The organism is Pseudarthrobacter sp. CCNWLW207 (assembly GCF_037203945.1).
In the GTDB taxonomy this organism is placed as follows: Bacteria; Actinomycetota; Actinomycetes; order Actinomycetales; family Micrococcaceae; genus Arthrobacter.
The window spans coordinates 55,911-388,599 of the sequence record NZ_JBBCBS010000005.1 but is presented as its reverse complement, the minus strand read 5'-3'; the positions used below and the strand labels follow the sequence as shown (position 1 = coordinate 388,599).

298 protein-coding genes, 8 tRNA genes, 1 rRNA gene, 5 pseudogenes and 1 riboswitch (1 of these 313 running past the window's edge) are annotated in these 332,689 nt (G+C 64.7%); of the genes and pseudogenes, 159 read left to right on the top strand and 153 right to left on the bottom strand.

Features of this window, described 5'->3' with window-relative positions; genetic code table 11:
* A 5S ribosomal RNA gene (gene rrf / locus V9L17_RS21310) occupies positions 1 to 76 on the top strand; the annotation flags it as partial.
* Between the two features lie 469 nt (positions 77 to 545).
* Here the strand turns inward: rrf and V9L17_RS11510 are convergent.
* Positions 546 to 1,445, bottom strand: coding sequence for a hypothetical protein (locus V9L17_RS11510; RefSeq protein WP_337351515.1), 900 nt, complete (start codon positions 1,443 to 1,445; stop codon positions 546 to 548).
* 6 nt (positions 1,446 to 1,451) lie between these two features.
* On the opposite strand from V9L17_RS11510, the gene V9L17_RS11505 reads away from it, so the two are divergent.
* Genes V9L17_RS11505 through recN form a run of 6 tightly spaced genes read left to right on the top strand, consistent with a single transcriptional unit; the run spans position 1,452 to position 7,200 of the window.
* Positions 1,452 to 2,369 carry a hypothetical protein gene (locus tag V9L17_RS11505; protein ID WP_337351529.1) on the top strand — a complete coding sequence of 306 codons (918 nt, stop codon included), beginning with the start codon at positions 1,452 to 1,454 and terminating at the stop codon, positions 2,367 to 2,369.
* A 7-nt stretch (positions 2,370 to 2,376) separates the two neighbouring features.
* Positions 2,377 to 3,366 (top strand): HAD-IIA family hydrolase, encoded by a 990-nt coding sequence (locus V9L17_RS11500; protein WP_337347700.1) that lies wholly within the window; start codon positions 2,377 to 2,379, stop codon positions 3,364 to 3,366.
* Positions 3,367 to 3,375: 9 nt separating this feature from the next.
* The gene (locus tag V9L17_RS11495; protein WP_337351514.1) at positions 3,376 to 3,603 is read left to right on the top strand and encodes a hypothetical protein; all 228 of its coding nucleotides are present in this window, start codon (positions 3,376 to 3,378) and stop codon (positions 3,601 to 3,603) included.
* 2 nt (positions 3,604 to 3,605) lie between these two features.
* The gene (locus tag V9L17_RS11490) at positions 3,606 to 4,418 is read left to right on the top strand and encodes a TlyA family RNA methyltransferase (RefSeq protein WP_337351513.1); all 813 of its coding nucleotides are present in this window, start codon (positions 3,606 to 3,608) and stop codon (positions 4,416 to 4,418) included.
* A gap of 13 nt (positions 4,419 to 4,431) precedes the next feature.
* On the top strand, positions 4,432 to 5,457 hold the full coding sequence (locus V9L17_RS11485; RefSeq protein ID WP_337351512.1) for an NAD kinase: 1,026 nt from the start codon (positions 4,432 to 4,434) through the stop codon (positions 5,455 to 5,457).
* Between the two features lie 3 nt (positions 5,458 to 5,460).
* Positions 5,461 to 7,200, top strand: coding sequence for a DNA repair protein RecN (recN, locus tag V9L17_RS11480; RefSeq protein ID WP_337351511.1), 1,740 nt, complete (start codon positions 5,461 to 5,463; stop codon positions 7,198 to 7,200).
* On the opposite strand, the gene V9L17_RS11475 is transcribed toward recN, so the two are convergent.
* Positions 7,197 to 7,721, bottom strand: coding sequence for a DUF2867 domain-containing protein (locus tag V9L17_RS11475; RefSeq protein WP_337351528.1), 525 nt, complete (start codon positions 7,719 to 7,721; stop codon positions 7,197 to 7,199). The two genes, recN and V9L17_RS11475, sit on opposite strands and share 4 nt — an antisense overlap.
* Positions 7,722 to 7,804: 83 nt before the next feature.
* Between V9L17_RS11475 and V9L17_RS11470 the strand changes: the two genes are divergently transcribed.
* The 6 genes from V9L17_RS11470 (at position 7,805) to V9L17_RS11445 (ending at position 13,866) form a co-directional block, all read left to right on the top strand.
* Positions 7,805 to 9,619: a CTP synthase gene (locus tag V9L17_RS11470; RefSeq protein WP_337347705.1), complete on the top strand. Its 1,815-nt coding sequence runs from the start codon at positions 7,805 to 7,807 to the stop codon at positions 9,617 to 9,619.
* A 25-nt stretch (positions 9,620 to 9,644) separates the two neighbouring features.
* Positions 9,645 to 10,307: an NUDIX hydrolase gene (locus tag V9L17_RS11465; RefSeq protein WP_337351510.1), complete on the top strand. Its 663-nt coding sequence runs from the start codon at positions 9,645 to 9,647 to the stop codon at positions 10,305 to 10,307.
* On the top strand, positions 10,307 to 11,314 hold the full coding sequence (xerD, locus tag V9L17_RS11460; protein WP_337347707.1) for a site-specific tyrosine recombinase XerD: 1,008 nt from the start codon (positions 10,307 to 10,309) through the stop codon (positions 11,312 to 11,314). Before V9L17_RS11465 ends, xerD begins: the two co-directional genes overlap by 1 nt.
* 3 nt (positions 11,315 to 11,317) lie before the next feature.
* Positions 11,318 to 11,800, top strand: coding sequence for an 8-oxo-dGTP diphosphatase (locus V9L17_RS11455; protein WP_337351509.1), 483 nt, complete (start codon positions 11,318 to 11,320; stop codon positions 11,798 to 11,800).
* Between the two features lie 78 nt (positions 11,801 to 11,878).
* Complete coding sequence (locus V9L17_RS11450) at positions 11,879 to 12,388, top strand: RNA polymerase sigma factor (RefSeq protein WP_337351508.1); 510 nt, start codon at positions 11,879 to 11,881, stop codon at positions 12,386 to 12,388.
* A gap of 2 nt (positions 12,389 to 12,390) precedes the next feature.
* Positions 12,391 to 13,866, top strand: coding sequence for a hypothetical protein (locus tag V9L17_RS11445; RefSeq protein ID WP_337351507.1), 1,476 nt, complete (start codon positions 12,391 to 12,393; stop codon positions 13,864 to 13,866).
* Positions 13,867 to 13,954: 88 nt separating this feature from the next.
* Here V9L17_RS11445 and V9L17_RS11440 read toward each other — a convergent pair whose 3' ends face one another.
* The 6 genes from V9L17_RS11440 to V9L17_RS11415 form a co-directional block, all read right to left on the bottom strand.
* Entirely contained in the window at positions 13,955 to 15,094 is a 1,140-nt protein-coding gene (locus tag V9L17_RS11440) for a bifunctional 2-methylcitrate synthase/citrate synthase (protein WP_337347711.1), read from the bottom strand.
* Positions 15,095 to 15,160: 66 nt separating this feature from the next.
* Complete coding sequence (gene prpB / locus V9L17_RS11435; protein WP_337347712.1) at positions 15,161 to 16,066, bottom strand: methylisocitrate lyase; 906 nt, start codon at positions 16,064 to 16,066, stop codon at positions 15,161 to 15,163.
* Complete coding sequence (locus V9L17_RS11430; protein WP_337351506.1) at positions 16,067 to 17,587, bottom strand: MmgE/PrpD family protein; 1,521 nt, start codon at positions 17,585 to 17,587, stop codon at positions 16,067 to 16,069.
* A gap of 11 nt (positions 17,588 to 17,598) precedes the next feature.
* On the bottom strand, positions 17,599 to 18,240 hold the full coding sequence (locus V9L17_RS11425) for a GntR family transcriptional regulator (RefSeq protein WP_337351527.1): 642 nt from the start codon (positions 18,238 to 18,240) through the stop codon (positions 17,599 to 17,601).
* 120 nt (positions 18,241 to 18,360) lie between these two features.
* Positions 18,361 to 19,074: a response regulator gene (locus V9L17_RS11420; RefSeq protein ID WP_337351505.1), complete on the bottom strand. Its 714-nt coding sequence runs from the start codon at positions 19,072 to 19,074 to the stop codon at positions 18,361 to 18,363.
* Entirely contained in the window at positions 19,071 to 20,711 is a 1,641-nt protein-coding gene (locus tag V9L17_RS11415; protein ID WP_337351504.1) for a sensor histidine kinase, read from the bottom strand. Before V9L17_RS11415 ends, V9L17_RS11420 begins: the two co-directional genes overlap by 4 nt.
* Before the next feature lie 141 nt (positions 20,712 to 20,852).
* On the opposite strand from V9L17_RS11415, the gene V9L17_RS11410 reads away from it, so the two are divergent.
* The 10 genes from V9L17_RS11410 to V9L17_RS11365 all read left to right on the top strand — a co-directional run bounded on the left by V9L17_RS11410 (position 20,853) and on the right by V9L17_RS11365 (position 30,461).
* Positions 20,853 to 22,199 carry a cation:dicarboxylate symporter family transporter gene (locus tag V9L17_RS11410; RefSeq protein ID WP_337351503.1) on the top strand — a complete coding sequence of 449 codons (1,347 nt, stop codon included), beginning with the start codon at positions 20,853 to 20,855 and terminating at the stop codon, positions 22,197 to 22,199.
* Positions 22,200 to 22,458: 259 nt separating this feature from the next.
* Positions 22,459 to 23,358 carry a ParA family protein gene (locus tag V9L17_RS11405; RefSeq protein WP_104140710.1) on the top strand — a complete coding sequence of 300 codons (900 nt, stop codon included), beginning with the start codon at positions 22,459 to 22,461 and terminating at the stop codon, positions 23,356 to 23,358.
* Positions 23,359 to 23,365: 7 nt separating this feature from the next.
* A complete protein-coding gene (locus V9L17_RS11400) occupies positions 23,366 to 24,178 on the top strand; it encodes a segregation and condensation protein A (protein ID WP_337351502.1) in 813 nt (270 codons plus the stop codon).
* Complete coding sequence (gene scpB / locus V9L17_RS11395; protein ID WP_337351501.1) at positions 24,175 to 24,837, top strand: SMC-Scp complex subunit ScpB; 663 nt, start codon at positions 24,175 to 24,177, stop codon at positions 24,835 to 24,837. The genes V9L17_RS11400 and scpB overlap by 4 nt, the downstream gene beginning before the upstream one ends.
* A gap of 111 nt (positions 24,838 to 24,948) precedes the next feature.
* Positions 24,949 to 26,142: a pseudouridine synthase gene (locus tag V9L17_RS11390; protein WP_337351500.1), complete on the top strand. Its 1,194-nt coding sequence runs from the start codon at positions 24,949 to 24,951 to the stop codon at positions 26,140 to 26,142.
* A 3-nt stretch (positions 26,143 to 26,145) separates the two neighbouring features.
* On the top strand, positions 26,146 to 27,255 hold the full coding sequence (locus tag V9L17_RS11385; RefSeq protein ID WP_337347720.1) for a prephenate dehydrogenase: 1,110 nt from the start codon (positions 26,146 to 26,148) through the stop codon (positions 27,253 to 27,255).
* On the top strand, positions 27,255 to 27,968 hold the full coding sequence (cmk, locus tag V9L17_RS11380) for a (d)CMP kinase (protein ID WP_337347721.1): 714 nt from the start codon (positions 27,255 to 27,257) through the stop codon (positions 27,966 to 27,968). Before V9L17_RS11385 ends, cmk begins: the two co-directional genes overlap by 1 nt.
* A gap of 31 nt (positions 27,969 to 27,999) precedes the next feature.
* On the top strand, positions 28,000 to 28,677 hold the full coding sequence (locus tag V9L17_RS11375) for a lysophospholipid acyltransferase family protein (protein ID WP_337347853.1): 678 nt from the start codon (positions 28,000 to 28,002) through the stop codon (positions 28,675 to 28,677).
* 10 nt (positions 28,678 to 28,687) lie between these two features.
* On the top strand, positions 28,688 to 30,238 hold the full coding sequence (gene der / locus V9L17_RS11370) for a ribosome biogenesis GTPase Der (protein ID WP_337351499.1): 1,551 nt from the start codon (positions 28,688 to 28,690) through the stop codon (positions 30,236 to 30,238).
* Positions 30,239 to 30,384: 146 nt separating this feature from the next.
* Positions 30,385 to 30,461, top strand: a tRNA-Pro gene (locus V9L17_RS11365).
* Between the two features lie 50 nt (positions 30,462 to 30,511).
* Here V9L17_RS11365 and V9L17_RS11360 read toward each other — a convergent pair.
* Positions 30,512 to 31,381 carry an Fpg/Nei family DNA glycosylase gene (locus V9L17_RS11360; protein WP_337351498.1) on the bottom strand — a complete coding sequence of 290 codons (870 nt, stop codon included), beginning with the start codon at positions 31,379 to 31,381 and terminating at the stop codon, positions 30,512 to 30,514.
* A gap of 117 nt (positions 31,382 to 31,498) precedes the next feature.
* Between V9L17_RS11360 and gcvH the strand changes: the two genes are divergently transcribed.
* The 5 genes from gcvH to V9L17_RS11335 all read left to right on the top strand — a co-directional run bounded on the left by gcvH (position 31,499) and on the right by V9L17_RS11335 (position 34,576).
* Positions 31,499 to 31,885 carry a glycine cleavage system protein GcvH gene (gcvH, locus tag V9L17_RS11355; RefSeq protein WP_337347724.1) on the top strand — a complete coding sequence of 129 codons (387 nt, stop codon included), beginning with the start codon at positions 31,499 to 31,501 and terminating at the stop codon, positions 31,883 to 31,885.
* Positions 31,886 to 32,028: 143 nt separating this feature from the next.
* The gene (locus tag V9L17_RS11350; RefSeq protein WP_337347854.1) at positions 32,029 to 32,499 is read left to right on the top strand and encodes an FHA domain-containing protein; all 471 of its coding nucleotides are present in this window, start codon (positions 32,029 to 32,031) and stop codon (positions 32,497 to 32,499) included.
* Between the two features lie 23 nt (positions 32,500 to 32,522).
* Positions 32,523 to 33,239, top strand: coding sequence for a transcriptional regulator FtsR (ftsR, locus tag V9L17_RS11345; protein ID WP_337347725.1), 717 nt, complete (start codon positions 32,523 to 32,525; stop codon positions 33,237 to 33,239).
* A complete protein-coding gene (locus V9L17_RS11340) occupies positions 33,239 to 33,742 on the top strand; it encodes a bifunctional nuclease family protein (protein ID WP_066285823.1) in 504 nt (167 codons plus the stop codon). Before ftsR ends, V9L17_RS11340 begins: the two co-directional genes overlap by 1 nt.
* Positions 33,743 to 33,979: 237 nt before the next feature.
* Positions 33,980 to 34,576, top strand: a complete 597-nt coding sequence (locus V9L17_RS11335; RefSeq protein ID WP_066290467.1) for a MerR family transcriptional regulator — start codon at positions 33,980 to 33,982, stop codon at positions 34,574 to 34,576.
* Between the two features lie 68 nt (positions 34,577 to 34,644).
* Here the strand turns inward: V9L17_RS11335 and V9L17_RS11330 are convergent, their stop codons facing one another.
* Positions 34,645 to 35,466: a ParA family protein gene (locus V9L17_RS11330; protein ID WP_337351497.1), complete on the bottom strand. Its 822-nt coding sequence runs from the start codon at positions 35,464 to 35,466 to the stop codon at positions 34,645 to 34,647.
* 304 nt (positions 35,467 to 35,770) lie between these two features.
* Between V9L17_RS11330 and V9L17_RS11325 the strand changes: the two genes are divergently transcribed.
* Positions 35,771 to 39,166, top strand: coding sequence for a pyruvate carboxylase (locus V9L17_RS11325; RefSeq protein ID WP_337351496.1), 3,396 nt, complete (start codon positions 35,771 to 35,773; stop codon positions 39,164 to 39,166).
* 94 nt (positions 39,167 to 39,260) lie between these two features.
* On the opposite strand, the gene V9L17_RS11320 is transcribed toward V9L17_RS11325, so the two are convergent.
* Positions 39,261 to 41,069 carry an AMP-dependent synthetase/ligase gene (locus tag V9L17_RS11320; protein WP_337351495.1) on the bottom strand — a complete coding sequence of 603 codons (1,809 nt, stop codon included), beginning with the start codon at positions 41,067 to 41,069 and terminating at the stop codon, positions 39,261 to 39,263.
* A 174-nt stretch (positions 41,070 to 41,243) separates the two neighbouring features.
* Between V9L17_RS11320 and V9L17_RS11315 the strand changes: the two genes are divergently transcribed.
* Positions 41,244 to 42,335 carry an ROK family glucokinase gene (locus V9L17_RS11315; protein WP_443198028.1) on the top strand — a complete coding sequence of 364 codons (1,092 nt, stop codon included), beginning with the start codon at positions 41,244 to 41,246 and terminating at the stop codon, positions 42,333 to 42,335.
* Between the two features lie 13 nt (positions 42,336 to 42,348).
* Here V9L17_RS11315 and V9L17_RS11310 read toward each other — a convergent pair whose 3' ends face one another.
* The 3 genes from V9L17_RS11310 to V9L17_RS11300 are packed head-to-tail and all read right to left on the bottom strand — an operon-like array spanning position 42,349 to position 44,562.
* Positions 42,349 to 42,954: a hypothetical protein gene (locus V9L17_RS11310; RefSeq protein WP_337351494.1), complete on the bottom strand. Its 606-nt coding sequence runs from the start codon at positions 42,952 to 42,954 to the stop codon at positions 42,349 to 42,351.
* A complete protein-coding gene (locus tag V9L17_RS11305) occupies positions 42,947 to 43,777 on the bottom strand; it encodes an alpha/beta hydrolase (RefSeq protein ID WP_337351493.1) in 831 nt (276 codons plus the stop codon). The genes V9L17_RS11310 and V9L17_RS11305 overlap by 8 nt, the downstream gene beginning before the upstream one ends.
* Positions 43,774 to 44,562, bottom strand: a complete 789-nt coding sequence (locus V9L17_RS11300; protein ID WP_337351492.1) for an alpha/beta hydrolase — start codon at positions 44,560 to 44,562, stop codon at positions 43,774 to 43,776. Before V9L17_RS11300 ends, V9L17_RS11305 begins: the two co-directional genes overlap by 4 nt.
* A 122-nt stretch (positions 44,563 to 44,684) precedes the next feature.
* On the opposite strand from V9L17_RS11300, the gene V9L17_RS11295 reads away from it, so the two are divergent.
* Both V9L17_RS11295 and V9L17_RS11290 read left to right on the top strand, forming a co-directional pair.
* Entirely contained in the window at positions 44,685 to 45,482 is a 798-nt protein-coding gene (locus V9L17_RS11295) for a lysophospholipid acyltransferase family protein (RefSeq protein WP_337351491.1), read from the top strand.
* 71 nt (positions 45,483 to 45,553) lie between these two features.
* Positions 45,554 to 46,945 (top strand): class II 3-deoxy-7-phosphoheptulonate synthase, encoded by a 1,392-nt coding sequence (locus V9L17_RS11290; RefSeq protein WP_337347734.1) that lies wholly within the window; start codon positions 45,554 to 45,556, stop codon positions 46,943 to 46,945.
* 136 nt (positions 46,946 to 47,081) lie between these two features.
* On the opposite strand, the gene pknB is transcribed toward V9L17_RS11290, so the two are convergent.
* Together pknB and V9L17_RS11280 are read right to left on the bottom strand one after the other, a co-directional pair.
* On the bottom strand, positions 47,082 to 49,139 hold the full coding sequence (pknB, locus tag V9L17_RS11285) for a Stk1 family PASTA domain-containing Ser/Thr kinase (RefSeq protein ID WP_337351490.1): 2,058 nt from the start codon (positions 49,137 to 49,139) through the stop codon (positions 47,082 to 47,084).
* Between the two features lie 110 nt (positions 49,140 to 49,249).
* A complete protein-coding gene (locus tag V9L17_RS11280; RefSeq protein WP_337351489.1) occupies positions 49,250 to 50,638 on the bottom strand; it encodes a LysM peptidoglycan-binding domain-containing protein in 1,389 nt (462 codons plus the stop codon).
* A 242-nt stretch (positions 50,639 to 50,880) separates the two neighbouring features.
* On the opposite strand from V9L17_RS11280, the gene V9L17_RS11275 reads away from it, so the two are divergent.
* Positions 50,881 to 51,234, top strand: coding sequence for an Rv2175c family DNA-binding protein (locus V9L17_RS11275; RefSeq protein WP_131134989.1), 354 nt, complete (start codon positions 50,881 to 50,883; stop codon positions 51,232 to 51,234).
* Between the two features lie 9 nt (positions 51,235 to 51,243).
* Here the strand turns inward: V9L17_RS11275 and V9L17_RS11270 are convergent, their stop codons facing one another.
* Positions 51,244 to 52,338 carry a polyprenyl synthetase family protein gene (locus V9L17_RS11270; protein ID WP_337351488.1) on the bottom strand — a complete coding sequence of 365 codons (1,095 nt, stop codon included), beginning with the start codon at positions 52,336 to 52,338 and terminating at the stop codon, positions 51,244 to 51,246.
* Positions 52,335 to 52,862 (bottom strand): hypothetical protein, encoded by a 528-nt coding sequence (locus tag V9L17_RS11265; RefSeq protein ID WP_337351487.1) that lies wholly within the window; start codon positions 52,860 to 52,862, stop codon positions 52,335 to 52,337. Before V9L17_RS11265 ends, V9L17_RS11270 begins: the two co-directional genes overlap by 4 nt.
* Before the next feature lie 100 nt (positions 52,863 to 52,962).
* Between V9L17_RS11265 and dinB the strand changes: the two genes are divergently transcribed.
* The 23 genes from dinB to dnaE all read left to right on the top strand — a co-directional run bounded on the left by dinB (position 52,963) and on the right by dnaE (position 79,848).
* Positions 52,963 to 54,174 carry a DNA polymerase IV gene (dinB, locus tag V9L17_RS11260; RefSeq protein ID WP_337351486.1) on the top strand — a complete coding sequence of 404 codons (1,212 nt, stop codon included), beginning with the start codon at positions 52,963 to 52,965 and terminating at the stop codon, positions 54,172 to 54,174.
* A 236-nt stretch (positions 54,175 to 54,410) separates the two neighbouring features.
* Positions 54,411 to 54,782, top strand: coding sequence for a DUF3040 domain-containing protein (locus tag V9L17_RS11255; protein WP_337351485.1), 372 nt, complete (start codon positions 54,411 to 54,413; stop codon positions 54,780 to 54,782).
* Between the two features lie 362 nt (positions 54,783 to 55,144).
* Entirely contained in the window at positions 55,145 to 55,573 is a 429-nt protein-coding gene (gene mraZ / locus V9L17_RS11250) for a division/cell wall cluster transcriptional repressor MraZ (RefSeq protein WP_066285792.1), read from the top strand.
* Positions 55,574 to 55,742: 169 nt separating this feature from the next.
* A complete protein-coding gene (rsmH, locus tag V9L17_RS11245) occupies positions 55,743 to 56,735 on the top strand; it encodes a 16S rRNA (cytosine(1402)-N(4))-methyltransferase RsmH (protein ID WP_337347741.1) in 993 nt (330 codons plus the stop codon).
* A complete protein-coding gene (locus tag V9L17_RS11240; protein ID WP_337351484.1) occupies positions 56,732 to 57,412 on the top strand; it encodes a hypothetical protein in 681 nt (226 codons plus the stop codon). Before rsmH ends, V9L17_RS11240 begins: the two co-directional genes overlap by 4 nt.
* 46 nt (positions 57,413 to 57,458) lie before the next feature.
* Positions 57,459 to 59,255, top strand: coding sequence for a peptidoglycan D,D-transpeptidase FtsI family protein (locus V9L17_RS11235; RefSeq protein ID WP_337347743.1), 1,797 nt, complete (start codon positions 57,459 to 57,461; stop codon positions 59,253 to 59,255).
* Positions 59,256 to 59,334: 79 nt separating this feature from the next.
* The gene (locus V9L17_RS11230) at positions 59,335 to 60,975 is read left to right on the top strand and encodes a UDP-N-acetylmuramoyl-L-alanyl-D-glutamate--2,6-diaminopimelate ligase (RefSeq protein WP_337351483.1); all 1,641 of its coding nucleotides are present in this window, start codon (positions 59,335 to 59,337) and stop codon (positions 60,973 to 60,975) included.
* 6 nt (positions 60,976 to 60,981) lie between these two features.
* Complete coding sequence (locus tag V9L17_RS11225) at positions 60,982 to 62,448, top strand: UDP-N-acetylmuramoyl-tripeptide--D-alanyl-D-alanine ligase (RefSeq protein ID WP_337351482.1); 1,467 nt, start codon at positions 60,982 to 60,984, stop codon at positions 62,446 to 62,448.
* The gene (gene mraY / locus V9L17_RS11220) at positions 62,445 to 63,554 is read left to right on the top strand and encodes a phospho-N-acetylmuramoyl-pentapeptide-transferase (RefSeq protein WP_337347746.1); all 1,110 of its coding nucleotides are present in this window, start codon (positions 62,445 to 62,447) and stop codon (positions 63,552 to 63,554) included. Before V9L17_RS11225 ends, mraY begins: the two co-directional genes overlap by 4 nt.
* Positions 63,536 to 65,113: a UDP-N-acetylmuramoyl-L-alanine--D-glutamate ligase gene (gene murD, locus V9L17_RS11215; RefSeq protein WP_337351481.1), complete on the top strand. Its 1,578-nt coding sequence runs from the start codon at positions 63,536 to 63,538 to the stop codon at positions 65,111 to 65,113. Before mraY ends, murD begins: the two co-directional genes overlap by 19 nt.
* A 2-nt stretch (positions 65,114 to 65,115) precedes the next feature.
* Positions 65,116 to 66,444: a putative lipid II flippase FtsW gene (gene ftsW, locus V9L17_RS11210; RefSeq protein ID WP_337347748.1), complete on the top strand. Its 1,329-nt coding sequence runs from the start codon at positions 65,116 to 65,118 to the stop codon at positions 66,442 to 66,444.
* A 6-nt stretch (positions 66,445 to 66,450) separates the two neighbouring features.
* On the top strand, positions 66,451 to 67,551 hold the full coding sequence (gene murG, locus V9L17_RS11205; RefSeq protein WP_337351480.1) for an undecaprenyldiphospho-muramoylpentapeptide beta-N-acetylglucosaminyltransferase: 1,101 nt from the start codon (positions 66,451 to 66,453) through the stop codon (positions 67,549 to 67,551).
* Positions 67,548 to 68,924 carry a UDP-N-acetylmuramate--L-alanine ligase gene (murC, locus tag V9L17_RS11200; RefSeq protein WP_337351479.1) on the top strand — a complete coding sequence of 459 codons (1,377 nt, stop codon included), beginning with the start codon at positions 67,548 to 67,550 and terminating at the stop codon, positions 68,922 to 68,924. Before murG ends, murC begins: the two co-directional genes overlap by 4 nt.
* Positions 68,917 to 69,891, top strand: coding sequence for a cell division protein FtsQ/DivIB (locus tag V9L17_RS11195; RefSeq protein WP_337347751.1), 975 nt, complete (start codon positions 68,917 to 68,919; stop codon positions 69,889 to 69,891). Before murC ends, V9L17_RS11195 begins: the two co-directional genes overlap by 8 nt.
* A gap of 189 nt (positions 69,892 to 70,080) precedes the next feature.
* Positions 70,081 to 71,313, top strand: a complete 1,233-nt coding sequence (gene ftsZ, locus V9L17_RS11190; RefSeq protein WP_066285766.1) for a cell division protein FtsZ — start codon at positions 70,081 to 70,083, stop codon at positions 71,311 to 71,313.
* Positions 71,314 to 71,321: 8 nt separating this feature from the next.
* Entirely contained in the window at positions 71,322 to 72,011 is a 690-nt protein-coding gene (locus tag V9L17_RS11185) for a polyphenol oxidase family protein (RefSeq protein WP_337351478.1), read from the top strand.
* Complete coding sequence (locus tag V9L17_RS11180; RefSeq protein ID WP_337347753.1) at positions 72,004 to 72,735, top strand: YggS family pyridoxal phosphate-dependent enzyme; 732 nt, start codon at positions 72,004 to 72,006, stop codon at positions 72,733 to 72,735. Before V9L17_RS11185 ends, V9L17_RS11180 begins: the two co-directional genes overlap by 8 nt.
* An 88-nt stretch (positions 72,736 to 72,823) precedes the next feature.
* Positions 72,824 to 73,354 (top strand): cell division protein SepF, encoded by a 531-nt coding sequence (locus V9L17_RS11175; RefSeq protein ID WP_337347754.1) that lies wholly within the window; start codon positions 72,824 to 72,826, stop codon positions 73,352 to 73,354.
* A gap of 121 nt (positions 73,355 to 73,475) precedes the next feature.
* Entirely contained in the window at positions 73,476 to 73,763 is a 288-nt protein-coding gene (locus V9L17_RS11170) for a YggT family protein (protein WP_337347755.1), read from the top strand.
* Positions 73,764 to 73,937: 174 nt separating this feature from the next.
* On the top strand, positions 73,938 to 74,633 hold the full coding sequence (locus V9L17_RS11165) for a DivIVA domain-containing protein (RefSeq protein WP_337347756.1): 696 nt from the start codon (positions 73,938 to 73,940) through the stop codon (positions 74,631 to 74,633).
* Positions 74,634 to 74,742: 109 nt separating this feature from the next.
* The gene (gene lspA / locus V9L17_RS11160) at positions 74,743 to 75,336 is read left to right on the top strand and encodes a signal peptidase II (RefSeq protein ID WP_337347757.1); all 594 of its coding nucleotides are present in this window, start codon (positions 74,743 to 74,745) and stop codon (positions 75,334 to 75,336) included.
* The gene (locus tag V9L17_RS11155; protein ID WP_337347758.1) at positions 75,329 to 76,255 is read left to right on the top strand and encodes an RluA family pseudouridine synthase; all 927 of its coding nucleotides are present in this window, start codon (positions 75,329 to 75,331) and stop codon (positions 76,253 to 76,255) included. The genes lspA and V9L17_RS11155 overlap by 8 nt, the downstream gene beginning before the upstream one ends.
* A gap of 35 nt (positions 76,256 to 76,290) precedes the next feature.
* Entirely contained in the window at positions 76,291 to 79,848 is a 3,558-nt protein-coding gene (gene dnaE / locus V9L17_RS11150) for a DNA polymerase III subunit alpha (protein WP_337347759.1), read from the top strand.
* A 3-nt stretch (positions 79,849 to 79,851) separates the two neighbouring features.
* Here dnaE and V9L17_RS11145 read toward each other — a convergent pair whose 3' ends face one another.
* Complete coding sequence (locus V9L17_RS11145) at positions 79,852 to 80,310, bottom strand: flavin reductase family protein (RefSeq protein ID WP_443198031.1); 459 nt, start codon at positions 80,308 to 80,310, stop codon at positions 79,852 to 79,854.
* Between the two features lie 178 nt (positions 80,311 to 80,488).
* Between V9L17_RS11145 and V9L17_RS11140 the strand changes: the two genes are divergently transcribed.
* From V9L17_RS11140 to nrdR, 3 genes are all read left to right on the top strand, one after another.
* Entirely contained in the window at positions 80,489 to 81,022 is a 534-nt protein-coding gene (locus V9L17_RS11140) for a hypothetical protein (RefSeq protein WP_337351476.1), read from the top strand.
* Between the two features lie 9 nt (positions 81,023 to 81,031).
* Entirely contained in the window at positions 81,032 to 82,408 is a 1,377-nt protein-coding gene (gene hisD / locus V9L17_RS11135) for a histidinol dehydrogenase (protein WP_337351475.1), read from the top strand.
* Between the two features lie 142 nt (positions 82,409 to 82,550).
* Entirely contained in the window at positions 82,551 to 83,066 is a 516-nt protein-coding gene (gene nrdR, locus V9L17_RS11130; RefSeq protein ID WP_337351474.1) for a transcriptional regulator NrdR, read from the top strand.
* Positions 83,067 to 83,144: 78 nt separating this feature from the next.
* On the opposite strand, the gene V9L17_RS11125 is transcribed toward nrdR, so the two are convergent.
* From V9L17_RS11125 to map, 3 genes are all read right to left on the bottom strand, one after another.
* Positions 83,145 to 83,879, bottom strand: a complete 735-nt coding sequence (locus V9L17_RS11125; protein WP_337351473.1) for an SDR family oxidoreductase — start codon at positions 83,877 to 83,879, stop codon at positions 83,145 to 83,147.
* A gap of 35 nt (positions 83,880 to 83,914) precedes the next feature.
* A complete protein-coding gene (gene ppgK / locus V9L17_RS11120; protein ID WP_337351472.1) occupies positions 83,915 to 84,718 on the bottom strand; it encodes a polyphosphate--glucose phosphotransferase in 804 nt (267 codons plus the stop codon).
* Positions 84,719 to 84,788: 70 nt separating this feature from the next.
* Positions 84,789 to 85,667 carry a type I methionyl aminopeptidase gene (gene map / locus V9L17_RS11115; RefSeq protein ID WP_337351471.1) on the bottom strand — a complete coding sequence of 293 codons (879 nt, stop codon included), beginning with the start codon at positions 85,665 to 85,667 and terminating at the stop codon, positions 84,789 to 84,791.
* Between the two features lie 131 nt (positions 85,668 to 85,798).
* On the opposite strand from map, the gene V9L17_RS11110 reads away from it, so the two are divergent.
* Positions 85,799 to 85,966 (top strand): SPOR domain-containing protein, encoded by a 168-nt coding sequence (locus tag V9L17_RS11110; protein ID WP_337351470.1) that lies wholly within the window; start codon positions 85,799 to 85,801, stop codon positions 85,964 to 85,966.
* 58 nt (positions 85,967 to 86,024) lie between these two features.
* Here V9L17_RS11110 and panB read toward each other — a convergent pair whose 3' ends face one another.
* Entirely contained in the window at positions 86,025 to 86,930 is a 906-nt protein-coding gene (gene panB / locus V9L17_RS11105) for a 3-methyl-2-oxobutanoate hydroxymethyltransferase (protein ID WP_337347767.1), read from the bottom strand.
* 265 nt (positions 86,931 to 87,195) lie between these two features.
* On the opposite strand from panB, the gene glnA (V9L17_RS11100) reads away from it, so the two are divergent.
* The 4 genes from glnA (V9L17_RS11100) to V9L17_RS11085 are packed head-to-tail and all read left to right on the top strand — an operon-like array spanning position 87,196 to position 92,589.
* Positions 87,196 to 88,536 carry a type I glutamate--ammonia ligase gene (gene glnA, locus V9L17_RS11100; RefSeq protein WP_337351469.1) on the top strand — a complete coding sequence of 447 codons (1,341 nt, stop codon included), beginning with the start codon at positions 87,196 to 87,198 and terminating at the stop codon, positions 88,534 to 88,536.
* A 9-nt stretch (positions 88,537 to 88,545) separates the two neighbouring features.
* Entirely contained in the window at positions 88,546 to 91,557 is a 3,012-nt protein-coding gene (locus V9L17_RS11095; RefSeq protein WP_337351468.1) for a bifunctional [glutamine synthetase] adenylyltransferase/[glutamine synthetase]-adenylyl-L-tyrosine phosphorylase, read from the top strand.
* Between the two features lie 22 nt (positions 91,558 to 91,579).
* Positions 91,580 to 92,023, top strand: a complete 444-nt coding sequence (locus V9L17_RS11090; protein ID WP_337351467.1) for a VOC family protein — start codon at positions 91,580 to 91,582, stop codon at positions 92,021 to 92,023.
* Complete coding sequence (locus V9L17_RS11085; RefSeq protein ID WP_337351525.1) at positions 92,020 to 92,589, top strand: GNAT family N-acetyltransferase; 570 nt, start codon at positions 92,020 to 92,022, stop codon at positions 92,587 to 92,589. Before V9L17_RS11090 ends, V9L17_RS11085 begins: the two co-directional genes overlap by 4 nt.
* Positions 92,590 to 92,811: 222 nt before the next feature.
* Here V9L17_RS11085 and glnA (V9L17_RS11080) read toward each other — a convergent pair whose 3' ends face one another.
* Positions 92,812 to 94,236, bottom strand: coding sequence for a type I glutamate--ammonia ligase (glnA, locus tag V9L17_RS11080; protein WP_337351466.1), 1,425 nt, complete (start codon positions 94,234 to 94,236; stop codon positions 92,812 to 92,814).
* Positions 94,237 to 94,497: 261 nt separating this feature from the next.
* On the opposite strand from glnA (V9L17_RS11080), the gene V9L17_RS11075 reads away from it, so the two are divergent.
* Positions 94,498 to 94,935 (top strand): RDD family protein, encoded by a 438-nt coding sequence (locus V9L17_RS11075; RefSeq protein ID WP_337351465.1) that lies wholly within the window; start codon positions 94,498 to 94,500, stop codon positions 94,933 to 94,935.
* A gap of 9 nt (positions 94,936 to 94,944) precedes the next feature.
* Here V9L17_RS11075 and V9L17_RS11070 read toward each other — a convergent pair whose 3' ends face one another.
* The 4 genes from V9L17_RS11070 to lipB all read right to left on the bottom strand — a co-directional run bounded on the left by V9L17_RS11070 (position 94,945) and on the right by lipB (position 97,908).
* A complete protein-coding gene (locus tag V9L17_RS11070; RefSeq protein WP_436475953.1) occupies positions 94,945 to 95,301 on the bottom strand; it encodes a DUF3817 domain-containing protein in 357 nt (118 codons plus the stop codon).
* Between the two features lie 95 nt (positions 95,302 to 95,396).
* Positions 95,397 to 96,149, bottom strand: coding sequence for a DUF4191 domain-containing protein (locus V9L17_RS11065; RefSeq protein ID WP_337347773.1), 753 nt, complete (start codon positions 96,147 to 96,149; stop codon positions 95,397 to 95,399).
* An 86-nt stretch (positions 96,150 to 96,235) separates the two neighbouring features.
* On the bottom strand, positions 96,236 to 97,243 hold the full coding sequence (gene lipA, locus V9L17_RS11060) for a lipoyl synthase (protein WP_131134238.1): 1,008 nt from the start codon (positions 97,241 to 97,243) through the stop codon (positions 96,236 to 96,238).
* Positions 97,240 to 97,908, bottom strand: a complete 669-nt coding sequence (gene lipB / locus V9L17_RS11055) for a lipoyl(octanoyl) transferase LipB (protein ID WP_337351464.1) — start codon at positions 97,906 to 97,908, stop codon at positions 97,240 to 97,242. The genes lipA and lipB overlap by 4 nt, the downstream gene beginning before the upstream one ends.
* 151 nt (positions 97,909 to 98,059) lie before the next feature.
* Between lipB and V9L17_RS11050 the strand changes: the two genes are divergently transcribed.
* Positions 98,060 to 99,808: a serine/threonine protein kinase gene (locus tag V9L17_RS11050; RefSeq protein WP_337351463.1), complete on the top strand. Its 1,749-nt coding sequence runs from the start codon at positions 98,060 to 98,062 to the stop codon at positions 99,806 to 99,808.
* A gap of 18 nt (positions 99,809 to 99,826) precedes the next feature.
* Here V9L17_RS11050 and V9L17_RS11045 read toward each other — a convergent pair whose 3' ends face one another.
* Entirely contained in the window at positions 99,827 to 100,714 is an 888-nt protein-coding gene (locus V9L17_RS11045) for a TIGR01777 family oxidoreductase (RefSeq protein ID WP_337351462.1), read from the bottom strand.
* 74 nt (positions 100,715 to 100,788) lie between these two features.
* Here V9L17_RS11045 and V9L17_RS11040 point away from each other — a divergent pair, with 74 nt between their 5' ends.
* Positions 100,789 to 104,280 carry a S41 family peptidase gene (locus V9L17_RS11040; protein WP_337351461.1) on the top strand — a complete coding sequence of 1,164 codons (3,492 nt, stop codon included), beginning with the start codon at positions 100,789 to 100,791 and terminating at the stop codon, positions 104,278 to 104,280.
* Between the two features lie 115 nt (positions 104,281 to 104,395).
* Here the strand turns inward: V9L17_RS11040 and V9L17_RS11035 are convergent, their stop codons facing one another.
* From V9L17_RS11035 to V9L17_RS11015, 5 genes are all read right to left on the bottom strand, one after another.
* Positions 104,396 to 104,824 carry an OsmC family protein gene (locus V9L17_RS11035; RefSeq protein WP_337347778.1) on the bottom strand — a complete coding sequence of 143 codons (429 nt, stop codon included), beginning with the start codon at positions 104,822 to 104,824 and terminating at the stop codon, positions 104,396 to 104,398.
* Between the two features lie 208 nt (positions 104,825 to 105,032).
* On the bottom strand, positions 105,033 to 105,383 hold the full coding sequence (locus tag V9L17_RS11030; RefSeq protein ID WP_337347779.1) for a hypothetical protein: 351 nt from the start codon (positions 105,381 to 105,383) through the stop codon (positions 105,033 to 105,035).
* 167 nt (positions 105,384 to 105,550) lie between these two features.
* On the bottom strand, positions 105,551 to 107,290 hold the full coding sequence (gene sucB, locus V9L17_RS11025) for a 2-oxoglutarate dehydrogenase, E2 component, dihydrolipoamide succinyltransferase (protein WP_337351460.1): 1,740 nt from the start codon (positions 107,288 to 107,290) through the stop codon (positions 105,551 to 105,553).
* Positions 107,291 to 107,405: 115 nt separating this feature from the next.
* Positions 107,406 to 108,788 (bottom strand): dihydrolipoyl dehydrogenase, encoded by a 1,383-nt coding sequence (gene lpdA, locus V9L17_RS11020; RefSeq protein WP_337347781.1) that lies wholly within the window; start codon positions 108,786 to 108,788, stop codon positions 107,406 to 107,408.
* Between the two features lie 251 nt (positions 108,789 to 109,039).
* The gene (locus V9L17_RS11015) at positions 109,040 to 110,566 is read right to left on the bottom strand and encodes a leucyl aminopeptidase (RefSeq protein ID WP_337351459.1); all 1,527 of its coding nucleotides are present in this window, start codon (positions 110,564 to 110,566) and stop codon (positions 109,040 to 109,042) included.
* 258 nt (positions 110,567 to 110,824) lie between these two features.
* Here V9L17_RS11015 and V9L17_RS11010 point away from each other — a divergent pair, with 258 nt between their 5' ends.
* From V9L17_RS11010 to V9L17_RS10995, 4 genes are all read left to right on the top strand, one after another.
* Positions 110,825 to 111,763 (top strand): proteasome assembly chaperone family protein, encoded by a 939-nt coding sequence (locus tag V9L17_RS11010; protein ID WP_337347783.1) that lies wholly within the window; start codon positions 110,825 to 110,827, stop codon positions 111,761 to 111,763.
* A gap of 69 nt (positions 111,764 to 111,832) precedes the next feature.
* Positions 111,833 to 113,182: an MFS transporter gene (locus V9L17_RS11005; protein ID WP_337351458.1), complete on the top strand. Its 1,350-nt coding sequence runs from the start codon at positions 111,833 to 111,835 to the stop codon at positions 113,180 to 113,182.
* Positions 113,183 to 113,266: 84 nt separating this feature from the next.
* Positions 113,267 to 114,577, top strand: coding sequence for a DUF4192 domain-containing protein (locus V9L17_RS11000; protein WP_337351457.1), 1,311 nt, complete (start codon positions 113,267 to 113,269; stop codon positions 114,575 to 114,577).
* 248 nt (positions 114,578 to 114,825) lie between these two features.
* Positions 114,826 to 116,139: an RNA polymerase sigma factor gene (locus V9L17_RS10995; protein WP_337347786.1), complete on the top strand. Its 1,314-nt coding sequence runs from the start codon at positions 114,826 to 114,828 to the stop codon at positions 116,137 to 116,139.
* A gap of 169 nt (positions 116,140 to 116,308) precedes the next feature.
* On the opposite strand, the gene V9L17_RS10990 is transcribed toward V9L17_RS10995, so the two are convergent.
* The gene (locus V9L17_RS10990; protein ID WP_310164642.1) at positions 116,309 to 116,530 is read right to left on the bottom strand and encodes a DUF7455 domain-containing protein; all 222 of its coding nucleotides are present in this window, start codon (positions 116,528 to 116,530) and stop codon (positions 116,309 to 116,311) included.
* Positions 116,531 to 116,785: 255 nt separating this feature from the next.
* Here V9L17_RS10990 and V9L17_RS10985 point away from each other — a divergent pair, with 255 nt between their 5' ends.
* A complete protein-coding gene (locus V9L17_RS10985) occupies positions 116,786 to 118,894 on the top strand; it encodes a DNA gyrase/topoisomerase IV subunit B (protein ID WP_337351456.1) in 2,109 nt (702 codons plus the stop codon).
* A gap of 121 nt (positions 118,895 to 119,015) precedes the next feature.
* On the opposite strand, the gene V9L17_RS10980 is transcribed toward V9L17_RS10985, so the two are convergent.
* Both V9L17_RS10980 and V9L17_RS10975 read right to left on the bottom strand, forming a co-directional pair.
* The gene (locus tag V9L17_RS10980; protein WP_337347788.1) at positions 119,016 to 120,011 is read right to left on the bottom strand and encodes a M56 family metallopeptidase; all 996 of its coding nucleotides are present in this window, start codon (positions 120,009 to 120,011) and stop codon (positions 119,016 to 119,018) included.
* 6 nt (positions 120,012 to 120,017) lie between these two features.
* The gene (locus tag V9L17_RS10975) at positions 120,018 to 120,404 is read right to left on the bottom strand and encodes a BlaI/MecI/CopY family transcriptional regulator (protein ID WP_337347789.1); all 387 of its coding nucleotides are present in this window, start codon (positions 120,402 to 120,404) and stop codon (positions 120,018 to 120,020) included.
* A gap of 259 nt (positions 120,405 to 120,663) precedes the next feature.
* Here V9L17_RS10975 and V9L17_RS10970 point away from each other — a divergent pair, with 259 nt between their 5' ends.
* From V9L17_RS10970 to cydD, 3 genes are read left to right on the top strand one after another with little or no spacing between them, the layout of a single operon-like run.
* On the top strand, positions 120,664 to 122,268 hold the full coding sequence (locus tag V9L17_RS10970; protein ID WP_337351455.1) for a cytochrome ubiquinol oxidase subunit I: 1,605 nt from the start codon (positions 120,664 to 120,666) through the stop codon (positions 122,266 to 122,268).
* Between the two features lie 18 nt (positions 122,269 to 122,286).
* Entirely contained in the window at positions 122,287 to 123,333 is a 1,047-nt protein-coding gene (gene cydB / locus V9L17_RS10965; RefSeq protein ID WP_337351454.1) for a cytochrome d ubiquinol oxidase subunit II, read from the top strand.
* A 3-nt stretch (positions 123,334 to 123,336) separates the two neighbouring features.
* Positions 123,337 to 126,843, top strand: a complete 3,507-nt coding sequence (gene cydD / locus V9L17_RS10960; protein ID WP_337351453.1) for a thiol reductant ABC exporter subunit CydD — start codon at positions 123,337 to 123,339, stop codon at positions 126,841 to 126,843.
* A gap of 2 nt (positions 126,844 to 126,845) precedes the next feature.
* Here cydD and V9L17_RS10955 read toward each other — a convergent pair whose 3' ends face one another.
* Positions 126,846 to 128,363, bottom strand: coding sequence for an FAD-dependent monooxygenase (locus V9L17_RS10955; protein ID WP_337351452.1), 1,518 nt, complete (start codon positions 128,361 to 128,363; stop codon positions 126,846 to 126,848).
* Between the two features lie 164 nt (positions 128,364 to 128,527).
* On the opposite strand from V9L17_RS10955, the gene V9L17_RS10950 reads away from it, so the two are divergent.
* Positions 128,528 to 129,520 carry a GNAT family N-acetyltransferase gene (locus V9L17_RS10950; RefSeq protein WP_337351451.1) on the top strand — a complete coding sequence of 331 codons (993 nt, stop codon included), beginning with the start codon at positions 128,528 to 128,530 and terminating at the stop codon, positions 129,518 to 129,520.
* A gap of 6 nt (positions 129,521 to 129,526) precedes the next feature.
* Here the strand turns inward: V9L17_RS10950 and V9L17_RS10945 are convergent, their stop codons facing one another.
* Together V9L17_RS10945 and V9L17_RS10940 are read right to left on the bottom strand one after the other, a co-directional pair.
* On the bottom strand, positions 129,527 to 130,045 hold the full coding sequence (locus V9L17_RS10945) for a DinB family protein (RefSeq protein ID WP_337351450.1): 519 nt from the start codon (positions 130,043 to 130,045) through the stop codon (positions 129,527 to 129,529).
* 9 nt (positions 130,046 to 130,054) lie between these two features.
* A complete protein-coding gene (locus tag V9L17_RS10940) occupies positions 130,055 to 132,562 on the bottom strand; it encodes a DNA gyrase/topoisomerase IV subunit A (RefSeq protein WP_337351449.1) in 2,508 nt (835 codons plus the stop codon).
* Positions 132,563 to 132,651: 89 nt separating this feature from the next.
* Here V9L17_RS10940 and V9L17_RS10935 point away from each other — a divergent pair, with 89 nt between their 5' ends.
* The 4 genes from V9L17_RS10935 to V9L17_RS10920 are packed head-to-tail and all read left to right on the top strand — an operon-like array spanning position 132,652 to position 138,066.
* On the top strand, positions 132,652 to 135,333 hold the full coding sequence (locus tag V9L17_RS10935; RefSeq protein WP_337351448.1) for a bifunctional acetate--CoA ligase family protein/GNAT family N-acetyltransferase: 2,682 nt from the start codon (positions 132,652 to 132,654) through the stop codon (positions 135,331 to 135,333).
* 42 nt (positions 135,334 to 135,375) lie between these two features.
* The gene (locus V9L17_RS10930; RefSeq protein WP_337351447.1) at positions 135,376 to 136,122 is read left to right on the top strand and encodes a DUF5998 family protein; all 747 of its coding nucleotides are present in this window, start codon (positions 135,376 to 135,378) and stop codon (positions 136,120 to 136,122) included.
* Complete coding sequence (locus tag V9L17_RS10925) at positions 136,122 to 137,354, top strand: alkaline phosphatase family protein (RefSeq protein WP_337351446.1); 1,233 nt, start codon at positions 136,122 to 136,124, stop codon at positions 137,352 to 137,354. Before V9L17_RS10930 ends, V9L17_RS10925 begins: the two co-directional genes overlap by 1 nt.
* Positions 137,347 to 138,066 (top strand): thymidine kinase, encoded by a 720-nt coding sequence (locus tag V9L17_RS10920; protein WP_337351445.1) that lies wholly within the window; start codon positions 137,347 to 137,349, stop codon positions 138,064 to 138,066. The genes V9L17_RS10925 and V9L17_RS10920 overlap by 8 nt, the downstream gene beginning before the upstream one ends.
* Here V9L17_RS10920 and sepH read toward each other — a convergent pair.
* Positions 138,063 to 139,421, bottom strand: a complete 1,359-nt coding sequence (gene sepH, locus V9L17_RS10915) for a septation protein SepH (protein WP_337351444.1) — start codon at positions 139,419 to 139,421, stop codon at positions 138,063 to 138,065. The two genes, V9L17_RS10920 and sepH, sit on opposite strands and share 4 nt — an antisense overlap.
* Positions 139,422 to 139,712: 291 nt before the next feature.
* Here sepH and V9L17_RS10910 point away from each other — a divergent pair, with 291 nt between their 5' ends.
* Positions 139,713 to 140,012 carry a DUF4193 domain-containing protein gene (locus V9L17_RS10910; protein WP_337347802.1) on the top strand — a complete coding sequence of 100 codons (300 nt, stop codon included), beginning with the start codon at positions 139,713 to 139,715 and terminating at the stop codon, positions 140,010 to 140,012.
* A 41-nt stretch (positions 140,013 to 140,053) separates the two neighbouring features.
* Here the strand turns inward: V9L17_RS10910 and V9L17_RS10905 are convergent, their stop codons facing one another.
* A complete protein-coding gene (locus V9L17_RS10905; RefSeq protein WP_337347803.1) occupies positions 140,054 to 140,542 on the bottom strand; it encodes a DUF3093 domain-containing protein in 489 nt (162 codons plus the stop codon).
* Positions 140,543 to 140,637: 95 nt separating this feature from the next.
* On the opposite strand from V9L17_RS10905, the gene dut reads away from it, so the two are divergent.
* The 4 genes from dut to V9L17_RS10885 all read left to right on the top strand — a co-directional run bounded on the left by dut (position 140,638) and on the right by V9L17_RS10885 (position 143,098).
* Positions 140,638 to 141,159: a dUTP diphosphatase gene (gene dut, locus V9L17_RS10900; RefSeq protein WP_337347804.1), complete on the top strand. Its 522-nt coding sequence runs from the start codon at positions 140,638 to 140,640 to the stop codon at positions 141,157 to 141,159.
* Between the two features lie 136 nt (positions 141,160 to 141,295).
* Positions 141,296 to 142,009 carry a DUF3710 domain-containing protein gene (locus tag V9L17_RS10895; RefSeq protein WP_337351443.1) on the top strand — a complete coding sequence of 238 codons (714 nt, stop codon included), beginning with the start codon at positions 141,296 to 141,298 and terminating at the stop codon, positions 142,007 to 142,009.
* Positions 142,002 to 142,355, top strand: coding sequence for a hypothetical protein (locus tag V9L17_RS10890; RefSeq protein ID WP_337351442.1), 354 nt, complete (start codon positions 142,002 to 142,004; stop codon positions 142,353 to 142,355). Before V9L17_RS10895 ends, V9L17_RS10890 begins: the two co-directional genes overlap by 8 nt.
* On the top strand, positions 142,352 to 143,098 hold the full coding sequence (locus V9L17_RS10885) for a DUF3159 domain-containing protein (protein ID WP_337347807.1): 747 nt from the start codon (positions 142,352 to 142,354) through the stop codon (positions 143,096 to 143,098). Before V9L17_RS10890 ends, V9L17_RS10885 begins: the two co-directional genes overlap by 4 nt.
* On the opposite strand, the gene V9L17_RS10880 is transcribed toward V9L17_RS10885, so the two are convergent.
* From V9L17_RS10880 to V9L17_RS10870, 3 genes are all read right to left on the bottom strand, one after another.
* Positions 143,065 to 143,805 (bottom strand): potassium channel family protein, encoded by a 741-nt coding sequence (locus V9L17_RS10880; RefSeq protein ID WP_337351441.1) that lies wholly within the window; start codon positions 143,803 to 143,805, stop codon positions 143,065 to 143,067. The genes V9L17_RS10885 and V9L17_RS10880 overlap by 34 nt on opposite strands.
* Positions 143,805 to 144,476 (bottom strand): potassium channel family protein, encoded by a 672-nt coding sequence (locus V9L17_RS10875; protein ID WP_337351440.1) that lies wholly within the window; start codon positions 144,474 to 144,476, stop codon positions 143,805 to 143,807. The genes V9L17_RS10880 and V9L17_RS10875 overlap by 1 nt, the downstream gene beginning before the upstream one ends.
* A gap of 100 nt (positions 144,477 to 144,576) precedes the next feature.
* A complete protein-coding gene (locus tag V9L17_RS10870; RefSeq protein ID WP_443198027.1) occupies positions 144,577 to 146,910 on the bottom strand; it encodes a SulP family inorganic anion transporter in 2,334 nt (777 codons plus the stop codon).
* Between the two features lie 454 nt (positions 146,911 to 147,364).
* On the opposite strand from V9L17_RS10870, the gene V9L17_RS10865 reads away from it, so the two are divergent.
* The 8 genes from V9L17_RS10865 (at position 147,365) to V9L17_RS10830 (ending at position 159,018) form a co-directional block, all read left to right on the top strand.
* Entirely contained in the window at positions 147,365 to 149,332 is a 1,968-nt protein-coding gene (locus V9L17_RS10865; RefSeq protein ID WP_337351522.1) for an APC family permease, read from the top strand.
* Complete coding sequence (locus V9L17_RS10860) at positions 149,329 to 150,720, top strand: class I SAM-dependent RNA methyltransferase (protein WP_337351439.1); 1,392 nt, start codon at positions 149,329 to 149,331, stop codon at positions 150,718 to 150,720. The genes V9L17_RS10865 and V9L17_RS10860 overlap by 4 nt, the downstream gene beginning before the upstream one ends.
* Before the next feature lie 166 nt (positions 150,721 to 150,886).
* Positions 150,887 to 153,697, top strand: a complete 2,811-nt coding sequence (acnA, locus tag V9L17_RS10855; protein ID WP_337347811.1) for an aconitate hydratase AcnA — start codon at positions 150,887 to 150,889, stop codon at positions 153,695 to 153,697.
* A gap of 130 nt (positions 153,698 to 153,827) precedes the next feature.
* On the top strand, positions 153,828 to 155,801 hold the full coding sequence (dxs, locus tag V9L17_RS10850) for a 1-deoxy-D-xylulose-5-phosphate synthase (RefSeq protein ID WP_337351438.1): 1,974 nt from the start codon (positions 153,828 to 153,830) through the stop codon (positions 155,799 to 155,801).
* The gene (locus V9L17_RS10845) at positions 155,798 to 156,415 is read left to right on the top strand and encodes a DUF402 domain-containing protein (RefSeq protein ID WP_337347813.1); all 618 of its coding nucleotides are present in this window, start codon (positions 155,798 to 155,800) and stop codon (positions 156,413 to 156,415) included. The genes dxs and V9L17_RS10845 overlap by 4 nt, the downstream gene beginning before the upstream one ends.
* Complete coding sequence (locus V9L17_RS10840; protein ID WP_337347814.1) at positions 156,412 to 156,972, top strand: hypothetical protein; 561 nt, start codon at positions 156,412 to 156,414, stop codon at positions 156,970 to 156,972. Before V9L17_RS10845 ends, V9L17_RS10840 begins: the two co-directional genes overlap by 4 nt.
* Before the next feature lie 11 nt (positions 156,973 to 156,983).
* Entirely contained in the window at positions 156,984 to 157,961 is a 978-nt protein-coding gene (locus V9L17_RS10835) for an aldo/keto reductase (protein WP_337351437.1), read from the top strand.
* Positions 157,962 to 157,986: 25 nt separating this feature from the next.
* Entirely contained in the window at positions 157,987 to 159,018 is a 1,032-nt protein-coding gene (locus V9L17_RS10830) for a nucleoside hydrolase (RefSeq protein WP_337351436.1), read from the top strand.
* Positions 159,019 to 159,040: 22 nt separating this feature from the next.
* Here the strand turns inward: V9L17_RS10830 and V9L17_RS10825 are convergent, their stop codons facing one another.
* Positions 159,041 to 160,465 (bottom strand): mycothione reductase, encoded by a 1,425-nt coding sequence (locus V9L17_RS10825; RefSeq protein ID WP_337351435.1) that lies wholly within the window; start codon positions 160,463 to 160,465, stop codon positions 159,041 to 159,043.
* Between the two features lie 275 nt (positions 160,466 to 160,740).
* Here V9L17_RS10825 and V9L17_RS10820 point away from each other — a divergent pair, with 275 nt between their 5' ends.
* The 3 genes from V9L17_RS10820 to V9L17_RS10810 are packed head-to-tail and all read left to right on the top strand — an operon-like array spanning position 160,741 to position 164,022.
* Entirely contained in the window at positions 160,741 to 161,595 is an 855-nt protein-coding gene (locus tag V9L17_RS10820; RefSeq protein ID WP_337351434.1) for an ECF transporter S component, read from the top strand.
* Positions 161,596 to 161,605: 10 nt separating this feature from the next.
* A complete protein-coding gene (locus V9L17_RS10815; RefSeq protein ID WP_337351433.1) occupies positions 161,606 to 162,349 on the top strand; it encodes an energy-coupling factor transporter transmembrane component T in 744 nt (247 codons plus the stop codon).
* 2 nt (positions 162,350 to 162,351) lie between these two features.
* Positions 162,352 to 164,022: an ABC transporter ATP-binding protein gene (locus V9L17_RS10810; RefSeq protein WP_337351432.1), complete on the top strand. Its 1,671-nt coding sequence runs from the start codon at positions 162,352 to 162,354 to the stop codon at positions 164,020 to 164,022.
* Between the two features lie 53 nt (positions 164,023 to 164,075).
* Here the strand turns inward: V9L17_RS10810 and V9L17_RS10805 are convergent, their stop codons facing one another.
* From V9L17_RS10805 to V9L17_RS10765, 9 genes are all read right to left on the bottom strand, one after another.
* Positions 164,076 to 166,250 carry a 3-hydroxyacyl-CoA dehydrogenase NAD-binding domain-containing protein gene (locus V9L17_RS10805; RefSeq protein WP_337351431.1) on the bottom strand — a complete coding sequence of 725 codons (2,175 nt, stop codon included), beginning with the start codon at positions 166,248 to 166,250 and terminating at the stop codon, positions 164,076 to 164,078.
* Positions 166,247 to 167,524, bottom strand: coding sequence for a thiolase family protein (locus tag V9L17_RS10800; protein ID WP_337351430.1), 1,278 nt, complete (start codon positions 167,522 to 167,524; stop codon positions 166,247 to 166,249). The genes V9L17_RS10805 and V9L17_RS10800 overlap by 4 nt, the downstream gene beginning before the upstream one ends.
* A gap of 121 nt (positions 167,525 to 167,645) precedes the next feature.
* Positions 167,646 to 168,992 (bottom strand): HRDC domain-containing protein, encoded by a 1,347-nt coding sequence (locus tag V9L17_RS10795; protein WP_337351429.1) that lies wholly within the window; start codon positions 168,990 to 168,992, stop codon positions 167,646 to 167,648.
* A gap of 39 nt (positions 168,993 to 169,031) precedes the next feature.
* The gene (locus V9L17_RS10790; RefSeq protein ID WP_337347824.1) at positions 169,032 to 169,682 is read right to left on the bottom strand and encodes a DUF3000 domain-containing protein; all 651 of its coding nucleotides are present in this window, start codon (positions 169,680 to 169,682) and stop codon (positions 169,032 to 169,034) included.
* A 61-nt stretch (positions 169,683 to 169,743) separates the two neighbouring features.
* On the bottom strand, positions 169,744 to 170,850 hold the full coding sequence (locus V9L17_RS10785; RefSeq protein ID WP_337351521.1) for a threonine aldolase family protein: 1,107 nt from the start codon (positions 170,848 to 170,850) through the stop codon (positions 169,744 to 169,746).
* A gap of 30 nt (positions 170,851 to 170,880) precedes the next feature.
* Entirely contained in the window at positions 170,881 to 171,630 is a 750-nt protein-coding gene (locus V9L17_RS10780) for an SDR family oxidoreductase (RefSeq protein ID WP_337351520.1), read from the bottom strand.
* A gap of 14 nt (positions 171,631 to 171,644) precedes the next feature.
* Positions 171,645 to 173,012: a DUF6421 family protein gene (locus V9L17_RS10775; RefSeq protein WP_337351428.1), complete on the bottom strand. Its 1,368-nt coding sequence runs from the start codon at positions 173,010 to 173,012 to the stop codon at positions 171,645 to 171,647.
* 165 nt (positions 173,013 to 173,177) lie between these two features.
* Positions 173,178 to 173,726, bottom strand: a complete 549-nt coding sequence (msrB, locus tag V9L17_RS10770) for a peptide-methionine (R)-S-oxide reductase MsrB (protein ID WP_337351427.1) — start codon at positions 173,724 to 173,726, stop codon at positions 173,178 to 173,180.
* A gap of 14 nt (positions 173,727 to 173,740) precedes the next feature.
* Positions 173,741 to 174,232 (bottom strand): hypothetical protein, encoded by a 492-nt coding sequence (locus tag V9L17_RS10765; protein WP_337347827.1) that lies wholly within the window; start codon positions 174,230 to 174,232, stop codon positions 173,741 to 173,743.
* A 124-nt stretch (positions 174,233 to 174,356) separates the two neighbouring features.
* On the opposite strand from V9L17_RS10765, the gene V9L17_RS10760 reads away from it, so the two are divergent.
* Entirely contained in the window at positions 174,357 to 175,643 is a 1,287-nt protein-coding gene (locus tag V9L17_RS10760) for an alpha/beta hydrolase family protein (RefSeq protein WP_337351426.1), read from the top strand.
* Between the two features lie 87 nt (positions 175,644 to 175,730).
* Here V9L17_RS10760 and ybaK read toward each other — a convergent pair whose 3' ends face one another.
* The 3 genes from ybaK to V9L17_RS10745 are packed head-to-tail and all read right to left on the bottom strand — an operon-like array spanning position 175,731 to position 177,627.
* Complete coding sequence (gene ybaK, locus V9L17_RS10755) at positions 175,731 to 176,228, bottom strand: Cys-tRNA(Pro) deacylase (protein ID WP_337351425.1); 498 nt, start codon at positions 176,226 to 176,228, stop codon at positions 175,731 to 175,733.
* 15 nt (positions 176,229 to 176,243) lie between these two features.
* On the bottom strand, positions 176,244 to 176,705 hold the full coding sequence (locus V9L17_RS10750) for a SufE family protein (RefSeq protein WP_337351424.1): 462 nt from the start codon (positions 176,703 to 176,705) through the stop codon (positions 176,244 to 176,246).
* A gap of 10 nt (positions 176,706 to 176,715) precedes the next feature.
* Positions 176,716 to 177,627: a sulfurtransferase gene (locus tag V9L17_RS10745; RefSeq protein ID WP_337351423.1), complete on the bottom strand. Its 912-nt coding sequence runs from the start codon at positions 177,625 to 177,627 to the stop codon at positions 176,716 to 176,718.
* 219 nt (positions 177,628 to 177,846) lie between these two features.
* On the opposite strand from V9L17_RS10745, the gene zapE reads away from it, so the two are divergent.
* Positions 177,847 to 178,884 (top strand): cell division protein ZapE, encoded by a 1,038-nt coding sequence (gene zapE, locus V9L17_RS10740; protein ID WP_337347862.1) that lies wholly within the window; start codon positions 177,847 to 177,849, stop codon positions 178,882 to 178,884.
* Here the strand turns inward: zapE and V9L17_RS10735 are convergent.
* The 7 genes from V9L17_RS10735 to V9L17_RS10705 all read right to left on the bottom strand — a co-directional run bounded on the left by V9L17_RS10735 (position 178,881) and on the right by V9L17_RS10705 (position 181,238).
* Positions 178,881 to 180,110 (bottom strand): benzoate/H(+) symporter BenE family transporter, encoded by a 1,230-nt coding sequence (locus tag V9L17_RS10735; protein ID WP_337351422.1) that lies wholly within the window; start codon positions 180,108 to 180,110, stop codon positions 178,881 to 178,883. The genes zapE and V9L17_RS10735 overlap by 4 nt on opposite strands.
* A gap of 131 nt (positions 180,111 to 180,241) precedes the next feature.
* On the bottom strand, positions 180,242 to 180,505 hold the full coding sequence (locus V9L17_RS10730) for an antitoxin (RefSeq protein WP_337351421.1): 264 nt from the start codon (positions 180,503 to 180,505) through the stop codon (positions 180,242 to 180,244).
* A 179-nt stretch (positions 180,506 to 180,684) separates the two neighbouring features.
* A tRNA-Val gene (locus V9L17_RS10725) sits at positions 180,685 to 180,756 on the bottom strand.
* Between the two features lie 46 nt (positions 180,757 to 180,802).
* A tRNA-Gly gene (locus tag V9L17_RS10720) sits at positions 180,803 to 180,875 on the bottom strand.
* 56 nt (positions 180,876 to 180,931) lie between these two features.
* A tRNA-Val gene (locus V9L17_RS10715) sits at positions 180,932 to 181,006 on the bottom strand.
* Positions 181,007 to 181,046: 40 nt separating this feature from the next.
* A tRNA-Cys gene (locus V9L17_RS10710) sits at positions 181,047 to 181,117 on the bottom strand.
* 48 nt (positions 181,118 to 181,165) lie between these two features.
* A tRNA-Gly gene (locus tag V9L17_RS10705) sits at positions 181,166 to 181,238 on the bottom strand.
* A gap of 237 nt (positions 181,239 to 181,475) precedes the next feature.
* Here V9L17_RS10705 and V9L17_RS10700 point away from each other — a divergent pair.
* The 14 genes from V9L17_RS10700 (at position 181,476) to hisF (ending at position 192,597) form a co-directional block, all read left to right on the top strand.
* Positions 181,476 to 181,547, top strand: a tRNA-Val gene (locus tag V9L17_RS10700).
* A 104-nt stretch (positions 181,548 to 181,651) separates the two neighbouring features.
* Entirely contained in the window at positions 181,652 to 182,509 is an 858-nt protein-coding gene (locus tag V9L17_RS10695) for a cytochrome (RefSeq protein ID WP_337347834.1), read from the top strand.
* Positions 182,510 to 182,573: 64 nt separating this feature from the next.
* Positions 182,574 to 183,176: a peptide deformylase gene (gene def, locus V9L17_RS10690; RefSeq protein ID WP_337351420.1), complete on the top strand. Its 603-nt coding sequence runs from the start codon at positions 182,574 to 182,576 to the stop codon at positions 183,174 to 183,176.
* Complete coding sequence (gene fmt, locus V9L17_RS10685; RefSeq protein ID WP_337351419.1) at positions 183,173 to 184,093, top strand: methionyl-tRNA formyltransferase; 921 nt, start codon at positions 183,173 to 183,175, stop codon at positions 184,091 to 184,093. Before def ends, fmt begins: the two co-directional genes overlap by 4 nt.
* A gap of 2 nt (positions 184,094 to 184,095) precedes the next feature.
* Positions 184,096 to 185,640 carry an RsmB/NOP family class I SAM-dependent RNA methyltransferase gene (locus V9L17_RS10680; protein ID WP_443198030.1) on the top strand — a complete coding sequence of 515 codons (1,545 nt, stop codon included), beginning with the start codon at positions 184,096 to 184,098 and terminating at the stop codon, positions 185,638 to 185,640.
* Positions 185,641 to 185,659: 19 nt separating this feature from the next.
* Positions 185,660 to 186,340, top strand: coding sequence for a ribulose-phosphate 3-epimerase (gene rpe / locus V9L17_RS10675; RefSeq protein ID WP_337347863.1), 681 nt, complete (start codon positions 185,660 to 185,662; stop codon positions 186,338 to 186,340).
* Positions 186,341 to 186,380: 40 nt separating this feature from the next.
* Positions 186,381 to 186,533, top strand: a riboswitch (FMN riboswitch).
* Positions 186,534 to 186,707: 174 nt separating this feature from the next.
* On the top strand, positions 186,708 to 187,856 hold the full coding sequence (gene ribD / locus V9L17_RS10670; RefSeq protein WP_337351417.1) for a bifunctional diaminohydroxyphosphoribosylaminopyrimidine deaminase/5-amino-6-(5-phosphoribosylamino)uracil reductase RibD: 1,149 nt from the start codon (positions 186,708 to 186,710) through the stop codon (positions 187,854 to 187,856).
* On the top strand, positions 187,856 to 188,491 hold the full coding sequence (locus tag V9L17_RS10665; RefSeq protein ID WP_337351416.1) for a riboflavin synthase: 636 nt from the start codon (positions 187,856 to 187,858) through the stop codon (positions 188,489 to 188,491). The genes ribD and V9L17_RS10665 overlap by 1 nt, the downstream gene beginning before the upstream one ends.
* Entirely contained in the window at positions 188,488 to 189,198 is a 711-nt protein-coding gene (gene ribB, locus V9L17_RS10660) for a 3,4-dihydroxy-2-butanone-4-phosphate synthase (RefSeq protein WP_337351415.1), read from the top strand. The genes V9L17_RS10665 and ribB overlap by 4 nt, the downstream gene beginning before the upstream one ends.
* Positions 189,195 to 189,938 carry a GTP cyclohydrolase II gene (gene ribA, locus V9L17_RS10655; RefSeq protein WP_337351414.1) on the top strand — a complete coding sequence of 248 codons (744 nt, stop codon included), beginning with the start codon at positions 189,195 to 189,197 and terminating at the stop codon, positions 189,936 to 189,938. Before ribB ends, ribA begins: the two co-directional genes overlap by 4 nt.
* 18 nt (positions 189,939 to 189,956) lie before the next feature.
* A complete protein-coding gene (gene ribH, locus V9L17_RS10650) occupies positions 189,957 to 190,442 on the top strand; it encodes a 6,7-dimethyl-8-ribityllumazine synthase (RefSeq protein WP_337347842.1) in 486 nt (161 codons plus the stop codon).
* Positions 190,443 to 190,538: 96 nt separating this feature from the next.
* Positions 190,539 to 190,802, top strand: a complete 264-nt coding sequence (locus V9L17_RS10645; RefSeq protein WP_028270786.1) for a phosphoribosyl-ATP diphosphatase — start codon at positions 190,539 to 190,541, stop codon at positions 190,800 to 190,802.
* A gap of 93 nt (positions 190,803 to 190,895) precedes the next feature.
* Positions 190,896 to 191,756: an ATP phosphoribosyltransferase gene (gene hisG, locus V9L17_RS10640; RefSeq protein WP_337347843.1), complete on the top strand. Its 861-nt coding sequence runs from the start codon at positions 190,896 to 190,898 to the stop codon at positions 191,754 to 191,756.
* A gap of 64 nt (positions 191,757 to 191,820) precedes the next feature.
* Positions 191,821 to 192,597, top strand: coding sequence for an imidazole glycerol phosphate synthase subunit HisF (gene hisF / locus V9L17_RS10635; RefSeq protein ID WP_337347844.1), 777 nt, complete (start codon positions 191,821 to 191,823; stop codon positions 192,595 to 192,597).
* 54 nt (positions 192,598 to 192,651) lie between these two features.
* Here the strand turns inward: hisF and V9L17_RS10630 are convergent, their stop codons facing one another.
* Positions 192,652 to 193,296, bottom strand: a complete 645-nt coding sequence (locus tag V9L17_RS10630; protein ID WP_337347845.1) for a TIGR03085 family metal-binding protein — start codon at positions 193,294 to 193,296, stop codon at positions 192,652 to 192,654.
* A 112-nt stretch (positions 193,297 to 193,408) separates the two neighbouring features.
* On the opposite strand from V9L17_RS10630, the gene hisI reads away from it, so the two are divergent.
* From hisI to pyk, 11 genes are all read left to right on the top strand, one after another.
* Complete coding sequence (gene hisI / locus V9L17_RS10625; RefSeq protein ID WP_337351413.1) at positions 193,409 to 193,801, top strand: phosphoribosyl-AMP cyclohydrolase; 393 nt, start codon at positions 193,409 to 193,411, stop codon at positions 193,799 to 193,801.
* A gap of 120 nt (positions 193,802 to 193,921) precedes the next feature.
* A complete protein-coding gene (locus V9L17_RS10620) occupies positions 193,922 to 195,499 on the top strand; it encodes an anthranilate synthase component I (protein ID WP_337351412.1) in 1,578 nt (525 codons plus the stop codon).
* Entirely contained in the window at positions 195,499 to 196,134 is a 636-nt protein-coding gene (locus tag V9L17_RS10615) for a Trp biosynthesis-associated membrane protein (RefSeq protein ID WP_337351411.1), read from the top strand. Before V9L17_RS10620 ends, V9L17_RS10615 begins: the two co-directional genes overlap by 1 nt.
* Before the next feature lie 71 nt (positions 196,135 to 196,205).
* Positions 196,206 to 196,493 (top strand): HGxxPAAW family protein, encoded by a 288-nt coding sequence (locus V9L17_RS10610; protein WP_337347849.1) that lies wholly within the window; start codon positions 196,206 to 196,208, stop codon positions 196,491 to 196,493.
* Positions 196,493 to 197,314, top strand: a complete 822-nt coding sequence (trpC, locus tag V9L17_RS10605) for an indole-3-glycerol phosphate synthase TrpC (protein ID WP_337351410.1) — start codon at positions 196,493 to 196,495, stop codon at positions 197,312 to 197,314. Before V9L17_RS10610 ends, trpC begins: the two co-directional genes overlap by 1 nt.
* A 93-nt stretch (positions 197,315 to 197,407) precedes the next feature.
* Positions 197,408 to 198,733 carry a tryptophan synthase subunit beta gene (trpB, locus tag V9L17_RS10600; RefSeq protein ID WP_337351519.1) on the top strand — a complete coding sequence of 442 codons (1,326 nt, stop codon included), beginning with the start codon at positions 197,408 to 197,410 and terminating at the stop codon, positions 198,731 to 198,733.
* Positions 198,730 to 199,542: a tryptophan synthase subunit alpha gene (gene trpA, locus V9L17_RS10595; RefSeq protein WP_337351409.1), complete on the top strand. Its 813-nt coding sequence runs from the start codon at positions 198,730 to 198,732 to the stop codon at positions 199,540 to 199,542. The genes trpB and trpA overlap by 4 nt, the downstream gene beginning before the upstream one ends.
* A 5-nt stretch (positions 199,543 to 199,547) precedes the next feature.
* Complete coding sequence (gene lgt / locus V9L17_RS10590; protein WP_337351408.1) at positions 199,548 to 200,690, top strand: prolipoprotein diacylglyceryl transferase; 1,143 nt, start codon at positions 199,548 to 199,550, stop codon at positions 200,688 to 200,690.
* 263 nt (positions 200,691 to 200,953) lie between these two features.
* On the top strand, positions 200,954 to 205,567 hold the full coding sequence (gltB, locus tag V9L17_RS10585; protein ID WP_337351407.1) for a glutamate synthase large subunit: 4,614 nt from the start codon (positions 200,954 to 200,956) through the stop codon (positions 205,565 to 205,567).
* Positions 205,560 to 207,017 carry a glutamate synthase subunit beta gene (locus tag V9L17_RS10580; RefSeq protein ID WP_337349201.1) on the top strand — a complete coding sequence of 486 codons (1,458 nt, stop codon included), beginning with the start codon at positions 205,560 to 205,562 and terminating at the stop codon, positions 207,015 to 207,017. Before gltB ends, V9L17_RS10580 begins: the two co-directional genes overlap by 8 nt.
* A gap of 72 nt (positions 207,018 to 207,089) precedes the next feature.
* Positions 207,090 to 208,580 (top strand): pyruvate kinase, encoded by a 1,491-nt coding sequence (gene pyk, locus V9L17_RS10575; protein WP_337349200.1) that lies wholly within the window; start codon positions 207,090 to 207,092, stop codon positions 208,578 to 208,580.
* A 130-nt stretch (positions 208,581 to 208,710) separates the two neighbouring features.
* Here the strand turns inward: pyk and V9L17_RS10570 are convergent, their stop codons facing one another.
* On the bottom strand, positions 208,711 to 209,316 hold the full coding sequence (locus V9L17_RS10570; RefSeq protein ID WP_066285573.1) for an ANTAR domain-containing response regulator: 606 nt from the start codon (positions 209,314 to 209,316) through the stop codon (positions 208,711 to 208,713).
* Between the two features lie 204 nt (positions 209,317 to 209,520).
* On the opposite strand from V9L17_RS10570, the gene V9L17_RS10565 reads away from it, so the two are divergent.
* Positions 209,521 to 209,602: transfer RNA gene (locus tag V9L17_RS10565), tRNA-Leu, on the top strand.
* A gap of 492 nt (positions 209,603 to 210,094) precedes the next feature.
* Here the strand turns inward: V9L17_RS10565 and V9L17_RS10560 are convergent.
* A complete protein-coding gene (locus V9L17_RS10560; RefSeq protein ID WP_337351406.1) occupies positions 210,095 to 210,898 on the bottom strand; it encodes an alpha/beta fold hydrolase in 804 nt (267 codons plus the stop codon).
* A 1,416-nt stretch (positions 210,899 to 212,314) separates the two neighbouring features.
* Positions 212,315 to 213,259 (bottom strand): PspC domain-containing protein, encoded by a 945-nt coding sequence (locus tag V9L17_RS10555; protein ID WP_337351405.1) that lies wholly within the window; start codon positions 213,257 to 213,259, stop codon positions 212,315 to 212,317.
* Positions 213,260 to 213,481: 222 nt separating this feature from the next.
* Here V9L17_RS10555 and V9L17_RS10550 point away from each other — a divergent pair, with 222 nt between their 5' ends.
* The 4 genes from V9L17_RS10550 (at position 213,482) to V9L17_RS10535 (ending at position 219,428) form a co-directional block, all read left to right on the top strand.
* Positions 213,482 to 214,441 carry a hypothetical protein gene (locus V9L17_RS10550; RefSeq protein WP_337351404.1) on the top strand — a complete coding sequence of 320 codons (960 nt, stop codon included), beginning with the start codon at positions 213,482 to 213,484 and terminating at the stop codon, positions 214,439 to 214,441.
* A gap of 107 nt (positions 214,442 to 214,548) precedes the next feature.
* On the top strand, positions 214,549 to 214,818 hold the full coding sequence (locus V9L17_RS10545) for an SHOCT domain-containing protein (protein WP_337351403.1): 270 nt from the start codon (positions 214,549 to 214,551) through the stop codon (positions 214,816 to 214,818).
* 93 nt (positions 214,819 to 214,911) lie between these two features.
* Positions 214,912 to 216,282, top strand: a complete 1,371-nt coding sequence (locus V9L17_RS10540) for a phenylacetate--CoA ligase family protein (RefSeq protein WP_337351402.1) — start codon at positions 214,912 to 214,914, stop codon at positions 216,280 to 216,282.
* Positions 216,279 to 219,428, top strand: a complete 3,150-nt coding sequence (locus V9L17_RS10535) for an HAD-IA family hydrolase (RefSeq protein WP_337351401.1) — start codon at positions 216,279 to 216,281, stop codon at positions 219,426 to 219,428. Before V9L17_RS10540 ends, V9L17_RS10535 begins: the two co-directional genes overlap by 4 nt.
* Before the next feature lie 47 nt (positions 219,429 to 219,475).
* Here V9L17_RS10535 and V9L17_RS10530 read toward each other — a convergent pair whose 3' ends face one another.
* Positions 219,476 to 219,928 (bottom strand): universal stress protein, encoded by a 453-nt coding sequence (locus tag V9L17_RS10530; RefSeq protein WP_337351400.1) that lies wholly within the window; start codon positions 219,926 to 219,928, stop codon positions 219,476 to 219,478.
* Positions 219,929 to 220,132: 204 nt separating this feature from the next.
* Between V9L17_RS10530 and V9L17_RS10525 the strand changes: the two are divergent.
* The 3 genes and pseudogenes from V9L17_RS10525 to V9L17_RS10515 form a co-directional block, all read left to right on the top strand.
* Positions 220,133 to 222,700: pseudogene (locus V9L17_RS10525) on the top strand (cation-translocating P-type ATPase); the annotation flags it as partial.
* A gap of 114 nt (positions 222,701 to 222,814) precedes the next feature.
* A complete protein-coding gene (gene ppsA, locus V9L17_RS10520) occupies positions 222,815 to 225,199 on the top strand; it encodes a phosphoenolpyruvate synthase (RefSeq protein WP_337351518.1) in 2,385 nt (794 codons plus the stop codon).
* Entirely contained in the window at positions 225,196 to 226,221 is a 1,026-nt protein-coding gene (locus V9L17_RS10515; protein WP_337351399.1) for a 6-phosphofructokinase, read from the top strand. The genes ppsA and V9L17_RS10515 overlap by 4 nt, the downstream gene beginning before the upstream one ends.
* Before the next feature lie 20 nt (positions 226,222 to 226,241).
* Here V9L17_RS10515 and V9L17_RS10510 read toward each other — a convergent pair whose 3' ends face one another.
* Positions 226,242 to 226,664 (bottom strand): Hsp20/alpha crystallin family protein, encoded by a 423-nt coding sequence (locus tag V9L17_RS10510; protein WP_337351398.1) that lies wholly within the window; start codon positions 226,662 to 226,664, stop codon positions 226,242 to 226,244.
* Between the two features lie 429 nt (positions 226,665 to 227,093).
* Positions 227,094 to 227,342: pseudogene (locus V9L17_RS10505) on the bottom strand (VOC family protein); the annotation flags it as partial.
* Positions 227,343 to 227,380: 38 nt separating this feature from the next.
* On the opposite strand from V9L17_RS10505, the gene V9L17_RS10500 reads away from it, so the two are divergent.
* Positions 227,381 to 227,845: a pyridoxamine 5'-phosphate oxidase family protein gene (locus tag V9L17_RS10500; RefSeq protein WP_337351397.1), complete on the top strand. Its 465-nt coding sequence runs from the start codon at positions 227,381 to 227,383 to the stop codon at positions 227,843 to 227,845.
* Here the strand turns inward: V9L17_RS10500 and V9L17_RS10495 are convergent.
* From V9L17_RS10495 to V9L17_RS10460, 8 genes are all read right to left on the bottom strand, one after another.
* Positions 227,842 to 230,301, bottom strand: a complete 2,460-nt coding sequence (locus tag V9L17_RS10495; RefSeq protein ID WP_337351396.1) for an HAD-IC family P-type ATPase — start codon at positions 230,299 to 230,301, stop codon at positions 227,842 to 227,844. The two genes, V9L17_RS10500 and V9L17_RS10495, sit on opposite strands and share 4 nt — an antisense overlap.
* Positions 230,302 to 230,832: a flavodoxin family protein gene (locus V9L17_RS10490; protein WP_337351395.1), complete on the bottom strand. Its 531-nt coding sequence runs from the start codon at positions 230,830 to 230,832 to the stop codon at positions 230,302 to 230,304.
* Positions 230,829 to 231,287, bottom strand: a complete 459-nt coding sequence (locus tag V9L17_RS10485) for a flavodoxin family protein (RefSeq protein ID WP_337351394.1) — start codon at positions 231,285 to 231,287, stop codon at positions 230,829 to 230,831. Before V9L17_RS10485 ends, V9L17_RS10490 begins: the two co-directional genes overlap by 4 nt.
* On the bottom strand, positions 231,284 to 232,339 hold the full coding sequence (locus V9L17_RS10480) for a zinc-dependent alcohol dehydrogenase family protein (protein ID WP_337351393.1): 1,056 nt from the start codon (positions 232,337 to 232,339) through the stop codon (positions 231,284 to 231,286). Before V9L17_RS10480 ends, V9L17_RS10485 begins: the two co-directional genes overlap by 4 nt.
* A gap of 125 nt (positions 232,340 to 232,464) precedes the next feature.
* Entirely contained in the window at positions 232,465 to 233,340 is an 876-nt protein-coding gene (locus tag V9L17_RS10475) for a universal stress protein (protein WP_337351392.1), read from the bottom strand.
* Positions 233,327 to 233,842, bottom strand: a complete 516-nt coding sequence (locus V9L17_RS10470) for a universal stress protein (protein WP_337351391.1) — start codon at positions 233,840 to 233,842, stop codon at positions 233,327 to 233,329. The genes V9L17_RS10475 and V9L17_RS10470 overlap by 14 nt, the downstream gene beginning before the upstream one ends.
* On the bottom strand, positions 233,826 to 234,296 hold the full coding sequence (locus tag V9L17_RS10465; protein WP_337351390.1) for a universal stress protein: 471 nt from the start codon (positions 234,294 to 234,296) through the stop codon (positions 233,826 to 233,828). Before V9L17_RS10465 ends, V9L17_RS10470 begins: the two co-directional genes overlap by 17 nt.
* Before the next feature lie 75 nt (positions 234,297 to 234,371).
* Positions 234,372 to 234,989, bottom strand: coding sequence for a zinc-binding dehydrogenase (locus V9L17_RS10460; protein WP_443198032.1), 618 nt, complete (start codon positions 234,987 to 234,989; stop codon positions 234,372 to 234,374).
* Between V9L17_RS10460 and V9L17_RS10455 the strand changes: the two genes are divergently transcribed.
* Positions 234,900 to 236,495, top strand: coding sequence for a GAF domain-containing sensor histidine kinase (locus V9L17_RS10455; RefSeq protein ID WP_337351389.1), 1,596 nt, complete (start codon positions 234,900 to 234,902; stop codon positions 236,493 to 236,495). The two genes, V9L17_RS10460 and V9L17_RS10455, sit on opposite strands and share 90 nt — an antisense overlap.
* Before the next feature lie 2 nt (positions 236,496 to 236,497).
* Here V9L17_RS10455 and V9L17_RS10450 read toward each other — a convergent pair whose 3' ends face one another.
* Positions 236,498 to 237,175: a response regulator transcription factor gene (locus V9L17_RS10450; RefSeq protein ID WP_337351388.1), complete on the bottom strand. Its 678-nt coding sequence runs from the start codon at positions 237,173 to 237,175 to the stop codon at positions 236,498 to 236,500.
* Positions 237,176 to 237,380: 205 nt separating this feature from the next.
* Between V9L17_RS10450 and V9L17_RS10445 the strand changes: the two genes are divergently transcribed.
* Positions 237,381 to 238,766 (top strand): MBL fold metallo-hydrolase, encoded by a 1,386-nt coding sequence (locus V9L17_RS10445; RefSeq protein WP_337351387.1) that lies wholly within the window; start codon positions 237,381 to 237,383, stop codon positions 238,764 to 238,766.
* Positions 238,767 to 238,768: 2 nt separating this feature from the next.
* Here V9L17_RS10445 and V9L17_RS10440 read toward each other — a convergent pair whose 3' ends face one another.
* The gene (locus V9L17_RS10440) at positions 238,769 to 239,410 is read right to left on the bottom strand and encodes an NADPH-dependent F420 reductase (RefSeq protein ID WP_337351386.1); all 642 of its coding nucleotides are present in this window, start codon (positions 239,408 to 239,410) and stop codon (positions 238,769 to 238,771) included.
* 168 nt (positions 239,411 to 239,578) lie between these two features.
* On the opposite strand from V9L17_RS10440, the gene V9L17_RS10435 reads away from it, so the two are divergent.
* On the top strand, positions 239,579 to 240,442 hold the full coding sequence (locus V9L17_RS10435) for a universal stress protein (RefSeq protein ID WP_337351385.1): 864 nt from the start codon (positions 239,579 to 239,581) through the stop codon (positions 240,440 to 240,442).
* A 132-nt stretch (positions 240,443 to 240,574) separates the two neighbouring features.
* A complete protein-coding gene (locus tag V9L17_RS10430) occupies positions 240,575 to 242,158 on the top strand; it encodes a DUF4389 domain-containing protein (RefSeq protein ID WP_337351384.1) in 1,584 nt (527 codons plus the stop codon).
* On the opposite strand, the gene V9L17_RS10425 is transcribed toward V9L17_RS10430, so the two are convergent.
* The 4 genes from V9L17_RS10425 to V9L17_RS10410 are packed head-to-tail and all read right to left on the bottom strand — an operon-like array spanning position 242,142 to position 245,646.
* Positions 242,142 to 243,308, bottom strand: a complete 1,167-nt coding sequence (locus V9L17_RS10425) for an ABC transporter permease (RefSeq protein WP_337351383.1) — start codon at positions 243,306 to 243,308, stop codon at positions 242,142 to 242,144. The genes V9L17_RS10430 and V9L17_RS10425 overlap by 17 nt on opposite strands.
* Positions 243,305 to 244,477 carry an ABC transporter permease gene (locus V9L17_RS10420; RefSeq protein WP_337351382.1) on the bottom strand — a complete coding sequence of 391 codons (1,173 nt, stop codon included), beginning with the start codon at positions 244,475 to 244,477 and terminating at the stop codon, positions 243,305 to 243,307. The genes V9L17_RS10425 and V9L17_RS10420 overlap by 4 nt, the downstream gene beginning before the upstream one ends.
* Before the next feature lies 1 nt (position 244,478).
* Complete coding sequence (locus tag V9L17_RS10415) at positions 244,479 to 245,453, bottom strand: ABC transporter ATP-binding protein (RefSeq protein ID WP_337351381.1); 975 nt, start codon at positions 245,451 to 245,453, stop codon at positions 244,479 to 244,481.
* A 1-nt stretch (position 245,454) separates the two neighbouring features.
* A complete protein-coding gene (locus V9L17_RS10410; protein ID WP_337351380.1) occupies positions 245,455 to 245,646 on the bottom strand; it encodes a YegP family protein in 192 nt (63 codons plus the stop codon).
* A 174-nt stretch (positions 245,647 to 245,820) separates the two neighbouring features.
* Here V9L17_RS10410 and V9L17_RS10405 point away from each other — a divergent pair, with 174 nt between their 5' ends.
* Entirely contained in the window at positions 245,821 to 247,722 is a 1,902-nt protein-coding gene (locus V9L17_RS10405; RefSeq protein ID WP_337351379.1) for a heavy metal translocating P-type ATPase, read from the top strand.
* A 41-nt stretch (positions 247,723 to 247,763) separates the two neighbouring features.
* On the opposite strand, the gene V9L17_RS10400 is transcribed toward V9L17_RS10405, so the two are convergent.
* The 6 genes from V9L17_RS10400 to V9L17_RS10375 form a co-directional block, all read right to left on the bottom strand.
* On the bottom strand, positions 247,764 to 248,222 hold the full coding sequence (locus tag V9L17_RS10400) for a pyridoxamine 5'-phosphate oxidase family protein (protein ID WP_337351378.1): 459 nt from the start codon (positions 248,220 to 248,222) through the stop codon (positions 247,764 to 247,766).
* On the bottom strand, positions 248,219 to 249,100 hold the full coding sequence (locus V9L17_RS10395) for a universal stress protein (protein WP_337351377.1): 882 nt from the start codon (positions 249,098 to 249,100) through the stop codon (positions 248,219 to 248,221). The genes V9L17_RS10400 and V9L17_RS10395 overlap by 4 nt, the downstream gene beginning before the upstream one ends.
* Positions 249,087 to 249,560 carry a universal stress protein gene (locus V9L17_RS10390; protein ID WP_337351376.1) on the bottom strand — a complete coding sequence of 158 codons (474 nt, stop codon included), beginning with the start codon at positions 249,558 to 249,560 and terminating at the stop codon, positions 249,087 to 249,089. Before V9L17_RS10390 ends, V9L17_RS10395 begins: the two co-directional genes overlap by 14 nt.
* Positions 249,561 to 249,637: 77 nt before the next feature.
* Complete coding sequence (locus V9L17_RS10385) at positions 249,638 to 251,128, bottom strand: DUF5129 domain-containing protein (RefSeq protein ID WP_337351375.1); 1,491 nt, start codon at positions 251,126 to 251,128, stop codon at positions 249,638 to 249,640.
* 117 nt (positions 251,129 to 251,245) lie between these two features.
* Positions 251,246 to 252,955 (bottom strand): DUF5671 domain-containing protein, encoded by a 1,710-nt coding sequence (locus V9L17_RS10380; RefSeq protein ID WP_337351374.1) that lies wholly within the window; start codon positions 252,953 to 252,955, stop codon positions 251,246 to 251,248.
* Positions 252,952 to 253,416, bottom strand: a complete 465-nt coding sequence (locus V9L17_RS10375; protein WP_337351373.1) for a hypothetical protein — start codon at positions 253,414 to 253,416, stop codon at positions 252,952 to 252,954. Before V9L17_RS10375 ends, V9L17_RS10380 begins: the two co-directional genes overlap by 4 nt.
* A gap of 223 nt (positions 253,417 to 253,639) precedes the next feature.
* On the opposite strand from V9L17_RS10375, the gene V9L17_RS10370 reads away from it, so the two are divergent.
* Complete coding sequence (locus tag V9L17_RS10370; protein WP_337351372.1) at positions 253,640 to 253,834, top strand: SDR family NAD(P)-dependent oxidoreductase; 195 nt, start codon at positions 253,640 to 253,642, stop codon at positions 253,832 to 253,834.
* A 77-nt stretch (positions 253,835 to 253,911) separates the two neighbouring features.
* Here V9L17_RS10370 and V9L17_RS10365 read toward each other — a convergent pair whose 3' ends face one another.
* From V9L17_RS10365 to V9L17_RS10350, 4 genes are all read right to left on the bottom strand, one after another.
* Positions 253,912 to 254,382 (bottom strand): GyrI-like domain-containing protein, encoded by a 471-nt coding sequence (locus tag V9L17_RS10365; RefSeq protein WP_337351371.1) that lies wholly within the window; start codon positions 254,380 to 254,382, stop codon positions 253,912 to 253,914.
* 73 nt (positions 254,383 to 254,455) lie between these two features.
* Entirely contained in the window at positions 254,456 to 254,881 is a 426-nt protein-coding gene (locus V9L17_RS10360) for a hypothetical protein (protein ID WP_337351370.1), read from the bottom strand.
* 9 nt (positions 254,882 to 254,890) lie between these two features.
* Positions 254,891 to 257,608 carry an HAD-IC family P-type ATPase gene (locus V9L17_RS10355; RefSeq protein WP_337351369.1) on the bottom strand — a complete coding sequence of 906 codons (2,718 nt, stop codon included), beginning with the start codon at positions 257,606 to 257,608 and terminating at the stop codon, positions 254,891 to 254,893.
* Positions 257,609 to 257,938 (bottom strand): DUF3040 domain-containing protein, encoded by a 330-nt coding sequence (locus V9L17_RS10350; RefSeq protein WP_337351368.1) that lies wholly within the window; start codon positions 257,936 to 257,938, stop codon positions 257,609 to 257,611. It abuts the gene before it with no gap.
* Positions 257,939 to 258,086: 148 nt separating this feature from the next.
* On the opposite strand from V9L17_RS10350, the gene V9L17_RS10345 reads away from it, so the two are divergent.
* A complete protein-coding gene (locus V9L17_RS10345; RefSeq protein ID WP_337351367.1) occupies positions 258,087 to 258,545 on the top strand; it encodes a DUF1003 domain-containing protein in 459 nt (152 codons plus the stop codon).
* Positions 258,546 to 258,598: 53 nt separating this feature from the next.
* Here V9L17_RS10345 and V9L17_RS10340 read toward each other — a convergent pair whose 3' ends face one another.
* The 11 genes from V9L17_RS10340 to V9L17_RS10290 form a co-directional block, all read right to left on the bottom strand.
* Positions 258,599 to 259,363: an ABC transporter permease gene (locus V9L17_RS10340; protein ID WP_337351366.1), complete on the bottom strand. Its 765-nt coding sequence runs from the start codon at positions 259,361 to 259,363 to the stop codon at positions 258,599 to 258,601.
* On the bottom strand, positions 259,360 to 260,289 hold the full coding sequence (locus tag V9L17_RS10335) for an ABC transporter ATP-binding protein (protein WP_337351365.1): 930 nt from the start codon (positions 260,287 to 260,289) through the stop codon (positions 259,360 to 259,362). Before V9L17_RS10335 ends, V9L17_RS10340 begins: the two co-directional genes overlap by 4 nt.
* The gene (locus V9L17_RS10330; protein WP_337351364.1) at positions 260,286 to 260,612 is read right to left on the bottom strand and encodes a PLDc N-terminal domain-containing protein; all 327 of its coding nucleotides are present in this window, start codon (positions 260,610 to 260,612) and stop codon (positions 260,286 to 260,288) included. Before V9L17_RS10330 ends, V9L17_RS10335 begins: the two co-directional genes overlap by 4 nt.
* Positions 260,613 to 260,874: 262 nt before the next feature.
* Positions 260,875 to 262,344, bottom strand: a complete 1,470-nt coding sequence (locus V9L17_RS10325) for a multicopper oxidase family protein (protein WP_337351363.1) — start codon at positions 262,342 to 262,344, stop codon at positions 260,875 to 260,877.
* Complete coding sequence (locus tag V9L17_RS10320) at positions 262,344 to 262,589, bottom strand: SHOCT domain-containing protein (RefSeq protein WP_337351362.1); 246 nt, start codon at positions 262,587 to 262,589, stop codon at positions 262,344 to 262,346. The genes V9L17_RS10325 and V9L17_RS10320 overlap by 1 nt, the downstream gene beginning before the upstream one ends.
* Before the next feature lie 160 nt (positions 262,590 to 262,749).
* A complete protein-coding gene (locus tag V9L17_RS10315; RefSeq protein WP_337351361.1) occupies positions 262,750 to 264,159 on the bottom strand; it encodes an MBL fold metallo-hydrolase in 1,410 nt (469 codons plus the stop codon).
* A 123-nt stretch (positions 264,160 to 264,282) separates the two neighbouring features.
* Positions 264,283 to 264,645 carry a thioredoxin gene (gene trxA, locus V9L17_RS10310; RefSeq protein WP_337351360.1) on the bottom strand — a complete coding sequence of 121 codons (363 nt, stop codon included), beginning with the start codon at positions 264,643 to 264,645 and terminating at the stop codon, positions 264,283 to 264,285.
* Positions 264,646 to 264,700: 55 nt separating this feature from the next.
* Complete coding sequence (locus tag V9L17_RS10305; RefSeq protein WP_337351359.1) at positions 264,701 to 264,997, bottom strand: rhodanese-like domain-containing protein; 297 nt, start codon at positions 264,995 to 264,997, stop codon at positions 264,701 to 264,703.
* A gap of 32 nt (positions 264,998 to 265,029) precedes the next feature.
* On the bottom strand, positions 265,030 to 265,371 hold the full coding sequence (locus V9L17_RS10300; protein ID WP_337351358.1) for a rhodanese-like domain-containing protein: 342 nt from the start codon (positions 265,369 to 265,371) through the stop codon (positions 265,030 to 265,032).
* 32 nt (positions 265,372 to 265,403) lie between these two features.
* Entirely contained in the window at positions 265,404 to 266,303 is a 900-nt protein-coding gene (locus tag V9L17_RS10295; RefSeq protein WP_337351357.1) for a sulfite exporter TauE/SafE family protein, read from the bottom strand.
* On the bottom strand, positions 266,300 to 266,935 hold the full coding sequence (locus V9L17_RS10290) for a rhodanese-like domain-containing protein (protein WP_337351356.1): 636 nt from the start codon (positions 266,933 to 266,935) through the stop codon (positions 266,300 to 266,302). Before V9L17_RS10290 ends, V9L17_RS10295 begins: the two co-directional genes overlap by 4 nt.
* 122 nt (positions 266,936 to 267,057) lie before the next feature.
* Here V9L17_RS10290 and V9L17_RS10285 point away from each other — a divergent pair, with 122 nt between their 5' ends.
* Both V9L17_RS10285 and V9L17_RS10280 read left to right on the top strand, forming a co-directional pair.
* Positions 267,058 to 267,315, top strand: coding sequence for a metal-sensitive transcriptional regulator (locus V9L17_RS10285; RefSeq protein WP_337351355.1), 258 nt, complete (start codon positions 267,058 to 267,060; stop codon positions 267,313 to 267,315).
* Between the two features lie 34 nt (positions 267,316 to 267,349).
* A complete protein-coding gene (locus tag V9L17_RS10280) occupies positions 267,350 to 267,757 on the top strand; it encodes a DUF302 domain-containing protein (RefSeq protein WP_337351354.1) in 408 nt (135 codons plus the stop codon).
* A gap of 222 nt (positions 267,758 to 267,979) precedes the next feature.
* Here V9L17_RS10280 and V9L17_RS21305 read toward each other — a convergent pair.
* The 14 genes and pseudogenes from V9L17_RS21305 to V9L17_RS10215 all read right to left on the bottom strand — a co-directional run.
* Positions 267,980 to 268,096, bottom strand: a pseudogene (locus V9L17_RS21305) (glycerate kinase); the annotation flags it as partial.
* A gap of 85 nt (positions 268,097 to 268,181) precedes the next feature.
* Positions 268,182 to 268,301, bottom strand: coding sequence for a glycerate kinase (locus V9L17_RS10275; protein ID WP_337351353.1), 120 nt, complete (start codon positions 268,299 to 268,301; stop codon positions 268,182 to 268,184).
* Positions 268,302 to 268,336: 35 nt separating this feature from the next.
* Positions 268,337 to 270,031, bottom strand: coding sequence for a SulP family inorganic anion transporter (locus tag V9L17_RS10270; protein ID WP_337351352.1), 1,695 nt, complete (start codon positions 270,029 to 270,031; stop codon positions 268,337 to 268,339).
* 167 nt (positions 270,032 to 270,198) lie between these two features.
* Positions 270,199 to 270,513: pseudogene (locus V9L17_RS10265) on the bottom strand (YnfA family protein); the annotation flags it as partial.
* An 86-nt stretch (positions 270,514 to 270,599) separates the two neighbouring features.
* Positions 270,600 to 271,223, bottom strand: a complete 624-nt coding sequence (locus tag V9L17_RS10260; RefSeq protein WP_337351351.1) for a TetR/AcrR family transcriptional regulator — start codon at positions 271,221 to 271,223, stop codon at positions 270,600 to 270,602.
* A gap of 5 nt (positions 271,224 to 271,228) precedes the next feature.
* Positions 271,229 to 271,993: a tyrosine-protein phosphatase gene (locus V9L17_RS10255; RefSeq protein WP_337351350.1), complete on the bottom strand. Its 765-nt coding sequence runs from the start codon at positions 271,991 to 271,993 to the stop codon at positions 271,229 to 271,231.
* Entirely contained in the window at positions 271,990 to 272,850 is an 861-nt protein-coding gene (gene phnE / locus V9L17_RS10250) for a phosphonate ABC transporter, permease protein PhnE (protein ID WP_337351349.1), read from the bottom strand. The genes V9L17_RS10255 and phnE overlap by 4 nt, the downstream gene beginning before the upstream one ends.
* Positions 272,837 to 273,649, bottom strand: a complete 813-nt coding sequence (locus V9L17_RS10245; protein WP_337351348.1) for a phosphonate ABC transporter ATP-binding protein — start codon at positions 273,647 to 273,649, stop codon at positions 272,837 to 272,839. The genes phnE and V9L17_RS10245 overlap by 14 nt, the downstream gene beginning before the upstream one ends.
* Positions 273,649 to 274,554 carry a phosphate/phosphite/phosphonate ABC transporter substrate-binding protein gene (locus tag V9L17_RS10240; RefSeq protein ID WP_337351347.1) on the bottom strand — a complete coding sequence of 302 codons (906 nt, stop codon included), beginning with the start codon at positions 274,552 to 274,554 and terminating at the stop codon, positions 273,649 to 273,651. Before V9L17_RS10240 ends, V9L17_RS10245 begins: the two co-directional genes overlap by 1 nt.
* 279 nt (positions 274,555 to 274,833) lie before the next feature.
* On the bottom strand, positions 274,834 to 275,529 hold the full coding sequence (locus tag V9L17_RS10235) for a 4'-phosphopantetheinyl transferase family protein (RefSeq protein ID WP_337351346.1): 696 nt from the start codon (positions 275,527 to 275,529) through the stop codon (positions 274,834 to 274,836).
* A complete protein-coding gene (locus V9L17_RS10230) occupies positions 275,498 to 275,977 on the bottom strand; it encodes an anthrone oxygenase family protein (RefSeq protein ID WP_337351345.1) in 480 nt (159 codons plus the stop codon). The genes V9L17_RS10235 and V9L17_RS10230 overlap by 32 nt, the downstream gene beginning before the upstream one ends.
* A gap of 38 nt (positions 275,978 to 276,015) precedes the next feature.
* Entirely contained in the window at positions 276,016 to 276,264 is a 249-nt protein-coding gene (locus tag V9L17_RS10225; protein ID WP_337351344.1) for a hypothetical protein, read from the bottom strand.
* 55 nt (positions 276,265 to 276,319) lie between these two features.
* Complete coding sequence (locus V9L17_RS10220) at positions 276,320 to 276,748, bottom strand: SRPBCC family protein (protein ID WP_337351343.1); 429 nt, start codon at positions 276,746 to 276,748, stop codon at positions 276,320 to 276,322.
* A 77-nt stretch (positions 276,749 to 276,825) separates the two neighbouring features.
* Positions 276,826 to 277,965 (bottom strand): glutamate--cysteine ligase, encoded by a 1,140-nt coding sequence (locus V9L17_RS10215; protein ID WP_337351342.1) that lies wholly within the window; start codon positions 277,963 to 277,965, stop codon positions 276,826 to 276,828.
* A 146-nt stretch (positions 277,966 to 278,111) separates the two neighbouring features.
* Here V9L17_RS10215 and V9L17_RS10210 point away from each other — a divergent pair, with 146 nt between their 5' ends.
* Positions 278,112 to 278,621, top strand: coding sequence for a universal stress protein (locus V9L17_RS10210; protein WP_337351341.1), 510 nt, complete (start codon positions 278,112 to 278,114; stop codon positions 278,619 to 278,621).
* Positions 278,622 to 278,740: 119 nt separating this feature from the next.
* On the opposite strand, the gene V9L17_RS10205 is transcribed toward V9L17_RS10210, so the two are convergent.
* The 7 genes from V9L17_RS10205 to V9L17_RS10175 form a co-directional block, all read right to left on the bottom strand.
* The gene (locus V9L17_RS10205; protein ID WP_337351340.1) at positions 278,741 to 279,193 is read right to left on the bottom strand and encodes a DUF6454 family protein; all 453 of its coding nucleotides are present in this window, start codon (positions 279,191 to 279,193) and stop codon (positions 278,741 to 278,743) included.
* Positions 279,194 to 279,610: 417 nt separating this feature from the next.
* The gene (locus tag V9L17_RS10200; RefSeq protein ID WP_337351339.1) at positions 279,611 to 280,669 is read right to left on the bottom strand and encodes an NADH:flavin oxidoreductase/NADH oxidase; all 1,059 of its coding nucleotides are present in this window, start codon (positions 280,667 to 280,669) and stop codon (positions 279,611 to 279,613) included.
* 15 nt (positions 280,670 to 280,684) lie between these two features.
* On the bottom strand, positions 280,685 to 281,902 hold the full coding sequence (locus V9L17_RS10195; protein WP_337351338.1) for a M20 family metallopeptidase: 1,218 nt from the start codon (positions 281,900 to 281,902) through the stop codon (positions 280,685 to 280,687).
* The gene (locus tag V9L17_RS10190) at positions 281,899 to 282,951 is read right to left on the bottom strand and encodes a ketopantoate reductase family protein (protein ID WP_337351337.1); all 1,053 of its coding nucleotides are present in this window, start codon (positions 282,949 to 282,951) and stop codon (positions 281,899 to 281,901) included. Before V9L17_RS10190 ends, V9L17_RS10195 begins: the two co-directional genes overlap by 4 nt.
* Positions 282,952 to 282,958: 7 nt before the next feature.
* The gene (locus tag V9L17_RS10185) at positions 282,959 to 283,777 is read right to left on the bottom strand and encodes an SDR family NAD(P)-dependent oxidoreductase (RefSeq protein ID WP_337351336.1); all 819 of its coding nucleotides are present in this window, start codon (positions 283,775 to 283,777) and stop codon (positions 282,959 to 282,961) included.
* Positions 283,774 to 285,090, bottom strand: a complete 1,317-nt coding sequence (locus tag V9L17_RS10180) for an MFS transporter (protein WP_337351335.1) — start codon at positions 285,088 to 285,090, stop codon at positions 283,774 to 283,776. Before V9L17_RS10180 ends, V9L17_RS10185 begins: the two co-directional genes overlap by 4 nt.
* On the bottom strand, positions 285,087 to 286,010 hold the full coding sequence (locus tag V9L17_RS10175; protein ID WP_337351334.1) for a polysaccharide deacetylase family protein: 924 nt from the start codon (positions 286,008 to 286,010) through the stop codon (positions 285,087 to 285,089). Before V9L17_RS10175 ends, V9L17_RS10180 begins: the two co-directional genes overlap by 4 nt.
* A gap of 229 nt (positions 286,011 to 286,239) precedes the next feature.
* Here V9L17_RS10175 and V9L17_RS10170 point away from each other — a divergent pair, with 229 nt between their 5' ends.
* A complete protein-coding gene (locus tag V9L17_RS10170) occupies positions 286,240 to 287,319 on the top strand; it encodes an Lrp/AsnC family transcriptional regulator (RefSeq protein WP_337351333.1) in 1,080 nt (359 codons plus the stop codon).
* A 665-nt stretch (positions 287,320 to 287,984) separates the two neighbouring features.
* Here V9L17_RS10170 and V9L17_RS10165 read toward each other — a convergent pair.
* The 4 genes and pseudogenes from V9L17_RS10165 to V9L17_RS21300 form a co-directional block, all read right to left on the bottom strand.
* Positions 287,985 to 289,007: an AraC family transcriptional regulator gene (locus tag V9L17_RS10165; RefSeq protein ID WP_337351332.1), complete on the bottom strand. Its 1,023-nt coding sequence runs from the start codon at positions 289,005 to 289,007 to the stop codon at positions 287,985 to 287,987.
* A 305-nt stretch (positions 289,008 to 289,312) separates the two neighbouring features.
* Entirely contained in the window at positions 289,313 to 290,587 is a 1,275-nt protein-coding gene (locus tag V9L17_RS10160; protein WP_337351331.1) for an ROK family transcriptional regulator, read from the bottom strand.
* Positions 290,588 to 291,142: 555 nt separating this feature from the next.
* Positions 291,143 to 291,421: a cupin domain-containing protein gene (locus tag V9L17_RS10155; protein ID WP_337347148.1), complete on the bottom strand. Its 279-nt coding sequence runs from the start codon at positions 291,419 to 291,421 to the stop codon at positions 291,143 to 291,145.
* A gap of 99 nt (positions 291,422 to 291,520) precedes the next feature.
* Positions 291,521 to 291,769 (bottom strand): annotated as a pseudogene (locus V9L17_RS21300) (helix-turn-helix domain-containing protein); the annotation flags it as partial.
* Positions 291,770 to 292,266: 497 nt separating this feature from the next.
* On the opposite strand from V9L17_RS21300, the gene V9L17_RS10150 reads away from it, so the two are divergent.
* From V9L17_RS10150 to V9L17_RS10100, 11 genes are all read left to right on the top strand, one after another.
* On the top strand, positions 292,267 to 293,364 hold the full coding sequence (locus V9L17_RS10150) for an extracellular solute-binding protein (protein ID WP_337351330.1): 1,098 nt from the start codon (positions 292,267 to 292,269) through the stop codon (positions 293,362 to 293,364).
* 78 nt (positions 293,365 to 293,442) lie between these two features.
* Entirely contained in the window at positions 293,443 to 294,309 is an 867-nt protein-coding gene (locus V9L17_RS10145; protein ID WP_337347150.1) for an ABC transporter permease, read from the top strand.
* Positions 294,306 to 295,121: an ABC transporter permease gene (locus V9L17_RS10140; RefSeq protein WP_337347151.1), complete on the top strand. Its 816-nt coding sequence runs from the start codon at positions 294,306 to 294,308 to the stop codon at positions 295,119 to 295,121. Before V9L17_RS10145 ends, V9L17_RS10140 begins: the two co-directional genes overlap by 4 nt.
* Positions 295,118 to 296,215, top strand: coding sequence for an ABC transporter ATP-binding protein (locus tag V9L17_RS10135; RefSeq protein ID WP_337351329.1), 1,098 nt, complete (start codon positions 295,118 to 295,120; stop codon positions 296,213 to 296,215). Before V9L17_RS10140 ends, V9L17_RS10135 begins: the two co-directional genes overlap by 4 nt.
* A 44-nt stretch (positions 296,216 to 296,259) precedes the next feature.
* Positions 296,260 to 297,411 (top strand): FAD-dependent monooxygenase, encoded by a 1,152-nt coding sequence (locus tag V9L17_RS10130; RefSeq protein ID WP_337347153.1) that lies wholly within the window; start codon positions 296,260 to 296,262, stop codon positions 297,409 to 297,411.
* Positions 297,412 to 297,473: 62 nt separating this feature from the next.
* The gene (locus tag V9L17_RS10125) at positions 297,474 to 299,042 is read left to right on the top strand and encodes an amidohydrolase (protein ID WP_337351328.1); all 1,569 of its coding nucleotides are present in this window, start codon (positions 297,474 to 297,476) and stop codon (positions 299,040 to 299,042) included.
* Between the two features lie 168 nt (positions 299,043 to 299,210).
* The gene (locus V9L17_RS10120; RefSeq protein WP_337347312.1) at positions 299,211 to 299,801 is read left to right on the top strand and encodes a molybdopterin-dependent oxidoreductase; all 591 of its coding nucleotides are present in this window, start codon (positions 299,211 to 299,213) and stop codon (positions 299,799 to 299,801) included.
* 10 nt (positions 299,802 to 299,811) lie between these two features.
* Positions 299,812 to 300,549 (top strand): ferredoxin reductase, encoded by a 738-nt coding sequence (locus V9L17_RS10115; RefSeq protein ID WP_337351327.1) that lies wholly within the window; start codon positions 299,812 to 299,814, stop codon positions 300,547 to 300,549.
* A complete protein-coding gene (locus V9L17_RS10110; protein WP_337351326.1) occupies positions 300,546 to 300,878 on the top strand; it encodes a DUF6510 family protein in 333 nt (110 codons plus the stop codon). The genes V9L17_RS10115 and V9L17_RS10110 overlap by 4 nt, the downstream gene beginning before the upstream one ends.
* A 659-nt stretch (positions 300,879 to 301,537) precedes the next feature.
* Positions 301,538 to 302,332: a hypothetical protein gene (locus V9L17_RS10105; protein WP_337351325.1), complete on the top strand. Its 795-nt coding sequence runs from the start codon at positions 301,538 to 301,540 to the stop codon at positions 302,330 to 302,332.
* A gap of 355 nt (positions 302,333 to 302,687) precedes the next feature.
* The gene (locus tag V9L17_RS10100) at positions 302,688 to 304,193 is read left to right on the top strand and encodes a CoA-acylating methylmalonate-semialdehyde dehydrogenase (RefSeq protein ID WP_337351324.1); all 1,506 of its coding nucleotides are present in this window, start codon (positions 302,688 to 302,690) and stop codon (positions 304,191 to 304,193) included.
* A gap of 54 nt (positions 304,194 to 304,247) precedes the next feature.
* Here the strand turns inward: V9L17_RS10100 and V9L17_RS10095 are convergent, their stop codons facing one another.
* Entirely contained in the window at positions 304,248 to 305,843 is a 1,596-nt protein-coding gene (locus V9L17_RS10095; RefSeq protein ID WP_337351323.1) for a PucR family transcriptional regulator, read from the bottom strand.
* Positions 305,844 to 305,970: 127 nt separating this feature from the next.
* On the opposite strand from V9L17_RS10095, the gene V9L17_RS10090 reads away from it, so the two are divergent.
* Both V9L17_RS10090 and V9L17_RS10085 read left to right on the top strand, forming a co-directional pair.
* Positions 305,971 to 307,332 (top strand): aspartate aminotransferase family protein, encoded by a 1,362-nt coding sequence (locus tag V9L17_RS10090; protein ID WP_337351322.1) that lies wholly within the window; start codon positions 305,971 to 305,973, stop codon positions 307,330 to 307,332.
* 206 nt (positions 307,333 to 307,538) lie between these two features.
* Complete coding sequence (locus tag V9L17_RS10085; protein WP_337347161.1) at positions 307,539 to 308,573, top strand: AAA family ATPase; 1,035 nt, start codon at positions 307,539 to 307,541, stop codon at positions 308,571 to 308,573.
* A gap of 388 nt (positions 308,574 to 308,961) precedes the next feature.
* Here the strand turns inward: V9L17_RS10085 and V9L17_RS10080 are convergent, their stop codons facing one another.
* Together V9L17_RS10080 and V9L17_RS10075 are read right to left on the bottom strand one after the other, a co-directional pair.
* Positions 308,962 to 309,537: a PaaI family thioesterase gene (locus V9L17_RS10080; protein ID WP_337351321.1), complete on the bottom strand. Its 576-nt coding sequence runs from the start codon at positions 309,535 to 309,537 to the stop codon at positions 308,962 to 308,964.
* Positions 309,534 to 310,250: an SDR family oxidoreductase gene (locus tag V9L17_RS10075; RefSeq protein ID WP_337351320.1), complete on the bottom strand. Its 717-nt coding sequence runs from the start codon at positions 310,248 to 310,250 to the stop codon at positions 309,534 to 309,536. Before V9L17_RS10075 ends, V9L17_RS10080 begins: the two co-directional genes overlap by 4 nt.
* A 125-nt stretch (positions 310,251 to 310,375) precedes the next feature.
* On the opposite strand from V9L17_RS10075, the gene V9L17_RS10070 reads away from it, so the two are divergent.
* Positions 310,376 to 310,858, top strand: coding sequence for a winged helix-turn-helix transcriptional regulator (locus tag V9L17_RS10070; RefSeq protein WP_337351319.1), 483 nt, complete (start codon positions 310,376 to 310,378; stop codon positions 310,856 to 310,858).
* 508 nt (positions 310,859 to 311,366) lie between these two features.
* On the opposite strand, the gene V9L17_RS10065 is transcribed toward V9L17_RS10070, so the two are convergent.
* From V9L17_RS10065 to V9L17_RS10050, 4 genes are all read right to left on the bottom strand, one after another.
* Positions 311,367 to 312,428, bottom strand: a complete 1,062-nt coding sequence (locus tag V9L17_RS10065; RefSeq protein WP_337351318.1) for a LacI family DNA-binding transcriptional regulator — start codon at positions 312,426 to 312,428, stop codon at positions 311,367 to 311,369.
* Between the two features lie 13 nt (positions 312,429 to 312,441).
* Positions 312,442 to 312,666: a hypothetical protein gene (locus V9L17_RS10060; protein ID WP_337351317.1), complete on the bottom strand. Its 225-nt coding sequence runs from the start codon at positions 312,664 to 312,666 to the stop codon at positions 312,442 to 312,444.
* A 227-nt stretch (positions 312,667 to 312,893) separates the two neighbouring features.
* The gene (locus V9L17_RS10055; protein WP_337351316.1) at positions 312,894 to 314,309 is read right to left on the bottom strand and encodes a ferredoxin reductase; all 1,416 of its coding nucleotides are present in this window, start codon (positions 314,307 to 314,309) and stop codon (positions 312,894 to 312,896) included.
* Positions 314,306 to 315,607 (bottom strand): aromatic ring-hydroxylating oxygenase subunit alpha, encoded by a 1,302-nt coding sequence (locus V9L17_RS10050; protein ID WP_337351315.1) that lies wholly within the window; start codon positions 315,605 to 315,607, stop codon positions 314,306 to 314,308. The genes V9L17_RS10055 and V9L17_RS10050 overlap by 4 nt, the downstream gene beginning before the upstream one ends.
* A gap of 158 nt (positions 315,608 to 315,765) precedes the next feature.
* Here V9L17_RS10050 and V9L17_RS10045 point away from each other — a divergent pair, with 158 nt between their 5' ends.
* Positions 315,766 to 316,698: a LysR family transcriptional regulator gene (locus tag V9L17_RS10045; RefSeq protein ID WP_337347313.1), complete on the top strand. Its 933-nt coding sequence runs from the start codon at positions 315,766 to 315,768 to the stop codon at positions 316,696 to 316,698.
* 48 nt (positions 316,699 to 316,746) lie between these two features.
* On the opposite strand, the gene V9L17_RS10040 is transcribed toward V9L17_RS10045, so the two are convergent.
* The 11 genes from V9L17_RS10040 to V9L17_RS09990 all read right to left on the bottom strand — a co-directional run bounded on the left by V9L17_RS10040 (position 316,747) and on the right by V9L17_RS09990 (position 329,277).
* Complete coding sequence (locus V9L17_RS10040; protein WP_337351314.1) at positions 316,747 to 317,517, bottom strand: winged helix-turn-helix domain-containing protein; 771 nt, start codon at positions 317,515 to 317,517, stop codon at positions 316,747 to 316,749.
* A 605-nt stretch (positions 317,518 to 318,122) separates the two neighbouring features.
* Positions 318,123 to 321,047 carry an FAD-binding and (Fe-S)-binding domain-containing protein gene (locus V9L17_RS10035; RefSeq protein ID WP_337351313.1) on the bottom strand — a complete coding sequence of 975 codons (2,925 nt, stop codon included), beginning with the start codon at positions 321,045 to 321,047 and terminating at the stop codon, positions 318,123 to 318,125.
* Positions 321,048 to 321,166: 119 nt separating this feature from the next.
* The gene (locus V9L17_RS10030; RefSeq protein ID WP_337351312.1) at positions 321,167 to 321,802 is read right to left on the bottom strand and encodes a GntR family transcriptional regulator; all 636 of its coding nucleotides are present in this window, start codon (positions 321,800 to 321,802) and stop codon (positions 321,167 to 321,169) included.
* A gap of 131 nt (positions 321,803 to 321,933) precedes the next feature.
* Positions 321,934 to 322,584, bottom strand: coding sequence for a GntR family transcriptional regulator (locus tag V9L17_RS10025; protein WP_337347173.1), 651 nt, complete (start codon positions 322,582 to 322,584; stop codon positions 321,934 to 321,936).
* Between the two features lie 27 nt (positions 322,585 to 322,611).
* Positions 322,612 to 323,274, bottom strand: coding sequence for a GntR family transcriptional regulator (locus tag V9L17_RS10020; RefSeq protein WP_337351311.1), 663 nt, complete (start codon positions 323,272 to 323,274; stop codon positions 322,612 to 322,614).
* 66 nt (positions 323,275 to 323,340) lie between these two features.
* A complete protein-coding gene (locus tag V9L17_RS10015) occupies positions 323,341 to 324,534 on the bottom strand; it encodes an FAD-dependent oxidoreductase (protein ID WP_337351310.1) in 1,194 nt (397 codons plus the stop codon).
* Between the two features lie 164 nt (positions 324,535 to 324,698).
* On the bottom strand, positions 324,699 to 326,105 hold the full coding sequence (locus tag V9L17_RS10010; protein WP_337351309.1) for an NAD(P)/FAD-dependent oxidoreductase: 1,407 nt from the start codon (positions 326,103 to 326,105) through the stop codon (positions 324,699 to 324,701).
* A gap of 35 nt (positions 326,106 to 326,140) precedes the next feature.
* Positions 326,141 to 326,875 carry an SDR family NAD(P)-dependent oxidoreductase gene (locus tag V9L17_RS10005; RefSeq protein WP_337351308.1) on the bottom strand — a complete coding sequence of 245 codons (735 nt, stop codon included), beginning with the start codon at positions 326,873 to 326,875 and terminating at the stop codon, positions 326,141 to 326,143.
* 70 nt (positions 326,876 to 326,945) lie between these two features.
* Complete coding sequence (locus V9L17_RS10000) at positions 326,946 to 328,052, bottom strand: alanine racemase (protein WP_337351307.1); 1,107 nt, start codon at positions 328,050 to 328,052, stop codon at positions 326,946 to 326,948.
* Between the two features lie 25 nt (positions 328,053 to 328,077).
* Positions 328,078 to 328,563: a RidA family protein gene (locus V9L17_RS09995; protein WP_337351306.1), complete on the bottom strand. Its 486-nt coding sequence runs from the start codon at positions 328,561 to 328,563 to the stop codon at positions 328,078 to 328,080.
* Between the two features lie 18 nt (positions 328,564 to 328,581).
* Positions 328,582 to 329,277 (bottom strand): haloacid dehalogenase type II, encoded by a 696-nt coding sequence (locus V9L17_RS09990; protein ID WP_337351305.1) that lies wholly within the window; start codon positions 329,275 to 329,277, stop codon positions 328,582 to 328,584.
* Between the two features lie 191 nt (positions 329,278 to 329,468).
* Here V9L17_RS09990 and V9L17_RS09985 point away from each other — a divergent pair, with 191 nt between their 5' ends.
* Positions 329,469 to 329,816: a cupin domain-containing protein gene (locus V9L17_RS09985; protein ID WP_337347181.1), complete on the top strand. Its 348-nt coding sequence runs from the start codon at positions 329,469 to 329,471 to the stop codon at positions 329,814 to 329,816.
* 312 nt (positions 329,817 to 330,128) lie between these two features.
* On the opposite strand, the gene V9L17_RS09980 is transcribed toward V9L17_RS09985, so the two are convergent.
* From V9L17_RS09980 to V9L17_RS09970, 3 genes are all read right to left on the bottom strand, one after another.
* Positions 330,129 to 331,151: a DUF808 domain-containing protein gene (locus V9L17_RS09980; protein ID WP_337351304.1), complete on the bottom strand. Its 1,023-nt coding sequence runs from the start codon at positions 331,149 to 331,151 to the stop codon at positions 330,129 to 330,131.
* A gap of 127 nt (positions 331,152 to 331,278) precedes the next feature.
* Positions 331,279 to 332,109 carry an endonuclease/exonuclease/phosphatase family protein gene (locus tag V9L17_RS09975; RefSeq protein WP_337351303.1) on the bottom strand — a complete coding sequence of 277 codons (831 nt, stop codon included), beginning with the start codon at positions 332,107 to 332,109 and terminating at the stop codon, positions 331,279 to 331,281.
* Between the two features lie 72 nt (positions 332,110 to 332,181).
* Positions 332,182 to 332,689, bottom strand: the 3' portion of a protein-coding gene (locus V9L17_RS09970; RefSeq protein WP_337351302.1) for a methyltransferase family protein. Its footprint extends 2 nt past the window's final position; only the last 508 of its 510 coding nucleotides appear in the window; the start codon is cut by the window's right edge — 1 of its three bases falls inside, at position 332,689; it ends in the stop codon at positions 332,182 to 332,184.

Sequence of the window (332,689 nt, the reverse complement as noted above, 5' to 3'; positions counted from 1 at the left end):
GAACCCGGAAGCTAAGACCCACAGCGCCGATGGTACTGCACCCGGGAGGGTGTGGGAGAGTAGGTCACCGCCGGACAACCATTAAGGTCGAGAACCCCCCAACACACACGTGTTGGGGGGTTCTCCCATTTAACACACCCCACCCCCGCCGGAACCTGCACCCGTTCGGGCAACCCTCACCCACCCCCGCCGGAACCCGGCCAGGCACACCCACCCCGGGCACCGCCGTCGTACCCCACCCAGACCACACCGGGAACACCCGAACCAAACTCGCAACAACCGAGAGAGCATCCGGGGTGTGAAGATTCCCACGACTGCCTGCAAGCGGACCTTTCTGTCATGGTTGGTTTGGCGACTCGCCTAGAATTGATTGAGATGTACGGACTTCGAAGCGCTTGATTTCGGGTTGCGTAGGAAACGAAACACGGATAAGAGCGGCTGCGATTGCGCCAGGCCGGCTCACAACAGGAGGACTCCACATGGCTGAGCACAATGGCGGCAACCGCGGCGGCAAGGACCGCGGTCCCTTCCGCGGACCGAACAACTCAGGCGGAGATCCTCGCGGATTCCGGTCCCGGGAAAACCGGGAAGGTGGCGAAGGCCCCCGACGCACGCCTGGCTCCGGAGAGCGTAAGCCGTATGGTGACCGGGAGAACAAGCCTTATGGTGATCGTCCGCGCCGCGAAGGCGAGGGTGAGCGCCGTAGCTTCGGTGCCGGCGAGCGTAAGCCCTTCGGCGATCGGCCCCGCCGTGAGGGCGACGGAGAACGCCGCGGTTTTGGCGCGGGCGATCGTGACCGTAAGCCGTATGGTGACCGGGAGAACAAGCCTTTTGGTGACCGTCCGCGTCGTGAAGGTGATGGCGAACGCCGCAGTTTTGGTGCGGGAGACCGTAAGCCGCCGTTCAGTGGTGGGGAGCGTAAGCCCTTCGGTGACCGTGACCGCAAGCCGTATGGTGACCGCGAAAACAAGCCTTTTGGTGACCGTCCGCGTCGTGAAGGTGATGGCGAACGCCGCAGTTTTGGTGGAGGAGACCGTAAGCCGCCGTTCAGTGGTGGGGAGCGTAAGCCCTTCGGTGACCGTGACCGCAAGCCCTTCGGTGACCGCGAAAACAAGCCCTATGGTGACCGTCCGCGCCGTGACGGAGACGGCGAACGCCGCAGCTTTGGCGACCGCGACAACCGCAAGCCTTTCGGCGACCGCCAGGACCGGGCACCCCGTAGCTTCGACCGCGGCGACTCCGGCCCGCGGCAGTTCGGCCGGGACCGTGCAGAGGACCGCCCCGTGCGCGTTCCCAATGCCCGCGACCTGCGCAGCGCCAACCGCCCGGACCGTGAGCGGTCGCCTGAAATCGACGAGGATGTCACGGGCAAAGAGCTGGACCGCGCTACCCAGCACCAGATCAAGACCCTCGAACCGAAAAGCGCCGAGTGGGTAGCCCGTCACCTGGTGATGGCCGGACGCCTCATTGACGACGAACCGGAACTTGCCTTCCAGCACGCCCTGGCGGCCAGCCGCCGTGGCGGCCGCCTCGCTGCAGTCCGTGAAGCTGTGGGTCTGACCGCTTACGCCGCGGGCCACTATGGGGAGGCCCTGCGCGAATTCCGCACCTATCGCCGGATCAGCGGCTCCAACGTCCACCTTCCCGTGATGGCTGACTGCGAACGCGGCCTGGGCCGCCCGGACCGAGCCCTCGATGTGGTCCGTTCCGAGGAAGCAAAGGACCTCGACGCTCCGGGCAAGGCCGAGCTCGCCATCGTGGCTGCAGGAGCCCGGACGGACCTCGGCCAGCTCGATGCCGCCGTTGCAGAACTGGAAATTCCCCAGCTGGACATCAACCGGGCCTTCTCCTACAGCCCGCGCCTTTTCCGTGCTTACGCCGACGCTTTGTCTGCCGTGGGCCGCGCGGAGGAGGCAGCCAAGTGGCAGAAACAGGCTGTCGTGGCAGAAAATGCCCTGGGCCTGGGCGTCGACGAGGAGCCGGACATCGTGGACCTCGGCTGGGACGAGGAGGAAGAAGCCCGCGAGGAGGCCGAGCGCCGCCGCCTGATCGAGCGCGCAGCCCGTGGTCCGGAAACGGACACCCCTCGCGTGGCCGCAGCAGCGGAAGCCACTGAAGGCAGCACCGAATCGGCGAGCCATGCCGTGGACACTTCCGTTGACGACGCCGAATCGGACTACTTTGAGTCTGATGATGCCGAGTCAAATGAGGACTCCATCGAGCAGGACGAACTGATCTCAACCCGTGACGAAACCGGCGAGGAAATGGACAAGGCAGCCGACGACGGAGCCGACATCGAGCCGGAGGGACCGGAAGGGCACGGCGGGGATGACATCGAGGCAGTGCGCGCAGAACACCGGGAAGACTGATCCGAAGATGACGGCCGTTCCCCTCATTTCACTGTTTGACGCCCTTCTCGCCGATCTTGATGGCGTGGTCTATGCCGGTCCGCACGCCATCCCTGGTGCCGTGGATTCGCTCCAGCAACTCGAAGGCTTGGGCATTGGCCTCGGGTATGTCACCAACAATGCCTCCCGCACGCCGGCGCAGGTAGCCGCGCATCTCCGTGAGCTCGGTGCTCCCGCGGATGATCAGCAGGTGGTCAGTTCCTCGCAGGCTGCTGCCGAACTGCTGGCGTCGCTGTTGGCGCCGGGGGCCAGGGTCCTCATCACGGGCAGCCCGGCGCTTGCGCAGGAGATCGAACTTGTTGGCCTGACTCCGGTCAGCAGCCAGGACGATGACCCCGTGGCTGTGGTCCAGGGGTTCAACCCCGCGATCGGCTGGAAGGACCTGGCCGAAGCCTCCTACGTGGTCTCTGCCGGAGCCCTGTGGGTGGCCACGAACACGGACATGTCGATTCCGCAGGCACGCGGTATTGCGCCGGGGAACGGCACCTTGGTGGCAGCCGTCGCGGCTGCCACTGGCCAGACACCGCGCGTCGCGGGCAAGCCGGAGGCCCCGCTGTTCCACGCTGCTGCCAAAAGGCTTTCCGCTGACCGTCCGCTGGTAGTGGGCGACCGCCTGGACACGGACATCCTCGGCGGCAACAACGCCGGTTTCGCCACCGTAGCCGTGCTGACTGGCGTCGACACCAGGGAAACCATCCTGGCAGCACGCACCGCAGAACGCCCGGACTATGTCATCAACTCCCTCACGGACCTCCACTCGCCGTACCCGGCCGTGGACCACGCTGACGGAACGTACCGCTGTGGAACCTCAACCGCGCGGGTCAGCGGTGGCACAGTCCACGTCCGCGGGAGCGAGGACGACCTCGACTCCTGGCGCGCCGCCTGCCAAGCCTGGTGGGCCGCGGTCCCCGAAGCGGCAAGCCCCACTGCGCCCAAACTCGAGTGGCTCAGTCATTAGACTGGTCAAATGACTGAGCTGAACGAAACGCATAACCCGGTTGCAGCCCAGCCCACCCCCGCGTGGCCGGAGACAGCAGGCACCGAAACAGGCGATCCGTCCGTTGCTGCCGTCCTGGCGGCCCTGGAAGGTGTCCCGGCGATGCCGGTGGCAGATCATGAGGCCGTCTACAGCGAGCTCCACGACGCGCTGCTCGAAACGCTGAACGAAGAGCCTCCGGCCGGGAACGGGGCCTGAGCATGGCCAGACTCGACCAGGCACTGGTTGCGCGCGGCCTGGCACGGTCGCGTACGCACGCTGCCTCCCTGATTTCCGAAGGCAAGGTCACTTCCGCGGGCCAGGTGCTGTCAAAGGCCTCAATCCAGGTGGAGGACAGCAAGGACCTTGCCGTTGAGCACACTGAGCAGGACAGCTACGTCAGCCGGGCCGGCCATAAACTGGCCGGCGCGCTGGACGCCTTTCCGGCCATAACCGTCGAGGGGAAGAGGTGCCTGGACGCGGGTGCGTCCACCGGCGGCTTCACCGATGTGCTGTTGAGGCGTGGCGCCGCGCACGTGGTGGCTGTCGACGTCGGACACGGCCAGCTGGTGCCGCAGCTCCGGAGCGATCCCCGGGTAGAGGTGCATGAGGGGCTCAACGTCAGGTATATGGCGGCTGAGGACATCGGTGGGACAGTGGCCTTGACGGTTGCTGACCTGTCGTTCATTTCGCTGACCCTGGTGGTCCTGCCGTTGGCCCTGAGCACGGAGCCTGGCGGCGATCTGGTGCTGATGGTAAAGCCACAGTTCGAAATCGGTAAGGACCGCCTGGGCCGCACCGGCGTGGTCAATTCCGAGCGCGAACGCCGGATGGCGGTCGAAAAAGTCGCCAATGCGGCGCTCGACGCCGGCGTGGACCTGTGCGGCTTGGCGGCGAGTCCCTTGCCGGGCCAGGACGGAAACGTTGAATACTTCCTGTGGATAAAGCGCAGGATGACCCAAGACTTGCCTAAGATCGAAGAGCGCGACGCAGCCATAGCTGGGTTGCTTGGACGTCTTTGGCCGAACCACTAGAAAGCGGAACCTGATGAGCAGGCGCGTATTGGTCCTTGCCCACACTGGCCGCGAGGAGTCATTGAAGGCCGCCTGGGAAGCCTGCGCCCAGCTGCATGCCTCAGGCATTATCCCGGTGATGCAGGAGTCCGAACTGGGCGACATGGAGCGCTTCTTCGGGCACCTCACCCAGCCGGTGGAGGTCCTGCATGACCACGTGCAGCTCCCGGACGTTGAACTGGTGATGGTGCTGGGCGGCGACGGGACCATCCTGCGCGCGGCCGAGCTGGTGCGGGAAGTGGATGTGCCCCTGTTGGGCGTCAACCTCGGCCACGTGGGTTTCCTTGCCGAGAGCGAGCGGGCCGACCTCGCCCAGACAGTGGAATGGATCGCCCGCCGGGACTACACGGTGGAAGAGCGCATGACCATCGACGTCCAGGTGTGGGTCCGGGGCCAGAAGATCTGGCATACCTGGGCCCTGAACGAGGCTGCCATAGAAAAAGGCAACAGGGAACGGATGCTCGAGGTGGTCACCGAGGTTGACGAGCGCCCCCTGACGTCCTTCGGCTGCGACGGCGTGGTGCTGGCCACCCCTACCGGGTCCACCGCCTACGCCTTCTCAGCCGGCGGGCCCGTAGTTTGGCCGGAGGTCGAGGCCCTCCTGATTGTCCCCATCAGCGCCCACGCCCTTTTCGCCAAGCCCCTGGTGGTGTCACCGCGGTCGCGGCTGGCAGTGGAGGTCCTCAACCGGACGGATGCCATGGGGGTGCTGTGGTGTGACGGCCGGCGCTCGGTGGACCTGCCGCCGGGAGCCCGGGTGGAAGTGACCAAATCTGCTACGCCGGTCCGGCTGGCCCGGACGCACCAGACGCCGTTCTCCGCCAGGCTGGTCCGGAAGTTCGAGCTCCCCATCCACGGCTGGCGGGGCCCGGTTCCGCAGGCCGAGGCCATCCACACGGGCCCGATTCCGATTGTCCGGACGCCCAGGCCGATGGCCCCGCTGCAGGTCACGCACGCAGACCACCCTGAAGATGAAACCGATCCGTCAAAAGCAAAGTGAACCATGCTTGAAGAACTGAGAATCCGCGATCTCGGCGTCATCACTGACGCTACGCTGCCGCTGGGCCCCGGGCTGAGCGTGGTGACCGGCGAGACAGGCGCCGGTAAGACGATGGTGGTCACCGCCGTCGGCCTCCTTTTGGGTGCCAGGTCCGACGCCGGCGCGGTCCGCAACGGGGCCAAGAGTGCCTCCGCGGAGGCAGTTCTCAAGCTCGACGCCGGACACGCGGCAGTGGTGCGGGCGCTTGAGGCCGGTGCCGAGGTGGAAGAGTTCGACGGCGGCGCTGAGCTGATCCTTGCCCGTCGCCTCGGTGCGGACGGACGCAGCCGGGCCTACCTCGGCGGGCGGGCCGCCCCCGTGGGCGTCCTTGCGGAGATCGGCGAAAGCCTGGTGGTGGTCCATGGCCAGTCGGACCAGATCAGGCTGAAGGGGGCACTTGCACAGCGCGGTGCCCTGGACAAGTTTGCCGGCGACGCCCTGGCGGATCCGCTGGGCAAGTATCAGGCCCTCTACAGCCACTGGAAGTCCAGCCAAGCCGAACTGGACACGCTGCGCGGCGCCGCACGGGACCGGCTGCGGGAAGCGGAATCGCTGGAGATTGCCCTGGCCGAGATCGACGACGTCGACCCGCAGCCGGGGGAGGACGAGTCACTCAAGGCCGAGGCCGTGAAACTGGCCAATGTGGAAGAACTCAGGATTGCGGCGAACACCGCCCACCAGGCACTTATCGCAGAGGACTACGGCGACGAGGGTGACGCCACCACCTTGGTGGATGCCGCCAAGCGGACCTTGGAGCATGTGGCCGAGCATGACGCTGAACTCGGCGCGGCAGCCGCGCGCCTGGCCGAGGTCGGCTTCCTGCTGAACGATATCGCCACGGAACTGGCAAGCTACCAGGCCGGCCTGGACTCAGAGGGGCCCGAACGGCTCGCGGAGATCGAGGACCGCCGGGCTGCGTTGGCCAAGCTGGTGCGCAAGTACGCCCCCAGCATCGACGAGGTCCTGGTGTGGGCTGAGAACGCACGTGTCCGGTTCGACGAACTGCAGGATGACTCAACCCGGATCGAGGCGCTGGACGCGGAGGTTGCCCGGACCGAGGCTGAGCTGAAGAAGCAAGCAGCGGCCATCACCAAAATCCGCGGCAAGGCTGCAAAGGATCTCTCCGCTCGCGTCAGCGCCGAACTGAAGGCCCTTGCCATGGCCGACGCAACGCTGGTGATCACCATCGAGCCGGCAGCACAGCTGCAGCCCCACGGTTCCGACGAGATCTCGTTCCTGCTCCAGCCTCATTCCGGTGCGCCGGCCCGTCCGCTGGGCAAAGGCGCCTCAGGCGGCGAACTGTCCCGCGTGATGCTGGCCATTGAGGTAGTGCTCGCCGCCGTGGATCCGGTGCCCACTTTTGTGTTCGACGAAGTGGACGCCGGCGTCGGCGGACGTGCCGCCGTCGAAATCGGCCGTCGGCTGGCCATGCTGGCGCAGCACGTGCAGGTCCTGGTGGTCACGCACCTGCCGCAGGTTGCCGCCTTCGCGGACCAGCACATCACCGTCACCAAGACATCGGTCCGGGGGTCCGACGGCGGCACGGCCACCGGGTTCACTTCCAGTGATGTGCGGCTGCTCGACGGCCCTGAAAGGGTCAAGGAGCTCGCACGGATGCTGGCAGGCCAGGAGGATTCCGAGTCCGCACAGGCCCACGCGCAGGAGTTGCTCGACGACGCGAAGCTGCTGCCCCAGCGGGCCTAGCTGCTTCGGGGCACGGCAGTCAGCCGGCGGATGGTGCGGGCCATCATGGCGTGCACCACCAAGGGATGCAGCAGGCGCACCGGGGCGAAGTACAGCCGTCCCCGCCAGCCCTTCAGGCGCACCGCCGTGGTGACCCGCAACAGGTTGGTGCCGGCGTCGTAGGCCACCCCGCAGCGGAAGTCCAGGTGGGTATCATCGGCGCTGATCAGCGCTTCTTCGCCGCAGACCTCCGCGACGGCAAACACGCCGGCTGGAGCCCTGCTGATTCCCACCAGGCCAACCACTGCCTGCCGCAAACCCATTAAGGCAGTCACCCAGCCCGGCATGGACCGCAGCGAGAACAGCTCTTCGGCCCAGAGGCGCGGGTCCGAGGGACCGCCGTCGGGAACTGGGAGGACAATCACATCGGCGTAGTCAGGCTGGGGAATGGACTGCAGCGCCAGCGACCGGAAGACCGGGAAATTCCCTGCGTCCACGCCGCCAACAGGGCCCGATGATTTGGTTTCAGGGTCCGGAAACATGGTCACCCCTTGATCGTAAGGCCGTTCGCACTGCAGACTGGAGCATTTGGGGAACAGTTCCGGATCCGTGGAAGGTTCATTTGATGATAGGCTCGAATTCCGTGGTGCAGCGATCAAATTCCCGTGTAAATTCCCGGTTCCCGGGCTCGTCCAAGACGACCAAACACATCTTCGTAACCGGTGGTGTGGCGTCCTCGCTCGGTAAGGGGCTGACGGCTTCGAGCCTCGGCCACCTCCTGCGGGCACGCGGCCTGTCTGTAACTATGCAGAAGCTCGATCCGTACCTGAACGTTGATCCGGGCACGATGAACCCCTTCCAGCACGGCGAGGTCTTTGTGACCGACGACGGCGCTGAGACGGACCTCGACATCGGACACTACGAGCGCTTCCTGGACGAAAACCTGGAAGGTTCGGCGAACGTAACCACCGGGCAGATTTACTCCACCGTGATCGCGAAGGAACGTCGCGGCGAATACCTCGGCGACACCGTCCAGGTCATCCCGCACATCACGGACGAGATCAAGCGCCGGATGCGCTTGCCCGCCGAGGGCAAGAACGCTCCGGACGTCATCATCACCGAGATCGGCGGAACCGTCGGCGACATCGAGTCCCAGCCGTTCCTCGAGTCGGCCCGCCAGGTCCGCCAGGACGTCGGCCGGGGCAACGTCTTTTTCCTGCACGTCTCCCTGGTTCCGTACATCGGCCCGTCCCAGGAGCTGAAAACCAAGCCGACGCAGCACTCCGTGGCCGCGCTGCGTTCCATCGGCATCCAGCCGGAAGCCATCGTGATCCGCTCGGACCGCGAAGTACCCGATGCCATGCGCGAGAAGATCGGCCGCATGTGCGACGTCGACATCGACGCGGTGGTGAACGCTGCCGACGCACCCAGCATCTACGACATCCCCAAGACGCTGCACTCCCAGGGCCTGGACTCCTACATCGTGCGTGCCCTGGACCTGCCGTTCAAGGACGTCGACTGGACCAGCTGGGACAAGCTGCTCGAGGCCGTCCACAACCCAAAGCACGAGGTTGAAATCGCGCTTGTGGGCAAGTACATCGACCTCCCGGATGCCTACCTGTCCGTCACGGAGGCCTTGCGCGCCGGCGGTTTCGCCAACGACACCAAAGTCAAGATCCGCTGGGTTCCGTCGGACGAATGCGAAACCCATGAGGGCGCGGTTGCTGCCTTGGACGGTGTGGACGCCATCTGTGTTCCCGGCGGCTTCGGCATCCGCGGCCTCGAAGGAAAGCTCGGGGCACTCAAGTTCGCCCGCGAAACTAAACTGCCGGTGCTTGGCCTCTGCCTTGGCCTGCAGTGCATGGTGATCGAATACGCCCGGAACGTAGTTGGCCTGGAAGGCGCGTCCTCGTCCGAGTTCGAGCCGGACTCCAAGTACCCGGTCATTGCCACGATGGAAGAGCAGCTGGACATCGTCGAAGGCAAGGGCGACCTCGGCGGCACCATGCGCCTGGGCCTTTACGAGGCAAAGCTCGACGCCGGCTCCGTCATCGCCGAAACCTACGGCAAGACCACAGTCAGCGAACGGCACCGCCACCGCTACGAGGTCAACAACAAGTACCGTGGCCAGATCGCCGAGAAAGGCCTGGTGTTCTCCGGAACGTCACCGGACGGCAAGCTCGTGGAATACGTCGAGCTCCCGCGTGAGGTGCACCCGTACTACGTGGCAACGCAGGCCCACCCTGAGCTCAGCTCCCGGCCCACCCGGCCGCACCCGCTGTTCGCCGGGCTGGTCAAGGCTGCCCTGGACCACCAGGCCGGCAGCGAGTTCCTGGATGCAGGCCTGCCCGCCGAAGCTGCCCCGGAAGCCCCGGAGGCAGTAGCTGCCAGAAACGGTGCGCCGGCGGCCAAGCAGGCACGCACGGTAGCTGCTAAGTAAAACCGAATACGTAAAGGACGGCGCGATGCCCGGTACACCTGGAACCCCCCAAGCTGCACGGAAGGTTTCGGACGAACCGAGCCCGCGCCGTCTTTTGTCAACCGAGAAGGTCTACGAAGGCCGGATCTGGGACGTGGTCAGCGACAGCTTCCAGCTGAGCGACTCCGGCGACGCCCTCACCCGCGACTACATTGACCATCCAGGCGCGGTGGCAGTATTGCCCATGAACGAAGCGGGCGAGATCCTGCTCCTGAAGCAGTACCGGCATCCCGTGGGCATGGATCTTTGGGAGATTCCGGCCGGTTTGCTGGACGTCGAAGGCGAAGACTTCGTCGTGGGCGCCGCCCGCGAGCTCGCGGAAGAGGCGGACCTGGCCGCCGGCACATGGAATGTCCTGGCGGATTTCTTCAATTCGCCGGGCTCCTCCAGCGAAGCAATCAGGATCTACCTTGCCCGCGACCTCACGGGTGTGCCGCACCACGAGCGCCACGAGCGGACGGATGAGGAAGCGGAGATTGAATTCCACTGGATAGCCCTCGACGACGCCGTGGCAGCAGTCCTGGAAGGGAAACTGCACAACCCGTCCGCCGTCGTCGGGATCCTCGCTGCGGCCGCGGCGCGCGCTGACGGCTTTGCCCGGATCCGCCCCGCCGATGCACCTTGGCCTGCCCACCCCAGCCAGCGTTGATGACGGCGAGTACCTCGGCTGAGGCACCGCCACCGCCGGCCGCGGAACAGCCACGGCAGCAAGTCCGGCCCCGAACGGCCATCGACCACGCCATAGCCGAGTACCTGCAGCATATGCGGGTTGAACGGGGCCTCGCGCTCAACACCCTGGCCGCCTACCGCCGCGACCTGACACGCTACGCCGGCTACCTCGCTGGCGCAGGCTGCGAACTGCCCGGCCAGATCACGCGGCACCACGTCACCGGATTCGTCCAGGCACTGTCGGACGGTTCCGACGGCGGCACGGCCCTGGGCGTGAGGTCGGCGGCCCGAACGGTGGTTGCAGTCCGCGGCCTGCACAAATTCTGGGCCCTCGAAGGGCTCACGACGACGGACCCCGCCAGCGACGTCCACCCGCCGATGCCGGGCAAGAGGCTGCCCAAAGCCATCAGCGTGGACGAGGTCACCCGGATCCTTGAGGCTTCGGGTGCCGATACGCCCACGGGACTGAGGGACCGCGCCTTGCTCGAATTCCTCTATTCCACCGGGGCAAGGATCAGCGAAGCCGTCGGCCTGGACGTAGACGACATCTCGCTGGACGACGCGGAGGCCGGCCCCGCGATCGTACGGCTGTTCGGCAAGGGGTCCAAGGAGCGGCTGGTACCGCTGGGCTCCTACGGTGCCCGGGCACTGGATGCCTACCTTGTGCGTGGCCGGCCCCTCTTGGCGGCCAAGGGCAAGGGGACGCCGGCGCTGTTCCTCAACGCCCGTGGCGGACGCATCAGCCGCCAAAGCGCTTGGACCATCCTTAAGGCCGCAGCCGAAAAAGCCAACATCACCAGGGACGTCTCACCGCACACGCTGCGGCATTCCTTCGCCACCCACCTTCTGGAAGGCGGCGCGGACGTCCGGGTGGTCCAGGAACTGTTGGGGCATGCCTCCGTGACAACCACGCAGGTGTACACCCTGGTCACAGCGGATACCCTGCGTGAAATCTACGCCGCGGCGCATCCGCGGGCCCTGGGTTAGGACGTGGAGCCGGCGGCCGTCGCACTCTGCTTCCTGCTGCGGGACACCCCCGACGGCGCTGAAGTCATGCTGGGCGTTAAAAAGACCGGCTTTGGCTCCGGGAAGGTAGTGGGTCCCGGCGGGCATGTGGAAGCCGGGGAGACCGACGCCATAGCGGCGTGCCGAGAGATCCACGAGGAGGCCGGGATTACCGTCCGGCCTGAAGACCTGCAGGACGCCGGCGTTGTGCAGTTTGTTTTTCCCGCCAGGCCCGAATGGAACATGTCCGCGCGGATGTTCACAGCCCGCCGTTGGGAGGGCGAGCCCCGCGAAAGCGACGAGATCGCCCCAGCGTGGTTCAGTACACGGGCACTGCCTGTGGAGCGGATGTGGCAGGACGCCGACCATTGGCTGCCTGTGGTGCTGGAAGGGCGCAGGGTGAACGTCGTTGTGACCCTGGCTACGGACAACGAAACAGTGGCCTCGTCAGAAAGCCTGTTGCCCTAACCGCTGTAACCATTCCTGCCAAGCCGGAAACTATAGGGTTAGCCTGCAAACCAGGAAACTACATCACCAGGGGGGATCGTGCTTTCACAGCGCGAGCTGGCGTTCATCGCCTTATACAAGGACAGCTATCCAAGGATCCACAAATACGTCCTTCGGAGAGTCGACGATCCTGAGCTGGCCCAGGAACTCGCAGCGGATGTCTTCCGTATCGCCTGGGAGAAATGGGACGGCGCTGCCAGCACGGAAATCCCTTGGCTCTTTGCCGTCGCCCGGAACCTTATCGGCAATGCCTACCGGGGCCGTGACCGGCAGAAAGCACTGACGGAGAAGATCACCGCCACCGCTGGCGGTGACGCGGGGGACCAGGGCGAGCACACGGCTGTGGAGAATGCCCTGGCCGTCCTTCGGGACAAGGACCGGGACATTCTCCAGCTGGCGTATTGGGACGACCTGACAATCGCCGAAATTGCCCAGGTCCTTGATTGTTCACAATCCGCCGCCAAGGTGCGGCTGCACCGGGCGAGGGAAGCCTTCCGGAGGCTCATGCCGGCCACTTGCGAATCGCTCGAACAGAAAGTCGGTGCGTAGTCATGGATCCGATCAAGAACCTGGTTTCCGGTGCAGACCCCATCCGTCACCACCCCGCAGTTCCCGACGGCGAGGAGGCCCTGCGAGGGATGTTCGCCCGCGCCGAGGGGTTCACGGACCGCGTCTCGCCGGACATCCCCACGCTCGCTGAACGGAGGCAACGGCGTGCCAGGATCGCCGGGCTCCTGGCCATCGCCGCGGCAGCAGTAACGGCAGGCGTCCTGGTCACCGTGAACCTCGGCCCGCTCACGGCCGCCCCGGCGCCGGCGACCACCGTCACCCCCACCGCGAATCCCACGCCAGCCACGCCGAAACCAACACCGACTCCCACTGGATCGGCATCCTCAACAGGAGCGGCCGTAGTACCACCGCCTGCCCGGCCGGCGTGGACTTCCTACACCGATTCAACCGGCCAGGCCACGTTCGACATCCGTCCGGACTGGGCGGTGGTGGAGTCTCCGCACATGATTGCAGGCATGCCGTTCAACACTCTCGAGGTTCGGAACGCAGACAACCAGACCATCAGCCGCCTTGACCTGGTCTATGACCGGACAGCAGGTCCCTGCGGCGCCGCTGCGCCGTTCACCGTGCTCGACTCCGAGCCTGTGCAGATTCCGCAGCAGCCCAAAGACCTCCAGCAGCGTGGCCAGCCACGGTTCTCCTTCACCATCGTTGAGGGGGCGAAAATATACGGCTCCATGGCACTGTCCGGATCCCTGGAAACTGTCCGGACTCCGTGCAGCTACAGCAACGGCATTGGGGGCCCGGAGGGAGTGCCCCCGGTCTATTTCGGAGATACCGAGAGGCTTACTCCGGATGGCGACAGGGCCCTGGAGTTCACTTCCGTAGCAGAAGTCAACGCCTACATGCAGTCCCAGGATTACGCGGATAAAAAGCGCATGCTGACATCCCTCTCCCTCAAAGCCTCCGACGTCGTCACATCGCAGCGCTTTACCAGCGAGGCCGCAGGGGCATCGTTCGCCCTGCCCACCGGCTGGGCGGCCAAGGACGTGCCCGCCGGGACACCGGATTACCCCGCCTCTGCGATCGAAGTCTCAGACGAGGCCGGCAAGACCGTGGCCACGTTCTACCACGGTGCAGGGGGAGGCCTCGGGGGTTCCTGTGGTCTTGAAAAGTACATAGCCACCGAGCTGGACTCAGCCCAGTACATGCCTTCGTGGGATGCCGGCGGCAACGTCCGCTTCTCCTACCGGGTCCTTGACCAGACGTCCGTTGGCGCCGGCTTCAGCTACCAGGTGGGGCTCGTGGATGAGGCCAGCGGCCAGCTGAAGGATAGCTGCCTGATGTACTCCGTGGTCAACGGTGCCCCACGAGGCACCCTGTCCTTCGCGGACAGGGCCGCCAAAGCGGCTGGCGAACCGGTGTTCCAGACGCTGGCCGAGGCAAAGGCGTACATGGGCACCGCGGAGTACCGGAAGCTCAAGGAGATGATCCTGAGCCTTACGCTGTCCCAGTAGGGTTCCGCTCACCGATTCAGCAGAGTACGACGCCGGCGCGGTTTCCCTCGAAGGTGACCGCGCCGTCGTCGTACTCGCCTGGTTGCACTTACGGCAGGTGCCGTTCCTCGACTCCGTTGTATTCGCTCAACGGACGGATCAGCGAGTTCGAGTCCAGCTGTTCCATGATGTGTGCGGTCCAACCGGTGATGCGGCTGGCAACGAACAGGGGAGTGAAGGTGGCCGTGTCAAAACCCATGAGGTGGTACGTGGGGCCGGTGGGGTAGTCGAGGTTTGGCTTGATGCCTTTGGCCTCGTCCATCGCGGTTTCCAGCCCGTTGTAGAGGCCCAGGAGTTCAGGGCGGCCGTAGTGGGCGATCATTTTGTCCAGGGCGGCTTTCATGGTGGGTACCCGGGAGTCGCCGTGCTTGTAGACGCGGTGGCCGAAGCCCATGACTTTCTTCTTCTGGGCCAGGGCGTCCTCCATCCAGGTCTTTGCCCGGGCGGCGGCATCCTCCAGGGATTCCTCGGGCCGGATGCCGATCTCGTCGAAGGTGTGCATCACGGCCTCGTTAGCGCCGCCGTGGAGCGCTCCCTTGAGCGCGCCGATGGCGCCCGTGACCGCTGAATGCAGGTCCGAGAGGGTGGACGTGATGACCCGTGCGGTGAAAGTGGAGGCGTTGAAGGAGTGCTCGGCGTACAGGATCATGGAGACGTTGAAGGCATCGACCACCTCCGGGACCTGCTCTTCCCCGAAGGTCATCCAGAGGAAGTTGGCGGAGTAGTCCAGGTCATCGCGGGGCTCGACGGGCTCCTGGCCGTGGCGGCGGCGTTGGTCGTAGGCCACAACCGCGGGCATCGCGGCGAACAGGTCGATGGCCTTGTCCATGTTGGCCTGGCGCGAGGAATCCTCGGCCAGTTCGTGGCGGGCGCCCATGACCGATGCGGCCGTCCGGCAGACATCCATCGGGTGGGAGTTGGTGGGCAGTGCGTCGATAACCTGCTTGACCACAGGATCAAGAGGCCGTCCGGCCCGTTCCCGGGCGGTGAAGGCGGCTAGCTCCTCCGGGGTGGGCAACTCGCCGTTCCAGAGGAGATAGGCAACCTCCTCGAAACTGCAGCGGGCGGCGAGTTCCTGGACCGGATAGCCCCGGTACAGCAGTGAGTTGGTGTCGGGGTTGACCTTCGACACCGCGGTGTAGTCCACCACGACGCCGGCGAGGCCCTTCTTGATCTCATTTTCAGCCATGCTGAAACTCCTTCGTTCCTTGTGCCTGTGTGCCGGCCGAAGCCGGAAGCCTTGGATGGTTGCGGGTCAGCGGGTACCTGGAATCTTGAAATTGAAGACTCCGGTGTCAAACCGGTTGTAGGCCTCGTAATCCACGAGGTCGTACAGCCGCGCACGGGTCAGCATGCTCTCTACCTGGGCCTCCTGGGTGCCGTCGGACCTGATCGATTCCAGCGTACGCTCCGCGGCGCCCATGGCACTACGGAGGAGGGTGACGGGATAGATGACCATGTTGACGCCGACGCCCTGGAGCTGGTCCACGGTGAAGAGGTCGCTCTTGCCGAATTCGGTCATGTTGGCCAGGATGGGCACGTCCACGGCGTCGCGGATGGCCTGGAACTCGGTGAGGTCTTTCATGGCTTCGGGGAAGATGGCGTCCGCTCCGGCGTCCACGAGTGCTTTGGCACGGTCCTGGGCTGCCTGGAGCCCGTCCACTGCGCGGATGTCGGTGCGGGCCATGATCAGGAAGTTGGGGTCCCTGCGGGCGTCGGCGGCGGCGCGGATGCGTTTGGTGGCGGTGTCCAGGTCCACCACGTTTTTCCCGTCGAGGTGGCCGCAGCGCTTGGGGTTGAACTGGTCTTCGATGTGCAGTCCGGCGAGGCCGGCGTTTTCGATTTCCTGGACGGTGCGGGCCACGTTCATGGGCTCACCGAACCCTGTGTCTGCGTCGACGATGGCTGGCAGGTCGGTCATGCGGGCGATCTGCCCGGCCCGGGTGGCCACTTCGGTGAGCGTGGTCAGGCCGATATCGGGCAGTCCGAGGTCATTGGCGAGGACCGCGCCGGAAATGTAGACCCCGGCGAAGCCCTTCTCCTCGATCAGCCGGGCCGAGAGCGGGTTGAACGCGCCCGGGAACTGGGCGATCGTGCCGGAGGCGAGCAGTTCGCGGAACCGGATGCGCTTCTGCTCGGGGGTGACGGTGGAGTACAGCATCTAGAACAGTCCTTTGGGCGCGTTGTTGAGGTTGATGACGCCGGGGGCTGCGGTGATGTTCAGCTGGTCCAGTTCCCCGGGCGTGAGTTCGGGGAGGCGTTCGGCGGCGGCGAGGAACCTCTCGATCTCCGCCTCCTCCACGAGTCCGGCGGCAAGGGTGCGGAACTTGTTGATGTACTGTGCCCGGGCGAATGGCCGGGCGCCCAACGGATGGGCGTCGGCGACGGCTATCTCGTCCCGGATGACGGTGCCGTCGGTGAGGGTGATCTCCACGGACCCGCCGAAGGCCTTCTCGTTGATGTCCAGGGAGTGGTAGCGGCGGGTCCATTCGGGGTCTTCCTCGGTGGTGACCTTGTGCCAGAGCTCCACGGTGTCCGGCCGGGCGGCACGCTCGGGGGAGTAGGAGTCCACGTGGTGCCAGAACCCGTCCTGCAGGGCCACGGTGAAGATGTACGGGATGGAGTGGTCCAGCGTCTCCCGTGAAGCGGTGGGGCTGTACTTTTGGGGGTCGTTGGCGCCGGAGCCGATCACGTAGTGGGTGTGGTGGCTGGTTTTGATCAGCACGGATTTCACGTTGGCCGGGTCGGTGGCCTCGGGGTGCTCGCGGTTCAGCTTGCGGGCGAGGTCGATCCACGCCTGGGCCTGGTACTCGGCGGAATGCTCCTTGGTGTAGGTGTCCAGGATCGCGCGCTTAGCCTCCCCGGGTGTGGGGAGCGGCACCATGTACGAGGCGTCCGGACCGTCCAGCATCCACGCGATCACACCGTCTTCGCCCTCATAAATGGGCACCGGGGAAGTCTGCCCGCGCATGGAGCGGTCAACTGCCTCGACGGCCATCTTCCCGGCGAAAGCGGGGGCATGTGCCTTCCACGTGGAAATCTCACCCTTGCGGGACTGCCGGGTCGCGGTGGTGGTGTGCAGCGCCTGGCCCACCGACTGGAAAATGGTCTCGACGTCGAGCCCCAGCAGGGTGCCGATGCCCGCCGCGGCCGATGGGCCGAGGTGGGCCACGTGGTCGATCTTGTGCTTGTGCAGGCAGATGGCCTTGACCAGGTTCACCTGGATCTCATACCCGGTGGCGATGGCACGGACCAGGTCCGCCCCGCTGGAGCCCACATGCTGGGCAACAGCCAGGATCGGCGGAATATTGTCGCCCGGGTGGGAATAGTCCGCGGCCAGGAACGTGTCATGGTAATCAAGTTCGCGGACGGCGACGCCATTGGCCCATGCAGCCCACTCGGGGGACACGCGCTCGCCGATGCCGAAAACCTTCGCGCCCTTCCCGCCGGTGCTTGGGCCGTGCGTCAGGGCCTGGGCGCGGGCGGCCACAATCGGTCCACGGTTCAACGAAGCGATGGCCACCGAAGCGTTGTCGATCACGCGGTTGATGATCATCTCCGTGACGTCATTAGTGACGTCGACAGGGTCCGCGGCCACCACGGCGATCTTGTGGGCCAGCTGGTCCTCGCGGGCCAGGTTTTCCTCGCTCTTGTAGACGCGGACGTGGTGTTCCTTAACCATGAGGGCTCCTCTTACTGGGGTGTGTGGGTGGCTTTGATATGCGAAAGGCTGCGGTGCAGGTGGACTGTGGTGGCGGCGTGGGCCAGGCGCGGATTGCGGTCGGCGATGGCCTCGGCGATGGCGGCGTGCTCGGTAGCCGCGGCCGCGAGACGGACGGCGTCGTCGGCGGCGAGCCTTCGTACGCGGACGAGGTGGACCCGAAGGCCCCGCATGGCCTGGGCAAGGTAGGTGTTTGAGACAGCGGAGTCGATAGCCGCATCCAGGCGGGCCACTAGTGCGTAGTAGTCATTGCGGGCGGGATCGTCGCCGCTGATCAGGGCCGTCGCGTCCAGCAGTTCCCCGTGGAGCTGCGCAAAATCGTCCGGATTGCCGCGTTCGGCTGCCAGTTCCGCAGCCCTGCCTTCGAGGGTTTCGCGGAGCTCGAACAACTCATCGATGTCCTCCAGCGAGATACCGGTAACCACGACGCCGCGGCCTCCTGCCGCCGTCGTCAGCCCTTCGGCGGTGAGCCGGCCCAGCGCCTCCCGAAGGGGCGTGCGGGAGACGCCCAGGCGCTCGGACTGCTCCACTTCGGCGAGCAAGGTGCCCGGGAGTAGCCGCCACTGAACGATGTCATCGCGGAGTGCCGCATAGGCGCGGTCGCTGGCGCGCACGCTCGGACCCTTCACTGGTTGCATGACACCAGTGTATACACAGAAGCCTCTGAAGCACGGAGATGTGCGGAATTTTTCCAAAAATTAGCTGCTATGTATACATTGCGGGGGTCTTGGCTGTTAGCGGCCGCTCCAACGGTATTCGTTTTCGGGCCGGCCCGGGGTGCCGTAACGCGGTGCCCGGGAGGCCGTTCCGGCGTCCGCGAGGTATTCCAGGTAGCGCCGCGCGGTAACCCTTGACATGCCCAGTGCCTCCATCACCTCGGTGGCAGAGACGGCTTCGGACCGTCCCTTCATAAACTCTTGTACTGATACAAGCGTGGAAATGGACAATCCCTTGGGCAGCGGCATCTCGGACGGGGCCCGGAGGCTGGCGAATGCCTGGTCAACGTCACTTTGTGAGGCCCCGGATTTTTTGGAGCCCGGCTCGGGGCTGGCCAGCTGCTGCCGGAAGAGCCGGTAGCTGGCGAGCTTGTCGGCAAAAGTGGCGTACGTAAACGGTTTGATCAGGTATTGCACTACCCCGATTGCTACGGCGCTCCGGACGATGGCGAGTTCCCGGACAGCCGTAATGGCGATGATGTCTGCCAGGATCCCTGCCGCACGCATCCGCCTGGCGATGTCCAGGCCATGGAGGTCCGGGAGGTTCATGTCCAACAGGACGAGTTCAACAGGGTCTCCCGAGGCGACGAACTCGGAGAGCAGCCGCAAGGCGGATTGGCCGTCAGGGGCGGTGCCGGCCAGGGTGAAGCCCTCCAGCCTGCCCACATAGGCCGCGTGCGCCGCGGAGGCCACCGGCTCGTCCTCAACAACGAGGACGCGGATATCGCTCACTGGAACTGCTCCTCTTTGTCGGTTCCGGCGGCAATGGCCGGAAGGAAGACATGGAACTGTGCCCCATCCGTGCCTGTGATGGTCATGGTACCGTCCAGCCGCTGCACCGCCTGCCGCACCAGGGCCAGGCCCACGCCGCGGCCGAAGGGGCCGGTCGCCTTGGTGCTGAAGCCATGCTTGAAGATATTGTCGACGGCGGCCGGGTCGATTCCCGGACCTGAATCCTTGACAGTGATGTCGAGGCCCTCGACATCGGACTCCACCGTTAGCTCCACGCGCTTGGGGGAATTGCCGTCCGCCGCGGCGTCGATCGCGTTGTCCAGCAGGTTGCCGAGAATGGTGACGAGGTCCTGGACCGCCAGTCCTGCCACCGAAGCGGACCCCATGGTGGTCAGGGTCAGTTTAACGCCGCGTTCGTTGGCTTCCGCGGCCTTTCCCATGATCAACGCGCTCAGTACGGGCTCGTCCACGGAGCTGACCATCTCGTCGGTCAGCTGCTGGCTGAGCTCCAGGTCCTTGGTGGCGAACTCGAGTGCCTCGCGGGTTCGGCCCAGCTCCAGCAGGGAAACCATGGTGTGCAGCCGGTTGGCGTGTTCGTGGGTCTGCGCGCGGAGGGCGTCGGAGAGCGTCTTCATGGTTTCGAGTTCACTTCCGAGCGACTCGATCTCCGTCCGGTCCCGGATGGTGGCCACGGTCCCGTACACCGCGGGGCGGCGGGTTCCGGGGGAATCCGGTGCCTGGGCGGGGCCCTGATTCACCACCACAATCCGGGGGCCAGTCAGGTGGATCTCGTCGTGGGCGGTGCGGCCGGATTCAAAGAGATCTTTCAGGCTCTCCGTGAGTGGGAGGTCCGAGAGGGCAGGAGGTCGGGACGGGTCATCCCCCGAACCATGGGGGACAAGTCCCAGCAGTTCGGCTGCCTGGTCGTTGTACATCACCACGCGGCCCCGGGTGTCGATCAGGATGAGGCCCTCGCGGACAGAATGGAGGACGGACTCGTAGTAGGCAAACAGCTGGGCGAGCTGCTCCGGCCCCCATCCACGGGTTACCCGGCGCAGGTAGCGGCCCAGCAGCCAGGAAGCTAGGGACCCGCCCAGCAGCAGCGCCAGGCCCAAGGCCAGCAGTGCGGGCAACCGCCCGGACAGGGCAACGTCCACCGTCCGGACCGTTACCCCCGCGGCAACCAGTGCCTTGACGTTGCCCGCCGCGTCCTTGACCGGAGCAATGGTGCGCACCGACGGCCCCAGCGTCCCGGCCGTCACCTCGGTGAACACTTCGCCTCGAAGCGCGGCATCGATCGAGCCGATGTAGGGCCGGCCGAGTTCCTCGTCCCGGGGATGCGTCCAGCGTGTCCGGTCAGTTGCCATGATGGTGACGAAGTCTGCCCCTGATCCGGCCATGACGTCGAGGGCATACGGCTGCAGCAACGCCGAGGGATCCGGGGTGTCCGCAGCCTCCAGGACCAGCGGGTTGGCCGCGATCGCGGCGGCCACTCCGGTCATTCTGCGTCCGGCCTCCTCGTAACTGCGGTCCCGGGCGTCAATATACGTGGCGGTTCCCCCGATACCGATGAACGCCAGCACAATGACCAGGTTCGCCACAAAGAGCCTGCGGGCGATACTCCAGCGGTGGATCATCAAGCACCTCCCATGACCAATATGAACGCAACGGTGAGCTAAGTCACGACCTGCCCAATGATGGATATCACACCGGACCGACGCGATGAGCCCAGAGAATGCGCCGCAGCGTCTACCAGATTATCCATAAGGAGACACATCATGGCTTCTCAACGAGGAGAGTCAGCAGCGCCTGCCAAGGCCGCCCGCAAGGGCCTGGACAAATCCCACTACCTCTACATTGCCGTCATTGCCGCAGTGATCCTGGGCGCCCTCGTCGGTCTGCTGTTCCCCGAAGTCGGCAAATCACTGAAACCGCTCGGCGACGGCTTCATCAAGCTCATCAAGATGATGATCGCACCCATCATCTTCTGCACGATCGTCCTGGGCATCGGCTCCATCGCCAAGGCTGCCACCGTCGGCAAGGTGGGCGGCTTGGCCCTTGGCTACTTCGTCCTCATGTCCACCTTTGCCTTGGGTATCGGCCTTGTGGTCGGCAACCTGATCCACCCGGGTGAGGGTTTGAAGCTGGCGGCCTACGACCCCAATAAGAAGGCCGAAGTAGACAGCACGGTTGCTTTCCTCCTGGGTATCATTCCGGGCGACATCCCCGTCCTGCCCACACTCTTCGCCGCCATCCTCGTAGGCTTCGCCCTCCAGAAGATGGGCGCGCAGGGCGCTCCTGTCATCAAAGCCATCGGCCACGGCCAGGTGGTTGTGTTCAGGATCCTGATCATGATCATGTGGCTTGCTCCGGTGGGCGCCTTCGGTGCCATCGCTGCTGTAGTCGGCGCCACTGGCTTCGCGGCAATCGTGAGCATGTTCACCCTCATGGCTGCCTTCTACATCACTTGCGCCCTCTTCATCGTGGTGATCCTCGGCGGCCTGCTCCAGGTAGTGACCGGCGTCAACATCTTCAAGCTGATGAAGTACCTGGCCCGCGAATACCTCCTGATCTTCTCCACCTCTTCCTCCGAAGCAGCCCTGCCGCGCCTGATCGCCAAGATGGAGCACCTGGGTGTCTCCAAGCCGGTGGTGGGTGTCACCGTCCCGACGGGCTACTCCTTCAACCTGGACGGCACCGCCATCTACCTGACAATGGCGTCGCTGTTCGTCGCCAACGCTATGGGAACCCCGCTGGATCTCGGCGCCCAGTTGTCGCTCCTGATCTTCATGATCATCGCCTCCAAGGGTGCAGCCGGTGTCACCGGTGCAGGCCTGGCCACGCTGGCCGCCGGACTGCAGGCCCACAAGCCGGAGCTTCTTGGCGGCGTCGGCATGATCGTCGGAATCGACCGCTTTATGTCCGAAGCCCGCGCCCTGACCAACTTCACGGGCAACGCTGTTGCCACCCTCCTGATCGGCACGTGGGTCAAAGAGATCGACAACGGGCAGGTTGGCCGCGTCCTCTCCGGCGAGGTTCCTTTCGACGAGGAGACCATGATCGCTGGCCACGGCGAGCCGGTGGAGCGCCCGGTTGAAGCCAAGCCGGTACCGGCCACCGTCTAGGTAACCGTCCGGGCGAAGGCCCGCTGGCCAAGCCGGAATACCATCCGCCAAGACGCCCGTACAGCCCCGGCTGTACGGGCGTTTTGCGCGCGAGGAAGCCTAACCTTCGACCTCTACCAGAAGGTAAAGGCTCAGAATGCACGCAAAGTCAAGTTCCCTCGAATACCGTGTCGGGGCCTGTAGCCTTGGTGAAAAGCAGGAACGGCGCTGGACTTCCAGCGGCAGGTAAATCACCGTCATCGAAAGTGTGGATAGATACGTGAGCAGCGAACAGGGTTCGGCAACTCTGGAAGGCACGGAACTCGATCTGGAAGACGCCGTGATGGGTCCCACCGGGCGCCCCCACCGCGAATTTCCGGAACCCGCCCCGCTGTCCTCCCACGGTCCGGCGCGCGTGATCGCCATGGTCAACCAAAAAGGCGGCGTCGGCAAGACCACCTCCACCATCAACCTGGCAGCAGCCCTTGCTGAATATGGCCGCCGGGTGCTGTTGGTTGACTTTGATCCGCAGGGTGCCCTCTCAGCCGGCCTCGGCGTCAACCCGCACGAACTCGACCTCACTGTCTACAACGTCCTGATGGACCGCAAGGTCGATATCCGCGACGCCATCCACCAGACCGGCGTTGAAAACGTCGACCTGCTGCCCGCCAATATCGACCTCTCTGCCGCGGAAGTGCAGCTGGTCAACGAGGTTGCCCGCGAGCAGGTCCTGGACAGGGCCCTGAAGAAGGTCGAAGACGACTACGACGTCGTCCTCATCGACTGCCAGCCCTCGCTGGGCCTGCTGACGGTCAATGCCCTGACTGCCGCCCATGGCGTGATCATTCCGCTGATCTGCGAGTTCTTTGCCCTCCGCGCCGTTGCCCTCCTGGTGGAGACCATCGACAAAGTCCAGGACAGGCTCAATCCTCGCCTCCAGGTGGACGGCGTCCTCGCCACGATGTATGACGCCCGCACGCTCCACAGCCGTGAAGTCATCACCCGCTTGGTGGAGGCCTTCGGAGACAAGGTGTTCGAAACCGTGATCAAGCGCTCCATCAAGTTCGCTGACGCCACCGTGGCCGCCGAGCCGATCACCAGCTACGCCGGCAACCACATCGGCGCGGATGCCTACCGCCGCTTGGCCAAAGAGCTGATTTCGCGCGGCGGCGCACCCTAGCCAGGCGGTGGCTGAGTCCAAGCCCGGCTTTGAGGTGCGGCTGGCCAACTTCACGGGTCCGTTCGACCTCCTGCTGGGCCTCATCGCCAAGCACCAGCTGGATATCACCGAGGTGGCCATTGCCACTGTCACCGATGAGTTCATCAAATACATCCGGAACCTGCAGAAGCTGGGGGAGGACTGGGCTCTGGACGAGGCCAGCGAGTTCCTCGTCATTGCGGCCACATTGCTGGATCTCAAGGCCGCCCGGCTCCTGCCCGCCGGCGAAGTCGAGGACGACGACGACATTGCCCTCCTCGAGGCCAGGGACCTCCTCTTTGCCCGCCTCCTGCAGTACAAGGCGTTCAAGCAGGTCGCGGGCCTGATCGGCAGGACCCTGGAAGAGGAGGCCCGGCGTTTTCCGCGCCAGGTTGCCCTGGAAGAGCACTTCGCCGCCATGCTCCCCGAGTTGGTCTGGAAGCACACGCCCCAACAGTTCGCCCGGCTGGCCGAAGCCGCGCTGGAACCCAAGGCTCCCAAGCCCACTGAAGTTGGGCTGGGCCACCTGCACGGCAGCGCCGTTAGTGTGAAGGAGCAGGCAGAAATAATGGGCCTGCGCCTCCAGCTGGGGAATCCGTTGACCTTCCGTGCGCTGATCGCCGACGCCGAGTCCACGCTGGTGGTAGTGGCGCGTTTCCTGGCACTGCTGGAAATGTTCCGCGACAAGGCGGTGTCCTTCGACCAGCTGAGCCCGCTGGGCGACCTGACGGTGCACTGGACGGCAGACGGCCGGGACTGGTCCACCGAGAACCTGAGTGAAGAATACGAGGAGCAGCCGTGACCGAAGATGACTCTGCGTCCGCAGGAGATGAAGGCCTTGACGTCCGGAACCTCCCGGGCGGAGCGAAAGCCGCGGTCGAAGCTGTGCTGATGGTGCTGGACCAGCCAGCCACCGCCACCGAACTCGCCGCAGGCCTGAACCTGACTGTCGCCGTCGTCGAGCAGTTGCTGGCGGAACTGCAGCGTGAGTATAACGGCTATACTGTTAAAGCCCCGGACATGGACGTTGCCAGCGATGCTGGCTTCAGCGCCAGCCCCCGGGGTTTTGAATTGCGGAACATCGCCGGTGGCTGGCGGATCTACTCACGCACGGACTTCGCCGACATCGTCGGCCGGTTTGTGCTGGAGGGCCAGACTGCCAGGCTCACGCAGGCGGCGCTGGAAACTTTGGCCGTCATCGCCTACCGGCAGCCCGTTTCCCGGGCGAGGGTGTCTGCAATTCGGGGAGTAAACGTTGATTCGGTCGTGCGGACACTGACGCAGCGCGGGCTGGTCGAAGACGCCGGAAACGATCCGGAGTCAGGCGCCGTCCTGTACCGGACCACATCGTACTTCCTGGAGCGGATGGGAATAGGCTCCGTGGCTGAGTTGCCTCAGCTTTCACCCCATCTTCCGGGGCTTGAAGGCATCGAGGAGTTCTACGACGCCGGAAGAATGTAGGCGGGGCATCCTGCCTGCACACAAGAGTATTCATCAGGGCAGATTTATTCTGCACGGCTGGCTAGTGTTGTCCTTGGACAACGTGCCGGTCAAAATATCGAAGGACGGGTCATGACACAGGCGGGACGCCAGGGTTCACCACGTAACAGTTCAGGACGTAACAGTTCAGGACGTAATTCACCACAGGGCGCAGCGGGCGGCGGTTTCCGCGGCGCCGCCGGAAAGCGCAATGCCGGGTTCGGCGGCGGCGACCGCCCCCACAAGGCACCCAAGCCCCGCGAGGAACGCTTTGTCGATCCCGACGAGGCAGCCGCAGGCCAGCCCGCCCGCGGCGCATCCGACTGGAAGCCGGCCGCCCCCTCATCGCGGAAGCCTGCCGCCCGCAAACCGGGCGCCAAGAAGGCTCCCGGCACGCCCGGCGCGCTCAAGCCCAAACCACGCACGGGCAAGCCGGGGGCAGCGGCATCCCGCGCGTTCGGCAGTGAACGGTTCGGACAGAACCTTGGCCCCGTGCGCAAGCCTTCGCGCAAGCGCGGTCCCCGCGGCGACGTCCCGCAGTCTGAATTGCACGACGCCGATGGCATCCGCCTGCAAAAGGTCATGGCACAGGCCGGCGTCGCCTCACGACGGGTCTGCGAAGAGATGATCACTGAGGGCCGCGTCGAGGTCGATGGCCAGGTTGTCACCGAACTGGGTGTCCGGGTGGACCCCAAGACCGCTGTCATCCACGTCGACGGACTCCGCATCCAGCTGGACGAAAACCTCGTCTACATGGTCTTCAACAAGCCCAAAGGCGTCGTGTCCACTATGGAAGACCCCGACGGCCGCCCCTGCATCAGCGATTTTGTGCGGAAGACCCACCAGGGCGAACGCCTGTTCCACGTCGGCCGGCTGGACGTCGCCACCGAAGGGCTGCTGCTGCTCACGAACGACGGCGAACTTGCCAACCGCCTGACGCACCCGTCCTACGAGGTTCCCAAGACCTACCTGGTGCAGGTCCGTGGACCGTTCCCGCAGGGAATCGGCGCCCAGCTACGGGAAGGCGTGGAACTCGAAGACGGCTTCGCCTCCGTTGACTCCTTCAAGCTGGTGGACTCCACCCCGGGCCACGTGCTGATCGAAGTGGTCCTGCACTCTGGCAAGAACCGGATTGTCCGGCGCTTGTTCGATGCCGTGGGCTTCCCCGTGCTGCGCCTGGTGCGCGTCAAGGTGGGTCCCATCGGGCTGGGCGACCAGCGACAGGGCAGCATCCGGAACCTGGGCAAGCAGGAAGTCGGCCACCTGCTGGCATCCGTAGGGCTCTGACGCATGTCCGCTTTTCGTACGTACGGCCGCGGACACCTGAACGGACCGGTCGTAGTGATCGGCACGGGGCTGCTCGGCGCCAGCATCGGGCTGGGGCTGCGTGGCCGCGCCGTGCCTGTGTACCTGTCTGACCCGTCGCCCACCAACCAGGCAGTGGCCGTCGATATCGGGGCGGGGCTGCCGCTGGCGGAACTTGAAGGCGCCGCACCGGAACTCGTGGTCGTGGCGGCGCCACCGGATGTGACCGCCGACGTCGTCGCGGGCGCATTGGCGCAGTACCCAGAATCCGTTGTGGTGGACATCGCCAGCGTTAAGGCTGACATTCTGGCTGACCTGCGCGCCCGTGGTGCGGACCTTTCCCGCTATGTTGGCAGCCACCCCATGGCCGGCCGGGAAAAGTCCGGGCCTGTTGCGGCCCGGGGAGAACTGTTCACGTCCATGCCGTGGGTGGTTTGTCCGTCGGATGAGTCCTCGGCTGAAGCCACGCGGGTGGCGCGGGCCTTGGCCTCGGACTTGGGGGCCGTGGTTTCCCAGTTCACGGCAGACGAACATGATGAGGCTGTGGCCCTCGTCTCGCACCTGCCGCAGGTGATGTCCTCGTTGCTGGCCAGCCGCCTGCAGGGAACGCCGCTGCACGCACTCTCGCTTGCAGGCAACGGCCTGCGGGACGTCACCCGGATCGCCGCGAGCGATCCCACATTGTGGGTGCAGATCCTGGGCGGCAACGCCCGGAAAGTGGTGGAGATCCTCTACGGTGTCCGCGAGGACCTGAACCGCCTCATTGGCACGCTGGAGGCGCCCGGCGCACCGGGCGCGCGGCTGGATCTCGCCCAGCTGATCAGCGAAGGCAACGCCGGCCAAGCACGCATTCCCGGTAAACACGGCGGCCCGCCGCAGGCCTACTCCTGGCTCACCGTCCTGGTGGACGACAAGCCGGGGCAGATCGCCCTTCTCCTCACCGAGATCGGCGAGATCGGCGTCAACGTGGAAGACCTCCGGCTGGACCATTCGTCAGGCCAGAATGTCGGCATGGTGGAGCTCTCCGTCCTGCCCAACAAACACGACCACCTGATCGAAGCACTCAACGACCGCGGATGGCGGGTACTGCAGTAATGACACAGGAACTCCTCGACACCCTGCCCGCCCTGCGCGTGGGACGGCCCCTCGTCGTGGCAATCGACGGACCGTCAGGCTCCGGCAAGTCCAGCGTGAGCAAGGAAGTTGCGCGCCGGCTGCGGCTCGCCTATTTGGACACAGGGGCCATGTACCGGGCGCTGACGTGGTTCTGCGTGAACACCGGAGTCGACCTCAACGACGCCGCGGCCGTGGAGCAGGCTGCACGGGACCTCGTGTTGGAGCTAAGCACCAGTCCCCACGAGGACTACGTGCGGGTTGATGGGGTCGACGTTGCCGACGCCATCCGCGAACCTGCCATTTCCTCGGCCGTCAGTTCCGTGGCCACAACGCTGGGTGCGCGGACCGAGCTGATCCGCCGCCAGCGTGAGCTGATTGAAAAGCACCTCCGCCGGATGGTGGTGGAAGGTCGGGACATTACTACCGTCGTCGCGCCCGGGGCAGAAGTCCGGATGTTGCTGACCGCCAGCGAGGAAGCCAGGCTTCGCCGTCGCGGCATCCAGCTCGGGGGTACCCAGAACGCCGAGCAGCTCGCCGCCCAGGTAATCCACCGCGACGCCAAGGATTCCACGGTGGTGAATTTCACCCAGGCCGCCGATGGAGTGGTGACGCTGGATTCCTCGGACTTGGACTTCGAAGAAACCGTGGACGCCGCCCTCGTGATTGTCACCAAGGTCCTCAACCGTGACTGACGGCGGCGCGAAGCTCCCCGCCGGCTGGACCATGGCTTGGAGCCGGCCGGTTGGCTGGATCCTGGACCATGCGGTGTACCGCACGTCGGTGACCGGCCGGGACAATGTCCCTACCGGGGGACCAGTGATCTTTGCCGGCAACCACATCAGTTTCCTGGACGGGCCGGTGATGTTCGGTGCGTCGCCACGTCCGATGCACATCCTGGTCAAGAAAGAGATGTTCAAAGGTTTCCTCGGCCGGGTCCTGCGGGCATCCGGCCAGCTTCCCGTGGACCGTTCCGGCGACCGTGCGGCGCTGTTGCTCTGCAAGGACGTGCTCGACGCCGGCCGTTGCGTCGGGATTCTGCCCGAAGGTACCCGGGGGAGCGGCCAGGCAACGGACATCAACAATGGCGTGGCATGGCTGGCGCTGAACTCGGGGGCGCCGGTAGTACCGGTGGCCATCCTGGGGACAAGGACCGGCGATGAACACCTGGACACTGTTCCCAGGCCGGGGCGGCGGTTCCATGTCAGCTTCGGCGATGCCCTGACGCTAAGCCGCAATCCCGGTGAAACCGGGCGTGCTTCAATGGACAGGGCGGGAATGGAAATCCGCGCTGCGCTGGCAGGGCACGTCCAGGATGCAATCAGACTCAGTGGGCAGCCTTTGCCCCACGCGGACCAACCGCTTGAACCAGCAGTAGCCGGGACGCCGGCAGATGACCACTAAGGAAAGTGCAATGAGCGATACGACTCAAACCTCCGGCCACTTCGGCGCCGGCGAAGACGAATACACGCCCACCGGCACAGACCAGGTGGCCGAGCGGCTGGCTGCCCTGGACGACGAAGAAGCAGAGACGCGCGCAGCGTCCCTCCGTGCGGGCCTGGAAGACTACGAACTTGATGAGGACGACGCCGCCCTGCTCAGCGGCGGGTACGACGACGAGGACTTCGACGGTCCGGTCAAGCTGGACCCCGTCCTGGCCATTATCGGGCGCCCGAACGTGGGCAAGTCCACCCTGGTAAACCGCATCCTGGGCCGCCGCGAAGCCGTGGTGGAAGATACTCCGGGCGTTACCCGGGACCGGGTGATGTACTCGGCTCACTGGAACGGGCGCAACTTCACGCTCGTGGACACCGGCGGCTGGGAGCACGATGCCCGCGGCATCCACGCCCGCGTGGCCGAGCAGGCTGAGATGGCCGTCGAACTTGCCGACGCCGTGCTGTTCGTTGTTGACTCCGCCGTGGGCGCAACTGCCACGGATGAGGGTGTCATGAAGATGCTCCGCCGCAGCAAGAAACCCGTCATCATGGTGGCGAACAAGGTGGACGACTTTGCCCAGGAGGCCGACTCGGCCACACTGTGGGGCCTCGGCTTTGGCGAGCCGTACCCGGTCTCCGCCCTGCACGGACGGGGTGTCGCCGACCTCCTGGACCATGTCATGGACACCCTCCCGGAGTTCTCCACGATCGAAGGACTGGAGCGCTCGGGCGGCCCGCGCCGCATCGCGCTGATCGGACGCCCCAACGTGGGCAAGTCTTCCCTGCTGAACAAGCTGGCAGGCTCGGAGCGTGTGGTGGTGGACAACACCGCCGGCACCACGCGCGACCCCGTGGATGAGTTCATCGAACTCGGTGGCCGTACTTGGCGGTTCGTTGACACGGCCGGCATCCGGCGCCGCCAGCACATGGCCCAAGGCGCCGACTACTACGCTTCGCTGCGTACCCAGGCTGCCTTGGAGAAGGCGGAAGTCGCCGTCGTCCTGCTGGCCGTGGACGAAGTCCTCAGCGAACAGGACGTCAGGATCCTGCAGTTGGCCATCGAATCCGGCCGGGCGCTGGTCCTGGCGTTCAACAAGTGGGACCTGCTCGACGACGAACGCCGGACGTACCTGGAGCGCGAAATTGAACAGGACCTGGCCCACGTGGCCTGGGCGCCCCGGGTCAACATTTCCGCGCTGACGGGCTGGCACAAGGACCGCCTGGTCCCTGCTTTGGACCTTGCCTTGGAGAGCTGGGACAAGCGCATCCCCACCGGGCGCCTGAATGCCTTCCTCGGCGAACTCGTGGCGGCACACCCCCACCCCGTCCGTGGCGGAAAGCAGCCCCGCATCCTGTTCGGCACCCAGGCATCCAGCCGCCCGCCGAAGTTCGTCCTGTTCACCACCGGGTTCCTTGACCCCGGATACCGCCGCTTCATCACCCGCCGCCTGCGGGAGACGTTCGGCTTCGAAGGCACACCCATCGAGGTCAACATGCGCGTCCGCGAAAAGCGCGGCAAGAACCGTTAATTGCGACACACCAGCTGATCGATGCCGGAAAGTGTCACAGGCACCCTCTGGCATCGTGTAAGCTTTTCAAGGTGGTTCGGCCGGACTGCTGAGTTGAAATCCTGGCTAACATCAGGAGTAAACGCAGCGGAGAACGGCGGAACTAACGGGCTGTAGCGCAGCTTGGTAGCGCACTTGACTGGGGGTCAAGGGGTCGCAGGTTCAAATCCTGTCAGCCCGACCAAAAACGGAAGCACCCCGGAGAATTTCTCCGGGGTGCTTTTGCGTTTGCTGTTATTTCAGGAACTTTGAAGTCCGCCGGTCCGCCAGGACCTTTCCATTGGTCTGGCATGTGGGGCAGTACTGGAGCGAGGTGTCCGCGAACGAAACTTCGCGGACCGTGTCCCCGCATACCGGGCAGGACTCACCCGTCCGGGCGTGGACCCGCATGTGGCTCCGTTTGACGTCCTTCAGTTCGCTGGGCGGCTTGCCGCGGGCTTCGGTTAGCGCCGTGCCAAGGACACTGTGGATGGCGTCGTAGAGAACCTGGACCTGCCCCTGGTCGAGGGACTTGGAGATCGCGAAGGGCGATATTTTTGCGGCGTGCAGGATCTCGTCGCTGTAGGCGTTTCCGATTCCGGCGATGACACTTTGGCTACGCAGGAGCCCCTTGATCTGTTGGGAACTGGAGCGGAGGATCCCGGCCAGCGTATCGGCGTCGAACTCCGCACTGAAGGGATCCGGGCCAAGCGCGGCGATTCCAGGCACATCCTGTGGCTCGCGCACTACGTAGACTGCCAGGCTCTTCTTGGTGCCGGCTTCGGTGAGGTCCATCCCGTGCCGGCCATTGTCACCGGAAAAGGCCATCCGGACAGCGATGTGGCCTTTGCCCTTACGGAGCTCAGAGTTGCTCGGCGAGTCCGTGAAGCGGACCCAGCCGGCCCGTGCGAGATGAAAAACCAGCGACAAGCCGCCGGTGTCAACGCAGATGAATTTGCCGAAGCGGCGGACCCCTGTCACGGCCCGGCCGTACAACTCGGTATAAGGCGGATCCGCCGTCTTCAACACGGCGAAGGACACAACCTGGACCTGGTCCAGGACCGTACCGCGCAGATGGCCGTCCAGATAGTCAGCCAGGCCTGCAACCTCCGGAAGCTCGGGCATGCCCCCATCATGTCAGAATCCTCCTCGAACGCCCTGGGAGTTGTGCCTATACTTTCAGCGGCGGCTTGTTTTGCAGGCCCCGTTGACATTGGTGTTTGACTCGACGAAAGGCCCCAGATGAGCAACATTCCCGAAGACCTGTCCTACACCGCAGAGCACGAATGGGTGTCCGCGCCCAACGCCGATGGCGTGGTCCGCGTGGGCATCACCGACTTCGCCCAGGACGCCCTCGGAGACGTTGTCTACGCACAGATGCCCGAGGTGGGTACCAAGATCACCGCGAACGAGGTAGTGGGCGAAGTCGAGTCCACCAAGAGCGTGAGCGACATTTACGCCCCGGTCAGCGGGGAAGTCGTTGCACGCAACGACTCCCTGGACACCGATTCTGCCCTGATCAACTCCGATCCCTACGGTGACGGCTGGCTCATTGAAGTCAAACTGGCTGAAGCTGACGCTGTGGAGTCGCTGCTCAGTGCATCGGAGTACGAACAACAGGTAGGCTGAAAGCTAACCGGTTCATCCGGTCCGGCCACACGACGTCTTCGCACGTCAATGGCCGGATCCGGCGTCCGGAACCGGGCCTGCGAAGCAGGCCCGGAGGGGACATGTTGACTGCAGGTGACGCTGCAGCGGAAGAGGAGGAAGCCATGGTTGGCCACAAGCAAAACCCTGCCGATGGGGATTACGGTACAGGCAAGGCTTCGGAGACCACCTCGATCCATCTCACGCCCGTCACCGAAGAACCCACCATTACCCCCAAGCTCTCAATGGACGAGCGCAGCTCCGTCGAGGCGCTGCCGGCCGGGTCGGCGCTGTTGATTGCCCACAGTGGCCCCAACGCCGGTGCCCGCTTCCTGCTGGACTCTGACGTCACCACCGCCGGGCGCCACCCTGACGCCGACATCTTCCTGGACGACGTCACCGTTTCCCGCCGCCATGTTGAGTTTCGTCGAACGCCGCGCAGCTTCGAAGTGGTGGACAAAGGCAGCCTCAACGGCACGTATGTCAACCACGATCGCGTGGACAGCGTTGAACTGAAGTCCGGAAGCGAAGTCCAGATCGGCAAATTCCGCCTCACCTTCTACCTGAGCCCTGCCCGCGCTGCAGGCCGCGTCTGATCCCGGGGCAGTTGCCTGTGGCAATGGCACAACCGGAACGCCGGGGACCGCAGGTCCTGAACATCGGGGAAGTTCTCGCCCAGCTCAGCGGGGAGTTTCCTGGAATGACTGCGTCGAAAATCAGGTTCCTGGAAGAGAAGGGACTTATCAATCCGCGCCGTACCCCGGCGGGGTACCGGCAGTACTCAGACGGCGACGTCGAACGCCTCCGGTTTGTTCTGGCACTTCAGCGGGACCAATATCTTCCCCTCAAAGTCATCAAGGACTACCTCGACGCGATCGACAGGGGAGAACGGCCGGAGAACCTTCCGCCCGGCGTCGTGGTTTCACCGCGGATCGTCTCAGATGAGCTGGCAGCCGAGCTGCAGAACCGTGGCCGGAAGCTCAGCGAGGAGCAGCTTCGGACCGAGTCCGGAGCCAGTGTCCCGCTGCTGCAGTCGCTGCTTAGCTTCGGGCTGATCAGCCACAGCAACGGCAAATTTGATGAGCACGCCCTGCAGGTGGCGCGCGCCTGCGTACAGCTGGAAAGCCACGGCCTGGAACCGCGGCACCTGCGGCCATTCCAAGCCGCGGCCGAACGTGAATTCGGGCTCGTGGAGCGTGCAGTGGCGCCCCTCGCATCGCGCAAGGACTCGGCGTCCCAGGCCCGTGCGGCCGAAGCGGCCCGCGAAATCAGCGACCTCTGCCTCACCCTGCACCGGGCCCTGGTGCAGGATCACATCTCACGCATGGACATCTGATGATCGAAGTCGAGATCGTAGGGGTTCGGATCGAACTTCCCTCCAACCAGCCGCTGGTGCTGCTTCGCGAGATCCACGGCGAACGCCACGTGCCCATCTGGATCGGCACGCCGGAGGCCAGTGCCATCGCCCTGGCCCAGCAGGGCGTGGTCCCACCCCGCCCCATGACGCACGACCTCCTCGTCGACGTCGTTGAATCCCTGGGCCACTCCGTAGTCAGCGTTAACATCGTGGCCGTCGAGGACAACATCTTCTACGGCCAGCTGCAGTTCGAGAACGGAACCACCGTCAGCTCACGTGCCTCAGATGCGCTGGCCATCGCGCTGCGGGCCAAGTGCCGGATCTGGTGTGCCGACTCCGTGATGGATGAGGCCGGGGTCCGCATCACCGAACACGATGAAGGCGAAGACACCGAGCCCGGGCCAACGGTAGATGAAGAACGTGAATTGCGCCGCTTCCGGGAGTTCCTGGACGACGTTGAACCGGAAGATTTCGACGGCTGACATCACGTTAAGGTTAAAGTTGAGGCTGAAAGTTTCGACACGCCCTGCCAAACAGCCGCACGTCTTTGACCTTGGGTCTTTGCAGGCCTAACGTCGAAGGTATCAAGTTCCCATTGCTTACGGCAGCCGCGCAAGTCACACTGTAAGGTGCGACCCCAGGAAATTACATGCATGGACTTCGTTCCGGTTCAGGCTGCCGCAGTTTTCCCCCGGGAGCTTATGACAAGGAGGATCCAGGTGAGTCCCAAAGGCGAAGCAGGCGAGCTGAAACAGCCCTCGACGGCTGGTGTTGCCGTGCCCGCGAGCGGTGCCCAGGGCCTTCTGTTTACCGAAGATCTGCCAGTTCTCGACGAAGACGCGGGTTACCGCGGACCGACTGCCTGCAAGGCGGCCGGAATCACCTATCGGCAGCTTGATTACTGGGCACGTACCGGCCTCGTGGAACCTGCCGTTCGAGGTGCTGCCGGCTCCGGTTCGCAGCGGTTATACGGTTTCCGGGACATCCTTGTCCTGAAGGTGGTTAAGCGGCTCCTCGATACCGGGGTCTCGTTGCAGCAGATCCGGACCGCGGTGGAACACCTGCGGGAACGGGGCGTGGAAGACCTCGCCCAGATCACGCTGATGAGCGACGGCGCCAGTGTCTATGAGTGCACGTCCGCCGATGAAGTCATCGATCTCGTCCAGGGTGGCCAGGGCGTGTTTGGCATTGCGGTCGGCCGAGTGTGGCGGGAGGTCGAAGGCAGCCTGGCGTCCCTCCCGAGCGAGCATGCGGCCGAACAGTCCTTTCCGGACGACGAACTCAGCAAGCGCCGTGCTGCCCGAAAAACCGGCTAAACCCTAGAACTTCAAAGGCCACCTTCCAAAGGAAGGTGGCCTTTTTCACGTCTTCCGCATTGCGGCGCCTAGCGCTGGCTGCGGCTCCGCAGCCCGTTGCCGACGGCGAGGAGGTTGGCCAGCAGGGTATCGAAGAGCGCGGCAGCCGATTTCGCCGAGTCACCCGGCCAGTGGTGCACGGGATGCGCCGCACCCTGGATCTGCTGCCAGTTCGCCTGTTCGGGGATGCGGGGGCTAAGCAGGAGTTCGCCGAACATCGATTCCATCTCAGCAAGCCGGTAGGTGTGCTCGGAGGAGCCGGTGCGCACCCGGTTGGCTACGATGCCGGCGGGTGAAAGGTTCGGGGCGAACTCCTGCCGGAACAGTTGGATGGCCCGCATGGTACGTTCGGTTCCCGCCACGGAGAACAGCCCCGGCTCGGCCACCAGCGCCACCTTGTCGCTGGCCGACCAGGCCATCCTGGTCAGGCCGTTGAGGGAAGGCGGGCAGTCGATCAGGACAAGCTCGTAGTGATCTGCGCCGGCCAGCACAGTTGAGAGCCGGCGGAGGTCGCGGCGGCCCAGGTCGGGGCGGTCGTAGATGCCGGTATATGCGGAGCCGACGGCGACATCCAGGACGGCAGGCCCGGAACCGTTTGAATGCGTCCGGGCCGTCCAACTGCTTCCCACCACGTTTTCCGCGAGTTTGGCCTTGCGCGGGCTCTTGAGCATTCGCCCGATGTCCAGCTGGTCGCCGGGCTGTACGCCCAGTGCCGTGGTCGCATCCGCGTGGGGATCGAGGTCCACCACCAATGTGGGGATGCCCGCGGCAAGCGCCGCAGACGCCAATCCTGTGGTGACGGAAGTCTTGCCGACTCCGCCCTTGAGGCTGCTGATGCTGACTACTTGCACTTGAGAGACCAAAACCTAACGCCGGCTGCCGTGTTGGGGGTAATGTTTGCTCCGGCAGTGCCGAAGCCGGACGGCTCCTGCCGCCCTACTCATCATATGTGGATGCGCCGGCGATTCCTGCTTTATCGGGCGTCGGCATGGCACCTCGGCATGATGGCAACAGCTGGGCCCGGCGATCCCGGTCAAAGCTCCCGGGACATGACGGTAAGTTCTGTGATGGTGGCCACAATGATTTGTATTTCTAAGCGCGGGTCTTAGACACTGTGACCACTTACCGATACACCCGCAATGATGCAGGAGAAGTATGTTTTCCAAGATTCTGGTGGCCAACCGCGGCGAAATCGCGATCAGGGCATTCCGCGCCGGCTACGAGCTGGGCGCCAAGACCGTTGCTGTTTTTCCGAACGAGGACCGTAACTCGATCCACCGCCAGAAGGCCGATGAGGCTTATCTGATCGGTGAGGAAGGCCATCCGGTCAGGGCTTACCTTGACGTGGCCGAAGTGGTCCGTGTGGCCAAGGAGTCCGGTGCTGACGCCATCTACCCTGGCTACGGATTCCTCTCCGAGAACCCGGACCTTGCCCGTGCCGCGAAGGAAGCGGGCATTACGTTCGTTGGTCCGCCGGCTGAAGTCCTGGAGCTCGCAGGCAACAAGGTTGCCGCCCTGGAAGCTGCCCGGAAGGCAGGCGTCCCGGTCCTGAAGTCCAGCCAGCCGTCGAAGGACCTCGATGAGCTCATCGCCGCGGCCGACGAGATCGGGTTCCCCATTTTCGCCAAGGCAGTAGCCGGCGGCGGCGGGCGCGGCATGCGCCGGGTGGACACGCGCGAAGCCCTTCCGGAAGCCCTGCAGTCCGCCATGCGCGAAGCGGATGCGGCGTTCGGTGATCCCACCATGTTCCTGGAGCAGGCCGTCCTGCGGCCGCGGCACATCGAGGTCCAGATCCTCGCCGATGCCGAAGGCAACGTCATGCACCTCTTTGAGCGTGACTGTTCCATCCAGCGCCGCCACCAGAAGGTTATTGAGATCGCCCCCGCGCCCAACCTTGACGAGGGGATCCGCCAGGCGCTGTACCGGGATGCGGTTAAGTTCGCCAAGGCACTGAACTACGTCAACGCCGGTACGGTCGAGTTCCTGGTCGATACCGTCGGTGAACGGGCCGGCCAGCACGTGTTCATTGAGATGAACCCACGCATCCAGGTGGAGCACACTGTTACCGAAGAAGTCACGGACGTGGACCTGGTGCAGGCACAGCTGCGGATCGCCTCCGGCGAAACGCTCGCGGACCTGGGACTCTCCCAGGAGACGGTCCAGCTCAAGGGCGCAGCCCTGCAGTGCCGCATCACCACCGAGGACCCTGCCAACGGGTTCCGGCCGGACGTCGGGAAGATCACCGGCTACCGCTCTGCCGGCGGCGCCGGTGTAAGGCTCGACGGCGGCACCGTGTACTCAGGTGCCGAAATCAGCCCGCACTTCGACTCCATGCTGGTGAAGCTCAGCTGCCGTGGCCGCGATTACCCTGCCGCCGTGGCCCGCGCCCGCCGTGCCCTTGCCGAGTTCCGAATCCGTGGCGTCTCCACCAACATTTCGTTCCTGCAGGCGGTCCTGGACGATCCCGACTTCATTGCCGGCAACGTGGCGACCAACTTCATCGACGAACGCCCCCAGCTCCTGAAAGCCCGGGTTTCCGCTGACCGCGGCACCAAGCTGCTGACCTGGCTGGCCGAGGTCACGGTGAACAAGCCGAACGGCGAGCTCACCGTCCACTCCAACCCCGCAGCCAAGCTGCCTTCGGTTGCAGGCACGCAACCTCAGCCGGGATCCCGCCAGCGGCTCCTGGAACTGGGCCCGGAGGGCTTCGCCAAGGCTCTTCGTGAGCAGACAGCGGTGGCTGTCACAGACACCACCTTCCGCGACGCCCACCAGTCCCTGCTCGCTACCAGGGTCCGGACCCGCGACCTGGTAGCTGCGGGCCCGGCCGTCACTGCCCTGCTCCCGGAATTGCTCTCCGTTGAGGCCTGGGGCGGCGCCACCTACGACGTCGCGCTGCGCTTCCTCGGCGAGGACCCGTGGGACCGCCTTGCCGCGCTCCGGAAGGCGCTGCCGAACGTCTGCCTGCAGATGCTGCTCCGTGGCCGGAACACCGTGGGCTACACCCCGTACCCCGAAGAGGTCACGGAGGCGTTTGTCAATGAGGCAGCCGCCACCGGCATCGACATCTTCCGGATTTTCGACGCCCTGAACGACGTCAACCAGATGGCCCCCGCAATCCGTGCAGTCCGGGCCACCGGCACCGCGGTCGCCGAGGTAGCCCTCTGCTACACGGGCGACCTCCTGAACCCGGATGAGAAGCTGTACACGCTCGAGTACTACCTCGAGCTGGCCCAGAGGATTGTGGACGCCGGCGCTCACATCCTTGCCATCAAGGACATGGCCGGCCTGCTCCGTCCAGCTGCCGCCGCGAAACTGGTGGCCGCACTCCGTGAGCGGTTCGACCTTCCGGTCCACCTGCACACCCACGACACCGCCGGAGGCCAGCTGGCAACCCTCCTGGCAGCCGTGGACGCGGGTGTGGATGCGGTAGACGTGGCATCCGCCTCGCTGGCCGGAACCACCAGCCAGCCCTCGGCGTCGGCCCTCGTGGCGGCGCTGGCGCACACCCCGCGTGACACCGGGCTGAGCCTGGCAGCCGTGAGCTCCCTGGAGCCCTACTGGGAGGCTGTGCGGCGCGTCTATGCGCCGTTCGAATCGGGCCTGCCGGGCCCCACCGGCCGGGTTTACCAGCACGAAATCCCGGGCGGCCAGCTCTCCAACCTCCGCCAGCAGGCCATGGCGCTGGGCCTGGGGGAGCGCTTCGAAGCCATCGAGGACATGTACACCGCGGCGGACCGCATCCTGGGCCGCCTGGTGAAGGTCACGCCCTCCTCGAAGGTCGTGGGCGACCTCGCGCTCCACCTCGTCGGACTCAACGCCGACCCCGCGGACTTTAACGAGAACCCGCAGAACTACGACATCCCCGACTCCGTCATCGGCTTCCTGTCCGGTGAACTCGGCGACCCGCCCGGAGGCTGGCCGGAACCGTTCCGGACCAAGGCCCTCCAGGGCCGCAGCATCAAGGTCCGCGACGTGGAGCTCAGCCCCGAGGACAGCGCCGCACTGCAGGGCGATTCCAAGACCCGCCAGCACACGCTGAACCGGCTGCTCTTCGACGGTCCCACCAAGGACTACCTCAAGAGCGTGGAAACGTATGGCAACATCTCTGTGCTGGACACCAGGGATTACCTCTACGGCCTGCAGCGCGGGCAGGAGCACGAGATCCAGCTGGAAAAGGGCGTTCGCCTGATCGCCTCGCTGGAAGCGGTGTCCGAGCCGGACGAAAAGGGCATGCGCACGGTCATGTGCACGCTCAACGGGCAGTCCCGCCCTGTCGTCGTCCGTGACCGTTCAGTGGTGAGCAACGTCAAAGCCGCCGAGAAGGCGGACCCGGCCCAGCCGGGCCACGTCGCCGCGCCGTTCGCCGGTGCGGTCACTGTCACCGTCAAGGCCGGCGATACGGTCAATGCCGGTGACACCGTTGCCACTATCGAAGCGATGAAGATGGAAGCCTCGATTACGACGCCGGTGGGCGGCAAGGTTTCACGCCTCGCCATCTCCACTGTCGAGCAGGTCCAGGGCGGGGATCTGCTCCTGGTGGTCGAGTAACTGCCAGGGCTGAAGTTCCGCAGCAACCGCATTAACTGAAAAGGTCCTCCCGGCTCACGCCGGGAGGACCTCTTCAGTTTCGGTCAGTTTCGCATCAGTGCCGGGGCGCGGCGTACATCTCTTCGATGACGGTTTCGAAGTCCTTCATCACCTGGGCCCGCTTGACCTTCATGGACGGGGTCAGGTGGCCCGACGCTTCGGTGAAGTCGGCGGCAACGATCCGGAAGGACTTGATGGCCTCAGCCTGGGAAACAGAGTTGTTCGCGTGGGTGATGAGGTCCTGCACAGCGGCCTTGACTACGGGATTGTCCGCTGCCTCCTCAAGCGTTGTGGTGGCCGGCAGCCCGTGGCGCTGCAGCCATCCCGGCAATGCCTCCTGGTCCAGAGTCACCAGGGCACCGATGAACGGCCGGTTGTCTCCCACCACCAGGACCTGGGAAACCAAAGCATCGGCGCGGATCTGGTCCTCCAGCAGGGCGGGGATGACGTTCTTGCCGCCTGCGGTGACGATAATCTCCTTCTTACGGCCCGTGATCCAGACGAAGCCGTCTTCGTCGAGGCGGCCGATGTCGCCGGTGCGGAACCATCCGTCGGCAAAAGTCTCCGCCGTGAGGTCCTCCCGCTTGTAGTAGCCGCGCATCACGCAGACGCCCTTGGCCAGGATCTCGCCGTCCTCGGCAATCTTGACTGCGTTCCCCGGCAGCGGTTTGCCCACAGATCCGATCTTGATCAGCGAAGGCGTGTTGACCGAGATCGGGGCTGTGGTTTCCGTCAGGCCGTAGCCTTCGAGAACCTGCAGGCCGATGCCTTGGAAGAAGTGGCCCAGGCGCTCACCCAGCGGGCCGCCGCCAGATACTGCGTGGGCAACCTGGCCGCCCATGGCAGCCCGCAGTTTGCTGTACACCAGCTTGTCGAAGAGGGCATGCCGTAGCTTCAGGCCGAGGCCTACGCGCCCATTCTGGCGTGCCTTGGAGAAAGCTATGGCGGTGTCAGCGGCCTTGTGGAAGATGGCTCCCTTGCCGCCGTCCTCCGCTTTGGTCAGGGCTGAGTTGTAAACCTTTTCGAAGACACGGGGCACGGCGAGGATGAACGTGGGTTCGTAGCTCTGCAGGTCCGCGAGTAGCTTCTTGATGTCCGGCGTGTGGGCAACCGTGGTACCAGCTGCCATGGCAAGGACGGAGATAAAGCGCGCAAAAACGTGTGCCAAGGGCAGGAACATAATGGTCTTGGCGTTCTCATGGACGATCTCGCCGATGATCTCGAGAGCGTTCTCCGAGAGTTCGACGAAGTTCCCGTGGGTGAGTTCGCAGCCCTTGGGCCGGCCCGTGGTCCCTGACGTGTAGATAATCGTGGCGGTGTCGTCCAGATTGGCGGAACTGCGTCGGGCCTCGAGGTCGGCGTCGCTGACGTCCCGGCCTGCTTCACGGAGGGCGTCCAGGCCCTTGCCTTCGAGCTGCCACACATGCTGCAGGGCTGTCAGCCCTTCCGAGGTGGCCGCTTGCCGGATGATGTCCTCGTGGTGGGCGGCTTCGCCGAACGCGGCCACCGCGCCGGAGTCGCCGAGGTTCCATGCAACCTGTGACGGGGACGAGGTCTCGTAAATGGGGACCGACACACCACCGGCGAACCAAATGGCAAAGTCCACCAAAGCCCACTCGTAACGGGTGCGGGACATGATTCCAACCCTGTCCCCGGCGTTGACACCGCTGGCCATTAGGCCTTTGGCCAGCGCCTGGACGTCAGCCAGGAAATCCTTTGCGGACACATCCTGCCAGGCGCCTGCTGAGTCCAGCCGCGAGAAAAGCGAAGGGTTGCTCGGCTTGGCTGCCTGTCGCAGCACAAGGTCTGTGATGTTGGTTTCAGGGGGGACAACAACCAGCGGCGGAACGCTGAATTCGCGCACTATAGCTCCTTTGATATCCGTAGGCCCGGACAGGGTATGTCTAACACTAGTACGCCTGTACCCGGCAGTGCAGTAATAAACCTACTGGCCAGTAACTTACGCGTCAACGCGAGGCGTTCCGTGGACCGTACGGATAGCCGGGAGGGCGTGTCCGTCGGCCTAGAATGAGGAACTATGTATGAACCGCCCCCCGGCGCCCAGGCCGGCCCCCTCCGACGCCCGGCACCCTGGAAGCGGCGGCCGCCCATGCTTCCAGCCCGGTCCCGGCCAGGGGCAACGTTCCGCGAGCACCTCCGGCTGGGCCGGAAGGGACTTGCCATCGGAATCGATATCGGCGGGACCAAGGTTGCTGCCGGCGTGGTGGATGCTGACGGCAGGATCCTGAGCGAAGCCCGGCGCTCAACCCCCGGCAGTGATCCCAGGGCTGTGGAGCGCGTCATCGTCGAACTTGTTGAAGAGCTGGGGGCGGGGCACCGCATCTGGTCGGTGGGGATCGGCGCGGCAGGATGGATGGACCTCGACGGCGGCACCGTCCTGTTCAGCCCCCACCTCGCCTGGCGCAACGAGCCGTTAAGGGAAAACCTCCAGCGGCTCCTCCGCAGGCCGGTCCTGCTCACTAACGACGCCGATGCGGCGGCCTGGGCGGAATGGCGCTTTGGTGCCGGTCAGGGCGAGAGCAGGCTCGTCTGCATCACGCTGGGGACCGGCATCGGCGGCGCCATGGTGCTTGACGGACGGGTCGAGCGCGGACGTTTTGGCGTGGCAGGGGAGTTTGGCCACCAGATCATCATGCCCGGCGGCCACCGGTGCGAGTGCGGAAACCGCGGTTGCTGGGAACAGTATGCCTCCGGCAACGCCTTGGGGCGGGAAGCCCGGATTCTCGCGCAGGCAAATTCGCCCGTAGCACAGGAGCTGCTCGCGGCCGTTGACGGACACCCCGGGGCTATCACCGGGGCGATCGTCACGGACCTTGCCCTGGCCGGCGACGCCGCGTCCCGGGAACTGCTTGACGAAGTCGGTGAATGGCTGGGGCTGGGACTTGCCAACCTGGCAGCGGCCCTGGATCCCGGCCTGTTTGTTATTGGTGGCGGCCTATGCTCTGCCGGAGACCTCTTGGTGGAGCCAGCGAGGAAGGCGTTCGCCAGGAACCTCACCGGCCGGGGTTTCCGCCCGGCGGCCGGCATTGAGCTTGCCGCGCTGGGACCCAACGCGGGGCTGATTGGGGCGGCAGACCTGTCCCGGGTCAGCAGCCGGATGCGCAGCTGAGGGCCCCTAAGGCCTAGACCCGGGCGCCGTCGTCGTTCTCATCCTTTTCCTGGGGGAGTTTCATGATCAGGTAGACCACCGCCAGGACAAACACTGCCACAATCCCCAGGATGGCCAGCAGCGGGGCAGAGCGCCAGAACATGGCGGAAAGGAGCAGCGCGACCGGTCCGCCCACCGCGCCCAGCCACGCGAGCATGGTCAGAGGGTCCGTCCCGGCGAGGCTGGGGGGTTCTTCCGGTACGAAGCTGCCGTCGTCGTCCTCCGCAGTGTAGTCCCGCGGGCCCTGCGCGGAGTCCTCACCGCTCTCCGGACTTCCAGGCGATGCGGCAGACAGCCGCTCTGCTGCCGACAGCTCGGCAGGGGCGGACGGTGCCAGCCCTAACGGGTCAAAATCCCGGAAGCTGGCCGAACCGCCAGGCTTTCCCGCGCCCTCCGTGCCGGAGGCTGGCCTTTCCGTGGAACCTTTTTCAGCCGCTTCATCAGGTGCAGCGGCTTCGACGGGCCGGATTGGCACATCGGGGCCTGCCGGAGAACCTTCCAGGCGTGCCACCAGATCCAGCCATACGGCGTCGTCCTGGTTGGCGCTCGGGTCCGGGGAACCGGAATCGGGCCTAGTCATGGGCGGTGCCCTCCTGGCTGGCAGCCACCTGGTGGTCTGGTGCTGCGTGAGTGGTGCCGGCCGGCGCCGACGCCGGGATGATCGAACGGATGAACTCCACAGAACCTTCGAAGATCTGTTCGGCGTCGTTGTCCAGGGTTGCCACGTGGTAGCTGTTCTCGAGGCGGGTCAGCTGCAACGGCGCGTGCGTGAGGCCACGGCGTAAAGCCGCGATGCTTGAGTCGGACACCACGTGGTCCACGCTGGAACGGAAAACACGCACTGGCGCGGTGACCCGGGGGAGCAGTCGGATGGTGTCCTTGAATAACTTGTTCAGTTCGTGGGCGGCAGCCACCGGGGTTCGGGGGTAGGCGCCCTCATCCATGCCGGGTTTCAGGATGTCGTTGGCGATGGCCGGCGTGCTCTTGAGCACCAGCTTCAGGATGCCGGCCAAGGGCGCACGTGGATCATCGATGACCAGTCCCGGGTTGACCAGGATGACCCCGGCAACGGGCCTCGTGGCCGCGACGCGCAATGCCAAGGCCCCACCCATGCTCAGGCCCGCAGAAAAAACGTGATCGCATTCTGCGTCCAGCTCCAGGTAAGCGTCGTCCAGGGCGCCGTGCCATTGGGGCCAGCGTGTCCGCGCCAGTTCCTGCCAGGTGGTGCCGTGCCCGGGCAGCAGCGGCATCCGCACGGCGAAGCCTGCCTCAGCCAGGGCCGCGGCCCAGGCCCGCAGCCCATGAGGGCTGCCGGTGAAGCCATGCGAGAGCACCACGCCGATGCGTGGTCCGTCACCGCGGAAGGCACTGCGGAACGGGCTGTGGTCCGGAAGCGCTGTCATGAAGTCTCCGACGTAATGGGGCGGGTGGCGTGCTCGAGGAAGAACGCTGTGGATTTGGCAAGAATTTCGGGGGCGTCGGCATCCAGGGTAGCCACATGGCTGCTGTTCGGCAGGTCAACTACTTCCACCAGATGTCCGCCCAGCCGGCGCCTCAGCATGGCCAGCGATGATGGCGGAACGACGGCATCCATTGTTGATTTGAATACCTGTACGGGCGCAGATACCCGCGGAAGGCCCCGAATGGCGGCGCCGAAGAGTTTTTTCAGCTCGTGAACGGCGGCCAGGGGAGTCCGGGAATAGTCTCCGTCGTCTGTGACGGCGGCTGTGGACTGGTCCTCCTGGATAGGCAGCGTGGTCTGCTGGAAGTACTTCAGCACTCCGATGACCCGCACCCGGCGGTCATAGAAGCTCAGGCCGGGGTTGACCACGGAGACTCCTGCGACGGCGTGCCTGGAAGCAGTCAGGAGGGCGATGGCCCCGCCCATGGAGAGGCCTGCCACGAAGCAGGTGTCAGTGCGGGCGGCGAGGTCCACGTAAGCCGCTTCAAACGAGCGATGCCAGTCATGCCAGTTGCAGCGCGCCAGCTGCCTCCAGTCGGTCCCATGCCCTGGAAGAAGCGGCACGGAAACGGCGAAGCCCTGGGACGCGAGATGTTCAGCCCACGGCAGGACACTGAGGGGGCTCCCCGTGAAACCGTGGCAGATGGCGATTCCGGTCTTCGCATTTGGCCCGTGGCCGGGGTAGCTGAAAGCGGCAGGCCGGGGCGGGATGCTGCTTTCTGTCATGAGTCCATCGTGTCACTGTTCGGGACAAATCTCACTAGAGTAGGGTTGCAGTGGAATGCCGGCCCTGCCCGATTCAGTGCTAGCAGATTGAGTGCTGGCTGCCTTCCGGAGAGGTTAGTCACGTGTTCTATTGGGTTATGAAAAGGATCTTCCTGGGTCCGGTGCTGCGGCTCCTGTTCCGCCCTTGGGTCAAAGGCCTGGACAACGTTCCGGCGGAGGGCGCAGCCATCCTCGCCTCCAACCACCTGTCATTTTCCGATTCAATCTTTATGCCGCTCATGGTGCCCCGCCCGGTGATCTTCCTGGCCAAGTCCGAGTACTTCACCGGCACCGGACTCAAAGGCCGGCTCACGGCCCTGTTCTTCCGGCTGACCAACCAGCTCCCCATGGACAGGTCCGGCGGTGCCGCGTCGGCTGTTTCCCTCAACGCCGGCATGGACGTCCTGACCGGTGGCGGTCTGCTCGGGATCTACCCCGAAGGCACGCGCAGCCCGGACGCCCGCCTCTACAGGGGCAAGGTCGGTGTGGCAAAGCTTGCCCTGCAGGCCGGGGTTCCCGTTATTCCCGTGGCCATGATCGGGACGGACAAGGTTCAGCCCATCGGCAAGCGCCTGCCGCACATCCGCCGGATCGGTATGATCTTCGGCGAACCTCTGGACTTCAGCAGGTACCAGGGTCAAGCGGAAGACCGCGCGGTACAACGCAAAGTGACCGACGAGATCATGTTCGAGCTGATGCGGCTCTCGGGCCAGGAGTACGTGGACGAATACGCCGCGGTGGTGAAGCTGCAGCTCGCGGGCAAGCAGGCCGAGCCTGCGGCCAGCACCGACACCGGCCCCGCCGAAAAGCCTGATGCCGGCACTGGCGGCCCGTCTAATCCCGGTCAGCGGGACGACGACGGGACCCCTGCCGCGGGATGATGTGACGCCGGCCGCCCCCGCGCGTGACGGCCGGGTGTCCGGATGAGCCTCCGGGACACTAGTCTTAGAGGGTGACTGAGCTATCCGCAAAACCCGCCTTCTCGCTGTCCAGTACCGCCCAGAGCGGCGCCGCCAACTATCCGGGATTGGATGACTGGCGCGACCTCCCGATCTCCCAGCAGCCCAGCTGGCAGGACAAGGACGTATTCGACGCTTCGGTCAAGGAGCTGTCCGTGTTGCCGCCGCTGGTTTTCGCCGGCGAGGTGGACATCCTTCGCGAGCGGCTGGCAGCCGCGGCCCAGGGCAAAGCCTTCCTGCTTCAGGGCGGGGACTGCGCAGAGACCTTTGAAGCGGCCACGGCGGACAAGATCAGCGCCCGCGTCAAAACCATCCTCCAGATGGCCGTGGTACTCACCTACGGTGCAGCCATGCCCGTCATCAAGATGGGCCGGATGGCTGGCCAGTTCGCCAAGCCCCGCTCCTCGAATGATGAAACCCGCGACGGCGTGACGCTTCCCGCCTACCGCGGCGACATCGTCAACGGCTACGATTTCACGCCGGAGTCCCGCGGCCACGACGCATCCCGGATGCTGCGGGCCTACCACACCTCGGCATCCACCCTGAATCTCATCAGGGCCTTTACCCAGGGCGGGTTCGCGGACCTGCGTTCAGTGCATCAGTGGAACAAGGGCTTCACCGAAAACCCCGCCCATGCCCGCTACGAGTCCTTGGCCCGCGATATCGACCGTGCCATCAAGTTCATGGCCTCCTGCGGCGCCGACTTCGAAGCGCTCAAGCGCGTGGAGTTCTTCGCCAGCCACGAAGCCTTGCTCCTGGACTACGAGCGCGCGCTGACGCGCATCGACTCCCGCACAGGGTTCCCCTACGACACTTCGGCCCACTTCCTGTGGATCGGGGAGCGCACGCGCGAGCTGGATCACGCGCACATCGACTTCCTGTCCCGGGTGCGGAATCCGATCGGCGTGAAGCTCGGCCCCTCCACCACCGGCGATGATGCCTTGCGCCTTATCGACAAGCTGGACCCGGAGCGTGAGCCCGGACGGCTCACCTTCATCACGCGCATGGGTGCGAAGAACATCCGGGAGAAGCTCCCGGCCGTCGTCGAGAAAGTCACTGCGTCCGGCGCCCAGGTCCTGTGGGTAACCGATCCGATGCACGGCAACACCGTCACGTCGCCTAATGGCTACAAGACGCGCAACTTCGACGACGTCATTGACGAAGTCCGCGGATTCTTTGAAGTCCACCACGCCCTGGGCACGGTTCCGGGCGGCCTGCATGTTGAGATGACGGGTGACGACGTCGCCGAGTGCCTTGGCGGCGCCGATCCCATTGACCAGGAGGCGTTCCTGGACCGCTACGAGTCCGTCTGCGATCCGCGCCTGAACCACATGCAGTCGCTCGAAATGGCGTTCCTGGTCGCAGGGGCACTCGCCAAGCACTAGGCGCTCCACCCGCTTCAGCTGAAAAGGATGCCTCCCGGACTTTGCGTCACGGGAGGCATCCTTTTGCGTTTCCTGGAGCTGGGTGGCCGCGGATTCCAGGCGATGTTGCCACTGGGCGCAGCCGAACTGCGTGACGCTACACCACGGTCAGGGTGATGACGGAGCCCTCTGGAACCTCTTTATTAGCCGGATCCTGGTCCCGGACGGTTCCGAAGAAGCCGCCAAGGATGTTGTTGACTTTCACGTCGAAGCCGAGCTGACGCAGTGCCTGTTCGGCTTCCTTGGCCTGTTTGCCCACGTAACTGGGAACCTTCACCATCTTCGGACCGTCGGAGATGGTGAGCGTGACAGTACCGCCGCGGGTGAGGGTGCCGTTGGGTGGCGACTGCGCGGCAACCGAACCTTTGGGCACGTTGCGGTCGTTGACCTTGTCCTTGGCGACGTCTGCCTTGAGGCCTGCCGCTTCGATGGCGTCAACGGCGTCGTCCTCATCCATCCCGACGACGGACGGAACCGGAATGGGCTCCGGTCCCTTGGAAACGGTCAAGGCCACTGGCGTTCCGTGCCGCGCCGGGGTCCCGGAGGCTGGGTCCTGGGCCAGGACCATGCCGACAGCGATGCCTTCGTCGAATTTCTCGGTAACGGTGCCCAAGGCCATCTCTGCCTTGTTGAGCTCGGATTTGGCTTCGTCCAGTGTCATGCCGGTCAGTTTCGGCAGTTCAAACAGCTGGGGGCCCTTGGAGACAAACAATGCCACCGGCTGAAATTTCCGGGTCTCCGTTCCGGCTACAGGATCCGTTCCCACTACAAGGCCGGACGGAACGTCGTCGTCGAAGACGTCGCGGGTGCTGGACTGGAACCCTGCCTCATTCAGCAGCTGCTGCGCCTGTGCCACCGTTTTGTTGGCGACCGCCGGGATGGTCCCTGGCGACCCCGGACCCATGCCGAAGAACCAGCCGGCTCCGGTGGCTAAGAGCGCGGCGATGATCAGGATGACCACCCACAGGGCACCGCGACGCCTGGGGTTGCCGTCGCGCAGGTACCGGAGCGGGGTTGCCGCGGCCCGCGACCTGGCCTTCTCGGCGTCCCTCTCTGCCTTGCGCCGGGCGCGCTTGGTCAGGGGAGCCGGCGACGTATCCGGATAGGGGACATACGCGGCGGGAGGGAATGGGGCGGCGGGAACGACCGACGTGGCGTTGTCCCCAAACGAGGGGGGCGGAAACCGTGGCGGCCTTTCCGGAGGCGCAAGCGGTGACATCACTGTTGTGGGGTTGTTGGTACGGGCGATGACCTCAGTAGGGTTCTGGAGGCCGGCCTCCAGCGCCGCAGGCGGCTGCAGGTCCAGTTCGCGGTCGGTGAGGTTGGTCCGGATGTGGCGGAGTTCCTGGAGCAGGGCCATACCGTCCACGGGCCGGTTCTCGGGGTCGTTGGCAGTACACCACTGCACGAGCTCATCGACTTCCGCGGCAAGGCCCGGCACCAGCGCCGACGGCGGCCCCACAGTCCCGTTGACATGCTGGTACGCCACCTGGATGGGAACATCGCCGTCGAAAGGCTGCCGGCCGGTAAGCATTTCATACAGCATGATCCCGACAGAGTAGATGTCGCTCCGGGCATCGGCCTGCTTGCCCAGCACCAGTTCGGGGGAGAGATAGGCCACGGTGCCAATGAGTGCACCCGTACTGGTGGACGTGGTGACGGCCCGGGCGAGGCCGAAGTCGCCCACTTTGATCCTGCCGTCGTCGGCGATCAGGACGTTTTCGGGTTTGATGTCGCGGTGGATCATGCCGGCGGAGTGTGCCGCTCCGAGCCCCTCGACGACGGGGTCAATGAGTGCGAGGGCGAGCCTGGGTGGCAACGCGCCCTTGGACGTGATGACGTCCCGCAGCGTGTGGCCTTTGATGTACTCCATCACGAGGTAGGCCGTCTGGCCGTCATTGCCTTGGTCGAGGACACCAACCACATGCGAATGGGAAAGCCTGGCCGCTGCCTTTGCCTCGCGGCCCAGCCTGCCGAGGAAGGTGTCGTCGCTGGCAAGGTGCGGGTGCAGTACTTTGAGGGCAACTTCGCGCTCAAGCCTGAGGTCTGTAGCGAGGTAGACGGTGGACATTCCGCCGCGCGCGAGCTTGGACTGGACGGCGTAGCGGTTGTCCACCAGCGTTCCAACAAGTCGGTCAGACACGTATTCCTGCACCCTACGATCCTAATCCCGCAATGAAACGGGCCCGAATCAACATGCGATCCGGACCCGTATCGTTATCCCGCCCGCCCTGGTCCCACCGGGACCGGGCTGGGCGTGGTGGTCTAGCCGAGGTTCTTTTCGTGCGCCTTGATCGCCTCCACGTAGGACTTGGTGTCGTCGTACATGCCGTACTTGCTCACTGAATACTGACCCTGGTAGTAGCCGGCGATGGCAGTGTCGCGGTCCTTGCTCGTGGCGATCAACTGGCGGATGATCGCCACACCAGCGGTGGCGTTGTCGTACGGATCGAGCAGGTTGAGTTTGCGCCCCACGAGGTCCGAGGCCCACTGGCCGGAGGAGGGAATCACCTGCATGGTGCCGATGGCATTCGCCGGTGAAACGGCACGCTGGTCGAAGCCGGATTCCTGGTAGGCAAAAGCCAAGGCCAGTGCCGGTTCCACACCCATACGCCGTGCAGTATCCGCAACGATGGCCCGCATCTGGTCACGGGAGGGCACAGGGGAGGCATTGAGCAGGGCCTTGTTCTCGTTGGCCGAGCTGACGACCGCCGCGGGGTAGGTGAATCCAAGGAAAGAGCTGGGCACCAGGGGAGTGACGTTTGCGGCGGGTTCGCTTGAGGCGGGCTGTATGGCAGCGCCGGGGATGACCAGTTTGTTGCCGGGGTAAATGATGCTGGACAGGCTCAGCTGGTTGGCGGAAAGGACGTCCGAGAGCTTGACGCCATGCTTGGAGGCAATCGCGCTGAGGGTGTCGCCGGCCTTGACGGTGTAGGAGCCGCCAGGGGCGGCGGCAGGGGCCGGCGCCGCAGGGGCTGGTGCTGCGGGGGCGGAAGTCGGCTGCAGTGCAGTGGCAGGAGCTGCCGCAGGTGCGGTTCCGCCGTCGTTCACTTTGATCTTCTGGCCGGGGTAAATGATGGAACGCATATTCAAACCGTTCCAGCCGAAGATTTCCGACAATCCCACTCCGTGCCGGGAGGCAATGGCGCTGAGCGTGTCGCCCGCTTTGACTGTGTAGGTCGCTCCGGATGTGGTTGCGGCAGCCGGTGGAGTAGCCGCGGGGGCTGCAAGGGGAGCATTGCCGGAGCCTGAAAGCTTGATCTTCTGCCCGGGATAGATGATGGTGTTCGGCTGGAGGTTGTTCAGCTTAAGGACTTCGTAGGTGTCCAGGCCGTGCCTGCCGGCGATGCTGCTGATAGTGTCGCCCCGCGCGATGGTGTACTCGGCGGGTACAGACGGCTGCGTCGGCCGGAAGGCGGACGGGATGGTCGTCGAAACCGAGGCGGCCGGAATAACGGTTGCGGTTGCAGCTGCTGCCTGGGCCTTCATGGCCGCTGCGAGCGTGGCAGGGATGGCCCGGACAGGGGCAACAGCTGCAGCCGGTTGGGCGAGGGCCAGTGACGACAGGACAACCGCAGGGAGCGCCGCCGTGGTAGCGGCAATCATGGGCAGGCTCGGCCTGGGTGGCTGCTGTGGCGAGCGGGACGTCGTCATGGAAGGAATCCTCTTCTCAACTGCGAGTGCGGTGGGTGTTGCCTGTGTTAATGCTGCTACTAGTGTTGCTTAAGTTATTGCTGTTACCAATGTGATCTATGTGAATCTCTCATGGATTGTCAATTAGCACAAGAATTCTTGAAAAGCTGCCAAGACTAATTTCATGGAGTGTCGCCGTAAATCTCACATGCCGCAAAAGCGGCGACTAGGCGTCAAGGTGCCGGTCATGGCAACCTTGATCCGTGAGTAACGTAGAAAGCCTTGTTGGCGAGTGGCTGCCCCTGCCTGATGTCGCCCAGTTGTTGGACGTTTCAATAACGAAAGTCCACAGTCTCCTTGATGAGCGTGCTTTGGCCGCGCTGCGGGTTGGAGAACGGCGGATCCGGTGCGTCCCTGCGGAATTTATCCAGGACGGACACGTGGTGGACAGCCTGAAGGGCACCATTGTGGTGCTCTCAGATGCCGGCTATTCCGACGAGGACCTGATTGTCTGGCTTTTCACCGCAGACGAATCATTGCGTGGGCGGCCCATTGATGCGCTCCGCGAAGGCCGCAAAACGGAGATCCGGCGCCGCGCCCAAACCCTGGCCTGGTAACCGGAATTTTCAGGATGCGCGGCTGACGGTGGCCTCGGCCAACCTGCGGAGCGCCGTTTTTGGCAATTCGTCGAGTTCCAGTTGGTCCAGGGCATCAAACGCCGCTGCCCCGAATTCGCCGATGAGGACCTCCGTTGCCTGAAGGGCTCCGGATTCCTCGATGATGCGGCGGATCTCGGTGATGTCTTCGCCGCCGAGATCGGGGCTGCCAAGCTTTGCGTCGATGAATGCCGATTCCTCCGCCGTCGCCTGGTCCAGCGCCAGCGCCACCAGAACGGTCCGCTTTCCTTCCCGGAGGTCGTCGCCGGCGGGCTTTCCCGTGGTGACGGGGTCGCCAAAGACGCCCAGGACGTCGTCGCGCAGCTGGAAGGCTTCACCCAGCGGGAGGGCGAAGGCAGAATAGCCGCGGAGAAGCTCGTTTGACGCTCCCGCCAGCGCGCCGCCGAGGGCCAGCGGATGTTCCGTGGAGTATTTGGCGGACTTGAAACGGATGATGGACTGCGCCCTGGAAACAGCGCCGGCCCTGTCCCTGACCGGCCCGGCGACCTCTTCGAGGATGTCGAGGTACTGGCCGGCCATGACTTCGGCCCGCATGAGGTTGAAGATGAGCCGCGCTCGGCTGCCTGATGCGGCTTTTTCGCCGATGTCCGTAAACGCCTCTTCGCTGAAGGACAGGCACAGGTCGCCGGTCAGGATCGCTGCGGCGTGGCCGAAGCGTTCACTATCGAGAGCCCAGCCCTGGGCTGTGTGCAGCTGGCTGAAGCGGCGGTGGACGCTGGGCCCGCCGCGCCGGGTGTCGGAGCGGTCGATGATGTCGTCATGGATGAGCGCCGCGGCCTGGAAGAGCTCCAGCGCCGAGCCTGCAGCCACGATCTGCCTGGCTCCGGAATCACCGCCGGCGCCGCGCCACCCCCAGTAGCACATCAGGGCACGGAGCCGTTTGCCGCCGGTGACCAGGTTGGAGATGGAACCCATGATGGGATCGATGTCCGGGGAGATAGCCGACATCACCGCCTGGCGCTCGGTCAGGAAGTCCGTCAGCTCGCCCGCGACGGCCGCTACGTATCCGGTCTGTTCAAGCCGCAGCTGCTCCGCGACCGTCACTTGGCTGACTCAGCTGCCACATTGGCGCCGATAGTGAACGTGGAAACACCCGCAGCTTCCACCACCGCAAGGTTGACGGTCTCGTTGTCGCCCCGGACGAAGTCCTTTGATGCCACGGCACCCACGGACTCTCCCGGCACGGCCTTGAAGCCCTGGGCTTCAAGGGCCTTGGTATAGAACTCGACGACGGCGCCGGGCTGGCCCGTGATGCTTGCCACCAGGGCGGCTGTTGCCGGCGTCGCCGACTTGTCGAAGCTGCTGGAAACTACTGTGGCTCCCGGCATGAGCGGGAGAAGCTGCTGCGGGAAGCCGGCGACCAACGCCCCGACGGTAGCCGAGGTGCCCGGTGACGCTGAGGGACTGGCGGACGCGGTAGCTGTGGCATGGCCCGTGGACTGCGAGGAGGTGGCGGAGGACGGCGTGGTTACTCCTGGCGCCGCCGGGCTGCAGGCGGCGAGTGCCAGCGCTGCGACGGCCACGAGGGCGGCCGATCCTGCTGGCTTAAGATTTCCAATGACCGTCACAGGGACTTTCCTCCTGGTATTGATGCCGGATTCAGCCTCCAGTTTAGTCAGTACCAGCGGATAGGATTGTTTCGTGGGGGCCGGACGGGATGTAGACGGGATGAATCAGCACACCGAAGCGGGTCTTCGGGAGTTCCGGCGCACCCCCATCCTGCACGTGGACATGGACGCGTTCTTTGTATCGGTTGAGTTGCGTACTCGACCGGAGCTTCGCGGCAAACCCGTCATTGTGGGCTATCCGGCAGACCGTTCCGTGGTGCTCTCGGCCTCTTATGAGGCCCGGAAATTTGGCGTGAAGTCCGCCATGCCCATGGTGGTCGCAGCACGGATGTGTCCCAGGGCGGTCATCATCGAACCGCGGCACAAGCTGTATTACGAGGTCTCGGCACAGCTTATGGGAATTTTCGAATCCGTCACCGAACTGGTGGAGCCTTTGAGCGTGGACGAAGCCTTCCTTGATGTCGGCGGTGCCATCCGCCGGCTGGGCCCGCCCCAAGACATCGGCGAACTATTGAGGCGCCGCGTTGCCGCCGAACTGGGCATCACCGCCTCTGTGGGCATCGCCGCGAGCAAGTTTGTGGCCAAGATCGCATCCACGCGGTGCAAGCCCGACGGACTGCTCCTGATTCGGCCGGAAGAAACCGTCCCCTACTTGCACAGCCTGCCGGTTGGAGCTCTCTGGGGTGTGGGTGCCAAGACCACCGAGGTCTTGGCTCGGATGGGGATCAGGACGGTGGCCGACCTCGCCGCCACGCCCTTGCACACGCTGAAACGGACCCTTGGCGCCACGGGCGAGCACGTCTACCGGCTGTCCTGGGGGATCGACCCCCGACCCGTAACGCCGGTGCGGCTGGAGAAGAGCATAGGAGCCGAGGAAACCTTTGCCGTTGATACCGCCGACAACGCCGTCCTTCACAGGGAATTGCTACGTCTGTCGCACCGTACGGCGGAGAGGCTGCGCAGTTCCGGAATGGTGGCCAGGACCGTGGCGTTGAAGCTGCGTTACGCGGACTTCTCCACCATCACCAGGAGCCGGACCGTTCACACGCCGGTGGACAGCACTCAGCTGATCTACGCCGTCGTCCTCCAACTCCTGGAGTCACTCGGCGATCGAAGCATGACCGTAAGGCTGGTAGGAGTCCGTGCCGAACAGCTGGAAGAGGCGGCACAAACGTCCCTCCAGCTGAGCCTGGACCGCAGGGACGACAACTGGCGGGCAGCCGAGTTGGCGTTGGACAAAGTCAGCCGTAAATTTGGCAATAAATCAGTGCTCCCGGCCCGCCTGCTGGATTCCGGAAAAAATTCCGGCTAGGCGCGCAGCTACCCCTGTCTGCCGCAGCCGGAGGGCCTTGCGGAAAGTCATTGCTGTCTTTCAGAACGGCCCGCGACAAACTATCCTTATATATACATAGTTTTCGAACGACTGGACATAACGCTCCCGCCCGCCATCGTCGGTGGGGCGGGAACTTGAGCGGTATGCCGGTCGTTATCGGAGCAGAAGTACTGACTGGGCGCAGCCCGGACGTTGGCCTACTTAAGGAGGTCGTGATGCCGCTCTCGGAGCACGAACAGAAGCTGCTTGAACAGTTGGAAAAGCAGCTGCACGAGGACGATCCAAAATTCGCGAATTCCATGGGCTCGGATCCCGGACGCTCATGGTCCACGCGGCATGTGGTGATCGGGGTGCTGTGCGCCCTCGCCGGGATTTTCCTCCTGCTGGTTGGCGTCACGCTTCAAAACATCTTCGTCGGCGTCTTGGGCTTTGTGGTGATGGGAGCCGGCGTGTACTTCGCAACGATGCGCAGCTCGGCACCTGGCAAGTCCCGCAGCGGCCGTCCAGGTAAGCCAGGCAAGTCCAGGAGTTCCTTCATGAGCAATCTGGAAGAACGTTGGGACGAGAGGCGCCGCGGCGACTCCTGACGCAGCCGGGTAAGAGGCGCCGAAGCCCTCCATTCTGCACCACAGCCTTCCACGGCGCGGGGTTTATTCCGTCCGAAAGTAATTTGTCATCAGGTATCTAAGCATAAAGACCCGCTACGGCGGGTCTTCTGCTTTTAACGGTCACCCTCGAAAAACCACAACCGCCCTCCCGGCGTCAAAAGCCCTCCACTTTCCACCACCGGCCGATTCGCCGGTTTTACGGGCATCATTCCCTGAAGTGGGGGGAATCCGGCCTCATCCTGCGTTGACTGTGGGGGAAAGTGGAGTAATGTGGAGGACATAAGAGGGTAGTTGCAACACAGGGGATGTGCAGTTCCTGACAGCAGACAGGCGGTGGGCCCGTGTTTCTTGGCACCCACTCGCCGCGTTTGGATGAAAAGGGACGAATTATCCTCCCCGCGAAGTTCCGCGAGGAACTAGCCGGCGGCCTGGTACTCACGAGGGGCCAGGAGCGTTGCATCTACGTCTTCAGTGAGCAGGAATTTGCACGTGTGCACGAGCAAATGCGGGAGGCGCCCATTTCCTCCAAGCAGGCCCGGGACTACATTCGCGTCTTTCTCTCTGGAGCCTCGGATGAGGTACCTGACAAGCAGGGGCGCGTAACCATTCCGGCAGCGCTCCGGGAGTATGCAGGCCTCGGCAGGGAACTGGCCGTCATCGGCGCAGGAACCCGGGCCGAGATCTGGGACGCCCAAGCCTGGAACGAGTACCTGGCAGAGAAGGAAACAGCCTTCTCTGAGACCGACGACGCCATTCCGGGGATTCTGTAATCACCGGTATGGAACAGGCGGACAGCTTCTTGGACGAGATCTCCAGCCGCCCATCGGCCGGCCAACCTGGCTCACTTCCCCGGAGCCAGGCGGGCAGGACGACAGGCGCGGATGGGGATCTGGCTCAAGAAGCACAACCACGGCAACCACGGCAGGAAAGGACGACGGCATGAACGATCACCCGAAGCCGACGTCCGAACGCCATGTACCGGTCCTGCGGGACCGGTGCATCAATTTGTTGGCCCCGGGCTTCGAAGCAGCCAGGCTCAGGGGCGAAACTCCCATAGCCATCGACGCCACGCTCGGCATGGGCGGCCATTCCGAAGCAATGCTCCAGCGCTTTCCGGACCTGCACCTGATCGGCATCGACCGCGACGAGGAAGCACTCGCCCTGGCCGGAGAACGGCTGGCGCCGTTCTCCGCACGGACTGACCTGGTCCACGCCGTCTACGACGAAATCGCTGACGTCCTTGAAGACCTTGGCATCAGCGAAGTCCACGGAATCCTGATGGATCTGGGCGTTTCCTCCCTGCAGTTGGACGAACGCGAACGCGGGTTCGCCTACTCCTTCGACGCCCCGCTGGACATGCGGATGGACACCAGCCGTGGGCAGACCGCCGCAGATGTTGTCAACAACTACTCCGAAGAGGACCTCGTTCGGATCATCCGCAAATGGGGCGAAGAGAAGTTTGCAGGACGCATCGCCAACAGAATTGTTGCCGCCCGCGCCCAGAAGCCTTTCGCCACCACCGGGGAACTCGTTGAACAGATCCGCGCAGTAGTTCCGGCCGCCGCCGCCAAGTCCGGCGGCCACCCCGCCAAACGGACTTTCCAGGCGCTCCGGATCGAGGTCAACGAAGAGCTTGATGTCCTGGAACGGGCTGTTCCGGCCGCGGTCAGGGCAACTGCCCTCGGTGGACGGATTGTGGTCATGTCCTACCACTCGCTGGAGGACAAGATAGTCAAGAGCGTGTTCCAAGCAGGCTCGAAGTCTTCAGCCCCCCTCGGCTTCCCTGTCGAACTCGAGGAACACAAGGCCGAACTCAAGACCCTCACGAAGGGCACGGAGGTGCCCACCGCCGTCGAGATCGCAGAGAATCCGCGCGCTGCCTCAGCAAGGCTGCGGGCTGTGGAACGCATTAGAACCAGGAGAGCCGTATGAGCACCGCCGCCGTCAAGAACTTTCCTGTCGTCTCCGGCAGTGCCGCGCCCGCTATTGGACTTCCGGCGGGAACTCCGGGCCCCGGACGCAAAGCCCGCACGCCGCTTTCGGTTGTCCGAACCGCACCCAGGAAGCGCCGCGCGCCGTTCGTTGTCCTCTGCTTCACGCTGCTCGCCGTCGCGCTGGTTGCTGTCCTGGTCTTGAACATCTCGGTGTCCACCGCCCAGTACCAGCTCGTGGAACTCCGGGGCAAGCAAAGCACGCTGACCAAGCAGAACCAGGATCTGACACAGCAGGTTCAAAACTTCGAAGCTCCGCAGAACTTGGCAGCAAAGGCTGCAGACTTGGGAATGGTGGCGTCCACGGTGAAAGGCCAGATCGACCTTTCAACCCTGGCGGTCACCGGCAAGGCGACACCGGCCGTTAAGGGCGGCGCCGCCGGGGCCGTCATCCCGGCACCGGCAGTTGCCGGACAGTTGAGCGTGGTCCCGCCCGCAAGCACCGGGGAGCCGCTGGCCAGCCGAAAGCCGGTGACTGAGGAGCCGGCAGCTGCAACGCCGCCGGCCGCCGCTGCGGCGGCTGTTGCTGCAGAGGCACCGGCCGCAGCCCCGGCCCCGGCTGTGGAATTGCACGGAGGCTCCGTGCCCGCACCGTTACAGAGGACGCCCGGGCAGTAACTGCCAGGACCTGACAGGCAACACAGCGAACAGCAAGGAAATCACGGTGGCGCAGAGGACCGGCAAGGCGAAGAGCGGCAAGGTACCCAACGCCACGAGGCGCCTGCGCCTTGGCCTGGGCATCATGCTCACCCTTCTCCTGGTGGTGGGCGGCAAGCTTTTCCTCGTTCAGGGCCTGGACGTTGGCGGCATGGCCGAGGCTGCGCTGAACAAGCGGATGACCCAGACTGTCCTGCCGGCCGAACGTGGCAGCATCCTGGACTCCAACGGCGTTGTGCTGGCCAACAGCCTCATCCGCTACAACTTGGTGGTGGATCAGGTGACGAACACAAAAACAGAGAAGTTTTGGCGCCTGGTGGAGGGCCAGGACAAGCTGGTGGAAGTCACCCGTGATCAGGGCATTAGCGAACTCGCCCTTGTCCTGGGGATGGACGCCGACGAACTCCGGAAGGCCGTCACCGGTGAATCCAAGTACTACATCGTGGCGAAGGACCTGAAGCCGGACGTAGAGGACCGGATCTCCAAGCTGCAGATTCCCGGCATCGTCACCGAAGGCGTCAGCAAGCGCGTCTATCCAAACGGTTCGGTCGCCGGTGGCATTATTGGCTTCCTCCAGGACGGGTACACAGGCCAGGCCGGAATTGAACAGACGCAGGACGAACTGCTCAAGGGGGCAGACGGCAAAAGGCTGTTCGAAATCGGTGCGGACGGCCTTCGAATCCCTGTTGGGCTGGACGAGCTCACCCCACCGCAAGACGGCAAGGATGTCAGGCTCACCCTCAATTCCGACCTCCAGTATTTTGCCCAGCAGGCCATCCAGAGCCAGTCGGACAAGCTGGGCGCCGAGTGGGGAATCATTATCGTGATGGATGCCAAGACCGGCAACCTCATCGCCATGGCCGACACTAATTCCCCTGATCCCAACGACCCCGGCCTGGTGGCCGCCAAGGACCGAGGGGTCCGCTCCGTGACGGCTGCCTACGAACCGGGCTCGGTGGAAAAGATGATCACGGCGGCGGCCCTGATTGAGGAAGGAAAGTCCAGCCCGCTGGACACGTTCACCCTCCCGCCGTCGTACACAGTAGACGGTCAGACTTTCAGCGACTCGTTTGCCCATGGCACGGAGGAACGGACCCTCGCCGGCATTCTTGGCTGGTCCATGAACACCGGAACTGTCATGGCAGGCCAGCGACTCAGCAAGGAGCAGAGATTCGACTGGCTGCAGAAGTTCGGCATCGGGGAGGCTCCGGACGTCGGTCTGCCCGCTACCGCTTCGGGCATCCTGACGCCGGCGGACCAGTGGGACGACAGACAGGAGTACACGGTGCTGTTCGGGCAGGGTGTATCGCAGTCCACGCTCCAGACGGTGCGGGCCTTCCAGACAATCGCCAACAATGGCGTCATGCTCCAGCCGCGCCTGATCGATTCCTACATCTCACCGGACGGGACTGAAGAGAAGGTCGCTCCGCAGCCTTCGCGGCAGGTGGTCTCAGACAACACTGCGCAGCAGGTCCAGGACATCCTCGAAAGCGCGGTTACCGAAGGGCAGATTAAGGACGCCGCCATCGACGGCTACCGTGTGGGCGCCAAGACGGGAACCTCGGAATCGCCGTGCGACGACGGCAAGTCAGGATTCTGCGGGTATACCGCTTCCATCGTTGGCATGGCGCCGATGGATGATCCGCGGTTTATTGTTGAGGTGGTGCTGCAGCGGCCCAAGGGCAGCATCTATGGCATTACGCAAGGTCCGGTCTTCCGGTCAGTCATGAGCCAGGCGCTGCGCACCTACAACGTCCAGCCGTCCACCGGCGAACCGGCGCGGCTGCCGCAATACGCCAAGTAGTACTGCCGTACGCCCCAGCACGGCCCGCTGACTGAGCACGTCCGGCGGGTTTGATCCACTAGCACTTTCGGAGATCCTCTTGTCAGATCACAATGCCCCCGGCAGCCATAAAGTTCCGGCCGGGGGATCCGCCACGGGGCGGTTCAGGCCCACGTCCGTTTCCGCAGTGAGCCTGGCGGGCATCGGCGAGTCCATCGGTGTGTCCGTTCCGGGCCCGTCGGCGTCGGTGTCCATCACCGGGATCTCCTTGAACTCGCGCACCATTGAGCCGGGAGACCTCTACGTCGCGCTCCCGGGAGCCTCACGGCACGGAGCGGACTTCGCAGCCCAGGCAATAGGCGCCGGGGCGGCGGCGGTGTTGACGGACGACGCCGGTGCTCGCCTCCTGGCGCTGTCGGCAGACACCTCCGTGCCGGTGTTGGTGGTTGAGAGCCCGCGGAATGTGGTGGGACCGCTTTCGGCCATGATCTACCGCAGCCAGCCTGCCGATGGCGGCACGCCGACGCTGTTCGGCGTCACAGGGACCAACGGAAAAACGACCACGACCTATTTCATCAACGCGCTGCTTCGTTCCCTTGGCCTCAAGACAGGCCTTATCGGGACTATTGAAATTAAGGCAGGCGGCGATGCCATTCCCAGCCTGCTGACCACGCCCGAGTCAACGGATGTCCACGCCTTGCTGGCATTGATGCGGGAGCGGGGGCTGGACGCCGCCTCCATGGAGGTCTCCTCCCACGCGGTCTCGTTCCAGCGCGTGGACGGAGTGGTCTTCGACGTAGCGGGCTTCACCAACCTCACGCAGGACCACCTGGACCTGCACGGAACCATGGATGACTACTTCCAGACCAAGGCGGAACTCTTTACTCCCCGGCGCGCCCGCCGTGCCGTGGTAACGGTCGACGACGACTGGGGCCGCCGGCTCGCCGACGCCGCCGAGATTCCTGTCACCACCCTCGCGGCCACACCGGCAGGGACTCCTGCCGACTGGACGGTTACGTCGGCTACGGCGCGTGGATTGGGAACGGATTTCATATTGACGGGCCCGGGTGGCGCCTCGTTGAGGGTCCACACGGGGCTCCCTGGCAGCTTCAACGTGGCCAATGCCGCGCTGGCAGCCGTGATGGTCCTGGCCAATGGAGTGGGCGTGGCGGCAGTACAGGCCGCCCTGGATGAGCACGATCCCTTCACTGTCGCCGTTCCGGGCCGCATGCAGTTGGTTTCCGAGTCGCCCGCCGCAGTGGTTGATTTTGCCCACAATACGGACGCTCTGGCCAGGGCGCTGGAAGCCGTCCGGTCACCGCAGCCAGGGTCCAGGCTGATTGTGGTGTTTGGGGCAACCGGGCAGCGGGACCAAGGGAAACGTCCTGCAATGGGAGCCATCGCGGCGACTCTTGCCGACACCGTCATTGTCACCGATGACGACCCCCATGACGAGGACGCTGCCGCGATCCGCGCCGACGTGCTGGCGGGAGCGCTGGAAGCGCAGCAGCGGGGTTCGCTTGAGTGCCGCATCCTGGAAGTCTTCCCGCGCGATGAAGCCATCCGCCAGGCCGTTGAACTCGCCGGACCCCAGGACACTATTCTCGTGGCTGGCCGCGGCCACGAAGTCTGGCAGGAAGTGAAAGGCGTCAACGTTGCCCTGGACGACAGGGTGGAACTCCGCGACGCCTTGACAGCCAAGGGATTCACCGTTCTCCAAGACGACCGGATAGAGTCCTAGACCGAGATGATTGCATTTACTGCGGCGGAAATCGCCGAAATCACAAACGGGCGCCTGGACGCCGATCCGGAGATCACGCCTCTTTCGGTGGTCACGGATTCCCGCGAAGCCACGCCCGGATCGCTGTACGTCGCGAAACCGGGAGAGTATGCGGACGGCCACGACTTCGTTGGCGCCGCCTTTGGCAACGGTTCAACGCTGGCGCTCATGGAACGGCCGGTTGCCGGCCCGGACGGCGAGAACTACCCCGCAGTGGTGGTCGAGGATGCTGTGCTGGCCATGGGCGCCCTCGCCGCGGAGGCGGTACGCCGCATTCGTGCAGCCCGCCAGGCAGCCGGTGAACAGTTCACGGTTGTGGGCATCACGGGCTCGGCAGGCAAGACCACCACCAAGGACCTCCTCGCCGGCGTCCTGGCCACCCAGGGAGCCACCGTTGCGCCACAGGGCTCCTACAACGGTGAGATCGGTGTCCCGCTGACGGTCTTCAGCGCGGACAGCAGCACCCGGTACCTGGTCATTGAAATGGGAGCAACGGGCATAGGCCACATCCGCTACCTGGCAGACATGGTCAAGCCCGACATCGGCGTAGTACTCGGCGTGGGGACCGCCCACGCCGGTGAATTCGGGGGAGTCGGGAACATCGCCCGGGCCAAGGGTGAACTGGTCGAAGGACTTTCCGCCACCGGTACCGCGATCCTCAACCTCGACGATGAACGCGTCGCCGCCATGCGGGACCGTACCCAAGCCACAGTGCTCGGATTCTCCGCTGAAGGCCGCACCGGCGCCGGAGTCCAGGCAGTCAAGCCGGACACCAACCCTGCCGGAAACCCTGAGTTTGACCTCGTCCTGCCGTCGGGCGAACCGGACCTGCACGTGAGCAGCAAACTGATCGGGTCCCATCACGTGGGCAACCTGCTCGCCGCAGCTGCGGCCTCACACGCTGCCGGTGTCGCCGGACGGGACATCGCAGCCTCACTCAGCACACAGACGGCAGCCAGCCGCTGGCGCATGGAACGTACCGAAAGGGCCGACGGCGTCACCATCATCAACGACGCCTACAATGCCAACCCGGAATCCATGCGGGCCGCCCTGCGGACCCTCGCCGACCTCGGCCGCGGCCGCCGTACCTGGGCTGTCCTGGGCGCCATGCTGGAACTCGGACCCGAATCCATCCGCGAACACACCGTGGTGGGCACCCAGGTTGTCCGGCTTAACATCTCCCGCCTGGTGGTGGTGGGCCGGGAGGCCCGTCCGCTCTACGTCTCCGCCGTGCAGGAGGGGTCCTGGGGCGATGAATGCAGCTTCGCCGAAACGATCGAGGACGCCTACGAACTGCTCAACGCCGAACTTGAACCCGGCGACCTCGTCCTGTTCAAGTCCTCCAACAGCGTTGGGCTGCGGCATTTAGGCGATCGGATAGCATTACCCCCACAAGCCCCCGTACCTGCCAGTGAAGGGAGCGAACAGCTGTGATTGCACTTTTGATCGGCGCTGGCCTTGCCCTATTGTGCGCCCTGGTGGGAACCCCGCTCTTTATCCGCCTGCTGGTCCGCAAAAGCTACGGCCAGTTCATCAGGGATGACGGACCGACGTCCCACCACACCAAGCGCGGGACTCCCACCATGGGTGGAACCGTGGTGGTGGCCGCCGTCCTGCTGAGTTATGGACTGACGCACTTGATCATGTGGATGATGAATCCGGCGTCTCCGGGTCCTTCAGCGTCGGCTTTGATCCTGCTGTTCCTCATGGTGGGGATGGGCCTGGTCGGCTTCCTCGATGACTTCATCAAGATCTCAAGACAGCGAAGCCTGGGGCTGAACGCCAAAGCCAAGCTCATCGGCCAGGGAACTGTGGGAGTCGCGTTCGCCATCCTTGCCCTGAATTTCCCGGATGCAGACGGCGTTACGCCCGCGTCCACCAAAATCTCGCTGGTCCGCGACCTTCCGTGGCTGGACCTGGCCTTCGGCGGTACCGTCCTGGGCGCCATACTTTTCGTCGTGTGGTCCAACCTGATTGTCACCGCGGCAACCAACGGGGTGAACCTGACGGATGGCCTGGACGGCCTCGCTGCAGGTGCTTCCGTCATGGTTTTCGGCGCTTACACCCTGATGGGCATCTGGCAAAGCAACCAGGCCTGCGGCTCCCCGCGGGAAGCCGGCAGCGGCTGCTACTCGGTCCGCGACCCGCTCGACCTTGCCCTTCTGGCCGCCATCATGAGTGCAGCCCTCGTTGGATTCCTCTGGTGGAATACTTCTCCGGCCAAGCTTTTTATGGGAGACACCGGATCCCTCGCGATTGGCGGCGCAATCGCTGGTTTCGCCATCCTGTCCCGCACCGAACTGCTCCTGGGCATCATCGGCGGGCTTTTTGTCCTCATCACCCTGTCCGTCATCATCCAGGTGGGCTACTTCAAGGCCACCGGTGGTAAACGCTTCTTCAAGATGGCCCCGTTGCAGCACCACTTTGAGCTCAAGGGGTGGGCCGAGGTTACCGTGGTAGTCCGATTCTGGATCCTCGGAGGGCTTTTCGTAGCCGTTGGCCTGGGGATCTTCTACGCTGAATGGGTTGTGCTCCTGTGACAGTTTCCTCCCGCCTCACTCGCCTCACCAGTTGGGACTCGGACTGGGCGGGCCTGCGCGTCGTGGTCACCGGCATCGGCGTGTCCGGCTTCGCCGCGGCCGATACCCTCATCGAACTGGGTGCCCGCGTCGTGGTGGTTGACGCAGCCACGTCCGAGACAGCAAAGGCCCAGGCTGAAACACTGAAGATCGTCGGTGCCGCCGACGTTCTCCTGGGGGATGAAGCGGTCAGCAGGATCCCGAAAATCGATGGGTCCCTGCCCGAGCTCATTGTGACGTCACCGGGCTGGCGCCCGGACCAAGCCCTCCTGGCATCAGCCGCACGCGCCCACATCCCCGTTTGGGGCGACGTCGAACTTGCCTGGCGGCTGCGCATCCGGGAAGGGCACAAGACAGCTGACTGGCTGACCATCACCGGAACAAACGGCAAAACCACCACGGTTGGCCTGACCGAAGCGATGCTGCAGGCCGCAGGACTGAAGGCCATCGCCGTCGGAAACGTGGGAACTCCCATCCTTGACGCCCTCCGCGATCCCGTTCAATACGACGTCTTCGCCGTCGAACTTTCCAGCTTCCAGCTGCACTGGGCTGAATCGCTTTCGCCCGTGGCAAGTGTGTGCCTGAACGTGGCTGAGGACCACGTGGACTGGCACGGATCGTACACGTCCTACCTCGCGGACAAGGCCAAAGTCTACGAACGCACCCAGAAGGCCTGCATATTCAACGCAGAGCAGATCGAGACCGAGCGGATGGTGGAGAACGCCGACGTCGTGGAAGGGTGCCGGGCCGTGGGCTTCACCACCCTTACCCCCGCGATCAGCATGCTGGGAGTGGTGGAGGGGCTCCTCGTTGACCGCGCCTTTATCCCCGAGCGCAAGGACAGCGCGGCTGAGCTCGCCTCAATGTCCGACCTCGGAGAATTCGCCCCGCGGCACATGGTGGCCAACGCCCTGGCCGCGGGAGCACTGGTGCGGGCCTACGGCGTTGACGCCAAGGCTGTCCGCCAAGGCATCCGTGACTACGTCCCCGGCAATCACCGGATCCAGCCGGTAGCCCGGCAGAACGGCGTCCTCTGGATCAACGACTCCAAAGCCACCAACCCGCACGCTGCGTCGGCGTCGCTGGCCACCTTCGAGAAGGTGGTCTGGATCGCCGGCGGCCTGTCCAAGGGCGTCAGCTACGACGACCTGGTCCGGGACCACGCAGCGCGGCTCAAGGCCGTGGTGCTGATCGGCACGGACACCGAGGCCCTGGCTCAGGCCCTCGAACGACACGCACCGGATGTCCCGGTGATCGGACCGCCCGCGGGCGACACTGAAAAGATGCAGACTGCCGCAGAGGGCGGGGCCGTCGCAGGCAGCCCGTCGGAGTCCGGCGGGACCGTGATGTCCCGCGCCGTTGCGGCAGCGGCTCAGCTTGCCGCGCCGGGTGACACAGTTCTGATGGCGCCGGCAGCTGCATCCATGGATCAGTTCTCTTCCTACGCTCACCGTGGCGACGCCTTTATCGAAGCTGTCCGCGAGCTGGTGGAAGGGCAGGCCCAGACCGGCGAGGAGTAACAATGGTCAGCACGCCCACCCGGCCGCCGGCAGCAACGCCGCGCCCGGGAAAAACCGCAGCTCCTGCCGGTTCCCGGCCCTCCTTGCCTGTGCGAATCCGCAACGGGTACCGCCGTTTCTGGTCAGCTCTGGAAGGGACCGGAACCTCGCGGAACGGTTCCACCTACTACCTCATCCTGGGCTCCACCCTCGCCCTGACCGCCATCGGCATCATGATGGTGCTCTCTGCTTCCAGCGTGGAATCCATCGCGGCCGGCAAGTCCCCGTATGGTGACGCCCTGAAACAGGGCATGTTTGCCGCCATTGGAATCTTCACCATGTTCGTCCTGTCGCGCATCAACGTTGTCTGGCTGAAGCGCCTTGCCTGGCCCGGCCTGGGCATCGCACTGGTGCTCCTGGCACTGGTCCAGGTCATCGGCGATGAAGTCAACGGCAACAAGAACTGGATCGACATCGGCGGCATCACGTTCCAGCCGTCCGAGGCGTCGAAGCTGGCCCTGGCCCTGTGGATGGCCACAGTCCTGGCGAGGAAGGGCAAGCTCCTGCGCCGGTGGCAGCACGCGCTGATCCCCGCTGTTCCCGCGGCCGGCCTTGTCATCGGCCTCGTCGTCCTGGGAAATGACCTGGGCACCGCGATGATCATCATGATGATCACCGCGGCCGCGCTCTTTTTCGCCGGCGTGCCGTTGTATCTGTTCGGCTTCGCCGCGCTGATCGGCGCCGCGGGAACTGCCGCCATGGCCATCACGAGCTCCAACCGCATGTGCCGCATCACCTCCTGGTGGACGGGAAAGTCCTGTGCCGACGGCATCGATGCGAACTACCAGGCCACGAACGGGATCTACGGACTGGCGTCCGGCGGCTGGTTCGGCGTCGGACTTGGCCAAAGCAGGCAGAAGTACAGCTGGATCCCGGAAGCCCACAACGACTTCATCTTCGCCATCATCGGTGAGGAGCTGGGGCTGGTGGGCACCGTCGTCGTCCTGGTCCTGTTCGCCATCCTGGGGGCGGCGATCTACCGCGTCGTGGTGGCGCAGGAGGACATGTTCCACCGGGTCCTGGCGGGCACCATCATGGTCTGGCTCCTCGGCCAGGCCACAGTCAACATGTCCGTGGTCACCGGGCTGATGCCCGTGATCGGCGTCCCTTTGCCGTTCATCTCCTACGGTGGCTCGGCACTCATGATGTCGCTGTGCGCCGTCGGTGTCGTGCTGTCACTCGCCAGGGAACAGATGGCCCCGGCAATACGGCCCAAGCGGATGCTGAAGTTCGGCAACAGGCCCTCCCGGGGATCCACCGGCCCAAAGAAAACCGCCAGAAAGCGTACCTAGCACCAGATGACTTCCCAAACTCTCTCCATCGTCCTGGCCGGAGGCGGTACTGCGGGGCACATCAGCCCCCTCCTTGCGATCGCCGCCGCCATCCGGACCGCCGCTCCTGAAGCCAGGCTCCTCGCCGTCGGAACACCGTCCGGCATGGAAACCCGGCTGGTGCCTGCCGCGGGACTGGAGCTTGCCACCATCGACCGTGTGCCGTTGCCGCGCAGGCCGTCCATGGACCTGCTCAGGCTGCCCGGCCGCCTGGCGGGGGCCGTACGGCAAGCCGGCCGGATCCTGGATGAACATGAGGCCGACGTGCTCGTCGGCGTGGGCGGGTACGTCTGCACCCCCATGTACCTGGCTGCCCGGCGCCGCCGGATCCCCATAGTGATCCATGAAGCAAACGCGCGTCCCGGCCTTGCCAACCGTGTCGGAGCCATGCTGACCAAGTACGTAGCCGTCGCCTTCGACGCCACGCGGCTGCGCCATGCCCGGCACGTCGGGATGCCCATGCGCACTGAGATTTCAGGCCTGGAACGGTCTGTGTCCCGGGCTGCTGCCCGCGAAGCCCTGGGCCTGCACCCGACGCAGCCTACGCTGATTGTTACCGGCGGTTCCTCAGGTGCCCAGAGCATCAACCGCACTGTAGCGGCCGCCGTCGAGGACCTGGCTGCCGCCGGCATCCAGACACTGCACATCACCGGACGCGGCAAGGCAGTGCTGGATGCCCACGGCGGCACGCTTACGGCCCCCGGCTACCGGCAGGTGGAGTACGTGGACGGCATGGAGTTGGCTTACGCCGCCGCCGACGTGCTCGTGGCCAGGTCCGGCGCCGCGACAGTCTGCGAAGCGGCCGCCGTGGGCGTGCCCGCCGTTTTTATCCCGCTGCCCATCGGCAACGGCGAACAGGCGCTCAACGCTGCGGGGCTGGTCAAAGCTGAGGGGGCGCTCCTCGTCCAGGACCGGGACTTCTCCGTCCAATGGGTCAGGGACCATCTCATCCCGCTGGTGACTGACCCGGCCCGGTTGGCCGCCATGGCCGCCAACTCCCAGCGCCTTGGAATCAGAAATGCCGACCAGCGCATGGCTGGTCTTGTCCTGGAAGCGGTATCCGAATGAGCCCTGCCAACATCCACAGCCAGGAATCCCTGGGCCGCGTCCACTTCATCGGGATCGGCGGTGTTGGGATGTCCGCCGTTGCCCGGATCATGGTTGCCCGCGGGCTGGTGGTCAGCGGATCCGACGCCAAGGACCTCCCTGTCATGGCCGACCTCGCGGCCGCAGGTGCCAGGGTAGCTGTGGGATACGATGCCGCGAACCTCGGCGACGCCCAGACCGTGGTGGCGGGCTCCGCGATCCGTGCAGACAACCCAGAGCTGGTGGCTGCCCGAGAGGCGGGGCTGCCAGTGCTGCACCGGTCTGAGGCGTTGGCAGCCAGCATGGGCGAGGACATTGTGGTCACGGTGGCAGGCACGCACGGCAAGTCCACCACGACGTCGATGATCACTGTGCTGCTGCAGGGCGCCGGGCTGGATCCCTCGTTTGCAATCGGGGCCAACGTTCCTGCGCTCGGTGTCAACGCAGCACATGGCGCGTCCGGGATTTTTGTGGCCGAGGCCGACGAATCGGACGGCTCGTTCCTGAACTACCGGCCCCGGATAGCCGTCGTCACCAACGTGGAGCCGGACCACCTTGACCACTACGGAACCGCGGAGGCTGTCTACGCATCGTTTGACCAGTTCACGGAACTCCTGCCCGCGGACGGCGTCCTGGTCGCCTGCGCCGATGACGCCGGCGCCCTGGCCCTCGCACGCCGCACCCTTGAGCGCGGCAACACCCGCGTACTCCTGTACGGCACCTCGGATGAAGCGGATCTGGTGCTGCACGACGGCGGCCCGGGAGACGTTTCGGTGTCCACCACTGCAGGCCGCTTCGGCCTGCAGCTGCAGGTTCCGGGCCGGCACAACGCCCTGAACGCCGCTGCCGCCTTTGCGGTGGCACTGGAACTGGGGGTTGAACCAGGCGCCGCCGCCGCGGCCCTGGGCAACTTTTCCGGCGCGTCACGCCGTTTTGAACTGAAAGGGGAGGCCGGCGGCGTCCGGGTCTTCGACGACTACGCCCACCACCCCACCGAAGTGCGTGCCGCCCTCGCTGCAGCCCGGTCAGTTGCCGGTGACCACCGGGTCCACGTCCTCTTCCAGCCGCACCTCTTTTCCCGGACCCGGGAGTTCGCCCGCGAGTTCGCCGAGGCCCTGAACCTGGCCGACACCGCCTTGGTCCTGGATATCTATCCGGCCCGCGAGGATCCTATCCCCGGGGTCACCAGCCAGTTGATCGCCGACCACCTTGGCGCCGGTGGACGCCTGGTGGGTGGAAACGCCGCGGTAGCGGAGCTTGTTGGCGCTGCGGACGCTGGCGACATTGTCCTGACCGCGGGAGCCGGCGATGTGACCGCCTACGGCCCGAAGATCGTGCAGGCACTGCGTGGCTAGTGCCCGGCGCCCCACCTACACCTCGCCGGGACGCGCCCAACAGGGGAGGAACAGGTCCGGCCATCCTTCCGGCGGCCCGTCCGGCACCCCCGCGCCCGGCCAGGCGGAGGAGCCGGAGGTCATCTCCGCTTCCAAGACCGCTCCGGGGCCGGAAGTGGCCCCGGCAAGGGCCAAACAGCCCAAGGGCGCCAAATCCAAGGAGAAGCAGGCCAGGGAAGGGCAGTCCAGCGGGGCAGCTGCAGGCGCGAACGTCCTGGCTTTCCCGGAGCCCAAAGGCAGGCGGCTGAAGCGAAACATCATCATCGCGGCCAGCACCCTTGCCGCGGTGGTAGCAGGGATCCTCGCAGCAGCCATCTTTTCGCCGCTGCTGGCGGTCAGCACCATCTCCGTATCCGGCACCAGGCTCCTGACTGCTGACCAGGTCCAGGCCGCCCTGGAACCGCTGAAGGGCAAACCCCTGCCGCAAATCACGGACGAGGAGGTGGACCGGCTTCTGGAACCACTCATCCAGATCAAATCAGTGAAAACGCAGGCACGACCTCCGTCGGACCTGGTTGTCGAAGTCCGGGAACGCGTCCCGGTGGCCCTGGTGAAGCAGGGGGAGCAGTACCAGCAAGTTGACGTTGACGGTGTGCAGCTGGCGGCCACCACGGATCCAGCCTCCGTGGCGCTGCCAGTGATCGACGGCGGCGCAGGCACCATCGGCAAGGATCTGTTCCAGGCGACGGCGGCGGTCCTTGGCGCCCTTCCTCCCGAGGTCCTGGCGAAGCTGTCCAATGCCTCAGCACAGTCTGTCGATGCCGTGGAACTCAAGCTCGTGGACGGGCAGACCATCGTCTGGGGCAACGCGTCGGAGAGGGAACTCAAAGCCAAGGTCCTGGAGGCACTGCTGAAGGTTCCCGCCGATCCGAAGAACCCCGTGCGTGTCTATGACGTCAGTGTGCCCAGGCATCCTGTGACGCGCTAAATCTCTGTATTTCCCGGGAATAGCACGACACGCGGCCTGCGGTTATTGAATGTGCGAACCATAGGAAATACCGTCACAGACATGAGTTACTTGACATAACTATAACCTTCAACTCGAAGGTTAAGGTTCAAAGCTTCAAGCTCGACTCCATCAGTTTTCGCAATAGGACACGAACAAGGGACACGTAACGTGGCAGCTCCGCAGAATTACTTGGCCGTCATCAAGGTCGTCGGCATCGGCGGCGGTGGCGTGAACGCAGTCAACCGCATGATCGAAGTCGGTCTTCGCGGTGTCGAATTCATCGCAATCAACACCGATGCCCAGGCCCTGCTGATGAGCGATGCCGACGTCAAGCTTGACGTTGGGCGGGAGCTGACACGCGGGCTCGGCGCAGGCGCCAACCCGGAGGTGGGCAAGCAGGCAGCTGAGGACCACGCGGACGAGATCGAAGAGGTCATCCGCGGCGCAGACATGGTCTTCGTGACCGCCGGTGAAGGCGGCGGAACGGGTACTGGCGGCGCTCCCGTCGTGGCACGTATCGCACGTTCGCTCGGCGCGCTGACCATCGGCGTAGTCACCCGCCCGTTTACCTTCGAAGGCCGGCGCCGTGCCGGCTCTGCCGAGGCGGGCATCGACGCCCTCCGCGACGAAGTGGACACCCTGATCGTCATCCCGAACGACAGGCTCCTGTCCATCAGCGACCGCAACGTCTCCGTCCTGGACGCTTTCCGCTCTGCTGACCAGGTCCTGCTGTCCGGTGTCCAGGGCATCACTGACCTCATCACCACGCCCGGCCTGATCAACCTTGACTTCGCGGACGTGAAGTCCGTCATGCAGGGCGCAGGCTCGGCACTGATGGGCATCGGTTCAGCCCGCGGTGAGGACCGTGCCGTGAAGGCTGCGGAACTTGCTATCGCCTCGCCGCTGCTTGAGGCTTCCATCGACGGCGCCCACGGTGTCCTGCTGTCCATCCAGGGCGGCTCCGACCTCGGCCTCTTCGAGATCAACGAAGCGGCGCGGCTGGTCCAGGAAGTGGCCCACCCGGAAGCGAACATCATCTTCGGCGCGGTCATCGACGACGCCCTTGGCGACGAGGCCCGCGTGACCGTCATTGCCGCCGGCTTCGACGACGTCAAGGCAACCTCGCCGTCCATGGACCAGTCCCAGCCCCAGGTAGCCCCCCAGCGCCCCGCCGCGCCGGCCCCGGCCCCGGCCCAGGCGCCGTCGGGCGGAAGCCACCAGATGAACGTACAGCCGGTCCACGCCGGAGTCGGTGCGTCCGGCCTGAGCAACTGGGGCCAGCAGCGCCCGTCGGCGGTTCCCGCGGACTCCGGTTTCGACGTCGACCTTCCCTCGGTCGTGGAGCCGGACCTCTCCGGCAGCCGCTCCGATGACCTGGATGTCCCCGACTTCCTGAAGTAGGGCGCAGCTTGTTCCTTTGGAAGGCGGTAGTCCTCCCCGGTGTGACCGTGGCCTTCACGGACACACGCGCCGGCAACCTGGCGTTGCATGTGGGGGACAACGCGGACGATGTCCGGGTACGCAGGGCAGAACTGGAGCTCAATGCCGCCATGGTGCCGGGTTCCCTGCGGTTCATGAACCAGGTGCATGGAACTGCCGTGGCGGTCATGGAGGCCGGCAGTCCCGATCCTGAGGCAGATGCCATGGTTTCCAGGGGCGTGCCGCTGGCGGTCATGGTGGCTGATTGCATCCCCGCGGTGCTGGTCGGCCAGGCCCCAGGCGGCCGTGTGCTTGGTGCTGTCCACGCCGGCCGGCCGGGGCTGGCGGCGGGGGTCATTCCCGCCGCGGTCGAACGTATGCGGGCCATGGGGGCCGTCAACATCCAGGCATGGCTCGGTCCGTCAATTTGCGGCAGCTGCTACGAGGTTCCGGCCGGGCTGCGGGCCGACGTAGCGGCAGCAGTTCCTGCGGCGTGGTCCACCACCAGCTGGGGGACTCCCGGCCTTGACCTGCCTGCCGGCGCGCGGAGCCAGCTGGAGGCGGCAGGCGTGGACGTCATGTACTGCGGGCCTTGCACGCTTGAGAACCAGGATCTATTCTCCTACCGCCGTAACAAAGACACTGGTCGGTTTGCCGGATTGGTCTGGACGCATGACTGAGGCCACGAACCCTGCAGCGCGCACTGCCGAATTGGAAAATGGCCTGGCCGCCGTGAGGAGCCGCATCGTCGCTGCCACAAAGGCATCAGGCCGGGCGGATGAGCCGGCGCTAATCGTCGTCACCAAGTTCCACCCGGCGGACGACATCCGCCGGCTCGCCGCCCTGGGCGTCAAGGACGTCGGAGAGAACAGGGATCAGGAGGCCTCTGCGAAAGCTGAAGCCCTGCACGACCTCGGGCTCAACTGGCATTTCGTGGGCCAACTCCAAAGCAAGAAAGCCAAATCCGTTGTCCGCTATGCCCATGCCGTCCACTCCGTGGACCGGCCGCAGCTCGTTGACGGGCTCGCCCGGGCCATGGCTACCGAACAGGACCGGTCAGGGCGGGCTGCGCTGGAATGCTTCATCCAAGTCAGCCTGGACGACGACGCCGGTGCACACCGCGGCGGGGCCGCTCCCGCCGAGGTCCCGTCCCTCGCAGAGCAACTGGCTTCCGCCGGCGGGCTGGTCCTGGCCGGCGTCATGGCTGTGGCGCCACTTGGATCCCCGCCAGAAGCGGCCTTCGAGAAGCTAGCCGCCATCTCTGCCCGGCTCACCGCGGACCATCCGGGCGCCACGGGCATTTCGGCCGGTATGAGCCAGGACCTCGAGGTGGCCATCCGCTTCGGAGCGACACACCTGCGGATCGGTTCGGATATTCTCGGATCGCGTCCCGCCGTGGGGTAGCGTCAAAGCATTGGAAGTGAATGGCGGGGATTTCCAGTGCTGTCAAATCATTGGTCGGCCCGCCTACGGACACGATTAGGAGTCGACCATGGCCGGCGCTCTGCGCAAGACAATGATCTATCTTGGGCTCGCCGATGGCGATGAACATTACGAGTCCGAGCACCACACCACACGTAAGGATGAGGACGAATCCATGGAAGTTGACCGCGAGGAACGCCGTGCACCCGCACCCGTCCGCGAGGTCAGCCGTGAGGCGTCCTATGTCCCCGAAGAGGAATACCGCGCACCAGTGACCCCCATCAAGCGTGCGGCATCCAGCCGCGAAGAGTCTTCCGGCCTCCGGCAGATCACCACCATCCACCCGCGGTCCTACAACGACGCGAAGCTTATCGGCGAGAGTTTCCGTGACGGCATCCCGGTCATCATGAATGTCACCGACATGGGCGAGGCCGATGCCAAGCGCCTTGTGGACTTTTCCGCAGGGCTCGTGTTCGGACTCCGGGGCAGCATCGAGCGTGTCACCAACAAGGTCTTCCTCCTGTCGCCGTCGTACATCGAGGTCATCGGCGATGACAAGAAGGTCAGCGAGACCCAGGCGAGCTTCTTCAATCAAAGCTAGCCATTAGGCTCATTGTGGATGCCAGGCAGGTGGACCTGTCTGGCATCTGTGCTGAAATAGATAAGAAACATTGGCAGGACGCTGCGGTATCCGGAATGGACATGGAGATATGAGTTAAGTCATGGGAATTGTTTTCGGACTTGTCTATATCGCCCTTTTACTGTTCCTTGTGGCACTCATCGTGCGGCTGGTGTTCGACTGGGTCCAGATGTTTGCCCGGGAGTGGCGCCCCCGTGGGCCGGCCCTCGTGGTGGCCCACGCAGTGTATTCGGTCACGGACCCGCCACTGAAGGTCCTGCGGAGACTGATCCCGCCTCTGCGGCTTGGCGGCATCAGCCTGGACCTGGGGTTCCTGATTTTGTTCATCGCTGTCAGCGTGGCGATGGGTATCACCAGGAGTTTCGCGTAAATTTCCATTAGACCTAGCTGTTCAGGCTCAGATCCGCAGGGAACTGTCACTTGCAACGCGAAGAAACTCCGGTTTGACACCACGGTGTTGAATTAGAGGAACCAGTCCATATTTAGGTACCGTAGTTTTGACGGCCGGAAGGCCACTGACTAACTAGACCAGTGAGGTGACCAGATGGCTTTGACGCCAGAAGACGTTGTCAACAAGCGCTTTCAGCCGACCAAGTTCCGCGAAGGCTACGACCAGGATGAAGTAGATGACTTCCTGGACGAAATCGTCGTTGAACTCCGGCGCCTGAACCAGGAGAACGACGAGCTGCGCAAGAAGCTCGCCGAGGGCGGTTCGGCCGTTCCTGCCAGCTCCGCCGCTGCGGCACCGGTGGTCGAGAAGGTCCCCGCGCCCGTCAAGGCCGAGAAGGACGACTCCCGCGCCAAGGCCGAGGCCGACGCCAAAGCCGCCGAAGCAAGCAAGAAGAAGGAAGCTGAGCAGGCTGCTCCGGCTGCTGCTGTTGCAGCTGCCGCTCCTTCCCAGGCTGCCGGCAGCACAGTTTCTGCCGAATCGGCTGCCGGACTGCTGGCCATGGCGCAGCAGATGCATGACCGCCACGTCGCTGACGGCCAGGCCCAGAAGGACAAGATCATCGCTGAGGCGCAGATCGAAGCCAGCAGCCTCGTCAACGATGCTCAGGAGAAGTCCCGCAAGATCCTTGGTGCCCTTGAGCAGCAGCGCTCCGTGCTCGAACGCAAGGTGGAGCAGCTGCGTGGCTTCGAGCGCGACTACCGCTCACGCCTGAAGGCCTACATCGAAGGCCAGCTGCGCGACCTTGACGCCCGTGGCTCCGTGGCCGCGCCCGAGGTCGAAGCCAACTAGCAAGGTCGAACCAAACTCGATTGTTAAGCACGTATTCTGAAAGCCGGTGGCTGAGGATTCCTCGGCCGCCGGCTTTTGTGATTAACATCGGTATCCGAATGAAAGCACCATGACAGACGAACTTGCCGCTGACGCTGCACTCCCTCTTCCACCCACTCCGCGGCGCCCCCGCCGCCGGATCCTGCTGTCCCTTTTTGCTGGATTCGCGGTCTTCGCCTACGCGCTGGACCAACTGACCAAACTCTGGGTTACTTCCAGCATGGTTGAGGGCGAGCGTATCCCTGTCCTGCCGCCAGTGCTGCACTGGTACTTCATCCGGAACTCCGGCGCCGCCTTCTCCATCGGAGAAAACGTCACGTGGGTGTTTTCGATCATCATGGCAGCGGTTTCCATTGCCATCCTGTTCCAGGTGCGCAAGCTTGGGTCCGCCTGGTGGTCGCTGGCCTTGGGCCTGCTCCTGGGCGGTGCACTGGGCAACCTCACAGACCGGCTGTTCCGCGAGCCTTCGTTCGGGATGGGGCACGTGGTGGACTTCATCCAGCTACCCAATTTCGCCATTTTCAACATTGCCGATTCCGCGGTGGTCTCGGCAGTGGCCATTATTTGCATCCTGACGCTCCGCGGGATCTCCCTGGACGGGTCCCGGCATGTGGCGGCTCCGCGGGAGAAGGCCACGCCGAAGGAAGAACCCGGCGATGCCTGAGCGCATTGTGGTGGCCGATGAATTCGGCGGAACACGGGCGGACGCAGGACTGGCAAAGCTCATGGGGATTTCACGCTCCCTGGCCGCGACGCTTATTGCCGAAGGCAACGTCATCAGCCGGGGCAAAGCGGTAGGCAAATCAGCAAAGCTGATTGCAGGGGACGTCCTTGACGTCACGGTGCCCGAACGGCGGGACCCGCTCGAAGTGGTGGAGGAAGTTGTGGAAGGCCTGAAGATCCTGCTCGATGACGACGATTTCGTCGTCGTCGACAAGCCCGTGGGCGTTGCTGCCCATCCATCACCGGGCTGGGTCGGGCCCACCGTAGTGGGCGGCCTCGCAGGAGCCGGGTACCGCATCTCCACCTCCGGTTCCCCCGAACGTGCAGGCATCGTCCACCGGCTCGACGTCGGCACGTCCGGTGTGATGGTCGTGGCGAAGACCGAGCGCGCCTACACAGCCCTGAAGAGGGCGTTCAAGGAGCGCAGCGTGGACAAGGTCTACCACGCTGTGGTCCAGGGCCTGCCGGACCCCTTGGAGGGCACTATCGACGCGCCGATTGGGCGCCATCCGGGCCATGACTGGCGCTTTGCCGTGATCGAGGACGGCAGGCCTTCAATTACGCATTACGAGGTATTAGAGGCCTTCGGCAAGGCCACACTGGTGGAAGTTCATCTTGAAACTGGCCGCACACACCAGATACGCGTCCACTTTTCCGCCCTCCGGCACCCCTGTGCCGGTGACCTAACGTACGGTGCGGACCCGCGGCTCGCCGCCACGCTGGGCCTCACGCGGCAGTGGCTGCACGCCCGCCAGCTCGGCTTCGACCACCCGGTGACGGGGGAACGGGTCACCGTCACCAGCGATTACCCGCAGGATCTCTCCTTTGCCCTGGAAGTACTCGAATCCGGGCAGGCCTGACCACTCAGGAGCCGGGCGGCGCATAGAATAGTGCGGTGACTTCCAGCAATGCCTCGTTCGTCCACCTGCACAACCACACCGAGTACTCCATGTTGGACGGCGCCGCCCGCTTGGGGGAGCTTTTCGACGAGACTGAACGCTTGGGCATGCCTGCCCTCGCCACTACCGACCACGGGTACCTGTTCGGCGCCTTCGACTTCTGGAAACGCGCCACGGACCAGGGCATCAAGCCCATTATCGGCGTCGAGGCCTACGTAACACCGGGGACGGCACGGACGGATAAGAGCCGTGTCCGCTGGGGCGAGGAACATCAGCGCAAGGATGACATCTCGGGCGGTGGGTCATACACCCATATGACGCTGCTGAGTTACAACAACGCAGGCATGCGCAACCTCTTCCGGGCCTCGTCCATCGCGTCCCTGGACGCCGTGTTCGGCAAGTGGCCGAGGCTGGACCGCGAACTCCTGAACACGTATTCGGAAGGCCTGATCGCCACCACCGGCTGCCCGTCGGGAGAAGTCCAGACCCGTTTGCGGCTGGGCCAGTACCGTGAGGCCCTGGAAGCAGCCTCCGAGTTTCGCGACATCTTCGGGGCGGAAAACTACTTCTGCGAACTGATGGACCATGGCCTCGACATCGAACGCCGGGTTACCGGGGACCTGCTGCGGCTCGCCAAAGAACTGAAGCTGCCGCTGGTGGCAACCAACGACCTGCACTATACGCACGAGCACGACGCCAAGGCCCACGAGGCACTGCTGGCCATCCAGTCAGGTTCCACCCTGCTGGAACCCACCTATGACAACGGCGGCTCCCGGTTCGCGTTCTCCGGCAGCGGCTACTACCTCAAATCGCCCCAGGAAATGCGTGAACTGTTCAGGGACCACCCGGACGCGTGTGACAACACCCTGCTGATCGCCGAACGCTGCGAAGTTTCGTTCAATACCGGGGCCAACTACATGCCGCGGTTCCCCTGCCCGCCGGGCGAGGACGAGACGTCCTGGCTGGTCAAGGAAGTTGCCGCCGGGCTGGAGTACCGTTACCCCGGCGGTGTCCCGGACAAGGTCCGCACCCAGGCTGACTACGAGCTGGAGGTCATCACCTCCATGGGGTTCCCCGGGTACTTCCTGGTGGTGGCTGACTTCATCAACTGGGCGAAGAACAACGGCATCCGCGTGGGACCCGGACGTGGTTCCGGCGCCGGTTCGATGGTGGCCTACGCCATGCGCATCACGGACCTCGACCCGCTGCACCACGGCCTGATTTTCGAGCGCTTCCTCAACCCCGACCGTGTTTCCATGCCTGACTTCGACGTCGACTTCGATGACCGTCGCCGCTCTGAGGTCATCGACTACGTGACCCGCAAATACGGCGACGAGCGCGTGGCCATGATCGTTACCTACGGCACCATCAAAACCAAGCAGGCGCTGAAAGACTCCTCGCGTGTGCTCGGCTACCCATTCAGCATGGGGGAGCAGCTGACCAAGGCTCTCCCGCCGGCCGTTATGGCCAAGGACATTCCGCTGGCGGACATCCAGAACAAGGACTCCAAGCGCTACAGCGAGGCCGGTGACTTCCGGCAGCTGATCGCCACGGATCCCGAGGCCGCCAAGGTCTTCGAAACGGCGCTGGGCATCGAGGGGCTGAAACGGCAGTGGGGTGTGCACGCTGCCGGCGTCATCATGTCCTCGGACCCCATCATCGATGTCATCCCCATCATGAGGCGCATCCAGGACGGCCAGGTGATCACGCAGTTCGATTACCCCACCTGCGAAGGCCTGGGCCTGATCAAGATGGACTTCCTGGGCCTGCGGAACCTCACGATCATTTCCGACGCCCTGGAGAACATCAAGCTCAACCGGGGCCACGAACTGGACCTCGACAGCCTTGCCCTTGACGACGCCGCCTCCTACGAGCTGCTGGCCAGGGGTGACACATTGGGCGTATTCCAGCTCGATGGCGGTCCCATGCGGTCCCTGCTCAAGCTGATGAAGCCTGACAACTTCGAAGACATCTCCGCCGTCCTGGCCCTCTACCGGCCGGGGCCGATGGGCGCTAACGCGCATACCGACTACGCGCTGCGCAAGAACGGGATCCAGGAAGTCATTCCGATCCACCCTGAGCTCAAGGAACCGCTCGCCGAAATCCTCGGCGGGACCTACGGCCTGATCGTGTACCAGGAACAGGTTATGGCCGTCGCGCAGAAGCTGGCCGGATATTCCCTCGGCCAGGCCGACATCCTCCGCCGCGCCATGGGCAAAAAGAAGAAATCAGAACTGGACAAACAGTTTGCTGGCTTCTCGCAGGGCATGCAGGACAACGGCTACTCCATGGAGGCCGTCAAGACCCTCTGGGACATCCTGCTGCCGTTCTCCGACTACGCATTCAACAAGGCACACTCGGCCGCCTATGGTGTCATTTCGTACTGGACCGCCTACCTGAAGGCCCACTACGCGCCGGAGTACATGGCAGCCTTGCTGACGTCAGTGGGAGACGACAAGGACAAGTCCGCGATCTACCTCAACGAGTGCCGCCGCATGGGCATAACCGTGCTTCCGCCCGACGTCAACGAGTCCTCGCTGAACTTCACGCCGGTGGGGAACGACATCCGTTTCGGCATGGGTGCCATCCGTAACGTCGGATCCAACGTGGTCCAGGCCATGGTGGCCGCCCGGGAGAGCGAGGGGGCATACTCCTCCTTCAAGGACTTCCTGATGAAAGTCCCTGCCGTGGTCTGCAACAAGCGGACCATCGAATCCCTGATCAAAGCCGGCGCATTCGACTCCCTCAACCACCACCGTCGCGCCCTGGTGATGATTCACGAAGAGGCAATCGATTCGGTCATCACCCTCAAACGGAACGAGGCAATCGGCCAGTTCGACCTCTTCGCCGGGTTTGAAGAGGCCGAATCGGAGGCGTCCCTGAGCATCGAGATCCCGGAACTTCCCGAGTGGGAGAAGAAGGACAAGCTGTCGTTTGAACGGGACATGCTGGGACTCTACGTCTCGGACCACCCACTGCAGGGCCTCGAAGGGGTGCTCAGCCAGCACGCGGACCAGTCCATCACCTCGGTCATTGCCGAAGACGGTCCGCACGACGGCGCCATCATCACCATCTCCGGGATGATCACCTCGCTGAGCCGCCGCATCGCCAAGGCCAGCGGCAACGCCTACGCACGTGCCGAGATCGAGGACCTTGGCGGCTCCATGGAGGTCATGTTCTTCGGGCAGGTTTATGGTCCCATCGCCTCAGTCCTCGCCGAGGACCTGATCGTTGTGGTCAAAGGCAGGCTGCAGCGGCGCGACGACGGCGCCGTGACACTGAACTGCATGGAACTCTCCGTTCCCGACCTCAGCGAGGGCACCAACGGTCCGCTGCTGATCTCCATGCCCACTCACAAGGCCACTGAAGCCGTGGTCACCGAACTAGGGGACGTCCTGCGCAACCATCGGGGAAACTCGGAAGTGCGCGTCCACCTGCACGGCGATTCACGGGTGGAGGTGATGGGCCTGCCGGTCCATATGCGGGTGAATCCCAATCCCTCGCTGTTTGGCGACCTCAAGGTACTCCTCGGGCCGGCCTGCCTTGACGTCTAGCACCTAGATTTCGTAGTCCAGGGGTACCGGCTGGCTGTAGCCGCCGGCATGGTAGAGCAGGGGCGAGCCGTCCTCGCCCACTTGGCCGTCGACGACCTCCACCACCACCACGGCGTTGTTCTCGAAAGAGAGCCGCATCTGGATCTTGCCGATCAGCCAGCCGGTTACGTCCTTGAGAACCGGAACATCGTGCGGGCCAAGCTCCCAGTGGTCGCCACCAAAGCGGTCCTTGGTGCGGGCAAAACGGTCGGCGAGTTCCTGGTTCTCGAGCCCCAACATGTGCACGCCGATGTGGGTGGTGTTTGCTACGGCGGGCCAGGAGCTCGAACTCCGGGCCATGTTGAACGTGAAGCGCGGTGGCCGGGCTGACAGCGAGGCGACGGACGTGGCGGTGAAACCGTAGGGCTGGCCGTTGTAGTTGACGGTGATGATCGCCACGCCGGCCGCATGACGGCGGAACATTTCCTTGAACGTACGCTCGAACGGCACGCGATCTTCGGTCACTATGAAAAACTCCCTGGATTACCTTGAACGGGACTTGGCTCTCTTTCAAGGGTATGGCTCACGTGGCACCCCAGGGAAACTGTTTACCCGCACGTCCCCCGGTTGAGGGGCCTGAACATTTGTTAAGGTTTGTTTCATGACACAACGCATGCCGCGGCGCTCCTCCGGGCTTCAGTGGGCCTGGTTCGCCGCCGCCACAGCAGGAGGGATCCCCGTTGGCCTGCTGTGGTGGCTGCTTGCACCTGGTGGCCTGAACCTCATCACCAGGGATCCCGCACTGGGGGAGGGCACCAACCCGCTGGTATGGCTGCCCAGGGACCTGACGCTCGCTGGCCTGCTTGTTTTTGCCGGCTGCCTGCTGGCCGTGTTTATCACTGACAAATCCAGGCGCTCCCGGCAGGAGGACCTGGTGCTTGCCCTTGCCGGCAGCCTTGCAGGGGCCGCTGTCGCATGGCAAACAGGCATGTTCGCAGCCCAGCTGTGGGGAGCCCCGGCGGACACCTCCATCAATGCCAGTGTGGCCTTCTCGCTGCGGTCATTGCCGGTGCTGCTGCTCTGGCCGGCGGCCACGGCCATCGGCACCTTCGCCTTCAGCCTCCTTACGCTCCTGAGGCAGGGACCGGAGGGGACCGCCGGCCCTGTCGGCAGGGACGCTGCTTCCGGCGCGTAAAATGAACCAGTGACCATTACTCCTGAGTTTCCCGCCACCCCCACTGCTCCTGCCGTCAGCTTCCGCACGGTCGACCTCCGTGGCAAGGGCCTGACGCTGGCCGGACTGCGGGCAGCCGTTCCGCGTGCCCAGCACCAGACAGTGGCGGATGCCGAACAGAAAGTCCTGGACATCATCGGGGATGTCCGGCGGCGCGGCTACGATGCTCTCACCGAGTACGCCCAGCGTTTCGACGGCGTGGAACAGGACCACCCCCTCGTGCCGGCTGCGGAATTGGCGCGCGCTCTGGCAGAACTGGATCCGGCCGTGCGGAAGGCCCTGGAAGAGTCCATCAGCCGCGCCCGGCGGTTCGCGGACAGCCAGCGGCCGCGGAATATCGACGTCGAACTCGGCGACGGTGCCATCGTGAGCCAGAACTGGGTCCCGGTTGCCAGGGTTGGGCTTTATGTCCCGGGCGGCCTTGCCGTGTACCCCTCGTCGGTCATCATGAACGTCGTTCCCGCCCTTGCCGCGGGAGTAGCCTCCATCGCCCTGGCATCGCCCCCGCAGAAGGACTTCGGCGGTCTTCCCCACCCCACCATCCTCGCCGCCGCGGCCTTGCTCGGGATCAACGAGGTCTACGCCATCGGCGGGGCGCAGGCCATCGCGGCGTTTGCCTATGGCGTGGACGCCACAACGGCCGGGCCCACGCTGGAGCCCGTGGACGTTGTCACGGGACCCGGAAACATCTTCGTGGCCACCGCCAAGCGGCTGGTCAAGGGAGTCGTGGGCATCGACTCGGAAGCCGGCACCACCGAAATCGCGATCCTGGCGGACTCCACCGCCCAGCCGCGCTTGGTGGCCGCCGACCTCATCAGCCAGGCCGAGCACGATCCCAAAGCGGCCTCGGTCCTGATCACGGATTCGGAGGACCTCGCCGCTGCCGTGCAGATTGAGCTCAACACCCAGGCAGCAGCAACCAAGCACTCCGAACGGGTGCGTGAGGCGCTCTCCGGGCCCCAGTCCGGCGTGGTGCTGGTGGAGGATCTCGAACAGGGCGTCGCGGCGTGCGACGCGTATGCGGCCGAACACCTTGAGATCATGACGGCGAACGCGGCAGCCGTGGCAGCACGCATCCGGAACGCCGGTGCCATCTTCGTGGGGGACTACAGTCCCGTCAGCCTGGGGGATTATTGTGCCGGTTCCAACCATGTCCTGCCCACCAGCGGAACCGCGGCTTTCTCCTCCGGCCTGAACGTGACCACCTTCCTGCGCGCGATCCAGGTGATCAACTACACCAAGGGTGCTCTGCAGGAAGTCAGTGGGCACATCGTCAGCCTCGCCGGGGCAGAAGACCTCCCCGCCCATGGTCAGGCCGTGACAGCCCGCTTCGGCAAACCTGCCTGACGTTCCCGCGGCCTGGCAGGGAAGCACTACATGTAGTAATTACAAGCTTGTTATTACGCAAGATGTAGTCGTAGACTGGTAGCTGGACACCGGCCATCCGGTGGGCATTAAACTGACGCCGAGAGAGCGAGAGAGGGACGCCATGTACTGTCCGTTCTGCCGCAATCCGGATTCCCGTGTGGTGGACAGCCGCATGGCAGACGACGGATCCGCCATCCGGCGCCGCAGGCAGTGCCCCGAATGCGGCCGTAGGTTCACTACGGTGGAGACCACCAGCCTTTCGGTTATCAAGCGCTCAGGCGTCGGCGAACCCTTCAGCCGCAGTAAGGTGATCAACGGTGTTCGCAAGGCGTGCCAGGGCAGGCCCGTCAGCGAAGACGACCTCGCCCTTCTGGCACAGGAGGTCGAGGAACAGATCCGGGCCTCGGGGGCAGCCGAAATCGACGCCCACGAAGTAGGGCTTGTCATCCTTGGTCCGCTGCAGAAGCTGGACAAGGTGGCCTACCTTCGTTTTGCGAGCGTGTACCAGGCCTTCGAATCCCTTGAGGACTTTGAAACGGCCATCTCCCTGCTCCGCCACGAGTCGGAACAGGAAGCCAAAATAGCCGCAACTGAAACAGCCAAGGGCGCGCCGAGCTCCGAGAAGAGCTCCCTCTAGATTCCGGTGGTGGCAGCGGAGGGGAAGCCGCAGTCACCACCGGCACCTTGGCGTACGAGCGCAGGGAACCGTTGGCCGCTACCTGCCGCCTGAGACCGGCAGCACGGCGCCGGTGATATAGCCCGCCTCGTCCGACATCAGCCACATCACGGCCGCCGCCACCTCGTCCGGTTCCGCACCGCGGCCCATCGGAATAGTCGGATTCAGGCGTTCGACGCGGTCGGGCATTCCTGCGGCCGCATGCAGCCCGGTATTGGTACTCCCTGGGGCCACGCAGTTGACCCGGATCCCCCAAGAGGCCACCTCGGCGGCGAGTCCCGCCGTCAGGACGTCAACTGCACCCTTCGAGGCCGCGTAGTGGGTCCACGTGCCGGGCGAGCCCGCCTTCGTGGCCGTCGATGAGATGTTCACGATAGACCCGCCGGTACCGGCACCGGCGGGCCCAAGCCTGCGGACGGCCTCTTGGCAGACATAGATCAGGCCGGTGACATTTACGTCCATCACCCGCCGGACGGTCTCAGCAGGCACGTTGGCGAGGTCGCCGATGAGGTTCCCCGTGATTCCCGCATTGTTCACCACTGCCGTGAGCGGGCCGAGCCGGGCCGCGGCGTCGAACATCTCCCGGACGGCCACGGGATCGCTGACGTCCGCCTGCACGGCCGTTGCTGATCCACCGTCGTCGGTAATGGACCGGACCACTGAGCGGGCCCCGGAGCCGTCCGTCGAATAGTTGACCACGACTGCGTGCCCGGCACGGGCCGCGCGGCGGGCAATGGCCTCGCCGATGCCGCGGCTCGCACCGGTGACGATCATAACGCCGGGAGCATCCCCGGCAGGCAGCCCCAAGGTTACTTGGAGAGCTTGTGCTTCAGCGCGATTTCGATGGCGGCGCCAACGATTCCCGCCTCGTTCTTCAATTCCGCGGGCACGATCGGCGTGCGGAGCTTCATGAGGGGCAGGTATTCATCGGCCCGCTTGGAGATGCCGCCGCCCACGATAAACAGCTCGGGGGAGAAGAGGAACTCCACGTGGGAGAAATAGCGCTGCAGCAGCACGCTGTATTCCTCCCAGCTCAGGCCGTCCCGTTCACGGGCCACGGCGGATGCCTTGCTCTCGGCGTCAAAGCCGTCGATCTCGAGGTGCCCCAGCTCCGCGTTGGGGACCAGGCGGCCATCGAAAATGAAGGCGGAGCCGATTCCGGTGCCCAGCGTGATCACCAGGACGGTTCCTTCCACGCCCTTGCCGGCGCCGAAACGTGCTTCAGCGAGGCCGGCGGCGTCGGCGTCGTTGATAACCTCCACCGGGCGGCCAAGCCGTGCGGTGAGCAGCGCGTCGATGTCGGTGTTGAGCCAGCTCTTGTCCACGTTGGCTGCCGAATGGACCACGCCGTGCTGGATGATGCCGGGGAAAGTGACGCCCACGGGGGAGCCGGCAGCAGGAGCGTCGGGCCGTGCGGAGAGCTCGGCAACTACCTGCGCCACGACTTCCGCCACGGCTTCCGGCGTGGCGGGCTGGGGCGTGGGAACGCGGAACCGCTCACCAAGGAGCTTGCCCTTCTTCAGGTCGACTATGCCGCCCTTGATTCCCGTGCCGCCGATGTCGATGCCGATCAGCGGGGCGTTCTTGTGCGACTTCTCGTCCTTCTTGGCCAATGTGATTCCGTTCGTGGCAGTGGGCGGGCAGGGGAGGTCGGCCCGGGGGCTGACCTAAAACAGGGGTGGGTCAGGGCAGGGTGAGGATTTCGGCGCCGGACTCGGTCACCAGGAGCGTGTGTTCGAACTGGGCCGTCCGTTTGCGGTCACGGGTGACCACGGTCCAGTCGTCCGGCCACATGTCCCACTCCACGGTCCCGAGGGTCAGCATGGGCTCAATGGTGAAGACCATGCCGGCCTCGATCACGGTGCTGTAGGCGGGGGCGGCGTCGTAGTGCGGGATGATCAGGCCGGTGTGGAATGCTTCCCCCACGCCGTGGCCGGTAAAGTCCCGGACCACACCGTAGCCGAAACGCTTGGCATAGGACTGGATGGCGCGGCCGATCACATTGATCTCGCGGCCGGGGGCCACAGCCTTGATGGCCCGGTTCAGCGACTCCTGCGTACGCTCGACGAGGAGTCGCGATTCCTCATCCACCGCACCTACCAGGAACGTGTAGTTCGTGTCGCCGTGGACTCCGTTGATGAAGGCGGTGATGTCGATGTTGATGATGTCGCCGTCCTGGACCACGGTGCTGTCAGGGATGCCATGGCAGATGACTTCATTCAGGGACGAGCACAGGGACTTGGGGAACCCCCGGTAGCCAAGCGTGGACGGGTAGGCCTTGTGGTCCAGCAGGAATTCATGCCCTACTTTGTCCAGCTGGTCGGTAGTTACCCCGGGCCTGATGTGCTTGCCAACCTCAACGATGGCCTGCGCGGCGATCCTGGACGCAATCCGGATCTTCTCCACGGTCTCGGCAGACTTGACCTCCGAGCCGGTGAACTTTGCCGGACCGGGCTTGCCGACGTACTCGGGGCGCGGGATCGACGCCGGTACGGGGAGCTGCGGGCTGACGGTTCCCGGGGTGAGGGTGCCGGTGGGTGCAGTCGAGGCTAGGGAAGGCATAGATTGATCATATAAGGCACCGCAGAAGGCCTAGTAACTGGAAGCCGCATCGGGCCCGCGTACGCGTTACGTTACGTGGGTCACGTGGCGGCAGCCGCAGCCCGAACAATGCCGTCGGAACGAGGAGCACCATGACTGAGTACTGGTACAACGTAAACACCCACGAGGTGGAGGAGGACGCACTCTCGGACTGGAGCCAGCTGATCGGCCCCTACAAGACACGCGAAGAAGCCGAACACGCGCTGGATAAAGTCAGGGCCCGGAACGAGGCGTGGGAAAAGGGCGACGACGACGACTGATACCCGCCTTCCCGGAGGGTTCGCGCCGCAGGCAGCAGGAGTGGTCCGCTGAGAAAACCTAGAAGGAGTGCTCCGGGCCGGGGAACTGGCCGGAACGGACATCCTCGCCATAGGCCTTCGCGGCATCGCTGAGCGTGCTGCGGAGGTCTGCGTACTGCTTGACGAACTTGGCCATTTTTCCACCACGGAGACCGGCCATATCCTGCCACACCAGCACCTGTCCCGTGGTCTCCTTGCCCGCGCCAATGCCAACAGTTGGGACGCTGACCGCGGCGTCGACGGCGGCGGCCGTACCGGCGGGAACCATTTCCATCAGGATGCTGAACGCACCTGCCTCGGCCAGCGCCACGGCGTCGTCAATCAGCCGCCGGGCGTCGTCGCCGCGGCCCTGTACCCGATAACCGCCCAACGCGTGTTCGCTCTGCGGTGTAAAACCGATGTGGGCCATCACGGGGATCCCGGCCTGGACCATGGCCCGCACCGTCTCTGCGTAAAATGCACCGCCCTCGATTTTCACTGCGTGGGCGAGCCCTTCCTTGAGGAACCGGACACCGGTGGCCACTGCCTGCTGCGGGGACACCTCGTAACTGCCAAACGGGAGGTCCGCCACCACCAGCGCACGTTTGGCGGACCGCGCCACGGCCCGGCAGAGCGGAAGGAGTTCCTCGACTGTGACGGGCAGGCTGGTCTCATTGCCAAACACGTTGTTGGATGCGGAGTCACCCACCAGCAGCACTTCGATCCCGGCCTGGTCGAAAATCTCCGCCGTGTACTGTTCGTAGGCGGTCAGCATTGCGAAGCGGGTTCCGTCCCGTTTTGCCTGCTGGAGGTGGTGGATGCGGACCTTCGCAGCAGGCTTGGGAGCGGCGTCCGACGACGGCGACGAGGCCGTCGAGGGCCCGTTTCCGTACGGTGCGGGTACTTCAGCGGACGCGCGTGAGTCAGAGCTATTGCTTGAGGCCATGGCAAGAGCGTAGTGCGGGACCCGCCGCCGTAGCTACCGGCCAAGAGCGCCGGGCGGGTGATTCGCGTCATATTGGGCCGGCCCTCGGCGCCGCCAGCAGCGGACGCAACCAGCCCTCCTGCCCGTGCACCAGTGTTAACGCTGTGTTACGCGGGGTGCAGGCTCCCGCATCGGCGCCAATTGCTTAGTAAAGTGTTTGTGAACTGCTGCCGGCTTCCTGAACTGCGGACCCGGGGCATGGACGTTGACCGGAGAAGAGGCCATCATGGACCGCCAGCAAGAGTTTGTCCTGCGCACTATCGAAGAGCGCGACGTACGGTTTGTACGCCTGTGGTTCACCGACGTCGTGGGTTCACTCAAATCGGTGGCACTTGCCCCCGCCGAGGTTGAAGGCGCCTTTGAGGAGGGCCTGGGCTTTGATGGTTCGGCCATTGAGGGCCTTGCCCGCGTGTTCGAATCCGACATGCTGGCCCAGCCGGACCCTTCCACGTTCCAGATCCTGCCTTGGCGCGGTGAGACAGAACAGACATCCAGGATGTTCTGCGACATCCTCACTCCGGACGGTGAGCCGTCCGCCGCGGACCCCCGCAACGTCCTCAAGCGCACGCTGGCCAAGGCCGCGGACATGGGCTTCACCTGCTACACCCACCCGGAGATCGAGTTCTACCTCCTCAAGTCCCAGGAACCCGGCCCTGACGGCTCGCCGGTACCCGTTGACGAAGGAGGCTATTTCGACCACGTTCCGGGCGGCGTGGCGCAGGACTTCCGCCGTACTGCCGTGACCATGCTTGAATCCGTGGGCATCTCCGTGGAGTTCAGCCACCACGAGGCCGGTCCAGGCCAGAACGAAATCGACCTCCGGTACGCGGATGCGCTGCAGACGGCGGACAACATCATGACGTTCCGAACCGTCATCAAGGAGGTAGCCCTCCAGCAGGGCACCTACGCCACATTTATGCCCAAGCCCTTCACGGCCCACCCCGGTTCCGGCATGCACACCCACTTCTCGCTGTTCGAGGGCGACACCAACGCGTTCTATGAAGCGGGCGCTGAATTCCAGCTGTCCAAGACGGCGCGCCAGTTCATCGCCGGCATCCTCAAGCACGCCCCCGAGTTCACGGCGGTGACCAACCAGTTCGTCAACTCCTACAAGCGGCTCTGGGGCGGCGGAGAAGCGCCGAGCTACCTCAGTTGGGGCCACAACAACCGTTCGGCCCTGGTCCGGGTTCCGCTGTACAAGCCCGGCAAGGGCCAGTCCGCCCGCATCGAATACCGGGGCATCGACTCTGCGGCCAACCCCTACCTCGCCTATGCGGTCCTCCTGGGTGCCGGCCTGAAGGGAATCGAAGAGGGTTACGACCTGCCTGCGGCTGCCGAGGATGATGTCTGGTCACTGAGCTCTGCCGAACGCCGTGCCATGGGCCACGACCCCCTTCCCGCCAGCCTGCACGACGCCATCCGCTCTATGGAAGAGTCCGAACTGATGCCGCAGATCCTCGGTGAACAGGTCTTTGAACACTTCCTGCGGAACAAGCGCGCGGAGTGGCAGGACTACCGGCTCCAGGTGACGCCCTACGAACTGCAGCGCAACCTCGGCATCCTCTAGGCCGGCGAGGTGAGCCTTGCCCGCCGCCTGATCTCGGCCGGCTTCAGTGACTTGGAGAAGGGCGAGCGGTTCCTCGCTGCCCGCGAACTTGAGGGCCTGGACCAGGACAAGCTGTTCGCCGGCCTGCAGTTGGCAGCCAACCCGGACACCGCCCTGCAGTCCCTGGTCCGCCTGATCGAGAAGCATCCCGACCTCCGGGCGCTGGCCGCGGCCGATCCTGAAACCAGCGAACCGCTGTATCGGGTTCTGGGTGCCTCCGAGGCCCTTGGCGAGTTCCTCATCCGGCATCCGGAGCATCTTGATGCCTTTGAGGTCAGGGCAAGTCCGGAACCGTTGCAGGCGGATCCTGGCCAGCTCCGGGCAGCCCTGCTGAAGTCCGTCCGGGCAGATCCGAAGTCGGCGAGGCCGGTTGCGGCGCTGACGGGAACTGAAGCCTACGTGTCCCTGCGCACTGCCTACCGCCGTGGGGTGGTGGATCTTGCCGTGAAAGACCTGTGCGCTGCGGACCCCCTGGACTTCATGCCTGCTGTCGGGGCTGAACTGGCTGACCTTGCCGGTGCCGCCATCGAGGCTGCCCTGGCCGTATCCCGGGCCGAGGCAGCCGAGCAGTTTGGCGCCGGGGACGTCGCTGACGTCGGTTTGGCCGTCATCGGAATGGGCAAATGCGGCGCGCGCGAGCTTAACTACATTTCCGACGTCGACGTCATCTACGTGATCGATGCCCCCGGCCTCGACGACGCGCGGGCCAACACCATCGGCACTGCCCTTGCCAGCGGAATCTCACGGGCCATTTCCTCGATCGCCCGGGAGCCGGGGTTGTGGGAAGTGGACGCCAACCTGCGGCCGGAAGGCAAGTCCGGGCCCCTGGTGCGGACGCTGCCTTCGCATGAAAGCTACTACGCCCGCTGGGCGGAAAGCTGGGAGTTCCAGGCGCTGCTGAAGGCCCGCACCATTGCCGGCGACGAGGACCTCGGACGGCGCTACGAGAAGGCCATCGAACCGCTGATCTGGAATTCCGCTGGACGGGATGGATTTGTGGAGTCCGTGCAGGCCATGCGCCGCCGGGTCACCGAACACATTCCCGCCGCCGAGGAACAACGGCAGATCAAGCTGGGGCGCGGCGGCCTCCGTGATGTCGAGTTCACCGTCCAACTCCTTCAGCTGGTCCACGGCAAGTCCGACGAATCACTCCGGTGCCGGGACACCACCTCAGCCATTGCGGCACTCTCGGCCGGAGGATACATCGGCCGCTCCGACGCCGCCGGATTCGACCACGCCTACCGCTACCTGCGCCTCCTTGAACACCGGATCCAGCTGTTCCAGCTCCGGCGGACCCACCTCATGCCGGTCAGTGAGGCAGCGCTGCGGGCGCTGGCCAAGGCCGTGCTGGGCCCGTTTTCCAACGAACGGCCGCATCCCGACGCGCTGCTCTCCGCCTGGCAGAAGACCAAACGTTCCGTACGTGAGCTCCACGAACGCATTTTCTACCGGCCCCTGCTCAACACCGCGGCCAAGCTCAGCAGCGAGGATGCCAGGCTCACACCAGAAGCCGCCCAGGGCCGGCTTGCCGCGCTGGGCTACGGCGACCCGAAGGGCGCCATGCGGCATATCGAGGCGCTCACCGCCGGGGTGAGCAGGCGGGCCGCCCTGCAGCGGCAGCTGCTGCCCATCCTGCTGGACTGGCTGGCCGAAGGCGTGGATCCCGACGCCGGCCTGCTCGCCTTCCGCCGGGTCAGCGAGACCCTGGGCACCACTCACTGGTATCTCGGCATGCTGCGCGATTCCACGGCTGCGGCCGAGCGGCTGTGCCACGTCCTGTCCAACTCGCGGCTGATCGCCGACCTGCTGGAGGTCTCGCCCGAATCTGTGGCGTGGCTGGGTCACGACAAGGACCTTGCCCCGCTGAGCTTCGAGGCCCAGTGGCAGGAAATCACCTCCAAGATGTCGCGGCATTCGGACCCTGAAAACGCCATGCGGCTCATCCGGCTGATCCGGCGCCGGGAGATCCTCAGGATCGCCATCGCCGACTCCGCCGGGCTGCTGGGCCAGGAGCAGGTGGGCGCCGCGCTGGCGGACACTGACCGGGCGGCTGTGCTCGGGGCCCTGCGTGTGGCCGAGGCCATCGTCTCCGCGAAGTCTCCGCTCAAGACCGCTGTGCTGATAGTGGCGATGGGGCGGCAGGGCGGCCGCGAGATCGGCTACGGCTCCGACGCCGACGTGATGTACGTGCACCGGGCGTTGCCCGGCTACACGGAGGAGGAAGCCCAGGAACAGGCGGCCCGGATTGTTTCCAAGGTCTCCAGCCTGCTCACCCAGCCGCTGAAGCCCGCCATCATGGCCGAGCGCGTCCTGCAGGTCGACGCAGACCTCCGGCCGGAGGGGAAAAGCGGCGCGATGGTCCGTTCGCTGGATTCCTTCGCCGAGTATTACCGCCGATGGTCCCTCATCTGGGAAGCGCAGGCCCTGCTTCGTGCCCGGCCGATGGCAGGCGATGACGGGCTCGCCAAGGACTTCCTGGAACTGATCGACCCCATCCGGTACCCGGAATCGATCTCAGAGCAGGACGTCCGGGAAATCCGCCGCGTCAAGGCGCGGGTCGAATCGGAACGGTTGCCCCGCGGGGCCGATCCCGCCCGCCACCTGAAACTGGGCCGCGGTGGCCTCAGCGACGTCGAGTGGCTGGTCCAGCTGATCCAGCTCCAGCATGCGGGCAGGCATCCGGAACTGCGGACCACCTCAACAGTGGAGGCCCTGGACGCCTCTGCCGCCCTGGGCCTCCTGGAGAAAAGCGATGCCGAGCTGCTGGCCGCCGCCTGGCGCCTTGCCAGCCGGATCCGGTCCGCCAACGTCATCTGGAGCGGCCGGGCATCGGACCTGCTGCCGTCCTCCCGACGCGACCTGGAAGCGGTGGCCCGCTGGTGCGGCTACGAGCCCGGCCAGGCGGGCACGCTTGAGGAGGATTACCTTCGCCTCAGCCGGCGTGCCCGTGCGGTCTTCGAGAAGGTCTTCTACGGCCATTAGCGGTAGTGCTACGTTGGGGCCCATGGCTAAGCAAATCTACGTGAATCTGCCCGTGAAGGATTTGAAGAGGTCGGTCGACTTCTTCACCGCCCTTGGCTTTTCCTTCAACCCGGACTACACCGATGAAAATGCCACCTGCATGATCATCAACGAGAACGCCTTTGTGATGCTCCTTGTTGAGGGCTTCTTCAAGACCTTCACCACCAAGGACCTCACCGATGCCACCGGATCCACCGAGGCCATCATGGCGTTCTCGGTAGACAGCAAGGAAGCCGTGGACGAAACCGTCCGCAAGGCCATCGCTGCCGGCGGCACCCCCTCGCAGGAAATGCAGGACTACGGCTTTATGTACAACCACAGCTTCCAAGATCCTGACGGGCACCTCTGGGAGGTTATGTGGATGGACCCCGCGGGCCCGCCGGCGGAGGGCGCACCGGCGGGGGACACCGAAACGCCAGGCACCTGAACGGCGAAGCGCAGTCAGTCTGGCTCATTGCCCTCGACGACCTGGGGCCGGATGCGTGCGCAATCCAGCTCGGCGCGGTGGCCCTGCTGGAACTGGCACCGGGGCAGCTTGATTTCGTGGGCGATCCGCTGCGGATGGCACTGGCCGGCCTCGCGGAGCAGTCCAGGCGGCCTTATGTCATCGAGGCCGGCGGGGAGGCGGTTGGCGTGCTGACCCTCCAGGCAGGGGCTGCCCGCCTCGCAGGGTGGCCTGACGACCACTCCGCGTGGCTCCTGAGGGGCTTCCTGATAGACAGGCGACACCAAGGCTTGGGCCTCGGCCGGCTCGCTGCGGCAGCGGCTGTGGAAGCCGCTGCGAAACTGACGGCGAGGCAGGGAAGCGGCGAGGCCGGCGTCGTGCTTTCCGTCAACGAGCGCAATCCGGCGGGGCTGGCCGCGTACCTCAACGCCGGGTTCGTGGACCACGGACAGTACTTGGGCGGCGGGTCCGGGCCGCAGCGGACGATGTTCCGCAGTTTCAGCCAGCAGCCGTCCGGCGGTTTGCCATTGCTTCAGGCCCCACATTGACAGATCATGTGGATTGGCGGTGTTCTTCAAACCTTGTTGGGGGGAAGGCTTGAAAAGTCTTCGTCTCGGGGAGCACATGCCAGGGGGCTGGCTCCCGGTCTCAGCACGTCTGGAGTCAGCCTCCACCTTCGGGTCACAAAAGAGTCGGCCCGGGCCGCCAGCGCAATGCTGGCCGCCCGGGCGGACTCTGCGGACTATGGCCGCTTTTACCGCGTGATCTAGCTAGACGCCGTAGTAGAGCTCGAACTCGTACGGGTTCGGGCGCAGCGAGAGCGGCTTGATCTCGTTCTCGTACTTGTACTCAATCCAGGTGTCGATCAGGTCCTGGGTGAAGACGCCGCCGGCCTGCAGGAACTCGTTGTCCGCTGCCAGTGCCGTCAGGGCCTCCTCGAGGGTGCCCGGAGCCTTGGGGATGTCCTTGGCTTCTTCGGCCGGGAGCTCGTAGAGGTCCTTGTCGATCGGAGCCGGGGGTTCGATGCGGTTGCGGATGCCGTCAATGCCGGCCATCAGCTGGGCAGCGAATGCCAGGTACGGGTTGGAGGAGGGGTCCGGCGCGCGGAACTCGATGCGCTTGGCCTTGGGGTTGGTGCCCGTGATCGGGATGCGGATACCGGCGGAGCGGTTGCCCTGCGAGTAAACCATGTTCACGGGGGCTTCGAAGCCCTTGACCAGGCGGCGGTAGGAGTTCACCGTCGGGTTGGTGAAGGCCAGGACGGCGTCGGCGTGCTTCAGCAGGCCGCCGATGTACCAGCGGGCGGTGTCGGACAGGCCGGCGTAGCCCTTCTCGTCGTAGAACAGCGGCTCGCCGTTGCTCCACAGCGACTGGTGGCAGTGCATGCCCGAGCCGTTGTCACCGAAGACCGGCTTCGGCATGAACGTCACGGACTTGCCCCAGGCGTCGGCCGTGTTCTTGATGACGTACTTGAACTTCTGCAGGTCATCAGCAGCGTGGGTCAGGGTGGTGAACTTGTAGTTGATCTCAGCCTGGCCGGCGGAGCCGACTTCGTGGTGGCTGCGCTCGACCTCAAGGCCGGCCTCGTCCAGTGCGACACACATGGCGTCGCGCAGGTCGGCCTGCTTGTCGGTGGGGGAGACCGGGAAGTAACCGCCCTTGACGGGGGTCTTGTAGCCCAGGTTTCCGCCTTCTTCTTCGCGGCCGGTGTTCCAGTGTGCTTCTTCAGAGTCGATCTTGTAGAAGCTGCCCTGCGGGGAGGACTGGTACTGGACGTTGTCGAAGACGAAGAACTCGGCCTCGGGTGCGAAGAATGCGGTGTCGGCGATGCCGGTGGAGGCGAGGTAGGCTTCGGCCTTCTCAGCAACGCCACGCGGGTCGCGGTGGTACGGGTCCCCGGTGCGCGGGTTCACGATGGAGAAGTTCAGCGCCAGCGTCTTTTCCATGCGGAAGGTGTCCAGGAATGCGGTGGTGACGTCCGGGATCAGCTGCATGTCGGACTCGGCGATGCCCTGGAAGCCGCGGATGGAAGATCCGTCGAAGAGCTGGCCGTTGACGAAGAAGTCTGCGTCAACGCTCTTGGCCGGCACATTGAAGTGCTGCTGGACGCCCGGGAGGTCGGTGAAGCGGATATCGACGAATTTAATATCTTCGTCCTTGATGAACTTGAGGACTTCGTCCGCATTCTTGAACATCTATGCTCCTAACGCATATGTAATATCTGGCTGGCAAGCCATCTGATCCAGCGCAATCCGAAGGGCAGGGAAACGCAGTTTCCCTGCTTGGTGGTATTGCTTGAAACTGCACCCAGCCTATGGACATGGCATTTCTCGTCCGTGTCCACATTGTTTCGGGCAGGTTACAGAATGCCCTGTTATGGCAACGCTATCCCGTGTCCATACTGTGGTCTAACAGGTTCCACAGTATGAACGTTGGTGAGTCGGTAAGCTTGGACAGTGGTAAATCGCAAAGACATTGGCTCCTGGCTCACCGGACCGGACACCTCCGGTATCTCAAGGTACCCGGGGGAGCGCCTCGGCTTGCCTGAGACCGGTCCAGGCTCCATCGCACGGGCCGGCCGGCGCATTGTAGCGATACTCGTTGATTGGGGCATTGCCCTGCTGATCAGCAACTTCGCCTTTGGTGGCGACCCCTGGGCAAACCTTGCCGTCTTTGCCGCCGAACAGATGCTCCTCGTGGGCACGCTCGGCTACAGCATCGGCCACCGACTGGTAGGGATCCACGTGGTGCGGCTGGGCGGCGGCCCCGCCGGTCCGTTGGCCGCCGTGGTGCGCGCACTGCTTCTATGCCTCGTGATTCCGGCCGTTATCTTCGATCCGGACCACCGCGGCCTCCACGACAAGGCAATGAACACGGTCTTGGTCCGGCGATAGGCGCGGTCCTTAGACCCCGGCTGTTTCCTTGGCGTCGGTGTGCTCGGTGGCACGCTCGCTGAGGTACCCCCGCTTTCCGGCCCAGCGCTCAAAGGCGATGGTCGCGAAGGGGAAGACTGCTGACAGGCCGGCGAACAGGGCGACCGTGAACGGCCAGCGCTGGAGCCGCCACAGGGCGAGGGCTGCGATGCCGTAGCCGACGAAGAGTGCTCCGTGGATGGGGCCTGCGATTTCCACGCCCAGCTCGCTGGTCTTGGCGATCCACTTGAAATACATGCCCGTCAGCAGCGCGGCCCAACTGAAGGCTTCGGCGATCGCGAGGATCCGGAAAGCGCGGACGGTCACTGTTTTCAGCGGCATAGTCATGGGTCCAATCTCTGAGTTCGATTGCGCAACGTAGCGGCAAAAAGAAAGCCGTCCCGGTGCCGGCGTTGGCCGGAACCGGGACGGCTCCATACGTGCTAGCGTCCGCGGTTGGGACGCGCTTTGTAGGGGTCGATGCCCTTGGGAATGGGGAGGCGGTTGCCAAGTGACGAAATCCGTTTCGACACCGCATTGACCTCAAGTTTGGTCAGTTCCTTTTTCAGCTTGCCCATGTTCTTGGCCACCTGGCTGATGGGCACCTGGCCTTCGCCGCGGCCGCTCTCAATTACGTGGACCGTGACATTGGGCAGGATCCGGGCGAGGCGCTTGCGTTCGGCATCAAGCAACGGTTTGACGCGGTGGGTTGGCCCTTCGCTGACAAGAACGACGCCGGGACGGCCGATGGCGCGGAACACGGCATCCTGCGTGCGTGGGTTGACTGCTACTGGCTGGTCCTCGGTGATCCAGCCGCGCTTCAGCGTCCCTAGGGCCGCACCGGAGGCACCAGGCTGGTTCTCGATCTGCGCGAACGCTGCCCGTTCGGCGCGCCGGGACAGGATCAAAGTTGCGCCGAGCAGGCCCAGCGGAATGCCGATGATCAGGCCGGTGATCCAGTTGTCCAGCCAGAAACCCACCAGGAAGCTGAGGGCCACAACGCCCAGGAAAACCAGCAGCATCAGCCACGGCACCATGGGGTCGTGGCGGCGGGTCATGTTGAAGACCTCGCCGATTTGCTTGAGCCGGCTGGGCTTCTTGACCTTTGCTTCTTTTGGCTTGCGCGAGAAGAGGCCACGCTTCGGGGCGTCTGAGGCCGCCGGAGTGGAGTTGCTGGAATCAGGGGATTTCGCCATAGTGCCTTAATTCTACGTGATTTATGCCTGAGGGCCGGACGCCGGAGAACGCCCGGCGCCGGCCCTCAGGCACAACAGCTGTGTGGTCAGGAATGCGCTGCGAGCAGCGAGCTGGCTTCCTGACGGGTGCTGCCGGAGCTTTCGATGTGGGCGAGTTCGGCCGGGATTTCCCAGCCCTTCTTGCGCATTGCGGTGGCCCAAAGCCGGCCGGCGCGGTAGGAGGATCGGACCAGCGGCCCGGACATGACCCCGAGGAATCCGATTTCGTCCGCTTCCTGCTGGAGGTCAACGAATTCCTGCGGCTTGACCCAGCGGTCCACCGGGAGGTGCCGTTCGGACGGCCGCAGGTACTGGGTGATGGTGATCAGGTCGCAGCCGGCCTCATGCAGGTCCCGGAGCGCCTCGGAGATTTCCTCGCGGGTCTCACCCATGCCCAGGATCAGGTTGGACTTGGTGACCATGCCCAGGTTGCGACCCTGCGTGATGACATCCAGCGAGCGGTCGTACCGGAACGCCGGGCGGATCCGCTTGAAGATCCTCGGCACGGTCTCGACGTTGTGCGCGAATACCTCGGGCTTGGAATCGCAGATCGCTTCGATGTGCTCGGGCTTGCCGGAGAAGTCAGGGATCAAAAGCTCGACGCCGGTGCCCGGGTTGAGCTCGTGGATCTTGCGGACCGTCTCGGCATAGAGCCAGACACCTTCATCAGCGAGGTCGTCGCGGGCCACGCCGGTGACGGTGGCGTAACGCAGCTGCATGGCCTGTACGGAGCGGGCCACCTTGGTGGGTTCGAACATGTCCACCGGGGACGGCTTGCCGGTGTCGATCTGGCAGAAGTCGCACCTCCGGGTGCACTCGGAGCCGCCGATCAGGAACGTGGCTTCCTTGTCTTCCCAGCATTCGAAGATGTTCGGGCAGCCTGCCTCCTCACAGACGGTGTGGAGGCCTTCCTTCTTGACCAGGTTCTTCAGCTGGACAAATTCCGGGCCCATCTGGACCTTGGCTTTGATCCAATCCGGCTTGCGCTCCACCGGAGTGGCCGCATTTCGCTGCTCAATGCGCAGCATCTTCCGGCCTTCGGGTGCCAGTGTCACAGTAGAGCTCCTTCGGGGCTTGATACGAGTGCTTCTTCGTGCTTGCGGAATTCTTCCACGAGCCGGTCAGCGATATCGCCGGGGGCGATGTCCTTGCCGGCTTCGATGGACATCGTGGTGACGCCGGCGTCAGTGATGCCGCAGGCAATGATCTGGGCATAGGGTGCCAGATCATTGTTGCAGTTGATGGCGATGCCGTGCATTGTGACCCCGTCCAGGACGCGGATGCCGATTGCGCCGATCTTCCGGTCCGGTCCCTTGCTGTCGGCCTTGATCCATACCCCTGCACGTCCCTTGATGCGCTCTGCGTTGATGCCGTAGTCAGCCATCACGGCGATCATGACGGCTTCGAGCCGCTCCACGTAGTCGCGGATGCCCGAGCGGTTCTTCAGTTTGAGGATCGGATAGGCGATCAGCTGGCCGGGGCCGTGCCACGTGAGCTTGCCGCCCCGGTCCACTGCCACGACCGGCGTGCCGTCCAGCGGGCGCTCGTGCTCTTCGGTCAGCTTGCCGGCTGTGTAGACAGCGGCATGTTCAAGGATGAGGACTGTGCTGGGCGCCTCGGTAGCGACGACTTTGTCATGGAGTTCGCGCTGGGTATCCCAGCCCAACCTGTAATCAACGAAATCCGGTGCAAGACCCAGCGTGGAAAACTCAAGAGTCATGGCATCCAGCTTAGACCCCGGCCGGCATTGCTTCCGGTTTAGTGTCCAAGCTCTCACTTCTCCAAGACCGGCGGGCCCGAGCCGGCGGGCCCGCGCCTGCCGGCTGTGGATAACTTCTGCGGCTTCCGCCGGATTCAGCTAGACATGAGCCATGGCTGATTCTGCAGTTCCGGAGATACCCGGCTTTACCGTGGGACGCGAGCTGGGTCGGGGCGGGAGCTCCACCGTCTGGCTTGTGACTGAGCACCGCACGGGCAGGGACTTTGCGCTCAAGTGCTTTGCGCCTGAAACCCCAGGACCAGGCCCGGCCCCGAACCCCACGGCCGAAAGTGATGTCCGCCGGGAGGTTCGTATCCTGTCCGCGCTCGACCACCAGCACCTCATCAAGGCCCACGATGTTCTCCGCGTGTCGATGGGTTCCTCCGAAGTGCTTGGCCTGTTGGTGGATTACGCCCCCGGTGGTTCCTTGGCCCAACTCGTGTCCAGCCGTGGAAAGCTCACTGTCGGTGAGACGGTGACTGTGCTGACGCCCATTGCGCAGGTGCTGGGCTATCTGCATTCCAGTGGCTTCACGCACTCGGACGTATCGCCCGGCAACGTGCTGTTCACCAGCCACGGCAAACCATTGCTGGCCGACGTCGGCATCGCACGGATGGTTGGGGATCCCGCCGCGGTGCCCGGCCACGGCACTCGGGGATTTATGGACCCCGCGGGGGTGGATGCGGTGCGGGCGGGCCTGCAGCCGGAGCGGGACGTCTATTCCGTCGCAGCGCTGGGCTGGTACTGCCTCACCGGCGACGCCCCGGCCCGGACTGCCGACCGTCCGCCGCTTCCGCTGATCCTGCCCGAGGTCCCCGCGGAATTGGCCGAGGCCCTCGAAGCGGGCCTTCACGAAGACCGCCGTCGCAGGCCCTCTGCCGCTGAGCTGGCCGTCGCGATCTACCGCAGTGCCGCTCCATTGCCTGTTGACTTGGCCGGCTCCGTCCATCCCAGTGTTCTTCCGGACCTCCTGACCCGCCGCCCGGTTCCCGAACGTTCGGGATCAGGGCTTCGGGAATCGTTCCAGGCCCTGCGGAGGCGGATGTCCACGTCGAAATGGTCCGGTGTGGTCGGCGCCAGGCAGGGCCTGCCCTTTCCCGGCGAGAAAGGTCCAGGCGGGCGGCATGCGGGCCCAGGGGAGCCCAGGCCTATGGACGCCACCCAGGCTTCCGGCAAGCGGGCTCGTTCCAAAGCCCTGGGCGCGCATGCGGTTCGTTCACAGTCCAAGGCCATGGCCAAGGAGAACGACAGGGACAGTCAGTCGGCCCCTCGCCTGCCCGGCCGTACGGCAAGGATCGCCATCGTAGCGACCATGCTGGCAGTTCTCGCGGCTGCCTGGTGGCTGGCTGCTCCGGTCGGCCAGGCTCCGCCTGCCACCAACCACGGGCGGGCGGACAGCACGGACAGCCGTCAAAGTCAGACCGGTGTGAGGCCCGAAACCACAATCCCGGCGGACATTACTGCCCGGGTGGGCGCGGCGGACCCGGGAGAGGCTGTCCAGGGCCTGGCAGCGCTGAGGTCCTTGGCTTTCAGTTCTGGACGTCTGGAACTGCTGGACCAGGTCAATGTGCAAGGCTCGACGGCGGCAGCCGCGGACGAGCAGATCGGCGGACCGCTCCGCGCGTCGGGCCATGTCCTGGCCGGCTTCACGAGCTTCCTGTCCGAGGTGCGTGTCCTTCCGGACAGTGACGACAATAAGGCGGTGGTAGCGCTCACCTCGGCCGCGTCACCCTATGAGGAACAGGACCGCTCGGGTGCACTGGTGGCAAAGGGTCCCGCGGCCCCGGCCCAGCAGCTCAAGCTCGTCCTTGTCCAGGTGGAGGGCAAGTGGCGGATCCTTGAGATTCTGCCAGGGCCGTGACAGGAAACCGCAGCCCGGTCAGGACGCTATCCAGGCAGCGGCACGCTCCACAGACGCATGCTGCCAGTGGAACCCGCCCTCCGCCAGGGCTGCCGGCTCCATCCGCTGGCTGGGCAGCAGCAACTCATCGGCCAGCTTCCCCATGACCAGGCGCAGGACAGGCGAGGGAACGCGGAGCAGTGCAGGCCGGTGCAGCGCAGCCGCCAGTGCAGCGATGAGGGTGTTAACGTCTGCGCTGTCGGGGGCGCAGACATTGACCGGCCCCTCGTGCCGTGAATGGAGCAGAAACTGAAACGCCGAGGCGACATCGGGCAAAGTGACCCACGGCCAGTACTGCCTTCCCTGACCTAACGGTCCGCCCACCCCGCTACGGAGCAGGGGGAGCAGTTTGCCCAGGGCGCCGCCCGAGCGGCTGAAGACCACGCCGGTCCGGGGAGTCACCACCCGGACGCCGGCTGGCGCCGTGTGGGCGGCTTCCTCCCATTCCACACACAGCCTTGAAAGGATTCCGGTACCGGCCCGGGCGCCTTCCCTGAGCACTGAGCTCCCGGCGTCCCCGTAGTAGCCGGACGCAGATTGGCTGATAAACGTATGCGGCGGTTCATCCAGCTGGTGCATTGCCTGCGTCAGCGTACTCGTGGCATCCAGGCGGGACCTGAACAGCTCCGCGACCCGGTGGCGGGTCCACGGCCGGTCGCCGATCCCCGCCCCGGAGAGGTTGATCACTGCGTCGCTGCCGTCCAGGGCTGCCGGATCGAGGCGGCGGGCGGCCGGATCCCACGCGACGTCCGCCGCCGATGTGGGCACGCGCCGGACAAGGGTGACCACCTCATGGCCGGCGTGGCGCAGGACCCCGGTCAGGTGGGTTCCAATGAGCCCGGAGGCCCCGGCAATAACAATGCGCATGATCCATCTCACCACGGCGCAGCGTCCCGCGGACACTTCCCAGAGGGCCCGGCGGAGTTGACTATGATCGAACGATGACCTCTTCGAGCTACTTCCGATTCCCGCATGTGCACGGCGATCTGGTCACCTTCGTGGCCGAGGACGACGTTTGGATCGCGCCCCTTGGCGGAGGAAGGGCATGGCGTGTGTCCTCCCTCCAGCTCCCTGCGCGCAACCCCCGGTTTACGCCCGATGGCAAGCGCCTGGTCTGGACTGTCGTCCAGGGGACAGCGCCTGAGGTGGTGACCGCGGAGGTTGACGGCGGAGGCTACCGGCAACTTACCTACTTCGGCCACGCCAGCACCAAAGTCAAAGGGTTCACCGCCGGCGGCGCCGTTTTGGTGACCAGTGCCTTCCGCCAGGCGGAGAGCCGGCACACCTACGCCTACAGCGTCCCGGTGGACGGCGGCTGGGCTGAGGAACTGCCGTTCGGTCCAGTGGAATCTGTTGCCTTCGGCCCGGAAATCGGCGACGAACGCCCCGTGGTCCTCGCCAGCGTGCTCTCCCGCGAGCCGGCCTGGTGGAAGCGCTACCGCGGCGGCACCGCAGGGAAGCTCTGGATCGATTCCGACGGCAACGGCGAGTTCGAACGCCTCGTCCCGGAGCTGGACGGCAACCTTACCGATCCCATGTGGGTGGACGGACGGATCGCGTTCCTCTCCGACCATGAAGGGTTCGGAAACCTGTACTCGGTACTGCCCGGCGGCGGCGACCTGCGCCGGCACACCGACCACGAGGACTTCTACGTCCGGCATGCAGCCTCGGACGGGCAGCGGATCGTCTTCGAATCCGCAGGAGAACTCTGGGTCCTCCACGACCTGCGTTCGGAGGCAATGCGGCTGGAGATCTCCCTCGGCTCCGCCTCCCAGTCCCGGCGCCCGGCGCTGCTGAAGACGGAGAAGCACCTCGGCGCCGTCGTTCCTGATGCCACCGGCTCCGCCAGCGCGGTGGAGGCCCACGGCACCATCCACTGGATCCGGCACAAAGACGGCCCCTCCCGCGTGGTGGAGGCAACGCCCGGCGTCCGGGCACGGCTCCCCAGGCCGCTCGACGGCGGCCGCCTCGCCTACATCGCCGACCACGACGGCGTTGAGGCCCTGTACATCAAGGAAATCGCCGGGCCGGTGGCCGGCATTGCCGCAGCCGCTGGCGTGTTGCCCGTCGTCGGACCAGCTGACGCTGCCACAGCTGAATCCGGGGACGCACTGCCACGTCCGGTGCCCGCTGCCGGCGTCGCCGCCGTGGCCACCGCACCAGGCAACGTTCCGGTGGGCGATGACTCGCGGGCCGACGTCGCCCCCGTTGAGGACGAGGATGCGCCCGCAACGGCATCCACGGGCACAGCAGCCATGCATATCGCCTTCGCCAAACCCGCGCGGGCCAGCTCCCTGGAAGCCAGCCCCGATGGCCGGTGGCTGGCCCTGGGTACGTCCTTCGGCGACGTCTACGTCGCAGAGGCGTCCACCGGCGAACTTTCCCTCGTGGCCAGCATCGGCGAAGGAACCATCTCGGAGCTGAGCTGGTCAGCGGATTCCCGCTGGCTCGCCTGGTCCGAACCTGTCACGTCGTTTGGCTCGCGCAGCAGGCTCCGGCTCGTCCAGGTCGGAGGCAAGGACGCCGCCGTGGTTGATGTCACTGATGGACGCTTCTGCGACAAGTCACCCACCTTCACCCCGGACGGCAAGTTCCTCGCCTTCCTGTCCAACCGCAGCTTTGATCCCGTTTACGACGGCCACTCCTTCGACTTGTCGTTCCCCAGCCCCATCAAGCCCTACCTGGTGGCGCTGGCAGCGGATACGCCATCCCCGTTCGGTCCGGCCGTTGCCCTGGACGGAGCCACCGAGGACACTGAGTCCGCCACAGATTCAGCGGCTGGCCCAGAGGACGCCGCCCGCGCACCGGAAGTACAGGTTGACGCAGAAGGCCTGGCGCACCGGGTCATCGGCGTGCCCGTTCCGCAGGGGAATTACACTTCGCTCAGGGCTACGGAGGGCGCGCTGCTCTGGCTGGACTGGGCCCTCGCCGGTGTCACCGGCGACGGCAAGGCCAACCAAGAGGACAAGGACACACCGCCCAGCCTGGTCCGCTTCGACCTTGTGAAGCGGAAAACGGTGACCCTGGTGGACGCCCTCGACAGCTACCGCCTGTCCGGAGACGGCAAGAAGGTTGTCCTGGTCCATGACAAGAAGGTCAGCGTGGTCCCGTCAGGGGCGAAAGCCGACGAGGACTCGGGGCAGCTGGTCAAGGTTGACCTGGGCCGCATCCGGGTCATGATGGATCCGCTCAGCGTCTGGGGCCAGGCATTCGATGAAGCGTGGAGGCTGCAGCGTGACTTCTTCTGGGCTGAAGACATGGCAGGCCAGGACTGGGACTCCATCCACAAGCGCTACCGCCCCCTCGTGGACCGCCTCGGCTCCCACGACGACCTCGTGGACCTGCTGTGGGAACTCCATGGCGAGCTCGGCACGTCGCACGCGTACGTCCGGCCTGCCCCGGTGACGGAGAACGGCAGCAACGGCCAGGGACGCCTCGGAGCCGATCTCGCGTTGACGCCTGCCGGATGGGAGATTACCCGGATCCTGGCCGGCGAATCCTCGGATCCGCTGGCAACGTCCCCACTGACCCGCCCCGGCGCAGGGGCCAAGGCAGGGGACCTCCTGCTGGCCATCGATGGTGTCCCGCTCTCGGCCACGGTGACGCCCGCCATGCAGCTCGTAGGCGCAGCGGGCCGTGCCGTGGAACTCACGCTCCGCAACGGTCCTGGCCACGGCCCTGCGGCCGGCACCCAACGGCGCATCGCCGTCGTCCCGGTCAAGGACGAGGAGCGCCTGCGCTACCAGGAATGGGTGGCCGCGAACAGGCGAACCGTGCGCGAGGCATCCGGCGGTTCATTCGGCTACCTGCACATTCCGGACATGATGGCCAATGGCTGGGCCCAGCTGCACCGCGACCTTGATACGGAAACGGCGCTTGACGGGCTGATCGTGGACGTCAGGCGCAACCGCGGCGGGCACACCTCCCAGCTGGTAGCGGAGCTGATCGGCCGCAAAGTTACTGGCTGGAGCATGCCCCGCGGTGAGGCGCCGCGCACCTACCCGCATCACGCCCCGCGCGGGCCGGTGATCGTCCTGGCTGATGAATTCGCGGGCTCCGACGGCGACATCATCACGCAGGTTTCCAAGCTCCGGGGCATTGGCCCCGTGATTGGTACGCGCACCTGGGGTGGTGTCGTCGGGATCGACAACAGGTTCTCGCTCGCCGACGGCACAGGGGTCACCCAGCCCCGGTACGCCACCTGGTTCGGCGGCGGCGTGGGCTGGGGCGTTGAGAACTACGGTGTGGATCCGGATATCGAGGTTGCGTACCCGCCGCACGCCTATGCCGCTGGCCGCGACCCCCAGTTGGAATACGGAATCGGCGCACTGAAGGAAATGATCCAGGAGCTGCCCACGGACCGCCCGCCAGTCCGCGAAGGCTACCGCAGGCTCAAGCCCGCGCCGTTGCCGGCCCGCCGTCACGTGGACTGACTGCACGCCGCAGCCAGAAGACTTGCACATCAAAAAGGCCCTGCTTCAACCGGTGATCCGGTTGAGGCAGGGCCTTGAAGTCTTCAGCCGCTGGATACGCTGCTGATTCGCTGGATCAGGACTCCAGGGTTGCATCCAGGGTGATGTCGATGCTGGCAAGCGCTCCGGATACGGGGCAGCCAACCTTGGCCTCGCCGGCGATTTTCTGGAACTCCTCTTCGGAGATGCCGGGGACGTTGGCAGAGACGGTCAGGTGGCTGCCGGTGATGCCGGTTCCCGGAACGAAGGTCACGTCAGCCTTGGTGCGGACCTCGTCCGGGGTGTGCCCGGCCTGGGCGAGCATGTTGCTGAACGCCATCGAGAAGCAGCTTGCGTGGGCGGCGGCGATCAGCTCTTCCGGGCTGGTCTTGCCTTCGGCAGCTTCGGTGCGTGCCTTCCAAGTGACGTCGAACGTGCCCAGTCCTGAGCTGTCCAGCGTGGTCTGACCCGATCCTGCAAAGAGGTCGCCATTCCATACTGTGTGTGCGCTGCGCGTTGCTGCCATGTCCACTCCTCAAACGTAGATTCGAACCGGGGCCGGCTCCTGCCTGGGGCCCCGCCGGTTCCCATCCTAGGGACTCACGGGCACCCATGCACGGGCTGTCCGCTCTCAGTGGATTGTGACTGCCCAAAGCTTGATCTTTGCGGCTTAAGCGCGACGGCGCCGTTCCCGGAAGAGGGGAGCGGCGCCGTCGGGCTTTGTTGAAAGGCGGTCAGTTCCACAAGGTGGCGATGGCCACGTTGAGCAGTGCAAGCCCGCCCACGCTGTGCGCCAGGCCCTTGCTGATGTCCTCGCCGTTTTTGTATTTGCGGCGGCCGATGAAGGCCAGCACGCCGACAGCCAGGGCAATCGCGAACTTAATGCCCAGCTTGGCGTAGTTCGCGTCCATGTCCAGGGCCGGGATCAGCCCCATCATCACGATGCCGGTGATGAGCTGAAGCGCCGCGCCGTCGAACTGCCGGGGGTGGACAGTGGGCTTCTTCATGTTGCCGATCCAGATGCCGACGATCATGGCGGCGCCAACGATGTGCAGGAAGACCATGATGTTGTAGACGATAATCATGGCTTCAGTCTAGCCAGAGGTTTCTACGCCGTGTAGTAAGGCTGGCCGGGTCCTGCCGTGTCGTGCGGCCAGCATCGGCCGGAACCGTTAAACCGCGACGGCGGTGCGCGCTTTCCGGTGGTTTCCCACCGGCGCGTGCACCGCCGTCGAGCGTTCCGAAGCTGGGGCTACAGGCCCAGGTCAGCCTCGAAGGCGCCTTCTTCAAGGCGGGCCTTCAGCGTCTGCAGGAAGCGGCCTGCGTCTGCGCCGTCCACCAGGCGGTGGTCGTACGTCAGCGACAGGTACATCATGGAGCGGATGGCGATCGAGTCGTCACCGTTCTCATCGGCCACCACCACCGGGCGCTTGACGATCGCGCCGGTACCCAGGATGCCAACCTGCGGCTGGTTGATGATCGGGGTGTCGAACAGTGCGCCGACCGATCCGATGTTGGTGATGCTGAACGTGCCGCCGGACAACTCGTCCGGGCCGATCTTGCCGTCGCGGGTGCGGCCGGCGACGTCGGCGATCTTGCCGGCCAGGCCAGCCAGGTTGAGGTTACCGGCGTCCGAGATGACCGGGACCAGCAGGCCCTTGTCGGTGTCCACGGCGATCGCCAGGTGCTCGGCGTTGTGGTAGGTGATTTCCTGCTTGTCCTCGTCGTACGCAGCGTTCAGCTTCGGGTGCTGCTTGAGGGCCTCGGCAACTGCCTTGGCGATGAACGGCAGGAAGGTGAGCTTGACGCCGTTCTGGGCCTGGAACGAGTTCTTGGCCTTGAGCCGGAGCTTGGCGACCTTGGTCATGTCCACTTCGTGCACCTGCGTGAGCTGGGTGGAGACCTCAAGGGACTCGCGCATGCGGCGGGCGATGACCTGGCGGATGCGGGGAGCCTTCTGAGTGGTTCCGCGCAGCGAAGAAGCAGCCGGGCCAGCGGGCGCAGCGGATGCCGCCGGTGCTGACGGCGCTGACGGCGCAGCGGCCGGGGCAGCCTTTGCCTCGGCTGCGGCGATGACATCCTGCTTGCGGATGCGGCCACCAACGCCGGTGCCCGTGAGCGAGGAGATGTCTACTCCCTGCTGGTTTGCGAGCTTGCGGACCAGCGGCGTGACGTAGCCGGATTCGGCCGCTGACGTGGCCGGTGCGGCCTCAGCGGCCGGCTTGGGGGCTTCAGCCTGGGGAGCTTCTGCCTTGGGTGCCTCTGCCTTGGGTGCCTCAGCCTTGGGCGCTTCAGCGGCAGCCGGGGCCGGAGCTTCGGGCTTAGCTTCGGCGGCCGGAGCGGGAGCGGCGGCGGGTGCTGCCGCAGGGGCGGCGGCACCGGAACCGATGACGGCCAGCACGGAGCCAACCTCGGCGGTTTCGTCCTCGTTCACGCGGATTTCCTGCAGCGTTCCGGCTACGGGGGACGGGATCTCGGTGTCGACCTTATCGGTGGAAACCTCGAGGAGGGGCTCGTCCACCTCGACGGAGTCGCCTATTGCCTTGAGCCAGCGGGTAACGGTTCCTTCAGTAACGCTTTCGCCGAGGGCCGGGAGAGTGACCTCGTGGCCCTCGCCGCCGGTTGCTGCGGGAGCCTCAGCTGCGGGAGCCTCCTGAGCCGGAGCTGCCGGGGCCTCTTCGGCGGGCGCTTCTTCGGCAGGAGCCGCGGGAGCTTCTTCGGCCGGGGCGGCTGCCTCGGGTGCCGAGGAACCTGCTCCATCGCCGATGCGCACCAGGGGAGCGCCAACTTCGGCGGTCTCGTCTTCGGCGACGAGGATTTCCTCAATCACACCAGCAATTGGAGAGGGGATTTCGGTGTCTACTTTGTCGGTGGAAACCTCGAGCAGCGGCTCGTCCACCTCTACCCGGTCACCTACCTGCTTGAGCCAGCGGGTGACGGTTCCTTCGGTGACACTCTCACCGAGGGCGGGCAAGTTAACGGATTCAGACATGTCGTCCCCGTTCTCCTTATTGATCTTTTGTGCGGATGATTGCTGGCTTGTTCGAGCTTAGTGCACCCGGCGGATCATGCCGGGTGCACTAAGCCCTGTTGTCTTGCTGGGCTGCTTAGCCGTGAAGGGCTTTGCCTGCCAGGGCGAGGTGGGCCTCGCCCAGTGCCTCGTTCTGGGTGGGGTGGGCGTGCAGCAGCTGGGCCACATCCTCCGGGTAGGCTTCCCAGTTCACGATCAGCTGGGCTTCGCCGATCTGCTCACCCATGCGGGAGCCGATCATGTGGACGCCCACCACGGGGCCGTCCTTCTGGCGGACAAGCTTGACGAGGCCGCCGGTGCCCAGGATGGAACTCTTGCCGTTGCCGGCGAGGTTGTACTCCTGGATCTGGACCTGGTCGTCGCCGAACTTTTCCTTGGCGGCTTTTTCCGTGTAGCCCACGGTTGCGATCTCAGGCTCGCAGTAGGTGACCTTGGGGATGTTGACATCCTCGACGATGACAGGGTTCAGGCCTGCGATCTCCTCGGCGACAAAAATGCCCTGCTGGTATCCACGGTGGGCCAGCTGCACGCCGGGAACGATGTCGCCCACGGCGTAGACATTGCCCACGCCGGTGTGGAGGCGCTCGTTGGTGATGACGAAGCCGCGGTCGATGGTGACGCCCGCTTCTTCATAGCCGAGGTTGGCGGTGACGGGACCGCGGCCCACGGCGACGAGGAGGTATTCGGCTTCGAACGTCTGGCCGTCCACGAGGGTGACCTTGACGCCGGAGTCGTTCTGCTCGACGCCCTGGAAGAAGATGCCGGTGGAGAACTTGATGCCGCGCTTCTTGAAGGCACGCTCAAGGTTCTTGACGATGGCGGTGTCCTCGTTGGGCACCAGGGAGGGCAGGCCCTCAACAATGGTCACGTCCACGCCGAAGGACTTCCACACGGAGGCGAACTCGACGCCGATGACGCCGCCGCCGAGCACGATGGCGCTCTTGGGGATGGAGTCCATCTTCAGGGCCTCGTCCGAGGTGATGACGCGGCCGCCGATTTCCAGGCCCGGAAGGGAGCGGGAGTATGAGCCGGTGGCGAGGACGATGTTCTTGCCCTTGTAAGCGGTTCCGTTCACCACAACGGTGTCGGTGCCCTGGAGCTTGCCTTCACCCTCGATGACGGTGATGCCCTTGGACTTGATCAGGCCCTGGAGGCCCTTGAACTTGCCAGCGACGATGCCGTCCTTGTAGGCATTGACAGCGTTGATATCGATGCTGTCCAGGGTGACATTCACGCCGTACTTGGCGGAGTCGCGGGCGTGGTCGGCCAGTTCAGCCGAGTGCAGCAGTGCCTTGGTGGGGATACAGCCATTGTGGAGGCAGGTGCCGCCCAGCTTTCCCTTCTCCACGAGGCCGACGGTGAAGCCAAGCTGTACGGCCCGCAGGGCGGTGGCGTATCCGCCGCTGCCGCCACCGAGTACCAGGATGTCGAATTCTTGCGCAGTTGCCTGATCGGCCACTTAGACGCTCCCTCGCGTGAACGATGACGCGAGAGTACGCATCATCTGGTCTTGGAACTTGTACTGCCGTGATTATGCCAGCAGGCAAGTTCTCTTGCATTTGTGACTACCGTGGTTCACCTTAGCGAACCACTTATCCATGCTCCACCTTGGCGCAGCGTTTGTGGAGCGCTTGTGGTGAGTGTCACGCGGCTTTGTGTCCAAGCATTCACTGTGGGGTCACAAAGCCGCGTGACAGGTCAAAGAGCCGGTCAGGCAGCGGCGGCCAGGAGGTCCTCCACGTAAGCAACCAGCGTACGGACCGTGCAGCCCGTGCCCTGCTTGTGGGTGTAGCCATACGGGCTCCCGTTGTTGAACGAGGGCCCGGCGATGTCCACGTGGGCCCAGGGGATCTGCTCCCCGTCCTTGCCCTTACCCACAAACTCGCGCAGGAAAACGGCAGCGGTCATCATGCCGCCGTGGCGTTCGCCGATATTGGCCAGGTCCGCCACCTGGGAATCCAGGCTGGGGCGGAGTTCCTCTGGCAGGGGCATGGGCCAGACCAGCTCACCGGCGCGGTCCGCCGCGGCCTTGAGCGGGCCGGTGACACTGTCAGAGCCCATGACGCCGGCGGTGCGGTTGCCGAGCGCGATGAGCTGGGCGCCGGTCAGCGTGGCAACGTCGATGATGGCGTCCGGGTATTCCCGGCTCGCCGCGACGATGCCGTCCGCCATGACCAGCCGGCCCTCGGCGTCGGTATTGAGCACCTCCACAGTCTTGCCGCCGAACATGGTCAGGACGTCCGCGGGCCGCGAAGCCGCACCTGAGGGCATGTTTTCCGCGATGCAAAGCCAGGCGGTCGCCTTCACCGGCAGGCCCAGGCCGGCGATCGCCAGCACTGTGTTAAGGACGACGGCGGCGCCCGCCATGTCGGACTTCATGTCGCCCATGCCCAGTGCCGGCTTGATGGAGATGCCGCCGGTATCGAAAGTGATGCCCTTGCCGACCAGGGCAATTTTTGCGGTCGCCGTGGCGGGGGCGTACTCGACCTTCACCAGGCGGGGCTGCCGGGCGGATCCCTTGCCCACGCCCATGATGCCGCCGAAACCTTCCTTTTCCAGGCGTTTTTCGTCCCAGACGGTCACCTTGACGGGCAGCCCCTTGGACAGTTCCTTGGCGGCATCGGCGAACGTCTCGGGGTAGAGGTGGCTGGGCGGTTGGTTGACCAGAGTCCTTGTGGCGTTCACTGCCTTGCCGATCAGGCCCGCACGCGTCAGGGCGGGGCGGAGTTCCGGCTCGCCGGCAACATCCGTGTAGATCACCGCATTGCTGACCGGGGCCTTCAGCCCGTCCTGGGAGGAACGGTACTCAGTGAAGGCATAGGCTCCCAGCGCGGCACCCTCCGCGACGGCAGCGACGTCGGCAACCGCCGCCGTCGGAAGCGCCAGGACAACAGTGGTGAGGCCGGCAAGCTGCCGCACAGCGGAGCCGGCGGCCCGGCGGAGTGATTCTTCGGAGAGGACACGGTCCGCGCCGACCTTGCCCACTCCGGCGAGTACCAGCACGCCGGCGCCCGTCTCGGGGAGGCCTGGGAGCCGGACCAGCTGGTCAGCGGCCCCCGTGACGCCGAGGACCTTAAGGGAATCTGCCAAGGCTTCGGCGGACTTGGCCGTCAGCGGATTCTCGAGGAGGACAGGCCCGTCCGATCCCTGGCCCACACCGATGACAACAGCGTCACTCGATGCCTTCCTAAGGTCCCGGGAGAGGGTACTAAGGTTGATTTCAGTATTCTTGACCACAGGGATCAGTCCTCAATTCTCAAAGATTGTTCGGGCAGGAATGCATGTTTGGCGTCCTGCCATGGACACCTCGGCTGCGGTGGGCCAGGTACTCCGCCGGGGCGTCGCAAGCCCGTCCGGCAGGCAGTTCCGATCGTAGCCCGTCTGCGCCGCGGCAGCGGAATCAGCTGAGAGCTGGGACACACCAACAAGCGGAATGCGCCGGTGTCCCGCGGCGTTGTACGAGGTATCCACCTGAAACCACGAAAGGAACATGCCGTGCTTGAACGGATTTCCGGCTCCCTGCTGGACCCCGATGCGCTCTATGCGAGCAACATCGAGCTGTTCCACAGCCCGGCGCTCCGGGGACTGAACCTGGTGATGGGGTTTACGGGGTTCGCCGATGCCGGCCATGTGGTCAAGCAGATCAACGCAGAGCTGCTGGACACCCTCGACGCCGAGACGGTAGCGGTCTTCGACGCCGACCAGCTCATCGACTACCGGTCCCGGCGGCCCCACGTCTCGTTTGTGGAAGACCACCTGCAGGATTACCAGGAGCCGAAGCTGGCGCTGTACAGGCTGACGGACGGCCTGGGCCTTCCCTTCCTCCTGCTGGCCGGCTTTGAGCCGGACCTGCAGTGGGAGCGGTTCGCCCGCGCCGTGGTGGGCATTGCTGAGAAGCTGGATGTCAACCTGGTGACGTGGATCCACTCCATTCCCATGCCGGTTCCGCACACCCGCCCCGTTGGCGTCACCGTCCACGGGAACCGGCCCGACCTGATCGAAGGCATCTCAGTGTGGAAGCCCACTGTGGAGGTCCCGGCGGCCGTCGGCCATATCCTCGAACTTCGGCTGGTTGAGGCCGGACGCAACGTAGCCGGCTATGTCATCCATGTCCCGCACTACCTTGCTGAAGCGGAGTACCCCACAGCCGCGGTGGCAGGCCTGGAATACCTGGGCGCCGCGACGTCGCTGATGCTGCCCACGGACAGGCTTCGTGAAGCCGGCCGGGAAGTCAGCCGCCAGATTGCCGAGCAGATTGAGGCGTCCGAGGACGTCAAGCAGGTGGTTTCCCGCCTCGAATCCCGTTACGACGAAAAAGCCGAGGGGACCGTCCGCCGATCCCTGCTGGCCGACGAGAACGACAACCTGCCAAACGGTGACGAACTCGGGGCCGCAGTGGAGGCCTACCTCGCCCGCGAAAACCCCGGCCACTAGACCGCCCGGGCCTGTCCGCCTGGTGGCTCCAACACGTGGATGCCGCCGCGGCGCGGGCATAATGGGGGAGTGACTGCACCCCGCGCCTGGCCGATTTGGACCATCGGTGTCTTCGCGTATCTGGTAGCCGTCTCGCAGCGGACCTCCTTCGGCGTGGTGGGCCTGGAGGCCACCGAACGGTTCCACGCCAGCGCCTCGGCCATCTCCTTCTTCACTGTCCTCCAACTCCTCGTCTACGCCGGGCTCCAGATCCCCGTGGGCGTCCTGGTGGACCGGTTCGGCTCACGGGCGATGATTGCCGGCGGAGCAGTCCTGATGGGACTTGGGCAGCTGCAGTTGGCCCTTGCCGACGGCATCCCCGGCGGCGTGCTGGGACGGGTGCTCGTTGGCGCGGGCGATGCCATGACCTTCATCTCCGTCATCCGCCTTATCCCGCTGTGGTTCGCCCCGGCGCGTGTACCCCTGGTCACGCAGCTGACCGGTATGTCCGGACAGCTGGGCCAGCTTTTCAGCGTTGTCCCGTTTGCCCTGGTCCTCCATGCGGCGGGCTGGACCCAGGCGTTCCTGATGCTGGCCGGGATGTCCGGGCTCGCCGTCGTCCTGGTCCTCCTGTTCCTGCTGGACGTCCCTCCGGGCACGCCGCGGCAACAGTCGCAGCAGGGGCTGAAGGCCACCGGAGCCTCGCTCGCGCGGGCGTGGCGCCAACCCGGCACACGGCTGGGGATGTGGAGCCATTTCACTATCCAGTTCAGCGGCACGGTCTTCGCGATGACTTGGGGTTATCCCTTCCTCATTTCAGGCCAGGGCCTCGACGCCGGCACCGTCGCGGCGCTCATGGCGCTCTATGTCGCCGCCGCGATGGCCGTGGGCCCCTTCATCGGCCGCTTTGTGTCCAGGCACCCGCTGCGGCGCTCCACAATGGTCCTGCTCATCGCCGGTGCCACCGCTGCCGCGTGGGCCGCGGTCCTGCTCATGCCCGGACGTTCGCCGCTGTGGCTCCTCGCGGGCCTGGTTGTTGTCCTGGCGATCGGCGGGCCCGGTTCGATGATCGGCTTCGATTTCGCCCGGACCTTCAACCCGGCGCACAGAATCGGCACCGCCACGGGCATCGTCAACGTGGGCGGGTTCATCGCCGCCCTTGTGGCGATCTTCCTGATCGGGCTGGTCCTGGACGTCCTTTACGCCAGCGGTTTCTCCAACGGCATCCTTTACGGGCTCGAGCCGTTCCGGATCGCCTTGTGCGTCCAGTTCCTGCTCATCGGGATCGGCGCCTCGGCGACTTTGGCCTCCCGGCGGAAAGTGCGGCGGCAAATGGCAGCGCAGGGAGTTATTGTTCCGCCGCTCCTGCGGACCCTCGCACAGCAGCGTCGGGAAAACCTGGCCCGGAAAAAGCAGCGGACGCCCGCGGACGACGACTGACACTCCTCCTCCACTTGGGGGCACTTGTCCACATAGGTCATATTGGGTATTTGTTGCGGGCTATGGTGCGCGAAAGCTGGACGCATGACTCCTCCAGAACACCTCACCGTCCAGGGCCCCGAGGACATCCTTGGGTTCATTCCGCATTCCCTTGGGTATTGGCCGGCCGACAGCCTCGTTGCCATGACGCTCCAGGGGAAAAGCCTGGGGGCCACGCTGCGCCTTGACCTGCCGGGCAGCGAAGTCCTTGCGGATCCAAAGAAGTTTGCCTGCACCGTACGGGACTACCTGCGCGCTGACCAGCAGGCAGACGCCTCCCTGCTGGTGCTCTTCACCAACGAGGGCTGGACGGAGGCGCGCCCGGGTGCGGTCCAGACCTACACAGGATTGCTGGCATCGCTGCAGGCGGTGCTGGGCGCCGCCGGCATGCCCGTGCGGGATGCCTGGTACGTGGGGGATACGTACTGGCGGGATGCATATTGCACGGACGGATCCTGCTGCCCACTGCCGGGCAGGCCCATCAGCGACATCCGCGACAGCAGGCTCAATGCCGAAATGGTCTACCGCGGCAGCAGCGTGGGTCCGGCGCCGGAGGACCAGTGCCCCACGCCGGCCGCGATGCCGGCGGAGTCCAAGGCCAGGCTCCGGGCAGCCGAGGCCTCGTGGATGGTCCCGTTGGATCGCCGCCGGGCCAGCCGGGCACAATTCGAGACGCTCCTTGACGCCTGGGAGTTGCTCTTCCGGTCCGGGCAGTGCCCGGCAGATCCGCTTGTCCTGGGCTACGTCCGGGCAACACTGCGCGTGCCCGCATGGCGTGATGCGGTCCTGGTCATGGCCGCCGCAGGCAGGGCTGCCGCGTCTGCCGGTGCAGATCGGTTCGGGATATTCGACGCCGGATGCCGGCTGGCGCCAGTGCGCCCGCAGGCCGACGGCCGCCAGGAAGCCGCGGCGGGCACTGCGATTGCCGCGGGAGGCCCCGTCCGGCCCAGCCCCGTTCCGTCCCACCCCGTCCGGCCCAGCCCCGTCTCGTCCCACCCCGTCCCGGGCGGTGCCGTCGGCGATGCTGCCCTGGTCCCGGGATATGGCGAGGTGCTGCTGGGCCTGGCCCCGCCCAGGCCTGACTGGAACAGCATGAACAACCTGGACCGTGTCCTGGAGCAACTGGCCCCCGGAGGAGGGCAGGCCGCAGCGGCAGCGCTTTCGGGGCGCGGCTGGATTTCGTGGTGCCGCGGACGTGGTTCGTACGCTGCTGCGCACCTCGGCCGGGCGCTGGATGAGGAGCCCGGATACCGGCTGGCTGAACTTCTGCTCGAACTCATGCGGCGCGGGACTCTCTGCGGCTGGGCCGCCCGGAAGGATGCTGCCTGGCAGAAGTTCGGACCTGACGCCGCCTGAGAGGGATGGGGCGGCGTCATGCGGCCACGTTTGGGAAACCGTGAGACAATGGATGCCGAGACCCGGTTGGGTCCGTGAATCTGGTGCACGTAATGGCAACCTTTATGGGAACATTACAGCCGCTTCGGCAGTTCTACTTAAGGACTCTGCCGGCCGTGGTTGCACCTGATATTCATCACGGACTTGACAGGGTCATAGTGGTGTTGCCCGTATGGTGATTCCACAGACCGCCGCTAGAAAGGTTTTCTGTGACCCCGTCTTCCGAGAAGAAGGAACCCGCTGCCCAGGACGACTTGTCCCCTGAGGAGAAGCAGGCTGCAACGAACGCCAAGCGTGCAGCCACGCGGGCAGCAAACAAAGCTGTCAAGGACGCCACCGCCGGTGATGTGGATGGCAAGCCCGAGCCCAAGAAGCGCGGGCCCAAGCCCGGTGCCAAGGCCGCTGCTGAAGCCGCCGGAAAGTCCGCGCGCGGAGACGACGAGGACGATGTCGAGGAAGACCTCGACGACATCATCCTGGATGGCCCGGACGCCGTCGACGACGGTGAAATCAATGCTGCCAAGGAAGCGACCGCTGCAACCGGCAAAGGCTTCGTCTACTCTGACGCCGACGACGACGACGCCCCTGTCCAGCAGGTCATGTCCGCGGGCGCGACCGCCGACCCCGTCAAGGACTACCTCAAGCAGATCGGTAAGGTAGCGCTGCTCAACGCCGAGCAGGAAGTTGACCTTGCACTCCGGATCGAAGCCGGCCTCTTCGCCGAAGAGAAGATCAACGCCGACGACGGCAGTATGGACCCGAAGTTCAAGCGCGAGCTCGAATTCGTCATCCACGACGGCAAGCGCGCCAAGAACCACCTGCTGGAGGCCAACCTCCGGCTCGTAGTCTCGCTGGCCAAGCGCTACACCGGCCGTGGAATGCTGTTCCTGGACCTCATCCAGGAAGGCAACCTGGGCCTGATCCGCGCGGTGGAGAAGTTCGACTACACCAAGGGCTTCAAGTTCTCGACGTATGCCACCTGGTGGATCCGCCAGGCCATCACCCGCGCCATGGCTGACCAGGCCCGCACCATCCGTATTCCGGTTCACATGGTCGAAGTCATCAACAAGCTGGCCCGCGTCCAGCGCCAGATGCTCCAGGACCTGGGCCGCGAACCCACGCCGGAAGAGCTGGCGCTGGAACTGGACATGACCCCCGAAAAGGTCGTCGAGGTCCAGAAGTACGGCCGCGAGCCCATCTCGCTGCATACCCCGCTCGGCGAGGACGGCGATTCCGAGTTCGGCGACCTCATCGAGGATTCCGAGGCCGTAGTTCCCGCGGATGCGGTCAGCTTCACTCTGCTGCAGGAGCAGTTGCACTCGGTTCTGGATACCCTCTCGGAGCGAGAAGCCGGCGTAGTGGCCATGCGGTTCGGCCTCACCGATGGACAGCCTAAGACTTTAGACGAAATCGGCAAGGTCTATGGCGTCACGCGTGAGCGCATCCGCCAGATCGAATCCAAGACCATGTCCAAGCTGCGCCACCCTTCGCGGTCCCAGGTGCTCAGGGACTACCTGGACTAAGACCAGTTGGATTGAAAAAGGCACTACACTGCGGGCCGGCTGGCGCCGTGATCTGGTAGATCATGGCGCCGGTCGGCCCGTTTCTTTGTCCTCAACGTTTCCAAGGCGACCGCTTAAAAGGATCAGGACCCCTCCGTGGGAGGGGTCCTGATCCTTTTAAGCCTGCTGTCTAGTCGACTGCTACGGGTGCCTTCTCGTGAAGCCGGCCCGTCTCATCGTGCCAGTCGGAGCTCAAGGGCTTGAGTGTTGACTCGACTGCACGGGCATGGTGGCCGCAGAAAAGAAGCTCACCCCCGGAGGACTCGAGTACAACACGGACGTACGCCTGGGCTCCGCAACGATCGCACCGGTCCAGTGCGTTGAGTGTGCGGTCTGCCACTGCTGTTGTCATTTCGGCCTCCTTAGTAGATCTGTATGTCTATGTAACCAGTATTCGTAGCAATTCCATCGCAAGGATTGGGCAAGTTCGCTGTCCGCGTATCCGCAAGACTTGATCAAGAGCCACCTGCCGCATAACGGGAAGATAACGAGTGGCGTCTGCCACAGCTCCGGACAGGCGTGGGAGGCCGGTGTTCGACGCTTGTCAGACTAGGCTGGGAAGGGCGCCTTAGCGCCTGCTGTTCCGTCACTGAAGGAGTTCACAACCGTGGCACCGAGTTCTGATTACACCGCCCGGCACCTCTCTGTCCTGGAGGGCCTTGAGGCCGTACGCAAACGGCCGGGCATGTACATCGGCTCCACTGACTCCCGCGGCCTGATGCACTGCCTGTGGGAGATTATCGACAACTCCGTCGACGAGGCCCTCGCCGGTTTTGGACACGACATCAAGATCATCCTGCACGCCGACAACTCCGTCGAGATCCACGACGACGGGCGCGGCATTCCCGTTGACGTCGAGCCCAAGACCGGACTGTCCGGCGTTGAGGTCGTGTTCACCAAACTGCATGCAGGCGGAAAGTTCGGCGGCGGCTCCTACACTGCGTCCGGCGGCTTGCACGGTGTGGGCGCGTCAGTGGTCAACGCGCTGTCCTCCCGCCTGGATGTGGAAGTGGACCGTGGCGGGAAAACCTACAAAATGTCCTTCCGGCGCGGTGAGCCGGGAAGGTTCAAAGATCCCGGGACCAAGTCCGACCCCGCTGCCACCTTCGAACCATTTGTTGAGGACTCCGTCCTGGACATCGTGGGCAAAGCCAAGCGCGGCGTCACGGGAACGCGCATCCGATACTGGGCAGACCGTCAGATTTTTACCCCCGACGCCAAATTCTCCTACGACGAACTCGCGGCGCGAGCCCGGCAGACCTCGTTCCTCGTACCCGGCCTGAAGCTGACCGTCCGCGACGAGCGCCGCGTGGCCGGCACTCCGGGCGAAGGCGGCCCGCACGAAGAGGTGTTCCACCACGACGGCGGTATCTCCGAGTTCGTGGATTTCCTCGCCGCTGATCCGGCCGTTACCGACATTTGGCGGTTGCACGGCTCGGGCAAATTCAAGGAAACCGTGCCGGTTCTGGACGAACGCGGCCACAGCCAGCTCGCCGAGGTTGAACGCGACTGCGAAGTGGACGTCGCACTGCGTTGGGGCGTCGGCTACGACAGCACGGTTCGCAGCTTCGTCAACATCATCTCCACGCCCAAGGGCGGTACGCACCAGTCCGGCTTTGAGCAGGCGCTGGTGAAGACGTTCCGCAAGGCGGTGGAAAGCAACGCCCGTAAGCTCAAAGCCGGGAACGACAAAATCGAGAAAGACGATATCTTCGCCGGCCTCACGGCCGTCCTGACCGTCCGCCTTGCTGAGCCACAGTTCGAGGGCCAAACCAAGGAGATCCTCGGGACCTCGGCCGTGCGCGCCATTGTGGCCAGGGTCGTGGAGCAGGAAATCAACGCCAAGCTCAACTCAGCCAACCGTAATGACAAGGCCCAGTCGGCACTCTTGCTGGAGAAGATCGTCAGCGAGATGAAGTCCCGCATCTCGGCGCGCGTCCATAAGGAAACACAGCGCCGCAAGAATGCGCTGGAAACATCGTCGATGCCCACCAAGCTCGCTGACTGCCGTACGGACGACGTCGCCCGCTCTGAACTTTTTATCGTGGAGGGCGACTCGGCGCTGGGAACGGCCAAGTTGGCCCGGTCCTCGGATTTCCAGGCGTTGCTGCCCATCCGCGGAAAGATCCTCAATGTCCAGAAGGCTTCGGTAGGGGACATGCTCTCCAACGCCGAGTGTGCTGCCCTGATCCAGGTGGTGGGCGCCGGTTCGGGCCGCAGTTTCGACATCACCGCCGCCCGCTATGGCAAGGTCATCCTGATGACGGACGCCGACGTCGATGGCGCCCACATCCGCACGCTCCTGCTGACGCTGTTTTTCCGCTATATGCGGCCGATGATCGACGAGGGCAGGGTCTTCGCCGCTGTTCCGCCGCTTCACCGCGTGGAGGTGATCAATGCAGGCCAGAAGGCCAACGAGATGATCTACACGTACTCGGAAGCCGAGCTGCACGTCCTTCTGGCCCGTCTCGCCAAAGAGGGCAAGCGCTACAAGGAACCCATCCAGCGTTACAAGGGCCTGGGCGAAATGGACGCGGAGCAGCTGGCGGAAACTACTATGGATCCGCGGCACCGGACCCTGCGGAAAGTGGGGATCGAAAACGCCAAGCAGGCCGAGGACACCTTCGACCTACTGATGGGCTCGGACGTCGCCCCGCGCAAGGACTTCATTATTGCCGGCGCGGCAAGCCTGGACCGGGAGCGAATCGACGCCTGACCGCGCCCCATCGATTGCTCCACACCTGCCCTTTTGGACGCTCAAAACGGCCGTTATGGAGCACTCGATGGTTGCGGATGCACCGAAGTACTCCTCGCTTTGAGGGAAGGTCCGGGCCCGCTCAGCCCAGCAGGCCGGGCACAATCAGCAGTGCCGTGGGCAGGGCCAGCAGCAGGACGCAGCCCGCCAGGACACTTCCACGGATGGCAGTCGGGAGCTGCGGGCGCGGTGACAGCAACCTGCTGACCCTCGACGCGGTGGTCCGCGCAGAATCGGCCCCGGTGACACCTGCCGCGGTTTCGAGGCCCTCAAGGGCAAGGCCTGCCTGGCCTGTGGGCTGGAGCTCAGCCCCTCGGTCTGCCGACACTGAACCGCTGGCCACGATCGCTATGGCCTTGATGAGGGTTGCCTTGCTCTCTGTTTTCAGGGCGACGTCATCAGCAAGCATCTCGATGAGCGAGTTCACGGACTCCTGCGCGAGCCGCGTGGTGGGAAGCCAGGGCAGGGCTTGCCGCCAGGCGGCGAACGCCCAGAGCAGGAGATGGTGACGCTGGCTCAGGTGGGCGTTTTCGTGGATCAGGACGGCGCGCAACTCAGCTGGTTCGAGGGCCGCCATGAGGCCATCGGACAGGACCGTGACCGATCGTGCGCCGCCGGGAAGGCAGTAGGCCACTGGAGAGTCGTGGCTGATGACCACTGTTCCCGCCCCTTGGGTGGAGGGTGAGGCCAACAGCGCAAGGAGCTCGCGATGCCGCCGTCGCTGCCGTTCGATCTTGTAGTAGGTGAGCAGCAGGGTGAAGACCAGATGTGCCGTCAGCAGGGCCGCGGCGGACAGCGCAAAGAGATGCCAGAAGCCGAGGGCTGTGGTGGGCGCATTAAAGAACACCATTCCCGCGAGTGCCCGCAGCCCGGCGATCAGGTTCTCGCCGATTGGTTCGAGGCCGTACACGAGCATCGCGCCGATCATGGAGAGTCCACCAGCGAGGGCGATGGCCTGCCAGAGGAGCATCGCGGTGAAGGGTGACCTCGCCGGCCACTGGGCGCGGGAAAGGAAGATAGGTACCGGCCACGCCAGGACTATCGCAAGGACCGCCAGCAGGTACGAGGTCCAGAACATGGCCCGCTAGATGTGGCCGAGCAATTTGCGCAGTGTTTCGGCTTCACTTTCGGTCACGGACCCAATGAACCTTGCCAGTACGGCTTCGCGGTCGGGGGCGGATCCCAGTACCTCATGCATGAGCTCCGCCGTGTGGTCTTCCCTGCTGGAAACAGCCTGGTAGCGGTGCGGCCGGGTGCCGCGCTCCCGCTCGACGAGGCCCTTCTTCTCCAGCCGCGAGAGGACCGTCAGTACGGTGGTAACGGCCAATTCCTTGCCTTCATGCCCCGCTGAGCCGCCGGTGGCCTCGGTGCTTTGCGCCAACAGATCGCGCAGGGTGTTTGCCGTGGCTGCTTCATGGCCCGCCCAGAGCAGGTCCATCACTGCCCGTTCCAGTTCGCCCAGACTAGCCATTCCATACATCCTTTGATTCCCCGCACCGTTGGGCCCGAAGGCCGCGGTGACAACACCTGAACACTACAGATACAAATTTACCCCGTTTCTCCCTTACTTTCTACGCCAAGTAGAACAGTGGGCGCGCCGCGGCCTTGTGGGCCCGACGTGATGATGGAACTGTTGGTTTACAGTGCCCCACGCATTGTTCTACACTCGGTAGAAGTCAAGTTCTACGGGACGTAGAAAAGTTGAGACCCCGACAACAGTAGGGACTGCCTTGGACGCCTTGGAAATCGCACGCTGGCAATTCGGCATCACCACGGTCTATCACTTCATGATGGTGCCGCTGACCATCGGGCTGGGTCTGGTGGTGGCCATCATGCAGACCATGTGGCACCGGACGGGCAAGCAGGAGTACCTGCGGATGACCAAGTTCTGGGGCAAGCTCTTCCTGATCAACTTCATCATGGGCGTTGCCACCGGCATCGTCCAGGAGTTCCAGTTCGGTATGGCCTGGAGCGAATACAGCCGCTTTGTGGGTGACGTGTTCGGCGCTCCGTTGGCTCTGGAGGCGCTCCTTGCCTTCTTTGTGGAGTCCACCTTCCTGGGGCTCTGGATCTTCGGGTGGAAGCAACTCAAGCCCGCCATCCATCTGGCCTGCCTGTGGATCGCGGTTGTTGGCTCGCTGTTCTCTGCCTACTTCATCATCGTGGCCAACAGCTGGATGCAGCACCCCGTGGGTGTCGAAATGATCGACGGCCGGCCGGTCATGACAGACGCCTGGGCCGTCTTTACCAACAACACGGCCCTGGTTGCCGTTCCGCACACCCTGATGGGCGCACTGGCGGTGGCCGGCGGCTTCCTGCTGGGTATCGCCTGGTACCACCTCTGGCGGCGCCGGCGCGACGGCGTAGACACCGTGGACGTAGACGGCAAGGTGGTTCCGGGCGAGGCCGCGATCCCCGGCCGTGACCGCACCGACCACACAGTCTGGATCCGCTCCCTCCGCATCGGCGCCGTCGTCGCGATGATCTCCTTCGCCGGCACCGCCCTCACCGGCGACCTGCAGGGCAAGCTCATGTTCGAGCAGCAGCCCATGAAAATGGCGGCCGCCGAGGCCGCCTGCCATGACGGCACCGGATTCTCGGTCCTGAGCGTCGGCAACCTCGGATCCGGCAACTGCGATGACATCGTGGCACTCATCGAGGTCCCGGGCATCCTGTCCTTCCTGGCGAAGGGCGACTTCACCACCGAAGTCAAGGGCGTCAACAGCCTCCTGGACCAGTACAAGGCCGACTATGGAACCAACTTGCCGGACAATCCGATTTACGGCGACCGCGCCGGCCAGGAGATCCAGTACGTCCCCGTCATGGAGGTCACCTACTGGGGATTCCGGATGATGATCGGGTTCGGCGGACTCGCCGCGCTTGCAGCCCTTGTGGCCCTGTGGGTGACCCGCAAGGGCACCGTACCCGCGTCCCCGTGGCTGATGCGCCTGGCCGTCTTTGGCATCCTGGCACCATTTGGCGCCAACGCCGCCGGCTGGATCTTCACCGAAATGGGCCGGCAGCCTTTCGTCGTGGCTCCCAACCCCGACCTGAACGGTATCGACCAGGTCTTTATGTTTACCGCAGCTGCCGTCTCCCCGGGAGTATCGGCCGGGGAACTGCTGACTTCGCTGGTGGTGCTCACCGCCGTCTACGCGCTCCTGCTGGTGGTGGAGGTCAAGCTGCTGGTCAAGTACATCCGCGGCGGCATCGCTTCAGCCATGCCTGAGCTGGCCCACGCGCCGGTGGACGAGAACGAGGACGCCACCCCTGGCGGCGAGGGTGGCCCCGGTTCCGGTAAGCCCGCGGACGATGTCCTGGCATTCGCCTACTAAGAGCAGAGGATACTTCGAATGGAACTGCTGCCCACTATTTGGTTCATCGCCATCGCGGTGCTGTGGACGGGATACCTCTTCCTGGAGGGTTTTGACCTCGGCGTGGGGATGCTGATGAAGCTCTTTGCCCGCAACAACACCGAACGCCGCGTGCTGCTCAACACCATCGGCCCGGTCTGGGACGGCAACGAGGTGTGGCTCCTGACCGCCGGGGGCGCAACGTTCGCGGCGTTCCCGCTGTGGTACGCCTCCCTGTTCTCAGCCCTGTACCTTCCGCTGCTGGTGGTGCTCGTGGCACTCATCTTCCGCGCCGTGGCTTTCGAGTACCGCGGCAAGGTGGACACCGAGAGCTGGCGCGCGCGCTGGGACTGGGCCATCGCCCTGGGTTCATTCCTGGCCGCTTTCGGGGTCGGGGCGGCCTTGGCACTCACCACGACGGGGCTGCCCCTGAACGCAAACGGCGACCGCGAAGGCGGGCCGTTCGCCTGGTTCAGCGGGTACGCCGTCCTGGGCGGGCTGGCGGTTGTCTGCTTCTCGCTGCTGCATGCCCTGGCCTTCCTGGCGCTGAAGACCGACGGCGATGTGCGGCACCGTGCGCGCAGCTGGTTCATCCGCCTGCTTCCTGTCTTGCTCCTGCCTCTGGCCGGATGGGCCCTCAGCGTCCAGGTCCTGTCCGGCAAGCCCTGGACCGTGGCCGCGGTGGCCGTTGCCGTAGTAGCCGCAGCAGTTGCCTGGTTCCTGGCCCGCAAGGGTGCGGAAGGACGGGCGTTCACCGCCCTCGGAGCCTTCCTGGTGCTGGGCAGCGCCTCGATCTTCGGCGCGGTGTTCCCTGTGGTCCTGCCCTCCACGCTCAGTCCGGAATTCAACCTCACTATTTCCAACGCCTCGTCCTCGGACTACACGCTGGGGCTGATGAGCATCGTGGCGGCGGTAGGGCTCCCTCTGGTCATCGCGTACCAGGCGTGGACTTACTGGGTCTTCCGCCGCCGCGTCAGCGCAGCCCACATCCCGGAAGCGCACAGCTTCCTCCCGGCAGTCGCCGCCAAAGCCTTTACCAAGGGCTGAGCCGTGCGCCCAGGCTTCCCCTCCGGCCCCGTTACCCGCTCAGCGATCTACTGGCTGGGATTCCTGGCGGCGCTGAAGGCGTTGTCCCTTGTCCTGATAGGGCAGGCGGTCGCCTCCATGCTTGCGGGCCTGGCCGCAGCGGACCCCGCATGGGCGGACGGACTCGGCTGGGGGATGGCCGGCGTCGTCCTGCGGTCCGTCACTGTCTGGGCGCAGGCGGTGGCTGCCCGCCGCGCCGCCCTCGGCGTCAAAGAGGAGCTGCGGTACGGGCTGCTCGCCCGGGCGCTGCGGAACGGGGCCCGCACAGCCGGACCTGCCGACGGCGGACTGGCCGTCCTGGCCACCCGCGGGCTGGATGCGCTGGACAGCTACTACACGCAGTTCCTTCCCGCACTGGTGAACTGCGCGGCCATTCCGCTGCTTCTCGGGGCCCGGATACTGTTCGCCGACTGGGTCAGCGCCGTGGTCATTGTCCTCACTGTCCCGCTGGTACCCCTCTTTATGGTCCTGATCGGCCGGTACACGGAGGACAACGTCCGGGCTGCCCAGGCCACCCTGTCCCGCCTTTCCGCGCACATGCTCGAGCTCGCCAAGGGCCTTCCTGTTCTGGTGGGGCTGGGACGCGCAACAGCCCAGCGCAAAGCCCTCGAGGAGATTTCCGAGGAGTACCGGTCCCGGACCATGGGGACATTGCGCACCGCGTTCCTCTCGGCACTGGCCCTGGAGCTCATCGCCACGATCTCCGTGGCAGTCGTGGCAGTCTTCATCGGCGTGCGCCTTGTCCACGGCGACATGCCGCTGGAGGCCGGCCTCCTGGCCCTGGTCCTCGCGCCGGACTGCTACCTCCCGCTCCGCGAACTGGGCACCGCACACCACGCCAGCGACGACGGCCGTGCGGCGCTCGCAGAAACGAGGGCGGTCACGTCGGCACCCGAGCCCCGGCCGCTGCCGGCCAGCGAGGCCAAGGGCGGGGCCGCGGCCGGGGGCGCGGAGTCCACGGGCCCTGAGGACGACGGCGATGCCGCGGCTGGTGCGGCAGCTGGCGGGGGAGTGAGCGTTACCGCACTCACGGTGACCTACGCGGGCAGGTCCGCGGCCGCCGTCGGGCCTCTCACCTTCACTGCGCCGTACGGACAGATCACCGCACTGGATGGCCCCAGCGGCACGGGGAAAAGCACCATTTTGGGCGTGCTGGCCGGGACGATCGGCGACGGTAACGGCACGGCCATCAGCGGCCGGCTTGCCGGCTTCGACCGGGACAGCGTGGCCTGGGTGCCGCAGCACCCGGTCATGGTGCAGGCAACGGTCCTCGACGAAGTGGCGCTGTACCTCGGTGGCGGAAGGAACGCAGCGGCCCCCGACGAAGCAACGGCCCGCGAATGCCTCGCCGCAGCCTCCGCAGGCCACCTTGCCCATAAACACCCGGCCGAACTGAGCCCGGGGGAGCTGCGCCGCGTGGCGCTGGCCCGTGGGCTGGCACGCGTCAGGTCCGGCGCTACGATGCTCCTGCTCGACGAACCCACGGCACACCTGGACAGCGCCTCGGCGGCGCAGGTGGAGGCTGCCATCCTGGCGCTTCGCGGGCGGATCACTGTCATCCTGGTGGCCCATGACGCCCGGACCCGGGCACTGGCGGACTATGTGGTGCCCGTGTCGTCCCAAGGCATCACGGCTGCTTCCGCGCCGGTCAACCGGGCGCCGGAAGGCGCGGAGGCCGTACTCCCGGCGGACAGCGACGGTGCCGCCGGCACGTCCGCAGCCGTGGCGGCAGCGGCCAGCGGAAGGTCCTGGCGGGACGGGGGCCGCGCTACGGGCCCACTGCTGGCCCGCCTCCTCGCGCCCGTCGCGGGGCAATTCACCGCAGCAGCTGTGGTGGGAACCTTGGCGGCACTTTTCGCCGCCGCCCTGTCCGGTCTCTCCGGCTGGCTGATTATCCGGGCGAGCGAACAGCCACCTATCCTGTACCTGCTCAGCGCCATCGTCGGTGTGCGGTTCTTCGGCATCGGCCGAGCCGTCCTTCGCTACTGGGAACGCCTCCTGGTACACGATGCGGTGTTCTCCACCCTTACGCGGCTCCGCGGCCGCCTGTGGGAGTCACTCAGCCGCCGCGCACTGTCCCTTCGGCGGCTCCTGCAGGGCGGCAACGTCCTGGGCTCGGTGGTCACCGACGTCGACACCGTCCGGGACTTGCTCCCGCGGGTGGTCCTGCCCCCTGTGACAGCGGCTGCAGTTGCTGCGGCGGCACTCACCGCGACTGGCCTGCTGGTGCCTGCAGCGCTTCCTGCCGTGGCGGCGGCCGCAGCCGCCAGCCTGGTCCTGGCCCCCGCGTCGGCGTTGTGGGCGGACCGGAAATCGGCGGCGGCGGAGCAAGACCTGCGCGACGGCGTGCTCCGACGAACGTCCGCGGCATTGGATGCCCGGGCCGAGCTCCATGCTAACGGCGTATCCTCCAGGGTGCTCCGGGGCCTCACCGCTGAGGACCGGGCAGCCACCAGGGCTTCCCAACGTTCCGCCTGGGCTGAAGGACTGGGACAGGCTGTGACCACAGCTGCCTGCGGGGTGGCCGCGCTGGCCGTCGCCGTCCTTGCAGCCCCCCAGGTGCTCGCCGGATCACTGGCGCCTGCCACGGCCGCCGTGATTGTCCTGCTGCAGTTAGCGCTGGTGGAACCTTACGCAGCCATGACGACGGCGGTCCGCCAGTTTCCAGCCTTCCGCGACGTCATGCGCAGGATCGGCCGTTCCGGCGCCCTCGAGGGCATGCCACCGGCATCCGACGCCGACACAGGAGCCACCGCCCACACAGCCGCCGACGGCGTCGTGCGGCGTGACGCCCGCGCCGCTGGGGCGCCGGGCCTGGAGCTTGAGGGAGTGGCAGCAGCCTGGCCCGGCGGGGACACCGTGTTCACCGGGCTGAGTGTTTCAGCGGCCCCCGGACGCTGGTTGGCAGTCACTGGGCCGTCCGGCGCCGGGAAATCCACGCTGTTGTCAGTGCTGCTTGGCTTCCTCCCGCCGGCCGCCGGCCAGGTCCGCGTGACCGGACGGGCTGCCTGGTGCCCCCAAGAGGCGCACCTGTTCGACTCCACGCTCCGCGGCAACCTGCTGCTGGGCCGCCCCGCTGCGGAAGAGCCGGACACAGCTGACCGTGAGATGGCAGCGGCCCTCGTTGCCGTAGGCCTCAGCCAACTTGTTTCGCGCCTCCCGGCAGGGCTGGACACCAGGATCGGGCCGGGAGGCTCGTTCCTCAGTGGCGGCGAGCGGCAGCGCCTGGCTGTTGCCCGGACACTGATGACCGGGGCCGAGGTCATCCTCCTGGACGAGCCGACGGCCCACCTGGACGCCGAAGCGGGACGGGCCATGCTGGCAGACCTGCGGTCCGGACTGGCGGACCGGACGGTCGTCCTGGTAACCCATAACCTGGCTGACATCCGCCCGGAGGACGACCTCCTGGACCTTGCCCAGCCGGAATTTCCCGGTGCGGTACAACGCCCGGGCATGGTGCCGGCGTCGTAACCCTATGCCGTGGCCGGCGCTCCGAACCAGGTGGCGAGCGCGTCTCCAAGGCCCTGCCGGCCGGGGCTTCCCACCCAGGCCACGTAGCCGTCGGGGCGGATCAGGACGGCAGTGGGGGCTGGGACCGGCCCAAGCGCCGGAAGCTCCCAGGCGCCCTCGTAGGTGGCGTCAACCAACTGGACCCGGTCCGGTCGCGGAACGGTGTCGAAGCCACCGGGCTCACCGAGGTTGAGCAGCACAGGCCGGGCATCGTGCAGTAAGGAGAATACCCGCAGCGGGCCGTCGGCAGTGGCGAGGTCGAGATCGGGCATGCGGCGTCCGAGCAGCGGGTGGCCCTCGCCGAGGTCGTAATGGATGTCCAGGCCGGACATCATGGCGGCGAAGTATCTCCGTGGCTCGTCCATGCCCAGCAGTTCGGCCACGGTGTCGCGCAGCGCCTCGATGCGGTCATCGACGCGCATGAGGGCGACCTGCGCCATGGTGTTGCGCAGGACGCGGGCAGCGACCGGGTGGCGCTCGGCATGGTAGGTATCAAGGAGGCTCTCCGGCGACGTTCCCTTGACCACCTGGGCCAGCTTCCAGCCCAGGTTCGCCGCATCCTGCACGCCGGTGTTCAGGCCCTGGCCTCCGACCGGGGAGTGCACGTGCGCCGCGTCGCCGGCCAGCAGGACCCTTCCCTGCCGGTAGGCAGCGGCCTGCCGGGTCATGTCGGTGAACCGGGAGATCCACGTCGGGCTGTGGACCCCGTAGTCGGTCCCGTAGACGGCGATGAGGCCCTCACTGAGATCGCGCAGGGTGGGCTCGCCCGTGCCGATGTGCGGCTCGGTCAGCACCACGCCCACGGTCCCACCTGGCTTGTAGATGACTTCTCCGTCCTTGATCTGGTATTCGACCTTGCCGAGGGCGTGCGTGCCGGAGGGTGTGCGGCGGATGCCCAGTTCAGGTTCTTCGGTCATCTCGACTTCGGCGCGCAGGGAACTCGTCGTCGGATCCCAGCCGGGAAAGTCGATACCCGCTGCTTTACGGACCAGGCTGCGTCCACCATCGCACCCGGCCAGGTACGCCGCCCGCAAGGACTGCCCGTCCGAGAGAGCAACGTTGACGCCGGCTGTGTCCTGCACAAAACCGGTCACCTCACGTCCCCGATAGAAAGTCACCGGCAGCTCGCCAACCCAACCGGCCAGGATGCGCTCGATGTGGTTCTGCCACAGGCCGAGCCCATAGTTGTGCCGGGTTGGAAAGTCACTCAGGTCCAGGCGGACCGAGGCGAAGCCCGCGACCTGGGCCACCTGCCCCTCAGCAAGGAACCGGTCGGCGATTCCACGCTGGTCGAAGATCTCGATCGTGCGCGCGTGCAAACCCCCGGCGCGCGAACCGGGGAGGTCCTGGCTGGCGCGCCGCTCGACAACGGCAACGTCGACCCCCGCCAACGCCAGCTCTGCCGCCAGCATCAGCCCGGTCGGACCTCCTCCGGTGATCACCACGGCGTGCTCCGCATTCCTCGACACACTTTCAGTCATAGTGCTGCCCCCGTTTCCCTGCGTATTGGCGTCCGGCGATTATGCGCCCTCCTTGGGGGCTTGCCGCAAGCCCCCAAGGAGGGCATACATTGGAAATGGAAGCGGTCTGCGGATCGGCTGGGAGGCTGGCTTCACGCGCAACATCCCTGGGTTAGCCTGTTCCAATGAACCAGGAACTCACAGTGGACTTTCCGGGGCTCCGGTGGCGGCCGGCAACAGCATCCGACGTACCGGCCTGGGCGGCCCTGATTGCGCGGACTGCCGCCGTGGAGAATCCCGTCTGGTTCGAGCGGGAGGCTGACCTGCAGCAACAGGTGGAATCCCGGAAAAACCCGCCAGCCGAGAACACGGTGCTGGGCCTGGATGACGACGGCGTTCCCCGGGCCTATGCGCGGATCTCCCGCAACCCGGGGGCTGGGAAAGCCCATGGCTTCGGCTGCGTGGACCCGGACTGGCAGCGCCGCGGGATAGGCAGGGCGCTGCTTGGCTGGCTGGAGGAACGCACCCGGCGACGTTTCGCCGCGGACCTTCCCGACGACGGAACCCGGCAAGTGCCATTGTTGAGGATTGGCACCGAAGAGCAGCACCACCACCAGGGAAGGCTGCTTGAGTCGTCGGGGTATGCCGTGGTCCGCTACTTCAATGAAATGCACCGGCCACTCAACCAGCCGTTGCCGGGGAACGTCCTCGGCAACGGCCTGGAACTGGCCGGCATGGTGCCGGGCCTCCACGAGCCGGTCCGCCTGGCGCACAACGACGCGTTCCGCGACCACTGGGGAAGCGAGCCGCGGGACGAGGAGTCCTGGAATTTCACGGTGAACCACCCGCAGGCCCGTCCCGACCTGAGCACGGTGGTCCTCGACAGCAGCACCGGGCAAGTGGCGGGCTACCAGCTGGCAAGCCACGACCCCGACATCGCCGTCCAACGCGGCATCCGCGAGGGGTATACGGAACTGCTCGGTGTCCGGCGCGAATACCGCGGGCGGGGGATCGCCCAGGCCCTCCTCGCCGACGCCATGCGCCGTTTCACCGACGCCGGCATGGACGTGGCCTCCCTGGACGTCGATTCGGAAAACCCCACGGGCGCGCTGGCCCTCTACACCAAGATGGGCTACCGGCCGGTCAACACCAGCATGGCGTGGGACAAAGAGGTTTAAGCCCGCTCAGCCGTCCACATCGTGGAGGTGGTGGACGACGTCGTGCAGGAAGTACTGCGCGAGTGTCAGTACCGTGAACTCCGAGCCGTTGCTGCGCAGGCCTTTACGGCCCCACTCTGCCTGCCTGACGCCGGCAAAGGACTCGGCGACCTGTTCGCCTTCCGCGGTCAGCTCTGCACTGACGACCGCCGGGTCGGCGTTCGCATAATCCTTCTCGACGGCGGTCTGGTCCTGGTCCCAGTTTTCGAACCGGGCGTCATCGGCGTCGAGCATGAGATTCAGCCGCTGGTCAAAGAGGGTGAAGACGTCGCGGACATGGCATGCGTACTCGAGCGGGGACCACGTGGCCTCGTCCGGGCGGTCGGCCACGTCAGGGCGGCGGAGCACTGCCCGCCACCGGGGAAGCATATTCTGCACCGTGCCGGGAACCGTGGCCGGTGTAACGGTGGAGGCGTCGAAGGAGCATTCCGGGCACGGCCGGGAAAGGACCCAGGTCCAGTCTTTGACATCGGGAACGATAACCATGGCAGCAGTCTAGGCCGGATCCGGCCAGGCCATGGCAGGACCCACCACATCAACTGGCTGGGACAGCGGGATGCCCGAACCATCCCGCCTGCCGTGCTCCTGCGGCAGGGAACGGGCCACGCCGGACGACGACGATGCCTTCGCCGGACCGTGTCCTGCCCAGCCAAGGAGCAGTGTGTCTTCACCCTTGAGGAACCGGTGCGCCCGGACCCCGGCGGTGGCGCGGCCCTTGGCAGGGTACTCGGCGAAAGCCGTCACCTTCGCTGCGCCGGGTGCCGTTCCGGGCAGCGCTCCGTTCGTTCCGGCGATGGTGACCACCACGGCGTCGTCGTCCCCGGGCGCCACCGCGCCGAAGAACACCACCTGGTCACCGGAAGCCAGTTTGATGCCGGCCATTCCGCCGGCCGTCCTGCCCTGCGGGCGGACCGTCCCGGCTCCGAAGCGGAGCAGTTGGGCCTGGCGGGTCAGGAATACCAGGTCCTCCTCCTCGGACGCGGCGGGCGCAACACCCACCACCTGGTCCTTATCCTTGAGGGCAATGATCTCCCAGTCCTCCCGGTTCAGGGGGTAATCGGGCTGGACGCGCTTCACCACGCCCTGGGCAGTGCCGACGGCCAGGACCTGGTCCAGGGGAGCGAATGCCACCAGGGATTCGCCCTTGAGCAAGGTGATGAACTCCCGGGCCTGGACTCCGCCGGCGAGGTTCGGCAGGCCGGACATCGGGGGCAGGACCGGCATGTCCATGACCTGCAGCCGAAGCATCCGTCCCTGCGACGTCACGGCGGCAATTTCTCCGCGGGCCGAGGTTTTGACGACCGACAAAAAGACGTCGTGCTTCGACCGCGGACCCGATTCCGCGAGCGGCTCCTGGTTGGACGTGCGGGCGATCTGCCCGGACGCCGTCAGGATCGCCCAGCAGGGATCATCGGCGATTTCCAGGGCCAGTGGCGCCGCCTTGCCCTTGCCATTGGGTGCAGCCAATGCAGCGGCCACCGTGGGGGAGACGGCCTCGGACTCAAGCAGCACGGTCCGCCGGGGCGTGCCGTACTTTTCGGCGATTTCGCCCAGTTCAGTGGAAACCAGTTCGCGCAGCCGCTCCTCGGAGCCGAGGATGGCCTCCAGTTCCGCGATCTCGCGGCGCAGTTCGTCCTGTTCCTTCTCCAGCTCGATCCGGGAGTACTTGGTCAGCTGGCGCAGCCGCAGCTCCAGGATGTAGTTGGCCTGGATCTCGGAGAGGTCGTAGATGGACATCAGCCGTACCCGGGCAGCCGCGGCTTCGTCGGAGGATCGGATGATCTGGATGACCTCGTCTATATCGACGATGGCCACCAGCAAGCCCTCCACCAGGTGCAGGCGGTCTTTCTTCTTGCCGAGCCGGAACACAGTGCGGCGGCGGACGACGTCGATCCGGTGCCCCACATAGACCGACAGCAACGCCACCAGGCCCAACGTCTGCGGCTGGCCGTCCACGAGGGTCACGTTGTTGATGCCGAAGGAGTCTTCCATCGGGGAGTACCGGTAGAGCTGCTGGAGCACGGCATTGGGGTTGAACCCGTTCTTGAGCTCGATGACCAGGCGCAGCCCGTGCTTTCGGTCGGTCAGGTCAACGATGTCGCTGATCCCGGTCAGCTTCTTGCCGTTGACGGCGTCCTTGATCTTCTCGATCACCTTTTCCGGCCCCACCATGTAGGGCAGTTCCGTGACCACCAGGCCCGTTCGCCGTGCGGAGAGCTGTTCAATCTCCACCTTCGCCCGGGTCTTGAACGATCCACGGCCGGTGGCGTAGGCATCGCGGATGCCGTCCAGGCCAACGATCCGGCCGCCCGTGGGAAGGTCCGGGCCGGGTACAAAACGCATCAGGTCATCCAGCGTGGCGTCAGGGTGGGCAATCAGGTGCCGCGCCGCGGAGATCACCTCCACGAGGTTGTGCGGGGCCATGTTGGTGGCCATCCCCACTGCGATGCCGGTGGCTCCGTTGACCAGCAGGTTCGGGAACGCGGCAGGAAGCACGTCTGGCTGGGTCAGCTGGTTGTCATAGTTGGGGACGAAATCCACCACGTCTTCGTCGAGGTGGTCCGTCAGGGTCAGCGCTGCCGCCGCGAGCCTGGCCTCGGTATACCGCGGGGCTGCCGGGCCGTCGTCGAGCGAGCCAAAGTTGCCGTGCCCGTCAATGAGGGGCAGGCGCAGCGAAAAGTCCTGGGCCATGCGAACCATGGCGTCGTAGATGGCGGTATCGCCGTGCGGGTGCAGCTTGCCCATCACCTCGCCCACAACACGGGCGCTCTTGACGTGGCCGCGGTCCGGGCGGAGGCCCATCTCGCTCATCATGTACAGGATCCGGCGCTGCACCGGCTTCAGGCCGTCGCGGGCGTCAGGCAGGGCCCGGGAGTAAATCACCGAATAGGCGTACTCCAGGAAGGAGCCTTCCATCTCGGACGTGACGTCGATGTCCACGATGTGCTCGGTGTAATCGGAGCTGGAATCCACTGCTGGGGCTGGACTTTGGCGGCGGGCCATGGGGCTGGTAAATCCTTCTGGGGTACTGGTCTTTGCACTGATTGGCGGCACCGGGGTGTGCCGCGGGAGTTTTTGGCTAGGCTAAGCCTATGGTGGATCAGCCCGGGGACGGCGTATATCCGGAATATTGGGAAGCCGATGTCGTCCTGCGGGACGGCGGAACAGCGCATCTGAGGCCCATCCATCCGGCCGATGCCGACGCCGTGCAGGCCTTCCATACAGGCCAGTCCCAGGACTCTATCTACATGCGTTTCTTTGCCTTCAAAGCCAGGCTCTCCAGCAAGGAGCTCAAGCGCTTCACGGAGGTGGACTACAAGGACCGGGTGGCGTTCGTGATCACCATCGGCGGCGAAATCATCGGGATCGGGCGCTACGACAGGCTTGATGACCCTACCGAGGCCGAGGTCGCCTTCAACATCGCCGACGCGCACCAGGGCCGGGGCATCGGCTCGATCCTGCTCGAACACCTCGCAGCTGCCGCCCAGGAAAACGGGATCCGCCGGTTCAGCGCCGAAGTGCTCCCGGAAAACCGGAAAATGCTGATGGTCTTCTCCGACGCCGGTTACGACGTCAAACGCCACTTCGACGACGGCGTGGTCAGCCTCGAGTTCAACATCGGGCCCACGGACAAGTCCCGGGCCGTGATGGAATCACGCGAGCACCGTGCCGAGGCGAGGAGCGTGCGCGACCTGCTGACGCCGTCGTCCATTGCCGTGGTCGGTGCCAGCCGCAAATGGGGGACCGTGGGCTACCAGCTGCTGGAGCACATCATCGAAGGCGGCTTCACCGGTCCCGTCTACGCCATCAATCCCGAAGCGCTGGAGCTCGCCGGCATGCTTTCCTTCGGCCGGATGGCCGAGGTACCCGGTCCGGTGCAGCTTGCGGTCATCGCCGTCCCGTATGAGGAAGTTTCCACCGTGGTGGACGAGTGTGCCGCTGCCGGCGTCAAGGGCGTGGTGGTCGCCTCTGCAGGCTTCGCGGACGACGGCGAACGTGGCCTCGCCCGGCAGCGCGAGCTTGTCCGGAAGGCGCGGGCGAACGGGATGCGCGTCATCGGCCCCGCGTCACTGGGCATCGTCAACACCCACCCGGACGTATCGCTGAACGCGTCCATGGCCCCCACCCTGCCGCGGCGCGGCGGCCTGGGCCTCTTCAGCCAGTCAGCCGCCATCGGGGTGTCACTCTACGCCGCGTCCAGCCGGCGGCGGATGGGCCTCTCCACCTTCCTGTCGGCAGGAAACCGGGCGGACGTCTCCGGGAACGACATGATGCAGTTCTGGGAGGCCGACGCCGACACCACCGCGGTGGCGCTCTACCTGGAATCGATCGGGAATCCCCGGAAGTTCTCCCGCCTGGCCCGGAGGCTTGCCCGCACCAAGCCGGTGATTGTGGCCAAGTCCGAGTCCATGGGCCTGCGCCTCCCGCCCGGGCACGCCGTCCGCACCACCCAGGCCCCTTCCGGAGCATTGGATGCCATGATGCGCCAGTCAGGCGTCATCAGGGTGGAGACCATCGAGCAGCTGATGGATGTGGCGCAGATCGTGGCGGGGCAGCCACTGCCGGCAGGCCCGGAACTGGCCATCCTCAGCAATTCGCAGGCATTGGGCAAAGTGGTGGCCGACAGTGCCATGGCCAATGGCCTGGGCGTGGGCTCCCTCGTAACCGGCCTGGACCTTGACGCCGGCATGTCCCTTGCCCTGCCTGCTCTCCGGCGCAGCCTCCAGGACACCCTGGCTTCGGAGCACGTCCACGCTGTTGTGGCGGCCCTCCTTCCGGCCCGGGGCCTCACCGTGGAGAACATCGCCGGGGTGCTGGCCGAATGTGCCGCTGAAGCCGGGAAACCCGTAGTGGCCGCATTCACGGGAATCCTGGACCCCTCCATCTATGTGGAAGGCATGGTGGGCGAGGCACCGGCCATACCGTGCTTTTCCAATCCCGGGGCGGCTGTGGCCGCGCTCGCCGCCGTGGTCAGGTATGCCGAATGGGTTGCGCGCGACCAAGGCCATTTCGTGGAACCCGTGGGATGCGATCCGGAGGGGGCGCGTGCAAGCCTGGATGAACTGCTCGCCGATGTCCACGGTGAGCAACTCAAACAGCTCAACCAGGCTGAAGCCGCTTCCCTTCTGGCTTATTACGGGATCCGAGTCCTGCCCTCCCTCGGATTTGAAACAGCTGACCAGGCCGTTGACGCCGCGGAGGCGCTGGGGTGGCCCGTAGCCGTCAAAACCACCGACCCCGGACTCCGGCACCGTCTTGACCTGGGCGGCGTGCGCCTGGACATCGAGGACGCCGAATCGCTGCGCCGGAACATCGAGCAGATGCGGCGCTCGCTGGCACCCTATGGCGCGCCCTCACTGGAGGTGCAGTCCATGGCACCCGTGGGACAGGCGTGCACCTTCCGGGCCATCGAGGACCCGCTGCTGGGCCCGGTGATCTCCTTCGGCCTGGCCGGCGACGCCGTCAACCTGCTGGACGACTGGGCCCACCGGGTGCCGCCGCTGTCCGCTGCCGACGTCAAAGACTTCATCCGCAGCCCCCGGGCGGCCCGCAAGCTCTTCGGCTACCAGGGCCTTCCCGCGGTGGATGTGGGAGCCCTGGAGGAACTCGCCGGCCGGGTGGCGTGGATGAAGGACAACCACCCGGAGATATCCCTCGTCGAATTCAACCCGGTGCTGTGCGGAACGCAGGGCGTGGCAATCCTTGCGGCGGACGTCCGGATCGGGAACGCGGCACAGCGTACGGACAGCGCCCGCCGTGCCATGCTGGGCTGACCGCAGTTAGCAAGTCCCCGGCCGATCTGTGAAAATGGGGGAATGAGCTCACAGCCTCCCACGTCGACGCCTCAACCGCCCGGCAATGACAACCAGGCCACCCGACCCCACAGCTCACACAGCCACAGCGCCCAGGGGCAGAGCCTCGACGGTGCCCTCCAAAAGGCCGGCTTCTACCCGCGGCTGGTGGCCGACGTCGTTGACGACGCCCTGGACGGCCGCGACTGCGTAGCCCACCTGGTGCACCTGGAGACGCACTTTGACCGGGCCGAAGTCCGGCGCCACATCACGGTCCTGGTCCTCACTTCCGACATGCTGGTGATCACCCATGTGGACGACCAGCAGCTGGACGAAGCCGGTGAACAAATTGTCGCGCAGATCTCCACCGAATCCGTCCCCGTGGCCCAGATCCGCTCTGTGGTGCTCAGCTACATGTATGCGCAGCCGCAGAACTACAAGCCCTCCGATCCCGTGCGCGAGCTGACCTTGGCCATCGCCTGGTCCGGCGGGCAGCGGCTGGACATGGGCCCGGCCAGCTGCGGGGACCCGCAGTGCGAGGCCGACCACGGCTACAGCGGCACTATCGCCCAGGAGGACATCGTGCTGCGGATCAGCGCCGAAGCAGACGGACTCCAGGCCGTTCAGGACGCCAAGCTCTTCGCCCGTGCACTGCGGGCCGTCAACACTGGGTCCACCTCGCCGGTCCTGCACGCCGCGCAGTCCATGCAGCCCCGGTCGCGTGCCGGCGTCTTCGGAAACCGCCTCAGCCGCGGTCACCAGCAGCGCTGATGCCCGGCCACGGGAAAACTGCAGTCCCTCCACCCCCGGCCGAAAAAGCAGGCACGGCCACCCTGCCGCACGCTCCCGCCTTCGGCCAGCGCTCCATCGCGGACGTGCTCACCAGCGCCGCGGCAAGCCTGGGCGTGGACGGGTTCGCCAACACACTGGACCTGCCGCCGTCGTCACGGGTTTGCGTGGTCCTGGCCGACGGACTGGGCCGGAACCTGCTGAAGCAAAAGTCTGCCCACACACCGTTCCTGCGGTCCGTGATGCAGAACGGGCAGGGCTCAGTCCCCGTCTGGCTGGACTCCACTTTTCCATCCACCACCGCAGCGGCACTGGCCAGTTTCGGAACCGGGCTGGCTCCGGGCCAGCACGGGATGGTGGGCTATGACGTCCTGGACGCGGACCAGGACAAAGTGGTCAACATGCTCGGGAACTGGGACGCCGGCGTTGACCCGCTCACCTGGCAGCCATTCCCCACTGTTTTCGAGCAGGCCGCCGCGTTCGTCGACGTAACGACGGTCAGCCTGCCGCAGTTTGGTAACTCGCCGATGACCCAGGCAGCCCTCCGTGGCGGCCGCTTCATCTCCGGCACAACCTCCCATGCCCGGACGGGCTCGGCCGCCGAAGCCATGGCGGCAGCAGCACCTGCCCTGATGTACTTTTACGTCAACGATCTCGATAAGGCGGGCCACCGGTACGGTTGCCAGTCAGAACAATGGGAACACCAGCTCGAGGAGCTGGACGCGACCGTCAAGCGACTCAACGCCTCCCTTCCTGCCGGAACAACCGTCCTGCTCACCGCCGACCACGGCATGCTTGACGTCCCGCCGCAGCAGCGGATCGACTACGCGGCGGATCCCGCCCTCATCGCCGGCGTGCGGCACACGGCGGGGGAGCCGAGGATGGTTCACCTCTACTTGGAAGATGACGTCGACGGCGCGGGGCGCGACCGCCTCCTGGATGCCTGGCGGAACCGGTTCGGCGACAGGATCTGGGCATTCACCCGCGAAGAGGCGGTGGCCGGCGGACTGTTCGGTGCCCTGCGTCCCGCCGTCGGACCGCGGATCGGAGACGTCATGATCGCGGCGCGGGACGCCCTGGCGCTGTATGACAAGCGTCGGGTCAGGCCGGCTGCCATGGAGGTAGTGGGCCAGCACGGCTCGCTGACCAAAGCCGAACGCGAAGTCCCGCTGCTGTGCTTCACTGCCGAAGGCAGAAAGGCCGGACGTGGCTGAGCTGGTGTTCTTCTCGGGGACCATGGACTGTGGCAAATCCACACTCGCGCTGCAGATGGACTACAACCACCGTGCCCGCGGACGCGGCGGAATCAGGTTCAGCCGCAACGACCGCGCCGGCGGCTCCCGGATCTCCAGCAGGCTCGGCCTGGAAACCGACGCCGTGGAGGTCACGGACCACACCGACTTCTGGGACGAGGTGGTCGCGCGGCGCACGCGCGGACAGCGGGTGGACTACCTGATCTGTGATGAAGCTCAGTTCTATTCGCCCCTGCAGGTGGAACAGTTGGCTCGGCTCGTCGACGAGATCGACGTCGACGTTTTTGCTTTTGGGATCACCGCAGATTTCCGCACGAGGCTTTTTCCCGGCTCCCAACGGCTGATCGAACTCGCCGACCGGGTTCAGGTCCTGCAGGTGGAGGCGCTGTGTTGGTGCGGACGGCGCGCAACACACAACGCACGCACGGTGGACGGCGTCATGGTGATGGAGGGTGCCCAGGTGGTGGTGGGCGATGTGGACATGGCACTGGACCCTGTCGCGGCCGGTACCGAAGGCCAGCTGCCGGTTGTGGGTTACGAAACGCTGTGCCGCCGGCACTACATGCGGCGGGTCACTGCCCACGGAGCCAACATCATGGCCCAGCAGGACCAGTTGCTGCCGTTCGAGACGGACGCCTGCCTGTGGCGCGGTTCAGGCGGAACCGCGAGTTAGTCGCCCCTGGTCCCGAAAACGATCTCGTCCCAGCTCGGAATGCTGGAGCGTTTTGGCTTGGATGGCTGCCTTTCGGGAACCTCCGCATCGCGGTCGGCACGGCCGGCTGGAGCGGACTCGTCATGGGCGCGTCGGTGGTTCCGGCCGCCCAGCAGTTCCTCAAGGCCAAAGCTGGCCCCTGTGTGCGCTGGATTCTGCGCCGGCGCTGCAGGAGGAGCAGCCTCCGAAGGGCGGGCCGGGGACGCGACGATGGTGACTTCGCGGGTTTCCGTGCTCACGCCGTCGTGCAGTTTCAGCACGTCATCGCCGTCGTCTTCGTCTTTGTTGTGCAGGGGAATCAGGCTCAGCCGGGACAACATGGAGGGCCTGGCGTCGCGCCTGCGCGTGAGGGGATCGGCCTGCGCAGCCGGGGCGTCCGGCTCCGAGCCCGGTCCGGAGGGAGCAGCCTCGTGCTGCTCCGGTTCAGGCGGGACCTCGGACGGCCTCGGGTGGGCTGCCGGTACGCCGTGCGTGAGGAGCAGGGCCAAAGCGTCATCGGCGTCCTCATCCACACCAAGCCGCTGGCCGCGGCGGGAACGGAGCATGTCCAGCAGCCCGTCAGCATCCTTGCCAGGCTGCGGGACAGCCGTAGGGCCGGTGTGCACGCCGCCGGAATGGCGTGCGGCCGCTTCAGCGTCTGTCTCAAAATCAAAGGGCCGGTCCGAAACGGCTGTCAGCCGCCGCGCAGGGACAAGGCCGTCGAGGGGCTCAAGTTCACTGAGTTGCTGGGCCCAGCGGTTGGCGTTCTGCAGGGACTTGCGCGCGGGGCTGAACGTCCACAGGGCCGGGGGTTCCTCGCCGATGCCGGCTGTGCCATCCTTTTTTGCTTCGAAACGGGCAGCAACAGTCCAGCTGCCGTCAGGGCGCCGCCACGAGTCCCACTCGACTGACGACGGTTCGATGCCGTGCGCCCTGAGCCGGTGCGCCACCATGTCGTCCAGCGACGCCGGGTTGTCGCCAAAAGCAGAACGGTAAGCATCATGACCGGGGGAAGGGGAAGCCACCTCGATTTTCCGGGCCTGCTGGGCGACGTACTCGCGCTCGGCAAGAACGGGCCCCTCATACCGCTCAACCTTGGCCAGGGGCAGGCCGGAAAGCTCCGCCACGTCCGCGGCGGTTGCGCCGCTGCGGATTCTCGCCTGGATATCCCGCGGGGACATGGCAACGGGCGGCACGGCGGATGCTGCCTTGGCCGACGACCGGCTGGCCGCCCGCAATGCTTCATCGATCGGCAGCTGGAACATCTCGCCGCCGGCTCCGCTCAACAGGAGATGCTCCCCGTCGTCGTGTACGCCTACAAGCCGTAGATCCTGCATACAAATCCTCCACCCTGGCATTACTATCAATCGAAACTCTGCCACCCGGCAGTCCCTTTTTGGGTCAAGAGCTAGGGCGCGCCGCGATATTCCGGGCGTTTCCGGGCCTCTCCCGGAAACGGCGGGCGAAGCCACCGCCGTTCTGGCCGGCCTGGAGAGGGGCCGAAGCAGACTATGGCTTTTAGCTCCGTCTTGCGGAAAGATGTGCCCCACGCAGGGCACAAACGCATACAGTCCAGCGTTATGCAGGTGGCAAACCGGCCACCGGAACTGGAGCGAGGTTAAGAGGAAATGGCCACCGATTATGATGCGCCGCGCAAGTCCGAAGAAGACCTCAGCGAGGACTCCCTTGAGGAACTGAAGACCCGGCGCTCGGACAAGCCCACGGCGGTGGTGGAGGAGGACGAGAGCGATCTGGCCGCTGGCTACGAACTCCCCGGGGCTGATCTTTCGGGCGAAGAACTCATGGTCCAGGTGGTCCCCGCGCAGGCCGACGAGTTTACCTGTTCGTCCTGCTTCCTGGTCCGGCACCGGTCACAGATCGCCAGGGAAAAGGACGGCCGGTTCTACTGTGTGGAGTGCGAAGGCTGATCCGGGAACCGACGCCGCGGACCGTTGCCGGCGGGCAACCGCTACTTGCCGGACAGGGCCGCTGTAAGTTCTTCGGGGCGCCTCGTGGACGTGAGCCAGTACGGGGTCCGGTCGGACGGGTCGGTGATTTCGATCCTGACCACGGGGTCGATCCAGCCCCTGATGCAGAGATAGGCCAGCCCGTTGAGCCGGGTGCCCCGCTCGGCCGTCGCTTCCTTGGCCCGGAACGGCTGCACGCTGCCGACGAACCGGCGTTCGATTGTCGCGCGTCCGACCGTTAGGGCGTCCTGGGTAACCGTGATGGTAGGGGTGGAGAGCACCAGCAGGACCGCCATGATGCCGAACAGGACTGCTGCCGCGGTGTACCCGGCGGCTGCACTGATGGGGGCGAACACCAGGATTCCGGCTCCGGCGATGCCGGCCACTATGATCCAAACCCACGGCGTTGGCCACAGTTTCTCCCGGAAAACAACCGATGGACTGGCGGAGGGGCTGTTGGGAACCGGCACGGCGGAGCTTGATTCGGGCATGCCCCCAGCTTTCCATCTTTGGGTGGCTATTTCATCTTGGCCCGGAACCGCCCAAGCTAGGCCGAATAAGCAGGCGGGCGTTAGAGTGAGTGACTGTGACTGACGAACTTGCCACGGTAGAAACCGCTTCCGAATCCCGGGCCCCCGCATTGCTCGGTGCCCCCACGCTGCAGGTACAGCTGAAAATGCTCGACGCCGGCCTGGAGGCCCCCTCCTACGCTCACCCGGGCGACGCCGGCGCGGACCTCCGCGCCCGTGAGGACGTGGTCCTGCGGCCGGGGGAGCGGAAACTGGTTCCCACCGGGGTGTCCATTTCCTTGCCTGACGGCTTCGTTGCGCTCATCCATCCGCGCTCCGGCCTGGCCACCAAGCACGGGCTGACCATCGTCAACGCACCCGGTACCGTGGATGCGGGCTACCGCGGCGAAATCTCCGTGACCCTCCTGAATACGGACCTGACGCAGGACATCGAACTGCGTCGCGGCGATAGAATTGCACAAATGGTCATCCAACGGGTGGAGTACGCACAATTCGTCCGCGTCGATGAACTGGATGGGTCAGTCCGGGGTGCCGGCGGGTTCGGCTCTACCGGCGGATTCACCCCTCCCACTGCCTGACGCCCTGCCGCAGGAGGACCGGTTTTCAGCGCCACCGGTACGCGCGGCCGCCAGTCGGCACGGATCGAATACGGCAGCACCCAGGGTTGACGGCGGGACCGCCGGCCAGGCACATTCACAACTAAGGAGACGACCCATGGTTTTTGGGCTCGGCAGGAAAGCCAAAAAGGAACAAGAAGCCGAACCGGATGCACCGGCCTCGCCGGAGGAGTCCGCGGACGAGGCAACGGACGCGTCCGGCCGCAGCGTCACCGGGCCTTTTGATATCTCCGAAATCGCCAGCCGCGACGGCTATGTGGACCTGGGCGCGCTCCTCATCGCACCCAGCGAGGGGCTCCAGCTCCGTCTTGAAGTTGAAGAAGCCACCCAGCGGGTGGTGGCCGTGACCATGGACCTGAACGGTTCAAGCCTGCAGCTTCAGGCGTTCGCGGCTCCCAAGTCCGAGGGTCTCTGGGACGAGATCCGGGAACAGATCGGCCAGTCCGTGGGAAGCCAGGGCGGTCAGGTCGAGGAGGTCCAAGGCCAGTTCGGCACTGAGCTGGTGGCAAAACTTCCAGCAGGCGCCCCGGACGGAAGCCAAGGTTACCGGGTGGCCCGCTTCGTGGGCATTGACGGCCCGCGCTGGTTCCTGCGCGGAGTCCTCGGCGGTGCCGCAGCCATGGACCGTGACGCCGCAGCACCCTTGGAAGCCCTGTTCCGAAAGATCGTGGTGATCCGCGGCGACAGCCCCATGCCGCCTCGCGACCTCCTCCAACTTCGCCTGCCCAAGGACGCCAGCACGACGCCGCCGTCGGGCGCTCCTGCGCTGCAGGAACCCGAACGCGGCCCGGAGATTACACAGATTGGCTGATTCCCCTCAGGGTGCCACATCCCCGCTCCGGGGAGCCGGAGTACCCGTCAGCGAACTCCCGGACAAGGGCCGTGTGGTGTGCCACGGCTACATCGAATCGGTCACCTATGTCCCGGCCGACCAGACAGCGGCGTTCACGGCCATCGTCACTGATTCGGAAGGCCCCAGGGCGGGCACCCAGCCAGCGAAAGGCCGCCTTCGCGTCATCTGGCTCGGCCGCCGCCGGGTTCCGGGCATCGACGCCGGGACCGAAGTCCGGCTTGAAGGCATGCTGACACACAGCCAGGGCCTGCCCACGATGTTCAACCCACGCTATGAAATACTGTCCCGCCAGGAGAACGAATGACCGCGCCCCAGCAGCCAGAGAAGCCTTCCGAGCCGGCTCAGGAGCCGCCAACGATGGCAATGCTCGCAGAGGGTTACGCGGCCAAAGCCGGCCTGCACCGTACCCACGATGGCCGGATCGACGTTTTGCGCAGCGCCGGCGGTGTCCAGGGGATAGCGGAGAGCATTGTCCCCGGACTGGTTTTCCTGATCTCCTTCACCATTACCCGCGACCTCACCCCGTCGCTGGTGGCAGCCCTGGCCTCTGCAGCAGTTTTCACTGTGGTGCGCCTGGTCCAGCGGCGGCCCCTGACCCAGGCCCTTGCCGGTGTGGTGGGTGTGGGAATCTCAGCCTGGCTAGCCAACACCACAGGTAAGGCCGAAGACTTCTACCTTCCCGGATTCATCACCAATGCGGCTTACATCGTGGCCATGATGGTGTCGATCTTCGTCAAGTGGCCCATTGCGGGGCTTCTGTTCGGCTTGATCCGCAACGAAGGCTTTGACTGGCGCAAGGACCCATCCCGCCTGAAGGCCTACCGGCTGGGGACCTGGATCATCGTCGCTGTCCTTGCGTTGCGGCTGATCGTGCAGGTTCCCCTGTACCTCCTGGGCGGTGAAGGGCTCACGGCCCTGGCCACGACCCGGCTCATCATGGGTGCGCCGCTGTATATCCTGGGTGTCTGGATTGCCTGGTTGGTCACGCGGCCTGTCCCGGCGGGCGCCGGAACTCAGCCCTCGAAGCCGTCGTCCTCCGGAACCTGAGCTTCCGCCGGCTGGGCGGGGCGGTCGCCGTCGTCGGAGCCCTCGGCCGGTTCAGCAGAGAGCAGCGCGCGCAGCTCGTCCTCGGCCGCGATAGTGGTAACAAAGAACAGTTCGTCTCCGCCGTCGATCACGTCATCGCGACTGGGGGTGATCGGCGCGTGGTCCCGCAGGATGGCCACGAGCGTGGAGTCCTCGGGCCAGCGGATCTCGCCCACGGTCAATCCGATGGCGTGGGAATCGTGCGGAACCGTGAACTCCACGATCGATGACACCCCGGTCTGGAGCGTAAGCAGCCGGACGAGGTCGCCGATCTCCACTGCCTCTTCCACCAGGGCGGTCATCAGCTGCGGAGTGTTGACGGCCACGTCCACTCCCCAGGAATCGTTGAACATCCAGTCGTTCTTGGGATTGTTGACCCGGCCCACGGTGCGGCCGACGCCAAACTCGGTTTTGGCCAGGAGGGACACCACAAGGTTGACCTTGTCGTCGCCGGTGGCTGAAACCACGACGTCGGCGTCTTCCACTTTGGCGCCCTGCAGCGTACTGAGCTCGCAGGCGTCGCCCACCAGCCAGTGCGCACCGCGGAGTCCGCTGCGCCCAATGACCTCCGGTTTGAGGTCGATGAGCAGGATTTCATGCTTGTGCGCCAGCAACTCCCTGGCGATTGATGAGCCGACACTGCCGGCGCCCACGATGACGACTTTCACTACAACTCCTTGGCGGGTGCTTTGGCCAGAATGTGGGCGACCTGTGGGCTCCGGTCCACCAGCAGCATGGCGTGGACAGTGTCGCCGTCCTGGTAGGCCATGCCGGGTTCGGGAAGGATGCCCTCACCGAACCGGGTGAGGTAGGCGACCCGGATTTCAGCGGCCTTCTCGATCTCACTGATCCGGTGCCCGATCCAGCCGGCGTCGAGGTCCAGTTCCGCCAAGACCAGGCGGCCCGACGGTTCGCGGAAATCGCCGGCGAGGTGCTGTTCGGGAAGGATGCGCCGCAGGACCTGGTCCGCGCTCCAGCGCACGGCCGCGACCGTGGGAATACCGAGCCGTTGATAGATCTCCGCGCGGCCGGGATCGTAGATCCGGGCCACCACGTGCGGGACATGGAACGTCTCGCGGGCAACGCGCGTGGCAAGGATGTTGGAGTTGTCGCCGCTGGACACTGCTGCGAAGGCATACGCTTCGGCAACCCCGGCCTGCTTCAGGGTGTCCCTGTCGAACCCCACGCCGGTGACTTTCCGGCCCGTGAAGCCCTGCCGGAGCCTGCGGAAAGCGCGGTCATCCTGGTCGATGATGGCCACGGAATGGCCCGCATCCTCGAGTGTGTGCGCCAGCGTTGCCCCCACCCGGCCACATCCCATGATCACGAAATGCGCCACCCGTATCTCCTCAACTTCTCCTTGCCCGTTACTGCTGCTAGAACTCTACCGGCACGGGCACCGCGATCGTTCCGCACGGGGCGTCACAGGCACGGGCGGGCTAGCCAGACGCCACTGGGTCCCCGGTCCGGAGCCGCTGTGGCAGCGGGTGCAGGTGGCCGATTCCTTCCGCGGTGACCTGGAGGACGCGGGCCGTGGGGATGTCATAGAACAGGCCGGTGAGCTGGACGGCGCCGGACTTCAGGGCCCCTGCCACCGAGGGGTGGTCCTGCAGCCGCTCGAGCTGCACGGCGACGTTGACCATGGCCAGCTGATCCACGGGATTGAAGCCCGCCTCCGCTGCCGCCCGCTGCACCGGGTGGCCGCCGCGGAAGGCCAGCAGGCTGGCCCGGGTGTGTTCAAGCCACACGTCGATTGGCCCTGTCGCCTGGCGGCCAGTTCCTCCGTCCAGCGACGCCGTCATCGCACCGCAGCCGCTGTGGCCGCACACCACCAGGGTCTCGACGGACAGTTTGCCCACCGCGAACTCCAGTGCGGCGTCGGTTGCCGCGTCGGTTCCCGGACTGCCCACGACGTTCCCCACGTTGCGGACAGTGAACAGGTCTCCCGGGCCGCTGCTGGTGATTACGTTGGGTACCACGCGTGAGTCCGCGCAGGTCAGGAAGAGTGTGGACGGGTCCTGGTAGGTGGCCAGTTCGCCCACATGCGGCTGAAGCAGGCCTGCGGTCCGGCGGTGGTAGTTTTCGACGCCGGCCATGATGGGCTGCAGCGCCGGCGCATCATCGCCCTCCGGGCTGGGAGGAGTTGACGTCCGTGCCTGCCAGGCGCTCCACGGTGCGAACCCGCTGCGAAGGGCGGACCGGGCGTCCCCACGGCAGGGCGCTGAAGCGTGGGCATCGTCCAGGCTTGCAGTGCCGTGCTCCTGCACGGTGACGGAACCGCCGGTGGCCACATGGCGGGTCTGCCAGGCGTCCAGCGCGTCCTGGACGGGGTGGTCCAGGTAATCAACATCCAGCTCCAGAGTCACCTTCGTGCCGGCGGGGACAGCGGCGAGGACAGCGCTGAGCCGGGGCAGCGACAGAAAGCTGCACGAACCGTCGATGACGACGCGCCAGGCGCCGTCGGACCCTGATTCCGGGAAGGCGCTGACGGTAGCCCGCGCTATCCGCCACAGCACCAGTGCAATGGCCAGCAGCAGCCCGGTCAGCACGCCCACCAGCAGGTTGGCGAACACAACGATGGAGAGGGTCACCGCGTAGACGAGCAGGTCGCCGGTCCGGCGGGCGGTGCGGATGTCCGCCGGACGTACCAGCCGGGCCCCGACGATGATCAGCAGTCCGGCGAGGACGGATTCGGGGATCAGTTGGATCAGTCCCGCCAGCAGGAGGGAAAAGACAAGCACCCAGACACCATGCAACACCGCCGAGGACCGGGTCCGTGCCCCGGCCTCCAGGTTGGTGGCGCTGCGGACGATCACTCCCGTCACCGGCATACCGCCCAGCAACCCTGACGTCACGTTGGCGGCGCCCTGGCCCATGAGTTCCCGGTTGAAGTTGGTCCGCGGGCCGTGATGCATCTTGTCAACTGCCACGGCCGAGAGCAGGGATTCCACGCTCGCGATCAGGGCGATAGTGACGGCGCCAATGACCGCGGCGGACCAGTTTCCCGCGGGCAGCTGCGGCAGGGACAGGGAATCCGTCAGGGATCCGCTGAAGGTGATCCGGTCTACGCCGAAGGGAAGTGAGAGGGCCGTGGCGGCGATGACCGCCACCAACGGGCCGGGGACGCGGCGCACCGGCTCAGGCATGCGCCGCCAGAGGAGCAGCGTTCCGATGACGGTGATGCCGAGCCCGGCAGCGGCAAATTCGGCGGCAACCACGCTGGCGGGGATGGCGGCGATGTTTCCGAGGGCTGAACTGGCAGAGCCGGCTCCCAGCAGCACGTGGAACTGCTGGAGCACGATGGTGATGCCAATGCCGGCCAGCATCGCATGGACCACCACGGGGGCAATTGCCAGGGCCACCCGTCCGAACCGTGCCAGGCCCAGCAGTGCCTGCAGCACTCCGGCCACGGCGGTGATGGCACACGTGGCCGGCCAGCCGAACTGGTCAACAAGTCCGGCCACAATCACCGTCAGGCCGGCGGCGGGTCCGCTTACCTGGAGCGGCGAGCCGCCCAGGCTTCCGGCCACGATGCCGCCCACCGCGGCGGCGATCAGGCCGGCCATGATGGGCGCGCCCGAGGCGGCCGCTATGCCCAGGGAAAGGGGCACCGCCACCAGGAAAACCACCAGCGACGCCGGGAGGTCGTACCGCAGTGCGTCAGCAAACCGCCCGCCGGCAGCCCGGCGGGGCCGTGGACCAGGGGAACCCGTTCCTCCGTCCTTGCTGCCGGGATCGTGAAAAGTTTCCGTCGTAACAGGTGCTGTTCTCAAGGCGGTCCTTCGTTTGTCCGGTGGGTGGTGGCCACGCTATTGACCGGCCGTTGGCGGGTGCAAGGCGTCGAACAGTGAGAAAAAACACCCTGTTTCCTGGCTTTCACGTGCACGGCACGGGCGATTCCGGGGTTTCGCCGGCACGTCGGCGGCTGATCTTTTCCTGCCATGCCGCGGCGCACACCCTGGTGTACCTTATTCAAATCAAATTGCTGGCAAGTGCCGCTTTGAAGCCCTTATCGCCGCCAAAATCATTGGCTATAGCAGCCGACGGACGCGTGTGGTCTAGGCCGGTGACCGCCTGTTGCGCTATGACTGGACTGCCGCGGGTTTGTGTGGATGCCTACGGTGCGTCTGGGCCCTGATCCGGTCTGACGGCAGTGTCGTAAGGTTGCTCTAGTGCTCAACAGAAGTGGGGCGTCGTGAGTAGTCTCAAGGAACAAACGTGTTGACAATGCTGAACGCCATAAAAAGGGTGCTGGTGGGCCGGCCCTTCAGGAACGACAGGCTCGCCCACACCCTGCTCCCCAAACGGATCGCCCTTCCGGTCTTTGCCTCCGACGCCCTGTCCTCCGTTGCGTACGCGCCGGATGAAATCCTCCTGACCCTTGCCCTCGCCGGCGTCAGTGCAGTGGCATTCTCGCCGTGGGTGGGCCTCGCGGTCATGGTGGTGCTCTTGACTGTGGTGGCGTCTTACCGCCAAAACGTGCACGCCTACCCGTCCGGCGGCGGCGACTACGAAATCGCCAACGAAAACCTCGGCAAGTTCGCCGGCCTAACGGTGGCGTCGGCGCTGCTGGTGGACTATGTCCTGACCGTGGCCGTCTCCATGTCCTCGGCCGCCACCTACCTGACCACGGCTGTGCCTTCCCTGCACGGGCAACAGGCGCTCTTCGCCACCATCGGCGTCGTCATCCTTGCCCTGGTCAATCTCCGCGGAGTCAAGGAGGCCGGCACCCTCTTCGCCGTCCCCACATATATCTTCATGGCCTCGATCCTGGGCATGACGGCGGTGGGCATCTTCCAGGCCGCCACCGGCCAGCTGCGTGAAGCGCCCTCCGCGGGATTCACGATTGTCCCCGCCCCCGGTTTTGATGAAGGGCTAGTGGGCCTGGCCGGCGCGTTCCTGCTGCTGCGGGCGTTCTCCTCCGGCGCCGCGGCGCTCACTGGCGTGGAAGCGATCAGCAACGGCGTGCCCAACTTCAAGGTGCCCAAGAGCAAGAACGCCGCCACCACCTTGCTGCTGCTCGGTGTTATCGGGGCTTCCATGCTTGCCGGAATTATCTACCTGGCCAATGCCACGAAGGTCCACATTGTGCTTGACCCGGCCACGGAGTTTCTCTTGGACGGCAAGCCGCTGCCGGAAGGCTACATCCAGAGCCCGGCCATCAGCCAAATCGCGCAGACCATCTTCGGGCCTGGGTCCATCCCCTTCTTTATTGTGGTGGCCGCCACCGGCGTGATCCTGGTGTTTGCCTCGAACACCGCTTTCAACGGATTTCCGGTCCTCGGCTCCATCCTGGCTCAGGACGGCTACCTGCCCCGCCAGCTGCGGACCAGGGGAGACCGGCTGGCATTCAGTAACGGTGTCCTGGCCCTGGCGGCCGGTGCGCTGGTGCTGATCATCGCCTTCAACGCCGATGTCACCAAGCTGATCCAGCTCTACATCGTGGGCGTCTTTATCTCGTTCACGCTCAGCCAGCTGGGCATGATCAGGCACTGGGGGAGGCAGCTCAAGCTCGCCAAGGACAAGACCGTCCGGCTGCGGATGGCGAAGTCGCGGACCATCAACAGCATCGGCTTTGGCATGACAGCCCTGGTGCTGGTCATCGTCCTCATCACCAAGTTCGAGCAGGGCGCCTGGATCGCGCTGCTGGCCATGTTTGTCCTGTTCCTGATCATGTGGAGCATCCGCGCACACTATGACAACGTGGCCAAGGAACTGGCCGTGGATGAGGATTCCTCGCCGCGGGCCCTGCCGTCCCGGGTCCACGCCGTCCTGCTGGTATCCCATGTGCGCAAGCCCGTGCTCCGTGCGCTGGCCTACGCCAGAGCGTCGCGGCCGTCGAGGCTTGACGCCATTACCGTGGACATCAACGCCGAGGAAACCGCCCACACCGTGGCCGACTGGGAAAAGCTGGACATCCCCGTCCCGCTGACCGTGCTGGCAAGCCCGTACCGGGAGACCATCACGCCCATCATGGAGTACGTCAAAAACATGCGGCGCGATTCCCCCCGCGACCTCATCGTGGTCTACATCCCTGAATATGTCGTGGGCAAATGGTGGGAACAACTCGTCCACAACCAGACTGCGCTGCGCATCAAGACCCGGCTGCACTTCGAACCCGGCGTGATGGTGGCCAGTGTTCCGTGGCAGCTGAAATCATCCGAAGAAGCCAAGAACCTGCAGGATATCCAATGAGCTCGCATACCCAGACCCAGTTCCCTTCCACTACCGAGGTTAAGGAACTGGTGCTCGACGTCGGCCCTGTGGCCCACGGCGGCCACTGCGTGGCCCGGCATGAGGGCAGGGTGATCTTCGTGCGGCACGCCATCCCCGGCGAAAAAGTCCGCGCCCGGCTGACCGACGCCGGTGAAGCAGCCAAATTCTGGCGCGCCGACGCGGTGGAAGTCCTCGAGGCGTCCCCGGACCGGGTGGAGCACTTCTGGCACGCGGCCGACTCCCGACGCGCCTGGACCCACGGCCACCCGCCGGTGGGCGGCGCCGAGTTCGGCCATATAGCGCTGGAACGCCAGCGAAGCCTGAAGGCCGCAGTCCTGACCGAACAGCTTCAGCGGCTCGCCGCCGTCGGCCAGTTCCCGGGCGGTGAGGTCACCGTTGAGGCGGTGGCAGGGAACAGTGCGGGGGCGGACCCAACGTACGACGCCGACACTGGCCTCGGGTGGCGGACGCGGGCCAGTTTCTCGGTCACCGCTGCCGGAAAACTGGGCATGCACGCCCACCGCTCCGACCACATCATTGCGCTGCGGGAGATGCCGCTCGCCTCTGCCGGCATCAACCGGCTGCGGCTGTGGAATATTGACCTGCAGGGGATCGAGCGCGTGGAGGTGGCCGCACCGGCCAACGGTTCACGTCCCCTGGTGCTGCTTGCCCCGGCTCCCGGGACGAAGCCAAAGCGGCTGAGCGCCATTGCCGCCCAGCTTCCGGAGGATGTCTCGGTGGCCACCTTCGATCCGCTCACGGACGACGTCCAGCAGTTGCGGGGACGCACCTGGGTGCAGGAATCCGCCGCGGGGCACGAATACCGGGTCACCGGCGCCGGCTTCTGGCAGATCCACCGCGACGCGCCCGAAGCACTTGTGGGGGCCGTCACACGATTCCTGCACGACGGTGGCTTCCTTTCGCCCGGTTCCGTGGTGGCAGATCTCTATGCAGGCGCCGGACTTTTCACGGCGCCGTTGGCTGATGCGGTGGGCGAAACAGGCTCTGTACTGTCGGTGGAAGGCGCTCCCGGCACCAGCAAGGACGCCCGAAAGAACCTGCACGGGGCGCCGCAGGTGGAGATTGCCCAAGGGCGGGTGGAACGCATCCTCCGCCAGAAACCACGCAATTTTGATGCCCTGGTGCTGGACCCGCCACGTGCCGGTGCAGGCAAGGCCGTCGTAGGCCAACTGATGGCCGCGAGTCCGCGGGCCATTGCCTATGTGTCGTGTGACCCTGCATCCTTCGCCCGTGACGTGGGTTACTTCCAGCAGGGAGGATGGTCGCTGGCGGGGCTGCGCGCCCTGGACTTGTACCCGCACACCCACCACCTGGAGACGGTGGCTTTACTGGTGCCGAGCCGCTGACGCCGCAGTTATTTGGACTACTATGGCCCTTAGTAGTCCCACGTCGCGCTCCGTATTCACGGGTGACCCCATGTAATTTTTGCGGGCACGCACTAATTAGGCCTGCCTAACTAGCAAGCGGTCAACCGCGCGACAAAGATGAAACTGTTGCGAGAGGAGTCCTGCGATGAGCACTGTGGACAGCTTCGGTTCAAAAGGCAAACTTAATGTAGCCGGAACCGAATACGAAATTTTCCGGTTGAACTCCGTTGAAGGTGCAGAAAACCTTCCGTTCAGCCTCAAGGTATTGCTTGAAAACCTGTTGAGGACCGAGGACGGCGCGAACATCACTGCCGATCACGTTCGTGCCTTGGCAGGCTGGGATCCTGATGCCCAGCCAGATACAGAAATCCAGTTCACGCCTGCACGGGTGATCATGCAGGACTTCACCGGTGTTCCCTGCGTGGTTGACCTGGCGACGATGCGTGAAGCGGTCAAGGAGCTCGGTGGCGACCCCAAGCGGGTCAACCCCCTCGCTCCTGCAGAGATGGTCATCGACCACTCCGTGCAGATCGATGCTTTCGGTAACTCCGGCGCACTGGAGCGCAACATGGAGATCGAATACCAGCGGAACGGCGAGCGTTACCAGTTCCTCCGCTGGGGCCAGACCGCCTTCGATGACTTCAAGGTTGTTCCCCCGGGAACCGGCATTGTGCACCAGGTCAACATCGAATACCTGGCCCGCACGGTCATGACCCGCGAGGTGGACGGTGCCCTGCGCGCCTACCCCGACACCTGCGTGGGCACTGACTCGCACACCACCATGGTCAACGGCCTGGGTGTCCTGGGCTGGGGCGTTGGCGGCATTGAAGCCGAAGCGGCCATGCTGGGCCAGCCCGTCTCGATGCTCATCCCGCGCGTCGTCGGCTTCAAGCTGACCGGGTCCATCCCGGCCGGAGCCACCGCCACCGACGTCGTGCTGACCATCACCGAGCAGCTGCGCAAGCACGGTGTTGTGGGCAAGTTCGTGGAATTCTACGGCGAGGGTGTCGCCGCGGTGCCGCTGGCCAACCGCGCCACCATCGGCAACATGAGCCCGGAATTCGGTTCCACCGCCGCAATGTTCCCGATCGACGACGTCACATTGGACTACCTGCGCCTCACCGGCCGCTCGGACGAAAACGTGGCGCTCGTGGAGTCCTACGCCAAGGAACAGGGCCTCTGGCACGATCCGTCGCGTGAGATCAAGTTCTCCGAGTACCTCGAGCTGGACCTGTCCACGGTTGTTCCCTCCATCTCCGGCCCCAAGCGTCCCCAGGACCGCATTGAGCTGACCGATGCCAAGGAGCAGTTCCGCAAGGACATCCACAACTACGTGGCCATCGAAGACGGCAGCGTGGACGAGTCCCTGGAAGAGTCCTTCCCGGCCTCGGATGCGCCATCGTTCACGCACGCTGATTCCCACACCACGGAAACCGCACGCGTGGTCTCCGCCGCGAACGGCGCCAACGGACGCCCGTCCAACCCGGTCCACATCAAGACCGAAGACGGCCGCGAGTTCGAGCTGGACCACGGAGCAGTTTCCATCGCCTCCATCACGTCCTGCACCAACACGTCCAACCCCTCCGTCATGCTTGCCGCCGCACTGCTGGCACGCAACGCCGTTGACAAGGGCCTGACGTCCAAGCCGTGGGTCAAGACCTCTGTTGCTCCCGGCTCCAAGGTCGTCACCGACTACTACGAGAAGTCCGGCCTGACCCCGTACCTGGAGAAGCTCGGCTTCTACATCGTGGGCTATGGCTGCGCCACCTGCATCGGCAACTCCGGCCCGCTGGACGCCGAAATTTCCGAGGCCATCCAGGCCAACGACCTCTCGGTGACTGCGGTGCTCTCCGGCAACCGCAACTTCGAAGGCCGGATCAACCCGGACGTGAAGATGAACTACCTGGCCTCCCCGCCGCTGGTCATCGCCTACGCCCTGGCCGGTTCCATGGACTTCGACTTCGACACCGATTCCCTGGGCAAGGACGAGGCCGGCAACGACGTTTTCCTGAAGGACATCTGGCCCAACCCGGTCGAGGTCCAGCAGGTCATCGATTCCTCGATCGACAAGGACATGTTCGCCCGCGGCTACGAGGGTGTCTTCGACGGCGACGACCGCTGGAAGGCTCTCGACACCCCCGCCGGCGACACGTTCGCCTGGGACCCGAAGTCCACCTACGTCCGGAAGCCCCCGTACTTCGAGGGCATGAAGGCCCAGCCGGAGCCCGTCCAGGACATCTCCGGTGCACGCGTGCTGCTGAAGCTGGGCGATTCGGTCACTACTGACCACATCTCCCCGGCCGGCTCCTTCAAGTCGGACACCCCGGCCGGCCAGTACCTCCTGGCCAACGGTGTGGAGCGCAAGGACTTCAACTCCTACGGTTCACGCCGTGGAAACCACGAAGTCATGATCCGCGGCACGTTCGCGAACATCCGCATCAAGAACCAGATCCTGGACGGCGTCGAGGGTGGTTTCACCCGCGACTTCACCCAGGCTGACGGCCCGCAGGCCTACGTTTACGACGCCGCCCAGAACTACCAGGCAGCCGGCATCCCGCTGGTGGTCCTGGCAGGCAAGGAGTACGGCTCCGGCTCGTCCCGTGACTGGGCAGCCAAGGGCACCGCGCTCCTGGGCGTCAAGGCTGTCATCGCCGAAAGCTACGAGCGCATCCACCGCTCCAACCTGATCGGCATGGGCGTCCTGCCCCTGCAGTACCCGGCCGGAGAAAGCGCAGCAACCCTGGGCCTGACGGGCACTGAGGTTTTTGCGGTGGAAGGCGTCACCGGGCTAAACGAGGGCTTCACGCCCAAGACCCTTAAGGTGACCGCCACCGCTGAGGACGGCACCGCCAAGTCCTTCGATGCCGTCCTGCGCATTGATACCCCGGGCGAAGCCGACTACTACCGCAACGGCGGCATCCTGCAGTACGTCCTGCGTCAGATTTCCGCCAACTAGCGGCTTTCTGTACTCAGGCAAATACCCTGACGAAGCCCCGGCCGGTCACCGACCAGCCGGGGCTTCGGCTTTGGATTTGAGCCGAGGCGTTAGAGTTAACAGGCACGTCTACCACCTGAAGGAGGGGTCATTGGGACTCTTGGACGCCATCCGGAATCCGCAGGACCTGAACGAGTTGTCCGAAAAGCAGCTGGCGGAACTCGCCGGTGAGATCAGGAGTTTCCTGATCACGAACGTCTCCCAGACCGGTGGACACCTTGGACCCAACCTTGGGGTGGTTGAGCTGACGCTGGCCGTGCACCGCATCTTTGACTCGCCGCGGGACAGTATCGTTTTCGATACCGGCCACCAGTCCTACGTCCACAAGCTCCTCACCGGACGCCAGGACTTCAGCACACTCCGTCAGGAAGGCGGCCTGTCAGGCTACCCGTCCCGGGCCGAATCCGAGCACGACATCGTCGAAAGCTCACACGCTTCCTCGTCCCTGTCCTGGGCGGACGGTATCTCCCGGGCCCGGCAGCTCACCGGGGAAGGCGACCGGTACACCGTCGCGGTGGTAGGCGACGGTGCCCTGACCGGCGGCATGGCCTGGGAAGCCATCAACAACATCGCGGCCGATAAACGCCGCCGCGTGGTGATCGTGGTCAACGACAACGGCCGCTCCTATGCGCCCACCGTCGGCGGCTTCGCCGACTACCTGGCATCGCTGCGACCCACCATCGACTCCTTCCGCGCCGCCCCCGCCTATGAGGGGACCTTGGACTGGTGGAAAAAGAAGCTCCAGAACAGCGGCCCCGTGGGGCAGTTCACCTACAAGAGCCTGCATGCCATGAAAAAGGGCATCAAGGACTGGTGGGCGCCCCAGGGCATGTTCGAGGACCTTGGCATGAAATACATCGGCCCCGTGGACGGGCACAACCTCCAGGCCATGGAGCACGCCCTGTCCACAGCCAGGAACTACGCGGGCCCGGTCATTGTCCACGCCATGACCGAAAAGGGCCACGGCTACGCTCCCGCCCGCGCCCATGAGGCGGACCAGTTCCACGCCGTCGGCATCATCGACCCCGAGACGGGCGAGCCTACGGGCAGCGCCGGCGCCCAGTCCTGGACCTCCGTTTTCGCTGACGAGATCGCCGAGATATCCGATGAACGGCCGGACATCGTGGGCCTCACCGGCGCCATGCTGATCCCCGTGGGCCTGCACAAATTTGCCGCCAGGCACCCCGACCGCGTGATCGACGTCGGAATTGCCGAACAGCACGCCTTGACCTCCGCCGCCGGCATGGCCTTCGGCGGGCTCCACCCGGTGGTGGCCGTCTACGCCACGTTCCTGAACCGCGCGTTCGACCAACTGCTGATGGACGTCGCCCTGCATAAGGCCGGCGTCACCATCGTGTTGGACCGGGCAGGCGTCACCGGGCCCGACGGTGCAAGCCACCACGGCATGTGGGACATGGCCATGGTCCAGATTGTGCCGGGGCTGCACCTCGCGGCCCCGCGCGACGCCTCCCGCCTGCGGGAGGAACTCCGCGAGGCTGTAGCCATCAGTGACGCCCCCACCGTGGTGCGCTTCTCCAAGGGCACCGTGGGCGCCGAAGTCGAAGCCATCGAAAGGCTAAGCGACGGCGTGGATGTCCTGGCCCGACGCCCCTCCGGTTCCACTGAGAACGACGTCCTGATCGTCAGCGTCGGGGCCATGTCCGAACTTGCCCTGGACGTTTCCAACCGCCTCGGCGCGCAGGGAATCAGCACCACCGTGGTGGACCCGCGCTGGGTGCTGCCGGTCCGCCGTTCCATCATCGCGCTGGCCTCCCATCACCGACTGGTCATCTGCATTGAGGACGGCGTCCGCGCAGGCGGAGTGGGGTCGCGGATCAGGCAGGAAATGCGCGCCGCCGGGGTGGACACTGCCCTGAACGAGGTTGGCCTGCCCGTGGAGTTCCTTGACCACGGCACCAGGAGCCAGGTCCTGGAGCGCGTCGGGCTGACCGCCCAGCAAATAACGCACGACGTCGTCGCGCAGGTTTTGGGCACCAAGGTTCCGTTTGCGCGTCCCCTCCCGGGCCAGCAACACCCCACCACCGGCAGCCTTCCGATTCTGTGAGGGAAGAAGACGCACTGAAGTACCCGGGGGCAACCGGTGAAAGCGGACCGGCGATACATACCAGCACCACACGCGTTCCGGGCCCGCTGCAGCCCGGCCAATTGGTGGTGGCCCGGAACCGCAAATGGAACGGCAAGGCCCACTGGGTGGTCCCGGGCCGCTATCTGGGTGAGGACCGGCACGGCTGGTGGATTTTCCAGGGAACCAACGAATTCTGCTCCCGGCCCGGCGCCGCGTTCTACACCCGGTCCGATGCAGTGCTGCTGGTGCCGCGCTCCGGCGACTGGGTGGCCACGTTCTATGACGACGCCCACCCCAACGGGGTCCGTGTCTACGTGGACCTCGCCGTTGCGCACGAGTGGACGGACATCCGGCCCGCCGTCACCGAGTTCCATGTGATCGACATGGATTTGGATGTCATCCGCATGGCGGGCCGCGGCGTCTTTATCGATGACCAGGACGAGTTCGCCGAGCACCGCATCGCCATGAATTACCCGGACCGGCTGGTGGATGATATCCAGGCCGCCGCGGATGAGCTTTACCAGGCCGTCAAGGCACAGCACGCACCGTTTGACGGAACAGATGTCGAATGGTTCACGAAGGGACGGTCATGAGCGGAATCATCAGGGTCTACAAACGGGACGATGAGGGAGTGCTGCACTTCCGCGAGGGCTGGTTCGACGAGGACTACAGCCAGTTCGTGATGAACTATGGCGTTGTGGGCCACCAGAGCAAGACCGAAGAAACCGACGTCGCCGACGCCGCCGCGGCGGAGGGCCTGATGGATGCGTTTGCCGTGCAGTGCGCGGAGGACGGCTACGCCGAAATCCCCGACGAGGAGCAGTTTTGGGTGGTAGCCCAGTTCGCCCTGAAGACCAAGGAGGGCACCGACCGCGACCGCTACCTTGAGGAGAAGGCGAAGGATGCCCTCATCAGCCACCTGGCGTGGCGCGGGCTGGGCACGGTGGAACGCTCGGAATTCAGCGACTACAAGCTGAACATCTTCTGCCTTTGCCCCGACGTAAACAAAGCCGTCAACGCGATCAAGGTCTGCAGCCGCGGCGAGGATTTGGACTTCACCAAGCTCAGCATTGGCGCCGCACCCTTCACTGATCCGGACAGCTTCAAGCTCAAGCACTCGGCGAAGCCAGCCAACAGCTTCAGCCTCTAGGACGGAAGTCGATGACTGAATACCGCCGCCTCGGAAACTCCGGCCTCACCGTTTCTGTTGTGGGCCTGGGCTGCAATAACCTGGGCCGGGCCCAGACGGCCACCGAGTCCCAGGAGGCCACTGACGCCGTCGTCCACGCCGCCCTCGACGCCGGTGTGACTCTCTTCGACGTGGCGGACACCTACGGGCGCGAGCCCGGCCTCAGCGAGAGCATGCTGGGCAAGGCTCTGGCCGGGCGGCGGGACGAAGCCGTGGTGGCCACCAAGTTCGGGATGGACATGCACGGGGCCAATGGCCGCGATTTCGGCGCCCGCGGCTCCCGCAGCTACATCATCCGCGCGGCGGAGGCATCGCTGAGGCGGCTGGGCACCGACTGGATCGACCTGTACCAGTTCCACACTCCGGACCCGCTGACGCCGATCGAAGAAACCCTCTCAGCGCTCGATGACCTGGTGACGAGTGGGAAAGTGCGGTACATCGGGCACTCAAACCGCGCCGGCTGGCAGATCGCCGAAGCTGAGTTCGTCGCACGGACCGCCGGGGGTGCCCGGTTCATCTCCACCCAGAACCACTACAACCTCCTGGACCGGCGGGCGGAGCTGGAAGTCACCCCCGCAGCCGAGGCGTATGGCCTTGGCGTCCTGCCTTACTTCCCGTTGGCCAACGGGCTCCTTACCGGAAAATACTCGCCGGACACGGCGCCGGAAGGCACCCGGCTCAGCCATACCCGGACCCATCTGGTGCACGATGCCGACTGGGGCCAGCTCACACGGTTCAGCGCCTTCGCCGAACAGCGTGGCCTGTCGGAGGTTCAGGTGGCCTTCTCCTGGCTCGCGGCCCAGCCGTCGGTCAGCAGCGTGATCGCGGGGGCCACCAGGCCCGAACAGGTCCGCCAGAACGCGGAGGCCGTGGCCTGGGTGCCAACCCCGGCGGAGCTTGCGGAACTGGATGACATCTTCCCCAAAGTCCCCAAAGTGGCACTCTTCTAGGAAACGGCCTGAGGGAACGACGCCGATGACCAGGCTGCTGCTGGATGTGGATACCGGGATAGACGACGCCTTGGCCCTGGCGTACCTGGCCTCGCTGCCGGAAGTGGAGTTCGTGGCTGTGACTGCGACCCCCGGAAACGCGGGCCTGCGCCAAGTGGCCTTGAACACGCTGGCCATGCTGGAGTTGTGCGGGCGTCCTGGGGTTGAGGTCGCCGTTGGCGCCGAAGTTCCCCTTTCCGTCCCCCTCGTGACCACCCCGGAGACCCACGGACCCCAAGGTCTTGGACACGCCGTGTTGCCACAGCCGTCCGGGTCAGTGTCCGCTCGGCACGCCGCCGATGTCTGGGTGGAAGCAGCACGCGCCCACCCGGGGGAGCTGACGGCGCTGATTACGGCGCCGCTGACGAATTTCGCCCTGGCCATCCGACGTGAACCGCGGTTGCCGGAATTGCTGAAACGGGTGGTGATCATGGGCGGAAGTTTCTACCACCAGGGAAACACCACGCCCACGGCAGAGTGGAACACCCATGTGGACCCGCATGCGGCCAAGGAAGTCTATGCGGCGTTCCGCGGGTTGCCGGAGGACCGGCTCCCCATTGTCTGCTCGCTGGACACCACGGAGCGGATCGAGATGCGGCCCGAGCACATAAGGCGGCTTTCCGCGGCGGCGGGCTGCGCCGTGGAGGAACTTGTGCTTCCCGAGCAGCCCGAGGGGCTCCGGAGCACGTCCGAGAACCCGCTGGTGCGGCACCTGTCCGATGCGTTGCGGTTCTACTTTGAGTTCCACCGGCACTATGACCAGGGGTACCTGGCGCATGTCCACGACTTCTTCGCCGCAGGCGTGGCAGCCGGCACGCTGGAGTACAGCACCCGGACGGCAACCGTCGACGTCGAGGTCGAGTCCACCTTGTTGATGGGGACCACCGTGGCGGACTACCGCAAGCTGTGGGGACACCCGCCCAACGCCAAGGTGGTGTCCGGGAACAACCCTGAACAGGCCTTCCAGGAACTCATCCGGTCCGTCGGCGCCCTCGCAGCCCGGCTGTACGAACGGTAAGTCCGGCAGTGACCCGTTAGTCCTACAACGAAGCGTCGTCAGGCAGGTCCACGTCCAGGGCCAGCAAGGCGTTCTCCACCACCTCGGTCAAAGCCGGGTGGATCCAGTAGGGGCCGCGCGCCAGCGTATGGACCGGCACGTCCGTGGCCATCGCCTGGACCAGTGGCTGGATGAGGATGGAGGCTTCGCGGCCCATGATGTGGGCTCCGAGCAGGCGTCCGGTGGACTTCTCAGCGACGAGCTTGACCACCCCTTCCTCGTCCTCCATGGCCCAGCCGTAGGCGGTGGAGCCGTAGTCCTGGACCGCCGTAACGATTTCCGTGCCTGGCGCTGCCTGCGAGCGGGCGTCATCTTCGGTCAGGCCGACGGAAGCCACCTGTGGGTTGGAGAACACGGCAAACGGCAGTGCCGTGTAGTCGATGGGCCGGAGCCGGTCCGGGTGTTCGAGGTTGTTCGCCACCACCCGGGCTTCCCGGTTGGCGACGTGCTTGAGCTGGTAGCTGTTCGCGATGTCGCCCAGGGCGTACACGCCGTCCACAGGCTGCCCGTTGGAGAGGACCCTGAGGTGGCGGTCCACGGACAGGGTGCGGTCCCCGTCCAGGTCAAAGCCGGCAGCCTCCACGCCCAGCCGGTCCGTGTTAGGCACCCGCCCCGTGGCCATCAGGACGATATCCGCCGGGATGCGTAGCGGCGTGCCATCATCATCGGAGAAAACGACCGTGACCGAGCCGTCGCCGTTGTCCTCCACAGCCTGGAGCGCGTATCCAAGCTCCAGCCGCCAGCGGCTGGCGGCTGCGGCGGCGAAACGCCCGGCGATCTCCCGGTCGTTGCCGCGAAGCAGTCTGCCGGAACGGTTTACCTGGGTGACGTCGGCGCCGAAGCCATGGAACACCGCGGCAAACTCCGCCGCGATGTAGCCGCCGCCCACAACCACCACTCTCCCCGGCAGGCCGTCAATGCGCATGACGGTATCGGAGGTATGTACCTGCGGCAGGCCGATCCCCGGAACTTTGGGCAGGACGGCCCGGGAACCGGCGGCCACTACTACCCGGTCCGCGGTGAGTTCCACGCCTGAATCGGTGACGAGCGTCCTGGGACCCGTGAACCGAGCGTGGTCCTGGTACAGGTCCACATTGTCGAGTTCATCCGCCCGGTACCGCCGGCCGGACTCGGAAATCGAATCGATCCGGCCAAAAATCCTGTCCCGCACGTCATTCCAGTGCACCTTATCCAGGCTCAGGTCCACACCGAGGCGGCCCGCTTCCGAGGGCGTGGCGGCAAGCCCGGCCGGGTAGACAAACATCTTGGTGGGGATGCAGCCGACATTCAGGCACGTACCGCCGAACACGCCGCCGTCGATCATCGCTACCTTCCTGCCGTCCCAGAACGGAGTAATCAGCGAATTTCCGGATCCCGAACCGATGATGGCCAGGTCGTAGTGGGGCATGCATCCGCCTTTCGTGAGGTCCTCCGCAGGACGGCGGGGGTGGGGTGGTGGAGTGGGCCTTTCCGTGAGTCTATGGCAGAGCTGGGCCGACGTCGGAACGCAGGCCTGCCGGAAATCGGCCGAAACGGCCGGATAGCTGCGGGGTACCAGCCGGTAGACTGGATGGCGGACCGGCCGGCACCCAAACGCGCCGGTTGCCGCCGAGGTGACATAGGCGGCGTTCCGCATTGCCCGGGCTTTCCGGGCTTCCCAGCCTGAACCTTCGAAGGAACGCCATGTCATCGCCCTCCCTTACGCTGGAATCCCCAACCCCGGCCGCCGCCCGGAAGCGCCGGTTGCTGGAAATCCTCGGTGCACTGGCCATCGCAGGCACCTACATCTACCTTGTGCTCAACCAGCCCGCGGACATCACTGGCGGACCGGGAAGCGCTTCGGCCCTGATCGCGCTCTCCGGGTTCCTTGCCGGCGCCATCCTGCTGATTGTTGCCGTCCTGCCCACGCTGCCCGTCTCCACGCTGGTACTGATTCCCGTTGCGCTGGTGCTGAACATTGTGCTGGGCCAGTTTGTAGGCAGCACACTGGTGCCGTTCTACCTTGACGCCATCGGCACGGTCCTCATCGCGGTCCTGGCCGGACCGGCAGCCGGAGCCGCCACAGGCGCGCTGAGCAGTATCGTCTGGTCCTTCTTCAATCCGACTGTCCTCCCGTTTGCTGCCGGCGCCGCCCTGATCGGCTGCCTGGCAGGCCTCGCTGCCCGGTATGGACTGTTCCGCCGCTTTTACCTGGCACCGGTGGCCGGTTTCCTGACCGGGATCATCGGCGGTGTTGTCTCCGCGCCCATTGCCGCCTTTGTCTTCGGCGGCACGTCGGGGCTGGCCACCGGCGCCATCGTGAGCGCCTTCCGCTCTATGGGGGACACGCTCCTGGCCGCCATTACCAAGCAGGCCCTGATCTCGGATCCCATGGACAAGGCCATCGTCTTCACGCTGGTGGCCATCCTGGTGTATGCCCTGCCACGCCGTACACGCCTGCAGTTCCCCTTTGTGACGCGCCACCGCGTGTTGGCGGGCCACGGAACCGGCCGGCCCGCCAGCGAGACCGCCGGCGCACCTGCGGACCAGGCCTCCTGACCCTCCCCTGATGCGACTCCATCCGTTTACATCGCTGGCCGCCGCCGGGAGCACGGCAGTGATGACGACGGCGGCAGCGAGCCTGCCGCTGTCCCTCGCCGTGATTGCCGCAGCAGTGTGCTTGTCGGTCGCCGGGGGAGTGGAACGCCGGATGGCGGCGGCTGCTGCGGGAATTCTGGCCCCCCTCGTGTTGTCGCTCTTCATCCTGCATGGACTGTTCTTTCCCGAAGGCGCTGCCGTCCTGGCGCAATGGGGACCGGCGCGGGTCACCGTGGAAGGGCTGCAGTTTGCCCTTGACCGGTCCACCCAGCTCTCCGCGTCAGTGCTCGTGCTGCTGTTGTGCTCCTTTACCATCAGCGTTCCGGACTTGGTCGCCGCATTGTCCGCCCGGGGCGTTCATGCCCGTTTCGCGTTTGTGCTGGCCTCCACCCTGACCCTGCTGCCGGCCATCACCACACGGCTGGGCAGGATCAGGCATGCCCAGGAGGCCCGCGGCCTGGTGATCACAGGGGGCGTTTTCCGGCGAATGACAGCCTTCCGGTGGCAGGCGGTGCCGTTGGTCCTGTCATTGGTGGACGAAGCTGGCACCCGGGCGGCTGCCCTGGAAGCCCGTGGCTTCGGCGGACCCGGGCCGCGCACCAGTTACCGTGAGGTGCCCGATCCGCCGTTCCAGCGCCGGCTGCGCCTGGTCCTCCTGCTCGCGGCCGCTGCGGCAACAGTGGTCCGCCTCGGGCAGTCATGGGTGGGTTCTTGAGGATGGCGGAAAGCTCCACCCCCGTACTGGCTGCGGGGATAGAAACATTCATTTATCCCGGCGATACGGAACCCGTCCTCGCCGGTGTGGACCTTTCCCTCGGTGCAGGCACACTGACGGCAGTGCTGGGCGGCTCCGGCAGCGGCAAGTCAACACTGGGACGCCTGATTGCCGGGTGGCTGCTTCCCGGCAATGGCGGGAGCCTGACGGGATTCCTCGACCTTGGCGGTACGAGGCTGCAGTTCACTGGAGAAGCTGATCCACGAATCAACCCCGGTACGTGGGGCCGCGTGCTGGGCTTCGTGCCGCAGGACGCCGTGGCGGCCCTCTCCAGCGTCCGCGCAACGGTTGCCGAAGAGTTGGCCTTCGGGTTGGAAAACGTGGGAATGGATCGGGCCGGAATGGCCGCCGCCGTTGGGCGCACGGCGTCAAGGGTCGGCCTGGACCACCTGCTGGACAAGGACCCCGCAAGGCTTTCCGGCGGCGAACTGCGCCGCCTGGCCATCGGATGCGCCGTCATTTCCGGGCCTGCCGTGCTGGTGATGGACGAGCCGTTCGCTTCCCTAGACCGGGAAGGAGCCGAAAGTTTGGCGCTCCTGGTGCGGAACCTTGTGAAGGACGGCACCGCCGTCGTGGTCCTGAGCCAGAGGGTGGACGATTTGCTGCTCGACGCCGACACCTGGGTGCTGCTCAGCGGAGGTACGGTGGCGATGACGGGCACGCCCGCCCAAGTCACCGGCTCCGGAGAGTTGGCAACGGCCGGCGTAGTGAGCCCGCGGCCGGGCACGGGGGCCAGTGTCCTGCCGGTCCCGGAAGCACTGGGAAACGGTGCTCCTGGCCTTGATGCACTTATCGCTGGTGCCACCGTTCTCAGTGCCTCTGCCCTTGGAGCAATGGTGCCCCGCCCGCCCGCGGTCGAACTGCGTGGCGTCTCGTTCAGCTACCGCCAACAACGCCGGCGCTGGCTCAAAACAGAGCCGGACCCCGCCGCGGCAGTGGTCCTTCAGAACCTCAACATGGAAGTACGCGCCGGCGAGATCGTTGCTGTCACCGGAGCGAACGGTGCCGGAAAGTCCACACTGCTGCGGCACCTCAATGGCCTCCTCCAGCCCACGGCCGGGACGGTCCTGGTCAAGGGGCAGGACATCGCCGGGCACCCAACGGGAAGGGTGTCCGGCGACGTCGGGCTCCTCTTCCAGCAGCCCCGGGACCAGCTGTTCGAGCGCACCGTGGAACGGGAAGTCCGCTTCGGCGTGGAACGGTGGCCGGTCCGCCGGAAACCAGGCCGCCGGCCAGTCTTTACATGGACGGCCGCGCAGGGAGCTGCCGGGAGGCACTGCCATGACCCAGCAACCGAGCGGGCCGTATCTGAAGCCCTCGCCGCCGTCGGCCTGGATCACCTCGCCGGCCGGCATCCGGCAGAACTTCCCGCGTCCCACCAGCGCCTGCTGGCCCTGGCCACCGTGCTGGCCAGGCGCCCGTCTGTCCTTGCCCTGGACGAACCGACCGTAGCCCTGGACGGCCATGGACTGGCGGTCCTGGACCGCGTGGTCCGGTGTGCCGCCGCGGAGGGCGCCGCCGTCGTGCTGGTCACACACGACCTCGAGTACGCGCGGTCCCTTGCGCATAGGCTGGTGCACCTGGAGTCCGGCCGCGCGCTGACCTCCCAGTGATCCCGGGCCAGATCCCGGTTCCCTGACGCCTTGGCCGGTTCCGGACGGGCAGGCTACGCGCTTGCTGGCGCCGCGGAACGGGATGCGGTGCCCGGTGCGAGGAACCGCTTGCCGTTCACCCGCTCGGAGGCGCCAACCCGGTCCAGGTACGGGGTGATGCCGCCCAGGAACATGGGCCAGCCCGCGCCGAGGATCATGCAGAGGTCGATGTCCTCCGGACCTGCCACCACGCCTTCTTCCAGCATCAGGCCGATTTCCTCGGCCAAGGCATCCTGGACCCGGTGCAGCACCTCGTCTCCGGTGGACGGCGAGGTACCGAACGACATCAGCGACAGGGTGGAGTCCGGGATTTCCTGCGTTCCGTCGGCCGCGGGGGCCCACAGCGACTTCACGCCGTTGTCGATCAGCTTCTTCAGGTTTGCGGACACCGGAAAGCGGTCGCCGAAAGCGGCGTGCAGGGACTCCTGGACGTGCTGCGCCACCGGCAGGCCCACCATGGCGCCCAAGGTGAACGGCGTCATCGGCAGGCCCATGGGCCGCAGGGCGTTGTCGGCAACCTCTGCCGGGGTGCCCTCGTCAAAGGCGGCCGTCACTTCGCCCATCAGCCGCAGCAGGATCCGGTTGACCACAAAGGCGGGGGCGTCCTTGACCAGCACAGCCGTCTTCTTCAAGCCCTTGGCGAGCTCGAAGGCGGTGGCCAGCACGGCGTCGTCTGTCCTGGGAGCCCGTACGATCTCCAGCAGCGGCATAACAGCCACCGGGTTGAAGAAATGGAATCCGACGAGCCGCTCCGGGTGTTCAAGATCAGCAGCCATGTCAGTCACGGACAATGACGACGTATTGGTGGCCAGGATGCAGTCAGGCGAGACGATCGCCTCCACCTCGGCGAACACCTGCTTCTTGACGTTCAGCTCTTCGAAGACGGCCTCGATCACAAAGTCGGCGTCAGCAAAGGTGTCCTTGGAAACGGAGCCCGACACCAGCGCCTTAGTGCGGTTCGCGGCGTCCGGGCTGATCCGCTTTTTGCCGAGGAGTTTGTCCACCTCGGCATGGACATAGCCAACACCCTTGTCCACCCGGGCCTGGTCGATGTCGGTCATCACCACCGGAACCTTGAGCTGGCGCGCAAACAGGAGCGCCAGTTGGCTTGCCATGAGGCCTGCGCCCACCACGCCGATCTTCGTGACCGGGCGTGCCAGCTTCCGGTCCGGGGCACCTGCCGGGCGTTTGGAACGCTTCTGGACCAGGTCCAGGAAGGCGTACACGGTGGCGCGGAATTCGTCGGTCTGCATCAGCACGGCAAGGGTTTCGCATTCCAGCTCCGCGGACGCCGCCTGCGTCATAGTGCGGTTGGCTTCCAGGATGTCCAGGACCTTGGCCGGTGCCGGGGAGGCGTTGGAGGTCTTAGCCTCCACGAACGCCCTGCCGGCCTTAACGGCTGCGGCCCAGCGTTCGGCAACTTTGGGATCGGAAGGGTCGACGGCGTTCGGCCTCTCCGGGACCACCTCACCTGTGATGACCTTGGCTGCCCATGCTAGGGACTGCTCCAGGAAGTCCGCCGGTTCGAAGAGGGCGTCGGCGATGCCGAGCCGGAAAGCGTCCGGCCCGGTGAGGGTCCGGTTGTTGCTGAGCGGGTTCTCGATCATCACCTTGACGGCGTTTTCGGGTCCGGTGAGCCGCGGCAGGATGTAGACGCCGCCCCAGCCGGGGACCAGGCCGAGCACAGCTTCAGGAAGCGCCAGCGCCCCCGCGCCGGTGGAGACGGTGCGGTAGGTGGACTGCAGGGCGATCTCCAGGCCGCCGCCAAGGGCCACACCATTGATGAACGCGAAGCTGGGGACGCCGAGGTTGGCGAGGGTGGCGTAGACGTCGTGTCCAAGCTGGGCCATCCACAGGCCATGCTCCCGGTTCTCCAAAGATTTCACGGCGGAAAGGTCCGCCCCGGCAACAAGGAAGTACGGCTTGCCGGTCACGCCCACGCCCACAATCTCGCCCCGGGCGGCCCGCTCCTTTAGTCCCTCCAGGACTGTCCCGAGTTCCACCAGTGTGTTGGGCCCAAGGGTGGTGGGTTTGGAGTGGTCCAGGCCGTTGTCCAACGTGATCAGGGCAAACGTCCCGGGGCTGGACGTGCCGGGGGCAGCTGGCAGTTCGATGTCCCGGACGTAGGAGTGCGTCACGGTTTCGTCGGGGAAGAGTTGGGCAAGCGTGGTGAAATCGGCGGCGCTCATGCTGCGGCTCCTTCGGTAGTGGCGTCGGTCTGCTGCGGGGCTGCGGTTCCGCTGTATTGGGCGTGGTGCGGGTTTTCCCAGATGACCGTGGCGCCCATGCCCAGGCCGATGCACATGGTGGTGATGCCGTAGCGCACGGTGGGGTCCTCCTGGAACTGCCGTGCGAGCTGGTTCATCAGCCGCACCCCGGAGGAGGCCAGCGGGTGGCCCACCGCAATGGCGCCGCCGTACCGGTTGACGCGGGGGTCGTCGTCGGAGATCCCGAAATGGTCCAGGAAGCTCAGGACCTGCACGGCGAAAGCCTCGTTGATTTCGAAGAGTCCGATGTCATCGATGGTGAGCCCGGCGTTCTTCAGGGCCTTCTCGGTGGCGGGGACGGGTCCGATGCCCATGACTTCGGGTTCGACGCCTGCATACGCGTAGCTGACCAGGCGCATCTTGACGGGCAGCCCAAGCTCTGCGGCAGCTTCGGAAGAAGCCAGGAGCGCGGCCGTGGCGCCATCATTCAGGCCTGCTGCGTTGCCTGCCGTGACCCGGCCGTGGGCCCGGAAAGGCGTGCGCAGGGCGGCCAGGTCCTCGAGCGTGGTGCCTGGCCGGGGTGGCTCATCAACGCTGTTCAGGGTCCAGCCTTCGCCCGGCTTGAGGGTTGCCACCGGCACCAGGTCGGGCTGGATCTGGCCCTTGCTGTACGCGGCGGCGAGTTTGTCCTGCGAGGCAACGGCGTAAGCGTCAGTGCGGCCTTTGGTGATGGCGGGAAAGCGGTCGTGCAGGTTCTCGGCGGTGTTGCCCATGTTCAGGGCGGCGGGATCAACGAGCCGCTCGGACATAAAGCGGGGGTTGGGATCGGCACCTGAGCCCATCGGGTGGTTGCCCATATGCTCCACGCCGCCGGCGATCACGACGTCGTAGGCACCGAAGCCGATGCCGCTGGCGGTGGTGGTCACGGCAGTCATGGCGCCAGCGCACATGCGGTCGATGGCGAACCCGGGGACCGTGCGGGGGAGGCCGGCCAGGAGCGCCGCGGTGCGTCCCAAGGTAAGGCCCTGGTCACCGGTCTGCGTGGTGGCGGCCACGGCAACTTCATCTACCCGCTCCGATGGCAGGGACGGATTGCGGCGGAGAAGTTCGCGGATGCATTTGACCATCAGGTCATCGGCGCGGGTTCCGGCGTAGATTCCTTTGTCGCCGGCCCGGCCGAAGGGTGTGCGGACGCCGTCAACAAAGACGACGTCGCGGACAGTGCGCGGATTTCCGCTGCTTCCGTGGTGGCTCACGTATAACTCCTCATCGAGACGTTGGCGCCGGTCAGTGGCCAAGGGGCAGCACTGGTCCGGACGGCAGTGCACACTATGTTACTCGCCAGTAACTTAGTGTGCAAGGCTCGCTGAGGGGAAGTTACCCGGCTGCCGCGGCTGCCTTCGGCTCCTTCGGTTCCTTGGGCTCCTTGGGCGGCAAGGGTTGGGGATTGCGGAAAGCCGCCGTGATCAGTGGGGCAACCAGCCCGATCTGCCATTCACGGGCGCCCAGGTCGCGGAGTTCCGTGGATACCGATTCTTCGGTGACATCTGCGGGAGGCCGCCAGGCGATGCGGCGCAGGTAGTCCGGTGTCAGGAGGTTTTCCAGCGGAAGGTTCGTTTGTTCCGCCTTCTCCTGCAGCAGTGGCCGTGCCGTGGCCAGCCGGGCGGCAGCCTCCGGATCCCGATCGGCCCAGACGCGAGGCGGCGGCGGGGCGTTGGTGGGCAGGTGCAGCGGGGGGAGGTCCGCCAGGTCACGGGCAGCCGCGATGCAGCGAAGCCAGCGCGGAGCCTCGCGTTGGGCGGCCCTTCCGTGGAAGCCCTTGGTTCCGAGCAGTTGGGGAACAGTGGAAGGCATGGCTTTCGCGGCCGCCACCAGGGCGGAATCGGGAATGAGCCTGCCCGGCGCCACATCGCGTTTCTGCGCCAGCGAATCGCGCTCCAGCCACAGTTCCCGGACCGCGGCGAGTTGGCGCCGATCACGGATCTGGTGCAGGCCGGAGGTCTTGCGCCACGGGTCAACCCGCGGCGGAGCTACGCCGGCAGCCAGGATGGCCGCGAATTCCTGCTCCGCGAATTCGAGCTTTCCGTCGGCCTCCAGCAGTTCGATGAGCTCCTCACGCAGTTCGGTGAGCACCTCCACGTCCAGTGCCGCGTAGCGCAGCCAAGGTTCAGGCAGGGGGCGGGTGGACCAGTCGGCGGCGGAATGTTCCTTGGCCAGGCCGAAGCCCAGCAGCTGCTCGATCACCGCAGCGAGCCCAACGCGCGGGAGGCCCGCGAGCCGCGCGGCAAGCTCGGTGTCAAAGAGCTTGTCCGGCCACATACCCAGCTCGGAGAGGCACGGCAGGTCCTGGCTGGCTGCGTGCAGGATCCATTCCACCCCGTGGAGGGCATCATTAATGATGTCCAGGTTCTCGAAGGGCTCAGGATCGATGAGCCAGGTGCCGGAGCCTTCGCGGCGGATCTGGACCAGGAAGGCGCGCTGGCCGTACCGGAAGCCGGAGGCGCGCTCGGCATCCACCCCGGCGGGTCCGGTGCCGGCCGCGATGGCGGCGGCGCACCGCTCCAGCCCGGACTGCGTTTCGATGACCAAGGGCACGCCGTCGCGCGGTGCATCAAGGTCGATGACAACGGGGATGGAGCTGTCGAAGCCGTCCACGGTGATGTGGGGAGTAGTGTCAGCAGCCGGAGCGCCGGCTGTGGTGTTATCCGGAATGTGAGGGGTCATGGTGCCTTCAGTTTACCGACAAGGTGGTCCAGGGCCGGACTAGTTCCGGCGCCGGTTCGGCAGCGCCGAGACCCCGTCCGGCAGCGGCGGTAATCCCGCAAACGTGCAGACCATGTCCGACCACGCCTCCAGGTGGGCCGTGACGTCAGATGAGGCAGGTGTCCAGGATGCTCGCAGTTCGATGTCGATTGACCCTGGCCTGTCGGCGAGGGTGCCGAAGCTCTCCGAAAGGACACGGGTGGCGGTGCCGCCGGCGGCACGGTAGGGAGCCTTGTGGTTTTCCAAGGCCTCCACGAGCCAGGTCCAGGCAACGGTGCCCAGCATTTCGTCGTTGCCCATCTCCGGCTCCAGCTGCGCACGGATGTAGGTCACGATCCGGAACTCGCCGTCCCAGACGGCGGAGCCGTCGGGATCGTGCAGCAGGATGAACCGGCCGGTGGCAAGCTCGGTGTCCTCCTCATCTTCCGTCCCCGCCGCGGCGGCGAGTGCCATCGCCGCAGGTCCGTGGAGGGGTGCGGTGGTGCCGGCGGTTCCGGAGGCCATGACCTCCGCGCCCAGCGCCACGGCGAAGGGCGCCAGGCGTGCCGGTGCCGGAATTTCCGCCAGGCGCAGTTCGCTGCGGCATTGTGCTTTCCTGAGGGTTCCCAAGGCGTGGAGAAACTCCGGGGGAACCTGGGCGAGTGCGTTCACCTTCGCAGGTTACGCAACAGCCGGGGACAGGCAGTGCAGGCTCGCCGTCGGCCACCTTTTGCTACGTGGCGGCATTGCCTGCGTTGTAGGCGGCCAGCTCTTGGCGGATTGCGGCCACAAAATCATCAACGTCCTCCTCGCTTGTATCGAAAGAACACATCCACCGGACTTCCCGGGCTGCTTCGTTCCAGTCGTAGAAACGGAAGGATTCCCGAAGCCTGTCCGCTACGCCCTCCGGGAGGACGGCGAACACTCCGTTGGATTCAGTCTTCTGGGTTGGTTGAACCCCCTCGATCTTGTCAACCGCCGCACGCAGGCGGGTGGCCATCGCGTTGGCGTGGGATGCCGAACGGAGCCAGAGGCCATCCTCCAGGAGTGCGATGAACTGGGCGGACATGAACCGCATCTTCGATGCCAGCTGCATGTTCATCTTGCGCAGGTAGACCAGGCCGTGGGCGGCCTCCGGGTTCAGGGCCACTACCACTTCACCAAAAAGCAGCCCGTTCTTGGTGCCGCCGAAGGACAGGATGTCCACGCCGGCGTCGCGCGTGAATGCCCTCAACGGCACCTGCAGGTGTGCCGCGGCGTTGGCAAGCCTTGCCCCGTCCATGTGGAGCTTCATGCCCCGTGCGTGGGCGTGGTCGGCGATGGCCCGGACTTCAGCGGGCGTGTAGCACGTGCCCAGTTCGGTGGTCTGGGTGATGGAGACGGCCAATGGCTGGGCGCGGTGCTCGTCGCCCCAGCCCCACGCCTCGCGGTCGATCAGCTCCGGCGTCAGTTTTCCGTCCGGGGTGGGGACGTGCAGGAGCTTGATCCCGCCAATCCGTTCGGGAGCGCCGTTTTCATCCATGTTGATGTGGGCGGTGGAGGCGCAGATGACGGCGCCCCAGCGGGGCAGCAGGGACTGCAGCGACAGCACGTTGGCGCCCGTCCCGTTGAACACCGGAAAGCTTTCGATGCCAGCGCCGAAATGGTCCTCCAGCAGTCCGTGGAGCCGCGCGGTGTAGTCGTCCTCGCCGTAGGAGAGCTGGTGACCGTCGTTGGCGGCCGCGAGGGCGGCGAGGACCTCGGGATGGACGCCCGAGTAATTGTCCGACGCGAAGCCGCGCACGGACGGGTCATGCAGGCGGCCGGCGGTACGCGCGCCGGAATCGGCTGTGGTTGTCATCGCTTTGTTCACGCTTTCAGTCTAAGGAGGTCAGGTGGCCAGCAGGAGCCTGCGGCCGTTCAGTTCGTGTGCCGGCCGGCTGAACAGGCCAACGACGGCGGCAGCCAGGTCTTCGACGTCGGTGGCCCCGGGGAACTTCCGTTCCGGATGCTGCAGGCGGAGGTCCGCGTCAACGAGTGCCTTGACGACAAGTACGACGGCGGCACTCCAGGGGGCAGCGCCCTTCCCTCCAGCGCTGGAGGCGGCGCGGCTGAAGCCTTCTGCCATGGCCATGGTCCAGGTTTCGGCGGCGGCTTTCGCTGCCACGTAACTGGCTGTGGCCGCCGTCGGATTGTCCACGGCCGTGGAGGAGACCATGGCAAACCTGCCTGTTCCGGAGGCGGCAAGGTCGTCGTAGAAGACCCGGGACACATTGCGGAGCGTGGTGATGGCGCCTCGCTCCAGGAAGTCCCAGTCGGCGTCGCTCTGGTCTGCAATGCCCTTCGCGCCGCGCCAGCCGCCCACCAGGTGGATGACGGCGTCCATTCGCCCGGCGGTTTCCGCGACGGAATCCCGGAGGCTCTGGACAGCCGCGAGGTCGGCGAGATCGCACACGAGTGGGGTGACGCCGTCGCCCGCCCGACCTGCTGCCGCTTCGATGCGGGCCCGGTCCGAGCCAACGGTGAAGACCCGCTGGCCGGCACGGTGGAGCGCGCCGGCCACGGCGATGCCGGACGCGCCGCTGCCGCCGGTGACCAGCACGTTCAGTGTCGCTTCACTGTCTGGGATGTTCGCCTTCATCGCATCGGCTGCACTCACAGCGCGGAACTGCCAGTGATGCCGGCGGTGGATTCGATGACCGGGCGCATCTTCTTCTCCAGTGCCTCGTAGAACATGGACAGCGGGAATTCGTCATCGAGCACCTGGTCCGTGAGGCCGCGGGGAGCTCCGGCGAGGGGGAGGGCGTCCGGTCCCTTCGCCCAGACGGAGGCCGGATGCGGGGTGACCGTACCGGAGATCAGCTGGTATGCCGCGAGCCAGTGGGCCATTTTAGGCCGGTCGATGGAGCGCCAGTACAGCTCATCGATCCTGGCCCCGAGGGCGATGACCGCTTCCGCCACTTGGTCCCAGTCGATGCTGAGCCTGCTGTCCGTCCAGTGGAGGACGTGGTGCTGGTGCAGCCAGGCGAACAGCAGCTGGCCGCCCAGTCCGTCGTAGTTGCGGACCCTGCTGCCGGTGATGGCGAAACGGAAGATCCGGTCGAAGATGATGGCGTACTGGACCAGTTTGGCGTGGCGGCGGGCTTCAGGGCCGGCGTCCTCGTCCTTTTCAATCCGGACCGATTCACGGAAGGCCGTGAGGTCGCAGCGGAGCTCCTCGAGGGAGTAGAGGAAAAACGGCATGCGCTGTTTGATCATGAACGGGTCAAAGGGCAGGTCTCCGCGCATGTGGGTCCGGTCGTGGATCAGGTCCCACATCACGAAAGTCGCCTCGGTCAGCTCCTGGTCCTCGAGGAGTTCCGCGGCGCCGGCCGGCAGTTCAAGTCGTGTGATCTCGGCAGCGGCTCGCAGGACACGACGGAACCGGGCGGCCTCGCGGTCGGCAAAGATGGCGCCCCAGGTGAAGGTAGGCGTCTCGCGGACGGCCACCGTCTCCGGGAAGAGGACCGCCGAGTTGGTGTTGTACCCGGGCGTGAAGTCCAGGAAGCGGATGGGCACAAAGAGCCGGTTGGAGTAGTCGCCGGCTTCCAGGGCGGCGATGAACTCCGGCCAGATGACTTCGATCAGCACCGCCTCCACGAGACGGCTGCTGCTGCCGTTCTGGGTGTACATGGGGAAGACCACCAGGTGCTGGAGGCCGTCCTGGCGCTGCTCCTGTGGCTGGAACGACAGGAGCGACGCCAGGAAGTCCGGAATGCCGAAACCGGCGTCGGCCCAGGCCCGGAAGTCGGCGGTGACTGCCGCGAGATAGTCGGCGTCGTGGGGGAACCGGGGCACCAGTTCCTCGATGGATTCAACGATCGCTGCGACGTGGACGGCGGCTGCTGCGTGCCCGTCCTGGTCCGGGATGGATCCGTCCTGGGCCTGGAGCAGCTGGAGCGAGGTGGCGGCAGCCTTGAGCCGGAGCCAGCCGGGATTGTCGGCGGAAATCCTCGCGGGGGCCATGATCGTGGTTTCAGTCATTGGAGGCAGCCTTTCTTGTTGCTTGGGCATCTACGGTGAGCGTAGCAAGCAACCAGACTTCCTAATGCAAAATATGGCTAAGCATAAGAAGCTCTCAGCCTCAGCGGGTTCAAAAGCGCATCCAGCTCCAGCGCCGGCCGTGGCTGGCGCGGGCGTCGCCGCAGTTCAGGACGCTGTACCGGACTGGCCGTCCCCACCAGGCTGTTCCCCGCCGTCCTGCTCCGCGCCGTCGTGCTCATCCCGGGGCACCAGCTTTAGCGAGACCGAGTTGATGCAGAAGCGCTGGTCCGTCGGCGTGCCATAGCCTTCGCCCTCGAAAACGTGTCCCAGGTGTGAGTCGCAGGTGGCGCAGCGCACCTCAATGCGCTCCATCCCCAGCGTCCGGTCGTGGATGTACCGGACGGTCCCTTCCGCCAGTGGTGCCCAGAAAGAGGGCCAGCCGCAATGCGAATCGAACTTTTCGTTACTGGTGAAGAGTTCAGTGCCGCAGGCCCGGCACTGGTAAACCCCTGAGGTGTGGGTGTCCCAGTATTCGCCGGTATACGGCCGTTCCGTGCCGGCCTCGCGGAGCACGTGGTATTCCTCGGGAGTGAGCTCCTGCCGCCACTGCGCGTCCGACTTCACGCCCGCGCCGGCGGGATGGTCCGCCGGAAGCGTCTCTCGGATGGAATCCGTCGCCTTGTTGCCAAAAATCTTGTTTCCGAAGATGCTCATAGCCTGTTCAACGCTTACGAGTCACCGATAAATCCCGAGCCCGCATAGAGATGCAGGACAGGAATGCCCAACTGGTCCTGCGCCTTGCTGGCCCAGTCGGTGTGGAACGTGTCTGAAACAGCGTGCGGGCGGGTGACCACTACGGCCTGTGTTGCCCCGAGTTCCTTGACCTTCGCGACCAGACCCTTAACCGCCCCGCCGTCCACTACCTCGCCGGTCACTCCGGCCCCGAGTCCCTCAAGGGCGCCCAGGGACACAGCCAGCGTCTCTGATGCCTCCGCCCGTTCCACTGTGGGATCCGGGGCATGGCTGGTCAGCTCCCGGAACGCCTTGGAAATCTCCAGGAGCGACAGATGCTCCAGGAAGTCCACCAGCAGGTGCCTTTCCGTATTGGCCGGGACAAGCAGCACAAGGCGCGCATCCGCCCCGTTCACCAGCCGTTCTATGTTGACGCGGTCGTCCGCGCCCAGGGGTTCTTCGGTCAGGATGACGATGGGATCGCTCATGCCATCAGCCTAGTCCTGTGCCTGTGCCGCTGCATCCATTTGCCCCGGCGGTCCCGGCGCTCCGCTGTCCGGGCCAGGAGTGGCGGAATATGGCGCACGGGCCAAGGACGGTAAGAATGGACCCATGGCTTCTTCTACACGGACCCCTGCCCCAAAGGCCACCGTTGCCCCCGCTGCGGACGCCGGGATGTCACTGCGGGCCAAGTGGACCATCGGCGGTGTGATCGGGGGCGGTGCCCTGGCCGGACTGCTGGCCACGGGGTCGTCAGCCCTGGCCCTGTACTTCGCGCGCAGGGTCATTACGCCTGCACCGCGGCGGGCGGCGGACCAGGAAGTGCTGGCTGTCATCCGTGAAGGCCAGGGCCGGCAGGTCATCCTGGCGGCCACCCCGGATACCACCGTGGACGGCGTGTATGGGTTCTTTTTCGACGGCGGCAAGGGACACGCCCGCATTGGCCGCATCGTGTCGTACTCGCCCGCGGAACGCACGGTCCTCCGTGAGGTCGAAGCCGTCTACAGCGGCGACCTCGACAGCGCCCACCGGGGCTGGTGGAGCGGCGCGCTCTATCCGACTCCGGAGGCCGCCGGCCTCCCGTCCGAAGATGTACTGATTGAGGTCGACGGCGGGCAGGCGCCGGCGTGGCTGGTGCGGGCAGGGGGCACATCCCGCACCTGGGCTGTGATGGTCCACGGCAGGGGAGCCACCCGCCAGGAGGCCTTGCGCGCCGTCGGTCCCGCCCTGGAACTGGGTCTGACCAGCCTGCTGGTGTCCTACCGGAATGATGGACTGGCGCCTTCAGCCGACGACGGACGCTATGGACTTGGATCAACAGAATGGCGCGACATCGAAGCCGCCATCGAGTACGCATTGGGAAATGGGGCCGAAGAGATAGTCCTTTTTGGCTGGTCCATGGGAGGCGCCATCTGCCTGCAGACGGCGGATCTGTCCCGCTACCGCCACCTGATCCGGGCCATGGTCCTTGACGCTCCGGTCATCAACTGGGTCAATGTCCTGGCCCACCATGCGGAGATTAACAGGATCCCGTCCCTCGTGGGTCGGTATGGCCAGCTGATGCTCGGCCACCCCTTGGGGCGCAGGCTCACCGGGCTCTCGGCGCCGGTGGACCTCAAAGCCATGGACTGGGTGGCCCGGGCTGTTGAACTGCGCACGCCCACCCTGATTGTGCACAGCGTCGACGACGAATACGTTCCCTGTGAGCCATCCGCCCTGCTGGCCGAACGAAACCCGGAAATGGTCACCTTCGAAACGTTCAACCACGCGCGGCACACCAAGGAATGGAACGTGGATCCTGCCCGCTGGGAGCGCCTCGTCAAGGCGTGGCTCAGGCAGCAGCTGGCGCCGAGGGTCAACCCCGGCCAGACAAGCGTCACGGTTAGCCCAACTAAGTAGCAGCAGATGTCGTTTTGAGGCGTCTAAACGACATCTGCTGCTACCCAGTTGGGGGAGGGCGGGAATTCGCGGAGGACAAGACCGCCGCTAGGGTTTGACCGTTCCGATCGGGGCCGTGATAGCGGACGTGAGCCGGATCAGCTCAGCGGGCGCCAGCTCGATGTCCAGCCCCCGCCGGCCGCCGGAAACCAGCATCGTTTCCAAGGCAACGGCACTGCCGTCGATGACGGTGGGTGAGGGCTGCCGCTGGCCCAGCGGCGAGATTCCGCCGAGTACATAGCCGGTCCGGCGTTCGGCGGACTTGGGATCGGCCATCGTGGCCTTTTTCGCGTCCAGGGCAGCCGCGAAAGCCTTCAGGTCAAGATTGCCGCTGACGGGCACTACGCCCACCGCCAGCCGGCCTTCCACCTCCACCATCAGCGTTTTGAAGACCCTCGCCGGGTCGATTCCCAGGGCTTCGGCAGCTTCGGTGCCATAGCTGGCCGCGGAAGGATCGTGGGTGTACGGGTGCAGCACAAAGGGAACGCCGGCCGCGGTCAGTACCGCGGTGGCCGGCGTTCCCTGCGAAGTGCTTTTGCGCCCCATAAGCCGAGCTGGCTGCTAGCTGTTCAGCCGGGCCGAGGCTGCGACCTTGCGCTTAATGCGGCCCAGCATGGCGGTCATGCCGCGCATCCGCAACGGTGTGATCGCACGGGTAAGGCCCAGCAGTTCAGGCATGTCATCCGGAACTGCCAGGATTTCCTCCGCGCTGAGCCCGTCGAGCCCCTCAAGGAGCACCCCGGCGAAGCCCCGCGTGGTGGGGGCTTCAGGCGGCGCCTTGAAGTACAGCCGAAAAGTGTCGGCCGAGCCGGCGTCGTTCTTTTCCGTCTCAATGGTCAGGAACAGTGGCGACTGGCATTCCACCACCTGCTCCAGGAGCTCAGGGTGGTTCTTCAGGCGGTCCGGCAACTCCGGAAGTTCCCGCGAGAACTCGAGCAGCAGCTGCAGCCGCTCGGGCTCCGTGAGGGCCTGGAAGTCGTCCACGATTTCCGCCAACGAGGGGGGCAAGGCATGAGTAGTCATCTACTCCAGCTTACGCCGGGACGGAGCCGCGCTCCGCACCCTTGACGATGGGAACGCGGACGGCGTTGCCCCATTCGGTCCAGGAGCCGTCGTAGTTCCGGACGGTGTCGAAGCCCAGCAGGTACTTCAGGGCGAACCAGGTGTGGCTGGAACGTTCGCCGATCCGGCAGTAGGCCACAACGTCGTCGCCCTCGGTGAGGCCAGCCTCGCCGAGGTACAGGGCTTCGAGCTCATCGCGGCTGCGGTATGTCCCGTCCGCTGCGGCTGCGCGCGCCCAGGGAATGGAGGCTGCGGTGGGGATGTGGCCTCCACGGAGTGCGCCCTCCTCAGGGTAGGCAGGCATGTGCGTGCGCTGTCCGGTGTATTCCTCGGGGGAGCGGACGTCGATCAGCGGCTTGCCGAGGTGTGCCAGCACGTCCTCTTTGAAAGCGCGGATGGGGGCGTCGTTGCGCTCCACCACCGGGTAGTCGCCCGGTGCCGGTGTGGCAGTCTCGGTGGTCAGGTCCCGGCCTTCGGCGATCCACTTGTCGCGGCCGCCGTCCAGCAGGCGGACGTCCTCGTGACCGAACAGGGTGAAGACCCACAGGGCGTAGGCGGCCCACCAGTTGGACTTGTCGCCGTAAATCACTACGGTGCTGTCACGGGAGATGCCCTTGGATGAGGCCAGGGCGGCAAAGGCCTTGCCGTCAACGTAGTCGCGGGTCACTTCGTCGTTGAGGTCGGTGTGCCAGTCGATCTTGACTGCTCCGGGGATATGGCCGGTCTCATAGAGCAGGACGTCCTCATCGGACTCCACAACCACCAGCTTTCCATCGGCCACAGCGCCGCTTTCCAGGGCCGCGGCGAGCCACTCGGTGGAAACCAGGCGCTCAGGGCGGGCATAGGCTGCGAACTTCTCGTTCTGTTCAACTGGGTAGGACAAGGTGATGGCCTTTCATTCAAACGTACGGCGGACCTGCTGGAGGATGCTGGGAACCTGGTTCAACACTAGCCACGGCGGCACGCGAAATCCGCTGTTCCGTTAATAGAGGGAAATATGGGCTTCGTCACGCTCCGTGGCTGGCCCGTGCCCGGGGCGGGGAAGGCGTGCTGCATTGCCGGTATCCTTTCTGGGGACAACCCACCAGCAGAACGGACCACCTTGGTACAGATCGAACAGCTTGCCGCCCGCACTCCGGCAGTTTCGGTGGATGAGCTCCTTAAGGGCTTTTATCCTTCACCGCGGTTCGGCCAGGTCTCCTTCGCAAGTTACCGCCCGGACCCCAAGCAGCCGAGCCAGTCCCATGCAGTCCGGGAATTGGAAGGGTTTGCGCAGGGTGTGGGCGCAGGGAACGGTGGCGGCCTTTTCAAGAAGCTTTTTGCCAAGAAGGACACGTCCCGGGCCGGCATCTACCTCGACGGCGGCTTTGGTGTGGGCAAGACCCATTTGCTGGCATCTTTGTGGCACGCCGCGCCGGGGCCTAAGGCTTTTGGCACATTCGTGGAATACACCAACCTCGTGGGGGCGCTTTCCTTCCGCAAAACGGTGGAGGCGCTCAGCCACTACAAGCTGGTTTGCATCGACGAGTTTGAGCTCGATGATCCGGGCGACACCGTCCTGATGTCCCGGCTAATGCGTGAACTGGCCGACGCCGGCGTCAAGCTGGCTGCAACCTCCAACACCCTGCCGGGCTCGCTGGGTGACGGCCGCTTCGCCGCCGTCGACTTCCAGCGTGAGATCCAGGTTCTGGCGGATCAGTTTGAGGTCATTCGGATCGACGGCGAGGACTTCCGCCACCGGGGCCTGCCCACGCCGCCAGCCCCGCTCAAGAACAGCGAGCTATCCGCCCAGATGAAGGCCGAGTTCGACGGCAAGACCGTGGCGCAGGACGAATTCAGCACGCTGATCGGACACCTTGCCGGCGTGCATCCCAGCCGCTACCGGCAGCTCATCGAAGGCATCGACGGCGTCGTGTGGCGTAACGTCGAAACCATCACCGAGCAAGCCGTTGCCCTGCGGTTCGTAGTGCTGGCAGACCGGCTGTATGACAAGGACGTGCCGATCCTGGCCAGCGGGGTCCCCTTTGACAAGCTGTTCACCGACGAGATGATGCACGGCGGGTACACCAAGAAGTACTACCGCGCTGTCTCCCGCCTGACTGCCCTTGCCCGGGAGGGCCAGAACCACGAACCGTCCTAAGGCTGGGGCACGCCCTGCTGCCCACGGTTCTTCAGAAGTGAACGTACGAGCAGTCCGGCTGCCAGTGCCCAGAAAGCGGCGCCAATGCCCGCGAAGCTGAGGCCGGAGGCAGCAACCAGGAACGTGACGGACGCCGCGACCCGTTCCTCCGGCACTGCCAGCGCGGAGGACACCGAAGCCGCCAGCGTCCCGATCAGGGCCAGCCCTGCAACTGCCTCCAGCAGGCCCGGGGGAGCGGCGCTCACCACCGTGACCAGGGCTGCAGAAAACAAGGCCAGGACTACATAGGCCAGGCCCGATGTGAAAGCAGCGATCCAGCGGCTGCTCCTGTCTTCACCCGCTTCCTTACCTGCGGCCAGCGCAGCGCTGAGGGCGGCCAGGTTCATCGCGTGGCCGCCGAAGGGTGCACTGAGCATGGTTCCCGCGCCGGTCACCAGCATGGACGGCGCCCACGGTGTGGCGTAGCCGAAGGACTTCAACACCGCGACGCCAGGGATGTTCTGCGATGCCATGGTCACGATGAAAAGCGGCAGTGCGATGCCGGCAACGGCCTGCAGGCTGAAAGACGGCATGGTCCAGACGGGCGCTGGCAGGAATCCGCCCTCGAGGTTTCCCGCGCCTCCGGTTGCCAGGTGGACGGCAATTACCGCCAGGGCAACCGCGAGTGAGGCGGGCACGGACCATCGCGGTGCGAACCTCATCATCAGCAGCCAGCAGATGATGACTGGAGCTACTTGAAGGGGGTTGGTTCCCAGGGCGGAGAAGGGCGCCAGGCACAGCGACAGCAGTACGCCCGCCAGCATCGCTTGCGCCAGGGACGTGGGGATGCCCGCCAGCAGCCTGCCCAGTGCCGGGATCAGCCCGGTGAGGCAGATGAGTACGCCGGTCACCAGGAAGGCTCCGACGGCGGCCGGCCAGCCGCCGTCGACCGTTCCGGCTCCCGCCAAAAGAGCAGCTCCCGGCGTGGACCACGCGAGCGTCACTGGAACCTTTGAACGCCAGGATAGCCAGAGTACGCCGACGCCGAAAATGAGGGTGAGTGCCAGCAGGCCGGATGCTGCCTGGGCAGGACTGGCGCCCACGGCCCGGAGCCCGGCAAGGACCACGGCGAAGGACGACGTGAACCCCACCAGTGCCGTCACGATGCCCGCCACGATCGGCTGCGAAAGGGGGCGGGACCGGCCGGTGGCAGCGTCCGGGATGATGGCTGGTGCGGGCTTTGGCATATCCGGCAGGTTACCGGCTCGTGCGCGGATGGCCGAAAAGCTGTGCTTAAACGCCAAAGGCGCGGGTGCCGCCTCCCGGCGGGACCCGCGCCCCCTTGACGTGCTAGGGCAAAGCCCTGGCCAAATCCTTTTTACGGAGCCTTGTCGACCGGCGGAACCGGCGGAACCGGGTTGACCGGAGGGACCTGCTCGCTGGCAGGTGCCTGGCCGGGCGTTCCGTTCTTGTCAACGAGCTTGGAAGCGCCATCCTGGATCTTGTCGACGTGACCTGCGTACTTGCCGCCGGTCTTGGTGTCGACGAAATCGCCGGCCTTGTTGATGCCGTCCTTGATGGCCTGCTCGTTGCCATGGATAAGACCTTTAGCCTTGCCCTTAAGATCGTCAATCAGTCCCACGAGCACCTCCCTTCAATCGCGGAGCCAGTTCGCTCCTCCGCAACCGATCCTAGCCCTGTCTCCTGGAGGTGCCAAGGTGCTGTGACAAAACCTGTAAAGTCACGGCGGACCGATCGCGGCGCAAATCCGGGCAGAATCCGGGCAACAAAAAAGCAGCTCCGGCGGAGGAGCTGCTGCTGTGGGCGATACTGGGATCGAACCAGTGACCTCTTCCGTGTCAGGGAAGCGCGCTACCACTGCGCCAATCGCCCGGAACCGGAAGACCGGTTTATTGGGATGTTTTCTTGTAAAGAAGAGAGCGGACGACGAGATTCGAACTCGCGACATCCACCTTGGCAAGGTGGTGCTCTACCAGCTGAGCTACGTCCGCGTATGAAGTACGTTCCGGCCGGGCCGTGCGTACTGCATGAAGCAAGTTTCCTTGCTTGGTGGGCGATACTGGGATCGAACCAGTGACCTCTTCCGTGTCAGGGAAGCGCGCTACCGCTGCGCCAATCGCCCATTGCCATCCGGGATTAACCGGAAACCATGGTTTTCACCGAGGTGGGTACGGGATTCGAACCCGTGTATACGGCTTTGCAGGCCGCTGCCTCGCCTCTCGGCCAACCCACCGTGTAAGCGCCGGTTCATAGAGAGCCATTGCCGTGACAGTGTCCTGCGAGCGGACGACGAGATTCGAACTCGCGACATCCACCTTGGCAAGGTGGTGCTCTACCAGCTGAGCTACGTCCGCATTGTTAGCGTGATTCCGTGCCGTTTGGGCATTTCCTCGCGTTCCAACGAGTAAGAACTCTATAGGAGGTTCAGGGATTCTCCAAATCGGCGGCCGCGGACAGTGAGGGGATGCCCCTGGATCCGCGGAATCTAGGGGGATTCAGGAATTACAGGCCTGTAATTCGCAGGGTGCGCGCAGACCCTTGTTGCCCGATTTCCGAATCGGCGCAGGGTGGGCTAGCATTCAAATGCATCGGGGCGATTGGCGCAGTGGTAGCGCGCTTCGTTCACACCGAAGAGGTCACTGGTTCGAACCCAGTATCGCCCACCGATAACAAGGTCCGTTTCCGCTCCTTCGAGCGGAAGCGGACCTTTTTTATGTCCGGCTACTGTGCCTGCCATTCTGTCAGCCCCTTGTGAAAGAGTCTTTGTATGACTGATCCGCTTCTTGCCCATGCCACCGAATATGGCCGCATGTACGCGCGCTCCACGTCGGAGCCGTTCACTGTCCCGTCCATCACCACGGTGATCGGTCAACAGCCGCACGGGCTGGACGGCTGGTTTGGGTACATGGGCGCCAACAGCCTGGCGAAGGATCCGTTGCTGGCTGACTGCCTCGGGAGTCCGGCGAAGATCCGCCAGGCGGTTAACCGGGCGGCGAAGGCCGCCGAAACGTACCGCGATGAGGCCGCCAAGCGCGGAGACCGCGTCCACAACTACTGTGAACAGGTGGCCCTCCGTGCCCTGGGCCGGCCGCACGCCATGAAGGAAACCCGGGAGGCGCTGGCCGCGAACGGGGAGGAAGCCTTCGCCGTGCGGTTCGACGAATGGTGGGAGCTGTACCGGGTGGAGCCCATTGCTCCAGAAATCACCATCTGGAACAAATCTGTCGGTTACGCGGGCACCCTGGACCTGGTGGCGAAGATTAACGGCAGGACCTGCGTGATCGACTACAAAACAAAGGGCACCACCCGGGACGGCACGGTCAAGCCCCTCGACGACAAAGTGGTCATGCAGCTCGTGGCTGGGATGAAGGCCGAGGAAAGCCTGGTGGATCCAGTCACCGGCGAATGGGAGGCCTGGAAATATGGCGAGGACCCCGTCCTCCTGGCAGTGGCCATCGGTGAAACCGAAGTCCGCCCGGTGCGGGCCAACCCTGAGGTCCTGAAACACCACTGGTGGAAGTTCTGCGCGCTGCGCCGTGTCTGGGAACTCTCCTCCGACACCATCAGTGCCGGAACAGCCTTGCTCCCCATCGCGCCACCGCCTGTCCCGGCACGGACGGCATAGCCTGCTGCGCACCGCCTAAACTGGATTGGTTCCCCAATCCGCCAACCGTGAGGAAAGACAGCACATGGCCATTCTGAATATCCGCATCATCGGCGATCCTGTGCTCCGCACAGTGGCCGATCCCGTGACGGAGTTCGGGCCGGAGCTGGCCAAGCTGGTGGCAGACATGACCGAAACCATGGAGGACGTCGAGGGCGCCGGGCTCGCGGCGCCGCAGATCGGCGTCAGCCAGCGGGTCTTTACCTACCGCGTCGGCGGGGTGGACGGCCACATCATCAACCCCGTCCTGGAAAACAGTGACGATTACCAGCCGGACCAGGTGGAAGGTTGCCTGTCCATCCCCGGCCTGGGGTTCCCGGTCCGGCGTTTCCGGGCCACCAAGGTCACCGGCGTCGACCTCCACGGCAATCCCGTCACCGTCGAGGGGGAAGGCATGCTGGCCCGCTGCTTCCAGCATGAGACCGACCACCTGGACGGCATCCTCTATACGGACAGGCTGGAGGGTGAGGACCGGAAAAAGGCCCTGCGCTCCATCCGCAACGCCAACTACGACGCCATTACAGAGCGCACGACGGCGAAGCGGGCCAAGACGGTCGGCTCCAGTTTCGGCGGTGCCAGCTTTGGCGGCACAGGCTTTGGTGCCACGGCATCCGGTGCGGCTGAATGAGGGTACTTTTCGCCGGCACTCCCGCGGTTGCGGTGCCGTCGCTGGATGCCCTCGTCAAGGCAGGCTTTGACATCGTTGCGGTGCTGACCCGCCCGGACGCCCCGGTGGGACGCAAACACGTGCTGACGCCGTCGCCCGTTGCCCACCGCGCCGCCGAACTCGGCATTGACGTCATCCATGCAGCCAAAGTGGATGCGGACGTGACAGCAAAGATCGCCGCCGTCAGCCCGGACGTCGCGGCCATTGTTGCCTACGGCGGACTGATCCCCCCGGCGGCCCTGGAGGTTCCCCGGCACGGCTGGATCAACCTGCACTTCTCGCTGTTGCCTGCCTGGCGCGGTGCCGCCCCCGTGCAGCGTGCGGTGATCGCAGGGGACGACGTCACGGGCGCGGTGACTTTCCAGCTTGAGCGTGGCCTGGATACCGGGCCCGTGTTCGGGACCCTGACCGAAAGCGTTGGCACGGAGGACACCGCCGGGCAACTGCTGGAGCGGCTGTCGCACAGCGGTGCCGTGCTCCTGGCACAGACCCTCTCCGCCATTGACGCCGGACAGGCTGCCCCCCAACCGCAGCAGGGCGACGTTTCACTCGCCCCCAAACTGACCTTCGACGACGGCCGGCTGGACTGGAACCAGCCGGCCTTGGCTATCGGCCGGCGTGCCCGCGGGGTCACCCCCGAGCCCGGCGCCTGGACAACCCTCGACGGACAGCGGGTCAAGCTGGAGCCAGTCAGGCTCCGGCCGGATGTGGCGGACCTCGCGCCCGGTAGAGCGGTGTTCAGGGACAAGGGCGTTTTGGTGGGCACCGGCTCCCACGCGGTGGAACTCACGCGGATCCAGCCCTCGGGCAAAAAGATGATGGCCGCGGCTGATTGGGCACGCGGCATGGCTTCCCTTGAAAGCGTGGTGTTCGAATGAGTATGTCCGGCGGAACGACAGGCGGCTCCGGCCGGGGCGGCGGCCAAAGAGGCGGCCGTGGTGGCGGCGGAAAACGGGACAGCAGCCAGCGCAACGCCCAGGGCCGCGAACGCAACCGGCCCTCGCAACGGAGCTTCACCGAAAATGCGCCGGCGCAGCGGACCCGCCGGGCAGATCCCGCCCGGCTGGTGGCCTTCGAGGTCCTGCGTGCAGTGGCCGCGGAGGACGCCTACGCCAACCTAGTGCTGCCGTCCCGGATCCGCCACCACGGGCTGGACAAGCGCGATGCCGGTTTCGCCACTGAGCTGAGCTATGGCGCCCTCCGCGGACAGGGCACGTACGACGCCGTCCTTGCCCGCTGCGTCGATAGGCCGCTGGACCAGCTGGATCCCGCCATCCTCGATGCCCTGCGGATCGGCACCCACCAGTTGCTCGCTATGCGCGTGCCAGCCCACGCTGCACTGGACCAGACCGTTGGCCTGGCCCGCGCCGTGATCGGCGCCGGCCCGTCTGCCCTGATCAATGCGGTGCTGCGGAAAGTCACGGCACACACCCTCGACGAATGGCTGGACCTGCTGGTCGCCGGCGAAACCGACGAAACCAAGGTCGCTTCGATCAGGCATGCACACCCCGAATGGATCGTCCGCGCGATGCGCCAGGCCTTGGTGGCCCATGGGCGGTCCGCCACCGAAATCAACGAACTGCTGGAAGCGGACAACGCGGCTCCCGTGGTCAACCTGGTGGCCCTGCCCGGGCTGGGGAGCCTCGACGAGGCACTCGAAAACGGAGCCACGCCCGGTGAACTGGTTGAGGGTTCGGCACTTTCCAGCGGCGGCGACCTCGGCAGGCTGGCGTCCGTGCGGGAAGGCACAACCCGAGTCCAGGACGTAGGCTCCCAGCTGGTGGCCCGCGCCTTGGCCGCCGTGGACCTTGAGAACGCCGCCAGCCCGGAATCCTGGCTCGACCTCTGCGCCGGGCCCGGCGGAAAAGCCGCACTCCTGGCCGCCCTGGCCAACGCCCGGGACGCCACGCTCCTTGCGAACGAACCGGCACCGCACCGGGCAAAACTCGTCAGTCAGGCCCTCTCCGCCGTCCCCAGGGACGCCTGGCGCGTCCGTACCGGCGATGGCCGGGACGTCGGCACCGAGCAGGCAGAATCATTTGACCGCGTCCTGGTGGATGTCCCCTGCAGCGGCCTCGGTGCGCTCCGCCGCCGGCCGGAATCCCGGTGGCGCCGCACCCCCAAGGACCTCGCGGACCTGGGACCCCTGCAGCGCGACCTGCTCAAGTCAGCCCTGGCAGCTGTCCGCCCAGGCGGCGTGGTGGCCTACGTGACCTGCTCGCCGCACCCTGCCGAAACCACCGCCGTCGTAACCGACGTGATGCGCAAGCGCGAGGACCTGGAGCTCCTGGACGCCGGGGCGGTACTCGACACCGTCAGCCTCACCGGCAACCTCGGCGCCGGGCACGGCCAGACCGCCCAGCTCTGGCCCCACGTCCACGGCACGGACGCCATGTTCCTCGCCCTCATCCGTAAGAAGGCCTGAACTCATGAAAGGTTCCCCGATGACGCAATGCTGCATCAACCCGAGCATCCTCTCCGCCGACTTCGTCAACCTCGAAGCCGAGCTGCACCGCATCGGCAACGCTGACGCAGTCCACGTGGACGTGATGGACAACCACTTCGTTCCCAACCTCACTATCGGGCTGCCGGTGGTCCAGCGGATCCAGGCCGTCAGCCCCGTTCCGCTCGACGCCCACCTCATGATCGCCGACGCCGACCGCTGGGCCCCGGGTTTCGCCGACGCAGGCCTTGCCTCCGTCACTTTCCACGCCGAGGCATCCATCGCTCCCATCAAACTGGCGCGCGAACTGAGGGCCCGGGGCTCCAAGGCAGGTATGGCACTACGGCCGGGCACGCCGGTGGAGCCCTACCTGGACATGTTGGCCGAACTGGACATGCTGCTCATCATGACCGTTGAGCCTGGCTTCGGCGGACAGGCGTTCCTGGACCTGACGCTCCCCAAGATCCGCCGGGCGAGAGCTGCCATCGACGGCTCAGGGATCGACGTGGCCATCCAGGTGGACGGCGGCATTACCGAGGAAACCATCACCCGTGCAGCCGAAGCGGGAGCCAACGTCTTTGTTGCCGGCTCCGCGGTTTACGGCGCAGAGGACCCCGCAGAGGCGATCGAACGGCTGCGCAAGGCGGGCAGCCAAACGTTACGCGCTGGGTCCCCGGAATAGTCAGCCCACCTTCATGGTTGTGGCAGAATAGCAACACACAATACGTGCTCCGGGGTCGGTGTAAGTCCGAACCGGCGGTGACAGTCCGCGACCCGCGAGTCGGCGCTTTCCCACCAGGGAGGGAACCGGCGGACGGTTGAACCGGTGAAATTCCGGTACCGACAGTTAAAGTCTGGATGAGAGAAGCACGTACAGCTGTATCTGCGGCGTCATTTGATGCCGCAGCGTTCTGCTGTCGTATACCCCCGGAGCCATCGCGGTTCTAGAGGGAAGGAACGACACCACATATGAACCCCTTGCGATGGCTCTTCGACGCCCTGACACCTCATGGCGTCGAATCCAAAGCCACCGGGCCGGCGGTCGCGCCATGACCGCGCCCACAAAGCAGCAAACCCTGGCCTCCGGGGAAGAATCAGTGACGGCCTTCAGCCCGGCGGAGACGCAAGCCATGGACGCTGCCCTTGAAGCAGCCCTGCGCGGGCCCAGGGGCGCCAACCCCCTGGTGGGAGCCGTCGTCGTTGATGCCGAAGGCCAGCACCTGGCGACGGGCTTCCACCGCGGCGCCGGGACGGCCCACGCCGAGGCCGACGCCATTGCCCAGGCAGCGGCAGCCGGCCTGGACCTGCATGGTGCCACGATGCTGGTCACGCTCGAACCGTGCAACCACGTTGGCCGGACGGGGCCCTGCGCCCAGGCGATCATCGAAGCCGGAATCACGGACGTGATCTACGCCGTGGACGATCCCCACGACCCGGCCGCGGGCGGCGCCACCACGCTCCGGCAGGCGGGCGTCAGGGTGCGCAGCGGCCTGGCCGCGGGGGAGGCCCTCGAACTGAACCGGCAATGGTTCCAGGGTGTTGCCGAAAAGCGGCCGTTCGTGACGCTCCACATCGCCCAGACACTCGACAGCCGCATTGCCGCCGAGGACGGGACCAGCCAATGGATCTCCTGCCCCGAATCACTCGCGGACAACCACGGCCTGCGGGGCAGGATCGACGCCATCCTGGTAGGCACCCAGACCGTACTGGTCGACAACCCCCGGCTGACCGCCCGCGACGCGTCCGGCGAGGTTTCCGGCAAGCAGCCCCTGCGCGCCGTGATGGGTCGGCGGGACATTCCGGCGGATGCGGCCATTTGGGGTGCGGACGGCCGGGTGCTGCACCTGCCCACGCGTGATCCCCGTGAAGCGCTCTCGCTGCTGTATGCAGCAGGAATCCGCCACCTCATGGTGGAAGGCGGCTCGCGAATCCTCAGCGCTTTCCTGGCGGCCGGCCTCGTCGACGAGCTGATCGTGTACCTGGCCCCCACGCTGCTGGGTTCAGGCACACCGGCGCTTAACGGGCTCGGCATCACTACTTTGCAGGACGCCCAGCAATGGGACTGGGACCAGTCCGACGGCGGCTCCGTGAGGACCCTGGGCCGGGACCTCCGGCTCCACCTGCGTCCGCACAATACTCAACCTTTGGAACCACAACCGGGCCTTGCGGCCGCGGAACCAGCCTTGGGAGGGCACTGATGTTTACCGGAATAATTGCCGAACAGGGACGGGTCCTCTCCGTCGTACGGGACGGCGACACCAGCGCAACCGTCAGGCTCCACGCCCCGGCCAGCACCGAAGGGCTCGCCTTGGGCGGCTCGATCGCAGTCAACGGCGTCTGCCTGACCGCCACCTCCATCGACGGCAGGGACTTCAGTGTCGACGTCATGGGCGAAACCCTGATCCGGAGCACCATTGGCGAACTCTCCGCCGGGGACTCCGTGAACCTCGAACGCTGCGTCCCGGCCGGCGGCCGGCTGGACGGCCACGTTGTCCAGGGCCATGTCGACGGCGTTGGGAAGCTTCTGGAGCGGGAGCCACTGGGCAACTGGGAGCGGCTTCGCTTCGGGGTGCCGGGCAACCTTGCCCGCTACATCGCCGAAAAAGGCTCCATCGCCATCGACGGCGTCTCCCTGACAGTCACAGCCGTCAGCCCGGCAGCTGAACCCGAACCCTGGTTCGAAGTGGGGCTCATCCCCACCACACTTGCGGAAACAGGCCTGGGCGCCAAGTCCACCGGCAGCAGGGTCAACCTCGAAGTCGACGTCCTTGCCAAGTACACCGAACGGCTGCTGGCCTTCAGCACCAGCGCAGCCACTGGAGGAAACCTATGAACGGGACCGCACACCTCGAGCCGGTAACCGCCGCAGCACCGGGCCTTGACCCGGTGGAAGACGCCGTTCGTGCCTTGGCGGCCGGCCGGCCGGTGCTGGTGGTCGACAACGAGGACCGCGAAAACGAAGGTGACATCATCTTCGCTGCCCAGCACGCCACCCCCGCACTGATGGGCTGGACCATCCGGTTCAGCTCCGGCGTCATCTGCGTCCCGCTGGCCGGGGAACGTGCCGACGCCCTGAAGCTGCCGCCCATGGTCACGGTAAACGAAGATGCGAAGGGCACGGCCTACACAGTGTCCTGCGACGCCGCGGTGGGCGTCAGCACCGGCATCTCGGCGACGGACCGGGCCCTTACTGCCCGTATCCTTGCGGACCCCGGCGCCGGCCCGGCATCTGTGACCCGGCCCGGGCATATATTCCCGCTGCGCGCAGTTGAAGGTGGAGTGCGTGAGCGCCCCGGCCACACTGAAGCGGCCGTGGACCTGTGCCGGCTCGCCGGCCTGGAACCCGTGGGTGTGATCGCCGAAGTAGTGTATGACGACGGTGAAATGATGAGGCTGGACGGGCTCCGTACCTTTGCTGCCGAACATGGTTGCCCGCTGATCTCGATCGAGGATCTGGTGGCCTACCTTGAAGCAGGTGGCACGGCGGCCCCCAGCGGCACCCGGGCAGGACGCCCGGGCGAAGAAGAGGAGAAACGATGACGGCGTCCGGGGCTACGGGCAACAGCCACCACAGCAGCCAGCGCACGCAGGCGGGTAACGGAAAAGTCCACCATCCGGTCAGCGGGGGGCCCATCGTGCAGCTGCCGACGGCGTTCGGCGACTTCATCGCCCAAGCCTGGACCGATCTCGTCACCGGCGCCGAACACCTCGCGGTGAGTTCCCCCAACCCGCCCACGGACGGCAAGGCTCCCTTGGTCCGGCTCCATTCAGAGTGCCTCACCGGTGACATCTTTGGGTCCTACCGTTGCGACTGCGGCGAGCAGCTGGCCTACGCCCTGGAAATGATTCACGCATCCGGCGGCACCTTGCTGTACCTGCGCGGACAGGAAGGCCGGGGGATCGGGCTGGCCAACAAGATCAAGGCCTACGCCCTCCAGGAAGCAGGCTTCGACACCGTGGAAGCCAACGAGCAACTGGGACTGCCAGTGGACGCGCGTTCCTACAGCGCGGCCGCACAGGTCCTGGCGGAGATGGGCCTGCACGAGGTCCGGCTCCTGAGCAACAATCCGGACAAGCTGAACAGGCTCGCCAAGGCGGGCGTGAAGGTGGTGGAGATGGTTCCCACCGAGGTGCCATCGCGCGACCAGAACATCCGCTACCTGCAAACCAAAAAGGACCGCATGGAGCACCGGCTCACGCTGGACACCCATGTGGTGGCGGTGCCCGGCGCCGCCGCCGAATCTTTCCAGACCGAAACTTTCCAGCACGAACAAGACTGAACGGAACCCAACAGACACATGAGTGGCCACGGCGCACCCGAAATCGACCTCACTACCCTCAACCCGGCGGAAACCTCGCAGCTCAGGCTGGCCATCGTTGCCGCCAGCTGGCACACCCAGATCATGGACGGGCTCCTGGACGGTGCTCTCCGCGCCGCTAAGGACGCCGGAATCGGCGAACCCACCGTCCTGCGCGTGCCCGGCAGCTTCGAGCTCCCGGTCGCTGCCGCGCGGCTGGCACCGCACTTCGACGCCGTGGTGGCCCTCGGCGTCGTGATCCGCGGCGGCACGCCGCACTTCGAATACGTCTGCCAGGCGGCGACGTCGGGCCTGACCGACGTCAGTGTCGCCACCGGCGTGCCGGTGGGCTTCGGCGTACTGACCTGCGATACCGAACAGCAGGGCCTTGACCGTGCCGGGTTGCCCGGATCCAGCGAGGACAAAGGCCACGAGGCCGTCACCGCCGCCCTGGCCACCGCCGTCGTGCTCAAGCAGTACAAGTAACACGGTGACGGGTGCGGTGTGTCTTCACTCACACCGCGCCCGTCATGCAACGGCTCAGCAGGCGCCCTCCGGCCCGCAGCAAGTAGGCTGTAGGGCGTGAAGAATTTCGAGACGCTGTTCGCTGAACTGAGTGAGAAGGCAGCCACCCGCCCGGCAGGCTCCCGCACCGTCGCTGAATTGGAGTCCGGAGTCCACGGCATTGGAAAGAAAGTCGTGGAGGAAGCAGCCGAAGTATGGATGGCTGCCGAGTACGAATCCGATGAAGCCGCGGCCGAGGAAATCTCCCAGCTGCTCTACCACCTGCAGGTTCTGATGCTCGCCAAAGGCCTGACCCTGGAAGACGTCTACAAGCATCTGTAGCCACTGCGGCACCGTCCGGCCATCCCGGCCTGCCCGTGCCTTGCGTGGCCCGTTTGCCTGATTCCTAGACCTCCCCAAACAAGAAAGACCCCCATGCTGCGAGTAGCCGTCCCCAACAAGGGCTCCCTGTCCGAAGCCGCGTCCGCCATGCTGTCCGAAGCCGGTTACCGCCAGCGCCGCGACACCCGCGAACTGGTCATGGTGGACCCGGACAACGACATTGAGTTCTTTTTCCTCCGCCCGCGCGACATCGCCGTCTACGTCGGCCAGGGAACGCTCGACGTCGGCATCACCGGCCGCGACCTCCTGCTGGACGCCGAGGTGGAGGCTGAGGAACTGATGCCCCTCGGCTTCGCAGCCTCCACGTTCCGTTTCGCGGGCCCCGTGGGCGACTTCGCCAGCGTCCAGGAGCTCGAAGGCAAGCGCCTGGCAACCAGCTACGACGGCCTGCTCCGCGGCTACCTCGCCGGACTCGGCATCAAGGCCAAGGTAGTCCGCCTCGACGGCGCCGTTGAATCCTCCGTGCGCCTGGGCGTTGCGGACGCCATCGCCGACGTCGTCGAAACCGGCAACACCCTCAAGGCCGCAGGGATGGAGATCTTCGGGGAACCGATCCTCAAGTCCGAGGCCGTGCTGATCAAGCGCACAGAAGAAGGCGGCTCCGCAAACGGCACCGCGAAGGAAATCGAAGTCCTCATCCGCCGCCTCCAGGGTGTCCTGGTGGCGCGCCAGTATGTCCTCATGGACTACGACATCCGCAAGGAACTGGTGGAGCAGGCCGCAGCCCTGACCCCCGGCCTGGAGTCACCCACCGTCTCGCCGCTGCGCGATTCGGAATGGGTGGCGGTCCGTTCGATGGTCCCCAAGAAGGAAACCAACCGGATCATGGACGAGCTCTACGACCTGGGCGCCCGCGCCATCCTGGTCAGCAGCATCCACGCCTGCCGCATCTGAGCTGCCACCAGGCGGTAGCGCCGCCTGACCCACCGCACTGCACCGCAGAATTCCAGGAGTACCCATGGCTGTAGCTGTACGAGTCATCCCATGCCTCGACGTCGACGCCGGCCGCGTCGTCAAGGGCGTCAACTTTGAAGGTCTCCGCGACGCCGGTGACCCTGTGGAGCTGGCGCACCGCTACGACAATGCGGGCGCCGACGAACTGACCTTCCTGGACGTCACCGCGTCCTCCGGCAACCGCGAAACCACCTTCGACGTGGTCCGCCGCACCGCCGAGGAAGTCTTTATCCCGCTGACAGTCGGCGGCGGGGTCCGCGGCGTGGCCGAGGTGGATAAGCTCCTGCGTTTCGGCGCCGACAAAGCTTCGATCAACACGGCTGCAGTTGCCCGCCCGGACGTCATCGACGAGATCACCCGCCACTTCGGTTCGCAGGTTTTGGTCCTGTCGGTGGACGCCCGCCGCACCCGCCCCGGATCCCAGCCCACGGCGTCGGGCTTTGAAGTGACTACGCACGGCGGCCGCACGGGCACTGGCATCGACGCCATTGCCTGGGCGAAGGAAGCCGCAGACCGCGGAGTAGGGGAAATCCTGCTGAACTCCATCGACGCCGACGGCACTAAGGACGGCTTCGACCTGGAGCTGATCCGCCTGGTCCGCGCCGCGGTGAAGGTTCCCATCATCGCTTCGGGAGGTGCCGGGGAGCCCGCGCACTTTGCCCCGGCCGTTGCCGCCGGAGCCGACGCCGTGCTGGCAGCATCGATCTTCCACTGGGGCCCCGACGACATGATGTCCCAGGTCAAGCAAGCTATCCGCGAGGCAGGCTTCGAAGTCCGCTAATACAACAAGAACGCGGGGCCCCATCAAGGGCCCCGCGTTCTTTTGTCATGGTTCTTAGAGGCCCACTTCGGCGGACTGGAGGAGGGCGACGGCGTCGGGCTGGCCTTCGAACGTCACCAGTGCATGGCGTGTGCGGCCGTGGGCGTGCATCAGCAGTTCACCGGGCTCGCCGACGATCGCCACCGATACCGGGGCCCGCTTGGCCACGTGGCGCGGCCCGGAAGGCCGGACCAGGACAATGCCGAGGTCCACGCCGCGGTACAAAATGGCGGCGCGCTTGATCAGTTCGTCCCAGAGGGCCTCGGAATACGCTTCGTCGAGTTGCCGGGGAGCCCAGCGGTCCACGGCGCGGCGGATGTCCTCCGTGTGCACGAAGTACTCAATCAGGTTGGAGCTTTCGTCCAGCGCCTTAATGTTCATGGGTGACAGCGCCGGGGGGCCGGCCCGGAAGGTGTTCACCAGGCTGGTGTAGTCATCTGCGGTCTTCAGCTTCGCCGCCAGCTTGGCGGTGGCTTTGTCCGAGGCCTTCGACAGGCTTTTGATGATGAGCCCAAGCCCCACGGCCGCCTTGCGTTCGCGGAGGTAAAGATGCGCGGCAAGGTCCCTGGTGCGCCAGCCTTTGCAAAGGGTAGGGGCATCAGGGCCGGCCGCCAGCAGGGTTTCGGCCAGGACTTCTCGGGACGGGTCGACGAAATGCATCACTTGTGAAACTAGCACGACACCGGGGGAGTTGGGCAGCAGAACCGCCACCCCGAATGTGCAGTTGTTCACACTCCGGCCGGGCCTGTGCAAAGGCACTAGACTTGGTCTGATGTCTGAGCAGCCCGCCCCCGCCCCAGCCCCTGGTTCACCCCTGCCCACTGCCGTCGCCGCTGCGCTGAAGCGGGACAGCGCCGGGCTGGTGGCCGCCGTTGTACAGCAGTTCGACACGAATGAGGTGCTGATGCTCGGCTGGATGGACGACGAAGCCCTGCACCGCACGATGACCAGCGGCCGGGTCACCTTCTATTCGCGCTCCCGCCAGGAATATTGGCGCAAAGGCGACACCTCCGGTCACGTCCAGTGGGTCAAGTCCGTTGCCATGGACTGCGACGGCGATGCGCTCCTCGTGCGCGTGGACCAGGTCGGCGCCGCGTGCCACACAGGCACCCGCACCTGCTTCGACGGCAGGGGCCTCGAAGTCCAGACCGGAACGGCCGCCTGACCACCTTCCCGGGAGACAACCCGGGGCGGGAGTCCGGCCAGGATCCCCACATACTTTCGGCAGCATACAACTGACGCCCTCCACCCGGCGTCGAAGAAGAACAGGCGGAAAAGCATAGCCATGCAGGACCTTGGAATCATCAGTCCGGGCCTCGAAGAGTTCCGCGAACTCGCAGGCAGCAGCCGTGTCATTCCCGTCCGCCTCAAGGTTCTGGCGGACGCGGAGACACCCATTGGCCTCTACCGGAAGCTCGCCCAGGGCCAGCCAGGAACGTTCCTGATGGAATCCGCGGCGGTCGGCGGGACCTGGTCCCGCTACTCGTTCATCGGCGCCAGGTCGCGCGCCACGCTCACCACGAAGGACGGCCGGGCCCACTGGCTCGGACAGCCGCCGGTGGGTGTGCCTGTGGACGGCAATCCCGTGGACGCCATCCGCGACACCATCGACGCCCTCCGCACTGACCGGTTTGACGGGCTGCCGCCATTTACGTCGGGCCTGGTGGGCTTCCTGGGCTGGGAAACGGTCCGGCACTGGGAACGGCTGACCAGCCCGCCCGAAGACGACCTGCAACTGCCCGAAATGGCGCTGAACCTGGTCACGGACATGGCAGTGCACGACAACGTGGACGGCACCGTCCTCCTCATCGCCAATGCGATCAACTTCGACGACAGCTCCGAACGCGTGGACGAGGCCTGGCACGACGCCGTGGCCCGGGTCAAGGCCCTACTGTCGCGGATCAGCACACCCGTGGCCCAGCCTGTTTCCGTCCTGGAGCCCGCCGCCCTGGATTTTGCCTCCAGCGTGCAGGAACGCTGGGACGAAACCGACTACCTCGCAGCCCTGGACCGCGGCAAGGAAGCGATCGTCGACGGCGAAGTCTTCCAGGTGGTGATCTCCCGCCGCTTCGAGATGGAGTGCGGCGCCTCGCCCCTGGACGTCTACCGGGTGCTCCGCAACACCAACCCGAGCCCGTACATGTACATCTTCAGCCTCGAGGACGCCGACGGCCGCGAGTACTCGATCGTTGGTTCCTCACCAGAGGCGCTGGTGACCGTGACCGGCGAAGAAGTCATCACGCACCCGATCGCCGGCTCACGCCCCCGCGGCAAGACAGTCGAGGGGGACAAGGCGCTGGCCGAGGAACTGCTCGCCGACCAGAAGGAACGCGCCGAGCACCTCATGCTGGTGGACCTGTCCCGCAACGACCTCTCCAAGGTCTGCGTCGCCGGGACCGTGGACGTCACCCAGTTCATGGAAGTGGAACGGTTCAGCCACATCATGCACCTCGTCTCCACCGTAGTGGGCAAGCTGTCGCCGAAAGCCAAGGCCTACGACGTCCTGAAAGCCACCTTCCCGGCAGGCACCCTGTCCGGCGCCCCGAAACCGCGGGCACTGCGCCTGCTCGACGAACTGGAACCCCACCGGCGCGGCGTCTATGGCGGCGTGGTGGGCTACTTGGACTTCGCCGGTGACATGGACATGGCCATCGCCATCCGCTCGGCGCTGCTCCGCGAAGGACGTGCCTACGTCCAGGCGGGCGGTGGCATTGTGGCGGACTCCGTCAACCCCACCGAAGCGCTGGAAACGGTGAACAAGGCCGCGGCCCCGCTCCGGGCAGTCCACACCGCCGGTTCCCTGCACAACATTTCAGCCGAGACCATTCCCGACGCCGGACCTACCACGCAGGCGGGCGCCTGATGCCGGTTCCGGACGTCGCCGCCGGCAACCCCTCCCAAGCCGCAGGAACTCCGGCCTGGGCCCGGAAGTCCACGCTGGTGCTGCTGGTCGCAGTACTGGCCCTGGCGGTGTTCGGCACCACAACGCAGACGTGGATCTCGGTCACCCTGGACCCGGACCAGGTGGGCCAGGCCGGCGGTGCCCAGGCGGCCCTGCAGGTGCAGGGGAGCAAGGCCGCCACCGCAGTCACAGCCCTGGCACTTGTTGCCCTTGCCGGAGGCCTGGCTGCGGCCATCGCCGGACGGATCGCGCGGTGGATCATCACGGCGATCATCGTGCTGGCCTCCGCCGGCATCGTCGGGGCGGCAGCCACCGTGCTGGCTGACCCGCTGGCCGCGGCGCAGGGCTCCATCGCCGCCGCTACCGGCGTTACCGGAAGCAGCGCCGAAGTGAGCGTGACTGCATTTCCGGCGATCGCCGTCGTCGTCGGTATCCTGCTGGCGCTGGTCGCACTGATGATCGTCCCGGCGGGCCGGCACTGGAAGGCACGCACAAAATACGACGTGCGGGCCACGGGCAGCGGGGCAGCCGCCGCAGGGCCGGTGGACGAGATCGACAGCTGGGACCGGCTTTCACGCGGCGACGACCCCACCTGAGGGCACCCGATAACGGGGTCCCGGCCAAAAAATGGCAGAATGTAAGCAGTATTGATCCTGAGGAGATTCACATGAGCAAAGCACCCGCGTCCGCGTCCAAGTCCGCCACGGAATCCGCTGTCCACCACGGCGTTGACCACAGCCAGGAACTCGGCCACGGCAACAGCCCGGCAGCCTGGACCTGCGTGATCGTGATGCTGGTCGGCGCGCTGGTCTGCTCCATCGCCTTCGTTATCGCAAACACCCCGATCTTCATCGCCGGCGCAGCCGTCATGGTCCTCGGCCTGATCCTGGGTTACGTTATGCGCAAGGCAGGCTACGGCGTCGAAGGCAGCAAGCTGAAGAACTCCGGCCACTGATGGCGACTGTTCTCGATGACATCAACGCCGGTGTCAGGGAGGATATGGAGGCCAGGAAGCGCCTTGTTTCCCTCGCGGAACTGAAGGACCTGGCCTCTGCCGCTGCCCCCGCGCGTGACGCCTGGGCGGCCCTCGATGGACCGTCGGCCCGTCGGGACCAGCTGAAGGTCATCGCCGAAATCAAGCGCCGCAGCCCCTCCAAAGGCGACCTGGCCGCGATAGTGGATCCGGCTTCGCTCGCTGCGCAGTACGCCGACGGCGGTGCCGCCGTCATCAGCGTCCTCACCGAACAGCGCCGCTTCAACGGCTCCCTCGCGGATCTGGACGCCGTCCGCGCCCGGGTGGAGGTTCCACTGCTGCGCAAGGACTTCACCCTCGACGAGTACCAGATCTGGGAAGCCCGTGCCCACGGCGCGGACCTGATCCTGCTCATCGTCGCGGCACTTTCGGACAGCCAGCTCCAGGAATACAGCGCGCTCAGCCGGGAACTCGGGATGAACGTGCTGGTTGAGACGCACACGGAAGAGGAAATCGAACGCGCGGTAGCGGCACAGGCGCGCATCATCGGCGTGAACGTTCGCAACCTCAAAACGCTCGACGTCGACCGTTCCGTATTCGCCTCCCTCGCCGGCATGATTCCGGCCGAGGCCCTGGTCATCGCCGAATCCGGCGTACGTGGCGTCGACGACGTCACCCATTACGCCGCCAGTGGCGCCAACGCCATCCTGGTGGGCGAAGCCTTGGTGAGCGACTCAACCCCGCGTGAGCGGATCGCCGAATTTACCGCGGCAGGCGCCGCAGCCATCGCCGCACGCGCCTAGCAGCGGCGGCCCCATCCCAGCCCGGTTGCCCAGGCAGCCATGGGATGCCGCATGACAACTATTTAGTGAAAAGTGAACAGGATGGTGAGACTGATGGCCGAAGCGCCGACAGCCGGCTCTGACGAAGGCTCGGTGGATGCATTCCTGCAGGGCGGCTCCCTCAAGCACGCCCCGGGACCCTACTTCGGCTCCTACGGAGGCCGGTGGATGCCCGAGTCACTGATCGCGGCCCTGGACGAACTCGAGGACACGTTCGAAAAAGCCAAGGCTGATCCGGATTTCATCGCCCAGATCGCTGAGCTGAACAAGAATTACTCCGGCCGACCGTCGCTCCTGACCGAGGCCAAGCGCTTCGCCGAGCACGCCGGGGGAGTGCGGATCTTCCTCAAGCGCGAGGATCTGAACCACACCGGCTCGCACAAGATCAACAACGTCCTTGGCCAGGCCCTCCTGGCCAAGCGCATGGGCAAGACCCGCGTTATCGCCGAGACCGGTGCAGGCCAGCACGGCGTGGCCAGCGCCACTGCCGCCGCATTGCTCGGCCTGGAATGCGTTGTCTACATGGGCGCGGAGGACTGCCGCCGGCAGGCACTGAACGTGGCCCGGATGGAACTCCTCGGCGCCACGGTGATCCCCGTGACCAACGGTTCGCAGACCCTCAAGGACGCCATCAACGAGGCACTCCGCGACTGGGTTGCCAACGTCGGCAATACCCACTACCTGCTGGGTACGGCCGCCGGAGCGCACCCGTTCCCGGCCATGGTCCGCTACTTCCATGAGGTCATCGGCGAGGAAGCCCGGGCCCAGATCATTGAGCAGGCCGGCCGCCTTCCCGACGCCGTCTGCGCCTGCATCGGCGGCGGCTCCAACGCGATCGGCATCTTCCACGGCTTCCTCGACGACCCCTCCGTGAAGATCTACGGCTTCGAGGCAGGCGGCGACGGCGTCGAAACCGGACGGCACGCGGCCACAATAACCCTGGGCAAGCCCGGAGTGCTCCACGGCGCCCGCTCCTACCTCATGCAGGATGACGACGGCCAGACCATTGAGTCCCACTCCATTTCCGCAGGCCTGGACTACCCGGGTGTTGGCCCGGAGCACTCCTACCTTGCCGACATCGGACGCGTCAGTTACGAGCCCATCACGGACAGCGAAGCCATGGAGGCGTTCCGCCTTCTCTGCCGTACCGAGGGCATCATCCCCGCCATCGAGTCCTCACACGCCCTGGCCGGCGCCATCAAGGTGGGCCAGCGTCTGGCTGCAGACGCCGGCACCGCCAGCGAGGCAGCCCAGAAGATCGTGATCGTGAACCTGTCCGGCCGCGGTGACAAGGATGTGGCCACCGCAGCAGAGTGGTTCGACCTGCTGGACAAGGACTCCGCAGAGGCCGCTATCGGCAAGGAAGGGGAGCAGCTGTGACCGGCGCTCAGGACATCACCAGCACCAGCAAATCGGCAGTCGCCATCGACAAGGCCCGCGCAGAAGGACGGGCGGCCCTGATCGGCTACCTTCCTGCCGGGTACCCCACCGTTGAGGACACCATCGCCGCCGGCATCGCCCTGGCCCGGAACGGTGCCGACCTCATCGAGATCGGCATCCCGTACTCGGACCCGGTCATGGACGGCCCTGTCATCCAGGCTGCCACCACGGAAGCCCTGGCCAACGGATTCGCCGTCCGCGAGGTCTTCGACGTCGTGGCCGGCATCACCAGCCAGACGGACGCCGCCGTGCTGGTCATGACGTATTGGAATCCCGTGGTCCGGATGGGCGTGGACGAGTTCTCACGCCGCCTCGCCGAAGCTGGGGGAGCCGGCCTGATCACGCCCGACCTCATCCCGGACGAGGCCGCGGAATGGATGGAAGCATCCGATAAGTACGGCCTGGACCGGGTGTTCCTGGTAGCGCCGTCGTCCTCCACCGAACGCATGAAGCGCACGGTGGAGGCGAGCCGAGGTTTTGTGTACGCCGTCTCCATCATGGGCGTTACGGGCGCCCGGTCCTCGGTCAGTTCGGCTGCCAAGGGCGTTGTAGCTGCGGCGAAGGAGGCCGGCGCCGAGCGCGTCTGCGTTGGCCTGGGAGTCTCGAACGCTGAGCAGGTGGCGGAGATTGCCGCCTATGCCGACGGCGTGATCGTGGGCACGGCCCTCGTGTCCGCCATCAGGGACGGCGGCGTTGACGCCGTTGCGAAGCTGACCAAAGACCTCAGTACCGGATTGACCAGGAAGTAGCCCCGATGCAGACCCTCCTCCACGCCGCGGCCATGGTGCCGGCCAGCATCCCGAGTCCGGACTGGTCCGGCTTCGACATCCCGCTGCCGTGGGGCTCGTTGCGCATCCACGCCTATGCCTTGTGTATCCTGGCGGGCATCATCGTGGGCCTGTGGCTCACGTCCGTCCGCTGGGCGCGGCGGGGAGCGCCGGAGGGCAGCGTCTGGGACATCGTCATCTGGGCCATCCCGTTTGGCATCATCGGCGGACGGCTCTACCACGTGGTGTCCTCCCCGGATGCCTACTTTGGTCCCGGGTTCGACGGCACCGGGGACCTCTGGCTGATCCCGCAGATCCAGCGCGGCGGGTTGGGAATCTGGGGCGCAGTGGTGCTGGGCGTGGTGGGCGCCTGGATCGGCTGCCGCCGGTCGGGTGTGAAGCTCACGGCGTTCCTGGACGCAGCAGCTCCAGGGCTGCTGCTGGCCCAGGCCATTGGCCGCTGGGGAAACTACTTCAACCAGGAACTGTTCGGTGGGCCTACCACGCTGCCGTGGGGCCTGCAGGTCGATGCGGATAACGCCAACTTCCCTGCCGGGATGGCTGCCGAGACCCTGTTCCACCCGACGTTCCTGTACGAATCGCTGTGGAACATCGCGGGTGTGCTGATCCTCCTGGCCCTGGACCGAAAGTTCCACTTCCGCCGTGGCCGGCTCTTCTGGGCCTACGCCATGTACTACACCTTGGGCCGGGTGTGGATTGAAGCCATGCGGATCGATGACGCTGAGCGGATCAACCTCTTCGGCATCACGGCGCGCCTGAATGTCTGGACCAGCATCCTGGTCTTCGTGGTGGCGCTGGTGGTCTTCGTTCTCTTGGGAATGAAGGGCAAACCCGTGCCGGACAGCGTTTACCTGGAAGGCCGTGCACCTAGAAACGAAGGGCCGGAAGAAGGCGGCGAAGCGGTCCGTGATACGGACCCTGTTGTCTCAGATAGTGAATCGCGTGATAATCTCCCTGATAACCAAAGCGGTTCCGTGCGCCCTTCCACCCCAGGGGAAGAGGAGCAGGAGACTTCGGCAGGCAGGCATTCCGTCACGGATTCGCCGGCAGCCGGAACCTCAGGCAGCAAAGCCACAGGAACCGCGCCGGAAGCTGGCAGTACCAAGTAGCAAGCCGGCAAGCAGGGTCGCAGAGCCACCGCTCGCAGCGCCCAACAACCACAGCGTCGTGGCAGCGGGACAGCCCGGACCAGCATAGAGCTGCTGGCCGGTCAAGCCCGGGTCGGGGGCCTGCGTAACTGTTAGTTCAGCAGGTCGTGCTGACCTACAATTTCCAATAACTAACACTTTGTTGTGCCCATCACTTCAGGCGCCGACGAGTGGGGCCAACGGTGTCCCTTCCATACGCACGATCAGGAGGAAGGACGTCTCCCATGAGCCAAACTCTTCACACTCCCAGCTGGTCCGAACCGGACCAGCCTGAGGCTGCCATGTCGCCGTTCAAGCGCTTTGCGGCCCTGCCGGAGGCCCGTGGCCTGTACAACCCGGAGCAGGAGAAGGACGCCTGCGGTCTTGCGATCATCGCCACCCTGCGCGGCGAGCCCGGCTACGATATTGTCGACGCCGCCCTGACCGCCCTGCGCAACCTCGAGCACCGCGGTGCAGTGGGCGCCGACGAGGGCACCGGGGACGGCGCAGGACTGCTGATGCAGATCCCCGACGAGTTCTTCCGTGCCGTCACTGAATTCGAACTTCCCGCGCCCGGCCAGTACGTGGCCGGTACCGCCTTCCTGCCTGCTGAGCAGCGCGAAGCCGATGCCGCCAAGGCAGGCATCGAGGGCCTCGCCGCCGATGAAGGCCTGACTGTGCTGGGATGGCGTGAGGTCCCCATCGTCGCTGACCTCGTCGGTGCCATGGCGCGTGCCTGCATGCCCTACTTCTCGCAGCCCTTCCTGGCCTCGGCTACCGGCGAGGAGCTGGACCGCAACGAGCTGGATTCCCGCGCCTGGCGGATCCGCAAGCGCGCCCAGAACAAGTACGGCGTGTACTTCCCGTCGCTGTCCTCCCGGACCATCGTCTACAAGGGCATGCTCACCACCGCCCAGTTGGAGCCGTTCTACCCGGACCTCTCGGACAAGCGGTTCAAGACCAAGCTGGCGATCGTCCACTCACGCTTCTCCACCAACACGTTCCCGTCCTGGCCGCTTGCCCAGCCGTTCCGTACCATCGCCCACAACGGTGAAATCAACACCGTCAAGGGCAACCGGAACTGGATGCGCGCCCGCCAGTCCCAGCTCGCCAACCCGCTGCTGGGGGATTCGCCCGAAGAGCTGTACCCGATCTGCACTCCCGGTGCATCCGACTCCGCGTCCTTCGACGAAGTAGCCGAACTGCTGTGGCTCTCCGGCCGCCCCATCACGCACTCGATCATGATGATGATCCCCGAGGCCTGGGAAAACCACGCCACGATGGATCCGGCACGGCGTGCGTTCTACGAGTACCACTCCCTGCTCATGGAACCGTGGGACGGCCCCGCCGCCGTGTCCTTCACCGACGGCAACCTGGTAGGCGCCACCCTGGACCGTAACGGCCTGCGCCCGGGACGCTACTGGATCACCGAAGATGGCCTGATTGTCTTCGCCTCGGAGGTCGGCGTGATCGACGTCGAAGCCTCCAAGGTGGTCAAGAAGGGCCGTGTTTCGCCGGGCAAGATGTTCCTGGTGGACACCGACGCCGGCCGGATCATCGACGACGAAGAGGTCAAGGCAGAGGTGGCTGCGGCCAACCCCTGGGCCGAGTGGGTCAAGGACAACCTGATCGACCTCAACGACCTCCCCGAGCGCGAGCATGTGGTCCACACAGCCGCGTCGGTGAACATCCGCCAGCGGACCTTCGGCTACACCACTGAAGAGCTCAAGATCCTGCTCGGCCCGATGGCCCGTACTGGTGCCGAGCCCCTGGGCGCCATGGGCTCCGATACGCCAGTGGCTGTGCTGTCCAAGCGTCCCCGCCTGCTGTTCGACTACTTTGTGCAGTCCTTCGCGCAGGTCACCAACCCGCCGCTGGATGCCATCCGTGAAGAGCTGGTCACGTCGCTGACGTGTGCCATCGGCCCGAACGGCAACCTGCTGGACACCAAGCAGGTCCGCCAGCCGCAGGTTTCCTTGCCGTTCCCGGTGATCAACAACGACCAGCTCGCCAAGATCGCCAACATCGAAACGCCCGACGGCGACCGCGTGGCCATGAAGGTCCGTGGCCTTTACCGCCCCGAGGGCGGCGAGAACGCCCTGCGTGCCCGGCTCACCGAGATCTGTGAGCAGGTGTCCGGTGCGATCAACCGCGGCGTGCAGTACGTTGTGCTGTCCGACCGTGACTCGAACGCGCAGTGGGCCCCGATTCCTTCGTTGCTGCTGGTCAGTGCCGTGCACCACCACCTGCTGCGCAGCGCCAACCGCACCAAGACCGCCCTGGTGGTCGAGGCCGGCGACGTCCGCGAGACACACCACGTGGCTGTCCTGATTGGTTACGGCGCGTCCGCCGTGAACCCGTACCTGGCCATGGAATCCGTGGAACAGCTGATCACCTCCGGGGATGTTGTTGGGGTCACGCCGCAGGACGGCGTCTACAACCTGATCAAGGGCCTCGGCAAGGGCGTCCTGAAGATCATGTCCAAGATGGGCATCTCCACCGTGGCCTCCTACACCGGCGCCCAGACGTTCGAAGCCCTGGGCCTCGGACAGGAACTGGTGGACGAATTCTTCGCCGGCACGCACTCCCAGCTGGGCGGCGTGGGCCTGGACGTCATCGCCGCAGAAGTTTCCGCGCGGCACCAGATGGCCTACCCCGAAGGCGGCATCGAGCAGCCGCACCGCCCCCTGTTGGGTGGCGGCGAATACCAGTGGCGCCGCGATGGCGAGCCGCACCTGTTCAACCCGGAGACGGTCTTCCGCCTGCAGCACGCCACGCGTGAGCGCCGGTACGACATCTTCAAGGCCTACACCAAGGGCGTGGATGACCAGTCCGAGAACCTGATGACCCTCCGTGGGCTCCTCAAGTTCAAGAACGACCGTCCCGCCGTGCCGTTGGAAGAGGTCGAGCCGGTGTCCAGCATCGTCAAGCGCTTCTCCACTGGCGCCATGAGCTACGGGTCCATCTCCAAGGAAGCCCACGAGACCCTTGCGATTGCCATGAACCAGCTGGGCGGCAAGTCCAACACCGGTGAAGGCGGCGAGGACGTTGACCGTCTGCTGGACCCGAAGCGCCGCTCTGCCGTCAAGCAGATCGCATCGGGCCGGTTCGGGGTTACCAGCCTTTACCTGAGCAATGCCGACGACATCCAGATCAAGATGGCGCAGGGTGCCAAGCCCGGCGAAGGCGGCCAGCTGATGGCGCAGAAGGTGTACCCCTGGGTTGCCCGGACGCGCCACTCGACTCCCGGCGTCGGACTCATTTCCCCGCCTCCGCACCACGACATCTACTCCATCGAGGACCTCGCGCAGCTCATCTACGATGCGAAGCGCGCCAACCCCTCGGCCCGTGTGCACGTCAAGCTCGTCTCCGAAGTGGGGATCGGCACGGTAGCCGCCGGTGTCACCAAAGCCAAGGCCGACGTCGTACTCGTCTCAGGCCATGACGGCGGCACGGGTGCCTCCCCGCTGAACTCGCTGAAGCATGCGGGTGTGCCGTGGGAGCTGGGGCTCGCCGAGACCCAGCAGACCCTGATGCTCAACGGCCTGCGCGACCGGGTGGTAGTTCAGGTGGACGGCCAGCTCAAGACCGGCCGCGACGTTGTTATCGCCGCCCTGCTTGGTGGCGAGGAATTCGGCTTCGCCACGGCACCGCTGGTGGTGGAAGGCTGCATCATGATGCGCGTCTGCCACCTGGACACCTGCCCTGTGGGTGTTGCCACGCAGAACCCCGAGCTCCGTGCCCGGTTCACCGGCAAGCCCGAGTTCGTGGTCAACTTCTTCGAGTTCCTGGCTGAGGAAGTCCGCGAAATCCTCGCGGAGCTTGGTTTCCGGAGCATCGAGGAGGCGATCGGCCACGCCGAGGTGCTGGACGCCCGTGAGGCGATCAACCACTGGAAGGCCGACGGCCTGGACCTGGACCCGATCCTGCACGGACTCGAGTTCGACGACGACGCACCCCTGCGCAACCTGACCTCGCAGAACCACGAGCTGGACAAGCACTTCGACCAGCGACTGATCACGATGGCCACCGAGGCGTTGACCGACCGCAGCCCGGTGAAGATCGCCGTGGACGTCATCAACACCGACCGCTCGGTGGGCACCATGCTGGGCCACGTTGTGACCAAGACGTTCAGCACCGACCTGCTGGCCACTGACACGATCGACATCACGCTGACCGGAACTGCGGGACAGTCGCTGGGCGCCTTCCTGCCCGCCGGCATCACGCTGCGCCTGTTCGGCGATTCGAACGACTACGTGGGCAAGGGCCTGTCCGGTGGACGGATCATCGTCCGCCCGGACCGCACCAACGTGTTCAAGGCCGAAAGCAACGTCATTGCCGGCAACGTGATCGGCTATGGCGCCACCAGCGGTGAGCTGTTCCTGCGCGGCCAGGTGGGCGAACGCTTCCTGGTCCGCAACTCCGGCGCCACTGCCGTCGTTGAAGGCATCGGCGACCACGGCTGCGAGTACATGACCGGCGGCCAGACGCTGATCATCGGCCGCACGGGCCGCAACTTCGGCGCCGGCATGTCCGGTGGCACGGCCTACGTGCTGGACCTGCAGACCACCCGCGTGAACAAGGATGCCCTGCAGTCCGGCGAACTCCAGCTCATGGAGCTCGACGCCGAGGACCGCGACATCGTCCACGGCCTGCTGGTCAAGCACGTCGAGGAGACGGAGTCGCTGCACGCCCAGCGGCTGCTCGAGAACTTCGACGACACCGCTGCCCGCATTACCAAAGTCTTGCCGCGCGACTACGCGGCAGTCCTGCAAACCCGTCTCGACGCCATCGAAGAGGGCCTTGACCCCGATGGCGAAGAAGTATGGTCTCGAATCCTGGAGGTGACCGGTGGCTGATCCACGCGGATTTCTGAAAGTACGCCAGCGTGAAACCCAGCCGCGACGCCCGGTTCCGGTCCGCATCATGGACTGGAAGGAAGTCTATGAGGCCCAGGAAAAGGGTGTCCTGAAGGCACAGGCCGGCCGTTGCATGGACTGCGGCGTTCCGTTCTGCCACCAGGGCTGCCCGCTGGGCAACCTGATTCCCGAGTGGAACGACCTCACCTGGCGGGATAAGGGCGAAGAAGCGATTGAGCGCCTCCACGCCACGAATAACTTCCCCGAGTGGACCGGCCGGCTCTGCCCGGCACCCTGTGAGGCGTCCTGCGTGCTGGGGATCAACCAGCCTGCGGTGACCATCAAGCAGGTTGAAGTGTCCATCATCGACGAAGCGTTCGAAAACGGCTGGGTCAACCCGCTGCCCCCGACGCGCTTGACCGGAAAGACCGTTGCCGTCGTCGGTTCCGGCCCCGCCGGCCTTGCTGTGGCACAGCAGCTGACCCGTGTGGGGCACACTGTCGCGGTGTATGAGCGCGACGACAAGATTGGCGGGCTCCTCCGGTACGGCATTCCTGACTTCAAGATGGAGAAGGAGCAGGTTGACCGCCGCATCGAGCAGATGAAGGCAGAAGGCACCCGCTTCCGCACCGGCGTTGCCGTGGGCTCCGACGTCACGTGGGAGCAGCTTCGCCGACGTTACGACGCCGTCGTCATTGCCACCGGTGCAACCGTGCCGCGGAACCTGCCCATCCCGGGCCGCGACCTCGACGGCGTGCACTACGCCATGGACTACCTCGTGCCGGCCAACCGCGTGGTGGCGGGGGAGACCATCGAGAACCAGATCCATGCCAAGGGCAAGCATGTAGTGATCCTGGGAGGCGGCGATACCGGTGCTGACTGCCTGGGCACGGCGCACCGGCATGGCGCAGCGTCGGTGACCACCCTCGCAATCGGCAAGCAGCCGCCGTCGGAACGTGCCGGACACCAGCCCTGGCCGACCTTCCCCACATTGTTCGAAATGGCCAGCGCCCATGAGGAAGGCGGCGAACGCACCTACCTCGCCTCCACCGTGGAGTTTGTGGGCGAAAACGGCAAGCTCACCGGCGTCAAGGTCGCCGAAACTGAATTCGTTGACGGGAAGCGGCTGCCCAAGGCCGGCACCGAACGGATCATCCCGGCGGACCTGGTGTTCCTTTCCCTGGGCTTCACCGGCGCCGAGCCGGCAGGAATCAGCGAGCAGGTCAACGCTGAATTCGACGGTCGCGGAAACGTGTCCCGCGACGGTTACTACATGACCAACACCGAGGGCATCTTCGTGGCCGGAGACGCCGGCCGTGGGCAGTCGCTCATTGTGTGGGCCATCGCCGAGGGCCGGGCCTGTGCCGCCGCCGTGGACAAGTTTCTCATGGGCAGCACCATCCTGCCCGCTCCGGTGGCTCCGACGGACCGTGCTATCGCGGTTCTCTGACACCCGTTCAGTTCGCCACGGGTTCACCTCCGCAACAACTTAATCCATGCAGCAAACTACTAGGGTAGGTATATGAGACGCGCAAAAATTGTGGCCACCTTCGGCCCGGCCATCGCAAGCTACGAGAACACCCTTGCGGTACTCGAAGCCGGCGTTGACGTAGCCCGGATGAACATGAGCCACGGCGATTACTCCGTGCATGACAACACCTATGAGAACGTCCGCAAGGCAGCGGCCGACCTGAGCAAGCCGGTGGCCATCATGGCCGACCTGCAGGGTCCGAAGATCCGCCTCGGCCGCTTTGTGGACGGTCCGCACGCCCTCTCCGAGGGTGACACCTTCACTATCACCACTGAAGATGTTCCGGGCACGAAGGACATCTGCTCCACCACGCTGAAGAGCCTCACCGAAGACGTCAACGTGGGCGATGCCCTGCTGATCGACGACGGCAAGGTAGCGCTGCGCGCCATTGAGGTCGACGACGTCAAGGTCGTCGCCACCGTGACCGTGGGCGGCATGGTGTCCAACAACAAGGGCATCAACCTGCCCGGCGTCGCCGTCAACGTTCCGGCGTTGAGTGAAAAGGACGAGGACGACCTCCGCTGGGCCATGCGCCGCGGTGTCGACCTGGTTGCCCTCTCGTTCGTCCGCGACGCGTCCGACATCGTCCGCGTGCACGAGATCATGGACGAAGAGGGCCGCCGTGTGCCGGTCATCGCCAAGATCGAAAAGCCGCAGGCCGTGGACCAGCTCCACGAGATCATCGACGCGTTCGACGCGATCATGGTGGCCCGAGGCGACCTCGGCGTGGAGCTTCCCCTTGAGGAAGTGCCGATCGTGCAGAAGCGTGCCATCGAGCTGGCCCGCCGCTGGGCCAAGCCGGTCATCGTGGCGACGCAGGTTCTCGAATCCATGATCGACAACCCGCGCCCCACCCGTGCAGAGGCCTCTGACTGCGCCAACGCCGTGCTCGACGGTGCAGACGCCGTGATGCTTTCCGGCGAGACCAGCGTGGGCAAGTACCCGATCGAAACCGTCAAGGTTATGGCCCGGATCATCGAATCCACCGAGGTCCACGGCCTTGAGCGCGTCCCCCCGCTGGGCACCAAGCCCAAGACCCGTGGCGGCGCCATCACCCGTGCCGCCGTCGAGATCGCCGACCAGCTTGAAGCGAAGTACATCTGTACTTTCACCCAGTCCGGCGATTCCGCACGCCGCCTGTCCCGCCTGCGTCCCATCAAGCCGGTCTTCGCGTTCACCCCGGTGGAGCACGTGTGGAACCAGCTGGCGCTGACCTGGGGCATCCAGCCGGTTCTGGTCCCCATGGTGGGCCACACCGATGAGATGACCGCCCAGGTTGACCGCAGCCTGCTGGAAATGGAATTGGTGGACGACGGCGACCTCGTGGTCATCGCGGCCGGTTCCCCTCCCGGAAAGGCTGGCTCCACCAACTCGCTGAAGGTCCACAAGGTGGGCGACCTCGCCGACACCACTGGCCCGGGCGAGGCAGCCGGGAACAAGGAAAAGCTCGGCCCGTGGCCGGAAAAGAAGAAGAAGTCCTAGGCTTCTAGGTAGAACAAAAGGGGAGGATCCTCGCCGGCCGGCGGGGATCCTCCTTTTTTGCGTTTTCTGCCTGCTCCCAACTAAAAAGGACCCCAGCCGATTCGGCCGGGGTCCTTTTCGTGGCTAGGTGCTAGTTGACCTGGTTAATGATGGTCTCGGCAACCTCGCGCATGCTGAGGCGGCGGTCCATGGACGTCTTCTGGATCCAGCGGAAGGCCTCGGGCTCGGTGAGGCCCATCTTTGTGGTCAGAAGGCTCTTGGCGCGCTCTACGAGCTTGCGGGTGGCGAACTGCTCCTGGAGGTCAGAGACCTCACTTTCGAGGGCCTTGATCTCCTCGTGGCGGGAGAGTGCGATCTCCAGTGCCGGGATGAGGTCAGCAGGGGTGAAGGGCTTGACCACGTAGGCCATGGCGCCGGCGTCGCGGGCCCGCTCCACGAGTTCCTTCTGGCTGAACGCGGTCAGCAGCACAACAGGGGCGATGCGGGCCTTTACGATCTTCTCGGCTGCCGAGATGCCGTCCATCACCGGCATCTTTACGTCCATTAGGACGAGGTCCGGCTTCAGTTCCTCTGCGAGCTGTACGGCCTTCTCGCCGTTGTCCGCCTCGCCTACAACCTCATAGCCCTCACCGCGCAGGATCTCGATGATGTCGAGGCGGATGAGGGTTTCATCTTCAGCCACAATGACGCGGCGCGCCGGCTGGGACGTGGGGTTTGACTCCGTCTGTTCAGTCACGGGATCTCCTTGGAAAGGTACGGCGGGAACATCACCATCTTAGGTGCGCCCGCGGCCGTACTTTGATCTGCATGGTCGTTTGCGGCGTCGGCGGCGCGATTCTGGAATTCAGCCTATCTGCATGTAGAGTAATTCCGCGTACGTGAAGTGATCGCGTTGCTCACAATCAGCTGTGGGCGTACCCTGTTGGTTCATGTATTCCGCGCCCGAGTGGCGGAATTGGCAGACGCGCCGCACTCAAAATGCGGTATCGAAAGGTGTGTGGGTTCGAGTCCCACCTCGGGCACAGTGTTTCCGCAGGTCAGCGGCTTCTTAGTCTCCGACTGTTGACACAGCTTGACCTTATCTGACATGCAGGTGGACGCGCGAGGCCTTTGTTGGTTGCAGGGTGGCAATGGTTTCAGCCCAACTAACCCACGGCATAGACGTTCAACGTAAAGTGCACGGGACCAGTTAGCTTGCGGGACCGCGCAGGCTTTTGCTGACCCGGGTCTAAGTCCGTTGGGTGTTGGCCTGCTCCTGGGTGCGAGGAGGGGGGGGAGTTCGTCACCGGGCAGCTGGTTTCGGCCCAAGAGGCGGAATGCTCAAGCCAGGAGTGGATATAACGGCGATCTCGTGGATCCTGGCACCCGCCGGGATGGAACCAAGGAACTGATGCGGCTCCAAAATACTCTCGATCAAATCTCAAAGAGGCTGGACGCAACCGTGGATTGTGTACTGGCCCTTATCTCCAACGAAAGTGCTTGCTGACGCGGGCATCTCAGGGAGGGCAGTGTGACTAACCGCATTCGCTCGATTTGTCGCATTCGACGCGGGCAAGCCACTCACGAATCAGTGAGTTGACCATTTCGGGCTGATCGAGATGCGCGTTGTGTCCGGCGTTGTCGAGGACCGCAATCGTGGATCGCGGGTAACTCGCTGAAAGCGCGATCTGGTCCTCAAAACCGACAACGTTATCTTGCCGCCCCGAGATAATAAGGGTAGGTCGCTGGAACGAGGCTGAGACGCTTTCCGGTTCAACCGTGAGCGAGTATTTATTGATAATGCGACTGACTACTTCCTGATCAAATGCCCGTAGTCCTGGTAGGACTGCGGTGCGGAATCGGCTCCAGTTCTCCGGGGATTGAATCACCGCGGTCTCTGCGTAGTCTCTCGCATCTTCGGCGTCCAGAGACTCCAAGAGCCGGGGGTCCGCTTGCAGTACCGTTTTAGGCGGCAGGGCACGATCAGAAGGCTCCGCCACTGCAACAGGACAGAGCAGGGCGAGCCCAAGGATCTGTTCGCCAAACTCAGCCGCGAGATGCCGTGCGATCATGCCACCGAAAGAACTGCCAAAAATCGCGAATTTTTCGTTCTGAAAGGTGTCCCTGGCAAATTCGACCACTGCCTTCGCAACGGCGTCGGCGCTTTCGATTTCTGGTCCGGCGTGTGACCCGCCCATACCTGGTAGGTCAATATAGACCCGTCGCCACTGTCCTTCGGCGGCAAACGCTGGGTCCAATGCCAGCAGGAACCGGTGATCAACACAGAACCCGTGGAGTATAAGGATTGGGGTTCCGGTCCCGTATTGGACGTTATGCACAAGTTCACGCTACCTCTCATTGGGTATGGTCGTTCAACTTGCAGAGGACAGACCCGCCACCAGGGGATTCGTCGATTCCGGCAGGAGGCCTGCCGGTTAGTGCGGTGCCTATTCGGGCCCGGTCCGATTCCGAAGGCCTACTCGTCATATTGGAGCTAAATCGCACCCTGCCCGGACGGCCGTCTAAACAGCCGCGTTGGGTAGCCGAAGGGACGATAAGAGAGTGTGGACAATATCCACACTTTTGGCTTTGGATTGGTCCGTACATCGACGGATTGGCTCGGATTCCGCATGTTTTCGCGGGAGCCTAGTGTTTGCAAGGTTAACGTGTGCATAAAGCGCGTGGTAGCGTCCCCTGACGCTGGTGCGCGGGCGGTGGCCTGGCCGCCGCGAGTGGGGTGGAGGTTCAGCGCTCAGGCTAGTGGACGCTCCGCCTGCTCTGGAGCTGTTGAATGGTTCCTCGTTCCGGTTCTGTCGGGTTGGTCGTGGGTGGCCAACACCTATCCATGGCTCGGGGTTCCGGGGCTCAACATGACGTCGCCGACTCCTGCGCGGAATTCTTCTTGGAGGGCTCCTTGTAGGCGTCACGGGAGCCGTTTTGTGCTCGCTTTGTCCTCTCAAAGTATGTGTGGACACTGTCCACACATACGTCTGCTTCATGGAAGTTATTCTTGTCGCTTAGGAGTGGGGAATGGAATTTCGGATGACTAGCGGCATGTAGCGCCCTGATTGCGCCCGGATAAGCCCAGCGACCATGAAGGTCAGAGTGACATACATCGATGCGGGCTTGGCTTCCTGAGGAGTGGCTGTGCCAGCCGGTCATCAATATCGCGTAGCCCTGGGCCGTGCCACAAGTGTCAGGTTTCGATCTAAGGGCGTTGCCAGGCAAATGTCAGCAAGGAGAATCGAACCTCATTCTGACCTCCCCGGCTTCCGCCCTGACGTCAGCTTTGGGTGTGCTTCAGCTGCACAGTCAGTCATTGAAGCTATGAAGGCTCAAGCCTCTGGTTCGCAGCGATAGATGGCGGTGTATTCGCAGCGCTACATGTCACCTCCAATGCACGTAGGCCGATCGTTGGGTTCTTGCGGTGGTCGCAACACTTAGCGAGTGAAGAGGGTTGTGCGGAGTTGTCGTCGGCGTATCGGCCTTTGTTGGCGCAGCGGTTCCGGGCGGCGTTGCAGGCTGGTCAGTTCCTGAGCGAATCGGCGGCCGGTGCCGATGCTGCGGGGATGGCGTTGTCGACGAGGACGGCGGCGATGGCGGCGGCGGTGGCGAAGGTGTCGGTGTTGAGGACTCGGCTGCGGGCCGAGGCGCCATCCAGGAGCAGCGCCAGTTGCTCACCGAGCCGCTCGGGGTCGTTGGCGCCGGAATCGCGGGCGGCAGCAGTGAGTCGAGCCGCAAATGCCGTCTTGTAGTCACTTGCGAGTACGCGTGCCGGGTGTCGGAGCGTTGAGGAAACCGGTCAATGCTGCGGACACCAATGCGGCAACTGCGAGGAAGCCAAGGATGCCGCTGCTGCGGCCTGCCAGCCCTGCCACGACGATGCCCAGTCCCAGGACAGCCGCAGCCGCGGCCCACGCGAAGGCCACGGCCTGGCGGCTGACGTCAGTGGCACCCGCGGATCCCAGGAAGAGCGCCACGCTCGCCACGATCACGGCCGTACCAGTGACGACGGCGACAAGGGGCTTCTCCTGATGATCTGGCCTGGGTTGCCGGGTCCGGACATGCGGAGGACTGCCAGGCCCGATCCGGGCAGGCGAGGCGGCGAAGAGAGTCCCGCTTTCCATTGGGATTCCTGTACCCCGTTCGGGGCTCTCCATGGACCGGAGGGCCGCCGGGGGGTGAGGCTGCGGACGCGATGAGCCGGACGCGCCTGAACGCCCGCGACTCATGATGAGGTAAACGACCGCGGCGACGGAGGCCACCCAGACCACTGGCCAGAGGAACCACCAGAATCCCCAAGTGGCTGTGACCGGATTCATGCCCGCAACCGAGAGGCCGAGCAAGGTCATGATCACCGCTCCGGTCATTCCAGCGGACCAGTGCCCGCGGCCGACCTCCTCGGCGTGGATGAGCTCGTCCTCGCCGGGCAGCAACGCCCAGGCAAGGCCATAAGCGAAGAGGCCAAGACCCGAGAACAGGGTGATACCTACAAAGCCTGCCCGAACGACGAACGGAGAGACGCCCATTTTGTGTGCGATCCCGCTCGCCACGCCGCCCAGCCACCGGTCTCGAGCTCGACGGATGCTTTGCGTGCGGACCCAATCGAAGCCCGGAGAAGGCGCGCGCCGTGGAACGGGTGCGGTCGATGGGTTCTGGGCTCCGCCCGCTGGCTGCTCAAACCCTCCAAATGTGGTCATCCGCTCCGTTCCCTTCATTTCCCTATGTCCAACATGCGCCTAACCGGGACCGTGGATTAGAGCCGAAAGTCACGGGATCCGCGCGGAAGACCTACCCGACGCTGCTGGAGACGTAAAGTTGAAGGGTCAGGAGTTTCCAGGCCCGGCCGCCATTGGCCTAGGAGCTCTGGCCTAGGACGTGGGAGAAGCGATGCATCAGCAGCCGCGGTCCTGGTGGCTCCCATGACTGAGCCCCCAGCACCTCAGATCCCGGCACAAACGGCGCCTCCCAGTTCCCCGACACAGGATGTTACCGAGTGGTTGCTTGAGGGCGATCCGGCCGTGAGATGGCAGGTCCTTCAAGATCTCGTGGGCGCGCACCCGGACGCGGTGGCCGCCGAGCGCCAGCGCGTGGCAACGGAAGGGTGGGGCGCCCAGCTGCTGGCTGCACAGGATGAAGCTGGCACCTGGGCCCACGGACTCTACCTGCCCAAGTGGACGTCCACGACATACACCCTCCTCCTCCTTCGCTGGCTGGGCCTTCCTGCAGGGGACCCGAGAGCCGTTCACGGCTGCCGATGCCTGTGGGAAGGCGCCACGTACACCGACGGAGGACTTACTATCGGATCCAATACGCCGGAAACCTGCATCACAGGCATGCTCGTGGCGCTGGCCTCCGATTTTCATTACGCGGACCTGCGTTTGGACGCGGCGGTGACCTGGTTGCTGCGGGACCAGCTCGCCGACGGCGGCTGGAACTGCCGGGCCATCAGGACGGGTTCCCGGCACGGCTCCTTCCACACCAGCATCACCGTCCTCGAGGCACTCCACGCCTATCGCCTTGCAGGCGGTGCCATCGATGTGCGGGAAGCATCCGCAAGAGGACGGGCGTTCTTCCTCCTTCATCACTTGTACCGCTCACACACAACCGGCCGGATTGCGAGGAGTGAGTTCACCCGGTTCCCGTTCCCCCCACAGTGGCATTTCGACATACTCCGCGGACTCGAGTACTCCAGGGCAAGCGGCTCCCCGCCTGATCCCCGCCTTGCAGACGCTGTGGAAAAGGTCCGCTCGGCCCAGGGTCCGGACGGCCGATGGAAGCGTTACCCGCCGTATCCCGGCAGACAGTGGTTCCCGCTTGAACCGCCGGGCGCAAGCCGCATCGCCACCCTGCGGTGCCTGCGCGTGCTCGGCTGGTCCTGACCCCAGTGGCACCGGGACCAAAGCCTCTGGCATTGCAACGCGGCCAGGGTGACAGTGAACCCAGAGCCGGTGCGATTGCTGCCCCGGCGGGCACCGGAGGACTCGAGATGATGTTTTGGAACGGGAATATGGGCGGCTGGGGCTACGTCCTCATGGTTATCAGTTTTGTGTTGTTCTGGGGCGCTGTCATCGCCGCCGTCGTTCTCCTGGCCCGTGCCCTCGGACCAAGCACCCGGGGCCGCAACACTGAAGGCAGCCCCGGCACAGGCCTTGGCTATGCGGAGAATCTGCTGGCCGAAAGGTTCGCCCGCGGGGAAATCGACGAGACTGAATACACCTCCAGGCTCTCCGTTCTCCGACGCGGCCCCAACAGATGAGCCACAGCGTTTCCCAGCCCAAAACGCCCGGCCTGCCGGGACGCGGGTCCCGCGACCTCCCGTGCCGGTCGGCAGCTGCCCGGTGACCGCGGCATGGACCTTCGCCTCGTGTCCCGGGTACTGTTCCTCCGGGCCGCATGGCGGCCGCGGGACCGCTGGGATGCCGGCCGAATCGAGGAACATCAGCAGGAGGCCCTGAAGGACCTGCGGATCGCTGCATATGAAGGATCGGCGTTCTATCGCCGCCACCACGCCGGACTGTTTGACGCTCCCCTGGATCACCTGCCGCCGGTGACCAAAGCAGACCTGATGGAGAACTTTGACGACGCCGTCACGGCACCCGGACTCAGCCTGGCGCTGCTTGAGGACCATCTGCAGTCCCTGACGCAGAGCGGGGGAGACCCGGGCATACCGTGGAAGGGACGTTGGTGGGCGTCGGCGACGGCCGGGACCACCGGACGGCGCGGAACCTTCCTTTGGGACCGCACTGAGTGGGCCACCGTCCTCGCCTCCTATGCGCGCGCCTATGACTGGGCCGGAATCCCGGCAGGCCTCAGCCGGCCGCTGAAGGTGGCCCTGGTCAGTTCCCTCGTGCCCACACACCAGTCCGCTGTAGTCGGCGCTTCGCTCCATTCCGCGCTGGTCCCCACGCTCCGCCTGGACGTCACCGCCCCGATGCAGGACACCGTGGCGGCGTTGAACCGCTTCCAGCCCCGGGTGCTCGTCGGCTACGCCTCCGCCTTGTTGCCGCTCGCCGCCGAACAGCTCGCCGGCCGGCTCCGTATCTCGCCCCAGGGTGTGATGTCTGCATCGGAGGTACTGACCCCGCAGACGGCGGCGGACCTTGAAACAGCGTGGGGATCGGCCCCGTTCGATGTCTATGCCGCCACCGAAACGGCCGGGATCGCTTCCCCCTGCGAATTCCGGAACAAGCACATCTACGAAGACCTGCTCCTCATTGAGCCCGTTGACCAGGCCGGCAAGGCGGTGCCGCCGGGAAGCACCGGGGCCAGGCTTTTGGTCAGCGTTCTGTTCTCAAGGACACTGCCGCTGATCCGCTATGAGATGTCCGATTCCATCAGCCTGGGCGGCCGCGGTTGCCCGTGCGGCCGGTCCTTTACCCTGCTGCAGGACATTGAAGGGCGGCTGGAGGACGTCCTGCAGTTGCCCGGCAGGCAAGGCATAGTGAACATCCACCCCAATGTGTTCCATCACGTCCTGGATCAGGCGGCCTCCTCAGGATGGCAGGTAGTTCAGGAGCCCGGTCTTCTGCGGATAGTTCTTGCGGGACTCACTCCGGGGACCTCCATCGAGGGCGTCCAGACGGCGGTGGCCGGCGCACTCGCCGCGGTCGACGCTGCGCCGCTTCCATTGGAAATACGCGTGGTTGATCACGTGGAACGGACGCCGCTGGGGAAAGCGCCGTTTGTGCGCGCATGGGCGGGCGGCAGGGACCGGCCATGACCACATCACCCACCGCCAATGCGGCACAGTCTCCCTTTGACGCTGTCATCTTCGACCTGGACGGCGTCGTGACGGACACAGCCTCCGTGCACGAAGCAGCATGGAAGCAACTCTTCGACGGGGTCCTGGAGGATCCGCGGATTCCACCGCAAGCGCGGAAGGATGAATTCAGCACCAATGATTACCTGAAATTCGTGGATGGCCGACCCCGGGAAGACGGAGTGGAAACCTTCCTCGCGTCCCGGGGCGTGACCCTGCCTGCAGGCGGCCATGGGGACTCCGCCGGGGACTGGTCGGTCCAAGGGCTGGCCAAATTAAAGGACCAGCTGTTCAAAGAGCGGCTGGCACGCGACGGCGTCAGGACCTTCCCGGGAACAGTCGCCCTTGTTGAAAGATTGCGCTCGGAACGGATCCCCGTGGCTGTGGCCACATCGAGCCGCAATGCGTCCGCCGTCCTTGCCGCGGCAGGCCTCTCGCGCTCCTTCGACCTCGTCATGAACGGCGTCATCGCCGGGGAGTTGGGCCTTCCAGGCAAACCCGACCCCGCAGTGTTCCTCGACATTGTGCACCGCCTCGGAGTCCCGCCCGCGCGTGCGGTGGTGATCGAAGATGCCATAGCCGGCGTTGAGGCGGCGCGCCGCGGCGGCTTCGGCCTGGTGGTTGGGATCGACAGGGCAGAGAGGAGATCCGAACTGGAGGCGGCGGGTGCCGACGTCGTACTTACTGATGTGAGCCAGCTGGATCTGGGCCGTGTCCTCACCGACCCCTGGCGTCTCATCTATGAGGGCTACGATCCCGCCCACGAAGGCCACAGGGAGGCGCTGACGACGCTGGGAAACGGCTACGTGGCTGTGCGCGGAGCTGCTCCCGAGAGCAGGAAGAGTGACGTGCACTATCCCGGGACCTACCTTGCCGGGGTCTACAACCGCCTGGTGAGCAGGGTTCAGGACCAGGATGTGGAGGACGAGCATATGGTGAACGCGCCCAACTGGCTGGTACTGGACCTCCGGCTGGACGGAACGGACTGGTGGTCCAGGGGCGGCCTGAAGATTCTCCGGGAACGGCGGGTGCTCGACATGCGCAGGGCCACCCTTGAAAGGGATGTGGTGCTGGAGGCGCCCGACGGGCGCCGAATGGCAGTGGGCCAACGCAGGTTTGTGTCCATGGCCCAACCACACCTGATGGCACTGGAGACAACCATCAAGGCTCTGGGCTGGAGCGGGCCCGCAGTGATCCGCAGCGGCGTGGACTGCGGCATCACCAACGAGAACGTACCGGAAGACGCACTGCTGGCCCACCATCATCTGGTCAGCCTGGAAGGATCGGACACCGCTGAACCGATGCCGATAGTGGAAGTGGAAACAAGCCAAAGCCACATCCGGATCGCCACTGCGCTGCGCACGGAAATCTCCGGACAGACCGGCAGCGGGGATCCCGGTGAGGAGGAGGGAGTCAGGTACCGATCGTGGGAATTTCAGCTGTCAGACGCCGAGCCGATGGTGGTCACCAGGACCGCCGCCGTGGTCACGTCCCGCGACCGTGCAGTCTCCGCGCCGGCACGGGCGGCGGTCAACATGCTCCGGGCTGCCGGTCAAACCTTTGAACAGTTGCTCTCCGAGCACGAGGACGCCTGGCGCAGGCTGCTGGGGCTGTTCGCCATCGATATCGACGGCAGCCCACAGGTGCAGCTGATCCTGAACCTTCATGTTTTCCATTTGCTCCAGACGCTCAGCCCGCACACCGCTGAACTCGATGCTGGTGTGCCCGCGCGCGGGCTGCACGGAGAGGGCTACCGTGGTCACATCTTCTGGGACGAACTTTTCGTGCTGCCCCTCCTCACCTCCAGGATGCCTTCCGTAGCGCGCTCCGTCATAAATTACCGGTGGCGCAGGCTTGCGGCGGCCCGGGAAGCTGCCGCCGCTTCAGGGCTTCGCGGAGCGCTCTTCCCCTGGCAGAGCGGAAGTGACGGAAGGGAGGAAACTCCGCTCTGGCTGTTCAACCGGCGCTCAGGCCGATGGGTACCGGATTATTCGCATCTTCAGCGGCACGCAGGCCTCGCGGTCGCCTTCAACGCCTGGCAGTACTTCCTGGCCACGCAGGACAGGGAATGGCTGCTGCGCCACGGCGCCGAACTGATCGTGGAAGTCGCGCGGCTCGTAGCCTCCATGGCTGAATACGACCAGACAGCGGATAGGTTCCACCTTCGCGGCATCATGGGTCCGGATGAGTATCACACCGGCTACCCGGACAACCTCCGCGCCGGGCTTGACGATAACGCCTACACGAACGTTATGGCTGCCTGGGTATGCGCCCAAGCCTGCGGAATCATGACCCTGCTCCACGGTCACGACCTTGAGGACCTCCAGGCGCGCCTCGCGATAGACCCTTCGGAAATCACCGGCTGGCGGCATGTCAGCCAACGGATGTTCGTACCATTCCACGATGGCATCATTAGCCAGTTCGCTGGATACGAAGATCTGCAGGAACTGGACTGGGAGCATTACCGGAGCGCCTACACGAACATCGAACGCCTGGACCTGATCCTTGAAGCCGAGGGCGACAGCACGAACCGGTACAGGTTGGCCAAACAGGCTGACGTGCTCATGCTGCTCTACGTTCTTGGCGAGAAGGAATTGACGCTCTTCCTGGCCGGCATGGGTTATGTGGTGTCCCCTGCGCAGCTCGAAGAAACGGTGGACTACTATCTGGCACGCACGGCGCACGGCTCCACTCTCAGCCGGGTGGCGCACGCCTCAGTGTTGGCGGCAAGGGATCCGGACCGGGCATGGAGTACCTTCCGGGAAGCGCTCAGTGCCGATCTTGACGACACACAGGGAGGCACCACCCGGACAGGGATCCACCTCGGGGCGATGGCAGGAACCATCGACGTTGTGCAGCGGAGCTTCACCGGCCTCAGAATTACCGGTGACGCGCTGCTGTTCTCCCCGAAGATGCCCAAAGGGATAAGAACGGTGTCCTTCCATCTGCGCTACCGGGACCATTTGCTCACAATCGACCTTGAGCACGGACAACTTACCGTCTCTGCGGCTCCCGGTGACGCCCCCGCTATCTGCCTGCAGGTCGGCTCCGAACGTGTCCTCCTGGGGGCCGGCGATACACGGCAATTCACGCTTGTGGCAGGCTAGGAAAAGAAAAAGAACGACGGCGGGGCTCACCTACGGACCAGGCTCACCTACGAACCGGGTTCTTCCGCCCGGGGCGCGTGTACCACGAGGACAGGACAATGCGCGTGGGCAACGCAGGCGGCGCTGACCGACCCGAGCCGCAGCCCGGCGAAACCGCCACGCCCGCGGCGTCCGACCACCAGCAGGGAGGCGCCCCTGCTTCCATCAACCAACGACGTCCGTGCCGATCCGTGGACGAGCCTGGCACTGACATTGCGTGGACGTTCGGGGCCAAAGGCTTCCCCGAGTGAGTGCTCCAGATTCTCCTCGGCATCGTGGGCGAACCCTTCCACTCCCATGGCAAGGTACCCTTCGTAACCCGCCGGATACTCCCAGCACCCCCAGGCTTCCAGGCGGGTCCCCAGGGCCTGCGCCAATCGGGACCCCAGGCGCAGGGCTTCAATAGATGCATCAGAACCGTCAACGCCGACGATGATCTTCCCCTCCGCGGCTTTGGCCATGATCCACTCCTCGAATGCCGTACGTGCAAGGGCTTCCTCAAAGCATCGTCCCGGTTGCCAAAGGCGAACAGGGTCCAAGGTCACGAGGCCGGCCACGGGGTCCGCACCCGTCCCGGACCCGCACCATGACCTTTGGCCCTAGACGGGTCCTCCCACGTGGTGAAGCCTGTCAACGAACCAGGCTTCCGCGAAATTGGAGTGTCAATGCCGCAACAAGGGGGTTCGCCGCAATCCGGGCTGGATGCAACCGGTTTGAGTTCTGAACGGGCCGCGGCATTACTCAAGGAGTCGGGGCCGAACGTTCTTCCGACCGCGAAGTCAGTGCCACAATGGCGGAAGCTCCTGGGTGAGTTGACGCATTTTTTTGCACTGCTGCTCTGGTGTGCCGCTGCTCTGGCCTTCGTCGGAGGGCTGCCGGAGCTTGGTGTCGCCATCATCGTGGTGGTCGTCGTCAACGGGATCTTCGCCCACATCCAGCAGGAACGCGCCCAGCACGCGGCTGCGAAACTGCGCGGTCTGCTGCCTGCTGACGTTTCCGTCCGCAGGGATGGACACCTGCTGAGGGTCCATACCAGTGATCTGGTCCCGGGTGACGCCGTCGTCCTCACGGCCGGCGACAGGGTGCCGGCCGACGTCGTCCTGGCCGTTGCCTCCGGCTGTGCCGTAGATGAGTCCATGCTGACAGGCGAAAGTGAAGCTGTGCCGAAGGCCAGTGGGGACAGCGCGTGGGGCGGGACGTTCCTCATCAACGGAGAAGCCGACGCCGTGGTTTCCTACACAGGTGGGAACACGAGGCTTGCCGGAATTGCCGCGCTGACCAGCGGGACCATATCTCCGTCCACACCGTTGGCCCGTGAGCTGCGCCGGATCGTCCGGCTCATTGCGGCTGTAGCCCTGGCGGTCGCAGGGTTTTTCTTCGTCGTGTCCTTGCTGGTGGGCATTCCGTGGCGCGACGCTTTTCTCTTCGCCATCGGCGTCGCCGTTGCCCTGGTCCCCGAGGGGCTCCTGCCGACCGTGACTCTTTCGCTGGCGATGGGGGCCCAACGGATGGCGGCGCGGAACGCCCTGGTCCGCAACCTGGAGGCCGTTGAAACTCTGGGGTCCACGACTTTCATCTGTACCGACAAGACAGGAACGCTGACGCAGAACCGGATGAACGCCGTCGAAGTCTTTACCGCCGACGGCCGTGTGACGGTGACCGGGGAGGGTTACCAGCCGGAAGCCGAAATAGAGGGAAGCGCGATCTCCGCAGCCACCAGAACTGCGCTCGCGGCCCGGGCTGCCTCCCAGGGCAGGGCCGTTCTCCAGGGAGCTGAGTGGAGGACCGAAGGGGACCCGATGGAGGCGGCCATCGATGTCCTGGCGCGCCGCCTTACCGGGTCCGCTCCTGAAAATGCGAAGCCTGCGCGGCGGTTCGCCTTTGATCCGCGCCGTCGCCGTGAATCGGTCATTGTCGGCGCCAGACTCTTCGTGAAAGGGGCGCCGGAATCCGTCTTGCCGCTCTGCGGAGCATCCGCACGTGCCTCAACCGAGGAAGTTGAAGCGATGGCTTCGCGGGGACTGCGTGTCATGGCAGTCGCTGTCCGGGAGCTGGCCGGGCCTGTGGAGGACTGGCTGGGGCGCCTTCCCGAGGAGGTGGAAGTGGACCTCACCCTGCTTGGGCTGATCGCGCTCCACGACCCGCCCAGGCCGGATGTAGCCGAGGTGATCCGCACCGCCCGCGAAGCAGGAATCAAGGTCGGGATGATCACGGGCGACCATCCCGCGACCGCGGCCGCCATCGCCCGGGAAATCGGCCTGATGGGATCCCCGGAACTGGTTCTGGAGGGATCGCAGTTTCCTGAGGACGAGCAAATCCTGGGCGCCTTGCTCGACCGTGATGGCATTGTGGTGAGCCGGGTCTCCCCGGAGCAGAAGCTGCGTGTGGCGAAGGCGCTGCAAAGCCGCGGCCACGTGGTCGCCATGACAGGCGATGGCGTCAACGACGGTCCCGCGCTGCAGGAAGCCGACATCGGGGTGGCGATGGGACGCAGCGGAACCGACGTTGCCCGTGAAGCTGCCGATCTAGTGCTCCTGGATGACCATTTCGCTACGATCGTCGCAGCCATCGAACAGGGCCGGGCCACGTATTCCAATATTCACCGCTTCCTCACCTACCACCTGACAGACAACGTTGCCGAACTGACGCCGTTCGTCATCTGGGCACTGTCCGGCGGCCAGTTTCCGCTCGCCCTCGGCGTCCTTCAGATCCTCGCCCTCGACATCGGCACGGATCTGCTTCCCGCGCTCGCCCTTGGCGGTGAGCCGCCAGGAAAGGGTGTGCTGAAGCGGCCACCGGAAAAGCGGCACCTGATGGACCGCCGGCTGATGTTCCGGGTGTTCTGCGTGCTGGGTCCAGTGGAAGCCCTCATGGAAATGACCGCGTTCTCCATGGTGCTGTTCTCCGGCGGATGGGTACGCGGAGACCCGCAGGATGCTGATCTGGTGATGGCTGCCTCCGGCGCCGCGTTCACCGCCGTCGTGCTCGGCCAGCTGCCCAATGCCTTCGCCTGCCGCAGCGCCACCCTGCCGCCCTGGAAACAGGGCTGGTTCACCAACCGGCTGCTGCTTTGGGCAGTGCTGGCAGAAATCGCCGCTTTGGCGGCGTGCCTCTACGTGGTCCCTGTTTCGGCCGTACTGGGGCACCTCCCGCCGCCGCCCCTCGGGTTCGGAGTGGCCGCTTTGGCTGTTCCGGCGGTGCTGGCAGCCGACTGGGGGTACAAGAAGCTAAGACGGCACGGAACAAAGCCCGTGGCCGCCATTCCCAGGCCGGAGTCCGCAGGACCAAAGCCTCTGCTGCTACCCGTGCTCACCCGGGAGGATCGTGCCATGAAGGCAAGGACGACGATGACTGACGTTCACGTGGTGTGGTTCGAAGACGTAGGAATGGGCGATGTGCCCAGTGTGGGCGGGAAGAACGCATCGCTGGGTGAGTTGACACGCTCGCTGGTAAGTTCAGGCGTCCGCGTACCGGAGGGCTTTGCCACCACCGCCGCCGCATATCGGGCGTTCGTCGCCGCCAACGGCCTCGAACCCGGGATCCGCGCGTCAGTCGATGACTACCGGGCGGGCCGGACCAGCCTGCGGGAAGCCGGCGAAGCCATCCGGGAACTCATCCTTGACGGGCAGTTTCCGCCAGACATCGCCGCCGACATCAGGGAACACTACCGGGCCCTCTCACAGCGGGCAGGGCAGGACCGGGCTTCGGTTGCCGTGCGCAGCAGTGCCACGGCGGAGGACCTTCCGGACGCCAGCTTCGCCGGCCAGCAGGAGACATTCCTTAACGTCTCCGGCGAGCGCGAACTGATGGATGCCTGCAGGCGATGCTATGCCTCCCTGTTCACCGACCGGGCCATCAGCTATCGGGAAATCAAGGGGTTCGACCACCTGGACGTGGCGCTGTCCATCGGCGTGCAAAGGATGGTGCGTTCAGACCTTGGCGCATCCGGGGTGATGTTCTCCATCGACACAGAGTCGGGTTTTCCGGGCAGCGTCCTGATCAGCGCCGCGTGGGGGCTGGGGGAAACGGTGGTCCAGGGCACCATCAACCCCGACAAGTACCAGGTTTTCAAGCCGCTGCTGTCCGCCCCACAATTTACACCGATCATCGAGAAGACCATCGGTTCGAAGGAACGGAAGATGATTTACAGCCGGGGAGGGCACGCGCGCACCAGGACAGTCGACACGACTGCGCAGGAACGGCGCTCGCTTGTACTCACTGATTCCGAGATTTTGGTCCTGGCGCGGTGGGCTGTGGCGGTGGAGGACCACTACGGGTGTCCGATGGACATGGAGTGGGCCAGGGACGGGTCCACCGGCGAGCTCTTTATGGTCCAGGCACGGCCGGAGACTGTCCAGGCGCGGCGCAGCGGATCCGTTTTCCGCGTCTACCAGCTGCGCGAGTCAGGCCCCCGGCTTGCCTCGGGTGCGGCGATCGGTGAATCGATCGCACATGGCACCGCCTGTGTGGTCAGGGACGCCCGCGACATCGAAAAATTCCGTGACGGCGCCATCCTGGTCACCCACATGACTGACCCCGACTGGGTTCCCATCATGCAGCGCGCTGCCGGCATCGTCACCGACCACGGCGGCCCCACGAGCCACGCCGCAATCGTCAGCAGGGAACTGGGCGTACCCGCCGTGGTGGGGACGGGCAACGGCACGTCCGTCCTTGCGGAGGGGGCGCCCATCACACTGTCCTGCGCGGGTGGTGAAGACGGGGAAGTCTACGACGGCACCCTCGCGTTCGACGTCGAAGAGGTGGACCTCGGTGCGCTGCCTCAGACCCGCACAGCCGTCATGGTCAACATCGCGAGCCCGTCAGCGGCCTTCCAGTGGTGGCGCCTGCCTGCGGCAGGGGTGGGCCTTGCCCGGATGGAATTTATCATCAGCAACCTCATCCGGATCCATCCCATGGCGTTGGTGCACCCGGAACGCGTTACAGATCCCGACGAGGCTGAACGCATCAGGGAGCTCACGCACGGCTACACCGACCTTGAGGAATACTTCGTTGATGCCCTGGCCACGGGCATTGGGAAGATTGCCGCGCCCTACCACCCCCATCCGGTGATCGTCAGGCTCAGCGACTTCAAAAGCAACGAATACGCCCATCTGATCGGAGGCAGCTCCTTCGAAGTTGCCGAAGAGAATCCCATGCTGGGCTTCCGGGGGGCTTCACGTTACTACGACAAACGTTACCGGGAAGGTTTCGCCCTGGAATGCCGGGCACTGAAAAGGGTGCGCGAGAACATAGGATTCTCCAACGTCATTGTCATGGTTCCCTTCTGCCGCACCCTCCGCGAGGCAGACCAGGTGATTAAGGCGATGGCAGAAAACGGCTTGGTCCGTGGTGAGGCGGGACTGCAGATCTACATGATGTGCGAGATTCCCTCGAACGTCATCCTCGCGTCGGAATTCGCCAGGCGCTTCGACGGATTCTCCATCGGGTCCAATGACCTGACACAGCTTGTCCTGGGCGTTGACCGCGACTCCGAACAGCTGGCCGGGCTTTTTGACGAGAGGGACGAAGCCGTGACTTCGATGATCGCACAGGTCATAGGCAGGGCCCATGCGGCCGGGATCAAGATCGGTATCTGTGGCCAGGGCCCCAGCAACCACCCGGACTTCGCGGAGTTCCTGGTGAGAGAGGGTATCGACTCCATTTCGCTCAACCCCGACACTTACCTCAAGACGGTTCCGGTGATCGCTGCGGCCGAGAACCAGGAACGATGACCAGGCTTGGCATCCTGACCAGCGGCGGAGACTGCCCCGGACTCAATGCCGTGATCCGCGGCGCCGTGCTGAGCGGCGTCATTTCCCACGGGTACGACTTCGTCGGCTTCCGGGACGGATGGAAAGGGGTGCTGGACGGGGATGTCATCCCCTTGCCGCGCCATGCAGTGCGGGGGCTTGCCCTCCTGGGCGGGACCATCCTTGGCACATCGCGGACCAATCCCCTCACCTCAGGCGGAGTGGGGGCGCTCGGCGAAAGCCTCCGCCGCCTTGGCATCGACGGCCTGCTGGCCATCGGCGGCGAGGGCACCTTGGCGGCCGCGCAGGAACTGTCAACCCAGGGGATCAACGTTGTGGGAGTCCCCAAGACCATCGACAACGACCTCGACGCCACGGATTTCACCTTCGGATTCGACACGGCAGTCCAGACGGCGACAGAGGCCATCGACCGGCTGCGCACCACGGGGGAGTCGCATCACCGCTGCATGATCGCCGAAGTCATGGGCCGGAACGCTGGCTGGATAGCCCTTCATGCGGGGATGGCTTCGGGCGCCCACGCCATCCTCATCCCGGAACATCCGGTTTCGTTGGGACAGGTTGCCGGGTGGGTGCAGTCCGCACGCGACCGCGGCCGGGCGCCGTTGGTGGTTGTCGCGGAGGCCTTCACCCTGGAGGGCCAGGACAAACCCTACTCACCCCGGGGCCTTGACACGTTCGGCAGGCCGCGGCTCGGCGGAATCGGCATGCTGCTTGAGCATGAACTGCAGCAGCTGACCGGGATCAAAACCCGGGCCACAGTTTTGGGGCACATCCAGCGGGGTGGAGCCCCCACCGCCTTTGACAGGGTGCTGGCCATGAGGCTCGGCATGGCAGCTGTTGATTCCGCTGCCGCCGGCCGTTGGGGGACCATGGTTTCCTTGCGGGGAACGAGCGTCGTGAACGTCGGATTTGACGCTGCGCTGGGCCGGCTCAAGACCGTGCCCGAGGACCGTTACCAGGAGGCAGCGGTCCTGTTCGGCTGATCCGTTGCCGGGCCCTGCTGCTAGCCGCGTGTTATCTCGATCTTCCTCGCGGGGGGCTGCTGGGCGGCCGTGGGCACCGGTGTCCGGACCTCCAGCACCCCGTCCTTGTAGGACGCGGTGATGTCATCCTGTTGAACGCCGTCGGGCAAGGCGAGCCTGCGGACAAACGAACCATAGCGGAACTCCGAACGGTAGCTGTCCTTGTCCTTTTGCTCGGACTTCTCCCTGCGCTCGGCCTTGATCTCAAGGGCGCCGTCAACGATCGTCACGCTGACGTCCTTGTCCGGATCGATCCCGGGCAGTTCGGCCCGGACCACCAGGGTGTTGCCTTCAATCAATTCTTCAACGCGGATCCCAGACGCCGCGGTGTCACCTTCGAAAAGCCTTTCAATCATCTCGACGGGGGAGCGCCGGGTGTCAAACCATTTCATCAGATCAGCCATGTCTGCCTCCTTGCTTGGATGACGGTCGGGCATCTTTGCCCGACTCCTTAAGGGTCGGGCACAGGGCCGGGAGGACCCAGAGGCTTTGGTCCTGAGTGCCTGGAAGACGTGCCCTGACTGCGGCTCAGGTTGGGCCTGCTTATGGCAGTTTGAGTGGGGACCGGGTTTGCAGTCTGGTTGGGGCCCACTTCGCGGCTCGCCGGTTGATGAATCGCAGCTTCAGTTGAGAGCCAACTCCACGGTTGATTCCATCAGGAGGTTTTCCAACAGCGGAAGGCAGTGATGGAGTCGAGAGTGGAGCTTTTCGCGAGGATACGCGGAGACGCCAGGACCAGGCGTTTATCGATCCGGTCTCTTGGCCGGGAGCACCGCGTCCCGCGCAGAACGGTCAGACAGGCGCGCCGGCTGAACAAGCAAATTGGGCGTCGTTCACGCCGCGGGCTCATATCCGACAAGCCAGTGAAGTCCATGACGATCAATGACTTGGCCATCGGACGCGCCCCAAGGCTTTGGCGAGAGTGGGTCGAGCACCGACCCGTCAACGGAGAGTTTGTCGAACCACTCGTGGAGGACCGGCGGTTCGGCGGTTCCCAGCAGCGAGAGCATGATGCCTTCGAGCCGAACCGCTGTTTGGCCCTCGGCTGCATCCGATCCTGCCAGAGCAACGACGATTGACAATCTCATTGGCCCCGAAGCGGAGGGCTAGGATCAGTTGCATGAGCAGCTCCCCATCGGAATCCCACACGGAAGTCCTCGCCCCGGCTGACTGCTGGAAGTACCTGAGGTCCTCCTATGTAGGGCGGCTGGCCGTGGTCAACGGTGCCGTCCCCGAGATCTTTCCCTTGAACTTCATGATTGTCGGAGAAGCGGTGGTTTTCCGTACTGCGCCGGGCACGAAACTCCGGGCCCTTCTCACCGGAGCCGCCGTGGCCTTTGAGGCGGACGGGATGAATGCCTACGCCACTGAAGTGTGGAGCGTTGTGGTCAAGGGAGTTCCTGTTCCGTTTGACGGAGATTTGGCGACCCTCCAGGACGCTGGTCCTGACCGCGAACCCTGGCAGCCCGGGCTCAAGGAGCATCTCATCCAGGTTGTCCCGGCGGAAGTCTCCGGGCGAAGGTTTGCGGTTTCGCCGCGCACGCGCTGGTGGCCGCCGCAGGACTTTACAGCGGACTGGCTCTAGGGCCGCGTCACCTTCTCCGGACCATCGACGGGGTACCGCCGTGTGTGGTAGCTGCTCAGCGCCAGAACCCCAAGGATGCCGACGGCGGCGGCGCCAATGGCGACAGCCGAGAGCTCCGTCGGAGGCCATTCGAGCATAAAGAATTCCTGCAGGATGGGGACGGTCATCAGCAGGACCAGACCGAGGCACATGGAAGCGATGATCGCCAGGCGCAGGGTGCTGACGGGACGGCTGACAGCCGCCAGCACGCTCAGGGCAACCAGGGACAGCGTCATGACCGAGGCTGTGCGGTTCGCTTCAGCGCTGAAGCCGCCCGCCGCCACGGAATACACCTGCACAGCCAGGAGCGCCGCCGTGACGATGATTCCGGCTGGGACCGCCATGGTCAGTGACCGTTTCAAGAATCCGGGCCGGTAGCGGCGGGGGTTGCTCATGAGGGCCAAAAAGAACGCAGGGATGCCGATCGTGAGCCCGTCGGTGGCTGAGAGCTGCCGGGGCAGGAACGGAAAACTCCACATCAGCGCTCCGAACGCCACGGACAGGGCCACGGCGTACATCGTCTTGCTTAGGAACAGCACCGAGACCCGCTCAATATTGGCGATGACCTGCCGGCCCTCCGCGAGGACGGCCGGAAGCCGGTCGAAGCGCCCATCCAACAGCACCATGCGGGCCACCGCTTTGGTGGCCGGCGCCGCCGTGTCCATGGCGATGCCGATGTCCGCTTCCTTCAAGGCCAGCGCGTCATTGACGCCATCGCCCGTCATGGCGACGGTGTGGCCCATTCTCTGCAGCGCCAAAACCATGTCCTTTTTCTGTGCAGGTGTGACGCGGCCGAACACGGAAAAGTGACCCAGCGTTTCCTCCATCAGGTTCGGATCTGGGGGCAGGTGCCGTGCGTCGTAGCCCTCGCCGACGTCGACCCCCACTTCACGAGCCACCGAAGTGACCGTCCGGTGGTCATCGCCGGAGAGGATCTTCACGGTAACGCCCTGCCGGCGGAAATAGGACAGCGTCTGCGCCGCATCCGGGCGGACCTTTTCCCGGAACGTCACGAGCATGGTTGCTGTAAGCCCTGCGGGTAGCTGCACGTCGTCCGGATCCCCTGTGGGCACAACGTCCTGCGAGTAAGCCAATACCAGCGTGCGCAAACCCGCCGAGGCGAGACGGCGGGACCGGGTCAGGACGTCACTGGTGGCGCCACTGTTCTCCAGCAGCACCATCTCGGGTGCACCAAACACCCACGTTCCCGCGGCCGGGTGCGGCGGATGAAAACTCGCAGCGCTCCACTTCCTGGCGGAGGAGAAAGGCACGACGGCGGCGGGAGCCCGGTTGCCGTCGAAGGCGAAGCTGCTGGCCAGGCAGCGGGCTGTGGCATTGGCGTGGGGGTCCGCGCCGAACCATCCCAGTGCCTCCCTCCAGCCCTGGACAGGGGCCCGTCCAGCCCGGTGGACGCCGTCGAAAACCACCGTACCCTCCGTGAGCGTACCGGTTTTGTCGATGCACAGTACGTCCACACGGGCCAGCCCCTCCACCGCCGCAAGCTCCTGCACCAGCACGTTTTGGCGGGCCAGCCGCACACCCCCAACGGCGAAGGCAACGCTGGTCATCAGCACCAGGCCCAGAGGGATCATGGCGATGGCCCCGGCTACGGCGCCAACGACGGCTTCCACCCACGCCCCGGTGCGGAAAGCGGCCTCCCAGCCGCCCTTTGCCTGCATCTGGCCGTTGGTGACGATCGCCACGACGGGCAGGAGGGCCCAGCTGATCCAGTGAAGGACACGGTTTATCCCGTTGCGGATCTCGGAGTTGACCAGGGAGAAACGTTTCGCCTCCGCAGTGAGCCGGTTCGCGTATGAGCCGGCACCCACGGCAACCACCCGCGCCCTGCCCTGGCCGGCCGTGATGGTGGAGCCGGAGAGCACTGTCGAGCCCGGGTCCTTGTCCACGGGTTCGGACTCACCCGTGAGGAGGGACTCGTCAACTTCCAGTCCAGTGTCGTCGACGATGACGGCGTCCGCCACCACCTGGTCGCCGGCCTGCAGAACGGCGATGTCACCCAGGACCACGTCGGCGACGGCAATTTCCTGAACCCGGCCATCGCGGAGCACCCGGGCGGCTGGGGCATCCATGACAGCGAGCCGGTCAAGCAGCCTCTTGGCCCTGAACTCCTGGACTACGCCGATGACGGCGTTGCTGAGTGCGGCGAAACCGAAAAGCGCGTCCTGCCACTGACCCAGCACCAGCAACAGCAGGAAACAGCCGCCTACGATCCCGTTGAAAAGGGTCAGCACGTTGGCCCGGACAATCTCCCGCAGTGTTCTGCTCGAGTTGTCCGGGGCACCGTTGCCCAGCCCCGCAAGCGTTCGTTCCTTGACGTCCGCCGCGGAGAGACCGGTTCCTGCGGGAGCGTCAGCTCCGGGCGGATAGGGTGCCGCTGCCGTGCCCACTCGGCTCACTCAGGATGCCGAGAGAGCCGCGCCCAGGGTTTTCCCCCATTCGCGCGCCCGGTCCAGTTCACCCGGCAAAAGCTGGTTGGTGTCGTCGACGAGGAAGCTCGCAGGCTCGGCGATGAGCTCAAGGCCATGTTTCTTGAGCCGTTTTGCGATGCCCTTGGATGCGTGACCGGTCAGCAGTTCGTTGCCCTCCAGCCGCGTGTCGAAAGCGGCCGCTTTCCCGGTTGCCTTGTCCAAGGCATCGAACCAGGACCGCAAGCCCGGCCCTCCCGCAGCGGCGTCCGGAACCAGCCCCTTCTCCGGGTGTTCAAGGGCGTCTTTGACTGCCAGTTCCCACATTGGCTTCCTGCTCATGCCGTGGATGTGGGTCGGCCCTCCCACCACCAGGAGGTCCGTGGCGGTGGGCTGGGTCTGTCCTGCCTCCTCGACGGACATCACCTGTGGGTCGGCCACCCCTACCAGCCCTTGCGCAATCGCATCGGCGATGGCGTGGGTGTTGCCGTAGAGGGATTCGTAAACGATTGCTGCTTTCATGGCGTTGCCTTCTGCTCGAGTGCCGAGGCCAGGTTCCTGGCCCAGGTTGCTGCTCTGTCCAGTTCTCCGGCGCGCAGCGGCCCTTCGGTACCCCGGACGTAGAACGGGGTGGGGTGGGAAATGATGTGGGCGCCGCCTTCCGTGAGCAGTTTGGTGATCTTCCTGGCGGCGTCGCCATGGATGAAGAACCGGACGCGGGTGTCGAATGCGGCCGCCTTGATGCCCCTGAGCTTGCCGTTGCCCAACTGCCCCAGAAGTTCTGTGATTTTGGGCGTGGGCCGCCAACCGTTGATGGGGGAGCCGACGACGAGGAGGTCGCCACCTGCCAGGCTGCCAGGTTTGAAATCGGTCACGGACACTGCCGCAGCCCGGATGGGTTTGAGGCCTTGGGCGATGGCCTCTGCAACCGCCTGGGTGTTCCCGAATGCGGAGTCGTAAACAACGTAGCCTTTCATGCGGTGATCACCACTTTCAGGGCGTTGGTTTCCGCGGCCCGGGCGAAGGTGTCGTAGGCGTCCATGAACTGGTCAAAGCGGAAGCGGTGTGTCGCGAACTTTTCCGCCGGCAGCTTGTCTTGTGCCACAAGCTTCAGCAGCATCGGGGTGGTGTTGGCGTTCACGAGTCCCATGCTGATGTTGATGTTCTGGATCCAGAGGTTCTCCACGTGCAATTCCACTGACTTGCCGTGTACGCCAACGTTGGCGACATTCCCGCCTGGCCGGACGATCTCCGTGCACATGCTGAATGTCGCGGGAATGCCCACCGCCTCGATGGCCACATCAACCCCTTGGCCGTCGGTGAGCCCCAGCACCTGTTCCTTCCAGTCGGCGTCGCCTGAGAGGACAACATTGGTGGCGCCGAACTCCCGGGACTTCTCCAAGCGGTTCGCATCAAGGTCGATGGCGACGATGGTGGCGGCTCCATAGAGCCCTGCGGTGGCGATTGCGGCCAGCCCGACCGGACCTGCCCCGACCACCGCCACCGTATCGCCGGGTTTGACCCGGCCGTACTGGACGCCGATTTCGAAGCCCGTGGGGAGGATGTCCGACAGCATGACGGCCTGTTCGTCGCTGACGCCGTCGGGCAGCACGTGCAGGGAGTTTTCGGCGTAGGGGACCCGCACGTATTCGGCTTGCGTGCCGTCGATCAGGTGGCCGAAGACCCAGCCGATGCCCGCGGCGCCCTCCTCGCCCATACAGTGCGAATAGAGGCCGGCCTTGCAGTTGGCACAGTGGCCGCAGGACTTGATGCAGGAGATGATCACGCGGTCGCCCGGTTTCAGGCTGGTCACCGACGGCCCCACCTCAGTAATGGTTCCCACACCCTCGTGGCCCAGGATTCTTCCTTTGGTCACAGCCGGCACATCGCCTTTGAGGATATGCAAGTCCGTCCCGCAGATGGTGGTGGTGTCCACCTTGACGATGGCATCGGTGGGGTTCCGGATTGACGGATCGGGTACCTCCGTCCAGGACTTTTTCCCGGGACCTCCGTAAACGATGGCTTTCATAACCGTTCCTGCCTCTTGCTGATCATGTGTTCCACTGCACGCGGAATGCTGCTCCAGCCTCAACGATGACACCGGGTTGCCTCGGCGGTAAGGGACAAAGGTCCCGGAAGTCCGACGGCGGCCGCTCAGGCCCGCGCATTGTCGGCGGTCCCGCCGGGTTCCGGCTGCCGGAAGATGAGGACAGGGCCCTTGGCATGGTGAAGGACCGCATGGGCATTGGATCCGATGGTTCCCCGCAGGATCCCCTGGCCCTTGCTACCGACGACGAGGAGGGCGGCGCCGCGGGCCGCGTTGAGGAGCGCCCGCGGAATGGAACTGTCCTGCGCGATGCGCTGGTCCACAGCTACGTCCGGAGCCTGGGCCTGGGCACTGTCAGCCGCCTCCATCAGGAGACGACGGGCCGCTCCCTGCCCCGCTCTGGCCTCGTTGGCCGCGGCATCATGCGGTCTGACGACGTGGATGATCGTCAGGTCCGCTCCCGCAGCACTGGCCAGGTCACAGGCCATCCCCAAGGTGTCCGGCGAACCGGATGAGTCAATTCCCACTATGATGCGCCCTTTGGGGTTCTGATCGAATCGAATGACCGCCACGGGACAAGGGGCCGTCGCCGCGAGTTCCAGGCATACGGATCCAACCAGGAGTCCCATAAAGCCACCGATCCCGCGGCTGCCAAGAACCAGCATTCGCGCATCATCCGCGATCCGGCGGAGATGGCCCGCGGGGAGTCCGTACAGGAGGCTGCTCCGGATACTGAGCCTGGGCTCGACGGACAGCGCCTCAGCTTCGCCCTGATCAAGGATGGCCTGCGCCTGATGTTGCAGCCCGCTTCCGGGTATGCCTTTGACGGGTCCAAGGTCGTTGGTCAGCAACGGCCACAGTGAGCAATGAACCACCTGCAGTTCGCAGTCCAATAGCGTTGCGTGCCGCGCAGCCCAACGTACGGCCAGTGCCGCCTCCTCCGATCCGTCGTAGCCAACAACGATGCGGTCAGGTGTGGGCATGGCTGGACCCGGACTGGCCGCCGTCCTCCGCGGAAGCCGTCCCGGGACGAACGATGAGGCCTGCCGGCAGATCAGTGCCGTGCGCCACGAGGACCGGGCATTTTGCGTGCTCCGCCACCGTTGCGCTCACCGCACCCAGCAGGAGCCCTTCAAATCCTCCGTGGCCACGGCCGCCCACGACCACCAACTGGGCCTTCCTGCTTTCTTCGACCAGGACCTTGGCCGCCTGACCTTGGGCGGCGACCATTTCAAGTCCGGCAGGAGGAGTGCCGTCGAAGGCCGTGTCCACGGCCGCGGCACAGACCTTCCGGGCCTCCTCTTCAGGGTCCCAGATGACCGGGATGAAGGTGCCGAGGGCGATCTGGAACTGCCAGCAGGTCACGGCCCGGATGCGGGCCTTGAGCAGCGGCGCCAATGCGCCGGCCCAGCGCAATGCGAGGAGCGAAGGAGCGCTTCCGTCCACGCCTACGACTATTGCCGGCACTTCAGGGACGTGTTCCATGGTCGTCCTCGGGATCCTGGCTGACGACCAGCACCGGGCAATGCGCGTGTGCTGCACATGCGGCGCTCACTGAACCCAGAAGCTGGCCGAGCAGGCCCCCGCGGCCCCGCCTTCCGACAACGAGCAGTTGGGCGTCGCGGCTTTCCTCTACGAGGACCTTCGCCGGTGATCCCGCCTTGACAAGGGCTGAGAGGTGTTCGGGGCGTTCCGGGCCGAACGCCCTGTCGATGGCCTGTTCCATGAGCCGCCGGGCAATCGCCGTGAGCTCCGCCGCGCTGGCCGGGTCACCCCCGGGATGCAGGTTTTGCGGAAGATAGAAATCGGACGGGCCCAGGCATGTGATGACGTGCAACGGAGCGGCCAACGCGGATGCCAGCCGCCCGGCAATGCGCAACGCGGCCGGAGAGTATTCAGAAGCGTCGATTCCGACCAGGATGCGTTCACTATCACTCATAGGAGTACTTTCCACAGGATCCTGGCGGGTGCCTAGGGCCGAAGGTCACCCAAAGCGCGCGGTCCCTCCGGCGCCTCAGGCTGAGCGAAGCAACACTGCAGCTCCGGTGTAGCGGTCCTGGGACAGGTCCAGCAATGCCTGGTCTGCCTTGGTCCACGCGTAGGGGACAGTGGTGGGGCGGAGGGGCACTTTCTCTGCCAGCGCCAGGAATTCACGGCCGTCGGCTCTCGTGTTGGCCGTGACACTGCGCAGGTGGCGCTCCTGAAAGAGATGCTTTTGATAGTCCAGGACCGGGATGTCGCTGAGGTGGATTCCGGCGACGGCGAGGGTTCCTCCGCGGTCCAGCGCGCGAAGCGCTATCGGTACCAGTCCGCCCACAGGAGCGAAGAGGATCGCGGAGTCCAGCGGCTCCGGCGGGTCGGCCTCAGCGGGACCGGCGAACTCTGCCCCCAGTTCAAGGGCCAGCCTCTGCGCCGCTGCGGACCGGGTCATGACGTAGACACTTGCACCCTCATACATGGCCATTTGCGCTGTCAGGTGGGCCGATCCGCCAAAGCCGTAAATGCCGAGTTTGCCCCCTTGCGGCAACCCGCCCAGCAGCGGATGCAAGGGCTTCTGAGTGCTGTCGTTGCCTTGGCCGAGGACCTCAGCCTGGAGGCCGTGCTGCACAGGGTGGTCAGTTCGGCCTGCCACCTTCTCCAAGCTGAATACGGGGCCTTGGGAGTGATTGGACGTGACCGGGCCCTGAGCCATTTCATCACAGTCGGGATAGACGAGGAACTCGCCCGCAGGATTGGCCCCCTCCCCACAGGACATGGCGTTCTTGGCCTGTTGATCCGCGATCCGAAGCCCCTGCGGCTACATGATCTGAGCCAGCACCCGGACGCCTACGGGTTCCCCAAGAACCATCCGCCGATGAAGTCTTTCCTGGGCGTGCCGATCCGCGTGAGGGACGTTGTGTTTGGCAACCTTTACCTGACCCAAAAAAGTGGGGGCGGCGACTTCACGGACGAAGACGAGGAGCTCGCCGAGGCACTTGCTGCGGCCGCCGGCGTCGCGATTGAAAACGCCAGGCTCTACGACGACGCCCGGCGCAGGGCGGCGTGGCTGCAGGCGTGCATGGACGTGACCGGCGAGATGATGGGCGACGAGGAGGCACCGGAGGGCCAGGCCGGGGGACTGGACTTGATCGCAGCAAGGGCGCTCCGGGAATCCGGTTCCGCCCTTGCGCTCATCCTGGTCCAGGAGGACACGTCCGGCCTGTACCGCGTAGCGGGCGGTGCGGGGAACATTGCTCCGTCGTGGGTTGGACGGCTGTTGTCGTTTGACTCTGAGGAGATACACGCCGTCCTTACTACGGGCCAGGCCGCCTTGTTAGAGGACGCATCGTCTGCCCTTGGTGCCGGCGCGGACCTGGCTGCTGGCCGGCTCCTGGTCATAGACCTCAGCGCCCACGGCACCCACCACGGCCTGCTGGTCCTGCTGCGGGAGCGTTCATCCGGGACGTTCAGCACGACGGATCTGGACATGGGTCCCGTTTTCGGATCGCACGTCGCCTTGGCGCTTGAACTGGCGCGGGCTCACCGGATGCGGGAACAGATCGCTGTCTTCACCGACCGGGACCGGATCGCCCGCGACCTGCATGACCTCGTCATCCAGCGACTGTTCGCAGCAGGGCTCAGCATCCAAAGTCTCCAGCGATACATGTCCGATGACTCCGCCGCCAGGACGATCCGGGCTGTGACCGACGAATTGGACGAAACCATCCGGGAGCTTCGCAACACCATCTATTCGCTAAGTGACTCCGCCGGGGAGAAGGAACTCCTCAGCAGCCGGGTCCTCCAGGCAGTCCGCAGCGGCGCGCAGTCCCTCGCCTTCGTCCCCTTGCTGACCCTGACGGGGCCCATTGATGCCATCCGGGACGAGGAAACTGCCCTGAACATGGTGGCAGTGATCACGGAAGGACTCAGCAACGCCGTCCGACATTCGGGTGCGGATTCGATCCGCGTGTCAGTTTCGGTGGACAACGGCTCAGTCTGCATCCAAATCCAGGACAATGGAACAGGATTCAGCGCGCCTTCCGCCGGCAACGGACTGGCGAACATGCGCTTCAGGGCTGCCTCGCTGGGCGGAAGTTTTGACATCGCCAGTTCCCCGGAAACGGGAACGGCACTTACCTGGACGGCCCCCGTATTTTGAGGCTAGTGCTCGTGGTGCTGCGCCACGTGGACCGCGGCCTGCGTCCGCCGTTCAAAACCCAACTTGGCGAGCAGTGATGAGACATAGTTTTTGACTGTCTTTTCCGCCAGGAGCATTCGTTCGCCGATTTGGCGGTTTGTGAGGCCCTCCCCGACGAGCTCCAGCACCCTGCGCTCCTGCCGGGTCAACGACGCGACCCTGGGGTCCACGTGCTCGGGTTCTGCCAGTCCCTGAACGATCCTGGTCTTCAGCTCGGCGTCAAACAGGGATTCCCCCTTGGCGGCTCGGCGCAGGGCACCGACCAGGTCGGTGCCACCTATTTCCTTGAGGACGTACCCGGACGCCCCGGCAAGGACTGCGCCCCGCAACGCCTGCTCGTCGTCGTAGCTGGTGAGGATCAGGCAATTGATCGTTTCATCCACGGAATGCACATCGCGGCAGACCTCGATGCCTGTCCCGTCCGGCAATCGGGCGTCGAGTATTGCCACGTCCGGGCGCAGCGCCGGAATCCGGCGGGCGGCTTCAGCAGCGGAGCCTGACATGCCGACGACGGAAAATCCTTCAGTTTCCAGGAGATCCTGCAGGCCCCGCCGGACCAGTTCGTGGTCATCAAGGATGAACACCCGGATAACGCCGTCGGATGGTTCAGCCCCTTGCTCTGATGCTGTTGAGGCATTCATCGTGATCCCTTCTGCGCCGCTGTTCGAACAGGAAAGCGGTGCATATCTGCGCGTGACTCATTCTTTAGGAAACTGCGGGCATGCCACAAGGGTCCAACGGCCCGTACAGATGGGGCCCCGGGGTGTGACCAATGACCCTACCCCTGCCGCTGGAGCCGGGAGAAGGTTGTCCCACCGCCGTCGGCTTTCTCGGAAAAGAGCAGGAATGAAGGACAAGAACCAAGCCACTCTTCGCTTCCTGGGAGCAACCGACACAGTCACGGGGTCCCGGTACCTCGTTGATTCCGGGGGACGGCGGATTCTCGTCGACTGCGGTCTGTTCCAGGGATTCAAACGCATCCGCGTCCGCAACCGGGGACCTTTTCCGGTACCTCCGGCGTCCATTGACGCTGTCCTGCTGACCCACGCCCACCTTGACCACAGCGGCTATATCCCGGCCCTGGTCAGGGACGGCTTCCGGGGGCCCGTCCACGCCACGGCGTCCACCACGGAACTGTGCACGCTCCTTCTTCCCGACAGCGGACACCTCCAGGAAGAAGAAGCGCGCTACGCGGACTTGCACGACTATTCCTCCCATCACCCGCCCCTCCCGGTCTACACCGCCGCCGATGCCGTCCGGTCTTTGAACAGCTTCGACGGGCACGATTTTGACACACCTTTTAATCTTGGCGGGGACATCCAAGCCACGTTCGTCCCAGCGGGGCACATCCTCGGCGCCGCGCAGATCCGGTTGACCGTGCAGGGCGTGCACATGCACTTCACGGGGGACCTCGGCAGGCCCAATGATCCTTTGATGCATCGCCCCCGGGCTCTTGGGGCCACTGACGTCCTGGTGGCCGAGTCCACGTATGGCAACCGGACCCACCCGGCCACGGACCCGGAGGACGAGTTAGGCGAAGTCATCGTAAGGGCGGCAAAGAGGGACGGCGTTGTCCTCATCGCCGCCTTCGCTGTGGGAAGGGCCGAGACATTGATGCTGCATCTGTCACGCCTCCGGCGGCGCGGGGCGATTCCGGACATCCCCATTTATCTCAACAGCCCGATGGCCATCGATGGTTCAGGCATGTACCAGAGGCACCCCGAAGAACACCGGCTGCAGGAACGCGAGTACACCGACATGTACCGGGTGGCCACCATGACCCGAAGTGTCGATGATTCCAAACTGCTGAACCTGCGCGGCGGGCCGATGGTGATCATCTCGGCGAGCGGCATGCTCACAGGTGGCCGTATCCTGCACCATCTGCAGGCCTACGGGCCCGATGCCAAAAACGTGGTGGTGCTGAGCGGATACCAGGCCGCGGGTACACGCGGCGCAACCCTCGCAGGTGGTGCAAGGCAATTGCGGATCTTCGGTGAGGACGTCCCCATCAAAGCCGAAGTCGTGGTGATGGACAGCCTGTCAGCGCATGCGGATTCCCATGAAATCATCGAGTGGATGCGCGCAGCCCCTCGAGCTCCCCGCATGACCTACATCACCCACGGTGAGCCGGACGCGTCTGACGCTTTGCGGGTTCGGATCAGGCATGAACTGGGATGGAATGTCCGGGTTCCAGAGCACCTTGAAGCGGTGTCGCTGAAACACCCGCGCTAAGGCTAAGGAAAGATCCTGAGGGCGGTGTCCCAGTTGAAGTGTTCATGCTCAGGGCTGACCTGAAGGCCCATAACAACCAGCATGATGGCTTCAAGTTCGCGGGAACGGCGGAGTGGCCCAACGTCGATGGGCCGCAGTCCTGCGGCCGCTGCCACGGCACTCACCTTCTCCTTGGCCTGCTCCGAGTCGCCGGCGATGAAGACGTCCAGATGTTGCCCGCCGACCTTTCCAGCCTCCAGGGTGGTGGGGAACGTCGTATTGAACGCTTTCACCACATCCGCGCGGCCTTCCAACAGGCGGGCTGTTTCTTCGGCTGCGGACGTGCCCGGCTCCGTGGTCAGGCGGTCGAAATTCGTGACGTCCACGGTGTTGCTGATGTCCACGACCACCCGGCCATCAAGGGAGTCGCCGGTTTCCAGGATGGCGTTATGGACTTCCTTATGCGGGATGGCCAGGAAAATTAGTGCTCCTGTGACGGCGGCCCCCACCACGCCTCCTGTGGCGCCGGGTCCAAGGCTTTCCACCAGGTCGCGTGTCTTGGATCCATCCCGGCCAAGGATCTGTACCGGATTGTTTCCCCGCAGCATCGCCGACGCGAGTGCGCGGGCCATCTGTCCGCTGCCGAGAATGGTGATGTTGGTCATGATCTTCCCTTGCTGGATTACCCGCGGTCTGCTTGTCCATCCAGTAGACATTGTTAGCCGGTTAAGGCAACAGGGACGAAAGCCCCGGTACTTCGGCGGGGCTTAAGGCACTGGCCGTTCAGGGCCTCAGGGGGACAATACGGTGATGTGAGGCAAAGGGGGCAAGCGTTGAAAGAGCACGAAGTAGTGGCCGGGGCCGACCGCTCAGACGCGGGACAGGGAGCTGCGGACTGGGCCGCGCAAAGGGCGGACGGGCTGGGTCTCCAGCTCCACCTGGTGCGGGTGGTGCCCGATCGCCCGTACTTCAGGCTGGCGGTGCAGTACGCAGAAGCCGTCGCCGAGGCCCGGGCGATGCTGGACCTTGAGCGTGGGAGATTGGCTGCGCGGTATCCGGCGCTGCGCATCGCCACCAGTTGGCAGCCGGGCGAACCTGCGCCGGTGCTCAGCCAATTGTCCGTTGGCGCGGAGATGGTGGTTCTCGGTTCTGACCGGTCGGCGGACAGGCGGGGAGAGGGTTTTGGGTCAGTAAGCTTCCAGGCCGCAGTCCTGTGCCGAAGTCCAGTTGCGGCCATCCCCGCTCCCAGGGCGGGAAGCCGAACCGGAGTGGTGGTTGGCATCGACGGGTCGGATGACTCTGAAGTTGCCCTGAAGATGGCGGCAGGGGAAGCCAGCCGGAGGCGCGAGGTGCTAACAGTTTTGCATGCGGTGCCGAAGGGGATGGCTGCAGCTGTGCCGGGCCGCGGAACCGGACCGGGTCGAGGCCCCAGGCCTGACCCCCTGACGCTCGTTTCAGAAGCGGCCGGCCGCCTGCGGGAGCACTTTCCGGCACTGACTGTTCTCGAAGCGCTCATCGTGGACGGCGCTCCCGCCGATGAGCTCATCCGCGCCGCGGAACAGGCAAATCTGTTGGTGATTGGCTGTTGGGGACGGGGCGGACTGCGGAAACCTGTCGGATCCATAGCCGAAAAGGTTTTGATGCAATTGCCGTGTCCCACCATCATCACGCGTCCTGCATCCCAGCCGGGCCGCTGATTCCGGCCAGATAACTGCAGGGGGTCCGCAGTGACCAATGGCCCTACTGACCGCAGTGCAACAGGCTGAATCTGGAAGGACCCAGGTCCGGCGGGGCGGCCACAAGCGGATATCTACCACGGGAGGACTTCCATGCGGGCCCGTTTCATCATCATGCTTATTCTCGGCATCCTGTTCTCAATGCTCGGAATCGGGTTGCTCTTCGGCGGCATAGGTGCCTCGGTGGTCAACTCACTCCAGAACGACGGCGGATACCTCACCTCACCGAGTGAGCGGTTCGACGTTGGTTCCTCAGCGATCATTTCAGCCGGCGCAGACAACATGCGTGGCGACGACTACCCGGGACCGTTGCCCTTTGACGTGGGCAGCATTCGGATCTGGGCCGAATCCGCCACCCCTGGCAAGGAGATCTTTATCGGCATAGCCCCCCGCTCTGACGTGGAGCGATACCTGTCCGGGGCCAACTACTCGGAGCTCCTGGACGTCAGTTACCGGCCCTTCCATGTCGAGTACCGGGAAACTCAGGGAACCCAACAGCCGCCGCTTCCCTCTGGGCAGGACTTCTGGGTGGCTTCCGCAACGGGCACCGGTGAGCAGGTGCTGGATTGGAACATCCAGTCGGGAAACTGGTCTGTGGTGGTGATGAATGCCGACGCCAGCAGCGAGGTCAGCGCCGACTTGAAGGCCGGGTTCCGGTCTGAGCTTTTTGGCCCGATAGCCGCCGGCCTGCTCGCCACGGGAGCCATTTTGCTGGTTGCCGGGGTGCCGTTGCTGATCTTCGGCGCCCAGGGACTGGGCCGGCACGCCCCCGCGGCCGCCCGGCCGGGAACCCTCCTGCCGCCCCACGTGGCAGCGCCCGTTGCCGGGGCCCAGCCACCCCACGTGGCAGCGCCCGTTGCCGGGGCCCAGCCACCCCCAACCCATTTCGCTGTCGAGAGGCCACCGTACCCGGCGCGGCTCCTGGGGGAACTCGACCCGGTTCTGTCCAGGTGGCTGTGGCTCGTAAAGTGGTTCCTGGCCATTCCGCACTTCATTGTGCTGTTCTTCCTGTGGTTCGCATTCGTTGTGGTCACCGTCATTGCCGGGTTCGCGATCCTGTTCACAGGCAGGTATCCCCGTTCGCTCTTCGATTTCAACGTGGGCGTCCTGCGCTGGACCTGGCGCGTGGCGTTCTACGCCTACGGCGCACTGGGAACGGACCGGTACCCGCCGTTTACGCTGGCAAGGACGGACTACCCAGCGGATTTCGAGGTTGACTACCCGGAACGGCTTTCCCGCGGTCTCGTGCTGGTTAAGTGGTGGCTGCTGGCGCTGCCCCACCTGATCATCATTGCCGCGCTGACCGGCACCAGCACGGTTCGCTGGACGGATCCCCAGACTCCCGGCATACGGTACGAGAGCGGCACGGGGTTCTCCCTGTTCGGCTTCCTGGTTCTTGTCGCAGGGGTGATCCTGCTGTTCAGCGGCCGTTACCAGCGCCCTCTGTTCGACCTGCTTCTGGGCTTCAACCGCTGGATCTACCGGGTCATCACCTACACAGCCCTGATGCGGGACGAGTACCCGCCGTTCCGCCTGGACCAGGGCGCCAGGGAACTCCACGGGCGCTATCCAGGCACAGTCAACGCCGATGCGGTGCGCCAGGCGCCAGCCCCGCCGGACGGACCCAGCCCGCCGGACGCTCCCGCCCCGCCGTCGGATCCTACAGTGCGCGGTTGAGGCTCCGTTGAAGCAGGAAGGCACCGAGTGCCAGCAGAACCGCGGCCATGGCGGCGAGCACCACCAACTGAGGCACGATGTCCGCCAGCCCGCCGTCATGCCGCTGCACTACCGCGAAAGCGTCGTAGGCCCAGCGGTGCGGGGTGGCGCGGGAAACAGTTTGGAGAGTTTCAGAGAAGAACTCCGGCGGCACCATGGAACCCCCCAGGCCAGCCAGGACCAGTCCCAGACCCACTCCGACCCCCGAGGATACGGCGTCGTTGTCAAAAACTGAGCCGATCACCATCGCGGCGGCCGCGGCAACTGCTGCGAAGAAGGCCAGGATCAGGCCGGCCAGGAGCAGATTCCCCCAGTCGACGCCAAACAGCAGGGCCGTGCCCACCATGATGTATGCGCCTTGGACCACCGCAATGCCAAAGCGCCCGAGCGCCTGCCCGGCGATGGCCTCCCAGCTGGTAACCGGAGACGCCATCATCCGGGAAATGACGCCCAGGCGCCGGGCCTGAATCAATGTTGCCGCCCCGGTGAGTGAGCTAAGGAAGACGAACAACAGCAGCTGCTGGGCAGCCCCCAGGTCGAACTGGCCCAGGCCCCTGAACTCCTGGGTCACGTTGCTGGTATCCACGATCTCCAAGTGTGGACGCTGCACAGTGGTTCGCGCCTGGTCCAGTGCTGCCGCCGCCTCGTCCCTGCTGACGCCGGCGTCCTGAAGGGCGGCAAGCTGGCGTTGTTCGGTGTCGACGGCCTGCACCGAGGTGCGCACGGACTGGAGAGCCGCCTGTGCACCCGATTGTGCTGACATCACCACTTCGAGATCGGCCTGTTGGCCGTCGTCGAATGCCGCCGCCGCGGCGTCGCTGATGAAAACCCCGACGTCGGTCCGTCCCCGGCTCAGTTCGGCCCGGACAGTTTCAGGGCTGCCGTAGGTGACCCGGAGGCCGTCCGCCTCCAACTGCCCGGCGACCTTTCTCTCGAGCTCCGAACCGGTTCCTCCCGCCACCGACACGTGGGCCTGCCCGCTGCCCGCGCCGAACTGCGAGCCAAGCAGCAGTATCAGCACCAGCGGGAAAATAAACACAAAAAAGATGTTTGACCTGTCCCGCAGGAAGCGCCGCACTTCCACGCCCGCAACAGCCAGGATGCTGCTCATATCCTGGCACCCCGGTCCGGTATCAGCCGGGAGGCAATCGTGCACACCGCCGCGAATCCCAGCATGACGGTCAAGGGAACGGCAACGTCAGCGGGTCCGCCGCCGCCGGCAGAGATGCCCAGGCCCCGGATAAAGGCACCCACAGGATTCAGGTCCATGAGGGCCGCGACGAAGCCGGACGCTTCGATGGGGAAGAATGCACCACCGGCGATGCCCAGCACCATCGCAAGGATGGACTGGGCGACGTTGGCCTGTTCGGCGGTCCGCACCAGGCGGGCGACAACGAACGTCATGCTGGTAGCCGCTGCCGCAACGCTCACCACGAGCAGGCCCAAGACCAGTGGAGAACCGAACGAGACGCCGAACAGCAGTGAGCCGACGGTCAGCAGGACCGTCGTGGCAACGATGCCGAGGATGAATCCCACTAAGGCTTTGGCGGTGATGATCGAACGCCCATCCACCGGTGAAGACCTTAGACGTGCCAAGGTACCTTGCTCGCGTTCTGCCAACAGCCCAAGGACCCCGAAACCAACGGTGAAAAGGAGGAACAGCCCTGTCTGGCCGGCTACCAGGGTTCCCTTCAGTGAGAGTTGCTCAGCAGCCGCCTGGCCTTCTGACAGGCTCAGCGCCGGGGTGCCGGCTGCTGTCTGTTCCCCAAGTCCCACCAGCAACTCCGGAGGCAGGCCCGCGCTGTGGCCGGCCATCGCCGCCACGGCTCCGGCACCAAACTGGTCCAGGAGGCCGTCCACCACTGAGACCAGCACGTCGGTTTCGATGCCTTGCCTCTCGCCCTCCACTACCTGCACCGACACACCCTGGCCTGAGGTGACGGCGGTGGTGAAGCCTGAAGGGATGGCCAGCCCCAGGTCCGCACCACTGTTCCGGGTCTCCTGCTGGACCTCCGCTGCGGGCACACTCCGCAGCGTGACGTCCATGACCTCCAATGAGTCAAGCGCACTGAGCAAAGCGCCGCCAAGTGGCCCGGCGTCCTCATTGCTGGCCACAACCGTGGCTGGTTTCAGTTCCACAGTGTCCGGGCCGAAGCCGCCGAACGCAAGGTTCAGGACTCCCATGAGGGAAAGGGGAACCAGCAGGGAGAAGATGAACACTGACTTGTCGCGGATGCGCTGCTTGAGATCATTTCCCACCATCGTCCAGATTCCGCGCATCTCAATCCCTGAGGGCTTTGCCGGTCAGGTGCAGGAAGACGGACTCCAGGTCCGGCCGGGTTATCTCCACCTGGGTCAAGGTCATGCCAGCGTTCCCGGCCCCGGTGACGATGGCAGGCAGGAGACTTGGTCCGTCCCTGACAGTGAGGACCAAACCTGTCCCGCCGCCGTCGACATGCTGCACGCCGGGCAAAGACTTCAGCTCAGCCGCGGCGGCCTCCGTGTTGCCGCTGCCGCGCAGGCTAATGCGGTCCACCCCGTCGGTCAGCCTGACCAGCTGGTCCCGTGTGCCTTCCGCCTGGACCCGGCCTTCGTCAAGGATGGCGATGCGGTCGCATAGCCGCTCCGCCTCTTCCATGTAGTGGGTGGTGTAGAGCACGGCCATGCCTTCAGCGGACAGCCTCTCCACGGACTCCAGGATCGAGTTCCGCGATTGTGGATCAACACCAACTGTCGGTTCATCCAGAATTAGCAGGGTTGGCCGGTGCAGCAATCCGATCCCGATGTTCAGCCGGCGTTTCATACCGCCCGAAAACTTCTTGGTCTGTTCTCCGGCCCGGTCGGCCAGGCCAATAAGCTCCAGCACTTCGTTCGTCCTGGTGCCCAGTTCCTTTCGGCGCAGCCCTTGGAGGCGTCCGAAGAACCGCAGGTTTTCCCGCGCCGACAAGTCCGGATAGATCGCGAGTTCCTGTGGGACAAGGCCAATGTGTCCCTTTGGGTGTGTGCTTGTCGGAGTCATTGGCTCACCCACAACGGTGACCGACCCGGCGTCGGCGGGGATCAGGCCGGCCACCATCGAGATAATCGTGGTCTTGCCTGCACCGTTGGGCCCAAGCAGGCCGTAGGTTTCCCCCACCCGGATGTGAAAGGTGACGCCATCAACAACTGTTCGCTCGCCGTAGCTCTTGACCAGGCCCTCGACCGCCAGGACATCCTCAATGCGGGTCTCGACGCGTACAGCCGCCGCTGGCTGCATGTCAGGCGCCTGCAGGACAGAGATCGTTGATGAGACCGGTTCCGGCGCATTCCCGGACTTCCTTGATAGCGGCTGCGGCCTCACGCTTGTCCAGGTAGGGCCCCGAAACAGCCAGAACCGTCCCGTCCGGTGCCACCAGGGTGAACCGCACGTGCGAGTCCTCATCCGTAAACAATTCGAATGATCCAGCCATGTGCTTGCTCCTTTCCAAACTCCATCGTTCGGGTCTCGGGCGGTGGTTTGTGCCAATGCTTCCAGACTGGAAGCGGGTGTATTAGGGACGAAGGTCCCGGGACGTCGAAAAAGGGCAACTGCCTGGTCCGAAGTGCCCTGTCTGCGGTGGCCTGGCGGCAGTAGCGTCAGGGACATGACCGTGGCTGCCTTGAGAAGTCTTTTGGTGCGCTTTCCGCTGGTGGCCGCTACCCTGGCCGCCGGGATTGTCGTGGCGGTGTTCCTGGCCATGATGCAGGAGCCGGCAGCCCAGTGGACGGCGAGCGGCTACGCCCTTATGGTCGCCGCGGCCAGGTCCGCGTCCATGGCCAGATCACTGATGAGGGGCCGTTGGGGAATCGACCTGCTGGCGGTGACCGCCATCGCCTCGACGGTGGCAGTGGGGGAGTACGTGGCGTCCCTGATCATCGTGCTGATGCTGGCCGGAGGTGAAGCGCTGGAGGAGATTGCCCATGGGCGCGCAACCCGGGAATTGCGGTCCCTCCTTGAACGCGTCCCGGAGGCAGCCCACCGCGAACTGCCGGGCTTCCCGGCGGAGGACATCCCCGCGGCGGATGTCCGGCCCGGGGATATTCTTCTGGTCAAGCCGTCTGAGGTGGTTCCCGTGGACGGGGTGCTTCGCACGGCAACTGGCAGCTTCGACGAGTCGACTCTGACGGGTGAGAGCTTGCCGGTGGAACACATCGAAGGCGATGCGTTGCTCAGCGGATCCGTGAACGGCGAAACCGCCGTGCGGATATTGGCGACGTCCACGGCGGAAAACTCGCAGTACAGCCGCATTGTGGCTTTGGTCCAGGAAGCGGCGTCGAGCCGTCCGCCGGTGGTCCGACTCGCTGACAGGTACGCCATTCCGTTCACGTTCTTCGCCTTCGTCCTGGCCGGGATGGGCTGGTATTTGAGCCAGGACCCAGTCCGGTTCGCACAGGTCCTTGTTGTGGCAACGCCGTGCCCCCTGCTCATCGCCGCTCCAGTGGCGTTTCTTGCGGGCACCAGTCGGGCGGCGCACGCGGGAATCATCATCAAGAACGGCGGAACCCTCGAACAGCTTGCCCGCGTGCGTACGGCGGTGTTCGACAAGACAGGCACACTCACGCACGGGCGACCCACCCTGCACGGCATCAGGATTTCATCGGCAGCATTCGGGGTGCTGACCGAGGATAGGCTGCTGCAGTTGGCCGCTTCGGCGGAGCAGTACTCCTCCCATGTCCTTGCCTCCTCGGTGATCGATGCTGCCCGGAACAGGGGCCTGGACCTGCTGGAAGGAACCAGTGCATCCGAACACGCCACGCAGGGGGTAATGGCCACCTGCGGCAGCCAAACGGTGGTGGTCGGTAAACCTGACTTTGTCCGTTCCGTCACCTCGGGATTCGAGAAGGCAGAGGTGGCCGGCGGACAGTTGGCGGTTTATGTGGGGGTTGATGGACGTTTCGGGGGAGCCCTGATCATGAGCGATCCGCTGCGGGACAACGCAGTGGACACGCTCGCTGACCTTCACCGCCTCGGAATTAGGGAAACTCTCCTTCTCACTGGCGATGCGCGGGCCACCGCCGAACAAATTGCCATCAGAGCCGGGATCTCGCGGTTCGAGGCTGGCTGCCTGCCGGGGGACAAAGTTTCCATCGTCGCTGGGCTGCGGGAACGCCCTGTCATGATGGTGGGCGACGGCGTCAACGATGCTCCGGTCCTGGCAGCCGCAGACGTTGGTGTCGCGATGGGCGCCAAGGGGTCAACCGCGGCGAGCGAGTCAGCCGACGTTGTGATCATGCTCGACGACCTGTCCAAAGCGGCGCTGGCTGTGGATATCGGCCAGCGCACGGTCCGGATAGCGCTGGCGAGCATCTGGACGGGCATCCTGCTGAGTGTCTGCCTGATGGTCGCGGCAGTGTTTGGCTACATTCCGGCGGTGGCCGGCGCCCTCCTTCAGGAGCTGGTCGACCTGGCCACGATCCTGAATGCGCTTCGTGCCCTGCGCGCTCGCCGCCACCCCAACACGACGGCGGTGGGTGGCACCCCCGTGAGCACCAGGGCGGTACGGTGAGGGCCGGCGTCGTGCGTTGATTCTTCCCCGTCGCCGGGATGCTAGGTTCCTGCGGGGTCCAACGGTGGCCACCAGCGGGAGGGGGCATTGATGACAAACCGCCGGCCGCTGACCTCGGTGGGCGTGACTCGCACCAAGTGGTCCTTGCTGCCAGCCTCCCAAGGTGACAGGCCGGCATCGGCTGCTTCCTGGAAGTCCTCCTGGGTGTCCACAACTTTGGCAGTCCCCTTGATGATGACACTCCACGCAATGGTGCCGTAGGGATTCAAGCCATCGGCTTCCAGCGCGACCGGTAGGCCGCCGGCTGCTGCATCCAGTTTCGTCCCCGGACCCGTGCGGAAGACAACCGTTCCGTAGTCGGGTACGTAGTTCACGGGGAAAATTTCAGGCCCGCCATCCGTTGTTATGGCGACGCGGCAGACTGAAGCGGAGCGGAGGTATTTCCAGCAGTCATGGATGTCGAGGACTTCTGTTTCCTGTCCTGAAGCATGGCTTTTCATATTGCCGGCTCCTTGTTGATGTCCGTAAGGCGCCGGATGGGGGTTATTACGGTTGGGCACGGCAGATGGGTCAGGACAGCGTGGGCAGTGGAGCCGAGCAGAAGCCGTTTAAAGCCGCCCCGGCCGCGGCTTCCCACCACAAGCATGCGGGCGTCAGCAGCTGCCTTCACCAGTGCAGCGGCGGGCTCCACGTCTGTCTTCAGAACTTTGTGCACTACAAGATCCGGGTAATCCTCGGCCAGGCCGGAGATCGTCTCGGACAGCACGATCTGTTCCTCCTGCATCGCCAGTTGGGACAGGTTCCGGGTAAGGAGGCCAGCGTCGATCCACCGGTCAGGTGCCCGGAAGGCGTACACAACTGTCAGCTCCTGGCCCTCCCGGTCTGCCTCTGCGGCGGCAAAAGCAACGGCATGCGTGGCATCCTCCGACCCGTCAACACCTACAACCACGCCGTGCCTGCCTTCGACCTCCTGTTCGCCAATGACTGCGACCGGGCATTTCGCCGCAGCGGCGACCTGCAGGGCGCGGTCGGTCAGCGACCCACCCAGATGGGGAGCCCCGGACCCGACAACAAGCATCGACACCTTGGTCGAGTACCGGCGCAGCGAACCGGCGATGCCTCCTTCCAGGATCTTGGTGGTGATGTCCACCGGAACGGTGCCCCGCACGCGCCCGGCTGCGGTCTCCAGGAGTTCTTCGCCCTTCTCCAGCAGCATTCCCGTCCACGGGAGGGGTTCTGCCACCCAACGGTCGTCAACAACGTGCAGCAGGATCAGGGGCGCGCCGGCGCGGGCGGCCCGGTGTGCAGCCCACTTAACGGCTGCCTGGCTTTGCGGAGAGTCGTTGGTGGCGACGGCAATCGGTTTAGACGTTCTCACGGCTGGTCTTCCTTTTGTTTGGGTCGGGGTTATGAACAACCAGGACGGGGCAGTGCGCATGGGCCACACAGGCTGAGCTGACGGACCCCAGCAGCAGTCCGCCGAATCCTCCGTGGCCGCGCCTGCCCACAACGATCATGTCCGCATGTCGGCTGGCGTCTATGAGCGAGTCCCTCGGGTGCCCCCGTACGACCCGCGGGATGACGTTCGGCGGAATATTCTTCCCGAAGGCCTCTTCAATGGCTTCGTTGAGGATGAGCATCACGCGTTCCTCAAAGCGGTCGATGCCCATCGCCACATATCCGGCGTAAACCTGCGGCTCATCCCAGTAGGCGGTGGCAAGCACTTTGGCTCCAAGCGGGTCCGCAAGCCGTTGGGCCTGCCGGAGGGCTTCCACGGAGGCCCCCGACCCGTCCACTCCCACCACGAATGTGGTGATGTCTGACGCTGATGCCTCCACTGCTGCTTCCCTTCGCTATGCGTTGACTGCCTCCAGCCTGAGGCGTAACGTAGCGCAGCTGTAGGGCCGAAAGTCACCTAGAAACTGGAGGAACTGCCTGAACCGGAGAAGCTGCCTCCGCTGCTGCCGTAGCCCGTGGTGCCACCGCCGCCCCTGGCAGTGCTGACGCTGCCCACGCCGGTGTTCAGGCCGGAGTTGAAGGCAGGCACTGAGAAGAAGTAATAGGACGGGTAGACCGTGCCCAGGATGCTGGGTTCGTAGCTCGGCCTTCGGTGGTCCAGGCCATCCTGCGCATTCTGCATCTCCCTGCGCATGAGCTTCGCTTCACGCTCGGTCTTGGCGAAGCCGTCGATGACGGTGTCCGCGTGGTTCTTCAAAAGCGTTGAGAGGTGCGTGCGGGCGTCACGAAGGCGGTCCAGGGCGGTTTCCGGGCTGATCGCCCCGTCAGTGAGTTGGGCGGTCCACCGCTCGATCTCCTGCAGGCTTTGGTCGCGGAAGGACCTCAGGGCCGCTGCGGTGGCAGAGTCGCCCTGGCCATGGCGTTTGCTGAGCAGCTGTTCAAGTCCGGCGAGGTCGCTGCGGAAGGGGGCAAGCTGGCGGTCCCATGCGGTGGGCCAGGTGCTCGAGCGGTTCAGCAATGCATTGCTGTCGGCAATGACGTCGTCCAGGGCGTCGAGTTCGGCGGCCGCGTCTGCATACTCCCGCGCAAGCCTAAGGTTCGATCTCCGGCCCAACGCTTTCGGTGCCAGGGCATGGACCCGGTTCGAGAGCTCCGTTGCGGCGTTGTACCTGTTGAGGAAAGTGCGGTGCTTCTCCAGAACGCTGCTGCCGTAAGAGGAGGCCTCGGGAATGGTGCCGGCATTCAGTTCGGTGACGTCCAGCTCCGTGCTGACACTGGTGTAGCTCCGGTCTCCCCTTTCCAGCTCCTTTCGGCTGGCGGCCCGGGTCACCGCACGAAGGATCAACAACGCGGCAGCCCCCAGGGCGGCGGTCGCGCCAGTCACCCAGGCTGTGATCACGAAGGCAGCCGACCGGTACCAAGGTTGGTTGATCAGTTCGGCCCCGCGCCGGACTCCTGCGATGGTTCCGTCGGTCCATTGGGCGTCCCGCAGGAGATCCTTGGCGGCGTTTTGGATCTCATCACGTTCCTCAAGGGACACCTTGCGGTCCTCTCCCATATAGGTGCCCACATGCCGGCCGACAGGATCGAGGGCAAAGATGAAGAGCCCGTCTGCCCACTTCTGCCCGTCGGGGCTGATCCAGTCAGGGTGTTCGGCACGGGCGAACCTGAGGACCTCCTCGTTCAGGTTGTCTGCAACACTGCCGTTGTAGGTGTACACCGCCACTTTGGTGGGTTCGTAGAACTCGATGGCGGTGATGGCGGGGACGAGGGTGTTGCGATCCAAGACTCCTGCCCGGTCCTCAACAACAACATCTGTGGGCGGCAGCGCCAAGGCCGCCTGCCCACCGCCGAGCAGCAGCGCCAACAGCAGCAGCAGCCAGGTTCTTCTCCGCCACGCTCCGCTGTCCGCAGGGGTGGCACCGCCACGGTGGTTCACGGGTTTCATAGTGAAAGAATCCACCCGGCGGGCGGACCCTGACAGGGCCAAAAGGCACCGGAGGGAGCTGTCAGCCTTCAATCCTGGCTGCCTGATTCCTGGGCAGCATTTTCTGTCACTGAAGCATTACCTGGACGATCCTTCTGGTTCCAGCGGAATGACCTCGATCCGGTCCGCCTGACCGGTGGCCGGTCCAATCACCAGCAGGACACGGGCGGCATTGACGCCGGAGAGGGCATCGACTGCCTTCTGCGCCAGCCTGGAGTCGGAGGGGAGGGCCGCTTCCCCCGGATGGGGTCCGTTGCCAGCATCCGCCCGCCGCCACACCGTGACCCTGGCGCCGGTCGCTGCCGTGATCGCGGCGGACAGTGCGTCCGGATCCGACCCCGTCACCAGCGTTACCCATTCGAGGCTTGGACCGCCGGTCGGGGCTGCAGCCGTAATGAGGGCGCGCTCACGCCGCCACAACGCAAAGTGATAGGCGGCAACGAGGGCGGCTGCCACCAAGAGCCCGAGCGGCGCGCGGATGCGGTCCACCAGGCTGCCACCGGACACATCGCCGAGGAGGAACTCGAAAAGCCGGTATCCAATCACCAGCAGGGCAACGAGCGCCACCACGGCACTGATACCGAAGAAGGCAACGAGGTAAACCCGTCTGCCCGGAGGAATGGCTTCCGCGCTGTGAGGTTGCCTCCTCGGCCTCCACGCCCGCCACCAGACCGGCCCTCCCACCAGCAGGGAACTGATGCCACCGAGCAGCAGGGTGCGCGAGCCGCTTCCGGCAAGGGGTGAAACCGCCATGGCAAGCGTTACGTTGATGATTACGCCGATGCCGGAGGCAGCCGCCGCCAGGGCAACGCCTGAGGTAACCAGCAGGCCAGCACGACGGGTAGCCAACGAACGATTGGTTCCGCTGACATGGTGGTAGCGCCACACCAATGCTCCGACGGCCGCTGCGGCGATGGCGGGGCCCAGCGGTGCCAGCAGTTCAGTTAGCGGCTCGCCCCGATCGACGGCTGTTCTCAGAAGCACAAAAAGCACGACGGCGGCGCCGCCGAGTGCCGTGATGCCGGCCGCGAAGATCCCAATGATGACCAGTGCTATGTCCGCCAGCCCGGTCTCAAGTCTGCGGGCCCCGCCCTTGAACCAGTGCCACCACCACACAAGGCTTCCGCCAGCGGCCCAAATCAACGCCCGCGATACGGACTGCCACCACGCATCCGCCCCTGGAGTGAGGCTGGTGAAGCCGCGGATTGCGACGTCGAGCAAGCCGCCCAGGGCCGTGATGGCGGCGAACGTGCCCACGACCAGTCCGAAGACCGTTCCGATAACGGCCGGGACGTCGTCTAGATTGACCGGATGTTTGGCCGGATGTCGCCACATCCAGCGGTGCCAAACCCATATTGCCGCCCAGGCAACGCCGTTGGACAAGGGCGAATACCACTGGGGTTCCTGCGGGCCAATGAAGGTTGCCACCGTCCCCAGGAGGGAAGAGGTGGCGACGATGAGGGAGACGGCATAAATGGCGGTCAGGTACAGACCCCAACCGGCGGAGGCGCGTTCCGCGGCGTCCTCGAGCCTCTTCCAAACTATCCACCACAGGAGCGCTGCAAGCGGACCTCCTATCAACGTGAAAGCGAGGGAACGCGCGAGCCCCGCCACATCCGTGGTCGTCGCCAACATCGTGCCCGCGCTAAACAGGCGCTCCAAGAGGCCCGCCAATCCGATAGCCGCGATGACCACCAGGGCAAACAGCAGAACGTAAAGGATCAGCCGGCGGAGGGCGAGTTGGCCAGACCCCGTGGCTGGAACAGCTTTCCGGAATTGTGCGTTCATGGCTTCAAGCTTGTTCCGGAGCAGGACATGAGCTGGTACGGTGCCTGGTCGATCAACCATTTGCCATCGACTTTGACCAGGGAGAAGCGGTCCTCAGCTTCGTACTCGGACGGTCCGAAAGGGCCACCGGGGCTGGACGTGATGATCGAGACTTTCACCAGTGCCGTACTGTCCCGTTCGGTCGAGGAAATCAGTACTACCCGGGCGGGTAAAGGGCCGCTTTCCCGGTAACCGCTGCAGGAGGCGCGTGCGGCTTCCGTGAGGTAGGAATTGGCGCCGGCCGTGTCGCTTCCGATGACCGCCGTGCTGTACCGCTGGACAACGCCGGGCGGAGTGGACTCATCCAGCACCGGCGGCTCGCCGCGGGTAAAAACCACTGACAGCGCAATCACAACGAGAACTGCGATGGCTGCAATGATGGCGATAAGGATCCGGTCAGGCTTTCCCGCCTTTGCGTTCATGCCGTCAGTATCGCGCGGACCAGCGTTCTTTGGATGTGCCTTCCGGCCCTGGTTGCTGTCCGGTCGACGGCGGAATTCGGCTTCGGCCCGGCTGTGGTTATGGATCTTGGCGGGCGGGTCCAAAGAACCTTCAGCGCAGGGTCAGGCGGGACGAGACTTTCCTTGGCGGCAGGCCAAGTTCGATGCCTGCGAGAGTGCTGCAGCCGGACAGTAGGAGGAGATCATGGCACGTGCAAGCGGCAGGACGGCACTGGTGACGGGTGCGGCGCGGGGCATAGGCGCTGCAATCGCAGAACGGCTCATGTCCGAGGGGGCCAAGGTTGCCCTCGCAGACGTCCTCGATGAGGAAGGGGCCGCACTGGTGGAACGTTTGGGTGAACGGGCCTCCTATCATCCGGTCGAAGGGCCCGGCGGTTGAGCCATGAGTGCTGCGATTAGTAAGGCCCGCAAGGCGGCGGAAGTCCTTTGTGAGTTGGATTGTCCTATGGAGGAACGTCAAGCCACGGGCCACACCACGCGCGTCTGCCACTTGGCGGGATCGGGTTCCATTTCGGGGTCACTGAGATAGTACTCCCACATTGTGTCGGAGGGAGTCCGTCCTTCCGCCCGCATGCGCTCCTGGATGGCCCCGTACGTCGTACCCAGGGTGTCGTATGGTCCGAGGTGGATTGCTTCAAAGGCTTCTGCTTCAGGCAGGCTGCCTTTTGCCACTCCTTCGGTCCCGCTAAAGCCGGCGTTGACGGGAAAGCCGGCTTCGACGTCGACGGTTTCAGTAGGCATTCCCCGGTAGAGGGCAAAAGGCGGGCCGGCCAACTGGACGCCCTGCGCCTGGGCCGCCGCCATCACGGTGCCAAATGCCCGGCCGAAGAATTCCGACAGTTCAGCCATTGGGATTCTTTCGTGGACCACCGCGGTGGGCTGTTCAACAGTGTGGACGATTCTGGGTTCTGGGTTTGTGGCATTCATAACTCCAGCCTCCGCTATGAGTGCTTCCGCAGACAGGGCCGAATGTCTCTGGAGTTCTGCCGCGTGCCTGCGTTCAGCGGCTCCCCGCCACGGATCCACTGAGCCCCAGCAGCAGCAGCAGGAAGCCCAGTTCAGCCAGTCCGACGGCGAAATACACCGCCTGGAGGAGGCTGAAGGGGACAAACACCATCTGGATGAAAATCCAGACCAGGATGGAGTAGCCCGCCACTGCTGCGACGAAGGGCGCCCGGCGATGGTGCTTTATGAGAAGGATGAAACCGGCCACGTGGAAGCCGCCGACCACCAGCGCGAGCAGGAGCCCTGGAACGAGGTATGTGTTGAACGGAGACCCTTGAAGGAGCTCTAGTGGCAGCATCGTTTCGGGAGGAAGACCCATGCGGTCCGTCCCAAGCAATGCGGACGCCACCATAACTGCCCCTCCAGCGATCGACGTCAGGGCAACAAAGCCGAGAAGGGCCAGAAGTGACGCTCTTGTCATGATTTCCTCCTACAGAATGCGACGCCGGAATCGTTTGTCCACCGCGACCACCATTGACGCGAGCAGTGCGAGGCCGAAGATCCGCAGCCATGCCTCGGGGCCTATGGGGGCCGTGTGAAAGAGCCCGTTCATTACGGGAGAGTATGTGATGGCGATTTGGCCGACAGCCTGGATGATGACCCCAACCACTACCCAGGGGTTGCTGAACGGGCCCATCCGCCAAGCCGGCCGTGTCAGTGAACGGCAGCTGAACAGGTAGAACAACTCCACGGTGACGAAGAGGTTGACTGCTGACGTCCTCGCTTCAGGGAGGGAGGCACCGCCTGCGAGTTCCCATTCGAAGATCCACCAAGTGCCTCCAACCAGGAGGGCTGAGACCAGCAAGACCCGGAGCGTCAGCGCCCAGGTCAGCAATGGGAGGGCCGGGTTCCGGGGCGGGCGGGACATCAGTCCCGGTTCCCCCGGCTCAAAGGCAAGCATCAGGCCGAGGGCTACTGCGGTAGTCATATTGATCCACAGGATCTGGGTCGGCAGGATGGGGAGTGTCCCGCCGATAAGGATCGCCACCAGGATGACCAGGCCTTCCCCCATGTTCGTCGGCAATGTCCAGACGATGAATTTGGTCAGGTTGTCGAAGACGTTGCGGCCCTCTTCGACGGCCGCTTCGATGGTGGCGAAGTTGTCATCGGTCAGCACAATGTCCGAGGCCTCTTTGGCCACTTCGGTTCCCGAACGGCCCATGGCGATCCCCACGTTCGCCTGGCGAAGTGCGGGCGCGTCGTTGACCCCGTCGCCTGTCATTGCGACGACATGTCCGCCAGCCTGCAGCGCATCTATAAGCAGGAGCTTCTGCTCCGGGGAGACCCGGGCGAAAACGGTTGCCTTCTCCACGGCAGCAGTGAGCTCGACGCCGGGGTTGTTGTCCAGGTCGATGCCGAGCACGGCGGTGCCGTCTTCAGGATTGCCGTCCAGGCCCACCGACGCGGCGATGGAAACCGCCGTTCCCATATGGTCCCCGGTGATCATTTTCACCGCTATGCCAGCCTCGTGGCAGGCTTCAACGGCTGCCGCGGCGGCTTTTCGCGGGGGATCGAGCATGGCCTGCAGGCCCGTCAAAACCAGGTTCCGTTCTATGGGTGCCCCGGCGAGAACGCCGGACTCCGGTGGTAACCGCACCAATGCCGTGGCAAGTACCCTCAGCCCAGTGGCAGCGAGCGCGTGGGCGGCCCGCAGCACGGTTTCGGGCTCAACCGGTACCGTTTCACCGCCGCGGTCCATCTGCCCGTGGCAAAGCTCAAGCAGCCGTTCGACACCGCCTTTGACCAGCACTATGGAACCCGGCGCCCATGGCTCTGCCGCGTGCAGCGTGGCCATATATTGCAGCTCCGAAGTGAAAGGAATGGAGTCCAGCCGCGGTGTTCGTTCCAGGAATTCCTTGATATCCACTCCGCCTTTTCCCGCCACCACCAGCATCGCGGCCTCGGTCGGGTCACCCCGGGCGCCCCAGACGTCCCCTTCAAACTGGACCGTGGCGTTGTTGCAGGCCCCGCCCGCCAGCAGGCACCAGCGGAGCGCTGCGTCATCGAGGGCCTCAGACATGCCGGCTTGAACATCCTCCAGGCCGGGCTCACGCTTGCGGATTGTTCCCTCCGGGCCGTAGCCGGAGCCGGATACCTCATACTGCGCCGAGGGAGTCCAGAGGGCACGCACCGTCATCTGGTTTTCTGTGAAGGTTCCAGTCTTGTCCGAGCAGATGACCGTTGTGCTGCCCAAGGTTTCAACTACCGGTAGACGACGGACCACCGCGCGCCGTCTTGCCATGCGCCGAACCCCGATGGCGAGCGTGACCGTCACGGCGGCCGGAAGGCCCTCGGGGATGGCTCCAACCGCCAAGGCTACGGCGGCAGTGAACATTTCCGCCGGCAGCTGGCCGCGTGCCACGCCGACGATGAAGGCAAACGCGGCAAGGACCAGGATGCCAACAGTGAGCGTCATACTGAACCGTGAAAGCTTTTGGGTGAGGGGAGTGGCCATGGGCTTGACGGTGCCCATGAGCCGATGGATCTCACCGAGCTCCGTTTCCCCACCGGTGGCCACCACGATTCCGGCACCACTTCCGGCCGTCACGAGGGTTCCTCCGTAAACCATGTTTCGGCGATCCGAGACTGGTGTGGCGGCGGGCAGGACCACTTCATCCTTGGACACTGCCTCGGATTCCCCGGTCAACGCCGATTCGTCAACTTTGAGGCCCCAAAGGCGGACGAGGCGAATGTCCGCGGGTACCTTGTCACCAGCTTCGAGCAGGACGAGGTCTCCCGGGACCAACTCTTCGGAGGGAAGTTCCAGCCGCACGCCGCCCCTGATCACCGCCGCGTGGGTCTGGACCAGGTGACGCAGTGCATCCAGTGCCCCCTCGGCGCGGACCTCCTGCACGAGCCCGACCACTGTATTGACCAACACCACGGCAAGGATGACAAAGGTGTCGAGTTGTTCACCGAGGTAGGTTGTCACCCCTGCGGCCGCGAGCAGCACGTAGATCAGAGGGTTGTTGAACTGCCGCGCTGTTTTGCGGAGCAGGCCGCCCCTTTTGGAGCGCGGGAGTACGTTCGGTCCGTAGAGCTGACGCCTTCGGGACACTGTGTCAGGGTCCAGGCCCTCGAAGGGATGGGCCTCCAGGAGGAGTGCGACTTCGTGGGCCGGAAGGCCATGATGGGGTATCTCCGGCATCTATTCGGCCAGGGTGTTGTGTCGCACCTCAGGATTGGGCGGCCGCTTTACCCACCGGAATCGGGGAACGCCGATCCGGCGTGATGCCAGTGTTCCACCGGCTGCCATGGTGATGAAGCCAGCGGCGCCGAGTGCCGTGGACATCAGCACAGCTCCAGACATCAGGATGACAAAGCCGGTCAAAGTAAGCAGCACCTCGCCTGCCAGGATCCAGCCATTGGATGCCGGCCGCGGCGGTTGACCCAAACGCGCGGCAAGCTTCGGGTCGTCCTCGATCAACTGGCGCCCAATTTCGTCGAGCAGGCCACGCTCGTGCCGGGAAAGCGACATCTGTACCCTCCTGAACGTACATTGGACGTATGCCTCTGATGTCACTATCCAGTGTCATGCCGGCCGTCATGCGCGGGTAGGGGCGAACGTCCCGAAGGGGTTTGGCTCCTTGACCCCGGAGGTGGCCGGCTGACCTTACGCTTGGCTCATGAATCAGCGACACACCACATGGCATGTGCAGCACAAGGCCGGTCTCACCAGGGGCGAGCGCGCGGCGGATTTCCTGCGCAATGGCATGGGCAGCTGGACCTTCGTTGGGCTGTTCCTCGCGTTCATGGCGGTATGGGCCGCCATGAACTCGTATGTATCCCCGACGCGTGCCTGGGACCCGTATCCTTTCATCCTCTTGAACCTTTTCCTATCCATGGTCGCGGGTCTTCAGGGTGCCATACTGCTGATTGCCGCAAAACGGCAGGATGCTATCGCGGCTGCGATGGCCCAGCACGACTATGAGACGGATGTGCAGGCCAAGACCGAGATTGACCGGCTCATGGCCATCAACAGCCGGCAGCTCGAACTGCTGGAAGAACTCCGGTCTTTGCTGGCTCAACGCCCAGTGACAGGGACGGACGACGGCGGGACGTCCCGGCCCGCCTGGGATGCTTAGACCGTTCGCCGGGCTTCGGGCAGCGGCAGGCGGTCAGCGCGGATGGGCGTTCCTTACAGTTCCTTGCGGCGGAAGAGTGACGCCGCCAGCAGGACCAAGGCTACGGAAAGCAGGACCGAAGTCGTCACCATCCACAGCGGTGAGGCAGTTTCGGTGCCGGCGGCCAGCGACGTTGCCTGGCCGGTGATGCCCGCCGGGGAGTAAGTGCGGAGCGGTTCCCAGATGGCTCCGACCGACAACAAGGCATAGGCACCGAGCCCGGCACCGGCTGCCCCCGCAGGGGCGGGAATCATCACGGACAGCGCCGTCATGAGAGCGATGAAAAACACGCCGAACACCAGCCAGAGAAGTGCGGACTTCCACAGCGCGGAAGCTGGCGCATCCCTGAATACGGCAAGTGTCACGCCCCAGGTGACGAGCGTTCCTGCCGTGAGGGTCAACGCCAGGAACGCGGTATGAACAATGGCCTTGATGATGACAAACGCCGCCCGGGACAGAGGTTTGGTGAGGACGAAGGCAGCCGTGCCGCTCCGGATTTCGGTTGAGATGAGTCCGCCGTAGATGATGATGAGTGCGAACAGCACGATTTGCTGCAGGTTCTTGATCCATTGCGCGTAAGCGTCGAGGTACGTGGGTGGCGGTATCTTGAACTGTCCAAGCTGCTCGCCGGCCAGGGCGTTGATGAGCTCGGGAGTGAAACGCGCGAGCGGTGGCCCGGTAAGTGCGAAGAAGAGGACGATCGACGGCAACACCCAGATGCGCCAGGTGCGGACTATTTCAAGGGCCTCCTTGTGGGCGAACACGAGGTATCCGTTCATGTCCGGCCACCCCCGACGAGTTGCACGAAGACCTCTTCGAGATCCATCTCTTTGACCTCCAGACGTGCCAGGCCCGTCCCTTGGCGGCTGATCATGGCAGGGATCGCGTGCTGGGCGGCTCCAAGATCACTGACGGCGACTTCCAGGACGTCGTGCGCTCGGTGCGTGACCGCTATCGCCCAGCCGCAGTGGGAGATAGCCGCAGCGAGTATGTCGGCGCCGTGGGTGACTTCGACGACGATCTTCTGCTTCGAGTAGCGTTCCTTCATCTCCTCGATTGGCGCCTGGGCCACCACCTGGCCTCGATCGAGGATGGCGACCGAGTCGCAGATTCGCTCAGCATCGCCGAGGATGTGGGTGGAGAAAAAAACTGTGGTGCGGCCCCGCAGCGATGCGATCAGTTCCAGGACGTCTTTGCGTCCTATGGGATCAAGTGCGCCCGTGGGTTCGTCCAGCAGCAGCAGCTGCGGAGCGTTGATGAGGGCTTGCGCGACCCCCAGGCGCTGCCGCATTCCGCGCGAGTATTCCCCTACGTGCGTGCCCACCTGTCCGAGTCCCGCCATGTCCAGCAGCAAGTCCACCCGATCGTTCAGCTGCCTACCGTTCATTCCATGCAGCCTTCCCGCAAGCCGCATGGTTTCACCGGCGGTCATCCAGTTGTAGAACGCGGGAACGTCCGGGAGGAAGCCGACCCTGGCCCGGACTGCGTTGTCGGCTGAGTCCATGGCGTGTCCCAGCACCAGGAGCGATCCAGAAGTAGGCCTGGCCAGTCCGCTCAGGAGCCGAAGCATGGTGGTCTTTCCGGCACCGTTCGGGCCCAGGAACCCAAAAATGGAGCCCTCCTCGACGCTAAGGTTGACCGCATCGAGGGCCCGTTTCTCTCCGAAGGACTTGGTGAGCCCGACGGCTTCGATGGCCGCGTTCAATGTCGGAAGGGCTGGTCCGGGGGACCGTAGAGTTTGCCAGCCACATCAACGGCCCCGGTTTGCTTCGAATCGCTGCCCGTCATGACCGGGCCCTCCGGCGGGGAGGCGGCCTTGCGGCCAATCAGGAGGTACAGAACCGGGCCAAGCACGTTCAAAACGAGGATCAGCACAAGCCAAATCCATCTATTGGCGAAGGCAACCAGTTCGGCAGGCCGCCGGTAAAGGTCGATCAGGGCAATTGCGTCCAGCACCAGCGCGGCGGATACCAGGATCCCTATAGCCACCAGCACGCCGGTGGGGAGAGCCGACAAATCAGTGATCATTCTCCGCCGCCCCCGGTCTCGTTGCAGTGTTGGCAATCATGGTTTCTTCCCCTTCACCGAAATCCCATCCTCTTCAAAGCGTCATCCGCGAGGCATTCTGGCGACAGAGCCTTTGGTCCCCCGCCTGAAAGTGGCACCTGCGGACAGCAGCATCGTGGGCCTTCGGCATCTATAGGAAACCCGCGCGGAAGAGCGTCACTGTATCCGCGCCTCCCACCGGTGAACGTCTTTGTTAGATGCCCGCTGCAGTCCTTGCGAATCGTCACACTACCGCGATGACGCCCATCATTCCGAGGTCCTCGTGGTCCAGGATGTGGCAGTGGTAGACCGAGCGCCCGCGGAAGTCCTCGAACGCAATCCGTACCGTCACCCGCCCATTCGCAGGTACGTTCACTACGTCCTGCCAGAGGAGGGAATCCACGGCCTTGCCGTTTTCCTCGATGATCTGCATGGGCCATACGTGCAGGTGGAAGGGGTGGTCCATTGGGCTGCGGTTGGTCAGTGTCCATTCCTCTACGGAACCGGCAGCAACAGTAGTGTCCGTCCATGCGTCGTTAAATTCCCTACCGTTAATGGTGAAGCGCATCATGCCTGCACCGCCCATGGCCATGCCCATGTCAGCTGTAAGTACCAGCTGCCGGCGTGCAGCCACGGCGGATGATCGCAGGTCGTCCATTTCCCCAAGGGCAGGCATGTCTGCCAGGGATGGCGCAGGTTCGCCTGAGACGTGGAGAGTGGCCAACGCGGCGCCGTCCGGCCCGTTTGCCGGGTCCGCCGGTCCGAACTGCGGACCCATCATCGCTGACATGCTTCCGCGATCCTGGTAGATGGCGCGCAGGACAGAATCCCCGGTTGCTGTGGTGACAAGGAGGTCTGCCCGGTTCCCCGGAGTTAGAACGATTTCGTCCAATTTTTCCGGGTTCCGGAAGCGGCCGAGGTCCATGCCGAGGAGCTGCATTTGCTGCCCTTCGAGCCGCAGCCGTAAGTAGCGGGCGACGCACGCGTTGATGACGCGCCATCTTTCCCGTTCCCCAGGGCGGGCGCTGAACTGCGGATTGCTTTGGCCGTTCACCAGGAGGAGTTCCCCTTCGCGGCCCATCATCCGGTCCATGTCCGTGGCCGGCAGGATGTTCCCGAACCCATCCAACGTAGTATCAGAAACCACCAACACACGCTCCCGCGTCGCCGCCGTCGGCTCCGGATCCTCGATGATAATCGCCCCGAAGAGGCCGGAAAAAATCTGATCAGCGACCCGGCCGTGGTGGTGGGGGTGGTACCAATACACGCCAGGGGGATGATCCGGTGGAAGCCGGTACTCGTAGTCGAAGGACGAGCCGGGATCGACGGAGACAAAGACATTGTCCCCATTGCCCTGGGGGGACACATGGAGGCCGTGCACATGCAGGTTCGTGACCTGATCGAGGTTGTTCACGAGTTCAAGGTTGACGACGTCGCCGGCCTTCAGGCGCAGGGTTGGGCCAGGAACCGTACCGTTATAGCCAAGGGCCGCCGCCAACTGGCCGCCGAGGCGTATCTGTCCATGGGCGGCTTCGAGCCGAACCTGGAGCCGGCCGTCGATGCTGCGATGCTCAAGCGGTTCCGTCAATTCGCCTTCGGCGATGGAGGGAGGCCGGGCCGTCAGTGTCCACACCAGGCCCGCCCCTCCCGCCGCTGTTCCTGCGACGCCAAGACCAGCGAGCAGCAGCGCGTTCCGGCGGCTGATGGGCCGCACTACGGGCCCTCCCCGAGGACTCGGAGGTGTTCGCGATACTGATCCGCCGTCAGCTCTCCTGCCGCGAAGCGTTCGTCGAGGATCTGCCGTGCCCGGCTCCTTCCCATTGCGGAGTTGTCGTGTCCGCGACCCACACCGCCGAAAAACAGGCGAACCGCGAGTGTTACCAGCAAAGCGATCCCTATCAGCAGGAGGAGGCCCCAGAGCCATGTCCAACCCATGCCTTGACCGTATCCCCACATCATGACCGGTACCTTTCGCCTCTCGACCTGCCTTAGTTCGATTCTGGTTCCTGTGTCGACGAACCTGTAGGGTCCGTAGTCCTTGGAGCAGGTTCTACGGACTTGCCGCTCAGCCGAGATCGTTCCCAACCGCCCGTTCGGCTGTCCTTCAGGGCTGCGTTGCCTAGCTGCTGGAAACGGATTGCCGAGCCTGCTGCCAAGCGGTCCAGGCGACGTAGCTGCCGTCCAGTTCGACGACGTCGTACCCGGCCCGGCGCAGGGCACTGGCGGCAACGGAGTTCCGGACGCCGCTCTGGCAATAAGTCACGATGGCACCCTCGGCGGGAAGCTCATCGAGGCGCCACATGAGGCGGCCGCCGCTGAGCTGGTAGGAGTTCGGGATGTGCCCGGCGGTGTGCTCGGTCTTGTTGCGGATATCGACCACCATGGCGGGATCGAATTCGTCGAGTTCCCGGGGTTCGATCAGCTTCGGCGTGAAGGTGGGGAGTCCTTCGATGCTGGTGACGTAGCCGGCGACGTTGTCGATGCCGACGCGTACCAGGTGGTCCCACATGTCCTGCGCGGTTTTCTGGTCTTGGGCCAGGAGCACCAGCGGGTTTTTGTCGGTCCCCGGGTTCACTACCCACGCGCCGTAGCTTGCCACGGACTTCCCGGCCGGCACGTTCAAGGAACGGGCTACCGAGCCTTCGTGGACCTCGCTGCTGTGGCGGGTGTCGATAAAGGTCAACGTGTCCTCTGCCAGGCCTGCAGCAACAGTGCCGATTGCGAGCTCGGGCAGCGGGGTCCGGTCACCCATGATGGCTGGGCCTTCCCGGTTTTCCCGCTTCATCCGGCCGAAGTAGGCGTGCGCATCGGGCTGGCCGTCGAGGAGTTCGTTGATGAAGCCCTGCTCGTCGTTCGCGGCGAGATAGGGGCCCCACCAAGCGAAGAGGCGCTCGTAGCCGACCGTGGAGGAGGGGATGGCTCCAAGGGCCTTGCCGCAGGCGCTGCCGGCGCCGTGGGCGGGGTGGACCTGGACGTAGTCCGGCAGGGTCAGGAACTTGTCCCGCAGGCTGGCGAAGAGCTGCTTGGCGCCTTCGAAGCGGGTGTCGACGCCGCCGGCTGCCTCGTCGAGCAGGTCCGGCCGGCCCAGGTCGCCGGAGAAAACGAAGTCGCCGGAGAGCAGGTAGCCGGGCTGGTCGCTGAACGCGCCGTCGGTGACCAGGAACGAGAGGTGTTCGGGGGTGTGGCCCGGGGTGTGCACAGCCTGGACGGTGATGTTGCCGATGCTGAACTTGTCGCCGTGGTATAGCCGTTTGCCGTCGAATCCGTACTGCCAGTCCGGGCCTCCTTCGCCCGAAAGGTAGATCGTCGCGCCGGTCGCGGCGGCGAGTTCGCGCGTGCCGGAGAGGTAGTCGGCGTGGATGTGGGTTTCGGTGACGGCCACGATCTTCATGCCGTTCTTCTCGGCTAGCTGCTGGTAGACGGCGATGTCCCGCCGGCCGTCAACAACCACGGCGGTGCCGTTGGCCTGGCAGCCGATCAGATAGCTGGCCTGGGCGAGGTCTTCGTCGTAAATGCGTTCGATAAGCATCTGGGTGATCTCCTTCGGATAATGGACGGGGGGTAGTTTTGTCGTTCTCTCTAGTTCCAACGCGAATACCCTGGGGGGTATTCCGAAGCGACGGACGTTCCAGCTTGCTTTTGGCTGTGGGTGTCAGGGCTGTTGCTGTGCAGCGTCGGCGCGGAGTTTGTCCATGTCCAGGTTCTTTACGGCCTGGATGACCTCTTCCAGGCCGGTGGCGGTGAGGGCTCCGGGCTGGGAGAAGACCAGCGTCCTGTCCTTGAAGGCCATCAGTGTGGGGATGGACGTGATGTTCGCCGCTGCGGCGAGGGCCTGTTCTGCTTCGGTGTCCACCTTAGCGAACGTGATGTCTGGGTGCCGTTCTGCGGCGTTTTCGTAGGTAGGGGCGAACATGCGGCAGGGGCCGCACCATGCTGCCCAGAAGTCAACGAAGAGGATCTCGTTATTCTCCAGAGTCCCGGCGAAGTTTTGTTGGGTAATGTCGATGGTTGCCATCGTCTTTCGTGTCCTTTCGGGCGTTGTCTTGGGTGGTTTGTGGCGGGAGTGCGGGTCAGGTGGTGGGGAGGCCGGCGCGGGTCCAGGCGATCATGCCTCCGGCCATGGTGTCGGCCGAAAAGCCGGCACCGTTGAGTGCATCGGCCACGGCGGCACTGCGGTTGCCGCTGCGGCAGACCGCAATGACGGGCACGGCGGGGTTCAGTTCGGACAGGCGTGCCTGTAGCTGGGCCATGGGGATGTGGAGGGCGCCGGGGATCATGCCTTCGGCAACTTCGAAGTCCTCGCGGACATCGAGGATGCGGGCGGTGGAGCGCCGCTGCTCGGCTTCGATGACGGTGATTTCAGCCATGGGATTCTCCTTCGACATAGTCCGGGCTGTTGTTAGCGGACGGGTTCTCCGGCCTGCCGCCATGCGCCCAAGCCGCCGCGCAGGGAATATGCCTCGTAACCCTGGCTAGCGAGGAGTCGGGCCGCAGAAGCGGAACGGACCCCGGACTGGCACATCGCGATCACGGGCCGGCTTTTCGGGATTCCGGCGGTGCTGGTTTGCAGCCGGTCCAGCGGGATGTGCTTGGCCTGGGGTGCCCGGCCGGAGCGCCATTCCTGGGCGGAACGGACGTCTATCAGCGAGGCGCCTGAGGACAGGAGGTCCCTTGCCTCAGCGACTGAGACTGTTTTGTAGGGCTTGCTGAAGGCCTTCTTCAGGGAGCTGATGATGCCCATGGTGTTCTCCTTAGTGGGTGGTGCGTGGCGGGTCAGGCGGGTGAGGGAACGCTGTTGCGGCGACCGACGCGGTTGCGCAGGGGGCAGGAGCTGATGAGGAACCAGCAGATTCCGGCGGTGCCAGCCGTGAGGGCCGCGACTCCGGCGGCGATTAACCACCGCAGGTCGGCCGGTGCCTGCTGGATGAGGACAAAGGTTCCCATCGCCAGGACAAACCAGCCGAAGGCCTTGCGAAGGGCAGCTTCCGGGATACGGCCGGCGAGCTTGGAACCGGCAAGGGTGCCCACGATGGCGGCGGCCGTCACGCCGAGGATGATGCCCCAGTCGAGCTGCACCGTGGTGAGGTAACCGGCGAGTCCTGCGAAGGACTTCATGGCGATGACCACCAGGGAGGTACCCACGGCCACGGACATCGGCAGGCCGCCCAGGAGTGCAAGGGCCGGGACCACGAGGAATCCGCCGCCCGCACCGACCAGGCCGGTCACGAGCCCGACGACGGCGCCGTCCAGCAGCACCCTGCCAAGGGGGAGTTCATGCCTGACAGGCGGGGCGCCGTCGTTCTTCTTCTTTTTTCGTCCCCGAAGCATGGCCACGGAGGTGGCCACCATCATGATGGCGAAAGCGATGAGCAGGATCTGGCCGGGGATATGCCCGCCCAGGAGGCCGCCGACGAATGCGCCGACCATGCCCGCGGCGCCGAAGATCAGGCCCGTCCGCCACATCACCCTGCCTCCTCTGGCGTGGCTGAGTACGCTCACGGCGGAGGTGACGCCGACAACGAACAGTGATGCTGCGATGGCATCCTTGGCCTCGAACCCGGCGACGTAGACCAGGATCGGGACGGTCAGGATCGATCCGCCGCCGCCCAGGACACCGAGTGAGAGTCCGATGACCACCGACAGGGCAAGGACCAGGATCAGGATGGCGGTCATGAGGCCTTGGCCTCCTCCCATGCATCAGCGGCGGGGGCGTCGGCGACAGGCAGGGTCAGGATGGCGCTTTCGCGGGTGGGTTCCTTGGCAGCCTTGTTCCACGGCATTGCAGAGAGGGCCTGGCCCATGACGCAGGTATTAGTGGCTGCGGAGAAGGTGAGGCCGGTGCCGATGGCGCCGGCGAGCATGCGGATCTTCGGGGAGACAAACTTGCCGCCGGCCAGGCCCAGGACCACCAGGGAGCCTGCGGCGAGGCGGACCTGGCGCTCCAGGTCCCAGCGGTCCTTGCCCCTGACCACGTCGCCGCCCGCGGCAGCGAAGCCGGGTGCACCGCCGGTCAGGACGTAGGTGGAGTCGATCCCGGACTTGGCAAGGCGCTGGCGGGCCTGCTCTGCGCGGGTTCCGGACTGGCAGACCAGGACCACGCGGGAGCCCAAGCGGGCGGCGAGTTCGTCCGTGTGCTCGGACAGGAGCGGCAGGGGCACGTTGTAGGAGCCGCGGATATGCAGGGATTCGAATTCTGCGGCGGAGCGGACATCGATCACGACAAGGTCCTGGTGCTCAACGATCCAACTGCGCAGGGCCTCTGGATCAAGGGCGGTAACGGCCGGTGCCGTGGAAGGGGAAGTCATTGCTGGCCTCTCGTTGGGGAAAGGTGGATACCCCACCGAGTATCGCATATACCCCGGGGGGTACGCAAAACACCCTGGGGGGTATAGAATGGAGGCACGCCACCGACATTTGGAGATAACCCTTGGAACTCAATCCCTCAGAACTGACGCCCGTGATCAACCGGCTCAAGCGTGCCCAGGGCCAGCTGGCCGCTGTCACGCGCATGCTTGAAGAAGGCCGGGACTGCAAGGACGTCGTTACCCAACTCGCGGCCGTTTCCAAAGCGCTCGACCGGGCCGGGTTCGCCATCATCGCCACGGGCCTGGAGCAGTGCATTGTCCAGAAGGACACATCGATGGACAGGAAAGACCTGGAAAAGCTCTTCCTCTCCCTCGCCTGATTAGTCCGACATTCGAGCTGCACCAAGGAGAACCATGACGTACACACTCAGTACGACCACTACTCTTCCGTGGGCCGAAGCCCTGGACCGCACACGGGATGCCCTGTCGGCCCAAGGGTTCGGAATCCTTACCGAGATCAACGTTCGCTCCACCTTCGAGGCCAAGCTTGGAACCGAAGCCGCTGACGCCGTCGGCGACTACGTCATCCTTGGTGCCTGCAACCCCGCCCTGGCCAGCCGTGCCCTTGCCGCAGAGCCTGAAATGGGCGCGCTCCTGCCCTGTAACGTCATTGTCCGCCGCAACAAAGACGCAGAAGTCACCACCATCGAGGCCATCGATCCGCAGACCATGGTCCAGCTCAGCCCTTCGCCGGCTGTCAAAGAGGTCGCAGACGAAGCCGGCAGCCGCCTGCGCAAGATTCTGGCCGCCATGAGCAACTAACGAAACAAGGATCGGATGTGCAGATTCACGCTCAGGAACGGGCAGGGCACTTCGCAACCGCCAAGGCCGGGGTGGGTGAATTTGTCCCGGGCCAGAGTGCGTAGAGCCGCCGATGCCATCATCCGGTCCGGAATCAAGGCTTAATCCGCTTCGATACTGGCGGGGACGATTGCGCCGGGCAGCAGCTGCCAGCACTCCTGCGGGCGCTTTTCCCTGGAAGCTCTTGTCGTCAAGTCCAGCTTCGCCCGTGATGCCAAGATCGGCTCCCGCTAGATGCCTTTCAAAGTCCAGCATCTCCAGGACGAGCTCGATGCCGGGGCGTGCGGTGGCTCCCAGCACGGCAAGTGCGGCGTAACCGATGCCGCCAGCCGCACCGGCCCCAGAGTAATGGGCACCTCTGGTGAGATTTTCGAGGCGAAATGGCTCAGTTCCCAGTCGAGAACTTGACGTCTTCCTCGTTTGCGCCCTTTTGAGGGCCGTAGACGGCGGCGGCACCGTTGGGCCCATGGAGGGGATTGGTGACGTCGGTTGCCAGAATGATCACAGTGTTGGGGATTCTGGTATCGGATAACCGTTTCCCTACTCCATCCCATCTTGCCGTTGGAACGCCCTTACTGCTTCGCTCACGGTTGGGTAGAAATGTTCGGGAGAGAAGCGGGCGCCCATGCCGTACCGCAGCAGTCTGTCTTTGACCGGGCCTTTGAGCTCGGCGAACACCAGGTCTACCCCGTGCCGGTCCAGCCATTCATCAAGCTGCACCAACTCGTCCAGTGCAGTCGTGTCGATTCCCGTCACTGGTTCTGCCGCCAGCACCACGCGTTCTGTGCCGTCCGCAGCCTGGTCCAATTCGTTGCGCACGAAGGACCCCAGCAAGGCTCCGTTGCCGAAGAACAGCGGTGCGTCGAAGCGCAGGATTAGCAAGCCGGGGATGCGTTCCCCTTCCGGATGACGGCTCACGTCGTGGTAACCCGGTACCCCAGGCACGTCCACCAGCTCAGTCCGGTAGGGGTCCCAGGCCCGCCGTAGGAAGTCCAGGATTGCCAGACCGATGGCAACGGCGATGCCCGCGAGGACGCCCAGTATGGTGATCCCCAGGAATGCAGCGAGCATCACCAACGATTCGCTGCGGCTCATGCTGAGGAGCCGTCGCACACCGGCCGGGTCGGCAATTGCTGCGGCTGCGGCGATGACAATGGCGGCAAGGGTTGTGGCGGGCAGGAATTCTGTGACTCCGGGCGCCACGAGCATGAAGGCGAGCACGAGGACGGCGCCCGTGGCCCCTGTGAGCTGGGTTTTCGCGCCGGACTGGACTGCCACTGGCGTGCGGGACGTGCTGGCCGATACCGGGAAGCCACCCAGGAGCCCACTGGCGGCGTTCGCCGCACCCAAGGCTGCCATTTCATGGTTGCCGGATACCTTGCCATCCTCTGCGGCCGCCAGGGATTGGGACAGGGTTCCGGTATCAACGAAGACGATGAGGGCGATCGCTGCGGCGGCGGGCAGCAGAGCCAGGACGTCGGCCCAGCCAATTCCACCGAGGGCCGGGGCTGGGAGCCCCTGCGGGAGGGCCCCGGTGACTTTCAAACGCTCGTGGAGACCCAGCAGGGCCACTGCGATGCAGGATACAACAACCGCGATGAGCACGCCCGGAATCTTCCATTTCAGCCAACGGGGTACCCAGATGAGCGCCAGCGAGACCACTCCGAGCAGTAGTGCCGTCAAATTGGTTTCGCCGGCGAGCACCTTCGGGACGGCGGCGACGAGTTTATCCCAGGGCGTGCCGCCCTCCACAGAGATCCCCAGGAGCGTGGGAAGCTGGGACACTGCCACCAGCAACGCAATGCCGTTGAGATATCCAAGCCGGATGGGCTTCGACAACAGTCCGGTGACGATACCCAGCCTCAGTGCCGAACCGAACATCAAAATGACACCGATCAGTATGGCCAGGAGGCCCGCCAGGGCCACGGATCTCTGTTCGTTGGCCGCTGCCAAGGGAACCAACGCCGCAACGATCATCGGAGCGAGTGCGGAATCCGGCCCCAGCACCAGGACACGCGATGGGCCGACGGCTGCATAGACAAGCAGGGGCACTACCGTCGCGTACAGCCCGGTCACCGGTGGAAGTCCGGCGGCCTGGGCGTACGCCATGCCCGCGGGGACCAGGATCGCGAAAAGCGCGGCGCCGGCCACCAGGTCGTGGCGCAGCCACTCGATCCGGTAGCCGCGCAGGGCTGGCGGGACCGCCCAGCGTGGGGTCTTTCCGGATCCGTGCATGTTCCGATCATGTCCCATCACGACCCTGGCCGCCATCCATAATTGGGCGGGCTCAGCCGGCGGAATGACAGATGTCCGCAAGTGACGATGGGAGGTCTTCGCTCACGGCGGCGAACAGCCGGATGCGGCGGCTGAGGACCGCACAGCGGCCGGGTGCCGGGCCAAGCGGCGACTCCGAGCAGGCAGATGATGGAGCCCGCGATGTTCCACCGTTCGGGCCGGAAGCCGTCGAAGACCATGCCGCAGGCCAGCGAGCCAGCCACGAAGACCGTGAGCGGCGAGGATCCGGCCAAAATGGGCGTCCGGTTGCATGGTCGCGACGAAGCCGTAAGCTCCCAACGCGAGGACTCCGACGACAGCCCACCACCGAGCTTTGTCCTCACGGACCGACTGCCACACGAGCCACGCCCGCCGATTTCAGCCGCTGCGGCAAGGGCGAGCAACAGAACCGTAATTGCGATAGTCACCGGTTCATATGGCATTGACGGTCAGGGGCGAGCCGCCCTCCCGGCGCTCCGGGTGCATCTGATGCCGGGCAGTTCCCCCGCTGCGGGGGAGGAACGCTGATTTAGTTGTTCGGCTGCATGCCCAGCCATGCGACGTCGAGCGCGGCCCGGCACCGTTCGCGGGTTCTGTCGTCATCGAGGCGGTCTCCCCGGACGACGATCTGGTAGTAGAAGACGCCGGCGATGAGGTCGAAGCATGCTTCGGCGTCAAGGTCATGCCGGAGGATGCCCTGCTCGATACCTGAGCGAAGGGCGGCTTCGATGGGGATTCTCCGCCGCGCTACGTGGGATGACCAGTAGGCCTTCTGAAGTTCGCGGTCGGCCATGACAAGCCTGATTCTCTGCCGGAATCTTTCCTCGGGGTAGTCCGTTACTCCGGCTTCTGCGGTCGCGCCGAACAGTGCGGAGAAGATGGCCCCACGGAGGTTCCCGTCTGTCGGGATGGCTGGAGGGACCTCTCGGCCCACGTCGAGGGCGGCGGCGATGAGGGTGGTGAGGGCCGGCCATCGCCTGTAGAGCGCGGCGCGGCTGACCCCGCTGCGCTGCACGATGCGGGCTGCGGTCACGTCCTCTTGCTCGTCGATGAGCTCCAGGACCGCTGTGAGGACTTGACCGTCGAGCTCATCGTTGCGCGGGCGGCCGGGGCCCCGGTGCGTGGTACGCACCGGGGCCGGAAAAGCTGACATTGTTCTCATGCAAGAGCACGTTCCCGCAGGCGGGCGATGGTTGCCCCACTCAGTCCTGCCCTGCGAAGCGGCGCGAGGGCGTCACCATGGCGTTCCCGAAGCCGCGCGAGCATGGTGTGCATGGCGATCTCCATGGGTTCCTCCGAGATGGTTACGGCCGCCATGGCGTCGAGGTCGAAACCAAGCCGGGCCATGAGTGCTCCCATTGTGGGCTTGGTGCGTTCCAGGATCGCGGCCATGTTGGGGTGGGTGCGTGCGTAGTCGGTAATGATCTCTTCGTCGGAGGCGCCGAGGGCGAGAAGGAGCACTGCGGCCAGGACGCCTGTCCGGTCCCTGCCGGCAGCGCAGTGGAAGGCCGTGGCCCCGGGGGAGAGGGCGATGATGCCGAGGGCGCTGGCGAGCTGGGGTGCGGCGTCCTCAACCATGCGGGCGTACATCTCTCCCATGGCGACGTGCTCGATCACGGGGGACCCGCCGTCGGGCATTCCTGCTGAGATGCTCGCCAGGAGGGGCAGATGGTGGTAGGCGACGGCGTGATCTGCGAGTGGGCCGCGTCCGGTCAGTGCTGCCTCATCGCCGGTGCGCAGGTCGATGACGGCGGCGAGTCCGCCGTTCACCAGGGCACGCGCGTCCTGGTCCGTGATGACCGAAAGGTCGTCGGCCCGCAGGGCCAGACCGTTGCGCAGCTCGCCGCCCGCTATGCGGATTCCGCCGAGGTCCCGAAGGTTGACGGGTGTGCTGGGTTCAATGTCGATGGTAGGAGTGGTCATGTGATCTTCCTTCTGATGAGTGCACTGCCCTGGTCGATGACCGTGACGAGCACGATGATGCAAATGATGATGGCGCTGAGGTGTCCGTAGTTGTACATGCGCATGGCCGTGGTGAGCTCCAGGCCGATGCCGCCGGCGCCGACCAGTCCGAGGATGGTCGCTCCGCGGACATTGCCTTCGAAAAGCAGGAGGGTGTATGAGACGAGCAGCGGGGCGGCCTGGGGCATGATGCCGTACTGGATGACTTGGCGTTTTGATGCGCCCACTGCCTGCATGGCCACGATGGGGCCGCGGTCCACTGATTCCATGGCCTCCGCGAAGATTTTTCCGATGGAACCCAGGGAGCCAAGGGTCATGGCGAGGATCCCTGCAAAAGGGCCCAGTCCCACTGCCGATACGAACATCAGCGCGAACACCAGGTCCGGCACCGAGCGGATGATGTTCATGACCCAGCGGGCCGGGTAGTAGAGCCAGCGTGGGGCGATGTTGGATGCCGCCGCGAACGCGACCAGCACTGACAGGACGGCGCCGAGAACTGTTCCCACGATCGCCATCTGAATGGTTTCGATCAATAGGGCGCTGATGGTGCCGAGCTTTGAGAAGTCCGGCGGGAAGAGCCGTGACAGGAACTCGCCCATGTTGAGCGTTCCTTCACCGAGCTTGGTGAAGTTGAATTCGGCGCCCCAGAAGGACCAGATCAGCACAATGACGGCCACCGGGATGCCAGCAAGGACCCGTGCGCGGGGCACGGAAAACGCCCGTTCCAGCCTCTGCCGTTCAGCAGGGTCCAGCTGCACCGCTGCCTCAGTGGCTGCCGGAGCGGCGGTGGCGACCGTGGTTGGTTCAGTGGTCGTCATGGGAGGTTCCTTCCCCGTCGTAGAGGACCGAGAGCGCGGGGGCGTCGAGCTCGGCGGTGGGCGCAGACAGGAGCAGACGGCCGTTTCGCAGGCCCAGGATCCGGTCGCTGTGAGCAAGGGCGAGGGGAAGGACGTGGAGGCTGACGAGGACGGGAATGCCGTCCTCCGTGGCGATACCGCGCAGCAGTTCCAGCACCGAATCGGCGAGTTTGGGGTCCAGGGATGCGACCGGTTCATCGGCGAGAATCACCCGGGGCTGCTGCATCAGCGCCCTTGCAATGGCGACGCGCTGCTGCTGGCCGCCACTGAGCGCACGCGCCGGTTCCTTCGCTTTATGCGCAATGCCCACGCGGTCCAGGTAATGCATCGCGAGGCAGCGGTGCTCGCTGCTGAAGCCGCCGACGAGGTTTGCCGGCCCCGCATGGGGCAGGGCGCCGGTCAACACATTAGTGAGGACGCTCAGTCGGGGAATGAGGTTGAACTGCTGAAAAACCTGCCCGACGTCGGAGCGCAGCTTTCGCAGGTCACCGCGCCGCAGGTTTGTCACGTCGTAGCCCGCAACACGGGCGGTGCCGGCGGTGATGGGCGCGAACCCTGTCAGGCTTTTCATCAACGTTGACTTACCGGAGCCGGAGGCGCCCAGCAGGGCGACCATGTCGCCGGGGTTTACATCCAGGTCCACGCCGTTCAGTACAGGCTGGTCGTCGTAGGCAACGGCAAGGTTGCGAACGGAGATCAACGGGAGGGTCCGCTTCAGCTCCGCGACGGGAGCGGCTGCAGCCGAAGTTGATGCAGTCATTAGCCGAGGTCCTCGAGCTTCACGTCTGCCACTGCGGCGATCTCGGCGAACGAGTCGAAGATTGCGGGCTCCGGGTCCATGATCTCGTCCAGGCCGATGAAGCCCTTGCCGAGTGCTCCGAGGGCTTCGGCGTTCTTTTCAGAGAAGACCTTCGGCAGTGCCTCCTGCAGCAGTTGGCGTGTTTCGGTGTCCAGGGACTGCCGCGACAGGACGCTGCCCATCACGTCCATGGCAGGGCTCTTGCCGATGCCACGCCACTCGCCTTCGGAGAAGGGAAACATGGGAGAGCCGAGTTCGGTGAGCATGACCGCGGTGCACGCAGCGTCCACCTGGCCCTGCTTCAGGGCCGCGAAGCTGCCGTCGTGGCCGCCGGCGAAGATCGCCTCGTAGTCCTCGCCCTTCTTCAGGCCCGCCTCATGCAGCATGTAAACGGGCATGAAGTAGCCCGAACTCGATGCCTGGTCTGCGAACGCCACGGTCTTGCCGCGCAGGTCTTCGAGCTGTTGGACCGGGGAGCCGTCCAGGACAACACAGGTTGAGACAGGGGCGTCGCTGCCGGCCCACGCCATCAAGGAGTCAACCTCGCCGGTATTGACCGCAAGGGCCGAGGGGAAGCCGCTCATGATTCCGATGTCCACGTGGTCGCCACGGATGGCTTCCACAACGCTGAGATAGTCCGGCACATCCGTGACCTCAACCGTGCGGCCGGTTTCCGCCTCAAGCAGGTCAGCAAAGGCCTCGATCGGGTTGGCCTGGGTCGGATCGTCGCCCAGTGGAATGGTGGCGATGGTGATCGCCGCCGTGGAATGGCTGGCCTGTTCAGGGGCGGCGGCCTGGCAGCCGGTAACTGCAACAGCCGTGCAGAGGCTGAGTACGCCAACGGCGGGCAAAGTGGGAAAACGCATGGTGTTCCTTCGCGGGGAGATGGGGGTTTCGAGAACACCCATATCGAATCGCCGCGAAGTAAATCCGAATTACGAGAACGCCGTACTGGCAAGGGAACGCGACATGAACAGTGGGTTTCCCACAAGCAGCCACTCGTTGTGAAGATCTCGGGGGCGTTCCCGGTACTTCCTGCGTAAGTGCCGAAGCGGGTGCCGAAACCGGCCCACTTCCCGCCCTATGCCGGGGTCAATCCAGGGGAGCCCTCACTGTCACCGCAACCATGATCCCGTCCCGGACCGTCACTGGCCCTTCCAAGACAACAGAGTCAGGTCCCCTGGCTGGTTCTCCCGCAGCCGGATGGCGACCCTGAAACTCCCCTCCGTCCCGAGCCACACCGCGGCCTGTGTCATCGGAACCCACGTCCTCGCTAACGGAAACCAGGCTTTGTAGACTGCCTCCTTGGCGCAGAAAAGCAAGGTGTCCCAGTGGATGTGGGGTGCGGCCACGCGCAGGCGGCCGACCAGCCCCTGCTCACCGGCGCTGGAGATGAGTTCCATGACTCCGGGCGGGAGTGGGCGGCGCGGTTCGGCATCAATGCCGGCAGAACGCCCTGCCGATGTCCTGCCCACGATCGCCGCACGGTAGCCGGCACAATGGGTCAGGCTCCCCACGATGCCGGCCGGCCAGGCCGGCCCGCCCTGGGGAAGCCGCGGAAGGGGTACCGGCTCGTGGCCCAGCCTTGCCGGGCCGAGGCGGGCGCATTCGCGGGCCAGCACTGCCTGGAAGCGGTTACGGGCCCAGACCGGGCCCACAAGGTCAGCTTCACCCGGCCAGGGGGCAACTTCCCTGTCCTCGCCCAGATCCTCCTCCAAGTAGAAACCGGGTGGGATCAGCTGGTCGGAGCCGGCCCGCAGTCCCGGCCCGGGAACGGTCCGGGAGACCTGACCTGCCGCTGCCGGGCGCTCACGCCTGCCCCAGGGACGCCCATGACGCACTGAGGGCTACCAGCGATGCCAGCGACAGCCACGTGCGGTGGATGTTCCAGCGCGTCCACCGGCGTTCGAAGGCTTTCCGCGCAGTTGCGGCCCGTCCGGACCTGACGGCTTGGTCCAGCCGGTTGTTCAGCGGGATGTTCACGGCCATGGTGATGACGAGCGTGGCGGTGTAGAAGGCGAGGGCCACGGTGGAGGGCAGTGAACTGCCGAGACCGTTGGCCCATGAGTACACCGTTGCGGCCGCAAGCGAGAGGAAGGCACCGAAGAAACTGAGCGCGAACACCGGGTTTTGGATCGCCGAGTTGATGCGCGACATTGCACTGACAAATGTCGCGTCGTCCGTAGCGCGGAGCCCCGGCATCACCGAGCAGGCGTAAGAGTAGTAGAGGCCGCCGATCCCCGCTAGGGCGACGGTGGCTGCGGTCAGGAGAAGGGTAATGACGTGCATGGCTCCGGTCCTGTGCCGGGGGCAGGTGCCCCCGGCGTTTAGTAGCGTGACGGCATCGGACCGACCAGACGGCGGCCCGAGGCCTTGACCCACTTCTGGAGCTTCAACAGCTCGATTTGCAGGAGCCGCTTCTCCATCTCGTACTGGTCCCGCGTCATTCTCGTCGCGTAGGGGTAGCCTTCCCGCCACGTGTCGACGGGGGTGCCGTCCGGCGAGACGAGAGCCGGGTCGTCGTCGTCTTCGTCGAGAACCGTAAAGCCATGGCGGGACAGATCGAAAACAATCACGGCGAGAATTTACACGCCGTCCATGAACGGCTGATGAACTGCCACGGATGTGCCGCTATGCCTGCCGGTCCAGCAGCTCGGCGCGTCTCCTGACCGCGGCGACATAGGAGTAAAGGTCCTGCTCGGAAACCGGCAGCGTGTCCTTGGCTACCGTCAGCAACGGTCCGCCGAATGCATCCTTCACCCGTAGATGGGTCAACCCTGCGTGGGGTGAGAGGCTGTACGTGCGGGTCCAGGTCAGCAGGCCGGGCAGCAGGCGTGTTTTCCAGATCATAACCTGGCCCGGCAGTTGCCGCACGTGCGTCCGGAAGGTCCGGCGGCCGCCGCCGACGGTCCTGATCCGGATGAGGGCGCCGTTGAACACTTCGCCGTCGACCCAGGTGATTCCTGATTCCCAGACTGTGAAATTCCCGGCGTCCGTGATAACGCCCCAGACCGTTGACGAGCGGGCATTGATGGGTTCTTCGGACTCAAACGACTGCATCCGCCAAGGGTAGCCAGCCCCGATCTTGTACGGGCCGGCGCTAACCCAGAATTCACCCGGAGTTCGCTTTGGGATGGTCAGCCCGCAACAGCGGCAAGGTCCTGAAGGTGCCCCGCCAACGCCTGGTGGGTGCCGTCAATGGCGTCGGCAACGACGTCAGCGAGTCTGTCGCCGCGTTTTACTGCCTGCCGCTGGCGGGTGGCACCTGTGCCCTGACTGGAAATCCTTGCCAGCGAATCTGCAACAAAGTCGGTGTCCCCGGCGTCGTCCAAGGCATCCCGGACATGGTTAAGGAACGCTGCAACGACGGTTCCTGCCGTGTCGGGGCGGTGTGTCAAGGGGTGGAGCAGCTCGGCGTGCACGCCTGACCGGCTTGCCCGCCAGGCCCCTTGGCGCAGGATTGCTGCGGGGACCCGGTCCGGCTGCAGGCCGGACTCCCACTCACGGGCGCCGGTTTCAACCAGGGCCCGCACCAGGGCGGCGATAAGGACGGCGTCCCTGGAGTCAAGGCAGACGTCGGCCACCCGGACCTCTACCGTGGGGTGGTTGGCGGAGAGGCGCGCGTCGAAATCCGGGCTGTTAACGACGCCGGTGCCGGCGAGGTCCGCTACCAGGGAATGGTAGGCCGAAGCAGATCCGAAGACTTCTGTGGGCCCGGCAGACGACCACCGGTTCCACGCCTGGGTCCGGAAGCTGGCATATCCGCTGTCTGTGCCGTTCCAGAAAGGTGAATTGGAGCTCAACGCTGTCAGGGTCGGCAGCCATGACCTGCTCCGGTCAAGGATCGCGACGCCCTCCTCATCGGAGTCGACGGAAACGTGGACGTGCAATCCGCAGGTCAGCTGCTCCCGGGCCGTGAGGGCAAATTTTTCCTGCAGCGAGTCGTAGCGCTCCGTTCGGGTCGCGTGGGGCGTCACCGCCAGCGGCGAGGTGCCCAGTGCCGCGATTCGCGCGCCCGCCATCCGGGCCAATGAATCGGCGTAGGTCCTGCCCGCCCGGATCTCGGCGGCCAGTGCCTCCAGGCTGCTGTGCGGGCGGGTGATGACTTCGAGCTGTTCCTGCTGGAGCTCCGCGGACAGTGTTGGCAGGCGCAAAGCGTCGCCGTCGATCTGAACGCCCGGATCGTGCAGACGCAACAGTTCGCCGGCCAACGGCAGGGGGACACCGCTGTCGGGGTCCACGATCAGGAATTCTTCTTCGACACCAAAAGTACGCACCGGCTAAGTGTGGGGGACGAAAGCGAACGTAAAGCGCCAAGGCTTGTCCTGCCTGCCCTCAGAGATGACATCCAAGTGGCCGGGAGGGGTGGCGGGCCGGATTTTGTCCGCGGAGCCGGACCCGGGCCGCAGCCAAAATACGGATAATGGCTATCCTGACGGACATGGACATGATGGGTTTCAGCGCCGGCCAGGGATGGCCGGCGGGTCCGCTGGTGCTGGGAGTCCCGTGGCAGCCGGCGGAGCATCTGATCAGCACGGCCGCAAACGTGGCAGTGAGTCTGGACCGGCACCTGATCTGTGCGTTCGTCGATCCGGCGAGCTACCTGACCGAGTGGGGCCCGGAGGGCTCCCGGACGGCAGACTCCCTGGACCCGGCAGCCGATGATGAGTCGCCGTTCCCCCCGGGGGACGTTCAGCGCCGGATCGAAGCCATCCTCGGACCACCGGGTGAACAATGGACTTTCCGTCCCCTGCACGGCGACGTTCCGCAGGCACTTGGACGGTTGGCAGAGAACGCGGGTGCGTCCTTAATCATCGTGGGCGGACCCAGGACCGGTGTCCTGGCCCGGATAGATAGGCTGCTCGAAGGGTCCGTTTCGTCCTCCCTCGCACGGACCCAGCGCCGGCCAGTCCTGGTTGTGCCCGGATCCTGAAGGGACGTCGGCAAGCCCCGAGGGGTAGCACTTGGCGTCACCAGTGCTACCCCTCTGGCTGCGTTGAAGACAGGGCCAGAAGCCCCGATTACTTCTCGTGGCAGCGGATTCCTACCTGCTTAGGGGCGGGCTTCGAACACGAAAAGTTCGGTTCCAGCGACTTCCTCGCCGTCGTCGGGGGCGGCGAACAGGCGCAGCACGCCGCCGTCAGACTCCAGGGCAACCGGGTTACGGGTCATCGAGTGGCCGGCGGTGGAGAACTTCTGGAAGGGGACCTCGTGGACGATCGTTCCGTCTGCGAGGTCGGTCAGGGCGAGGCCGCCGAGCTCGAACGGCTTTCCGTCGGCAGTTTTGAGGCCGGTAACGCCCGAGCAGAGTTGGTGCCCGGCGCCGGCGTACTCGCAGTCCTGGTAGTCGATGAAATGGCTGGGGTTGGCCTGCGTGCCCAGGAGGCTGCCTTGACTGTTCCAGGTGAACAGCTTGCGGGAACCCCAGCTGACGCCGCTAATTCGGTGGGTCTTGCGGTCGGCGACGACACCGCCAACGGGGGAGACGCCGTCGGGCATTCGCATTGACGAGGTGGGGGTGCTGGGGCTGCACGTGATGGAGGACGGGCGGACCGTGCGGTTGTGGTGACCGAGAAGGAACTTGGTCGGGGACCGAGCCCGCCCGCCCTGGCTGACCTCGGCACGGCGCTGAGGGGGTCTATGACACGGACTTCGGAGGCGATGTGGACGGCGACGGCCGTCACAAAGCTGACGGACGCTTTGAGGTGCAGCGGCCGACACGCCGCTGTCCGCATCAAGTGAAGTAGCGCAGCCAGACGTAGAACCAGGCCCTGAGCGTGCTGAGCACGGTGCCGGTGCGGAATCCCAAGATCCCGGCCTGGCATGACCGCACCCAGGACACGTGTCAGCCGGCGTGACCGGGCATCGACAGCGGAGCCGACAACCGTGTCGGTCTCTTCGACGAGAGTGTAGGGCGTGCCGTTAGAGCGCTCGATGATATTGCCGCGGCCACTGAGCCTTGGAGCCGTCCCCGAGGAGGCGCAGCGCGAAGTAGGGGTCGCGCAGGAGCGCTCTGCCTACCATTACCGCGTCAACCGTCGATTGTTCAAGGACTGTCCCCACGAGCGCTGGGTCCGACAACTGCCCCACGGGGGCCACCGGAACTCCGCTCTCTGCCCGCAACGTCTGGGCGAACTCCACATTCAGCGCTTGACGATTGGGTGGGGGTGCGTCAATGGAGAGTGCCCCTGAGGTCACATCCAGGAGATCGATGCCCGCCGCTGCGAGGCTCCGGGCGAAAACGCTGGCTTCGTCCAGGGTGATACCGCCGTCGATCCAATCGGTCGCGGTCATGCGGACGAACACAGGCTTATGCTGCGGGAACGTGTCCCGAACGGCCCGGGCGACCCGCAACGGCAGCCGCATCCGGTTTTCCATGGATCCGCCATAATCGTCCACGCGGTGGTTGGAGATGGGCGAGAGGAACTGATGGAGCAGGTACCCATGCGCCGCATGGATTTCGACGACGTCATAGCCCGCCTCGTGAGCGTTCGAGGCGGCATGGGCGAAGTCCTCCACCACCTCGTCAATGTCTCTTACGGTCATCTCCGCCGGCACCATGAGGTTCCCAAACCGCTTCGCCGATGGTGCCATGGGAGTCCAGCCACCTTCATCCATGGCGATGGGACTATTCTGGCCTCCGCCGAGCCACGGCACTTGGTGGGAACTCTTCCGACCCGCGCTCTGGAGCTGGATGGCGGCCACGGCACCGGCGCCCCGGATATCTGCCGAAAGCTTGAAGTGCGCCTCCACTTGCTGCCCGTTCCAGATGCCCAGGTCGCCGGCCGTCGTCCGATGACGTGGACCAATTGCCGTGGATTCCACCATTACGATTCCCGAGCCCCCAATGGCCCTGGAAATGTAGTGCACCATGTGCCAGTTCGTTGGCACGCCATCTCGCCCGGCCGAATACTGGCACATTGGCGACATCCATATCCTGTTCGGGATCTCAAGGCCGCGAATTGTGAGCGGCCGGGCCACTTTTCCACGATCCACCTAGGCGACCGCCGCATCCAGAGCGCTCCGGTGGACCTCCGGCGGGTCGTGCAGGACCGCCGGCGCGTCATGCAGGACGGCGAGCAGCCCGCTGGCCAGGCAGGTGCGCTCCAACATGCCATCCACGCTGATCCACTCGTTCCTCGCGTGGGCACCGTCGCCGACCGCGCCGAGGCCGTCCAGGACCGGCAGGCCCAGTGCTGCCGCGAAGTTTCCGTCGCTGGCGCCGCCCACGGAAGTCTCAGTTAGCTCGAAGCCCAATTCCTTGGCAACGGATTCAGCAGCAGCGAACAAGCGTGCTGTCTGCGCCGAGCGCGTCATAACGGGCCGGTTCCACTCACCGCTCACGGTCAACGTGGCTGCTTGGTGGCGCGTCTTGAGTGTGTCCAGGACTCTGCTGATCCGCCGCGCCTCGGCGTCGGAGGAGACCCGTATGTCGAGGTTTGCCCGCGCTGACCCGGCTGTGACGTTGGTGCGGGTGCCTCCATGCACGAGCCCCACGTTTACCGTGGTTCCCTTCCCTAGGTCTGTCTCGGCATGGAGTTGGAGGATCAGGCGGGCTATTTCGTCGATGGCGCTTGCGCCGGCCTCGGGGTCAAGTCCGGCATGGGCCTCCCGTCCATTCACTGTGACCTGGAAGATGCCTACTCCCTTTCGGGCTGTCTTCAATGCTCCTCCGGCGCTGGCCTCGAAGACCAGGACGGCGTTACCGCGAAGGGCTTCTTCCTCAATAACGGGCCGGGATGCCGGGCTGCCTATTTCTTCGTCGCCGTTGAGCACAAGGCGCACGTTGGGGCGGGGAAGCCCTAGGTCTTTCGATGCCTTGAGCGCCCAGACGAGCTGGACCAGCCCGCCCTTCATGTCGAAAGCGCCCGGCCCGGAAAAGCGGTCTCCGTCCACGGTCGGGAGCCAAGACCGGAGGGTGCCGGCGGGCCACACGGTGTCGTAGTGGCACAAGGCGGTGATCCAGGTTTTCGATCCGCTGTCCGAGGGATAATCCAGCACGAGAGTGTCGCCCCATTCGCCGCCGTCGACGATTCTGCGGGTGGAGGGCATGCCTAGGCGGCTGTGCAGCCAATCCTCGATCCACGCCAAACCTGAGACGAGTAGGGGTTTGTCGTCGGACGGAGTTTCCTGCGAAACGTAAGCCATCAGGTCATCTACTATGTGGGAGCGCCGCTGCCCGATCCAGGCCGTGAGGTCCTTGAGGGGGCTCATGCTGCCGACTCCTTTTTTCCAGCGGCATTGACGGCTGCGGTGGCTTCGCGGTCGAGGTGTGCGAGATGCTCCTCGTCCATCGCAATGGCTCCGGTCTCTAGCTTGCGGATCACGGCGACCAAATCCTCGATGAGGGGAAGCTTCAGTCCGTGCCGCGCAGCGACGTCGATGACCGGTTCGTATTGCGTTGGCACCTCTGTGGTGCGATGCCGTACAGCAATGTCCCGCCAGATCCCGGACCGGGTTTTGGTCTGGGTGGAGAGCCACTTGACGAGGTCATCAATGGCCTCGGCGTTTTTCGCTGGGTCGGCGGCACGGAGGAAACGTGCCGGGTCGAAGGCATCGAAAGCCTCAAGCCGGATGCCCTCGGCGGAAGCAACATCGAACACCTCGGCGGCAAGCTCATTCATCGCAGGGCGGTGCCGGTCGATGAGTTCGCTCATGTCCGCGTCGGCCAGGGCAGTTGCCGTGAGCATTGCGCCAAAGCCCAGCTTGGACCACAGGAACCCGGGAACGTTATCTGTGACCGTCGCGGTTCCCCAGTGGCGCAGGTCTTCGGCGAGCTGCCGCACCCTGTCGCTCACTTTGCCGGCGTATTCGCCCAGCGCCATGGCGCCAATGCCGCCGTCGCTGATGACGCCTGGCTCCAGCACGTCGGCAAAGAGGTCCACGAAGGCGATCACCGTTCGGTCGGCGCCTACGTGCGCGGCGATTGTCGCTTCGTTGAGCCCGTTCTGCATGGAGGCGACATAGCCGTCGCTGCTCAAACGCGGAGCAATCCAGGCCGCTGCCTTGTACGTGGCCTGTGCCTTTACTGCGAGCAATACGCGACCCAGCTGATCGGGGGCTTCATCGGGCGTGTAAGCGGGGACGTGCGCCACCAAGACGCCAGAGGGACCTTTGATTTGCAGGCCGTTCCTTTTGATCGCATCCACATGGCGGGCATCGGCGTCTACGACCTGGACCGGGACGCCCTGGGCGTGGAGGTGTGCTGCCAAGGTGCCGCCGATCGCGCCGGCACCAACTACTGTGTAGGGGTTATTAGTCATGACTTCCTTAGGAATTTCTGATGCCGGCTTCGCTGCCAGCCTGAGGCGCCCAGTGGAGGGGCAAGTTGATGGCGCCGGTGGACGAACCGCCGTCGACGCGCAGGGTCTCGCCGGTGATCCACGCGGCTTCGTCCCCAGCCAGCCAGACCACCGCGCGGGCGATGTCGTCAGGTTCGCCGCGGCGACCTAACGGGTTGCCGGAGACTGCCGCCGCGTACTCTTCCGTGACCGGGTTTGTGCTGCTGTTCACCGTGACGAACCCGGGAGCGACGGCGTTCACACGAATGCCGTACTGGCCCAGTTCCAGGGCCGATGCCTTGGTGGCCATTTCCAGGGCCGCCTTCGAGGTGGAGTATGGTGCCGCTCCTGGGCGGGCGCGGAGCGCCGCCCCGGAGGAAATGTTGACGACGCTCGCGCCCCTACCGGGTTCATTGGCGGTTTGTGATTGGACAACACGCTGTGCCAGCGCCACGGTGGCCAGCAACGGGGCCCGGGTGTTGAGGTTCAGTACTGAGTCCCAGTTCCGGGCGTCCAGCGACAGGAACGGAGTAGCCGGGTAGATCCCCGCCGAGTTGACCAGGACATCCACGGGTGCCGCTGACCAGGCTTCAGTGATCATGTTCTCGGGGCCGTTGGCGGAACCGAGGTCCGCGATCACCGCCCGGGCCGCCTCCGCGCCCGCCTCCTGGCAACCTTCGACCGCGGAGGCGAGCGGAGCGGGATTGATGTCAACCAGGGTCACCTGGTAACCGAGACTCGCGAACCGGACCGCAACCCGGCGTCCGATGCCGCTGCCAGCGCCCGTTACTACGGCGTGGCGGCTCAATCGAGCGCCTTGCCCTTGGTCTCCGGCATAGTCAGGTAGACGGCCACGCCGATCGCGGCAGCGATGGAGCAGTAGACCCAGACCAAGCCACCGTAGCCACTGGTGTTCATCCAGGTGGTGATGTACGGGGCGGTGCCTCCGAACACGGCCACTGCCAGGGCGTAAGGGAGGCCGATGCCTGTGGCGCGAACCTCTGCCGGGAACTGCTCAGCCATGATCACCGCGCAATTGGCTGAGTATCCGAGAAGAAGGATAACCCCGATCACCTCGATGAGCAGAAGCATCCAGAAGTTGCCGTTCAGCAGGGTGAAGGCCGGCCAGGAGAAGAGCAGGAAGCCAGCGGCGAAGGCCGTCATGGTGGGTTTGCGGCCGATCTTGTCCGAGAGGAGGCCCGCGAAAGGCAACAGGATCAGGAACAGCCCGACGGCGATGAAGTTGGCAATCAGGGCCTGGCTGAGTGGGATGCCGGTCGCCACTGCAGCGTACGTCGGCATGTAGGACACCCACATGTAGTAGAGGAGCGTGCCAGCGATGGTGATGCCGAATACGCGGAGTGTGGATCCCGGGTGCTTCACGAACATGGTGAAGACGGAGTTGCGGCGCTTCTCGCCGGAAGCCTCCGTGCGTGCCTTGGCGTTGACAAACGAGTCGGTTTCCTCCACGGAGGAACGTAGCCAGAGCCCTACAAGGCCCAGAAGTGCGGCGACGATGAAGGCCAGGCGCCAGCCCCAGCTGTCCAACGCTTCCTTGGACATGGTTGAGGTGATGATGGCGCCCATGCCGGAGGCCAGGAGGACGCCGGCGCCGACGGAGACCTGCTGCCACGAACCTGCGAAAGCACGGCGGCGCGGAGCGGCGGATTCCACGAGGAAAGCCGATGAGGATCCGAACTCACCGCCGGCCGAGAAGCCCTGGACCATGCGGGCCACCACCAGGATGATCGGCGACAGCAGCCCAACGGTCTCGTACGTGGGTGCGAAGCCGATGACGGCGGTCGCCCCGGCCATCAGGCCAATAGTGAGAACCAGGCCCTTCTTCCGTCCGTGCCGGTCAGCATAGGCTCCCATGATCGCCGCGCCGACTGGCCGCATGACGAACCCGACGGCGAAAATCGCCAGAGTGGCAAGGAGCGCCGCGACGGGGTCGCCCTTTGGGAAGAAATGGTGGGCAAAGACGGAGGAAAAGGTGGTGTAGACGGCCCAGTCAACCCATTCGACGGCATTGCCGATGCCGCCCGCGATGATTGCCTTGCGGCCGCGCGCGGAGAGTTTGGTTTCGTGGGCCGTTTCTGCGGTCACTTGCTGTGTTGTCATGAGTTTGAAGTCCTCGGGCCGGTGATGCGGGATGCAACGTGTGCTGCAAGGTTTTCGTGGGTGGTGATCCAGACGCCGTCGTGGGAGCGGATGTATTCCATCAGCTCTTCCAGCACGATCAGCCGGGACCTGTGCCCGATGATGTGGGGGTGAAGCGTGAGCTGGAAAACGCCGTTTGCCGCGTAGGCAGCATCGAATTCGTCTTTCCAGATCTGGGTAAGTTGCCGGGGAGGCATGTACGGACGAAGGCCTGAGTAGCGGTCCATCATCAAATACGGTGCATCGTCCCGGATCCACTCCACCGGGATCTCGACGATGCCGGTCTGCGAACCTTCCTGGACCAGCTCATATGGTTCGTCATCAGCCATCAGCGACGAGTCATACACGAAGCCGAGCTCCCGAATGACGTTCAGGGTGGAATCTGAGAAATCCCAGGACGGTGTCCTGATGCCCGTGGGCTTGGCCCCGGACTGCTTGTGCAGGACTTCAGTGGCACGGCCCAACAGATCCAGTTCCTGTTCATACGTAAGCTGGGTGTTCCGCTCGTGGATCCATCCGTGCACGCCGACTTCGTGGCCGTTGTCCACATACGTCGGAACTTCGTCCGGACGAAGCAAGGCGCAGACAGCCGGAATATAGAAGGATGCTGGCGCCTCGTAGCGGCGCAGGAGTTCAAGGATCCGTGGCACCGCAACCCGGGCACCGTACTCGCCTTGCGCCATCCGCCCCGGTGAGGTCTCGCCGTCGCGCAGTGACGGTGTCTCGTGGTCGGAATCAAAGGACAACAGGACGGCTACGTTGGCTCCGTCCGTCCAGCGCATGGCCGGGTCGGGATGAAGGAGGGACTGGCCCGCGCGGATCTTGTTCACATGACCGCGCCATTGCGGTTCAGGCCATTCCCACGGCTGTGAATTGTTCATTGTGTTGGGCTCTCTTTCGATGGTAGCGCTGCATCGGATCTCCCGGGCCGTTTCTCCTTCTTCGGAGACCGAGGCCTGCTTGTCGACTGTGACGCAACTCTCATGTCTTCAAGACTAGGCTAAATCGTGCATCAAGACAAGGTCCTGTGGGAAAATCATTCAGAAAACGCGGGTCTTGTGGTTTTTGCGTCTCCCGTAGAGGGTCTCAGCGAGGTATTCTGGAGCTACTATGACGGTGGATCAGATAACAGAGCAGGCAATGGCCAAGGCAGCACAGAACTCTGTGGTGGCCGGAAACTCACGCATGGACGAGACGGACCACGACATCATCGCCGCGCTCCAGATCGCTCCGCGGGTTCCGGCTAACGCCCTCGGCGAGATACTGGGTGTACCCTCCAGCACCATCACTCGCAGGCTCAAACGGCTTCAGGACGAACGCCTCATGAAGGTCGTTGGCCGGTACGCCTGGCCGCTGGTCCTCTCCGGCAACCCGCAGCAACTGTGGATTTGCTGCCATCCGGGACAGGCTTTGGAAGTTGCCGAACAGCTCAAGGCCTTTCCGGAGATCCAATTCATCATGACCACGTCCGGGAGCAGCGACGTCTATGCAGAACTCTTCCCGCTCCTCGGAACGAATCTCAATGATTTGATCAGCCGCAGGATCCCATCCCTGGCCGGGATCTCGTCCGTTGAGACCCAACTGGTGCTGGACTCAAGGCGCGTTGCACTATCCTGGCGTCTCCAGCGACTGAACTCACAGCAGAAGGATGCCCTCGCAACGCACGTTGTGCCGGTAAACCAGCCGCCGCTCCGATCCACGGAAGACATGACCGACCTCGAATTCCGCACCATGGGCGAGTTGGGACGCAACGCCCGCGCCTCCGCGGCTGAGATCGCCCGGACCCTGAATGTGGGCAGCTCCACGGCATATCGGGCCATTCAGACGTTGTTGAGCACCGGAGCGATTTCACCCCGCGTAGAAGTGGAGCCGGGCGCCGTCGGGTTCCCGCTGGCGGCGATCGTCTCCCTGCATATTAAGCCCAAGGCAATCGGAGCCGTGCTGGATACCCTCGCAGCACACCCCTCCGCCCGCATGGTCTCGATGGTGACGGGCAAGGCGCCGGTAATGTTCCATGGCGTCTTCACTGGACCACAGCAGTTTGCCGAGTTCCTCACCCAAGACGTGGGCGCCCTGCCTGGCATCCAGGCCATGGATACGTGTGTCAGCCACCGGATCCTGCGACGCTACTGGATGGACAGGGATGGAGTCCGCATCGGTGAACAGGTGGAGGGACTGCTGAGACGGTAGAGCTGCCCGGCCGGGGCAGAGCAGAACCACGACGGCGACGGGCTCCCGCCGTCGCCGTCTTCCCTTAATGACCGCCTACATCGTGAACACCTCCCGGGATCAGGACGTCAAGGTGGTGGCGGTGTCGGCCAGCGCAGCAGGACGAGCAGATAGTCGACGAACTTTCCGACGGCGCGGTCACGCTTATCGCGCCCGTCGTTGCTGGACTTTGTGCTTCGCTAGATGAAAATCCATCGAGGCAGTTGCCCGCCCGCCGCCTCAGCGACCTGAACTTTAGCGTTCCTCGGTTCTAGGCCTAGTGATCGAGGATTCGCGCCTTGGGCAAGCCGGCAAGTCTGTCCAGTGCGCCCTGCCGTTGAATCGGTCAAGGGTAGTCTCCTTGACTGTGACCGGTCTGCGATCCGGATTTGGGGCCGAGCCGTGTCTGCGACTTTGAAGTCCGGGACCGACTGCCGGGGAATCTTATCCGGAAAGCTCCTGGTGCAGAACAGCGACTGCGGCGCTTCCCTGGCGGGGGCGGCAATCGTGTCGTGGAAGTCGCACCGCTTAGTGTCTCGCTGCCTTGTCTATCACGCGGCTGTTGCTAATACTGTCCGCGATCAGTGGGGCGACACCGCTCAAAAGTGGGACATGACCTCGCCGATAGTTTGAACGCGGTTTAGGCGCTAGGGCTTCAGTGACTCGCGCAGTTGTTGCAGGGCGACATGAACGTGGGTCTCGGATTGATTGATCTCCCTTACATTCATCCCGGTGAACTCTTTCACTGCACGGCGCATGCTTTGCATGTTGGTGAATCCGCACGCTGCTGCAATTTCTGCGTAGGTTGTCTTTTGGGCGGCGGCCTGCAGGAGTAGCTCCAGCGCTCGGCGCGTTCTCAAAGCGCGTATGCGCTCACCCAGGTGGAGTTCTTCGTTCTCGAAAAAGTAGAACAGGGAGCGACGGGAGAGGTTGAACCTTTCAGCGACCATTGCCACATCCAGATTGGGGTCGCCATAACTGGCTTCAAGGTATTTCTTCACGGCCCGGCTTATGGCCGGTTTCTGCAGCTCATCGCTGACCGGCGTTTCGAGCAGGGAGCCTACCAGGGTTGCCATCACGGATCGGAGGATGTCCGCCGTACCCGATGCTGCGCGGTCGATGCCCGGCCGTTTCCAACTCATCAGCGCAGGGATCACGAAAGTGCCCACAATTGGGTGTTTTGCGAGGTCAGGCACTCGAAGTAGGGAGCGCAGTTCAGCCTCGCTCACTTTTAGGCTGCTGCGGTCGATGTTAAGCTGCAAGGCGTGAAAACCTTCGGGCGCATCAAAACTTCCGCCCAGCGCGGTATCGATGAACCTGACGGAGCCCGGTGATACTGGCTCAGGAACACCGTTGAGAGTGAGCGTTAGCCCCGGGGCCTTGCGAAAGTAGGCCAGGCGCAGGTCTGTGGCGTCGGGATTCGGCGCCCACGAGCCCAATGCGGGGGCGTTGTGCATTTCTATGAGGCTGAAGCCCTGCCCGGCGAGATTAATGGCTGAAGGATTGAAGGACACAGGAGTCTTACGTACGGCTTTTTCCAAACGCATTGGGGTTTCGACGGCGCTGCCGTACCACACCCGCCAATGTTCGAACCTTTGTTCGGGGTTCAGCCCCTCCTGCACGGCATATCGTCGCAGACGGCCGCTGTCCCCGTGACCAGATTGAGGCATGCCATCCTCCTTCACCAGCTGAACCATTATGGCGGACTTGCGAGTTGCCGCGGCGACTGTGGAAGCGGTTGCGGTGGCTCATAAGGCTGGCCGAAAGGGCCCTCAGCTGTTAGGGGTAGTCTACTTCTCTAACCCTTTGATTGGGGCGTTGATGAGTTGGTAGCGGCACCCAGTCGACGAGTAGCGCTACCGCCTGCGCTTGGGAGGGCATGCCCTGTAACACGGTGGATGCGGGGGAGAAATGACCCAATCCTCGCCTTGCACTTTGGCGTGGCTGTCTCACGCACCTTCAGTCGGATGCGCGGTCAAGGAAATGTGTCCTGCGATTGTTTGTTCGGCACGTCAGGGAGCGGGTGGGACATCTGGGCGACGTGCTCCACTTTCTGGAGACTGTGAGTATCTTCGTGTCCGCCGGGGTGCAGCTTGATTGAGAGGTCGTTGACTCGGTGAGGGGCGAGGACGTGTTCGACGGCCAAGATGCTGGCCCCAACCACGCCAGCTTCCGGCCCAGTTTCGGATTGGGTGATATTCAAGTGCTGGGTCGCCAGCGGCGTTGAGCGTGCATAGACCGTTTCGCGTATCCCGGCGATCAAATGTTCACCGGACTGTGCAAGCGATCCGCCCACGACAATGAGGGAGGGGTTGATGAAGCTCACGCACATGCTGAGCACTTCTCCAATGTCGCGGCCAGCCTGCCGGACGGCTTGAATCGCAGCCAAATCGCCGGAACGGACGAGCGCGACGACGTCATTTGCGGTGATGGCCTCGAGTCCGTTTTCGCGGAGTCGTGCGGCGACGGCCGGAGCGCCTGCAATGCCTTCCAGGCAGGCAGTCTTGCCACAGCGGCATTGAATTCCTGCCCCTCTGGAAACAGGAATATGGCCGACATCTCCAGCGACTCCTGCCGCGCCTCGCTGCAATATGCCTCCACTGATCACCCCCGAGCCGATACCGGTGGCGATTTTAAAGAAGATCATGTTGTCTTCATTGGGCCAGTGTGTCGCCCGCTCGCTGAGGGCCATGAGATTGACATCGTTATCGACGAGTACGGGTACGTCTAAGGTCTGCCGAACGTAAGCGGGAACATCGAATCCGTCCCATCCCGGCATGCTCGGCGGGCTGATGGGCTTTCCGGTGGAGTGTTCAACAGGACCCGGTAGCCCGATGCCGATAGCGATGATGTCCCTCGCCGGACGCTTCATCGCTTTCAAATGACCCGTCAGGGTCATTGTTAGCCAGTCCAGGACAACTTCCGGTCCGCACGAAATCTCAAGTCGTTCAGTGGTTTCCACGAGTACACTTCCGGACAGGTCCGTGAGAGCCACTGTCGCGTGTGTAGCTCCGACGTCGGCCGCAGCGGCCACTCTGGCACCGGGGTTGAAGGCTAGGCGCGCCGACGGACGGCCTCCCGTGGAAGCCGCATCCGACACGGGGACAACCAGCCCGAGTTTTAGGAGGGGCTCAAGACGAGAACTGATGGCAGCTCGACCCAGGCCCGTTATCCGGGCAAGGTCGACCCTGGTTCGCGGGTGTCCGTCCCGCAGCACGTGCAAAAGTTCGCCGGGGCCGCCATTGTCCATGTCTCTCCATTTCGGGACTCGAAAAAGGGGAATGATGAGACTGAGCTCCTGGCACAACAGGCCCACAGGACCCCGATGGGTCTCCATTTCCACTCAGTGTCAAGGTGCCAACTCGTTCCCGTCCACTCGTCGAGGCCCATAGCATCACAAAGTGCAGCTTCGGTGTGTAAACCGTCCCCAAGTGCGTCAAATGGTGCAGACTTTTGCTGGTTGACTCACAAAAGCCAGGTGGTCCGTGTCACTGTTTCGGCATGGAAAACGACAGAACCACGACAGCCCCTTCGCGCATACGGGCCGGGTTCGTCGGTGCCGGGTTTATGGCGGACGTGCCTAGCCGAGCCGCCCGTGCTGCAGGACGGATGACTCCGCTGGGTAGGTTCCCCACTGCGACGCCGCACTCCCGGGATCATAGTGCAAGAAGCGCCTTCATGTATCTACTGGTTCCGCCCTGAAACGGACTAATCAACCCGTGCGCCAATAAATCGTCGGCCCTTCGTACCGCAGCCAGGGGTTCCGCTGTCCGAATCAGCGAAGCAGCGCCTGGAACTCACCTGCCTACATGTCCTGGCCCCCAGGGGTAATGACCCACAGGACTATGGCATCCCGGCTTCCGTGATTCGCGAAGCCGTGTCCGATCTTAGGATCGACCAGGAGGGCATCGCCGGCGTCTAGGACATACTCGCTGCTGCCGGTACGTACCGTAAGGGTTCCCTCAAGAACGATAATGCATTCTTCGTCACCGTGGTGGGTATACAGTTCTGGGCCCGACGAGCGTCCGGGTACAACGATGGTCTGGTGGATCTGCAGCTTCCGTGCGTCGCGCGGAGTGAGCATGAACTCTGTGCTCCCATCGGCGCGTCTAATGCGCCGCCGATCTTTGGTCCGGACCAGAGGACTGCCAGCGTCAGCCTCAGCGGGGTCGGCAAACAGTGCTCCCATGGGCTCACCGAGGGCCTGACAGATCCGGCGTAGCGACGCCACTGATGGACTCGCCTTGCCGCGTTCGACTTGGGAGAGAAATCCTTCGGACACTCCTGCCTCGGCCGATACCTGTCGGAGCGAGAATCCTTTCCCTCGGCGGATACTGCGAATCCGGCGGCCGAGATCCAGATCGTGGGGCGATTCCTCTGCCTCTCGTGTTTGATTCTCAGACGATTGGCCAGGACCGTTACGGGTGAGCATGAGTGGGTTCCTCAACTGTTGATGGCTGCGCGGCGACAGAGCTACTGGATTTCATTCATCGTCTTGACTGTAGTGGAACTTCAGGATCCTTTCATCCGCTCTACACACCAATGATGAACTTCCCCTGAAGATATACGTTGTCGGCCTGCCGGGAGGGGATCAAGAGTTTGAGGACTTGAGCGCCTCTTCAAGCTACTTCTCAGGTATTACAGCGATCTGGCCGTTCGAGGCTCTTTATGTCATGGTCCGCAGAAAGCCTCAACTGGGCTCTTGCCAAAAACTTAAGTACCAGTATATTCTCTGGATAGAACTTAGGTGTGACTTAAGTCTCACGACTGCTGGTTCCACGAAGGCGGTAGAGGTGCGAAGATGCGCCACCGCTGGGGACCACGCTGAGTCTCCTTCCGACCCACCACACGAGCGTCATGTGGGTCATCGGTCCGCTCCGTCACTGATATATCCGTTGGTTTCCATTTTCGAGATAGACAGGTTGAAAAATGCCATTCAGTAACAACTCCCTTTCGCCTTGGCGCCGCGTCGGCCTTGGGGCAGCGCTGGCCAGCTTGCTGCTGGGATCCGCGGCGTGCTCTTCCCCGGAAGGCGCGGCCCAGGCCAAACCATCGCTGGTCATCGCGAGCTGGGGCAACCCGTTCACAGCGGCGACAAAGACTCACCTCGTTGACCCGTTCGTCGCCGAGACCGGGTTCGATGTCAAGATTGTCGACGCACCCGGAAAGTACGTTGCGACCCTGGAGTCGCAGAAGCAGGCCAACAAGATCGAATGGGACCTGCTGGATTCGACCTCGGGCCCGGATGCATACATCGCCTATGACAAGGGACTCATCGAGAAGATGCCCGAGGACGTCAAGGGCCGTATCCTCGAGGCGCTGCCGCAAAGCGCCGTCACTGACTTCGGTATTAGCTGGTCCAGCCTCGGATACATCTCCGCGTGTTCCACAAACGCAGTCGCGAACTGCCCGGCGAACACGACCGAACTTTTCGACACGGCAGCGTTTCCTGGCACCCGCACCAGCGTCGCCACCTCCCCCTTGGTTAACCTGAGCCTCGCAGAGGTGGCGGCCGGGGTTCCTGTTGAAGATCTGGCCACTCACGAGATCGACCTTGAACGGGCGTTCGCAACCCTCAAGAAGATTAAGCCATCCATGGGCACCTGGTGGTCCTCCGGCGATCAGAACATGCAGGTATTCGCCACCGGTGAGGCGGACATGGGCATCAGCTACAGCGGCCGTGCCTATGCCGTCGACAAGCAGGGGACTCCGATGACGGTTAACTGGGACCAGGGGCTCTATAACCCCGGCTTCTGGAACGTCGTCGCGGGGTCGCCGAACAGCGCAGCGTCCTGGCAGTTTATCGAGTGGATCGCCAAGCATCCGGAGGCGGAAGCCAAGTGGGCCGAGGCCCTCGGTTATTCGGTGCCGAACCCCAAGGCTTTTGACTTCCTGCCCGCCGACGTTGCCAGCAAGCTCGCGGACTTTCCCGCAAACCGCGAGGTTCTGGGTGTCATGAACTACGCGTGGTACGTCAAGAATTACAAGGAAGTCAACGACCGCTGGCAGGAGTTCCTGCGTGGCTAGGCTTCTCGTTGGTCCGTCGAGGGTGGGGAAAAGGAGAGCGGGATGCCTGTAGTCAGTCAGGAGCCACAAACAAGCTCCGTGCAACGAACACGACAGTGGAGTGCCGTACTGCCCACTGTTCCCAGCCTCCTCATGATCGCACCGCTCGTTGTCATGGCTCTCCTCTTCATCGTCTACCCTCTGGTGAAACTCGGCGTCGATTCCTTTACCGGAGGCTCTGGAGGTTTCTCGAACTACGCCGCCGCATTCGGTTCGCCGGCCATCCGGAACGGGCTGCTCACCACCCTGGTCATGTCGCTGACTGTAACGGCCCTTTGTCTGGTGCTTGGCGGCAGCCTCGCCTGGCAATTGGCGAAAGCGCAAAAGCCTGTGGCCAAGGCGCTCCTGTGGACGGCTGTGCTCCTGCCTTTCTGGATGGGCGTGGTAGTCAAGTCGTATGCATGGGCGGTGCTGCTGTCCAAGAACGGACTCGTCAACACCGTCCTGCTTCAGTTCGGTTTTGTCGACGAACCCCTGCCGCTGCTGTATACACCGCTGGCGGTGGTGCTGGGCATGACGTACACAATGCTCCCTTACGCGGTTCTGGCCATGTTTCCGACAATGGTGAACTTCGACAAAGAACTGCTCAACTCGGCGAGTGTGCTGGGATCGTCCCGTACCTGGGCCATGGTCTCGGTCTGGCTTCCTCTAGTACGATCCGGAGCCGTCGCAGCAGGCGCCATCGTCTTCGCGATCAGCATAGGTTTCTACATCACACCCGTCCTGCTGGGCGGTGCGCAATCGCCGTTCATGGCCACCGTTATCGGCGACGATATCTTCTCCTATTTCAATTACCCGCGGGCAGCCGCATCATCCGTCATCCTCCTGCTCACGGCGCTGGTTGTTTTGCTCGTGACATTCAGGTTCGTCGGGGCGAAGGCACTACGACAGGGGATCGGAAAATGATGCGCACAACTTCCAGTTTCCGGAACCGGGCGTTCGATAGGGCCACCGGCGTCATGGGCAGGGTGCTTGTCGCCTGCGCTGTGCTCTTCTTGCTCGGTCCAGCGGTCTTCATTGCGATCCTCTCCTTCTCCAACGACCAACGGGTTTCGTTTCCGCCCAAGGACTGGGGACTGGACCGGTACGTCGATGTGTTTACGTCTAACAAGTGGGGATCGCCGACCCTGCTCTCGCTGGAAATTGGAGCGTATGTTGCCCTTGGCTCACTGCTCGTCGCCCTTCCTCTGGTGTTCGCCCTGAAACGCAGCGCGCTCAAAGGCCGGGGCATCCTGGAAGCCACGGCGATCGCCCCGCTGGTCATCCCGGTATCGGCCTATGCGGTGGGGATGTATGCCGTCTTCGCGCAACTCGACCTACTGGGGACAAAACAGGGGATTATCCTGGCGCATACGGTCCACGCGCTGCCTATGGTCGTCATCGTGCTCTCAACCTCACTGGACCAAGTGCGCACCGACTTGGAATTGGCTGCCATGACCATGGGGGCGAGTCGCCTAAAGGCTTGGACGAGCATAACCGTCCGATTGCTTGCCCCGTCGATCATAGCGGCCATGCTTTTCGGGTTCATCAGCAGCTTCGACGAGGCCGTGTTCATCACGTTCCTCGGCGGTGCAGACCTGGTCACGCTGCCGAAGTACATCTTCGATTCCGTTCAATACGCGGTGGACCCCGCCATCACGGCCATGGCCACACTCCTCATGATTACGACGGCGGCAATCATGCTCGCCGGTTCCGCTCTCCGGAAGGACATCAAGTGATCACCTCGACGAAGGCACCCCCCGTGGACGTGCACGGCAAACCCGAACAGGACAGTGCACTCCATATCAGGGCACTGACCAAGACCTTTGGAAACGTCGAGGTCCTCCGATCTATAGACCTGGACGTGCGGCCAGGAGAATTTCTGACCCTACTGGGGCCCTCCGGTTCGGGAAAGACGACCCTGCTGCGCATCATCGCCGGGTTCGAAGCTGCCACCTCCGGAGTCCTGAGGCTAGACGGCGTGGACCTTGGAAGTCTGGCTCCGGCAGAGCGCAGACTCGGGATGGTCTTTCAGAACTATGCACTCTTTCCACATATGACGGTGGCGCAGAACGTGGCCTACGGACTGAAGCTGCGCAAGTGGAGCGGCGCCAGGTTGGAATCACGCGTGAACGAAATGCTCGAGATCGTCGGACTGGGCCAGCACGCCGGGCGCAAGCCCGCTCAGCTCTCGGGCGGCCAGCAGCAGCGCGTCGCACTGGCACGGGCACTGGCCTATGAGCCGGACATCCTGCTCATGGACGAACCCCTCGGCGCCTTGGACCGAAGCCTCCGCTTGCAGATGGAGGAGGAAATCAAACGCGTCCACCGGCAGATCGGAACTACGGTCATTTACGTCACCCACGATCAGGAAGAGGCCTTGGTCCTCTCCGACCGGGTGGCCATTATGAACGAGGGCCGCTTTGCCGGACTGGACACCCCGATGTCGCTCTACCATCGGCCGCCCAACTCGTTCGTCGCCAAGTTCTTCTCAGACTCCAACGTTCTCCAGGGCGAGGTGAGGGACGGAGCGGTCCATGCGTATTCGCAGGTTTTCCCCACACACGCGGACTTCACCGGGCCAGTTTCCCTGGCGGTGCGCCCCAAGGCCTTCGTGCTCGGCGCAGGGAGTTCCCCGGCTCCGGGACTTCGCTTCCGCGCCCGGGTCGAAGAGTGCCATCTTCTGGGAGAACACGAGCAGATCCAGGCGCACGTGCCGGAGATCGGCCGGGTCATCGTACGCCGCGACATCGACGGCGGGTGCGCGGCCGGTATCGGCGACGATGTCGACCTTTTCGTTCCCGCTGCCTCCATCAACATAATGCGCGATTAGCGCCACTCATTCATCAAAATCTTGAAATCCAGCCAAGGAGAAAAATGTCTAAGAGAGTTGTCATCGCAGGGGCCGGCATTTCTGGTCTGGCCGCCGCTGCCTCGTTCAGGTCGTTCGGGTTCGACGTCGACGTTTATGAACAAGCCACAGAGCCGCGGGAGATCGGTGCTGGTATTTATCTCAAAGAAAACAGCTTTGCTGTCCTCGACCGTCTCGGACTTTCCGACCTGCTGGAGAAAAAGGGCGTCAGAATCGAGGCCGCACGCATACTCGACGAGGACGGGCGTGTGGTCACGAGCCGTGATCTGAGCCAGGAACGACTGGTCGTCACGTTGCGGTCCGAGCTGCACAACGCCCTGCAGGAGCGGGCACTGGATCTCGGGGCGCGTCTGCATACCAGTCGCCGGGTCATCGGGGCGACGCCTGCGGGAACGCTCCTTTTTGCCGACGGGACTGAGGAGAGCGCAGACCTGGTCATCGGTGCGGACGGCCTGCACTCCCGCGTCCGCGACTCGCTGGACCTGGGCCGCTACAAGATCGGACTGGGAGACGGAGCCACGCGGGTGCTAGTGCCCCGTCAGGAAAAGGAGGGCCCGTTCAGCACCGAGCACTGGTCCGGGCAGCTTCGCGTCGGCATCGCACCCTGTTCCGATGACTTCACGTACATGTTCATCATCGGTCCCGAGAGGGAGAGCCGGGCGACCCGAGTTCCCCTAGACACTTCCTACTGGACACGGCATTTCCCCCACCTCGAGGAATACTTTGCCGCAGTAACGCCGGAACTGTCGATCCACCACCGGCACCACGTCGTGCACTGTGATACCTGGGTGAAGGGAAACGTCGCCATCATTGGCGACGCCGCCCACGCACAGCCACCGAACTTTGGTCAGGGGGCCGGCGTTGCCATCGCCGCGGCCTGGGAACTTGCGGAGTGCGTGGCTTCCACACCAGACATCCGCACGGCGTTGTCGGACTGGGAAATCTCCTCCCGGCCGCGGATCAACATGGTCCAACGGCTCACGACCGCCTACGACATACTCAACTACAAGTGGCCGCGCCCGCTGGCACCGCTGCGCAGCAAGCTCTTCTCGGCCATCGCCAACTCTCCCGTCCTCGGATCGCGGTGGGAATTCTATTGGCGCGGCGGGGCTGTCGCGCCGCGACCGCTGGGTAACACCGTACCGGCCGAACAGTGACCAGGGGGAATAGGCAGATGCAACAGCAGCAATTCGCTTTAGTCAACGCCAACATCCTGACGATGGACGACGAGGGCCGTGTCGCCGACTCGATCGGTATCCAGGGCGACCGAATCGTCGCCGTCGGAGATATGGCATCGGTCCTCGACAGCCTCGGCCCCGACGCGTCTATCTTCGACCTCGGCGGTGCCACCGTGCTTCCGGGATTCATCGACGTCCACACGCATGTCGAGCTGATCACAATGTCGCGGCATTTCTGGCGGGACGTTCGAGCTCTCGACCGGGCCCAAATCCTCGCCTTGATCCGGTCGCAATGCGCCACAACAAAACCAGGTACGTGGCTTGTGCTCCAGGGAACATTCAGCCAGGACCTGCCCTCACGCGATGAGCTCGATCAGGTAGCTCCCGACCATCCGGTAGCAATTCGCTGGACGTTGCACAAATCCGTCTTGAACTCCGCGGCACTGGAGGCCAGCGGCATCTCGCAGGACACCGTCGCCCCCGTCGGCGTGCGCCTTCAGAAGAATCCGGACGGGACTCTGAACGGAGTTATCGAAGAAGGGTGGGATTTAGTTGCTGCTCCCGCCCCTGGAACCGACGCTCTTACGGACGCCATGGAGGAGACGCTTCGAACGCTATTCATGAGGAACGGCGTCACGACCGTCCACGAAATTGCCGCATCCAACAACGGGATTTCAGCTTTGAGGACGCTCGCCTCGAAGGGAAGCATCCCCCGGATGGGGCTGCTCCTTACCGCCGGACCAGGTCACCAACCCCTCGCGTCCGTATCCGATGCGGCGTTCCGCGGCCTCGGCTCCGGTTTCGGCAACGACAGTATCTGGCTTCAGGGCCTTAAGATCTTCATGGACGGCGGGCGAGACGGAGCATACCGGTCGGATCTCGTCGGGAAGGACGCGGAAAAGTGGGGACTTCTGACCAGGCTTTATCCGACGCTCGTGCAAGAACTCGTCGAGGCTACGAGACACGGGGTCCAGGTCTGTACGCACGCCATCGGAGACCTCGCCCAGGAGATTGCGGTTTCAGCGGTGGAACGTGTCCACGAACTGTATCCGGATCTGGACCACCGCCTGAGGATCGAGCACTTCTTCAACGAGAGTTTCGGTACCGCGCAGCTAAAGCGCCTAGTGACAGCCGGCGGCATTGCGGTACCGAACCCAGGATTCGTCCTTGCCGAGCCGGACGAGCCGAAACAGCGGCTGCCGGCGGGAGCCTCCAAGTATGCGATCAAGACCCTCCGATCGATCCAGGGAATTCTTCCGGGGAACTCGGATACGGCCGGGGCACAGCCTTTTACGACGAACCCTTGGGTCACCATGAAATGCATGCTTGAGCTGCGCAACAAGAATGGCGTCCCGGTCAATGATGCCGAGCGCGTCGATGTGCAGGCTGCCCTGCGCGCATACACCTCGGACGCCGCGTATGCCACCAGGCAGGAGACCGAGAAGGGAAGCCTTGAGGTGGGGAAACTGGGCGACCTGATCGTTGTCGGCAGCGACCCGCACCTGACCGACCTGGCAGATTTCGACAAGATCGATACCAAAGTTTCGATCATCGGAGGCCGCGAAGTCTTCGGCCGGCTCGCCGATGTCACTGTGAAGGCTGCGGTGTGATGGGCAAACATACTGTCGTCGCTGAGGTCGTCAGACACCTGCAGCGGTTACGCCTTCACCTGCACTGAGCTGAAACAGTTGATGCCTAGACCACGTCCAAACGTTGTCTTATCGTTGGGGGCATCAACTGTTGCCGGCAGGGGTGAGGCTCCACTGCGGAGGTGCATGATGGGTATTGTTTCTTCCGGTTTCCGTGGACGCCGGTCCCAGAATCCCGCACTGCCTCCCGGGCAGCATGAAACGCAGAATTTTCCCGTGCTTACGGCGGGGCCTGCTCCGCATATTCCCGTCGGCGAATGGGAGTTTTTCATCGTCGCGGAGACCGGCCGGCGGCTCTCTTGGTCCTGGAACGAATTCATGGCCTTGCCGCAGGAGTCAGTCACCGCGGACATTCACTGCGTGACCAGCTGGTCAAAACTGGGAACTCGGTGGCGTGGCGTTTCATTGGACACGCTCTTCGAGAACGTCCAAACCACCTGCGACTTCGCCACAGCTCATTCCTTCGGCGGCTACACAACCAACCTTCCGCTGTGGGACCTCCTGGGCGGCAAGGCTTGGGTGGTCTGGGAATTCGATGGCCAACGTCTTGAACGCGCCCACGGCGGCCCGGCCCGGCTTTTGGTGCCGCAGCTATATTTCTGGAAAAGCGCCAAATGGATTCGCGGCCTGGAATTGACAGCGGAAGACCTTCCCGGGTTCTGGGAATCGAATGGCTATCATCTTCACGGCAACCCGTGGCGCGAGGAGCGGTACTCATGAGGCACGTCTCGTGAGCACACAATGGCAGGTCGCCGAAGTGGTAGGCGGTGTCCCGGAAAATGACACAGCCAGGACCATCAGGTTGCGTGTGGGTGGCTTGATGGGTCACCTGGCGGGCCAGCACATCGACGTCCGCCTCACCGCAGAGGACGGGTACACCGCGATCCGCTCTTACTCGTTGGCATCCGCGAGTGTGGATGAGCATCTGGAAATCACGGTTGACGAGCTGCCCGACGGCGAAGTGTCACCTTATCTGGTCCGGGACCTTGCGGTCGGGGACAGGCTGGAAATCCGAGGGCCGGTGGGCGGTTGGTTTGTCTGGCGGCCCGGTAATGGGAAGCGGGTGCAGCTGATCGGGGGCGGGTCAGGGGTGGTGCCGTTGATGTCGATGATCCGCGCTCATGAGGCTTCCACCAACGAGTCCCCTTTCAGGTTGCTTTATTCCCTCAAGTCACCGGATTCATTGCTTTACAGCGAAGAGCTGCGTCGGTTGGACCGTGAATCGGACAAGCTGATGGTCGACTATGTCTATACCCGCTCGGCGCCGGAGGGCTGGCCGGTTACGCCGGGGCGGCTTACGTCGGACACACTTCTGCGCAAGATCTTCCCGGCTGAGGAGAATCCGGATGTGTTCATTTGCGGCCAAACGGTTTTCGTGGAGACCGTTGCGGACTGGCTGGTGGTGGCCGGCTACCCGGTGGAGTCGATAAAGACCGAACGGTTTGGCGGGACGGGAGGTATCCAGTGAACGGCGCGGACGATTTCGTTGTCCCTGACTCGGACGACCAAGATATTGCAGCACCTCCGCATGATCCGATTCCGTACCTGGATGGTAACGCAACGGCCGGCGCGCTGTCGGAAGTGTTCCGAATCGACATCATCGCGGCGCTCGGACGCTGCAGGCATTGCGGTTCAGTGAGGGCTTTTGGTGAGGCCATTGTGTACACCGACGCGCCCGGCATCGTGGTGCGCTGCCGCAACTGCCAGGGTGTCCTGCTGAGGCTGGTGGAAACACCAACCCGATACTGGTTGGATCTGAGCGGCCTCAGCTACCTGGAGATCAGCCGCGGCGAGTAGGCCACGGGAACGCTGAATCACCCGAGTCAGGGCGGCAACTCCTTCGCCTCCTTGGGCTCGGCGAGCAGGAGCAGCACACCGCCGAGCCTTGGCGGTTCGCGGTGGAGTGAGGGCTCAGCAGGCGGGGGATCCCCGTCCGCAGTGGTGCGGCGTATCGACGGAGCTCAGACTAATGCGTAAAAGAGGGTGGGACTGATTGGCGATGTTTTCGGGGGAGCGGCTGATTCTCCGGAGGAGGAGCGGTTTATGCCTGGCGCCGGGGTTGCCTTTGAAATTATGTGGATGGCGGGAACAGGACCCTGGCTAGTGGGCCCTCCGCCTGCTGGCACATTTGAAAGAAACTATCGTAGAGTTTACGTAATAACAATAAAAACTTGACGGCGACTTTCGCTGAATTGGAGAAACGGAAGGCCTGGTCCTGTCCGTCACGCTGCTCGCACGATGGCCATCTTCCTGTCCGGTCCGGTCAACATGGATTTCGGCGGTCTGGGCCGAGTAAATGGAGACGTGTTCCCCGGGTAATGGAGATTCCGCCAAGCGCCGGCAAGAAGGGCGGCCCGAGGCCGCCGGTACCCTGCAAAGGGTTCGCCTTCCCGCCACGTACCTACCGTGCGGACGGACGACGGCGGACCCAGTCTCCGCATTGCTACAGTGAGCCCATGAGCATGGCGAGTGGGGAGCAAAAGCCGCGGCACGCCAAGGCGGGGGCTCTGCCTGACGGCCCAGTTGGCGTCGGTCCTGCTGCTGTTGTGCCCAAAAAAATGGGGGTCCGGGTCCCTGCCTCACTGTCTGCTACCGCGCCGAGTGTCCCGCTGCTTCAGCGGCCGCCCGCCTGGCTAGTCCGGAATCCGTTGCATGCAGGCTGGGCGTGGACGGGTTTCTGGGCGTCGCTGATCATTGTTGACGAGTTCGTGGACCTGGCCGGCTGGACCTGGTTCGTATTTGTGGGCATGGCTGCCCTGCCCACGCTGGCTTGCACTGTGGCCGTGCTCCATGCGACCCCGCGCCGGTACCTCAAGCCCCAAAAGGAATCGGTGCTCGCGCACTTCTTTGTCCGGTTCCTCGCGCTGACGGCTGCGTTTATGGTGTGGGGATTATCCGTGGTGGCCAGCGCCTCGATTTCCACAACGGTGCAGGCACTGGCCGGGAACTCGGAGCGGGAGGTGACGTCGTTGGGGTTCAACCTGCTCCTGGCAGCGGTCCCGCTGGTTGTGTCGGTGTTGTGGATGGCGCTCATTGTGCGCTGCGCGTGGTTCCTTCGCCGTCTCCGCGGCTGGCGCCAGAACCCACAGGATTCGCGGCTGCCCAAGAGATTCCTGCGGCATTCGCCCCAACTTAGGCGCGTCGTGGTGGGTCTGGCGCACCCCGGTCTGCTCCTGGTGGCTGGGCTTGGCACATCGGTTCTGGCACTCTTCCTCGGCGCCATGGAACTCACGCTCAACCTGATTGTCTGAGGCCCCGCAAGCTTCCGGCCGGAAACAAGACTTCTGCCCTGGGCATTGAGCTGCCCGCCGGCGTGGATTTGCCGGCCAAGCCTGCGCCCTGCAGTCGAATGTGCAGGACGGGAACAGATTTGCCGCAGCGAATCCGATGGACGTGGGCATGTGTCTCTTCATGAAGACTCCTCGGGCGTGCGGGTGATGCCAAAACGCTAAGCGCCAAGCCTTTCGTCCCCTTTTATATACATGTGTCGAAACGTCGCCCACAGACCTGACAAATGTCGTGGGTCATTGGAGGTTGTCTTCCGAGTACCGTGGCTCCAGGCCGCTCCGGCATTGCTGTACTAACATCCCGAAAGCGAGAAGAAACGTGTCAGTCAACCAAGAACTTCCCGTCCTGTCCCACTGGATTGGTGGAGAAGAAGCACCGTCCTCAGGGGACCGTACTGCTCCGGTTTTTGACCCTGCCCGCGGGATCGAGACCAAGCGGGTGGCACTCGGCAACGCCGCTGACATTGAGGCAGCCATCTCCTCGGCGCAGAAGGCTTTCCCGGCCTGGCGTGATCTGTCCATCACGAAGCGCCAGCAGATCCTTTTCCGCTTCCGCGAGCTCTTGAATGAACGCAAGGGCGAACTTGCGCAGATCATCACCGCCGAGCACGGCAAGGTCGTTTCTGACGCTCTGGGTGAAATTACCCGTGGCCAGGAAGTCGTCGAACTCGCAACGGGCTTCCCTCACCTGATCAAGGGCGAGCACTCGGAGAACGTCTCCAGCGGCGTGGACGTCTATTCCACCAAGTCCCCCCTGGGAGTGGTGGGCATCATCAGCCCGTTCAACTTCCCTGCCATGGTGCCGCTGTGGTTCCTCCCGATCGCCATCGCCGCCGGCAACACGGTGGTCCTGAAGCCGAGCGAGAAGGACCCGACGGCGGCCAACTGGCTCGCTGAGCTGTTCACCGAAGCCGGCCTGCCGGACGGCGTTTTCAACGTCCTCCACGGCGACAAGGAAGCGGTGGACGGGCTTCTGGAACACCCGGACGTCAAAGCCATCTCCTTCGTTGGGTCCACCCCGATCGCCCAGTACATCTACGAGACGGCCGCCAGGAACGGCAAGCGCGTCCAGGCACTCGGCGGGGCGAAGAACCACATGCTGGTCCTGCCCGACGCCGACCTTGAGCTCACTGCCGACGCTGCCATCAACGCCGGCTTCGGTTCCGCCGGCGAACGCTGCATGGCCATCAGCGTGGTGGTCGCCGTGGAGCCCGTCGCCGACGAACTCATCGAGAAGATCACCTCCCGGATGGCAACGCTGCGGATCGGCGACGGTCGCCGGAACTGCGACATGGGCCCGCTGGTCACCCGCGAGCACCGCGACAAAGTGGCGGCCTACATCGATGTCGCACTGGAAGACGGTGCCCGGGTCGTGGTGGACGGCCGCGGCATCAACGTGGACGGCGACGAGAACGGCTTCTGGCTGGGCCCGACGCTGATCGATGACGTCGCCGTCACCTCACGCGTCTATAAGGAGGAAATCTTCGGCCCGGTCCTGTCTGTGGTCCGTGTCCGCAGCTACGAGGAGGGCCTGAACCTGATCAACTCCGGCGCCTATGGCAACGGTACTGCGATCTTCACCAACGACGGCGGCGCCGCCCGCCGTTTCCAGAACGAGGTGGAGGTGGGCATGGTGGGCATCAACGTCCCCATCCCGGTGCCAGTGGCGTATTACTCCTTCGGTGGATTCAAGGACTCGATCTTCGGCAGCTCCAAGGCGTATGGCCTGCAAGGCTTCCAGTTCTTCACCCGCGAGAAGGCCATCACCTCGCGCTGGTTGGACCCCAGCCATGGCGGCATCAACCTCGGCTTTCCGCAAAACTAGCGGCCCGTAGACACGAAAGCTCCCGGCAGGCTTGCCGGGAGTTTTCGTGTCCCTTTATCGTTCATCCAGGAATTGCACCGCGGCGAAGAGTTCCAGGCGGTCGCGCATGCCGTCCAGGTTCAGGCCAAGGATCCTGCCGGCGGCGTCTATCCTGTTGCGCAGGGTATGCCGGTGGATGCCCAGCCGTCTGGCGGTCTTGTCCCAAACGCAGTTGTTGGCAAACCATTCGCGGACAGTCTCCAGCAGTTCAGTCTGTTCGGCGGCGTCGTGCGCAACCAACGGCTGCAGCAGCCCGCGGGCCACCGGCCCTGCCTTCTCTTCGCGCAGCAATCCCAGCATCCCGCCGTCGGACAGTTCTGGGAATGTGACGACGGCGCGGCCCAGCTCCGCGGCACGGCGCACCGCCCGCGTGGCTTCCTCGAGGGCATCCGCCAGGCCACTCATGGCGGTTTCCGCCGAGACACCGCACACTGCACCGTGGCGTTCAAGCAGTTCCAGGACCTTGTCCTGGTGGGCCCGTGCCGCGAGGACTATCAGCAGGTCACCGCGCACCGCATAGAACACAGCGCCGCGGTAATCGTCGGACAGGAGTTCCAGGGCCTCAAGCAGGTTCGGCGCAGGACTGTCCTGGCGTGAGGCCGTCACAAGCAGCGGTTCGCGCGGCAGCTGGCCCCACACTTGCCGCGCGGTCCGGAGGGCCACGTCGGTGCTGCCCGCCAGCAGCTGTTCAAAGACGCCGGCGCGGAGGTGCCTGCGGGCAGTGTCAAGGGTGCGAGCCTGTTCCAGGGCCAGGCTGGCCAGGCCGATGACGCTGTTGACGATGTCCGCCCTCGCGGGATCCAAGGGTTCGATGGCGCCCAAAACCAGTGCTCCCCGAAGACTGCCCTTACGGCCGAGTGTCTGCAGTGTCACCGACTGGCCCTCGATGTCCAGGTGTGAGGCCGAACGCGTGCCAAGGTCCAGTGCGTCCCGTACCCGCTGGCCAACGTGGGCAGCGATGTTTGCGGGTACGGGACGGTTCCGCGGCATCCGGACATAGTTGCCAGCGGCGTCGTACAGGGCCACCCAACTGTGCAGTTGCCGTTCGAGTTCGCCCAGGATGGAAGTCAGGCCGTCCGGCCGGAGCGCTGCACGGGAAATGGCCCGTTGCGCCTGCAGTGACCACTCCGCCCGGGCATGTTCTTCCCTCGCGAGGTAGTCGGCCACCATGCGGATAATAGCGATGAATGGCGTGCGGTCCGGAACTTCCACCAGGGGCAGGCCCTGATTTCGGCACGCCTCCTCAAGGCCCGGCGGCAATGTCCCGTGGATGACCTGCGTCGCGAAGCCGAGGCCCACGATTCCATGGTCCACCAGCCGGCGAACATAGTCCTCATATCCCCGGCCGTTCGGCACTTTCCGCGGCGGGCCTTCGGGTGCCTGTTCCGCCGTCGTCGTTCCGGCCCCATCACCACCCGCTCCGGCGATGGGGAACTGTGTTCCATCGGTGAGCAGCAGCTGGCCCGGGTCCAGGAACGGTGTGGGGTCCTCAAGGTCAGAGCTGTGCACCCAGCTGATCGGTTCTTCGAGCTGTGGGGAGCCAAGGTCGGGCACAACCAGTCGAAGCTTCAGCGACCGGCTGCGGAGGAGGATGTTCAGGCTGGGTGGCATTAGGGGACCCCATGATGTGAAAACGTCGAACAGGACTGGATTGATTGTACAAACGTATACTGCGCCTCGACCCCCTGGGACCGGATGATGAAGGAACTTCCCAATCCATCCACCGAGAGGAACCGTCATGGTCGCCAGCCCGGCACTACTGGACACAGCAATCGATAACGCAGGCCTCAGCAATGCCGACGTCGTTGCCCTCGACCGGGCGAACGTCTTCCATTCCTGGTCTGCGCAGAAGTCCCTCAACCCCCTGGCCATCGCCGGCGGCTCCGGCAGCACCATCTGGGACCACGACGGCAACACCTTCCTGGACTTCTCCAGCCAGTTGGTCAACACCAACATCGGCCACCAGCACCCGAAAGTGATCGCCGCCATCGCCCAGCAGGCTACAAGCCTGGCAACCGTGGCTCCGGCACACGCCAACCACGTGCGGGGGACGGCAGCGGCCAAGATCCTGTCCCACGCCCCCGAAAACATGGACAAGGTGTTCTTCACTAACGGCGGCGCAGACGCGAATGAGAATGCCATTCGGATGGCTCGCCTGCACACCGGCCGCGACAAAGTCATTTCCCGCTACCGCTCCTACCACGGCAACACGGGCGCCGCGATTGCGGCAACGGGGGACTGGCGCCGCATCCCCAATGAATACTCCCGCGGCCACGTCCACGTGTTCGGACCGTACCTCTACCGCTCGGAGTTCTGGGCGGGAACCCCTGAGCAGGAAACCGAGCGGGCGCTGCACCACCTGCGCCGGGTCATCCAGGCCGAAGGACCGCACTCGGTTGCCGCCGTTCTCCTCGAAACCGTTCCCGGTACCGCCGGCATCCTGGTTCCCACGCCCGGGTACCTTAAGGGCGTGCGGGCGCTGTGCGACGAGTACGGCATCGTGATGATCCTCGACGAGGTGATGGCCGGCTTCGGTCGCACCGGAGACTGGTTCGCCTTCGACGCCTTTGACGTGACACCGGACCTCATTACCTTCGCCAAAGGCGTCAACTCCGGCTACATCCCGGTGGGCGGCGTCATCATCTCCGGCGACATTGCAGCCACTTTCGACGAACGCGTCTTCCCGGGCGGCTTGACCTATTCAGGGCACCCGATCGCCGCGGCGTCCATCGTCGCCTCCATCGAAGCCTTCGAAGAAGAAGACATTGTTGGCAACGCCGCACGCATCGGCCGCGACCACCTGGAGCCGGGCCTCCAGGCACTTGCTGAAAAGCACGATGTCATTGGCGACGTCCGCGGCCGCGGGGTCTTCTGGGCGCTCGAGCTCGTGCAGGACCGCAGCACCCGCACGCCGGTCACCGCCGATTACATGGGCCGCCTTAAGGCCGAACTGTTTGGCCGCGGACTGCTGCCCTTCATCGCTGAAAACCGCATCCACGTGGTTCCGCCCGCCGTCGTCACGGCCGAAGAAGTGACCCAGGCACTGTCCATCTACGACGAGGCTCTCGCCGCCACCGCCTCTAGGCCAGCGCGGGCGTAGGCAGGGGCAAATCGCGCCTGGAAAGGGCGGGTCGCCTCACACCTGTGGCACCCGGCTGCTCGCCGTATTGAGCACCGAAAGCACGGCGGGTGCAGGCACTATCCAACAGAGACCGTCTGTACCGCCTGAGTACTGCGACCAAAAGGGAGTTGCTTCCGGTGAGGCCAACCCCACGCCGGTCGGGAATCGAGTATTACAGTGGATGCATGGCTGCCAGCCGCAATCCGCTCGACGACTTGCGCGAAACCATCGGCCATCTGGCCGATCAGCTCAAGCTGTCCAGGTCGGAGCGCGTCGACGACCTGGTCGGCGATCTCATCGGTGCGAGGCCCGGGCCGGCCCGGCCGCTGTCCGAGGTGCAGGCCGAGCTCGACGCTCTGGTCGGACTGGAGACCGTGAAGGAACAGGTGCGGGCCCTCGTCGCACTGCTCCAGGTCCAGGCCCGCCGTAAGGCGCACGGCCTGCCGGAGGTTGCCACATCACAGCATCTGGTGTTCCTCGGAAACCCGGGCACGGGTAAGACCACCGTGGCGCGGCTTCTGGCCGAGATGTACCGCGCGGTCGGTCTGCTGCAGAAAGGCCACCTGGTCGAAGTCGACCGTTCGGGTCTGGTGGGGCAGTACGTCGGCGCCACCGCCATCAAAACGGACCGGGTGATCCGGCGTGCACTGGACGGCGTCCTGTTCATCGACGAGGCCTATGCGCTGGCCCCGGAGGACGGCCGGATGGACTTCGGCCCCGAGGCGATCGAGGTCCTGCTCAAGCGGATGGAGGACCACCGCCACCGCCTGGTGGTGATCGTGGCCGGGTACCCGCGGCTGATGGAGTCTTTCTTGCTCTCGAACCCCGGACTGCGATCCCGGTTCGCCCGCGAGATCACGTTTCCGGACTACTCCGTCGACGCACTCCAGATGATCTTCCACCAGATGCTGGCCCAGCACGAATATAGGCTGGAGCCGGGTGCGGACCAGATGCTGCGGCGCATCTTCACGGGGCTGCACGCGGGCGAGGACTCCGGCAACGCACGGTTCGCCCGCACCCTGTTCGAGCAGGCGCTCAACCGTCAGGCGCTGCGGCTGTCGCTCGACGAGGAGCAAAGTCTCGACGCGCTTGATCGTGAGGCCGTCATGACGCTCACAGCGGACGACATTGTCGAGGCCGCGCTGGCCTTGGGCGAGGAGCCGGAGCCGGAACCGACGCCGGAACCGGAGCGGTCACGCTGGTGGCGTTGGCTGGTCTGAATGCCGCCTCCTGGATGAAATCTCCTAGGCAACTAATCTGTATTAGAGGGACCCTCGGCTCAACCAGCTTGGGACGCACATCAAGACAGTCGCACAGAGGAATGCCCTCGACCACATCTCGGAATAGGGAGCTGAACCGCGATCCATCATCGGAACCGCCCGGCACGGTCCCACTGGCGTTTTCCGGCATTTACGGGAGCTTGTACCTCTCAGCTCCACACTGTCGCCCCTCGGGATCAGCCACAGCGAGTCCGCTGCCCCTAGAGGATTTCCTCCGGCCACATCAGGGAACCCGAGAGAGCTCCTCGCGGCGGACCAGCCGCCGCCAAGACCGGCACTGCGCGATCCTGAGGGGCAGGCGTCAGGGCAGGGGCGGTGCCGGTATCAGTCATTTTGCCAGAGCGCCCGGTTGGTGGGGGAAGATGAGCAGCGTGCTCGTGGCGGTGGCCAGGAGTTCTCCGTCGGCGGTGCTGAGGCGGCCTTCGGTGAAGATCACGCGCGAGCCGGATTTTACGACTGACCCCTCTGCGCGCAGAGCACCCTTCTGGAGCGTGATGGGTCGCAGGTACTTGACCGCCAGATCGCTAGAGGTGTAGCCGATCCCTGCCTCCAAGGTAGTGTGTGCTGCGCAGCCGAGCACAGTGTCGAGGAGCGTGCAGGCCAAGCCGCCGTGCACCACTCCGAGGGGGTTGTAGTGCGCTTCTCCCGGCGAGCACTGGAACTCGACGTGTCCGTGCCTGGCATCGACGAGATCGAAACTCATGAGGGAAGCGATCGGCGGCGGCGCAATGCTGCCGTCGCGGAGGCCGGAAAAGTAGTCCAGACCCGACAGTCGTGGCAGTTGTTCGAGCGCGATTGCCGGATCAATCCAGGTGAAGGTTTCCGAGCGTTGCGCCGAGGTGTTGGTTGTCACCGGGGTTTCCTCCTTAGAGCTCTGCCGGTCTTCAGGCTTTGTCGTGGTCATACGGGGATGTTGGCTGCCAGTACAGGGTACAGATCCGAGATCGAGCCAGACAGGCCGCGCTTCACTCCGGCGCTGATTTCGTCCACGATGACCTCGTAATCCCCCTGCTCGAGCCCATCGAACGACTTTCGCGCGACTTCCTCGGGGGAGGTCTTCGGGGCATTCACGCCCTTGGCCATATCTGTGTCCATGTAGCCGACGTGAACACCCGTGACGTGCGTGCCTTGGGGGGCCAGTTCCACGCGGAAGGAGTTGGTCGCCGACCACAGCCCGGCCTTTGATGCACTGTAGGCGCCGGTGAGTGCGATCCAGCTGAGCACCGAGTGGATGTTGAGGACCGCTGATGTCCCGCTCGCGGCGAGTACCGGTGCGAATGCCCTGGTCAAGGCGACCGGTCCGAAGAAATTGGTCTCCATGACCTCCCGGACCTTCTCTTCGGGGAGTGCCAAGAACGTGTCCGATTCGACGCTCATGCCGGCGTTGTTGATCAGAACGGTGACGTCCTGGGCCTGGGTAACCGCGGCCCGGATCGAGTCAGGGTTGGTGACATCGAGGGCGAGGGGGATGACCCGGGAGTCGTTCCACTCTTGCGGGCGGCGGGCCGTCGCGTATACCTTCGCAGCACCTCGGGCGAGGGCCTGGTCCACGAGCTCGCGGCCCAGGCCTCCATTTGCGCCGGTAACGAGGACGACGGCGCCAGATAGCAGTGGCATGGATTCTCCTGATCTCAGATGGGCGGACGCGGTTGTAGCGACCTCAGGACATCAGAGTAGTGGAGTGAGTTGGATTTTCCAACTGACTTGTATACTTGAAGAAAGTTACCGAAAGCAGGTGCAGGATGAATCGGCCGACCGACATGGCAGTAGATGCGCCTAGGGCGTGTTTCATCGCGGCGGGGCTCGATGTGCTCGGGGAGCGGTGGGCGCTGCTGGCGCTTCGCGAGATGTCCTTGGGCGTTCACCGGTTCGATCAGATCGCGCGAAATACCGGCGCGTCCCGAGACATCCTGGTGGGACGACTGCGCACGCTTGAAAGCCAAGGCGTGATCGAGCGTGTCCAGTACTCCGAGCGCCCCCCGCGCTACGAGTACCACCTCACAGCTTCCGGGGCCGAGGTCGCGCCCATCCTCATTTCACTCGCAGCGTGGAGCAGTACATGGATGCGCGACGAGACACCCCGTGCCTCGTACCGGCACAATTGCGGGGCCGACCTGAAGCCGGTGGTGTCGTGTGCGGACTGCGGTGAGGAGTTCACCCCAGGAAGTCTGGTGCTCGGACCGCTAGTGTCAGCGGCCGGTGCGGACCCGGCGTCTGACCAGTAAGAACTAGAACCGGGCAGGGGACGACGGCGGTACCTCCCGCCGTCGTCCCCTGGTCGCCGCTGCGCCCGGCGTTCCGCCGGTCGGATTCGCCGGAATCAAGCTTCAGGTTGCTTCTCGAAGCAGACTGACTGTGCGCCACGATCGAGGAAATACTCGAAGTCATGGAAATCGCCAGCGTTATCGGGCATCTATGCAGCCATCACCGCCGCCGCGCCGATCATTCTCGAAGAAGTCGCCAGCTTCGAAGCACAAACGACTGCATTGTGACTGTCATCGTGAATGAGGTGGGAAACGTCGTCCCAGGTGAAGAGCCACGACTGAGCCGCCCGTGCCAACCACTTCCGCAGGGCTTCCGGGCGGCCGCAGAGTGGTCGATGGCCGACGACCCGCGCCCAGCCGCCCAGCTACTTCTAACTCCCGTGCTTTAGACCCCAATGATGGCTTGCTGCGCACCCTGCGTTGCTGCTCTGCATTCTTGCCAGTCAGTGGCCACATCCCGGGTCGTCGGTCAACGTGTTGCTGCGCGTGGCGGTGCTGTGCTTTCCCGGACTATGAGCTCTGTTGGCAGCAGATAGTGCCTAGCGGGTGCTGAGGCTGCCTTGGTCGCCAGGGCGTCTGTCATGAGTTTGGCCGCCAGACGGCCTTTCTCAGCGAAGTCCTGTTTCACCGTGGTCAGTGTTGGGCGAAGCTGCATCGCTACCGGGCTGTCGTCGAATCCTACAACTGATAGGTCTTCCGGTATCTGGAGCTGCAGGTCGTGTGCTGCGCGGACGGCCTCCGCTGCCATGACGTCGGAGAAGCACAGCACAGCGGTCGGCCTTTCGCCAAGACTGAGGAGTTGCCGGGCGGCCTCGTAGTGCTGCTCGCGCCCGCCCATGGGCACCGCTGCCGTGCGCGCGGTGGCGCCTGCCTTGTCCAGTTCGTTTTTCCAGCCCAGGTACCGTTGTCGGACGGCGTGTGGCAGCAGGGATGGATCGGGGGCCTGATCAATGGCAATCTCCGGCTCTGGGGCGCTGTACAGCAAGCCAACTTTCCGGTGGCCCAGATCCAGCAAGTGCCGTGCGGCGGCCTGCGCGCCACGGTAATCATCGACGTTGACACTGGGGATATCCGTCTGCTCGGCCTGGTCGACGTAGACAAGGGGCAGTTGGCGCTTCAGCAGCCAACCCAGGGCCGGGGATGTCGGGTCGCAGGAGTAGACCAGCGCTCCGTCCATGCCAACGTCCCGCGCTGGCACATGCGTTCCAGTTTCGTCGGCCGACAGCAGCGTCAGGGCAAGGCCCTGGCTGGTGACTTCTTCGGCGATTGCGCCGAAAAAGCGCATCGCGACATCGTCCGTAAATGCGTACGCGAGGGACTTGGTCAGTAGCACGCCCACCGCCCCCGTGTTTCCCCGCTTGAGCGCGCGGGCCCGGGGGTCGGGTCCGACGTAGCCGAGCTCCGTGGCCGCAGCGAGGACCCGGTCACGGAGCTCCGCGGACAGCTGGTCGGGGCGTGAAAAAGCGTTCGACACCGTCATCCGGCTCACCCCCACATGGTCGGCGATGGTCTGGAGCGTCACGTTTCCCATACCAGCCAGTATTTCAGCCCAGCGCCCTCAAGGTCGCCATTGCGGCGGGAGCGCCAGACGGAGCCACGGCCTTCGCCGCCCACAGGAGACCCGAAGACACGGCGACGCGAACACGCAGGATCAGACCAGCGTGATGCGCTCCTGCTTCCTCGGGAATGACGGGAGCGTCCGGCATGGCTGACTGCGCAAGGCTGGCCGTGAAGGCCGGGGTGTGTGCTGAGTACTGAAGGGTTTCCATGAGAAGACTCCTCTCGAATCGGTTTCTGTACCGATATAGTAGCAAGACGCTTCTGTATCGGTCAAGAAGGTCAGTTCGACTCTTGTTGGGTCTTCTTGCACGCCCCTAGTAGTAGAACAACACACGCTCCGGATGACCGCCCTGGTCGAGAACCTGCTGCTGCGTCGCCGAGGCAGCTCTAGGCTGGGGCGAGACTTCCCGCCCCGGCCTAGAGCTGCTGGAAGCGGCTAGGCATCGATCACCATGTCGGTCCGTGCGGTGGAGCAGCAGGGCAGGAACTTGCCGGCATCGATTTCCCGTGCCCGGATCCCGCCTTGGTGGTTCATCTCGACCTCCCCGGAAAGCTTGACGACCTTGCAGGAGCCGCACATGCCTTCCTTGCAGTTCGCGCCGATCCTGACGCCCGCACGCTGGGCCGGACCCAGGATGTGCTCGGTGGGGTCGATGCGCACGTTAATGCCGGTTCGCATGAAGGACAAGGTGAGGCTTCCCGTTCCGACTGTGTCGAAGCTCGAAGCATCGGGTGACACTGCCTCCGCTTCCGCAGCCGAACCGCCGTCGGAGTCCCCGGAATCGGGTGAGTTCGGGTCCATGGCTTCCAGCGGCAACCCTGTGGCCTTGAGGGGACCGTCGGCGTCGTAGCCGGGCTCGTAGAGTCCGAACGCGGTGGGCTGGCCTTCGTAGTAGTCCTCGGCGGAATCGGCGATTTCCTCGGCGATCTCCTCGGCAATGTCCACTGCGAGCGCGAGCTCCGCCTGATATTCAAGGAGCGTCTGACGGTCTCCCGAGAAAAATTCCATGTAGATGGAAGTGTCGTCGACGCCAACCTTCCCCAGGAGATCGGTGGCAGTATTCAAGTAACCCTCGGGGCCACAGGCATAGACCTGGCGGCCGTTGGCATCGGGGGCCACCTCATCCAGCATGGCTGCCGTCAGCCTTCCGCTGAGCCCTTCCCACCCCTCGGGTTTGTTGCGGTCGCCCAGGGAGTAGAAGACCTTGATGCGCGAGTCCACGGACGCGATGTAGGCCAGCTCCTTGTGGAAAGCAAAGCCTCCGGCCTCCGCTCCGTGGTAGAGCACCACAACGTCTGCATGTCCGGGCAGGGAGTGGATGGTCCGCACCATGGACATGATGGGGGTAATGCCTGCGCCTGCGGCCAGCAAGAGATACCGTGCCCGCCGGTCGGCATCCGGCAAGTGGAATGCGCCGACCGGTCCGAGCATCTCGAGCACAGTGCCGGGTTTAACATTCTCGTGCACCCATGGTGAAACCAGTCCTGTGGCGTCGCGTTTGACGCTGATGTTGAAGGTCCACGGCTCAGTCGGGGAGCTGGAGAGCGAATAGCTGCGGTCCACCGGATCCTGGTCCTCGCCGTTCACCGGAAAAGCCACGTTCACGTACTGGCCCGCACGGAACGCCAAGGGCGCACCGTCGCAACGGCGGAATACGAAGGTCATGAGGCCGCCCGCCTCGGGAACGGTCTCCACGCATTCGGCCATGAACTCCTGTGGATGCCAGGGGCCCAGGGCACGGGCAGCACGGGCGGGTGCCTCGGTGCTGCCCATCACCCTGTTCCACGGCATCTCAAGACCGCGAATGCGCTGTGGCTCCTGGATTGCCGTCTCGGTGAGGAGTTCTATCATGCCAAGTGCTCCTGCACGCGCTGCACGTACCAGTTGATGAACGCCTCTACCTGGTACTCGCTCTTCATGTACGGGCCGGGCTCGTAGGCAGGGCTGCCGGCGCCCGTCTGGCACAGCTCCACGAACGCCTTATCCTGCAGGTTTGTCTGCTTCCAGGTGTAGGTGAGTTTGTCCAGATCGTAGTCAACGCCTTCCACGGCGTCGTCAGCTACCAGCCAGGTGGTGCGTACCAGGGTCTGGTGTTCGTTGACGGGGAAGACGCCGAACGTGATGACGTGGTCGCTCTGGAAATGGAACCAGCTGTTGGGCTGCAGGTGCATCGAGCAGCGGCCAAGGCGGAAGTCCGGCAAGTCGCCGAGCAGCTTCTTGGAAAGCCTGTGCCCATCGGGGGAGAACGATTCGCCGTCGCCGTCAAGCGATTCCCTGGAGATGCGGATTCCTGCGATGCGCGTGTCGAGCTCTTCCACCACCTCGTAGGGAAGGCCATAGCGGCGGCAGCGCTCCTCAAGCGAGGCCTGCGCTTCCTTGTTGCGGTCCCACACTTCTTCGAGATGGGCCGGGATCAGGCCCTCCGTCAGTCCCCAGGTGGGAAAGAGGGAACAGGCGAGCTCCGGGTGGCCGTCGCAGTGGTAGCATTCACGGTTGTTCTCCATGACGAGCTTCCAGTTGCCCTCCTCGATGATGTTCTGCTGGTAGGCGACTTTCGTCTTCGACAGGTCGTGGGGTGCGAGGTACGGTTCGAAGATCTTTGAGGTTTCGTCAAAGTCCGCCGGCGGTTCGTTCGCAACGCAGACGAAGATGAGTCCGGCGACCACGCGGCTGTGGGCGCGCTTGAGGCCGAAGCAGCCCTTGTCGAACTTTGTCTCCCCGGGGGCCGAAGCATGGATCAAATTGCCATCGGGGGAGTAGGTCCACGAGTGATAGCCGCATACAAGGTTTCCGGTTGACCCCGCGGGTTCAGTCAGGACGCGGGCGCCGCGGTGGCGGCACACATTGTGCAGGACGTTCACGCCGCCGTCGTCGTTGCGCAGCACGATCAGGGAGTAGGGCCCGTAGTCGACGGTGACGTAGTCGCCCGGCTCCGGGAGCTCGGCGATGCTGGCGGCATAGATCCAGTGCTGTCCAAAGATGGCCTGCATATCGACGTTGAAAATCGTCGGATCGGTGTAGAAGGGGGCATCGAGGGAATATCCCACGCGCCGGAAATCGAACAACTCGGTGATTTCCGCCAGCTGCTCGGCAGGCACAGATGAGGCGAGTTTTCCGCGTGAATTGAGGGGCAAGACTGGAGCAGACATGTGTTTCCTCCCGGGAGGCGTGGGTAGTGACGATTCGAGGCGGCCACGGATGCGACGGTGCATGCGGCGTTGTCGAAAACCTTGTACTCAAGACATTAGGGACGATTGAACTGCAACAAAAGCGCAACATTCTGAAGATCACCATGCACAATGGGTGCATGATCGATGCAAGACTCATCACACTTCGGGTGTTTGCCAGATGCGGCACCATTGGCGCAACTGCCGAGCTCACAGGGTATTCTCCCTCCGCCGTCTCATCGCAACTTCGGGAGCTCCAGCGCGTGCTTGGAATGCAGCTGCTGACGAAGGACGGTCGGGGTGTGCGGTTGACGGCCACTGGCCGTTTTCTCGTGGCGGGCTCGGACACCCTCATTGCCGAATGGGAGAGCCTGCGCGCCGCGGCCATGGAGGCCGGCGACCAGGTGCAGTCTCATTTTGGCCTCGGCGGCTTCTCCACTGCGGCCGCCCAGTTGCTCGCGCCGCTGGCCGCCACCCTGCGCTCAACACGTCCCCAGCTCCAGGTGCAGGTGCTCGAGGCCAACCCGGACCGTTGCTTCGACTTGTTGGTTGCCGAGCGGATCGACCTCGCGGTCATCGTCGCCATGCAGTCCGAAACCTATGTTGAGGACGATCCGCGTTTCGAGCAGACCGTTCTGCTCGACGATCCCCTGGACGTCATCATCCCCTCCAACCATCCGTTGGCATCGCGGGAAACGGTGACGCTCGAAGAATTGGCATCGGAACCCTGGATTACCGAGACCGCCGGTTCCACCTACCACTCGCTATTCACTGCGGCGTTCACAGCAGTGGGGGTGACACCGCGGATTGCCCATGAGGCCGTTGAATGGGAAACCCAGATCGCCTTCGTTGGTGCGGGGCTGGGCGTGGGTCTGCTGCCGCGACTGGCGCCACTTCGTAGTGCCGAAAACGTCGTTCGACTGCGCATTACCGGCAAAGGGAAGCCCACCCGCCGTATTGTCGCTGCAGTGCGAAGGGGCAGCATTGCATCGCCCCTGATCCAGGAGTCGCTCGGCATTCTGCAGGTCAGCGCCGATCGTATCCTCGCCGCCCGGCCCGAAGACGATCTCTGAAATCGCACCAAGAGCAGTGGTAAGAAATCTAACCGGACTCTTGGCGCCCTAAATCACGTACTCCGGTGTGAACAGGCGAATCTCCGGATGGGAGTGAAAGAGGTATCCAGCACCTCGCTCAGTCCGGATTGACTTGGAAAATCGCCCCAGCTTGTTCCGGAGCCGGCGAATGTGCACGTCAATGGTGCGGTCGCTCGGAATGCTGGCGCCGTCGCTCCAGACGTGGCACAGGAGTTCTTGCCTGCCCACGGCTCTCATGCTGGCGCCCATAAGGTAGGTCAACAGGCTGAATTCCACGGGCGTCAGGCGCACGGGGACACCGTCCAAATGCACGCTTCGTCTTGATACATCGATCACCACCCCCACGTTCCAGGCTTGCGCTTCGCCACCTGCCGGTTCCTCCTTGGCTGGCAGTTGCCCGAAGTGCCGCCTAGGATCACCGAGCGCAGCAAACACACTCTCAAGTGCACCTCCGCGAGCATTTGCTGGCCCGAGTGCCACCGCTGCATGGATCTCCAACCCGCCCACCAGGAACTGTCCAAACACGCACGTCTCCCGGGCCACTGCCGAAACTGATGTTCCGGCTGCTTGGGCTGCTGATTCATCGACGCCCACGTAAAGGGCGAAACCCCGGGCTGATTGCTCACCTGATGGTCCGTAGTGGAACTGTTGATCGTCTTCTTGCCGTCTGGTTCCCTCTACCACGGGCAAGACCGTTGTGGACATGCTTTGTCCCATTGATCCCACCAGAGGGCGTGGTTCGTCGGTCAATGCCAAAATGTGGGGAGGAATGTTGAATTGTTCAGCTTGGATAGGCATTGTATGTCCTAGCTCAAAGGAAATAGCCGTACGGGGGCATCGGGTTACGGCACTATGGTGCAGGCGGGAAGGATCCATGGCCCCGTGTGGATGGCGCCGCCCTGGGAGGTCGGGAGCTTCGGTGGAGCACCCCAAAGACGCTGGATGTGACCGTTTTCGTGTTCCACCACGGGGTGCGGGGCGGGACTAGCGGCAAGGTCCTTTTTCGCTGCACTGACCCGGTCTATTCGAGGAGAAGCTGGCAAACAAGGACTCGATGTGCGTTGTCGACGCGCGCCGTTTGTCGAGACTAGGAGAGCAGCTTCGGGGTGTCAAGAATCATATTCAGATGACGGGAGGGGCGCGTTTGTGACGAGACGCGGGCACTACCTCGAGAGCTGCTGGACCGCTGTGGGTATGAACCCCAGCGTGCTGATCAATGCCAGCGTGGCTAGGCCGTATCCAACGGCCAGGGCCGCAATGGCTAAGCGGCGTGAGTCAAAACTGGCCCCCCGCAGACTGGAAGGACCTGCATCGCTGTGGGAGGAACGGAAACCAGCACGCGTTGCGGACCTCATGGAAATCTTCAAAGGTCACAGCATGAGGGAGAGACCCCGGATGGGGTCCTAACGATCACTGTGGTGTGGATGCCGCCGTCGGGAGCCCATCGGATCGAGGAGTTCGGCAAGGTGAAGGCTCTTGCGCTCCGGCTCTAATTGCTTGACCTGCATCGCACAGCTGAAGCCGTCGGCGAGGACCGGCGTGTCCTGGGCAGTCGTGGCGAGGGCGGGAGCCAGTGCCTGTTCCGCGACCTTCATGGAGATGTCGTAGTGGTTGGCTTCGAAGCCGAAGTTGCCGGCGACGCCGCAACAGCCTGTTGCCTCGGTGACATTGGCGACGCCGAGGGCGGCCAGTGCCTTGCGCTGGACGGTAGCCCCGAACGTCGAGTACTCGTGGCAGTGGGTCTGCACAGTCACGTCGGTGGGTACGGCCGGTGGCACCCAACCTGCGTCAACCCATTCCTTCACCGCTTCAGCGAAGCTGCGGATCCTCTGGGATACACGGTCGGCGGCTTCGGTGCCGAGCAGTTCCGGCGCGTCTTTCTTCAGCGCGGCGGCGCAGCTTGGTTCGATAACGACGATCGGTGCATCGCTGCCGTCATCGAGCTTCGCCACGGCCTTGCTCATGAGCTTCTTCGCGGTGTCGAGTTGACCCGTTGAGATCCAGGTGAGGCCGCAACAGGCGTCGGATTCGCAGCCGACCTGCCTTCCCGTGCTTTCCATGACCCGGGCTGCTGCTCCGGCCACCTCTGGCCTGAAGCCCTTGGTGAAGGAGTCCACGAACAGCACGGCGTCGGCCGTCTTGGAATGGGTGGCGTATGGGGCGAGGGCATCGCGAAGCATCTTCCGGGAAGCGAACTTCGGCATCTTCCTTTTGGTGGTGAGGCCACCGGCAGCGGCCACGACGTTCCCGAGCGGGCTGGCCAGAACCAGGTTTACCACCGGGCTGATCAGAGTGGTGAGTTTGAGCCAACGTGGCAACCAGCCAAGGGAGAAATGCGACATGGGCCGCAATTTGCCCTCATAGTAGTGCGAGAAGAACTCCGATTTGTAGCTGGCCATGTCTACGCCTGCGGGACAGTCGTTGGAGCAGGCCTTGCAGGCCAAGCACAGATCCAATGCCTCACGGACATCTTCGGACTTCCAGCCCTCGTCGACGGTCCGGGCACCTCGAACCATGTCCTGGAGCGCCCGGGACCGTCCTCGCGTCGAGTCTTTCTCGTCCCCTGTTGCGCGGAAGCTGGGGCACATCACTCCGCCGGAGGCTGAACGGCATCTACCGACGCCGATGCAAGCCTGGACGGCATGCACCCAGGGGTCGGCTCCGGCTGCGGCGGCTTCGACGGGTCTGAGTTCGAAGTGCGTCCTCCATTCACGCTCGGGAACCCCCTCGAGAGCCAGATTGGCGTCAAACGGATCCGGATCGGTGATGGAACCCGGATTCAGGATCCCGGCCTCATCCCAAAGCCTGCGGTATTCCTCGAACGCGGCGAGAATACCGGGCGAGTACATCTGCGCAAGCAGTGCTGAGCGGGCACGTCCGTCGCCGTGTTCTCCGGACAGGGAGCCTCCGTGGCGGACAACAAGTTCGGCGGCGGCCTGCGTGAACTTGCGGAATACGCTGCGGCCTTCTTCCGTGCGCAAATCGTAGGTGATGCGGATGTGCATGCAGCCTGCCCCAAAATGTCCATACATAATCCCGGTCAGCTCATAGTCATCCAGGAGCGTCCGGAAGTCGGCCAGGTAGGCTGCAAGGTTCTGCGGGGCAACGGCTGAGTCCTCCCAGCCGGCCAGTGATTCCCCGCCACTGGCGGGCCTTGACGACAACCCTGCGCCGTCTTCCCGCACCCGCCACAAGGAAGCGCGTTCAGCGGGGTCCGGAACCGCGCAACCATCGACCAAGCGGCCGTTCGCTGCCAGCCGTTCCAGCATCAGGGCAGCCTGGCGGGCCACTTCGTCCGGATCGTCGCCGTCAAGGTCTACGTACAGGAAAGCCTTGCCCAGGGGAAGCCCCAGGACGGAATCGTCGCCGCGGCGCAGCCGCATGGTATCAACGATGGCCTCATCGATGCCCTCGACAGCTGCGGGGGAGAACTCAAGGACGGTCTCGATGTCTTTGGCGGCATCGACGACGTCGGCATAGCCGAGGCAGACCAGCAGTGCGCTGGATGGCTTGGGGACGAGTTTCATGCGGGCACGGACGACCACGGCGCAGGTTCCTTCGGTGCCGACCATTGCCCTGGCAACGTTCAGGCCGTTCTCCGGCAGCAGGTTGGCAAGGTGGTAACCGGAAACCTGGCGCTGGATACGTCCAAGTTCGCGACGGAAAGCAGCAAGGTTCTCCTGGGCAAGCGTTTTGAGGTCTTCGCCCAACTGGAACGCCCGGGATACAGAGTAAGCGTCTGACGGGTTGGTAGCCCGGACGCCGTTGGCTGATGCGGTAAGGAGGGCGCCATCGGAGGTGACGACGTCGATCTCGTGGACGTGATCAGAGGTCCGACCGTAGCGGACAGAGTGGTTGCCGCACGCATCGTTTCCGATTGAGCCGCCTATGGTGGCACGGTTTTTTGAGGACGGGTCGGGGGCAAAAGTGAGGCTTCCGCCCGTTGCGCGTTCGGTTTCGCGGGTGAGCTGGGCAAGCACAACACCGGCTTCGACGTCTGCCGTTCCTGCCGACTCATCGATGGTGATGATCCGGTTCATGTGCCGTGAGAAGTCCAGCACAATTCCCGGGCCGATGGCGTTTCCAGCCATGGACGTCCCGCCTCCGCGGCTTATCAGGGCAGTGTCGGTTTCCCGGCACGCCGCTATGATGGCGACGACGTCGTCGACGCTGCGCGGAAACACAACACCAATCGGCGGGATCCGGTAATTGGATGCATCGTAGGAGTATGCGGCCAGCCGGTGACCCGAGGCTTCCACGGGCACTCCAGCTGCCTGGAGTCTTTCCAGGACCGGGGTATGTTCCGGGGCGGTGAAATTTGACTGCATGGCGTGCTTTCCACTGGGGTTTTCATGGAACGGTGCTGATGAATCGAAAGGCACTTGATGGAGCGTGCCTGTGGGAATTACGCCCATGATCGTGAGCGGGCGGCCGTGTCGATCCAGTGTCATCGGGAGGGTTCCTCCCGGATTCTGGTGCTCAGGAACGCTTCGGCGTCGTTCAAATGGGCCGCCCAAAGCTGCAATGCGTGATCCTGGTCGCCGGCGACAAGAGCATCCAAAAGAACAGTGTGTTCATCATGAAGTGTCGATACGTGGGGGTACCGCGGCCGAAGAAGTGCCATGAGGAGGCGGATTTCAGTGGAAATAGTCTGAAAGAGTCTGCTCAGCCTGGGCGAGTCTGCGGCTGCCACGACTGCTGCATGGAAGCCCATATCAGCCTGTGCGGCGGTCTCCCAATCCTGATCACCTTTGACCTCGGAAAACTTCGCCAAGGATTCCCGGATCGGCTCCGTGTCCGCGCCCTGGCAGACCGAGCGGACCGCGTCGAATTCAATGAGCCGGCGCACGCGAAAGATGTCTGCGACATCCTGGACGGAGAAAAGGCGGACTCTTGCACTTCGCCCGGTTTCGCGTTCCAGGAAGCCGTCAGCGATGAGAGCCTGTACAGCAACGCGCGCAGTGGGCCTCGCCACCCCCAACTTCTGGGCCACGTGGCTGTCCTTAATGTGGGCTCCCGCTGAGTAGTCTCCGGCCAGGAGGCTGCGTTCAAGCCGGGTACGGACAGCGTCGGCTACTGTCACGGTTTCGTTGATCGTCAGCCTAAAACTGTATAACAGCTATACACTTTTTCCGAAGACGCGGACACTCGAAGTAACAGTGATGACGGCGCAAGAAGAGCAATGCCAGTCTCGCAAGTCAGGGTTTGGTTTGGTTAACTTTCGGCGCGGAGCGCATTGTGGAACTGACGGACAGTCTCCTGACGGAAACCCTCGAAGTCACCTTCCAAAGCAAGTGCGGCCAGTCTCTCGTGCTCAACGGCGATTTCATGGAGGTCGCTATAAGTCCGATGGTCGACAGAGAAGTAGAGACGCAGCTTGTTCTCCCAACCGTTCCACAGAGCATGCAGGGCGGAGTTCCCCGAATATTCGTAGAACAGCCTGTGGAAGCGCAGGTGAGCGTCAATGCTGGCCGGAATGTCGTTGGTGTCCGTGGCCCGGTAAAGCTCCTCGATGGTTTGCTTCAACCGCAGCCGCTCAGTACCGCGCAACGTTTCGGCCGAGAGTTCAGCAGCGTAAGGCTCAACAAGCAAACGGATTGATGCGATTTCGGCGACGTCGCGGGCGCTGACCTCCACAACGAAGGATCCCCGGAAGGGGATTTTCACCACCAGACCTTCTTCTTCAAGGCGGGTCAGCGCCTCACGCAGCGGGGACCGGCTGATTCCGAGATCGGCAGCAATGTGCGTCTCGCGCAGCTGCCCACCTGGAGGCACAGTTCCGTCCAGGATGGCTGTACGCAGCACGCTGTAGACGCCGTCCGGCGTCGTGGTCCGCTGCTGTTGCCATGTGAACTTGCGGTCCATCGTGCCGCCTCCCTTGTCGATTGTCGATTATACAAGGCGCCCGTCGTGCTCCCGGCAGCGGAAGCTGTCAGACGCTGAGGGCTTCCGCCGAGTTGTGGCCTGTTGCAGATGCCCCCTGATGGCCTTGAGCAGGCCATCCCTGTCGCCTGCCTTCAAGAGATCCAGAATGTTTTGGTGTTCCTGTACCAGAACGTCCATCCTTGGGTAGGAAACGTCCAAGTCGAAGATACACATTCGTGATTCAGCGGCGAGTGTCTTGTAAATGCGGATAAAACGGGAATTTCCCACGCCTTCAACGAGGGTTGAATGGAACTGCATGTCCAGCCCTGCCATGGTCTGCCAGTCGGAAGCAGGCACTTGCTTCGCCATTTCGCCCACAATTTCCTTCAGCACTTCGCAGGTTTCACTGATCTGTTTCGGGCTGCTGTCCAGCAGCCTGTTGGCGGCCGCGGATTCGATGGACTCCCGAACCGCGTAGATCTCCCTTAGGTCATGCGTTTCGACCTCCTTGACGAACACTCCGTAGTTGCGCCGGCTGATCAGGATCCCTTCTTGGGACAAGCGCTGCAGGGCTTCCCGGAGGGGACCCCTGGATGTGTTGAGCTGTTCCGCCAGGAGGGATTCGTTGATCTGTTGCCCGGGCCGGATGGACCCCTGAACGATTTGATCCCGCAAGTGGTCAGCGATCACTTGCGCAGTGGGTCTTCCTTCCAATGCAAGGGGTCTTTCTGGTGCCGCCATTGACATCCACCCATCTCATTTTTCGGCGTACTGCGCGTTGGCTAGATTGCTGTTGCTGCTGGCTGACGGATTGGTCTGGCTCGTCTTAAACCGTTCCGGGCGTACGAATTCCAGGCCTGTGAATGACTGTTTGCGGAGCGCTTCGTACGCGGCAATGTGGCCGTACCCGGTGGCATTCTTGAATCCGCCCCCGGAGAAGCCTGTGGCGCAATAGATCCTGCGTGACTTGCTGAGCCACCCCAGTAGAGGATTCTGGTCCGTGGTGTAGAGGTCCGGGAAGGCATCGGAACGGACGATCGTCGGGATGAGGCCGGGGATGAATTCCGAGATCGTTTCAATGGTCTCGGCGATTTCGGCTGCTGAGAGTTCCCTGCGGAAACCGTCGGGGTCCGGTGTTGCTGTCCCGCGGCCGTCAAGGGTGGCTTTGACCGTGACCCCGTCGACGGCAGGTGCTCCATACATGGAGCGGTCCTGGTACATCCGGTTGAACGTGGGGAACTTTTCCGGGGTGAACTGGGCTGCGTCGTGGGCAACAAACCAGGTCAGGAAGACGCGCTTGGTCTGCGTTGCGGCTTTGAGGTAGTTGGGCATCAGACGCTGGGACCAGCCGCCCGAGGAGACGATGACGTTCTCGAAGGTCCAGGAGGTCTCTCCGGAGGTGATGACAACGCCGTCTTCGGTTTCGGTGATGCTGTCGATCGGGGTGTTGGTGTGGACGGTTGCGCCATTGGCCTCCGCCGCAGCAATGGCGGCTGTGACGGCACGGTCGGTGCGCAGGACCCCGGCGTTCGGGTCATAGACGGCGCAGTCATCTGGGCGGAGGTTGTGTTGGGGGTAGCGTTCTGCCATCTCTTCGCGGCTGAGAATCTCATGGGCAGCCCTGTTGGTACGGGCGGTTTCCAGGAGGCTGCGGATGTACGGGCCGTCGGCGGTGCCGATGGACAGGCCGCCGCAGCGGATGAGGATGTCCTGCCCGGTTTCGGCTTCCAGTTCACCCCAGAGATCACGTGAGCGTTCCAGGATGGGGTAGAGGTCAGGTACTCCACGGTAGATCATCCGAAAGAGCCTGGTATCACCGCCCACGGCACTTCTGCCGTGAGCAGGGGACTGCGCCTCGAAACCAGCGACGGAGTCGGTCAGGTTCGATGCCTGCCACAACGCCATGCTTCCGATGCTGCCCAGGCCTATGACAGCGAATTTTCCGTCCATGGCCTAGAGCACCTTTTCCGGGAGCGCCTGGGTCTTGGCTTCCTTGGGATTGGCGTCACTGCGCTCCATCACGAGGCCCGCAGCTGCCGTCTGGATCTTGTTGATGGTTTTCAAGGTGCTTCCCTTCAAAATGGGGTAGTGGTGAGAGTTTCGCTGAGCGGAGACTATTCATGTAGTCCGGCGAGTCTGCTGCCGAATTTGGCCAGGAGTGAGGTTTTGGTGGAGTCCCTGCGTTCTTCCCATTGGTCGGCAATGCCGAAGAGCCGGTACATGCCGTGGACGCCGAGCCAGCGGAGGGGTTCGGGTTCCCACTTCCGTGCACGGTAGCCGACCCAGGGAAGTGTGGTCCGTTCTGTTTCCTTCTCGAAGGCCAGTTCCGCGAGGGTCCGGCCGCCGACGTAGGCTGCGGTGACGCCGTGTCCGGCGTAACCGGTGGACGATCCGATCCCTTTGGCCTGGTCCCAGTGCACGCCGCCGTTCCAGTCACGGGTGACGCCCAGGACTCCGGACCAGGCGTGGTCCACTTCGAAGGGGATGCCGGGGAAGAAGGAGCGGAGCTTTGTGGAGATCAGGTCAATGGTGGACTGGGGTGTTGAACCGGTGCCTCCTGTGCCGGAGCCGTAGCGGTAGGGCTTACCGCGGCCGCCTATGGCGATGCGGCCGTCCGCTGTTCGCTGTGAATAGATGAAGGTGTGTGCGGAGTCGTTAAGGCACTGGGGCCCGTTCCATCCGATCTGCTGCCACGCTTCTTCGGACAGCGGCTTTGTCACGATCATCGAGGAATTGATCGGGATCAGGGTCCTGCTGCCAAGAAGCTGTCCGGAATACCCTTCGGTGCAGACGAACGTTTTGGCAGCCGTCACTTGTCCGTTGGCCAGTTTCAGGGTCGTTCCGTCGATGCTGTCCACCCGGCTGCCTTCGTAGATGCTGACCCCCATGGAGGCCAGGGTGTCGGCAAGGCCGTAGACGAGTTTCGCCGGATGAATGCGGGCGCAGTGTTTGTAGAAGAGCCCGCCGTGGACGGTGGAGATGTTGATCTGGCTCTGGAACTCGTCCCGGTCAAGCAGATGGACATCGGTTTCGGACAGCCCGTACTTCCAGTCGGCATCACGCCTGGCTACCAGCCTGCCCAGCCCCGCCCTGGTGTGGGCGGCGACGAGCGCGCCGCCCTTGTGCTGATCCGCGTTAATGCCCTCGGCCTGGAGAATATCCAGGACGGAATCAACGCCGGCCACAAATTCCTGCTGCAGGGCCCGGCTCGCGTCCAGCCCTCCGCCGGATGCGCGGGCGAAGGTGGCCCGGTTTCCTGGGGGCATTGCTGAGAGCCATCCGCCGTTGCGTCCGGAGGCGCCGTAGCCGATCTGTTCTGCCTCAAATACCGCGACCTTGAGTGATGGCTCGAGTTTCTTGGCGAAGTACGCGGCCCACAGGCCGGTGTAGCCGCCGCCGATGATTGCCAGGTCTACAGAGTCCTGGCCGGTGAAGCGGGGGTAGGTGGGCCTGGTGTCCGCGAGTCCGGCCATCCAGAAGCCGAGCTCTCCGTTTCGGGGTGTTGCCGCAAGGGCTGTCATGGTTGTCCTTCGTTGTCTGTGAAGCGTTGAGGTATTCAGGCGGCGGTGTATCCGCCGTCGACGGGCAGGACCGCTCCGGTGATGTAGGACGATTCCTTCGAGGCCATGAAGAGGATGGCGTCGGCGATCTCTTCGGGGGTCGCGAGGCGCTGCAGCGGGATCTGCCCTTCGCGCTGGGCACGGTAGGCCTCGGGGTCGTCCCTGCGCTGGAACGATGCTTCGATGACCGGGGTGGCGGTCAGGCCCGGTGCGACGACGTTGACCCGGATGTTGCGTGACGCCCATTCGATCGCCGCGCCCTTGGCGAGCATGATCAGGCCGCCCTTGGCCGCGGAGTACAGGACTTCATCGGCCTTGCCGACCATGCCTAGCCGGGAGCTGACGAGGACGAAAGAGCCACCCGTAGCCGGCATCAGCGGCGCGAAGTGCTTCATCACCAGGAAGGAGCTGAGCAGGTTGCTGTGCAGCACGTTCCTCGCATCTTCGTACGCCATCTCAGTGAGCGGGCCGCTGACCTGCAGGCCGTGGTTAAGGACGACGACGTCCACGGTGCCGAAGGATTCGGCGGCCTGCCGGGCGAGGCTTTCTACGAACGCCTCGTCGTTGAGGTCTCCGGGGACGTATAGATCCTCGGGCTGGGCGCTGTCGAGGTGCTCCCTGCGGCCGGTGAGCAGCAGCCGGGCACCTTCGTTGCGGAAGTGGGAGCATACTGCCTGCCCGATTCCGCTGTTGGCGCCGGTGACCAGGGCCGTGGTCCTATCAAGTCTCATGTCAGTCACTCCATCGTGAGTTAGGTTGCTTGGGTAGTAGCTAAGGGAGGAAGTTGCCGTCTGCGATCGGTCAGTTGAGGAATCCACGGGCATCGACCGGCCACCGTTCCAGTGATGTGCCTGTGCTGTCGGTGACGATGTACTCCTCGAAATTGACTACCACCGGGCACACGTGGTTGGGGACCACCGGAAGCACGGTCCCTACCCGGGGGCGGAACCCGCCCGCGGGCAGCGGGAGGAATCCGTGGTATTCGTTGAGTTTGGACAGGACGGCCGTGGTGCCGGCAATGCCGCCGTAACCGCGCTCGGGGCTGCCTTCGCGGCCGAGGGCTTTGGTGCCGATGTCGAGGATGACCTGGTCGGGGATCCAGTCGCTGACCACGGTGCCGGCGACGAACAGCGCGATCTGATCTTCGGTGCAGGCGCCGAGCCTGGCGTTGTTCAGGTCGTTGAACACGTACTCGCCCGGCCGGATTTCGGTGATGACGCTGCTGGTGGAGAACTCCACTGTGGGAGTGGACCCGGCGCTGACCACCTCCGCGGTGACCCCAGCTGCGTTGAAGCTGCGCACCGCAGCAATGAGCGCGGTGTCCTGATCCTTGGCCGCACCCTTGCGGGCGTCCGGACCGGCGCTGCCGTGACCCGGGTAGGTGAAGACGCCCGCCGGGACCAGGCCGCGGTTGCGGGCGGCGAGGGCGAGGTCGCCGGCGGCCTCGGCAGGAGCTCCGGAACGGCGGGCACCGCAGTCGACCTCGATCACGACCTGCAGCCGGTCAGGTTCTGCGCCCATCGCGTCGGCGAGGCCATTGATCGCCGCGATGTTGTCGGCGCCGACGCGCAGCCGGGTGTTCTCTGCGAGCCGCCGGATCCGCCTCCCTTTCGTTCCCGAAGGCCAGATCGGGTAGGCGAGGAAGATGTCGTCGAACCCGGCCGCGGCGAAGACCTCGGCCTCACCCACATTGCCCGCCGTGATTCCGACCGCCCCTGCCCTAACCTGGCGCCGAGCGATTTCGACGCACTTGTGCGTCTTGACATGCGGCCGGACGTCCAGGTTGTTCCGGGCGGTGAAGGCCTGCATCCGGTCGATGTTCTCCTGCATCACATCGACCAGCACGATCGGTGCGGGGGTGTCGATCCGTTCGACGAGCGCCTCGAGTGCTCCTTGAATGCGGTTCACGCTGTACTCCTCATTGTTCAACGACCTACGCCTCAGTGCAGATCATCTGGATCTCTACAGGAGTGTTCAGCGGCAGCCCGGCAACACCGATCGCGGTGCGGGCATGACGACCGTTCTCACCCAACACTCCGATGAGCAGTTCACTGGCCGCGTTGGCGACACGGGATTGCAAACCGAAGTCCGGCGTACTGGCCACGAAGACCAGCATCTGCACGATCCGGACCCGGTCCAGATCTCCCACCGCCTGCACAGCGGCGGCGAGGCAGTTCAGCGCGCAATGGCGCGCGAGCTCCCGCGCCGTCTCCAGGTCCACGTCCCGGCCCACAACCCCCGTGCCCAGCAGCTCACCGTCTTTGAACGGCAGTTGGCCGGAGATGTGGATGCTCGAGTCCACCGTCCGGTGATCCACGTAGTACGCATTTTCTGCGAGGACGGGGAGATCCAGACCCAGGGCCTCGACACGATCTGAAGCCGAGTCGCCCTTTACGGTTGGAGGTAGTGGCAGACTCATCTTTTACTCAGTTTTCTCTTAGGAGTCAGCAGGACGCGGCAGGCCGAAGAGGACCGGGAGATCGGCGATATCGGTAATCCGCTCGTAGCCGAGCCAGTGCTCGTCGTGCTCGAAGCCGCGGTCGACATACACCTTGTTCTTGATACCCATAATGGCCGCGGGGCGGTGGTCGTACATCGGGCTCGCGGAGACGTGGACGATCTCATCCGGCGTCACGCCAAGCTTGTCGAACATGTACTCAAACGCACCGAGCCGCGGCTTGTACATGCCCATCTGCTCGGCGCTGATGATGACCTCGAACGGGGCCTTGAGGTTGGCCGCAAGGCGCACAGCATGGGCGGTGTCGCTGTTCGTGATGATGACCAGCGGGACTTCCTCAGCCAGGCGGTTTAATGCCTCGGTGGCACCCGGGTACGGGCCAAAAGAGGGGACAATCTCATAAACCGCCCGTGCGTCGGCCGCACGGAACTCCAGACCGAGCCGACGCGAGGCGCGCTCCATCGAGTCGGCGACAATCTGGTGAAACGGCTTGTACTCGCCCGTGCACTCATCGATGCGGTACGCCTTGCAGGCCCGCAGGTAATCATCGGCGATCTCAGCTGGCAACCGGTCACCCAGTACCTCACGGATCGCATCGTTGATAGCGAACTTGATCAGCGTTCCGTTCATGTCGAACGTAACGAACTTCGGCGTGGTTTCGAATTCGAATGCCATGTGGTCCTCCAGTTGTGTTCGTCGATTGTCGACGAAAGGATATGACGTGCTGTCGATTGTCGACGATACTTCGACGGTTAGTAGATTGTCAACGAAATTCCCCGAGGTGCCCGGTTGCAACCAGGATAGACGCACCGCCGAGCCATGGAGTACGATTGTCAACAATTCACGATCCAGTGGAAGGAAAAATCATGCGTCCATACGTATATGTCCCGGCAGCCAAAATTCAGGGCGAGCTCGAACCTAACGGCCACCGTGCCGGCTACGACTCGGGTGACCCGCAGACGTCGATCCTTAAGTTCGACACCGCTATTAAGACGGGCGTCTGGGAGTGCCAGCCGGGCGGCTGGAATATAACCCCCCGCGAGGACACCGAGGTGTGCTACATCGTGAGCGGCCGCGTGACCGTCACGGATGGCGCCACCGGCAACGTCTACGAAGTCTCTGCCGGCGACGTTGTTGTGCAGCCCAAGGGCTGGTCAGGCCGCTGGGATGTTACCGAGACCATCCGCAAGGTCTACAGCCACGGCTTCGACTGATCCCCGTCTGAACCTGACGCTAGGCTAACGGGCCGTACCCTCATGAGGGATACGGCCCGTTCACTTCTCCGGCACCCCAGCAGGATCATCGCGTCATCGACCGGGCTCTAGCAGCCATACGGGCGAGGATCTCTCAGGTCAGGGCTGGACTCACCGTGAACGCTGTAGGGAGCATCGAACTTCGTCAAGCCGGACTTGCTTTCGCGTTCTACGGGACTAGTCGGTCGAGCCGGGGACCGGAACGACGACGTTCTGCCACCCTTGACGGCCTACTTCGTGATGGGGGACGGACGGCTATCCGGAGGCTCTAGGTCAGGTGGTGGAACCGGTCTGGCCTTGACCCGGCTTGTGGCCGGAAACCACGGCGCGAACGTCTCCTTCCTCGTGCCCCTTCTTCTTTTTGCCGAAAGGCAGCACCTTTAGCAGTGGGCCAACGACAGCCACGACCACGAGGCCCCAGGCGAGCCCGAGGACGGCAGAACACAAGGTATTGACCAGCCATGCCAGGAAGCCGCCTACCACCGGGATCCCGACGAGCGGGTGCTCCAGGGCATGGACCAGATCATACGGCGCGTGCCAGCCGAGATCGTGTGCTCCCTGCAGCATGATGTGGCCACCCACCCACAGCATGGCGATGGTTCCGACGAGGGTTATCGCGGTCAGCACAGCGGGCATCCCTCTGACGAGAAGCTCGCCGAAGCGCTTGGACCCCGCAGAATCTTTAGCGGCCAGGTGCAGGCCGATGTCGTCCATTTTGACGATCAATCCGACGGCACCATACACGAGCACCGTGATGACGAGGGCAACGACGACCAGGATGAGGGCCCGGGCCCACAGGGACTCATTAGCCACCTCGTTCATCGAGATGACCATGATTTCGCAGGAGAGAATGAAGTCGGTGGTGATGGCGCCCTTGGTGACCTTGGCCTCCGCCTCCGGGCCTCGCTCAACCGCCGGCGCTTTTTCGTCCTCGTGGTGGCCGCGGAGCTTGTGCCAGACCTTCTCTGCGCCCTCGTAGCAGAGGTAGGTGCCGCCCAGCATAAGGATGAACGGAATGGCCCATGGGACGAACGCGCTGACGAGAAGAAGTGCGGGCAGGATGATCAGCAGCTTATTGCGGAGCGAGCCCCAGAAGATCTTCTTAATCATCGGCAACTCGCGGGACGGGTCCGCCCCGGACACGTACTGCGGCGTCACGGCGGCATCGTCGATCACCACGCCGGCGGCCTTGGCTCCCGCCTTGGCTGCTCCGGCCGCGACGTCGTCTACCGAGGCGGCCGCTATGCGGGCAAGGGCTGCGACGTCGTCCAGCAGGGCGACCAGACCGCCGCTCACAGGTTACTTCCGCACTGCTCGAGAATGGACTGCTGGAGGTGGAGGCCTCGCTTGAGGCGCGTGATCGGCATGCTCAGATTATACGAGTCGCTGTGTCGGAGCGGGCTCCCCTGGCGATGATGGTTGCTCAGTAGCGGACGTCGGCCTGCACACCGAAGTGGTCCGATGCGTACACCCTGTGCACGGGAGTGGTCCCAATCAGCGCCGCGGAGCGGGGGTGGCCGGCTCCGCCGCGCCGAGGTGCCGCGGTGAAGATGTAGTCGATCCGACGGTCCGGCCACAGCAGTTGTGTAGCCCAGGGGTTGCTGTTGGACCACGTGCAGCCTTTGCCGCCTGGGCCGGCCACCTCCCAAGCGTCATAGAAAGCCACCCCTTGGACGGGCGCCGCTGCCCGGCCGGTCATCATCCGTATTTCGTCACTGTCAGGATCGGCGTTGAAGTCACCGCAGGCGATGAGGGGGATTCGATCGTCCCGCGCGGCGTGCACCTCCGAGAGCAGGCCCTTGACCGCTTCCTGGCGTTCCTGACTCTCATCGAACCACCATGCATCCATGACCACGCCATAGACCTGGATCGGTCCGCGAGGGCCGGCAAGCTCGGCCTGCTGCACGCGCAGGTCACCGAAAGATGTACTGGCTCTGGAGCTGATTGGCCACCGTGACATCACCGCTACGCCGGAGAGCGCGGAGTCGTCTTCCTGCGCGGTGACACCGCTGAAGGCATAGTGCGGCAGCCCCAGCGGGCCTGCCAGCCGAGCGCACTGGCTATCCTGGCTTTTTGCCCACGACTCGGCCAGCACGACTATGTCGGGGCGGGCCTTTGCCAACGTGGTGATGATCGCGGCCTCACGCGCCTCCCAAGGACCGTATAGCCCCCAGACATTCCACGCGACTACCCTGACGGTCGTCTCGATCAGCTGGCCGTAGAAGTGTGGTGGTATGTCCTGGACAGGGGTCACCCACCCATGGTGCCCACGGGACATCAATCTGCACCAGCCCTTTTCGATGCCAGAGATCCATTCCAAGCACGGTCACTCCCGCCATGGCTTGAGCAGCGGCCACCACCCTGGGACATGGCGGCGGTAGTTGAGGTATTGCTCGCCGTAAGTGCGGGTGAGGGTCGGCTCCTCGTAGCCCTTCACGAACCCGACGACCATGGTGAGGACGATGATGGCGTAGAGCACCAGCCACCAACTGCCGCACAGCAGTGCCTGGCCAAGGATGATGTTGAGCACAGAGAGGTACATGGGATTGCGCACGAATCGGTAGGCACCTGTCACGACGAGAGTCTGGGTCGGAGCAACCGGAGCGGGCGTTCCGCGGTGCAGGGCGAACAGCGCGAAGGCGTGCAAGAGGGTAACCACCCCGACGGCGATCAGGATCCATGCGATCGGCACCACGACCCAGGCCAGGCCGCCCCAGTCGCGCCACCGCCAGCCGGAGATGAGCCACGGGATGAGGCCCGCGATGACGCCGGGGGCCAGGAGCAGGAAGAGGATCGTTCCGATCCACGCACGTGCGGGTGAGGCTGTCTGCGCC

Excerpts from the sequence above, each read along its gene's own strand:
- V9L17_RS11505 (WP_337351529.1), top strand. The coding sequence starts at position 1,452 with ATGGCCGGACGCCTCATTGACGACGAACCGGAACTTGCCTTCCAGCAC.
- V9L17_RS11500 (WP_337347700.1), top strand. The coding sequence starts at position 2,377 with ATGACGGCCGTTCCCCTCATTTCACTGTTTGACGCCCTTCTCGCCGAT.
- V9L17_RS11495 (WP_337351514.1), top strand. The coding sequence starts at position 3,376 with ATGACTGAGCTGAACGAAACGCATAACCCGGTTGCAGCCCAGCCCACC.
- V9L17_RS11490 (WP_337351513.1), top strand. The coding sequence starts at position 3,606 with ATGGCCAGACTCGACCAGGCACTGGTTGCGCGCGGCCTGGCACGGTCG.
- V9L17_RS11485 (WP_337351512.1), top strand. The coding sequence starts at position 4,432 with ATGAGCAGGCGCGTATTGGTCCTTGCCCACACTGGCCGCGAGGAGTCA.
- recN (WP_337351511.1), top strand. The coding sequence starts at position 5,461 with ATGCTTGAAGAACTGAGAATCCGCGATCTCGGCGTCATCACTGACGCT.
- V9L17_RS11475 (WP_337351528.1), bottom strand. The coding sequence starts at position 7,721 with ATGTTTCCGGACCCTGAAACCAAATCATCGGGCCCTGTTGGCGGCGTG.
- V9L17_RS11470 (WP_337347705.1), top strand. The coding sequence starts at position 7,805 with ATGATAGGCTCGAATTCCGTGGTGCAGCGATCAAATTCCCGTGTAAAT.
- V9L17_RS11465 (WP_337351510.1), top strand. The coding sequence starts at position 9,645 with ATGCCCGGTACACCTGGAACCCCCCAAGCTGCACGGAAGGTTTCGGAC.
- xerD (WP_337347707.1), top strand. The coding sequence starts at position 10,307 with ATGACGGCGAGTACCTCGGCTGAGGCACCGCCACCGCCGGCCGCGGAA.
- V9L17_RS11445 (WP_337351507.1), top strand. The coding sequence starts at position 12,391 with ATGGATCCGATCAAGAACCTGGTTTCCGGTGCAGACCCCATCCGTCAC.
- V9L17_RS11440 (WP_337347711.1), bottom strand. The coding sequence starts at position 15,094 with ATGGCTGAAAATGAGATCAAGAAGGGCCTCGCCGGCGTCGTGGTGGAC.
- prpB (WP_337347712.1), bottom strand. The coding sequence starts at position 16,066 with ATGCTGTACTCCACCGTCACCCCCGAGCAGAAGCGCATCCGGTTCCGC.
- V9L17_RS11430 (WP_337351506.1), bottom strand. The coding sequence starts at position 17,587 with ATGGTTAAGGAACACCACGTCCGCGTCTACAAGAGCGAGGAAAACCTG.
- V9L17_RS11415 (WP_337351504.1), bottom strand. The coding sequence starts at position 20,711 with ATGATCCACCGCTGGAGTATCGCCCGCAGGCTCTTTGTGGCGAACCTG.
- V9L17_RS11410 (WP_337351503.1), top strand. The coding sequence starts at position 20,853 with ATGGCTTCTCAACGAGGAGAGTCAGCAGCGCCTGCCAAGGCCGCCCGC.
- V9L17_RS11390 (WP_337351500.1), top strand. The coding sequence starts at position 24,949 with ATGACACAGGCGGGACGCCAGGGTTCACCACGTAACAGTTCAGGACGT.
- V9L17_RS11385 (WP_337347720.1), top strand. The coding sequence starts at position 26,146 with ATGTCCGCTTTTCGTACGTACGGCCGCGGACACCTGAACGGACCGGTC.
- cmk (WP_337347721.1), top strand. The coding sequence starts at position 27,255 with ATGACACAGGAACTCCTCGACACCCTGCCCGCCCTGCGCGTGGGACGG.
- V9L17_RS11375 (WP_337347853.1), top strand. The coding sequence starts at position 28,000 with ATGGCTTGGAGCCGGCCGGTTGGCTGGATCCTGGACCATGCGGTGTAC.
- der (WP_337351499.1), top strand. The coding sequence starts at position 28,688 with ATGAGCGATACGACTCAAACCTCCGGCCACTTCGGCGCCGGCGAAGAC.
- V9L17_RS11360 (WP_337351498.1), bottom strand. The coding sequence starts at position 31,381 with ATGCCCGAGCTTCCGGAGGTTGCAGGCCTGGCTGACTATCTGGACGGC.
- gcvH (WP_337347724.1), top strand. The coding sequence starts at position 31,499 with ATGAGCAACATTCCCGAAGACCTGTCCTACACCGCAGAGCACGAATGG.
- V9L17_RS11350 (WP_337347854.1), top strand. The coding sequence starts at position 32,029 with ATGGTTGGCCACAAGCAAAACCCTGCCGATGGGGATTACGGTACAGGC.
- ftsR (WP_337347725.1), top strand. The coding sequence starts at position 32,523 with ATGGCACAACCGGAACGCCGGGGACCGCAGGTCCTGAACATCGGGGAA.
- V9L17_RS11340 (WP_066285823.1), top strand. The coding sequence starts at position 33,239 with ATGATCGAAGTCGAGATCGTAGGGGTTCGGATCGAACTTCCCTCCAAC.
- V9L17_RS11325 (WP_337351496.1), top strand. The coding sequence starts at position 35,771 with ATGTTTTCCAAGATTCTGGTGGCCAACCGCGGCGAAATCGCGATCAGG.
- V9L17_RS11315 (WP_443198028.1), top strand. The coding sequence starts at position 41,244 with ATGTATGAACCGCCCCCCGGCGCCCAGGCCGGCCCCCTCCGACGCCCG.
- V9L17_RS11310 (WP_337351494.1), bottom strand. The coding sequence starts at position 42,954 with ATGACTAGGCCCGATTCCGGTTCCCCGGACCCGAGCGCCAACCAGGAC.
- V9L17_RS11305 (WP_337351493.1), bottom strand. The coding sequence starts at position 43,777 with ATGACAGCGCTTCCGGACCACAGCCCGTTCCGCAGTGCCTTCCGCGGT.
- V9L17_RS11300 (WP_337351492.1), bottom strand. The coding sequence starts at position 44,562 with ATGACAGAAAGCAGCATCCCGCCCCGGCCTGCCGCTTTCAGCTACCCC.
- V9L17_RS11280 (WP_337351489.1), bottom strand. The coding sequence starts at position 50,638 with ATGACGACGTCCCGCTCGCCACAGCAGCCACCCAGGCCGAGCCTGCCC.
- dinB (WP_337351486.1), top strand. The coding sequence starts at position 52,963 with ATGAATCAGCACACCGAAGCGGGTCTTCGGGAGTTCCGGCGCACCCCC.
- V9L17_RS11255 (WP_337351485.1), top strand. The coding sequence starts at position 54,411 with ATGCCGCTCTCGGAGCACGAACAGAAGCTGCTTGAACAGTTGGAAAAG.
- rsmH (WP_337347741.1), top strand. The coding sequence starts at position 55,743 with ATGAACGATCACCCGAAGCCGACGTCCGAACGCCATGTACCGGTCCTG.
- V9L17_RS11240 (WP_337351484.1), top strand. The coding sequence starts at position 56,732 with ATGAGCACCGCCGCCGTCAAGAACTTTCCTGTCGTCTCCGGCAGTGCC.
- V9L17_RS11225 (WP_337351482.1), top strand. The coding sequence starts at position 60,982 with ATGATTGCATTTACTGCGGCGGAAATCGCCGAAATCACAAACGGGCGC.
- murD (WP_337351481.1), top strand. The coding sequence starts at position 63,536 with ATGGGTTGTGCTCCTGTGACAGTTTCCTCCCGCCTCACTCGCCTCACC.
- ftsW (WP_337347748.1), top strand. The coding sequence starts at position 65,116 with ATGGTCAGCACGCCCACCCGGCCGCCGGCAGCAACGCCGCGCCCGGGA.
- murG (WP_337351480.1), top strand. The coding sequence starts at position 66,451 with ATGACTTCCCAAACTCTCTCCATCGTCCTGGCCGGAGGCGGTACTGCG.
- murC (WP_337351479.1), top strand. The coding sequence starts at position 67,548 with ATGAGCCCTGCCAACATCCACAGCCAGGAATCCCTGGGCCGCGTCCAC.
- V9L17_RS11180 (WP_337347753.1), top strand. The coding sequence starts at position 72,004 with ATGACTGAGGCCACGAACCCTGCAGCGCGCACTGCCGAATTGGAAAAT.
- V9L17_RS11175 (WP_337347754.1), top strand. The coding sequence starts at position 72,824 with ATGGCCGGCGCTCTGCGCAAGACAATGATCTATCTTGGGCTCGCCGAT.
- V9L17_RS11170 (WP_337347755.1), top strand. The coding sequence starts at position 73,476 with ATGGGAATTGTTTTCGGACTTGTCTATATCGCCCTTTTACTGTTCCTT.
- V9L17_RS11165 (WP_337347756.1), top strand. The coding sequence starts at position 73,938 with ATGGCTTTGACGCCAGAAGACGTTGTCAACAAGCGCTTTCAGCCGACC.
- lspA (WP_337347757.1), top strand. The coding sequence starts at position 74,743 with ATGACAGACGAACTTGCCGCTGACGCTGCACTCCCTCTTCCACCCACT.
- V9L17_RS11155 (WP_337347758.1), top strand. The coding sequence starts at position 75,329 with ATGCCTGAGCGCATTGTGGTGGCCGATGAATTCGGCGGAACACGGGCG.
- V9L17_RS11145 (WP_443198031.1), bottom strand. The coding sequence starts at position 80,310 with ATGTTCCGCCGTCATGCGGCCGGCGTGGCGATCATCACCGTCAACTAC.
- V9L17_RS11140 (WP_337351476.1), top strand. The coding sequence starts at position 80,489 with ATGACACAACGCATGCCGCGGCGCTCCTCCGGGCTTCAGTGGGCCTGG.
- nrdR (WP_337351474.1), top strand. The coding sequence starts at position 82,551 with ATGTACTGTCCGTTCTGCCGCAATCCGGATTCCCGTGTGGTGGACAGC.
- V9L17_RS11125 (WP_337351473.1), bottom strand. The coding sequence starts at position 83,879 with ATGATCGTCACCGGTGCGAGCCGCGGCATCGGCGAGGCCATTGCCCGC.
- map (WP_337351471.1), bottom strand. The coding sequence starts at position 85,667 with ATGCCTTCCCTAGCCTCGACTGCACCCACCGGCACCCTCACCCCGGGA.
- V9L17_RS11110 (WP_337351470.1), top strand. The coding sequence starts at position 85,799 with ATGACTGAGTACTGGTACAACGTAAACACCCACGAGGTGGAGGAGGAC.
- panB (WP_337347767.1), bottom strand. The coding sequence starts at position 86,930 with ATGGCCTCAAGCAATAGCTCTGACTCACGCGCGTCCGCTGAAGTACCC.
- glnA (WP_337351469.1), top strand. The coding sequence starts at position 87,196 with ATGGACCGCCAGCAAGAGTTTGTCCTGCGCACTATCGAAGAGCGCGAC.
- V9L17_RS11090 (WP_337351467.1), top strand. The coding sequence starts at position 91,580 with ATGGCTAAGCAAATCTACGTGAATCTGCCCGTGAAGGATTTGAAGAGG.
- glnA (WP_337351466.1), bottom strand. The coding sequence starts at position 94,236 with ATGTTCAAGAATGCGGACGAAGTCCTCAAGTTCATCAAGGACGAAGAT.
- V9L17_RS11070 (WP_436475953.1), bottom strand. The coding sequence starts at position 95,301 with ATGACTATGCCGCTGAAAACAGTGACCGTCCGCGCTTTCCGGATCCTC.
- V9L17_RS11065 (WP_337347773.1), bottom strand. The coding sequence starts at position 96,149 with ATGGCGAAATCCCCTGATTCCAGCAACTCCACTCCGGCGGCCTCAGAC.
- lipB (WP_337351464.1), bottom strand. The coding sequence starts at position 97,908 with ATGACTCTTGAGTTTTCCACGCTGGGTCTTGCACCGGATTTCGTTGAT.
- V9L17_RS11050 (WP_337351463.1), top strand. The coding sequence starts at position 98,060 with ATGGCTGATTCTGCAGTTCCGGAGATACCCGGCTTTACCGTGGGACGC.
- V9L17_RS11045 (WP_337351462.1), bottom strand. The coding sequence starts at position 100,714 with ATGCGCATTGTTATTGCCGGGGCCTCCGGGCTCATTGGAACCCACCTG.
- V9L17_RS11040 (WP_337351461.1), top strand. The coding sequence starts at position 100,789 with ATGACCTCTTCGAGCTACTTCCGATTCCCGCATGTGCACGGCGATCTG.
- V9L17_RS11035 (WP_337347778.1), bottom strand. The coding sequence starts at position 104,824 with ATGGCAGCAACGCGCAGCGCACACACAGTATGGAATGGCGACCTCTTT.
- V9L17_RS11030 (WP_337347779.1), bottom strand. The coding sequence starts at position 105,383 with ATGATTATCGTCTACAACATCATGGTCTTCCTGCACATCGTTGGCGCC.
- sucB (WP_337351460.1), bottom strand. The coding sequence starts at position 107,290 with ATGTCTGAATCCGTTAACTTGCCCGCCCTCGGTGAGAGTGTCACCGAA.
- V9L17_RS11000 (WP_337351457.1), top strand. The coding sequence starts at position 113,267 with ATGACTCCTCCAGAACACCTCACCGTCCAGGGCCCCGAGGACATCCTT.
- V9L17_RS10990 (WP_310164642.1), bottom strand. The coding sequence starts at position 116,530 with ATGACAACAGCAGTGGCAGACCGCACACTCAACGCACTGGACCGGTGC.
- V9L17_RS10980 (WP_337347788.1), bottom strand. The coding sequence starts at position 120,011 with ATGTTCTGGACCTCGTACCTGCTGGCGGTCCTTGCGATAGTCCTGGCG.
- V9L17_RS10975 (WP_337347789.1), bottom strand. The coding sequence starts at position 120,404 with ATGGCTAGTCTGGGCGAACTGGAACGGGCAGTGATGGACCTGCTCTGG.
- cydB (WP_337351454.1), top strand. The coding sequence starts at position 122,287 with ATGGAACTGCTGCCCACTATTTGGTTCATCGCCATCGCGGTGCTGTGG.
- V9L17_RS10955 (WP_337351452.1), bottom strand. The coding sequence starts at position 128,363 with ATGACTGAAAGTGTGTCGAGGAATGCGGAGCACGCCGTGGTGATCACC.
- V9L17_RS10950 (WP_337351451.1), top strand. The coding sequence starts at position 128,528 with ATGAACCAGGAACTCACAGTGGACTTTCCGGGGCTCCGGTGGCGGCCG.
- V9L17_RS10945 (WP_337351450.1), bottom strand. The coding sequence starts at position 130,045 with ATGGTTATCGTTCCCGATGTCAAAGACTGGACCTGGGTCCTTTCCCGG.
- V9L17_RS10940 (WP_337351449.1), bottom strand. The coding sequence starts at position 132,562 with ATGGCCCGCCGCCAAAGTCCAGCCCCAGCAGTGGATTCCAGCTCCGAT.
- V9L17_RS10935 (WP_337351448.1), top strand. The coding sequence starts at position 132,652 with ATGGTGGATCAGCCCGGGGACGGCGTATATCCGGAATATTGGGAAGCC.
- V9L17_RS10930 (WP_337351447.1), top strand. The coding sequence starts at position 135,376 with ATGAGCTCACAGCCTCCCACGTCGACGCCTCAACCGCCCGGCAATGAC.
- V9L17_RS10925 (WP_337351446.1), top strand. The coding sequence starts at position 136,122 with ATGCCCGGCCACGGGAAAACTGCAGTCCCTCCACCCCCGGCCGAAAAA.
- sepH (WP_337351444.1), bottom strand. The coding sequence starts at position 139,421 with ATGCAGGATCTACGGCTTGTAGGCGTACACGACGACGGGGAGCATCTC.
- V9L17_RS10910 (WP_337347802.1), top strand. The coding sequence starts at position 139,713 with ATGGCCACCGATTATGATGCGCCGCGCAAGTCCGAAGAAGACCTCAGC.
- V9L17_RS10905 (WP_337347803.1), bottom strand. The coding sequence starts at position 140,542 with ATGCCCGAATCAAGCTCCGCCGTGCCGGTTCCCAACAGCCCCTCCGCC.
- V9L17_RS10895 (WP_337351443.1), top strand. The coding sequence starts at position 141,296 with ATGGTTTTTGGGCTCGGCAGGAAAGCCAAAAAGGAACAAGAAGCCGAA.
- V9L17_RS10885 (WP_337347807.1), top strand. The coding sequence starts at position 142,352 with ATGACCGCGCCCCAGCAGCCAGAGAAGCCTTCCGAGCCGGCTCAGGAG.
- V9L17_RS10865 (WP_337351522.1), top strand. The coding sequence starts at position 147,365 with ATGCTGAACGCCATAAAAAGGGTGCTGGTGGGCCGGCCCTTCAGGAAC.
- V9L17_RS10860 (WP_337351439.1), top strand. The coding sequence starts at position 149,329 with ATGAGCTCGCATACCCAGACCCAGTTCCCTTCCACTACCGAGGTTAAG.
- acnA (WP_337347811.1), top strand. The coding sequence starts at position 150,887 with ATGAGCACTGTGGACAGCTTCGGTTCAAAAGGCAAACTTAATGTAGCC.
- V9L17_RS10840 (WP_337347814.1), top strand. The coding sequence starts at position 156,412 with ATGAGCGGAATCATCAGGGTCTACAAACGGGACGATGAGGGAGTGCTG.
- V9L17_RS10835 (WP_337351437.1), top strand. The coding sequence starts at position 156,984 with ATGACTGAATACCGCCGCCTCGGAAACTCCGGCCTCACCGTTTCTGTT.
- V9L17_RS10830 (WP_337351436.1), top strand. The coding sequence starts at position 157,987 with ATGACCAGGCTGCTGCTGGATGTGGATACCGGGATAGACGACGCCTTG.
- V9L17_RS10825 (WP_337351435.1), bottom strand. The coding sequence starts at position 160,465 with ATGCCCCACTACGACCTGGCCATCATCGGTTCGGGATCCGGAAATTCG.
- V9L17_RS10820 (WP_337351434.1), top strand. The coding sequence starts at position 160,741 with ATGTCATCGCCCTCCCTTACGCTGGAATCCCCAACCCCGGCCGCCGCC.
- V9L17_RS10815 (WP_337351433.1), top strand. The coding sequence starts at position 161,606 with ATGCGACTCCATCCGTTTACATCGCTGGCCGCCGCCGGGAGCACGGCA.
- V9L17_RS10810 (WP_337351432.1), top strand. The coding sequence starts at position 162,352 with ATGGCGGAAAGCTCCACCCCCGTACTGGCTGCGGGGATAGAAACATTC.
- V9L17_RS10805 (WP_337351431.1), bottom strand. The coding sequence starts at position 166,250 with ATGAGCGCCGCCGATTTCACCACGCTTGCCCAACTCTTCCCCGACGAA.
- V9L17_RS10795 (WP_337351429.1), bottom strand. The coding sequence starts at position 168,992 with ATGACCCCTCACATTCCGGATAACACCACAGCCGGCGCTCCGGCTGCT.
- V9L17_RS10785 (WP_337351521.1), bottom strand. The coding sequence starts at position 170,850 with ATGACAACCACAGCCGATTCCGGCGCGCGTACCGCCGGCCGCCTGCAT.
- V9L17_RS10780 (WP_337351520.1), bottom strand. The coding sequence starts at position 171,630 with ATGAAGGCGAACATCCCAGACAGTGAAGCGACACTGAACGTGCTGGTC.
- V9L17_RS10775 (WP_337351428.1), bottom strand. The coding sequence starts at position 173,012 with ATGACTGAAACCACGATCATGGCCCCCGCGAGGATTTCCGCCGACAAT.
- msrB (WP_337351427.1), bottom strand. The coding sequence starts at position 173,726 with ATGAGCATCTTCGGAAACAAGATTTTTGGCAACAAGGCGACGGATTCC.
- V9L17_RS10765 (WP_337347827.1), bottom strand. The coding sequence starts at position 174,232 with ATGAGCGATCCCATCGTCATCCTGACCGAAGAACCCCTGGGCGCGGAC.
- V9L17_RS10760 (WP_337351426.1), top strand. The coding sequence starts at position 174,357 with ATGGCTTCTTCTACACGGACCCCTGCCCCAAAGGCCACCGTTGCCCCC.
- ybaK (WP_337351425.1), bottom strand. The coding sequence starts at position 176,228 with ATGGGGCGCAAAAGCACTTCGCAGGGAACGCCGGCCACCGCGGTACTG.
- V9L17_RS10750 (WP_337351424.1), bottom strand. The coding sequence starts at position 176,705 with ATGACTACTCATGCCTTGCCCCCCTCGTTGGCGGAAATCGTGGACGAC.
- V9L17_RS10735 (WP_337351422.1), bottom strand. The coding sequence starts at position 180,110 with ATGCCAAAGCCCGCACCAGCCATCATCCCGGACGCTGCCACCGGCCGG.
- V9L17_RS10695 (WP_337347834.1), top strand. The coding sequence starts at position 181,652 with ATGACTGATCCGCTTCTTGCCCATGCCACCGAATATGGCCGCATGTAC.
- def (WP_337351420.1), top strand. The coding sequence starts at position 182,574 with ATGGCCATTCTGAATATCCGCATCATCGGCGATCCTGTGCTCCGCACA.
- fmt (WP_337351419.1), top strand. The coding sequence starts at position 183,173 with ATGAGGGTACTTTTCGCCGGCACTCCCGCGGTTGCGGTGCCGTCGCTG.
- V9L17_RS10680 (WP_443198030.1), top strand. The coding sequence starts at position 184,096 with ATGTCCGGCGGAACGACAGGCGGCTCCGGCCGGGGCGGCGGCCAAAGA.
- rpe (WP_337347863.1), top strand. The coding sequence starts at position 185,660 with ATGACGCAATGCTGCATCAACCCGAGCATCCTCTCCGCCGACTTCGTC.
- ribD (WP_337351417.1), top strand. The coding sequence starts at position 186,708 with ATGACCGCGCCCACAAAGCAGCAAACCCTGGCCTCCGGGGAAGAATCA.
- V9L17_RS10665 (WP_337351416.1), top strand. The coding sequence starts at position 187,856 with ATGTTTACCGGAATAATTGCCGAACAGGGACGGGTCCTCTCCGTCGTA.
- ribB (WP_337351415.1), top strand. The coding sequence starts at position 188,488 with ATGAACGGGACCGCACACCTCGAGCCGGTAACCGCCGCAGCACCGGGC.
- ribA (WP_337351414.1), top strand. The coding sequence starts at position 189,195 with ATGACGGCGTCCGGGGCTACGGGCAACAGCCACCACAGCAGCCAGCGC.
- ribH (WP_337347842.1), top strand. The coding sequence starts at position 189,957 with ATGAGTGGCCACGGCGCACCCGAAATCGACCTCACTACCCTCAACCCG.
- hisG (WP_337347843.1), top strand. The coding sequence starts at position 190,896 with ATGCTGCGAGTAGCCGTCCCCAACAAGGGCTCCCTGTCCGAAGCCGCG.
- hisF (WP_337347844.1), top strand. The coding sequence starts at position 191,821 with ATGGCTGTAGCTGTACGAGTCATCCCATGCCTCGACGTCGACGCCGGC.
- V9L17_RS10630 (WP_337347845.1), bottom strand. The coding sequence starts at position 193,296 with ATGCATTTCGTCGACCCGTCCCGAGAAGTCCTGGCCGAAACCCTGCTG.
- hisI (WP_337351413.1), top strand. The coding sequence starts at position 193,409 with ATGTCTGAGCAGCCCGCCCCCGCCCCAGCCCCTGGTTCACCCCTGCCC.
- V9L17_RS10620 (WP_337351412.1), top strand. The coding sequence starts at position 193,922 with ATGCAGGACCTTGGAATCATCAGTCCGGGCCTCGAAGAGTTCCGCGAA.
- V9L17_RS10615 (WP_337351411.1), top strand. The coding sequence starts at position 195,499 with ATGCCGGTTCCGGACGTCGCCGCCGGCAACCCCTCCCAAGCCGCAGGA.
- V9L17_RS10610 (WP_337347849.1), top strand. The coding sequence starts at position 196,206 with ATGAGCAAAGCACCCGCGTCCGCGTCCAAGTCCGCCACGGAATCCGCT.
- trpC (WP_337351410.1), top strand. The coding sequence starts at position 196,493 with ATGGCGACTGTTCTCGATGACATCAACGCCGGTGTCAGGGAGGATATG.
- trpB (WP_337351519.1), top strand. The coding sequence starts at position 197,408 with ATGGCCGAAGCGCCGACAGCCGGCTCTGACGAAGGCTCGGTGGATGCA.
- lgt (WP_337351408.1), top strand. The coding sequence starts at position 199,548 with ATGCAGACCCTCCTCCACGCCGCGGCCATGGTGCCGGCCAGCATCCCG.
- gltB (WP_337351407.1), top strand. The coding sequence starts at position 200,954 with ATGAGCCAAACTCTTCACACTCCCAGCTGGTCCGAACCGGACCAGCCT.
- pyk (WP_337349200.1), top strand. The coding sequence starts at position 207,090 with ATGAGACGCGCAAAAATTGTGGCCACCTTCGGCCCGGCCATCGCAAGC.
- V9L17_RS10555 (WP_337351405.1), bottom strand. The coding sequence starts at position 213,259 with ATGACCACATTTGGAGGGTTTGAGCAGCCAGCGGGCGGAGCCCAGAAC.
- V9L17_RS10550 (WP_337351404.1), top strand. The coding sequence starts at position 213,482 with ATGACTGAGCCCCCAGCACCTCAGATCCCGGCACAAACGGCGCCTCCC.
- V9L17_RS10545 (WP_337351403.1), top strand. The coding sequence starts at position 214,549 with ATGATGTTTTGGAACGGGAATATGGGCGGCTGGGGCTACGTCCTCATG.
- V9L17_RS10540 (WP_337351402.1), top strand. The coding sequence starts at position 214,912 with ATGGACCTTCGCCTCGTGTCCCGGGTACTGTTCCTCCGGGCCGCATGG.
- V9L17_RS10535 (WP_337351401.1), top strand. The coding sequence starts at position 216,279 with ATGACCACATCACCCACCGCCAATGCGGCACAGTCTCCCTTTGACGCT.
- V9L17_RS10530 (WP_337351400.1), bottom strand. The coding sequence starts at position 219,928 with ATGGCCAAAGCCGCGGAGGGGAAGATCATCGTCGGCGTTGACGGTTCT.
- ppsA (WP_337351518.1), top strand. The coding sequence starts at position 222,815 with ATGACTGACGTTCACGTGGTGTGGTTCGAAGACGTAGGAATGGGCGAT.
- V9L17_RS10515 (WP_337351399.1), top strand. The coding sequence starts at position 225,196 with ATGACCAGGCTTGGCATCCTGACCAGCGGCGGAGACTGCCCCGGACTC.
- V9L17_RS10510 (WP_337351398.1), bottom strand. The coding sequence starts at position 226,664 with ATGGCTGATCTGATGAAATGGTTTGACACCCGGCGCTCCCCCGTCGAG.
- V9L17_RS10500 (WP_337351397.1), top strand. The coding sequence starts at position 227,381 with ATGAGCAGCTCCCCATCGGAATCCCACACGGAAGTCCTCGCCCCGGCT.
- V9L17_RS10490 (WP_337351395.1), bottom strand. The coding sequence starts at position 230,832 with ATGAAAGCAGCAATCGTTTACGAATCCCTCTACGGCAACACCCACGCC.
- V9L17_RS10485 (WP_337351394.1), bottom strand. The coding sequence starts at position 231,287 with ATGAAAGGCTACGTTGTTTACGACTCCGCATTCGGGAACACCCAGGCG.
- V9L17_RS10480 (WP_337351393.1), bottom strand. The coding sequence starts at position 232,339 with ATGAAAGCCATCGTTTACGGAGGTCCCGGGAAAAAGTCCTGGACGGAG.
- V9L17_RS10475 (WP_337351392.1), bottom strand. The coding sequence starts at position 233,340 with ATGCCCACACCTGACCGCATCGTTGTTGGCTACGACGGATCGGAGGAG.
- V9L17_RS10470 (WP_337351391.1), bottom strand. The coding sequence starts at position 233,842 with ATGGAACACGTCCCTGAAGTGCCGGCAATAGTCGTAGGCGTGGACGGA.
- V9L17_RS10465 (WP_337351390.1), bottom strand. The coding sequence starts at position 234,296 with ATGAGTGATAGTGAACGCATCCTGGTCGGAATCGACGCTTCTGAATAC.
- V9L17_RS10455 (WP_337351389.1), top strand. The coding sequence starts at position 234,900 with ATGCAAGGGCTTCTGAGTGCTGTCGTTGCCTTGGCCGAGGACCTCAGC.
- V9L17_RS10450 (WP_337351388.1), bottom strand. The coding sequence starts at position 237,175 with ATGAATGCCTCAACAGCATCAGAGCAAGGGGCTGAACCATCCGACGGC.
- V9L17_RS10445 (WP_337351387.1), top strand. The coding sequence starts at position 237,381 with ATGAAGGACAAGAACCAAGCCACTCTTCGCTTCCTGGGAGCAACCGAC.
- V9L17_RS10440 (WP_337351386.1), bottom strand. The coding sequence starts at position 239,410 with ATGACCAACATCACCATTCTCGGCAGCGGACAGATGGCCCGCGCACTC.
- V9L17_RS10430 (WP_337351384.1), top strand. The coding sequence starts at position 240,575 with ATGCGGGCCCGTTTCATCATCATGCTTATTCTCGGCATCCTGTTCTCA.
- V9L17_RS10425 (WP_337351383.1), bottom strand. The coding sequence starts at position 243,308 with ATGAGCAGCATCCTGGCTGTTGCGGGCGTGGAAGTGCGGCGCTTCCTG.
- V9L17_RS10420 (WP_337351382.1), bottom strand. The coding sequence starts at position 244,477 with ATGCGCGGAATCTGGACGATGGTGGGAAATGATCTCAAGCAGCGCATC.
- V9L17_RS10415 (WP_337351381.1), bottom strand. The coding sequence starts at position 245,453 with ATGCAGCCAGCGGCGGCTGTACGCGTCGAGACCCGCATTGAGGATGTC.
- V9L17_RS10410 (WP_337351380.1), bottom strand. The coding sequence starts at position 245,646 with ATGGCTGGATCATTCGAATTGTTTACGGATGAGGACTCGCACGTGCGG.
- V9L17_RS10405 (WP_337351379.1), top strand. The coding sequence starts at position 245,821 with ATGACCGTGGCTGCCTTGAGAAGTCTTTTGGTGCGCTTTCCGCTGGTG.
- V9L17_RS10400 (WP_337351378.1), bottom strand. The coding sequence starts at position 248,222 with ATGAAAAGCCATGCTTCAGGACAGGAAACAGAAGTCCTCGACATCCAT.
- V9L17_RS10385 (WP_337351375.1), bottom strand. The coding sequence starts at position 251,128 with ATGAAACCCGTGAACCACCGTGGCGGTGCCACCCCTGCGGACAGCGGA.
- V9L17_RS10380 (WP_337351374.1), bottom strand. The coding sequence starts at position 252,955 with ATGAACGCACAATTCCGGAAAGCTGTTCCAGCCACGGGGTCTGGCCAA.
- V9L17_RS10375 (WP_337351373.1), bottom strand. The coding sequence starts at position 253,416 with ATGAACGCAAAGGCGGGAAAGCCTGACCGGATCCTTATCGCCATCATT.
- V9L17_RS10370 (WP_337351372.1), top strand. The coding sequence starts at position 253,640 with ATGGCACGTGCAAGCGGCAGGACGGCACTGGTGACGGGTGCGGCGCGG.
- V9L17_RS10365 (WP_337351371.1), bottom strand. The coding sequence starts at position 254,382 with ATGAATGCCACAAACCCAGAACCCAGAATCGTCCACACTGTTGAACAG.
- V9L17_RS10360 (WP_337351370.1), bottom strand. The coding sequence starts at position 254,881 with ATGACAAGAGCGTCACTTCTGGCCCTTCTCGGCTTTGTTGCCCTGACG.
- V9L17_RS10355 (WP_337351369.1), bottom strand. The coding sequence starts at position 257,608 with ATGCCGGAGATACCCCATCATGGCCTTCCGGCCCACGAAGTCGCACTC.
- V9L17_RS10350 (WP_337351368.1), bottom strand. The coding sequence starts at position 257,938 with ATGTCGCTTTCCCGGCACGAGCGTGGCCTGCTCGACGAAATTGGGCGC.
- V9L17_RS10345 (WP_337351367.1), top strand. The coding sequence starts at position 258,087 with ATGAATCAGCGACACACCACATGGCATGTGCAGCACAAGGCCGGTCTC.
- V9L17_RS10340 (WP_337351366.1), bottom strand. The coding sequence starts at position 259,363 with ATGAACGGATACCTCGTGTTCGCCCACAAGGAGGCCCTTGAAATAGTC.
- V9L17_RS10330 (WP_337351364.1), bottom strand. The coding sequence starts at position 260,612 with ATGATCACTGATTTGTCGGCTCTCCCCACCGGCGTGCTGGTGGCTATA.
- V9L17_RS10320 (WP_337351362.1), bottom strand. The coding sequence starts at position 262,589 with ATGATGTGGGGATACGGTCAAGGCATGGGTTGGACATGGCTCTGGGGC.
- V9L17_RS10315 (WP_337351361.1), bottom strand. The coding sequence starts at position 264,159 with ATGCTTATCGAACGCATTTACGACGAAGACCTCGCCCAGGCCAGCTAT.
- trxA (WP_337351360.1), bottom strand. The coding sequence starts at position 264,645 with ATGGCAACCATCGACATTACCCAACAAAACTTCGCCGGGACTCTGGAG.
- V9L17_RS10305 (WP_337351359.1), bottom strand. The coding sequence starts at position 264,997 with ATGGCTGAAATCACCGTCATCGAAGCCGAGCAGCGGCGCTCCACCGCC.
- V9L17_RS10300 (WP_337351358.1), bottom strand. The coding sequence starts at position 265,371 with ATGGGCATCATCAGCTCCCTGAAGAAGGCCTTCAGCAAGCCCTACAAA.
- V9L17_RS10295 (WP_337351357.1), bottom strand. The coding sequence starts at position 266,303 with ATGACCGCCATCCTGATCCTGGTCCTTGCCCTGTCGGTGGTCATCGGA.
- V9L17_RS10290 (WP_337351356.1), bottom strand. The coding sequence starts at position 266,935 with ATGACTTCCCCTTCCACGGCACCGGCCGTTACCGCCCTTGATCCAGAG.
- V9L17_RS10280 (WP_337351354.1), top strand. The coding sequence starts at position 267,350 with ATGACGTACACACTCAGTACGACCACTACTCTTCCGTGGGCCGAAGCC.
- V9L17_RS10270 (WP_337351352.1), bottom strand. The coding sequence starts at position 270,031 with ATGCACGGATCCGGAAAGACCCCACGCTGGGCGGTCCCGCCAGCCCTG.
- V9L17_RS10260 (WP_337351351.1), bottom strand. The coding sequence starts at position 271,223 with ATGTCAGCTTTTCCGGCCCCGGTGCGTACCACGCACCGGGGCCCCGGC.
- V9L17_RS10255 (WP_337351350.1), bottom strand. The coding sequence starts at position 271,993 with ATGACCACTCCTACCATCGACATTGAACCCAGCACACCCGTCAACCTT.
- phnE (WP_337351349.1), bottom strand. The coding sequence starts at position 272,850 with ATGACGACCACTGAACCAACCACGGTCGCCACCGCCGCTCCGGCAGCC.
- V9L17_RS10245 (WP_337351348.1), bottom strand. The coding sequence starts at position 273,649 with ATGACTGCATCAACTTCGGCTGCAGCCGCTCCCGTCGCGGAGCTGAAG.
- V9L17_RS10240 (WP_337351347.1), bottom strand. The coding sequence starts at position 274,554 with ATGCGTTTTCCCACTTTGCCCGCCGTTGGCGTACTCAGCCTCTGCACG.
- V9L17_RS10230 (WP_337351345.1), bottom strand. The coding sequence starts at position 275,977 with ATGCACGTCATTACCCTTCTCCTGACCGCAGCCACCGTCGCCCTAGCG.
- V9L17_RS10220 (WP_337351343.1), bottom strand. The coding sequence starts at position 276,748 with ATGCAGTCGTTTGAGTCCGAAGAACCCATCAATGCCCGCTCGTCAACG.
- V9L17_RS10210 (WP_337351341.1), top strand. The coding sequence starts at position 278,112 with ATGGCTATCCTGACGGACATGGACATGATGGGTTTCAGCGCCGGCCAG.
- V9L17_RS10205 (WP_337351340.1), bottom strand. The coding sequence starts at position 279,193 with ATGCGAATGCCCGACGGCGTCTCCCCCGTTGGCGGTGTCGTCGCCGAC.
- V9L17_RS10195 (WP_337351338.1), bottom strand. The coding sequence starts at position 281,902 with ATGAGCCCCCTCAAGGACCTCACGGCCTGGATCGGGCAGCGGCGCTCC.
- V9L17_RS10190 (WP_337351337.1), bottom strand. The coding sequence starts at position 282,951 with ATGACTAATAACCCCTACACAGTAGTTGGTGCCGGCGCGATCGGCGGC.
- V9L17_RS10180 (WP_337351335.1), bottom strand. The coding sequence starts at position 285,090 with ATGACAACACAGCAAGTGACCGCAGAAACGGCCCACGAAACCAAACTC.
- V9L17_RS10175 (WP_337351334.1), bottom strand. The coding sequence starts at position 286,010 with ATGAACAATTCACAGCCGTGGGAATGGCCTGAACCGCAATGGCGCGGT.
- V9L17_RS10170 (WP_337351333.1), top strand. The coding sequence starts at position 286,240 with ATGACGGTGGATCAGATAACAGAGCAGGCAATGGCCAAGGCAGCACAG.
- V9L17_RS10165 (WP_337351332.1), bottom strand. The coding sequence starts at position 289,007 with ATGCCTCAATCTGGTCACGGGGACAGCGGCCGTCTGCGACGATATGCC.
- V9L17_RS10160 (WP_337351331.1), bottom strand. The coding sequence starts at position 290,587 with ATGGACAATGGCGGCCCCGGCGAACTTTTGCACGTGCTGCGGGACGGA.
- V9L17_RS10155 (WP_337347148.1), bottom strand. The coding sequence starts at position 291,421 with ATGCTCACTCCGCGCGACGCACGGAAGCTGCAGATCCACCAGACCATC.
- V9L17_RS10150 (WP_337351330.1), top strand. The coding sequence starts at position 292,267 with ATGCCATTCAGTAACAACTCCCTTTCGCCTTGGCGCCGCGTCGGCCTT.
- V9L17_RS10140 (WP_337347151.1), top strand. The coding sequence starts at position 294,306 with ATGATGCGCACAACTTCCAGTTTCCGGAACCGGGCGTTCGATAGGGCC.
- V9L17_RS10130 (WP_337347153.1), top strand. The coding sequence starts at position 296,260 with ATGTCTAAGAGAGTTGTCATCGCAGGGGCCGGCATTTCTGGTCTGGCC.
- V9L17_RS10125 (WP_337351328.1), top strand. The coding sequence starts at position 297,474 with ATGGACGACGAGGGCCGTGTCGCCGACTCGATCGGTATCCAGGGCGAC.
- V9L17_RS10120 (WP_337347312.1), top strand. The coding sequence starts at position 299,211 with ATGGGTATTGTTTCTTCCGGTTTCCGTGGACGCCGGTCCCAGAATCCC.
- V9L17_RS10105 (WP_337351325.1), top strand. The coding sequence starts at position 301,538 with ATGAGCATGGCGAGTGGGGAGCAAAAGCCGCGGCACGCCAAGGCGGGG.
- V9L17_RS10095 (WP_337351323.1), bottom strand. The coding sequence starts at position 305,843 with ATGCCACCCAGCCTGAACATCCTCCTCCGCAGCCGGTCGCTGAAGCTT.
- V9L17_RS10090 (WP_337351322.1), top strand. The coding sequence starts at position 305,971 with ATGGTCGCCAGCCCGGCACTACTGGACACAGCAATCGATAACGCAGGC.
- V9L17_RS10085 (WP_337347161.1), top strand. The coding sequence starts at position 307,539 with ATGGCTGCCAGCCGCAATCCGCTCGACGACTTGCGCGAAACCATCGGC.
- V9L17_RS10080 (WP_337351321.1), bottom strand. The coding sequence starts at position 309,537 with ATGACCACGACAAAGCCTGAAGACCGGCAGAGCTCTAAGGAGGAAACC.
- V9L17_RS10075 (WP_337351320.1), bottom strand. The coding sequence starts at position 310,250 with ATGCCACTGCTATCTGGCGCCGTCGTCCTCGTTACCGGCGCAAATGGA.
- V9L17_RS10070 (WP_337351319.1), top strand. The coding sequence starts at position 310,376 with ATGAATCGGCCGACCGACATGGCAGTAGATGCGCCTAGGGCGTGTTTC.
- V9L17_RS10065 (WP_337351318.1), bottom strand. The coding sequence starts at position 312,428 with ATGGGAAACGTGACGCTCCAGACCATCGCCGACCATGTGGGGGTGAGC.
- V9L17_RS10060 (WP_337351317.1), bottom strand. The coding sequence starts at position 312,666 with ATGGAAACCCTTCAGTACTCAGCACACACCCCGGCCTTCACGGCCAGC.
- V9L17_RS10055 (WP_337351316.1), bottom strand. The coding sequence starts at position 314,309 with ATGATAGAACTCCTCACCGAGACGGCAATCCAGGAGCCACAGCGCATT.
- V9L17_RS10050 (WP_337351315.1), bottom strand. The coding sequence starts at position 315,607 with ATGTCTGCTCCAGTCTTGCCCCTCAATTCACGCGGAAAACTCGCCTCA.
- V9L17_RS10045 (WP_337347313.1), top strand. The coding sequence starts at position 315,766 with ATGATCGATGCAAGACTCATCACACTTCGGGTGTTTGCCAGATGCGGC.
- V9L17_RS10040 (WP_337351314.1), bottom strand. The coding sequence starts at position 317,517 with ATGCCTATCCAAGCTGAACAATTCAACATTCCTCCCCACATTTTGGCA.
- V9L17_RS10035 (WP_337351313.1), bottom strand. The coding sequence starts at position 321,047 with ATGCAGTCAAATTTCACCGCCCCGGAACATACCCCGGTCCTGGAAAGA.
- V9L17_RS10025 (WP_337347173.1), bottom strand. The coding sequence starts at position 322,584 with ATGGACCGCAAGTTCACATGGCAACAGCAGCGGACCACGACGCCGGAC.
- V9L17_RS10015 (WP_337351310.1), bottom strand. The coding sequence starts at position 324,534 with ATGGACGGAAAATTCGCTGTCATAGGCCTGGGCAGCATCGGAAGCATG.
- V9L17_RS10010 (WP_337351309.1), bottom strand. The coding sequence starts at position 326,105 with ATGACAGCCCTTGCGGCAACACCCCGAAACGGAGAGCTCGGCTTCTGG.
- V9L17_RS10005 (WP_337351308.1), bottom strand. The coding sequence starts at position 326,875 with ATGAGACTTGATAGGACCACGGCCCTGGTCACCGGCGCCAACAGCGGA.
- V9L17_RS09995 (WP_337351306.1), bottom strand. The coding sequence starts at position 328,563 with ATGAGTCTGCCACTACCTCCAACCGTAAAGGGCGACTCGGCTTCAGAT.
- V9L17_RS09990 (WP_337351305.1), bottom strand. The coding sequence starts at position 329,277 with ATGGCATTCGAATTCGAAACCACGCCGAAGTTCGTTACGTTCGACATG.
- V9L17_RS09985 (WP_337347181.1), top strand. The coding sequence starts at position 329,469 with ATGCGTCCATACGTATATGTCCCGGCAGCCAAAATTCAGGGCGAGCTC.